This is a genomic window from Pseudomonas sp. JAI120 (assembly GCF_014207255.1).
Classification (GTDB): domain Bacteria; phylum Pseudomonadota; class Gammaproteobacteria; order Pseudomonadales; family Pseudomonadaceae; genus Aquipseudomonas.
The window spans coordinates 355614-816986 of record NZ_JACHCZ010000001.1 but is presented as its reverse complement, the minus strand read 5'-3'; the positions used below and the strand labels follow the sequence as shown (position 1 = coordinate 816986).

Genomic DNA, 461373 nt, shown 5'->3' with positions numbered 1-461373 from the left:
ACCTCACCCAGATTCGTCAGCGCACCGGCTTCAAGGCTGTCGCGACCGAGGATTACCAGACCCTGGCCGGCTTGGTCATGAGCCTGCTCGACCGCCTGCCGATGGTGGGCGATAGCCTGGAGCATGAGGGCTGGCGCCTGACGGTGGCTGCGGTGGAGGAGCGGCGGGTGACGCAGGTGTTATTGCACCCTTGCGGCGTGCATAGCGCCTGAAGGTATCTTCCACAAACTGCGCTTGCTGCTCTTCCGGTCCGAAACCTTTGAATGTTTCCTTCAAGGTGCCGTTCTGGAAGATCAGCAGCGTCGGGGTGCCTGTAACCTCTGGGTGCCTCAGTGTTTTCGCGCAATCGAGTACCATGCTCACCACTGATCGATACCGGGCTGCGATCAGTTCAAACAGCGGCCCGGCTACTCCGCAGGCCGGGCAGTGATCTGAGACAAACAGCATGAACACCGGGCGCGAAGTGCTCAGCGCGCGGCGGTAGTCTTCGGCATTGGCAATGGTTGCTGTGGCAATCCCCATGATCATCTCCCTTTGAGCCGAACAGGCTTTCGCCAACGCTAAGCTGGGGGACCACTACCGTCTACTGTCAACCTTCACAGGTCCGCATCACGCTCCGCACGTTCCCGGGCCTTGCGCGCCTGGCTCGCGCACTTGCGATATTCCTCATTGTCACGGGACGCCTTGGCGCGGCGATAGCCATGGTGATTCTGGCTGCTGTAGTTGGTGTCGAACGCTGCTTTGAGCTTGCGCAGTTCTTCTTTGCATTCGCGGCGGTCGTTGCTGGCCTGCGCGCTGCCGGCCGCCAGAAAACACAGCAAAACCAGGGTGAGACTGAACTTCATCGGAGTGCGGTCCTTGTCATGAGGCGTGTGCCAAAGGCTAGTCCAGCACCGCGGATTTTCCATGGGAGGGTGCACCGCCGATGTGCGTAGTAACAGGGCGGTGACGCACTTGAATCGTGCTGTCACCCTCGCGTGAGGCCTTGGGTAGCAATGTGCCTGCAAGTGCTGGCGCAACGCCGCATCTCACGTCGCGAGTTATCTATCTGATTAATAAGCGTTTTATCGTAGTCATAGGTTTTGCTCGGTGCGTGTGGCACACTTTCTGCTGTCTATTCCGTTGTTACATACTAAGTTCCGGTATAGCGGAATACACAACTCCTGGAGTGCTTGTCATGCATCACCGACCTTCCGTGTTTAAAGCGTGTGTTTTTCTCTTCGCCGCATCGGCTTCCCTCGCAGGCATCGTGCAGGCGGCGGACAGCAAGCTCGATGATGTGCTCAAGCGTGGGCACCTGATCGTGGGTACAGGCAGTACCAATGCGCCGTGGCACTTCCAGGGAGCGGATGGCAAGTTGCAGGGGTTTGATATCGACATCGGCCGCATTGTGGCCAAGGGCTTGTTCAACGACCCGAGCAAGGTCGAGTTTGTGGTGCAGTCCTCCGACGCACGCATTCCCAACCTGCTGACCGACAAGGTCGACATGAGCTGCCAATTCATCACCGTCACCGCCAGCCGTGCGCAGCAAGTGGCGTTCACGCTGCCGTACTATCGCGAAGGCGTGGGCCTGCTGCTGCCAAACAACAGCAAGTACAAGGAAATCGAAGACCTGCAGGCGGCGGGCGATGGCGTCACCGTGGCCGTGCTGCAGAACGTGTATGCCGAAGAACTGGTGCACCAGGCGCTGCCCAAGGCCAAGGTCGACCAGTACGACAGCGTTGACCTGATGTACCAGGCCGTGAACTCCGGTCGCGCCGATGCCGCCGCCACCGACCAGTCCTCGGTCAAGTACCTGATGGTGCAGAACCCCGGCCGCTACCGCAGCCCGGCCTATGCCTGGAGCCCGCAGACCTACGCGTGTGCGGTCAAGCGTGGCGACCAGGACTGGCTGAACTTCGTCAACACCGCCCTGCATGAAGCCATGACCGGTGTGGAGTTCCCCACCTACAAGGCGTCGTTCAAGCAGTGGTTCGGTGTGGACCTGCCGGAACCTGCGATTGGTTTCCCCGTCGAGTTCAAGTGATTCGTGAAAACCGGGGCGCCGCCAACGGCGCCCCCATCAGGTACTGCTGACCATGAACTATCAGTTGAACTTTGCCGCCGTATGGCGTGATTTCGACACCTTGCTGGCGGGGCTCGGCCTGGGCCTGCAACTGGCATTGCTGTCGATCGCCATCGGTTGCGTGATCGGTCTGTTGATGGCGTTTGCCATGCTGTCCAAACACCGCGCGTTGCGCATCCTGGCCTCGGTGTATGTGACGGTGATCCGCAATACGCCGATCCTGGTGCTGATCCTGTTGATCTACTTCGCCTTGCCCAGCCTCGGCATCCGCCTGGACAAGATCCCCTCGTTCATCATCACCCTGTCGTTATACGCCGGCGCCTACCTGACCGAAGTGTTCCGCGCCGGGCTGTTGAATATTCCCAAGGGCTTGCGCGAAGCCGGATTGGCTATCGGCCTCGGCGAATGGCGGATCCGCGCGTATATCACCGTGCCGGTGATGCTGCGCAACGTACTGCCTGCGCTGTCGAACAACTTTATCTCGCTGTTCAAGGACACCTCCCTGGCCGCCGCCATCGCGGTGCCCGAGCTGACCTATTACGCCCGCAAGATCAACGTCGAAAGCTACCGGGTGATTGAAACCTGGCTGGTCACGACCGCGCTCTACGTGGCGGCCTGTTATCTCATCGCCATGCTGCTCCGTTACCTGGAACAGCGTCTGGCGATCCGTCGTTAAGGAGGGTTTCCATGTACGAGTCCCCCAGCTGGCTGCATGAGTTGTGGATCGCCCGGGATACGCTCTGGGCGGGGTTTCAGACCAGCATTTACTGCTCGGCGCTGGCAATTATCTTTGGCACCCTGATTGGCATATTCGCCGGGCTGGTGTTGACCTACGGCAGATTCTGGATGCGTGCGCCGTTTCGCCTGTATGTCGACCTGATCCGTGGCACCCCGGTGTTTGTGCTGGTGCTGGCGTGTTTCTACATGCTGCCGGCGCTCGGCTGGAAAATCAGCGCGTTCCAGGCCGGCGCCGTCGGGCTTACGCTGTTCTGCGGCTCCCACGTCGCGGAAATCGTGCGCGGTGCGCTGCAAGCCATTCCCCGTGGTCAACTGGAAGCCGGCAAGGCGATAGGCCTGACGTTCCGGCAGTCCCTGGCCTACGCGCTGTTGCCCCAGGCGCTGCGGCAGATCCTGCCGACCTGGGTCAATTCCTCGACGGAAATCGTCAAGGCCTCGACCTTGCTCTCGGTGATCGGCGTCGCTGAATTGCTGCTGAGTACCCAGCAGGTGATCGCACGTACCTTCATGACCCTGGAGTTTTACCTGTTCGCCGGGTTTCTGTTCTTTGTCATCAACTACGCCATCGAGTTATTCGGGCGCTACATTGAAAAGCGGGTGGCCTTGCCATGAACCAACCTCAAACCAACCAACCGCTGCTGAATATCTGCGGCCTGCGTAAACAATACGGCGAGGTCGAAGTGCTCAAGGGCGTCGACCTGTCCATGCAGCGCGGCAACGTGGTGACGTTGATCGGCTCCAGCGGCTCGGGCAAGACCACGTTGCTGCGTTGTGTCAACTTGCTGGAAGAATTCCAGGGCGGGCAGATCACCCTGGATGGCGAGTCCATCGGCTACAGCGACATCGGCGGCAAGCGCGTGCGTCACCCCGAGCGCGTGATCGCCCAGCACCGGGCGATGACCGGCATGGCATTCCAGCAGTTCAACCTGTTTCCCCATCTGACCGCGTTGCAGAACGTCACCCTCGGCCTGTTGAAAGTTAAGAAAATGCCTAAGGACGAGGCGGTGGCACTCGCGGAAAAATGGTTGGACCGTGTAGGACTTTTGGAGCGCCGCAATCACTTCCCGGGCCAGTTGTCCGGGGGGCAGCAACAGCGTGTGGCGATTGCCCGCGCCATTGCCATGAACCCGAGCCTGATGCTGTTCGACGAAGTCACTTCGGCCCTTGACCCGGAACTGGTGGGCGAGGTGCTCAGTGTGATCAAGGGCTTGGCGGAAGAGGGCATGACCATGTTGCTGGTCACCCACGAAATGCGCTTTGCCTATGAAGTCTCGGACAAGATCGTCTTCATGAACCAGGGCCGGATTGAAGAGCAGGGCTCGTCGAAGGATATCTTCGAGCGGCCGCAATCGCCGCGCCTGGCGGAATTTCTCAAGAACATTCGTTTTTAATCAGGAGCATCGTTTTATGAGCATCACTCGTTACGGAGCCGGCAGCACTGCCGGCGGTGGCCAGCCTCGTCCCTTCGCCCGCGCGGTGGAAGCGGACGGTTGGCTGTACGTCTCGGGCCAAGTGCCTGCGGTGGACGGCGAAATCATCACTGGCGGGATCATCGAGCAAACTCGCCAGACCATGCGCAACGTGGTGGCGATCCTCGAAGAAGCCGGCTACGAGTTGAAAGACGTGGTGCGGGTGGGCGTGTGGCTGGAAGACCCACGGGACTTCTGGAGTTTCAACAAGGTCTTCGGCGAGTACTTCACCCCGGAACACGCCCCGGCGCGGGCCTGTGTGCAGGCCAACATGATGGTGGACTGCAAAGTCGAGATTGATTGCGTGGCCTACAAGAAAAAGGGCTAAATTGCCCCCACTCTTAAGCCCACCAGAGATCAAATGTGGGAGGAGGCTTGCCCCTCCCACAGTGGACCTGCGCCAGCCCTACCATTTCGACCGGACCGAAATTGCCATGACCGAAGACACCATCAAACGCCGCGCCAAGGGCCTGGACCGTGCATTCGATATCCTCGATTTTCTCAAGGAGATCGGCCAGCCCCTGCGCCCGAATGATATTGCCAGCGGCATCGGCAGCCCCAAATCCACGGTCTACGAGCTGGTCGCCTCCTTGTTGGAGCGGCGCATCCTCGAAACCGTGGGCAAGGACGGTCACGTCTACCTCGGCCGCCAGCTGTACTTCCTCGGGCAGGCGCACCTGCGTCATTTCGACCTGACCCGCGAGGCCGACCACGCCTTGCAGGAGATCGTCAGCCAAACCCACGAAACCGCACAGATGTGCCTGCTCAACGGGCGCAAATACACGGTGGCGCTGATGCGCGAAGGCGAGCGGCATTTCCGCATTTCCTCGGACATCGGTGAAAACGCGCCGATCCCGTGGACGGCCTCCGGGCGCCTGTTGCTGGGGCACTTGAGCGACCAGCAGATCATCGACCTGATCGACCACGACGACTTTATCCTGCCGGATGGCCAGCGCCTGCCGCTGGAGACCTTCCTCGCGCAGATCCGCCAGGCCACCCTCGATGGGTTCTTTTCCTTCGACAGCGTGGCCGACACCTTTACCCACTGCTTTGCCGCCCCGGTCCGGGACGCGCAGGGCATCAGCATTGCGACCCTGTGCATCGTCGCCCCTCGCGCCGATGCGAGCAAAAACTACAACGACTATCGCCGGGTGTTGATCGACAGCGCCAATAACCTGGCCCGTCGCATCAACGAATAGGAGTTTTCCATGTCTGCCATCAATGCCGTTGAAAAGGGCGCCGCCGCCGTCGGTGCCCATTTGGTCCGTGACGTCAGCCTGCCCGCCCTGGTGCTGCACCGCGACGCCCTGGAACACAACATTCGCTGGATGCAGGATTTCGTCAGCAACAGCGGCGCCGAACTTGCGCCCCATGGCAAAACCAGCATGATGCCCGCGCTGTTCCAGCGCCAGATCGCCCAAGGCGCCTGGGGCATCACCCTGGCCAACGCCGTGCAGACCCGCGCCGCCTATGCCGGTGGCGTGCGCCGTGTGCTGATGGCCAACCAGTTGGTGGGCGCGCCGAACATGGCGTTGATCGCCGACCTGCTGGCCGACAAGGATTTTGACTTCCACTGCATGGTTGACCACCCGGACAACGTCGCCGACCTGGGCCTGTTCTTCGCCGCCCGTGGCCTGCGCTTGAACGTGATGATCGAATACGGCGTGGTCGGCGGCCGTTGCGGTTGCCGCAGCGAGCAGGAAGTGCGCGACCTGGCCAAGGCGATCAAGGCCCAACCTGCCCTGGCCCTCACCGGTATCGAAGGCTATGAAGGGGTGATCCACGGCGAACACGCCATCAGTGGCATCCGCGACTTCGCCGCGAGCCTGGTGCGCCTGGCCGTGGACCTGCAAAACAACGGTTCCTTCGACCTGCCCAAGCCCATTATCACGGCGTCGGGTTCGGCTTGGTATGACCTGATCGCCGAGTCCTTCGAAACGCAAAACGCCGCCGGCCGTTTCCTCAGTGTGCTGCGCCCCGGCAGTTATGTGGCCCACGACCACGGTATCTACAAAGCGGCGCAGTGCTGCGTGCTCGACCGCCGCAGCGACCTTCATGAAGGCCTGCGCCCGGCCCTGGAAGTCTGGGCCCATGTGCAATCGTTGCCTGAGCCGGGGTTTGCGGTGATCGCCCTGGGCAAGCGCGACGTGGCCTACGACGCCGGTTTGCCGGTGCCGCTCAAACGCTATCGGGCCGGGATTCTCCCGGCTGAAGGCGATGATGTGAGCGCCTGCACCGTCACCGCCGTGATGGACCAGCACGCCTTCATGACCGTGGCGGCAGGTGTCGAGCTGCGTATCGGCGACATCATTTCCTTCGGCACCTCGCACCCTTGCCTGACCTTCGACAAGTGGCAGGTCGGTTGCCTGGTGGATGAGCAGTTGCAGGTGATCGAGTCCCTGGAAACCCGTTTCTGAGTGTAAAGCCATGACCACCGCCTCTCCACGCATTGCCCTGATCGGCGAATGCATGATCGAACTGCAACACCGCGCCGACGGCAGCCTGCAACAGAGCTTCGGCGGCGACACCTTGAACGCGGCGGTGTACCTGCGCCGTGAGCTGGGCGATGTCGGCAGTGTCGACTACGTTACCGCCCTGGGCGATGACAGCTTCAGCGATGCCATGTGCCGGCAATGGCAGGAAGAGGGGCTTGGGCTGGAGAGAGTCCAGCGCCTGCCTGGACGTTTGCCCGGCTTGTACTGCATCCAGACCGACGCCAACGGCGAGCGAAAATTTCTCTACTGGCGTAACGAAGCGGCGGTGCGCGACTGCTTTACCACGCCAGCCGCCGAACCGATCCTGGCGGCATTGCCGGGGTACGACGTGGTGTATTTCAGCGGCATTACCCTGGCGGTGCTGGGTGAAGTCGGGCGGCAGCGCTTGCTCGAAGTCCTGATCGAAACCCGCCGACGTGGCGGCAAAGTGGTGTTCGACAACAACTACCGGCCACGGCTGTGGGCCACGGTGGACGTTGCCCGTGAGGCTTATCGCACCGTACTGGCCGAGGTGGATATCGCCTTGCTGACTGAAGATGACGAGCGCGCGCTGTTTGGTTATGCCGACAGCGAGCAGGTGTTCGCGGCGTACCCGGCGATTGCGGAAGTGGTGCTCAAGCGCGGTGCGGATGCGTGTTTGATTCGTTGCGACGGCGAGCGCTTTGGTGTGCCGGCATTGAAGGTGGAGAAGGTGGTGGACACCACGGCGGCGGGGGATTCGTTCAGTGCCGCGTACCTGGCCAGTCGGCTCAAGGGTGGTTCGCCGCAGGAGGCCGCTTTGGCCGGGCATCGGCTGGCGAGCCGTGTCATTCAGGTGTCTGGTGCGCTGATCCCCAGGGAGTAGGTGAATGGCCGCCTGCGGCGGATCGGGAGCAAGCCCCCTCCCACACTTGACCGCATTTCATCAGGACGAATGCGGTCAACTGTGGGAGGGGGCTTGCTCCCGATAGCGGTCTTAAGTCAACGCCTCAATCGCGGTAAAACACCTGCACCAGGTGATACCCGAACTTGCTCTTGATCGGTCCGTGAACCACCTTCACCGGCTTCTTGAAGATCACCGCATCAATCACCCCGACCATCTGCCCAGGCCGCACTTCACCCAAATCGCCGCCGCGCTTGCCGGACGGGCAAGTGGAGTACTTCTTGGCCAGCACATCGAAGGCTTCGCCCTTGGCAATGCGCTGCTTGAGTTGTTCGGCTTCTTCGCTGGTTTTCACCAGGATATGGCGGGCTTGGGCTTTCATTGATCTCTACCAGGTGTGCGACGGCGCGCGATTATGCCTGAACTGAATCATCGACGCTGATCATGCTGCGGATTTTGGTCGCCAGCAGGTCGATGGAAAAAGGCTTGGCGACCATGTCCATGCCGTCCTCCAGGAAGCCCTGGCGCTCAGCGGCTTTCTCCGCGTAGCCGGTCATGAACAGCACCTTGAGGCCCGGCCGATGCTGGCGGGCGATCTCCGCCAGTTGGCGGCCGTTCATGCCGGGCAGGCCGACATCGGTCACCAGCAGGTCCACGCGCAGGTCCGACTCCAGCAACGGCAGCGCCGCACGCGCATCCGCCGCCTGGTGCGCGGTATAGCCCAACTCGTCGAGTACATTGACCACCAGCATGCGCACCGCCGGGTCATCCTCGACCACCACCACCGCTTCGCCGGCAAGGGCTACCGGAACTTCGCCCAATTGAGCGGGCAGGCTGCTTTCCAGGGAGGTGCCGTGCAGGCGCGGCAGGTACAAGCGCACGCAGGTGCCCTGGCCCGGTTCGCTCTGGATGGTCACGTGACCACCGGACTGCTGGGCAAACCCATAGATCATCGACAGCCCCAGGCCAGTGCCCTGGCCGATGGGTTTGGTGGTGAAGAACGGGTCGAACGCCTTGGCGAGAATCTTCGGTGCCATGCCGCTGCCGTTGTCACACACGCCAAGCATCACATAGTCGCCGGCCCTGACCGGTTCGAGGGTGGTGATATCGGTGCCGTCGAGGTAACTGTTGGCGGTTTCGATCAGCAGTTCGCCGCCGTCGGGCATGGCGTCGCGCGCGTTGATCACCAGGTTGAGCAGGGCATTTTCCAGTTGGCTGGCGTCGGTGTTGACCGGCCAGATATCGCGGCCCAGTTGCACCTTGAGCGTGATATGGGCGCCCTTGGTGCGCTGGAACAGCTCCTCCAGGGACGCCACCAACTGGTTGGGGTCCAGTGGGCGAAGGTCCAGCGACTGGCGTCGCGAGAAAGCCAGCAGGCGATGGGTGAGGGCGGCCGCGCGATGGGCCGAGGATACGGCGGTTTCGGTAAAGCGGCCGATTTCCTCGCTGCGCCCGGCGGCGATGTAGCGCTGCATCAGGTCCAGGCTGCCGATGATACCGGTGAGCATATTGTTGAAGTCGTGGGCGATACCGCCGGTGAGCTGGCCCACCGCTTCCATCTTCTGCGCATGGCGCAGGGCGTCTTCGGCGCGCTCACGCTCGAACATCTCGGTTTTCAGGCGTTCGTTGGCTTCGGCCAGCGCCTGGGTACGCTGGGCCACACGCTCCTCGAGGTTCTCGTTGAGGTGGCGCAGGGCTTCTTCGGTGAGTTTGCGTTCGGTTTCATCGATCACAAAGATATAGAAACCGTTCACCGAACCGTCGTTGCTGAAGCGCGGCAGGTATTTCATCAACGCATGACGCGGGCGGCCATCGCGATGGGGGGTGATGGTCATGAAACTGCAGGCCTTGCCCTTGAGCGCAGCGGTGATCTTGTCCTCGCGCCCGGCATACACTTCGTCGCCGAGCACCTCGCGGATGGTCTTGCCGTACAGCTCCTGGGGCGTCATGCCGTACCACTCGAGGTAGGCGCTGTTGTTCAGGCGAAAGCGCTGCTCGTGGTCGACGTAGCCGATCAGCACCGGCATGGCGTTGATGATCAACTGCAGCTCGGTCTGGCTCTGGCGCAGGGCCTGCTCGGTGTGCTTGCGCTCGGTGAGGTCGAGTGCCGCGCCGAGGAAGCGCGCGGGGCGGCCTTGATGATCCTTGTAGCAACGCCCGCGGGCAAACACCCAGCGCACCTGGCCGTCGGCTTGTTGCAGGCGGTATTCCTCGGCGTATTCGGTGCCGTGGGTGATGCAGTGCTTGATGCTGCGCGTCACGGTGCCCCGGTCTTCGGGGTGTACGCCGTGCAGGTAGTCGCTGATGGGCAACAGGCTGGCGTTGCTCGGGTCCACCCCGTGCAGGTAGGCGAAGTGGGCATCGGCGATAAAGCGGTCTTCGCCAATGTCCCAATCCCAGGTGCCCACTGCGTCGGTGGCGGCGAGGGCCAGTTGCAGGCGCTGCTCGGTGTTGTGCTGGGCTCTGCGACGTTCGTTGGTTTCGATGGCCGTGACCAGGATGCCGGCCACGCTGGCGCTTTCATCGCGGACCGGGCTGTAGGTCAGGTCCAGCCAGATTTCAGTGTCGCGATTGTTGCGTTGCAGGACGAAACGCTGCTCGCTGAAGGTACGCACCTGGCCGGTCAGTACGGCGTCGTAGATCGGTGCGGTGAAGCTTTCGAGTTCCGGCCAGGTCTGGTGCGCCGGCTGGCCCATGGCGTCGGGGTGCTTGTTGCCCGCCAGCAGGGCGAAGCCGTCGTTGTAGAGCTGGGTGAGTTCGCTGCCCCACAGCAGGAGCATCGGCATCGGTGAGTGGATGACGATGTCCACGGCTGTGCGCAGGCTTTGCGGCCAATCATTGGCCTCACCGAGGGGGCTGTGTGCCCAGTCCAGCCGCGCAATCAATGCAGCGGCTTCGCTACCGGTGGTTGTTCCCTTCATAAAAAGCCCTGAGCGTAACGCTTTGAAAAAAGACAACACCCATTATCCCGTGGGAAACCTATGGGTGACTACCCTCGAAAAATAGCATGCATTGAGGGTTTGTCTTCAAATGAGTGCTTTAAGGCTGAAACCTTTCATCTTTACGCCAGCTCAGGGCGGTCGCGAAACTGCGCCAGGGCCTCCGGATTGGCCAGGGCGTCGGTGTTTTTCACCGGCTCGCCGTGCACCACGTTGCGCACTGCGAGTTCGACGATCTTGCCGCTGATGGTACGGGGAATATCGCTGACGGCGAGGATCTTCGCCGGCACATGGCGCGGCGTGGTGTTGGCGCGTATTACCTGGCGGATCTGCTGCTCCAGGGCCTCATCCAGTTCGATCCCGTCATCGAGGCGCACAAACAGCACCACGCGCACATCGTCCTGCCAGTGCTGGCCGATGGCCAGACTCTCCAGCACCTGCGGGACTTTTTCCACCTGGCGATAAATCTCCGCAGTGCCGATGCGCACGCCGCCCGGGTTGAGCACCGCGTCGGAGCGGCCGTGAATCAGCAAGCTGCCGTTGGCGCGTTGTTCGGCGTAGTCGCCCTGGGCCCATACGCCGGGGAACTGACTGAAATACGAGGCGCGCAGCTTCTTCTGGTCCGGGTCGTTCCACAAGCCGATGGGCATCGCCGGAAAGTGCCGGGTGCACACCAACTCGCCTTTTTCCTCGAGCAGCGGTTGGCCCTGGTCGTCCCACACCTCGATGGCCATCGCCAGGCTCTTGCACTGCATTTCCCCGCGCCGCACCGGCAACACCGGGTTGCCGATCACAAAGCAGGAGACGATATCGGTGCCGCCAGACATTGAGGACAGGCACAGCTCGGCCTTGATCTCGCGGTAGACGTAGTCGTAGCTCTGGGGCGACAAGGGCGAGCCGGTCGAAATCAGGCCCTTGAGGCTGCTCAGGTCGTGGCTCAGGCGCGGTTGCAGCCCGGCCTTTTCCAGGGTGGCGAGGAACTTGGGGCTGGTGCCGAACACGCTGATCTTTTCCGCGTCGATCAGGTCGATCAGGCGTTCCGGGCCGGGATGAAACGGCGAGCCGTCATACAGCACCGCTGTGGCCCCGATCGCCAGCACCGAGACCAGCCAGTTCCACATCATCCAGCCGCAGGTGGTGTAGTAGAACAGGCAGTCCTCGCGGGATATGTCCGCGTGCAGGCCGTGTTCCTTGAGGTGGGTGAGCAGCACGCCGCCGGTGCCGTGGATGATGCATTTGGGCACGCCGGTGGTGCCGCTGGAGTAGAGGATGTACAGCGGATGATCGAACGGCACCGCGACGAACGCAGGCTCGCCGCCGGGTTGGTAGAAGTCGTTCCACAGGGCAACGCGGGCCTGGGTCTGATAGTCCTCGACGCAGGCGTGGGGCCGTGCATACGGGACGATGATCAATTGTTCCAGGGACGGCAGGCGTTCGAGGATTTCATTGAGCTTGGCGCTTTGGTCGATGGTTTTGCCGGCATAGCGGTAGCCGGCGCAGGTGATCAGCACCTTGGGCTCGATCTGGCCGAAGCGGTCGATGACGCCTTGGGTGCCGAAGTCTGGTGAGGAGCACGACCAGATCGCGCCCAGGCTGGTGGTGGCGAGCATGCCGACCAGGGTTTGCCAGGTGTTGGGCATGCACGCGGCCACCCGGTCACCGCTGCCGACACCGGCCGCCCGCAGGCTGTCTTGCAGGCCGGCGACATGGGCGGCCAGTTCGGCATAGGTGAGTTGTTCGCGCTGGCCGTCTTCACTGATCGCGACCACGGCCGGGTGATCGTCGCGTCGACGCAGCAGGTGTTCGGCAAAATTCAGGCTCGCGCCCGGAAACCACTGGGCGCTGGGCATCTCGGCGTCTTCGATCAACACTGCGCTGGGCGGGCTGCGAAACTGCACTTCGAAGAACGTGACGATTGCCTGCCAGAAGTCCGGACGCTGGTCGATGCTCCACTGGTGCAGGGCCGGGTAGTCGTTGAGCTGCACGCCGTGGCGATCATTGATAAAGCGTCGGAACTGGTCCATCCGCGTGGTGCGGATGCGTTCCGGGGAGGGTTGCCAGAGGATCTCGGACATCAGCAAGGTCTCTTGTTTTTATGCAGGTCTTCAAAACAATAGAATTCTACTGTGGGAGGGGGCTTGCTCCCGATAGCGGAGTATCAGCTAGCCCGTGTGGTACTGACCCACCGCCATCGGGAGCAAGTCCCCTCCCACAGTTTAGATCTCCAGTGTCTGGTTTTATTGGGCCAGCCAGCCGCCATCAATGTTCCACGCCGCACCCCGCACCTGCGCACCGGCCTCACTGCACAAGAACAGCACCAGCTCACCCAACTGCGACGGTGTCACGAACTCCAGCGACGGCTGTTTCTCCGCCAGCAGATCATGCTGCGCCTGCTGCGGGTCGACGCCATTGGCCACACGATCATCAATCTGCTTCTGCACGAGCGGCGTCAACACCCAGCCGGGGCAGATTGCATTGCAGGTCACGTTGCTGGTGGCGGTCTCCAGGCCCACCACCTTGGTCAAGCCGATCACGCCGTGCTTGGCTGCCACATACGCGGCCTTGCCCACCGAGCCGACCTGGCCGTGCACCGAGGCGATGTTGACGATACGCCCCCACCCCTTGGCTTTCATGCCTGGCAAGCTCAAGCGTGTGCTGTGGAACACCGACGACAGGTTGATCGCGATGATCGCGTCCCAGCGCTCCACCGGGAAGTCCTCCACCGCCGCCACATGCTGGATGCCTGCGTTGTTGACCAGGATGTCGACACCGCCGAACTCACGCTCGGCGTACGCGAGCATGTCGGCAATCTGCGCCGGGTCGCTGACGTCCGCCGGGTGATGGCCGACCTTGCCGCCAAACGCCTGCACCTGGGCGACCACCGCACTGGCGTCGCCGAAGCCGTTGAGGATCAGGTTGGCGCCGGCCTTGGCCAGGCTCAGTGCGATGCCCAGGCCGATGCCGCTGGTGGAACCGGTAACCAGGGCGGTCTTGCCGTTCAATGTCGTCATGAAAATCTCACACAATGCCGGTGGCGTAGAAAGTACCGATCACCACGAACACCGCGAGGGTCTTGATAATCGTGATGCCGAAAATGTCTTTGTAGGCTTCGCGGTGGGTCAGGCCGGTCACCGCCAGCAGCGTGATCACCGCGCCGTTGTGGGGCAGGGTGTCCATGCCGCCGCTGGCCATGGCTGCGACCCGGTGCAGCACTTCAAGGGGAATATTGGCCGCATGGGCCGCCGAAATAAAGCTCTCGGACATGGCCGCCAGGGCGATGCTCATGCCACCGGACGCAGAGCCGGTGATACCGGCCAGCAGGGTCACGGTAATCGCTTCGTTGACCAGCGGGTTGGGGATGCCCTTGAGCCAGTCCGCCAGTACCAGAAAGCCCGGCAGCGAGGCAATCACCGCACCAAAGCCGTATTCGGAAGCGGTGTTCATCGCCGCCAGCAACGCGCCGCTGACCGCGCTTTTGCTGCCCTCGGCGAGCTTACTTTTGATCGCCGACCACCCGAACGCCAGCACCATCAGGATCCCCACCAGCAACGCCGCCTGCACCGCCCAGATCGCGGTGAGCTTGGCGATTTCAGTGGTCACCGGCGCGCTCATGCCCGGCAGGCTGAGGCTGTGGGTCTTGCCGTACCACTGCGGGATCCAGTGGGTGAACAGCAGGTTCATTACGCCCACCAGGATCAGCGGCGACAGCGCGATCCAAGGGTTGGGCAGGGCAATGTTCTCGGCGGTCTCAGGCTCGTTGCGCAGCTCGGTGCCGTAGCCTTCACCGGCGCGTTGGGCCTTGTTGCGCTGGCGCGCCAGGTAGAGCATGCCGGCGCAGAACACGAAAATCGTGCCGATCAGCCCCAGCCACGGCGCCGCCCAGGCGGTGGTGTTGAAGAAGGTGCTGGGGATGATGTTCTGGATCTGCGGCGTGCCGGGCAGGGCGTCCATGGTGAACGAAAACGCACCGAGGGCGATGGTCGCCGGGATCAGGCGCTTGGGGATATTGCTCTGGCGGAACATCTCCGCCGCAAACGGGTACACCGCAAACACCACCACAAACAGCGACACGCCGCCGTAGGTGAGCAGGGCGCAGACCAGCACGATCACCAGCATCGCCTGGCGCGTGCCGAGCAAACGGATCGCCGCGGCCACGATAGAGCGCGAGAAGCCCGACAGCTCGATCAGCTTGCCGAACACCGCACCGAGCAGGAACACCGGGAAATACAGTTTGATAAAGCCGACCATTTTCTCCATGAACACCCCGGTAAAGGCAGGGGCGACGGCGGACGGGTCGGTGAGCAGCACGGCACCGAGGGCGGCGATGGGGGCAAACAGGATAACGCTATAGCCACGGTAGGCAGCCAGCATCAGCAACGCGAGCGCTGCCAGGGCAATGATCACACTCATGGTGTGTCTCCATCGGATTGTTATTGTTGTGGGTGAAGCGGTGGGGAGGGCTATAGCGAGATGTGTGCCATGTTTTCAACTTGTTGAAATATATGGGTATTTTTGAATTTTTTTCGAGGGTTTTTGAATTTTGTCTCAATTTGGAGACAAGTGAAGATCAAATGTGGGAGGGGGCTTGCTCCCGATAGCGGTGTATCAGCCAGCATATGTGTTAACTGACCTGATGCTATCGGGGCAAGCCCCCTCCCACAGGGATTGTCTTTGTCTGGAGAATGGAGTCTCTATATGGAGACTAGGCAATCCCCAGTGCCACCATTTTCTTGTACAGCGTCGACCGCCCCAGCCCCAATCGCCTGGCCGCCTCCACCACATTCCCACCACACGCCTCGAGCGCCGCCGTAATCACCTGCCGATCAAAGCGCTCCCGCGCTGCTGCAAACGTCTCACCCGCAACCGTGTCCACCGCCCCGCGTTCCACCGGGCTGAACGTGCCAATCGCCGCACGAATTTCCCTGGCGTCCAGCACCAGGTCATCGCTCAGCAACGCCGCGCGCTCCAGCACGTTGCGCAGCTCGCGGATATTTCCCGGCCACGCATGTTGCGCCAACAGCGCCAGGGCTTCTCGGTCCAGCTCATGCTGGCTGCGCAGGTCTTCGAGGATCGCTTCGCTCAGCGCCGGGATATCCTCCAGCCGCTCACGCAGCGGCGGCACCCGGATCGGCAGCACATTCAGGCGGTAATACAAGTCCGCGCGAAACTCACCGCGCTTGATCGCCGCTTCCAGGTCCATGGAGGTGGCCGCGATCACCCGCACATCGCTGTGCAGCATCTCGTTGGAACCCACCGGTTCGAATTCCTTTTCCTGCAACACCCGCAGCAGTTTGCTTTGCAGCGGCAGCGGCATATCGCCGATTTCATCGAGGAACAGCGTACCGCCCTGGGCAATCTGGAATTTACCCGGACGGCCCTTGCGATCGGCGCCTGTAAAGGCGCCCGGCGCGGTGCCGAAGAATTCTGCTTCCAGCAGGTCATGGGGAATCGCCGCGCTGTTGATGCTGACAAAGGCCTTGTGCGCACGCGGTGAGGCGCCGTGGATCGCCTGGGCCAGCAGCTCTTTGCCGGTGCCGGTTTCGCCGAGCAGCAGCACCGGCGATTCGGCGCTTGCGCTGCGCCGTGCACGGCGTTTGACTTCCAGGCTGGCGGCGCTGGTGCCGATAAAATGCGCGAAGTTGTACTTGCTCTGGCGTGAGCGCAGCAACGAGCGGGTGGAGGCCAGTTCCTGCTGCATGCTCAGGTAGCGTTCGATCAGCGGCGACAGGTTACGCAGCTCATCGAACAAGGCAAAACCAATCGCCCCGATCACCGCCCCGGCATCGTTGTGGATCGGCAGGCGCATCACCACCAACGGGCCTTTGGGGGTGTCCTGAATGTCCAGCAGAATCGGCCGGTCGGTGCGTACCACCTGGCGCAACAGGCTGTTGGAAATCACCCGCTCGCACGGCTGGCCGATGGCCTCATCGGCACTCTTGAGGCCGAAGCGCTTGGCGTAGCGCTCGTTCATCCAGACGATATTGGCGTCGCGGTCGACAATCACCGTGCCTTCGCTGGACTGCTCAATGATCTCGAACAGCGACTGGATCGCCAGGCCGCGAACCTGTTGGTAATCCGTCAGGCTGGTACTCATGACGACAGCCCGCCGGCCGCCGCCAGGAGTTCTTTGGTATACGGGTGCTGCGGCGCTTCGAAAACGTCATGGCTCGGCCCGCGTTCCACCACCTTGCCGTCCTTGATCACGATCATGTCATGGGCCATGGCGCGCACCACGGCGAGGTCATGGCTGATAAACAGGTAGGTCAGGCCGTACTTCTCCTGCAACTCACGCAACAACGCTACGACCTGCTTCTGCACGGTGCGGTCGAGGGCGGAGGTGGGTTCGTCCAACAGCATCAACGCCGGCTTGAGCACCAGCGCACGGGCGATGGCGATGCGTTGGCGCTGGCCGCCGGAGAATTCATGGGGGAAGCGATGGCGGCTGGCGGGGTCGAGGCCCACGTCCTTGAGCACCTGGATCACTTGCGCATCGCGGTCGGCCAGGCTGCACGGCGCATGCACTTCCAGGCCTTCGCTGATGATCTGCTGCACCGACATGCGCGGGCTGAGGCTGCCATACGGGTCCTGGAACACCACCTGCATCTGTTTGCGCCACGGGCGCATCTGCTTGTGGTTGAGCGGGTCGAGGGCCTCGCCCTGGAAGCGGATGCTGCCGGTGGAGTCCAGCAGGCGCAGGATCGCCTGGCCGAGAGTGGATTTGCCCGAACCGGACTCGCCGACAATCCCCAGGGTCTTGCCGCGCTGCACGCTGAGGCTGATGCCATCCACCGCGCGCAGGTAGGTCTTGCGCCGGAACAGGCCGCCGCCAAGGGGGAATTGCACGCTCAGGTCGTCCACCTCCAGCACGGTCTCCCGTGGGTCGCTGCACAGCACATCGCCGGATGGCTCGGCGTCCAGTAACAGGCGGCTGTAGGGATGTTGTGGTGCCGTGAACAAGGTCTCGCAGCCGGCCTGCTCGACAATCTCGCCGGCATGCATCACGCATACGCGTTGGGCAATGCTGCGCACCAGGTTGAGGTCATGGCTGATCAGCAGCAGCGACATGCCCAGGCGGTGTTGCAGGGATTTGAGCAGCAGCAGGATCTTGCGTTGCACGGTCACGTCGAGGGCGGTGGTGGGCTCGTCGGCAATCAACAGCTCCGGCTCACAGGCCAGGGCCATGGCGATCATCACCCGCTGGCGCTGGCCCCCGGAGAGTTGGTGCGGATAAGCCTTGAGGCGTTCCTGGGGTTTCTGAATACCCACCAGTTCGAGTAACTCAAGGATGCGTGCCTGCGCCGCCTTGCCGCCCATGCCCTTATGCAGCAGCAAGGTTTCGCCGATCTGTTTTTCGATGCTGTGCAGCGGGTTGAGGGAGGTCATCGGCTCCTGGAAGATCATCGCAATGCGGTTGCCGCGCAGTTTCTGCAAGGTCGACGCCGAGGCGCCGATCAGTTCCTGGCCGCGATACTTCACGGAGCCGCGGGTGTCGGTACCGGCCTCGGGCAGCAGTTGCAAGATTGAGTGGGCGGTCACCGACTTGCCGGAGCCGGATTCGCCCACCAGCGCCAGGCACTCGCCGGGGCGGACGTCCAGGCTCAGGTTGCGCACCACGGTCTGGCCGCTGAACGCGACGCTGAGGTCGCGGATTTCGATCAGGTTCATACGCAATCACTCATGAGCGTGGGTCGAAGGCATCGCGTAATGCCTCGCCGATAAAGACCAGCAGCGACAGGATCAGCGCCAAGGTGAAAAACGCCGTCAGGCCCAGCCACGGCGCTTGCAGGTTCTGCTTGCCCTGGGCAATCAACTCGCCCAGTGACGCACTGCCCGCAGGCATGCCGAAACCGAGGAAATCCAGGGCGCTCAGGGTGGAAATCGCCCCGGTGAGGATAAACGGCAAGTAGCTCAAGGTGGCGGTCATGGCGTTGGGCAGGATGTGCCGACGAATGATCTTGCCGTCGCCCAGGCCCAGCGCCCGTGCGGCCTTGACGTACTCCAGGTTGCGCCCACGCAGGAACTCGGCGCGCACCACATCCACCAGGGCCAGCCAGGAAAACAGCGCCATGATCCCCAGCAACCACCAGAAGTTCGGCTCGACAAACCCCGACAGGATGATCAGCAGGTACAGCACCGGCAGCCCGGACCACACTTCAAGGATGCGTTGGCCGAGCAGATCCACCCAGCCGCCGTAATAGCCTTGCAAGGCCCCGGCGGCGATGCCGATGGCGGCGCTGATGGTGGTGAGCGCCAGGGCAAACAGGATCGACACCCGCGCGCCGAAGATCACCCGCGCCAACACATCCCGTGACTGGTCATCGGTGCCCAGCCAGTTCACCGTCGAGGGCGGGCTGGGGGCCGGGCGGGTCAGTTCGTAGTTGGGTGTGTCGTCGCTGAACGGGATCGGCGGGAACAGCATCCAGCCGCCGTCCTGCTTGATCAGCTTTTGCACGTAGTCACTGCGGTAATCGGCCTGGAACGGCAGTTGCCCGCCGAACTGCTGCTCGGTGTAGCGCTTGAACGCCGGGAAATACAGCTCGTGCTTGTAGCTGAGCACCAAGGGCTTGTCGTTGGCGATCAACTCGCCGCCCAGGGTCAGGATAAAGAGGCCGATAAACAGCCACAGCGACCACCAGCCGCGACGGTTTTTCTTGAACCTTTCGAAACGCCGACGGGCCACGGGAGACAGGTTAAGCATCAGGCGTTCCTCGCGGCGAAGTCGATACGCGGGTCCACCAGGGTGTAGCAGAGGTCGCCGATCAGTTTTATCAGCAGGCCAAACAAGGTAAAGATAAACAGCGAGCCAAACACCACCGGGTAGTCCCGGGACACGGCGGCTTCGTAGCTCATGCGTCCGAGGCCATCGAGGGAAAAGATCACCTCGATCAACAGCGAACCGGCAAAGAACACGCTGATGAACGCCTGGGGAATCCCCGAGATCACCAGCAGCATGGCGTTGCGAAACACATGGCCGTACAGCACCCGCCGTTCGCTCAAGCCTTTGGCGCGGGCGGTCACGACGTACTGGCGCGTGATTTCATTGAGGAACGAGTTTTTGGTCAGGATGGTCAGGGTGGCGAACCCGCCGATCACCAGCGCGCTGACCGGCAGTACCAGGTGCCAGAAGTAGTCGGCGATCTTGCCCACGGTGCTCAGCTCGGCGAAGTTTTCCGAGACCAGCCCGCGCACCGGGAACCAGTTCAATGAAGTGCCTCCAGCGAACACCACGATCAGGAACATCGCGAACAGGAACGCCGGCATCGCGTAGCCAATCACAATGGCGGTGCTGCTCCACACATCAAAACTGCTGCCATGGCGCACCGCCTTGCGAATGCCTAGGGGGATCGACACCAGGTAGGTGATCAGCGTAGCCCAGAGGCCGAGGGAAATGGTGACCGGCATCTTTTCCAGGATCAGGTCGATCACGGTGGCGCCGCGAAAGAAGCTGTTGCCGAAATCCAGTTGGGCGTAGCTCTTGAGCATCAGCCACAGGCGTTCCGGCGCGGGCTTGTCGAAGCCGTATTGTTTTTCGATGTCCTTGATCAGTTTCGGGTCCAGGCCACGGCTGGCGCGGGAGCCGCTGCTGACACCGTCGCCGGATGAGCCGCCGACCGCGCCGCCGCCGATGCCCTGCAAGTGAGCGATGGCTTGTTCCACCGGCCCGCCGGGGGCGGCCTGGACGATCACGAAATTCACCAGCAGGATGATCACCAGCGTCGGGATGATCAGCAGCAGGCGCCTCACGATATAGGCAAACATCAGCGAGCTCCTGCGCGTTTTTTCAATTCGGCATTCATTTGTTCATTTGTCAGCGGGGTAGGGCTGATTTCCCACCAGGTTTCCAGGGCTTCATCATTCCTGGCCTCGATGGCCGGGCGGCCGAAGCGGTTCCACCAAGCGGCGGAGGTGCCGGGCGGGTAGTAATTGGGGATCCACAGGTAATTCCATTGCAGCACCCGGTCCAGGGCATGGGCATAGGTAAGCATCTGCGCCTGGGTGTCGGCCTTGACCAGGCCCTTGATCAGGCTGTCGACGGCTGGGTCCTTGAGCACCATGTAGTTGTTGGCGCCCGGATCGAACGCGGCGGTCGAGCCGAAGTAGTTGTACAGCTCCATGCCGGGCGACGTGGTCACCGGGAAGCCGGTGACGATCATGTCGTAGTCGCGGGCCATCAAGCGGTTGACGTATTGCGAAGAATCGATGCGGCGGATATTCAGGGTGATGCCGATCTGCGCCAGGTTGCGTTTGTACGGCAACAGTAGGCGTTCCAGCCCGTTCTGGGCATTGAGGAAGGTGAACGCCAGCGGCTCGCCCTCGGCGTTGACCAGTTTGTCGCCGTCTGGCTTCCAGCCGGCGTCTTCCAGCAGCGCCAGGGCTTGCAGCTGCTTGTCACGGATCATGCCGCTGCCATCGGTGACCGGCGCCTTGAACACCTGGGTGAACACCTCGTCGGGAATCTGCCCGCGCAAGGGTTCGAGAATCGCCAGTTCTTCCGGGGTGGGCAGCTGGGTGGCGGCCAACGGGCTATTGGAGAAGTAGCTTTGCTGGCGGATGTACACGTTGCGCATCATCTGCCGGTTGGCCCATTCGAAGTCCCACAGCATCGCCAGGGCCTGGCGCACGCGACGGTCCTTGAACATTGGTTTTTGCACATTGAACACATAACCCTGGGCCGGTTGCGGCATGTCCTTGGCCAAGTGCGCGCGTTGCAGGCGGCCATCGTCCAGGGCCGGGCCGTTGTAGCCGATGGAATAGCCGGTGGCGGAAAACTCACGGTTGAAGTCGTAGGCGCCCCCACGCAATACCTGGCGGGCCACTTCGGTGTCGCCGAAGTACTCCAGGCTCAGGTGATCGAAGTTGTACAGGCCGCGGCTGACGGGCAGGTCCTTGCCCCACCAGTCGGGGTCGCGGGTAAAGGTGATGGTGCTGCCCGAGTCGATCTTGCCGACCTTGTACGGGCCGCTGCCCAGGGGGGCTTCGTAGCCACCGCCGTTGGCGAAGTCGCGGGTCTTCCACCAGTGCTCGGGGAACACCGGCAGGGTGGCGATATCCAGGGGCAGGGTGCGGTTTTCGTTGCTGGAAAAATCAAAACGGACCTGGCGCGGGCCTTCGACTTCGACGTGCTTGACGTCAGCGAACAACGTGCGAAAGCGCAGGCTGCCTTGGGTCATCAGCAGGTTGAAGCTGTAGCGCACATCCTCGGCGGTGATCGGCTTGCCATCGGCAAAACGCGCCTTGGGGTTGAGGAAGAAACGCAGGGACAGGCCGTCGTCCGCGCGGTCCATCTTCTCCGCAACCAGGCCATACACCGTATAGGGTTCGTCCAGGGAGCGCAGGGCCAGGGGCGCATACAGCCAGCCGTCGACCTGGGAGACGCCGATGCCTTTGTCGATATACGGCAGCACATGGTCGAAACGTCCGATTTCAATCGCCGAGCGTCGCAGGCTGCCACCCTTGGGGGCGTTGGGGTTGGCGTAGTCGAAATGGCTGAAACCGGCGGGATACTTGGCCGGCTCGCCGTACACGGTCATTGACGGTTGGGGCGCCGCGATCACGGCGGTGCTGGCCAGCAGCAGGGCCAGGGAGGTACTGAGCAGTCTGGAAAAAGCCAATCGCATTGTCAGCCTTGAACGCCGGGTGAAGAAGAATAAGGATTTGTACGCTAACAGCATCAGCGTCGCCAGTCGTCACATGCACAACGGCCCACCAAAAGGCGGGCCGTTGTTTCAAGCAGCAGCGCGGACGGGATCAGTCCTGGCGGCTGGTGACTTCCAGCAGGTGGTAGCCGAACTGGGTTTTCACCGGGCCTTGCACGGTGTTGACCGGGGCGCTGAAGACGACGGTGTCGAATTCTTTAACCATCTGGCCTGGACCGAACGAACCCAGGTCACCGCCCTGGCGGCTGGATGGGCAGCTGGAGTTGGCTTTGGCGATTTCTGCGAAATCGGCGCCGCCTTCGATTTGGGCCTTGAGTTCGTTGCACTTGTCTTCAGTGGCAACAAGGATGTGACGGGCGGTGGCTTTGGCCATGGGGATTAACTCCTTGAGTAAAAACGGTGAGCGTACCGGATTCAGGCGGTTATTTCCTGGCAAAGTTCCGCTGGGTTTCTGGTTGGTGCGTTGAGCTTGGGTATTGGCGTGATGGAGTGAGATCCAGAGCAGACTGATATCTGCCTGATGCATAGAGATCAAATGTGGGAGGGGCGGTGCGACGATTCGACTTGCTCCCGATGGCGGCATGACAGCCGACCAGGATGTTGGATCAGACCGAGTACATATCCGTTGCTGCGGTAACTGCCACTTAGGGTTCCGCCCTTACGGCGGGTCACTTTTGGAAAAGAGCCGGAATGCCGGCCCAGCCCAAAGTAACCAAAAGGGCTCTTGCCCCAACACTCGGCACCTCGCCTAGGCTCGGTGTGCCCGAACGCAGGCTTGAATCCGTGGCTAACCCGGCGTCCTGCCGGGTTAGCCACGGATTCAAGCCTGCGTTCGGCCAGCGTGTTTGATGGGGCGCCTGAGATCAAGATCAAGAGCCAGAGCCAGAGCAACAGCAGTGTTACGTCTGACATTACCTAAGTCATCTGATGTCCGGTCGAATAAGCCCCCATCAATTCAAGACAATGTAGTCATTCTGCTGAATGATCGGCCGATGGTCACCTTGCACCAGGTGCAGGTAGCGGCCGTCCACCAGGTCGATGGGCAGGCAGTCGTCGATATCCATCACGCCGTCGGTGTGGGCCTGGGACCAGTGGCGCAACATTTGTTGCTTGCCCTTGCGGGTTGCCTCCTGTTTGTTGCGGGCGACCACCAGCAGGTAGTGGTGGGCTTCGCCAAAGCTGTTGGTTTCATAGCCGCCAAGGTTGATGAAGTACAGGTGATGGGCGTCGGCAGCGGGGGCCAGTTGGCTGAGTTCGACCTTCCAGCCGTCGACGCCATCCACCGCCATCCACGAATCAATATGCACACCCTTGGGGCTGCCAAACCAGCCCTCGCGCAATTGCGGGTAGGTGCCTTCCAGCGTGTCCGCTACGGCGAACACCACATCGTGAACTTCAATTCTTGCCCGTGGGTGCTTGCCCCCGAGCATCACGACAAACAGCATTGCAGGTCCTTCCTGGCGACTTGGCAAAGGGTAACCATACTTCGATTGAACCCTTTTGTCCGGGCAATGCCACACTGTTAATCCGCGAATTCATCAGGAGGTTGTCATGCGCACCATTGATCTGGCGGGCGTTCCCGTCCCTGTCATCGGCCAGGGAACCTGGCGCATGGGCGAAGACCCAGACCGGCGCCGCGCCGAAGTTGCGGCATTGCAACTGGGGATCGACGAGGGCATGACTTTGATCGATACCGCCGAGATGTATGGCGAGGGTGGCGCCGAGGAGGTCGTGGGCGAAGCCATCAGCGGCAGGCGCGACCAGGTGTTCCTGGTGAGCAAGGTCTACCCGCACAACGCCAGCCACAAGGGCGTGCCCCGTGCGTGTGAAGCCAGCCTCCAGCGCCTGGGCACGGACTACATTGATCTGTATCTGTTGCACTGGCGTGGCCAGTACCCGCTTGAAGAAACCGTCGAAGCGTTCGAGCGCCTGCGTGAGGCGGGCAAGATCGGCCGCTGGGGCGTCTCCAATTTCGATGTGGCCGACCTGCAGGAACTCGCATCCCCGGCCTGCGCGACCAATCAGGTGCTGTACAACATCGAAGAGCGCGGGATCGAATTCGACCTGTTGCCCTGGTGGCAACAACACCATTTGCCGCTGATGGCGTACTGCCCGATTGCCCAGGGTGGGGCGTTGCTGTCCAGCCAGACCCTTAAGCAGATCGCCCGCCGCCACGAGGTCACGCCCGCCCAGGTCGCCCTGGCCTGGGTGCTGCGCCAGGACGGTGTGATCGCCATCCCCAAGGCGGTCACCCCGGAGCATGTACGGCTTAATGCGGCCGCCGCCAAGGTGCTGCTGGATGAGCACGACCTGGATGCCATCGATCGGGTGTTCGGAGCACCCAAGCGCAAGCATCCCTTGGCGATGGTGTAGCTGCTTGGCAGAAACGGTGCCATCCCTGGCACCCGTTCCTGCACAGGTCCGACTTAACCCGCTACCGGGCTGCGCCAGTCATCCGATCCGGATGTGCCGGACACTTCGTGGGTCCATACGATCTTGCGATAGGTGAAATACACATCCTCCAGGTGAGTGAAGTGGGCATTGTCCGGGTCCTGGCAATTGGGCATGCGGGATTGGATGTCCACGAGCGTCGCGCCCTCCAGTTCAATCGTGAAGTAGTGCTCCTGGGTGCCGGCCGATGATGTTCGGAACCACTCCAGTCGGCATTTGACCTCTTCACCGCTGGTCAATGCGCTGAACAGCAAGGGCGATGACTTATCGAAGACCTTGCTGATCATCAACGGCTTGTGGACCCTCTGGCCCGTCGGCTGACCCGACTGCGGGTCGCGGGGGATGATCACCTGATGAGCAAAGGCCTGGACCAGAATCTGGTCTTCATGGCCTTCCTGATAAATGTTGCCTACCGAGTCCTGGGTAAAAGTGCCTGCCGTAATCAAACCTTGTTTGACACCGGTGATGGAAAGATACGCGGGTGTTGGCATGACGGGTTTCCTTGCCTGATTGATGAGGTCGTTCCAACCGGTAATGGTGCCGGTCGGGCAACTCTCATTAACAAGAAGCGTGCCCGAAAGTATCAGTCCCAATAAAAACAGTGGGTCCGGCGGTCAGTGGGGTGGTTTTTTGATTGGAAGTGCATGATTTAATCGAATATATGCAGAATACGTTGCGCATAAGTGCGCATTTAGTTGCTCATGGAGTTTGGTTTGTTGGTATTGGGCTTGGCAAGGATATTCGGAAACAGATGAGGGTTTAACTGCGCAAAACCCTGCGCAGGCCTTGAATTGCAGTGATTGTAGGAAATTACTTAAGTGTCGAGGCGCTGCTTGTTGAATGCTGTTTGCATGGCTAAGGTTTACGAACTTTGCGGTGGCGCTGGCGAAGATTGGATGGCGCTTTGATATATGGTTTAAATGTTAATGCTTTGAACTTTTTGTTTTGGGTAATTGTGCCGAATGTCTTATTCAGAAAAACTCTATAACGATTACCTTGAACTTGCACGGTCGCCCTGCACGCGGACGAGTTTTGCCGGCAGCGATATGCGCTATTCAAGTGAGTATGAAGTTCTGGAGTTCGAATTGGGCAAGGCGCAATCGATTCATGCGGGCGTCCAGACCGACTGGCAGAAGGTCCTGGAAATCGGCGAGTACCTGTTGCGTCAACAATCCAAGGATCTGCGGGTCGTCGTCTGGCTGACCTGGGCATTGTATCAACGGGAATCCTTTCCAGGGCTGTTGGCCGGCCTTGGGTTATTGCGCTATCTCTGTGAGCATCATTGGTCTGCGGTCTATCCCGAAAAACCGCGTACTCGTGGCGCAGCCTTCAGTTGGCTGGCGGGGCGCCTCGAGTCCCTCTTCGCGCAAAGCCCGTCGCTGCAGGGTCAGCAGCCCTTGTTCGAATCCGTGCTTGAACATCTGGTGTGTCTCGATAAGTGCTGTGTCGAGCGCCTGGAAGATAACGCGCCGCTGTTCCTGCCGATTCGCAGGCAACTGGCCCAGCGGTTGGAGCGTGTTGCGCAAGACGATTCTCCGGTCGCGAGCTTGGGCGATATTGCCGGGCAGGGGCAGGTCAAGCAGGTGACCACCCTGTTGCAGAATGCCGAGGTTGTGGTGGGCACCGAGAAAGATGCCCACAAGTTGCTGCGCGCCTTACAGGATCAGGCCCGTCCTTTGTGTGCCTGGTGGTTGCGCCAGAACGCCGCTGACCTGCGCGCACTGCGCCTGAATCGCGCGCTGACCTGGCTGACCCTCGTCAGCTACCCGGACGCTGACAGCGAACGGATCACCACCTTGCGCGGGCCTGCACCCGAAAAACTCAAGCGTTACCAGGAGCGGCTTGCCCAAGGCCATTACACCGACTTGATGCTCGAACTCGAGGCCAGTCTCGCCGGTGCGCTGTTCTGGTTTGACGGGTTGTACATGGTCTGGCAGTGCCTGGAAGCGCTGCAGGCCGACCTGGCCATGACTGAGTTGGAAGTGAACTTCGCCCTGTTGCTGCAGCGCCTGCCCAACCTGCCCGAGTTTCGTTTTCACGATGGTGCTCCCTTTGCCGATGTCCCCACGCGCAACTGGATCGCGCAGCAGGTTGCCCGTCATCTGCAGTTGCCCGAATCACTGACAGTGGTGGATGCCGATGCCGAGCCTTGGGAGGCGGCCTTGCAAGCGGCACGACTGCGGCTGCGCAAGGACGGGCTCAAGGCGGCCGTCCATGAACTCAAGCAGGGCATGCATGCCGCTCACAGCGATCGTGCCCGTTTTCATTGGCGACTTGCGCAGGCGCGTCTATGTGGGCAGGCGGGCAAACACGAGTTGGCGAAGATCCAGCTCGAACATCTGGAAAACGAGCTGCAACGCAGGGGCCTGGAACACTGGGAGCCGGAGTTGGCCTTGCAAGTGACCCAACTGCTTCATCGTTGCTGTGACTTGTTGCCACAAAACCAGGCCGTGCGCGAGCGTAAGGAAGACACCCATCGCAGGCTATGCCTCTTCGATCTTGAAGCGGTACTTGAATAGGCTTTCGAGCCACTTGGAAAAGGAGAAACACAATGGCCAAAGAAGGTTCGGTAGCGCCCAGGGAACGTATCAATATCACCTTCAAGCCCGCCATCGGTGGGGCGCAGGATGAAGTCGAACTGCCGTTGAAGCTGCTGGTGCTGGGTGACTTCACCCAGCGTGAGGATGTACGCAAGCTTGAAGACCGCAAGCCCATTGCCATCGACAAGAACACCCTTGATGACGTGCTGGCCAAGCAAGCGCTAAGCCTGACGCTGAACGTACCCAATCGCCTGCAGGAGTGTGCTGAGGTCGAGGAGCTGGCCATTGAGGTGCGTATCAATGCCATGAAGGATTTCAATCCCGCGAACCTGGTGGAGCAGATACCCGAATTGCACAAGCTGATGGCATTGCGTGAAGCACTCATGGCTCTCAAAGGACCGCTGGGCAATACACCAAGCTTTCGCAAAGCCATTGAGCACGCCCTGGCGGATGACGAGTCCCGCGCCCGGGTATTGGCCGAGTTGGAACTGGGCAGCCACACCGCCTGACATTTTCAGTAAAAGGACACTGACCGCATGACCACCCAACAGAATCCGATACCGGAACACACCAGTGAGGATTACAGCATCCTCGACAACATCATTGCCCAGACACTGCTGAGTGCGGATGACGAGGCCTATGCCATCGCCAAGCGGGGTGTCTCGGCGTTTATCGAGGAGTTGATCAAACCACAGAACCACGGCGAGCCCGTCAAGAAGCGCCTGGTCGACCGAATGATTGCCGAGATCGATACGAAGCTCAGCCAGCAAATGGATGAAATTTTGCACCACCCGGAGTTCCAGGCCCTGGAAGCTTCCTGGAAAGGTTTGCAATTGCTGGTCGACCGCACCAATTTTCGTGAAAACATCAAGATCGAACTGTTGAACGTCTCCCGGCAAGACTTGCTGGATGATTTCGAAGACTCACCGGAAATGACTCAATCCGGGTTGTACAAACATGTCTACAGCGCTGAGTACGGTCAATTTGGTGGTCAGCCTGTGGGCGCGATCATTGCCAATTACTTCCTGTCCCCCAGCGCGCCCGATGTGAAACTGATGCAATACGCTTCAAGTGTCGCGTGCATGGCGCACGCGCCTTTTATTGCCGCAGCCGGGCCGGCGTTCTTCGGCCTGGAAAGCTTCACGGGACTGCCTGACCTCAAGGATCTCAAGGACCATTTCGAAGGGCCGCAATTTGCCAAATGGCAAAGCTTTCGCCAGAGCGAAGATGCGCGTTATATCGGTCTGACCGTGCCGCGCTTCCTGCTCCGTACGCCCTATGATCCCCTTGAGTGTCCTGTCAAGACCTTTGCCTACCAGGAAAACGTGGTGAGCAGCCACGAGCATTACCTGTGGGGCAATACCGCCTATGCCTTCGCCACACGCCTGACCGAAAGCTTCGCGCGGTTCCGCTGGTGCCCGAACATCATCGGTCCGCAAAGCGGAGGGGCCGTGGAAGACTTGCCGTTGCATCACTTCCATAGCATGGGCGAAATCGAGACCAAGATCCCCACCGAAGTGTTGGTGTCCGATCGCCGCGAATACGAACTTGCGCAAGAGGGCTTCATTGCCTTGACGATGCGCAAGGGCAGTGACAATGCCGCGTTTTTTTCCGCCAGTTCGGTGCAGAAGCCCAAACAGTTCGGCATCAGCGCAGAGGGCAAGGACGCCGAGCTGAACTATCGCCTGGGGACCCAGTTGCCCTACATGATGGTGGTCAACAGGCTGGCCCATTACCTGAAGGTATTGCAGCGTGAACAGTTGGGTTCGTGGAAAGAGCGCACAGACCTCGAGCTGGAGCTCAACAAGTGGATTCGCCAGTACGTCGCCGACCAGGAAAACCCCAGTGCCGAAGTGCGTGGGCGGCGTCCGCTGCGAGCGGCCCGCATCGTTGTCAGTGACGTAGATGGCGAGCCTGGCTGGTACCGCGTCAACCTGAGTGTGCGACCGCACTTCAAGTACATGGGGGCGGACTTCACTTTGTCTCTGGTTGGCAAGCTCGACAAAGAATGAAAGAAGGTCAGGGGATGCCCCACAAACATAGCCTTTTCGAGCGCCTCGAACGCCCGGCGGCCGCACATGCCTGTGGCGTGACGTCCATTGCCAGCCACCTGGGGAAAATGCTCAGTATCCGTGCGGGCAGTGTTCAGACATTGCCGGACTACGGCTTGCCCGATCTTAATGATATGAACCAGAGCCTGCATGAGTCATTGAGCCAGTCGCGCTTGTTGATCGAGCGATTCATACGGGCCTACGAGCCACGATTGAAGCAGGTGCAGGTTACTGCATTGCCGCGCGATCACGACCCTCTGGCCCAGGCGTTCTCCATTGAGGCCACGCTGATGGTGGCGGGTGTCAAGCAGCCCGTGGTGTTCGTTGCGCGACTATGCGAGCCCGGACGAGTCGAGGTTTTGCCGGATGTCCTTTAATCGTTATTACCAGAGCGAGCTGAGTGCGTTGCGTCAACTCGGGCGGCGTTTCTCCGAACGTAACCCTGCGCTCGCGCCGTTTCTTGCCGACCCAGGGCAGGACCCGGATGTGGAACGGTTGTTGGAGGGCTTCGCGTTTCTCACCGGTCGCTTGCGCCAGAAACTGGATGATGAGCTGCCTGAGCTGACTCATTCCTTGATGCATTTGCTGTGGCCCAACTACATGCGGCCGATGCCCGCCTTCAGCATCTTGCAGTTTGATCCGTTGAAGCACGTCGGCCCTGGGGTGATGGTCGCGCGGGATACCCCGGTCGAAAGTGCTGCCCTCAAGGGTGAGCGTTGTCGCTTCCGTACCTGTTACGCCACGCAAGTCCTGCCGCTGCAACTGAGCGCTCTGGAATACAGCCTCCAGGGCGAGGTTGCGCTGTTGAGCCTGCACCTGGACATGAGTGTCGGGGGCAACTTCAGTGAATGGACGTTCGATCAACTACGTCTGCACCTGGCGGGTGATCGCTGCATCAGCCAAGGGCTGTACCTGAGCCTGTTGCGTCATCTCGAGGGTATCGAGTTGCTACCTTTGGGCCGCGATGGCTTGCCGGTCAGTGGGGAGGATGGGCAACCCCTCTCGTTGCGATTGGGCGCCGACCGGGTACGCCCGGTGGGATTCAGCGAGGAGCAGGCGTTGATTCCGTATCCAATGAATACCTTTCGTGGATATCGTCATTTGCAGGAGTACTTTGCCTTTCCTGACAAGTACCTGTTTGTCGACGTGGTGGGCCTGGATGTACTGCACGGTTTGCCCCATGAGCTGCTCAAGCAGGTGTGTGCGGTGGTGCTGCGTTTCAAACTGCGTAACCCATGGCGTGATCCCCATCACCCCACCCTGGACAACGTGAAGCTGTACTGCACGCCCATCGCCAATTTGTTCAAACATGACGCCGTGCCGATCCGCCTGGACGGCAAGCAGGACGAATACCTGGTGATACCGGGGGAATACTCACGGGAAAACGCCTGTGTATTTTCCGTGGACAGTGTCACGGGTTGGCGCCCCGGCGGGTCGGGATATCGGACCTACGTACCGTTTGAGTCCTTCGAGCATGACAGCGATGACGCACTGTCGGCGGCCTCCGCCAGCTACAGCATTCGCCAACATGCATCGGCACAGCACGCGGGCCTCGATACCTGGCTAGGGTTTTCCAATGCTCCGGAGCATGGCCCGGAAACCCTGTCGATCGAGCTGACGTGTACCAACCACGACCTGCCTCGGCTGCTTCAGATCGGGGAGATCAACCAACCTTGCGAGCAGACACCGGAAGGGTTGTCGTTTCGTAATATCTGCATGCCGACCGCGAGCTATTCGCCCCCCCTGGAGCAGGACTTTCTCTGGCGGCTCATCAGCAACATGTCGCTCAACTACCTGTCATTGACCGACATCAATGCCTTGAAGGTCATTCTCGAAACCTACGACCTGCCGCGCTACCACGACCGACAGGCGCAGAAAGTCAGTGAGCGAAAGCTTGGCGCATTGCGATCCATCAGGCACTCGGCTGTCGACCGACTGCACCGTGGCTTGCCGTTCAGGGGCTTACGAATCGACCTGACGATTGATCCACAAGGTTTTCTTGGCCAGGGCGAGGTGTTTGTGTTCGCGTCGGTACTCAACGAATTCTTCGCGCTTTACGCCAGCCTTAATACCTATCACGAATTGCGAGTCATCAGCACACAAGGAGACGTGTACCTATGGCCACCCCGGATGGGCCAGCAGCCCCTGCTTTGACGGCACTGTCCAGCGTCATCCGCGAATACTCGCTGTTCCAGGCGGTTTTGCAGGTGATCAGGCGTTTGCGCGATGCTCATCCGATGCTGGATGACGACGCGCTGTATGACTTGTTGGAGTTTCAGGCCAACCCAGGTCTTGGTTTCCCCGGTCACGATATTGAGCGGGTGGAGTTTTTTGTTGAACACGGTCAATTGCGCGCGCGTCTTTGCCTCAACGTGTTGGGGCTGTGCGGCGCTTGTTCGCCATTGCCGGCGTTTTATGGCGAACAAGCGATTGTTGACGGTGCGGGCGGCAAGGCTACCCGGGACTTCCTCGACCTGTTTCATCATCGGTTACAACGGCTGATGCTGCCGATCTGGCGCAAGTACCGGTACCGGGCGTTTTTTCAGGCTGGCGCCCGGGATGTCTTTTCCGAGCAGATGTTTGCCTTGATCGGGTTGAAGGGCAAGCACCTCCGCGCGACTACCCAATTGAACTGCAAACGGCTATTGCCCTACCTGGGGTTACTCAGCCTGCGAGCCCATTCGGCAGCCTTGATCGAGACGGTGCTGCGTTACTACTTCAAGCACACCCGCTTGTTCGTCGAGCAGTGGGTAGAACGCTCGGTGGTCATTGCCGTCCCCCAGCAAAATCGGCTGGGTGCCACCAACAGTGTGCTCGGTCATGACCAGGTGCTGGGTAGTCGGGTCACTGACCGCAGCGGCAAGTTCAGGGTGCATGTGCAGGGCCTGGGCTGGCAGCGTTTTCATGAGTTTTTACCCACGGGTGGGGACTATCCGTTGCTGTGCGCATTGCTACGGCTGACGGCACGCGACCCTCTGGCCTATGACCTGCGCCTGGTACTGCTCAAGGAGGAAATCAGGCCATTGCACATCGGCGAACACAACGTCTGCCGCCTCGGCTGGACAACTTGGCTGGCGCATGGGTGTGCCGACGGTGTGGTCATTGTGACCAGCAATGCTGATTAGGGATGAATGATTATGATGAATGTGGACCTGCAACAACTTATCCAGACATTGGCTCCCCAGGCGCGCCGAGACCTTGAACGCTCGGCGGAACGTTGCGTGGCACGCGGCGGCAGGGAAGTGTTGGTGGAGGACCTGCTGCTGACCCTGCTGGAATACCCGCACGGCATTCTGGTGCGGGCGTTGGTGGATGCGGGTGTGGAGCCAGGCGAGCTGCAGGCGGCCCTGCATCCCCAAGCTGGCACGAGTGCCTCGCGTAATCCCGTGTTTACCCAGGCCCTGGTGCAATGGCTGCAGCAAGCCCTGATGTTGGCCCGCCTGGAGCTGCGGCAGGCGGACGTTGATCACGGCGCTCTGTTACTGGCGCTGTTGCGTCATCCGTTACAACACGCCGGCAGTGGTTATCAGGCGGTACTGAACCGGTTGGATGCACAGCGTGTGTGCAGTTATTTGTTGAGCCTGGCGCCTGAGGTCGACCCTGTGTCGAGCAGCGATGCGTTGCTGGCGCGCTTTACCCATGACTTGACCCGTCAGGCCCGGGAAGGCGGTATCGACCCGGTGTTGTGTCGCGATGCCGAAATTCGCCAATTGATCGACATACTTGTGCGCAGGCGCAAGAACAATCCGATCCTGGTTGGCGAAGCCGGGGTGGGTAAAACCGCCGTGGTTGAAGGGCTTGCCCTGCGTATCGCCAGCGCAGAGGTGCCGGAGCCGCTCAAACACGTACAGGTGTTGACCCTGGATATGGGCCTGCTTCAGGCCGGCACGGGGATCAAGGGGGAATTCGAACGGCGCCTCAAAGGCGTGATTGATGAAGTCAACGCCTCACCAACACCGGTGATCCTGTTTATCGACGAGGCGCATACATTGGTGGGCGCGGGCGCCCAGGCAGGTGGGTCCGATGCTGCCAATCTGCTCAAGCCCGCCCTGGCCCGTGGCGAGTTACGCACCATCGCCGCCACCACTTGGTCGGAATATAAGAAGTACTTCGAAAAAGACCCGGCATTGGCGCGGCGTTTCCAGCCTGTGCAGGTCGGCGAGCCCAGTGTTGAGCAGGCGGTTTCGATCCTGCGCGGCCTGGTTCCGGCGTATGAGCGCAGCCATGGCGTGTATGTGCGGGATGATGCCATTGTCACGGCAGCCCACATGAGCGCGCGCTACCTGGCTGGGCGGCAGTTGCCCGACAAGGCCGTGGATGTGCTGGACACCGCCTGCGCCCGCATGAGAACCAGCTGGGAGACGGCGCCCGAGGCATTGCAACGCCTTTACGCCGAGCAGGCGGAAGGCGCGCGCCAGCGCCAGGCGTTGAATCGCGACAGGGATGCCGGGTTGCCTGTGGACGAGCAGGCCTTGCACGCGTTGAACCTGCGCCTGGAGACCGTGGAGCGCGAGCGTGAACATCTGGAGCAACACTGGTTGGAACAGCGAGCATCGGCGCAGCAGGTGCTAGCGCTGCGCCAGCAATTGGATGCTGCTCGTGGTGCAGGGCAGAACACTGAGACCCTTGAACATGCCTTGGCCCAACAGCGCCAGGTACTGCACGCGCAACAAAACGGCCAGCCATTGGCCGGCATCGAGGTTTGTCCAGGTCTGGTGGCACAGGTCGTCAGCGCCTGGACCGGTATTCCTGTCGAACGACTGGCCCTGGAAAGCAGTGAAAGGGTGTTGGGCTTTGCCGATGCATTGCGTTCGCGCATCCTCGGCCAGGAACACGCCGTGCAGATACTTGAACGCAACTTGCGCGCGGCTGCCACCGGGCTCAATAAGGCGGATGCCCCGGTCGGCGTATTCCTGCTGGTTGGCCCAAGTGGCGTGGGCAAGACCGAGACGGCCCTGGCCCTCGGCGACCTGCTGTACGGCGGGCGGCGTTTTGTCACCACCCTTAACATGTCGGAGTTCCAGGAAAAACATTCCCTTTCCCGGCTGATTGGTGCTCCACCCGGTTATATCGGTTTTGGCGAGGGCGGCGTGTTGACGGAGGCTGTGCGCCAACGCCCGTATTCGGTCGTGCTGCTGGACGAGGTCGAGAAGGCTGATCCGGAAGTAGTGAACCTGTTCTATCAGATTTTCGACAAGGGACTGGCCAATGACGGGGAAGGTCGGGAAATCGATTTTCGCAACACGCTGATCCTGATGACCTCCAACCTGGGCAGCGAGTGCATCGATCAATTGTGCGCAGGCGACCGGCGACCTGCTGAGGAGGTCCTGCACGAAGCCATTCGCCCGTTGCTGCGCAAGCACTTCAAGCCTGCCTTACTGGCGCGAATGCATGTCGTGCCGTATTACCCGATCACGGGCGAGGTTCTGCATGACCTGGCAAGGCTCAAGCTGGACCACTTGGGACAAAGGTTGCAACTGCGCAAGCTCACCTTCAGCTATACGCCCGAACTGGTTGCGTACGTCGCCGAGCGTTGCGCTGAGGGTGACAGCGGTGCCCGCTCTATCGATCAATGGATCGACGCACACTTGCTGGCGCAGGTGGCGGATCGGTTGCTGGAGGCCATGGCCGGGGGCGAATCGCTGTCCCGGGTGCATGCCGGCCTGGATGGCAGCGGTTGTCCTGTCTGTGAGGTCAGCCAATGACGGAAAATTCTTTCAACCGGTTGCCCCATCCCTTGGAGTACGCCGACGCGATGCTGAGTTGGTTCACCCGCCTGGGGATCGAAGGTGACGCGACAACCTTGCCGGACCTGTGTGTCGCGGCGGTAGCTCAACTGAGCCAGTGCGAACTCAGCCAATTGTATTGGCGCGACGAGGCGACAGGTCGGCTTGCCCTGATTGCCCAGCATTTGCCAGGCGTGCGGCCGCCCGACGAGCTGGCTTCAGGCGCGGATTTCCAACATGAGCAGGTGTTGCAGTATGTGCTCAGTCAGCGCACTGCCTTGAGCCTTGAGCATCTGGAAAACAGCTTCTATGAAAGCCAGTTCCTTCCTGCGATGGCGACGCCTTGGCAATCGTTGACGTGCATGCCGTTGTTCGGTCAGCACAGGACTCTCGCGGGCGTGTTGCTGTGCGCCAGCCAGCGTCCGAAACAGTTGGAGCACTACACCCACTCATTGACCCAACTGGGCAGCTTTGCCTTGAGGCAACTTGCACTGATGCAGCGTCTGAGTCCTGCGGTGAGTGTCACGCCACCTGCGTGCCGCACGCCGGGCACCTGTGCCACGTTCGGATTGATCGGCAACAGCAAGGCCATGGATGAGACGTGCCGCTTGATCGGCAAGGTGCTGAATACGCCCTACACCGTGCTGCTGCATGGCGAGACCGGTACCGGCAAAGAGGTGGTGGCGCGCGCCATCCATACCGCCGGTCCACGCGGTGCTAAAGCCTTCGTGGTGCAAAATTGTGCAGCCTTTCCCGAAGGGCTGCTGGAAAGTGAACTGTTCGGTTATCGCAAGGGGGCGTTCACGGGGGCTGAACGCAACTACACCGGTTTGTTCGACACCGCTCACGGCGGCACATTGCTACTCGACGAAATCGGCGATATGCCGTTGTCGTTGCAGGCCAAGTTATTGCGGGTTTTGCAGGAAGGCGAGATTCGCCCATTGGGTGCCAGTACGGCCCATAAGGTCGATGTACGCATTATCGCTGCGACGCACCGTGATCTCCCTGCGATGGTGGCCCAAGGCAGCTTTCGCGAGGACCTGTATTACCGGCTCGCGCAGTTCCCCATTGAGTTACCGGCCTTGCGTGAGCGTGATGGCGATGCGTTGCTGTTGGCTCGGCATTTTGCGCAAAAGGCCTGCGCTGCGCTGGGTCGCGTATCGATGGGCTGGTCAAGTGCGGCGTTGGATCAACTGTCCAGCCATGGCTTCCCCGGCAATGTGCGAGAACTCAAATGCCTGGTGGAGCGCGCGGTACTGCTCTGTGACGACGGTGTGATCCTGCCGGCGCACCTGTCCCTGTCATCGGCACCCGCCAACGATGCTGTCGATGCAACGTTGCGTCAACGCCTGGAGCGAGTGGAGCGGGTGTTCCTGATTGATTGCCTGCACAAGAACCGTGGCAATCGTACCCGTACCGCGCGGGAGTTGGGCGTCGCGCGCCGCACGCTGCTCTACCGTCTGGCGCGCTTGAAGATTCCGGTTGGCGATGCCCGAGAGGAATGCTGAATAGCGTATGCGTGGACACCTTACTTTCATGGGAGATTCCTGATGCCTCTTCGTCCGTGGCAAGCCGTGGCGCTTGTGCTGTGTTTGCTGGGTGGCTGTAACGCCAATTATGTCTTTGACGATGCTGACTACCGTCCACTGGGTGACCCCCAGGCGAGCCGTCGTGGTCATTGAACAGGGGAGCCTTGCCATGCAATTAGTGCTTGAAGTGTGTTCCGCCAGTGGTGAGCCGCCAGCCCGCAAAACCTTTGATGGCGTCGGCGGTGTGATCGGCCGTGGGACGGCGTGTGACTGGGTCATCCCCGACACCGCGCGCTTGATTTCCAGCCACCATGGCTTGGTCAGTTTTCGCGACGGCCATTACTTTTTGACGGATATCAGCAGCAACGGTATTGGCGTATCCGGCAGCCTGGAGCGCTTGCGCAAGGGGCACGCGCGGCAGATCAGTGATGCAGACGTATACCAACTGGGGGCGTTGGAAATTCGTGCGCGACTGGTCGAGCATCAACGACCGTCGCTCGGGCGGAGCGAGGTGATTCCAGACGATGCTTTCCTGGGGCTGGACCCGATTCAGGCGCTGGATCGCGAACAACGACGCGGCGAGTCATCGCAAGAGCTGGAGGCATTGAACACGTTGACGGAGTCGACCGCCCAGGCATTCTGTCCGGGAACCGTGGACCAGGACCATCTGGTCGTACCGCAATGGGCTGAGCCTGTCAGTGACGTAGTACCTGCACAGCCCGTTGCGGCTGCATCCGCAGTCCCTGAGACGTTCTGGGCGCAGTTCGGCGAGGTGTTGGGAATGGAGGTGGGGGCGCTCGATACGCCGGCCCGCGAGGCCCTTGCGATCAAGGTGGCCGGGTTGTTCAGGCAAGCCATCGAAGGTTTGCAGCAAAGCCTGCGAACTCGCGACGAGCTGAGCAGTGAGGTGCATCTGGATTGGACCTCCCCGGCGCTTATGCGGCAGAACCCCTTGGTGGATTGCCCAGACGCCCAGGCGGCCTTGACGGCGCTGTTGGGGGGCGGTGAGTGGGGGCGTCTGCCGCCCGAACGGGCGGTAGCCCACGCCTGCCGGGACTTGCAGATTCATCAGCTGGCCTTGGTGGTGGCCTGCCGTGCCGTCGTTCGCAGCGCGCTGGCGGCCTTTGCTCCAGGTCACCTGCTGCTGTGCTTCGAGCGCGAGGACAAGCCGCCCAGGCTCCTCACCGATGGCGCTCATTGGCGGGCGTACCAGCGCTATTACCGACGGCTGACCGACGAGGCGTCGTTGGGCGATCAATTATTACGCAACGACTTCTGCAAGGCCTACGAAGAGCAGGTGCGCCTGGTCTCCAGCCTGCATGCGGCTTACCCGGGATGACGTTCATGTATCTAACCACCGTTGCATCAACACTGCTGGCACTGGGCATGTTGGCCGGCTGCAGCAGCGTTTCACCCTTTTCGACCTTGACCAAGCTGGACCTGGCGTTGATGGCCAGTGACGAGGTCAACCCCGACCTTCATGGCCGTCCTTCACCTGTGGTGGTGCATTTGCTTGAACTGCGGCACCCCGTGGCATTCGAGAATGCCGACTTTTTCAGCCTCTATGGGCGGGCCGAGCAGACCCTGCCCAAGGACTGGGTCAGCAGCGAAGAGCTGGAGCTGCGGCCCGGTGAGCGGTTGATGCTCAAGCTCAGTATCGAGCCGCAAAGCCGCTATGTCGGCGTACTGGCGGCCTATCGCGACCTGCCCAATGTGCAATGGCGACTGGTGCTGCCTGTTGCCCCCCAGCAACGGACACGGGCCCGAATCATGCTGGACCAGAGCGGTGTTCGTATTGCCGCCCCGCAAACCGACCGGGCGGAGGATTGAGATGCACATCCATAACGTTATCTGGCAGGAAGGCATGTTGCTGCGGCCCCAGCACTTGCAGCACAACGACCGCTACTACCATCAGCAGCTCAACCGTACGCGCTTGCTGGGCTGCGACGCCTGGGGGTTCCTGACCCTGGACATCGATGTGCAGTACCTCAACCTGGGCAAGGTGGTCGTCAACCAGGCCAGCGGCATATTGCCGGACGGCAGCCTGTTCGAGCTCAATGGCGCGATGGAACCTCTGGTATTGCAAGTGCCTGCCAACGTCGGCCGGCAAGCTGTGTACCTGGCGTTGCCGCTGGTCACCGACAATCAGGTTGAAGTGCGCAGGCCGGAGCAACACGAAATCCTGGCGCGCTATGTTGCCTGTGAAATGGAGATCGGGGACTCCAATGCCGGTGTCGATGCCCGTTGCCAGATCAGCTGTGCGCGTCCGGATCTGCGCCTGATGCTGGGGGAGCATCCCGGTGAGCCGTTCAACGTGAAGCTGCAGGTCGCTCAGGTGCTGGACTGCACCCGTGAAGGCGGCGTGCGACTGGATACCGATTTTGTGCCGACGTTCATTTTTTTGCAGGGCTCCGGCTATGTGTCGTCGTGCGTCAAGGAGGTCATCAGTCTGTTGACCAGCCGTGGAGATGCGATTGCCGCGCGCATCCAGGGTAACGGCGCGTCGGCCGGGGCGCAGGTTGGCGACCTCCTGATGCTGCAACTGATCAATCGCGCTGAATTGATGTTGCGCCACTTTTTGAGCCAGGCCCAGGTGCGCCCGGAGGCGTTGTATCGCGAGCTGCTGTCGATCCTTGGTGAATTGGCCACGTTCGCCACCGACAGCAAGCGCGCCCAATTGGAGGTGCGTTACCAGCATGGTGATCAAGGTGCGAGCTTTCGCGAATTGATGGAGCACCTGCGCGCAGTGTTGTCGCGGGTACTGGAGCAGCATGCCATCGAGTTGACGCTGCAACCACGTCAGTACGGTGTGCTGGTATGCCCGGTGAGTGACCTCAAATTGCTGGGGACGGCGACGTTCATCCTGGCGGCAACCGCCCAGTGTGATTCGGAAACGCTGCGTCATCGGCTGCCGGCGCATCTCAAGATTGGCCCGGTGGAGCGCATCCGCGAGTTGGTCAACCTGCACCTCACCGGTATCAGGATCAAACCGTTGCCGGTAGCGCCGCGACAGATTCCGTTCCACGCGGGCAAGACCTATTTCATGCTCGAACTCAGCGCCCCGGATATCGCGCAGTTGGAGCAGTCAGGTGGATTCGCCTTGCATGCCAGCGGCGAGTTTACCGAGCTGGAACTCAACTTCTGGGCTATCAGGAACTGAACTCCATGATGATGGATAGTGAATACCCGCAGGACGAGAAAACCGTCTTGCTTGACCGCGAGGGACGCGGTCCGGCGCAGGGCGCTGTGACGGACTTCCCATCGCCGCCGCGCTTCGAGCAGTTGGAGGACAGGATGATCTATACCGCCCGGCTGCACAGCTCGCAGAGTGTGAATGTGGGCCCCAACACCCTGGTGGCAGCGGCTTGGGAATTGTTGTTGCAGGTGGTGCAGCTCAAGGGCAGCTCCGGCCGTGAGAGCCTGCAGACCCTCAACGACCGGTTGTCTTCGGGCATCACGACGTTTGAAGCGCACGCCCTGCACCTGGGGGGCGAGGAAGGTCAGGTGATGTCGGCGCGCTATGTGCTGTGCAGTTTCATTGACGAGGCGGTGGTCACCACCGCGTGGGGCGGTTGCAGCGACTGGTCCAGGTCCAGCCTGTTGAGTCGCTTTCATAACGAAACCTTTGGCGGCGAGAAGTTTTTCCTGCTGCTGGAGCGATTGTCCCGCGACCCCGTCAAGCACGTGGCCATGCTGGAGCTGATGTACCTGTGCCTGTCGCTGGGGTTCGAAGGCCAATACCGCGTGATGGAGCGGGGAGGCGCTCAGCTTGAAGGGGTACGCGACGCGCTGTACCGGCAGATCAGGCATGTGCGGGGAGATCGGCTCTCGATGGCCGCGCCATCGCACGCAGGGAAAGTCCGCGCCGTGCCGGTGCGCATGCTCTGTGCCAAGTGGCTCATGGCTGTCGGGCTGGCCTGTTTGCTGGTGATGTACTCAGGGTTTGCCTGGGTGCTGGGCACGGAGCGCATGACGGTGCTGCAACCTTTTCAATCGTTGGCGTCGGACCAGGCTCAGACGCCCTTGTAACGCTGGGAGCAATGAATGAACGCATTCTTCAAGGGCGCGGGCACGGTGCTGCGCAAGATTTGGTTATGGAGCCTGTTGCTGGTGCTGTCCAGCGCGTTGCTGGTGTGGTTTTTCGGGCCCTTGCTGGCGGTGGATGACTATCGGTTCTGGCAAGGCGCGACGGCTCGTTTGCTGACCATCTGTTGCCTGTTCCTGCTGTGGGGGCTGGCGATGGTGGTGGTTGGCGCGCGTCGCGCCGCACGGCTCAACCAGCCGGAACACCAGGCGCATCATCAGCGCCTGGGGCTGATCCACGATGAGCAGAGGCAGGTACGCGGGCGATTCAAGGAGGCGCTGCAGACCCTGAAAACCTCCCGCCGCTACGGTGATCGCAGTGAGCGTTGGCGAAATACGCTGCCCTGGTACCTGTTGATTGGCCATCAAGGCAGTGGCAAGACCCATCTGCTGGCCGCCAATGGATTGCAGTTTCCACTCGATCGGGCCGAGTCGCCAACCCCGGGTACAACGGCCTACTGCGACTGGTACTTCGCCGATGACGCCGTGCTGCTGGAGACTGCCGGGCGCTACCTGGACCAGCCTGACCGTACGGTGGATGCGGCGGGATGGTCGACGCTGCTCGGTCTGCTCAGGTCGCGCCGCCGGGCTCGCCCGCTCAACGGTGTTGTAGTGACGTTGTCGGTGGACACGCTTTGGGGGGGCAATGAGCACGACCTGGAACTCCATGCGCGTCATGTCCATACCCGCTTGCAGGACATCCAGCAGACGCTGCATGTAGATGTGCCGGTTTATCTGGTGTTGACCCGGGCCGACTGTTTGCCAGGGTTCGCCGAGTTCTTTGATGCGCAGCAGGGCGACGGCACGGAAGACATATTGGGCGGGCACCTGGTGGCGGGCAAGACCGGAACTGACATTGCTCAGGTGCGCGAGGCCTTCGAGGCGCTGCTGCAACGCCTGGGGGCGGAGCTGATCCCACGCTTGCATCAGGAGCGCAGCGGCGAGCGCCGCGGTCGTATGCTGGATTTTCCTCGGCAGGTCGCACGCCTGGGCGACCGCTTGGGCCTGTTTGTCGAGACGGCGTTTTCCGCCCCGCGCTATCAGCGCATCAATGGCCTGCGAGGGTTCTACCTGACGTGTGCGAACGTGGGCGATACGCGCTCGCAGTTTGTCCAGGGCTTGTTCCGCCGGGTGATTTTCGCCGAGGCCGATCTTGCCGGGCTGCATACCCCCGAGCGGCGGCGCCTGCATCGACGCCAAGGGGGGCTGGCGCTGGCTACGGCGCTGGTCATCGGTATGGCGGGGTGGTTATGGGGGCACAGTTATTCGTTCAATCATCAGCGTCTGGTGCAGTTGCAGGCGCTGAACATGCCTGCGCCTGCTCAACCTGATGCGGACGAGAGCCGGGTATTGCTGGCGCTGCTGGACAGTCGTCTGGCAGCGACACGGGTGTTTCCACCCGTCACCGAGGTCCGCTGGGTCGATCGAGCCGGCTTGTATCAAGGGCAGGTGAGTCGTCCGTTATTGACTAATGCCTATGACGAGAGCTTGCGCCATCAGTTGCTGCCGCACGTGGCAACCCTGCTCGAAGAACAGGTGCAGGCCAGCCTTGGCGAGCGCGAGCGGTTGCTGGACAGCTTGCGGGCGTACCTGATGCTCAACCTGCGCGAACGGCGTGATAACGCGTGGTTGGCGGCGTACATGGCAGGCCATTGGTCTGCCCGTTATGCGGGGGATACCTCGATGCAGAAGCGTTTGAACGAACACCTCGGGCGGTTGCTGGAGCAACCGTTCGCAGCCCCGTTGAACGATGCACTGGTAGCCCAGGCCCGCCAGGCATTACGCGGCGAGTCGCTGGCAGAGGTGGTCTACCGCGCGCTGCGCGAACAAGCCCGCAGCCTGGAGCCTCTGCGACTGGCCGATGGCGGCGTGTTCGCCAACCTTGAACCGCCCATACCCGGCTTCTACACCAAAAGGTACCAGCAGTATTTCGAAAAGCAGGGCCCTGCGCTGGTCAATGCCATTGCCCAGGATAACTGGGTGCTTGGGGAAGGTACCGACCTCAGCGCCGTGGATATGCGCCGGTTGCTGCAGGCCCTGGAACAGCGTTATTTGAGTGAGTACGCCGATGCCTGGCGTCAGGCTCTCGGTCGTGTCCGCCTGCAGGAAAATGACAATCTGCGGCACAGCGCCGAGCAGTTGGCGAGCCTGATATCCGCCCAGTCGGCGTTGGTACGCCTGTTGCAGCAGGTTCGCGAAAACACTCGACTGTTACCGGCCCACGATCGGGTCGAGGCGCTGAGCCAGCAGGCCGGTGAGTTAAGTGCCGCGGTGTCCGGTGCGATGGTCAAACCGTTGCAGGGCCAACTACTGCCTGACACGGCCCGGCGTGCGTTGCAGCGCCGCTTCGAACCGCTGCACCAGCTACTCGATGAAGAGCAGAACCCGGGGGCTGAATTGACACAGGCATTTCGGCTGCTCGACGAATTACACCTGCAATTGTCGTCGCTGAGCCGGGAGAGTTCCCCGGAGCAGGCAGCGTTCACCTTGGTCAAGCAGCGCATGGAAGGGCAGCAGCCTCTTCTGGCCAACCTGCGTAATGCCGCCGCACGCTTGCCGCTCCCGCTCAAGGGCTGGCTCGAAGACATTGCCGACCACGTCTGGCGTCATCTGCTCGATGGCACCTATGTCTACGTGAACCAGCGTTACCAAAGCGAGCTCTATGGTTTTTACGCCAAGGCCATCCAGCGTCGCTACCCGTTCAATGCGCATGCCACCAGTGACGTTGCCCTGGGCGATTTCCAGGCATTTTTCAAACCCCGAGGTGCTATGGCACGCTTTTATGAAACGTACCTGCGGCCTTTTGTCAGCGTTGATGGCAACCGGTATCGACTGCGGGGCCTGGACGGTCGCAGCGTGCCGATATCGCGCTCGCTGTTGGACCAACTGGCCAGGGCCCAGATGATTCGGCAAGGTTTTTTCACCGAGGAGCAGGGTGAGTGGGCCGTTCGATTCACCTTGGCGCCCTACAGTCTCGATCAAGCCGTCAGCCGGGCGATCCTGCGGGTGGGTGACCAACAACTGGAATACCGTCATGGGCCGATTGTGCCTATGGCCTTCCACTGGCCAGGCGAGGCGCCAGGCAGTCGCAGCAGCCTGGTGCTGGAACGGGGTACGGAGCGACCGCTGGGGATCGAAAAAAACAGTGGCGAGTGGTCGTTGTTCCGCTTCTTCGACCTGTTGCAGAGTGAGCCGGCAAATGGCAGGGATGCGCACATTCTCAAGGCCGATCTGGCCGGCCTGCGCGCCAATTACCTGCTGACCAGCCAGCGCAACCCGAGCCCGTTCCAGATGGCGGCATGGCGCACCTTCCGCCTGCCGGAGCAACTGTGAACCCGGCGCACACCTGGCGAAGCGCCGGGCGCACGGTTCAAGGCAAGTTGCGTTCGCGCAACGAGGACGCGTTCCTCGATTGCCCACAGCGTGGGTGTTGGGCGGTCGCCGATGGAATGGGGGGCCACCAGGCCGGGGATGTGGCCAGTCAATGGGTAATCAGCAGTCTTGCCGCGCTGCCAGATCAGGACAGTTTTGATCAGCGTGTCGAGGCAGTCCGGCGCTGCCTGCGCGGGCTCGACAGCCAACTGGGGCAGGCGCCGATTGCGCCGGTCGACGGCCTGGCAGGCATCATGGGCAGTACCGTGGTTGCACTGTTGCTCGAAGACCAGCGTGCGGCCTGCATTTGGGTGGGCGACAGCCGTTGCTACCTGTGGCGCGGGCAGCGGCTGTACCAGCTGTCCCGTGACCATACCGTGTTGCAGCAACTGATGGATACGCAGCAGTTGAGCCTGGAACAAGCCCAGGTCTATCCGGGCGCCAGGGCCTTGACCCGTGCGATCGGCGCCCGACAGGCGCTGAGCCTGGAGGTACTGGAACTCAGTACCCAGCCTGGGGATGTATTTTTGTTGTGCAGCGACGGCCTGTACCAGGGGCTCAGCCTTGGCGAACTGGGTGGCGCCATGAGCGTAGGCACGCCATGGCGTGTGGTGGATCGATTGTTCAGCGACGTGTTGCGTGGGCCGGCGCGGGATGACCTTACGGCCGTCGTGATCCAGCCATGAGCGAGGAGGCAAGCCCGCCGAACTTGCTTGCCGGGCGCTATCAGCTTGAGCGCAAGCTGGGCACAGGCGGCATGGGGGTGGTCTATCGCGCCCGGGACCTGCTGCATGAGGCGTTCGGTGAGCCCGCCTCCAGCGTGGCCCTGAAACGCTTGGACGAAACATTTTCCGCGTGCCCTGACGCCCATGTGCTGCTGTACAGCGAGTTCGCCCTCACACGCCGCTTGCGGCATGACCATGTGGTGAGGGTGTTTTCCTTCGAAGTCGACACGCTGCACCAGGTGGCATTCTTCACCATGGAGTTGCTGCACGGCATGACCCTGGATCGGCTGCTGGTGGAGTGTCCACAAGGAGTGCCCTGGCAGGAGCTGCAGCCCATCGCCTTGCAACTGCTGGACGCGCTGGCGTACACCCACCAGCAGGGCATTCTCCATGGCGATGTGAAGCCCGCCAATATCATGATGGGTGAGCAGGGACTGCGTTTGTTCGATTTCGGCCTGGGCCGGTCGAAAATGCAGCAGACAGCCGGGCTGCCGGGCTTGAACCGCAGCCGTTTGAACGCCTGGACGCCCGCGTATGCAGCGCCGGAACTGATGGCGGGTGGGGGCTTGTCAGCCGGCGCCGATTTGTATGGCGCGGCCTGCGTGATCTATGAGTTGGCCCAGGGCGAGCGCCTGGGCGAGCGCCAGCCCGATCGACCACTGCCGCGGCCGCGCCGATTGCCCAGGCATTGCTGGTCGGCGCTGCACTCAGCGTTGGCCATGGATCCGCAGCGGCGCAGCGTTTCCGTCGCCGAGTTGCGCGAGGCGCTGGATGGCAGGCGGCACTGGTACCTGCCGTTGCGGGTTCAGCCGGGTAAGTCATGCAATTGACAGTACTCGGCCCAGCTCAGGCCGGCCATCTGCGCCACTTCCTTGTGCACTTCAAGACGCTGGGCCTCAAAGGCTTCGCGGGAGTCCGCAGTCAGCTTGAGGGTCAATTCCCAGGCAAACAGGCCCTGGCGCTCGGCTTCAGCCTCGAAGGCTTCATGCAGGCGTTCATCGCGGTACTGTGCGAGGGTTTCGCCCTTGGCTTGGGCGGCAAGCGGGTTAAGGGTGTTGAGTTCAAGGGCTACGCCCGGATGTTCGCTCAGGAATCTATCCAGGGCGCGTTGGTGGTTATCGCCAGGTGGTGTCAAAGGTTAACTCCTGAAAGGGAACGGTATCGGGGCCCTCGGCATGTTCTCGGCGTCGGGGCGCCAATCGTCCACAAGGGCCTAAATTGATTTGGAATAATGACCGGTAGTGTGGCAAAAGTCTTTCGCTCACGGCATCAGGGCGTGTAGCGTTACAGGGGTTTTGGGCCTGCCCCTGGGGGCAGAGAGCGATGGGCAGAGGGATGGGGCATGGCGCAAACGCTATTCAAACTTTTCCTTACTCAGCGCCTGGCGGCTTTGGCCAGCACCGAGTCGTTGCGTGCCATCCGTGAAGGGCTGCTGTGGATCCTGCCGTGCCTGCTGGTGTCGGCAGGGTTTCTGATCCTGTCCGAATGCGCCCGAGTGCTGGGCTTCGACCCACAGGTAGTGACATTCCTGGCCGGGTTGCACAACCAGATCAGCTCAGTGATCCCGCTGCTGGTTGCCGCCTCCATCGGTTACATGCTGGCTATCCAGCACCGCCTGCCACAGTTGCCGGTGGCATTCCTGTGCCTGGCCCATGTGGTGGTGGCGACGTTCATACTGCGCGAATACCCCCGAGCCTCGGCGACGTTCGTACTGTTCATTGCTATCGCCTCGCCGTTGCTCAATGTGCCGGCCATTGCCTGGCTGCACCGTTTCCGTTGGACCCGCCTGGTCAACGAGGACCTGGTGGGGCACAACCTCAGGGGCACGATCAATATGGTGGTGCCAGGCCTCATCACGGCCCTGTTGCTGGTGGTGGTGCTGTCCTCGCTGTTGCAGGTTCCGTCTGTGGCGCAGCTCCAGGGGCCTCAGGTGCTGGATGCTCTGGAGTCGCCCTATGGCAGCGGTTTGTTCGTGACCCTGATGAACTCATTGCTGTGGTTTTTCGGGATCCACGGCGTCTACGCCATGCAACCACTGTTTGATGTGCTGGACCAAGCCGTGGTGCTCAATAACGCGGCGTCGGCGGCGGGCGAGCCGATCAGGTATGTGTTGAACAGCGGCCTGCTGGGCAGCTTTGCTTTTATCGGCGGCTCGGGCGGTGCGTTGTGCCTGCTGCTGGCGATCCTGCTGTTTTCCAAGAGCCAGTCCATGCGTCTGCTGGCGGTGGCGAGTTTGCCGCTCTCGCTATTCAACGTCAGCGAGGTGCTGCTGTTCGGCTTGCCGATCATTCTCAACCCGCGCTTGTTCATACCGTTTCTGTTAGTGCCCGCCGTCAACGCCATGGTGGCGTTGACGGTGGTGCAGATGGGGTGGGTGTCGCCGGCGGTAGCCAGTGTACCGTTCACTGCGCCGGTACTGCTTAATGCCTACCTCAGTACCCACGGCGACCTGGCGGCGGTAGCGCTGCAACTGGCGTTATTGGGCTTGGGCACGCTGGTGTACGCACCCTATGTGCGCGCGATTCATCGCCAGGTGGCCGAAGGTGGCACGGTGTACCTCAAGTCTCTGGATATGACCTTCCGCGGCCTGGAAGAAAAAGGCCGGCTGCGCGAACTGGACCCGGTCCTGGCCTCCCACAAGACCGTGGCGCGCCAGGCCAATGAACTGAGCCGCATCCAGCAGATCAGCGATTATGAGTTCTATCTTGAATACCAGCCGCAGGTCTCGACCCGCACCGGCCTGTGTACGGGCTGCGAAGCGCTGATGCGCGCCCGCGATGCGCAGGGCACGGTGCATTCACCGTGGGAGTTCCTGCAGTGGCTGGCCCAGGCTCGGTTGATGCCGGACGTGGATGTGTGGGTGGCATCCCAGGCGATTCGCCAGTACCAGAAATGGCAGAAGCTCGGCTTTGCTCTGCCGATGACCATCAATATCTCCAGCGCCACCCTGACCGACGCCGCCCACGGCGAACGCCTGGTGGAGATCCTCGCCCAGGCCCATGGCCAGGTGTCGGTGGAGATCACCGAAGACGCGCTGGTCAGTGACATCCCGGCCACGCGGCAGAATATCCAGAAATTGCAGGCCATCGGCGCCAAGGTCTATATCGATGATTTCGGCACCGGGTTTTCGGCCTTGAGTTACCTGCACCAGTTCCCGGTGGACTTCATCAAGATCGATCGCAGTTTCGTGGTGGCGCAGCACGATCCCAAGGGCGCCCAGGTCCTGACTGGCATGCTGCGTTTCTGCGAAGCGCTGAACCTGGGCGTGGTGGTGGAGGGCGTGGAGACCGCCGAGCAGTTGGCCTTCTTGAACACCGGCGCCGAGCTGATCATTCAGGGCTGGTATTTCAGCAAGGCGCTGCCGGGCGATCAGTTGGAAGGTTTTGTGCGCGAGCGTGCGGCCATGGCGCAGGTCTAGTAGCCGCGCTGGGTCTGTTCGATCTCCTCGACCAAGCTATCGATACCTGTCAGGCGTGCACGGTTGTCGTGATCCCAGGGGTGAAAGCCGGGTTTGAAGTAGTGCAACCACGGCCGCAGCATGCGTGGGAAAACTCCTTTGGAACCATAAAGAAATTTCAACATGCGCCAGAAGCCTTTGAGGTGCCCACCCGCCTTGCGGTCGGCAATCAACAGGCGCACATGAAAATCCAGCACCACCAGCCAAAAAAACACTGTGGTGGTGAGCATGGCGCCCGTGCGCAGCAGGTAGCGTTTGGGCCCAGGCTCGATCACCGTATTCCACACATCAAATGCCACGGCTTTGTGTTCGGTTTCTTCCAGGGCGTGCCAATACCACATCTGTTGGTAACCCTTGAGCGAATCGCCAAAGCGTGACGGATCGCTCAGCAGGATCTCCGCGAGCATCGCCGTGTAGTGCTCAAGGGCAATGGTGATCGCCAGGTTGAACGACGGCGCGAAGTGTTTCTTCTGCAGATCGAGGATGAACTTCAGCCGACGGTCCAGGGTGTGCGCCGGAAGTCCGGCTGCTTGCATCAGGTCGTTGTAGGCCACATGTTCGCGGCTGTGCATGGCCTCCTGGCCGATAAATCCCTGGATCTGTTTCTTTAGCTCCGGGTCGTCGATGCGTTGGCGGTAGTGGCGCACGCTGTCCATGAAAAACAGCTCGCCCTGGGGGAACAGCAGCGACAAGGCATTGAAGAAATGCGTGATGAACGGACCCTGTTCGTGCCAGTCGGTGATGCGCTCGGCGGGCAGGGCAAAATGGAGGTCGCGGCGGATCGGCAACATAATTCGTGCTCCTGTTCAGAGACGGGGCTCGTCGTTGGTTTCAAACACTGGCCTGCGTTGCTTGGGGGCCATGCGCTTGCTGGCGAGCACCACCAGCGCTTGATAGGCCGCCGGCAGGCAACGGGCGAGCAGGTCGAGGAAATACGCGTCGCGGCCAATCAGCACACGACGTTTGTTTTTGCGTACGCCTTGCAGGATCACCTTGGCGGCCTGGTCGGCGTCGGTGATGAAGAGTTTTTCGAAGTCGGCACGGGCCTGCTGTTCGCTGTGGATCAGGAAGCCGGTCATGTTCGCGTCGATGCGGCTGCTGCGACAGATATCGGTGCGAATGCCGCCGGGGTGTACGCAGGTGGCCGAGACGCCGCAGCGTTGCAGGTCCAGCTCCTGGCGCAGGGCTTCGGTAAAGCCGCGCACGGCGAATTTGGTCGCGTTGTAACCGCTCATGCCAGGCTGGGCAAACAGGCCGAATACACTGGACGTGTTGATCACATGGCCTTCGCCGCTGGCCTTGAGGTGTGGCAGGAACGCCTTGGTGCCATGGACCACGCCCCAGAAATTGATGCCGACGATCCATTCCAGGTCGGCGTAGTCCACGCCTTCGACGGTACTCGACAGGGCCACGCCTGCGTTGTTGAACACCAGGTTGACCTGGCCATGCTCGGCCACGCAGCGCGCCGCCCAAGCCTCCATGGCCTGGCGGTCGGCAACATCCAGCACCTGGGTGGTGATCGTCACCGGCGCCAGGGTTGAAGTTTTGATCAGTGCCAGAGTTTGCTCCAGGCCCTGGGCGTTTTTGTCCGCCAGTGCCAGGTGGCAACCTTCGCGCGCGAGTGCCAGGGCCAATGCGCGGCCCATGCCGGACGCCGCGCCGGTAATCGCCGCCACGCGGCCGTTGAATGACTTCATGAGAGGCTGCCTTCTGCGCTGGAGTGGGGCGCCGCTGCCGGACGGAGCGGGGTGTTGAGGGGCAACAGGTCGACCACATAGTCCTTGAGTGAAAACTGCCGGGTGACCCGCTTGAAGCGCCATGTTGAAGCGGGCCACAGGGTGGTGTTCTTGCCGGTACGTGGGTCCAGGTACCAGCTCTGGCAACCGCCGGTGTTCCAGATGGTGCGCTTGAGTTTGTCTTGCAATTGACGGTTATAGGCCTGTTCCACTGTCGGTTTGACGTCCACCGTGGCGATGCGATGGCGCTGCATCTGCCTGAGCGCGTCGAGGATGTAGGTCACCTGCGCCTCGATCATCAGAATCATCGAGTTATGGCCCAGGCCGGTGTTGGGCCCGATGATCAGAAACAGGTTGGGATAGCCCGGCACTGTGGTGCCCTTATAGGCGTGTGCACCGTCGCGCCAGGTGTCCATCAGGTCCACGCCGTCGCGACCGATGATGCAGTCGCGGGGCAGCGGGTCGGTGGCCTGGAAGCCGGTGCCGAAGATCAGGCAATCAGCCGGATGCTTGAGGCCGTCGGCGGTGATCACGCCGTCGGCTTCGATGCGCAGCACCGGCTCGGTGACCACCTCGACATTGCTGCGCGACAGCGCCGGGTAGTAGTCATTGGAGATCAGCACGCGCTTGCAGCCGATGGTGTAGTCCGGCGTCAGGGCCTTGCGCAGGGAAGGGCGGGCCACCTGTTTGTGCAGGTGGCGTATGGCGATTTTCTGTACCATTTTCATCAGGCGCGGGTGCAGGGAAAAGCCCACCACGCGGCCTTCCAGGGCCCAGTAAAAGGCAGCGCGCACCAGGCGCTGGGTGAAAGGCAGGTGCTTGAACATCCAACGTTCGAAGGACGAAATGGCTCGGTCGGGCTTGGGCATGATCCACGGCGGGGTACGTTGGAACAGGTCCAGGTGGGCCACCTGCGGCGCGATCTGCGGCACGAATTGAATGGCACTGGCACCGGTGCCGATCACCGCCACGCGCTTGCCTTTCAAGGCGTACGCGTGATCCCACTGCTGGGAGTGGAAACGCTTGCCCTTGAAGTTCTCCAGCCCCGGTATGTCCGGCAACGCCGGACGCGACAGCCCGCCCATCCCGGATATCAGCACCCGCGCGCTTACCTGGCGACCATCGCTGAAGTTCAACTGCCAGCGCTGTTGCTGGTCGTCGAACACCGCGCGCTCAAGACCCATGCCGAAGCGCAGGTACGGCGCCAACCCGAAGCGCGCAGCGCAGTGTTCCAGGTAGGCGCGGATTTCTGCTTGCGGCGCGAACTGCCGAGTCCAGTCCGGGTTGGGCGCAAAGGAAAACGAATACACATGGGACTGCACATCGCAGGCGCAACCTGGGTAATGGTTGTCCCGCCAGGTGCCGCCGAGGGTATCGGCCTGCTCGGCGATAAAAAAGTGGGTGAACCCCGCTTCCTTGAGCTTGATGGCCATGCACAGGCCGGCAAAGCCAGAGCCGATGATGGCGATGTCGATGGAATCACTGTGGGCATTCATAGGCGGACCTTCGTGGGCATCGGATGTGCTCCTGTTTTTGTTTTGTCTTTTAGATAGAACACCATTGCAAAGAAAAATTGAATTAATTATTTTAAAAAAAGATTTTAAATAATCTACCTGAAAATAGCGCCTACGCTAGGAACTTGTGCCTTGTGTGCGACTTGTCCGACGGACGAGCGTGGTACGCACGCCGTCAGGTCCAGGGTGTGGACGTTGGCCGAGGCCTTGATCAATTCCGGTCAGGTCGCCGGCAACAGGGAAGCTGAGGACCGAGCTATGGCTGTGGAGTGGGTTGCCGCTGCGGCGGGTGCGAGTGCGGTGCTATGGGGTTTCAGCGCCTGGATGACACGGCGCATCGAAGCCGCTGTTCCAATCAACGGGCGCTTCGTAGAGGTGGATGGCGAGCGCTTTCATTATGTGGAAGAGGGCAAGGGCCCACCCCTGGTGATGATTCACGGGCTGATGGGCAGCAGTCGCAACCTGACCTATGCCTTGTCCGGCCAGTTGCGTGAGCACTTTCGGGTGATCACCCTCGACCGACCCGGGTCGGGTTATTCCACGCGGCATAAAGGTACCGCTGCGGACTTGCCGGCCCAGGCGCGGCAAGTCGCGGCCTTCATCAACCAGCTTGGCCTGGACAAGCCTGTGGTGCTGGGGCATTCCCTCGGCGGCGCGATTTCCCTGGCCCTGGCCCTCGATCATCCCGAGACGGTATCGGGCCTGGTACTGGTGGCACCGTTGACCCATCCCCAGCCCACGTTGCCGCTGGTGTTCTGGTCGCTGGCGGTACGACCGGCCTGGTTGCGACGCTTTGTGGCCAACACCCTCACCGTGCCCATGGGCTTGTTGACCCGACGTTCCGTGGTCAAGGGCGTGTTTGCGCCGGACGCCGCTCCCGCGGACTTTGCCACCCAGGGTGGCGGCTTGCTGGGGATGCGCCCCGACAACTTTTACGCCGCCTCCAGCGAGATTGCGTTGGTCAACGACTGCCTGCCCGGGATGGTCAAGCGCTACCCGCAACTGACCCTGCCCATCGGCCTTATCTATGGCGCGCGGGACAAGGTGCTGGACTTTCGCACCCATGGCCAGGCCCTCGCCGACAAAGTGCCAGGCCTCAAGTTGCAAGTGGTGGAAGGGCGCGGCCATATGCTGCCGATCACCGCCACGGCGCGGGTGGTCGAGGCCGTGCTGCACGTGGCCAAGCGCGTGCGCCCTGTGGAAACGGCCACGGTCCTGCATCCGCCCTTTGCCTTGGCGAACAAATAATCGTGGCCCTCATCGTGGGGTCAAACGTCGCAAATGCTTGCCCTAGAGACCTGACCAGACGGCTGAAAAAGAGACTGCTCGGTCACGCCAAAAAGGCTTAGAAAAAGTAGTTGACGACCTAACGATTCCGCGTTATTTATTTAAAAAAATATTTCAATATTTATTTTGAAATGATTTTTGAAATGCCTAAGAGCGAATAAAAATGAAAAAAACGTCTTTTATCGCATGGTTGATTTCCCGGGGCACCCAGTGCTCCCTGAACCTGTTTTCCGCCTGCCTGCCACGGAGGCTGCCATGAACCAGACTCTGGCAGCGCCAAGCGTTTGGACCGACGGCAAGCGCCACCTGTGGTGGTTGGGCATCATGCCGTTGGCTACCCCTCTGTTGTCCGGCGCACTCGCCATTACCACCGGCATTCAACAACTGTGGTGGGTCGGTGTACTGGTGATCTTTGGCCTGATCCCCCTGATCGACGGCCTGCTCGGCGAAGACGTCAGCAACCCGCCCGAATCTGCCGTCAACCACCTTGAATCCCAAAGCTACTATCGCTGGATCGTCTACACCGGTGTGCTGTTCGTCATCTCGTCGGTAGTGATTACCGGATGGCTGGCCGCCGGCGGCATCGACTGGATCATCCAGGGCGGCCTGTTGCATGCCACCGCCAACCTTGAGCCTTCCAGCTGGCTGGTCCACGCCGCCGGTTACATCACCGACCGTACGCAACTGCATGGCGAACCGAGCTGGTTCACCTACCTGGGCATGGCCATGTCGACCGGCGCCGCCACCGGCATCGCCATCAACACGGCCCATGAACTGGGGCACAAGCCCAATGCCCTGGAAGTGTTCCTGGCCAAGGTCACCCTGGCGCCGACTTTCTACGGGCACTTCTACACCGAACACAACCGTGGTCATCACGTGCGCGTCGCGACGCCGGAAGACCCGGCCAGCTCGCGGCTGGGTGAAAGTTTCTGGGCCTTCCTGCCGCGCTCGGTGTGGTTCAGCGCACATTCGGCCTGGAACCTGGAACGCGAGCGCCTGCGCAAACTCGGCCTGCCGGCCTGGCATTGGAAAAACGCTGTACTCAGTGCCTGGATGTACAGCGTGGTGTTGTGGGGCGCGATGATTGCCTGGCTGGGGGCAACGGTGATTCCGTTCCTGGTTATCCAGGCCGTCTACGGCTTCTCGTTGCTGGAAGTGGTGAACTATGTGGAGCACTACGGCCTTAAACGCCAGAAGTTGCCCAACGGTCGTTATGAGCGGTGTTCGCCTCGGCACTCCTGGAACAGTAATCGGATTGTCACCAATATCTTTCTGTTCCAGTTGCAGCGGCATTCCGATCACCATGCCAACCCCACCCGTAGTTATCAGTCGTTGCGTCACTTTGATGAATCGCCACAGCTGCCTTATGGCTACGCGAGCATGATTGTCTGGGCGTATGTGCCGTACTTGTGGCGACGACGCATGGACCATCGAGTCCTTAATCACTATGCCGGGGATATCACCCTGACCAATCTTCAACCTTCACAGCGTTTGAAGTACCTGGAAAAGTACAGCGGCAGTGCCAAGCCGTTTTGATCTGAAATAACACTTAGTTTTTGTTGTGTGCTCGGGGCCTGATTGCCGCGCAGGATTTTATCGCCCAGAGAAAGTGCTTTGACCCGAACAAAAATAATTAAAGGGAAGGACGTACACCATGCAAACACCTGCCAAGTTCACCACCCATATCGTATTCGCCGCGCTGGGCTTGATCGCCTATCACCAGGCCCAGGCCGCACGTATCGAACCGGCCGGCAGCGCGTTTACCGCCCAAGGCCCGATCAGCTTCTCCAAGGGCGCGCTGATCAGCGCCGATTGCACCATCAAGGTGGCCGGCAAGGTCGCTGCGGACGGTTCCTCGGTCAATGTCGACCAAGTCGAATTCGACGGCGGCCTCAAATGCAGCCGCGTCGAAGCCATCAACTTGCCGTGGATTCTGGTCGCCAAAGATACCAGGAGCGGTTCCATGTCGAAGATCAGCGTCGATGTTCATGCCTTCGGCCTGGGCGGCAAGTGTGGGCCTTCCACCGCCGATGGCACCTGGGATAACGCCACCGGTAAGTTGGAAGCCGCCAATGTACCGATTGGCGAAGACTGCAAGATCAAGACGGTGTCGATCAAGATGCCGCCGAACTTCAAAGTTGTTGAATAACGTGCTGCGGTAATTGAATTGAAATTTGGCTGGAAAGGGAAGTTCTGCAGTTTCACCGTGACCTCTCGTTCATGGCCATTACCCCCTGGCGAATGACTCGCCATTACATGTGAGGAAAAACAATGAAAAGCTTGAAAACCCTCGTGTCGTTGTCTGCTTTGGCTGTTTGCATGGGCGCTGCTTCGATGGCCAATGCCTATAGCATCACCCCGGTGAACTCGAGCTTCACTGCGCCAGGCACCATTTCGGTGAAGTCACCATCCTCGTTCCAGGCCACTGTTAACTGCGGCGCAACTTTTACCGGGAACGTCGATGCCAGCGGTGTCGCAAAAATCACTGGCGTGGCGGTGACCGGCGGTGGTCTTTGTGCGCTGCCGAAAATCACCGGTCTGCCATGGACCTTGACCGCCACCGGTGCCGCTGCGGGCTCGGTCAGCAACGTTGGTTACACCATCGCCGCGTCGGTTCTGTACCCGGCGTCAAATTGCGGTCCGTCCACCATTACCGTGGGCTACAGCGGTGGTGTGCTGACCGCCTCCAACCAGACCCTGAGCGGCAGCTGCACCGTGGTGAGCCTCAGCGTTACCCCAAGCCCGACATTTACCATCGTGCCTTGATGGGCAACGGACACACCGGGCTGATCACCTGTTGAAAGACTGGCGCCTCGATCGGGCGCCAGTTTGTGAACTGCCGGAAGCAAAACGAACCGGCGGGGCCGGCTCAGAGAAATAACAATAAGGAGTGCCGCATGAATAATAAGAAACAACACGTGCAGGTTTTGTTGGGGCTGGCACTGATAGGCGGGGCGATGGTGAATGCGCCCGCACAGGCCGGCGGTTTTTCAACACCGACCTACGGCGCACCCGGTTGGGGCCGGGCATTTGCCGGTGGTTCGTTGTTCAAGAACGATCCCAGTTCCGCGTACAACAACCCGGCGGCCATGGCGTTTGTCGAACACAACGTGGCGCAATTTACCGTCGACTATGCCCGCATCAAGATCAAGTACAAAGGTGACGCCTCTGATTATGCAGGCAACCCGATTTCCAATACGCCCTTGGACGCCAATGGGTTTCCCGACGTTGCAGCGACTACGGTGAATAACAACGACGGTGGTCAAGGCGGGTTCACTGCCTGGTTGCCAACCGGTTTCATGGTCATGCCCCTGGGGGATCGGTTCGCTTTCGGCCTGAGCCAGGTTGTGCCGCAAGGTATGCGCTCCACTTGGGATCAGGACTCGAAACTGCGCGACTTTGCGGTGGACACCAAAATTGAAACCGTAGGGTTGACCGGATCCCTGTCCTTTAAGGTGAATGACCAATTCTCTATCGGCGGTGGCGTGATCGTGCAACACAGCAAGGGCTTCGTCAGCCAAAACGTGGACTTGTTGTCTGCCGCCGCGGTGTCCGATTCCGTGCTGGGGGGGATCAATTTTCCGTCTGATGTCGGCAGTGCCTTGATGCGTGTGAAGGTCGACAACATTTCAGCGGGCTGGTTTACCGGCATTGTTTGGAAACCCACGGAACGAGATACCCTTGGCTTGAATTACCACGCCAAGATCAAGAACAAGATGACCGGCAAATACAATATTTACGCCGATCAGTTTTCCTACAACCTGATGACCCAGCCAAGCCCGTTTGGCGGTAGCGGTACGTTGGTGAATACCGCTTATCCAGGGTTAGAGCTGGCGCCGGACGGCGCCCATGCCAGTGTCCAACTGGACATTCCTGCCACGGCTGGCCTGGACTGGGTGCACCAGTTCAACGATCGCTTCACCCTGGGGGCCAGTGTGACCTGGACTGAGTGGTCCTCTTTCAAAGACCTGACACTCGAGTCCGGTGGCACCACCATTGTGTCCATTCCCTACAACTACAAGAACACCTGGATGTACTCCCTCGGCGGAGACTACCGCTTGACCGATGAGTTGACCTTGCGTGCAGGTGTAGCCCTTGACCAGACACCTACACGCAATTCGACCCGCGACCCGCGAATCCCGGATGGCGACCGTACATTCCTGTCGTTGGGGGCTGGTTACGATGTGAAAGCAATCAAAGGCCTCAGTCTTGACTTGGCCTATTCCCACCAGTTCGTGCAAGAGGTCAAGCTCAAGACTCAAAACGTCGATCGCCTGGGTGGCGCAAGCCTGAATGGCAAGGCGGAGTCGTCAGGCGATGTGGTGAGCGTGTCGGCCACCTACGCGTTCTGATGTTTCATAGAGGGTGATGGAAAAGGCACCAAGCGCATCTTGATGCCTTCACCCTCATTCCACGTCGACAGTTCCTTGAGTATTGGCGTTCCCAGGCTGATTCATTCAGCCGCTATTTTTTCGCCCAAGCATTAAATAAAAATTTCAAAACAAAATTTGAATTTGGCTTTCCAAGTTTGTAGTGTGGCTTTACGCCGTAGGTCGATCCGACCTTTCGCACGTAAACCACGCCCTGAATCGAGTAGAGGTATCCCCATGGTTATCTGGTTATTGGTGGGTGTCGCAGCCGCGATTGCCCTGGCGTATCGACAAGCTGCCGCCACCCTGTGGTTGGGCGCTGGCCTGGTCTGGTTGGCGATTGGTTACCTGTTCAACGTGGTGGCGGCGTTCGGCGCCACCGTCGCGGCGGTGCTGGTGGTGTTACCGGCTTTGCTGATGACCATTAAACCGCTGCGCCGCACGTTGTTGACCAGCAAGGCCCTCGGCCTGTTTCGCACGATCATGCCGGCGATGTCCGACACCGAACGCGCCGCCATCGAGTCCGGCACGGTGTGGTGGGACGCTGAACTGTTCAGCGGCAAACCTAACTGGCAGCGCCTGCTGCAAGCCGCCCCGGCGAGCCTCAGCGCCGAGGAACAAGCCTTCCTCGACAATGAAGTGGAAACCCTGTGCGACATCGCCAACGACTGGGAAACTACCCAGGTCTGGCAGGACATGTCCCCCGAAGGCTGGCAGTACACCAAGGATGCCGGCTTTCTCGGCATGATCATTCCCAAGCAGTACGGCGGCAAAGGCTTCTCCCACTATGCGCACTCGCAGGTGGTGATGAAGCTCTCGACGCGCTGCTCGGCGGCGGCGATTTCGGTGATGGTGCCCAACTCCCTGGGCCCGGCCGAGTTGCTGTTGCACTACGGCACCGACGCCCAGCGCAATTACTACCTGCCGCGTTTGGCCCGGGGCGAAGACATCCCGTGCTTTGCCCTGACCAGCCCGTATGCCGGCTCCGATGCCGGGGCGATTCCCGATCTGGGCATCGTCTGCAAAGGCACCCATGAAGGCCAGGAAGTGCTGGGCTTTCGCGTGACCTGGGACAAGCGCTATATCACCCTGGGGCCGATCGCCACGGTGCTTGGCCTGGCGTTTCGTGCCGAAGACCCGGACGGTTTGCTGGGGCCGAAAGGTTCGCTCGGCATCACCTGCGCCCTGATTCCTACCTCCCATCCCGGCGTGAACAGCGGCCGTCGCCACTGGCCGCTCAACGCGGTGTTCCAGAACGGTCCGACCACCGGCAAGGATGTGTTCATCCCGCTGGAATGGGTAATCGGTGGCCGCGAGCAAGTGGGCAATGGCTGGCGCATGTTGATGGAATGCCTGGCCGCCGGCCGCGCGATTTCCCTGCCGTCGGCCAACGTCGGCCTGGGCAAGGTCGCGGTGCGCGGTACCACGGCCTATGCGGCGATGCGCAAACAGTTCGGCTTGCCCATCGGCAAGTTCGAAGGGGTGCAGGCGCCCCTGGCGCGCATGGCCGGGCACCTGTATGCCTGCGATGCGGTGCGCAAGGTCTCGGTGGCGTCCCTGGATGCGGGTGAGAAACCCTCGGTGATCTCGGCCATCGCCAAATACCACGTCACCGAACGCGCGCGGATGATCGTCAACGACGGCATGGACATTGTTGCCGGCAAGGGCATCTGCATGGGCCCCAATAACTTCCTCGCCCGCGCCTACCAGCAAAGCCCCATCGCCATTACGGTGGAAGGCGCGAACATCATGACGCGCTGCCTGATCATCTATGGCCAGGGCTTGATCCGCTGCCATCCCTATGTATTCCGCGAAATGGAAGCCGCCCGCAACCCGGACCGGCGCAAGGCGCTGGAGGAATTCGACAGCGCGATGTTCGGTCATGTGAGCTTTGTGCTGGCCAACACCGTACGCGCGGCGGTGCATTCTCTGACCGGCGGGCGGCTGATTTCCGCACCGGCCAAGACCGACCCGGCTCTGGCAACCTACTATCGCCAGGCCAATCGTCTGTCGGTGGTGTTGGCGCTGGTCTCGGATATTTCCATGGGCGTGCTGGGCGGTGCCCTCAAGCGCAAGGAAAGTATCACCGGGCGTTTGGGCGATATTCTGTCGCAGCTGTACATCCTGTCCTGCGTGCTCAAGCGCTTTGAGGACGACGGCCGGCCCCAGGCAGACCTGCCGCTGGTGCATTGGGCGGCACAGGACGCGTTGCTGCGTGCCCATGAAGCCCTCGCCGAAGTGCTGGATAACTACCCCTCCACGGCGGCGGCTGCGGTGCTGCGAGGCTTGACGTTCCCGTTCGGTATTCCGCTGCGCAAACCCTCGGACAACCTGCTGGCCCAGGTGGCTGATGTGGTGCAGACCCCCGGCGAAACCCGCGACCGCCTGCTGGCCAATTCCTACATTCCGCGCCCGGAAATCGACAAGCTGGCCTATGGCGAACTGGGCTTCCGCCTGTTGCCGCAGGTGGAGTTGATCGACGCCCGACTCAAGCCGGCCATCAAGCAAGGCCTGCTCGAACCAATGCCGATCTCCACCACCGCGTTTACCGTCTGGCGCGTCAAGGCGCGGGCGCTGGACCTGATCAGCGACGACGAAGACGCCTTGCTGGCGCGCTATGTGGAATACGCCGACCACGCTATCCAGGTGGATGACTTCCCCCAGGACTTCGGTTTGCTGGAGGCGTTGCAGCAGCGCAAGCAGGCGTTGGAACCGGCGCCCAAGCGCCGCAGCAGCCAAAGCGAAAACGCCTCGGTCAACTAGGACAAACGCGGTCAATGTGGGAGGGGGCTTGCTCCCGATAGCAATCCATCAGTCACCGACTCATTGGTTGAACCACCGCTATCGGGAGCAAGCCCCCTCCCACATTGGATCGGGTTTACAAGGTCAGAATGTGTTGTGAGTGAATGCGGATATGAGTGACAGCTACCTATCGTTCGTCAATTCCCCCTGGGGCCGTCGCCTGGCCCAGGCGGTGGGCTTGCCTCAGCCCGTGCCGTTGCAGCGCCATCGCAGCGGCCAGCCAGGCCTGGCCAACCCGGTGATTGTCGCCGGGGCAGGGCGCATGGTTGCGCAGGTGCAACAGGTGTTCAGCGCCACCGACACGGTCACCGCCACCCCGGCGACGCTCAAGGCGCCGTCCACGGTCAAGGTGCAGGGCGCAGTGTTCGATGCCAGCGCTGTGGTCGACCTGAAACAGTTGGATGAGCTGTACGAATTCTTCCACGCCAACGCCAAACGCCTTGGCCAGCACGGTCGGGTGGTGGTGTTGGGCACGGCGCCCGAACACTGCGCGAACGTGCCCCAGGCCATCGCCCAGCGTGCCCTCGAAGGGCTGGTGCGCTCGCTGGCCAAGGAGCTGCGCCGGGCGATCACCGTGCAGTTGTTGTACGTGGCGCCGGGTGCGGAAGATGCGCTGGACAGCAGCTTGCGTTTCTTCCTGTCGCGCCGTTCGGCCTACGTCTCCGGGCAGGTGGTGCGCCTGGAAAAAACCGTGGATGGTCATGTCAGCGTCAATTGGGACAAACCCTTCGCCGGCCGACGCGCGCTGGTGACCGGGGCTTCCCGTGGCATCGGCCTGGCAATTGCCCAGGTACTCGCCCGCGACGGCGCCCATGTGGTCTGCGTGGACGTGCCCCAGGCCCAGGCATCGCTGCAACAGGCGGCCGCCAGTGTGGACGGTTCGGCGCTGCCATTGGACATCACGGCGGCGGACGCCGCTGCACAGCTTCAAGCCCACGTCAGCCAATACGGCGCCTTCGACGTGGTGGTGCACAACGCCGGGATCACCCGAGACAAGACCATCGCCAAGATGACGGAGGCGGCCTGGCGCAGCGTGTTGGCGGTCAACCTCGACGCACCGTTGAACCTGAGCAACGCCCTGTTGGAATGCCAGGGCCTTAACCCCGGTGGGCGCATCGTGTGCGTGTCGTCGATCTCCGGCATTGCCGGCAACCTCGGGCAAAGCAACTACGCCACCTCCAAGGCCGGCGTGATTGGCCTGGTGCAAGGCCTGGCGCCGCATGCGGCGGCGGCACAGGTCACGGTGAATGCCGTAGCGCCGGGGTTTATCGAGACCCAGATGACCGCAAAAATCCCGCTGATGATTCGCGAGGCGGGGCGGCGCATGAACTCGATGTCCCAAGGCGGGCAGCCGATCGATGTGGCCGAAACCATTGCCTGGCTGGCGCATCCTGCGTCCGGCGGGGTCAACGGCCAGGTCGTGCGCGTGTGCGGCCAAAGCCTGCTGGGAGCCTGAGCCATGGACTACGTGACGCAGATCATCGACCCACCGCCATCACGCACGCGCCTGTTGCTGGACGGCGTGCGTGGCTTGCGCAAGCCCAAGTTCGACGGCGCCCCGCTGTTGCCCAAGGAGCGCCTGGTGCGCTCGGCGGTGGAGTTGTCCGCCGCCGGTATCGCCGCCTATGGCCGTGCCTGTGGTTTTCGCCGCGAGCAGGGTGTGCCGTTGTCTTACCCCCATGTGCTGGCGTTCCCCCTGCACCTGATGCTGCTGACCCGTCCGAGTTTTCCGTACCCGGCCAGCGGCATGGTGCACCTGGCCAACCGCATCCGGCAGCACCAGCGGCTGCGGGAAGGCCAGGCGCTGCGCCTGGACGTCTTTTGTGAACGCTGGGTGGCCCATGCCAAGGGCCAGGCGCTGAGCATCGCCACCCGCGCCTACAGCAGCGGCACCCTGGTGTGGGAAAGCGACAGCCTGTACCTGCGCCGCGAGGTCAAAAGTCCCGTCGGCGAGCCGTGGGAGGACGCGCTGGCCTTGCAGGAGGAAGGCCTGTTGCGTACGCAGCGCTGGGTGTTGCCGGCCAATCTGGGGCGGCGCTTCGCCAAGGTCTCGGGGGACTTCAACCCGATCCACACCTCACTGATCGGCGCCAGGCTCTTCGGCTTTCGCCGCGCCATCGCCCATGGCATGTGGACCCTGGGCCGCGCATTGGCCGCTCAACAACCGCCCGGTGGCCTGGATCAGGCCCAAGCCCATTGCGACTTCAAGCTACCGATCTTTTTGCCCGGCCAGGTCGCCCTGTGGCAACACCCCGTGAGCGGCCCGCGCCGCGAATTCGAAGTGCGCAATTTCGCCGGCGACAAACCGCATATGCGCGGGCTATTTGTCTGGAATGAGAGCCCTACATGAGTGACTACAGCTTCAATCCGGCCCCGACCCGCCGCGTGGCGATTATCGGCGGCAACCGCATCCCGTTTGCCCGTTCCAACACGGTGTACGCCCACGACAGCAACCAGGACCTGCTGGTGGCGGCGCTGCAGGGCCTGGTCGACCGTTACAACCTGCACGGCCAGCGCCTGGGCGAGTTTGCCGCCGGCGCGGTGATCAAGCATTCGCGGGATTTCAACCTGGCGCGCGAGTCGCTGTTGTCGACCACCTTGTCCCCGCAGACCCCGGCCTACGATGTGCAGCAAGCCTGCGGCACCGGCCTGGAAGCAGCCTTGCTGGTGGCGAACAAAATCGCCCTCGGCCAGATCGAGGTGGGCATCGCCGGTGGCGCCGACACCACCTCCGACGCGCCCATCGGCATCAATGAGTCCCTGCGCCACACCTTGCTCGCGGCCAACCGCGCCAAGGGCATGGGCGACACGTTGAAGGCGCTGCTGAAGGTGCGCCCGTCGATGTTGTTCAAGCCGCTGTTGCCGCGCAATGGCGAGCCGCGCACCGGCTTGTCCATGGGCGAGCATTGCGAGGCAATGGCCCAGCGTTGGCAGATCAAGCGCCTGGCCCAGGATGAGCTGACCCTCACCAGCCACCAGCGCCTGGATGCCGCGTATCAGCGCGGTTTCTTCGACGACCTGATCAGCCCCCATCGCGGCCTGGCGCGGGACAACAACCTGCGCGCCGACGCCAGCCTGGAGAAACTCGCCGGGCTGTCCCCGGCCTACGATCGCCAGAACGGCACCCTCACGGCGGGCAACTCCACGCCACTGACGGATGGCGCTTCGGTGGTGCTGTTGGCCAGCGAAGAGTGGGCGACCGCCAATGGCTGGCCGGTGTTGGCCTACCTGCGCACGGGCGAGACAGCGGCGGTGAGTTTTGTCGACGGCAGCGAAGGCCTGTTGATGGCCCCGGCCTATGCGGTACCGCGCATGCTCAAGCGCGAAGGGTTGAGTTTCGCCGACTTCGATTTCTTCGAGATCCACGAAGCGTTTGCCGCCCAGGTGCTGTGCACGCTCAAGGCCTGGGAAGACGCCGATTACTGCCGCGAACGGCTCGGCCTGGACGCGCCACTGGGGGCCATCGACCGCGCCAAAATGAACGTCAACGGCGGCTCCCTCGGCTGCGGTCACCCGTTTGCCGCCACCGGTGGCCGGCAATTGGCGGCCCTGGCCAAGGCCATTCACGAGCGGGGCGGCGGTCGCGGCCTGATATCCATCTGCGCGGCGGGCGGGCTGGGCATTACCGCCATCGTCGAAAAGTAGCGCCAACAAAAACAACAACAAGGAGACTGCCATGAACGCTATCAGCCTGGAACACGCCGAACGGGTGTGGTTGAACGCTTACCTGCCCGGCGTCCCGGCAGACATCGATGCCGCTATCGAGGACTACCCGTCGCTGCGCGAGGTGTTCCTGGAACACCTGGAGAAATTTCGCGAGCGGGTGGCCTACGTCAGCATCGGCACCGAAATGACCTACGCCGACTGGCAGGTGCAAGGCATTGCGTTTGCCGCCTGGCTGCAGGGCCAGGGCGTGAAGAAGGGCGACCGCGTGGCGCTGATGATGCCCAACTGCTTGCAGTACCCGATCTGCCTGCTGGGCACCATCCTGGCCGGCGCGGTGGTGGTCAACGTCAACCCGTTGTACACCTCCCACGAGCTCAAGCATCTGCTCAAGGACAGCGGCGCCGAAACCGTGGTGATCTTCGAAAACTTCGCCCACACCCTGGAAAAAGTCATTGCCGGCAGCAGCGTCAAGCGCGTGGTGGTGGCCGCCATTGGCGACTTGCTTGGCACCTTCAAGGGCGCGGCGATGAACTTCATCCTGCGCCGCGTTCAAAAGCAGGTGCCGGCCTTCAACCTGAGGGGCTCGGTGCGTTTCAACCAGGTGCTGAAACAGGGCCGCGCGCTCAACCACTTCCCGGTGGACATGCACCTCGACGACCTGGCCTTCCTGCAATACACCGGCGGCACCACGGGGGACGCCAAGGGTGTGATGCTCAGCCATCGCAACATCATCGCCAACCTGTTGCAGGCCAAGGCCTGGGTCGGCGACCAGTTGGACCAGGACAAACAGGAAACCAACGTCACCCTGCTGCCGCTGTACCACATCTTTTCGCTGACGGTGAATTGCCTGATGTTCATGTGCCTGGGTGGGCGCAACATACTCATCGCCAACCCCAGGGATGTGAAGCGGGTGCAGATGATCCTGCGCAAGGAGCGCTTCAATGGCATCGCCGGGGTCAATACGCTGTTCAACGGCCTGCTGGAGAACAAAGAGTTCTGTGCGCGGGACTTCTCCGACCTGCGCATGGTGATTGCCGGCGGCATGGCCACGCACACGGCGGTGGCCAAGCGCTGGAAGGAAGTCACCGGGCTGCCGATCATCGAAGGCTACGGCCTCACCGAATGCTCGCCGGTGGTGAGCATCAGCCCGATCGACATTGCGCGCATGCGCGAAATGGAATTCACCGGCAGCATCGGCGTCCCGCTGCCGTCGACCTGGGTGCGGTTTATGCGGGAAGACGGCGAACTGGCCGATATCGGCGAGCAGGGCGAACTGCAAGTGCGCGGCCCACAGGTGATGCAGGGCTACTGGAAGCGGCCGAAGGAAACCGCCGAAGTGCTCGACGCCGAAGGCTGGTTGTCGACCGGTGACATCGGCGTGATGGATGAACGCGGCTTTATCCGCCTGGTGGACCGCAAGAAAGACATGATCCTGGTCTCAGGCTTCAACGTGTACCCCAATGAAATCGAAGACGTGGTGGCGCTGCACCCGGGCGTCGGTGAAGTGGCGGCCATTGGGGTGGAAGATGGCGTGACGGGGGAAAAGGTCAAGATCATCGTGGTGCGCAAGGACCCGAACCTGACCCAGGAGCAGATCCTCGCCCATTGCCGGGAATACCTGACGGGTTACAAGGTGCCCAGGTATGTGGAGTTTCGCACTACCGAGTTGCCCAAGACCACTGTGGGTAAAGTACTGCGCCGAGCCTTGCGCTGATTTAAATGTGTGTACGCGATCTAAATGTGGGAGGGGGCTTGCTCCCGATGGCGGCCTCTGGGCCGACCATGTGCTGGGGTTGGAATGAGTACATATCCGTTGCTGCGGTAACGGCCACTTAGGGTTCCGCTCTTACAGCGGGTCACTTTTGGAAGAGCGCCAAAAGTAACCAAAAACGCTTCGCCCCACCACTCGGCACCTCGCCTAGGCTCGGTGTGCCCGTAATCCGACAGTGATTTGGGGGCCGCCGCCACGCGCCATCCATGGCGCGGGGCGGCGAAACCGGCATCCCTGCCGGTTTACCCCCCAAATCACTATCGGATTCCGGCCAGCGTGGTTAACGGGGCGCCTGAGATCAAGATCAAAAGCAAGATCAAGAGCGGCTCGCTTCGCATCGTGGTTACCGTTGGCTGCTACAACGTTGTGTAGATGGTTGACGCTCCGCCATCGGCGGCATGGGTATCTACACAACTTTTCAGACCCTGACAAATCTCCCTGTGGCGAGCGGGCTTGTCCCGCGTTGGGCTGCGGAGCAGCCCCAAAACCAGCCGCAGTGGAGTGCCTGATACACCGCATTCGTCTTCATCAGGGGCGCTTCGCACGCCAACGCGGGACAAGCCCGCTCGCCACAGAGGTAGTGGGGCCTCCCTCCTACATGTTCAGAGCGAGTTCACGTTGACCCAGCGTTCTTCCTGGGCAGCCACACGAATCGCCGTCGCCAACCGCTCCACTTCCCACGCGGCTTCAAAGTCGGTGCCATCCGCGCCTTGCCCCGTCACGGCCATGATCAACTCCTGCACCTCCAGGGTCTTCAGCTCGTTGTACCCCAGCTGATGCCCCGCCGCCGGGCTGAACGCCGCGTAGCCGGGCAGGGCAGGGCCGGCCAGCAAACGCTGGAAACCGTCCTGGCCGGCACGGCACAGGCGCAGTTCATTCAAGCGCTCCTGATCGAACGCCAACGTGCCCTTGGTGCCGCTGATCTCGAAACTCAGGTGGTTCTTGTAACCATGCTTGAGCCAACTGCTGCTCACCGTACCGCGCGCACCGTTGGCGAAGCGCAGCAGGGCGTGCACCTGGTCATCCACCGCGATGGCTTTCTGCTCGGCGCTGCCGTTGACGGCCGGGCGTTGGGCGTGGACGGTCTGGGTGTCGGCGCATACGCCGGTCACATCGCCCACCAGGTAACGCGCCATTGCCAGCAAGTGGCTGCCCAGGTCCGCCAGGGCGCCACCGGCGTGCCCCACTTCACAACGCCACGACCACGGTGACGCCGGGTCGGCCATGAAGTCTTCACTGAACTCGCCCTGGAAGCTGATGATGTCGCCGAGGTCACCCTCGGCAATCAGTTGCCGCGCCAGGCCGATCATCGGGTTGTGCTGGTAGTTGTAGCCGACCCGCGTCACCACCCCGGCTTTGCGGGCGGCTTGGCGCATGGCATCGGCCTGCTCCAGACTGACCGCCAGGGGTTTTTCGCAGTACACCGCCTTGCCCGCTGCAATGGCCGCCATCGCCATGGGAAAGTGCAGGTGGTTCGGCGTGGTGATGGCCACCACATCCACGGCGGGGTCGTCGATCAGCGCCTGCCAGTCGCCGTGGGCCTGGGCAAACCCCCAGGCCGTGGCACAGCGCTGGGCGCGCTCGGTGTCGGCATCGGCCAGGGCGGCCAGCTTGAGGTGTACCGGCAGTTCAAATACCGCCCGGGCATTGTTGAATGCCAGGGCGTGGGCGCGGCCCATGAAGCCTGTGCCGATCAAGCCGATTCCGAGTTCACGCATAGCCGTGGTCCTTTGGATTATTGTTTTCAGGAGGGCTATTAATGGAATAAAAATTCAAATAATTCAATAGATGGAATAAAAATTCATTAATCAGCCTGGCTAATACCCTCCTATTCAGGCATGGCCAAACGCCGTCAGTTAACAAAAGATAACGTAGCACCGATTGTCAGACGATTCGAAAGCCCGATAGGATGGCCCCTGCTTCCTCCAGGCGCTCTAGATTGCAGGTTTCAGGGCCCGGGAAGGCGAGACGACCTAACAATAATAAATGGGAGAAAGGTCTATGAGTGAGCCTGTCATGGGTTGGGTTGTTTGCCGCCCACGCGCCGCACGCAGGGTTGCGTTGCTGGCCGCAGCGCTCTCGCTGTTTGGGACTGTCGCGTTGCCGACTGTCGTCCAGGCCGCCAGCGATACCCCTTTTGCGATTGAATCCCCCAAGGCCGCCAAAGGCCTGATGATCGATGTCGTCCACGCCGGCAAGCGCCTGGTGGCGGTCGGTGATCGCGGGCACATCCTCTATTCCGATGACCAGGGCAACACCTGGACCCAAGCCAAAGTCCCCACCCAGCAGTTGCTCACGGCGGTGTATTTCGTCGATGACAAGCAGGGCTGGGCGGTTGGCCATGATGCGCAAATCCTCGCCAGTACCGACGGCGGCGCCACCTGGACCCAGCAATACCAGGACCTCAAGCGTGAATCCCCGCTGCTCGACATCTGGTTCAACGACGCCAGCCACGGCCTGGCCGTGGGCGCCTACGGGGCGCTGATCGAGACCACCGACGGCGGCAAGACCTGGAACGACGTCAGCGACCGCCTCGACAATGAAGACCAGTTCCACCTCAACGCTATTGCCCGGATCAAGGACGCCGGCCTGTTTATCGTCGGCGAGCAGGGCAGCATGTTCCGCTCCAGCGACGACGGCCAGACCTGGGAAAAACTCGAAGGCCCGTACGAGGGCTCGCTGTTTGGCGTGATCAGCACCGCACAACCTCAAACCCTGCTGGCCTACGGCTTGCGCGGCAACCTTTACCGTTCCACGGATTTCGGCAGCACCTGGGAACAGGTCGAACTGAATGCCGCACGCGGCGCATTGGAGTTCGGTTTGTCGGGGGCGACGTTGCTCGAGGACGGCGCCATCGTTGTCGTCGGCAATGGCGGCAGCGTGGTGGTCAGCCATGACGACGGCCAGACCTTCAGCGTGTTCAATCGCCCGGACCGCATTTCGTTGTCGGCCGTCACGGCGGCAGGCAATGGCAACTTGATTCTGGTCGGGCAGGGTGGCGTTCGCGTCGCCACACCCACTGGCGCCGAACCGACACAACAATAAGAAGGCGGGGAACGCATGAGCAGTCATCACAACGATAAAGCGACCTTTCTTGAGCGCCTGATCTTCAACAACCGCCCGGCAGTCATCGTGATCTGCCTGTTGGTGAGCATTTTCCTGTTCTGGCAGGCGACGTTGATTCGCCCGTCCACCAGCTTTGAAAAGATGATCCCGCTCAAGCACCCCTTCATCGAAAAGATGATGGAACACCGCAACGACCTCGCCAACCTGGGCAACACGGTGCGTATCTCGGTGGAGGCCAAGGACGGTGACATCTTCACTCAGTCATACATGGAGACCCTAAGGCAGATCAACGACGAGGTGTTCTACATCTCCGGCGTCGATCGTTCGGGCCTCAAGTCGCTGTGGAGCCCCAGCGTACGCTGGACCGAAGTGACCGAAGAAGGCTTTGCCGGCGGTGAAGTGATCCCGCAGAGCTACAACGGCTCGCCGCAAAGCCTCGATCAACTGCGCAACAACGTGCTCAAGTCCGGCCAGGTCGGGCGCCTGGTGGCCAACGATTTCAAATCGAGCATCGTCGATATCCCGCTGCTGGAGTCCTACCCGGACCCGCAGGACCAGGGCAAGTTGCTGGCCCTGGATTACCGCAAGTTTTCCCATGAGCTCGAAGACAAGATCCGCGACAAGTTCGAAGCCCAGAACCCCAACGTCAAAATCCACATCGTCGGCTTTGCCAAAAAGGTCGGTGACCTGATCGACGGCCTGGTGATGGTGGTGCTGTTCTTCGGTGTTGCGTTCATCATCACCCTGGTTCTATTGCTGTGGTTCACCAACTGCCTGCGCAGCACCATTGCGGTGTTGAGCACCACACTGGTGGCGGTGGTCTGGCAACTCGGCCTGATGCACTTCTTCGGCTTCGGGCTGGATCCGTATTCGATGCTGGTGCCGTTCCTGATCTTCGCCATCGGGATTTCCCACGGGGTGCAGAAGATCAACGGTATCGCCCTGCAATCCAGCGAGGCAGACAACGCGCTGACCGCCGCGCGGCGGACTTTCCGGCAACTGTTCCTGCCGGGGATGATCGCGATCCTCGCGGACGCAGTGGGCTTTATCACGCTGCTGATCATCGATATCGGCGTGATCCGCGAACTGGCCATTGGCGCGTCCATCGGCGTGGCGGTAATTGTGTTCACCAACCTGATCCTGCTGCCGGTGGCGATTTCTTATGCGGGCATCAGCAAGCGGGCCATTGCCCGGAGCAAAAAGGACGCGCACCGCGAACACCCGTTCTGGCGCCTGCTGTCGAAGTTCGCCAGCGCCAAAGTGGCGCCGGTGTCGGTGTTGCTGGCGCTGGTGGCGTTTGGCGGCGGCCTCTGGTACAGCCAGAACCTGAAGATCGGCGACCTCGACCAGGGCGCCCCGGAACTGCGTCCCGACTCGCGCTACAACAAGGACAACAACTTCATCATCAGCAACTACTCCACCAGTTCCGACGTGCTGGTGGTGATGGTCAAGACCAAGGCCGAAGGCTGCTCGCGCTATGAAGCCATGGCGCCCATCGACCAGTTGATGTGGAAAATGCAGAACACCGAAGGCGTGCAGTCGGCGATCTCGCTGGTGACCGTGTCCAAGCAGATGATCAAGGGCATGAACGAGGGCAACCTCAAGTGGGAAACCCTGTCGCGTAACCCCGACGTGCTGAACAACTCCATCGCCCGTGCCGATGGCCTGTACAACAACAATTGCTCACTGGCGCCGGTGCTGGTGTTCCTCAACGACCACAAGGCCGAAACCCTCGACCGCGCGGTGCATGCGGTGCAGGACTTCGCCAAGGAGAACAACAAGGACGGCCTGGAATTCATCCTCGCCGCCGGTAACGCCGGGATCGAGGCGGCCACCAACGAGGTGATCAAGGAGTCGGAACTGACCATCCTGATCCTGGTGTACCTGTGCGTGGCGACCATGTGCATGATCACCTTCCGTTCCTGGGCAGCGACCCTGTGCATCGTGCTGCCGCTGGTGCTGACCTCGGTGCTGGGCAACGCGCTGATGGCGTTCATGGGCATCGGCGTCAAGGTCGCGACCTTGCCGGTGGTGGCCCTGGGCGTGGGGATCGGCGTGGACTACGGCATCTACATCTACAGCCGCCTGGAAAGCTTCCTGCGGGCAGGTTTGCCGTTGCAGGAAGCCTATTACCAGACCCTCAAGTCCACCGGTAAAGCCGTGCTGTTCACCGGTTTGTGCCTGGCCATCGGCGTGTGCACCTGGATCTTCTCGGCCATCAAGTTCCAGGCCGACATGGGCCTGATGCTCACCTTCATGCTGCTGTGGAACATGTTCGGTGCACTGTGGCTGCTGCCGGCACTCGCGCGTTTCCTGATCAAACCCGAGAAGCTGGCGGGGCAGAAGGGCAACTCGTTGTTTGCCCACTAAAGCCTGGGTAAAAAACAATCTCCATGCCCGTTACGGTGAGCGGGCTCGCCACAGAAAGCCCGCTCGGCACTGCAAGCGGGCTCGCCACAGTTTTTCAGGAGGCCAGCGGCAGGAACCAACGCTCCGCCAGCGCCTTGCCGATCAACCCGCGATGCACATCCACCACCGCCTGGGGGCTTTGGGCCCTGGCCAGCTGCGAGTAGTAGCTCACCCGGCGTTGCTCGCGGATTTTCAGGTGCGCGGCGGTGTAGTTCTGCTTGGGCGTGTCAGCCGCCGGGTAATGGAAATGGGCGTACCACAAGGGGTAGCCACCCTGGTCGTTGACCGCGTATTCCTGGACAAAGTCCCGCCGGTCGCCGCTGAGCTGGATACGCTCGCCCAGCAGCGCCATGTTCGCGCGCTTTTGTTCGATCAGGAATTCCAGGTTGCCGTGGGTGGGAGGTAATTCGAGGCACAGCTGAATGCGTAGCGCCAGGCCACGCTCATTCAGGCGCACCGCGGCCTGGCGCATGTCGCGCTCCAGCGTCTGGTCTGCGGGCGTACGGGCCTCGGCTGGTTGGGCCTGGATGGCCCGGTACAGTTCGTTGGCCAATTTGTCGTAGCGTACCGACTCATGTTGCAGCACCTCCTGGACCTCTTCCGGATGCCTGGAGATTTTCATGTATTGATCGCCGCGCTTGAGGTGTTCTTCCAGCATGGCCAGCAGCTTGCGGGCTTCACCCTTGACCAGGCTCAGGCTGCGGGGAGCCGGTGCGGCTGTCGGCAGTACCGATTCCTTGAACTCGATCCATTGTTCGCCTCGTTGCGCATAAGTACCCAGCACCTCGCCGGTGACTTCCGAGCGAACCTCGACGGTTTCCAGGGTGCCCAGGGGTTTGACTTCGCCGATAAAGGTGCCTTTTTTGGGCGTGCGTATGACTTTTTTCTGCGGTCGGCCCACGGCCGTCGGGCTGCGCCGATTCGGGCGCCGGGGGGGCCGGGCAATCGGCTTGATTTCGCTGGCCAACTGCCTGGCCGCCTCCTGGTACAGCTCCCTCACCAGCGTGACCAGCTTGGGGAAATAGTCGCCGTCGAGTTCATCAGCGTTGACGATGCCAACTCCCTGCAATGAGTCCAGGCCCCGCCCATAGTGCTCCACCAGGCTTTCCAGCACGTTGATGCGTTCCTCTGCCGACAGTTCCAGGTCGTTCAGGTCACTGTGGGTACGCAAGTGCTCCTGAAGCGGCTCGAGGATATCGATCAGTACACTCACCAAGGGATGATCAGGGTGTTTATGGGTCATCAGTTCATAGTTGCGCATCAGCAGGGCCTTGACGGCCAAGGCACTGATTTCCTGCGGGCGTTCCCAGGTCAGGCGCTTGTAGTATTCAGCCCCGGCGTCGCCGAGGCTGAACAGCTGGTCGAGATAGCGGTCACGCCGTTCGAGCCAATGGGCCGAGCGTTCATTGATGGCAGTCATTGCGCGGATGAACTCGCGGTAAGCCGCGAAGTCGGTCAGTACCGCTTCGGCCAGGCGTGCGCCCTTGACGGTGAAGCGACTGTTGTTGTGGTAAAGCGCTGTACGGTCTTTTTCGGCCACCACCACATGTTTGCGCGCGTTGTTGACGATATTTTCCAATAAGCTCGCCACCGACTGGGGCGGCAAGGCAATCCCCAGCGCGCTGCGCTCTTGCAGGCTGTCCAGCTGTTGCTGGTAGGCCTGCGTCTGTTCCTGCAGCGCCGTATCGAAGCGTTGGCGACTGTCGGCCCGTTGCGTTTCGCTGAAGCGTGGGTCCTCGTCGGTTCTGGTCATCACCCCCAGGATAATGTCGATCCGACTCTGCTGGGCCGCCTGGCCCTGGATGAACTGTTCGAAGCTGAGCTTGAGTTCGCTGATGCGCTGCGCCTGGCGCTGGCGTTCGGCGGCAATCCGCTTGGGCGGCATGCCGCCACGCAGGCGCAGCCGCATGTCGACCGACCAGGTCCCGTCGCTCTCGCTGCGCAAGTAGGGGCCGTGGTGCGTCGCGTCGCCAGGCATCACCACGCGGATATCGCCCTCCGGCTCCAGGGCCACCTGCAGCCACTCGTCCTCCACCAGGGCATGCCAGGTGTTCTCCACCAGGTAGAGCCCGCGACGTGGCCCGTTCAATACCGGTTGGGGCAGGGGCGTCGGGCGAGGCGCGCGGAAGCTGGTCAGGCGGCTGCGCTGGATCGTGGTCAGACGCTGGCGTGCCTGGGTAAAACTCAAGTCCAGTAGAGTTTTGCCCGTCTGCGCTGGCGCGCCCGGCAGGATGACAGCGCCTTCACGGATCCTGGGCGGTGGCGGCAGCGGCCACTGCTCGGCGATCCACGGGGCCAGGGGCTCGGGCAATGCTTCGTCCTTGAGCCCTACCTCCAGCGCAGAGGGTGCGGCGATCACCACGGGAACGGCCTCAAGCAACAGCAAGCCGAGGTTGAGCAACAGGTCGACGGTCGCCAGTTCTCGGGTTTGCGGGTCTTGGGAGGCGAGCGCCGGGATGTCCTGGTCCAGGCTGGCCATCAGGCCCCACAGCCAGCCGGTCAGCATGGCCGGCCCACGCAGCAGTGGCAGCAACAGGTTACCGAACAACAAGCTGCTGCCTTCGCGCAGCACCTGCCAGCGGCCTTCGCTGTTGGACACCGATTCACGATTGGCCTGCTCCACCAGGGCCCGCGCGTGGTCGCTGTACAAGTAGCTCATCAGGCGCCCGGTCACCCGGCATTGTTGCAGCTCGTCATTGATACCATCGACGGACAGCGTGGCCGGCGCCGGTTTACTCAAGGGGGCGAATTCGTCGCCCTGGCCAAAGCGCAGCGAGTGGGGCTCGCGGAACCCGCCATTGGCGTAGATGGGCCGGGCTTTGTCACTCAGCCAGGTCAACACGCCGTCCTGCAAGGGGCCGCTCTCCGCGATGGCCTCGAACAGGGCCCGGCGGCTGGCAAATTCCTGGAGTGCCTCGGCATACAGCGGGCGGTACAACACATGGGGGCCGACGCGGATGTCTTCGGCCTCGATCAAGTACATCGCGGTGACCGTGTCCGGTTGGGCGCCGGGCGTCCGCAGCAGCGCCAGATGGCGGATCACCACGGGCCGTTGGTCGACCCTGTGGTTGGCAGCATCAGGCTCCATCAATGCCGCTACCAGGCGCGCGCCCGTGGCGCTCAGGCCCGCTTGCTGCTTGAGGTTCAGTTCCAGGGCCAGCAAGGGCAACTGCACGGCCTGTTGTTCGGCGAACAGGGTTTCACGCTGGCGTGCCTCGGCGCTTTCGCCAAGCAGATGTGTTTCCAGCAGGCGCGGGTAGTACTGGCCGATGTCCGCGCGTGCCACCGGGCCGTCGGCACCCATCAGGTAGTCGGCGGTCAGCCAGGCCGGTAGTGGCAAGCCGAGCCGGTGGGTGAGGGTCACGCTGCCGCTGGGGCGGCTGGACACGTTGTCGATGGCCAGGTCGGTCAGGCTCATGCGTTCATGCCGGATGATCCCGGCGGTACCCGGATAGCCGGCGGCGATGGCGAAGCTCAGTTGCAGGTCATCGGGATGCAGGGCGGCGACCGAGGGCGGCGTGAGCGCCGACATGCCCAAGGTCACGGCATCCTGCTGCAAGGCTTGCAACAGCGCGTTGACGGTGTAGGTACGCAGGTCATCGATGTCGCTGAAGGCGTTACGCCCCGCAGCCCGCCGTTTGGCCCCGGCGAGCGCCAGGGTATAGCGCCTGTACGTGGCCTGGTCGTCGGAACTGGCGTCGCGCAGCCAGGTCGGCAGGTGCTGGCGCAAGCTGTCCAGGGTTCGCGCTGGGGCGGCCGGCGCATCGCGCAAAAAACGCCCCGGGTCGGTGATGTCGGCGTACAGCGCCTGCCAGGTGCTGAAGGGCTGGCCGGTGGGCAGGCGCAGGCTGCCCAGGTCTTCGAGTTGGCGATTGAGGATCATCGACGCTTGGTGCTCGAAGGGATCGCCGTCGGGCTCGTAGCGTTGAATCAAGATGTCATCGACCTGGTACCGGCGGCTCAATTGTTGGCCGTAGGCCTGGATCAGTGCGTCCATGCTCTCGAACGTCTCGACGGTGTGTTCCGGGCTGCACAACAGCACCGAAACCTTGCCGTTGAAGGCGCGGACCAGAGCCAACTGCGGCCCGATCAGGGTCACGCTGCGTTCGGCGGTTGTGAGGGTGGCTTCCAGGCTGTACGCAATCACGGCATTCGCCCCATGACGTGCGATGCGTGCCTCGCGGTCCGGCCTCTCGAGCAACTGCTCGAGGGTCTCCCTGGCGGGTGGGTCCAGACTGGCCTGGCTCAGGGCACTGATGCGCAGGGTGTCTCTCAATACGCCAGCCAGCCAGCGCCAGGGGCCGCTATCCCAGTATTCGGTCAGCGCATTTTGCAGGGCGATGGGCAGGATGCGTGGCAGTTCGTCGACCAGCGTCGCGATGACCTGCATATCGAGTTTTTCCCCGGTCACACCGGGCAACTTCAGGCGCTTGGGTGGCTCGTCCGAGAGGTACCAGGGCGAGCCGTTCACGTCGCTGAAGTCCAACGCCACACCGCTGGCCAGGGCGTCGTGGACCACCTGCATAAAGGGCTGCAGCAGCCAGCCTCGGCGTTGTGGCCTGGCCAGGCGTGTGCGGCTGAGGTCCAGGCTCAGGCTGGGGTATCCGGCGCCGATGGCCGTGGCGAGTTGCTGGCGAATCACGCTGTCCAGTGTCGGTCGATCAGCGAAGCGAGCGCTGACGGCGTGGGCAATAGAATGAGGGGCTTGCATAAACATCCTTTTTGGCGAAGCGATGCCGTTCATGGCGGGATTTCAGCTGGGCAGCAGGCTTAGGAACAGGCGCTGATCCAGCGGTGCGGTGATCGGGTTGTACAGGTCGCGCACGATGCTTCGGTTGTCTGCCCCGGCCTGGGCGATCAGGTCCTTGAGGGTGACAAAGCGCTGTTCGGGACGCTTGAGATGCGCCGCCGTATAAGCGCCCGGCGGGCTGTCGGCCTGGCTGTAGTGAAAGTGGGCATACCACAGCACCGTGAGACGGTTCTTCTCGCGCACGGCGAACTCCGACACATAGTCCTTGGCGGCGGTGCGTTGCGGGCCGTGGACCAGGCCGATATCGATCGCGGCATGGGCCCGCAGGAACTCGATGTTTTCCTGGCGCGGGCGTTGAGCCTTGTAGCCCTCGATGCAATGCTGGCGGCCTTGGCTGCGCAACTCGTCGGCGCGCAGGCGCAGGCGCTCGACGGTCTGGAGCACGTCCGGCTTGTCGGCCGTGTGGCTGGACAACTCGGCGGCGACGCTGTCGAGGCGCTCGGCCTGGTGCGCGAGCATGTCGTGCCAGTCACGCGGGTTGAGATCATCGCGACGCGTCGGGTCGCCGAGTTTCTTCTTCTGGAACTCGATGGAGCGCTCGAGGGCCGGCACTTCTTCCAGCAACCGTTGCGCCTGGCTGCGCAGCGTGGACAGCGCGGGGGCCTGGGGTGGCTCGACGGGGCGGCTGGGCCTGGCCTCGATAATCTCCACCCACCCCTCGTTGGGGTGCTCCATGAAGCGCCCGCTGACCTGCTGGGTAATGGGGTTGCGGGTCACGATGGTAGGGAAGGGCTGGTCACTTTGTGCCGGCTCCAGTTCACCGACCAAGGCGCCTTTGTCCCGTGACTTGAATACGCGTTTGGTTCTTGACGGGGATCGCACCGGTTTGAAGGCGCCCGGTTGCGGCGGCAGGAATTCATCTTCGCGCAGCAGCGCGGCCAGGTCGGCCTCGGCGCTGTCGCGCGCGGTGTACAAGCGCTCGATCAACAGCGGCATATGCCGCGGGTGCACCAGGGGCGAGTCGAGCTCCAGCAGGCTCTGGTAAATCTGCAGGCGCCGGTTGTAATGCCTGACCAGGTTGGCCAGCACCTCCTTGCGCTCGGTCGGGGTGAAACCCTCGGTGGTCAGCAGGTCCAGGTGTGAGTCTTCCAGGGAAGACAGGGAGGATTGCAGGTGCTCATGGCGGGCCAGGAAATACTGCTCCTGGGGCGTTGTGGCCGGGATCGTCTGGTCGATGCTCAACTCGGTCAGTACATCCAGGGATTCGAGGGTGGCATTGAGGCGGTTGTAGAACCGGCGCTTGGGATGCCCGTTGAGGTAGTTCAGGCGCTGGGCCGCGCCGGTTTTCAAGCGTGTGGCCATCGCCTCCAGGGTGTCCTCGATGGCGATCATTGCCTGGGCATGGCGCTCGGACACGGCGAAGTTGGTTTCCAGCAGGTCTTTGACATAGCGGATTGCCCCCGCGTCCTGGGCGCGGCTTTGCAGGTCGATCAGCGACTCACCCTGCTCGGACATGAACGTCGCCAGGTACAGGGACGACAACTGGCTGACACGAATTTCATCGGTGGCCAGGATCGACTGGTATTGCTCCACGCACAGCCCTTCGTAGTCAAAGCGGCTGTCCACCGCCTTCATCCGGGCGTAGGCCTCAATCAACGTGCGCCGTTGTTGCAGCAACTCGGCGGCGGCCACGTCGAAGCGCTCCTGAAATGCCTGGAAGCCGGCCCTGGCCCGAGAGCGCTGAGCGACGCTGGCCAGGTGCTCGGCCACCCGCGTCGGGTCGTCAGGTGCGCCGCGCAAGCGGTTGCGGGCCAGGCCCAAGGCATTGTGGGCCTGCTCGAACTTCAGGCGGGCGGCATCCAGCACCTGGTCGATAGGCTGCAGGCGTTTGATCAGGCTGCTGACCTCATCACTGATGCGATTGATTTCATCCGACACTTGGGTGCGCTGCTGGTCGATCTGCGCCAGCTTGGCCTTGAGCCGGTTTTTCGGCCCGCCACCGCGCAGTTTCAGGCCCAGGTCCAGGCCCCATTGTCCACGGGCATTGCGTGCCAGTGCAAACCCCGGATGTTGCGGTTTTTGCGGGTGGATCAGCGTCACTTCGCCGAATTCCGGCACGATGGCGACCCGAAACAGCAGGCCGGCCACCGAGGCATGCCATTGCTGGTCGATGCGGTACAGCCCTTTGAACATGCCGACTTCCAGCGGCTCGGGCGCCGGCACCGGCCATGGCACCCGCAGCTCGCGCAGGGCATCGAGCAGTCGTCGACGGCTGGCGTCGCGGGCGTTGGAATGAATGAAATCGACCAGGGTCCGGTCGCCGGCCGGCGGCTCCGCGGGCAGGCCCACCGGCCCCAGTTCCACCGGTGTGGTCGGGTGTGGCGCAAGGCCTGTGGGGTGCTGCAGGGCCGCGAGGGTGGCCGGCAAGGCGGGCTCCGAGGGTAACTCGATGGTCGGGTGTTGCCGGGTGCCCATGTGCAGCAGGATCAGGCCGATATTGAGCAGCACGTCGACCCAGGCCAGCTCGCGGGCGGCGGCATCGTCGCCTTGCAGGGCGGCCATATCGTGCTGGAGGCTGACCGCCAGTTGCATCATCCAGCCGGCGACCATCGCCGGCCCGCGCAGCAGCGGCATCAGCAGGGCGTTGAACAACAACCAGCCCCCTTCGAGCAACACCGCCCAACGGCTTTCGGCATTGGACACCGAGTCGCGGTCCGCCAGGTCCACCAGCGCCCGGGCGTTGCTGCCGTAGAGATACTGGGTCAGGTTGCCGGTGGCCAGGCATTGGGCCAGGGAACCCTGGACCTCGTCGCCATTGGCGTCATGTGCCAACTGTGCAGGCGGCGGTGCTGGCCACTGCACCGTGTCGTCGCCCTGGCCGAAGCGCAGGATATGCGGGCTGCGGAAGCCATCGTGGCTGTAGATCGGCCGGGCCTTGTCGGTCATCCAGGCCAGCACGCTGTCTTGCAGTGAACCGGGTTGGGCGATGGCGTCGAACAGGGCCGCGCGGCTGGCGAATTGCTGCAACGCGTCTGAGTACAGCGGGCGGTAGAGAATGGACGGCCCGGCGTCGATGTCACGGGCCTCGATGATAAACATATTGCCGACGATATCCGGCACGGCAGCGGGCTTGCGGGCGAAGGCCAGCGGGCGCATCACGATGTCGAGGGTATCGACCACGCGCCCCGCCGTGCTGGCGTGCAGCACGGCCTTGACGTAGCGATAACCCAGGAAGCTGAAGCCCTGTTGCCGGCGAATCGCCAGTTCCAGGGCCTGGCGCGGCAGTTGCACCGTCAGCGCCTGGCCGAACAGCATCTCACGCCGGCGTACCTGTGGGGTGTCGCCCAGCAGCAGGCCGCGCAGCTGTTGCGGGTAGTCCCGGCCGATATCCACTTGGCGGATCAGGCCGGGCGTGCTGTGGAACAGGCCTTTTTCCCCGAGGATGTAGTCCTCGGTCAGCCAGGCCGGGAGGGCGGCCCCGGACGTGTCCTGCAAGGTCATGCGGCCGTGAGGCGCGGCGGCGAGGTTCTTGATGGCCAGCTCGGTCAGGCCCAGGGTCACCGGTGCCAGGTAGCCGCCGTGCAAGTCACCCACCGGGACGTGGAAGGTCAGCCGCAGGTTGTCCGGGTCCACGGTGGAGCCGGGGTGGTCGCGGCGCATCTGCTCGCGCAGGGTGCGGGAGGCAAAGGCCGGCAGGCTCTCGACCCCGTCCAGGAACGACGCCCCGGTCTGTTGGCGCTGCAGGTGTGCCTGTTCCAACAGACCCTGGCGATAGGCGAAGCGCTGCTGGGCAGTGGCGGTCTGCAGCCAGGCGGGCAGCGCCGTGTGGATGGCGTCCTGATGTGTCGGGTCGGGCGCCGGCGCAGCGATGAAGGCTGAACTGGGGTCCGTCGCCTGGGCAAATCGCTGCTCCAGACTGCGCACGCCGTCGGAGGCGGGCAGGGCGATTGCTTCGAGGTCGTCCAGTTGCTGGTTGAGCAACAGGGCGGCCTGGGTATCGAAGAGATTGCCATCGGGCTCGTAGCGCCTGACCACCACCTTGTCGACCTGCAACCGCTGGCTCAGGCGCTGGCCCCAGGCTTGGGTGAAGGCCTCCAATGAGGCAAATGGCTCGACGCTGCCCGACGCCTGGCACAGCAAGGCCTGGTGGCCTTGTACCAACAGCAGGTCGCTGCTCAACAGGCGAGCTTCGCGTTCCTGCTGGGTCACACAGGCTTCCAGGCAGTAAGCATGCACAAAGCCGCCGGGCCCCGCCTGGCGTTCGCGCCGGTCAGGCTGGCGGGTCAGGCTGTCCAGCATGTCTCGCGGCGTACCGGCGGGCAGCAGACTTGCGCTGCTTTTGAGGGTATCCGCCAGCAGATCGCCGAGCCATTGCCAACGGCTGGTGCCCGTGTCGGCATCGCCGTTCCAATAGGTGGCCAGGGCTTGCTGAAAAGCGATGGGCAGGGTGAAGGCCAGGTCCAGGATCAGCCGTTCGATCACCGCCATGTCCGGCTCGCGCGGGCCATTGGCCTCAAAGGTCAAGCGTGAGGGCGGGCGCTGGGACAGGAAGCAGCGGCGCTGGTCGACCGCCTGGGTCAGGTTCAGGTCCGTGCCATTGCCCAGGTGTTCGAGGACCACATCGGTCAAGCGCCAGAGGTCCCAGCCGCGCCGTTGGTTGGGGGTGGCCAGCTTGAGGGTGGACAGATCCAGATGCAGCGATGGGAACTGTTCCTGCAGGCGTTCGTGCAGGTGCAGTTCGACCACCTGGCGCAACGTCGGGCGTGTGGCGAACTGCTGGGAGACCGCCAGGGCGGGAGTGTTGCTGCGGTGTGCGAACTGCAGGGGCCCCGTCGGCGAGGCGATAGAAGTGTCTGGCATAGGAGATTCCGTTCTTTGGGGTGGTTCGCCCCCAGAATGGCAAGCGCCGGCCGCCGCGGTGCGGTAGCCCGCTATCGCGGCACGACGGCATCGCCGGATTGGCCTATCATCAGCGTTTTTTCCAGCGATGAATGAACCTGATGACTGCCGCCTCCCTGCTTACTGAACTCCAAACCAGCGACATGCTCGAAATCGATGGGCTGCATGCCTTTGATTTCACGCTCGACGATCAACAGCTGCTGATCAAGAGCATGGACGGTCGGGCCGAGAAACGCTGGACGTTCAGCCTGGCGCAAATAGAGGCTGCGACCTTTGATGACGCCTTGCAAAGCTGGACCCTCACCGGTGATTCGGGCGAGCACCGCCTGGTGTGCATGGCCGCCTTCACCGGCAACAATAACGACGAGGAAGACGAGCATGATGATGCGTAAATTCTGGCCGCTGCTGATGGCCGGCAGTGTGGGCGCGATGTCGGTGCAGGCTGCACCGGCTGACACTTATGAGTTGTTGGTGGGCAGCTACACCGCCGGCTCCAGCGAAGGCATTTATCGCCTGCAATTCGACAGCCGCACCGGTCAGTTCCAAGGCAAGCCGGTACTGGCCGCGAAGGCCGCCAACCCGTCGTGGCTGACGGTCTCAAAAGACCAGAAGCATCTGTTTGTGGTCAATGAGAACGGCCCTGGCCAGCAAGACCCGGTCGGTCGCGTGAGCAGCTACAGCATCGACCCGAAGAGTCATCAGCTCACCCTGATCAACCAGGTGCAGAGCCTGGGCAATGAGCCGACCCATTCCAGCGTCGCCGCGGATGGGCGTTACCTGTTCGTCGCCAATTATTCGGTGGTGGAAGATCCGGGTGGCAGTCTGGCGGTCCTGCCGGTGGACGCTGCCGGCAAGCTGTCGGCCCCGGTGCAGTTGAGCGGGCACCCGGCCAGTCGCGTCAATCCCGAGCGCCAGGCCTCCAACCATGTGCATTCGGTGGTGTCGTCGCCGGATGGCAAGTACGTGTTTGTGCAGGACCTGGGCGCGGACAAGGTCTTCGCCTACCGCTACGACCCCAAGGCCAATCACGAACTGCCGCTGACCCCTGCCAACCCGGCATCGGTGCCCTTGCCACCGGGCAGCGGCCCGCGCCACCTGCTGTTCAGCGCCGATGGCAAGCATGCCTGGCTGACCACCGAGATGAGCGCCCAGGTCGCGGTGTTTGATTACGCCGACGGCACGCTTCGCCAGACCCAATTGGTCGACTACGCCGCCGGGCAACCGGTGTCCGACAAGGCCGGCGCCGCACTGCACGCCTCCAGCGATGGCAAGTTCCTCTACGTGAGCAATCGCGGCACCGCCAACCAGATCATCGTATTTGGCGTGGACCCGGCAACCGCCCACCTCAAGGAGCTGCAGCGCCGCAGCGTCGAAGGCGACCACCCGAGGGAGTTCAGCCTCGATCCGAGCGGCAAGTTCCTGCTGATCGCCAACCAGAAGAGCAACGAAATCGTGGTGGTCGAGCGTGACCCCAAGACCGGCCTGCTGGGTAAAACCGTGCAGAAATTGCCGATCGATGCCCCCAGCGACCTCAAGTTCCTGGTGCGTCAATAAGCCACAGGCCTCGCAGTGCGGGGCCTGACCCTTAGTATTAATTGTATTAATAGCGGCTACTGTTTCAAAGCATTTCTAAGGTTCAACCCTCGGGCGTAAGTTGGGTTCCAAGGCCTTCCCCGGCCACCCAACCAAACGAATACAAGGGTTACCGACATGAACTTGAATCTCTTCTCCGTCATCGCCGCCTCCGCCGTTTCCGCCACCGTGGCCCTGCCTGCCGCTGCCAGCGTGGAAGTCACCGGCACAAAATCCAGCACCAGTGCCTACACCCAGAAATACCTGCAACAAAGCGCCAACTTCTACGCCGCCCTGGATCACAAGACCCAGCAATGAGCGCTGATTGACCCTGCACACAAGCAGACGCCAAACCACTGGAACGTAAGCGCGCGTTCGAGTGGTTTGGCGTTTGTGTATCTGTCAAAGAAAAAAATGAGGTAGTGGCGTATTGCCATGTGTTTAAATTGACGCTTAAATATTGACGCCCTCTTTCATGGAATCGACAGCATGGCACTTCGACTCGCCGCACTTATCCTCGCCCTTTATTCCACCCCGATCCTGTCATCCGTGCAGTTGTCGGACGGCGAGCCGGAGATCGCCCGCGAGCGGTTGTTGAGCCTGATCGAAGGCTAAGCCTTCGCCATCACGCCGATAAACAGGGGGGATTGCAGGAAGTCTTCCAACCAGCGTTGCAACGCTTTGAACGGCGTACCGGCAAACCATTCGCGGTCCACGTGGGCAAACTGCCGTATAAACGGCGCAAGCGCCATGTCCGCCAGGCTAGGGTGGTCGGCCAGCAGATAGGCGTGTTGGGCCAGCAACCCCTCAAGCTTCTGCAAGAACACCTCGCCTTCGGCTCGATAGTGTTCCATCGGCTGCTCGGGGTAGCGTTCGGCGTACTTGTATCGATTCAAGTGATGTTTGAAGGTTGAATCGTTCTCGGCGATCAGCTCAAGTACCGCCGGATCTCCCTGCAATAACCAGTTATCCGGGTCGTGCCGGGCCAAGGCCCACCGCATGATCGCCAGGCTCTCGTCGATCACTTCGCCATCCACCACCAGCACCGGCACCGTGCCTTTGGGCGACAGCGCCAGCATCTCGGCCGGCTTGGCCTTGAGGCTCACCTCGACAATCCGCACCGCCACCCCCGAGTAGCGCAGCGCCAGGCGTGCGCGCATGGCATAGGGGCAGCGCCGGAACGAATACAGCAGCGCCTCGCTCACTTGACCTCCAGGGTGCTCAAGCCATTGCCCTGGCGCTTGACCTGGATCTGTACCGGGATGCGTTCGTGCATTTCCTGCACGTGGGAGATCACTGCCACTTTGCGCCCCTGGGCCTGCAACCCGTCGAGGGCGTCCATCGCCAATTGCAGGGACTCGGGGTCGAGGCTGCCGAAGCCTTCGTCGATAAACAGCGACTCGATCTTCAACGTGCTTGAGGCCATCGACGCCAGACCCAACGCCAGCGCCAGGGACACCAGGAACGTCTCGCCGCCGGACAACGAGTGCACCGAGCGCAGTTCATCGCCCATTTCCGTGTCCATCACCAGCAGGCCCAACATGCTGCCGCCGCGCTTGAGGCGGTAGCGGCGCACCAGTTGGCGCAGCTGCACGTTGGCGTGGTGCACCAGCAGGTCGAGGTTGTAGGCCTGGGCGATCTTGCGGAAGGTGTCGCCGCTGGCTGAGCCGATCAGCGCGTTCAGGCGCGCCCAGCGTTGCCACTCTTCATAGGCCTTGGTGATTTGCTCGGCCAGGGCACTGTTGGCGTCCTGGCGACGCTGGTCTTCGGACTGGCGCGCGCGCAGTTCGGCGCAGTGTTTCTCGCCCTCGGCCAATTGTTGATTGAGCGCGGCCAGGGCGCCATCGAGTTGTTCGGCGTCCAGGTTGCCGTTGTGCAGGGCCTGGTGTTCGGCGAGGCGTTGTTCGCGCTCTTGCAGCAACACCTTGGCTTGCTCGACGGCTTTTTCGCTGCTGTGCAGATGCTGGCGCAGCGCGCTGATGTGCGCGTCATCGAAAGCCAGCAGACGCGCCAGGCCCTCGTCATCCAGTTCGGGGTGCAGGGCGCGCCATTCGTTGGTACGGGCCTCGAGGGTGTGCTGTTCGGCTTCGAAGGATTGCTGGCGCTCCTGGTGGGCCTTGAGGTCGGCGGCCAGTTGGATCAGCTGGTTGCGGATGTCCTGCAACTGTAGGTTGGCGTCGGCCTCGCGCTGGCGTGACTGCACCACGGCCTGTTCCAACTGCTGCTGCCAGTGTTCGGCGCTGGCGTGCTCGCCCAGCAAGGCACTGAGTTTTTCCTGGGCGGCCTGTTGCTGCGCTGCCAGTTCGGTAAATTGCTGGTTCAGGGCGTCGAGTTGCTGTTGGCGATGCAGCTGATGGGTGTGCTCTTTCTCGATGGCCTGCTGGCGTTCCTGCTGCTCGGCGAGCTCATCCTTCTGGTGACCCAGCTGTTCAAGGCGTTGGCTGACCTGCTGGTCCAACTGCATAAAGGTCGCCGCCGGGTCGCTGCGCAAGCCTTCCAGTGTGTCGGCGGGCAACAGGTGGGCAAAGGCGGTGATTTCTTCGTCGAGACGTTCACGGTCGTTGGACAGCTCGCGCTGCTGGTCCACCAGCAATTGGCGCGCCTGCTGGCTCGCGTCCTGGGCGGCTTGCAGTTGCTGCTGCAAGCGCCCGGCGTTTTGCTGCAGGTTGAGCAGGGCGCCCTGGCGTTGTTCGTCCTGGGTGATGCTTTGGGTCAGTTGGCTGAGTTGCTGGGCCAACCAATGGCTGCGTTTGCTTTGGTCTTGGTTGAACAGCGAGGCCGCCAGCGGATGGGCGTCCAGGCTGGGTTTGAGCGCTTGCTGCTGGGTGGCCAGTTGCTCCTGTTGTTGCAGGAACTCCTTCTGTTGGGCAATCAAGCCACCGACTTCGCCGCGCAACTCGGTGAGTTTTTCCTTGAGGGTATCAACGGTATTCTGCGCCGCTGCTTCTTCCTGGTCGTCGTGGCGTCCAAGGCTTTGCAGCAGGGCTTCGGGCTGGTGATACGGATGCTCGTGGCTGCCGCACACCGGGCAGGGCTGGCCGTCCTGCAATTGCTCGCGCAGTTCCTCGACGCTGGCGCTGCGCGCCAGGCGCTGGCGTTCCAGCACCTGCTTGGTCACCGCCAAGGTCTGTTCGGCGACGGTAAGTTCGGCTTTGGTTTGCAGGCCGGTCTGGTTCAGTTGTTCGCGCTGCTGCGCGGCATCGACGAGCTTTTGCGCGACGGCAGCGGCTTGCTGGTCCAACTGCTGCTGGCTGTCCCACAGGCGAGTCAGGTCTTCGAAGGCGCGTTGCTGCTTGCGATTGTCTTGCAGCAGGCTGGCCAGCAGCTGGACCTGCTCGGCCACGGCGTGCGGCTCGGCACCGGCTTCCTGGTACAGCAGGTCCAGCGCGTCACGTTGTTGGGCGAATTTTTCCGCGGCGGTCGTGGCACGTTGTTCCAGTTGCGGCAGTTCGGCCTGGCCTTTCTTCAGGCGATTACCGATCAGCATCAGTTGTTGCAGGCGATCGCGGTAGGCGTTCCAAGCCTCGCTGAGCGGGGCGAGGGCGCTGCTGCGTTCAAGTTCGGCGGCCAGGCGTTGCAGGCGTTCGGCAACGTGGGTGTGCTTGGCCTGTAAGCCTTGGAGCAGCGTCTGGCCTTCGGCGCAGGCGGCTTCGTGTTGCTGCTTATCCTCGCTGCGCTTGGCCAGGTCCTTGGTCAAGTGGGCGAGGGTGTTCTGTTCGGCGAAGGCCTGGTGCAGCAGCGGGGCGGCGTCGGTCTGTTGCTTCACGGCATCGGCCAAAGCGGCTTGGGCTGAGGCCTGCTGTTGCAGGGCCTGTTCCTGACGAGTCTGCAACTCGGCCTGTTGCTCGATATGCGCCTGAATTTGCGTAGCCAGCGGCGTGAGCAAGGTGTCGAGTTCTGCCAGGCGCGCAAACTGATGTCGTTGCGGCGCCAGTTGGTCCAGGCGGCTCAGGTCTTGGCGCTGTGCCCCCTGGCTGTCCCACTCCGCTTGCGCGCGCTGCAACTGTTCGGTGGCATTGCGCTGGCGGTCCTGCCATTCGCGCAATTCCTTGAGCCAGGTGTGCTGCAATTCCAGCTGCTTGAGCTGCGCCTGCTGGGTCTTGAGCTGTTGCTGGGCCGCGTCGAATTGCTCGTCCAGTTCGGCGCGCGCTTCAGGGGCCAGGGGCACCACGCCGGTGGCCTGGTCCTGCAAGTGTTTGTGCGCGTCTTTGGCCTCCTTGGCCTTATCGAACGCGCGGCGGCCGAGCTGGGTGTACAGCGCGGTGTCGGTGAGCTTTTCCAGCAGTTCGCTGCGTTCGTTGTCATTGGCCTTGAGGAAGGCGCTGAACTCACTCTGGGCCAGCAGCACGGCGCGGGTGAACTGCTCGAAGTTCAGGCCCAGGGCCAATTCCAGCTGGGTCTTGTATTCGGTCTTCTGGCTGGCCAGCAGTTGGTCGCTGTCCAGGTCGATCAGGCTTTGCCGACTGTTCTGCAACTTGCCGCTGGCCTTGTCGCGGGCGCGATTGGCTTCCCAGCGCGCACGGTAGCGACGGCCGCTGACGCCGACAAAGTCAACTTCGGCATAACCGCCACCGGTGCCGCGACGGATCAGGGTGCGTGGGTCGCCGATGGAAATATCGCTGTCGGCATCCGGCATCTTGGCCTGGCCGGTATCGCCCAGGCGTGGCACGGCGCCAAACAGCGCCAGGCACAGGGCATCCAGCAGGGTACTTTTACCGGCGCCGGTCGGCCCGGTAATGGCGAACAGTCCGGCGCTGGCCAGGGGCTCTGCGGTAAAGTCGATCTCGAACGGCCCGGCCAGGGACGCGAGGTTTTTCAGGCGGATGGCGAGGATCTTCATGGCTGTTCACCTGCCTGTTGCACTTCCTGGAGCAGCACGGCGAAATCCTTCAAGGTCTGTTCATCCACTTCACTGCCGTAGCTGTCCTGCCAGGCGCGGCTGAACAGCTCCTGGGGCGTGAGCTGGTCGAGTTCGATCAGGCGCTCATCATCGGTGGTGTCGCTGCCACGTTTGCCGGCGTACTCGGCAGCGATGCGCACCAGGCGCACCGCCTTGCCTTGCAGGGCGGTTTCGATCTGTTGGCGCAGGTCCGGTTGCGGCTCGTCGAGGCGCACGCGCACTTCCAGCCAGGGGTGGCGCTGGGTTTCGGCGAGCAGGTCGATATCGGGCAAGTCCGCCAGGGCCTTGAGGATGTCGGCCAGGGGCGCGGCTTCCAAGCGTTGCAGGTTGACCGAACGGGGAATCAGCAGCGGTTCGACGCTGACCAATCGTTCGCCCTGGAACGTCACGTCGAGAATCTGGTGCTTATAGCCAATTTCGGAAAACGACAGCGGAATCGGCGAACCGCTGTAGCGAATGCGCTCCTCGCCATTGACCTTTTGCGGCTTGTGCAAATGGCCGAGGGCAACATAGCCGATACTTTTGTCGAACAGTTTGGCCGGCAGCGCCTCGGCATTGCCGATGATCAGGCTGCGCTCGGAGTCTTCCGACACTGAGCCACCGGCCATGTGCGCATGGCTGATGGCAATCAGCGCCTGGCCTTTTTTACGCTTGGCGTTAGCCGCGGCGATCAACCATTCATGCACCTGGCCAATGCCGTGCAGGTAATCATCGCCCAGGTGCGCACCGGTAACTTCCGCCGGGCGCAGGAACGGCAGCGCCAGGCACCACGCGGCGACCTTGCCCTTGGCATCCGGCAGGGGAATCAGCAGGCGTTCGGCGTCCAGCTGGCCGTCGTCCAGCCATAGCACGCGGCCCAGCGCATGGGTGCGCAGGCGCCGCATCAACGGCGCGGGCAGTTCGATCCGCGAGCCGGAGTCGTGGTTGCCGGCAATCATCACAATGGTCAGTTTCGGGTTTTGTTCGTGGGCGCTGATGATGAAGTCATACAGCCGCTCCTGGGCCTTGAGCGGCGGGTTGACGGTGTCGAAGATGTCGCCGGCGATCAACAGCACATCGGGATGCTGGGCCGCGATCTGGCGCAGCAGCCACTCGAGGAAGCAGGCGTGTTCGAAGTCGCGTTCCTGGCCGTGGAGGTTTTGGCCAAGGTGCCAGTCGGAGGTGTGGAACAGACGCAAGGCGAACTCCGTGGGGAAGCTGAAAAGGGGGGAGTTTACCTGTAAACCTGGAGGAGAGGGCTGATCGTTCCCGGGCGAGGTGGGAACGATCAGTTGTTTCACTTAGTTACCGTTCCTTCATCGTGACATGCCCGATGTAGAAGTCATTCCCGTCGCCACTGGAGATCGTGTTGTGTAGACCAAGCTTTACCGACCCTGTGACCGGCGCGGTATAGACACCAGTGCCGGTGCGCCAGATCGTCTGTCTTTGTGTGTTCACGGCTGAGCCGATAGCGCTGCCACTGACGGTGAGATAGATATTGGTTGCGTTTGCGCCCGTGGCTCGTATCGCGCGCAGTGAAAAGCTCAAGTCATAGGTCTTGTTGGCTTGTACCTGGACTGTATACGCGATGACCGGCCCGGAAAAGTTGTAAGGCCCGTCGGTATACGAGCCAATCCCAAGCCCTACGCCTTCATTGGCGATGTTGTTTGTGTCTCGGTATTGTCCATCTGGGCTCCAGCCGTGCCAGCTGCCGGTAGTGAAAGGCCATTCCATCGACAGCTTGCTCCGCTGCACAACGGTGTATGTCGTGATCGGAAAGGTGACGATGCTCTCGGCATCCAGGGTGCCATCGAACGTTGCCTGGAACTTCACATGGATGGGACTGTTGTTGGGGATCGACTCCAGCCAACTGCGCGGTACTGGCAGGTTGTGCAACCCATTCGCCGCCTCCGCTGAGGTAAGCGGGTGCGCCGTCAACAGGTTCAAGTCATCTACGCCTGCGCTGCTGCAGGTCAGCCACACCCAATCGCCCGCCGCACTCAGGGGCCACTTGGCCACGGCGGCGGTCGCATCGCCGGCAATGGTGTTGAGGTTCAGCGTTCCGCCGGGGGCGATGTCGTTGATCCTTGGAAAGGGAAGTGGATTGGGCGTCAGCTCATCAAACGCCAGTACCCGCAAGTCCAGTATCTCGGAGTTTGTGAGGGCACCCTGGCGGTGGACGCTATAGCCCACTCTGAGTACCTGCCCCAGATGAGCCGCGATATTCCTGCCGGAGGCATAGAAATCAACATACCCCAAGGACGGGTCGCCGGGCTTCGGTTTGATGGCCGGTATCGCGAAACCGGGCTTGCCGAACAGGAAGACGGTGATGTCATCGGTATAAAGCATCGGCGCATACCTCACGCGGATGGTGAATACCGCCGCTTGATCGATATGCAACGGATTCATCTGCGCACTCGTCGGGCCTGTCTTCGTGGCCTCCAGCACTTCAGGTACATCCAAGGTCAGCATGGCACCGACTTTCATCACGACGGCATGGGATAATCGCGTGCGCGCACCCGGACGGGTGAGGGTGTAGTAAATGCGCGCCGATCCGTTGAGATTGGCCAGAACATACTGGCGCTGGACGTTAAATGGCAGATCGCGGCCAACCCAGTGCGGCAATACCTGGAAGATGATGGGGGGCGCACTGCCGCCGCTGGCGCTACCTTCGAAGTACAAGGTGATGATGTCATCTTCTTGTATATCGGTGTGTGCCCGGACCAGGATGTGTGCGTCACCGCTCGACTGGTCTGGATCGAACACATACTCGGGGGGCGGTGCCTGTTCCACGAATGGTTCAGGCAACGAAGCCTGGGGTAATCCGACATCGAGCAGCAGATCCTGCGAGGGACGAGTTCCTTGGGCGTTAGTGGCGGTATAAGAAAGCCTGAGGGTACCGCCTTCGAGTTTGGCGATATCGCCGTTGACCCCGTTCGCCAACCGGAAGGTGATAGGCCCTTCGCCGGCCGCTTTGTAAACCTCGCGGTAATACCGCGAACCGTTGGCATACACGCCAACCAGGAACAGAGTGACCAGGTCGAAAGGATCCTGGCCTGTGTATTCGTCAATTCTCACGGTGACATATGCCGATTCCGGCGGCAGGGTGACGCCGTCCGGCGCCTCATCCACGCGAGGTGCTGGCAAGCTGATGTTGATCGGTGTGCCGGTGACCTGCACGATAGTCGTGTGCGAGCGCCGGTTTGGAACGCCAGCGCGTATGCGCTCATAGGACAATTGCACACGCCCGCCCACCAGTGGCGCAAAATCCTCGAACGGGAAGGGGATGCGGGCATTGCGCCCGGTGACGGTGACGCGGTGTTCGTAGTAGGTGGTGACGCTCGCCCCCTGCGCATTGCGGCCAATAGCCCTGACCCGAATCAGATCGCCGACCACATAGTCAAAGCGATGAACGGAGACTTCGATGGTGGCGTCTGCCCCCATCTGCTCGTCCACATCAAGGACGTCCGCAGGTGCTTCGTAGATGTAGCACTCAGGCAGCAGCGGTTCGGCGCCATCATCCAGCTCGACCTCGATCAGCACCGCCGGTGACCAGCCTGGGGAATAGTTACCCACCTCATCGACGACTTCGTACTCGCAGACGTGTGAGCCGCTGCCGATCTGCGCCCAGGTGCCCGCATACACCCAGATTACAATCGGCTCGCGGCCGGCCGCCTCGCCTTCGGTGACCCGGTGGTTGAGGATAAATCCGCCAATGCTCAGGCGAATGCGGTCCCGCACCGTGCGGTGGGTGTTGGCGGGCCTGTTGATGTCGAGGGGGTAGAAGGGAATTGTCACCTTCACCCCCAGACCGGCTGCTGTTTCATCGACGAAGTCGGTATCCGGCTCGGGCGCGCCAAGGTTGGAATGCCACGGTTCGCTAGGTATCGGATCCGGCCCGGCAGGCGCTACAGTGTCGATTTTGAGCCTGAAGCGGCGAGTCTCCTCCGTTCCACCAAGCACTCGCGTAACCCGGAAAAAAACCGGTTCCACGGGGCCGTCTGTAAACCGTGTACGGGGGATGTACAACGGGATCTGAATGCCCTTGTCGGCTTGTTCCTTGGTCACCGTGTGAGTCGCTACGGGCGTGATGACATCGCGGTAGAACAGCTCGATGAAATCCAGTTGCGTCATGTCCAGATAGGGCAACAGGATGCACAGCAGACCCTCGTCGCGATGGTTGTCCAGGGCGGCCAAGTTGATCCCACCGTCGAAGCCGACCACAGGCGTGGTCATGCCGGGGATGTAGAGTGGGAGCTCGGAAAACGGCACGGGGGCATGGTATTCGGGGGTGGTCAGGTCGAAAAAGTCGTCAGACCCAGGTTCAGGATGTAAGGGCGAGCGTACGGCAGGCAACCGCGGGTTGGAGAGCTGTTCTTGATCCATGATCAGGCGTCCTGTGAGTAGCGAAATGACCCGTACCGGCGAGTGACGCGCGGCAGGTCGTACACAGGATTTAGCGTCAAATAGATGCGATTCAGCACCTGTCAGAGTTAACAGTAGCGACGAGTGGGCAGTCATTAATGGAAGACGTCTGTCGATGCCCACACGCAGGCACGGGGCGACGCACATCAACATGCAGCAGATTTTTTACTGACAGACCGCCTTCGTGGGCAAGCTCGCTCCCACGGGGTTGCGTGGCGTGGGCTGAATCCAGCTTATTTGGGGTACAGCGGCGGCAGGCTGGTGGTATCGGTTGCCGGGTCCAGCTCACGCTCGGTCATCGGGATGGCCTTGATCGCGCGCCACAGGTCTTCGCCCAGCCAGTACTGGCCACTCTCGCTGTACAGCGCGCCATTGAGCCCATCCAACGCATCCGACAACGGCACAAACCGCGCCGCCATATCCGCCAGGGTTTCCGGCTGTTGCCGCGCCCAGGCATCCAGCGCCTGGCGCGTGGCCTGGGGGTCGTTGGCCTGGGTGGCGCGCTTGAGGTCGTCGAGCAAGGTGCGTGGGCTCGGGCCGGTTTGCGCAGCGCGTAGTACCGCCGGTTGCCAACGGGCACGCCACCACAGGCCGAAGCCCAGCAGGGTGGTGCAGGCCAGGATCAGTGTGCTGAGTTGCCACAACCACAGGCGGCTGTCGTCCGGCGCGGTGATGATGGTCGGGGTGGCCGGCGTGTCCACCGCCAGGCTGGGGTTGTTGGCCACTTGCAGGGTGCGGGCCGGTAGGCTGGTGCGCTCCAGGTGGTCTTCGTGGGTGTTCCACCACACCACCTCGACGGCGGGCAGTTCCAGGGCGCCGACACGGTTGGGCACCAGGGCCTCGCGGTCTTCGCGACTGCCGATCAGGCCACGGTCACTGGTCTGGTTACCGAGCACCGGCTGGTCCGGGTAGCGGCGCAGGCCGTTGATGTCGGTGCTGGGCAAGGCCGGCAGTTGGGCGCTGGACAGGCCCTCGGCCTTGACGGTCAGGCTGCGGGTCAGGGAGTCGCCGACTTGTACATGCTCAGGCTCCGGGTTCCAGCTCTCGTTCAAGGTGAGGCTGCGGGCCGGCAACCAAGGGGCGTCGACGGGGTACAGCGCCGGCTTGGGCTTGACCACCAGTGGCAGCGCCGCCGAACTCACGTGGATCAGTTTGCCGGGCTTGGTGCCTTGCAGCGTATTTTCCTGGGGCGGACGCGACTCCACCAGGGTGGCGCTGAAGGTCTGCGAGGGAATCTCCAGGGTGCCGCTGTGTTGCGGGTAGATCGCGTAGCGGGTTTCGATCACGCCATGGCGGATGCTGTTGATGACCTTTTCGTAGGTGCGCGACTCGCCCAACTGCTCCACGCGCGCATCGGGAATCTGTAGCGGCGTGAGGCTGCTGTCGTCGTACAGCGACACCGAGTGGTACACGCGCACGGTCAACAATGCCTGGGCCTGCACATAGACGCTGGTCTGGTCGAGGTTGGCTTCGACAAACACCGGCGCCAGCTCGGCGTTGGTGTCCTGGCTGGTGGTTTCCAGCACTTGCAGGCTGATCGGCTGGGTCGTGTATTCGCCCACTTGCAACGGCGGAATCACCACCGTGCCGTTTTCCTTGGGCAGCAGGGTAATGATCCAGCGTGTGGTCGCATGGTTATCGCCACCCAGCGTCGTAAGTTGGTTGAGCTGGCGTGTGCCGCTGACTTCGAACTGCGCATCCAGGGGCGACAGGTCGGGCTTGCCGAACTGGGTGACATCGGTGGATTCCACCGTCAGTTCCACCGTTTCCCCGGAATTGAGGCGGTTGCGGTCGACGCTGGCGACCAGGCTGGCCGCCTGGGCGTGGCCTGCCGACAACGCGAGCAGAAGCAGAAGGGTGGTGCGGCGGCTCATCGAGTCTTGTCCTGATGCTGTTGCTGTTCGTACCAGAATTTGCGTCGCAGCAGTTCGCCGGGGTTGTCCGGGATCTCCTGCAGCCATTGCTCCAGGGCCTGGCGGTGTTCACCGTCGAGGTTGGCGTCGGTGGGACGCAGCGGCGGGGTGGTGGTTTGCTCATCGCCCAACTCGCTGCCCGGCACGTCGTTGCCGCCGGCGTGCGGCGGGGTGCCGGCCTGGGTATCGCCGCTGCCGGCTTCGCCCTGGCCCTGGGACGACTGTTCGCCACCTGTGGCATTTTGCCCAGTGGCGCCCGGTTGCGCAGTTTGGCCGGGTTGGGTGGTTTCGTCATCCTCGTTTTTTGCAGGCTTCTCAGGCTCGGGTTCTGCCTGTTCCTGGATCAGCGCTTCTACCAGGGCCTTGTTTTTCAGCGCCGGTTGCAGGTCGGGCTGGGCTTCCAGGGCTTGTTCGTAGGCGTCGATGGCTGCTTCGAGTTCACCTGACCTGGCCAGGGCGTTGCCGCGATTGTAGTGGGAGTAGGCGTCATTACCCTCGGCGAACCGCTTGATGGCCTCGGCATAGTTGCCGGCCTCATACAGGGCGACGCCTTGCCACTGCGGGTCCTGGAAGTGCTCTGCGGCCTCGGCGGGGCGTTTCTTTTTGAGCAGGTATTGGCCCTGCTGGTCCGCACGCAGCCACAAATCCTGGAATTCAAAGGCATAGCTGGGTTGCGGCGCGCCCAGAAGCAGCAGTGGTAAAAAGAACAACCAGCCGCGCCGCCCGGCGCAGGCGGCCAGCAGCAACAGCGGCAGCAGCAGCCAGTAACCCTGGTCGGCCCAGGTGTCGAGGTGCTGCAACTGGCCATCGTTGCGCAGGGCTTGGGGCGGGTCCAGCACGCCGAGCTGGCGCAGGTCTTTATCGTCCAGGCGCGCGGCGCGGTAACGGCCGCCCATTTCGCTGGCGAAGGCCTTGAGTGTCGGGCTGTCGAGGCGGGGTACCAGGATCGCGCCTTGCTCGTCCTTGAGGAATTCACCGCTTTCCTGGGTCACCGGTGTGCCTTCACGGCTGCCGATGCCCAGGATCGACAGGCTCGGCGCCTGGTTGCCTTGCAGCAGCAGGCGAATGCCCTGGCGTTCCTGTTTTGACAACGAGGAGCCGACCAGCAGCAGGCGACCCTGACCCAGACCGCCGTGCTTGAGCAGCTCCAGGGCTTTCTCCACGGCGAGGTCGGCGCGGTGGCCGGACTCCGGCATGATCGAGGGGCGCAGGGCGTCGAGCAGGTTGCGGCTGGTGGCCAGGTCGTCCGACAGCGGCACGAGGGTGTGGGCGCTACCGGCATACACGACGATGGCGGTTTGCGCGTCGCTGCGCGCCTGCAACAAGTCGAAGAGCTTGCGCCGTGCCTGTTCGAGGCGGTTGGGCGGGCTGTCGGTGGCGAGCATTTCCGGGGTCAGCTCGAGCAGCACCACCAATGGGTCGGAGGGTTTCTGGCTGGTTTGTTCAACCCGTTGCCAACTGGGACCCAGCAACGCCAGCACGGCCAGCAGCCAAGCGAGGCCCAGCAACACCCACGGCGACTTGCTTTCGCGCCCGTTGCCGCCGCTGAGCAGCACGGCGTGAAAGGCCGGCGGCAGGATCATCTGCCAGCGTCCGGCGCGCTTCTGCCGGTGCCACAGTTGCCACAGCAACCAGCCGAGCAGCGGCAGCAGCAACAGCCACCAGGGGCGGAACCAGTGCGGCCACAGGGCGATCATCGACGCCTCCGCAAACGCAGGCGTTTAAGACGCTGGCGCCATTCCGGATGCTGTTGCAGGAAGATCCCCTTGCTCGACAGTTTGTTGTACGCGCGTTGCAGTGCGTTGTTCGGCCAGCGTTCCTGGATCACCAGCAACATGCTCAGGATCAGCGCCAGGGCCAACGGTCCGCTGTACAGCGCCTGCGCCGGGCGTGCCTGGGTGGGTTGCTGTTCGACGGGCTCAAGCTTGTCCAATGTTTGCTTGATCGCTTCCAGCTCTTGGCCATCGCGGGCACGGAAGTATTGGCCTGCGGTGGCTTCAGCGATGGCCTTGAGTGCCGGCTCGTCGAGATCCAGGCTCGGGTTGACGCCCAGGATACCCAGGGAACCGGTTTGTTCAGGGTCGGCGCCGATGCCGATGGGGTAGATCTTCACCCCTTCTTCGGCCGCCAGGCGCGCGGCGGTCAGCGGGTCGATCTGCCCGGCGTTGTTGGCGCCATCGGTGACCAGCACCAGTACACGGCTTTGCGCAGGCCGCTGGCGCAGGCGTTTCAGCGCCAGGCCTATGGCATCGCCAATGGCGGTGTTCTTGCCGGCGATGCCGATGCGCGCTTCATCCAGCCAAGTGCGCACGGTGCGCCGGTCGAAGGTCAGTGGCGCTTGCAGGTAGGCCTGGCTGCCGAACAGGATCAGGCCCACGCGGTCGCCTTCGCGGCCTTCAAGGAAGTCGCCGAGCAGATGCTTGACCAGGTTCAGGCGACTCACGTCTTCGCCCTGCCAGTGCATATCGGGAAAGTCCATGGAGCCGGACACGTCCACCGCCACCAGCAAGTCGCGGCCGCTGGCGGCAATCGGCAGCGGTTCGCCGAGCCATTCCGGGCGCGCAGCGGCGGTCAGCAGCAGCAGCCACAGCACCACGAAGGGCGCCTGTTGGCGCCAGCCCGGCAGGTTGACCCGTGCACGGCGGCCCGCAAGGCTTTCGAGGTCGCCGAGGTAGCTGACTTTCAGCGCCGGCTCGCCGCTGTCGGCCGCCGGGAGGATAAAACGCATCAACCAGGGGAGCGGCAACAGGGCGAAGATCCACGGCCAGGCGAACTCAAACATGTTTGCGAATCCAGGTATCGACGGCTTGGGTCAGGCCGGCGATAGCTTTGTCGTCGAGCTTGCATTCGGGTTTATAGGCGCCTTCGACCAATACCATCCAGCGCGTGAGGCCGGCGGCCGGGCAGCGGTTGTCGAGGAATGCCAGCCATTTGCGGCCGTTGAGGGTATGGCTTTGGCTATAGGGGTAGTCGTTGCGGCACAGGCGCTTGAGCAAGCCGTTGAGCTGTTGCAGCCAGGCCCCGGCGGGGGCGCCGTCGTAAGGCTTGGGCATCAATGCAAGCTCGGCCAGCGCGGCGATGCGCAAAGGGTCCAGCGGTTGTTCGGCGCGGGTCATGGGGCGTCGAGTCGGCAGCAAACGGCGCAGCGACCATAGGCCCCAGCCCAGCAGCGGGATCATCAGCAACAGCAACCACCAGCCCGGCGCAGGGGGCCAGAAGCCAATGGGCGGCGGGGCGATCAGCGGTTGCAGTTGGTCGAGGCTGCTCATTGCTTTTTAACCGGGCGTTGCGGGTTGAGGTATTCGCGCAGTTGTTCGACCATTTCGCTCTGGGTGCTCAGGGGCATCAGCAGGATTCGCAGTTTCTGCGCGAGCAGTTCCCAGCGGGCGATGCGCGCTTCGGCCTGGGCCTTGTAGGCCTGGCGCAAGTCGAAGTTCAGGGTGTCCAGTTCCAGCTGCGCGCCCCGTTCGGCAAAGCGCAGCAGCCCGGCGGCGGGCAGGGCGTGGTCCAGCGGGTCGGAGATCGGCAACAGCAGCAAGTCGCAATGGCGTGACAGCAGGCTCAATTGTTGCTCGGCACCTTCGGTGAGGGCGCGCTCGTCGCAGATCACAATCACCAGGCTGCCGGGGCGCAGCACTTCGCGGCCACGGCGCAGGGCCATGCCCAGGGCGTCGGCCTCCGGGCGGCTTTCGGTGTCCAGGCTCTGGTTGACGCGCACCAAACGGTTGAGCAATTGCAGCAGGCTCTGCTTGCTGCGTCGCGGCTTGATTTCGTAGTGCTCGTTGTCGCCGAACACCAGCCCGCCGACGCGGTCGTTGTGGCCCAGGGCCGCCCAGCCGATCAGGCTGGCGGCTTGAGCGGCGAGTACTGACTTGAACATCTGCCCCGAGCCGAAAAACAGCCGGCAGCTTTGCTCCACCATGATGAAGATCGGCCGTTCGCGCTCTTCGTGGAACAGCTTGGTGTGCGGCTCCTGGGTGCGCGCCGTCACGCGCCAGTCGATGGTGCGCACATCGTCGCCGGCCTGGTACACGCGCACCTGGTCAAAGTCGACACCGCGCCCGCGCAGCTTGGAGTGGTGCAGGCCGATCAGCGGGCTGCGCTGGCTTGGCGTGGAAAACAGCTGCACTTCGCGCACGCGGTGGCGCATCTCGATCAGTTCGCTGAGCGTGACGCGCACCCCATCGCTGGCGTTCATCGACTTCAAGCGACGGCAACGACGTCGAGAATGCGTTGCACCACACGGTCCTGGTCAATCCCGGCCGCTTCGGCTTCGAACGACAGGATGATGCGATGGCGCAGTACGTCGAACAGCACCGCCTGGATATCCTCCGGGCTGACAAAGTCGCGGCCGGCCAGCCAGGCATGGGCGCGTGCGCAGCGGTCCAGGGCGATGGAGCCACGCGGGCTGGCACCGTAGGCGATCCACTCGGCCATTTCCGGGTCGAACTTGGCCGGGGTGCGCGTGGCCATGACCAGTTGCACCAGGTATTCCTCCACCGCATCGGCCATGTACAGGCCGAGGATTTCCTTGCGCGCGGCAAAGATCGCCTGCTGGCTGACCCGGCGCTCGGGCTTGGTTTCACCGTTGAGGGCTTCGCCACGCGCCTGTTGCAGGATGCGCCGTTCGACGGCCGCGTCGGGGAAGCCGATCTTGACGTGCATCAGGAAACGGTCGAGCTGGGCTTCGGGCAGCGGGTAGGTGCCTTCCTGCTCGATGGGGTTTTGAGTGGCCATCACCAGAAACAGCGGAGACAGGTCGTAGGTACTGCGCCCGACGCTGACCTGGCGTTCGGCCATGGCCTCCAGCAGGGCTGATTGCACCTTGGCCGGGGCGCGGTTGATTTCGTCCGCCAGCACCAGGTTGTGGAAGATCGGCCCTTGCTGGAATACGAAACTGCCGGTTTCCGGGCGATAGATCTCGGTGCCGGTGATGTCCGCGGGCAACAGGTCGGGGGTGAACTGGATACGATGGAACTGCGCTTCGATGCCTTCGGCCAGCTCTTTGATCGCCTTGGTCTTGGCCAGGCCCGGCGCGCCTTCCACCAGCATATGGCCGTCGGCAAGCAGGGCGATCAGCAGGCGATCGATGAGTTTTTCCTGGCCGAGAATCTGCGTAGAAAGAAAGGTTCGCAGCGCGAGCAGCGCTTCACGATGTTCCATCGATGACGGTTCCTGGAGAGATGAGCCTGTGCGTCATGTAACAAACGACAGCCTGGGGCGCCTACTTTAATGCATGGCAGGGGGTGGCGACTAACGGCGCGCGGGGTATTTTTAGCAAAACTTGTAGGAAAATTGTGTGAGAGGCACAAATGGCGGTGAGCAGGCATGCCCGCTCACCGCCTTTGCTTCAAGGGCAGGGCACCCCGCCGCGTCCGTCACTCACGGCGACGCCGACTGTGGTGCGGGTATCGCCGACCACGGCATACACCTTGCTCGCAATCCACGGGGCGGTGCAGTCGCCGACCGGAGGCGCGTCAGGGGCTTTGATGATCATGTGTAGTAGCGGTCCTGTCGATGCCGGCGCAGGGCTTCTACATCCCCCTGCGTGCGGGTCTTGGTCGGCGTTATCAGCGGCTTGATGTTGGGCACGTGGTGCTGGAAGGTGCTGGAGGGATCGACACGGTCCTGAAGATTTCGCGACCTGGATCCGTCGTCTTTGATCAGCTAAGGCTTAAAACACGGGGCCGGGTACTGTTAGAAATAACAGTGGCGACCAACGGTCAAGCACCGTCGTTGCTGGCTGCGCAACTGCGATTCAGGTGCGGATGTAGGTGCCGGTGCCCTTGAGAATGTTCTGCAGGGTTTGTTCCACTTCTGCCATATCCGCCGTGGCGGTGGCGTGGGTTATCTCCAGTTGGTCCTTGCCACCCAGGGCATCGGCATCGCCTGCGGCCAGTTCGACCCGCATGGTTGTGTCCCCCAGGGTGACTTTCAAGCCGTCCAGGGTCGAAGGCTCGTAGTCCCAGGTCAGCTCCACTTCGTCTTCGTCGGGGTAGCGGGTCAGCATGAACATCTCGCCGTTCTTGCCGTGGCAGCAGAGCATGGCCATGTTGTCTTCTTCGTCGTCGCACGGGGTGGCCATCAGGGCGTCGGTTTTCAGTTGCAGCATGGGGAATCCTGTCTGGGGTAGGGCGTTGCGTAGGCAATTGTGCCATTGCGGCGAATTTTGTGCTGCTTCCTGTGTCAGACCCAACGCATGACCTGACGGGCAATACCAGTCATTTTCGGTACTCGTGGCGGGGGAAATAGCCGGTTTTTCTACCGGGAATTCCGGGTTGCCCAAGACGCAACCCCAACCCTGCGTACCGATGACCGAATATGTCGCAGCATCGCAAGCAGCTGGCTTCCCACACTCGTTAAGCTGCGCAACGGATGTGCATGTGCCAGGCGCCTGACCTGCCCGTCGTACCGTCACCCGGCAAGGTGCGCATCTTATGGACGTTGTATGTGACCTGACTGTCTTGTCCAGCTTCACCCACCTGTCACCCTGATTCGTTTATGGTGCTTAACTCGTTACCTGCGAACAGAGTTGACGGTCTCCCCACCAGGGGATAACACGCGACGCTTCCATCAATAACAAGCCCAAGCGGAGTACCACAGATGGCGTTCTTCACCGCAGCCAGCAAGGCCGACTTCCAGCATCAACTGCAAGCGGCACTGGCGCAGCACATCAGTGAACAGGCACTGCCACAAGTGGCGCTGTTCGCTGAACAATTCTTCGGCATCATTTCCCTGGATGAACTGACCCAGCGTCGCCTTTCCGACCTGGCCGGTTGCACCCTGTCTGCCTGGCGCCTGCTTGAGCGCTTTGATCACACCCAACCGCAAGTGCGGGTCTACAACCCCGATTACGAACGTCATGGCTGGCAATCGACCCACACCGCGGTCGAAGTGCTGCACCATGACCTGCCATTCCTGGTGGACTCGGTACGCACCGAGCTGAACCGCCGTGGCTACAGCATCCACACCCTGCAGACCACCGTGCTCAGCGCGCGCCGTGGCAGCAAGGGCGAGTTGCTGGAAATCCTGCCCAAGGGCACCCAGGGCGAAGGCATCCAGCAAGAATCGCTGATGTACCTGGAAATCGACCGCTGTGCCAACGCTGCCGAACTCAACGTGCTGAGCAAAGAGCTTGAGCAGGTACTGGGCGAAGTGCGCGTGGCCGTGGCCGATTTCGAACCGATGAAGGCCAAGGTCCAGGAGCTGCTCGACGGTATCGACGCCAGCCCGTTCGGCATCGACGGCGAAGAGAAAGCCGAGATCAAGAACTTCCTGGAATGGCTGGTGGGCAACCACTTCACCTTCCTCGGCTATGAAGAGTTTGTGGTACGTGACGAGGCGGAAGGCGGTCATATCGAATATGACGCCAGCTCGTTCCTCGGTCTGACCAAACTGCTGCGCGCCGGCCTGACCGCCGACGACCTGCGCATCGAAGACTACGCCGTGTCGTACCTGCGCGAGCCGACCGTGCTGTCGTTCGCCAAGGCCGCGCACCCAAGCCGCGTCCACCGCCCGGCTTACCCGGACTATGTGTCGATCCGCCAGATCGATGCCGACGGCAAGGTGATCAAGGAATGCCGCTTCATGGGCCTCTACACCTCTTCGGTGTATGGCGAAAGCGTGCGCGTCATCCCTTATATCCGCCGCAAGGTCGCGGAGATCGAACGCCGTTCGGGCTTCCAGGCCAAGGCGCACCTGGGCAAGGAGCTTGCCCAGGTCGTTGAAGTGCTGCCCCGTGACGACCTGTTCCAGACCCCGGTCGACGAGCTGTTCAGCACCGTGATGTCGATCGTGCAGATCCAGGAACGCAACAAGATCCGCGTGTTCCTGCGCAAAGACCCGTACGGTCGTTTCTGCTACTGCCTGGCCTACGTGCCGCGCGACATCTATTCCACCGAAGTGCGCCAGAAGATCCAGCAAGTGCTGATGGATCGCCTGAAAGCCTCGGACTGCGAATTCTGGACCTTCTTCTCCGAATCCGTGCTGGCGCGCGTGCAGCTGATTCTGCGGGTCGACCCGAAGAACCGCCTAGACATCGACACGCTGCAACTGGAAAAAGAAGTGGTGCAGGCCTGCCGCAGTTGGCAGGACGACTACTCCAGCCTGGTAGTGGAAAGCTTCGGCGAAGCCCACGGCACCAACGTGCTGGCGGATTTTCCGAAAGGCTTCCCGGCCGGTTACCGCGAGCGCTTCGCTGCGCATTCGGCTGTGGTCGACATGCAGCACCTGCTCAGCCTCACCGAAGCCAATCCGCTGGTGATGAGCTTCTATCAGCCGCTGGGCCAGGTGTCCGGCCAGCGTGAGCTGCATTGCAAGCTTTACCACGCGGATACCCCGCTGGCGCTGTCCGACGTGTTGCCGATCCTGGAAAACCTTGGCCTGCGCGTGCTGGGTGAATTCCCGTACCGCCTGCGCCATGCCAACGGCCGCGAGTTCTGGATCCATGATTTCGCGTTCATCGCCGCCGAAGGCGTGAACCTGGATATCCAGCAGCTCAACGACACCCTGCAGGACGCGTTCGTGCACATCGTGCATGGCGACGCCGAAAACGATGCGTTCAACCGCCTGGTGCTCACCGCCGGCCTGCCATGGCGCGACGTCGCGCTGCTGCGTGCCTACGCCCGTTACCTGAAGCAGATCCGCCTGGGCTTCGACCTCGGCTACATCGCCAGCACCCTGAACAACCACACCGACATCGCCCGCGAGTTGACCCGGTTGTTCAAGACCCGCTTCTACCTGGCGCGCAAGCTCACCGCCGATGACCTGGAAGACAAGCAGCAACGCCTGGAACAAGCGATTCTCACGGCCCTGGACGACGTCCAGGTGCTCAACGAAGACCGCATCCTGCGTCGCTACCTGGACCTGATCAAGGCCACCCTGCGCACCAACTTCTACCAGACCGACGCCAACGGCCAGAACAAGTCGTACTTCAGCTTCAAGTTCGACCCGCGCGCCATCCCCGAGCTGCCCAAGCCGGTGCCGAAGTTTGAAATCTTCGTCTACTCGCCGCGTGTCGAAGGCGTGCACCTGCGCTTTGGCAACGTTGCCCGTGGCGGCCTGCGCTGGTCCGACCGTGAAGAAGACTTCCGTACCGAAGTGCTCGGCCTGGTAAAAGCCCAGCAAGTGAAGAACTCGGTGATCGTGCCGGTGGGCGCCAAGGGCGGCTTCCTGCCGCGTCGCCTGCCACTGGGCGGCAGCCGTGACGAGATCGCGGCCGAGGGCATCGCCTGCTACCGCATCTTCATTTCCGGCCTGTTGGACATCACCGACAACCTCAAGGACGGCGCCCTGGTGCCGCCGGCCAACGTCGTGCGCCATGACGACGATGACCCGTACCTGGTGGTGGCAGCGGACAAGGGCACGGCGACCTTCTCCGACATCGCCAACGGCATCGCCATCGACTATGGCTTCTGGCTGGGCGATGCGTTCGCCTCCGGTGGTTCCGCCGGTTACGACCACAAGAAAATGGGCATCACCGCCAAGGGCGCGTGGGTCGGTGTGCAGCGTCACTTCCGTGAGCGCGGCATCAACGTGCAGGAAGACAGCATCACCGTGGTGGGCGTCGGCGATATGGCCGGTGACGTGTTCGGTAACGGCTTGTTGATGTCCGACAAGCTGCAACTGGTCGCGGCCTTCAACCACCTGCATATCTTCATCGACCCGAACCCGAACCCGGCCACCAGCTTCGTCGAGCGCCAGCGCATGTTCGAGCTGCCGCGTTCGGCCTGGACCGACTACGACACCAGCATCATGTCCGAAGGCGGCGGTATCTTCTCGCGCAGCGCGAAGAGCATTGCCATCTCGCCACAGATGAAGGAACGCTTCGACATTTCGGCCGACAAGCTGACCCCGACCGAACTGCTGAACGCCTTGCTCAAGGCGCCGGTGGACCTGTTGTGGAACGGCGGTATCGGTACCTACGTCAAGGCCAGTACCGAAAGCCATGCCGATGTAGGCGACAAGGCCAACGACGCGCTGCGCGTCAACGGCAACGAGTTGCGCTGCAAGGTAGTGGGCGAGGGCGGTAACCTCGGCATGACCCAGCTGGGTCGTGTGGAGTTCGGCCTCAATGGCGGCGGCTCCAACACCGACTTCATCGACAACGCCGGTGGTGTGGACTGCTCCGACCACGAAGTGAACATCAAGATCCTGCTCAACGAAGTGGTGCAGGCCGGTGACATGACCGACAAGCAACGCAACCAGTTGCTGGCGAGCATGACCGACGAAGTCGGCAGCCTGGTGTTGGGCAACAACTACAAGCAGACCCAGGCCCTGTCCCTGGCTGCACGCCGTGCCTACGAGCGTGCTGCCGAGTACAAGCGCCTGATGAGCGACCTGGAAGGCCGTGGCAAGCTGGACCGCGCCATCGAGTACCTGCCGACCGAGGAGCAGCTCACCGAGCGCGCCGCGACCGGCAAGGGCCTGACCCGTCCGGAGCTGTCGGTGCTGATTTCCTACAGCAAGATCGACCTCAAGGAAGCGCTGCTCAAGTCGCTGGTACCGGATGACGAATACCTCACCCGTGACATGGAGACTGCGTTCCCACCGAGCCTGGTGGCCAAGTTCGGCGAGGCCATGCGCCGCCATCGCCTGAAGCGCGAGATCGTCAGCACCCAGATCGCCAACGACCTGGTCAACCACATGGGCATCACCTTCGTTCAGCGACTCAAGGAGTCGACCGGCATGAGCCCGGCGAACGTGGCTGGTGCTTATGTGATCGTGCGCGACATCTTCCACCTCCCGCACTGGTTCCGTCAGATCGAAGCCCTGGACCACCAGGTCTCCGCTGACGTGCAATTGCAGTTGATGGATGAGCTGATGCGCCTGGGCCGTCGCGCCACGCGCTGGTTCCTGCGCAGCCGTCGCAACGAGCAGGACGCCGGCCGTGACACCGCGCACTTCGGTCCGCACCTGGCTGCGTTGGGCCTCAAGCTCGACGAACTGCTGGAAGGTCCGACCCGCGAAGGCTGGCAGACCCGCTACCAGGCCTACACCGAAGCCGGTGTACCGGAGTTGTTGGCGCGCATGGTTGCAGGCACTACTCACCTGTACACCTTGCTGCCGATCATCGAAGCCGCCGACGTCACCGGGCACGACGCCGCCGAAGTGGCCAGGGCCTACTTCGCCGTCGGCAGCGCCCTGGACCTGCCGTGGTACCTGCAGCAGATCAGCGATCTGCCCGTGGCCAACAACTGGCAGGCCCAGGCTCGTGAAGCGTTCCGCGACGATGTGGACTGGCAGCAACGGGCGATCACCATTTCCGTCCTGCAAATGGCCGACGCGCCACAAGACATGGAAGCCCGCGTGGCCCTGTGGCTTGAGCAGCACAAGGACATGGCTGATCGTTGGGTCGCAATGATGGTGGAAATTCGTGCTGCGGTCGGCACGGACTACGCCATGTACGCGGTGGCCAACCGTGAGTTGCTGGACTTGGCGTTGAGTGGTCAGTCGGTGCTGCAACCGGCTTGATGCCTGGGTGAAACCAATGTGGGAGGGGGCAAGCCCCCTCCCACATTTGGATATTTACTTATCTGGATATCAGTGGTGTTTGAGTAATTTGCTTTCCAGGTGATCCAGGTGCTGAGTCATCAGGGCCACTGCGGTGCTTGAGTCGCGTTGTTCAATCGCATCCACAATCGCCACATGCTCCTGCCACGCGCAATACGTGCAGGCTTTTGCTTCGAATTGGGCAATGATCAACGACGTCAACGGCACCAGGCTGTTGATGAACTGCGCCAACGGCGCGTTGCCCGCCATCTGCGCCAATTGCAGGTGAAACTCCCCTGACAATCGAATCGCCGGCCCTCGCTGGTTGCGTTCAATACAGTCGCGTTCCCGTGCTATCAGCTCGCGCAGCTTGCGTATATGCGCGGATGTTGCCTGGGCGCAGGCCAATTGCACCACCGTGATTTCGGTCATGCGCCGTGCTTCCAGGATCTGCCGCGCCTGCTGGGCATCCGGCGCCGCCACCTGGGCCCTCTGGTTGGGACGCAGAATGACCACTTGCTGATGGGACAGCTTGGCCAGCACCCGACGAATCACGCTGCGACTGACGCCAAAGCTTTCGCCCAGGCCTTCTTCGGTAAAGCGACTGGACGGGGCGATGCGTTGTTCGAGGATCGCGTCGAACAACCGTGGGTAGATGTCATCCACCGAAGGCTTTTTACCGGCCACCAGGCGCAGGGTCGGCAGGAAGGGGTCGTGTTGCAGGGCGTGAGCGGTCATGGCCGGTCTCCAAAAAATCAACTGCCCAGGTGGTCGTCCGGGATGTTCAAGTGAATGCCCATGCGCAGGCCTTCCTGGAGGATGTGCCGACGCATCTCGGCGCTGGCCAGGGCGCTGTTCTTGTTGCGGATGGCGCGGACCACCGCTTCATTTTCCTGCAGGCGTTCCGCCAGGTGCTCGGGGGAGTTGCGCAGTACCTGGGCGCTTTGCTTGAGGGCGTTGCTGGTTTGCTGAACCACGTTCTGGAAGATCGGGTTGGAGGTGAGCGCGAACAGTTCTTCGTGAAAATCGAGGTAGGCGTTCATGCCGGCTTCGGCGTCACCGGCATCCAGGGCCTCGCGCATGTCCATCAGGGTCAGGCGCAATTGGCCGACTTCCTTGCTGCTGATGGACTGGGCCACCAGGCCGACGATAAAGGGTTCGAGGGTGTAGCGCAGTTGAAGGATGTCTTCGAGACTGGCGTCGGCCACGGCGTCGCTCGATTGCGGTTCGCTGACGCTGGTTTCCAGCACAACCACGCCTTTGCCGGGCATGGAGCGCACCAGGCCGAGGGTTTCGAGCACGATGACCGCTTCACGCAGGCTGGGGCGGCTGATGCCCATCTGTTCGGCCAGTTCGCGCTGGCCGGGCAACATTTCGCCCCGGCGCCACTGACCCCGCGCCAGGGCGGCGCGGAGTTTTTCTACGACTGAATTGACGACGGTTGAGGTGCTGATCACGTCGATACTTCCTTAATGTTGCTAATACAGTCATGTGGGAGGGGGCTTGCCCTCGATGGCGGTGGATCAGTTACAGATAGATCAACTGACCGTCCTCATCGGGGGCAAGCCCCCTCCCACATTAGCCAGTGTTGCCCATGAGACAGCGTTAGAACTCCTGGTGCGCCGGCACTACCGGCTTCTTGGCCTGGAAGGCATAGCCTTGCTGGCCGTCGAGCACCTTGTTGGCGCGTTGGATATCGATGTCTTTTTCCCAGCGGGCAATGGCCACGGTGGCCACGCAGTTGCCGATCAGGTTGGTCAAGGCGCGACCGATGCCCATGAACCAATCCACTGCCAATACCAGCACCAAACCGACCACCGGAATCGCCGGGATCGCCGTGAGCGTTGCCGCCAGGATCACCAGCGCCGAGCCGGGAATCCCATGGGCGCCCTTGGAGGTGATCAACGACACCAGCAGGATGGTCATCAGGTCGGTCATCGACAGCGGTGTACCGGTGGCGTTGGCGATAAACACGATGGCCAGGGTCAGGTAGATCGAGAAACCGTCGAGGTTGAATGAATACCCGGTGGGAATCACCAGGCCCACGGTGGAGCTGCCAATGCCCAGGTGTTCGAGTTTGCGCATGACCTGCGGCAGCACGGCATCGGAGGAGGCGGTGCCCATCACGATCAGCAACTCTTCGCGCAGGTACTTGAGCAGCGGCAGCATGCGCAGCCCAGACACGCGCATCACTACGCCGAGGATCAGTGCGACGAAGGCGAAGCAGGTCAGGTAGAACAGGCCCACCAGGCTCCCCAAGTGTTGCAGGGAGTCCAGCCCGTAGGTGCTGGTGGTGAAGGCGATCGCACCAAACACGCCGATGGGCGCCAGGCGCACGATCATGCCCATGATGCGGAAAATCACGTGGCTCAGTTCATTGATCAGCCGAGTGATACCGGAAGCCGCTTCGCCCACCAGGTTCAACGCGCTGCCGAACAGTACCGAAAACAGCAGCACTTGCAGCACATTGTTGTCGGCAAAGGCGCCGATCACCGAGTTGGGAATCAGGTCCATCAGGAACTGGCTGGTGCCCTTGATGTGCTGACCCTTGTCGGCCAGTTCATTGAGGCCGGCGGAGGACAGCTGTTCCAGATGGATATTGGCGCCCGTGCCGATCCCGGTGCTGAAGGCCATGATCAGGCCGATCACCAGGGCGATGGTGGTGAGCACTTCGAAGTAGATCACCGACTTGAGGCCGATGCGCCCGACCTTCTTCAAGTCGCCGGCCCCGGAAATACCACTGACCACCACGCAGAACACGATCAGGCCGATCAGCATCTTGATCAGCTTGATAAAGCCGTCACCCAGGGGCTTGAGTTGCGAGGAGAATTCGGGAAGGGCCAGGCCGCACACGATGCCGAGCATCAGGCCAATCACGACTTGCAGGAAAATCGAACGCGAGCACCATCTGAGCATGGGAGAGATCTCTATTCGGTGCCCCGGTGGTTCCGGGGCTTAATTGTTGTGGTCATACCGGTAAGTCCAGTGCGTGGCCAGTCTAGGCCAGGTATTTTTGAAATCACAAGTAATAATTCGCCGGTTGGCAGGTTGCGGTCTGACCAGTTGGTCGAGAAGGTTGATGCTTGAGCGGTTGGCGGCGCACAAATTTTTTCGCTTATCATCCGCCGCCTGGCACATGAGGTGATGGATGGATAACCCAGGACTGACCACCGACGAAACCGGGCAGACCCACTGCACCTGGCGCACGGCTGCGCCGGAATACCCCCGTTATCACGACCACGAGTGGGGCGTGCCGGTGGCGGATGATGTTCAGCTGTACGAGAAGATTTGCCTGGAAGGTTTTCAGGCCGGTATGGCCTGGATCACCATCCTGCGCAAGCGCGAGCAGTTTCGCGCCGCGTTCGAAGGGTTTGATTTTCGCCGGGTGGCGCATTACGGCGAGGCGGATATCGAGCGGCTGATGCAGGACCCGGGCATCGTGCGTAATCGGGCGAAGATCGTTTCCACGATCAACAACGCCCGCCGGGCGTGTGAGCTGGTGGAAGAGACCGGCTCGCTGGCGCAGTGGTTGTGGGCATTCGAACCCGGCCCCGAAGAGCGCCCGGCAGTGGTGGACCTGGCTTACTGGATTGGCAACCCCACCTCACCGGCCTCGGTGCGACTGTCCAAGGCCTTGAAGAAACGTGGCTGGACGTTCGTCGGGCCGACCACGATGTATGCGCTGATGCAGGCGATGGGGATGGTCAATGATCACCTTGAAGGGTGTGCGTGCCGCCCAGAGATTGAAGCGCTGCGCCGCCAGTTCAAACGCCCGTGAGTCGCTGACTCACCGCTATCGGGGGCAAGCCCCTCCCACATTTAGCACCCCACCCACACCTCTGATTGGTGGTTCGGTTGATCATTTTGGAAGCGGGGTCAGCACCTCGGCCTTGTCATCCAGCACCATCACCACCAGCAACCTGGCCGGCTGGGTCTGGCTGGCATTGCTGGATTCGAAATGCCGCGAGCCGGCCGGCTCGTAGAACGATTCGCCGACCTTGTAGGTTTTCGCTTTCTCATCATTGACCCGCGAAGTGATCGCGCCTTCGAGCACGTAGGCCACGGCCGTGCCCGTATGGCTATGGGGCACGCTGGCCTGGCCGGGGGCGTAGACGACGGTGAGCATGAGAGTTTTCTTGCCGGGCACAGTGGTCAGCGCGTGTTCTTGCAGGACTTTGATCGATTCCTGGTTGTACACGGGCTCATGGGCAAAGGCGCTGAGCGAGGCGAGCATCAGGGGGGTGGCGAGCAGGCGTTTCATGGCGAAGTTTCCGAGAAGTTCGAGACCTGCCCACCGTACGCCGGGATTTTCGAGCGACCAATGACCAATCCGCCGGAAAACCCCTTAGCCAATCTGCTGGAGAATATCGCGCACCTTGTCCAGCGCCGGGTCGATGTCGAGGGTCTCGATGGCCCCAAACCCGATGATCAGGCCCGGGCGCACCGGCGTGTCGTGGAAGAACACATCCAGCGGGTACAGGCCGACTTCCACCTGGCGCGCCAGTTCCATCAACAACGGGATATTCACCGGTACTTTGCTCAACGCCGCCATATGGAACCCGGCCACGGTGGGCACCGCTTCGAACCAAGGCGACAGGTCGCCCGCCAGGCGCTGCAAAATGCGCTCGCGGCGCCCGGCGTACACGGTGTGGCAGCGGCGAATATGCTTGAGCAAATAGCCTTCACTGATGAACTTGGCCAGCGCCCATTGCGGCAACGTGGAGCTGTGCTGGTCGGTCAATTGCTTGGCCTTGAGCACCGCGCCGTAAATCGCCGGTGGCAGCACCGCGTAGCCCAAGCGCAGCTCGGGCAGCAGGGTTTTAGAGAAGGTGCCGACGTAGGTGACCACGCCACGGCTGTCCATGCTTTGCAGGGAATCGGTGGGGCGGCCTTCGTAGCGGAACTCGCTGTCGTAGTCGTCCTCGATGATGATCGCACCGAGCTCGAAGGCACGCGCCAGCAGTGCCTCTCGACGTGACAGGCTCATGGGCATGCCGAGGGGAAACTGGTGGGAGGGCGTGACGTAGATCAGCCGTGCGCCATCGGGGATCTGCTCGACCTGGATGCCTTGCTCATCGACGGGAACACCGATGACCCGCGCGCCCATCGCCATGAACAACTGGCGCGCGGGGCTGTAGCCGGGATCTTCCATGGCGACGATGCTGCCCGGCTCCAGCACCACACGGGCGATCAGATCCAACGCCTGCTGCGCGCCGTTGGTGACCACGATGTCGCTGTCGCGGCATTTGACCCCACGGGAAAACGCGATATGCCCGGCAATGGCACTGCGCAGTGCCGGCAATCCTTCGGGCTGGCTGTAGAACCCACTGTTCTGGGCGATGCGCCGCAGCGCGTCCTGGGTGCAGCGCCGCCATTCGTCCTGGGGGAACTGGTTGCGGCTGGTGGCGCCGCCGATAAATTCGTAGCGCAACGTGCTGTCGCGGGTGGGATGGCGCATGGGCGAGGGCAGCGACTGCCACTTCGCCAGGTTGGCGGCGCAGGCTACGTCGGTGGCGGTCTGCACGCGATTCGGCTGTGGCGCCCACGCGTTGACGAAGGTGCCACGGCCAATCTTGCCCACCAGCAGGCCTTCGTAGGTCAACGTGGCGTAGGTGTCGGATACGGTCTTGCGCGATACACCTAATTGCTCGGCCAGCAGGCGGCTGGGTGGCAGTTGCGCGCCCGCCGAGAGACGCCCGGTGGCGATGGCTTCACGCAACTGCTGATAAAGCTGGGCCGCCAGGTCCTTGCGCCCGTTGATGACGATGTGGAGTTCCATGTTTCATCCTGAGACAGATCGATCTGCGCCAAGGTTACGCGTAAATCGATTTGTAGAAACCCAGGCGCACTCAGGACAGGAAGCCGCCATCCACATTCAGCGACACACCGGTGGTGTAGCTCGACGCGTCGCTGGCCAAATACAGCACCGCGCCGGCCATCTCGCTCGGGTCGGCCACGCGCTTGAGCGGGATCTGCGCCAGGGCCATTTTCAGGATCGCGTCGTTCTTCACCAGCGCCGAGGCGAACTTGGTGTCGGTCAGGCCCGGCAGCAGGGCGTTGCAACGAATGCCGAACTCGGCGCATTCCTTGGCGAACACCTTGGTCATGTTGATCACGGCGGCCTTGGTCACCGAGTAGATGCCCTGGAACACCCCCGGCGAAATACCGTTAATCGACGCCACGTTGATGATGCTGCCGCCGCCGTTCTCACGCATCAGCTTGCCGGCTTCCACCGACATGAAGAAGTAGCCACGAATGTTCACGTCCACGGTCTTCTGGAAGGCGCCGAGGTCGGTGTCCAGTACGTTGCAGAACTGCGGGTTGGTCGCGGCATTGTTGACCAGGATGTCCAGGCGGCCGAACTGCTCGCGAATCCCGGCGAACACTTGGGTGATCTGCTCCATCTCGCCGATATGACAGGCAATTGCCGTGGCCTTGCCGCCGTCGGCGATGATGGCATCCGCCACATGCTGGCAGCCTTCGAGCTTGCGGCTGGAGACGATCACATGGGCGCCTTGCTGGGCCAGCAACTTGGCGATGGCTTCACCGATGCCACGGCTGGCGCCGGACACAAAGGCAATCTTGCCGTCGAGGTCGAACAGGTGGGTCTTGGACATTAGCGATTCCTTAGAGGGCTGATTTACCGATGACATTCAGGCTCATCTGCTCCAGCAGCTTGTTCATCTGAATGAACTGCGCAAAGCGTTTGTCCTGGGTCTGGCCGTGGAAGAAGCGGTAGTAGATCTGCTGCACGATGCCGGCCAGGCGGAACAGGCCGTAGGTGTAGTAGAAGTCGAAATTGTCGATCTGGATGCCCGAGCGCTCGGCGTAGTAATCCACGAACTGGCGGCGGGTGAGCATGCCGGGGGCGTTGCTCGGTTGGCGGCGCATCAGTTGTACCGGTGCCGGGTCGCCGGCTTCGATCCAGTAGGCGAGGGTGTTGCCCAGGTCCATCAGCGGGTCGCCGAGGGTGGTCAGTTCCCAATCCAGCACTCCGATGATCTGCATCGGGTTGTGCGGGTCGAGGATCACGTTATCGAAGCGGTAGTCGTTGTGCACGATGCTCGAGGTGGGATGGTCGGCGGGCATTTTGTCGTTGAGCCAGGCGCGTACGGCCTCCCATTTGGGCGCGTCGGGGGTCAGGGCTTTCTCGTAGCGATCGCTCCAGCCGCCGATCTGGCGTGCCACATAACCTTCCGGCTTGCCCAGGTCGGCCAGGCCGCAGGCGCGGTAGTCGACCTGGTGCAGTTCGACGAACTTGTCGATAAAGCTTTTGCACAGCGCCTCGGTCTGGGTGGCATCCAGGTCCAGTTCGGCGGGCAGGTCGGAACGCAGGATGATGCCGTTGACCCGTTCCATCACATAGAACTCGGCGCCGATCACCGACTCGTCGGTGCAGTGCACATAGGCCTTGGGGCAATACGGGAAGCCATCCTTGAGCTGATTGAGAATGCGGTATTCGCGGCCCATGTCGTGGGCGGACTTGGCCTTGTGGCCAAAGGGTGGGCGACGCAGCACGAACTCCTGGCCCGGGTATTCCAGCAGGTAGGTGAGGTTGGACGCACCACCGGGGAACTGGCTGATCGTGGGCGTGCCGCTCAGGCCCGGGATATGGGCCTTGAGGTAGGGATCGATCAGGTTGGCATCAAGTTCTTCGCCTGGGCGAATCTGGGTCGATTGGTCGTTAAGCGCCATGCTTATCCCTTCTGCTTATTCTAAAGGCGTCGGACTATTTCCTAATCTAATGCGCACCACCGCCCAGCGACAAGGTCGGGGCGGCTTAATAGGTTAGCGTGTTGAAGGGTGATCAGCGTGCCTGATTGGTCATTTTACGGGCGGGGGCAGGACGACCGGGGTGAGCACCGGACGGCCGGCGAAGTACTCCAGCAGGTTGTCGGCCACACGCTGCACGGTATCGTGGGCGGCTTCCGGTGACAGCCCGGCTACATGGGACGTGAGCACGGTATTGCTCAAGCGCTTGAGGGCATCCGGCACCTTGGGTTCATCGTCGAACACGTCGAGCGCGGCGCCACCGATACGGCGTTGCTCAAGGGCGGCGACCAGGTCGTCGGTGACCACCACGCTGCCACGGCCGATATTCACCAGGTAACCGTTCGGGCCGAGGGCGTCCAGGGCGTGGCGGTCGATCAAGTGGCGCGTGCCGGCGCCGCCGGGCGTGGCCAGGATCAGGAAGTCCGAGGCGCGCGCCAGTTCCACGGCAGTGGAGCAGTAGGTGTAGTCCACGTCATCGCGCGGCTGGCGGTTGTGATAGCTCACTTGCATGCCAAAGCCGAGGGCTGCGCGCTTGGCGATCTCCAGGCCCACCGCGCCCAGCCCGAGGATGCCCAGTTGCTTGCCGCCAAGGGAAGGGCGCATCACCTTGGGCCATTCGTTGCGGCGCACCGCTGCGTCCGTCTGGGGAATGCCGCGCACCAGCGACAGCAGCAGCGCCATGGCGTGGTCGGCCACCGACGGCGCATTCACACCGGCGCCATTGGTGACGACAATCCCGCGATTGCTGGCGGCCTGCAGGTCGACATGCTCATAGCCGGCACCGATCACGCAGATAATCTCCAGCAGCGGCAGGGCGGCGATTTCCTCGGCGTACAGCCCCAGCGGGCCACGGGTGAGCACGGCCTTGATTTGCCCTCCATGGGTCTTGATGGCTTGGGCGCGTTCGGAGGGGGTTGGCGCCAGAATCACATGAAAGTCGTTGCTCTCGATGATCGGCAGGTAGTCGTTGATGGTTTCAACCAGGACCAGAACGGTTGCGGGCATGAGACGGCTCTTCCTAAGGGGCAGGATGGAAGAGAGAGTATGCGACATTTCCCGTGACGGTGGCGTGAGAGGCTTTAAGGCGCGGTGAGGGGGCGATGAACCCATCGCATGGATCCACCACCCTGATGAGTCACGGCGCTTTAGCCAATTCGCGGTGTGGGGATCATGGTGTTGCGAGGTTTGGGCGCGGCGGAATACTCAATGCCGTTGAACGGGAACGTATCTGTCTGCGGTGGCTTGGGCTTTTCTTTTGGATCGATTTGAGCGGCAATGTAGGACGATACGCTGTCGACCAACTGACCGGCGTTGGACAGGTTCAGGGAGGAAGTGGTCATGGTGAAATCTCCAAAGTTAGATGCGTTATCTGGGTGGGGCGGTTTGGGATTAACGTTCCTGATTTAAATGAATTGTCGTCAATCGCCTTGTCAGAAGTTGACGTCAGCTGCTTTCACACGCCGCGCAAACGCCCCCGCCAGCGTCGCGTTGTGATGCTCGATAATTGCCTTGGCGTTCAATGCCGGGGTGTCCATGCAGGTATGGCCGTCTTCAGGCAATACCACCGAGAAGCCCAGCTCTGCTGCCACCCGGCAGGTAGTGTCGATGCAGAACTGGGTTTTCATCCCGACAATGACCAACTGATGGACCTCTGCGGCGCGCAGTTGCTGCGCCAGGTTGGTGCCCAGGAAGCAACTGGGGCGGGTTTTATTGAAGAGGTGGTCGCGGGCCTCGTCTACGTGCAGCCCGTGCCACAGTTGCCAATAAGGGCTGCCTGCTGCTATCGGCGAGCCTTCCGGGCCGGTATGGCGGGCGACGAAGATCGGCCTATTCGCTTCACGGGCTCGCCCGATCAGTTGGTTGATGGTGGCAAGGACACGCTCGCGTTCGAAAGGTTTGTCCGGGGCGTCGTACAAGCCGGTTTGCATATCGATGATTAATAGGGCGTCAGTCATGGTGTTGCTCCTTGTGAATGCCAGGCGACGGAGCAATAAAAAGGCCCCGTCCATTGCTGGCGGGGCCTTGGGGTGAATCCGTGAAGTGTTTAGTTCAAGCACCCACGGCAACCGCACGACCCGCCTGGAGCGGTCGTGGTGGTGGTGCGGGTGAGGAATGGCTGAGTCAGGTTCATGGCCCCGATCATGCTGCGTCACGCGCGCGGCTGTCAACGGATAGTAGGGTGTTTCGTACGGCCCCTAGGGACTGATCCGACAGCTCATTGGCGTGCCTTTTCCTGCTCTGCTTGTGCGATGGGCATGAAATTGTAGGTGGGGAAGAATTCCGTGGTGTAGACACCCCATGCGGTGTTTTCAATCGCCAGGTTGACTTCTGCCAGCCGCGACGCCGGCAGGCGCAGCACGACGACTTGCCCGATGCCCATGGTGATGTTCCAACTGACCACTTCCACCCCGGCAGGCGGGAATACTTTGTGAAACGCCTGCTTGGCCAGTTGTTCTTTCAACTCGCCCAGCGGGCGTGATTGATCGTGTTTAAGAAACACGGTCAACATGACGGCGTTGTCCGGCGTGGCAGCCGCGTTTTTTACCGGAGGGGTTGTTGACGTTTGTGCAGTCGCTACACCGGTTAACAGGGTTGCGGCCAGCAGTGCAGGTATTAAGAGTTTGCGCTTGTTCATTGTCAGGTGCCTCGCTTGTTATTCGATATTATCGCTAAACATTAATGTTTAATTAGTTCGACATGACTGTCTTCATGGGGCCGGTGTAGGGCGCGTGCACCACATAAATTCGAACGGGAGGGTTAGTGCTGACCATGTCGCGCGGCACTTCGCGAGAATAGGTGAATTCGCTGCTGTCGAGTTTTTCGAGCCTTCTGACAATGGTTCTGGTCGGGCCAACGTCAGGGACCAGGATATGGGTCTGCTTGTCGCCGGTGACGAGGAAATAACCGCCGCCGCCATCGGCGTATTTCGAGCGGCCTGTATCGGTGTAGAAGAACTCATAGCGATTGCGCTGCGGGTCCCACATCGATATACCGACCACGCCGGGGTAGTTGGCCTTGACGTCGGTGTCCGGCTCGCCTTCGATATAAACCTTGGTGGTCAGCCATTGGGGCGAGGAGGCCAGTGCGTGAATGTCAGGTTCAGGTGCCGCTTGATTGGCGTAACTTTCGGACGAGAAAAGTAGGCCCGTGATTAACAAACCAGTAAAAACAACAGTGAGTCTTCGCATGTTCGAATCCTTGTTATTTAAATAGCATGTTGTTGTTTTTTTTCGATTGAGGCGGCGCGATGTTAGTTCGGGGTTCTGGTGTGCTCAATGGCGATGTATGGTTGTGTAACAATTATAATGGTTTGGGGGTTTGAATTTTAATTGGCTATGAAAGTTATCTGGTTTTGCTGTAGGAGGTTTCTCTAAAAAGTACGAGGAATATTAAAGTCAGCCGCTCAAGTCGATCTCTTGGAAGCTTCTTGGCAGTCATTCAAGAAGCCGGCGGCATCACCCTGGCACCCTTGGCTATGGCTGCTCCTGAGCGCCTGCACCGGTCAACCGTTCCTCAGCTAAGTCTTTGCTTATTCACGAGAATCCCGGACAATCCGGCCCCTTCTATGGTCGGGGCGCTGCCTGTCAGGTTTTTCTGACTCGTCCCGGCCGTGTAAATGCGGAGATCCGACCGGATGAATGATCAGGCCAATAGCGTCGACGAACGCTATGCAACGACACCTGCAACCCTCACAAGCTGGAGCCGCCAGGACACCACCTGGATGCTTGGCCTGTTCGGCACCGCCATTGGCGCCGGCACTTTGTTCCTGCCGATCAACGCCGGCCTGGGCGGCTTCTGGCCCTTGGTGATCCTGGCGGTGCTGGCGTTCCCGATGACGTTCTTTGCCCACCGTGGCCTGACCCGTTTCGTACTCTCCGGTCGTGCCGGTTCCGACATCACCGATGTGGTCGAAGAACATTTCGGCATCAAGGCCGGTGCGTTGATCACGCTGCTGTACTTCTTCGCGATCTTCCCGATCCTGCTGATCTACAGCGTGGCCCTGACCAACACGGTCAGCAGCTTTATGGAACACCAGTTGCACATCATGCCGCCGCCACGGGCACTGCTGGCGTTTGTGCTGATCTTCGGTTTGCTGGCGGTGGTGCGGTGCGGTGAACAGGTGATCGTCAAGGCCATGAGCATGATGGTGTACCCGTTTATCGTCGCCTTGCTGTTCCTCGCGGTGTACCTGATCCCGCATTGGAACGGTGGGATCCTCAGCACTGCGAGTGTGGTCCCGGCGCCTGCGGCCCTGCTCAATACCCTATGGCTGGCGATTCCGGTGATGGTGTTCTCGTTCAACCACTCGCCGATCATCTCGGCGTTCGCAGTCGACCAGAAGCGCCAGTATGGCGAACACGCCGATGAACGCAGTTCGCAGATCCTGTCCCGCGCGCACCTGTTGATGGTGGTGATGGTGCTGTTCTTCGTGTTCAGCTGCGTGCTGACCCTGTCGCCGGCGCAGTTGGGTGAGGCGAAAGCGCAGAACCTGTCGATCCTGTCGTACCTGGCCAACCACTTCAACAACCCGACCATCGCGTTTGCCGCGCCGTTGATCGCGTTCGTGGCGATTGCCAAGTCGTTCCTGGGCCACTACATCGGTGCCAGCGAAGGCCTCAAGGGCCTGGTGCTCAAAAGCGGTCGCCGCCCGGCCGCCAAGACCCTCGACCGCATGACCGCCGCCTTCATGCTGGTGGTGTGCTGGATCGTGGCCACGCTGAACCCAAGCATCCTCGGCATGATCCAGACCCTGGGCGGGCCGATCATTGCATCGATCCTGTTCCTGATGCCGATGTACGCGATCCGCAAGGTGCCGGCCATGGCTAAGTACCGTGGGCAGGCGTCCAACGTGTTTGTCACGGGGGTGGGCCTGGTGGCGATTACTGCATTGATTTACTCGCTGCTGTCCTGAACCAAGGCTCACGCAAGCAAGCCGATTCGCGCACTGCGCGAGTCGGCTTTTTTTTGCCTGCGCAAAAGCTGACGCGGCTCAACCGCAGCTGGGCAATGAGGGCTAAGCTTACGCACGCTTTTTGCCAGGATGGGTTGGGCCGATTGAAGACTGAAACCGATGCGCCCGTTGTCGTACCGTCGAACCGCATCCAAGACGTGTTGGCCGGCTTATCCATCGCCGGTTTGCTGCTGCCGGAGGCCGTTGCCTATTCCAGTATTGCCGCGCTGCCGCCCCAGGCCGGGGTGATCGCGCTGTTTGCCGGGTTGGTGTGCTACGGCCTGTTCGGCACCAGCCGCTTTGCGATTGTCTCGGCCACCTCGTCGTCGGCAGCGGTGTTGGCGGCCGCCACGGCCAGCCTGGCGGGGGATGATCCGGCACTGAGGCTGTCCCTGGCCTTCGGGCTGGTGTTGCTGACCGGGGTGTTTTTCCTGTTGGCCGGCCTGTTCAAGCTTGGCGGCGTCACCTCGTTTATCGCCAAGCCGGTGTTACGTGGCTTCGCCTTCGGCCTGGCGCTGACCATCATCCTCAAACAATTGGCCAGTGTGGTGGGCGTGCACCTGACCGATAACAACCTGATCCGTTTTCTGCCGCAGTTGCTGGAGCAGCTACCGCGCTGGAATTGGCCGGCGGCATCGGTGGCGGCGCTGGCGTTGCTGGTGTTGTGGCTGTGCGCACGCTTCCCGCCCCTGCCCGGTGGCCTGGTGGTCGTGGTGCTCGGCATTGCTGCCGGGCAGTACCTGGACCTGCAGGCCTATGGCGTGGCGCAGATCGGCATGATCGACTTGCGCCTGGAGCTGGGGCATTTGCCGGTACTGCCGTTTGCCGACTGGCTGCGCCTCGGGGAATTGGCGTTTGCGCTGGTGATGATCCTGTACGCAGAGTCCTACGGCTCTATCAGTTCGTTCGCGCTCAAGCATGGCGACCGCGTGTCATCCAACCGTGACCTGCTGGCGCTGGGCGCGGCCAATCTGGTCTCCGGTCTGTTCCACGGCATGCCGGCCGGTGCCGGATATTCGGCGACCTCGGCCAACGAGGCGGCCGGCGCCTATTCGCGCCTGGCGGGGATTGTCGCGGCGCTGGTGATATTGCTGATCGTGCTGACGGTGCTGCCCTACGTTGCGCTCACGCCGGAGCCGGTGCTGGCGGCGGTCGTCATCTATGCCCTGGGTCGAGGCTTGAGCTTGCGGCCGTTGGGGCGTTATTTCCTGTGGCGCCGCGATCGCGTGCTGGTGATCTGTGCGGTGACGGCGGTGCTGGTGCTGGGTGTGCTGGATGGTTTGCTGCTCGCGGTCGCGATCAGTGTGATGTTGATGCTGCGCCAGATGTCGTCAGCCGACATTCAAGTGCTGGGCCGTCTTGGTGGCAGCCATGACTTTGTCGACCGCCAGCACCATGTCGATGCCCTGGCCGTGCCGGGGGTATTGATCGTACGGCCCAGCGAAGCGCTGTTTTTTGCCAATGCCGAGCGCATCCTGGGCGCGGCCTTGCGCCTGATGCGTCAGTCGCCGGTCGAGGCGGTGGTGTTGAGCCTGGAAGAATCGCCGGACCTCGACGGCACCAGCATCGAAGCGCTGGCGGCGTTTTTTGCCCAGGTGCACGGGGAGGGCAAGCGCCTGGTGCTGGCCCGCGTGCGGCATGAGGCCCGTGAGGTGTTGCAGGGGTTGCCTGAAGCATTGGCGCCCCATGTGCTGCTCAGTGGCTTGAGCGTCGATGGCGCGGTGCAGCTGGTGCTTGAGGTGAGCAAAGCGTGACGCGTGGGGCTTGCCCCGATAGCGGTGGGTCAGTGACGGAACTGAGTGTGTTTGTATTCCAGGCATAAAAAAACGCCGCGTACCTTGCGATACGCGGCGTCTTTCACATCAACACACCGTTAAGCTTGAATGACCGGGATGTTGGCGCTTGCTGCGATTTTGCGGAACTCGGCGATCTGGTCGAAGTTCAGGTAGCGGTAGACGTCACTGGCCATGGTGTCCAGTTTCGCTGCGTAGCCCATGTACTCTTCGACGGTCGGCAGGCGACCCAGGGTGGAGGCGACTGCCGCCAGCTCAGCCGAAGCCAGGTAGACGTTCGCGCCATCACCCAGACGGTTCGGGAAGTTACGGGTCGACGTCGATACCACGGTCGAGTTCGGCTCTACACGTGCCTGGTTACCCATGCACAGCGAGCAGCCCGGCATTTCCATGCGCGCGCCAGCCTTGCCGTAGATGCCGTAGTAGCCTTCTTCGGTCAGCTGGTGAGCGTCCATCTTGGTCGGCGGCGACAGCCACAGACGCGTTGGCAGCTGACCCTTGACCTGCTCCAGCAGCTTACCGGCAGCGCGGAAGTGACCGATGTTGGTCATGCACGAACCGATGAACACTTCGTCGATCTTCTCGCCGGCAACGCTGGACAACAGACGGGCGTCGTCCGGGTCGTTCGGTGCGCAGAGGATCGGCTCGTTGATTTCGGCCAGGTCGATCTCGATGATTTCGGCGTATTCCGCGTCGGCATCGGCTTCCATCAGTTCCGGGTTGGCTACCCAGGCTTCCATCGCTTGGGCGCGACGTTCCAGGGTGCGTGCATCGCCGTAGCCTTCGCCGATCATCCAGCGCAGCAGGGTGATGTTGGAGTTCAGGTACTCGGTGACGGAATCTTTCGACAGCTTGATGGTGCAACCGGCAGCCGAACGTTCAGCCGAGGCGTCGGAGAGCTCGAAAGCCTGCTCCAGCGTCAGGTCGTTCAGGCCTTCGATTTCCAGGATGCGGCCGGAGAAGGCGTTTTTCTTGCCTTTCTTCTCTACGGTCAGCAGGCCAGCCTGGATCGCGTAGTAAGGAATGGCATGAACCAGGTCACGCAGGGTGATGCCAGGTTTCATTTTGCCTTTGAAGCGCACCAGGATCGATTCCGGCATGTCCAGCGGCATGACGCCGGTGGCTGCGGCGAACGCGACCAGACCGGAACCGGCCGGGAACGAGATGCCCATCGGGAAACGGGTGTGGGAGTCACCACCGGTGCCGACGGTATCCGGCAGCAGCATACGGTTCAGCCAGCTGTGGATGATGCCGTCGCCTGGACGCAGCGATACACCGCCACGGGTCATGATGAAGTCAGGCAGGGTGTGGTGGGTGGTCACGTCGATCGGCTTTGGATACGCCGCGGTGTGGCAGAAGGACTGCATCACCAGGTCGGTCGAGAAGCCCAGGCACGCCAGGTCTTTCAGTTCGTCACGGGTCATAGGACCGGTGGTGTCCTGGGAACCCACGGTGGTCATCTTCGGTTCGCAGTACGTACCTGGACGAACGCCTTTTCCTTCCGGCAGGCCGCACGCCTTGCCGACCATTTTCTGGGCCAGGGTGAAACCCTTGCCGGTGTCGACCGGTGCTTCAGGCAGCTTGAACAAGTCGGTAGGGCCCAGGCCCAGCTCGGCGCGAGCCTTGTCGGTCAGGCCACGGCCGATGATCAGCGGGATACGGCCACCGGCGCGAACTTCGTCCAACAGGACCGGGGTCTTCATTTCGAAGGTGGTCAGGACTTCGTCGGTGCCGTGTTTGCAGACTTTGCCAGCATGAGGGTACAGGTCGATCACGTCGCCCATGTTCATGTTGGTCACGTCGAATTCGATTGGCAGTGCGCCGGCATCTTCCATGGTGTTGTAGAAGATTGGAGCGATCTTGCTGCCGAAGCAGAAGCCGCCGGCGCGCTTGTTCGGCACGTAAGGAACGTCGTCGCCGAAGAACCACAGTACCGAGTTGGTAGCGGATTTACGCGAAGAACCGGTACCGACCACGTCACCGACGTAGGCGATCGGGAAGCCTTGGCCGCGCATTTCTTCGATCTGCTTCATCGGGCCGGTCTTGCCTTGCTCGTCCGGCACGATGCCTTCACGTGCCATTTTCAGCATGGCCAGGGCGTGCAGCGGGATGTCAGGGCGGGACCAGGCGTCCGGGGCAGGGGACAGGTCGTCGGTGTTGGTTTCGCCGGTGACCTTGAACACGCGCAGGCTGATCTTGTCGGCCAGGGTCGGGCGGTTGCGGAACCACTCGCCGTCAGCCCAGGACTGGATCACGCCTTTGGCGTGCTCGTTGCCGTTGCGGGCTTTTTCGGCGACGTCGTGGAACGCGTCGAACATCAGCAGGGTGTGCTTGAGTTGGGCGGCCGCGACAGGCGCCAGCTCGGCGTCGTCCAGCAGCTCGACCAAAGTCACGATGTTGTAGCCGCCCTGCATGGTGCCGAGCAGTTCAACAGCGCGTTTCTTGTCGATCAGGGGGGAAGTGGCTTCGCCCTTGGCCAGGGCAGACAGGAAACCGGCCTTGACGTAGGCAGCTTCGTCAACGCCTGGTGGAATGCGGTTGGTGATCAGGTCAACGAGGAATTCTTCTTCGCCAGCCGGAGGATTCTTCAGCAGCTCGACCAGGCCTGCGGTTTGTTCGGCGTTAAGCGGCTGGGGAACGATACCCAGTGCTGCACGCTCTTCGATATGTTTGCGGTAGGCTTCAAGCACAGTTATTACCCTCATCAGTGGTCCCACGGGACGCTCATCCAGAAATGAACGGCACGCATGCGCTCGGGGGCTTTTTGGGCCGCAAAGCCAGCGCTGCCGGCATTCCTTACAGAAGCTGCTTTCAAAGTTTTACGCCTGCAGAACGGAACTGATGAGGGTTGGCGCTGGCTATTACCTACCGGGTGATAACCATCGCCAACACCGTTCTGAAGGAACGACTGTGCTCGTGACGCTTTGAAAACAGCTTCCAGCGGATTATTGGCGCCTTACAAGGCCGGATGATTCTACGGCAAAAAATTTCTAAAGGTAAGTTGCATCACCAAGTTTGCTGGGTGAACAACCTTAGACAAAGGGCTAACATGGCGCACTGTTTCGCTGATTTGCGTGTTGTTGCCCATGTCCAACCAAACCATCAAGACCCCCTGCGTCGGCCTCTGCTCCACGGTTTACGGCGATCTTGTGTGCCGTGGCTGCAAGCGCTTCCACCACGAAGTGATCCAGTGGAATGGCTATAACGAAGAAGAAAAACGCGCGGTCTGGCTGCGGCTTGAGCAACTGTTGGTGCAGGTGATGGCCGGCAAGCTCGAGATTTTCGACCCCAAGACCCTGCGCGGCCAACTGGAGCAGCGCAAGATCCGTTTCGTGCCGCACCAGTCCGAGTACTGCTGGGCGTACCAGCTGATTGCCCGCGGGGCGCGGGTGATCAATAACCTGGAAGCGTACGGTATGGTGCTGTTGCCGGAGTTTCGCGACTGGGCCTTGCCGGAACTGCGCGATGCCATCGACCGTGAGTTCTTTATCCTGTCCGAGGCGCATTACCAGCGCTATATCGCCCCGGCGTTCCTGAAAGATGCGCTCGCTGACTGACAACACACATCCAAATGTGGGGGGGGGCAAGCCCCCTCCCACATTGGATCTCGGGTGTCTGGGGGATCGGCGTCAGGCCTTGGTCGCCAGTTCTTCCAGGTGATCCATCAATGTCTGCGGCTTGAGCACCAGCACATCACTTTCCACCGCATCCAGTATCACCTCCGCCGTATTGCCGATCAGCGCCCCGGAAATCCCGGTGCGCGCCACGGTGCCGATAATGGTCACGGCCGCCTGCCATTTATGCGCCGCGAAGGGAATCAGCACATCCGCCGGGCCTTCCTCGATATGCAGGTGTGCGTCATCCACATCGAATTCCGCCTGGAACGCCTTGCACTGCTCGCGATAGCGCGCCTCGATGGTTTCCTTGAGTTGAAACGTCGGGTCCGCCGCCGACAACATCGGCGATGGGTGGGCGCTGATCACGTGCAACTGCGCCTTCGCCAGGCTGGCGATATCAAAGCCGTGATCGATGATCGAATTATGCAGCGAGCGGTGCTCGGCATCGGTATTGCCCACATCAATCGCCGCCAGAATCACTCTCTCCGCCCAAGGCGTGGACGTCTTGACCAGCAACACCGGCGTCGGGCAGAAGCGCAGCAGCTTCCAGTCCGCCGGTGTCAGCAGCGCTTTTTTCAGCGGGCTGTCGGGAAAGTGCTGCTTGATCACCAGCCCGCAGCCTTCAGCCTGCTGCACCTCGATAATGGTGTCATGCAGGCTTTCGTTCCACGCCTGCTCCGTGCTGACGCTGTAACCGTCCTCCTGCAAACCGGACTTGAGCAGGCTCAACAGCGCCGAGTGCTCGTGTTTCCGGTCGCAGACCAGCAAGTGCAGGTGCGCGCCGGTAACCCCGGCGATCAGCTTGGCGCGCTTGAGGGCCAGGCTTTCCGAATGCTCGGGCTCGATGACCACCAGGATGCTGCGAATGGCTTGCATGGTCGGATCTCCAAAAGGGTGGGCGTGGAACAACTATAGTTGCTGCCCGCCAGACGTCATGTTGATGCACATCAAGGCCGGTGGCTGGTGGTCTGCGGCGCGGTCGGTATAATCGGCGGCCTTTTGTGATCCTTTGCCCGTGAGCCCGATGAACCTGCCCGAAATCCACGAATTCCTCGGTTGCCCCACCCCCGATGCCTGGGTGCAGGCCGCATTGGCCGACCAGGACACCCTGCTGATCGACCACAAGAACTGCGAATTCAAAGCAGCCAGCACCGCCCTGAGCCTGATCGCCAAGTACCATGGCCACGTTGACCTGATCAATATGATGTCGCGCCTGGCCCGGGAAGAACTGGTGCACCACGAGCAGGTCATGCGCCTGATGAAAAAGCGCAAAGTCGAACTGCGCCAGTTGCATGCCGGGCGTTACGCCTCGGGTTTGCGCAAGGTGGTACGCAGCCACGAGCCGGTCAAGCTGGTGGACACCCTGGTCGTCGGCGCGTTTATCGAAGCACGCAGTTGCGAGCGTTTCGAAGCACTGGTGCCGCATTTGGACGAAGAACTCGGCAAGTTTTATTTCGGCCTGCTGAAAAGCGAGGCGCGGCACTTCCAGGGTTACCTGAAGCTGGCCTACCAGTATGGCGACGCCAAGGATATCGCCCAGGTGATCGAGCGGGTGAGGGCGGCGGAGCAGGACCTGATCGAATCACCCGACATCGAGTTCCGCTTTCACAGTGGCGTGCCAGCCTGAGGCCACGGCCACGCCGATCAATGCGGTGATCCCGGTCAGTAGCAGGATCACCGTTTGCGTGCCCAAGGGCGCAGCCAGCAGTGCAATCACCAGGCCGGCCAGCGGCTGGGGCAGGTTGTTGAGCAAGGTGATCACGCCCACCGTCTTGCCGAAGTCCTGCACGGGAATGACCCGCTGACGGGTGCTGCGCAGGTAGACGTTGAACATCTTGTCGAAGCCGGTGACCAGCAGGAAGCCCAGGGTGTACGCCCACAGGTTGGGGCTGACCGCCATGATCAGCGCGCCGGCGCCTATCATCGAATAAGACAGCCCGCCCAGCACTTTCAAGGGCAAGGTGGCGCGCGCCAGGTAAAACAGAATCGCGATGGTCACCCCCGCGCCGGCCGCCTGGAGCAGGGCATAGGTGTCCTTGTCGGCGGCGTACAGGCCGGTGACCATGGCGGCGGAGGTGGCCAGCGTCACGCCGATGATCAGGTTCACGCCGACCGCCAGGGTAATGATCCGCTTCAGCTCCACCAGGTTACGGATATGCCCGAAGGCGATGCGCAGCGGTTGCAGCCAGATATCCCGGTGCTGCTGATGGGTTTCCAGGTTTGCCGTGGTTTTACGCTGCCAGGCCAGCATCGCCAGGTCCGCCAGCACAAACAACCCGGCAACCCCCAGCACCACCCAATGCCAGGCCCACACCTCCAGCATCAGCGCGGCCACCAGCGGCCCGAGCACCAGGCCGCTCTGGTCGGCGATCTGCGAGTAGGAGAGGGTCTTGGCATAGCTGTATTGCTGGAAGACATGGGGCATCAACACTTCGCGGGCCATGATGCCCTGGGTCGTCAGCACCCCGCACAACGCCGACAGCAGCACCAGCCAGTAGATACCGTCGAACATCCCATACAAGGCCACCGCCGCCACACAGGCCAACGCCCGGTAAACCTGGCTGATATGCAGGATGCGCACAGGTGAATACTTGTCGCACAACGCCCCGCACACCGGGAACGCCAGATAGCGCGGCAGTGACTCAACGAAAAACGCCAGCCCCGCCCAGGACACGCTGTGGGTGGTCTGGAACACAATCAGCGGCACGATAAATAACAGAATCTGGTCCGCCAGCCGCGACAGGAACAGTGAAACGAAGAACGCCAGGTAATCCTTGCGCATACAACTCCCTGTGAATGGCGTTAAAGATTGCAGGCTATTTGTTAAAAACTCTTAAAAGCATGAAGCTTCGTCGGCGCCAGCTGGCCAGTTACGTTAGTTGCCCAGCTTGCCACCTATAATGCCCGCTCTTCAATCCGCGTCTGCACACTGAGAACTTATGGAAAACCTGGGTTTGGGCAAGGTCCTGCTCGTTGAGGACGACGAGAAGCTGGCAGGGCTGATCGCGCATTTTCTGTCACAGCATGGTTTTGAGGTGCGCGTGGTGCACCGCGGCGATGAAGCGTTCGCGGCGTTCCTGGCGTTCAAACCGAAGATCGTCGTGCTCGACCTGATGCTGCCGGGTCAGAGCGGCCTGCACGTGTGCCGCGAGATTCGCAACGTGTCCGACACGCCGATTGTGATTCTCACCGCCAAGGAAGACGACCTCGACCACATCCTCGGCCTGGAGTCGGGTGCCGACGACTATGTGATCAAACCGATCAAGCCGCCGGTACTCCTGGCCCGCCTGCGCGCCCTGCAACGTCGCCAGGCGCCGGAGCCGACGGTGCGCGGCGCCCTCGCGTTCGGCCGCTTGGCGATTGACCGCAGTTGCCGGGTGGTCAGCCTGGGGGACGAGCAGATCGACCTCACCACCATGGAGTTCGAACTGCTGTGGTTGCTGGCCAGCAGCGCGGGCAAGATTCTTTCCCGCGACGACATCCTCAACCGCATGCGCGGCATCGCCTTCGATGGCCTTAACCGCAGCGTCGATGTGTACATCAGCAAGCTGCGCGGCAAGCTCAATGACAACCCCCGTGAGCCGGTGTGCATCAAGACCATCTGGGGCAAGGGTTATCTATTCAATCCGTTTGCGTGGGAGGTCTAGATGCTGCGCCTGTTTCTGCGCCTGTATGTGATTCTGGCGATCGGCCTTGCAGGAGCGATCTGGCTGGTCAACTACACCTTCGACGAGCTGCTCCCCGAAGCCAACGAGACCTATAACCGCGAAGCCCTGCGTGGCCCGGCGTATGGGCTGGTGGAGCAATTGCGTCCGCTGCGTGGGGATGAGCGCCAGGCCCGGCTGGCCGAGTTGCAGCCTCATTATGGGTTGCTGCTGAAGCTGGTGCAGAAGGAAACCCAGGCCCTCACCGAGCGCGAACGAAAGCTCCTGGACCAGGGCCTGCTGGTAGTGCGCGGCGACTTCATGGAGTTTCTCACGGCCATCGACGATGGCTCGCAACTGCTGGAAATCAAGCTGCCGGAAGAGCCCAAGTGGTTATACCTGTGGGCCTATGGTTTTCTCGGGCTGTGCCTGGCCATCGTCCTGTATTTCTGGGTGCGCCCGCATTGGCGGGACCTGGAACATATCCGCCTGGCCGCGCAACGTTTTGGCGACAACGACCTCGGCTCGCGCATCCTGCTGCCGCGCAGCTCCACCGTGCGTGCGCTGGCCGGGCACTTCAACCAGATGGCCGAGCGCATCGAAAGCCTGATCGCCAACCAGCGCGAACTCACCAATGCAGTGTCCCACGAGCTGCGTACACCGATTGCACGGTTATCGTTCGAGCTCGACCAGCTCAAGCAACAGGCCGACCCGCACCAGCGGGGCGCATTGATCGCCGATATGTACGCCGACCTCGGCGAGCTGGAGGAGATGGTGTCCGAACTGCTCACCTACGCCAGTCTGGAGCGCGGCGCCACCCAGGTCACCCGCGAGCGCATCGAGGCTCACAGCTGGCTCGACAGCGTGATCGGCAGCGTCGCGCTGGAGGCGGAGGCGGCCGGTATTCAGCTGACGCTGCGTAGCTGCGAGGTCGACGTTATCCAGATCGAACCGCGCTTCATGGCCCGCGCCGTGATCAACCTGCTGCGCAATGCCATCCGTTATGCCGAGCGCCGGGTCGAGGTGTCGCTGGTCAAGTTCGGCGAGGGCTACGAAGTGCGTGTGTGTGACGACGGCCCTGGCGTGCCCGAGGAAGGTCGGGCCAGGATCTTCCAGCCCTTCATACGCCTGGATGCCAGCCGCGATCGCCGCACCGGCGGCTTCGGCCTCGGCCTGGCGCTGGTGCAGCGGGTGTCGCAGTGGCATGGCGGGCAAGTGCAGGTGTTGGATTCGGAGTGGGGCGGGGCGTCGTTTCGCATGACGTGGGCTTATGCCGAATAGGTATCCGGAGAACAGTGGGAGGCAAATGTGGGAGGGAGCCAGCCCCTTCCCACATTTTCTGACGGGCTTACCCGGTCAAAAGGTGTATTCCAACACCCCCATCACCGAGGTCTGCAAGCGCCGCTCCACAATCGGGCTCTTGCCCGCGTCATCCGCCAGGTATTGCACATCCAGCAGGGTCGAGAACTGGGTGTGCTCGCTGATCGGCAGGCTCCACACCAGGTTCATGCCATTGCTGATATTGCCCGCACCGGCCTTGTAGGCCTTGAAGCGACTTTGCGCGGCCTGGCCGGTGGTCACGCCGTACCAGGTCTGCAGGTAATTGCGGTCACCAAAGTGACTGTTGAGGCTGGCATCGACCGATCCGTAGCGGCCGTCGTAGAGCGTGGTGCCCAGGCTCAGCTCCAGGTGGGTGAACGCCTTGCCGCTGTCCTTGTGGTCATCTTCCTTGAGTGCGTGCTCCAGGGTTGCGCCGACAATCACACCCCCCAGGTTATAGCCGGCACTCACTCCCACTTGCGGGCGGGCCTTGATCTCGCCCATGCCCTTGAGCCGCTTCGAGCCGGCGTGCAGGCTTTGATTCTTGTCCTTGCGTGAATGGCTGGCACCGATATAGGTGCTGAAGCTCAAGGCGTTGCCTTCATAGCCCCAGCCCAGGCCTTTATCGGTGTCGAGGAAGATCCCCCAGGGGCTGACGACTTTGCCGCCCAGCACCGGCGCGGTCATGCGTTCATCGCTGCCGCTGTAGCGGGGCACGTTGGCCATGCCGGCCTTGAGGCTGTATTGCCAGTCTTCGGCAATTGCGCGGTCGGCAGCGGCCAGCAGGCAGAGTGAGGAAAGCGACAGGTACAGGGGGGTTGAGCGCATAAAGGGTTCCATATGGGGTTAGAAGGCCAAGGGTTTATGAGGGGAGCGGGTGCGTTTGAAGGCGTAGCCCGAGGCGCTGAGACCGTTGATCTGGCGGCTCACCGTATCGCCCAGGCCGTAGCCGTTACCGGCGAGGACCGCATGGGCGTTGTCGATCGGCAGCAGGATGTAGTCGGTCAGCGGTTCGTCGTGCAGTTGGCCGCGGATCACCAGGAAGCCGTCTTCCAGGCGCACGCTGATGCCGCTCAGGGGGGCGTCCGGCTCATGGGTGTTGAGCACTTGATAGGTGCCGATGGTGTCGGCCCAGGCCGAGGGCAAGGGCAGCGGCTCGATGCGCTCACCGATAGCCACGCGCTGGCCGTGGCTGCGGGCGGTGAGCATCTGGCGGCCTTGCACGCTGATCACGTCCAGTTGCACGCGGCCCAGTTCGCCGAGGTCCTTGAGCCAGAAGCCGAGCACTTTCTTCTGCGCGCGCAACCAGCCGTCGTCGTCGCGCACCAATTCGAAGGTGTAGCCGGCCAACTGGCCCGACAGCCGCTGATCGTCATCCTTGATCCGGAACACGCCCCAGGCGGTGGCGTAGAACCCGGCCAGGCGCTTGCGGTCGATGGCGGCCGGCACGTGGCGCAGTTTCAGGCCGTGGCTGGGCGCCTGGCAGTCGTCGGCGCAGACCGCGTGGCCGGTTTGCGCCTGGAGCAGCAGGCGCAGGGTGTCGGTGGCCAGGCCGGCCACCAGGTCTTCGGCGTTGCTGTCATTGGCCATGATGATCACGGCCAGTTGCTGGTCGGGCAGCAGGCTCAACTGCGCGGCAAAATCGTCGCCGCCACCGCTGTGCTGGTAGGTGCGTATACCGGGGCCGACGGGTTCGTCACCGCATGGGGCGAGGAACCAGCCCAAGCCCATCTGGCAATCGAAGTCCAGCGCATTGCCGGTGTTCTGCTGGGTGAACATCGCGTCAATCGAAGTGCTGCCCAGCACGCGGTTGCCTTTGTAGACGCCTTGGGCGAAGAGCATGTGCACGTAATGCCCGAGGTCTTTCGGGCTTGCCCACAGGCCGCTGGCGGCGATGTCGCGCACCGGGCCATCGGTACTGGCAACGCCGTCCGTGTAGCCCAGGGCGCGGAACGCCTGCTGGCTGGCGGTGCCGACAAAACTCGACTGGTTCATTTCCAGCGGCTTGAGCAGGCTGTTTTGCAACTGGGCTTCAAAGCTTTTGCCGCTGCTGCGCTCGATGGCCGCGCCCACCAGGGCATAACCGAGGTTGGAATACGCCACCTGCGAGCCTGGCGGGCTGCTCAGCCAAACCCCTGACACGCGCATCGGCATCTGCCCCATGGCGTAGGTGCTGCGCAGGTCACGCAGGTGTTCACTGGGCAGGCCGGACTGGTGGCTGAGTAAACGCCGCAGGGTGACAGCGCGGTCGGCAGCGGCCTGGTCGTCATGAAAGCGCGAGCGCACGTAAAACTCGCGCAGGGTCTGCTGGATCGGCGCATCCAGCGCCAGCCGTTGTTGTTCCACACATTGCAGCGCGGCCGTGGCGGTGAGCAGCTTGGAAATGCCACCGGCACGGAACGCCGTGTTGGGCGTGACCGGTACGCCCCGGGCCTTGTCGGCCAGGCCGAAGCCCTGGGCCCAGATCAGCTCCTGGCCATTGACCAGGGCAATCGACAGGCCGGCGATATGCTCTTGGGCGATCGCCCGGGGAATGCGGGCTTGCAGGTAGCGGATGATCGCGCCGTAGTCACCCTTCTGAATGGGCGGCGGTGCCGGCGGTTGCCCATGGCAACCGAGGCTGCCCAGCAGGCAACCCAGCAGCGGAATACCGCGCAATCTGCGAAACATGAGGAGCACCCGAATGGCTGTTTGGATGCTCGAATGCTAGGGAAGGGCCGTCCAACAATCTTTGCGAACTTTGTCGGGAAACTGTCAAAGACTGTTAACGGCTGAGCCCATGGCGTTCATGCCACTGTGCGATGGATTCTTCGGGGTATTCATCAAACTGCAGATCGCCCTTGCGCACGCTGACTTCGACCCACGGCGCCTTCGAGCCCAGCATCAGGTGCGTATGCGCCGGCGGCACCGGCAACGGCGTGTCGATGGCCGAGGCAAACGGGTGGATCAGCTCCGGCCACTCCGGGCTGAACAGCCATAGCGCACTGCCGCACTGCGAACAGAAATGCCGCTCGGCGCTACTCGCATGCGCACGGCTGGCGCCCTTCGGCTTGAGCCGGGCGTGGTAGATCGAAATCTGTTTGCGTCCGCGCACCTGCAAACTCTTGGAGTCGCCGGCCAGGTTGATCGCATAACCGCCGCCGCCCTGGGTCTTGCGGCAGATCGAGCAATAGCAACGCTGGTAAGGGTAGGGATGGGCACTGGTGAGGCTGAACGTCACGGCGCCGCAGTGGCAGGATCCTTCGAGCTGCATGGGGAGTCTCCTCTGGCAAAGTGACTGTTGAGCTTAGGCGTTTTCCGGCATCAAGGTCGCGATCAGTGCGCGGATCGTCCCCGGCAGCGCTTGCGGCTCACGCACAAGCTTATCGGTGCTTAAGTGCAGTCCCTGCAACCCCGCTGCTTCCACGGGGCCGGTGATGATGCCCATCTCACTGGTGCCATCCAGGGTCAACAGGTGCGAGGGACAGGGCCCCTCCCACATTGGTTTTGCGTCCGGCTCTATTGGTCCATCGCACTCAAGATTGCATGGGCGACTTTTACCCGTTCGGCATTCGGGTAGTTCTTGTTCGCCAATATCACCACGCCCAAACCTTTGCTCGGCACATACGCCACGTAGGCGCCAAACCCATTGGTGGAACCGGTTTTATTCACCAGGGTGTCGGCGTGGGGCGCTTGCGGTGGCGTCAGCCAGTCGACAGTGTGCGGCTCCATTGCCATGGGTGTGGAGTTGCCGGCAATCAACGCATCGAGCTGGATGGGGTAGGGGTACATTTCCCAACCCAGGCCCTGGATCATGCCGTCCACGCTGTAGTAACCCGTGTGAGTCACGGTAATCGCCTGCTGCAAGGTTTTATCCAGATTCGCCGGGTGCATGTTCACCTCAACGTACTTCAGCAAGTCCGCAGCGCTGGTCTTGATGCCGTAGGCCTCGCTGTCCATGGCGCCGGGGCCGACGCGCACAGGTTTGCCATCTTTGCCATAGCCCTGGGCGTACAGGCTCATCTGGCTCTGCGGTACCTTGATGAAGGTCTGCTTGAGCCCGAGTGCGGGCAACAGGGTTTTCTCCATCACCTGATCGAACGGCTGCTTCAGGCTCTGCGCCGCCAGATAGCCGAACAACCCCAGGCTCGGGTTGGAATACAGGCGCCGGGTGCCAGGAGCGAAGTCGGGTTTCCAGTGCTGGAAGTAGCTGATCATGCGCTGGCTGTTATCCGCCTGAGCGGGGAACTGCAGGGGCAAGCCGCCTGCGGTGTAGGTGCCGAGGTTAAGCACGCTGATGTGGTCGAACTTGCCGCCGCCCAGTGCCGGCAGGTAGTGGCTGGCCGGGTTGGAAAGCTTGAGTGCGCCGGTGGCCGCGGCATAACCGGCCAGAGTGGCGGTGAAGGTTTTGCTCACCGAGCCGACTTCGAACAGGGTGTTTTCGCTGACCGGCTGGCGGGTGTCGGTGGCCGCGACGCCGTAGTTAAAGTATTGCGCGTTGCCGTCCCGCACCACGCCGACCACCAGGCCGTTAATCGACTGCTGCTGCATCAGCGGTTTTACATTGGCATCCACCACCGCCTGCAGGTCGGTGGCGGCCAGGCAGTTGCCGGCGGCGATAAAGACCGCGAGGGCGGTGAAATTACGCACGCCAGACAATAAATGTTGGGGCATGATAACGCTTCCATGAGAATGATTGATTGAATGAAGAGCCTGCGCGGGCGAGGCAAATGTAGGCAGTTCGCCAGCCCTGGGCAAACGATGATATCTCGCAGCAGCCATTAGAAATATTAGGGTCGATATGCTCCGCTCCCATTTACCGTTGAACGCCTTGCGCGCGTTCGAAGCGGCCGCCCGGCATTTGAGCTTTACCCGCGCTGCCATCGAGTTGTGCGTGACCCAGGCTGCGGTCAGCCATCAGGTCAAAAGCCTGGAGGCGCAGCTCACTGTCACCTTGTTCAAGCGCCTGCCGCGCGGGCTGATGCTCACCCGCGAAGGTGAAACCCTGCTGCCGGTGGTGCGCGAATCGTTCGACCGCATTGCCCATACCTTAGGTCAGTTCGAGGGCGGGCATTACCGCGAGGTGCTCACGGTGGGAGCGGTTGGCACCTTCGCCGTCGGCTGGCTGCTGCCACGACTGCCGGACTTCCAGAGCCGCTACCCGTTCATCGACCTGCGCCTGTCCACCCACAACAACCGTGTTGACGTGGCGGCCGAAGGTCTGGATTACGCGATTCGCTTCGGTGCTGGTGCCTGGCACGGCACCGATGCCTGCCACTTACTTGAGGCGCCGCTGAGCGTATTGTGCGTGCCCGCGCTTGCCGAGCAGCTGCACACGCCGGCCGACCTGTTGAAACACACGCTGCTGCGCTCCTACCGCGCCGATGAGTGGAACCTGTGGTTCCAGGCTGCCGGATTGCCCGCCGACACCCTGGTACCGCGCAGCATCGTGTTCGACTCGTCGCTGGCGATGATGGAAGCGGCGTTGCAAGGCATAGGCGTCGCGCTGGCGCCGGCGCTGATGTTTTCGCGGCAACTGGAGAGTGATGTGATTCGCCAGCCCTTCGACGTCGGCATCAGCACCGGCAGCTACTGGCTGACGCGCTTGCAGTCGCGGGCCGAGACCTCGGCGATGCTGGCATTCAAGGACTGGTTGCTGGAGGAGCGTGGGAACGATCACTGTGGGAGGGGGCAAGCCCTAATGCCCGTCAGTTAAGGGCGAACACGGTACTTGTGGCGAGGGAGCAAGCGCTTATCAAACTTTCTACTCCTTAACTGACAGGCATCAGGGCAAGCCCCTCCCACATGTTGACTGCATTCAGGCCGGGTATTTATGGAACCAGCCCAGCGTCCTTTCCCACGCCAGATTCGCCGCCGCCTCGTCATAACGCGGTGTCGAATCGTTATGGAAACCATGGTTGGCCCCCTTGTAGATATACGCTTCATAAGTCGTGCCGGCAGCCTTCAGGGCCTTTTCATACGCCGGCCACCCCTCGTTGATCCGCGTATCCAGCTCGCCGAAATGCAGCATGATCGGCGCCTTGATGCGCGGCACGTCCTTGTCTTGCGGCTGGCGCCCGTAGAACGACACCGCCGCGCCCAGTTCCGGGTAAGCCACCGCCGCTGCATTGGTCACGCCGCCGCCATAGCAGAAGCCGGTGATGCCGACCTTGCCGGTGCTGCTGTCGTGGTGCATCAGCCATTCGATGGCGGCGAAGAAGTCGTTCATCAGCTTGGTCGGGTCGACTGTCTGTTGCAGCGCCACGCCTTTTTCATCGTTGCCGGGATAGCCGCCCACCGAGCTCAGGCCGTCCGGCGCGAGGGCGATAAACCCGGCTTTGGCCAGGCGCCGGGCGACGTCTTCGATGTAGGGGTTGAGGCCACGGTTTTCGTGGACCACCACCACGGCCGGCAGCTTGCCGGCGGCCTTGGCCGGGCGCACCAGGTAGCCACGCACGGTGCCGTTGCCCTTGGGCGAGGGGTAGGTGATGTAGTCGGCAACGATGTCCGGGTCGGTGAATTTCACCTGTTCGGCCAGGGCATAGTTGGGGCTCAGGGCCGCCAGCAGGGCCGAAGCGGTGAGGCCGCCAAAGGTGAACAGCGCGGCGCGGTCGAGAAATTCGCGGCGGTTGATCTTGCCGTGGGCATAGCCGTCGTAGAGTTCCAGCAGTTCGGGGGCAAAGTCTTTCGCGGTGAGACGAGTCATCGGTTCGGTCCTCGATTAGCGGTGCCAGTCAATGTAGACCAGGATCAGCTTTCACGGCCATGGGCGGCTGCAGCCAGTTCGCGGGTGTCGACGCGCACGAACAGCGAGTCGCCGACTGCCGTGAGCACCTCTCCGGCGTACACCTCGCAGACCACGCGGCTTTTGCGGCCCACTTCGCCTTCGACCCGAGCGCGCAACGTGAGGCGCACGCCCATCGGTGTGGGCTTGATAAATTTGATGCCCAGGTTGCCGGTGACGCAGTCGATGCGCGGCAGGCTGCCGGGTTCGCGCTGTTCGGCACGGTAGTGGTAGGCCATGGCGGTCCAGTTGGAATGGCAGTCCACCAGCATGGCGATCAAGCCGCCGTAGACCAGGTCGGGCCAGCCGCTGTATTTTGCCTCGGGATGATGTTCGGCGACGACATGGACACCATCGGCGTCCCAGCGGCTCTTGATGTGCAAGCCATGCGGATTGCTGCCGCCGCAGCCGTAGCAGATGCCTTCCGGCGCGGTGATGTCCTGTAGAGAAGGGGTGGGCATGCAGCGTCCTTATTGTTGTGAGCGACTAGCCTGTTTAGCAGGACCGGCACCTGATGGGAATACATCCATTTTTTTGCGGAGCGTGGCATGAAGCGTCGAATTCTCACGTTGGCCCTGGCCCTGGGTGTCATCGGCTGTGCCCAGGCGGCGGAGTACACCGACGTCAACCGCACCGCCAGCCAGATCAGCTTTACCTATACGCAGTTGGGGCAGCGGGTGTATGGCACCTTCGGCGACTTCGAAGGCACGCTGAGCTTTGACACGCAAAAGCCCGAAACCGGCCATGCCTTGCTCAAGATCCAGCTGGCGAGTATCGATGCCGGCAGCCCGGAGGCGAACGATGAGCTGCAACGGGCCTCGTGGTTCGATACCGCGACCTATCCGGTGGGCGTGTATGAGTCCACCGGTGTCACGGCCTTGGGGAATAACCGCTTCAACATCAGCGGTAACCTGACGATCAAGGGCACCACGCGCCCGGTGGCGGTCAACGTAGTGCTCAAGGAGCTGGATGGCATTGGCGTGTTCGACGGTGAGTTCATCCTCAAGCGCGGCGACTTCAGGATCGGTGAAGGCGAATGGGCCGGCAACAGCGTGGTGTCCAACGACATCAACATCAAGTTCAAGATGGTCGCGCCCCAGCGTTAGCGCGCGAACCGCTTGGCCCCGGCCACGCAGCCGATCACCGCAATCGTCACCAGCAGCATGCCCAGGCTGACCTGTTCATGCAGCAAGCCCGCTGCCAGCGCCAGACCGAAGAACGGTTGCAGCAGTTGCAATTGGCCAACGGCAGCGATGCCGCCCTGGGCCAGGCCGCGATACCAGAACACAAAACCGATCAACATGCTGAACAGTGACACATAGCCCAGGCTCAGCCAGGCCGGCAGGCTGATGCCGCTGACGCTTGACGGTGCCAGCGCCAGGCTCAGCGGCACCACCATCGGCAACGACACCACCAGCGCCCAGCAGATCACCTGCCAGCCGCCCAGGCTGCGCGACAGTTTGGCGCCTTCGGCATACCCCAGGCCGCACACCAGCACTGCCAATAGCATCAGCACGTCACCCGCAGGTGCGGCGCTCAAGCCTTGGGCAAAGGCGTACCCCATCACCAGCAGACTGCCGAGGATCGAAAACAGCCAGAACACCGGGCGCGGACGCTCGCCGCCGCGCAGTACAGCAAACACGGCGGTCGCCAGCGGCAGCAGGCCGATAAAGACGATGGAGTGTGCGGAGGTCACGTATTGCAGCGCCAGTGCAGTGAGCAGGGGGAAACCGATCACCACGCCGAGGGCGACGATGGCCAGGGGCATCCATTGATGGCGCGCGGGGCGTTTTTCCTTGAACAGCCACAGCAAGGCCAGCCCCAGCAGGCCGGCAATGGCGGCGCGGATCAGGGTGAGGAACACCGGGTCGAATTCCATCACCGCCAGGCGCGTGGCCGGCAACGAACCGCTGAAAATCACCACGCCGATGAAGCCGTTGATCCAGCCTTGAGTGCGGGTATCCAGGCTGCTGAGGGGAGAAGTACGTTCCATGAGGGGCGCCCGAAAAGGATGAGTTGCGTGGGAGGCATCCTAGGGTCGAAGATAAAGACAATCAAAAAATTGTCATGGATACATCGCTTATGCCCCGCGCCCGCTACAAGTCGTTGGTCGACAGCTTCGCCGAGGCCATTCGCTCAGGCAGCATGCCCCCCGGCACACGGCTGCCGACCCACCGCCAGTTGGCCGCCGAGCATGGCCTGGCGCTGGTCACCGCCAGCCGGGTGTACGCCGAGCTGGAGGCGATGGGCCTGGTCAGTGGCGAGACAGGTCGGGGCACCTTTGTGCGCGAAATCTCGCTGCCGCCGGGGCAGGGCAGCGGGCAGATGAGTGTGGCGGCGGGCATGCTCGATCTGAATTTCAACTACCCGTCCTTGCCGGGCCAGGCCGACTTGCTGCGCACCGCATTGCGCCAGTTGGCGCTGTCCGGCGACCTTGAAGCGCTGCTGCGTTACCAGCCCCACGCCGGTCGCCTGCATGAGCGCGCCGCCGTCGCGCGGCATCTGTTGAGCCGAGGGCTGACGGTCGAGGCCGAACAGGTGCTGGTGGTCAGCGGCGCCCAGCACGGGTTGGCCGTGACCATGATGGCCTTGCTCAAGCCCGGTGATGTGATCGCCGTCGACGCCTTGACGTATTCGGGGTTCAAGGTGCTGGCCGAGACGCTGCACCTGGAGATCGTCGCCATCCCGGTCACCGCCGACGGCCCGGACCTGGACCACCTGCAAAGCCTGTGTCGCAAGCGCCCGGTGCGTGCCGTGTACAGCATGCCGACCCTGCATAACCCGTTGGGCTGGGTGCTGAGCCTGGCGCAGCGTGAGCAGTTGGTGGCGATTGCCCGTCAGCACAACCTGATGATCATCGAGGATGCGGCCTACGCGTTCCTGGCCGAGGACGCGCCGCTGCCCGTGGCGAGATTGGCGCCGGAGCGCACGGTCTACGTGGGCGGGCTGTCCAAAAGTGTCGCGACCGGCCTGCGCGTGGGGTTTATCGCTGCCCCTTCGGGTTGGGTGAAAGCCCTGGAGCGCACCATCATGGCCACCACCTGGAACGTGCCGGGGGTGATGAGTGCGATTGCGGTCGCCTGGATCGAGGACGGCACGGTGGCGCAACTGGAAGCCCAAAAGCGCCAGGATGCGCGGGCGCGGCAAGCCTTGGCGGCGCAGGTGCTCAAGGGGGTGGCCTACACCAGCCACCCGTCATCGTATTTCTTGTGGCTGCCCCTGGCGGAAGAGGCCCGCGCCGATCAAGTCGCCATGACCTTGCAGCGCGACGGCATTTCCGTCTCCACCGCCGAGCCCTTCGCCGTTTCGGCCCACGTGCCCCACGCGTTGCGCCTGGCCTTGGGCTCGGTGGACATGCCGGCGCTGCGCGAGGCGTTGGTGAAGGTGCGCAAGGTGGTGCAGTGGTGAGCCCGATGGCTCACCGCTAGCCATCAGAATTTAAACGCCTGGCGACCGATCAGCAGCCAGTGGCCTTTCTGCTTCTGCCAGATCTGGAAGTTCTCGATTTCGGTCGGCACTTCTTTGCCACTGTTCACCGCCAGGGCGGAGAAGTGGTTGCGTACCAGCGCAGTGTCGCCGCTCAAGGTGATGGTCTGTTTCTGCATTTCGAGGGTCTTGAAGCCGCTGCGTCCGGTCTCGATGTCGGCGATGAATTCCTGCTTGTTCTGGATCTTGCCGCTTGAGTGGCCGTAGGTGAGGTTCTCGGCGGTCAAGCTCTGGAGCTGCTTGAGGTCTTTATGCAGCATCGCCTGGGTCAGGTGGTCGACCGCTTGGGCGACGTCTTTGTCGGCGGCAGGGGCAGCGGCCACATACCCGCTGAACAGGCACAGAAAACCGATCAGCACTTTGACGTTTTGCATGGGTGTTTCCTTATTGTTGTTGGGGAGGTGTGCGGGCAACACGTTACCGAGTGTGTCATCGTACAACATTGCAATAGTTGCAGAGGGCTTGGAAAGCAAAATTTAGAATATTTGCGCAGAACCTTGGATTGTAAGGGTTGGATGAGATTTTCAATCTTGTACGATGTCTCATCACGGGTTAAAACTAGTCTCCCGTCTAACAATAAAATAACGGAGATACCTATGGATTTTCCCCCTTCGCCTGCCCGGCCCGAACACAGCCGCCGGGGCTTTCTCAAGCGATCCCTGGCGGTTTCCGCGTCGGTGGCGGTGCTGGGCAACCTGCCTCGCCTGGCAGACGCTATCGAGCCGTTGAGCCAGCGTTATCCAGACCCGCTGATCAAGGTGCTCGACGACAGTTTCCTCGAGCTGCGCCTGTTCAATGCCAGCGTTGAGCGCCTGGCGACCGGCCTGCGCTGGGCCGAGGGGCCGGTGTGGATCGGCGATGGCCGCTACCTGCTGCTCAGTGATATCCCCAACAACCGCATCGTGCGTTGGGATGAGGTGACCGACAGCCTGTCGGTGTACCGCGAAAACGCCAACTTCTCCAACGGCATGTGCCGCGATGGTCAGGGTCGCCTGCTGGTGTGCGAAGGTTCGACCACCTCTGGCGAGGGGCGGCGTATTACCCGCACCGAGCACAACGGCCGAATCACCGTGCTGGCGGACAGCTTTGACGGCAAGCCCTTCAACTCGCCCAACGACATCGTGTGCAAGCGCGATGGTTCGGTGTGGTTCAGCGACCCGCCATTCCAGACCGGCAACAACTACGAAGGCCACAAGATCACCCCCACCCAACCCCATGGCGTGTACCGCATCGACGCTGAAAGCGGCAAGGTCACGCGGGTGATCGACGATCTCAACGGTCCCAACGGCCTGTGCTTTGCGCCGGATGAAAGGACCCTCTACGTGGTGGAAGGGCGGGCCAAGCCCAATCGGCTGATCTGGGCTATTGACGTCAAGGACGACGGCACCCTGGGAGAGCGGCGCAAGCATATCGAAGGCTTTGAATACGCAGCGCTGGACGGCATCAAGTGCGACGAGAGCGGCAATCTCTGGTGCGGCTGGGGCGGCAATGGCGACCCCAAGGCCGACCTGGAGAAGCTCGACGGCGTGCGCGTATTCAATCCCCAGGGCAAGGCCATCGGGCATATCTCGCTGCCGGAACGCTGCCCCAACCTGTGCTTTGGCGGCCGCGAAGGCAACCGCCTGTTCATGGCCGGCAGCCATTCGATCTACGCGTTGTTCGTCAATACCCGAGGGGCGGATTTCGCCTGATAGGCGCTGAAAAAGATCCACTGTCAGCGTCGGTTCACCGGCGTTCACAGTGGCCATTTAGCGCTATGCTGCGTGCTCCCGAAACATCAGAGCGTTACGCAAATGGACTTCGATTGGCACAGCGCCCCCATCACCCGCAGCACGCCTGTCACTTCACACTACAAAAACACCCAGAACGTACGCCGTTTCATGCGTGAGCACTGCGGCGCGGGGTTCAAGTTCGACCGGCCTTTCATGGCCTGGATTCGCAACCCAACACCCAAGACGATGGGCGACGTGGTGGATGAGTGGCAGCGTCGCAACGAGGACTCACGCCCATGACACCGGATGAAAAATACCAGGCCGTGCAACAACGCCTTGGCTATCAATTGGATGAGTTCAAAGTCGGCGGCAACTACACGCCGCTGGTGCGCGACGGCAACCACCTGTACATCAGCGGGCAGATTCCTCGCGTCGGCGACACGATCGTGCTGCCGGGTAAAGTCGGTGACACCTTGACCCTGGCCCAGGCACAAATCGCTGCCGGCATCAGTGCATTGCGCTGCCTGGGCCTGCTCAAACAGGCGCTCGGTTCGTTGGGCCGGGTCAAGGCCATCCCGCGTATCACCGTGTATGTGCGCAGCGCCGAGGACTTCGATCAGCAGAGTGAAGTGGCCAACGGCGCGTCGGACCTGTTGCACGAGGTCCTCGGCAGTGCCGGTGTGCATACGCGCACGTCGGTGGGGGTGATGCAGTTGCCGAAGTCGGCGGCGGTGGAGATCGACATGATTGCGGTCGCGCGCGACTGATGATCAGTGGCGTGGTGTTTGCCGCCTGCCATGCCTTCCTGGCCTTGAGCGTGACCCAACTGGGATGGCCGGTGTTGCTGTTTACCCCTGATCGAAGGGCTGGCCTGCGCGCTGGTGCGTATGCGTCATGGCGTGTTGGCTGCAACGGCCTGCCATGGCACGGTAATCCTGCTGATTGCGGTGCCCTATATGGCCTGACTTGAAATACGGTTAGAACTGTGGGAGGGGGCTTGCTCCCGATTGCAGTGGGTCAGCCACAGTTGCATCAACTGACACTCCCTCATCGGGAGCAAGCCCCCTCCCACACTTAACCGAGTACACCAGTCACAACTCCGGTCGGCTCGAAGACTGCAAAAGCCAGAGCAAAAGCAGACCGAGATCTACCTGATATATGCAGATCCAAATGTGGGAGGGGGCTTGCTCCCGATGGCAGTAGTTCAGCCACAGATGCATCAACTGACACTCCCTCATCGGGAGCAAGCCCCCTCCCACAGTGAATCAGTTAGTGTGTCGCCAGCGGCGGCGTGCGCGGCGGGATCAGGCGTTTGCTGCCGGTGGCTTCATACGCCGCCGCAAACCGCAGCAATGCCGAATCCTCATAGGCCCGCCCGGCAAAGGTCAGCCCGACCGGCATGCCGATATCCGCCATCACGCCCATGGGCACGGTAACGGTAGGCACGCCCAGATGGCGGATGGCGAGGTTGCCGTTGGCCACCCATACACCATTGCTCCACGCGATATCGGCACTGGCTTCGTTCACATCGGCATCCGCCGGGCCCACATCGGCCACGGTCGGGAACAGCACCGCGTCAAGGCCGAGGCCGTCCATCCAGTCTTCCAGGTCGATCCGCCGGGTTTGCTCAAGGCCACGCAGGCCATCGGGGACAGTGCTGATCTCGTTCCACGGGGTGATGCCGCGCTCGGCCATGCGCACGTATTCGTCCATGCCGGCCGCGAGGTCGTCTTCACGGTTGGGCAAGGTGCCGGGGTCGTGGGGGAAGATCTTCGGCCCGTCCACATCGGCCAGGCGGTTCAGGGCCGGATCATTGTTGGCGCGCAGGAAATCATCGAAGGCCCAGGCCGACAGTTCCCACAGTTCATCGTGCAGGAATTCCTTGGACACCAGGCCACGGGTAAACACGGTCGGCGCGCCGGGGCGGTCGCCTTCGCAGTTGGACACCAGCGGGAAATCCACCTCGACGACTTCGGCGCCGGCGGCTTCCAGCGCCCGGCGGGCGTCTTTCCATAAGTCGATGACGCTGTCACGGGTGTTGATCTTCTGCCCGGTCGGCCCGCCGATGCCGGGCTTTTCGCTGGTGCCGGCCTCGGGGTCGGCATTGATGTACATGCGCGGCACGCCGAAGCGTTTGCCGGCCAAGGCTTCAGTGTTGACCGCCAGTTCAGCGTAGGACGCCGGGCGCACCGAGGCGACGTCGGGGATCGGCACCCACGGCTGCAGGCGCCACAGGTCGCCACGGGTGTCCGGGTCGTCGGCCACCACCACGTCGAGTACTTCCAGCAGGTCGGCCATGGTGCGGGCGTAGGGCACCACCACGTCCATGGTCGGGGTCAACGGCCAGTTGCCGCGCACCGAAATCACCCCACGGGACGGGGTGTAGGCGCACAGGCCGTTGTTGGACGCCGGGCCACGGCCGCTGGACCAGGTTTCTTCCGCCAGGCCGAAGGCGGCAAAGCTGGCGGCGGTGGCGGTGCCGGCACCGTTGGATGAACCGGAGGCGAACGGCGCGGTGAGGTAGTCGGCGTTATACGGGCTTTCCGCGCGGCCATACACGCCGCGCTGCATGCCGCCATTGGCCATCGGCGGCATGTTGGTCTTGCCCAGGCAGATGGCGCCACCGGCGCGCAGACGCTCGATGGTGAACGCATCGCGCTGGGCGACCAGCTTGGCGAACGCCGGGCTGCCGGAGGCGGCGGTCAGCCCTTTGACCAGATAGCTGTCCTTGGCGGTATAGGGAATGCCATCCAGTGGTCCCAAGGTTGTGCCCTTGGCCCGGCGTGCATCGGAAGCCTCAGCTTCCTTCAGGGCTTCGGGGTTACGCACGACGACGGCGTTGAGTGCGGTAGCGGTCTGCGGGCCGTCATAGGCATCGATCCGCGCGAGGTAAGCGTGCACCAGTTCAACGGCCGTGGTCTGGCCGGATTCGAGCGCCGCGCGCAATTGGGCAATGGAGACTTCGGTAACTTGCATGACGTTTTCTTCGCCGCCTTAAGTTGAGGTATGGCGGCAGTCTACGTACAGATATTTCACAAAACCAGTGCGGCATTTTCCCCATAGGCGGCACGCATCACCTGCCAGGTGGCGTCGTCAGCGGGAATCAGATGTTCGATGCGCAGGGAGGTGAGAGTGATGTCCTGGGGCATGCCGAAGGTGGTGAAGGTGGACAGGAAGTTCAGCTCGCCCCGACTGGAGTGCAGGCGGGTCACCACCAGCGGCGGCATTTCAGTGGGCGGCGCAGCGGGGGCGGGGGCGGGCAAGCTCGCCAGTAACGCGGCCAATACGGGGTTGCCCAACGCTTCGCGGCTTGCCCGTTGCCAGGCCAGGGTGCGGATTTCTTCGGCGTTGATCAGGTGGTCGCCCAGGCCACCGGGTTGCAGCAGGGTGGTCAGCAGGTTCAGGCCTTCGATTGGCGGCGTGACCCCCACCAGCCCCAACAGCACACCAGTACTGGCATTCGCCGCCAGTACTTCCCAGTGGCTGCCGAGCAGGATCGCCGGGGCCGGGTTGTTGGCGTGCAGTACATGGCTGACCGCCTCGCGAATCGCAGCCATGGCCGGCGCGGCGAGCGGAGTAGCGGTATAGCGGGGCGCGAAGCCGGCGGCGAGGAACACGCGGTTGCACTGCTCCAGCGGTGTTTCCAGTGCGGTTAGCAGGTGCTGCAACGTACCTGGGCTCGGCTTGGCGCGGCTGGTTTCGAGGCAACTGAGGTGGCGCTGGGAAACGCCGGTGATCAGGGCCAAGTCAAGTTGGCTCAGGCCAGCCTGTCGGCGTAGCTGGCGCAAGTGTTCGCCGGCAGTAGCGGGGGTATCCATGGCGTGACGATGACCTCCGAGGTCATTGCGAGGAAGGCAACCTTATCACTAGGGTGGGCCTCGATCACGTCAAGGAACAGACCATGCACAAACCTTATCTGGCACTCGCCGCTCTGTTGGGCTTTTCGCTGTACACCCTGTTCACGCTGCTCACGGCCGAGCAATCGTTGCTGGCCTTCGGACGAGAGTTGATATCGCGCCCGGACACCGCGCAGGTAGTAACCGACCTGTACCTGATGGCCGTGCTGGCCTGTGTGTGGATGTACCGGGATGCACGGTCGCGGGGACGGTCGCTGGCGTCGGTGCTGCCGTACTTCTTGCTGACGGCGGTGTTCGTCTCGGTGGGGCCGTTGCTCTACATCGTGCTGAAGGGATTTCGGGATGAATGAGCTGTTGAACATCTACGCCCTGTGCGTGCTGGTGCTGTGCCTGAAGATGTTTGGCATTTCCTGCTATCAGGGTTTTTTCCGGCTTCGCGGGCTGGCCTTCACCAACCGCGAAGATGCGGCAGTCTTCAAGCGTGCTGCACATCCCGTGGAGTTACCCCAGGTGAGTCGGGCGTCCAGGGCCTGGGCCAATGACCTGGAGAATATCCCGTTGTTCTTCGTGCTCGGCGGGTTGTGTGTGGCGCTGGGCACTGCCGGTGCGCCCACAGCCTGGTTGTTCGGCGGTTTCACCCTGGCGCGGATGGCCCATACACTGATGTATCTGGCGGGATGGCAGCCGTGGCGCACGCTGGCGTATGGGCTGGGGGTGGCGTGCCTGTTCGGGTTGGGCGCAATGACGGGGTGCAGTGTGGCGGTCAATTACGACCTTTCGCTGTAGGAACCAGACCCCGTCCGATCCACCAACCGAATGCTATCCCGCCCGCCACGCTTGGACTCATACAGCGTGGTGTCCCCCTGTTCGATCAGCGCCGCGAGGCTGGCCGGCGGCTGGTCGAACAGGGTGGCGCCGATGCTCAGGGTCACGGGCGCGGGCGTGGCGAACGTCTGCGCGGCCAGTTGCTGAAACTGCTCGCGCAGGCTGCTGCCCAGTTCGACGATCTGCTCAGTCGAGGCCGGATTGAGCAGGATCACAAACTCATCACCGCCCAAACGTGCAGCCAGCGCGCCTCGGGGCACGACTGCGCGAATCATCTCGCTCAAGGCGATCAGCACGCGGTCGCCGGCGGTATGGCCGTGGAGGTCGTTGACCGACTTGAAGTTGTCGATGTCGATCAGCAGCAGGGCGCCCGGTTGTTGCGCCGACACCTGGGCCAGCAGGCGCGGGGCGCGCAGGTCGAGGGCGCGGCGGTTGTAAAGGGCGGTGAGCGGGTCGCGGGCGGCGAGGCGGGCGATCTGCTGTTCGCGACGGTAGCGTTCGGAACCGGTCATCGACAGCGCAATCAGCATGATCGCCATCGCGCCTTCCACCAGGGACACCTGGATGATCTCGCCCTTGAACGCCGCAAGGTCGATCAAGGTGCCGGGGATCATCACCGACAGCGCCTTGGCCACGTAGAAACTCCCGTGGACCAGCAGCACATAACGCAGTTGCACCGCGCCGATGCTCAATGACCGGCCGTGGGGCCGCAGCAGGAAACTCGCACGCAAGGTCGGCAGTGCGACCAGCAGCGACTGCACGCCGAGCATGGCTTTGGACCACGGCAGGTCGGTCGGCAGCATCAGCATGCCCAGCCACACGGCCAGCATCAGCAGCCACAGTGGTGACAGGCGCACGTGGGTAAAGCGCGCGACACCGAGCAAAAACAGGACATGCGCGCTCACCAGCAAGCCGTTGGCAAACCAGATGCCGATGAGCAAATAGCCATTGATGCGCAGCAGGGCCAGGGTGGAACCGACGGTGATGGTGGCGAAACCGGCGCTCCAGAACAGCAGCGAAGGTTCGCGTACGCTGCGCCATTCTATGGCCAGGTACAGGGCAGCAGCGGCGGCCAGGGCAACGGTGAGTGCCAGAATCGTAGGAGGGTCGAGCGTCATTTCGTGCCGGGTCTGCCTGGGTGTGCGTTTAAACCGGAATTGTAAGCGCACACACAGGGTTTTCAGAACACAAAAGGTAGTGGCACACAGCTATTCGATGATCGGCGGTTCAGACGCCTTTGGTCGACGGCAGCAGTATCGTCAGGATGCCCACCAGCGGCAGGAATGAGCACAGTGTGTAGACGTACTCAATGCCGTGGCTGTCGGCGAGCAGGCCGAGCAGCGCCGCGCCGATACCGCTGAAGCCGAACATCAGGCCGAAAAAGATCCCGGCGATCATGCCGACATTGCCCGGCACCAGTTCCTGGGCAAATACCACGATGGCCGAGAACGCCGAGGCGAGAACAAAACCGATCACCACGCTGAGCACGGCGGTCCAGAACAGGTCGACGTAGGGCAGGGCCAGGGTGAACGGCGCGGCACCGAGGATCGAGAACCAGATGACTTTCTTGCGCCCGATCCTGTCGCCGATCGGCCCGCCCGCGAAGGTGCCCACGGCCACCGCCCCGAGGAACAGGAACAGATACATCTGGGAACTCGATACCGACAGGTGGAATTTTTCAATCAGGTAAAACGTGAAGTAGCTGGTCAGGCTGGTCATGTAGAAGTATTTGGAGAACACCAGCACCGCCAGCACCACCAGGGCAAACGTCACGCGGCCTTTGGACAAGCCGTGGGTGGCTTTGCCGCCTTGCTTGAGCTTGAACAGGTTGAGGTGGTTGCGGTACCAGCGGCTCAAGCCATACAGCACCAGGATCGCGAACACGGCAAACAGCCCGAACCAGGCGATGTTGCCCTGGCCATAGGGAATGATGATCGCCGCCGCGAGCAACGGCCCCAACGCGCTGCCGGCGTTGCCACCGACCTGGAAGGTCGATTGCGCCAGGCCGTAGCGCCCGCCGGAGGCCAGGCGCGCGACGCGCGAGGTTTCCGGGTGGAAGGTCGATGAGCCGACGCCCACCAGGGCTGCCGCCAGCAGGATCGCCGGGAAGCTGCCGACAAACGCCAGCATCAGGATGCCGACCAGGGTGCAGACCATGCCTGCCGGCAGCAGCCACGGCTTGGGATGCCGGTCGGTGTGGTAGCCGATCCAGGGTTGCAGCAGGGACGCGGTCAGTTGGAAGGTCAGGGTGATCAGGCCGACCTGGGTAAAGCTCAGCCCGTAATTGGCCTTGAGCATCGGGTAGATCGACGGCAATACGGCCTGGATCAGGTCATTGATCAGGTGCGCCAGGGCACAGGCGCCGAGGATGCGCATGACTAACGGGCTTACTTGAGGCGGACTCGAGGTGGCGGCAGGTGATGCGGTCAAGGTCGACATGCAGGCATTCCATACAAGGCAGTGAACAGGGGCAGCGAGTACTTAAGCCGGCTGCCCATTTCAATTTGTTTCAGAGCTTATGCTAGATTCGGCAAAAATGCCTGTCTCGCGTAATTCGGGAGGCAACCATCGTAAAAAGGGCGAAATGATCAAGTCACTGGATAAATTTTTGCAGGAGATCGATGAGGGCGACTGGGCTGTCATCAGTTCGGCCACCGATTATCCGGAAAACTGGGTGATACCCGAGCACAGTCACGAAAAGCATCAATTACTCTACGCCACCGAAGGCGTGATGGTGGTGCATTCGGCACACAACCAATGGACGGTGCCACCCAATCGCGGCTTCTGGATACCCTGCGGGCACGTGCACTCCCTGCGCTGCGTGGGCGCCCTGAAAATGCGCAGCGTGTTTGTTCGCCCCGACAGCTTCCCCAACCTGCCGACCGAGACCAAGGCGGTGAGTATTTCCCCGTTGCTCAGCGAACTGATCAAGGCCTCCGTGAGCTTGAAACCGCCCTATGCCGAAGACTCCCGCGATGCGCGGATCATGCACCTGATCCTCGACGAACTCGCGCTGTTGCCGGCTTTGCCGCTGTCGCTGCCGCAGCCCGCCGACCCGCGTATCAACCAGATCTGCCTGGCGTGGCAGGATGACCCGGGCGATGCCTCCACCGTGGCGGATTGGAGCGAGCGCCTGGCGCTCGACCAGAAAACCATCCAGCGCCTGTTCCGCAAGGATACCGGCATGACCTTCGGCCAATGGCGCCAGCAGGCGCGGCTGCTGCTGGCATTGGAGCGTATCGCGGTGGGGCAGAAGATTATCGATGTGGCTCTGGAACTGGGCTACGAAAGCCCGAGTGCGTTTACCAGCATGTTCAAGAAACAGTTTGGCAAGACCCCGAGTCATTTTTTCCGCTGACGTCGGCGCAGTAGTCGTCCAGCAAGCTGTTGAATGCGTCGATATCCAGCGGTCGGCTGAGGAAGTAGCCTTGGCCTTCCTCACACGCCACGCTTTTGAGCATGGCCAGGTGTTCAGCGGTTTCAATGCCTTCGGCCGTTACCGTCAGGGCAAGGGCACGGCCCAAGCCGACAATGGCTTGGATAATCGCCTTGTCATCCTCGCTTTCCTCCAGCCGGGTCAGGAAGCTGCGGTCGATTTTCAAGCCGTCGAACGGGAACGCACGCAGGTAGCTGAGGGACGAATAGCCGGTACCGAAGTCATCCATGGCAATGCGGATGCCCAGTTGCTTGAGCGTGCGCATCACCTCAAGCGCACCGACGGCGTCCTCGAGCATGACACTTTCGGTCATTTCCACCTCAAGGCGCGCAGCGTCGATACCCGAGGCGTCCAGGGCGTGGCGCACGCGCTCCACCAGATTGCCGCGCTTGAACTCGGTGGGTGACAGGTTCACCGAGACGAACAGCGTGTCCGGCCACTGCGCCGCGCACGCGCAAGCGGTTTCCAGTACCCAGTCACTCAGCGACAGAATCAACCCCGATTCTTCGGCAATCGGAATAAAGGTGTCCGGGGCGATCAGCCCGCGTACCGGATGCTGCCAGCGCACCAGTGCTTCGGCCCCGACCATCTGCCCGTCGGCGATGCGATAGCGCGGCTGGAAGTGCAGGCGCAGTTCAGCGTGCTTGATCGCAAAGCGCAGATCGCTCTCCAGGCGCCGCCGTTCGATGATCCGCGTATTCATTTCCCCGGAGTAAAAGCGCCAGGTATTGCGCCCGGCCGCCTTGGCCTCATACAGCGCGATATCGGCGTAGCGCAGCAGTTCGGTGGCATCGCGGGCATCGGTGGGCGCCATGGCAATGCCGATACTGGCGCTGATAAACACCTCTTGTTCGTCGATTTTGAACGCTTGCTCGATGGACTCGATCAAGCGCCTGCAAAGGTTTTCGACTTCGTCCTGGGTACCGGCTTCGCAGAGGATCAGCACAAACTCATCGCCGCCGATACGGGCCACCAGGTCACCGTGGCGCACGCAGGCGGCCAGGCGGCCGGACACTTGATTGAGCACCCGGTCACCGGCGGCGTGACCGAGCAGGTCATTGACCGGCTTGAAGCGGTCCAGGTCGAGGCTGAGCATCACCAGCGGCTGCTCGGCGCTGGGCAGGGCCTTGAGTTTGCCTTCCAGGAACGCCTGCAGGCGTGTGCGGTTGGGCAGCCCGGTCAGGGCGTCGTGTTGAGACAGGTACTCGATGCGCCGACGTGCTTCGACTTCTTCAGTCACGTCGGTGGCCGTGCCGCGAAACCCGCCGCAGGGCATTTCCCGCGCCGACAGCCGGGTGGTGCGCTCCTGTCCCTGGGCATCGATATAGCGGCACTGCACACTGACGTCCACGCGCCGACCCGGGGTGCTCAGCCATTGCGACAGCAGGCCGGCTTCGGTGTCCAGCAGGTCGCTCATCGCGGCCCCGAGCCAGGCTTGCCGGGCCAGGCCGGTGACGTTTTCGAAGCGTTCCGACAGGTAGGTAAAACGCCAATCGGCATCGATTTCCCAGACCCAGTCGGAACTTGCCTCCACCACATCCCGAAAGCGTGCTTCGCTGGTGGCCAGGGCGTTCTGGCTGTCCAGCAGTGAGGTGTGGCTGGCATCCAGGGCGAGGGCGGCGGCAGTGGCGCGGCGCAGAATCACCCAGGTCATCAGGCACACCAGCAGCGCGGCCAGCCCCAGCAGCGGCAAGCCTACGCTCATCAAGCGCAGGCCGGGTCGCGCAGGTTCCCAATGCAGGCTGCCGGCCGCGCCGTTATCGCCCAGAGGGAAAACCAGGGTCTTGCCGATGTCGTCGGGCGTGGCCACATGCAGCTTGCCCACGCCGAAGTCAGCGCCGATTGCACTCAGCTTGGCGCTGTTGAGGACGTCGACGAAGATCAACACCGAGGCAGGCCGGCCATCGGGCTCTACCGTGGGATCGGTGCCGGGCGTGATCGCGGCGGCGGCCACCAGTGCCGGGCTGCCGCGTACATTGATGAACGCCGTGACCGGTGTTTCGTTTTCAGCCCCGGCACGCGCCTGCTCGATAATCTCGGCCAGGGGTTGGTCGAGCCACTGCGAGAGTTCGATGTTTTGCAGCTCGCCCTTGATCACCGAGTAAACCGTGCGATTGTCGTCGTCGACCACAAACAGGCCTTGGAAACCGAAGTCCTGATACAGCGTGGCGCCGACGTTGCCGCGCGCGTAGGCCCAATCGCTGTCCACTGTCATGTGCAGGTGCTTGTAGGCATCGCTCCAGAAGGCGTAGTCCTTGACGGTCACCCGCAGGGATTTTTCCAGGGACTGCATGGCTTTGCGGGTATAGAACGCGCTTTCCTCCTGTTCGGAATGGTCCAGTTCGCGCGCAAGGTACACCAGGGAGTAGGCGGCGGCTGCAAAGACCAGGGCCAGCAACGCCACGAAATTGAACAGCGATGTACGTGCCAGCGACAGGCTGGTGCGATTGGAGAGCTTGCGCACAATGGGGGCGAGAGAGTTCGGCATATTTCCCGCAGGACGTCGCTGCAAGTAGGGGATATGCCTGGGTATCGGCTGTCTGGGCAAAATAATTAGCGCTTCAGCGCCGTGCGCCCCCGAGGGTTTGGCTTCACCGGAACGCTGTCGCCGTACTCGCTCCACTCCTGCATCTGCTTCCTGTGGCGAGCGGGCTTGCCCCGCGTTGGGCTGCGTAGCAGCCCCAAAACCAGGCGCAGAGAAGTGTCTGATACACCGCATTCGTCTTCATCAGGGGCGCTTCGCACCCCAACGCGGGACAAGCCCGCTCGCCACAACAGCCCTATCTGCTGGGCGTTCAGCGTTGAACCAAAGCCTATGCCCCAGCGGGGCGCGTGAGGATTTATCGAGATTACTTCAAGTTGCTTTTAAAGAAGCTGGTGAGCTTGGCGAAGGGGATCAGGTTGACCCGGTCGTAGAGGTCCACGTGGCCGGCATTCGGGATGATCACCAGCTCCTTGGGCTCGGCGGCCCGGTTGTAGGCGTCTTCGCTGAACTCGCGGGAGTGCGCATCGGCACCGGCAATCAGCAACAGCGGGCGAGGCGAAATCGTCTCGATGTCGTTGAACGGGTAGAAGTTCATGAACTTCACGTTGCTGGTCAGCGTGGGCATGGTGGTGGTCTGCGGCGAGGCGCCATGCTCGCGTCATTATCAGAAGTGGCTGCGCCTCAACGAGGCGCGGCGCTTGATGTTGAACGAGCACCGGGACGTGTCCAGCGCGGCGTTCAAGGTCGGCTATGAAAGCCCGTCGCAGTTCAGCCGCGAGTACAGCCGGTTGTTTGGCGTGCCGCCCAAGCGCGATATGGCCGCGCTGCGCGGCAAGGCGCCTGTCACTGATCCGCGGGCGTCAAGTTAGCGTAGAAGATGCAGCCGATCAGCCGCGCAAACAGGCTGAGGGTTTCCGGCAGGTTGGGGTCGTCAAACAGCATTGCCCGGGAATCCAGCGCACACAGTGCGCCGAACAGGCGGCCGTCAGGCAGGAAGATCGGCGCGCCGGCGTAGCTCTCGATGGCGTATTGCTTGACCACCGGGCGTGAGGCGAAGCGGCCATTGTCGCTGACATGCGGGATGAACAAGGTCTGGGGGTTGATACAGAACTCGCTGCACAGGGTGGTTTCCAGGTCGAGCACGTCATCGACGTGAATACCCATGTCGGCAGTGTCGTGCACCGAGCAGACGATCCATTCCAGGTCTGTGAACTTGGCGATGCCAGCAAAGCGCATGCCCGTCAGGCGGGTGACCAATTGCAGGATGCTGGTGGTGGCTTCGATTTCGGCGATGGCAGCGCGTTCGTCGGCGCTGAGTAACGCGTGTGCGGCGGTGAAGCTTGGAAGCATGGTTGAACACTCCAGTGGCGTGGCGGCCCTTGCCGCCACGCTTGGTCAGGTCTTAATTGATACGCGGATGCTGCTGCACCAGGTTCTGGCGCTTGGCTTCCAGTTCGGCAATTTCGGCGTCGATGTCTTCGATTTTCTGCTCGATGTTGTCGTGATGCTCCTGCAGCAATTCCTTCGCTTCGGCCATATCCGACGCCGCCGGTGCTGCGCCGCGCAGGGGTTTGTTGGCGGTTTCCTTCATGGTCAGGCCGGTGATCAGGCCGACCACCGCAAACACCATCAGGTAGTAGGCGGGCATGTACAGGTCGTTGGTGCTCTCCACCAGCCAGGCCACGACGGTGGGGGTGACACCGGCGATCAGTACCGAAACGTTGAACGCACTGGCCAACGCGCTGTAGCGCAGGTGCGTGGGGAACATCGCCGGCAGTGTGGAGGCCATGACGCCGATGAAGAAGTTAAGCACGATGGCCAGGATCAGCAAGCCGGCGAAGATCAGGCCGATCTTGCCGCTGGTGATCAGCATGAATGCCGGGATGGACAGGAACAGCAGGCCGATGCTGCCGGCGATGATGAAGGGCTTGCGGCCGATCTTGTCGCTGACAAAACCGATGAACGGCTGCACGAACAACATGCCGACCATGATCGCGATGATGATCAGTACGCCGCTGTTTTCTTTGTAGTGCAGGTTATGCGACAGGTAGCTGGGCATGTAGGTGAGCAGCATGTAGTAGGTCACGTTGGTGGCCGCGACGATCCCGATGCAGGTCAGCAGGCTGCGCCAGTGCTTGGTGGCGATCTCCTTGAACGACACTTTCGGGCCATGGGTCAGGCCTTCGCGGTCTCCCTGTTCGAGCTTTTCGACATGCTGTTGGAACGCCGGGGTTTCTTCCAGCGCATGGCGCAGGTAGAGGCCGATCATGCCCAGGGGCAGGGCCAGGAAGAACGGCAGGCGCCAGCCCCAGGCCTCGAAGTCGGCTTCGCCCAGCACGCTGGAGATCAGCACCACGACGCCGGCACCGAGCACGAAACCGGCGATGGAGCCGAAGTCCAGCCAACTGCCGAGGAAGCCGCGCTTGCGGTCCGGCGCATATTCGGCGACGAAGATCGAGGCGCCGGTGTATTCACCGCCCACCGAGAAGCCTTGGGCCATCTTGCACAGCAGCAACAGGATCGGCGCCCAGATGCCGATGGAGGCGTATCCGGGAATCAGGCCGATGGCGAAGGTGCTCAGCGACATGATCACAATGGTCGCGGCGAGGACTTTCTGGCGTCCGTATTTATCGCCCAGCGCGCCGAAGAACAGGCCGCCCAGGGGACGAATCAGGAACGGCACGGAGAAGGTCCCCAGTGCCGCTATCATTTGTACGCTGGGTGAAGCGTCGGGGAAGAACACCTTGCCCAATACATAGGCGACAAACCCGTAGACACCAAAGTCGAACCATTCCATGGCGTTACCCAGTGCGGCGGCGGTGATCGCCTTGCGCATCTTGGCATCGTCGACAATGGTGATGTCTTTCAAACCGATGGGCTTGACGCCTTTCTTACGTAATTTCATGCGGACCACTCTAAAACAGAACAGGGGAGGTGCCATCGTTGCAATGGCACCGCTCTGTCAGTTCAGATACAAGCGGACACGAAATAATTCACCACTATTTGCGTTTTTTTGCTTGGGGCGCAATTTGCCTGCAATCGCCTGGGTTTACGGGGGAGGGGAGCACCTACCCTGTGGCGAGCGGGCTTGCCACAGTTCTAAAGAGGAATGATCCCGATGCCCGCTACCACCTCGCGTCTTATCTACCGTCCGCCACTCCCGAGTGACGTACAGCGATTGTTCGCGATCTTCGGCGACCCGCAGACCAACCTCTTCAATCCCTCGGGACCCATGCCCAGTCTGTCCGCTGCCCAACGGCTGCTCGACCAGTGGATCGCACAGTGGGCCACCCACGGCTATGGCTGGTGGGCAATTGCCCATCAGCAAGCCCCGGACTGCATCATCGGCTTCGGCGGTATTGCGCCGCTCAACTACCTCACGCAACCGCGCATCAACCTGGGCTACCGCTTCGCGGTGGAGGCCTGGGGGCAGGGCTACGCCACTGAGTTGGCACGCGATGCCCTGGCGCTGGCGTTTGACACCCTCGGATTGCCGGAAGTGTTCGGCCTGGTGCGCCCTGACCACGCTGCGTCGATCCGCGTGCTGGAGAAGGTCGGCATGCAGCCGTTCGGTGTACTCGATGATGTGCCCGGCAAAGCGCCGAGCCGGGTCATGCGCGTTTGTCGTCCTACAACCTAGCCGCACCTGACACTTTTCACATCCGTCGGATAGCCTGCAAAAGCCGTAACTTTTCACATTGACAGCGGGTAGGTAGCCCGATATAAAAGCCACAGTTGTACGACGACATATGACGTTACATATGTCCTACCTAACAAAAATAAAAAGTGATGCCATGAACTTGATCGAGCCCATCAACGCCCAGCGCGTTGGCCAAGCGGTAGGCAGCTATCGCTGGACCATCTGCGCGATGTTGTTTTTCGCGACCACCGTCAACTACCTCGACCGTCAGGTGCTCAGCCTGCTCGCGCCGCAGTTGTCGACGCAATTTGGCTGGAGCAACACCGATTACGCCAATATCGCGGCGGTGTTCCAGTTTGTGTATGCGATTTCCATGCTGTTTGCCGGGCGGTTCGTCGACAAGATCGGCACCAAGGCGGCGTACGTGATCGCGATTGCGATCTGGTCTACCGGCGCCATCATGCATGCGTTCTCGGTACCGATGGGCGAGGGCATCGCCGCGCTCAGCGGTGCGATCGGCCTGGCGGTGATCCCGGTGTCCATCGCCGGCTTCATGCTGTCCCGTGCGGTGCTGGCGATTGGCGAGGCGGGTAACTTCCCGATTGCGATCAAGGCCACCGCCGAGTATTTCCCCAAGAAAGAACGCTCGCTGGCCACCGGGATCTTCAACTCCGGCGCCAACGTCGGCGCGATCCTGGCGCCGATCTGTGTGCCACTGATCGCCGGGATGTGGGGCTGGGAAGCGGCCTTTATGGTCATCGGCATGCTGGGCTTTGTGTGGGTGGCGGTGTGGGCGGCGGTGTATGAAAAGCCGGAGCAGCAAAAACGCCTGTCGGCCGAAGAGCTGGCCTATATCCGCAGCGACCAGAGCGCGCAGCCGTTGACTGCGGCCCCCGCAGGTGCGGCGGCGAAGAAAGTCTCGTGGTTCAAATTGCTCACCTACCGGCAGACCTGGGCGTTTGCCTTCGGCAAGTTCATGACCGACGGCGTGTGGTGGTTCTTCCTGTTCTGGCTGCCCACCTACCTGTCGGCGCAATACGGCATGAAAGGCGCCGATATCGTCATGCCGCTGGCCGTGCTGTACAGCATGACCATGGTCGGCAGCATCGGCGGCGGCTGGTTCCCCAGCTACTTCATGGCCCGTGGCGATGCACCCTATGACGGCCGCATGAAAGCCATGCTGGTGATCGCGCTGTTCCCGTTGGTGGTGTTGCTGGCGCAGCCGTTGGGCTACATCAGCTTCTGGGTGCCGGTATTGCTGATCGGCGTGGGTGCCTCGGCGCACCAGGCGTGGTCGTGCAACATCTTCACCACCGTGTCCGACATGTTCCCGCAGAAAACCGTGGCCTCGGTGGTCGGCATTGGCGGCATGGCCGGCGGTATCGGCGGCGTGGTGATGACCAAGATCGGCGGCTGGGTGTTCGACTACTACAAGTCCATCAATGACATTCACACCGGCTACATGATCATGTTCGCGATCTGCGCGCTGGCGTACCTGGTGGCCTGGAGCGTGATGAAGACGCTGGTGCCGCGCCACAAGGAAATCACTGACCTGTAAACCCAGACCTCACTACCTCTGTGGCGAGCGGGCTTGTCCCGCGTTGGGGTGCGAAGCGCCCCTAATAAAGACGAATGCGGTGCATCAGACACTCCGCTGCGCCTGGTTTAGGGGCTGCTGCGCAGCCCAACGCGGGACAAGCCCGCTCGCCACAGGTCCGTCGAATCACCCATAACGTTGTGTCGAGACCCATTCCTTCAAGCGCCTTTTCTACAACGCGCGTGCCCAGGTCTGGCTGACCAATTGCTGGCCGAAACTCAAGGTGGGCTCCTCTTCCGTCGGTCGGTTGCTGCTGTTGGGGGGCGGGCAGGCCGTCGCCCGAGGGCTCGTCAATATGATCCGAATCGCCATGACCACGCCGATCAGCACCGCGCCCAGGCCCGCGGCTTCCATGAGCGTGGGCCAGCGCCCGTGGAACCCCAGGCCGAGCAGGGTGGCGAAGAGTGATTCGAGGGCGATCAATTGGCCGCTGAGCACCATTGGCAGGCGTCGGGTCGCGGCGTTCCAGGCCCAGGCGCCGACCATGGTGGACATCACCGCGATCACCAGGCTCCAGGCATAGAGCGGGCCTGCCTGGGAAAGGCCGAAGCCGAGCGTCGGCAGCTTGAACACGCCAAGCTCATGGATGAACGGCAGCAGGCACAGGGTGGCGACACCGCTGCCCACCATCATCAGTGCGGTCCAAAGGCCGGTTGCCTGCGCCGCAAGGTGTGTCAGTTGCCGTTGGTTGATCACGCTGAACCACAACCAGAGAACAACTGCACTCAGGGAAAAAAAGAGCCCCGCCCACCAGGCGTTTGTATCCAATGAAGGTTGATGAACGCTGCTGATGTTCGACAGCAAGAGGCCCACCGTCAGGCATGACAAGGGGGCTGCCAGTCGGCGCCACGGCACGGTCCTGGTGCTGGCGTTACCCACCAGGGCCAACAACACCGGCACTGTGCCGACAAACGCCGGGGTCATGACCGGCCCGCCGAACATCACGCCTGCGGCGATGCACACGCCGTAGCCCAGGCACCCCAACGCCCCGAGCGCTGCGGCGAGGCATCGCTGGCCGGGCCCGAGCATGTGCAACTGTGCCCGGCATAGGATCACCCCCATGACACCCAATGTGCCGGCGATCAGAAATCGCACGGCCATCAAGTCATAGAGGCTGTAGTCGCCGGTGACGTAGGGCGTGATGAAGTTCAACGCCCAGCCCAATGTCGCAACAACCGCGAGGAGCACGCCGACGGCAATGGAGGTCTGTGCAGCGTTCATGTGGGGCATCCATTCAGGTAATGGATCCATGGTGCCCAGTCGGGTGGGTGTGCTACAAACGAGTTCTCGGCCCTGAATGTATAACCTCAGATTATGAATACGCTCGGCAAGACCCTACCGCCCCTGGCCAGTCTGTTGCCGTTTGAAGCGGCGGCACGCCTGGGCAGTTTCTCCAAGGCTGCCGATGAGCTGCACATCACCCAGGCCGCCATCAGCCGCCAGATTCGCGGGCTGGAAGACAACCTGGGCGTGAAGCTTTTCAGTCGGCGCAACCGAGCGGTGTTCCTGACCCAAGAGGGGCGGGAACTGGGCAGGGTGGTCGGCGAGGCGCTGCGCAGCATCAGTGAAAGTGCCGCCAGCCTGCGGGTGTCACCGCACAGTCATCGCGTGGTGCTGCTGTGCCAGTTGTGCGAAGCGTTTTATTGGCTGATGCCGCGCCTGTCGACGTTCCACCAGCAATACCCGCATATCGAAATCCAGGTGGTGACCTCCACCCGTCCCCTGACCGAGTTCACCCACCATTTCGACGTGGCCTTGCAAAGTACCGGGCGCGCCAGTGGCGCCCATCCGCTGATGTTCACCGCGGCTGACGAAGTGTTCCCGGTGTGCAGCCCCGGCTATCTGGGCACGAAACCACCGCTGTCGCTCGCGGGGTTGCAGGCGTGCACCTTGTTGCACCACAGCTCCCATCCTCCGCACTTGATGGAGTGGGACCGCTGGTTGCAGGTATTCGGCCAGGCCGTGGCCGGGGATACGCGTGGAGTCACCTTCGACAGTTACCCGCTGATGTTGCAGGCTGCGGTGGAGGGGCACGGTGTCGCCATGGGCTGGCGTCGTACCGCGACCAAGTTGATTGAAACGGGGGCGCTGGTCAGGCCCTGTACCGAGAGCGTGCATTTGCCGGAGGCCATTTCGGTGTATAGGCAGCAGGGAGGAGGCAGTCGAGCCGAGATCACGGCATTGCTCGACTGGCTGGAGGTGCAATTGCAGGGTGAAGGCTGACAGGGGCGCCATCGCCCCTGTCATGTGCCGCTATGGATTACGCGTCACCCGCCACACGGTATTGGCCAGGTCATCGGCGATGATCAGCGCGCCTTTCGGGTCGACCGTCACCCCCACCGGCCGCCCACGGGTCTTGCCGTCGTCACCGCGAAAACCGCTGGCGAAATCTATCGGCTCACCGGATGGCTTGCCATTGCTGAACGGCACGAAGATCACCTTGTAGCCCACAGGATTGTCGCGGTTCCAGCTGCCGTGCTCGCCGACGAATACGCCGTCGGCAAATTGCTCGCCCATGGCCGGGATGGAGAAATCCACGCCGAGTGCCGCCACGTGGGAACCGAGGCTGTAATCCGGCTTGATCGCGGCGGCGACTTTGGCCGGGTTCTGCGGTTGCGCGCGCGGGTCGACGTTCTGGCCCCAATAGCTGTAGGGCCAGCCGTAGAACGCGCCTTCTTTCACCGAGGTCAGGTAGTCGGGCACCAGGTCGGGACCCAGTTCGTCGCGTTCGTTGACCACCGTCCACAGTTGCCCGGAGTCGGGTTGAATGGTCAGCGCCGTGGGGTTGCGCAGGCCGGTGGCGTAAGGTTTGTGCGCGCCGGTCGCGGCATCGATCTGCCAGACCATGGCGCGGTCGATTTCCACTTCCATGCCACGTTCGGTGACGTTGCTGTTGGAGCCGATACCGACGTAGAGCTGGCGCCCATCGGCGCTCACGGCCAGGGATTTGGTCCAGTGATGGTTAATCTGCGCGGGCAGGTCGGTGACTTTGACCGGCGCGCCGCTGGCCTTGGTCTGGCCATCGGTGTAGTCGAAACGCACCAGCGCATCCTGGTTGGCCACGTAGAGCTTGCCGTCGGCAAACGCCAGGCCGTAAGGCGCGTTGAGGTTATCGGCGAACACCGTCTTCAACTCGTAGGTGCCGTCACCGTCGGCATCGCGCAGCAGTGTCAGGCGGTTGCCGCCCTTGACCTTGGTGTTGCCTTCGGCCTTGATCAGGCTGGCGATCACATCCTTGGGCTTGAGCTTGGCTGCGCTGCCGCCACGGCCTTCGGCGATGAGGATGTCGCCGTTGGGCAGCACCAGGGTCTGGCGCGGGATGGCGAGGTCGGTGGCGATGGCCGTGACGCTGTAGCCTTCGGGCACCTTGGGTTTCTGATCGCCCCACGGGGTGGGCTCGGCGATCTTCATGCTCGGCAACAGGCTGCTTTGCTGCTCCGGCAACTTGGGGTCGGGGCCACGGGCCTGGGTCTTGTCACCTTCGCCGCCGCAGGCGCTCAGCAACAGCGCGGCGCTCAATACGCTCAGTGTGTGGGACGTTTTCATTGGGCACCTCCCGAGCGCAGGCCGGTCCAGGTCGCTGCAAGCGTCAGCACCGTCACGACCACCGACAGCACCAGGCCGGCGGGCATCATGGCGTAGGCGTCCTTGGCATGCTGGAAGGCGTTGATGAGCCCGAGCACCCAGGTCGCCAGTAACAGCAGGAAATACGCAAGCGGTTGTCCCGCCTTGTGTTCGGCACGCACCAGGTTGACCAGCGCGAACAACAGCGCAAACCCACTGAATACCAACGCCCCGGCGATCAGCCAGGACGCGAAGTTGGCCCATTGAATCTGGTAGGTCTGGGCGTAGGCAATGTCGCTGAGCAAGGCACCAAGAAACAGCGGCACGGTGCCGGCCAGCAAGGTCGCATGCAGCGGCCCCGGCGTGTATCGGTAGGCGGGAAGGGTTGTCATGGTAAGGCGGCTCCTTGTTGTACAACGCCCCTGGTCGGGGCTGCGCATAGGAAATGAACGCCTTACATGTCAGATAGTTCAGCATAATTCGTGTCGAAATATTAAGCGTCAGCCGGAAAGCTGGCATGCTCAAGGCCTGACATAAGGAGCTGTCCCCATGCCAACCCTGCACCTGCTGTGCGGCAAGATCGCCTCGGGCAAGTCAACGCTGGCCAAGACCCTGGTGGCCGAACACGCGGCCATCCTGCTCAGCGAAGACACCTGGCTCTCCCGGCTGTACCCCGGTGAAATCCTCTCGATCGCCGACTACCTGCGCTGTGCCCAGCGGATTCGCGGGGTGGTGGGGCCGCTGGTGGTCAGCCTGCTTGAGTCCGGCGTCAACGTGGTGCTGGATTTTCCGGCCAACACCCTGGCCAATCGCGAATGGCTGCTGGGGCTGGCGCAAGCCGCCGAGGTGCCGCACCGCCTGCATTACCTCGAACTGGACGACGCCACCTGCCGCGCAAGGCTGCGTGCGCGCAATGCCCGGGGCGACCACGATTTTGCGGCGACGGACGCCGAGTTTGATCTAATCACAAGGCATTTCTGCGTGCCGAGTGAGGCGGAAGGGCTGGTGATCGAGGTGCATCGCGCATGAATACGTCCTCTACGGGCATCGACGCTGAAGACTTTATCCTCACCGTCGCCGCCCCCCGTGCGGCGAGATTCATCAGGACTTGAAGCGCCCCACCAGGCCATTCAACTCGTCCGACAGATTCGACAGGCGCCCCGAATCGTCCTGCGCCGAGTTGGCCAGGCTTTCCACCAGCCGCGCTTCGTCGTAGATCTGCTGGATATGCCGGTTGATCTCTTCGGCCACGCTGTGTTGTTCCTCGGCGGCGGCGGAGATTTGCAGGTTCTGGTCGCGGATCTCGTTGACCGACAGCTGGATGCCTTCAAAGCTGTCGCGCGCGCTTTCGATGGACGACACACTGGCCCGTGACAGGTCCAGGCAACTGCCCATTTTTTGCGTGACTTCCTGGGTCTTGTTTTCCAGGGTGCCGAGCAGGTGCTCGATCTCGCCGGTGGAGTCGGAGGTGCGTTTGGCCAACGCGCGCACCTCGTCGGCGACCACGGCAAAACCACGGCCCTGGTCGCCGGCACGGGCGGCCTCGATGGCGGCGTTGAGTGCCAGCAGGTTGGTCTGTTCGGCAATCGCACGGATGGTGCCGATGATCTGGTTGATGCTGCGGCTGCCGGCCTCCAGCTCAACCATGGCGTCGGACGACTCGGTCAAGCGGCGGCCCAGGCGGTTGACGTTATCGGTGGTGACTTCGATCTGTTGTTTGCCCTCGGCCACGCGGCGATGGCCGTTCTCCGCCGACTCTGCCGCACTGCTGCAGGAGCGCGCGACTTCGTTGGCGGTGGCGACCATTTCGTTGAATGCGGTGGACACCAGTTCCACCGCCTCGCGCTGGCGCCCGGCGGCTTCGTTCATGTTGTGCGCCACTTCGCTGTTGACCTTGGAGGCGTTGTGCAAATTGGCCGAGGCCGCGCCGATGTGCTGGATCAATTGGCGGATGGCGGCGAGGAACTTGTTGAACCAGCCGGCGAGTTCGGCGGTTTCATCCTTGCCCTGCACCTGCAGTGCGTGGCGCAGGTCGCCTTCACCCTCGGCAATCGACTGCAAACCGCTGCTGACCTGGCCGATAGGCTTGACGATCACTTTGGAAAACGCCGCGGCGAGCACGCCGAAGATCAGCACCAGCACGCCGACGATGATGGCGGTGAGGTAGGTCATGCGCGTGGCTTCGGCCATGACTTCGCGGTGTTCGATCAGGCCGATATAGCGCCAGCCCAGGCCGGGGGAGGTCCACACGTTGGCCATGTAGCGCACGCCGTTGATTTCCACTTCGGTAGAACCTTGGGAGGTCTCGGCCAAGTGTGCATAGGCGGCACCCAGGTCCTTGAGCGGCTTGAAGCTGTGGGCGGCGTCGCGCGGGTCGACCAGCACCACGCCGTCTTCGATCAGCATCACGTAGCCGCTTTCGCCGAGCTTGATGCTCTTGACCAGTTCGGTGAGGTTCTTCAGCGACACGCTGACCACGAACACGCCCTTGGCTTTGCCGGCGCTATCCAGCAACGCCCGGGCAGTGCCCACCAGCGCCACATCGTCTTTGTCGTAGTAGTAAGCCGGCGTGCGCACGGTCTTGCCGGGGCTGGCCATCGCGGCCTTGTACCAGGGGCGTGTGCGTGGGTCGTACTTGGCCAGTTGCGGATCATCCGGCCATTTGACGTAGGTACCGTCTTCCAGGCCGATGGACAGGATGGCGGCGGCCGGGTGCGTGGCGCCAAAGCGCGCAAAGCGGTTGATCACGTCTTGCGCCGCCGCCGGCATCGGCTGGCTGGGCGCGTCGGCGGGCTGGTAGTTCTTCAGCGTGTCCACGGAGGTGTATACAGGATCGGTCGCCATTTGATCGACGTTCTGCAGCGTGCCGTCGAAGAACTGGCGAATATTGCCATCGATCTGGCGGATTTCCCGGGTGCTGCCGTCGATAAACTGATCCACCGCCTGGGTCCGTGTGTTCATCACGGAGATCACGGCCACCAGGCTTACCGGAATAAACGCTACAGAGACAAATGCCAGCACCAGCTTATTTTTTATTTTCATCGAGACGACCATCAGCGCAGAGGGTGGTCAAATCGTCGGCTCAGGAAAAACAGCGCGGCGATTTGCTATCACCGCTGTTTCGGCCCCATGCTGGTAAATCTTTAGGGTTTTTTGTACACAATACAAAGTGCTTATTGTTCTGTATCCAATCAGTAGACATCACGCAGGTAACGCTTCTGTTCGCTCAACTGGCGCCAGTACTCCATCGCGCCCTCAACGCCAAGCCCGCCGTGGGTTTGCGCGACCTGGCGCAACGCCTGGTCGACGTCCTTGGCCATGTGGCTGGCATCCCCGCAGATATACAGCTGCGCGCCGTCCTGCAGCCAGCGCCACAGCTCGGCACCTTGTTCGCGGATGCGGTCCTGTACGTAGATCTTTTGCGCCTGGTCGCGGGAGAACGCCAGGCTCAGGTGGGTGAGCAGGCCGTCGCGCTGCATGCCTTGCAGTTCATCCTGGTAGTAGAAGTCGCTGGCCGCGTGCTGCTCGCCAAAGAACAGCCAGTTGCGGCCCTGATGCCCCAGAGCCCGACGTTCCTGCAAAAACGCGCGGAACGGCGCCACACCGGTGCCGGGGCCGATCATGATCATCGGCACAGCGCCGTCGGCCGGTGTGCGGAAGTGCTTGGATGGCTGCACGAACAACGGCACCTCACTGTCTGCGGCGCGGTCGGCGAGGAAGGTCGAGGACACGCCCTTGCGCTTGCCATAGCGCACGGCAGCCACGGTGAGGTGCACTTCCTGCGGGTAGGCTTTGGCGCTGGAGGCGATTGAATACAAACGTGGTTGCAGGCGCTTGAGGGTGCCGAGCAGTTCGTCCGCCGAGCAATCGATGGGGTACTCGTGCAGCACATCCACCAGTTGCCGGCCCCACAGCCAATCCTGCAGTTGGGCCTTGTGCTCAGGGCTCAGCAGGCGTTTAAGGCCTGGGTTGGCACTGCGCTCGGCGATAAAGGCCAAAGTGTCGCTGCTGGGGCGAGCGATTTCGAAACGCTGGGTCAATGCCTGGTGCAGCGGTACATCGCCGAAGGTGTCGATGTTCACGCAGGCACTGGCATCCAGGCGCGTCAGGTCGAGCAGTTCGCTGACCAGTTCCGGGCAGTTGCGCGGCATCACTCCCAGGGCATCACCGGCTTCATAGCTCAGCCCGGAGTCGGTCAGGTCCAGGGCGAACTGGCGGGTTTCCTTGTGGGTGCTCTGCGGGTTCAGGTGCCGGTTGAGCAGCAGCCGTGAGCCATGCAGCTTGGTTTTGCCCGCCGGGGTGGCGGGTGGGGCGAGCGTCGCGGGCTTGGCCGGGTTGAGGGTCTGTTGCAGCTGTGCCAGCCAGGCATAGGCGCGTTCTTCGAATTCGGTGTCGCAATCCACGCGCTCCAGCAGGCGGGTCGCGCCCAGCTCCAGCAGGCGCTGGTCAAGGCGTTTGCCGTGTTTGCAGAACTGGTCGTAATTCGGATCGCCCAGGGCCAGTACCGCAAAGCGCAGCGACTCCAGGCGGATCTCGGCGGTACTGAGGCTGTGCCAGAAACCTTCGCCATTGTCCGGCGGGTCGCCGTCGCCGAAAGTGCTGCTGATCAGCGCCAGGTTTTGCGTGCTCAGCAGTTTGCTGGGCGGGAAGTCCGCCATGGCGCTGAGTTCCACGCTGATGCCGGCGTCGCGCAGGCGCTTGGCGAATCGCTCGGCCAGGGCTTCAGCGTTACCGGTCTGCGAGGCCCATAACAGGGTGACGGTGGGGGAAGGCGGTGCTGCGACGGCGCTGGCTTCTGCGCGGCTGAACAGCCCGCCGAGCAAACCGTCCAGCCACAGTCGGGTGTCCTTGGCCAGGGGCGCATTGCTTGGCATCACCGGTACACCGGCGGCCTGGCGCCCGGCGTCGGAGCGCAGACCGCTGAGGAAACCTGCGAGGTAAGTACGCTCGCTGTCGCTCAGTGGCGGCGCTGGCACGTTACGGAGGCCGGCGATATCGGCGAAGGCGTCGAGGCGCGACATGGCGAGGTCCTCTGCTAAGGGGGAAAGGTCATTCGTGGCCGGTCTATCGAGAAACTGGTGATCGATCAACTCGACCCGGGCCAGGGCCACGGCACAGAACTTGAACTCGGGTTGCAGGGAAATCGGATCGACCGCGTCGTTGGTCACCGCGTTGATCGTCAGGTTTTCGCCAAATACATCATTCCAGTGGAAAGGCGCAAAACAGTTGCCCGGGCGCACGCGGTCGGTGACCACCGCAGGCAGTACGGCACGCCCGCGTTGGGAGCGCACCTCCACGCGGTCCTTGTCCTTGATGCCCAGGCTGGCGGCGTCTTCGGGGTGCAGTTCGACGAAGGGGCCGGGGTTGAGTTTGTTCAGCGTGGCGACCTTGCCGGTCTTGGTCAGGGTGTGCCACTGGTGCTGCAAACGGCCGGTGTTGAGCACGAAAGGGAAGGCTGCGTCGGGCATCTCTGCCGGCGGCCTATGCGGGCGTGCCAGGAACTGGCCCTTGCCGTTTTCGGTGGCGAATCTGAGCGTGCCTGTATCCAGGTAGCGGATCGGGTTGCGGTCCGCGCCCGCGTCTGAAGAGCAGGGCCATTGCAGCGGTTGCTCGCGCAGCCGTTCATGGCTGGCGCCGCGAATGTCATAGCCGGTCTTGGGGTTCCAGGCGCGCTTGATCTCGTCGAAGACCTCGGCGGCGCTGGCATAGGTGAAGGCTTCGGCAAAGCCCATCTCGCAGGCCACCCTGGCGATGATTTGCCAGTCGGGCAAGGTCTCGCCCGGTGGTTCGACGGCTTTTTGCATCAGGGTCAGGTTGCGTTCGGAGTTGATCATCACCCCTTCGGCCTCGGCCCACAGCGCGCCGGGCAGCAGAATGTCGGCGTAGCGGTTGGTCTCGGTGTCGAGGAAGGCATCCTGGGTGATCACCAGTTCGGCGGCTTGCAGGCCTTCGATGACCTTGCGGCGATTGGGCGCGCTGGCCACCGGGTTGGTGCAGATGATCCAGCAGGCCTTGATCTGCCCGGCACTCATCTGCTCGAACAGCGCCACGGTGCCGCTGCCAACCTGGCGCGGCAGGCTGCCTGCGGGGATCTGCCAGAGGTCTTCGATAAATGCGCGGTCGGCCTCCACCAGCACCGAGCGTTGCCCCGGCAGGCCAGGGCCCATGTAGCCCATCTCACGGCCGCCCATGGCATTGGGTTGGCCGGTGAGGGAAAACGGCCCGCTGCCGGGGCGGCAGATGGCGCCGGTGGCCAGGTGCAGGTTGCACAGGGCGTTGGTGTTCCAGGTGCCGTGGGTGCTTTGGTTGAGGCCCATGGTCCAGCAGCTCATCCACTCGGCGGCTTGGCCGATCCAGTCGGCGGCCTGGCGGATATCCGCTTCGGCCAGGCCGGTGATGTCGGCGACGGTGTGCGGCGGGTAGTCCTCGAGGAAGCCGGGCATGGCCTCCCAGCCCTCGGTGAACGCGGCAATAAAGGCCGGGTCGGTGTGGCCTTTCTTGACCAGCAGGTGCAACAGGCCATTGAGCAGGGCGAGGTCGGTGCCGGGTTTGATCGGCAGGTACAGGCCGGCCTTGTCCGCCGTGGCGCTGCGCCGTGGGTCGACCACGATCAGCTTCGCCCCGGCCTTGACCCGATCCATCATGCGCAGGAACAGGATCGGGTGACAGTCGGCCATATTGGCGCCGATCACGAAGAACAGGTCGGCGCGGTCGAAGTCTTCATAGGAGCCCGGCGGCCCGTCGGAACCGAGGGACAGCTTGTAGCCGCTGCCGGCGCTGGCCATGCACAGCCGCGAGTTCGACTCGACGTTGTTGGTGCGCACAAAGCCTTTGGCCAATTTGTTGATCAGGTATTGGGCTTCCAGGGACATTTGCCCGGACACATAGAAGGACAGCGCATCCGGCCCGTGGCTGTCGAGGATGCCGCGCAGGCGCCCGGCAGTTTCGCTGATGGCGGTGTCCATGGCGATGCGCACCGGGTCGTGGTCACGCTTCTCGCGCAGGTAGGCGTTCTCCATCCGCCCGGACTCGGCGATGGCCTGCCCGCAGGTGGTGCCTTTGGTGCACAGGCGGCCGAAGTTGGTGGGGTGGGCCTTGTCGCCGATGACCTTGACCACCTTGTTGTGCTCGACCTGCATGATGATGCCGCAGCCCACACCACAATAGGGACACACACTGCGTACGCTTTGGTTTGCCATCCGTAACCCTCGAAACTTTTTCTGCCCGCCAACAAAAAAGCGCCCTGCAACCCTCCGTTGGAAACGGGGATTGCACGGCGCCTTTGTCGTGAATGGGCAATCAGCGTTGACTGCTCTGTGTGTGTTCCTAGCAAGTCACGCGCCAATTCCTTGGGCACAGGTTAATTGTGGCGAGCGGGCTTGCCCCGCGTTGGGCTGCGCAGCAGCCCCAAACCCAGGCACCTCAGTCCTTACAGGAAGCAAGCAGTGGCAGTAATGGGGCGGCTTCGCCACCCAACGCGGGGCAAGCCCGCTCGCCACAACAGTCCCCCTCACCATAGAAGCATTTGTGATCCTTTGAACGTGCGCTTTTTTGAAGCAAGGTGCACCAGTTGGAGGCGAAATTGGGTGTGCATTGTGCAGTTGATTGCCTGTCGCCGCCGTGAGTGCTCGCTTGCGGCCAATTGGCACAGACCCTGCAAGCTCCCCCTCAACCCACCTCGGTCAACGACGATCGACAACAGGGGCATAAAGCGGTAGATCCGGCGCAGTCGCCGATCCGATCCCGCATAAGAACAGGCAAAGACGCCTGGAACCGTAAGGTTTCAGGCGTTTTTTTTTGCTTTTTAAATCGTGATGAACGTTGTCGGGTGCTTGATATGAACAAACAGATGAAAACCCTGATCGTCGTCGGCAATGGCATGGTCGGCCACCATTGCGTGGAGCAACTGATCGAACGCGGCGCGTTGGATCACTACCGGCTGCACGTGTTCAGCGAAGAGCCGATGCGTGCCTATGACCGCGTGCATCTGTCCGAGTATTTCACCGGCCGCGATGCCGAGTCGCTGGCACTGTCCGACGCCTCGCTGTACCAGGTCCCGGGCGTCACCTTGCACCTGGGGGTGCCGGTGCTGGAGATTGACCGCGAACGCTGTGAAGTGATCACCGCCCAGGGCTGCGTGGGCTACGACAAGCTGGTGCTGGCCACCGGTTCCTATCCGTTCGTGCCGCCGATCGAGGGCGCTGAAGGCGACTCGCGGCTGGTGTATCGCACCCTCGAAGACCTCGACGCCATTCGCACCGCTGCCGCCAATGCGCGCCGTGGTGTGGTGGTGGGCGGTGGCCTGCTCGGCCTGGAAGCCGCCAACGCCCTGAAAAGCCTGGGCCTGGAAGCCCACGTGGTGGAGTTCGCGCCGCGCTTGATGCCGGTACAGCTGGATGATTTTGGCGGTCTGGCGCTCAAGGCCCAGATCGAGCGGCTGGGCGTCGGTGTGCATCTGTCCCGCGCCACTCAATCGATCAGTGCCGGCGAGCAGTACCGCTACCGCATGAACTTTGCCAATGACGAATTCCTTGAAACCGACCTGATCGTGTTCTCCGCCGGTATCCGCGCCCAGGATGCCCTGGCCCGCCAGGCCGGCCTGGACATTGGCCCGCGCGGCGGCGTGGTGATCAACGACGAGTGCTTGAGCTGCGACCCGCATATCTACGCGATTGGCGAATGTGCCTCCTGGAACGGCAGCCTGTTCGGCCTGGTTGCGCCGGGTTACCAGATGGCTCGTGGCGTCGCCGCGTTGTTGTGCGAGCACACCGCTGAGCCGTTTGTCGGCGCCGACATGTCCACCAAGCTCAAGTTGCTGGGCGTGGACGTGGGCTCCATCGGCGACGCCCACGCCCATACACCGGGTGCGCGCAGCTACCAGTTCATCGACGAGGCGAGCGCCAGCTATCGGCGCCTGGTGGTGGATGCGAGCGGCAAACACGTGATCGGCGCGGTGCTGGTCGGTGACAACAGCTACTACGACACCTTGCTGCAATACATGCAGAACAACATCGCGCTGCCGGCCGAACCGGCCAGCCTGATCCTGCCATCGTCCAGCGGCGCACCGACCCTCGGCCCAGGCGCCTTGCCGGACTCGGCCACGGTGTGCTCGTGCCACAACGTCAACAAGGGTGCTATCTGCTCGGCCATCGACGCCGGTTGCAGCGACCTCGGCCTGCTCAAGTCGCAGACCAAGGCCTGCACCGGTTGCGGTGGGTGTGCCGGGTTGCTCAAGCAGGTGTTCGAGCACGAGCTGATTACCCGTGGGGTCAGCGTCGACAAGAGCCTGTGCGAACACTTCGCCTATACCCGCCAGGAGTTGTATGCCCTGGTGCGCGTGGAAGGGGTGACCACCTTCGAAGAACTGCTGGCCAAACACGGCCGTGGCCACACCGGTTGCGATGTGTGCAAACCGGCGGTGGGGTCGATCCTGGCCTCGTGCTGGAACCAGCCGATCATGGACGCATCCCTGGTGCCGTTGCAGGACACCAACGATACCTTCATGGCCAACATGCAGAAGAACGGCACCTACTCGGTGGTGCCGCGTATTCCGGGCGGCGAGATCACTGCCGACAAACTGATCGTGATTGGCGAAGTGGCGAAGAAGTACGACCTCTACACCAAGATCACCGGCGGCCAGCGTATTGACCTGTTCGGTGCGCAACTGCACGAGCTGCCGGACATCTGGGCCGAGCTGATCGCGGCCGGGTTTGAAACCGGCCACGCCTACGGCAAGTCCACGCGCACGGTGAAGTCCTGCGTGGGCAGCACGTGGTGCCGCTACGGTGTGCAGGACAGCGTGAAAATGGCGCTGCTGATCGAGGACCGCTACAAGGGCCTGCGTTCGCCGCACAAGCTCAAGTTCGCGGTGTCCGGCTGCACCCGCGAATGCGCCGAGGCGCAGAGCAAGGACGTGGGCGTGATCGCCACCGAGAAGGGCTGGAACCTCTACGTCGCCGGCAACGGCGGCATGCGCCCACGCCACGCCGAACTGTTCGCCACCGACCTGGATGACGCCACGCTGATCCAGTACATCGACCGCTTCCTGATGTTCTACATCCGCACCGCCGACAAGTTGCAACGCACCTCGGTCTGGCGCGAAAGCCTGGAAGGCGGCCTGGATTTCCTCAAGGACGTGATCCTGCACGACAGCCTGGGCCTGGGCGCCGAGCTTGAAGCGCAGATGCAACTGGTGGTCGACCGCTACGAATGCGAGTGGGCCAACGCGCTGAAAGATCCGGAAAAACTCAAGCGCTTCCGCACCTTCGTCAACGACAAACGCCCCGACCCGGACATCCACTTTGTCCAGGAACGCGGCCAGCGTCGGCCGATCATGGCCGCCGAACTCAACCTGATTCCCGTCACCGAGGAGCTTGCCTGATGAGCCAGTCCAACACGCAGCGCAACCTTGCCACCTGGAAAAGCGTGTGCAACGAGACCGACCTGGTGAGTAATTCCGGCGTGGTTGTGTGGCTGGACGGCGCCCAAGTCGCGCTGTTCTACCTGCCCGGCGCCCAGGAGCAGACGCTGTACGCCATCGACAACCACGACCCGGAATCCGGCGCGAATGTGATTGGTCGTGGGCTGGTCGGCAGCATCAAGGGCGACCTGGTGGTGGCTGCACCGATCTACAAGCAGCATTACCGTTTGCACGACGGCCAATGCCTGGAAGCACCGCATCAGCGTTTGCGGGTGTGGCCGGTGCGGTTGAATGCTGGAGTGGTGGAAATAGGTCTGGGCTGACACGCCTCGGTCTGAACGTGGGAGGGGGCTTGCCCCGATGACGGTGGATCAGCTAATAAATCAGTTGACTGACACTCCGCTATCGGGAGCAAGCCCCCTCCCACAGTTGAGTTGTTTACATCCGGCAGATTTCGGTCGCATGGGCGACTGCCAAAAGTCGCGTGGTTGAAGTAGGCGTGGGCTGACACGCCTCGGTCTGAATGTGGGAGGGGGCTTGCTCCCGATGACGGTGGATCAGCTAATGAATCTGTTGACTGAAACTCCGCTATCGGGAGCAAGCCCCCTCCCACAGTTGAGCTGTTTACATCCGGCAGATTTCGGTCGCATGGGCGACTGCCAAAAGTCGCGCGGTTGAAGTAGGCGTGGGCTGACACGCCTCGGTCTGAATGTGGGAGGGGGCTTGCTCCCGATGACGGTGGATCAGCTAATAAATCAGTTGACTGACACTCCGCTATCGGGAGCAAGCCCCCTTCCACAGTTGAGCTGTTTACATCCGGCAGATTTCGGTCGCATGGGCGACTGCCAAAAGTCGCGTGGTTGAAGTAGGCGTGGGCTGACACGCCTCGGTCTGAATGTGGGAGGGGGCTTGCTCCCGATGACGGTGGATCAGCTAATAAATCAGTTGACTGACACTCCGCTATCGGGAGCAAGCCCCCTTCCACAGTTGGGTCGTTTTACTGCTCTTGGCTGCGATCCCGCGGCGTGATGCCTTTTTCCTGGGCCAGGCGCAGCGCGTCGACGTTGAGAATGCCGTTGACCACGCCCAGGTTGTAATCCACGGTGCCGAAACGCTTGGGGTCGGCCAGGTTGCCCTTGCCGGCGTCCCCGCACTCGGCTAAAGCAAGGGAGCTGCCAAGACCATTGCGCAATTACTGGAAAACTACCCAAGGAATACACCCATGCGTGAACGAAAAGCAGCACGACTGCTGGTGATCAACCCCGCGCACGAGGTGCTGTTGTTCAGGTTCGTCCATAAAAACGGCGCGTTGGCCGGTAAAAATTACTGGGCCACTCCCGGCGGCGGCGTTGAAGCCGGGGAGACTTTCGAGGCTGCTGCCATCCGTGAGCTGCGCGAGGAAACCGGTATCCAGGTGCAGGCCGTTACTGCGTCCATCGCTGAGCGCCGATTTGCGCTGATGCTGCCCAGCGGTGAAACGGTGTCGGCCGTCGAGCACTACTTTGTGGTCCGCGCCGCCAGCAGCGAACTGTCCAAGGCCGAATGGACGCTGGAAGAGACCCAGGTAATGGCGGACCATCATTGGTGGTCGGCCCAGGCGCTGCGTGCCACCGAGGAAACGGTGTGGCCCGAAGCGCTGGTTGAAATGCTGGCGCAGGCCGGCGTGTTCAGCGCAGAGCGCTGAGAATCCCAGCCGTCTCGACCACCCTGGCGTAGTCCATTGCCAGGTTGCTCAGTGACAGCGCGTGCACGTCCTCGGCCGGCCACAGGCGCCCGGACAAATCGGTTTGATCGAAGGTGTAGCAGGCGTCGGCGGCGACGATCACGTCAAAGCCAAGATTGCCGCCTGTGCGCGTCGTTGCTTCGACGGAGTTGTTGGTGATCACCCCGGCGATCACCAGTTGCTTGATCGAACGCGCATGCAGCCAGCGTTCCAGCCCCGTGGCGGTGAAGGCACAAGGTACGTTCTTTTCCACTACGTGTTCGTGGGCCAGCGGTTGCAGCGCAGGCTGAAATTCGCAGCCCGGCTGGCCCGGCCAGAATACAGAGCCGGGGGTACGGGAGATGTGCCTGACGTGTACCACAGGCCGCCCCGACTGCCGCCAGGCGCCGAGCAACTGCTGCAACTGCTGCTCGGCCTGCGGATTATTGCGGCGCCCGAGCTTCGGATCATTCATGCCCTGCTGCATGTCGATGATCACCAGTGCAGCGTTGGTGGCTAACGGTTCCATGGCACATCCTTTGGCTCGTGAGGCACAAAACATAGCAGCCATTGAGTGCGCCTAAACAGCGATTTGTTCGAAGCCTTCGCCATTTGCCTTTACACTCCCGCCCCCGAATTTCAGCAAGGATGCGTTGGATGCGTACGCGACTCTGCGGTGTACTCCTCTCCCTGACCCTGGCCGCTCCCGTCATGGCCGAGCCCCGTTCGTTCTCGGTCAATGACCCCAGCGGTCAATACCTGGTCGAGGTGTTGTTCCCGGAGTTGCCGCAGGACTTGCAGCACCTGGCGCCGGCGCTCATCACCCTGCGCGATAAAAGCTCACTCGAAATCCTTCAGCAATTGCAGACCCCGGATGCCCATGTGCCGTTGGACCAGCAAGGTAAAACCGTGGACTGGCGCCTGATGGGGGAGAACGGCGTGGTGTACTTCGCCGATATCAACCAGGATGGCCGCAAGGACCTGGCGATCCGCAATGGCAACGGCGCGGATAAAGACTTTCAGTCGAGTTACGACGTCTACCTGCAAGACCCGCAGAAGCCCCACTGGGTGCTCAATGGTCCCTTGACCGAGCTGGCCAACGAGACCTCCGGCGGGATGTTTTCGGTCAATCCCAAGGACGGCACTATCCATTCACAGACCGACCGAGGTTGCTGCTGGACCCGCGCCAGCCGCTATCAGATGCGCGACGGCAAACTGGTAAAACTCAGCTCGTACACCCAGGCAGAAGTGCCCGCGACCGACGATGACGCCAACAACAGCATGCCCAGCGGCTACATGCTGCGCACCACCGGCGAGTGGAAGGACGGTCAATGGCTGGAAACGCCAAGGCTGGAAGGGCCGGTAAACGAAGACCCCGAGTTCCTGGCCGGCACCCTCAACGGCAAGATCCCGGTGCAACTCTGGTACCAGCAACAGGGCGCGGTGCTGATCGGTGAGTTGCGCTACACCAAAAGCGGCAGCGGCAAGCCGATCAAGCTGGTGGGCGACCAGGGTGAATACGGCGACCAGTCCTTTATCTACCTGCACGAATATGCCGATGACGGCCGTCAAACCGGCATCTGGCGCATCACGCGGGAAACCGTCGAACCCTATGCCTACGCGGGCACCTGGGTCAGCGGCGCCAAGGGCGACCAGCCTGAACTGCAGATTCAACTGCACAGGCAGGACCGGGAGCCTGAGTACGACAAACTCGGCGACGTGGCCCGTGACCAGCGCGATGGCCATTACCAGATGCGCGACGACTTCCTCGGCCGCGACGGTGACCTCGACCTGAAAATCCTTCCCGACCGCGATGCCCAGGGCCGGGAGGTGGCGGAACTTAGCGTGACGCTCAAAGACACCGGCACCGACAAGATCATCATCACTACGCACCAACGCGTGCCGATGGAAACCGCAAACCTGATCATCGTGCGCACACCCCAGGCGCCGCCTCGGGCTGGGCCGTATCACATCCAACTGGTGAAGGGCTTTGCCGTGATCGAGCACAACTCGGCGCCGGACAGCCAGGACTATCTGACCGGGTTTTATCGTAAGCAGCCCTGAGGCAAGGGAGCAATGCTGCCTGAGTGTCGATCCTGGCTCAGGCGGTTAGGCAAATCGGGTATCTTTAGCCGTTTCAGCCGCCGGCCTGCCTCAGGCCCCGCGCACAATTGATCGATCAGGGAAACATGCAATGGCACTCAGGGTGATGGTGATCGGCGGCTACGGCAACTTTGGCAGCATCATTTGCCGGCACCTGGCGGGCGCGCCGGGCATTGAACTGGTGGTCTCGGGCCGCCACCCACAGAAGTTGCAGGGCAAAGTCGATGCGTTGAAAACGTCCTCCGGCCGCGTCTGCGAAAGCTGGTGCGGCGATGCGATGGCGGCCGGGTTCGCTGGCGTCTTGCAGTCGAGGGACATCCAGTTGGTGATCCACACCGGCGGCCCGTTCCAGGGGCAATCCTATGCCGTCGCCCAGCACTGCATCGACGCGGGCGTGAACTACTGCGACCTGTCGGATTGCCGGACCTTCGTCAATGGCGTCGGCGTGCTGGATGCGAAAGCCCGGCAGGCGGGCGTGGCCGTCCTCAGCGGTTGCAGCTCTGTGCCGACGTTGTCGTCCGCCATCATCGACCGGTACCGCTATCGCTTTATGCGCATCGACACCATCGAGCATGGCATTTCCTCTTCGGCGAAGATGCCGGGGCTGTCGACCATCGAAGGTGTGCTTGCCTACGCGGGCAAACCGATCAAGCAACTCAAGCAGGGCCAAGTGCACGAAGTGCTGGGCTGGCAGGACCTGACCCTGCGCAGGATGCCCCAGCTCGGCACGCGGGTGCTGGCCAATGTGGACGTGCCTGACATGGATATATTCGCTGGCCGTTATGGCGCCCATACCCTGCGCTTCAAGGCCGGTGCGGGGCTCAAGCTGGGCGGTGTCGCCAATTATCTGCTGGCGCAAGCGCTACGCATGGGTATCGTGCGCGACCACCTTGCATGGGCCGCCAGACTGCATCGCCTGGGCACCTGGTTCGAACGATTGGGTGATGGCAAAAGCGCGATGTACATCGATGTGCAAGGCCTTGGCATGCACGGTCAGCCGCTGTCCCTGGCGGTGCAACTCACGGCCCTGGAAGACAAGGGCCCGGAAATCCCCAGCTGCGCAGCCGTCGCCCTTGCCACCAAAATGGCCCACGGTTACGTGCCCGAACCCGGTGCCCGCCCGTGCGTAGGCGAAATCAGCGTCGACGAATACATGGCCGCCATCAACGAACCGACGAAGCTGAGCCTGACGGTGCGCTTCTCTGACGGGCAGGCCTGACGGATGCTCTACCTATGCCTGAAGTACCTGCACATCATCGCGGCGATTTTCCTGTTCGGCTTCGGCATGGGCTCGTACCTCTACCTGATCGCCGCCAGTCGCACGGCCAACCCGCAAGTGATCGCCCATGTGGCGCGCATGGTCGTACGGTTTGATACCTGGATTACCACGCCGGCGGGCGTTATTCAGATCATCACGGGCTTGCTGCTGATCCAGCTTGCCGGGCTGTCTGTGACCACTGAATGGGTACTGACCGCGTTGATCATCTTCCTCTGCGTGGGCTCGCTGTGGCTGCCGGTGCTGGTACTGCAGAAGCGCTTGCAGCAGATGGCCTCTCGGGCGGTCGAGACCGACACGGTGCTGGATGATGGATACCGTGGTGTGTATCGGCAATGGTTCTGGCTGGGCGTCTTCGGGTTCTTGGGGATGTTTGTGATCGTGATGATCATGGTGACGAAGATGACGCCGTGGCAGTTGGTTGGGCTGTTTGTGGGGGGCTGAGTGTCCGCTCAATACTTGGCATCCCAAGCCGGTGCAACAATGCATACCGCTTTGTTCATAACGGCCCCTTCAAAAAGCGCTGCTCATGATCCGGATCCGGCAACAGGCAAGTGTCGTATTTGCCGAAGAGCCGATAGCGATTACGCGCGATGCGATCGTAGGCCCAATCCCGCAGTACGCGCGGGATACCGCGCAACAGCAGCAAGGGACGCCAGGCGCGAGGCAGTTGCGCGATGATTTCCAACACTGCATCCGAACGCACCCAATAGTGCCTGTCGCGAATCACCGCCAGGGTGTCGAACTGATCCAGCGGCAACCCGGCCCAGGCCAGCAGTGCCCGCCCTTCGGGGGATTGCACCGCTGCCAGCCGCACGCGTCGTTGACGGTCATGGCGAATCAGGAACCTTGCCCAGCCGTTGCACAGTTTGCACACGCCGTCGAACAACACCACGGTTTCGCCGGGCTTGAGCAAGGGCGCGGGAGCAGGGCGGGTTTGGGAGGTGGGCATATGCGTGGGTCCAATCGGCCGGGGGCAGCCTGGATCATACCCGCTCAGTGGCGTGTGGCGCTGTTGTTCAATTGAAGCGTGAGGACCCGATAAGCAAAGGGCATCCCGTGTAGCAGCTGACGAGCTTCAGCGAGGCTGCGTCGGCCGCTGCTACGGTTTGGATGGTGTGAGTGCTTAACGCGAGAGCAGCGGCGCCGGGCTTTTGTCCTCATCGCCCACGTCATGCAGCGAAATCCTCGACGTCTCCGGCAACGCCAGGCCACCCGCCAACGCCAGCAACGCCACGGCAATCAGGTAGAACGCCGGTGACAGGTTGCTGCCTGTGGTGCTGATCAACCACGTGGCCATCAGCGGCGCGGTACCGCCGAAGATCGTATACGCCATGTTGTAGGTGATCGCCGAGGCGGTATAGCGCGTGCGGGTCGGAAAGGTCTCCGACAGCAACGCCGCCGTGACCACCCCGCACAACACCGCGCCCACCGCCAGCAACATCACCCCGACGATAGATGCCGCGAAGGAGCCGGAACTGGCCATCAGGAACGACGGATACACCACCACCATCAACAATACGCACGCCGTCATCACCGTGACCCGACGCCCCACGCGATCCGAATACAGCCCCGCCAGCGGGCAAATCGCCGCGGCGAAGATCAGCGCGATCAGCGACACCAGCAACGCCATCGCCCGACTCAGCCCACCGGCCACTTGCAGGTACGTCGCAAAGTAGGTGGTGAACATATAAAACGACAGCGCCGTCAGTGACACAAAAGCGCCCAGGCAGCAGATCGCCGCACCATGGTTGCGCAAGGTTTCCTTGAGCGGAGAGTGGGCGACCGCGTGCTCCTGCTTCACGGCCTGGAAGGCGGGCGTCTCATCCAGCTTCCAGCGCAGGTAAAGGCCCACCAGGCCCAGCGGCGCGGCGATCAGGAACGGCAGGCGCCAGCCCCAGCTGCCCATCGCCTCGGCGGACAACGTCGCTTCAAGGGCGTATGCCACCACGGCGGCGGCGGCGAAGGCGGAGAACGTCGACACCGGCACGAAGCTGCCGTACCAGGCGCGCTTGTCGCTGGGTGCATGCTCCATCAGATAGGCGCAGGCACCGGCGTATTCGCCGCCGGCGGAGAAGCCCTGGGCGCAGCGGATCAGCGATAACAGAATCGGCGCCGCGACGCCGATGGCGGCGTAGGTGGGCAGCAGGCCGATCAAGGTGGTGGCGCCGGCCATCAGCAGGATGGTCATGGCCAGGGTTCGTTTGCGCCCGATACGGTCGCCGAGCATGCCGAAGAAAATCCCGCCCAGGGGCCGGAAGGCAAATGCCACGGCGAATACCGCGAAGGTTTTGAGCAAGGCCGCGCTGGCGTCGCCACTGGGAAAGAATTGTTGGGCGATGGTGGTGGCGAGGAAACCGTAGACGGCGAAGTCGAACCACTCGACAAAGTTACCGATGCCGGCGGCGATGATGACCTTGCGCAGGGTCTGGGGGCTTACCTGTTCGGTGGAGGGGCTCGTCATGGGGAAGGCCTCGGAAGGGGTCGGAGATGCTGGATTATCCGGGGAAGGGGGATAGGCGGCCGGGCTCAAAAGAGTCGTCCGCATAGTCAGTAGCGACTGGTTGGGAGTGGAGGAGGCAGGAATTGGGCCAGGTCAGGCGGGGATCTATCGTTACCGGGCAGACTTGCGATACGTCAGCAGCACAATCCCGGTCACCACGATGACGCCGCCGAGCATCTGCCCGGCGCTGAGCATTTGATCGAGCACGATCCAGCCCATCAGCAACGTCGCCAGCGGCTCAATGTTCATGACCGGCGCATTGCGCGGCATGTCCAGGCGCGGGACCGAAATGAACAGCACGATAAAACCGGTGCCATACAGCACCACCAACGTCGCGAGTGCCAGCCAGCCGGTACTGGTGGCCGGCAGGTTCAGGCCGCCGGGAAGGGCGCCGCTGAGGCCGGCGAGGTTGACGCTGCTGAACACGACGAAGATCGTCAGCAGGCTGCGCACTGAACCGCGAACCTGGGACAACTTATGGTCGGTGATCCATAGCGCGCAGGCGAACACGAAGGCGGCGCAGAAGGCCAGGCTGACGCCGAGCAGCCATTGCGGGCCGATATCGGCGCTGGTTGAGAGGCGGCCGGGTACGTCCAGCACAAACACCAGGCCCACCAGGATCAAGCCCATCAGCAAGGCGGTGCGCGTCGTTGGGCGTGGGCCGCCTAATACCCAGGTGAGCAGGGCGAGCAAAATCGGGAATACGTTACCCACCAGTAGCGCCAGCGCTACCGGCACGCGGGCGACGGCGGAGTAGAGGCACAGGCTCTGGGTGGCGATAAGCAGGCCCAGCAGCACTTGCCAGCGCCATGCACCTGCCGGCAGGCGCAGACTTTGGCGTTGCCACAGCACCAAAACGGCCAGCACCAGCAAGGTGCCACCCGAGCGCAGCAGAATGGCCAACAGCACACCGGCGCCATCATCGAAGGCGACGCGAGCGGCGATGTGATTGCCGGCGAAGGCACAGCCCATGCAGAGCAGAATCAACACGGCGATGTGGCGGGAGAACAGGGCAGGCGTGCTTTGCAGGGAGACGGGGGCAGTCATGAAGGGCTCGGGCAGTAGGCACCATCGTCGGGGATGGGGATTTGTTTTTAGGTTGTCGTACAACTTCGTGGTGGGATTTGTAGCGTGTTTGTGTCGAAGGGGCAAGGAGGTATTTCGTTTGAGTGGTTATCGCGTGGCGAGCGGGCTTGTTGTGGCAAGCCCGCTCACCACAGTAAGTGGGATGACTATCAGAGAGGCTTGTCTGCCTTCAGCGATTGAAGCGCTCCACCAACGCGTATTGGGTGGACGCGGTATTCGTCAATTCCTTGCTCAGGTCCGTGGATTGATGGGCTTGTATCGAGGTCTGGTCGGCCAGTTCGGCGATGGTGGTGATGTTGCGGCTGATCTCCTCGGCGACGGCGCTTTGTTCTTCGGTGGCGGCGGCGATCTGGGTGGTCATCTCGGTGATATGCGACACCGCTTCGCTGATGCCCACCAGGGCCTGGTCCGCCTCAAGCACCCAGGCCACGCCTTCCTGGGCTTGGCGATGGCCGTTTTGCATGCTTTGCACCGCGTTGTTGGAGGACGCCTGGAGCTTGGTGATCAGGCCATGGATCTGGGTGGTCGATTGCGAAGTGCGCTGGGCCAGTTGGCGCACTTCGTCGGCTACCACGGCAAACCCTCTGCCTTGCTCGCCGGCCCGCGCCGCTTCAATCGCAGCGTTGAGGGCGAGCAGGTTGGTCTGGTCGGCGATGCCTTTGATCACATCCACCATACTGCCGATTTCGTCACTGTCCCTGGCCAGTTGCGTCACGGTCACGCCGGTCTCCCCGACGACGACGGACAGGCGCTCGATGGCTTCGCGGGTATCGCGCGCGACTTCGCGGCCGCGGCCGGTCAGGACATTGGCCTGCTGAGTGGCATCCGCAGTGCGCTGCACATGGCTGGCGACTTCCTGGGTGGTCGCGGCCATCTGGTTGACGGCCGCCGAGACCTGTTCGGTCTCCTGGCGCTGGCGGTCCAGGCCTCTGGCGCTGGCGCTGGCCAGCTGATCGGATTGCCCGGCCAGGGTACTCAGTTGCTCGGCGCTGTCCTGCAGGCGGGTGAGGCAGGTCTTGAGGCGTGCGGCCTGGCTGATAAACGCGGTTTCCAAGCGTGACTGCGGGCCACGTGCATCACTGTACATCTGCGCGATCAAGGCATCCGACGTCGAGGGCTCAACCCCCTCCAGCAGCCGCAAGGTACTGCTCTGGCGCCCGCGTGAGCACAACAGGCCTACCGGCAGCGCGACAGCCGCAGCCACTGCGACAGCCACCGGTGCGCTGAGAAACAACCCGGCGACACTGCCAGCAATGGCGGTTGCAACATAAGGCACGCAGCTCAAGGCCGCCGGCAGCCAGGCATCCTGGCGGGGCACGCCCGGCTGGCCTTGGCTGAGACGCCGGTAGAGGGCCTGGGCGCGGCGGATTTCATCGGCTGTGGGCTTGACCCGCACAGACTCAAAACCAACCACCCGGCTGCCGTCGAAGATTGGCGTGACATAGGCATTGACCCAATAATGATCGCCATTCTTCGAGCGATTCTTGACGATGCCCATCCACGGCAAGCCTTGCTTGAGCGCACTCCACATGTGCGCAAAAACGGCCGGCGGAACATCGGGGTGACGCACGATGTTCTGGGGGGCGCCGATCAGGTCGACGCGTTCAAAGCCGCTGATATCGACGAAGGCGTCGTTGCAATAGGTGATCATCCCTTGAACATCGGTGGCGGAGATGAGTTTTTGCGAAGGCGCGAGTGAAACCTCGCGCTGTGTAACGGGCTGATTGTTGCGCATTCCGATTACTCCCTGGTTCCAAACAGTCCATCGGCGCGAACGTGCAGAAGATTAATGCACATTGACGATTTCGTCAGCCACTGGTCAAAAGCCTGAAACTTCCCAATGAAAAACCTCATAATAGCGGCCATTTTTGTTTAGCCCGTTATTCTGGTGTGCCCCCATGGAAATCAAGGTCAACTTTCTCGACAACCTCCGGCTTGAAGCCAAGTTCGATGACTTCACGGTGATTGCCGACCAGCCTATTCGCTATAAAGGCGATGGCTCGGCACCGGGGCCGTTCGATTACTTCCTGGCTTCGTCGGCGTTGTGTGCGGCGTACTTCGTCAAGTTGTACTGCAGCACGCGCAACATCCCCACGGACAATATTCGCCTGTCGCAAAATAATATTGTCGATCCGGAAAACCGCTATAACCAGATCTTCAAGATCCAGGTGGAGTTGCCGGCTGATATTTCCGATAAAGATCGCCAGGGCATCCTGCGTTCCATCGACCGTTGCACCGTGAAAAAAGTGGTGCAGGCCGGGCCGGAGTTCGTGATCGAAGAAGTCGACAACCTCGACGCCGATGCCCAGGCCTTGTTGATGCCGAGCGCGGGCAGCGAGGCGGGCACTTATATTGCCGGCAAGGACCTGCCGCTGGAGCAGACCATCGCCAACATGTCCGGGATTCTCGCCGGCCTGGGTATGAAGATTGAGATCGCCTCGTGGCGCAATATCGTGCCGAACGTGTGGTCGCTGCATATCCGCGACGCGCATTCACCGATGTGCTTTACCAATGGCAAGGGCGCGACCAAGGAGGGCGCCCTGGCGTCGGCGTTGGGCGAGTTCATCGAGCGGCTCAACTGCAACTTCTTCTACAACGACCAGTTCTGGGGTGAGGAACTGGCCAATGCGCCGTTCGTGCATTACCCGGACGAACGCTGGTTCCAGCCGGGCCCGAATGATGAACTGCCCAGCGAAATCCTCGACGCCTACTGCCTGAAGGTCTACAACCGCGACGGCGAGCTGCGCGGCTCGCACCTGTTCGACACCAACTCCGGCAATGAAGCGCGCGGCATCGTTTCGCTGCCGTTCGTGCGCCAGTCGGATGGCGAGGTGGTGTATTTCCCGTCCAACCTGATCGAGAACCTCTACCTCAGCAACGGCATGAGCGCGGGCAACACCTTGGCCGAGGCCCAGGTGCAGTGCCTGTCGGAGATTTTCGAACGGGCGGTGAAGCGCGAAATCATCGAGGGTGAATTTGCCCTGCCGGACGTACCGGCTGACGTGCTCGCGAAGTACCCGAGCATCCTGGCCGGTATTGCAGGCCTGGAAGCCCAGGGGTTCCCGGTGCTGGTCAAGGACGCGTCCCTGGGCGGCGAGTTCCCGGTGATGTGCGTGACCTTGATGAACCCGCGCACCGGCGGCGTGTTCGCCTCGTTCGGTGCGCACCCAAGCCTGGAAGTGGCGCTGGAACGCAGCCTCACCGAACTGCTGCAGGGCCGCAGCTTCGAAGGCTTGAATGACCTGCCGCAGCCGACCTTCGAAGCCCAGGCGGTGACCGAGCCGAACAACTTCGTCGAGCACTTTATCGACTCCAGCGGTGTGGTGTCGTGGCGCTTTTTCAGCGCCCAATCGGACTACGAGTTTGTCGAGTGGGACTTCTCCGGCCAGGGGGAAGATTCCAACGCTCAAGAGGCCGCGACCTTGTTCGGCATTCTGGAAGGCATGGGCAAAGAGTCCTATATGGCGGTGTACGAACACCTCGGCGCAACCGCCTGCCGCATCCTGGTGCCGGACTACTCGGAAATCTACCCGGTGGACGACCTGATCTGGGACAACACCAACAAGGCGCTGTTTTTCCGCGAGGACATCCTCAACCTGCACCGCCTGGACGAAGCCGAACTGCAGGCGCTGGTCGAGCGCCTGATCGAAAGCGAGCTGGACGACTACACCGACATCACCACCCTGATCGGCATCGAGTTCGACGACAACACGGCCTGGGGCCAACTGACCATCCTCGAATTGAAGCTGCTGATCTTCCTCGCCTTGCAGCAGTACGAAGAGGCCAAGGAGTGTGTGGAGATGTTCCTGCAGTACAACGACAACACCGCGGAGCGTGGCCTGTTCTACCAGGCGATGAATGCGGTGCTGGAGATGGAACTGGACGACGACCTGGAACTGGCGGACTACGAAGCCAACTTCCGCCGCATGTTCGGCAATGAGCGGATGGACGCGGTGATCGGCTCGGTCAACGGCAGTGTGCGCTTCCATGGGCTGACACCGACCAGCATGAAGCTGGAAGGGCTGGACCGGCATTTGCGCTTGATCGAGAGCTACAAGAAGCTGCATTCGGCGCGTGCCAACATAATCCAGGCGTGACGCCTACTCAATGTAGGAGGGGGCTTGCTCCCGATGGTGGTGGTTCAGACAAATATTCAGTGCCTGACACGCCGCTATCGGGAGCAAGCCCCCTCCCACAGTTGATCTTTGTTGGCTGGGGGATTTATATCCGTGCCAGGGCCTGCGCCAGGTCCGCTCGTAGATCCTCTACATCTTCAACCCCCACCGACAACCGCACCAACCCATCACCAATCCCCAGCTGCGCGCGGGTCGCTGCCGGGATGCTGGCGTGGGTCATGATTGCCGGGTGTTCGATCAGGCTTTCCACGCCGCCCAGGCTTTCGGCCAGTGCGAAGAGCTTGACGGTTTCCAGGAAGCGCGTGGCGCCGGCCAGGTCGCTGTTCAAGTCGATTGAAATCATTCCGCCAAACCCGCGCATCTGCCTGCGTGCCAGTTCGTGCTGTGGGTGGGACGCCAGGCCTGGGTAATAAACCCGTGATACTTGCGGTTGCTGTTCCAGCCAGGTGGCCAGGTCGAGGGCGTTGCTGCAATGGCGCTCCATGCGCAGGGCCAGTGTTTTCACGCCGCGCAGGGTGAGGAAGGCGTCGAACGGGCCGGCGATGGCGCCGACCGAGTTTTGCAAAAAGCCCACGCGCTCTGCCAGTTCGGGGTTGTCGCCGACGATGGCGATGCCGCCGATCACATCGGAGTGGCCATTGAGGTACTTGGTGGTGGAATGCACCACGATGTCGACACCCAATTCCAGCGGACGCTGGATCCACGGGCTGGCGAAGGTATTGTCGGCCACGCAGAGAATGCCGCGGCTGCGGCAGATCCGGGCGATGGCGCTGAGGTCGGTAAGGCTCAGCAGCGGGTTGCTCGGGGTCTCGACCCAGACCATGCGTGTGTCGTCCTGCAAGGACGCTTCGAACGCCGCTACATCACTCAGGTCGACAAAGCTGAAACGGTGCCCGGCACTGCGCTGGCGCACCTTGTCGAACAGGCGGAAGGTGCCGCCGTACAGGTCGTTGCCGGACACGATATGGGCGCCGGCATCCAGCAACTCCAGCACCGTCGAGATCGCCGCCAGCCCGGAAGCGAAGGCAAATGCCTGGCTGCCACCCTCCAGGTCGGCCACGCAGCGCTCGAGGGCAAATCGCGTGGGGTTGTGGGAGCGGCCGTAGTCGAAGCCCTTGTGTACGCCGGGGCTGTCTTGCAGGTAGGTGGAGTTGGCGTAGATCGGCGGCATCAGCGCGCCCGTGGTCGGGTCGGGTGACTGCCCGGCGTGGATCACACGGGTGGCAAACGCGCTTTTATCGGGCAGGCTCATGCAAGGGATCTCCGCAGGTGGTTGAGCAGGTCGACGCGGGTGATCAGGCCGTGAAAGCCCGCCGCGTCGGCAATGATGGCGACCAGGCCGCGGTCCAGTTCGGCTTGCAGTTCGGCCAGGCTGGCGCCGGGGTCCAGGGTTTGCAATTTGTCGCTCATGGCGCTGGCGACAATCATGGAGAAGTCCGCCGCATCATGATGCAGACCCAGCAGGATGTCGGACTCATCGATCACTCCCACCAGTTCGCGGCCGCCCACCAGCACCGGCAGTTGCGACACGTCCGCCAGGCGCATGCGCTGGAAGGCGGTGAGCAGGGTGTCGTCGGGGCTCACGCTGATCACGCGGCCATCTTCGAAGCGCCGCGCGATCAGGTCGCGCAGGTCGCCGTAGTGCTTGTAGTGCAGCAAGCCGGCATCGGTCATCCATTGGTCGTTGTAGACCTTCGACAGGTAGCGGGTGCCGGTGTCGCAGACAAAGGTGACCACGCGCTTGGGCACGCTCTGTTCGCGGCAATAACGCAGCGCCGCCGCGAACAGGGTGCCGGTGGATGAACCGCCGAGAATGCCCTCGGCCTTGAGCAGTTGGCGGGCGTGGTCGAAGCTGTCTTCATCGCTGATGGAGTAGGCGTGGCGCACGCTGGACAGGTCGGCAATCGACGGGATGAAGTCTTCGCCGATGCCTTCCACCGCCCAGGAACCGGGTGTTTCCAGTTTGCCGCTGCGGCTGTATTCGGCCATCACCGAACCCACCGGGTCGGCGAGGACCATTTCCAACTCGGGCTGCACTCGTTTGAAGAAGCGTGTCAGGCCGGTGAGGGTGCCGGCCGAGCCGACGCCCACCACAATCGCATCCACATCGTGTTGGGTTTGCGCCCAGATTTCCGGCGCGGTGCTGGTTTCGTGGGCCAGGGGGTTGGCCGGGTTGTTGAATTGGTCGGCGAAGAACGAACCGTCAATATCCTTGGCCAGTCGCGCGGCCATGTCCTGGTAATACTCAGGATGGCCCTTGCCGACATCGGAGCGGGTGATATGCACCTCGGCGCCCATGGCCTTGAGGTGCAGCACTTTTTCCGTGGACATCTTGTCGGGCACCACCAGCACCACCCGATAACCTTTCGCCCGGCCGACCAGCGCCAGGCCCAGCCCGGTGTTGCCGGCGGTGGCTTCAATGATGGTGCCGCCGGGGCGCAGGCGGCCGTCGCGTTCGGCGGCGTCGATCATGGCCAGGCCGATGCGATCCTTGATGGAGCCGCCGGGGTTCTGGGATTCAAGCTTGAGGAACAGCGTGCAGGGGCCGGTATCGAAACGGCTGACCCGCACCAGCGGCGTGTTGCCGATCAGTTCGAGTACGGCAGGGCGGGGTAGTGTGGGCATGTCGTCACCTGGGGGCTTAGGGTGGGGGGACAGCAAATGGCACAGCATGGTCTGGAACAGTAGGTCGGTATCGGGTCGGTCGCAACCGAGGGGGCCATTGAATGTCTTTTTTTGGCGCATGGGCGATGCCCGGGTGCGCCATCTACGCGCACGTTTTGCGGCGATACCCGCGTAATCATTGGCAGAGTGACCTGGCGTGGGCTTTGCTTTAGAGAAATCCAAACTTGGATACAAGATGGAGTTTCCCATGCACAACGTTTTTGGCTGGACCCTCGGTGAATGGCAGGCCGCTTACCGCAGCGGCGCGATCACCCCGGATATTCTGCTCACGGTGGCCACCCAATACCCCGCCGAGGACACCGCCTGGATCGCCCGCGCTCAACCGCAGGCATTGGCCGGGCAACTGGCACAGTTGAGCGAACGGCTGGCAGCGCTGGGCGGCGATATGACCAAGCTGCCGTTGTATGGCGTGCCGTTTGCGATCAAGGACAACATCGATGCGGCCGGCTGGGACACCACTGCCGCCTGCCCCGAATTTGCCTACCGGGCGACGCAGGATGCCTCGGTCGTGCAGAAGCTGCGCGCAGCCGGCGCGATCCTGATGGGCAAGACCAACCTCGATCAGTTCGCCACCGGCCTGGTGGGCACGCGCTCCCCGTATGGTGCGGTGGGCAACAGTTTTGATGGGGATTACGTCAGCGGCGGCTCCAGCTCCGGCTCTGCGTCGGTGGTCGCCCGTGGGCTGGTGGCGTTTTCCCTGGGCACCGACACGGCGGGCTCCGGGCGTGTACCGGCGGGGTTCAACAATATCGTCGGCTTGAAACCGACCAAGGGACGGTTGTCCAATACCGGCCTGGTGCCGGCTTGCCGTACGGTGGATTGTGTCTCGGTGTTTGCGCTGACCGTGGAAGACGCCGAGACCGTGGCGCACGTCGCGGCGGGATATGACCCCAGCGATGCCTATTCCCGCGCCAATCCCAACACGGCGCCGGTGGCGGTGGGCGCTTCGATCAAGCTGGCCATCCCGCAGGCCCTGGAGTTTTTCGGCGATACCCAGAACCAGGCCGTGTTCGAACACGCGGTCGAACACTTCAAGGCGCTGGGCGCGGTGATCACCCCGGTAGATTTCACTGCGTTCAAGGAACTGGCGGACCAGTTGTACTTTGGCCCTTGGGTCGCTGAACGTACCGTGGCCGTGGAAAGCATGCTGGAAAACCAGCCCGAGGCAATCAACCCGGTGGTGCGCGGCATTGTCGAAAATGGCCGCCAGTACAGCGCCTGCGATGCCTACAAAGCCGAATACCTGCGGGCCGAACTGAGCCGGCGCATCAATGACAGCCTGGCCGGTTTCGATGCCTTGCTGGTGCCGACTTCGCCAACCCTGCGCACCCTGGCCGAGATGGCTGAAGAACCGGTGCGCTACAACTCGCAGTTCGGCTACTACACCAACTTCACCAACCTCGCCGACCTCTCGGCCCTGGCGCTGCCGGCCGGTTTGCGCGCCGATGGCTTGCCCAGCGGCATTACCCTGCTCGCACCGGCCTGGCATGACACGGCGCTGGCGCACTTGGGCAAGCGCTGGCAAGCCAGCCTGGAGCTGCCTTTGGGCGCCACCCAGCGCTCTCTGCCGGCACCGTCCGCACCCGCCCAAGCGCCCGGCTGCGTGCGCGTGGCGGTGGTGGGCGCGCACCTCACCGGCATGCCGCTCAACGTGCAGCTCACCCGCCGCAACGCGGTGCTGGTGGAGCAAACCCTGACGGCCGACACGTACCGCCTGTACGCGCTGCCGGGCACCGTGCCGCCCAAGCCAGGGCTGGCCAAGGCGGACAGCGGTCGGGCGATCATCGTCGAGCTGTGGGACATACCCCTCGCACGCTTCGGCGAGTTCGTCGCCGAGATCCCCGCGCCGCTGGGGATCGGCAACCTGCTGCTGGCGGATGGGCGCAGCGTCAAAGGCTTCATCTGCGAGCCATGGGCGCTGGCCGATGCCCTCGACATCACCGAGTTCGGTGGCTGGCGCGCCTTTATTGCGAGTCGCGGTTAAGGATGCGGGCCAAGACACGCCCCGACAGCCTGGCCGAGCAGATCTACGCACAGCTCAAGGCGGATATTTTCGACTTCCGCCTGCTGCCAGGTGATCGCTTCAGCGAAGGCGAGGTGGCCGAACGCATGCACGCCAGCCGCACGCCGGTGCGTCAGGCACTGTATCGCTTGGAGCGGGAAGGGTATCTGGAGGTGTATTTCCGCAGTGGCTGGCAGGTGAAACCGTTCGATTTCGCCTACTTCGAAGAACTCTACGACGTGCGCATCGTGTTGGAACTGGCCGCTGTCAGCCGGTTATGTGCGATGGACGAACCGAACCCGATGCTGCACGCGTTGCAGGCCACCTGGCAGGTGCAGGAGGACGAGCGCCTGCGGGACGCCCAGGCCGTATCGGCGCTGGATGAGCGTTTTCATTGCGCGTTGGTGGAAGCCACCGGCAACCGTGAAATGGCGCGCATGCACTACGCGCTCACGGAGCAGATCCGCATCATCCGGCGGCTCGACTTTACCCAGGCGCCCCGTATTGCGGCGACGTACGAAGAGCATGGGCAAATACTCGCGGCCATCGTGCAACGGCAGGGTGATCAGGCGCAGCAACTGCTGAAGCGGCATATCGAACTGAGCAAGCAGGCGGTGCGCGAGATCACGTTGCACAGGTTGCATATGGCCCGGCAAGTGGGGGGGCAGACTTCCTGATGCCCTGAGCTTCTGTGGTGAGCGGGCTTGCCCCGCGCGATGCAAGCTCGCTCACCACAGGTTACTGGGCGTGGCGTGAAAGCCGTTGCAGTTTTGCGATGACCGCCTCGGTTGCCCGCTGCATCGGCGCCCGCAACTCACTGTCGATCAACCCCTCCAGCGCCAGCGCGGCTTTCACTGGCGCGGGGTTGGGCTGCATGAACAGCGTGTTGATCAACGGCACCAGGCCAAGGAACGTCGCCCGCGCCTCAGCCAACTGGTTATCCCGTACCTGTTGCCACAGCGCCACAAACTGTTCGGTGCACACATGGGCCGACGCGGCAATCGCGCCGCTGGCGCCCAGGCACAGCGCATTGAAGATCTGCAGATCCTCGCCACACAACACATCCGCCTCACCGCTGGCCAACACCGCCAGGGTATTGCCCAGGTTGCCGCCGCAGTCCTTGATCGCCACGATCCGCGGGTGCGCGACGATGTTCAGCAAGGTGGCCTGCTCGAAGGTCACGCCGGTGCGGTAGGGAATGTCGTAGAGAATGATCGGCACGCTGGACGCATCGGCCACCGTGCGAAAGAACGCTTCAAGACCGGCCTGGGAAGGGCGGATGTAACTCGGCGCCGGCACCAGTAAACCCGCCAGCGGGCGCTTGAGGATCTCGGCCTGGAATTGCAGCAGCTCAATCTGGTTGTTGCCCGCCAGGCCCATCACCACGCGGTTGGCGGGCACCTGTTGCAATACCGCATCCAGCACAGCCAGCTGTTCCTGGCGGCTGAGCGATGTGGCTTCGCCGGTGGTGGTGCACACCATGATCCCGGCCACGTGCTTGTCCAGCAGGTGGCTGACCAGCCGGTGCAGACCGACAAAGTCGATGGCGCCATCCTGGAACGGCGTGACCACGGGAACCCAGATACCTTGAAACGATGACATGCACTTCTCCTGATGATTGACCGCTTGAGTCACCGTCAGAAGGGCATGGGCAATTGTGCAAGGGGGAGGGAGTCCGCGCTCAATGTCCTGTCAGCTCATCTGACGGGACAGCGCGCCCCGGTCACATGAGCGACTGTTTCTTCGATTTGAGGGCGTGCGCAACGCAACCTTGCGCCTTGGCAATCAAGCCAATGACGGAAAGGTTAACGACTGAGGTTGCGGACATTTACTGACACACCCTGAATGAGGCCTCCATCTTCAGGGGGTGTCAGTAAATGTGTCAAGGGCGTTGCAGGTGTTCACGCACAAATGCGCGGATTTCCTGTGCAAGCTCTGCATCTTCCGGCGCGCCCATGAAACCGCCATGGGGCATCGCTTCGAACACGTGCAACTGCGCCGGCACCCGTGCCTGGCGCAAGGCCCGGTGCAGGCGCACGGTGTTGGACAGGAACAGATCCCGCGTGCCGCTTTGCAGGAAGGTGGGCGGGAAGCCCCGGCTGAAATCACCGAACAGCGGCGACAGGTACGGGTGGGCCAGGTCCGCGTCGGCGGCATACAGCAGGTTGGTGCCCATCAGCGGGTTGGGCAGCACCACGTCTACCGTGCGATTGACATGAAAACTGTCGCCCGATTCGGTCAGGTCCACCTCCGGCGACAACAACACCAGCGCCGCCGGCAGGGGCAACCCTTCGTCGCGGGCACGCAATACCAGGGCCGCTGCGAGGTTGCCGCCGGCCGAGCGGCCACCGATCACGATACGGTCCGGGGCGTGATGCTTGAGCACATGGCGGTAGGTGGCCATGCAGTCATCCAGTGCCGCTGGGTAGGGATGATCGGGTGGCATGCGGTAGTCCACGCCATAGCAGACCATGTTGTGCAGGTCGGCCTGCCTCCCGGCCGCGACGCGGCAGTTTTCGCCACCGCCGAATACCAGGGCACCGCCATGCAGGTCGATGTAGGCGCCGCCCGTGTGATCCGACGGCGTCGCCACGTGCACGGTCGCGTTTTCTACGCGCAGGGTATGCAGGCTCGCGCGCAGTGAGGCCGCCTGGCCGGCGGTGGTTGCGGCGAAGTGCTCCGCAACGGTGGCCTGAATGCGGCGCCAGCCGTCGTGGTCGTCGGGCGCCGGCATGACGTGCAGAGCGTTCAACGGTACGCCATCCTCACCCACCATGCGCTTGAGCATCGCCTGGGCTTCGGGGCTGATCGAAGAGGGCACCGGAATGGTCCGTGGGCTGATACGCACGCCGTCGCTCATGGTCGGTTACTCGAGGGTGTCGATGTGTGTATCGAAGTGGAAAACGTCATTCTTGTCTGTGCTCGCTTCGTAGACGTAGGCGGTCAGCCCTTTATCGCAGCTTCTATCGCCGCAATGTCGATCTTGGTCATGGTCATCATCGCGTCGAATGCACGCTTGGCAATGGCCGGATCAGCGTGTGCCACCGCATCCGTCAACACCCGAGGCGTGATCTGCCACGATAACCCCCATTTATCCTTGCACCAACCGCAGGCACTGGCCTGGCCGCCGTTGTCGATAATGGCGTTCCAGTAGCGATCGGTTTCGGCCTGGTCGTCGGTGGCCACCTGGAAGGAAAACGCTTCGCTGTGGGGGAATATCGGGCCGCCATTGAGGCCGATACACGGGATGCCCAAGACGCTGAACTCGACGGTCAATACGTCGCCCTTTTTACCCGAAGGATAATCCCCCGGTGCCAGGTGCACGGCGTTCACCGCACTGTCGGGGAAGGTCTTGGCGTAGAAGTTGGCAGCCTCCTCGGCGGTGCCGTTGTACCAGAGGCAGAGGGTGGTTTTGCTTTTCATGATCGGGCTCCACGTGAGAATGGGTGCGTGGAGTCTAGACGGCCAACTGCTGTTCGATCGCCGCCTTGTCGATGACCGACCAGACCTGCGCGATTTTCCCGTCGACGAACGTGTAGAAAACGTTCTCCGAGAACGCCACCTGGCGACCATTGATAGGCAACCCGAAAAACTCGCCCCTGGGCGTGACATTGAAGTTCAGCCGGCTGGCGACGGTGGGCGGGTCGGCGATCAGCAACTGGATGTGGAACCGCAGGTCGGGGATCTCGCGAAAGTCGCGCTCCAGCATGGCGCGATAGCCCTCAAGACCGACCATCTTGGCGTTGTAGCTCACGTCCGGGTGGACGAAGTCGCCTAGTCGGTTCCAATCCTGTTGGTTGAGGCAGTCGATGTAGCCGAGGTACAGGTCGGCAAGTTGGTTGCGGGTCATGTTTTTTCCCTCAAGCCCTGCGCGCGGTCAACAACACCGTCGCCGCCGCCGACAACAATCCCGCGCAGCAGCGATTGAATAGGCGTTTGCCACGCGGCTCGGCAAACCAGCGACGCATGTGCAGGCCCATGTAGGCATAGGCGCTGATGGCGATCCATTCCAACACCAGGAACATCGCGCCCAGCAGGGCGAATTGCGGGGTGATGGGTTGGCCTGGCACCACAAACTGCGGAAGGAACGCGGTGAAGATCAGAATCGCCTTCGGGTTGCCTGCCGCCACCAGAAATTCCTGCCGCGCCAGTGCCCACAGGCTTACCTTGGCGGTTACCGATTCCGCCTCCGCCTGGGGATTCGCGCGCCACAGCTGAAACGCCAGATACAACAGATACGCCGCGCCCAGGATCTTGATCGCGTAGAACAGCAGTTCCGAGGTTTGCAACACCACCGCCAACCCCGCAGAGGCGAGGGCGATCATGCCGGCGAAGGCCAGCAGGCGGCCGATGCCGGCCAGGCATGAAGTGCGGTAGCCATAGCGGGTGGAGTTGCTCACGGATAGCAGGTTGTTGGGGCCGGGCGCCATGTTCAGGGCGAAGCAGGCGGGGAGGAAGAGGGCTAGGGTGGCGAGGTCCATGGCGACTCCGATTTTGGACGGACGGGGAGCGTCGAGGATAAGGGGAGTGGGGGTGGTTGGACAATGCGCGTCCGCAGTCCGGCAACCATGGTGCCTACCGAGGCCAGGCGCGCTGTGGCGATCGACGACTGAAGTGGAATCCCCCGCCAGATCATCACTGGCACCGTTAAAAACACACTTCGACCCAAAGGCCTTGGATTTTTATACGTTCTGTGGCGCGACTGCACCGTCCCCAACATAGAGGGCCCCACTAAGAACCTTTAAAGAGTTTTGACTGCGCTGCCTGCAATTAGCAGGCGACGTTCAATGCACAGGCAAGCCAACGACGTCGAGAATGTCACTGAATTTTATGAGGTTAACGGCTTTGCAATCGTCGGGCAGAGATCCATAGCCCCAACTGGCAAAGGCAAACGGAATTCCATACGCACGGGCGGCTTCAAAATCGTTCCAGTTGTCTCCGATCATTATCTTGGAAAGCTTTTCATAATCGGCCAACGCCACCACTGTACTTAGGTGTCTAGGGTCAGGTTTCTTAAAGGACACGCTATCCCCACCACAAACCACATCCATAAATCTCAACAGGTCGGTTTGCTTGAGAATATCGATGGCAATCAATTCGTTTTTATTCGTACAAACCGATATTTTCCATCCCGCGTCTCGCAACGCGCTGAGGGTTTCAATTACCCCCTCATAGGGTTTTGTCATCAGGTGATCAGTATGTTCGTAGCGCGAGATGAAGGTATCGATCGCTTCTTCCATATCATTCACGCCCCGCAAGCAGAATGCCCGCCTGGCAAATGAACGCATTCCGTCGCCGAGGAATAATGAAGTTGTTGCGACTAAAACTGGCTCAAGATTCCGCTCGATAAGAATAGTGTTCAGTTGCGCTGTCATGTCGCCCGCAGAGTCGACGAGAGTGCCATCAAGGTCAAAAATGATTGCGTCAGTCCCAACCGGATGAGTAATTTTCAGGTCATTTATCGACATATATGTTTACTCATGTTTTGCAGGGCTCTGGCTCTGGCTTTTTTTGCTACGCATCAGCACATACACCGCAGCGGATGCGAGTAGCGAGATCAGAAAGCGTTTATTTGAATGCAGCTAGCCCGGCCTGAGCGATCTCTTCATCGTGCTGGGGTGTGTCCGCGGATACGCCTACGGCCCCAACGGTGTGCCCGTTGACGACGATCGGAAAACCGCCACGCATCAGCACAAAGCCCTGGGCGGTGATGGCGGCAGGTCGGGTGCCGTTGATAGCGTCTTCTAACGCACCGCTGGGACGGCGGAATAGAGCGGCTGTGCGTGCTTTCCCGGGGGCCAGTTCAACGCCTGCTGGCACAGCGGCGTTGTCCATGCGAGCCAGGAGAATGGGCAGACCAGCACTATCGACAACTGAGATCACGCATGGCCACCCAGCCGTTTGCGCCTTCGTTTGCGCTGCCGTGAGGATCTGTTGAGCGGCGGCAAGCGTCAGAACTGGCTGGTTGGGCAAATCTAATGCTGCGGCTGCTGGCAAGGAAACAAGTGTGAGGGATCCAGCAAGGCCAACAGCGACTGCGATGTGGGGGAGACGGAACATGGTGAACTCCTAGGAAAGTGAGTCCATGATTGAAACAGGGGAGACAATTCAGAACAATAAAGCCTATTAGTCATATAATTCAGAAAAACTGAATATGGGAGTCAAGTGACATGGACATTCGTCATCTTCGCTCCTTCGTCACAGTTGCGGAAAATCTACATTTTTCACGCTCAGCTGAGCAACTGGGCGTGTCTGCCCCAACGCTCACTGCGCAGATCCAGGAAGTCGAGAGCTTGTTAGAAGCCAGGCTTTTTAATAGAACAAAGAGGTCTGTCGCTTTGACGCCGGCTGGGGAAGCGTTTCTGACAGAAGCCCGCTCAACCCTTGAACAATTTGAGAGGGCTATTAACGTGGGCCAACGTGCTGGCCGAGGCCAGGTTGGTCGAGTGGAAATCGGCTACGTGGGTTCAGCCGCCTTTTTCGGGGTACTCCAAGACCAAGTCCAGCGCTTTCGCAATCAGTGGCCAGACGTCATGGTGAACACCAAGGAACTCCCTACCGAACAGCTCACGGCACTTCTTGAGGATGGGCGGATTGATGTAGCCTTTGTCCGCATGCCCGTACAGCTACCTGATGCAATCTCCAGCCGTATTTTGGCGCGAGACCGCTTCTGCCTGGCGTTGCCAGCTGACCATATCCTGGCAAAGACAGATGATGACATTCGCCCGAGCGCGCTTGCGAGCGAGTTGTTTGTGCTACCTGAACAAGCGTCAGGGTTGCGTGAGGTGGCCAAGCGCGGGAGATTCGATCCATACATTGGTTCGGTTCCCGGAAGTCTGGTCGCAGTACTGACACAGGTGGGATTGGGCGTGGGTATAGCGGTCATTCCCAACGTTCTGATTCAAACTATCCAACTGCCGAATGTTGTCTTTAGGGCGATAGCTGGGCCTCCCATTTTTTCAGAGGTGGGGGCTTTGTTTCGTCGCCATGAGAGGCTGCCGATTGTGTGCAACCTCATTAGCCAGATACTTGAGACCGATGAGCGCGTGTAAATAGGCGATCCATCTGCGGACTGCACGCAAAGAAATGTTGTGAGGGAAGTTTCACCGTGACCTGTATGGCGAGCAATAGACCTTTTCAGTGCTCCGACCACGAGATGGTGACTGACATCAGCGAATGCTGCGGCAGTTTCGGGCCGTTTACTGCCCATCCGCAGCCTTGCTTTAACCTGGCGAGTCGCACGCCCGCGAGGGCGATGATCAGAACAGCCCGCCCAAGGAAATCGTCGCGCCGCCGCCGGCCTGCAGTCCAACGTTAAGGCCAGCGGCGACGATCACGCCTTTGGCTGAGCGCAGCAGGCGCGTCGTGCTGTCGTGGGGCAGGAGCAGGTTGCCCATAGGCGTCAGTGTGGCGGCAGCCATGGCCAGCAGCTTGGGGTCCAGACCGAACAGCATGGCCGAGCCGCTGGCCCCGCCGACCAGGCCCACGCCCGCTTCAATGAACACACAAGCGCCTTGGAAGTCCTCCCTGGTCAGACCGCGGGCAGCGATCGAGTCTGCAACCAGCACTTGGCCAAATGCCGGAAAGTCTTCGCTTGCGCCAGCGGCCCCGACGCTCTTGCCGCGCACGTGCAAGTTGACCTTGCCGAAACGTGGCAGGCGCGCGCCGATGCCCATGCCGACCCCGACCGAGCCATAACGAAACTGCTGGTCGACTCCCTTGGGGTCGGTCAGTGTCAATGCACCGCCAGCGGCGGCCGCGAACACTACGGTCAAGCCGCCGCTGCTGGCTGTCTTGTAGCGCCAGTCACTGACAGTGACAGGTAATGGGATTTGCATTTGAATATCCTTATAGGTGCCGCGCCATCCGGCGCCGACGAATCCACGCGGCCACATGGTAGCCGCCGCCTGCGATAAACACGATTGCGAACAGGCCCGTCAGTAGGGTCGCGCCCCATAGCGCACCACGGTCTTCAATGATTGCGGTACTGGAGGGGGCATCGGCGCGGTAAAACACCGTCACTGAGTCGCCCACCGCGTAGCCGAATATAAACCCGCTCTCGGGGTAGCTGACCGTCTTGCCTGCGGCGTCGGTAAAATCAATTTGTGGGTGGCTGCCGCCCGCGTTCAGGGCGCTGACATGCCCTTCGGCGCGTTGCGCCTGGGCCAGAAAGCTCAGCCGGTCTTCGACCAGCCATAGGGTGAGGTAGAGCAGGCACAGGCCCAGCGGGATGAATATCAGTGCGCGGGGCAGATCGCCGCGCCCGGGAGAGGCTCTCTTGGTCATGGCAGGTCCCTTGCGTCATGCATAAACGGCGGCTATTACAATCAACCGGTGGGACGCTGTCAATCGGCCGGGCAAGAACTGCGCCTGACCCCGTCCAGCGTTCATGTGCGGTAAAGCCGCTGCACCGGGCTCTACAAACAGATAGCTGATCTTGCCGTTGGCAGTAACCCGATTGTTGTGGGCAATTTTCAAGGTATGCCTCCAAAACCGGGAAAGGAAAAATCTGATCGGATAGCGGCCGGGGCAGGGACATTAATCGGGGGAGGGGTTGATTGGACAGGTTTTGCAGAAGCCCCTCACCCCGCCGCAGAGTCAGAAGCTCTCAAGACGCACGTGGATTCCCGCTCGTCCAGCCAGCTCGATAACGTCTTCGAGCCGATCCGCGTCAACAATGAAGCCGTCGTAATTTTCACCTCCGGAGTCCAGGTGAAGAAACCGTTTACCGAACTGGGCCAGCCACTGATCAAAGTTATCTAGAACCTGTGGCATGGATGAAGCGTCTTCCCTTACATAGGCGTAGGGCGCCTTCAAGCCACTGGCGCTGACCAAAAAGGGGGCTTGATACTCAAACACGTCATAGCCCTTCCAATCCAGGCTAAGGAGAACGAGGTTTTCAAGTTTTTGTCCCCTTGAGTCATTCAGGAAGCCTTCCGTGAGGGCACTGCAGGGGTCATCTCCCATCGCGTATCTGCGCATAACGCGGCGGACAAGTCTGGCGCCTTCTTTTTCCGCAGTGGTCGCCACCAGCGCCTGGGCGAAGGCTTCGAGGGCTTTTTTCTGGGTGGGGTCGCTGCGCTCGGGCCGCAGCTCTTTCATGATTGCTGAAGCGCTGAGGTTGGTTTCCTCGGGAGGAGGCATGGTAAAGCGTCCACCAAACAACCGATCCAAAATGCCCATGTCTGTCCCTGTATGAGTGTGAGGAAAACCATTGAGTCAAGCGCAACTACCGTTCAACAACTGTCCAGGGAAGATCAAGGCAAGGGCGCTGGGGTCACGGTGTACCTGCCCGGTGGGGTTTTGGCACACACCTGGGGTTTCAGCGGCGTTTCAACGGTGATGTCGGCCTGGGTGGAAAGTTGGCGGACGGCAATCACGCAGCCGGCCTTGAACGTACTGAGTTTTATCACTTGAAGCTTCATTTGGTGGCCGCAACCATACTATGAAGGGGATGTACTCGCCCACTGACAGGCGCATGCACGGCCATCAACTCAGCCACCCATTCGATAAACACGCGCAGCTTCAGGCTGATATGCCGGTTCGGCGGAAAGGCCACGTAAAGCGGCATCGGATCGAGGTTCCAGTCCTCGAACAAGGGCACTAATTCACCCCGGTCCGCGAAAGCTTTCGACATGTACGTGGGCAGCCACAGCACCCCAAGACCGGCCAGGCCGGCGGCGAGGTAGGCGTTGCCATCGTCGACCGCCAGGGCGTAGCGGCCCTTGATCTGCAGGGTTTCAAGGTGCTTGCGCATCGCATAGGGCAAGGGCTTGCCGGTGCGGGCCCAGAGGAAACCGACGATACGGTGGTTGGAGTCTTCCAGTTCCTGTGGGTGAGCGGGCGTACCTACGCGTGCCAGGTAGCTCGGCGCCGCAAAAACGCCGAGGGGAAGGTCGCCTACCCGGCGCGCCATTAGGGATTGATCGGTGAGTTCGCCGCCGCGCACCACACAATCGACGTTCTCATCGATCATGTCGACGATGCGGTCGCTGACGCCCATATCGATCTGGATATCCGGGTACCGGGCGTAAAATGCAGGCAATGCGGGCACGAGGATCATGCTCGCCAGCGGGCTTGGCACATCCACGCGCAGGCGGCCCCTGGGTAGGGTCGCCGCGCCGGACAGGCTGGTCTCGGCGTCGTCCATGTCAGCCAGCAGTTGCAGCACGCGTTCGTAGTACACGGCGCCGTCGGCCGTGACGTTGACTTTGCGCGTGGTGCGGTTAAGCAATTTGACCCGCAGGCGCGCCTCCAACTGCTGCACCAGTTGCGTCACGGTAGTCTTGCTCATGTGCAGGGTCTCGGCGGCCTTGGTGAAGCTGCCGGCTTCCACCACGCGAGCAAATGCCTGCATTGCATCAAAACGGTCCATGACGGCCTCGGCGATCGATTGTTTGGGTTTCACAAACAGTGCTGGCTAAGGTTGCTGGTTTATCGCCCTGGCACAAGCCCCTAGAGTCTGCCCATCGCTAATTGCGGGTCAATTTCGACCCTTTGATGGAGGCTTCCATGACGCAGCGTAATGTGGTTTTTCCGCCTGGACGCCAGGCGCTGTATGAACGCAATCGCTATACACCCGCCGTCAAGTCCAATGGCTTTTTATTCGTGTCGGGGCAGGTCGGCAGCCATGAGGACGGTTCGCCCGAACCCGACCTGGAGGATCAGGTCCGTCTGGCGTTCAACAACCTGAATGCGATCCTGGGCGCTGCCGGTTGCACCTTTGACGATGTGATTGACGTGACGGTGTTTATCGTCGATCCCGAATCCAGGTTCGAGACGATCTGGAAGGTGGTGCCGGAGTTCTGGGGCGAAGCGCCACACCCGACGCTGACTGGCGTAGGGGTTACGTGGCTGTATGGGTACCAGTTTGAGATCAAGGTGATTGCCAAGCTTCCAGACCCGGGCCCCGCGAGCACTTAAGGGGCCGACGAGGTCCGCACTGGCACACACACACCTCAGCAAGTACGGCTAGGCGCAGGCATGTCGGTATAGTTGATCCTATGGTCCAGCGCATATCCCGGAGCTACCAACAGTGTCTGACTTGCCAGGCAACGCCGCCTACACAAAGCGTTTCGACGCTGTACTCGCCTATATCGACGCGAATCTTGAAGGTGACTTGTCGGTGAAGACGCTGAGCCAGGTGGCGCATTTTTCGGCGTTTCACTTCCATCGGCAATTCACCGCGTTCGTGGGCATGCCGGTTGCACGCTATGTGCAACTGATGCGTCTGCGACGTGCGGCGCATGGCTTGTCTTCCCGCGCTGATTATTCGGTGCTGGAGGCGGCGTTGGGTGCGGGTTTCGAAAGTCCCGAGGCCTTTTCCAGGGCGTTCAGGCGGGCGTTCGGCATGGCGCCGAGTGCATTCAGAAAACGACCGAATTGGCAGGTCTGGCGTGCGGTGTTCAGCGTCCCTCATTTTTCCAGGAGCATCATCATGCAGGTACGAATTGTGGAGTTTCATTCAGTCAGGGTTGCAGCCTTCGAGCACCGCGGCGACCCGGGGCTCGTGGATGAAAGCGTGCAGACATTCATCGCGTGGCGCATGCAGAGCGGACAGTCGCCGGTGGCTTCGAGTCGCAGCTTTGGTATTCCTTTCGGCAATCCTGATACGACCCCGGCCGACGAGTTCCGGTTTGCCATTTGCGGCGAGATTGACGAGGTGCTGGCAGCGAATGAGTTCGGCATCACTGAACGCGTCATCCCGGGCGGGCGCTGTGTAGTGGTGCGTCATGTGGGTTCGCCGGATCACATCGCAGAGTCGATCTATCCGATCTATCGCGACTGGCTCCCTGGCAGCGGCGAGGAACTTCGAGACCAGCCCTTGTTTTTCGAGTACCTGAGCATCTCCCCCGAGACACCGCAGGATCAATGGCAGACCGATATTTATGTGCCGTTGCAGTAGCGGCGCTCGCCAGCCTGCGGGAGCGCAATTGCGCTTCCACGCCTGGCGTTGCAGCCAGCGCCGCTACGGTTGAGCGGTCCACACCGCCAGTTCATAACCATCCGGATCAATGAAGTGAAACCTGCTCCCGCCAGGGAACGAAAAGGTTTCCCGGCTGATCACGGCGCCGATGGATTTGAGCCGCTGCTGCGTGCCTTCAAGATCATCCGCGTACAGGATCACCAACGGGCCACCCGGTCGAACGGGCTCCCCGGTAGTGAAGCCGCCGGTCAGTCGCCCATCGCTGAACTCGGTGTAGGTGGGGCCGTAATCGACGAATTCCCAGCCGAAAACCGCGCCGTAAAAGGCTTTGCTGCGGGCGATGTCACCCACGTTGAACTCGATATTGTCGATCTGTCGGTCTTGACCGCGAACGCTCATGGTTGCCTCCTTGGCGGATGGTTGAGGTGCGAGTGTAGCGGTTTACGCCCAGGACTGGGTTACCATGCCGCCGCGAAATTCCCGCCGAACCCTCTGGCTACTTATGTCCTCCAACGCGCTGTACACCGACCTGTCCATCTACTACGACCTGATGTGCGCCGACATTGACTACCGCGCGCAAAGCCACAGCGTGCGCCGCCTGCACCAATTGTTCGGCAATGACGGGCGCCGCCATCTGGACCTTGCCTGTGGCACCGGGCCCCATGTGCGCCACTTCCTCGACTTCGGCTACCGCAGCGCCGGCCTGGACATCAGCCAACCGATGCTGGACCTCGCCCAACTGCGCTGCCCCGAAGCACAGTTCAGCCGCCAGGACATGGCCGGTTTCCAGGTGGACGAACCGCAAGACCTGATCACCTGCTTCCTGTACTCGACCCATTACAACCCCGGGCTGGCCCAACTGCGCGCCTGCTTCGCCAGCGTGCACGGCGCACTCGCAGACAACGGCGTGTTCTGCTTCAACGCGGTGGACAAGCTGCATATCGACAACCGCTTGCTCGTACGCCATAGCGTCGAGTTTGAAGGCAGCCACTTCACCTTCGGGTCCGGCTGGTATTACAGCGGAGAAGGGCAGCAGCAGGCGCTGCGCCTGAGCATCGAGAAGACCACGGCGGGGGTGACGGAGGCTTGGCAGGATGAGCATGCCATGGTGGCGCTGAGTTTCACTGAGTTGCAGGCACTGTTACAGCCGCACTTCGAGGTGCAGGTGTTCGAGCATGACTATGAGCGGATCACGCCCTGGGAGGGCGTGACCGGGAATGCGTTGTTTGTGTGTGTGAAGCGTTAATGAACTATCGCTCCTTCATATGCCTGAAAAAGACCCAGGCAGATCAACCATCGCCTCCTCCTCCGCAAGCAATCAGTTCAATAAGCCCCATTTGGTACCACTTATTCTGGCAACTCCATCCATGTTCAAAAGTAAAGGCGCTGGCCGTGCCGCTGAACGCAAGACCTGCTGAGAGAGCCAATGCTATTGCGATGGTCGAACGTACTTTCTTCATATTGTCTTTCATGGAAACTCCCTCTATCACTTGGTCGCTGTGTGGCCCGAGTCGGTCAAGGTGGCACGGTTGTCAAAACTAACCGCCCGTCCTTCGGCTGGGACACTCCTTACGCTTAATTGAACTGCATCCAAATTAAGGCAGCGGAGGACCGGTCAGCGCTGAAACAACGTTGATTCAGCGAGGCACGTTCCCCAGGTGCATTGGATAGCGGGTAGCGAGCGACATCAATACGACAAGTGACCTATGACCTCGCCGCAAACCGACAGGCGAATGGCAGGCCGCGCTAATGATAGGCGTGCATTCCACACACCGTCGCACCCGGTTATGTCCGGGCATGGACATCCTCCAGCTAACCCATTTCCCTGGCGAAATGCTTGGTCAGTTCGAGCAAGGTCGTTCGCAATTCAGGCGGACGCACGGGCTTGGACAGGATGGAGATATTCATGTGGATCAATGTGCTGCGGATACGCTCGATTTCATGACCGGTCATGATCATGGCCGGTACTTCCCAACCACGCTGTTCGCGAATCGCAGCGATACACTCGGAGCCTGAAATCCTAGGGCCCAGGTCGAAGTCGGCAATGATGATGTCGCATTCCGTGGTCACGTTCAGTCCATCGCTATGACTTTCTACCTCGCATCCCCATTTTTCCAGCAAGGCCGAGGTCGCCATCAGTACGTTGGAATCGTCTTCCACCAGGCATACCCGCAGTCCCTGCAGACGGCTTTGCGTGGCCGCTGGCCGTTGTGTCTCGGTGCCTGGCGCGACGCTTTCCAGGCGTTGGATAGTGGCGCGGGTGCCTTGGCCGAGTCGGGAGTCCAACTGGATATCCAGATTGAGCAACTGGCTGATGCGCTTGACGATGGACAAGCCCAACCCCAGGCCCTCGACATCCTTGTCGCGTGCGTGGCGTACCCGGTAAAACTCCTTGAATACGTCCGGTAAATGTTCAGCGGCGATGCCGCGTCCCTTGTCGTAGATGACAATGGCCAAGTCCTTGCCTCTGGGACGCACACCGATCAAGACAGGTTGGCCGGACGCATACTTGAGCGTATTTGACACCAGATTCTGCACCATGGTGGTCAACAGCCCCGCATTGACATTCACCCAGTGCTCGCAAGGGCGCAGGCGCAGTTGAACCCCGGCCCAGCGCGCGGCCTCGGTGTTCTGTTTGACGACATCCCGCAGCAGCGCCCCCAGGTTCACCGGTTCCGCTTGCGGTTCCAGCTTTCCGTTGTCGAGGGTGTAGATATCCAGGATCGAACGGAACAGTTGAGAGACGGTATGCAGCGAGCGGTCGATGTTGTCCACCAGTCGCAGTTCTTCGCCGCCCAGATTCGCGTCACGCAGGCATGCGGTGAACAGGCCGATGGAGTGGATGGGCTGGCGCAGGTCGTGGCTGGCCTGGGCCAGAAAGCGTGATTTTTCCTGATTGGCGGCGATTGCCTCTTCCGATGCGATACGCGTGCGTTTGAGCAGAATGTGCGCATAGGCCGGCACGACGATGGTGGTCACGATCAGCATCAGGAACATGTAGGGCTGTGCGCGCCAGAAAGGGGTAAGCATGAAGATCATGACCAGCATGCTCAGCGCGATGAGTGTCGCGGCGGTCAAGTAGCGCGAGCCAAAGCGCATGCCATTGCCCAATGTGACCCAGAGCAGCGCGGCATAAACCGGCAACGCCCCCTCTCCACCCACGATCATGGCGAAAGCGATGCCGGTATAGTCATGGGCCATGGCGAACAATCGGCGCCAGAAGAAGTGCCCTGGCCAGCGCTTGATCGCCATGCGCAGGGGGACTGCCACGCTGATGAAAAACGCCATGTACCACATGATCGGTACATAGGTGGCGAAGTCACTTGAAGGAAGGAGGGCCACCACAAGGATGTACAGCGAAGCACAGGTGCTGACCGTCAACCGCAACGTGGCCTGGTCCAGTTCACTGTTCTTTTCCGTCATGTTCATTGCGATTCTCCAGGGTAAGAAGTCGCTTAAAAGTTGAAACCTGGCGTTACAGTTTGCGTTACGATGCGCCGGACCTGAGGTGAGATGGACCTTGACATGACGCACAGAATCATAGTGGCAGATGACCATCCTCTGTTTCGCGAAGGTATGCTGAGAACCATAGAACGGCTTATGCCGACAGCGATGATAGAGCAGGCGGGCAATCTGGATGAAGTACTGGCGCTGGCGCGTACGGGCGCAGAAGTTGATTCGTTGATTCTGGACCTGCGCTTTCCCGGTATCACGTCTATGCAGGTCATAGGCCAGCTGCGCAACGAGTTCAAGCGCACCTCGATCATTGTGGTGTCGATGGTCGATGACCTGGACATTATTTCCCAGGTCATCGCCCAAGGCGCTGATGGCTTTATCGGCAAAAACGTTGATCCGGCAGGCATTGCCGAAGCCATCCTGGCGATTCGGGAAGGGGAAGTCGTGGTGAAGTACAACCCCGAAAACCCCCTTCTGGACCCAAGCCTTGCCTCACTCACCGCCCGCCAACGGCAAGTGCTCGGCCTGGTTGCAGCGGGCAAGACCAATAAGGAAATAGCCAAGCAACTGGGTATCTCCCCGTTCACCGTACGCATCCATGTTTCCACTCTGCTTAAGTCCCTGGGGGTGCCCACCCGTGCGGCGGCGGCGGCTCAATTCAGTAACTTTCCCGGTGCCAGTGGGTGGCCGGGCAAGCTCGATACTTGAATCAAGACGGTGCAATGAACATTAGAGCGTGGGTTGGGGCACGGGGGTGTTACCGGGGATCAACTTGGCGCCTTTAGGCCTTTTTGGACAGTCGCCAGATGAATACCAGCGGGTCACCACGCCCTTTTCAATCATGAACCGCTGTTCGCAACGGGCGTAATCAGGCACATAACCCCATTCCATCGAACGACTGCCGTTTGTAAGCCATACGTAGTCGTAGCCGATGATTCTCGAGTTGCCATCACTGAGGCCGTGGCTGTTTTTTGGCGCCCCCCATGACGTCACCAACTCATCTTCGGATGCACCTACCCATGAAGCAGTAATGTCCGATGTCGTTTGATAACGCTGGTTCATAACCAGATTACTCAAGGGAGAACCCGCACACCCGGACAGCATCAGAATGGATAAGACGGTGGTCCATGATTTCATATTTCGACTCCATTCAGGCGGATTCAATAATCCGACATTACATCAACTGGCGAGCAATTTATTACATTAATTCAAGCCGTTAATGTCCATCTAGCTATGCTAGACAAGTTCCTATTGGCCGCCTATAGCACACTTGTACTATAGCGTCAGCTCACGCGCGCCCATAAGCTGTACACGCTCGAAAAAGTCTTAAAGGCTTTGAGCCAGAGCGCACACCGGAACGCACTTGAACTTCAACGTCGAGGTGTTCCAGTGTGTTTGCCCGCCTGTCAATTCAAAGGCTCGATTAGTTGCACTACGCTGTGTCAACTTCACCGTGCATCCGGTCGAAATGGAATGGTATTAAACACAACTCAAGGTAAGTCTATGTGCTTAAGATATGGAAAACTAATTAGAATCGGATTCGCTCTGTGCTTACTGACCGCCGGCTTGGGAGGCTGTGCTAACACTGGGGATTTGATGAATTCCTTAAATCCTGGAGCACAAAAGTACGATGTTGCTTACCTGAAGAAAACCATCATCCCGGGAAAAACTACCAAGAGTCAGGTGACACAATTGTTCGGCGCTCCAGCCGAAGAGGAACTTGATTCAACGAGCAGAAGCAACGGGTCCAACTGGACCTATGATAAAAACCAGGAGGGTCTGGAAAAGTACATGACCCTGGCCCACAAATATGTCTCGACCGAGACAAGCCTGAAGATGTACGACGCCTCGTCGCAAGTGTCCAAGGCTCAAGGTGTCGCCAATGATGTCGGCAGTGTGACGGGCACGAAAAAAGCTCAAAGCCAGACCCAGGGAACGAGGTTGATAATTTACTTCGTGGATGACGTGGTGGATTACTACAGGCTTTACTGACACGTTCCACTTCTGATACGACACGCCGTGTCGTTTGATGCCTTAACACGCCAACCTACGCCTTATTGTTCTCAAGGGGGCGGCATCCAGCGATGCATCCCCCATGGTCCATGAGGTTGAACGCGTGGAAAAGAACAGCGAACTCAATCAGGCCACGTTACGCCTGATCGTTAGCGCCTGTGCGTTGCTGTACATCATCGTACTGAGCGGGTTGCGCCCCAGTGATACCACAGCCTACACGCCCATCATTGTGTATATCTCGACATTCATCGTGGTGTCGATATTCCTGCGCATGGCGATCAAGCGCTGGCCAGGACACTTTTTTGGCGGCGCTTGCTCTCCATGCTTCATGACTACACCGGTATCGCTTTCGCCATGGCGCTGGGAGGCGAAGGTGCATTGCCTATCTATGCTGCGCTGCTCTGGGTGACCCTGGGTAATGGCATGCGTTTCGGCTCACACTATCTGGCCCTGGCCAGCCACGACCTGCGCCAGCCCATCCACTCCATCGGCCTGTTCACCGCGTGCCTGCGTGACGCGAATCTGGGCGGTGAAGAATTGCGACTGGTGGACAACATCGACCGCTCGCTGCATACCGTCTCTCAACTGTTCCGTTCGATTTCGGATATCTACACCCTCGATAACGGAAAGCTGGAACCGCAAGCGGAGCCGGTGAACCTGGGCGCGCTGCTGCAGGAGGTTGTCAAACAGAACATCGAGGCCACCCGCTGGGCCGGGGTTGAGCTGCGCCTGCACCCTTGTCGGCATTGGGTGAACGTCAATGGGGGGCTATTGACCACCATGGTGCAAAACCTGGTGTCCAATGCGATCAAGTACGCATCGGGGGAGCCCGTGCTGATCGGTGTCAGACGCCAGGCAAAGGGCTTGGCCGTGGTTGTTTACGATAAGGGCTGCGGTATCGCCGCTGAACATTTGCCGGACGTATTCAAAGAGTTTTACCGGGTGCGCCACGCACGCGACAAGATGTTGAGGGCCTGGGGTTGGGCTTGTCCATCGTCAAGCGCATCAGCCAGTTGCTCAATGTCGATGTTCATCACCGGGCACGAAATCGAGCGCATCCGTCAATCACTGCATGCATTTAATATCTCGGTACTGGCAAAACCCGTGCGACCGCCGGAACTGCGTAACGTGTTGCTTGAACAGGTCAAGTCAATGAAGTGTGAGTTACCCTTAGATCCATTACGGGACTAGCAGGTGTAGCGCCCTGCGAAACGCGCGGCGGCTACTGCTCTGTTGGGTACGTTCAGGGCACGTATCAGCGAAGACACGTGAATACGCACGGTATAGGGAGAGATTTCCAGTTCAGCGGCAATTTCCTTGTTGGTTTTACCTTGTGCGATCAAATTCCAGACTTCCCGCTGCCGCGACGTCAGTTTGCCCATCGCGTGATCACTTTCAAATGATGGTGATTCGGTCGGTTCGTATTTGACCACTACTTGGCCATTACGAATATCGTGGATGGCGTTACGTACCTCTTCGGCTGAAATGTTCTTGCCAATAAACCCTTTGGCGCCAGCCTCCATTACTCGCGTAATGATCATGCTGTCATCGACTGTCGAAACAACAACGACTGCAGTAGTGCCTCTTTCCCCGCACAGTTTTGCAAGCTCTTTCAAGGAGCAAAGTCCTGGCAAATATACTTCGATAAAGAGCATGGCGACAGGTTGCCAGCGATCCAGGAGAACCCAGACTTCCTCCAGGTTTCCTGCCTGTTTTATTTTTGCTCCAGGTATTAAGCACTCCAGTAATCCTGTCATGCCCTCTCGATAAAGTGGGTGTTCGTCCGCCACCACAATTCGGCAACTCATATCAGCAAGCACAACCCGTCCAGATCAATGAAAACACGCTTTGATCATGTCCGACTCATGCAACTTATGATATAGAACAGCTGAACTAGTACACCTGTACTAGTTACTAAAAGCCATTAAGCAATTAAGTGTATTTTGGTCGATACAACTGCGGCACAAACAGCGTGCTTGAACCCGTTGCCAGGAAGGGCAGTGCTATCCTCCTTCTCATCGCCTGGGCATAAAGATACCTAGTTGGCTCGAGTCTCATATCGCATCTTGACCACTTCAACGAGCCGCTCCTGTCCACCATTCGTGCCGGAGAGACTGGCCGACCTGATTGATTGCCCACGGTAGGGCCCTTCGGCAGCAAACCAATTCTGCACCACGACCTTCTGGGTCGGTTGTTGACCGGACGTTGATCCAGTGGAAATTTCATTGGTGAAGCGACAGGTTTCGAACGTCCCGAGTGCTGTCTTGATCGTCTCGCGGCCGTTGTAGGTCAGCTTTTCTGATACCTCAAACTCAAGCGTGTTGCCGCCGCTGACGACCTGGTTCTTGTAACTGACGGCGACTGTCTGCCCGGGTTGTAAATCCAGCGGCGTGGTGGGAGGAGGGGTATAAAGAGTAGTGGTCAACGAAGGCCCGGCACCGTGCCGATCACCATAGCGAATCAACTGGCCGTCCTTGATTTGCGCAAAGGTGGTCGTTAAATACACCGGCGAATTGCCTATGAACGTGGTGTGTAATGACGCCACTGGGTTGGCCCCTGCGAAGTCTTCATGGCCCAGCGTTTCGGTTTTACCACGATTGGTTACGGCAGAGGTGTTGTCGCGACTTTCAGACTCCACAACGGTGCCGGCCTGGAAATCCGCTTCATTGGTACACGGTGCCGAGGAGGCTGTTGCACCAACGGCTGCCTCGGTCCAAGTAGCGCTGGTGGTTAACAGCGAGATCAAGGCCATCGCCAGCGCAGCGTTCATTTCAATTTTTCTGGTGGTTATAGGTTTCAAAAAAAGCATCCCTGTTCAATACGATCGGCAGCGTCGAATAGCGTAAAAAAAGACGTATTAGAGCGCGAACAACTGTGATCCAGCGCTAAAGCGCGATGCAATAGGGCAGCTGTGCTATTGAGTTATCTCGATAGCCCCGGTTTTATAAGCAGCCAACGACAGCAGCACCCTTTATCCGCTCGACCATCACCAAGGCAAGGTCTGGTCAGCCCATATCGACGCCGCGCAGGACAAGGCGTTCTCCGACCTGGAATTGCAGCGCAACCTCGAGTCCGTCGTGTCCTCGTTGGGCGGCAGCAAGATCTTCGATGGCAGGATTCCGGAAGACCCTGACCAGAAGATCAAAGAATGGCCGTGGGACTTCGCGCTCAAATACAACAGTGGCCTGGGGGACATTTGGAATAACGCCGCGCAGGTGTTTGTTATCCATCGCGCCGACCGCGATATCTGGATTCATTTGTGCAGCTACGCGTTCGGCGGCGGCCTGCTAATTGCCGAAACCAAACCGTTGCAAATAACTGCCAGCCTGTTGCCGGCCAGTGAACTGAAAGCGCAGATAGATAAAACCGGCAAGGTGGCATCGCACATCAACTTTGCGACTGACCAGACCCGCATCCTTCCGGGTTCACAGCCACAGATCGAGCAAGTGTTGTTGTTACTCAAGCAAAATACATCGTTGAAACTGGCCATTAACGGCTACACCGATCACAGCGGTGATCCCGCGCACAACAAGACACTGTCATACGGCTGCGCCAAGGCCGTTGAGGCCGCCATCACCGCCAAGGGCATCGACGCGGCGAGGTTATCTGCGGCCGGATTTGGCGAGGCTGACCCGGTGGCCGACAACGCCACCGAGGCAGGCAAAGCTGAAAACCGCAGGGTCGAGCTGGTGAAGCAAGACTAAGCGAACGTTCAGGACCTGCGGCGGCCCGGGTCATCAAGACGAGCCCCGTGATGGCTTCCGGCTGATTGCGAGCCCCAAACTATCAGGGGTGAAACCGCCTCCCCAACGCATCCAACCGCACCGCAATCGGCGGCAACTGCTCGCTGCTCCTGGCCAGCATCTCCACCTCGTCAGCGGTGTTTTGAGCAATGCTCTGCACCGACTGCAACCGCCCCACAATCTCCAGGTTCGCCGAGGTCTGCTCGCGGGTAGTCATCACAATCCGCCCGTTCAACTCGTCGATCTGGGTAATGTCGTTACCCACCGCTTGCAGCATTTCCACTGCCAGTTGACTGTCCTCCACACACCGTTCCACGCCCTGGCGGCTGTCGTGCATGGCTTCCACGGCCTGGCGGCTGCCTTGCTGCAGGCCCTCGATGATGGTTTTGATTTCCTGGGTGGACACGGCGGTGCGTTGCGCCAGGCTGCGCACTTCGTCGGCGACGACCGCGAAGCCGCGGCCTTGTTCGCCAGCGCGGGCGGCTTCGATGGCGGCGTTGAGGGCGAGGAGGTTGGTCTGGTTGGCGATGCTGCTGATGACTTCGAGCACGGAGCCGATTTGCTCGGTTTGCGTGGCCAGGCCTTGGACGGTCTGGTTGGTGCCTTCCAGGCGTGAGGCGAGTTGGGTGATTTCGTGCTGGGCGCGGCCGACGCTTTCCTGGCCGCACAGGATTTGTTTGCTGGCTTTGCCGGCGTGTTCCACCGCTTGTTCGACATGCACGGCGATGTGGCCCATGGCGTCTTCCATACGTTTCATCGAGCCGGTCATCTGGGTGATTTCCGCCAGTTGGTGCCGCGCACCTTTTTCCAGGGTGCCGCTGGCGCTGGCCAGTTCCTGGCCCAGTTGGCCCAAGCCATGGGAGTCGCGGGCGACACCGTCGATCAGGTGGGTGAGTTGCTGCAGGAAGTGCTCGAAACGCCTTGCAAGGGACACGCGTACCTTGCCTTCACCCTGAGTGCTTTCTCCGGTGAACTGGGACGTGACGGCGAGCATCTTCTCGAGCATTTCCTGGCTCTCGACGGCTTCGGCCTGGCTGTGTACAGCGAGGTAGAGCAGGGCGACGGTTTCCATCACCACGTAGAAGGCGTGGACAAACACCATGGTCCAACCGCCGTGATGCGCCATCACAAACACCGGGAAGCCTTGATGTTGCAAGGCGTGGAACACCACGTGGTGCACGGCAATGGTGAGCGCCGCCACCAGGATCGGCAGCCAGTCTCGATAGAACGTCAGCACTGCCAGCAGCGCGAAAATCCCGAAATGCGCTTCGATCACGCCTTGTGCCTGGTTGATCTGCAGCGCTGCCATCACCATCAGGCCAGCGCCCAAGGCACAACGCATCACACGGGTGCCGCTGATGGCTCGATAGAGCGCGGAGAGCACCACGCTGGTGCCACCACCCACGACTATGGCCTGGAGCAACGTGTCGTGCCAGAACGCCAGGCCGAGGGAGAACAGGAACATCAGCCAGATAAGTGCCAGCATGATGCGGTCGGCCTTGCGGTAGTGCTCCAGGAAACGTGCGCGTGCGAGCATTCACTCTTACTCCATGTGGTCTGGCCAGGATCAAAGCATGCGGCGTGCCACTACGGCCCGCGTTCAGGCACTTGCGGGTGCAGGGAAACCAAAAAGCTTATCGGCTTTGGGGGAGGGGACTTTAAGCGCGAGTGCGTTCAGAGGGGGCAGACGACATTCCTGGTGACAAGCGGGGGGGCAATGTGGGAGGGGGCTTGCTCCCGATAGCGGTAGCACAGTCACAGCATCATTGACTGACCCACCGCTATCGGGAGCAAGCCCCCTCCCACATGAGGGCCCCCGTTCGCCACGGGGAAAGAGTTCGCTGAGCGGCTATCCGAGCGGGCAGCCGAGGACGCGAGGTGGATCAGAAGCTGTACTTGGCCGTCAGCATCATGTTGCGTGGGGTGCCGTAGGCGTCGCCGCCGTAGCTCACGGAGTTGGCGATGGTGGAGTAATAGCGGCGGTCGAAGATGTTGTTGGCGTTGAGCTGCAGGTCGAGGTGGTCGTTGACCTTGTAGCCGGCCATCAGGTCGGTGACGGCGTAGGCGCCCTGTTGGAGGCGGTAGGTGCTGCCATCCGCCAGTTTGACGTCGTTGTACATGCGACTCTGCCAAGAGATGTTGCCGCCCACGCGCAGTTTTTCCAGCGGGCCTTGGAAGTTGTAGCGGGTGGTCAGCTTGAACAGGTGCTCCGGAATGTCCGTGTCGTACTGCTTGTTGACCTTCTGTGGGTTGGCCTCGTCCTTGATGGTGTGGGTGCGGGCGTAGGTGTAGCCACCGCCGACCTGCCAGTTTTCGGTCAGCGCGCCTTGCAGTTCGAAGTCGATACCCTGGCTGCGAATCTCGCCGGAGGCTTCATAGCATTCCGTCTGTGGGCAGTTTTGCACGGTCACTTGCGTGGCGCGGTTTTCTTGGTCGACACGGAACAGCGCCACGCTCGCATTCAGCGCGCCACCCAGGTATTCGCCCTTGATGCCGACCTCGTAGTTCTTACCGACAATAGGTTTGACCGGGGTGCCGGAGGTGTCCTTGGAACTCTGCGGCGTGAAGATGTCGCTGTAGCTGACGTAGACCGAATGTTGGTCGTCCAGCTCGTAGATCAGCCCCGCATAGCGCGTGAGGTTGCGCGTGACCTTGTAGTCGCCGGTGTTGCTGCCATGGGCGTCGTAGTCATACCAGTCCAGGCGCCCGCCGAGGATCAGCTTCAACGGGTCCGCCAGGCTCAGGCGCGTGGTCACGTAGACACCGTCCTGGGTGGTGACCTCACGGTCGTTGGTGGTGTGGACGAAGTCCGGTTTGCCCGCGGTGAGGGGCCAGTTGGTGTCGTAGGGGCTGTAGTTATGGGTGGTCATGTCGTAGATGCGTCGGCTGGCACCCACCACCAGTTCATGGGTACGTCCGAATGCCTGGAACGGGCCGCTGGCAAAGGCGTCGACGCCAGCCTGGTTTTCGTCGTAAGCGGCCTGGTAGACCGTCCGCGCCAGGGTGTTGTTGACCCAGCGCGACTGATAAGAGCCGGAAAATAACGCGTTCTGTTCGGCGTAGTTGGCGTTGACCTGAAGCTTCCAGTCATAGGCCAGGCGTTGGCGCAGTTCGGCGAATACCGTGTTGATTTCCTGGTCCTTGTTCTCCCAGTCGGTACCGGGGTTGTAGGAGCGTGGCAGGTCGAGGTGATGGCCGTCCTGGCCGATCATCGACGAGCCCCAGAAGTAGTTGGTCTTGTCCTTCTGGTTCGAGAAGCCGAGGGTGAGGGTGGTGTCTTCGCTCAGGTCGGCTTCGGTGACGGCATAGAACAGGCCGTGATAGGACTCGGCGTTGTCGATGAAACTGTTGGCGTCGCGGTAGGAGGTGACCACCCGGCCGCGCCAGGTGCCGCTGTCATTGAGCGGGCTGGAGGCGTCGAGCTCGCCACGGTAGTCATCCCAGCTGCCGGCGGCGCCGGTGAGGGTGACTTTCTGTTCGTCCAGCGGCCGCTTGCGGACCAGGTTGATGGCCGCCGAAGGGTTGCCCGCACCGGTCACCAGGCCGGTGGCGCCACGCACTACCTCGACACGGTCGAACATCGCCAGGTTCGGCTGGGCGCCTACGGAAACGCCGTTGTAGCCGCTGGGGATGCCGTCGTACATCAGGTTGTCGATGTCGAAACCGCGTGAGGTATAGGACTGCCGGCCTGGGCCGTTGGAATAATTGAGGAACAACCCAGGCGTGGCGTTGACCACGTCGTTGATGCTGGTCATCGCCTGGTCATCCATGCGCTGGCGTGTGATGACGGTGACGGCCTGCGGGGTTTCACGCAAGGTGAGGGGCAGTTTGGTCGCGGTTTTCATCGCGCCGGTGGTGTAGGACTGCGTGCCCTCGGTGGTTTCGCCCAATTGCTGCTCGCCGGAGATCTGGGTAGCGCCCAGTTCCAAGGTGGTTGTCGGCGTTTCAGCATCGGCCGCGAAGGCCGCGTGCGAGGTGGCAAGACACACCGCCAAAGCGATCAGAGTGAGTGTAAAACCTTTACCGCCGTGTTGTTGCACTGACATGGAACGGACTCTCCCCTAAGTGCCGTCCTTGGCGAATAATAAATCTGTTGATAATTATTCGCATTATTGTGCCGCAATGACTTGAAGTAAAAAAGCCTTTGGGGAGAATTAGTTAACGAATTTTTCACATGCCGAGGGCAGGCTTTTAGCCATCACCTGCCGTGTTCAATGTCTTCTTTAGCGCGTTCAATCGCGTTTTGGAATCGCCACCCGACTCGTCGCCTTCACCTCGCGCAATGCCAGGCTCGACTGGATCGACGCAATCCCCAGCTGCCGCCGCAGCACGCTCTCGACAAACTCGCTGTAGCTGTCCAGATCCTCCGCCAATACCTGCAACAGATAGTCCGCATCGCCAGTGATCTTGTGGCAAGACAGCACCTGAGGCAGCTCTTTGATCACCGCTTCAAACGCATCCGGCGCATGGTCGGTGTGGATCGCAAAACGCACGTGTACAAACGCCATGATGTCCAGGCCGAGCAGCTTGCGATCCAGGTTGGCCTGGTAGTCCTTGATCACGCCTTCTTCTTCCAGGCGTTTGCGCCGGCGCCAGCAGGGGGTGAGGCTCAGGGACAGACGCTCGCTCAGTTGGGCGTTGGAAATACTCGCGTCTTCCTGCAGCAGGGCGAGGATGGCGAGATCGGTGTCGTCAAGAACGACCTGTTTGGTTTTATTTTTCATATTTGGCTATCGCGTGGGTAAAAACACCCGATAAAGCTATCAGCGTCAGAAGTAAAAGCAAAGAAAGCCCTGCGCTGCCAGAACAAAATAGACCCTGTCTTTTACTGGCGGATGTATCCAAATGCTGACTGTTTTTAGTGATGACCACCGTTTGCACCACGGCACCGAACTCAAGGACGGCGTGCTCAAGCCCTCATTCGAACAACCCAGCCGCGCCGACACCGTGCGTGACCGCGTCCGACACGTTGGGCTGGGCGATATCATCGTGCCGCGCAGCTTTGAGCGTGCCTGTTACGTCAACGCCCACAGCGAACGCTACGTCAGCTTCCTCGAAACCGCCTGGGCCGAATGGACCGCCATCGGCCGCAGCCATGACGCGCTGCCGCTGGTATGGCCGGTGCGCGACCTGGCCAATCAACAGGTGCCGGACTTTATCGACGGCAAGCTGGGCTTTTTCGCCATGGACGCCGGCTCGCCGATCACCGCCACCACCTGGCACGCCGTCAAGACCAGCGCAGATATTGCGCTCACCGGCCTCGCGCTGATCGACGAAGGCCACAACAGCGCCTTCGCCCTGTGCCGCCCACCGGGGCACCATGCGGCCCGCGAATACATGGGCGGCTATTGCTACCTCAACAACGCCGCGATTGCCGCGCAACAGGCCATCACCCAAGGCGCCAAGCGCGTCGCGGTACTGGATGTGGATTTCCACCACGGTAACGGTACGCAGAATATTTTCTACGACCGCCCGGATGTGCTGTTCATCTCCCTGCACGGCGAGCCTTCGGTGTCCTATCCGTATTTTTCCGGCGCCGCCAGCGAACGCGGCGCAGGTGCCGGGGAGGGCTTCAACCTTAATTACCCTTTGCCGAAAAACACCACGTGGGGTCAGTACAAAACCGCGCTGATCCACGCTTGCCAGCAACTGAAACACTTCGCCCCCGACGTGCTGGTGATCTCCCTCGGCGTCGACACCTTCAAGGACGACCCCATCAGCCACTTCCTGCTCGACAGCCAGGACTTCCTCAGCATGGGCGAGCTCATCGCCAGCGTCGGCGTCCCGACACTGTTCGTGATGGAAGGCGGCTACATGGTCGATGAGATCGGCATCAATGCCGTCAACGTCCTGCACGGCTTCGAAAGCAAGACCGCCTGAGCCAATAACAACACGCGCTCGATTCTTTTTTCTGCCAAAACTCAAAAACATAACAAGAGGTTTTGTGATGAAAACAACCACGTCCGGGCTTTGTGAAAAGCCTGCATTGCAACGCACCCTGAGCAACCGCCATATCCAGTTGATGGCCATGGGCGGTGCGATCGGCACCGGCCTGTTCATGGGCTCCGGCAAGATCATCGCGTTGTCCGGTACCTCGATCATCCTGATCTACATGATCATCGGGCTGTTCGTGTATTTCGTGATGCGCGCCATGGGTGAGCTGCTGCTGTCCAACCTCAACTTCAAGAGCTTCGCCGACTTTGCCGGCGCTTACCTGGGGCCGCGTGCGGCGTTCTTTCTCGGCTGGTCGTACTGGCTGAGCTGGAGCGTGGCGGTGGTGGGGGATGCGGTGGTGGTCGGCGGGTTTTTCCAGTACTGGTTCCCGCATGTGCCGGCGTGGATCCCGGCGGTGGGCATGCTGCTGACGCTGTTCGCGTTGAACGTGCTGACGGTAAAACTGTTCGGTGAAGTGGAGTTCTGGTTCGCGATCATCAAGATCATCGCGGTGCTGACCCTGATCGGTGTGAGTGTGGTGCTGATTGCCAGCTCGTTTGTCTCGCCCACTGGCGTCACGGCGTCCTTGAGCCACCTGCTGGATAAACAGGCGGCGTTTCCCAATGGCCTGTTCGGCTTTTTCGCCGGGTTCCAGATGGCGATCTTTTCCTTTGCCGGCACCGAACTGATCGGCACCGCAGCGGCTGAAACCCGTGCGCCGGAGAAGACCTTGCCCAAGGCGATCAACTCGATACCGCTGCGCATCATCTTGTTCTACGTGCTGGCCCTGGCGTGCATCATTGCGGTGACGTCGTGGCAACAGGTGTCGCCGAGCAAAAGTCCGTTCGTTGAGTTGTTTTTGGTAGCAGGCTTTCCGGCTGCGGCGGGGATCGTCAATTTCGTGGTGCTGACCTCGGCGGCATCGTCGGCCAACAGTGGAGTGTTTTCCGCCAGCCGCATGTTATTCGGCCTGGCAGACCTGGGGGACGCACCGGGTATCTTCGGTCGGCTGTCGAAAAGCAGCGTGCCGTTTATCAGCCTGGCATTTACCACGTTTTTGATGCTGCTCGGCCTGGCGCTGCTGTTTGTGGTGCCGGAGGTGATGACTGCCTTCACGATTGTGTCGACGGTGTCGGCGATCCTGGTGATTTTCACCTGGTCGACCATCCTCGCGTCCTATATCGCCTATCGCAAAAAACGCCCGGACCTGCACGCCAAATCCCTCTACAAGATGCCCGGCGGTGTGCCGATGGCCTGGTTTTCCCTGGCGTTCCTGGCCTTCGTGTTGTGCCTGCTGGCGTTGCGGCCGGATACACGCTTGGCGCTATGCGTGATGCCGGCCTGGTTTATCTGGCTGGGCATTGCCTTTCAGTTTTCACGCTTCAAGGCGGCCGGGGTGGTCAATCCCGGTCATAGGTGATTAGAACTCCATTCTCAGGCCGACCGTGCCCTGGCGGCCGTTGAAGGTGTTGCTGTCCAGGTTGCGGTTGTAGCCCACCTCGGCGTACAGGCTGATGCCCGTGGCTACCTTCAGCGTGGCGCCGGCGCTCAGGTCCAGGGTGGTGGACTTCTGCTCAGTGTCAATTGCTGTCACGTCGTTGAAGGTGACGGTGTTCTGCCCGGCACTGGTGTGCCAGACATTCGCCCGTACATAGGGTTGAAGCGGCACGCTGCGGACCTGATAGTCACCGCGCAGGCGTACACCCAAGCGGCTGGTGACGGTGGTGTCGGCGTCATAGGAGACGTCAGAGATCCCGTCGTTTTGCTTATCCAGTTTGGTCTTGCCGACGATCAGTTGCGCCTGGGGTTCAACCACCCAGTTACCCATCCCGGCAAACGGCCAGCCGACTTCGGCGGACGCCGTGACATTGTGCCCCCGGGTGTCCATCTTCACGCCACGATCCGACTCGTTATTGCCGTCGAAGCGGGTGCCCATCAAGACCAGGTCGAGGTAGGCCTGGTTGGCCCTGATCAGTGTCCAGTAAACCCCCAGGCTGTCCCCGCGCAAGGTGGTCTTGCCGGCGTCCTTGTCCTGCCAGCCACCGTTGAAGCCTTTGATATTGCCTTTGAGGGTGCTGTGGCCGACGAAGAACCCGCTGCGTTGGGTCAGGCCATTGTCGTAGGTGCTGGCGTACAGGTCGCTACCCACTTGGAAGCCGGTCACCGAACTGTCGAGCGACGGGCTGACCGTCCCGGTAAAACTCTGGCGCGTGCTATTGCCGTAGGTCCGTCCCCAGCCCGACGTGAATGGGCCGGTGTGCAACTGCTGGCTTTGGTCACCCATTCGCTGGTGGAAGGTGCCGAGCATGCCCTGCACGAGTTGCTGTGCGGCGGGAAACAATGCAGCGTAGATCGGCACTTCCGGACGATAAATAGGGATCGGTTCGGTCCCGGGATTGGGCGGCAGCGGTGGTTCACCGGGAACCGGGGTGGGTAACGGCACGATAATCACCGGGCCAGGCGGCACCACGGGGATCGTCGAGCGCAGGTAGTAGTTCTCCGCCGTACCGGCCGTTACGCCGCCCTTGAACAGGTAGTAGTCGAACGCCCCGGCGGACACCGGCCCGGCCAGCGTAAACGCGTTACCGCTGCCAGAGGCGCCGTTGAGGGCCTGCACCACCTGGATGCCGTCCTGCAGGGTCGCCGCCCCCGCGCCGCCGAGGTTCGTGACGTTGAGGGCGGTGGTACCGGCGAGGGTGCCCTGGTTGATAATGAGTTTGTCGCTGGGGGAATCATCCGCACCCAAGGCGCTTTGCAGTGCAAGCCGCCCGTTGTCGCCGGTGTAATTGCCATTGATGGTCAGGGTGTCGCTGGTACGGGTGTTGCCGGTGGTCATGTTGAGGGTGCCGCTGTTGGTGACGTTCACCCGTTGGCCAGCCGTAAATGGGTCGATCACCCCTGTGCCGATCAACAGTTCACTGGTCCCGTCGATGCTCAGGCTGCCGGTGCCGGTAGCGCTGTCACCCAGTTTCAGCGTTCCGCCCAGGGTCAGCTGCGACTGGTTGTCCAGACGAATGCTTTCCCAGTTGGGAAACAGGCCCGGATCGCCTGCCTTGGTATTGTCCAGTGTGAGCGTGTCGACACCCAGGCCGCCGTCGACCAATTGCGCCGCAGCCAGTTGGGCATTGACCAGGTTTTGCAGCACCGCAGTATCGTCACCCGCGCCCATCAGCACGAACGAGTGCAGGTTTCCGCCCGTCCAGCCGAACTCGTCGTTGCCAAAGCTGAGGAGTATCTGCCCGTTGACGTCGCCACCCGAGACGGTCACGACGTCGTTGCCACCGCTGACACTGATGTTGCCGCCGACAAAGGCCGTGCCCGAGATCAGGATGGTGTCGTTGCCGAAGCCGGCCACCAGGTTGCCGATGATCCTGCCACCCGACATATCGAACAGGTTGTTGTCGAGCTTCATGTCGACCCGGCCGATGCTGCCACCGCTCATCTTGGCCTGGTCGCCATCCTCGAAGGCTCCGGTGATGGTGCCGCCACTCATGTTGAAGGTATCCAGGCCATCGCCTTGGGCCAGTGAAGCAATGGTGCCGCCGCTCTGGGCGTAGCTGTCGACACCTGCGCCTTGGGTGACGGCGCCGGCCTGGCCGCCGCTGATCTGTGCCACATCCGCGCCCGAGCCCTGGCTTACGCTGCCGGTGATGCTGCCCAGATTCAGGCGGAAAATATTACTGCCATCGCCCTGGTTGAGGTTGCCGTCGATCCCGGCACTCGGCCCGTTCACATCCACCAGATCGTTGCCGGCGCCATAGGTCACATTCCCGGTAACTCGTCCCGTGGTGCTGATGTTCAGGGTGTTGTTGCCCGCGCTGTCGGTAAACCCCGGCGCCGTGCCGCTGTCGCAGGAAGAGAGGTCATCGCCGGCGGTGTTGTTGATGGTACACGCCCCGTAAGACGCGGGCGGCAACGTCGCCAAGGCAACCAGGTACAGCAGGGGCAAAGTCTGTGAGCGCATGATCCGTCCTCGCGAGAGGGGAGAGTTGCACCGATACCGGCAAAGGCAGGTGCAGGCCAGACCATGACAACGTGACGCGCGATACGGATCAGGGACGACGGGTTACCTGTTCGAAAACACCGGCCAATGCAAAGGGTTGGCATGGCTTTCTCGACTGCACCTCAAGCTGTGCAGCGCTTTTTGCACCATAGCCACACATCGTGCGGGGCGCCACTGTCAGAAATAACAGGTACAGACGAGTGGGCGATTACACAAACACAATTTCGTAAGGCTCGCGCATACGCTCCAGCAGCACCTGGGCCAATATCGGCGCCAGGCCAATCTGCGGGTCGCCCGCCAACTGGCTGGCATACGCATGGGCGGCGTGGAGCTTGCGCGCCACAGTCCAGGTGTCCAGGCGTACCTTGCGTGCCCGCTGCCAGGGGATCATCGCACCCTCGCGGGCGGGGCAGTGCCAGGCCCAGATCGGCAGTTCATACAGTTGCGCACCCACCAGGCTGCAGGCTTTGGCGCTGGCACGGCCGACGACGTCATGGTCGTCATTGCCGTCGTTGCGCCACGTGGTAAACACCACGTCGCCCGGTTGCAGGTAGCGCGCGATAAATTGGCTCAACTGCGGCTCGCGAGCGGCGAGGGCGTTGTCGCAGAAACCGCCGCGAATCCACTTCAGGCTGTGCAAGGGCATGCCCAGGCGGCGCAGCGCTTCGGCGCTTTCCTGGGGGCGCACCACACTCAGGCGTCTGGCCGGCCATACGCAGGAGCCCGGGTGGCTGGCGCTGCCGTCAGTGATGGAGATCAGTTGCAGAGGGTGTTCCAGGGTGCTGAGCAATTGCAGTAGACCACCGCAGGCCACCACCTCGTCGCCGGGATGGGGCGCGATGATCACCACGCGCGCGCCGGCGGGCACCAGCGAAGCGGTAGAGATAGGCGGGATTTGCGCCAGCTGCGGTGCGCTGTTCCAGATTTGAGCGGGGCCGCGATGGCCTTCACTAAGAGAGGCAGGCTTCATGGGAATTACATCCTTGTCGGTTGATGCTGGGTCATGCCCCGTTAATGGGACGACTCTATTTATTCACCACAGACTCCGCCGTGGTGTGCGCATGGCAATCCAACCCTGAATTACCAGCAAGGCGTCATCAGCATAGACAAGGATTGGTCGCTTTTACATTTTGCAATGTCGTTTTTTTCAAGACGCGCACATCAGGCTCTTCAAATAATCGCCGAACCCGCCTTGGGCACGGGCCTCCAGGCGCGCGCTGGTGATGACTTGCGGGGCGTGGCTCCAGGCGATGGACGCACCGCAGCGCTCGAGGTCGCGCACCAATTGCACATCTTCGTGACAGGGCAGCGGTTCGAACCCTCCGGCGCGCACATACGCCCCGGCACTGATGCCCAGGTTGGCGCCGTGGATATGACGGTGGCCGTCCCGGGCCTGGTATGCCTGCTGGTAACGGATCTGCGCCGCCGGCTCGAACCCTTCGCTCCAGGCGTCGACGGTCACCGTGCCGCACACCGCGTCGGCACCCAGTGCCAGCTGGGCTACCAGCCAATCGGGGGCCACGCGGCTGTCGGCGTCGGTGCACGAAATCCAGCGTGCGCCCTGGTTGAGCAGGTGCCGCGCGCCTACCCCGCGCACGTGGCCGACGTTACGTGCCTGGACTTCCAGGCGCTGCACCGGGAAACCCTCGGCAATCGCGGCACTGGCATCGCTGCAACTGTCGAGCACCACCAGGATCTGCACTGTTTCGCCCAGCAAGCCTGGGTGGCTGGCCGCGACCAATGCTGCCTCCAGACAGCCGCCGAGCAACGCCTCTTCGTTATGTACCGGGATCAGAATGCCGATCATCGCAGGCCCTCGAGGGTGGCGACCGAAGTGCCGTCACGGCTCCACAGGTCGAGCAGGAAATCGTGTTCGTGGTGGGTGGCGACCAAGGGCGTCGCCAGCCGCTCATGGAGCAGGGCATGCACCTGTTCGGCGGTTTGCGGGCAACCGTCGATAGCCGGGCGCCAGTGGCAGGCCAGCACCTGGCCATTGGCGGTGAGGCTGCTGAGGACGCGATCGATCAAGCGGCACAGGTCATCGCTGTCGAGGTAGTAGCACAGTTCGCTCAAGACGATCAGATCGAATTCGCCTGTCGGCCATTGCTCGGGCAGGCGGCTCTGCTCCACCTGGGCATGGGCAAAGCCCAGCAAGCGACTGCGTGCCAGGGCGACGGCGGCCGAGGCCGTGTCGCAACACAGCAGGTGGTCACAGCGCGGGGCCAGCTCGAAGCTCAATTCGCCATTGGCGCAGCCGGGTTCGAACACCGAGGCATAGCGCGGCCGAGTCAACAGCGCCAGGGTCAGCGCACGTTTGCGTCGCTCGTACCAGCGTTGTCGAAAGGCCCAGGGGTCGTCGTTACCGGCAAACAGTTGATCGAAATACGGCGTCGCCACACTCATACAAATACCACTTCAAAAGGTTGCAGCAGACGCTCCACCACATAGGGCGCCAGCACCGGCGGCAGTCCGATCTGCGGGTCACCCTCCAACTGGCTGGCGAATGCGTGGATGGCGTGGCGTTTACGCGCGACGGCTTCACAGCTCAGCGGGAGCTTGCGGGCGCGGTGCCAGGGCACCAGGCTGTTCTCGGGAGATGCCCAGTGCCAGGTCCACACCGGCAGCTCATAGAGGGCCGCACCCACCGCGTGCGCCGCCTTGGCGCTCGCGCGGCCAACGGCCTCGTGATCGCAATGGCCGTCTTCGCGCCAGGTGGTAAACACCACATCCGCGGGTTTGAGGTGGCGCTGGATGAAGGCGCTGAGCTGCTCTTCCCGCGCCGCCACCTGGCCGTCGCTGAAGCCGGCCCGCAACCATTTCAGGCTGTGCAACGGCACGCCGAGGCGATGCAGGGCCTGTGCCGACTCCTGCGGGCGTACCACGCTCAAGCGCTCCACCGACCAGTGTGTGGAACCGGGGTGACTGGCGCTGCCATCGGTGACCGAAATCAATTGAATGGGCCGGCCCAACTCGGCCAAGCCTTGCAACAGGCCGCCACAGCCCAACACTTCGTCATCCGGGTGCGGGGCGATGATCACCGCGCGGTGGCCCTCGGGTACCAGTTGTTCGACGCTGATCTGCGGCAGTTCGGCCATCAGCGCCGAGTCCTGCCAGCGGTGCAGTGGCGTGCCCTGGCCTACAATCGGGTTGGGTTTCATAATTGCCACCTGCCTGTGGGGTCCCCGGCGACCAGTTCGCCGAGGCCGGCCAGGTCGCGTTCGGCATGGCTCTGGCGGACATACACCGGCAGGTCGGCCATCAACTGGGCAAAGTGCGGATCCTTGCAGTACGGCCCTGCGCCCACGGCTCGGCCGACATGCCGCATGACCTGCTCGACGCTGTCCTCGATGCACGCGCGTACCTGCTGGGCCAGTTGCCGGGCGTCAGCCTTGGGTTCGCGGTCGATCTGTAGAGCGCTGGCGCGCAGCACACAGGCCGCGCCGTTCAGTGCACTGTCAACGGCGCCGAGGTGCGCGAGGGCATGGGGTTCCGGGCGCTTGCTGCAGTGATCGCGCAGCACCTCTGCCAGGCGTTGTGCCGCACCGTACCAGCAGGCGGCAATGCCAATGCCGCCTTGCCAGAACCCAGGGCGCGAGAGGTAGTCGCCGGGGCCGCCCACGGCAATGCCATGAGCGCCGTCAAAGACGACCTCGACGCTGCCAGTGGCGGCCATACCCACGGCATTCCAACCGTCGTTGGTGACCGTGATGCCCGGCTGATCCATCTGCACCGCCACCAATTGCTGGCTGCCTTGTTCATCCCAAGCCGTCAACAAACCATGGCTGACCACCGCCGCCCCGGAACACCAGGCTTTACGCCCGTCCAGGCGCAGGCGATGACCATCGCGGCGCACCTGCACTTTGGCGCTCGGCGGTTCTGCAGCCCACATGCCCCAGAGGCTGCCCAGGGGCGGCAGCGGGCTGTCGAGTTCGGCAATGATCGCCAATGCGTCGGTGTGGCCTTCGAACAGTTTGCATAAGCGCAGGTCATGGCCTGCCACTTGTGCAAGGCGGCTGAACCGCCCCAGTGTGTCGCCGCTGCCAGGCAGTGGCAACTGATCCAGGCCAACCTCCTGAAGTGCCCTCAGGGCCTTGCCCAGGTCCTGCGTGTCCGCATAGTCCTGGAAGCCTTGAAGGAATCCATGCAGTGCCATGTCACACCTCGTCGTCACGCTGCAGTTCGAACAGCAGCAGCGAGCGCCCGGTCACGCCGTACTCGTGGTCGAACTCAAAGCGTTCCTGGCCACGCACTGCTGGCTCGTTGGTGTCGAGCATGCAGGTCCAGAACTCACCCTCTGGCACCGGCGGCAGACGGAAATTGACCACGTCGTGGTGGGCGTTTACCACCAGCAACAGAGTGGCGTCGGCACCTGCACGGCGAATCCCGGTTTCCTGGGCGCGGCCATCCATCAGCATGCCCAGGCAACGGCCGTGGCTGTCTTCCCACTGTTCGGTGGTCATCTCGTTGCCGTCCGGCGACAACCAGGTGACGTCCTTGACGCCGATGTCTTCGTTGTAGTCGCCCACCAGGAAGCGGCCACGACGCAGGATCGGGTAGGCCAGGCGCAGCTTGATCAGGCGCTTGACGAACTTGAGCAACGCCTTGCCGTCATCGTCCAGTTCCCAGTTGACCCAGCCGATCTCGCTGTCCTGGCAGTAGGCGTTGTTGTTGCCGTGCTGGGTGCGGGCGAATTCATCTCCGGCCACGATCATCGGCGTGCCCTGGGCCAGCAGCAGCGTGGCAAAGAAGTTGCGCATCTGGCGCAGGCGCAGTGCGTTGATTTCCGGGTCGTCGGTCGGGCCTTCCACGCCGTGGTTCCAGGACAGGTTGTTGTTGCTGCCGTCCTGGTTGTTCTCGTCGTTGTCTTCGTTGTGCTTGTCGTTGTAAGACACCAGGTCATGCAGGGTGAAACCGTCGTGGGCGGTGATGAAATTCACCGAGCTGTAGGGGCGGCGGCCACGATGGTTGAACATCTCGCCCGAGGCGGTCATGCGCCCGGCGAAGTCTGCCAGTTGGCCGTCATCGCCTTTCCAGAAGGCACGCACGGTGTCGCGGAAACGGTCGTTCCATTCAACCCAGCCCGGTGGGAAGTTACCCACCTGATAGCCGCCGGGGCCGCAGTCCCATGGCTCAGCGATCATTTTCAACTGGCGCAGCACCGGGTCCTGGCGGCAGGCCACGAGGAAACTGTGGCGCTCGTCAAAACCGTCGCGGTAGCGGCCGAGAATGGTCGCCAGGTCGAAGCGGAAGCCATCGACGTGCATTTCGGTGGCCCAGTAACGCAGGGAATCGGTGACCATCTGCAGCACGCAGGGGTGGCTCAGGTCCAGGGTGTTGCCGGTGCCGGAATCGTTGATGTAGAAGCGCTTGTCGTCGGGCATCAGCCGGTAGTACGAAGCGTTGTCGATGCCGCGCATGGACAGGGTCGGGCCCCGCTCGTTGCCCTCGGCGGTGTGGTTGTAGACCACGTCGAGGATCACTTCCAGCTTCTGCTCGTGCAGGTGCGCAACCATCTCCTTGAACTCGGCGATCTTGCCGCTGGCCAGGTAGCGCGGGTCGGGGGCGAAAAACGCAATGCTGTTGTAGCCCCAGTAGTTGGTCATGCCTTTTTCCAGCAAGTGCTGGTCGTTGACGAAGGCATGCACCGGCAGCAATTCCACCGACGAAATGCCCAACTGGCGGATGTGCTTGAGCACGTCATCTTCCATCAACCCGGCACAGGTGCCGCGCACGTCTTCGCCGACCGAAGGGTGACGCATGCTGATGCCGCGCAAGTGGGTTTCGTAAATGATCGTACGGTCCCATGGCACCCGCACCGGCTGGTCGTTGCCCCAGGTGTGCGCCGGGTCGATGACCTTGCACTTGGGCACGAACGGTGCGCTGTCACGCTCGTCGAAACTGAGGTCGTCATCCGGGTGGCCGATGGTGTAGCCGAACAGCGCTTCGGACCATTTGAGTTCGCCCACCAGCTGTTTGGCGTAGGGGTCGATCAGCAATTTGTTGTGGTTGAAACGATGCCCATTGGCCGGATCATAAGCTCCGTACACACGGTAGCCGTAGATCAGCCCAGGGTGGGCGTCGGGCAAGTAACCGTGGAATATTTCGTCAGTGTATTCGGGCAATTCGATGCGCTCGAGTTCCACTTCGCCGGTGTCATCGAACAGGCACAGTTCGACTTTCTCGGCGTTGGCCGAGAACAGCGCGAAGTTCACACCCAGGCCATCCCAGGTAGCGCCGAGGGGGAAGGGCAAACCTTCACGAATCCGCGACGGCTCGTTACCCGGCGTCGATGGGGTCTTATGGGGTTTGCTCATTGAGTTGCTCCTGCAAGGCTATTTTTTCGGGCCGAACGCGGCCCTGCTGACGTGTGTTCAGCGGATGAGAAGAAGAGTGAAGTCGCCTTTTGCCGACAGCGCCGGCAAAAGGTTCGTGGCGCCGTGCGCGTTAAGCCTTGGGCTTTTTCGGCGCTGGCGGCTTCTTGGCCGCCGGGGGCGCCGGTTTGCTCGCGGTTGGCGCAGGTGGCTTGGCCTTTGCCGCAGGCTTGGGGGCGGTCTTGGGCTTGGCGGCGGGCTTGGGTTTGCTCGGCGTCAGTGCTTCGGCTTCGGCCAGCTTGCGCGCCATCTCCCAGTGGCGCGCGTCTTCCCCGTGGGGTTTGCCTTCAGACTCCCAGATCTGATGCGCCAGTTCGCGTATGCGTTTGTCTTCAGTACTCATCACAATGCTCCTCACAGAAAATTTTCAGCTTTCTTGATCATCAGAATTGATAAAGACATTGACCGGGAAATCCCCCAGGGCAGTGCTGATCAACAGCTCCTTGTCTGGTGTGACTGCGCCTGTATGAAAAAGTCCCTTCCAGTTTTGCGTTGGCATGGCGAACGGTAATTTCACCCGGGTATCGCCCCAAACCTGCGCATTGATCTGGGGATGCACACCGTTTTCAAGCAGGTCATGGGACCAACGTGGCACCACCACCAGCAGGCGTTTGCCTTGGTGTTCGCGGCAGAACGCGACCACGCGTTCGGCGTGTCGGCCGACGACTTCCAGTGCTGTATAGCGGCCGTTGCGGAACACGTCCGGATGGGCCTTGCGCAAGGCCAGTACGTGGGCAATCAATGTTTGCTTGATACGCCCGTCACGCCAGTTGAACAACAGTTCGCCGATGTCCGGCAGGGTATTGAGTGCGTGTTGCCGCGCGGTGAAATCCACCGGACGACGGTTGTCCGGGTCCACCAGGCTGAAGTCCCAGAACTCATCGCCCTGGTACAGGTCCGGCACACCCGGCACGGTAATGCGAAGCAAGGTTTGCGCCAGTCCGTTGACCGCGCCGGCGGGGGCGATGGCCTGGGCGGCGCTGCCGATTGCGCTGCGCAGCGGCTGACCTTCATCACTGAGCAGCAGACGTGTGAGAAAGGCTTCGACCCCCTGTTCATAGGCCTCGTTGGGCGCGCTCCAACTGCTCTGCAACTTGGCTTCGCGCAGGGCTTTTTGTTGCCACTGCCACAGTCGCTGGTGATAGCCCTCGAAGTCTTCGGCCTGGTCCAGCGGCCAACTGCCCAGCAGCACCTGATACAGGATCAGCTCATCGCCGGCCGACGGTGTGGTCGCGTCGTCGCGCAACGGTGCTGCCAGGGTGCGCCAATGCTCCACTTGCTCGACGTACCACGGCGCGCACTCGCTGAGCACGGCCAGGCGCGCACGGGTGTCTTCGCCACGCTTGTGGTCATGGGTGGCGGTGGCCAGCAGGTTGTCGGGGAAGGCCTGCAAACGCTGTTGATTGATGGCGTGAAACTCGGCCAACGGCGCGCTGAACTGCTCGGTACTGAAGCCCACATCGTTGCGCGACAGCAGCACGGCCGAGCGGTAGAACGCGGTGTCTTCCACGGCCTTGGCGGCAGCCGGCGAGGTCAGTTGCTGGAAGCGCACACAGGCATGCTTAAGGATCTTGCGCTCACGGCCCACCGGGCGATTGCGCCAGGGTTGGCCGCCGAGCCATTTTTCCAGGTGTTCGAGCACCGGCCAGTCGCCCTCGCCAAGTGTCGTACGGGCGCCGTCCAGGGCCTGCTGGAACACTTTGTCGTCGTCGGCGCTACGGCCGCGGGCGCTGATATAGGTGCGGTACACCGGGAAATGCACGATCAGCTCCTGCAACGCGCGACGGATCGCGCCGAGGGTCAGGTCGCGGGTCATCACATCGTCGCGGGCCACTTGCAACAGGGCCTGGGCCACGCTTTCAAAGTCGCCGCCGAGGGAGCCGTTGAGGATTTGCTGGCGGGCCAGCCGCGCCTCTTCGATAAACGCCGAGGGCCGTTCGCTGTGCCGCGTCCATAAGTCCGCCAGCGGCGCAAAGCCCTCGGGATGGTGTTGCAGCAGCGACAACTGGTTCATGAATTCGTAGCCGGTGGTGCCGTCCACTTGCCAGTCTTCGCGCAGGGTTTCGCCCTCGCCGAGGATTTTTTCCACGAAGATCGGCAAGTGCCGCTCGGGCGACAGCGAATCCACCCGACGCCGCAGCTTGCGGCAGTAACCGCGCGGATCGGCCAGGCCGTCGATATGGTCGATGCGCAGGCCATCCACCAGGCCTTCGCTGATCAGTTCGAAGATCTTGCCATGGGTGGCTTCGAACACAGCGGTGCGCTCCACGCGCAACCCGCCGAGTTCGTTGACGTCGAAGAAGCGCCGCCAGTTGATGTCGTCTGCCGCCGTGCGCCAGCTGGCCAGGCGATAGGCCTGTTGCTCGAGCAGGTGGTGCAGACGGTTGAAGCCCTCCGGCGTGCGTCCGTCGAACTCGGTCAGCCGCTGTTCGATAGTCTCCAGGACTTCTGTGGCGCGTTCGGCCAATACCTGCTTGAGCCAGGCGGCTTCGGCGTAGGCATCATCCTGATAGGCCAGGGCGCTGAAGCGGTCGGCCAGAGGTTTGAGCCGCTCGTCGGCACCGAGGATGGCCGCGTAATCCCGTGGGCAGATAGGGAAGCGGTGTTCGTAGTGCTCAACGTAAAACACGCCGTGGGCTGCATCGAAATGCAGCGTCAGCGTACCGCTCTGCAAAGCTTCGCCGTAGTCGCTGCCGAGGAAGGGCATGAGCAATTGGCCCTTGAGCAGCGGGTCGGGCGAATGCCATTGGATGTCGAAGAATTCGCTGTAGGGGCTCAACCGGCCCCATTCCAACAGGTCCAGCCACCAAGGGTTGTCGGCGCCGCCCACAGCCATATGGTTGGACACGATATCGAGGATCAGCCCCATATCGTGTTCGCGTAGGGCTTCGACCAGACGGCGCAAGGCCGGTTCGCCGCCCAGCTCCGGGTTAACGCTGGTGGGGTCGACCACATCGTAGCCATGCATGGAGCCGGCGCGGGCGCTCAACAATGGCGAGGCATACAGGTGGCTGATGCCCAATTGGGCGAAATACGGCACCAGGGGTACCGCGTCATCCAGGGTAAAACCTTTGTGAAATTGCAGGCGCTGGGTAGCGCGCAGGGGGAGGGCTTTCATCGGTCTCGCTCATAGGCTTGGTTGCGCGCGACGGCCAGCAGTTCGAGGCGGCGCGCGGCACCGGCGTTGTCGAGGAGGCTGGAAGCCTCGCCCGGTAAACGACGGCGCCAATTAGGGTGGGTGTCGGTGGTGCCGGGCAGGTTGGCTTGTTCTTCGAGGCCCAGGGCGTCTTCCAGCGGCAACAGCACCAGCGGCGCACGGGTGTGGCCGAGGTAGCGCACGCTGGCGTCGATCATGTGGTCGGTTTCGTTGCGGATCTCATCGACGAAGTTCTGCGGGTCCTGGCTCAAGGCCTGGCGCAGCGCCTGGCGTTCACGCAGGCGGTGTTCGCTCCATTGCTCCACGGTAGGGGCATCGATCAGGCCCAGCTGGACGTTCCAGTCGATATCACGGCTGTGCCACCAACCGTTGAGGGTCGGCAAATCGTGGGTGCTGGTGGTGGCCAGGGCGTTATCCGGCCAGTCCAGGATCGGGTTGAACTGGCCATCGTGGCCCTGTTCGAACAACAGCACGCGCATGCCGAGGATCGAGCGGGCGATGAGTTTTTCGCGCAGCCCATCGGGCACCGTGCCGAGGTCTTCTCCGAGCACGATGGCCTGGTGGCGGTGGGATTCCAGCGCCAGCAGGCGCAACAGGTCGTCTACCGGGTAATACAGGTAAGCGCCTTCACGCGGCGAGGCGTCCATCGGGATCACCCACAGGCGTTGCAGGCCCATTACATGGTCGATGCGCAAGCCGCCGGCATGGGCGAAGTTGGCCCGCAGCATCTCGATAAACGCGCGGAAGCCGTTGCGCTTGAGACCCTCGGGCGAGAACGCGGAAATGCCCCAGCCCTGGCCGGCGCGGTTAAGGATGTCGGGTGGCGCGCCCACGGTCAGGTCGGCCAGCAACTCATCCTGGCGGCTCCAGGCCTGGCTGCCACCGCCGTCGGCGCCGACGGCCAGGTCAGCGATCAAGCCGACCCCCATGCCGCTGCCTTTGGCGGCTTGTTGGGCGCGCTCCAGGCAACGGGCGATCAGCCATTGGCCGAAGGCGTAGAAGCCGATCTCGGCGTGATGCTCTTCGGCGAACGCAACCAGCGCAGGGCTCTGCGGCGAACGCCACTCTTCGGGCCAGTGGCGCCAGTCAAGGTCCTCGCCTGCAGCGGCGCGCACAGCCTGTACGGCTTCGAAGCGGCAATGGTTTTCCAGGGCCTCGCCACCGGCCTGGCGAAAGCTCAGAAAGTCGGCGTGCTGCGGGTGATGGCCGTGACGGAAGTCTTCATACAGCGCGCGTAGCAGGCGCTGTTTGGCCTGGGCGGCGACGGGCCAGTCGATCAGGGTGTGCTGTTCCAGCGCGTGCAACTCTTCTTCCAGGCCAATGGCTTCAATCGCATTGCGCACCTCGCGTTCACCCAGAATACAGGCGGGCGAGGCATACAGGCTGTTGAGGAACAGGCGGCTGGACGGCGAGTAAGGGCTGTAGCGTTCGGTGTCGGCACTGAACATCGCGTGCATCGGGCTGATCGCGAGGGCATCGGCGCCGCGTTCGGCGGCGGAGCGGGCCAGGTGTTCCAGGGCCAGGGTGTCGCCGAAACCGCCATCGCCCAAGCGGCGCAGTGAATACAGCTGGGCGCTCAGGCCCCAGGCGCGGGCGGGCCGGGTGTCCACCGCTTCGGCCACGCTGTAGCAATGGGTGGGCGCGACGGCCAAGGTGAAGCTTTGGTCGTCGATATGCACCTGGTGGTAGCCCAGGGCGATAACGCCGGGCAATACGGAGTTGCCGTCGAGGCGCAGCTCCAGGGTCTCGCCGCCTTCGAGGTTGACCCGGCACAGGGTGTCAGGTTCGAAGTAGCGCGCCAGGTCGAGGCCTTCACCGCTGTCGACGGTCATCAGGGGCGGCAGGTGCTTGTCTTGTTGCACGCGCTCCAGTTCAAGCAGGCTGGCGTTGATGTCGGCATCGCTGTCGGCCGGGTGGCCCAGGCCTTTGAGAACCGCGCGCAGGGCGTCGGGTGTCACTCGTTGCGGGCGGCCGTTTGCATCGATCCAATCGACGGCCAGGCCCGCGCGGCTGGCGAGGATTTCCAGGTTCGCTTCGCTCAAGGGTGCTCTCCAACAGGGGATAAAGTGACGCGGGCGCTGAAGGGCGGCAATTGCGCACCTTGCAGGGCCGGCGTTTCAAACAGGACCGGCGCGGTCGCCGGGTGATCCAGCGGCGTGGCGCTCAGGTTCAGGTCGATCTGCAGCAGGCTGCCGTTACCCAGGCGCCAGCGCGCACTGACGGCCGCGTAGGCAAGCACCTGCGCGCCCAATGCCTCGGCGCCCGGCAGGTGCGGCACGATATGCCGATGGCGCAGGCTGAGCAGTTGGCGATAGAGCTGAGCGTGTTCGTTGCCGGCGATCACCGGGGCCGATTGCTCGAATGTCGACAGCGCGTTGGGGTCGGGGATGCGTTCACGTCGCTCGGGATCGTGGAACGCTGCGAAGTCGGCAAACTCATTGCGCCGGCCTTCACGGACCGCTTCGGCCAGTTCACCGTGGTGGTCGGTAAAAAACAGGAACGGCTCGCTGGCGTTCGCCTCATCCCCCATGAACATCAGCGGAATCATCGGCGACAACAGCAGCAGGGCGGTTGCAGCCTTGAGCGCCTGGGGCGAGCAAAGCTGGTGCAGGCGTTCGCCCAGGGCGCGGTTGCCGATCTGGTCGTGGTTCTGCAGGAAGGACACAAAGGCCGTGGGCCGCAGTTCACTGCTCGGCTCGCCACGTTCATGACCATGGCGGGTGGTGTGGCCCTGATAGATAAACCCTTCGCCCAGGCAGCGGGCGAGTTTGGTCGTGGGGTCCTGGGCAAAGTCGCTGTAATAGGCATCGGTTTCGCCGGTCAGCAACACGTGCAGCACGTTATGGAAGTCATCATTCCATTGCGCGTCGAAATCCTCCTTGAGCAGGCTGGCCTGGTTCAGCTCGTTTTCCAGCACCAGCCACACATGACGACCGGTATCCACCTGCTGGCGTACCCGATGCGCGAGTTCCTGGAGGAAACCGGGGTTGTCGATAGCGTGCACCGCGTCCAGGCGCAGGCCGTCGAAGCGGTACTCGAGCAGCCACATCAGTGCGTTGTCGAGGAAGAAATTCCGCACTTCACGACGCTCGAAGTCGATACCGGCCCCCCACGGCGTGTGCACGTCTTCCTGGAAGAAGCCCTTGGCGTATTGGCCCAGGTAATTGCCGTCAGGGCCGAAGTGGTTGTAAACCACGTCGAGGATCACGGCGAGGCCGTGCTCGTGGGCGCTGTCGATCAGGTGTTTAAGTTGCTCGGGCGAGCCGTAGGAGGAGTGCGGTGCGTAGGGCAGCACGCCGTCATAACCCCAGTTGCGCTCACCGGGAAATTGCGCCAGCGGCATCAATTCAAGCGCGGTGACGCCCAGCTCGGCCAGGCGTGGCAGGTGCTTTTCGACTTCGGCGTAGCCGCCCATCGCGCCTACGTGCAATTCGTAGATCACCGCTTCGTGCCAGGGACGGCCTTGCCAATTGGCGTGGCGCCATGGGTAGGCGAGCGGGTCGACTACCAGGCTCCAACCATGCACGTCCGAGGCCTGGGCACGGGACGCGGGGTCGGGAACATCCATTTCCCCATCAATGTTGTAGCGGTAGCGCGTGCCCGCCGGGCACTTTACTTCAGTCTCGAACCAGCCATCTGCCTGGGGCAGCATGGCGATGGATTTACCGTTTTCCAATTCAACGCTGACATAAAACGCGTCTGGCGCCCACAAGGCAAAACGCGTGTGTTGCGCGTCCAGCATGATTGCGCCGTGGGGCCAGGTTTCCAAAGTCCGTAACGGCATCTATGAAGACCTCCCTTGATTATTTAGTCGATTTCCCCAAGGCCTTGGCCACCAGTTGTTCATACAGCTCGGCGTACGGTTCCACCGCCTGGCACCAGTTGAAGGGTTGGGTCATGGCGCGGCTGCGCATGGCGTTGAGCAGGCCTTTATTGGCGAATACCCGGAACGCGCGGCTCAGGGCTTCTTCGTAGCTTTCTACGGTGGACTCATTGAACAGGAAGCCGGTGACGCCATTCTCGATGGTGTCCGCCAGCCCGCCGGTATTACGTGCCACCGGCAGCGAGCCGAAGCGCTGGGCATACATCTGGCTCAGGCCGCAGGGCTCGTAGCGCGAAGGCATCAGCAGAAAGTCACTGCCGGCGAACATGCGCCGCGCATCGGTCTCGTTGAAGCCGATGCGTACACCGACCTGGCCTGGGAAGCGCAGCGCCAGTTCACGCATGGCCTGTTCTTCTTCCGGCTCGCCGCGCCCGATAATCGCGATCTGGCCGCCGTTTTCGACGATAAAGCTGGCTACTGCTTCGGTGAGGTCCAGGCCCTTCTGGTAAACCAGGCGCGAGACCACCGCGAACAGCGGGCCGGTGGAAGCATGCAGGCCGAACAGTTCGCGCACGTGGTCGGCGTTGACGGCCTTGCCTTCCCAGTCACCGATATTGAAGTTATGGGTCAGGTGCGTGTCGGTGGAGGTTTCCCAGCTTTCATCGATGCCGTTGGGGATGCCACTGAGCAGGCCTTGCTGGGTCTTGGCGGCGAGGAAACCGTCGAGACCACAGCCGAATTCCGGCGTGGTGATTTCCTGGGCGTAGGTCGCGCTCACGGTGGTGATGTGGCTGGAATACGCCATGCCCGCCTTGAGGAACGACATCTTGCCGTAGAACTCCATGCCTTCCTGCTGCAGGGCGTGCGGCGGAATGCCCAGCTCCGGTGTAGAGGCCAGGCTGACCACGCCCTGATAGGCGAGGTTATGAATGGTGAACAGGGTCGGTGTGCGTGACCCACGCCAGTGCATATAGGCGGGTGCCAGGCCAGCGGGCCAGTCATGGGCGTGCACCAGGTCCGGGCACCAGTGGATCTGGGCGAGGTTGGCGGCCATGTCGGCAGCGGCCAGGCCCAGGCGGGCGAAGCGAATATGGTTGTCCGGCCAGTCGCGACCGTTGTTGGCGCCGTACGGCGTGCCTTCGCGCTCGTAGAGCTCGGGGCAGATCAGCACATAGATGACCAGGCCGTCCTTGAGGTCCATGCGCCCGATCTTGCACGGCGGCAACGCGGCGTGGCCACCCAGCTCACCGATGATATGGATCGGGTTGTCGCTTTCCATCACCTGCGGATAACCGGGGATCAGGACGCGAACATCGTGCAAATGAGCCATGGCGCGCGGCAGGGCCGCGGACACGTCGCCCAGGCCACCGGTTTTCACCAGGTCGGCGAACTCGGAGGTGACGAACAATACCTTCTTTCGATTGGGATTATTACTCACGATCGGCCGCACAGTGTTGGGCAGGTCGGCCAGTGACGTTGGCCCCTCTGCCGCCTTACTAAAACGCTCTCCCTGAGTATCTACAGCGGCACTGATCATAGTTCTCTCCCAATGTTGGTTGGCTAATGGCCCGCTGCCACTAGCTCCGAAGACCGCATCCTGCGGCCAGGCGCACAAGCGCTATACAAACTGGCAAGGCTTATGCCAGTTGCACGGTCGGCTTAAATAGATTGGATAGACGGGCATCGGGCTGTGAACCGTATGCGCTCGCCTTACCTTAAAACTGGACCTACGGCAGAGTTCGAAAGTTTCGATTTTTTGCGGGGTTTTTGTTTTGGAACGGACCCATCGGTCATCAGTCTAGGACAGATCCCAGAGCCTGTAGGGTTTATGTGGGAATTTTGTAGGACAAAAACTTGTAACGATATGCGAAGTTGTACGCGACGAGATTTTTGTGGGGGCGGGGGGCCTGTGGAGAGGGAGCTTGCTCCCGCTGGAATGCGAAGCGCTCCCTGGATTTCAGGGCCGCTTCGCGCCCCAACGGGAGCAAGCTCCCTCTCCACAGTAGCGCAGCTGCCCTGTAATGGTGCGTCAGCCGAGCACGCGAATGGGCGCGCCCTTGGTCCAGGCCTGGATGTCTTCAATCATCTGCTGATAGAACTGCCGGTAGTTCTGCTCGCTTACATAGCCCACATGCGGCGTGGCGAGTACGTTGGGCAAGTGGCGGAACGGGTGATCGACCGGCAGCGGCTCTTCGGCGTACACATCCAGTGCCGCGCCTGCCAAGCGACCAGCGGTCAATGCCTGCACCAGCGCCTGCTCATCCACAATCGGCCCGCGCGCGGTATTCACCAACCGGGCCGTCGGTTTCATCCAGCTCAATGCCTCGGCGTCGACCAGGCCACGGCTGCGGTCGCTGAGCACCAAATGAATCGTGAGAATGTCGGCCTGCTCAAACAGCTCGCGCTTGCTGACCCAGGTCACCCCGGCTTGCGCCGCGCGCTCCGGCGTGAGGTTTTCGCTCCAGGCCAGCACCCGCATACCGAATACCTGGGCGAACTGCGCGACCTTCTGGCCAATGCTGCCCAGCCCGAGAATGCTCAGGGTCTTGCCGTACAGGTCGCCTCCCAGGCCCACCTGCCAGCCACCCGCGCGCAGTGAGCTGGCTTCGGCCAGCAGATTGCGCGTAGACGCCATGATCAGCGCCCAGGTCAGCTCCGGCGCCGCTTGCTTATAGCTGTCGGTGCCGCACACCTGGATGCCCAGGGCCTTGGCGGCGGCAAGGTCTATGGCGGCATTGCGCATGCCGCCGGTGACCAGCAACTTGAGGTTGGGCAGACCCTGCAACAGGGCTCTGTCGAAGGTCGAGCGTTCACGCATGACGCAAATAACCGCGAACCCCTTCAAACGCTCAATCATCGTGGCGGTATCTGCCGGGTAATCGTGCAGGAAATGCACCTGCCCCACGGCCTCCAGCACCGACCAATCCACCACGCCGCTGGCCACATTCTGCCAATCATCAATGACTGCGATCTGTACCGACATGCTCGCGTGCCTCGAAAAAGTTGGATTAAAGGGCGTTCAACCCCTGCAACAGCGCCTGGTGAAACTTCGCGGGCTCTTCCATCTGCGGTGCATGGCCCAGGCCTGGAAACTCCACCAGTGTGGCGTGGGGAATCAGTTTGGCCACTTGCTTGCCCAATACCGCGTAGTTGCCGATCCTGGCCTTGACCGCCGGCGGCGCAATGTCTTTGCCGATGGCGGTGGTGTCGGCGGTACCGATGAGCAGCAGGGTGGGCATCTGCAGGTTCTTGAACTCGTAGTACACCGGCTGGGTGAAGATCATGTCGTAAATCAACGCCGAGTTCCATGCGACCAGCGTGTGCCCGGGGCCATTGCTCAGGCCCGCATACATGTCTACCCAACGCTCGTACTCAGGCTTCCAGCGCCCGACGTAATACGTGTTGAGCTGGTACTTGCGAATCCCCTCGGCGCTGACTTTTTGCTCCCGCGCATACCATTGGTCGACGCTGAGCGAGGGCACGCCCAAGGCTTTCCAGTCTTCCAGGCCAATGGGATTGACCAGCCCGAGCTGTTCGGTCTGCTCGGGGTACATCAGCGCGTAACGGGTGGCGAGCATGCCGCCGGTGGAATGGCCGAGCAGCGTGGCCTTCTGAATACCGAGTTTTTCCAGCAGTTGGTGGGTGTTGAGGGCCAACTGCTGGAAGCTGTACTGGTAGTGGTCGGGCTTGCTGGAACTGCAGAAGCCGATCTGGTCCGGTGCAATCACCCGGTAACCGGCGTCGCTCAAGGCCTTGATCGTGCTTTCCCAGGTGGCGCCGCAAAAGTTCTTGCCATGCATCAGCACTACGCTGCGACCGTTGGGTTGCCCCTTGGCCGGCACGTCCATGTAGCCCATTTGCAGGGATTTACCCTGGGATTGGAATTGGAAATGTTCGAGGGGATAGGGGTATTGGAAGCCTTGCAGCTCAGGGCCATAGCTGGCGGCGAACGCCGGGGCGATGCTGGCCGTCAGCAGGCCGGCGATGCAAAAAGCACGGGATAGAGGCATGGGCGGGGCTCCGAGTAGGGTGCTCGGATGCTGTTTGCGGGGGATTAACGGGGGATTAACACCCACTGCAAGGTGATAGCGGCGAGTACCGCGTATCGCAGGCCCTTGGCCAGGGTCACCAGCAGCAGGAACCGCCACAACGGCTCACGCATCACCCCGGCCACCAACGTCAGCGGGTCGCCTATGACAGGCACCCAACTGAGCAGCAGCGTCCAGTGCCCCCAGCGTTGGTAATGGTGGCGGGCTTTTTCCAACTGCTTGTCGCTGACCGGAAACCAGCGGCGCTGCTTGAAGTGCTCCACCCAGCGTCCCAGCCACCAATTGACCAGCGAGCCGAGGACATTGCCCAAGGTGGCAATCCCCAGAAGTAACCACAGGCTGTAATGCCCGCTGATCAACAGGCCGACCAGCACCGCCTCCGATTGCAGCGGCAGTAACGTCGCCGCGCCGAATGCGGCGAGAAACAGCCCCAGGTAACCCACCGGCACCGATCAGTGCGCCGGGTAGTCCGCCACCACCACATCCTGACCGTCGCGGGTCAGGCCGATGACTTGATACGCCTCGGCATGACCCTCTATTTCCATGCCGGGCGAACCCATGGGCATGCCCGGTGCGGCGATTCCCAGCAGGTCGTCGCGCTTGCGCAAGGCCAATACCTGCTCGGCGGGCACATGGCCTTCGACGAACTTGCCGTCGATCACGGCGGTATGGCACGAGCCCAGGCGCGGGGCCACGCCGAGGCGTCGTTTGACGGCGCTCATGTCGGCTTCGACATGGTCGTTGACCTTGAAGCCGTTGCTTTCCAGATGGCTGATCCACTTTTTGCAGCAGCCGCAATTGGCGTCGCGGTGCACATCGATGGGGATCAGGTCGGCGGCCTGGGCCAAGGTGGTGGTGAGCAGCGCTGAAAGCAGGGCCAATCGCAAGGGGGTTTTCATCGAGGTCTCGTCCAATACCGGGCAGTAGGCGGGGCATTCTCCCTGCTTTTTCGCAGAGGGCGTCGCGGTAATGTTTCAAAATTATACAGAGTGCGAGTTTTCCATCCGCTGCTTGAGACGGTCCAGTGCAATCGCCGACAGCTCGATCATCCGTTCATGGAGGCTGGCCAACTGCAATTCGGTTTCATAGGTCAGCACGCGCTTGAACAGGGTGCCGTCGCGAAAGGCCTGCAAAAAGTAGTGAATCGAGCCGTCGACCGCCAGTGAGGTGAACACCGTCTTGAACTCGTCGGGACGCCGGGCGATCTGCACGCGGTAGCTCATGGGCACGCGTACGCCCAGCAAGTCGATCATTTCGGTAAAGCGTGCACCGGCGTGGAGTGGGCCGGTGGTGCCGGTGTCGGCACCGAGGGAAGTGGGGTGCCATTCGTGCCAGCGATCCGGTTGGGTCACATAGTCGTAAACGGCATCGATAGGGGCCTGGATAAAACGTTCCTGACTGATCCGCTCCAATCGGACCGACTGCTCGGCAGCGCGCATGGCACACCTCCTGTGTGGCGGGGCTGAACACTTGGAACTGTCAGAATAGTCCCACTCCCGCACATTGCACGGGAGTGTTTCAGCCATTTATCAGCGCACCTTGAAACGGCTCATCAATGCAATCACCCGGCCATTGGCGTCCAGCAGGCTTTGCGTATTGGTTTCCGTGGCATGCCCGCTTTGCACCAGCTCTTCGACCATATGTCGGATATGCACCATGCTGCGGTTGATCTCTTCGGTCACCGCACTTTGCTGCTCGGCGGCGGTGGCGATCTGGGTGCTGAGGTTATTAATATGGCTGACCGAACCGGCCATTTCGTCGAGGCCGCTGTTTACCCGCGCCGTGGCATCCGCCGCCGACTGGCAACTGGCCTGGGTGTTTTCCATGGCCGCTACCGACGAACTCACACCGGTGGTCAGGCGCGCGAGCATCTCATTGATCTGCGAGGTGCTGGCCTGGGTACGCGCTGCCAGTGCGCGGACTTCGTCTGCCACCACCGCAAAACCACGGCCTTGCTCGCCAGCCCGCGCGGCTTCAATCGCGGCGTTGAGAGCCAGCAGGTTGGTCTGGCCGGCAATCGCGCCGATCACGCCGAGGGTTTCGGTGATGCGCGCGGCGTCCTGGCGCATGTTCTCGACGGTGTGGGTGGCACTGGCGACTTCGCCGATCAGCGCGCTGACACTGGTGGACGCTTCACCCACCACCACGCGGGAGCGGTCGGCATGTTCGTTGGCGCGTTGGGTGAACGAGGCGGTTTCCGCTGCGTTTTGCGCCACGGTGTCGGCGGTGGAGCTCATTTCGGTGATCGCGGTGACGGTCTGGTCGGTCTCCGAGGCGTGGCGCACCAGGATGCTGTTGGTGTGCGCCGAGGTGTGCTGCAATTGCTCAAGGCCCGATGACATGGCCCCGGTGGCCTGGGTCACTTCGCCGATCATGTCTTGCAAGTAGACGATAAAGCGGTTCACCGAATGGCCGATGGCGCCCAGTTCGTCTTCGGCGCGGATGGTGATGCGCCGCGTCAGGTCGGCATCGCCGGTGGACAGCGCGTCGATGTTGGTCTTCAGGGTTTTCATGCGCTGCACCAGTTGGCGGATCGCATACACCGCCAGCAGCACCAGCAGCAACACCATGGGAATCTGCAGCAGGGCCAGGCTGCCGAGCACGTCATCGCGCTGGGCGGTGATCAGCGAGGTGGGCAGGGCGGTGGCGAGGAACCACGGTGTGCCTTCGATGGGGCGCATGTAGAAGGTGCTGGCCACGCCCTGGTTGTCGAACTCGCTGCGCTGCAAGGCCTGGTCGCGATGGGCGAGGGCTTTGCTGACCTGGGTGGCAAAGGCTGAGGTTCCGGTCAACTCACTGATGTTCTTCAGGACCACGGGGCTGCTCAGGCGTGTGCTGTTGCTGATGATCTTGCCGTCGCCTTCGACGATCAGCATCTGCCCGCCGATGTCCTTTTCCTTGCTCGCAACCAGTTCGTTGAAGAAGCCCAGGGTCACGTCGATGGTGGCCACGCCGTACGCCGCGCCGTCACGCTGGATCGCCATGGCGCAGTTGGTGCGTGGCTCCTGGCTGGCGTCGTCCTTGTAGGCCGCGGCCCAGGCACATTGGCCGCGTGGCGAAGCGAGGCCGCCCTTGTACCAGCTCTGGTCGTAATAGTTGGGGGCGGGGTCGCTGTTCCAGAACGTGTTCACTGCCAGCTTGCCCGCCGCATCACGGTGCCAGAAGGTGCTGTGTTTATTGCGCCCCGGCGTGCGCTGGTTGGGCAGCGGCCAGATACCACCACCGAAGACCTTCAGCTCACCATATTGGTCGACCAGGCCGGGCAGGACCTTGTCGATGGCATCGCTGTCGAGCAGCGGGATGGTTTGGGTGATGGTGCGTTGCTGGGACTGAACCTTGTTCAGTTCGCCCTGGATCTGTTCGGCCACCTCACTGATGCGGTTGAGCACCACCTGTTCTTCGGTATGGCGCAGCGTGGGCGCGACCAACTGGCCGATACCGACGACGGTCAACACGAATAGCACCAGGACGAACAGCACCAGAAACAGGGTATAGCGAGCTTGGATGGAGCGCAGTGGGGGCATGGGGGTCGTCCTTACGAAGCGTTTATTATTGACGCGGCTTTTTGGAGCTTCGTAGGGCTATCGGCTTGGCGAGGAAGAGCTTTAGGTACGATGGTGCAAGAAAACAGGAGCACCGATTAACGGTGCCCCCTCTGAACAGCGTGGTTTATATCTCAAGCATCGCCATCACGGCTTCGGGGTAGCGCAGGCCGGCGGTTGCATCGGCGGGGAAAATCGCATCGAGTGCCGCACGCTCGGCCGAGCTGAGGTCGAGCGATACGGCCGCGACGTTTTCCTCCAGGTACTTGCGTTGTTTGGTACCGGGGATCGGAATGATGAAGTCGCCTTGTGCCAATACCCACGCCAATGCCAGTTGCCCGGCGGTTACGCCTTTGTCTGCCGCGAGGGTTTGAACCTGCTTCACCAACGCCAGGTTCTTCGCGAAATTTTCGCCCTGGAAGCGCGGGTTGGTGCGGCGGTAGTCATCGGCATCGAAGTCATCCGGGCTTTTCAGGGCGCCGGTCAGGAATCCTCGGCCCAGTGGGCTGTAAGGCACAAACGCAATCCCCAGGCGTTGGCAGGCCGCGAGGCAGCCGTTGCTTTCCTGGTCGCGGCTCCACAGGGAATATTCGCTCTGCAGGGCGCTGATCGGGTGCACGTTATGGGCGCGTTCCAGCGTGGCGGCGGATGCCTCGCTCAGCCCCAGGTAACGCACCTTGCCTTGCTGCACCAGTTCGGCCATGGCACCGACGGTTTCTTCGATGGCCACCTGTGGGTCGATACGGTGCTGGTAGTAGAGATCCAGGGTGTCCACCCCCAGGCGCTGCAAGGTGCCGTTGATGGCATCGCGAATGTACTCGGGGCGCCCGTTTACCCCACGCAACGCCGGGTTGGTTGGGTCACGCACGATGCCGAACTTGCTCGCCAGGAACACCTGGTCACGTTTACCGGCAATGGCTTTGCCGATCAGTTGCTCATTGGTATGGGGGCCGTACATATCCGCGGTATCGAGAAAGTTGACGCCCAACTCCAAGGCGCGATGCAGCGTGGCGGTTGCCTCCGTGGTGTCGGTGCCGGGGGTGTAGAAGTCGGTCATGCCCATGCAGCCGAGGCCGATGGCAGAGACCCGTGGGCCGTTTTTTCCGAGTTGACGAGTGTGCATGGGTTCAGCTCCTGAGTGGGGAAGGGCTCCATTGTTACTCTCGACAAAATTGGGATAAACCGGCTAAAAGCACTATCACTATTCGTAATATCTAAATAATCCGCGTAAGGAGTCGCCCGTGGACCGTTTCAACGCGATGCGCGTATTTACCCGAATTGTTGAACTGGGCGGGTTTGCCAAGGCCGCCGACAGCCTGCAACTGCCGCGCGCTTCGGTGACTATCCTGATCAAGCAATTGGAAGCGCACCTGGGCGTGCAGTTGCTGCAACGCACCACGCGCCAGGTGAGCCCGACCCTGGATGGCGCTGCGTATTACCAGCGCTGCGTACAGTTGCTCACCGACCTGGAAGAAACCGAGGCGGTGTTCTCCACTCGCCGCCAGAACCCGCGCGGCACCTTGAGTGTGGACATGCCTTCGGGCATCGGGCGCTTGATTGTGATTCCCGCGTTGCCGGCGTTCACCGCGCGCTATCCGCAGATCGAATTGGACATAGGCCTGAACGACCGCCCGGTGGACCTGATCCGCGAAGGTGTCGATTGTGTGCTGCGTGGCGGCCTGGCCTTGGATGAGTCGCTGGTAGCCAGGCCTTTGGCAATGATGGACCAGTTGACCTTGGCGAGCCCCGGGTATCTGGAACGCATGGGCGTACCCGCGTCCCTTGAGGACTTGGCCAATCACCAGATGGTCGAGTATGTCTCCACGGCCAGTGGCAAGCGGTTCGGCCTGGAGTTTCTGGTCGACAACGCCGTGCGCCCGATCCATTTGCCCAAGCGCGTGGCGGTCAACAGCTCCGACGGCTATTTCGCCGCGTGCGAAGCCGGCTACGGCCTGATTCAGGCGCCGCACTATCACGCGATGCGGCAACTGGCCCAAGGCAGCCTGGTGCCCGTGCTGGCGCAATTGCCGGTGCCGAAAATGGCACTGACGGCGCTGTATCCGCCGCATCGCCAGTTGTCGCAGCGGGTGAGGGTGTTTGTGGATTGGCTGGTTGAGCTGTGCAGCCAGCCAGGCACCGGTTTGCAACGCTAGGCCTGGGCCACGTGCTGACCGGCGTGCGGCTGGCCATCGGGATGTTGTCGGGCGTGCTGGTGCCATGCGAAATGCTCGGGGCCATTGGGGGTCTGGCCCTGGGCTATGGTTTTCGCGTGGGGGAAACCTACTGCGTCCGGTATATCTGTAGATCCCCCGGAACGCCTCCAGCATTTACCGGTTTGGCAGGGTCTGTCGCATGGTTCCTCAGCCTCATGCCCGTAGGGGCTGAGTATTTTGGATGGGTGTAGACACCAACGCCGATGCCACCAGTCAACTCAGCCAGGCCGGGGACGCCTTCGGAGGTATTCATGTGTGAATGCCCCACCAACGCCGCCCATTTTTCAGTGCCGGAATTTGCCTGGATGGTTTCTGCGGCATAGTAGTTGAACTCTCTGAGTCGTTTTTCAGAGCCGGCGCCTGTGGTGGTTGGCACGCGCGCGTCGTGAAGGTCCTTATGCCGTGTGAGGTAATAGTGGTCGAGCGGCAAGACTTCTATGCCGTTGTCACTGAGCTTTTTTTTCAGCTCTTCAAATGTCGGGTTAGTGCGAGGGGTTTTGGTTTGCCCGATGATGCCAATGCCGTCATCCACAAGCCCGTGGGGCATATCGATCAAGCCTTCGAAATAAAATTTTTTGACGCCTTGGGTTTTTAACGTTTCGACGTTTTCGAAAATTGTCCGGAAACTCGCCATCTGTTTATGGCTTTCCCCAAACACCACGCCGTCCGAGGCTTTATAGGCCTCTTCAATCAGCTCGGGTACAGACACCTCTTTCGGCATCGGTGGCAGGGTTGGGCGTGCCGGAAGCCCCGAATGCTTCAGCGCATCGTAGTAATCGTCCATTTCCTGTTTGAATTTGTTCATCGTTGCCAGCTTGGTATCCGGTTTGAAATGGTCCGCCTCCAGTTTCCCCCGCATGCTTTCGACATAGTCGCCCTCGGGCAATGGTTTTCGAACACGTAGCGACCGACCGCTGCTGTCAATGGGGTTGAATCTCTGCCCATGACGCTGCCTGGGTGAGTGCGTCAATGGCGACCTGGGTGACAGTGTGTCAAGCGGGTTGAAATCGTTCAGGGGCGTCCCGTAGGGTTTCATCTTGGCCGCGTCGTAGGCATACCGTTGTCCATTAGAGAGGATCGTGTCTGCCTCATAGGTCTGGTCCGCGATCTTGAACGTGCCGCGTGTGATGGGCCCATGCTCGCGGCTGACAGCCTGGATTAACGTGCCACTGGTGGCCTTGATCTTGTCCACGCCCTTGCCGATCATCTTGACGCTACCCTCGATGAGATTGCCCACCCCACTGACAGGATTGAGTTCGCCGATAAGGGTGGTGCCGAGGATTTTGGCGATCTTGAGGGCCTTGGTCGTCGCGCTGACCGCCTTGGCGCCGACTTTGGCCACTTTCGCTGCCGTGCCCACACCGGCAGTGACAAAGCCGAAGATATCCATGCCCAGGTCGACGGCGCCATCCAGGTAGTTGCCCTCGACAAAGTTCTGGATCGCCGATTTGAACGGAATCAGGTCAAGGAAGAAATTGGCGAGTTTCGACTGGGTTTCCATTTGCCGGTCGAAGGTTGTCGCTCCCTCGGCCTCCTTGATCACATCTTCGTTATCGATATCCAAGTGTTGGATAAACACGTCGGTGAGGGCCTGCGTCCGGGTACTGGAAAAGCTGTTGGGAACGGGCAGTGGGTTTGGGGCTTTCTGGCTTTGTTCAAACACCGTTTCAGCCATACCTTTGGGGGGGAACGCTTCTATGGGGTAGACCCGGTTGGCGTTGCGCTCGCGCTCTTGGGTCAATACGGTGTCGGGAACGGGTTTAACAGTGCCTTGCTTTAAATCCACTTCATAAACCGTTTGGCTATTCACCCCCGTGGACTTGATCAATAACCTGTGATTTTTTTCCGTCAGGGTTCGGTCGGTAAAGCCCATACCCAGGGTGTAGGTATGGTTTTGATAGAACTCAAGTTTCCCATATTCCAGATTCTCCCGGTCCTTGAGCGGAAGCTGACTGATCATTTGCTTGACGGCCGTGGCGATGCCTTTTTTCCGAGTGCTCATGGCCTGGGTGAGTTCTGCGTCGAACACTTGGTTTACGTCGAATTGCAGGGACTTGCCTCGTGTGGCATCGATGATCCGATCGTCTGTGGATTCCCACTCATACTGATGCAGCCCGCTCATCGCGATATCCAGCAACGAGTGTGGGCCGGCGGGCGCCCGATTGGGGTCATAGAGCGGTTGGACGTAGGGCTGTGTGGTGCTCTTTACGGTCAGGAGTTTCTCTTCAAAAGGCACGTTCTCGCCAAACCTTTCTTTCAGCTTGGCCAGGGCGATTTCCCTGCGACTGGGGATTTTGGCTTCGATCTGGTCGCTGGCATTTACCCGCGCATCGGCCTGCAGGTTGAAGGCGCCTCTGACCTTTTCAATGTCGCTGGTGTTGTACCGAGCGGCTTCATCTTCAGAGAGCACGCCGTTGACGACGCCCCAGGTCCGCAGCGCGGCGGTCTGTGCCTGCTGGGTCACGTCCAGGTCTTGCAGGCCGGCATTTTCGGCTTCCAGCATGACTTGGGCAAAGGTCATATTGGGGACTTTACCCGGTGTCTGGGCTTCTATCGTAGCCGCTGCGATGGACAGGCTGACCCAGGCTGGACTTCCATAGGTCACGTTGGCAGGGATGTCTTTGATCAGCAGTTCGGGGGCTTTCCTCGCCAGTAACAGGTAAGCGCCGACCTTGGCCATTCCAGGCGTGGTGTGGCCTTCGTTATCCAAATGCGCGCTGAGGTTGCCCAACAGCGCTGAAGCGGGTTTGCCCCAGTGATCTCGCTGTGCCAGATCGAAGCCGGCAACCTTGTTCGGCTGGGTCTCGGCAATGGATGACGGATCCAGCAGCAGATGCATGGCGGCCAACAGGTAGTCGTTCACGCTGGAGTCGGTGGCAATACCGTTCAACTGAGCCTGCAAGACTTTGCCCAACGCTTGCGCGCGGGGCGTGCCAAGGAGCGTTTCCAGCGCCTTGGCCGGATCTTTGATGGCCTCGGCGGAAAGTGGCTGGTTGCTGTTCAAGTACTCCAGCACACTCGGGCTTACCCCCATCCGTGGTGGGTTCGAATGCTGGGTCGCATAGCGCCGGGCGGCGTCCACCAGCGAACGTTGCCCATCGGCCCCCAACGGTAGTGGCCAGGACAGCGCGCCACCAAAGTTGCCCAGAGGGTGTTCCTGGGCTCTGTTGAGCACCGCGTCCGCCAGGGCGGTCAGGGCAAAGTGGCTGGTGGGTATGCTCAAGCCGGACGACCTGATGTAAGCCTCAAGCGTGACGGTGGCACCGGCTTCGGACGAGGAGGACTCGGGATGAATATCGATGGTCGTCGTTTTCAGCGCGCCCAGGATGGCCTGGGGCGTTGCGTCCGCGCCCAGGCGTTTGGCGGTTTCGTTGAGTGTTTGCCCCAGGGTCCGCAGGTTGTGCTTGTCTGCCTGCGCCTGCTCCAAACCGGCATTGGCAACACGCTTGTGGCGGTGTAAATGCAGGGGCGTGGCGGGTTGTGGGGCGGTGGACGACTGGTCGGGCGCTGGCTGGCTTTGGCTATCATTTTGGGGGGAGGGCAGAAAAGAGTGACGCGGGTGGATGGATACGGAAGAGGGAGTCTGCATGGGTGGGTACCTTTTTTGACGTATCAACAAAGGCGCCTGTTATTAGGAGGTTCCCTGTTCCCCAGACGCCCCTTTTGGGTGCGGAAAACACCCGCCGGGGTTCCTTCTCGAAGGCATGCAGTGTGTAAGGTAGGATGTAGATGCTCGCGTGAGTGTTTCAATGCACTCGTCCATCCATCGTGCAAGCCCAGCGGCCCACTGCCGTGGGAGTGAGCGGCACGCCGGACGAGCCAAAGTTTTTCATCACCTGTAACATAAGCCCCTGTCGACCTCGGTGCATCCCGTCGCCCGGGTATGTGCCTGGCCTGTTCGGCGCTACACAGTGGATAACTCTTCCGGTTCAGGAACCCGTCATGACCCAAAAGCAACGCTTGAAATACTCGATTCTGATCGCCCTGGCCGTACTGGCGACGATGTTTGGCCTGTCCTACCTGCAGAACATCGGGTTTATCAGTGAGAAGACGTTCCAGACCATCGCCATTGCCGTCGCAGTGGTCGTAGTGGTGATCAACGGCATCATGCGCCGCAAGGTCAAGCTTTAAGGTCTACCTCGAGCGTCGAGTACCTTCGCAGCCTCTTCATGGAGGCTGTAGCTTTTATCGGCGTTGAGGGTGATCACACCCTCGCTGCACAGGCGCTTGAGCACCTCGCGCACACTCAGGAACGACAACGGGATACCCAGCTCCAGTAAATGGCTGTGCACGCCGCGCACACCCAGGGTGCGCTGGTTGTCGGCGGCGGTGAGCAGGGCGTCGATGACCTTCAGCCGAATCAGGCTGGTGCGCAGACCGAAACACTTGAGCAAATGGCGAATACGCTGGTTGCCTTGCTGTTCGGGCGCTTTGCCGAACGTTTGTGCGCCGCTGCCACGCTGAGCATCGGCGGCAGGTGAATGTCCGTCCGTGGGCACTTGCGGGTTATACATGCAAAAAACTCCTTATCAGAGCCTGATCAGGAAAATGATGGCGCTCTTAGTAATAAGACGAACGAGCGAGCGAAATCATGAAGTGCAGGATGTAGAAAATTTGTCGGTATCGGTTTTGTCACATCTGTGTCGCCTTGAATAAACGCGTTCCAGCATTAAATTTTTCCCGGTCTTTTGCGTTCTTACGGTGGGGTAGCTACCCCCTGTGAGGGTGTTCAATTTGACTGCGGAGTCGGCGTGATTATTTCCAACGGGTTGTCCAGGGTGTGTGTGGCGGGGCTGTTGCTGGGGTTGAGCCTGGCCGCATCGGCGCGGGAACAGGTGACGCAAGCGTCGGCGGAAATCCGGCGTACCAGTTTCGGCGTGCCGCATATTCGCGCTACCGACGAGCGCGGCCTGGGCCTGGGCATCGGTTACGCCTATGCCCAGGACAACCTGTGTCTGCTGGCCAATGAAGTGGTCACGGTGAACGGCGAGCGAGCCAGGTACTTCGGCCCTGAACAGTCGACTCTGGAAGAGCGCAACAACCTGGCCAGCGATGTGTTTTTCACCTGGCTGAACACACCGGATGCCGTGGCTGCTTTCTGGAAGGCGCAGAGCCCGCAGATCCAACAGCGCATGCAAGGTTACGTGGCCGGTTACAACCGCTACCTGAGAGAGCACGGCACGCCAGCCCAGTGCCAGGCCGCCTGGGTGCGGCCGCTGATGGTTGAGGACCTGGTGAAATTGACCCGCAGGCTATTGGTGGAGGGCGGTGTCGGCCAATTCGCCGAAGCCCTGGTCGGCGCCAAGCCGCCTCAGGCAACGGCGAGTGTGCAGCCCAGCGCCAAGGCGTTTGAACTGGCCGCCGCCAATCAACAGCGCTTCAGCCTCGATCGTGGCAGCAATGCCGTGGCGGTGGGCCGCGACCGTTCGTTCAATGGCCGTGGCATGTTGCTGGCCAACCCTCATTTCCCGTGGGTGGGCGGCATGCGCTTTTATGAAATGCACCTGACCATTCCCGGCCAGCTGGATGTGATGGGCGCCGCGTTGCCCGGCCTGCCGGTGATCAATATCGGCTTCAACCAGCATGTGGCATGGACCCACACGGTGGACACGTCCAAGCATTTCACCCTGTATCGCCTGACGTTGGATCCCAAGGATTCCACGCGCTATATGCTGGATGGAAAATCCATCCCCCTGGAAAAAACCTCGGTGACGGTGCAGGTCAGGCAAGCGGACGGCAGCGTGAAACCGGTGACCCATCCGGTCTATAGCTCGCAGTTCGGACCCGTGGTGCAATGGCCCGGCAAGCTGGATTGGGACAGTCACCACGCCTTCAGCCTACGCGATGCCAACCTGGGCAACGACCGCGTGCTGCAACAGTGGTACGCAATGAACCGCGCGGCCAGCCTCAAGGATCTGCAAACCTCGGTGCACACCCTGCAAGGCATCCCGTGGGTCAATACCCTGGCCGCCGATGACCAGGGCCAGAGCCTGTACATGAACCTGTCGGTGGTGCCCAACGTCAGCGCGGCCAAGCTGGCGCAATGCAGCGACCCACGTGCCGGCCTGCAGATGATCATGCTCGACGGCGCCCGCAGTGCCTGTGCCTGGGACGTTGACCCGCGAGCCGCCCAGGCCGGCATCTTCCCCGCCGACCAGTTGCCGCAACTGGAGCGTAGCGACTACGTGCAGCACTCTAACGATTCGGCGTGGCTGGCCAACCCCAAGGCACCATTGACCGGCTTCTCCCCGGTGATCAGCCAGGACCACGTCGGCCTCGGCCCGCGCGCACGCTTTGCCTTGCAACGCCTGCAATCCCTGGAGACGCGACCGATCAGCGTCACCGACCTGCAAAACATGGTCATGGACAACGAGGTCTACCTCGCCGGCCAGGTCATGCCCGACCTGCTGGCGTTCTGCGCCAAACACCTTGGCACCGACGCGGCTGCGCTCAAGCCACTGTGCACCAGCCTCAATGACTGGGACCGACACGCCAACCTCGACAGCGGCCTGGGCCTGGTGCACTTCATCAATCTGATCGAACACCTGCAACAAATCCCCGATGCCTGGCGCGTCGCGTTCGACCCGGCCCAGCCCCTCACCACCCCACGTGGCCTGGCCATCGAGCGTGCACCCGTGGCCAAGGCCCTGCGCGAAGCCATGCTGGCCTCCACCGCAGCCGTCGACACACTCGGCCTCAACGCCGACAGCAAATGGGGGGATGTCCAGGTCAGCGGCCAAACCCCGATTCACGGCGGCCCGCAGGAACTGGGGGTCTACAACGCCATGCAAACCGTGCCCCGGGCCGACGGCAAGCGTGAAGTGGTCAGCGGCAGCAGCTACCTGCAGATCGTCACCTTCGACGACCAGGGCCCACACGCCCAAGGCGTGCTCGCGTTTTCCCTGTCCAGCAACCCGGCATCCCCCTACGCTAAGGACCAGACCCAAGCGTTCTCACAGAAAAAACTCCGCCCGCTGCCGTTCACCGACGCCCAGATCAAGGCCGACCCGCAGTACCAGCAGCAGCTCATCAAGGAGTAGGGCAGGCACGCAACCCCTTGATGCCAATACGAAATATTTTTGAAATCAAGGGGTTGCAGGCAAAAGCAAATGAGTACATAATGGCGCCCATCGAACGCAACGAAGCATTAAAAACTTCAATGTATTCAATGAGTTAGAGTAGAGGCAGGGTTCTATAGCCCACTCAAGTTTTTATGCGGTGAATGTCAGCGGCAAAGGCATTGATCGTTTGAGGCCGAGTAGCAAAATGGTTATGCAGCGGATTGCAAATCCGCCTACGCCGGTTCGATTCCGACCTCGGCCTCCACTCTTAAAAGCCCCGTAGATTAACGTTTACGGGGTTTTTTATTGTCTGCGGTTTGGTCATCGCTTCCGCAATTTTTCGGATGCGCTTCCACATCCCTACCTTTTTTCGGGAAATTTAAGACGCCGTTATCGGTATGCCTCTCCGCGATTGGACGTGGGATTGTGCTCGAGACTAAGGAGCCTGAGCGTCTACCAACGGCCGAGGCTGTGTAAAAACGTATTTGAGCGCGACAGGTACTCAAAACCGGACTGAAAATTGCGCTTCTACGCGAAATCCACATCTGCTGACGTGCCGATAAATTTCAGATTTAACGTAGATGCGCATACTTCAATTTTGGCGACGCGTTTTTACACACTCTGGGCCAAAAGCGGACAGTGATAGAAAAACAAATCTGTCCCCTTTTCGGAAAGAAGATGGCCGAGGTTGTCGGATGTAATTGACAACCTCCGTCATGCGGAGTGGTGTTTTTCGTGTCTCCCAGGCCTGCTGCATATAGTCTTCGGCTCCGCGTTCCAAGCATAATTTTAGGACCCGGAAACGTCCAAGACGAACACATCAATTAGCCCAACTAGCTCTGGCGGGAGCGTCTGTCCGATGCTGGTCTTCAGTTCCGGAGCGGAGTTTATGGTTGTATTTTTTTTGTTTGCGACCAGTTCATCGCCGCCAAACCAGATCACAAGATAAATTCCCTGTTGCTCTGCGTCGGGGTGGATGGAATATCGGTCATACAATTGCGCAGATGCGGCTGTGTATAGTTCTTTATGCCACTGACCTTTTACCTCAACCACAAGCAACCTTCTTTTCCCACCAATGATCTTGGTCGCAGTGAAATCGGTGCGGTTTTCACTTTTCATTTGATGCTCAGAAGTTATTACGATGCCTAATGGTCCGAGTCTGAGACTTAGACGCTCAGCAATGACCTCGGTGGCCTTGACTTCGCCCAAACGCTTACCACCATTGTAAAAGCGGTCTGCTGGATTGAACTCTCCACCGTCTATAGCTTTCTGAAAATCTTGAAGTTCTTGGAGGACGAGTTTGCGTAAGCCCTCGACGTTCACAACAGTGTCGCGATCCAGCAGTTCGATGATTTCTTGAGAAGAAGGCGGTTCAAAATCTCTCAGCGCTTGTTGTCTGACTTTACTGGCTAATAAGCTCTTAAGGTCGTTGTGCATATCTATAAAACGCGCATCGCCCAAAAGACGATTTAAGACAAGGATGGCCTCGCTAGCATCATCTGAGTGTATCAACCAGACTATATCGGTCAAAAAACGATATGCGACCTCCTCGCTAGGACTCCCCGTTCCCCAGTGGCTCGGCAGATGAACTTTAGGCCATTTATCGATAAAAGCGTCGAGAATGGCCTCCACTTTATTTGCCGTAAGTATTGGCCAATAAGAATTTTCGCCGCGATTGAAGCGTCCGGAACGAACATTAAGTGAAAATACTGTATCCCTATCAGATTTGAGCCAATTCCAATATGTGCCACAGGTATCTTTTATAAAATAGAATGCTCGAACGAGCCAGAAGATGCGCTTTCTCTCTACGTATTCATCATCTGTGGGCTCCGGCCAGTCGGACATTATATTTTCGCAACGCTCTGCGATTATTTTTTGAAGATCACTACGATCACCAAACTGAGCCGCAATCTCAAAAAGCGTTTCTAAAGTGCCAATGTCTAACTCAGAGAAGCGCGCAAGCCACTCTATTGAAAGCTCCGCCCGTAGATGGCTGAAAATCTCGTCATCGCTTAAAAGCCAAATATTCGGGTTGCTGCAGCCTTTCTGTGCCAACTGAGGCTCAAGGTACTGACGGAGATAGTGCTCTGCACTCGATGAGTCTGCAAAAATAAGACGATCAATTTCAGACTTTAGAGCGTTGCGTTCTTCTTCGATAACTGAACTGTATGATCGATCAATACTGGTCCGTAGCGCGGTCAATAACCGCAAATCAACACTATCCAAATTACCATCCACACGCATGATCTCTAGGCAAGCTGCTAGTAGGACCATTTCTGCATGCAATATTTCCCCTGCACACTGTAACTGTGCAAATTCTAATAGATTGGGAATTTTTAGCGCGATAAAATCTATACAGTTTCTGAGGGCAGTACAAACTAATGCCGCGTCTCCAACTCGCTCCTCAATCCGATCGGGATTCATAAGAACCAATTCTGCAAAGTAGACAAGGCATTGCCAATCGGCACCGCTTTCTATTAGCTCTCGATTGGCCTGGTAATACTGAATATTTGCTGCACGCCTCTCGTTTCGTTGCCGCTGACGGCGTTTCGCCTTGCGATTCAGGCGCGGCAGTCGAGTGTTCTTTGCCAATTGCGAGTAAGCTCTGTTAGATCGCACCCATTCAACCATGAATTCAGGCTTTTCTAAAGACTGTTCGCGCATGTGTCTTCTTAAGTAGTTTGATCCTACTTCTGTTTTGTAGCGATAGCGTTGATGTGTGGCGATAAAATTAGCCCAAAGCTTGGGATTTTCGAGTTCAAATGCGAGATTCACTATAAACTCGTAATCTTTAGGTTGGAATTGAAGACCTGAGTGAGCATAGAACTCAAATTTCTCTATTTTGGTCTTGAAAATTCTCTCTCTGTCAGTAATCGTTTTGAAAACGTGAGCCATAATCCCTTGGCGCAAGTTATCGTCGCTTTGAAGTATTTTTACAGAAGTACTACCGCTCGCTGCTTGTTGATGATGGTAATTTAAATTTTCGAGCCAGTCCCATACTTTCTCAGGATTAAATGGCGCAGACGCTAATTCAAAATACCTATCTAGCATTAATCCAATAATCTTGCATATACCATCTCGGCAGTAGCAAGCGTAACGCTTTTTACCGCAAACGCAGGTCACTCCTTTAGATAATTCATTTAATAGAGGATTGATCAAATTTAAATCTAAGCTGCCTACAAGTTTTTTGATAAAGTAGCGAGTACCAACTGTCCGTTCTAAACGTTCTTCAGAGGCAGGATATAGTTTCGTACAGGTGCGAAAAAAATTCGACAAGTGAGAAATATCGAATCTTTCAGGACCTATGGTTGTTACGATGTCCGCTACAATCTTAAGCGAAGTTTCGCTAGCCTCAGCAACCAGAATCGATACATCGGCGTGATGATCATGTCCGATCAAATCGAGTAGACATCTGTTGGCCAAAAATCGAGTGCGTTCGCTCTGGCTTGGGTCCAACACGAGCTGACGTAATTCATTTGTCAAATGCGTAATCGCTGGTGATCCCGCCAAAAGTTCGAGGATCAGATCACGTAAGTGCCCATCGTTTCCAGATGCAAGGAGAGGCTTGATTTCCTTCATGACGTCTTGGGTGAAGAAACCTGCAGCACTGAACCGACGCCAAGAATCTCCCCTTCGGAAATACGGATCTCTCTTTTCCACATCTTTTAAGCGCCTTATGAGCAGGCGCTTTGAGGACTGTTCAAGTTGAGAAGGATCGCCGTTCGCTAGTACTGCATAGGGGTCAAGTTCGATTGCTGATTCCTGAATATACTTGTTGCCTAACGCGGCCAACCAACCCAGCAGCCCTCGTAGTTCGTCCCGTACAATGGTGTTTGGAGCGATTATGGGTAGGCATTTATGGATCGTAAGATGGTCCGTCGGATCAGCTATTCGCTTGGCTAGGTAATCCGCAGCACAGTATTCGGCGACGATCTTGTGAACCGGTCGATGCTGATCTGCGCTGTCTCCGGGCTTGAAAAGTCTAGTCGCGAGGATGCCTTCAGCTGCGGTGGTGTTTTCGAACATTGCCGCTAGTAGTGGATAAATTCGGTCTGCTGTCGCTTCGCTCGTTCCTATGCCATCTGCACCTGAAAGCAAAAGCTTGGCGAATACCTCAGACGACAGGTCAACCTTTTGTGCGATCGAAAGGGTATGGCCGGTCTTCGCCACGGTGGCATTCGCCTCCTTTGCTAGGCGCTCGACCGCTTGGGAAAAAATGCTTCGTTTGTCTGTGAAATGTCTGCCACTTTCGATGTAAGCGTCTGCGAACATCTTTAAGAACTGGGGATTGGGTAGTAGTGCTTCTAAATCAAATCGAGTGACTTCCGCTTGGAATGTTGCGAAATCCTCACCCGGCACATGGTGATGAAAAATTTCCCGCTGTTCTTCTTCCTCAAACTCGACCAGCCTCACTAGGAGCGGTGAGCATCCGAAGTACTCTTCGAATGCGCTTGTGGCTGCGGTCCCCCATTCGCTGGATCGGCTCGAGATGATCACGTGCGTTGGCTTTGCTTTACTCGCATTCGCCAGGAGGTCGTGAATACCGGTTTGATCGATTTTAGCTAACTCGTCAAACGCGTCGATCACGAGCGGAGAGTTATCAGCGCCTGGGCCTATACGTTTGAATTTGTTCGCTGTAACGCTAGAAGTGCCCAGCTTCCGGGCCAAACTACGCATTAACTCAGTTTTTCCACCACCTGGTTCGGCCAGAACAACGACGTAACTTGACGTAACTAGAAGCTCATCTTCAGTGTAAGCAACGTCATTGCTGGATATTTTGCGCGGTAAATAAAGAATAGAGCTCATGGGCAGAAGTCTGAAGATGGCGTGCTGAAAGCACCAAAAATCCGGCGCCATTTATTTGAGGGCGAGTCCTTTCAAATGACACATCCTGCTCCGGATATTACGTCATATTATAGGGACAAGCCCTTCGCTCTGTGAGCGACCGCTCCTGGCCGACTGCTGTTGTTCGCGACTGGCGGCTTTTGATTGCCACCGCCTCCCAAGAACAGGCGCAGGTGGCCCGCGAGGCCGACCAAAACCTCACCAGCATTCGCGAACTATCGATCCAGAGCGCGGCAGGCGCCAGTCAGACCCCCGCTGCCTGCAGTGAGATGTCCAACCTGGCAATTGAGTTGAATCACCTGGTGGCGCGCTTTAAGGTCTGACATAGGCAGTTGTTCTTGCCTGAACGTGCGATAGGCAGCCCGTGCAGGCGCCATTTCCTTCTCTTTGAATAGAACGTGGTGCCGTGTCCCTTAACGCGCTCGGAGGGTTTTTCGACGAGTGACGTATCTAGATCAAGGGTTAGGCGGCTTTTAAGGTTGTCACGACCCGTGTTGGCGACTACCCTGAAAATGTTCGTATTGTTACGAACAGTTTCGGTTGTGACCGTTTTCAGGTCACGCTACTTCAGGATGAGGAACGAAAATGTTTTCACACGAAGGTCCCGCGATAGAGCTGATGCTATTCGTCTTTGGTCTGGCGATGCTGCTTTTGGTCGTTTGGTTTTTTCATCATCAATACGAGCGAAAGACGGGGAAGGGCGTAAAAAAACAACATAGTCCTGGCGATAGCCGCTCAACGTAAATCTGCGGTCGAACGACCTGTTCGAGCCAGTCGGCTGCAGCTGGCTCGCGCTATTCACCGACGTAAAGAATTGGGGGCCGACTACGATTTCCGACTCGAGGCCCCCATTCTTGACCGCACTGACCTCAATTTTCAGCACTCAGTCTCGGACCTGCTGATGCGCTGCTCCTTCACTTCACCCGCGTACTTGGCCAGTTTCTCCTGCTGAGTTGTCAGCAACGTACAGACCTTCATCAACGCCACCGCTTCACTCGGCGTCTTGCTGCTGTTTGCCAGGGCTGTCAGTTCAACCACGGACCAGCCAATGACCGCAGCTGCATCTTCCAGGTCGTAAAACAATTCCTGCTGGGCAGTTCTGGGTCCGTCCAGGCCCTGTATCAACTCCTTCATTTCCGTCACTCCGGATTAACTCGCATCAATGAATTGACGTGTATCCACCCCTACACAAACCCTACCAAGACGTTACACGAAACTCGTGACGGACTTCATTGGCGGCGGTCTTACTTTACGTACACCCAACCTTGTAAAGCAGAGAGCGTTGTCATGAAGTTGAATTACCTAACCAAGGCGGCTGTTGTTGTCGCGCTGTTGTCGACCTTGTCGGGCTGCTGGATATTCATGCCGCCGGGCGGTGGCGGGGGTGGTGGCCATGGCGGTGGGGGGCATGGTCAAGGCGGCGGCCCTGGCGGCGGTCCGCGTTAATAGTTAGTCAACGAGAGGCAGGCCATGAACAATGGCCTGCCTCTTTTTTTGCCCGGCTTAAATCCCAGGCAAAGAAAAGCCCGCGATGGGGAGCACGGGCTAAAAGGGATGTTCATTAGGAGCTGGATTCACCATAAGGGGGCGTCTGTGAAAGGTTTGTGAAAGCGCCTGAATTATTTGCGCCTGAAGTGTATGCCTCGATCCGTGCCTGGCTGTACGGGGCGCCGAGGGGCATAACCCACTACTGTCACAGGCATATCACACCGCTCGGATGCCGCACCATGGTCATGTCTACCAGCCTGCTCTCAGCCTTTGTGCTGTTCGCCTTCGTGTCCTCGATCACCCCAGGTCCGAATAACACCATGTTGCTCGCTTCGGGGGTGAACTTCGGGTTTCGCCGCTCGATGCCCCATGCGCTGGGGATCAGTATCGGCTTCATGCTGTTGGTGATTTCGGTCGGCCTGGGCCTGGGCGAAGTGTTCAAGGTGTTCCCGTGGGCCTACACGGTGTTGCGCTACGTGGGCGCGGCGTACTTGCTGTACCTGGCCTGGAAGATCGCCACGGCGGGCGGCCTGTCCGATAGTAGTGATGAACACGGCAAGCCCATGACCTTCCTCGGCGCGGCGGCGTTTCAGTGGGTGAACCCCAAGGCGTGGATCATGGCGCTGGGGGCCATCACCACCTATACGCCCGCTGAGGGCTATGTCACCAACGTGCTGGTGATTGCGCTGGTCTTTGCCGTGGTCAACCTGCCCAGCGTGTGCGTGTGGGTCGGATGTGGCAGCGGCTTGCGTAATGTGCTGCGCGAGCCGCGCTGGTTGAGACTGTTCAATTGGTCAATGGCCGGGCTGTTGGTGCTGTCGCTGTACCCGATGTTGTTTGCCGGCTAGGCGTCAGACCGGCGAGATGGTCGCCAGCAGGCCGATGCCGATGGTCAGCACTAAAAAACCGAACAGGAAAATCGCCATCTTGGTCATACGGCCTCCGAAGGGAAGGGGGTGGGGATGTGGGCTATTGTCCGCCCAGGCGGCATTTCAATACAGGCGCAGATAGCAAAGAAAAAACCGTATCAGATGCGCTTGCGACTGTTCTGCTACGGGCTTTGGGGGGCTGCGATTTTTTCAAGATCAGTGCCTGGGACAACCACGGCTTTTCCCCCTAAGATGGCGCCCATTGCATCAACAATAAAACTGGGCCAACCCTCGATGGAAAGACGTCAGTTCAGCGGTGGCATGAAAGGCAAGAACCTGCGCTACCTCAACGAAACCTCCCAGCCGGCATCGGTCACCCGCGTCGGCTTCCTGCTGCTCGAACACTTCTCCCTGCCTGCCTTCACCCAGACCCTCGACACCGTGGTCACCGCCAACCTGCTGCGTCCTGACCTGTTCGCTTCGCGCACCTACGGTTGTGATGACGGGGAAGTCATCAGCGACCTGGGCCTGGTGATCCGCCCGGATGCGCGTCTCGATGCCCCGGCGCTGCAAGGCTTGGATCTGCTGGTGATCTGCGGCGGCTTTCGCACCGAACTCAAGGCTGGCGACCCCTTGATCCAGCTGCTGCGCACGGCCGCCGAGCAGGGCGTGAGCCTCGCAGGGTTGTGGAACGGCGCATGGTTCCTCGGCCGCGCCGGCCTGCTGCAAGGCTACCGCTGCGCCATCCACCCCGAACACCGCCCGGCCCTGGCGGAAGTGTCCAAGGCCACCCACGTTACCAGCGAACCCTACGTGATCGACCGCGACCGCCTCACCGCGTCGAGCCCCTCCGGTGCCTTCCACATGGCCCTGGACTGGATCAAAAGCTTACACGACAAAGCCCTGGTCGAAGGGATCGAAGACATCCTGGCCTTCGAAGAATCGCGTTATCGGCGGATCAAACCCACCGAAAACGTCAGCGTCAGCGCGCCCCTGCGCGAAGTGGTCAAGCTGATGGACGCCAACCTCGAAGAGCCGCTGGAACTCGACCAACTCGCTGTCTATGCCGGCCGCTCGCGCCGCCAACTGGAGCGCCTGTTCAAGGAACAACTGGGCACCACGCCGCAGCGCTACTACATGGAGCTGCGCGTCACCGAAGCACGCCGGCTGTTGCAGCACACCGAACTGTCACAGGTGGAGGTGCTGGTGGCGTGCGGGTTTGTCTCGCCGAGCCATTTCAGCAAGTGCTACAGCTCGTATTTCGGATATCGCCCCTCCAAGGAGAAGCGGTTGGTCAAGTAAAGTGGCTGCCGCTCCATGCACTCCGGCATGATTTTTCAAGGAGGACCCATGTCTCTTACACGTTTGGATCGTTATCGCGGCAGTTTGCTGGGCTTGGCCTGCGGCGATGCAGTCGGTACCACGGTCGAGTTCATGCCCCGTGGCACCTTTACACCGCTCACCGATATGGTGGGAGGAGGGCCATTCAACCTCAAGCCTGGCCAGTGGACCGACGACACCTCAATGGCGCTGTGCCTGGCCGAAAGTCTGCTGCGCAAAGAGGGGTTTGACGCGGCAGATCAGATGGGCCGCTATCTGAATTGGTGGAAATGGGGCTATTTGAGCTCCACCGGCGACTGCTTCGATATCGGCCTGACCGTTAGCAAAGCGCTCACGGCGTATCAAGACAGTGCAAACCCCTTTTCAGGTTCTACGGATCCGTATTCCGCCGGCAATGGCTCGATGATGCGCCTTGCCCCGGTGGTGTTGTTTTACTTTCCGGACCTTCAACGTATCCGCCATTACGCCGCCGAAAGCTCGCGCACCACCCACGCTGCTCAGGAAGCAATCGAGTGCTGCCTGGTGCTGGCCCAGGCAATCAGCAATGCGCTTGAGGGGGTTTCAAAGGATCAGGTCTTGCAGTTGGCGCAGATGGACCTCGCGACCGCCAAAGTCGCCGCACTTGCGCAGGGCAATTACCTGGAGAAGTCCCGTGACGACATCGTCGGCACTGGCTACGCCGTGGCGTCCCTTGAAGCCGCACTCTGGTGCTTCCACCATACCGACAGCTTTGCGGCGGCAGTGCTGATGGCGGCCAATTTGGGCGATGACGCCGACACCACCGCAGCCATCGTTGGCCAACTGGCCGGTGCGTATTATGGCGCCCAAGCGATTCCTGGCGGCTGGTTGGAAAAGCTGTGGATGCGCGAGGAAATCCAAGGCACGGCGGATGCCCTGTTGGCAGCTTCTACCGGTAATCTCGTTCAGTGAAGCGAGCACCGTCTGCAAAACCATGAAGATCAAATGTGGGAGTTGTCGAGCTCAATTGTGGCGAGCGGGCTTGTCCCGCGTTGGGCTGCGCAGCAGCCCCAAAACCAGGCGCAGAGGAGTGCCTGAGAATCCGCATTCGTCTTGATCAGGGGCGCTTCGCCTCCCCCCACGCGGGACAAGCCCGCTCACTACAAAAAGCACGCGTTTGAAATAGCTTGTGCAAGTTGCTGTGCTTGGACGTGGCGGTTCTTCTCAAAACCTCCCCAGTCGATACGGCCCTAGCGCCGGCAACCCTGAAAGCGCAGGCGCCCCCGACGCCAATTGCCCCACCATCTCCGCCGTCACCGCCGCCTGCGTCAGCCCCAAATGTTGATGCCCGAACGCAAGCAGCACCTTCCCGTCACACTCCCGATCAATAACCGGCAGCGAATCCGGCAGCGACGGTCTGAAACCCATCCACGGTGTCGCATCCTCTGCACTCAGGTCCTCACGAAACAGCCCCTGGCTCAACCGATGCAACTGCCACGCGCGGGCCATGTTCGGTGGGCGGTCGAGGCCGGCGAATTCCACCGTGCCGGCCAGGCGCAGGCCGCCTGCCATCGGCGTCATGATGAACTTGCGTTCCAGGGACGTGACGGCAAACGGCAGGCGTTGCTGTTCATGGGGCAGCATCAGGTGATAGCCCCGTTCGGTGTCCAGCGGGACTTTTTTGCCGGTCAGGGCGGCGGTGAGTCTGGCCGAGTGGGCGCCACAGGCGATCAGGACCTGGCGGGCGGCAAAGGTGCCTTGATCGGTGCTCACGCTGACGCCGTCGCCTTCAACCCGTGCATCCAGCACCTGGCGTTGGAGGAACTGCACGCCATTGGCGTTGGCCGCATCCACCAATTCGCAGACCAACCGGTAAGGGTCGAGGAAGTGCCCTGTACCCGGGAAAAACAGGCCGCCCTGGATCTGCGCGCTCAATTGCGGGGCAACCTCGCGTATGGCATCCCCCGACCAGAAATCCACCGGCACGTTTTGCGCCTGCATGCGGCGTTGCAGCTCATCAATGGCGGTGCGGGAGTTTGTATGTTCGAACACCAGCAGCGAGCCGTCTTCACGCAACAGGTGCCCGCGCTGGATGCTTGCCAGCAAACGCTGCCAGGCGCCGAGGCTCGCTTCATTGAGCGCGCGAATACCCTCCACCGTGCGCTGGTAACTCGCCGGGCGCAGGTTCAGCAGCAGGCGGATGAACCAGGGCAGGGCGCGCGGCAGGTATTTCCAGTCCAGGCGCAGCGGGCCCATGGGGTCCATGAGCATGGCGGGCAAGCGCTTGAGGATCGACAGGTCGGCGATCGGGAACACCTGTTCGGTCGCCAGGTGCCCGGCATTGCCGTAGGAGGCGCCCATGCCGGGTGCCTGCTGGTCGATCACCAGCACTTTCCGGCCCTGGCGCGCCAGCTGCAGGGCGCAGGCAACGCCAATGATGCCGGCTCCGATTACGGCGATATCTGCAGGGTCAGGGTCGTGCATCAGCTACGCCTCTCTTGACCAGTTGGCATACCACTGGCGAAACAGCGCGTACTGGGTTTCTGCGTAACGCCGCTGGGCATCGCTGAGCACGTCGGTCTCGTTGAAGTGCAGGGCGTAGCCCTGGTCGTCGTTGAGCACCATCAGGTGCTTGTAATACAGCACCAGGTCGCAGCCTTCATCGAAGGACGACAGCACCGCCAGCGCCGCTTCCAGTTCCCGCGCCAGGCGCCGGGCCTTGGCATCGCCCTTGGCGGCTTGCTTGCTCAGGGCCACCAGGTGCAGCACTTCGCGGGGCAAGGCATTGCCGACGCCGGTGATCGCGCCCGTGGCGTTGCAGTTGACGAAACCGTGCACCACTTGGGTATCGACGCCGACCATCAGGGTCACGCTGTCGTCCTGGGAGGTGATGTGCTCGGCGGCGTATCGCAGGTCGGCAGCGCCACCGAACTCCTTGAAGCCGATCAGGTTCGGGTGTTCGCGGCGCAGTTCGAAGAACAACTCCGCGCGGGTGGCAAAGCCGTAGTAGGGGCTGTTGTAGATCACCGCCGGCAGGTTGGGCGCGGCCTTGAGGATCGCCGAGAAATGCGCCTTTTGCGCGGTGGCCGAAGCACCACGGGACAGCACGCGTGGGATCACCATCAAGCCATGGGCGCCGACCTTGGCCGCGTGGGCGGCGTGGGCCACCGCCTCGCGGCTGTTCACCGCACCGGTACCGACAATGGTCGGCACGCCGGCCGCCACCAGGCGCGCCACGCCTTCCTGGCGTTCGGCTTCGGTGAGCAACGGCCAGTCGCCCATGGAACCGCAGTACACCACGGCGCTCATGCCGATATCTATCAGCTCGCGGCCCTTGGCGACCAGCGCGTCGAAGTCCGGCTTGCGCGCGGCGGTGCACGGGGTCATCAGCGCGGGGATGCAACCGGTGAAGACGTTATCGCTCATTGTCCTAGCTCCTTGCAGCGTTCAATCAAAAGGGATGGGCTCAGATGCCCCAGGCAAACGGGTCCTGCTCGTCGATCAGCAAGGTGCTGTCGGCGGTCATGTAGGCGCGGCCGGTGATGAAGGGGATGACACGTTGGCCGTCCCATTCATAACGGCCTTCGAAGCGGCTGCCGGTGATGCTGGCCTGTATCCAGGTTTCGCCGGGGCCGAGTTTTCCATCGGCGGCCAGGCACGCCAGCTTGGCGCTGGTGCCGGTGCCGCAGGGTGAGCGGTCGTAGGCTTTGCCGGGGCACATGACGAAGTTGCGGCTGTCGGCGTGGGCATCGTCGGCGAACAGTTCGATATGGTCGATCAGGGCACCGTCTGCGCCGTGGATACCCTGCGCCTCGAGGGCCTTGAGCATCGCCCAGGTGTAGTCGGTGAGGGCGTCGACGTTGTCCATCTCCAGCGCCATGCCGTGCTCGGACACCAGGAAGAACCAGTTGCCGCCCCAGGCAATATCGCCCTGGACTGCGCCGTGGCCCGGTACATCCACCGTCACCTGCTGGCGATAGCGATAGGCAGGCACGTTGCGCAGGGTCACGGCGCCGTCGTCGTGCAAGGTCGCGGCCACCGGCCCCACCGGGGTGTCGAGGGTGTGCACGCCCGGCTGGATGCGCCCCAAGTGGTGCAAAGACGCCACCAGGCCGATGGTGCCGTGGCCGCACATGCCCAGGTAACCGGCGTTGTTGAAGAAGATCACCCCGCAGGTGGCGCCTGGGGTGACGGGCGCGCAGTAGAGCGCGCCGACCAGGACGTCATTGCCACGGGGTTCCAGCAGGCAGGCGCGGCGCCACGGGTCGTGCTCGGTGCGCAGGTTTTCCAACTGGTCGGCAATGCTCGCGCCCTTGAGCGCGGGGAAACCGGTCATCACCAGGCGCGTGGGTTCGCCGCCGGTGTGGGAGTCGATCACATGCAGTCGCTTCATAACGCGCTCCCTCTATGAAGGCTGTGGGGGGCCTTCTTGTGAGTGTATGGATAGGCATGCAGTGGCCCTATCGTGAACGCGCAAGCGCGGCGGCGATTGATGTTTTTTGCTGGCATCGATGACGAATTCAGCACAGTCCGCCCTGCTCGACAGCACCCCGGGCATGGGGCAATCTGCTTGCCATCGAGGTGAACACGGGGAGTGACACTCATGCTTCAAAGCGCGTTTGCGAGCCTTTGCCAAGGGCACGGGGCAAGCCCTCCCCACAGCATCGAGCAGCTATTGGCCGGTGTGGCGCAGCTGCTGCCGATGCTGGATGTGATCCCCAATGCCGCCATCTTCATCAAGGACCTGGATGCCCGTTACGTCCTCGCCAACCGCACCCTGGTGCAGCGCTGCGGCCTCAAGCAGTTGCAACCATTGCTGGGCAAGACCAGCGCCGACGTCTTTCCCGCACAATTGGGGCCGGGCTACACCGAGCAGGATCGGCGCGTGCTCGAGCAGGGCTTTGTGTTGGAGGACCAACTCGAACTGCACCTCTACGGCAGTCGCGAACCCGGCTGGTGCCTCACCCACAAATGGCCGCTGTACAACCACGAAGGCCGCATCATCGGCCTGGCCGGCATCTCGGTCGACCTGCAATCGGCCAGCCAAACCCACCCGGCCTACCAACGCCTGGCCGCCGTGGACGAGCACATCCGCAGGCACTTCAACCGCCGCGTCACCCTCGGCGAACTGACGCGCATCGCCGGGATTTCCGTGGCGCAGCTGGAGCGCTACTGCAAACGCGTGTTCCACCTGACACCCCGGCAGATGATCCAGAAAGTACGCTTGGAACACGCCCATCGGTTATTGCACAGCGACATGCCGATTACCGAAGTCGCGCTGCAGTGCGGCTATACCGACCACAGCGCATTTACGCGGCAGTTCAAGGCGTCGACGGGGTTTACGCCGAGGCAGTATCGGGAAACCTGCTGAACGCCCGAGCCCCCGCTCAGGCAAGCCACATTGCAATGCAACGAATGGCCCGCCGAACCCTCATATGTTCACGAGTAATGTTTAACGACGACAGGTACCAAGCTTATGACCGCGGCTGAAAACAACCATGTGAACTGGCTGGTGGAACAATCGATGCTGCACGCAGCACGCCAGCGCGCCAAGCTCTATTCGGGCCAGGGCCGGTTGTGGCAACAGCCGTATGCGCAGACCCGGCCGCGTGATGCTTCGGCTTTGTCGTCGGTGTGGTTTACCGCCTACCCGGCGTCGATTGTGACGCGCGAGGGCGGTACCGTGCTGGAGGCGCTGGGGGACGAGACGCTGTGGCACGCGCTGTCGAAGATCGGCATCCAGGGCATTCATAACGGCCCGCTGAAAAAATCCGGTGGCCTCACCGGCAACCAGCACACGCCAACCATTGACGGCAATTTCGACCGCATCAGCTTCGAGATCGACCCGCAGTTGGGCACCGAGGCGCAGTTGCAGGCGTTGACGCGCATGGCGGCGGCGCACAACGCGGTGATCATCGACGACGTGATTCCGTCCCACACCGGCAAGGGCGCGGACTTTCGCCTGGCGGAGATGGCCTACGAGGATTACCCCGGCCTTTACCACATGGTGGAGATCCGCGAGGAAGACTGGCCGTTGCTGCCCGATGTAGCCGAGGGCCGCGACGCGCAGAACCTCAGCCCGCTGCAAGTCGATGCCCTGCGCGACAAGCACTACATTGTCGGTCAGTTGCAGCGGGTGATTTTCTTCGAGCCCGGCGTCAAGGAAACCGACTGGAGCACTACGCCCGTGGTCATAGGCGTGGATGGCAAGCCGCGCCGCTGGGTGTACCTGCACTACTTCAAGGAAGGCCAGCCCTCGCTGAACTGGCTCGACCCGACCTTCGCCGCGCAGCAGATGATCATCGGCGACGCCTTGCACGCCATTGACGTGATGGGCGCGAAAATCCTGCGCCTGGACGCCAATGGTTTCCTCGGCGTGGAACGCACCCTCGATGGCACGGCCTGGTCCGAGAGCCATCCGCTGTCGATTACCGGCAACCAGTTGCTGGGCGGGGCGATTCGCAAAGCGGGCGGTTTCAGCTTCCAGGAGTTGAACCTCACGGTGGATGACATTGCGTCGATGTCCCATGGCGGTGCCGACCTGTCCTATGACTTCATCACCCGCCCGGCGTACCAGCACGCGCTGTTGATGGGCGACGCCGAATTCCTGCGCCTGATGCTGCGCGAAATGCATCGCCAGGGCATCGATCCCGGTTCGCTGATCCATGCGTTGCAGAACCACGATGAGCTGACCCTGGAGCTGGTGCACTTCTGGACGCTGCATGCTCACGACACCTTCCTTTACCAGGGCCAGACGTTCCCGGGCAATATCCTGCGCGAGCATATCCGCGAGCAGATGTACGAGCGCCTGGCCGGCGAGCACGCGCCGTATAACCTTAAGTTCGTGACCAATGGGGTGTCCTGCACCACCGCCAGCATCATCACGGCGGCGCTGGGCATTCGCGACCTGGAGGCGATCAGTGCTGCGGACATTCAACAGATTCGCCAGATCCACTTGCTGCTGGTGATGTACAACGCCATGCAGCCGGGGGTGTTCGCCTTGTCCGGCTGGGACCTGGTAGGCGCGCTGCCGCTGGCGGCCGATGAGGTTGCGCACTTGATGCAGGATGGCGACACCCGCTGGATTCATCGCGGTGCCTACGACCTGGTGGACCTGAACCCGGACGCAGAATTGTCGGCCGGCCAGATGCCGCGTTCGAAAAGCCTCTACGGCAGCCTCAACAGTCAGTTGCAGGACCCGGAATCGTTTGCCTCGCAACTGCAAAAAATCCTCGCCGTGCGCCGTGCCTACGACATCGCCGCCAGCCGCCAGATACTGGTGCCAGACGTACAGAACCCTGGGCTGTTGATCATGGTCCACGAACTGCCGGCCAACAAAGGCACGCAAATCACCGCGCTGAACTTCGGCGCCACGCCGATCACCGAGACCCTGCACCTGCCGGACATCGCGGCGGGGATGGTGGTGGACATCATCAACGAACGGGTAGAAGGGGACCTGACTGCAGAGGGTGAGTTCACCATTACCCTGGATGCGTACGAGGGGTTGGCGCTGCGGGTTATCGGCAGCACGCCGATGTAACCCCAATCCTCCAATACCGAAGAATCCAATGTGGGAGGGGGTGTTTTCAGGCATGTGGCTGCTTTTCAGCCAACTGAAACCGATACCCAACCCCATACAACGACTCAATCGGCGTTTCCCCCGGGCACACCTGTTCCAGCTTGCGCCGCAGATTGCGGATATGGCTGTCCACCGTGCGGTCGGTCACCACGCGGTGGTCGGAGTAGATGTGATCCAGTAATTGGTCGCGGGAAAATACGCGGCCGGCGGCGCGGGCAAAGGTGTTGAGCAGGCGCAACTCCAGAGGCGTGAGGTCCAGCGTGATGCCGTCCAGCGAGGCCTGGTAGCGGGCCTCGTCGATCAGCAGGCGTGGCGCGCTGGTGTCCAGCAACTGCGGGCTGCGGCGCAGGATGGCCTTGACCCGGGCCACCACTTCACGGGGGCTGAAGGGCTTGCAGATGTAATCGTCGGCGCCGAGTTCCAGGCCAAGCAGGCGGTCCACTTCTTCGACGCGGGCGGTGATCATGATGATCGGCACCGCGCTGAAACCACGCAGGTCCTGGCACAGCTGCATGCCGTCACGGCCGGGCAGCATCAAGTCGAGCAGGACCAATTTGGGTTCGTGGGCGCGCACGGCGGGCACCACGTGCAGGCCATTGTCCAGGCACAGGGTGGTGTAGCCGGCCGCCTCGAGGTAGTCCCGCATCAGGGCCGCGAGCTTGGGTTCGTCTTCGACGATCAGGATCGGCTGTTCATCGTTCATGGTTCACAGGCTCCGGGGCAGGCGCAGGATCAGCCACAGGCCGCCGTAGGGCGAGTGGTCGGCAATCAGGCTGCCATCGTGGGCGTTGGCGATGCTACGGCAGATTGCCAGGCCCAGGCCCGCGCCGCCATGCTCGCGGTTGCGCGATGACTCGCCGCGGTAGAACCGCTCGAACAAACGTGGCAACTGGCTGGCGGACACGCCCGGCCCGGAGTCGAGAAAGTCGATACGCACCGTGTCGCGGTCGACACCGACACTGATGCGCAACGTGCCGTTGACGTCGGTGTAGCGCACGGCATTTTCCAGCAGGTTGGAAAACAATTGCTGCAAGCGACTGGCATCCGCCAGCAGCTCCACGGGCTGGCGCGGCAGCTCCAGGTCGATCTGCAACTGGCGGGCCGTGAAGCGCTCCCGGTACATCGCCAGGCTGTTTTCGAGCAAATCGTTCAGCCGACATGGGGCCTTGCGGTAGGTCAGGGCGCCCACGTCCGCCAGCGACAGTTCATACAGGTCATCCACCAGCTTGCTGAGCATGCTGACTTCGCCTTGCAGCGACTTCATTGAGCTTTGGTCAAGGCTGCGCACACCGTCCTCGATCGCCTCCAGTTCGCCGCGCAGCACCGACAGCGGCGTGCGCAGTTCGTGGGAGACATCAGCCATGAACTCCCGGCGCATTTTTTCGTTGCGCTCCAGGGTGTAGGCCAATTGGTTGAAGTCGCGGGACAATTGGCCGACTTCGTCGTCGGAGGCCACGGCCACGCGGCTGCCGTAATCGCCGCTGGCCAGACGGTGGGTGGCGGCGGCCACGCGCTTGACCGGCTCCAGCAGCGTGCGGGCGATCCACCAGGCTATCAGCATCGCCAGCAGCAACGAGAACACGCCCATCACCAGGCTGGTGCGCAGTTGGTACTGCTGGAAGCGTTCGCCACCGGCTTCGGTCACGCTCTGGAACGGCGTGACGGCCAGCCAGCCGACGGTTTCGCTGTTCACCACCACGGGCTGTATCAGCGCATCCTCGCCAATGGCCGGGTAGCCGGTGACGCGTTTCTTGTCTTTATCGAGGAGGGCGATGCGAAACAGTGCACCGGTCAAGTCCGACGCCAGCGGCGGGCGGAAATCATCCGACGCACGCGCGGCATCCGGGTCAGGCCGCATGACGTCAAACCAGCGATCCGGCCGATTGCGCAGAAAGTCCCAGTTGCCCTCACGTTGGTAAGCCGTGGCCAGGCGCGGCACCACCTGGGCCATGCGCTCCATTGCCTGCTCATTGATAAAGCCCAGGAACCCGCGACCAAAACTCCAACTGGTGGCCAGGCCCATGCTCAGGATGACCAGCAACACACCGGCCAGCACCGCGACAAACAACTTGGTGGAGATACTCAACTTCATGAATGGGGGCCGTAACCAAAGGGACGCGTCCATTTAGGCCCCCACGGACGAAAGATTCAACCCAGGCCGGCAATCTTCAATTTTCCTGCACATTTGCCTTTCAGCATGAGGGTGAGGCTTGCACCACCCCGTCTTGCAGAGGCAACTATGTCGACTAAATTTTTCGCCAAATACCTGGTAACCGCCGCGGTTCTCATGTCCTTCATCATTCTGGTGCTGCTCGGCGGCTGCTCGGCTGGCGACCCCGTGCCCGACGTCGCCACCCCCAAAGTCTCGGTGATCACCGTGCAACCCAAGAGCCAGGTGCGAACCACTGAACTGGCCGGGCGTACCCAGGCCTTTATGGTCGCCGAGATTCGCCCGCAGGTCGGCGGTATCGTGCAACAGCGCCTGTTTGTCGAAGGCGCCGAGGTGAAAGCCGGGCAGGCGCTGTACCAACTGGATGCGGCACCGTACAAGGCGGCGCTGGCTGAGGCGCAGGCGAGCCTGGCCAAGGCGCGCGCCACCTTGAAGTCGGCTCAGGCCACCGCCGCGCGTAATGCCCAGTTGGTGAAGATCGACGCCATCAGCCAGCAAACCAACGAGGACTCACAGGCCACCCTGCTGACCGCCGCCGCTGATGTTCAAGTGGCCCAGGCCGACCTCGACACCGCTCGCATCAACCTGGCCTACACCCGCATCAGCTCGCCGGTGGCCGGGCGCATTGAGACCTCCACGGTCACCCCCGGTGCATTGGTGGTGGCCAACCAGGACACCGCGCTGACCACCGTGCAGCAACTCGACCCGATCTATGTGGATGTGACCCAGTCCACCACCGAGTTGCTCGCCCTCAAGCGCGACCTGGCCCGTGGCGTATTGCAGGCCAATGGAGACGGCGAGGCCCGCATCAGCCTCAAGCTGGATGACGGCAGCGCCTACAACCACGACGGCCGTCTCAAGTTCAGCGGGGTGAGCGTCAACCAGGGCACCGGCACCGTGACCTTGCGTGCAGTGTTCGACAACCCGGAGCATTTGCTGATGCCCGGCATGTACGTGCGCGGCGTGTTAGAGCAGGCCCGCGATGACCAGGCGATCCTGGTCCCGCAAAAAGCCGTGAGCCGCAGCGCCAGCGGCGTGACCTCGGTGTTGCTGGTGGTTGACGGCAAGGTCGAGCAACGCGTGCTCACCGTTGACCGCGCCGTGGGCAACCAGTGGTGGGTCACCGCCGGTTTGAAGGCCGGTGACCAGGTGATCGTCGAGGGTGGGCAAAAAGTCCGCATCGGCGCCGTGGTCCAGACCCAGGCCGCAGATGCCGGCGCCCTGGCGCAGGAGGGTTGAACATGGCACGTTTCTTTATTGATCGACCGATTTTCGCCTGGGTCATCGCCATCGTGATCATGCTCGGCGGCGCGTTATCCATCAGCCAGTTGCCGCTGGAACAGTACCCGGACATCGCGCCGCCCACCGTGCGTATTTCCGCCACCTACACCGGCGCTTCGGCCAAGACCGTCGAGGACTCGGTGACCCAGGTCATCGAGCAGCAAATGAAAGGCCTGGACAACCTGACCTACATGTCGGCCTCCAGCAGTTCGGCGGGCAGTGCCAGTATCAGCCTGACCTTTGGCGCCGGCACCGACCCGGATGTGGCGCAGATGCAGGTGCAGAACAAGCTGCAACAGGCCGAGTCGCGCTTGCCGCAATCGGTGCAGAGCGAAGGCCTGACCGTGACCAAGGGCGGCTCGGACTTTTTGATGATTGCCGCCCTGGCCTCGGATAATCCCAGTGTCACCGGCACCCAGATCGGTGACTACATCTCCAGCACCTTGCTCGATTCCATCAGCCGTATCGATGGGGTGGGGGACGTACAGACCCTCGGTTCGGGCTACGCCATGCGCATCTGGCTGAACCCGGCGCTGCTGGAAAAATACGCGCTGATGCCGTCGGATGTGAGCGCCGCGCTGGAGGCGCAAAACACCGAAGTGTCAGCCGGCCAGCTCGGCGCATTGCCGGCGGTGAAGGGCCAGCAACTCAATGCCACCATCAGCGCGCGCAGCAAACTGCAAACGGCCGAAGCGTTCCGCAATGTGGTGGTCAAGTCCAGCAGCGACGGCGCGGTAGTGCTGCTCGGCGACGTGGCGACCGTAGAGTTGGGCAGCGAGAGCTATGACATCAACTCGGCCCTCAATGGCAAGCCGGCCGCCGCCATGGGCGTGCAACTGGCGGCGGGCGCCAATGCGCTGGACGTGGGCGAGGCAGTCAAGGCCAAGCTCAAGGAGCTGGCGCCGTTTTACCCCACTGAAATGCAATTGAAGAACGTGATCGCCTACGACACCACGCCCTTTGTGAGCCTGTCCATTGAGGAAGTGGTCAAGTCCCTGGGCGAGGCCATCGTGCTGGTGGTGCTGATCATGTTCCTGTTCCTGCAAAACCTGCGGGCCACGCTGATCCCGGCGATCACTGTGCCGGTGGTCCTGCTGGGCACGTTGGGTGTGTTGGCGTTGTTCGGGTACTCGATCAATACCCTGACCATGTTTGCCATGGTCCTGGCCATTGGGTTGCTGGTCGACGATGCGATCGTGGTGGTGGAAAACGTCGAGCGGGTGATGGCCGAGCAGGGCTTGTCGGCCCTGGCGGCCACGCGGCAATCGATGGATGAAATCACCAGTGCACTGGTCGGCATCGCCCTGGTGTTGAGTGCGGTGTTTATTCCCATGGCGTTTTTTGGGGGTTCCACCGGGATTATCTATCGGCAGTTTTCGGTGACCATCGTCTCGGCCATGGTGCTTTCGGTGGTGGTCGCGATGACCCTCACGCCGGCACTGTGCGCCACGTTGCTCAAGCCGGGGCACGCAGTTCAACGGGGTTTTTTCGGCTGGTTCAACCGTTCTTTTGAGCGTTGCTCCAGCGCGTATGAAGCGTTGGTCGGCGCTGTCCTGCAGCGCTCACGGCCCAGCCTGGTGGTGTACGCGCTGATCGCCGCAGCCATGGCTGCGGGCTACGCCAGCTTGCCCACCTCGTTTCTGCCGGATGAGGATCAGGGCATTCTCATGGCGCAAATCCAGCTGCCAGTGGGGGCCACCGACAGCCGTACCCAGGCGGTGTTGCACCAGTTCGAGCAGTACATGCTCAAGCAGCCGGAAGTCGAGGCGATGATCAGCATCAGCGGCTTGGGTATGGGCGGCAACAGCCAGAACACCGCGCGTGCGTTTATTCGCTTGAAAGACTGGAGTGAGCGCTCAGACGATGCCGCCACGATTGCCCAACGCGCCACGTTGGCCCTGGCAAGCATTGGCGATGCCGATGTGTTCGTGATGCAACCGCCCGCCGTGCGAGGCCTGGGCCAGAGTTCAGGGTTTGATTTGCAGCTCAAGGACCTCGCCGGTCTTGGCCACGATGCGCTGGTGGCGGCGCGCGAGCAGTTTATCGCGCTGGCCAGGCAAGACCCGCGCCTGCTGGGCGTGCGCAGCAATGGCCTGGACGACGCACCGCAACTCAAAATCAGCATCGATGACCGCAAGGCGGGGGCGTTGAGCCTGAGCACCAGCGACATCAACAGCACCTTGTCCACGGCGTTGGGCGGTACGTATGTGAACGACTTCCTCAACCAGGGCCGCGTGAAGAAGGTTTACGTGCAGGGCGAGGCCAGCACCCGCATGCAAGCGGCGGATCTGGATCACTGGTTCGTGCGCAACAGCAACGATGAAATGGTGCCGTTTTCGTCATTTGCCAGCAGTGCCTGGAGCTATGGCTCGCCTTTGCTGGAGCGCTACAACGGCACATCCTCCCTGGAAGTGGTCGGCGACCCGGCGCCCGGCGTGAGCTCCGGCGCTGCGATGGACGCGGTGGAAGCGATTGCCCGGCAACTGCCCGATGGCATCGGCTACGAATGGACCGGCCAGTCCTACCAGTTGCGTCTGTCCGGGTCTCAGGCGCCTTTGCTGTATGCGGTGTCCATCCTGTTTGTGTTCCTGTGCCTGGCCGCACTGTACGAGAGTTGGTCGGTGCCATTCTCGGTGATTCTGGTAGTGCCGCTGGGCATCGTCGGCGCGGTGTTGGCCACGCGATTGACCGGGTTGAGCAATGACGTGTACTTCCAGGTCGGCCTGCTGAGTACCGTAGGGCTGGCGGCGAAGAACGCGATCCTGATCGTTGAGTTTGCCAAGCACCTGCAAGAGCAGGGCAACAGCCTGCGCGAGGCGACGCTGATCGCCGTGCGCCAGCGCTTGCGGCCGATCCTGATGACCTCCCTGGCCTTCATGTTCGGCGTGCTGCCCCTGGCCGTGAGCAGTGGCGCAGGTTCCGCCGGGCGTCGGGCCATCGGTACCGGCGTGCTGGGCGGCATGTTCAGCGCCACCGTGCTGGGGATCTTCTTTGTACCGCTGTTTTTTGTGTTGATCCGCCGCCGATTTGGCCGTGTCAGCACGACGCCCATTGTCGAAAAAGGTGACGCATGATTCGCTTTCTCTGCCCATTAGTGGCCGCATTGGTCCTGAGTGGCTGCATCAACCTGGCGCCTCACTATCAGCAGCCCGAGGCTCCGGTGCCTGGCGAATGGCAAGCGGGTGTGCAGGGTGAGGTGCCGGCCGACATCCAGTGGCAGCAGTTCTTTACCGACCGCCGCTTGGCACACCTGCAAACCCTGGCCCTGGCCAATAACCGCGACCTGCGCCTGGCCAGCCTGAATATCGAGAAGGCCCAGGCGCAATACCGCATCCAGCGCGCCGCGGCGTTCCCGACCATCGACGCCAGTGTCAGCGGTACCCATAGCCGCACGCCGGGTTCGCTGTCCAGCAGCGGCACGGCCGTCACCAGCCACGACTACAGTGCGCAACTGGGGCTGAGCAGCTATGAAGTCGACGTGTTCGGCCGCGTGCAGAACCTGCAGGACGAAGCGCTGGAAGACTACCTGGCGCTGACCGAAACCCGGCGCAGTACGCAAATCAGCCTGGTGGCAGAAGTGGCCACCGCCTGGCTGACCCTGGCCGCCGACAACGAGCACCTGCACCTGGCCGAGGAGACCCTGGCCAGCCAGCAATCCACCTACGAATTGACCCAGCGCAGCCACGCCCTGGGTGGTTCGACAGCGTTGGCCGTGGCCCAGGCGCAGACCACCGTCGAGTCGGCGCGGGTCGATGTGGCCGAGTATCAGAGCCAGATTCTCCAGGACCGCAACGCCTTGCGCCTGCTGGTTGGCAGCGACATCCCAGACGCCTTGCTGCCCGACGCCCACCTGCAATCGGCGGCGGCGTTGGTGCAGGTGCCGGCCGAACTGCCGTCGAGCCTGTTGCAGCGACGCCCCGATGTTCTCGCGGCGGAACACAGCCTCAAGTCCGCGAATATTGACATTGGCGCGGCCCGTGCGGCGTTTTTCCCCAGCATCAGCCTCACCGCGAATGCGGGCTCCGCCAGTTCGTCACTGTCCAGCCTGTTCAAGGCCGGCAGCGGCGCCTGGACCTTCGCCCCGAGCATCAGCGTGCCGATCTTCGATGCCGGCAGTAACCGCGCGACCCTGGATGCCGCCAAAGTCGAGAAAGAGATCCAGGTGCAGACCTACCAGCAAACCCTGCAAACCGCGTTCAAGGAAGTCGCCGATGCCCTGGCCGTGCGCAGCACCCTGGACCAGCGTCTCACCGCCCAGCAAGCGCTGACCGAGGCGAGCCAGAAGAGCTACGACCTGTCCGACGCGCTCTACCGCGCCGGCTCGCAAAGCTACCTCGAAGCCCTGGACTCCCAGCGCTCGCTGTAAAGCGCCCAGCAGGACCTGATCACCCTGCGCCTGGCAGAGCAGAGTAATCGGGTGAGTTTGTATAAGGTGATGGGGGGAGGGTGGCAGTAGTCCCAGGTGGGCTGTGGTTAGCGAGGCTCTGCGATGCGGCTAAGCAGCCTGTCTCGATGTCGATATCAGGCGACTGAGTGCCGTTATCAGGCTGTTTTCGCGGCAGGGATGCCGCGTACTGTGACTCGTCATTAAGAAACGATGATCGCCTGACCCTCCAGTCAGTACGTCTTAACGTCGATCACAGAGAATAAAAACAACGATGAATAGCCTGAGTTCCAAGGATTCAAACGGCCAGTTGGCGCAGGGCTTCAAGCCGCGCCATGTCACCATGCTCTCCATCGCAGGCATTATCGGCGCGGGGTTGTTTGTCGGGTCCGGGCACGCCATTGCGGCGGCGGGGCCGGCGGTGATGCTGGCGTATCTGTTTTCCGGCCTGTTGGTCGTGCTGGTCATGCGCATGCTGGGGGAGATGGCGGTGGCCAATCCCGACACCGGCTCATTCTCGACCTACGCCGACCAGGCCATCGGGCGCTGGGCCGGGTTTACGATCGGCTGGTTGTACTGGTGGTTCTGGGTGCTGGTGATTCCCATCGAAGCCTTGGCCGCCGGGCATATCCTCAACCAGTGGTTCCCCCAGATCGACGCTTGGCTGTTTGCCTTGTTGTCGATCTTTTTGTTGGTGGTCACCAATTTGTTCAGCGTCTCCAAGTACGGCGAATTCGAGTTCTGGTTTGCCATGGCCAAGGTCGTGGCGATCATCGGTTTTATCGGCCTGGGAGGCGCAGTGTTGATGGGCTGGATTCCCGAGCGGGAGGCCAGCGGCTTGAGTCGCTTGATGGAAGAACACGGTGGTTTCGCACCTAACGGCCTGTCTGCGGTGGTCGGGGCTTTCATTACCATCATGTTCAGCTTTATTGGCACGGAAGCCGTCACCATTGCGGCAGCCGAGTCCAGCAACCCGGCGCAGAATATCGCCCGGGCCACGCGCTCGGTGATGTGGCGTATCGGCGTGTTTTACGTGTTGTCGATCTTCGTGGTGATTTCCGTGGTGCCCTGGAACGACCCGCTGTTGGCGTCGGTAGGCTCTTATCAACGTGCCCTGGAACTGATGAACATTCCCCACGCCAAGTTACTGGTGGACGTGGTGGTGTTGATCGCCGTGGCCAGTTGCATGAACTCGTCCATCTACATTGCTTCGCGCATGCTGTATTCCCTGGGCAAGCGCGGGGACGCGCCAGCGCTGATGAAAAAGACCTCGGCGGCGAGTGTGCCAAGGGCCGCCGTGATCGCCAGCACGGTCCTCGGTGCCGGTGTGACCTTGCTCAGTTACTTCATGCCGGCCGGGCTGTTCCAGTTTCTGCTGGCCAGTTCGGGGGCCATCGCCTTGCTGGTGTACCTGGTGATCGCCGTTTCGCAGCTGCGCATGCGCAAGGTCCTGCAGCGCCGCAATGTCACGCTGACGTTCAAGATGTGGCTGTTTCCCTGGCTGACCTGGGTGGTCATTGTCTTCATCTGTTGCGCATTGGCGGTGATGCTGTTGACCCCCGAGCATCGCTTCGAGGTGTCTTCGACGATCATCCTGGCCTTGCTGATTTCCTTGGTCGGCGTCCTGACTGCACGCCAACCCGAACCTGAGCGCAAGCCGATGCCGGTCGCCTCGCAGCCATGAACGCTCGGCCGGTGACCCGCCTGGTGTTTGTGTTGCTGGACCAGTTCACCCTGATCTCACTGGCGTCTGCCGTAGAGCCGCTGCGCATGGCCAACCAGCTAGCAGGCCAGGAACTCTACTCTTGGCAGACGGCCAGCACCGACGGTAATCCCGTTTGGGCGAGCGATGGCATGCCCATCACACCTGACTGTTCGATAGGCAGTGCGCCTTGCGCCGATATCGTGCTGGTGTGCGGCGGTACGGGCATTCAAGGCACGGTGACCGACGAGTTGATGAAGTGGTTGCGTACCCAGGCACGTTATTCGAAGCGTCTGGGTGGTATTTGTACCGGCAGTTGGGTATTGGCCCGGGCGGGGTTGCTCGACGGGTTTGAATGCAGTGTGCATTGGGAATGGCTGGCGGCCATGCAGGAAGCCTTTCCACGGGTGAGCCTCAGCGCCAGCGTGTTTACCCTCGACCGCGATCGCCTGACCAGCTCGGGCGGCACCGCGCCCATGGATATGATGTTGCACCTGATTGGGCGTGAGCATGGGCACGAGCTGTCGGCGGCGATTTCGGACATGTTCGTGTACGAGCGCATGCGCAATGAGCAAGACCATCAGCGCGTGCCGCTCAAGCACATGCTCGGCACCCAGCAACCGAAGCTGCAGGAAATCGTCGCGCTGATGGAGGCCAACCTGGAAGAACCGATCAACCTGGATGAACTGGCGGAGTATGTGGCCCTGTCACGGCGTCAGCTTGAGCGAATGTTCCAGAAGTACCTGCACTGTTCACCCTCGCGCTACTACCTGCGGTTGCGGCTGATCCGCGCGCGCCAGTTGCTCAAGCAAACCCCCATTTCGATCGTGGAGCTGGCCTTGCTCTGCGGGTTTGTGTCCACACCGCACTTCTCCAAATGCTACCGCGAGTACTTTGGTGTGCCGCCCAGTGACGAGCGCCTGGTGACGGCAGGAGAGCGAGCCGTCATTCTGAAGCCGATGATTCGCGCCGTACCGATGCCGATGCCGATGAGTGCCTTGGAGCAGGCGCGGGGGGAATCGACGTTTGCCAGTGTCCGGCTCAAGGCACGGAGCTGAGAGCACAGTGAGTGGGTGTGAGCGCTGATCAGCGACGCTTGCGTTTCGAGTTTCAGGCCCCACTCACGCCGGGTTTAAACCCGCATAAATGCCTTGATTCTCTCGCCGCACTGATCGGCACGAATCATCCCAGGCGCCGCATCCAGCGCAACCAGGCCGTCTTCCATGAAAATCACCCGGTCGGAAATGGACAGGGCGAAGTCCATCTCGTGGGTCACGATCAGCATGGTCATGCCTTCTTTTGCCAGGTCGCCGATGACCTTGAGCACGTCGCCCACCAGTTCCGGGTCAAGGGCTGACGTCGGCTCATCAAACAGCATGATGTGCGGGTCCATGGCCAATGCGCGGGCGATTGCCACGCGTTGTTGCTGACCCCCAGATAACTGATGCGGATATTTTTGTGCGTGAGCCAGCAGTCCGACCTTGTCCAGCAGGGCGTAGGCGCGCTGTTCGCTGATGAGTTGGTCGCGGCCGTGATAGCGCGGCGCGAGGGTAACGTTGTCGAGAATCGTGCGATGAGGAAACAGGTTGAAGCTCTGGAACACCATGCCGATGTGCTGTACCCCACGGCGTACTTGTTGCGTGTTGGTGTTGTCACCGGCGTGGATATAGCTTTCGCCGAACAGAATGATCTCGCCCTGGTCGATGCTTTCCAGGGCGTTGACGGTGCGAATCAGCGAGGTCTTTCCCGAGCCCGAGGGGCCGATGATGGAAATCACCTGACCCACATTTACATCAAGGTTGATGCCCTTGAGCACAGCATGCTGGCCGTAGCGCTTGTGAATGTTGACCAGTTGCAGGGCGGGTGCGGAGCCAGGCCCAGGCGCTTTGCCAGCGCTTGTCGAAGGGGGCGTCGCCCGTGACGCGCGTAGACGCCCCACGCTGATGTCATCGAGCGTTTGGGGTGTGCGGTTGTTGAGTTCCAGGTGGTGCTCCAGCCAATGAAACAGCCAGCCGAGCACGGTCACGATCAGCACGTAATACACCGCCACAGCCGAGAGGGTTTCCATGACCAGGAAGTTTTGCGCGTAAAGGCGCTGACCCACGGTCAACAGTTCGGTCAAGGAAATCACCGAGACCAGCGAGGTCAGTTTCACCACGGTGATGTATTCGTTGATCAGCGTCGGCAGGGAAATGCGGAACGCCTGTGGGATCACGATCAGACGCTGTAAACCGAGCAGGCCGATGCCCAGCGCGCGGCCGGCCTCTTTTTGTCCTTTGGCCACGGATATCAAGCCGCCACGGTGGATTTCCGCCATATAGGCCGCTTCGGTGACCACCAGGGCCAACAGGCCGGAATAGAACGGGTTGGACAGTATCCCCCGGGTGACCGGGAACATCTGCGGCAGGTTATAGACGAACACCACCAATACCAGCAGCGGCACGCTGCGAAAGAACCAGATATAAATCGACGCCGGCACGCTGATCCAACGCGTGGCCGAAAGCTTGGCCGAAGCCAGCAGGAAGCCCAGCAGCATGCCGATGAACCAGGCCAGCGTGCTGAGCTCCACCACCGTAATGCAGGCTTTCCAGAAGTCCGAGAGAGAAAACAGAGAAAAAAAGTAAGGCCATTCAAATTGCATGTGTACCTCCAACTGCTGGCGTCGACGCAGGCTTCACCTGGGCCGGGCAGTCAAGCGAAAGCCGCCGACGGTGGGAGCGGCTTCGCTCCCACAGGGCTGCACTGAGTCAGTTAGTCGGTTCTTCGAGGTTGTATTTCTTCAACAGGGCGGCGTACTCACCGGACGCCTTGCTCGCCTCAAAGGCCTTGAGCAGTGCCTGATAGAGCGCGTCGTTGCCTTTCTTGACGTAAATACCCAGCGTCTGCTGGTAGATCGAGTGCTCGGTGCTGACCACGACGCGACCCTTGGTACGTTCTGCGATCATGCCGGCGGCGCCGTCGATCTCGACCTGAGCCTGCACATTGCCGGAGAGCAGCGCCTGGGTCACTTCCGGTGCGGACGGGAACTCGCTGACCATAATTGCGCCCTTGTTATTCGGGGTGCAGTAGTCCGTCGAGAGCGTGTTGAACTGCGCCACCCACGTGGTGCCTTTTTCCAGGCCGACTTTCAGGCCGCAGAGGTCTTCCGGTACTTTCGGTTTCAGCGGGCTGTCTTTAAGCACCATGATCGCTGCGCCGGTCTTGGCGTACGGGATGGTTTGCGCTTGCGTCTGCCGCTGGGGCGTGATGTACATGCCGGAGATGATCGCGTCGTAGTGACCGGCGTTCAGGCTGAGGATCAGGTTGGAAAACTTGGTGTCAACGAAGTCGGCCTTGAGGTCCAGGTGCTTGGCGAGCAGGTGCGCCAGCTCGGGGTCGGAACCGACGACGTTTTTATGTTCGTCGTATGACTCGAAGGGCGGATAGGTGATTTCCATGCCGACCTTGAGTATGCCGGGTGTCACCGTCGTTGCGGCATGGGCGCCTGCAGCACCAAGGAGTGCGACGGCCAGCAGGGTCAAGCGGACAGCATTATTGATTGGATTGCGCATCATCGATGACTCCACGTCGGTAAAGTAGGGCTGGGCGGGTGGTTAAACAGGGCGGTGTGACCAGGCTGAGGGTTGCATCAGGACGCGTCCTGCGCCTGGCTCTTTAAGTGACCGAAGCTCGATGGCTTGCGCGCTTTCTCGTACAGCTTGAGTTCGCCCCGTTCGACTTTGCGGCGCAGGTACTGATAGGTCTGCAGCGCTTGGCCGAACATGTGCTCACCGATGGTGATTTCCTCGTAATCCTTAGCGCCTTCAAGAAACTGTGGCAGTGGCTTGATCTGCGTATGGAAGTCGCATGCGTAGAAGAGTGGGAAGGCGTAGCGCTCTTCACTGACGGTTCGCACTCGGTGAGCCGTAGCGACGAACGTACCCGCAGTCATGACCTCCAGCATGTCGCCGATGTTGACCACAAAGGCACCTTCCACGGGCGGCGCATCAATCCAGTGCCCCTGATCGTTCATCACCTCGAGGCCTGGCTTGTCGGCAAGCAAAATGGTGAAGCACTCATAGTCGGTATGCGCACCAATGCCGGGTGCGTCTTGGGCGGCCAGGTCAAATGGGTAGTGAATCAGGCGCAGTTTCGACGGTGGGCGGGTAACCAGTGCTTCGAAATAGTCCTCTTCCAGGCCCAATGCGAGCGCGAAGCCCTTGAACAGGCGACGACCCAACGCAAACACCGCTGCGTAGTAAGCTTCGACGGCGGGACGGAAACCCGGCAGGTCTGGCCATTCATTGGCGCCGATCAATGGGGTCCCGGCCATGACCAGCGGATCGTCTTCGCCTACTTCAAAACCGACATCGAAGGCTTCCTTGTGATCGGGTTTGCCTTTGGCATAGACCTCTTCGCCTTCAGGCACAAAACCCTTGTGGCTGCGGGAGGTGCCGATGTAGTGCTGCATCTTGTACGCAAGGGATTGCGCAAACAGGTCCTTTGCCGCGTGACGCAAGCCGTCGATCAGCGACGACTCGATGCCGTGGTTCTTGATGTACAGAAAACCCACTGCGCGGGCGGCGTTACCGAGCTCTTCGGCCACTGCCTGGCGCTGTGTGATGTCGTCGCTGTACAGCCCGGCGATGTCCACCAGCGGAATGCGATTGAAGTTGGCGGCCTTTGGCGTTTTGTCAGGCATTAGGGAACGCTCCTTATCGGGTTGAGGCACCGCTGAAGCGGCGGAAATGCTCGCGCTCGGTGTTTGCCATCCACACATTCAGCGACCACAGGTCGGCCACCGGCACATTGGTGAAGGGCAGGTGATGCAGATAGCCGTCGGCACCGAACTCCGGTGTCAACGTGCTGACCTGATAGCCGCGGTTTTCCTGGGATCGCCAGATGGCCTCCCAATGTTGCTGATGGAAGGCCAGCGCCTGGGCATACTCGGGGGCGGCGGGGTGGGGAACCTGGGGCCCCTGGTCATAACCGACCCGGGCTTGAATGTGGTGGACGCGTTCGACGAAGGCGCTGAGGTCGTCTTCCGGATCGTTGAGCAGACGCTCGCAGGTGACGACCCAATGACTGATGTCGCTGGTGAAGCGCAGGTCCGGCAGTTGACGAATCAGCTCGAGGGTGACCCAGGGGTTGAACAACGAGCGCGCACGATGGGTTTCAAAGGCGCACACCTGGCCATGCTTGCGCGCGACATCCATCGCGCGGCCAAAGAAGTCGACTTGCTGTGCCAGTGGCCAGCGGTCGTTGCCAGCCAGCAGGTTGATGAAGCGCGGCGACAACTCAGCCGCCCAAGCGAGTTTTTTATCGAGGTCCAGAAGGTGTTCGTCGACGCTCGCCGATTGTTGCGGCAGAACGTCGTAGGCGCTGAAGACGGTACTGATATAGCTGACGTGGTTGGCGCGTAGAAAGGCTGCGAACTCGGCGCGTTCGCTGGCGGTCATGGGCAGGCGAGCTTCCATGCCATCGAACCCGGCTTCAAGCAGCTCCTCCAGCGCTTGTGCCTTGCTCGCGGTGTAGCCCCACAACGTTCGGAATATTTCCAACTTCATCGATCTGCTCCAAAGGTGCCTTCGCATGATTGACACAGCGGCGTTGCGGCGCTAACCGAAACGCACAAAAAACGGCAGTGACAATCAGAAAAGGCAATCTTCGGGCCGCATCTCTGTGGAAAGGCTCCTTTGTTGCCGCCAATAGTAGGGAGGGGCGGTTGGCGGAAAGAATAGGGAAGTGCAAATAGATAGTTCAGAGATTTCTAAACTATTGTTCAGTGCGGCTCAGGGTGGCGTCATGCGTTAAAACTCGGTTATCACGGTTACACCTGCCGTCTCGAAGCGGTCCATGTTCGTCAACGCATCGATGGACTGCGCCAGGCTGATGGTTTTACCCACGAGTTTTTCAGGTGCCAGCTTGCCTGATGTGATCATCTCGATCATGGCGCCATAGCGATGCGCTTGCATCCCGTGGCTACCGTAGATCTCAAGTTCATGGGCGATAACCTTGCTCATGGGGATTGCCGGCGTGGCGTGATCAGCGAGCATCAGCCCGACCTGGACGTGCTTGCCGCGACGGCGCAGGTTGTTGATGGAGTTGAAACAGGTGGTTGGGTGGCCCAATGCGTCCAGCGAGACGTGGGCACCGCCCTGGGTGATTTCCAGCACGGCTTCGGTGACGTCTGCGACGCACTGGGCATTAAGGGTGGCGACAGCGCCGAGCGCGCGTGCCAGGTCGAGTTTTTCCTGGGAAATATCGATGGCGATCACGTTTGCGCCAATGGCCTGGGCGATCATCACCGCAGACAGGCCTACGCCACCACAGCCGTGAACCGCTACCCACTGACCGGCGCTGACGTTGCCTTGGTCGACGATTGCACGGAACGAGGTGGCGAAGCGACAACCCAGGCTTGCGGCGGTAGCGAAGTCCATGCTCTCAGGCAGCGCGACCAGGTTCAGATCGGCCTGGTGGATGCCGACGTACTCGGCAAAAGAACCCCAATGAGTGAAGCCCGGCTGAAATTGCGTGTGGCAGACCTGCTGATTGCCGCTGTTGCACTGCGCACAAGCACCACACCCGCCCACGAACGGCACGGTCACGCGGTCACCGACCTTCCACCGCGTGACGTCGTTGCCCACTTCGGCCACGATGCCCGCCAGTTCATGACCCGGTACATGGGGCAGTTCAATGTCGGGGTCGTGACCTTTCCAGCCATGCCAGTCGCTGCGGCACACCCCGGTGCCAAGCACCTGGATCACCACACCATGACGTTCCGGGGATGGGTCTGCCACGTTCATAAGGCGCGGCGGCTTGGAAAAGGCTTCGTAGACGACTGCTTTCATTCAAATTACCTAGGCTTGGAGGGGCGATTCAGGTATTGCCATTATGAATGAGCGCCTTGAAATTACCTTTCAAGTTGCAATTGACCGAACGCAAGAATTGAAATTAACCTTCATTTTAAAGCCAGAATTTGAGGAGTTATTTCATGATTGAGCAGCTCGATAAGGCGGACATTGCAATATCGGAGCGTTTGCAGCGGGACGGCAGCCTGTCTAATGTCAAGCTGGCCGAGCAGTTGTCCCTCAGCGAAGCGTCCTGTTGGCGCAAGCAAAGACGGCTGGAAGAATGCGGGGTTATCGAGGGATACCAAGCCATTCTCAATCGAAAGAAACTCGGGTTGGGCCTGAAGGCCTTTGTCCAGATCTCCTGCACGGATCACAGCGAAGAAGCCACGGCAAGGTTTGAAAAGATTATTCAGGCGGCCCCGCAGGTATTGAGTTGCCATAACACAACGGGGGAGGCGGACTTTCTACTTGAGGTGGTTGCACGGGACTTGGACAGCTATAGTCGCTTTGTCGAAACAGTGCTGAGGAAGCTCCCTGGGGTTTCAAGTATTCGCTCGAACCTCTCCCTGCGCGAGATGAAGACCACCCATCGACTGCCCGTCAGCGAGCTCTTGAGTATCTGAAGGCTGTCAGGCAGGACGAGAGTCATCGTTCGCCCGGACAATCGAGCATTTCGGCACTGTTATCGAGCATTTCGGCACAGTCCCCCGTCTTTGTTCAACCTAGACTCGAGCTTCACTTTCAGACTCAGCTGGAGCGGCGATGAACATCAGATTAATCCTGCCTGCACTCTCCATGGCCGTAACACTCAGTGGCTACGCTGCGGACTTCTCACTGACCAGCCGGGGTTCGGTGGCGCTTGCCCTCCTGTCGAGGATAAACCCCATCGCTATCAATTCACCGTGTGGGCCTTGAAAGCCGACAAGCTACCGCTCGACAACCAGGCCAGCGGAGCCTTGGTAGGTTACATGCTCAACGCCAACGTCCTGGCCAAAGCGACCATTACTTCAACTTACGGACGTTAAGCACGATGCGCCCTTGTGACGGCATACGGCACCGGGAAAATATTATCGATGCATCTGTCATACGGGCGCGACATGCCCTTACCTTGCCAAAGGTGCCGGTGTTCGTGACCACTTTGTGTCGAGTGCGGCAGGGGGAAAAACTGTTGCAATGGGATGACCGGGAAATGCGCGCAGGGCCTCAGCATCTGATTCTGATGCCGGCCGGGCGCGAGCCAGGTGCTGACGTTTACCGGTGGGTACCGGACCAGGCCGTCTGGCGTTAGTGCTACCGTTTACGCAGCCCCGCTGGAGTCTGCTGGATGACTCATCCAATTTCAGTTCCCCACATCGCAATGCCTCCAGCCGCGCCATCCAGGAAATACCCACGGCGCCGAATGGATCGAAATACACACCGGCAGGGTCACCTTGTGCCAGTCTGGGCGCGTCCATTCGTCTGTTGCCCGGCACTCTGGGGGGCATGGCGTTTCTCAACCTTAAGCACGGATATCCCGAGCCCAAGAACGGAGAGCCAGCATGGAAATCAATGAGAATGCCCCGGGCAACATTTCACAGCAGGCTGTAACGCGCGGCACGGACAACGAGACAGGGCACGACCCGAAGCGTGATGAGGATAAGATCCCGCTGCCGCCGGACGACGATGCCCCCCTTGAAGAGGATATGTCTGATGTGGACGCCGCCGATTCAGTGGCGAGCGAACACCCTGACAACTGAGGTGTTTCAGTTCAACGAACCCGGCCAGGGTGTCGCAGGTGACTGCGAATCCGAAGGCGGCTGTAAAGCCGCCTCCTGGGCGATGGCTAGCGGGCGTTCAGCCCGTTGAGAAACTCGGTGTGTTGCAACGTCCTGGAAAACATCGGCAGCGTGAAGCGTTCGGCAGCCTGTTGTTGCTCGTCGGTGAAGGTCGCGGTGCAATCGATCAGCGTTACCACGTTATAGCCCTTCTCATAACCTGATCGAACCGTGCCTTCGACACAGCAGTTGGTCAGGAAGCCCGCCACCACCAGGGTCTGGATGCCGTTGTTGCGCAGCACCAAATCCAGGCCCGTGGTGGCGAAACCGTCCAGCCCGCGCTTGCCCTCCACGAGGATGTCGCCGGCTTCCCGGGTAATCGCTTCGCTGATGTCGGCGCCCCAACTGCCGGTGCGAAAGGCGCTGCCATCGGCAACGCCCTTGAGAATCCCGTAGTCGCGGGTGGTCAGCTCCGGGTAGCCCTCGGCGAATTGGATCGGCAGGTGGATGATCTTCACGCCGAGCGTGCGCGCCTGTTCAACCGTGGTGGCGGTGTTCGCGAGCATATTGGACGTGTGCATCACGTCTTTGACGGCGTCATGGAACACGCCGCCTTCGGTGGTGAAGTCGTTTTGGTATTCGATCAGCACAAGGGCGGTGGTGTGGGGGTTCATGTCGGGTCTCCGATAAGTGGCTCAAGCAGCAAGCGTAGAACAGCAAGCGGGTTTGAGTAGGGCAGCAGCAAACACATAACCGTGGCTCAGAACGCCGTATCCGTTCACAGACCGCGGGCGTAGCGGGCACTTTGATACTATGCTCATTGCCAATGCGAGCCCTATACGGGTTTCAATGTTCGGCTGCCAAGGGCACTGACCTTATCGAAATCATTGACGTTGGCCAGCAGCCTTGTATCGGCAAGACAGCCGGGGGGTGGGCTTCGGGCTTTTTCAACGGCACTACGCAACAACCTGCACGCGGCATATGGGGAAACGTTCAATGCCTGCCCCAAACCTACATGTTCGAAAATCTCCAAACCCGGGGGCCAACCGCTCCAACCAGGACAAGCCGTCGATCCAGGCTGTAGGCAGGTGCAGATGGATGACTGTTGGTAAATGCCAAGCATTATGGAGAACAGCATGAACACCAAACCGATCTACACGATCTTGGGGCGCTTCGCCGGCTGCGTGGCGGGGCTGGCGATAGTTGCCGCCAACCCAGCCCATGCTGCCGACGACGGCATCGCCAGCGGCCCTACCGCAAGCTATAGCATTGCCTTCAGTAATTCCTATGCGGGCAGCGATTTTCGCAAGGTGATGGTGCGCAACTGGCAGGAAATTGCGCTCCAGGCGCAAAAAGACGGCTTGATCCGTGAGGCTCCCGTCGTCAGCGCCAATAACTCGGCTTCGGAGCAGGCGGCCCATATCCAGGACATGATCGTCAAGGGCGTCGATGCCATCGTGGTCCTCGCTGCCTCTGACACGGCCCTCAACGGGGTGATCCGCGATGCCTGCAACGCCGGCATCGTGGTGGTTGTCATGGCCAGTCTGGTCACCGAGCCCTGTGTCTATACCGTGGATTACAACTGGTCCGCCATGGGCCGTGTGGAAATGGATTACATCGCCGAGCGCCTGAAGGGGAACGGGACGTTGCTGGAGATCCGTGGCATCGCTGGCGATGCCACGGATAAAAACATCAGCGATGGCATTCGCAAGGCCGCCAGCGACTATCCGGGCCTGAAATTCGTCAAGACCGTATACGGGAACTGGACGGCTTCTGTCGCCCGCAAGGAAGTGACGCTGGCGCTGCCGTCGCTGCCCACTATTGATGCCGTGGCGACTCAGGGTGGCGACGGATATGGCGCGGCCATGGCGTTCAAGGCGGCGGGACGCCCTTTGCCGATCATTGTGATGGGGAACCGTCAGGACGAACTTGCCCTGTGGAAACAGGAACGCGATGCCAATGGCTACGAGACCGTCTCTGTTTCTGCCTCCCCGAGCGTCTCCCAGATGGGTTTCTGGGTGGCCCAGCAGATACTGGCGGGCAAGCAGGTGCCGAAGTTCGTCGAGGTGCCGCTGGTACGTATTGATGCCAAAGACCTGGACGCCTGGCTCGCCACCATGCCGGTGGGGGGCGCCGCCAATCCTTTCTACGGCCAGGCTTCCGTTGCGGCGATGATCGATGCGGCCATCAACCATACGGCGCCGCCGGCGTTTTTGCCGGAGGTGCCGAAGCAGTAGCGGCGGGCGAGGTCTATGTTGACATTCAAATCAGCCACGGCCAGGCCTATTGCCGTCAGGATTGGCCTGGCGGTTGCCGCACTGGTGTTGCTGATGCTGGCGGTATCGCTCGTGAACCTCTACGGTCTGCGAGGCATGGTACGTGCGGTGGATTCCGCCAGCCATTCCGCGGAAATTCTGGCCTCGGTCAACGGGGCCACCGGGCGAGTGGAAAACTTCATTGCCACCCGCGATCAGGAAAGCTTGTCCCTGGCCGAAGGCTTGGTAGCGACCGCTATCAGCGGCCTTAACGCTATTCCGGCGGCAGAGGCGCAATCGCTCAAGGGCAGCCTGGAGAGGCTCGCTGCAGCGATCGCGTCCTTGCGGGCGGCGACCCTGACCATGGATGGCGAAACCGAGAATATGACGGCCCATTACGCCCGGATGCGAGAGGCGACGGCCCTCGTTGAGCAGGGTATCGCCGATGGGCTGAAGGGCCTGGATTCCCGCGCCGCCGACCACGAGGCGCGGGTGAGCAACGCCCAGAGCGCCCATCGCATCCTGGATATCCTGCGCAACGGTGAACGCATCATTACCGCCAATGTAGCCAAGGTGTTGGTGACCGGTGATGGTGCGGCCGCCACTGCGGCGCGCAGCGCCTGTGCGGCGCTGCCGCCTGTGGTCGAGCAATTGCGCGAGTTGATGGGAGCGCCGCAGCAGGTGGAGACCCTGGAGCAGTTGGCGAAGGCGGTGGCTGCAGCCAGCCTGGCGCTCGAGCAGCTTGGCGAGGCTCCCAAGCTTCGGGGAGGCGAGGCTTTGCGGTATCTGGGTGCTGTTGGAGGTGTGGCAGAGCGCCTTGAAGTCATGTTGGCTGAAGTGGACGAGCATATTGCCCATGACGCAAGTGACATTCAGGCCGCCACCGGTTTACTGCAAAATGCAGCCGCGTTGTCCAAGCGTTTCGCCGAACGTGTTGCCACCCTGGAGGCGCAGACCTTGTCGTTTCGCCTGGCGCCGTCGGCCGAGGTCGCCAGCTCTGTAGGCGTCATCCTCGATGAGCTCTCCCGTCTCGCGCGGGTTCTCCCTTCTTCTGTGGGGCCGCAGGCCAACGCTACGCCCCTGACGGTCAGCGATCAGATCGCTGGCTACCGAGCGGCATTTGCCAGGTTCCATCAGGCGAGCAACGCTTTGAGCGACGCGCGCGACCAAGTGCGCAATGAGGCACGGAGCGCGGGCCTGTTGGTTGCGCGCTTCGCTGGCGAGGCGCGCTCAGACGCCTTGGCCCACAAGGATCGCGGCATGCTTGCGGCGATCATCGCGGGTACCGTCGCCATCCTGCTGGCCGGTGCCATCGCCTGGAGCACCTCGCGGTTTGTCGCGCAGCCCATCGTCGCCCTGGCCTCGGTCATGCGCCGGCTTGCTGCCGGTGACCTGACCGCCGAGATCGCCAGCGCTGGACGCGGCGATGAGATTGGGATCATGACGCGGGCCGTCCGGGTGTTCCAGGAGAATGCTTTGCGCATCCGGGTGCTGGAGGCCGAGGCCGAAGCCGAAAGACAACAGGTGCAGGCCTCTCTGGAGAGGATGGTCGCCGAACGGACCGACACGCTGCACCGACAGACCGAGGTGCTGGAGGCACAGGCGGTCGCACTTATTCAGGCGCGCAACCAGGCCGAGACGGCCAACCAGGCAAAGAGTGATTTCGTCGCCACGGTCAGCCACGAACTGCGTACCCCCCTGACCCTTATTCTCGCCCCGTTGGAGCAGCTTTCGGTGGCGATGACCCCGCCGGCGGACTGGCACGTGCAAATCGACCGCGCACAACGAAACGCACTGCGCTTGATGAACCGCGTGAACGATATCCTTGACTTCTCCAAGGCCGAAGCAGGCAAGTTTGAGCTGTGTCCGGCGCCCGTTGATTTGAACAAGGCAGTGGGCGTGCTGGCCGAGGACGCCGCCATGGTGGCCAAGGGCAAAGGCTGCACGTTGACCTGCAGCATCGATCCTGCCCTAGGTACCGTGTTCCTGGACCCCCGACACTTCGAGAAGATTCTGCTCAACCTGGTGAGTAATGCCATCAAGTTCACCCCTGCTGGCGGTACGGTGCATCTGGCCGTCACTGCGCTTGATGACGAGCGATTTGAACTCGCGGTGCAAGACTCGGGCATTGGCATCGCGTCTGACAAATTGCCCCTGCTGTTCCAGCGCTTTTCCCAGATCGACAATTCCGCCACGCGGCATTACAGCGGTACAGGCATCGGTCTGGCCCTGGTCAAGGATCTGGTCGAGCTGATGGGGGGCGAAGTTCGCGTCAACAGTGAGCCTGGAAAGGGGTCGTGCTTCCTTGTTCGATTTCCTCGGGGAACTGAGCAAAACACCGTGCCGACCGAAGCCAGTCATCTGCATGAGGGATCGTCACCCACCGCAATGATCACAACCGAGCAGCGCCACTTGCTGTTTGACGACGGCCACCGTGGCAGTAGCAACGACCCAGCGTCCATGGGCGATGCAGACAACGAGCAGCACCCGGAACGCGCCTCGCAGTCCAGGGTTCTGGTGGTTGATGACAGCTCGGAAATGCTTAGCTACCTCAGCGAGCTTTTGCGCGACGACTACAGCGTCGTCACCGCAGCTGACGGAGAGCAGGCCTGGGCCATACTGCAGCGCCAACCGATCAATGTCGTTCTCTCGGATGTGATGATGCCGGAGCTCGATGGCTTCGGCCTGACCGCCAGAATCAAGGCGAGCGCCGGTTTTGCCCATCTGCCCGTCATCCTGTTGACGGCCCGCGGCGGCAGCGAGGCTTGCATCTCCGGGCTGGAGAGTGGCGCCGATGACTATATCGCCAAACCTTTCTCGCCATTGGAGCTCAAGGCTCGTGTACGCGCGGCGCTACGCATGAGCCAGGTGCAATCCGAGCTGCATGCGAAATCCCGTCAGGCGGGTATGGCCGAGATCGCCACGACGGTGCTGCACAATGTCGGCAACGTCCTCAACAGCGTGAACGTTTCGGCAGAGCTGGTCAGCAGCCAGATGCGCACCTCCAAGGCCCAGGGCCTGGGCAAGGTGGCGCAGATGATGAACGAACACATCCATGAGTTGAGCGATTTCCTCACCCAGGACCAGAGGGGAAAGATGCTGCCCGACTACCTGCTCAAGCTGGCGCAGGCGGTGGCGGCAGAGCAGCAGGGCATCATCGAAGAACTCGAGCAACTCACCAAAGGCATTGACCACATCAAGACCATTGTCGCTGCCCAGCAGTCCTATGCCGTTGCTGTCAGTGTCGTCGAGACAATACCGGTTTCGGAATTAATCGATGATGCCTGGCGCATGAGTGCCGGCTCACGGATGAAACAAGAGGTGACAGTGGTCAAGGACATTGCCGACTTGCCCCTGCTGTCGCTGGACCGGCACCGGGTGCTGCTGATTCTGGTGAACCTGATCAGAAACGCCGGGCAGGCGTTGGACGGCGTGGTCGATCGCGGCCCGTGCATCACGTGCAGCGCCTCCCTCATTGCTGACGGAACAGTCTTGCGTATCACGGTGGCCGACAATGGCAACGGAATTACGCCAGAGCACCTGACGCGTATCTTTTCCCATGGCTTCACGACGCGCAAAGACGGTCACGGTTTCGGCCTGCACAGCTGCGCGCTCGCCGCGCAGGAAATGGGTGGCAGCTTGACCGTGCACAGCGACGGGGCTGGGCAGGGCGCAACCTTCATCCTCGAAATCCCCCTTGATGCGCCGCAGAGTAAGCGTTGAACATCGAACAACGCCGGAATGGATTGCGTTAATTTACGGTTAATGCGGGTAAACCAATAGCGCACGGGTCACGGGCTGCCTGCAAGTCAGTCAATCATGGGTGCTTTCTTCATCTCTGAGCTGGCGGCTCATGGCATCGCAGCTCTGCGACCACGAGGTCAGCCATGTCGGCATCTCTGGCGACCGTTCGGGCAGTCCCAGTTCTCGAACAAACTCGCTTGGCGGAATAACACCTTTCGCTGAACGAAATAGACCTCGCATTACGACAACGCCGATCACTCTGCCTTTGCTCACAAATCGATGCTCCATGAAGCTCCACTTGTCGTCCCAGCCAAGCATCCTTGTGTGGATTTCAAACGCTTCAAACAGCCTAAGCTCACGACGAAATTTACCCCAAGTGTCTCCGACGATGGGCAGCGCCTTTGCTCTGATAGCTACTCGATAGGCGCCACTGCGCAAAACGAAATCCATGCGTCCGACATCGGCCAGAGTGAAATATCGGCCGTTGGTGACATGTCGATTGAAGTCGAGGTCCAGTGGCCAGACGCGCATTCGGATGACGGTCGATTCCAGCGCTTTTGCCGGTCTGCGCCAAGGTCGACGAAGCAGCATGAGGAGAAGTCGAAACCAGAGATTCATACAGACGCCGATAGTTGAATGATTGGCGTACTTTAAAGTGCCGAGGGCTGAGCCAGGTAGGTCCCTAAATGACTAAATTCTGCGCAAAAGTACATTCCGATCACTAACTTCTATGGTTTAAGTTTTTCTAGCGGGTTTCGCAGGTCGCTATCGCGATAACTGCCGATCGGCAATCGTCTCGGGCTTGCGATGCAGGCCGCCGCCTGCGAAAGCCTTGCGGCTGGTGAGAACTGTCGCGATCTTGTTGAACGCTTCGATGTACTCGCGGTTGATCCAAGGGAACTGTGTCTCAAGCTTCTCGTGCTCGGTTGGCAGCTCACAACCGCCCTCAGTAATACCTGGAGGGACATGATCATTGTCGACACAAGCACTGGGGAGCGAGTAGATGAGCACGTCCCGTCCAAGTAATCGCCAGGCTGCTGCGCCCGGTAAGGTTAAGGATTAAAGCCAGCAATGCTGATGTATGTGCGAGATGTCCAGCCGCTACTGCAAACGTGTTTTGCTCATTTGACTTCCAGGTCATAAACGCGCCGGTATTGGCACTTCCCCATTCCTTGGGCTGCGGGCGACGGGGCTGGGGAAATCCATAAATTCAAAGGCCAAGATCCATCCCTAGCAACTCGCCTTTGAGCCTGTTCGGGCTACTACAATCAGGATTGTTCTCTCTAGCCGATAGGTAGTCGGCCAACTCATTTCCTAATTCGGCTGACCGTAAAGGATCTTCGTTTTCTAAAGGTGCTATGAGATCCATAATTTCTTGCAGATTCGACAGTCGATAAGCGAAACGTTCGTTGCCCTTGAGAGCGTTTATCCGTTCCGCTGAACGAGATAAGCGCATACCCTCGCGGTCCTTGAAATCTTCAATTTCTAACATGATCGCGTAGCGCAGCCCCCGGATCCACTGATGATCTTTGGCGGGTGCTACAGAGAATTGTCTTATCTTGTCGCCTATTGCCATGGCTTCCTCATGCGCTTGATGAATTAGTGTGGCGCAACGCTACCATTTCGTAATGGACGTAGTTACTGGCATTCCATACACACTGGATGCCTGGCCAGGAAGACTGTAGATTCAGCCCCTAAAGGATGATGCAAACCTGTGGAGCGGTAACCAGAGGTATGCAAAAGTACCCAAGAAATACTGGTTTTTAGGGCTTATGTAGACGGCGACGGCTAGGCCGAGAGCAATACCTATTACTGCTATCGATATATCGGTAGATCTTGCTGCGTCCTTTTCTGGTGAGCTCATTCCTCGTGACCTTTGTGATGTGCCGAAGGTGCAAAACGCCATGACCGAGTTGTAATGTCAGCCCTGTTTTACGAGCTTGCGGTCAGTGAGCGTCTTTTATCACGTTGAAGTTCAATAATAGAGGTGGCGGCAAGCCATAAAAAAGAAAGCATCCAACGTAAAATCCGTAGCTGTAGCTTGTGATGCTTATCCTTCCGGCGCCATCGTTCCAGATGCTGGTGTAGGAGAACGAGGTTAGGCCCATCGCGATTGCTATGATTGAGCAAATGCCGGTCGAGCATGTAGACGAATGCGAGTCGGTGCAGGTTGTGCCGCTTTCTGTCGATCATCACCGTCAGATAGCCACTGGAAACCAGGCTGCCCGCAACAGTTCTGCTTCGGCTGACAAGCCAGGTGAAAACGCCCGATTCTGGCGAGTAGGCGAGTATCGATTTCAGGTATTCCGGGGCGATAGGCATGGCTTCGCCTCGCCGGCTGGCGTGATCCGTTTAAGTGGGTGATATGCTTTGCTGCCTATCAAACAAGGAGGTGGTAATGGCCGGTAAAAAGCTTGAAGCGTTCCGCGAGTGGTTCACGCCGCGTAAGCGGTTATGGGCAGGGCTCGCTTTGCTTGTCACTGCGACATTCGGGCCGCTTTTCTATCCAAGCTTCAATGGTTATTGGGGTATCTTTATTGCTCCTGGGATCATGTTTCTCTGCAGTGCATGGAATCCCGAAGCTCGCGATAAGCGCTGATAGCCTAGCCGCCTGGCGCTATTCAGAGATATAGGGTATTGCGGGTGACCGGCATGGAGCCGGATCAAGGAGGTATGTATGCGTGATTACAACTACGAAGCAGGCCTTCATAAGCTTCAAATCGCAAAAGACGAAGCCGAGGCAGCGGCGGAAGATTTCTACGACAAATACTGACCGTTCCAGACTGACGAGGTAGCCGCTCAGTACGGGGAACTGCAGTTCACGGCGGTTATCATGCTCGCCGAGTTTGAACAATTCGCTCAGCAAGGCAGCGTTAAGCACGCACGGTAACGCTCCTTAAGGTGTGTTGCTTGTTCCGCAGTTCCGGCAGTCTTGCCGGTAGCGCTGAGCGTCGCTTATGAACCGACCGCAACCATCGCAGTTGAACATCATCATTCGCGGCCTTGCGGCTTCACCAGCTTTATGGCTGAGCCTCGCAAGGTCTCCTTGATGTTCACGTCGTCGCGCTCAAGATCCTCGGCTCGGCCATTCAGCACCAGCAGCTGCACCGCCTCGCTGACTTCCTCGAGCTAATGCCAGAGCATCAGCTCGTCGAGCATTTGCCGGGTACCGTACGGGACTGTGTGCCGCATCGCCCAGTTCCTGCCGCTTCTCGGCGAGCCTGGCCGTTCGTTCTTCCTGGGTCACAGCCATGGCCTACCTCTTCTATTCCGCTGGCCGGCAGTGCGAGCCAGGTTTGACGTTTGCGTTGCTGGATGCGGGGTATGCGTCGCATGAATCACCTTTACCTGGCTTCAGGCGCCGACGGCTTCGAAGATCCGCGCGGCGTGCTCCTCTTACCGAAGTACAAGGAGGCGAGCATGCGCTCCCACTTATTACATTGTGGTCGCCAACTGGATTGCGAATAAGCGATTGGTCGCGCTGCTAGGCTGCTTATAGTCAGCACCACTTCATCAAAGGCTCTCTTCGGCGGGCTTTTTTATTGCCTGGAGAAAAGCAGGAGCGCAGCACGCGCCGTATCAATCTGCCACGCGTGACTACCGGACGGCTGTTGCGGATCACTCGACTGACTGCTAACCAGAACAACAACAAAATCTCCAACACTATGCAGATTGCCGGCCTCACCAAGGTGATCGACGCGAAGATCCGCTGTTAGGTATGTCTGTTCCTTGGAGTGGACGGCTTAGCAGGGGGCTTGATCTTGGGATTTGATTTAGGTCGGCAGGACGCCGGAGCAATGGAAATTGCGGAGCAAAAAGATAAGGGCCTGCATGAAGTTCATCATGCAAGCCCTTGATATATATGGTGCCCGAACCCGGAATCGAACCGGGACGCCCTTACGAGCGGGGGATTTTAAGTCCCATGCGTCTACCAGTTTCGCCATTCGGGCGGTAGCGCGTTGTTACAGGGTTGGGAATATATAGATCCAGGCGCTTCGACGCAAGGTCGGACTGCCGCTTTCTTGCTTCAGGAGCGCCTGAAAAAGCTTGGCAGATCAGTGATCTACATCGGCTTTAACAGGCGAACCAGAGGATTCCTACCGCAGGGGAACAAGCGGCATAAATGACAGTCATAGCGATATGCCATCCCGGCAGTCTGGAAAGGAATCAGTTGATGCTCAGTGTTCGCAAGCGATCCTGGTGGGTGGTTGCAGGTGTCATGGGACTGTTGGCCGGTACGGCACAGGCTGGGAGTGCGGTGAAGTGGGGGGATTTCAGCGCGTCAGGCGGTGACCGGTTGACGGGGGCTTCGCTGGAGGCGGGCAATCAGTATGTGTTGAAGGCGTCGAGCATTTCGGTGGGGGATATTGAACAGCTGCAAGCGGCGCAGAAACGTACCGATAGCGAGGTGCAAGGCCTGAAAAGCAAGCTGGAGGGGCAGGACCGCGCGTTCGATGAGTTCAAGCGCAGGGACGGTTCGAGTGCCAGCTCCAGTGACAGCCAGTTGGCGAGCCTCAAGCGCACGGTCGAGAATCAGAACAGCACGATCGAACGGCAGAAAAGCGACATCGACGGTTTGAAGCGCAGCCTGGATGATCTCAAGCGCACCGTGGATACCTTGAGCAACAAGGTCAAGTAGCGTGGCCGCCGCGACATGCGGTCAGTCATGAGCCTGGACTCGGGTGTAAGGTAGGGCGTGCAACGCTAATCTCAGGAAAGCGAGGTGACTATGAGCGCTCCACTGCTGAAGAAGCTGCATCTGAATGGGTACGACATCGTGCAGGTCAATTTCGGGCCATGGCGGGTGTGTACGCCCCAGGACCGGCTGGCGTCCTTTAACTCCCGCGAACAGGCGCTGGCGTATGCCGCCACGTTGCCGGGCTACCAGGCCCGCAACCGGCCGGTGTCCAATGATGATTGATTGAAAACGAAGCCCCGGTTTGACCGGGGCTTCTGCGTTTCTGGCTTATACGAAGGGCTGTGCGCCGAAGCCACGTGGCAGGCGTTGCAGCCCTGTCAGCTCGGTCAGGCGTTGCGTCCAGGCACTGCGCCAGTCGGTGCTGGTGTGGGTCTTGGCTTGGCGCGAAGCACGGCGAGCGGCGTTGCGCTGGTTGCGGCGCGCTTCCTTGAAGGCGTCGGTGTTGCGGCAGGTGCGGCACTTGACCCGTTTCAGCTCGGTGCTGGAGGGCAGGTTATTGCCGTGATGACCGCAGGCCAGATGCCCGGCAACCTTGAAGTGAATGACCATGTAAGCGTCTCCTTCTTATTGGGTGCGCGCATCGGTAAACCCACAATGCACGCGGGGAGGGCGGGGATTAAAAATCCGGGCACCTGAAATTTCGACCCCGTGGGTGCGGCAGCGTTCGGTTTTGCCCTTGGACCTATTCAATACCCCGGCCTGGACGCTAACCTGCCACGCCACTGATCATGAAAAGGAGTGTGTGATGAGCGTCGAAACCCTGCCCCTGGAAGGCAGTTGCCGTTGTAACAGGGTGCGCTTCAGCGTGAGCCAGGCGCCGGTAATTACCATGGCGTGCCACTGCACCGGTTGCCAGAAGATGACCGCCAGTGCGTTCTCCCTCAGCGCGCTGATTCCCGCCAGCGCGTTCACCGTGACCCAGGGTTGCCCGGTGGTCGGCGGCCTGCACGGGGTCGATCGTCACTATTGCTGCCCGCACTGCATGAGCTGGCTGTTTACCCGGCCCCATGGCATCGATGAGTTCGTCAACGTGCGTGCGACATTGTTGGATAGTGCCGCGGATTACGTGCCCTTTATGGAGACCTGGACCCGCGAAAAACTGGCCTGGGCTTCCACTCCGGCCGTCGAAAGCTTCGAGCAGTTGCCGCAACCCGAGGATTTTGTAAGGTTGTTGCAGGCCTATGCCGAGTTCAGTGCTCGCTGAGTTCAGTCAATCAAAGCGAGCAGGTCCGTATCGCCTACGTCCTGCCCGGCCTGGGTCAGCAGCGTGGTGACCTGGCCTCGATGGTGGGTCTGGTGATTGAAAAAATGTACCAGCAGGGCGCCAAACGGCTTGCTGGCCGCCGCGCCGCGCATGTTGTGGTAGTGCAGGTGATGGTGGAGGTCGGGCTCGCGCAGAGTGTGGACCCACTCGATGATCAATTGGTCCAGCCAACGCCGCCGGGCCGCGAGTTCACTCAGGTCGGCGAACGCCAGCTGCTTGAGGTCCGAGGGGGCGGCAATGGCGCTCAGCGGCGCCAGCGCCTCATAGCCTGCGGGGTGCAGGGCAAAGCGCTTGAGCCAGACCGTGTCGCCCAACGTGAGATGGTTGAGCGTGCCGAAGATCGAGCCGAAAAATGCCCGGCGGTCCACGCGCAATTCATCGTCCGTGAGCTTGGCCGCCGCGTCATAGACCTTGCGGTTCATCCACTGGTTATAGGTCGCCAGCAGCGCCATTTGTTCGATACGGTCCACGTGCTTTACCCCTCGTTGGCAATGGTGCCGTCATCATAAGGCAATTACCTGGACGACCCGCAGTTGCAACGGCACCTGGCGCAACTGGCCAAGCCCAGTGAAATGGTTGCGTTGGCGTTCCGCCTGCTTGGTCAGCAGCACGTAGATGAACGGATTGTTCAGGGCCTGCAGGAACTGGACGATGGCGTGAGGCGGTTTGTCATGGACCACTTTTCTTATGCAGTAGCGTGTTTTTTACGGCGCCCATTGTCTGTACTCCTGTCGCCAATTCTCGATAAAACATACCCGGTACTTACCTGAATACAGGCGAGCGAAAGCATGCCGAGTCGCTGACTTCGCGATCTTGGATAACTTCTACTATCAAGCTCCAGCGCAGCTTACCGGACCGGGGAGGCGAGTCCTGTCATATTCTGGGTTGGGCGCCCGATGCCCGCCAATGCGGTGCTCGGACAGCGACTGGATACTGTGTCCATTGGCTTCTTTTGTGAGGGTTAAAAAAGGCCCCAGTTGCGGGCACGGGCAAACTACTCAGACAGTTACACAATGTCAGCGCATGATTAATTAGATAGCCCGGTGTTCAGGGTTCATTCAGACAAGAGGCCTTCGAAAGTTACCCGATATATAACTTCATATGCCGCGTGCGGCGAGAATGGCCAGATAGATCAATACCAAACCGCAGGCGCCATAACTGATGCGCTGCCAAGTGGGCGATGCGTTCTTGCGCAGCAGGTTCACCAGTGCAGCGATCAAAAAGCATGACAGCACCGAAGCCAACATGAAGCCGGCGAAAAACATCAGCGTCTGTCCATGACTGGGCGTGGCGCCGACGATGCCTGAGAGCGCGCTGCCGAGTGCTCCCCAGTAGACGATGTTTTTCGGGTTGGCCAGGGAGATTGCCGCGCCCACGGCCAGCGCATTTTGTCGGGTGCTGGCCGGTGCATCATCGGCTTCGGGCAAGTGCCAGGCGTCGATCAGGCTGCGCACGCCCAACCAGGCCAGGTACAGCGCGCAGATGATCGTCAGCGGTACGCGCACGGCGTCATGCTGGATCAACAGCGCGATGCCGGTGAGGCCGATCACCGCCCACACGGCATCGCCTACCAGCGAGCCAAACTGCACCAGCAAGGCGGGTGTGAACCCGTGCAGCAAGCCACGGCGCAGGGTCTCCGCCAGCACCGCACCGGGGGAGAGGCAAAACACAAAACCGAATACCAGCGCGTAAAAAAAGATCGTCAGCATGCCCGCGTCCTTTCAGGAAAGTGCGAGAGCATACGCTGGCAGAGGGTTGGCGATCCATATCTGCACACACTGTTGTGGCAAGCCCACTTGCCAACGTGGGATTCATTCAGCCGTCAGGGCGTGGTCATTTCCAGCAGCGCGATGCGGTCGAGCTCGGCCTTCAGCTCGCCAGGGCTGAGGTGGGCAAAGGGCAGGGCGAAAAACGCTCGGCAACGGGTGGCGATGGTCGCCAGCGTTGCGTCGAATGCGGCTTGGATATTGGTTTCATCGCCCTGCACATCCGAAGGATCTTCCAAGCCCCAATGCGCCTTCACCGCCGGCCCGAAATACACCGGGCAGGCTTCACCCGCCGCCTTGTCGCAGACGGTGATGACCACATCCGGCGGGCTGCCTTCAAATGCGTCATTGCCCTTGCTGTACAACCCCTCGGTGCGGATGCCCGCCGCCTGCAACGTGCTCAGGCTGCGCGGCAGGACCTGGCCCTTGGGAAAGCTGCCGGAGCTGACCGCGGCAAAACCCTGCGGGGCCAGGTGGTTGAACATCGCTTCGGACAAGATGCTGCGACAGCTGTTGGCGGTGCACATGAACAGGACTTTCATTGCGGTCTCTCCTTCAGATACTCAGGCGCAACGCGAGGGCGGCGAGGGTGATCAGCAGCACCGGCAAGGTCAGCACAATCCCGACCTTGAAATAGTAGCCCCAGGTGATGGTGATGCCTTTGCGCGCCAGGATATGCAGCCACAGCAGGGTGGCCAGGCTGCCGATGGGAGTGATTTTCGGGCCCAGGTCGCTGCCGATCACGTTGGCGTAGATCATCGCGTCCTTGACCACGCCCACGGCATGGCTGGACTCGATGGACAGCGCGCCGATCAATACCGTCGGCAGGTTGTTCATCGCAGAGGACAACAACGCCGTCAGCACCCCAGTGCCCATGGCCGCACCCCACACGCCGTAAGTGGCAAAGGTATCGAGCCAGGTGGCCAGGTAGGTGGTGAGGCCGGCGTTACGCAAGCCGTAGACCACCAGGTACATCCCTAAGGAAAAGACCACGATCTGCCACGGGGCTTCCTTCAGCACCTTGCGCGTGGAGATCTTGTGGCCCTTGGCGGCGATCACCAGCAGGAGCACGGCGCACACCGCGGAAATCGCGCTGATGGGAATGCCCAGCGGTTCCAGGGCAAAGCAGCCGATCAGCAGGATGCCCAGCACCCACCAGCCGGCGCGGAAGGTGGCGCGGTCGTGGATCGCGCTGGCGGGGTCGGCCAGGTCGGAGGGGTCGTAGGTCTGGGGAATATCTCGGCGAAAGAACCACAGCAGCACCGCCAGGGTGGCGGCGACACTGACGAAGTTGACCGGCACCATGACGGCGGCATATTCGTTGAAGCCGATCTTGAAATAGTCCGCCGAGACGATATTCACCAGGTTCGACACCACCAGCGGCAGGCTCGCCGTGTCTGCGATAAACCCCGCACCCATCACAAACGCCAGGGTCGCCGCCGGCGAAAAGCGCAGCGCCAGCAGCATCGACATCACGATGGGGGTGAGGATCAGCGCTGCGCCGTCGTTGGCAAACAGCGCCGACACCAGGGCGCCGAGCAGCACCATATAGGCAAACAAGCGCCGGCCACGCCCGCGTCCCCAGCGCGCCACATGCAGCGCCGTCCAGGCAAAGAATCCGGCCTCATCCAGCAGCAGGCTGATGATGATCAGCGCGACAAACGTCCCGGTAGCATTCCAGATGATGTGCCATACCACCGGGATATCCGCCAGGCTGATCACGCCACAGGCCAGGGCCAGGATCGCACCCAGTGTGGCGCTCCAGCCTACTCCGAGCCCTTTGGGCTGCCAGATGACCAGGACGATGGTGAAGATGAAAATGGCGACTGCGACAAGCATGAATAAACGCTCCGGTGGTTCAGCAGCAGGTGCTGGCTCGTTGTGGTCTGTCGCCCATTGCACCCAGACGCTGTGCGTCGTTGTGCAACCATGGCTGGTTGGCTTGCAGGGTGATGTCCAGCACCTGGGTCACCCAATCGGGCAGTGCCGGGTTGACGCGGTAGTAGATCCATTGACCCTGACGACGATCCAGCAGCAGCCCGCTACTGCGCAGTTGCGCCAGGTGGCGGGAGATTTTTGGCTGGCTGTCGTCCAAGGCATGGATCAGTTCGCACACGCAAAGTTCGCCTTCACGCTGAATCAATAACGTCAGCCGCGCCCGAGTGGCGTCGGCCAGGCACTTGAACAAGGTGGGCGGTGTAAGGGGCGCCGACATGACCATGACCTCTGTATATATGAGGATTCGAATATACGTATTTCCATATATTTTGGTCAAACCCTGTTTCAATTGATATGGATCAAATCACCGGAAAACCGCCACAAGTGATTGAAATTAAAATGAAACACGAATGTCCTAAAGTGCCTCCCCATTGCTGATGAAGGAAGACCCGCGTGACCCGTGCCACTCGCAACCTGCGCAAGACTCTGGATTCCGTCGCGGAAAATAACGAAACCGCGGCGTTCGACCTGATGCGTGCCGTCGAAAAGCTCGGCGATGAAGTGCTGCGCCAAAGGTTGCTCAACACGATTCACCGACTCAACCAGGACGCTCACGAACTGCGTGAAGCGCGGGATTCAGTGGAGCAGGTGTCGGTCAGGCTCGCCTGAGCAAGATCGTTCAAGACAAGCCCCTTAGAGGGCTGGCATGCTTGTCGACTGTCTGTCGATGAGCCGTTTCCATGCCTGCTGCCTTACCTCATTACGCGTTCGCTCGCGGCGCAATCGCCGTCATTCCCTTGTCCCTGGCCTGTGCGCCCTGGGGGCTGCTGGCCGGCTCCATGGCCATCGATGCGCAATTCACCCCCCTGCAAGCCCAGGGCTTGTCCGCCATTGTGTTTGCCGGCGCTGCGCAGTTGGTCGCCATTGGCATGGTCAAGAGCGGCGCCAGTCTTATTTCCATTGTGCTGACTACCTTGCTGCTGACCTCCCAACACCTGCTGTATGGCATGCACCTGCGCCCGATTCTTTCGCCGCTCAAGACGCGCTGGCGCATCAGCCTGGGCTTTCTGATGACCGATGAGTTCTTTGCGCTGGTCAGCCACTATGACCGCGAAACCTTTAATCGCTGGTACGCCCTGGGCGTCGGCCTGACGTTTTACATCATCTGGAACCTGTTCACCCTGGCCGGCATCGTGCTGGGCAAAAGCATCCCCGGCCTCGATCAGTTGGGCCTGGAGTTCTCGATTGCCGCCACCTTTATTGCGCTGATCACCCCGGTGGTGCGCGACGTGCCGACAGTGGTCTGCGTGGCCGTGTCGTTGCTGTTTTCCGTATGGCTGAGCTTTCTGCACTGGGAGTCGGCCGTGGTGGTGTCGGGTGTGCTGGGCATGAGCGCAGGGTTTTTCTGCAAACGGCTGGGGGTTGGGCAGCGATGATTTACCTGATGATTGTGGCCATGGGCCTGGTGGTTTTTTTCAACCGCTATTTGTTTATCGAGCCGCGCCTGCCGGTGCGCCTCAACCGTGGGGCACGGGAGTTTCTCGGGTTTGCGGTGCCGGGCATGCTCACGGCGATCTGCGGGCCGATTATTTTCCTCGCCGACCACCAGCTCAACCTCAGCCCGGCCAATCCGTATTTGCTGGCAGGTATCTGCGCGGTGGCGCTGATGTTCTGGACGCGCAACGTATTGATTACCGTGCTGCTGAGCATGGCGCTGTTCTACCTGTTTCGCTGGTGGCTCTGAAGCGCAGGCGAAAAAAAGCCCGCGGGAGGGCGGGCAGAAGGAAGGCTTCTGAAAATGAGCCAGGCCACTATAGGCGGCACATTCTCGCGCCACAGTGAAACAAAATTCATGGCGGCGTCAGTCAGCCTTGCGGCAATGGTACAGTCGCGTTTTTTCCAACGAGGCAATGGCATGCACAAGGTGGTAATGGGCGCATTGGTATCGGTAGCACTGGCCGGTTGCGCGGGATCGAAGATGAACGAGGCGCGCTTGGGTGCTCCGTACAAGGCCATGGCATCGGACAAGGCCACGCTGGTGGTTGCCGAGTGCATCCAGTTTGGCTGGCAGGACGAAAGCGTGTTTGGCGTCGACGCCGGAGGCTTCAAAGAGCCGAACGGCGCCGGTGGCTTCACCGTCTACACCACGGGTGGCGATTACTTCGTCGACGTGCAAAGCGCCGGCGCCGGTTCGTCCGTCAAGTACTACGCCGTTGAAGATACGATGCCGGCCAAACGTCGTTTGGCTGCACTCGCGACTTGTCTGTAGTCCGTTGCCTTAGTCATTTTGGGAAACGCCCGGCGGGACAGCCGTTGGACATTCGCTTATGATTCAATCCGCCCGCCCGACATAATGGCTCTTTACCAGTACACGGACGTCGAGGCCTAACCGTCGGGCGGGCACCTTTGTTCCTTATCGCGGCATAAAACCCAAATGCCAGCGCCGGGGAATCTTCAGCGACACCAGCCCCAACACCCCCGCCAATACACCGCTGACCACCAGCGCCCTCAGCCCCATGTGCTGTTCCAGCAACGCGCCGATCACCGCGCCGACAAACATTCCCGCCCACGGAATCAGTTGCACCCGCCAGCCGTTACGGCGTTCCCCCAGCATCCAGCGTCCCAGTCCGCGCCCAAAGCGTGACAGCGCGCCAGTGACGTAGGTAAGACCCACCGGCAAGCCGTTGACCTCTTCCACGGCTGCGTTGAGCATGCCCATCGCGATAATCGCCGCCAGCAGCGCGGGCAATGTATCGGCGAAGGGCAACAAGGCTGCGCCGCAGAGCAACGTTGCAATACACAGCAGCAGGGGCAGGGCATGGCGCCGGCTGAGACGGCTGACCACTACACCCAAGGCGTTACCGGCGACGAATGTGGCGACCAGCAACAGCAGGCGTGCGGTCAAGCCGAGATCCCCAACACTGATGGCCACTGCCAGGCGCGTGGTGTTGCCGCTCATGAACGAAACAAAGTCGCCGCTGGCCATAAAGCCGATGGCGTCAGTCATGCCCGCCAATACCGAAAGGCTGGCCACCAGCATCAGGCCGACGCGGCCCCGCCAGCGCTTTTGATGGGCCAGTGCGGCGTTGGCATACGGCTTGTGGGGCGAAGGCAACATAGGGCCGGCTTCCTCGGTGAGATTATCCGGCCACTACCCTAGGACGCTTTGATTGCGCGCGCAATAACCTCAGACACTCTCCAGGCGCCAACCCTCAGTCTCCCACGTCAAAAGGTGAGTCGGCTTGATCGCCTGAACGAATGCTTCGTCATGGGAGACCGCCACCATCGCCCCGGTAAAACCTCGCAACGCCTGCTCGAAAGCGTTCACCGATTCCAGGTCCAGGTGGTTGGTGGGCTCGTCGAGCAACAGCAGTTGCGCGGGTGTCTCACGCCACAGCGCAATCGCCATCGCGGCTTTCAAACGCTCGCCGCCGCTGAGGTGCGCGGCCGGTTGTGTCACCCGCAGGGCATCCAGTTGCAGCAACGCCAGGCGCGTACGCAGTTCGGCTTCGGCCAGTGGTGTGTCGAGCAGGTTGAGCTGTTCGACGACGGAGCGCCGGTCGTCCAGCAGCGCCAGGTGCTGATCGATATAGGCACTGGGCACAAACACGTGGCATTCACCGCTGAGCGGCTGCCATTGGCCTGCCAGCAGCTTGAGCAAGGTGGATTTTCCGCAGCCGTTTGGCCCACGCACGGCAACGCGCACCGGGCCCATCAGGTTAAGGGTGAGCGCTGGGTGGTCCAGCCACGGTAACCGGGCATTGACCAGGGCCAACACCTGTCGGCCATTGGGTACCGCTGAGCCTGGCAAAGCCAACAAGGTGGGGGATTCATCGATGACGCGCGCATAGGCCTGGCGCACCTGGTCATCCAACCGGGCTTTGTCGGCGAGGTGTGCGCGGTGCCGTGTGTCGACGACCTCGGTGGCGGCGTTTTTCCACCGAGCCCTGGTAAACCGGTCCACGTTGGCGGTCTCTGCGTGTTTGCGCGATTGGGCGGCGTTACGTTGCAGGTTATCGTGGTCCATTTGCAGGCGCCGACGTTCGCGGCTGCGTGCCTGGCGAGCGTGTTCCAACGCAGCGATGGCGGCCTGTTGCTGCCCGTCGTGTTGGGTGCGATAAGCCTGGTAGTTACCGCCATACACCTGTGGTCCGAGGGGCGATAGTTCGACGATGCGGCCCATGGTGTCGAGCAATTGCCGATCATGGCTGACCACCACCAGGCCGCCGCGCCAATCCTTCAGCACACGCAGTAACCAGGTGCGGCCAGCCCTGTCGAGGTGGTTGGTGGGTTCATCCAGCACCAGCAGTTGGGGGGCGGCCAACAGCGCACCGATTATCGCGACTCGAGCCAATTGGCCGCCACTGAGTCGCTCGGCCGGCGCTGCAAAACCGAGTTGTTCCAGACCTGCTGCATCCAGGGCCCGGCGCAAACGATCGGTAAGGTCCCAGCGATCGTCGATCAGCGCCAGGTCGTCGACCTGCGCTTCGCCCCGGGCCATGCGTTCAAGGGCCGCCAATGCCTCGGCGACCCCGGCAATGTGGGCGACGGTTTCCCCTGCGGTCACCGCCAGGTACTGCGGCACATAGGCCACGCTGGCCGAGCAATCGAGTGAGCCGCTGGTGGGTAGCAGCACTCCGGCGATGAGTTTGGCGAGGATACTTTTGCCCCGTCCATTGCGCCCCACGATGCCGGTGGGTGTGTGGTCGATGGACAGGCTCAGGTCGTCCAGCAAGGTCTCGCCGTTGGCGAACTCGAAGCACAGGTGTTGCAGGGAAACCAATACGGGCAGCCGGTTGACGTCAGTCATCAGCACCTCCAAAAAAATGTCGAACAGGCCAACAAGCGCGCCTTGCGGCTTGTTGCAGATACATTTTGGAAGGCTTAGTGGTTCACGTCGGCGGTCGTCCCGGGAGTCAGAAGGGAGGCAGAGCCTAACCCGCCTTGGCTTTCTGGGGCAAGTCGGCGGCCAGTTGCTCAAGGAACATCGCCAGGGCGACTTCCTCGGCCTTCAGGCCTTTGCGCAGCCGTGGCTTGGGCAGCTTGGACAATTCACCCAGGCTGAAATGCTCCAGCACGGCCGGGTGGATATAACACTTGCGACACACGGCGGGCGTGTTGCCCAACTGTTTGGCGACATCCTTGACCATCGCCACCACATGTCGCTTGGCGTCGGATTCCGGTTGCCATTCCAACTCCCGCAGCACCGCCAGCGCCATGGCGGTGCCAGCCCAGGTGCGGTAATCCTTGGCGGTGAAGTCGGCACCGGTAAGGTCGTGCAGGTAGGCGTTGACGTCATGGGAACTGACGGTGTGCCGCTCGCCGTCCTCGTCCAGGTACTGGAAAAGATTTTGCCCTGGTAACTCCAGGCAGCGCTTGACCACTGTGGCCAGGCGCCGGTCCTTGACGCTGACCTGGTGCTCCACGCCACTCTTGCCGCGAAACTGGAACTGGATTTCGCTGCCTTTCACATCCACATGGCGGTTGCGCAGGGTGGTCAGCCCGTAGGATTTGTTGTCTCGTGCATATTGGGTATTGCCGACACGGATCAGCGTGGCGTCCAGCAGCATCACCACCGTGGCCAGGACTTTTTCGCGGGTGAAGCCGGGTTCGGCGATCTGCGCTTCCAGCTGTCTGCGCAGTTTCGGCAGGGCGTTGCCGAATTCCTGCAGCCGAGCGTACTTGTCACTGTCACGCACCTCGCGCCAGCGCGCGTGATAGCGGTACTGTTTGCGCCCACGGGCGTCGCGGCCGGTGGCTTGCAGGTGGCCGCGCGGGTCGGCGCAGATCCACACGTCGGTATAGGCCGGAGGGACGGCGAGGGCGTTCAGGCGCTTGATCTCATCGGCGTCCTGGATGCGCTCGCCCTTGGCGTCGAAGTACTGGAATTTGCCGCGCAGCTTCTTGCGGCGGATGCCGGGCTGGGTGTCGTCAACGTAATGCAGGTCGCGGGGCAGGTCGGCGGGCAGCGCGGAGTCGGGCATGGTGCGGTTTCCTTGGAAGCAGAACAGGCCGGTATGCCTGATTGACCGCAGCTGTGTGCGGTCGTGCCAAAAAGGTTTCTTACGCCAGTACGGCGACCGCTTTGATTTGTGCCCACATCGATTGGCCGGGATGCAGTTGCAACTGGTCACGGGAGAACCGCGTGATACGCGCCAGCAACGGCGTGCCATCCGCGTCCAGGCGCACGAGCACATGGGCGCTGTTATCCGCTGCAATCTCTTGGGTAACCGTCACCGGCAGGCGGTTGAGGATGCTGCTGTGCTCTCCGGCGTGCAGGCTGAGGCTGACGTCGCGTGCCTGTACCTTGACCCGCAACGCCTTGCCCAACGCCAGCGGTGCATGGGCCACGCGCAGATGCTGGGCACTGTCGGGCAGTTGCAGCGTGAGCAGTTGGTAGTGATCGTCGTAGGCGCTGACGCTGCCGTTGATCACCACGCCCGCGTCGTCCCCCAACGCCAGGGGCAGGTCGAGCCGCGCCAGGGTTTCGCCGATGGGACCACTGGCCAGCGCCTTGCCGTCGCTGAGCAACACGATGTGATCGGCCAGGCGTGCCACCTCATCCTGGGCATGGCTGACGTACAGCATGGGGATGTCCAGTTCGTCGTGCAGGCGTTCCAGGTAGGGCAGGATTTCACTTTTGCGCTTGCTGTCGAGAGCGGCCAGGGGCTCATCCATCAACAGTAGTTTTGGGCTGGTGAGCAGGGCACGGGCGATACCGATACGCTGGCGTTCACCGCCGGACAGGTGTTGGGGGTGACGCTCAAGCAGATGGCCGATCCCCAGCAACTCCGTAGCCTGAAGCATATCCACCCGGCGTTGCGGGCGCGCGATGCGTTTGAGACCGAACTCCAGGTTGGCCCGCACCGACAGATGGGGGAACAGGCTCGGCTCCTGGAACACGTAGCCGAGCGCGCGCTTGTGCGGCGGCACGAATAGCCCGTTGCGGCTGTCTTGCCAGACTTCATCGTTGATCTGGATAAACCCGTCTTCGGCGCGCTCCAGCCCGGCGATGCAGCGCAGGCAGGTGGTCTTGCCGGAGCCCGAGTGCCCGTACAGCGCAGTCACCCCACGGCCGGGCAACTGCAGGTCCACGTCCAGGGCAAAGCCTGGGTACTTCACGTTCAGGCGCACATTGATCATCGACATCAGCTCCAGCCCATCTTGGTTTTACGGCTGGAGTAGAGCGCCAGCAACACGAGGAACGCGAATACCACCATGGCGCCCGCCAGCCAATGGGCCTGGGCATACTCCATGGCTTCGACGTGATCGTAGATCTGCACCGAGACCACACGGGTTTTGTCCGGGATATTGCCGCCGATCATCAGCACCACGCCGAATTCGCCGACGGTATGCGCAAAGCCCAGAATGGCCGCGGTAACAAATCCCGGGCGCGCCAGGGGCAGGATCACGGTGAAGAAGGTGTCCCAGGGATTGGCGCGTAGGGTCGCGGCCACTTCCAATGGGCGAGTGCCGATGGCGGAGAAGGCGTTTTGCAACGGCTGCACCACGAACGGCATGGAATAGATCACCGAACCAATCACCAGCCCGGCGAAGCTGAAGGTGAGGGTGCCCAGGCCGAGCCATTGGGTGAACTGGCCAGCGTAGCCATGGGGCCCCATGGTCAACAGCAGGTAGAAACCGATTACCGTGGGCGGCAGTACCAACGGCAGGGCCACCACCGCGCCGATAGGGCCGCGCCACCATGAACGGGTGCGCGACAGCCACAAGGCGATCGGAGTGCCGATGACCAGCAGGATCACCGTGGTCAGTGACGCCAGTTTGAGGGTCAACCAGATTGCGGAAAAATCGGCACTCGACAGGGGCATTTATTTGGCCAGCTCATAACCGTAGGACTTGATAACGGCAGCGGCTTTCGGCCCCTTGAGGTACTCGACCAGGGCCTTGGCTGCGGCGCTGTCTTTGCCCTTGTTGAGGATCACCGCGTCTTGTTTGATCGGGTCGTGCAGGGTGGCAGGGACGATCCAGGCCGAACCGCTGGTGACTTTGCCGTCTTTATAGATCTGCGACAAGGCGACGAAACCCAACTCGGCATTGCCGGTGGAGACAAACTGAAAGGCTTGGGTGATGTTCTGGCCTTCGACGAGCTTGTCCTTGACCTTCTCGGTCAACCCTTGCTTGGCCAGCACCTGGGTAGCGGCGAGGCCATAAGGCGCGGCTTTCGGGTTGGCGATGGACAGGTGCTTGAATTCGTTTCTCTTCAAGACCTCACCCTTGGCGTCCACATAGCCTTCCTTGGCCGACCACAGCGCCAGGGTGCCCACGGCGTAGGTGAAGCGCGAGCCTTTGACGGTGTCGCCTTCGCTTTCAAGTTTCTGCGGGGTGGTGTCGTCGGCACTCAGGAACACTTCGAACGGCGCGCCGTTCTTGATCTGGGTGTAGAACTGCCCGGTGGCGCCGTAGGCCGCGACCAGCTTATGGCCGGTGTCTTTTTCGAAGTCGGCGGCAATCGCCTGGATCGGTGCGGTGAAGTTGGCCGCTACGGCTACCTGGACCTCATCGGCATGGGCCGAACCGACAGCGAACGCGGCGGCCAGCATGGTCAGGCGTAAGGCGTGAATCTTCATGAAGCAGCTCCTTGGGGACTGTACGGCCTGTTATAGGTAGAAAATGTAACCGCTATGTATGGGAATATATAGCGGTTGGCCATTGCCGGTACAGTGCAAAGTTGCCGCGGGTGAAAGCGCTATTTGAGTTTTGCTAAAGCCTGCTCGGCCAATTCGCGGGTCAGTTCATAGGTGCTTGTGTCTTTACCCAGGCGTAGCGCCTGGCCGGACCACAGGTTGCTGAAGCCTGCTTCGTCCTTGGCTTTGAGCGGTATTAATGCGCCGCCGGACCTGGGAAACGCGGGTGCCATGGGGTTGATCGCTCCCAGCTCCCGCATTGCCCGGTTAATGATGCCCCGCGCCGGGCGCCCGGTGAACAGGTTGGTCAGGGCGGTTTCGCTGGCCTGTGCATGGCGCAGCGCATGGTGATGGGAGGCTGTGATCGTGGCTTCGGGGGTGAACAGATACGCGGTACCGATCTGTACCGCTGAAGCGCCCAACGCCAAGGCTGCGACGATGCCACGTGCATCGCCAATACCACCGGCCGCAATCACTGGTACGGTCACCGCGTCGACGATCTGCGGCACCAATGCCATCAGGCCTATCTGGCTGTTGAGGTCGTCGCTCAGGAACATCCCGCGATGCCCCCCGGCTTCAATGCCCATGGCAATAATCGCGTCGCAACCGCGCTGCTCCAGCCAGATCGCCTCTTCAACGGTGGTGGCTGACGACAGCACCTTGGCGCCGGTGGCTTTTACCCGATCCAGCAGGGATTTTTCCGGCAGGCCAAAGTGAAAACTGACGACCTCGGGCCGGAACGCTTCAACCACCTGGCAAGCCGCGTCGTTGAACGGTGCGCGATCGGAAACCGGCGTTGGCGCCTCAAAATCGGCACCCAGCTCGCGGTAGTAGGGCTCCAGCAGAGCCTTCCAGCGTCGATCACGTTCTTCGTCGGCGGCAGGGGGCTGGTGGCAAAAGAAGTTGACGTTGATGGGGCGCGTACTGGCCTGGCGAATGCTGGTCAGCGCGGCGCGCAGTTGCTCGATGCTCAGTGTGGCCGCCGGCATCGATCCCAGGGCGCCCGCTTCGTTGGCGGCGATGACCATGGCGGCGGTAGTGGCACCGGCCATCGGCGCCTGGATGATAGGCACGTCGATGCCGAGCAGGTCGAGAATGCGGGTGTCTGGCCAGGTGCTCATGGGATGCGTCTCCAGCGTGAGTCGGTTTTTTCGCTGTTTTAGCAGGGTACCTGGCACCCGGCCAGTCTGTTTTATTCACTGGACGAGGTGGGCCTTTCGTGCGCGTCAGTGGTCTTTTTCGCGATCGAGCAGCTGCCGCTTGCGCTCAACCCCCCAGCGATAGCCGGATAAATCACCATTGCTGCGCACCACCCGATGACAGGGAATCGCCACCGCCAGGCTGTTCGCTCCGCAGGCTTGGGCCACCGCGCGAAAAGACGTGGGTGCGCCGATACGCTGGGCGATCTGCGCGTAGCTGGCCGTGCTGCCCACCGGGATTTCGCGCAAGGCCTGCCATACCCGCTCCTGAAACGCCGTGCCGCGCAGGTCCAGCGGCAGGTCCAGGCCCAGGGCGGGAGCCTCGATAAACCCCACCACTTGGGCGATCAGCTGTTCGAAACGACGGTCGGCGCCCACGAGGTTGGCCTTGGGGAATTGGTCCTGCAGGTCGCGCACCAGTTTGTCCGGGTCATCCCCCAATAGAATCGCGCACACACCACGGGCACTCTGCGCCACCAGGATCGCACCCAACGAGCATTGCCCGACGGCAAATAGAATTTGGTTGTTGGTGCCGCCGGCCTTGTAGTCGCTGGGCGTCATGCCGAGCAATTGGTTGGCCGACTCATAAAAGCGGCTGTTGGAATTGAAGCCGGCTTCATACAGCGCATCGGTTACCGAATGCGGGCCCTTGAGCCCCTGGCGCACCTTGCGTGAGCGATGGGCGCTGGCGTAACCCTTGGGCGTCAGGCCGGTCACGCCTTTGAACACGCGGTGGAAATGGAACGGGCTCAGTCCGGCCCGGCTCGCCAGCGTGTTGAGGCTGGGCGCGGTGTCGGCGTGTTCGATCTGCCGGCACGCGTCAGCCACCAATTGCGCATGCTGCGCAGCCAGCTGCGTCTGGTCACCGGCTGCGCGTTTACTGGCGCGATAACCGGCGGCCTCGGCCTGTGCCGGGGTGTCGAAAAACTCGATATTTTCCGGGCGGGGCAATCGCGAGGCGCTGCTCGGGCGGCAATACACACCAGTGGTTTTTACGCCGTAGACGAACAGCCCGTCGGCTTTTGGATCGCGGGCAAGAATCGCAGCCCAGCGCAGATCTTGTTCGGTAGTCATAGTTGGCACTCTTGACGGATCCTGGCCAGATTAGCCGTGCCGCAGTGGCCTGGCACTCCGAAGCTTGCGGTCAAATCAGCCGGCGGTGCGAAAAGTGAGGTTGATACGTTGCGGGCCCATGATCGGGTGCACGCCTTCCTTGATCGGCGTCACCCCATGAAAGCGCAGCCGATCGACCCCGCCCCAGACCACCACATCACCATGGAACAGCGAGACCTTGCGGGTCTTGTCACTACGCGCGTGACCACCAAACAGGAAAACTGCCGGCAGTCCAAGGGATATAGACACGACGGGCTCGCTGTAGCGACGTTCATTCTTGTCCTGGTGCAAGGACATTTTCGCGCCCGGAACATAACGATTGATCAAGCAGGCGTCGGGGGCAAAGTCGACAAACCCGGCGTCTGCTGCGGCTTCTATGGCCAGTTGGCGCAAGGTGTCCGGCAGCGCTGGCCAGGGCTGCCGGGTGCGAGGGTCCAGGGGCGTATAGCGGTAGCCGCTGGTGTCGCTGGTCCAGCCCAGCGCGCCGCAACTGCTCAAGGCTGCCGACATGGTAAAGCCACCGGGCGTAACCATTTGCCGAAACGGCGATTGCGCCAGCACACGGCGCAGTTCTGGTAGAAGGCGCTCAATCCAGGGCAGGGCATATCCCCTTAGGACGTAGGACTGTTCGCCGATCTGCTCACGTGCTGCTGGTTGTTGCAGGGCGTCATCGGCGAACAAGTCATCTGTGGGCCCGGGCATTGCCTTACAGCGCCTTGCTCACGTTGATGTCGGTGATTTCATCGCTGGTATCGTGGATTTTCGCCAGGGCTTGCAGGGCCTCTTCTACGCTGTTGGTGGTAAGTTGGGCGAACTCAAAGCGGCGTTCGCCATTGAGCTTGTACTTGATCACGTATTTGGTAGTGGTGGTCACGGTGATTTCCTGTGGCTGTTCGAGTCAGCTCAGCTTGGTGCTGGTGCGACGTACGATGCGAATCTTGTGGGACAACGCAGGCTTGCGCGTGACGCTGATTGCGCGGCGTGTCACCACGTCCAGGGTGATATTCCAGAACCCGGTGCTGGGTGCGGTGATCTTGGCGGGGAACTTGTCGAACGCGCCGCCGTGGTACGTGTGGCGGCCGCCATTCTTGAAACTGCGAAAATTTGCGTCACTCATCAGGCGAATATTACAAGTCTGCGAGCATTCGATGACGACAATGTCCCCCTCGTTGAGGTGCTCGCGCTGGTGGATAAATTTCATGAGGGTGTCTCCAGAAGGGCTTTTTCTGAAAAATCAGAATGATACGTAGGTTAAGATGGAGTTTATCAGCCCCAGCGCGTTTATTATCGGCCCGTCTTCAACGGCGTCGACAATTTAAAACAGTTATTTACCGAGTTATAAGCGATAAATCCTACGTGGGCGGGAGAAAATTACTATCTCCGCTGTCGTAGGGTCTTTAATGGAGGATTTGTATGAAGTGGAGTGTGTTGGTTCTGGCCTTGGCGATAGGTGGGTGTGCTTCGGTTGCAGATATCAAGCAGACCCCGCCGACGTTGGCCGTCATCTCCGGGAAAAAACCCCAGGAGTACGCCGCGTGTGTGGTAAGAAAATTGTCGGCCACCCGTCGGCCGCCGCAGATTGAACCGCATAAAGACGGTGTCCAGGTCATCGTGCCGCAGAAACTTTCCGCCGATCCTTCGGCAATTTTCGATATTGAAGAGCGCTCCAGCGGTAGCAGCATCAAGCTCTACGAGAGCATGTCCAACGTGCCTATCCGCCCGGGTGACGTGAAAAAGGCCGGTGAAGAGTGCATTTCCGGTTGATGCCGCTGGGGAAAGCCGATATGAAGCGTGAACACGTCAAAGCCCGTCATGCCGAGGGTGAAATCTCGGCCACCCATGTCATCCAGAACCCCGCCGATCTGGGCGAGTGGATCGTCTTCTTCAAGAAAAGCGGCGGTCGCAGCTTTTTTCTGGTGGATGATCAGGATGAAGTCGAGTCCTTTGCCAGTCTTGACGAACTCAGCGAGATCCTTCGGGAGCTGGGCATCAAATTTGCCGAGATCCACCTATAACCCTCGGGGTTACTTGCAGACCACCACCACACTGCGACTTTTGTAGTTGCCCACATCCTGGCCCAGGGTCTTGTCGCTTTCTTTCAGCGATGGCGTGCCCTCGGTGCCGACAATGCGATATCCGGTGCCTGCGCAGGAGGCATCGGCTTTTTCGTAGCAACTGGCCCAGGAGTTGGCTTCACCTGAACAGTCGATGGTCAGGCCTTGCTCGCCGTTTTTGAGGTAGACATCGGAAGTGGTGGTGCAGCCGGCAAGTGCCAGTACCGCAGTCAGTGCCAGAAATTTGTTCATGTGTGTTCGTCGTCGAGGGTGTGGGAGGGGCGCTGACACTGTCGTGGGGCGTTTTTGAAAGATTATAGCGAACTGCCATCTAGGTACAGGCAAAACCCAAAAAAGCCCCTGGTTCGGGGCTTTTTGCACAGGCCTGCTGGCTTACTTGCCCTTCGGCCTTTTGCTCGATGCGTGGCCCGCTTCATCCACAAATACTTCGGCGACCGCGATCGCCATGCTTTCGCTCTCGAACACGCCCGCGACGCTGTCTCCGTGGAAGTTGATCAGGTGCCAGCCGTCCGCTCGCTTGGTGATCAGGTAGCCGTTCACGCCTTTTGGTTCTGACATCTATTAACAATCTCGTGGTCTGATTCAAGGGCGTAATGATAGCGCCAAATGTCCCAATGCCGCGCAAGTTATTCCAGGTCAGTGTTCTGGGCTGAAAAGCGTGCTAAAAGGGTTGCAGCCCCTTTAAACATGAGGAAACGGGGTTTTTTACCGTGACGGCAGAGTCGCTCTTTGTAAGATCAGCGGAACTTACGCCGACATTTTTTCTCTATGATGACATCGCAACGCCAGCAGAACCCATTGTAAGGTGACTGCGGCCTGATTAGACTGCGCCGAACTCCGTACGCACAGCCCTTTGTAAGGACTTATATGATCAAGAAATGCTTGTTCCCAGCAGCCGGTTACGGCACTCGCTTCTTGCCAGCGACCAAGGCCATGCCCAAAGAGATGCTGCCGGTGGTAAACAAGCCACTGATTCAGTACGGCGTCGAAGAGGCACTGGATGCCGGTCTGAACGAAATCTCCATCGTCACCGGTCGCGGTAAGCGCGCACTGGAAGACCATTTCGACATCAGCTACGAGCTGGAAAACCAAATCAAGGGCACCGACAAGGAAAAATACCTGGTCGGCATCCGCAAGCTGCTGGACGAGTGCTCGTTCTCCTACACCCGTCAGACCCAGATGAAAGGTCTGGGCCACGCCATCCTGACCGGCCGCCCGTTGATTGGTGACGAGCCGTTCGCCGTCGTACTCGCGGACGACCTGTGTGTGAACCTGGAAGGCGACGGCGTACTGACCCAGATGGTCAAGCTGTACCAGAAATACCGTTGCACCATCGTTGCGGTTCAAGAGGTTGATCCTCAAGAGACCAACAAGTACGGCGTGATTGCCGGTGACGATATTGGTGATGGTCTGATCCGCGTACGTGACATGGTTGAAAAACCGGCGCCTGAAGATGCACCGTCTAACCTGGCGATCATCGGTCGTTACATTCTGACTCCGGACATCTTCAAGCTGATCGAAGAAACCGAGCCAGGCAAGGGTGGCGAGATCCAGATCACCGACGCCCTGTTGAAGCAGGCCAAAGACGGTTGCGTGATCGCCTACAAGTTTAAGGGTCGTCGTTTTGACTGCGGTGGCGCCGAAGGCTACATCGAAGCCACCAACTTCTGCTACGAGCACTTCTACAAGACAGGCAAAGCTTACTGATTCACGCTGACCTGCCTTTGAAAAGCCACCTTCGGGTGGCTTTTTCGTTTTTCAGCCCCATGTAAGTCGGTATGCTGATGTCCTGCCGAGGAGAATGAAATGGCCTACGATTTTGACCTGTATGTAATTGGCGCCGGTTCCGGCGGTGTTCGCGCGGCGCGCTTTGCTGCAGGCTTTGGGGCCAAGGTGGCCGTGGCGGAAAGTCGCTACCTGGGTGGCACCTGCGTAAACGTTGGCTGCGTGCCGAAGAAACTATTGGTGTACGGCGCACATTTTGCCGAAGACTTCGAGCAAGCCAGTGGCTTTGGCTGGTCCCTGGGGGAAGCGAATTTTGATTGGGCGACCCTGATCGCCAACAAGGATCGCGAGATCAATCGCCTCAATGGCATCTACCGCAACCTGTTGGTCAACAGTGGCGTGACCCTGCATGAAGGCCATGCGCGCCTGGTTGATCCGCACCAGGTGGAAATCAATGGCGAGCGTTTTACAGCCAGGCACATCCTGATCGCTACCGGGGGCTGGCCGCAGATTCCGGATATTCCGGGACGTGAGCACGCGATAGGCTCCAATGAGGCGTTCTTCCTCAAAGAGTTGCCCAAGCGTGTGCTGGTGGTAGGTGGCGGTTATATCGCGGTTGAGTTCGCCGGGATTTTCCATGGCTTGGGCGCGCAGACGTCATTGCTGTATCGCGGCGATCTGTTCCTGCGCGGCTTTGATGGTTCAGTGCGCACGCACCTTAAAGAGGAACTGACCAAGCGTGGCCTGGACCTGCAATTTAATGCCGATATCGAACGTATCGACAAACAAGCCGATGGCAGCCTTAAGGCAACCTTGAAAGACGGTCGCGTGCTGGAGGCCGATTGCGTGTTCTATGCCACCGGCCGGCGGCCGATGCTGGATAACCTGGGCTTGGAAAATACCGGTGTCAAACTGGATGAGCGAGGTTTCGTCCAGGTGAACGACCAGTACGAGACCACCGAAGCGTCGATCCTGGCAATCGGCGATGTGATCGGCCGTGTGCAGCTGACGCCGGTGGCGCTTGCCGAAGGCATGGCAGTAGCGCGTCGCTTGTTCAAGCCCGAGCAATACCGTCCGGTGGATTACGCAATGATCCCGACAGCGGTATTCAGCCTGCCGAATATCGGCACGGTCGGCCTGACGGAGGAGGAGGCGAAGAAGAATGGGCACCGGGTGCAGATCTTCGAAAGCCGTTTCCGCCCGATGAAGCTGACCTTGACCGAGTGCCAGGAAAAAACCTTGATGAAGCTGGTGGTCGATGCCGACACCGACAGGGTGTTGGGCTGCCACATGGTCGGTCCGGACGCGGGCGAGATCGTCCAGGGCCTGGCGATCGCGCTCAAGGCGGGCGCGACCAAGCAGCACTTCGATGAAACCATCGGCGTGCATCCCACGGCGGCGGAAGAGTTCGTCACCATGCGCACGCCTGTGGCGGACTGATCAGGTGGGTGGTGTTGCCTCTGGCGTCGCTGCAACGGCGGCCGCCAGGCGCAACGCTTCGATAGTGGCGTGGGCCTTCATAAGCTCCAGTTCCAGGTGCTTGTTGGTGTGCCCGTGCTCAGCCAGCGCTTGTTGGCGTGACTCGCTTTCAAGCAAGGCCACCCGCAGGCGTTCCTGAAGCAGGGTGCGCTCGCTGTCGATCTGGTTCACGTGTTCGTTCAGTTTCAGTTGCTGGGCCTGGCCTTTGCGGGTTTCTTCCAGCAGCGCAGCCAATTCCTTTGTCGTCACTCGGTGCTCGATCAGCAAGCGCTCATTGTCGCGATGCAGCTGGGTGATCTCATCTTGGCGAACCATTGCGCTTTGCTGGGCTTGGCGTAGTTCTGCCTGTACTTGCTGCAGCTGGCCTTCGTGGCGCCGCTGTTCCTGCTCGCGCTGCTCTTTGATCGCATTGCGGTAGTGCTCCAGCGCCTCGCGGGCGTGCAGGTGCTTTTCTTCCAGCGAGCGAATCTGCTCGTCCTTGTCGCTGATCCGCAGTTCGTAATCACTGCAGGCCTGGCTGAGCCCAGCGTTGCGGGTTTGCTCGGTTTGCAGGCTGGTACTGGTGGTTTGCAGGGCGGCGCTTTCTTCTGCCAGGGCGGCCGCTTGAATATCGAATTGCTGCTTGAGTTCGGCGTGAGCTTCTTCAAGCGCCTCGATCTGGGCGAGCAGGGCGGCTTTTTGCTGTTCGAACTGCGCCAGGGCCAGGTCAATCGGCTCTTGAGCTTTCTCCTTCAAGCGCAGCGCCAACCGTGCAACCAGTTCACCCAACTCGTCGTCAATCGGGGCTTCGGTAATGGTCAGGCGGGCTTCGCTGTCGTCCAGCTCCTTCAAATAGCGGTGGATCGTGGTCTTCGAGCCGGTATTACCCATCTCGATGCGTACCGCGTCGATGCTGGGGTTCTCGCCACGGGCAAGGATCGCCAGGCGTGCCGTTTGAACTACTGCTTTATTAATGCCGCCGCGAGCCATGGGGTCTCCGTCGATTTAGTACTGTGGTATGTATTATGTAGATACATACCATATCACGAATAAAAATTCGTTTAAATTCATGATTTAACAGATGGGATATTGGCGTATTATCCCGTGTCACTGGCGTCTGGAACGCTTATATGTCTGCCAGCAGTACGAATAGGCCTCCCATGAGCGATCTGGATCGTTACCTCAACGCCGCCACCCGCGATAACACGCGCCGCAGCTATCGCGCGGCCATCGAACACTTCGAAGTCAGTTGGGGCGGATTTCTGCCGGCTACCAGCGACAGCGTGGCGCGTTATCTGGTGGCGCATGCGGGTGTGCTGGCGGTCAACACCCTGAAGCTGCGGCTCTCGGCACTGGCGCAATGGCATACCAGCCAGGGCTTTCCCGACCCGACGAAAGCGCCGGTGGTGCGCAAGGTGCTCAAGGGGATTCGCGCCGTGCACCCGGCGCAGGAGAAGCAGGCCGAGCCATTGCAGCTCAGGCATCTGGAGCAGGTAGTGGCCTCCCTTGAGGCTGAAGCGCGAGAGGCCAGTGAGGCGCAGGATCCACCGCGATTGCTGCGCGCCAAGCGTGACACTGCGCTCATCCTGCTGGGCTTCTGGCGCGGTTTTCGTAGCGATGAGTTGTGCCGATTAAGTATCGAACACGTGCAGGCCACACCCGGTGCCGGCATCAGCCTGTATCTGCCGCGCAGCAAAAGTGACCGCGACAACCTCGGCAAGACCTATCACACCCCGGCGTTGCTGCGCCTGTGTCCGGTGCAGGCCTACAGCGAATGGCTCAGCGCGTCGGCCCTGGTGCGCGGTCCGGTATTCCGGGGCATCGACCGCTGGGGAAATCTGGGGGAGGAGGGCTTGCACCCCAACAGCGTGATTCCGCTGCTGCGCCAGGCGCTTGAGCGTGCGGGCATCGCCGCCGAGCAATACACCAGCCACTCGTTGCGCCGGGGTTTTGCCACCTGGGCCCATCGCAGCGGCTGGGACTTGAAGTCGCTGATGAGTTACGTCGGCTGGAGCGACATGAAATCCGCCATGCGCTATGTTGAAGCAACGCCCTTTCTCGGCATGACATTGGCCACTCAACCGCTGCTTTGAGATTTCTTCTATTAATACCGTCACCTGATAGGGAAAACCAATCGTCAGCATCAGGTTTGCCAATGAGCCATCCGCCGAGAGAGTGGGTAGGATTCACTTCATCAACTTCTTAACCCCTGACGGAGAGTCAACGATGCCTATCATCAACAGCCAAGTAAAACCGTTCAAAGCGACTGCATACAAAAACGGCAACTTCGTAGATGTGACCGACGCTGACCTGAAAGGCAAATGGTCGGTAGTGTTCTTCTACCCAGCCGACTTCACCTTCGTTTGCCCAACCGAGCTGGAAGACCTGGCTGACAACTACGCCGAATTCCAGAAACTGGGCGTCGAAATCTACAGCGTTTCCACTGACACCCACTTTGCTCACGCTGCCTGGCACAACACTTCGCCAGCCATCGGTAAAATCCAGTACACCATGATCGGCGACCCGACCCTGACCATCTCCCGCAACTTCGACGTACTGATCGAAGAAGCTGGCCTGGCTGACCGCGGTACCTTCGTGATCAACCCGGAAGGTCAGATCAAGATCGTTGAACTGAACGACGGCGGTGTTGGCCGTGACGCTTCCGAGCTGCTGCGCAAAATCAAGGCCGCTCAATACGTAGCTGCCCACCCAGGCGAAGTGTGCCCAGCCAAGTGGAAAGAAGGCGAGGCTACTCTGGCTCCGTCCCTGGACCTGGTCGGCAAGATCTAAGTCTGTGAAGACGTCTCAAGGGCGGAACTCCGCACTTAAGTAAGCTGCATCCGCCCTCAAAACGCCCGGGCGAGAGTCGCTCGGGCGTTTTTTTGTCTGCAATAAACCGAATTAATAGGAAATCGCCCGTATGTTGGACGCCAATCTTAAAGCTCAGTTGAAGTCATACCTGGAACGGGTCACCCAGCCGATCGAGATCGTCGCCTCCCTCGACGACGGCGCGAAATCCCAGGAAATGCTTGCCCTTTTGCAGGACGTAACCAGCCTCACCACGCTGATTACCCTGAAAACCGATGGTGATGATGCGCGCAAGCCATCGTTCTCCATCAACCGCCCGGGTGCCGATATCAGCCTGCGTTTCGCCGGCATCCCCATGGGCCATGAATTTACTTCGTTGGTGCTGGCCCTGCTGCAAGTCGGTGGCCACCCGTCGAAGGCCAGTGTCGAAGTCATCGAACAGATCCGCGCCCTTAAAGGTGAGTTCAGCTTCGAGACGTACTTCTCGCTGTCCTGCCAGAACTGCCCGGACGTGGTCCAGGCGCTGAACCTGATGGCCGTGCTCAACCCGAACATCCGCCACGTCGCCATCGACGGCGCGCTGTTCCAGGCTGAAGTCGACGAACGTCAGATCATGGCAGTGCCGAGCGTTTACTTGAATGGCGTGAACTTCGGCCAGGGCCGCATGGGCCTGGAGGAAATCCTCGCCAAGCTCGACACCAGCGGCATTGAAAAAGCCGCCGAGAAAATCAGCGCCAAAGATGCCTTTGATGTGCTTGTCGTCGGCGGTGGCCCGGCCGGTTCCGCAGCGGCCATCTACGCCGCACGTAAAGGTATTCGCACCGGTGTTGCCGCCGAACGCTTTGGCGGCCAGGTGCTGGACACCATGTCCATCGAGAACTTTATCTCGGTACAGGAAACCGAAGGGCCGAAACTGGCCAGCGCCCTGGAAGCCCACGTACGCCAGTACGACGTGGACATCATGAACCTGCAGCGCGCCAGCAGCCTGATCCCAGCAAAAAACGCCGGTGACTTGCATGAAATTCGCTTTGAAAGCGGCGCGACCCTCAAGTCCAAGACCGTGATCCTGGCCACCGGCGCCCGCTGGCGCGAAATGGGTGTACCGGGCGAGCAGGAATACAAGGCCAAGGGCGTGTGCTTCTGTCCGCACTGCGATGGTCCGTTGTTCAAGGGCAAGCGTGTGGCGGTAATCGGCGGCGGTAACTCCGGCGTTGAAGCGGCCATCGACCTGGCCGGTATCGTCAGCCATGTGACCTTGCTGGAGTTCGACAGCAAGTTGCGCGCCGACGCGGTATTGCAGCGCAAACTGTACAGCCTGCCTAACGTTGATGTGATCACCAGCGCGCTGACCAGTGAAGTCAAAGGCGACGGCCAGAAGGTCACCGGCCTGGCCTACAAGGACCGCGATACTGGCGAGTTCAAGACCATCGACCTGGAAGGCATCTTTGTACAGATCGGCTTGCTGCCCAACACCGACTGGCTTAAAGGCACTGTGGAATTGACCCCGCGTGGCGAGATCATTGTCGATGCCCGTGGCGAGACTTCACTGCCAGGGGTATTCGCTGCCGGTGACGTGACGACCGTGCCGTACAAGCAGATCGTGATTGCGGTAGGCGAGGGCGCCAAGGCTTCCCTGAGTGCTTTCGATCACTTGATCCGGACCTCCGCTCCGGCGTAAGTCCAGGCCCGGAAACGAAAAACCCCATGAGTGATCATGGGGTTTTTTGTTGTGTGTTAGAAACTTACAGCGGCGCTGGCTGAATAATCTCAACCCAGTACGCATCCGGGTCCTTGATGAACGCCAGGCTTTTCATGCGGCCATCGGTCAGGCGTTTCTGGAAATCGCAGCCCAATGCTTCGAAGCGTTCACACGCAGCGACAATATCGGGCACCGAGATGCAGATATGACCAAAACCACGCGGATCGGTGTTGCCGTTGTGATAGGCGAAGTCGGCATCGTTTTCGGTGCCGTGGTTGTGGGTCAGTTCCAGGATGCCTGGAATTGACTTCATCCATTGGGTGCGCGCGGCGGCGTCGGCCGGGATCTGGGATTTGTCCACCAGGGCCAGGAAGTACAGGCTGAATTCGGCTTCCGGGAAGTCGCGCTTTTCAACCAGGGAAAAACCCAGGACACGGGTGTAGAAGTCCAGGGACTTGGTGATGTCCTTGACCCGCAGCATGGTGTGGTTGAACACGAAGTTCGAGGTGGCGGTGTCAGGTTGGGCGGTGACGCCCGGGAAGGTGTTCAGTTCGTGCAGGCTCATGGGCCCTCCAGAAAAAAATGGGGCAAACGCGGCTCCAGGTGAGAGGAGCGTTCCCTTGGCTTGCAGCTGGCGTCCGTGCAGCCGGATCATGATACGCAAGGCCCGCCTGCCGCGCCAAATGAAAAAGCACGCGTAGGTCTTGCGACCAGCCGGTGGCGGGGCTCACACTTTGTCGCTTGAACCTTGGGTGTCTTTTGCAATGATCGAATGTCGTTTACCGCTGTTGAGCGCTCTGTGTTTGCTGTTGTCCAGTCCTTGGGTATGGGCGGGCGAGCCGGAAATTCATTGGCCCAGCGGCTGGCAGGTCGAGGAGGTGGTACCCGACGGCGACGCGCCAGCCACGCCGCAGCCGGTTTCGCGGCAGCGTGCGATCAAGAACGATGAAAATGGCAACACAGTGATGGTGATGGAGTTGACGGGGACGCCGATCGAGGCTGGGCATAACGTTAACCTTCAGGGCGTATTGCTGGAGATGCGCAAGTCCATCCAGAAAGATTTTGCCCAAGGCGGCTACCAAAGTGTGTGCAGCAAGATGCACTCGACAACACTGAGTCGTCTTGAGGCCGTAGAAACTACGTGTGTGATTACTGAGAATGGACGGCACGTGCTTTCACAAACATTGGTAGGCGCGGTTGATACCGATAAAGCGTATGTTTTTTCATACGCGGGTCAAGCCGACGCTTACCAAGCAAGCAAGGATGAAGTCAGTTCGGTGCGCGCTGGCCTCAAACTTTAAGTGCGTTTCACCCGTCGATTCTGAACAAAGTGAAATGTTATTTAAGTTCGGTTTCGAACCCTTGAATAAAAAAGCCCCGCATGTGCGGGGCTCTTTGTTAGTACGTGGTGATCAGCCGCGAAGCCAGGAATCTACAGTGGCGGCGCCATACTGTTCTTTCCAGGCTTTGAGGCCGCGGTGGTTACCGCCCTTGGTTTCGATCAGTTCGCCAGTGTGCGGATTGTGGTAAACCTTGACTACGCGCGCACGGCGCTGTTTTGGTGCGCTGGCGGCGGCAGCGCTGGTCTTGCCCGGGTTTGGATCAAGGATCAGGATGATGTCGCGCAGGCCTTTGCCGTAGGTTTTCATCAGTCCTTGAAGCTTTTCTTCGAATTCGATTTCTTTCTTCAGGCCGGCGTCGTTCTTCAGGGACTCCAGCTGGGCAAGCTGCTCTTGAAGGGCTTTTTCTGCTGCGCGAAATTCGGCGAGTCTGGACAAAATCTGTACTCCAATAGTGTATTTGGCTGATGTCAACTACAGACAAAGCTATAAGCCAATAGCGTTAAGGCGACTCACAGAAGAAGTCGTCCTGCGAGTTCTGCACAGGCAAGAAAAATTGTAGTAGTTAATCCGCCACGAGTAAATCATGTCTTTTGTCTTATTAACATTATTTCAACGCCGCTAGTGCATGGCTATTCAATGGCTGACCAGGTTTTTAATGAATTCATCGCTGGGTAATGGCTTTCCAAACAGATAGCCCTGGAGAAAATGCACACCATGAGCGGCCAGGTATTCGCACTGCTCGGCGGTCTCTACACCTTCTGCAACGATGCCCAGGTCCAGCTTGCCGGATAATTCGATGATGCTGTCCAGAATATGCCGCGATAGTGCATCGGCACCGATCATGGCGACAAAACTCTGGTCGATCTTCAGATAGTCCACATTGAAGTTGCGCAAATAACCCAGGCTGGAATGGCCGGTACCAAAGTCATCGATGGCAATCATCACGCCCAGTTGATGCAGGGCGTCGAACAGTCGACGGGTAGTATCCGTGGGCTCGATCAACTCGCGCTCGGTCAACTCCAGCACCAAGGTCACCTGGCCTGGCGTGAAGGCGGCGAGAAATTCACGGCAGTCCTCTACCAGTGCAAGGTCGTGGCAATGGCGCGCGGTGATATTCACGCCGATATGGAAACCCGGGCTGAACCGCGTCGCATGGGGCGCCAGTTGGGCAGCGGTCTGGCGCAGCAGGGCACGGGTCATCGGCACAATCAGGCCAGAATGTTCGGCCAGCGGGATAAACAGATCGGGTCGGACCAGACCTTCCTTGGGGTGCTGCCAGCGCATCAGCACTTCGCAGCCGGCCCATTCGCGGGTGTCGCCGCGCACCACCGGCTGGAAGTACGGGATGAACTCGTTGGCCCCCAGCGCCCGCTGCAGCTCATGGGTAGGCGCCGAGGAACGCTTTTGCAGCCAGTGCGCAAGCAGGCCCGCGAGTACGCCAAAGAACACTACCAGGCTGAACAGCGCGGGGTAACGTGCCTGCATATAGCGCCACACTTCACCGGCCGGCATGCCGGCGTCGACGCTGTAGTGATAGCGCTCGGATGCCAGGTGATGATGGGCTACGGCAAATACCGGGACTGCGGTGTCGTGCACGTTGCCATCGGCGCCGAGCCAGTGAGGCCCGACTTGCAGCACAAGCTGCGCATAGCGGCTGATCAGGCGCAGGGCGTTGGTCAGGTGATAGCCGTCGATTGAGGCAAACGCGGCTTTGTCCCCGTCGACCAATCGGTAGACCAGCAACGCGGTATCCGGTGTAACCGGGTTGCCGTTCATCAACCACAGGCGGCCATCGACATAGTCATCCGAGTTCACCGGTGACTCGTAGTGACTGCCGAACAGGGAGCTGCAATAGATGTTTTTTTGCCAGGACAAGGTCGTCGCCCGTACGAACGGCCGGCGCGTGACCTGTTCACGCAGCGCCAGTTGCACGCCACTGTCACACGGCTGTCCGGCCAGTGGCAGCAAGGCCTGGGCGGCGAGGGCGGTATTGTCGAGCATCAGGTCGAATTGACGTACGGCCTCCTGGGCGGTTTGCGCCGTGCTTTGTTCAAGGGTGCGTTCAGCTTGCCAATACAGGATGGTCACACCCAGCAGGATCGGCAGCACCCCCGACAACACGCTGATCGAATAGCGGGTGAAGAGCTTTCGCGGGCCTTTGACGGTGAGGGGCATGGGTTCAGGCCTGTTGCGCAGGAGGCTTTACCGGCAGGCCGGCGGGGAATGTTTCGATGATAGATGGCCCGCTTGGACTTTGCTCGCCCTGCCAAGGCTTTGCGCAATCTCGATAAAGGCCAGGGTGGCCGGTGACGACTGTCGCCGATCCAGCACCGCCAGGGCAATCTGGCGCGGCACGCGGGGCGAAAGCGGTCGCTTCACATAGCGCGGATCAAGTGCCTGCGGCAGCGATGCTTCGGCGACGATGCTCAGGCCGTCCCCACGGCTGACCGCTTCCAGGGTGCTCAGCAGTTGCGCGCAGCGGTAGCGCACCTTTGGCCGCAGTTGGCCGACGTCGAACAGGCGGGTGACCAACTCCGAGGAGCCGGCTTCCGTCAGGATAAAGGCATCGTCACACAGGTCCTGCAGGGCCAGCGTGTCCCGCGCAGCCAATGGATGATCTGCCGGCAGCAGCGCCACCATCTGGTCCTCGAACAAGGCAAAGGTGTCGAAGCGCTCCTGTTCCAGCACCACAAAGCCCACATCGATCCGTCGCTCATCCAGCCACTGCAGCACCTGGCGGTCGGGCCCTTCGTCCACATGCACCTCAATCCCCGGATGGGCGCTGCGAAACTGGCTGAGGATGGCTGGCAACAGGCGAATCGACGCGGTCGGCCCGAATGAGCCGATGCGCAACGTACCGCGCCGCATGCCACGGGCATCGGCCGCCTCTTGTTGCAGGGTGTTGGCCAGGCCGAGCATGGCACGGGCACGTCCGAGTAATTGCTGGCCGATGTCACTCGGTTCTACCAGCGACTGGTGGCGCCGAAACAGCTCCACACCCAGTTCCTGCTCCAGGGCCTTGATGGCATGGGACACCGCCGATTGGCTGATGCCCAAACGGTGGGCGGCACTGGTAAAACCTTGGAGCTCGGCGACCAGTGAGAAAATTTCCAATTGGGTCAGTGTCATGAGTGAAAGCTCATTTTACGATGATCGGTTATTAGCTGAAGAATACGCGAATTCTCCCGTACCTTGAGCCCATCCCTCATGCGACTCGCCTCTGATCACCTGACTTATTGCAAACTCGCCGCCGTCACCATGATCTGGGGCGGCACCTTTGTCGCCGGGCGCTTCCTGGCCGACCACCTCAATCCGCTGCTGGCCGCCAGCCTGCGTTTTATCCTCGCCAGTCTGGTGTTGTTGCTGTTCATGGCCTGCGCGCGTATTCCTCTGTTGCGTCCCAATCTTCAGCAGTTTGCGCAACTGGCGGTGCTGGGATTCTTCGGGATTTTTTTCTACAACCTGTGCTTCTTCTATGGGTTGCAGTACATCAATGCGTCGCGGGCTTCGTTGATCGTGGCGTTGAACCCGGCGGTGATCGGCTTGGCGAGCTGGCTGTTATTCAAGGAGCGGCTGAGTCGGATCAAGCTGCTGGGTATCCTGTTGTGCCTGGTCGGTGCCGGGACGGTCATTGTCAGCCGTAACCCGCAGTTGTTGCAGGCCACCGCCGATGCCTGGATCGGCGATTTACTGATCCTTGGCTGTGTGGCGGGGTGGGGCGTCTATTCGCTGTGTGCCCGGGGGCTCAACCAAAGCCTGGGGCCATTGCAGACGGTCACCTGGTCGGTGCTGCTGGGTATGTTGATGTTGACCACCACCGCGTTTGTCACCGCAAGCGTCAGCGTAGAAGCGCTTGGCTGCTTGCCGATAACCCATTGGCTCAGCCTGGCCTACCTCGGCGTTTTGGGCTCGGCGCTGGCATATATCGGTTACTACGACGGTATCCGGCGCATCGGCGCGACGCGCGCCGGCGTATTTATCGCACTCAACCCACTGACGGCGGTGATCTGCGGCGCACTGCTGCTGGGGGAACAACTGACGGCGCCCATGCTGGCGGGCGGGGCCGTCATCCTGTTGGGCATCTACTTGTGCAACAAACCCCTTGCACAGGCCAGGGCAATGGGGATTTGATAAGAGTACGGACAAATATGGTTACGCTGTGTAGAATCGATTTACGCATACAAGAATATCGACTTGCGCTCACGCAAGCCTCGGCCGTCAGAGACTGATGTAACCATGAAGCTACTCGGCTCCCCCCTCATCTTTGGTGACTTCCTCGCCCGCAGTGTGCGAGGCCTTTCCTGCGCGCCGCCCTCCGACCTCATCCTTGCTCGCACATAACCACTTGCTACCCACAAGAATGATGAGGCGCCGGCCATGACCGACCACTACGAAAACCCAATGGGCCTGATGGGCTTTGAATTTATCGAATTCGCATCGCCGACCCCCGGCAACCTGGAGCCGATCTTCGAGATCATGGGCTTCACCAAAGTCGCAAACCATCGCTCCAAGAACGTCCAACTGTTCCGCCAGGGCGAGATCAACCTGATCCTCAACAACGAGCCCAACAGCATTGCCTCCTACTTCGCGGCCGAGCACGGCCCGTCGGTGTGCGGCATGGCGTTCCGCGTCAAGGACTCGCAAAAAGCCTACAACCGCGCGCTGGAACTGGGGGCCCAGCCCATCCATATCGAAACCGGCCCGATGGAGCTGAACCTGCCGGCCATCAAGGGCATCGGCGGCGCGCCGCTGTACCTGATCGACCGTTTTGGTGAGGGCAGCTCGATCTATGACATCGACTTCGTCTACCTCGACGGCGTCGAGCGTAACCCGCAAGGCGCCGGCCTCAAGGTCATCGACCACCTGACCCACAATGTGTATCGCGGGCGCATGGCCTACTGGGCCGGCTTCTACGAGAAACTGTTCAACTTCCGCGAAGCGCGCTACTTCGATATCAAAGGCGAATACACCGGCCTGACGTCCAAGGCCATGAGCGCCCCGGACGGCATGATCCGCATCCCCCTGAACGAAGAGTCGTCCAAGGGCGCCGGGCAGATCGAAGAGTTCCTGATGCAGTTCAATGGCGAGGGCATCCAGCACGTGGCGTTCCTCACCGACGACCTGGTCAAGACCTGGGACGCACTCAAGAAGATCGGCATGCGCTTCATGACTGCGCCGCCGGACACCTACTATGAAATGCTCGAAGGCCGCCTGCCGAACCACGGCGAACCGGTGGATCAACTGCAAGCACGTGGCATCCTGCTGGACGGCTCGTCAATCGAAGGCAACAAGCGCCTGTTGCTGCAGATCTTCTCGGAAACCCTGATGGGCCCGGTGTTCTTCGAGTTCATCCAGCGCAAGGGCGATGATGGGTTTGGCGAGGGCAACTTCAAGGCGCTGTTCGAGTCCATCGAGCGGGACCAGGTACGTCGTGGCGTGTTGACCGCCGACTGAGCATGAAAAAAGCCCGACCGAGGGACGCCTCGGTCGGGCTTTTTGTCGTTTGGCATTCAGGCTCGGCGCTGACGCACCAAATGTTTGAACCCTTCGAACACCAGTACCATGACTGCGATCCAGATCGGGATGTAGGTCAACCATTCGCCTGCCTTGATGCCTTCACCCAACAGCAGCGCCACTACCAGCAACAGCACCGGCTCGACATAACTGAGCAGTCCGAACAGGCTGAATGCAAGCAACCGACTGGCAATGATATAGCTCACCAGCGCCGAGGCACTGATCAGGCCCAGTACCGGGATCAACCCGTACAGCCTGGGGTGGGCATCCATCACCGCGAAACCCTGTTCGCCGCTTTGCACAAACCACCAGGCCACCGGCAACATCAGCGCCATGTCCAGCCACAGTCCTCCCAGGTGGTCGGTCTTGAGGTATTTGCGCGCGATGAAGTACAGCGGGTAACCGATGATCACCACCAGCGTCGCCCAGGAAAACCCGCCGGCCTGGAACAACTCGTTAAGTACCCCGAGGCTGGCAAAAAACACCGCGATCTTTTGCAGGTATGAAAGCTGTTCGCCCCATACCAGGCGTCCGGTGAGCACCATGCTCAGCGGCAGCAGGAAGTAACCTACCGACACATCCAGGCTGCGCCCGTTCAGCGGTGCCCACATGAACAACCACAACTGCACGCCCAGCAAGGCCGACGACAGCACCACACCGCCGATCAGCCGAGGCTTGGCCGCGAGCACTTGCAGCAACTCCCACACCCGCCGCCATTCGCCACTGACGATCATGAATACCGTCATGCACGGCACGGTCAGCAACATGCGCCAGCCGAAAATTTCCAGGCCGCTCAATGGCGTCAGCAATGACGTGAAGTAGTACATCACGGCAAACAACACCGAGGCCGACACCGATAACACAACTCCTTTAGACACGCTGTCCTCGCGAAAACCGATTTCAAAAAAAAGGGGAATTTCAAGAAGGGATTATGGTGCTTTTGAGTCGAGAGGGTTGCGCTGTTTTGGGGCGTTTTTCAGGAAAATTTCTCGTTACCGCTTTCTGGGTCGGCTTGGTAGGGTCAGTCGGGTTGTTGTTGTTGTTGTTGTTGTTGTTGTTGTTGTTGTTGTTGTTGTTGTTGTTGTTGCGAGCGGTGCAAGCCCGCTCGCCACAGTAAGCCCGCTCTACAACCGTAGCCTGGTCACTCAGCCTACGCGCGCGCCACTCGGCCCGAGACAAAATGACCCACATCATTGAACCCCGGCGTGGAGGAATGCCCCGGAGTCACCAGCGAGTCGATAAAAGCCTCATCCTCAGCCGTGATCTTCACGTCCAGCGCGCCGGTGTAGGCATCCCACTGCGCCTCGGTGCGCGGCCCTACGATCGCCGAGCTCACCGCCGCGTTGTTCAGCACCCAGGCTATCGCAAACTCGACAATGCCCACGCCACGGCCCTGGGTGTATTGCTGGATCTGCTGGGCGATGCGCAGTGACTCCATGCGCCATTCGGTTTCCAGGATGCGCTTGTCCTGGCGGGCGGCACGGCTGCCGGCTTCGGGTGTGACGTCCGGTGCGTATTTGCCGCTGAGCACGCCACGCGCCAGTGGGCTGTAAGGTACGACCCCCAGGCCGTACGCGGCGGCGGCGGTGATCTGTTCGACTTCGGCCTGACGGTTGACGATGTTGTACAGCGGCTGGCTGATCACCGGCTTGTCCACGCCCAGGCGTTCGGCGACACGGATCACCTCGGCAATCCGCCAGCCGCGATAGTTGGACAGGCCCCAGTAACGGATCTTGCCCTGGCGGATCAGGTCGCCGATGGCCGATACCGTCACCTCCAGCGGGGTGTCGTGATCTTCGCGGTGCAGGTAGTAGATGTCGAGGTAGTCGGTATCGAGGCGGGTGAGGCTGGCTTCCAACGCGTTGAAGATGCGCTTGCGGCTCAGGCCACTGCGGTTGGGCAGGCCCTCCGTGGGGCCAATGGCGACTTTCGACGCCACCACCCAATCCTGACGATGGCGAGCGATGGCTTCGCCGACGATTTCCTCGGAGCGCCCGCCGGTGTACACGTCCGCCGTGTCGATAAAATTGACGCCCTGGTCCCAGGCCTTGTCGATGATGCGCAGCGAGTCCTCGGTGTTGGTCTGTTCGCCAAACATCATGGTGCCCAGAGTCAAGGCACTGACCTTCAAACCGGACTGGCCCAACGTGCGGTAAATCATGGTGCATTCCTCAAAAGCATTGACGAGTGCTATGCAATACCAGAGAGCAAGGCTCTAGAACAAGCTCAACGTCGGCGTATCGGCGTGCACGGACCCGCCTGTCCCCCCGCCGTGGCCGTGTGCAACTGATAACGCCGCGGGTGATTCGGCGTTACCAGTTGAGAGCGGCGGGGGCTTACATCTTTGAACAAGATCAAGCGATATAGAAGGGCGTGCCTACGTCGAATCCACCATCGAACTGAAACTCCACGCCTTCTCTCACAATAAAACTGCATTTCAATGTGCCTTTCGCGCGGCCTGTAGCGGGGAGTGAATCGAAATGCAGGTTTCCTCCCACTGCGGCATAGAGGCCGTAAGCGGGACGGGCGCTGCAGTTGACGAAAACCTCCGTGCTTTTTGGGGAGATGACATAGTCATGCTCGGTCAGGTTTTTTGTTATCTGGATGCTGACGATTTGGTTTGAGGGTGGAAAAGAGTCGATATCCCGCGAGCCAAAGACTTCCCAGCTGTCCGGGAAAAAGGGCGATTCGTGACTGATAATGCCAACGGTCTTTGCTACAAAATCTTCATGTGAAGGAAACGGGCTATTACGGAATGTTCCATTGAAGGTATCTGTATAGAGCCTTGGGTAGGATATTCCCTTCAAGTGAAGCTCGCCGTCGGTAAGGTCTACATGCGCTTCGTTAAATTCCGCCGATAAATGGAAGGTTGCGTTCATTTCCTCATTTAGTACTGAGACGGTGATCTCCCCACTTACAATCCGATAGACGGAAATACCTGCTCCATAGGGTGCAAAGACAAAGCCGGTGACCTCGTCGGGGAAGCTGTAGATGTGCTTCTTGCCGTTCTCTTCAAGATCAGCCGGAAGCACCACGTTCAGCCCATAATAATTCTGGTGTGGGTCGCCGCTTTGCAATTCAACCCCACTGAAACGCCAGTGCTCTCCGGACTTGAAGATATGTTGTCTGTCGAGATCGGATACGAACGAATGGGTATGGCTGCCGGTAAACGCTGCGGTGAGGCTGCCCGTGCTCGCGGTTGGTTTAGCTTTAGTTGTCATCTCGATGTTCCTTGCGCAATGTGAAGGGGACTTCGGAATGGACATGCTAAATGCGATAGGTACGCTGAGATACTGTCATAAATGACAGGTTTAAAAAGCCACCTCTTAATAGCTGAAACTTAGGGCAGCGATGGCTGTAACAGGGCCTGGCAGCGCACTTGTAGAAACCGGTGCAGCACTTTCATCCGTTCCGACACTTGCAGGCGGTGGGGGCACATCAGGTTGAACGGGGTGGGTTCTCCCTGCCAGTCCGGCAACAGTTGCACCAGCCGTCCGGCCTTGAGGTCCCGAGCGATGTCGAGATTGGCCTTGTAGGCAATACCGTGGCCGGCGAGTGCCCAGCGCCGCACAATCTCGCCGTCATCGCTCAGGTAGTCGCCCGTCACCTCAACTTCCTGCAACGTCGTGCCCTGGCGAAAGTACCAGGTGCTGTTGGCCCGGCCCTGGCGCATGTACCGCAGCGTGTTGTGCTGCGCCAACTCCGCCGGGGTGCGCGGCGTGCCGTGGCGCGCCAGGTAGTCGGGGCTGGCGCAGGGAATGCGTTGGTGGTCGGGGACCACCGGCAGCGCCACCAGGCTGGAGTCCCGTGGGACGCCGAAACGCAGGGCGATGTCGACGGTGTCGCGGAACAGGTCGGCATTGCTGTCGTTGAGCAGCAATTGCAGGCGGATGTTCGGGTGTTCCTGCTTGAACTCATCCAGCCAGCCCAGGACCACATTGCGGCCAAAATCCGAGGGCGCCGCCAACTGCAGCAGGCCGGTCAGGCCCTGGCTCTGCTGCTTGAGCGCTTGCTCGCCTTCGGCCAATGCGGCCAGCGCTTCGCGCACGCTGTCGAGGTAGCGGCGACCTTCTTCTGTCAGGCGCATGCTGCGGGTGGAGCGTGCCAGCAGGCGGGTGCCCAACCGGGTTTCCAGGCGCTTGAGGGCGATGCTGGCTGCTGCGGGGGTCAGGCCCAGCCCACGTGCGGCGGCGGACAGGCTGCCGGTGTCGGCGGTGCGTGCGAACACTTCAAGGTCGAGGATTGAGCTCATTTGTAAAAATCCTTTAAAGATCCTGTCGTTTTACCGGGATTTTTCGCTGATTGCCAAGCTGGGAAGATGAGCGCTCACTTTCTGACCCAGGACATTTCTTAATGACTTCCCCCCTCAACGGTAAAACGGTCATCGTCATCGGCGGCAGCAGCGGGATCGGCGCAGCCGTGGCCAAGGCCGCCGCTGCACGCGGTGCTCAGGTGGTGTTGGCGGGGCGACGCCTCTCGTCGGGCAGCCAAAACGGCCTGCGCAGCGAACCCGTGGACGTCACCGACGCCGCCTCCCTGCAGCGTTTGTTCGAAACCGTCGGGCGTTTTGACCATCTGGTGTACACCTCCGGCCCCTCGGTGCGGGCCAAGACCTTGATCGAAACCGATCTGGACGAGGCCCAGGACAACTTCAACGTGAAACTCTGGGGCGCGTTGCGGGCGATCCAACAGGCGCTGCCTTTTCTTGATGAGCGCGGCAGCATCAGCCTGACCTCCGGGCAACTGGGGCGCAAATTGGCGCCGGGCCAGTTCATCAAAGTCGGTATCAACGCGGCCACTGAAGCCCTGGGCAAGCAGTTGGCCAAGGAGTTGGCACCGCGTCGCGTTAACGTGGTGAGTCCCGGTGTGATTGATACCCCTGCGTATGCGGGGTTGGCCGAGGACCAGCGCCTGGCGATGTTTGCCAAGGCGGGTGGCGCATTGCCGGTGGGGCGCGTAGGGCAGGCAGAGGAAGTGGCGGCGGGGTATGTGCTGGCCATGGAGAATGGCTACATGACCGGTGCTGTCATTGATATCGACGGCGGCGGGCTGCTGTAAACGCGGACTATATGTGGGAGGCGGCAAGTCGAATCGTCGCACCGCCCCTCCCACATGGACCGTGTTATACCTTCAAGGTCCGCGTCATCCGTAACGCCAACACACTGCCCGCCACAATTACCGCCGCCAGCAGGTACAGCGCCACATCCGTGGAGCCGGTGGCGTCCTTCACAAAACCGACGATATACGGGCTGAGGAAGCCGGCCATCTGGCCCATGGAGTTGATCAGCGCCAGGCCACCGGCCGCTGCGCCCGCACTGAGCATGGCGGTCGGTACCGGCCAGAACATTGGCAGGCCGGTGAGGGCGCCCATGGTCGCGATGGTCAGGCCGAGGATGGCGATGGCTGGCGTGGTGGCGAAGTTCACGGCAATCACCAGGCCGATGGCGCCCATCAACATCGGCACGACAAGATGCCAGCGGCGCTCCTTGCGCAAGTCCGCCGAGCGGCCCACCAGCAACATGAAGACAGCGGCCAGCAGGTATGGAATCGCGCTGAGCCAGCCGATCACCAGGTTATCGCTGAAGCCCAGGTTCTTGATGATCGACGGCAGCCAGAAGTTGATGGCGTACACACCGCTCTGGATGCAGAAGTAGATCAGGCCGAATGCCCAGATCGCCGGGTTCTTGAACACTTCGGCGAGTGAATCGGTGGTGGTTTTCGGCTTGTTGGCCAGGTCGGTGGCCTGGTCGGCTTCCAGCACTGCGCGCTCGTGGGGCTTGAGCCACTTGGCGTGGGCAAAGCTGTCGCTGAGCAGGAAGTAGGCGAGGGCGCCGAGAATCACGGTCGGAATGCCTTGCAGCAGGAACATCCACTGCCAGCCCGCCAAGCCGCCTTGGCCGGCGGCGAAGTGGTTGAGGATCCAGCCGGAAAACGGGCTGCCGAGCAAACCGGACACCGGGATCGCCGACATGAACAGCGCCATGATCCGCCCACGGCGGAACGTCGGGAACCACTGCGAGAGGTACAGCACCACGCCGGGGAAGAAGCCGGCTTCAGCCGCGCCGGTAAACAGGCGCAAGGTGTAGAAATGCGTAGGCGTGGTGACGAACAGCAGGCAGGTGGACAGCGTGCCCCAGACGATCATCATCAACGCAATCCAGCGCCGTGGACCGAACCTGGTCAGCGCCAGGTTGCTCGGCACACCACACAGCACGTAGCCGATAAAGAAGATCCCGGCACCCAGGCCGTACACGGTTTCGCTGAATTTCAGCGCATCGAGCATCTGCAACTTGGCAAAGCCAACGTTGACCCGGTCGAGGTAGTTGAACAGATAGCAGATGAAAATGAAGGGGATCAAGCGCAGGGTAACGCGCTTGTAGATGGCGTTTTTATCGTCATCGGTGGCCAGTGTGACAGCGGCGCTCTGTGACATGGGAATCTCTCTTTATTATGATTTTGCGCGATGCGAGGGTAACGTCGATCGCCCAACGAGTCTCGGCCAGGTGGCGGGGTGCTGTCTTTGTGCTTGCGCACAGTGATGCATGCTTTGCGCTGTGCCGATGAACAAGCACGCTTTCAAGTACTTTCTTTCAAGGAGATGGCCGCATGTTCGAGCTGGATCATGATCTGGCGCAGGATATCGTCGATAGGACCATGGCGATCCTGCCCTACAACGTCAATGTCATGGACAGCCAAGGCCTGATCCTCGGTAGCGGCGAACCCGAGCGCATCAACACCCGCCACGAAGGAGCACAATTGGTGCTGGCCAATGGTCGCGTGGTCGAGATCGACGGCCAGACCGCCAAGCACCTCAAGGGCGTGCAGCCGGGCATCAACCTGCCGCTGATGCACGATCAGCGCCTGATTGGCGTACTGGGCATCACCGGCGAGCCCGAGTTGTTGCGCACTTATGCCGAACTGGTGCGCATGACCGCCGAAATGCTCGTCAGCCATCGTCACCAGCAAACCGAGCAGCAATGGCGACGCCAGCGTTGCGATGATCTGTTGGCGTTGCTCCTCGCCGACAGCGGCGACTCACCACGCCTGGTCGATGAAGCCCAGCAATTGGGCCTCAAGCCGCAGCTGGCGCGCACGCCGTACCTGTTCGAACTGGGGGCGGGCCAATCGGCGGAAGCATTGAACACCTGGCTGACCTCGCGCTATCCGGACAGTTGGTGCGTGAGCTCGGCGCAGTTCTCGCTGCTGTGGTGCCGACCGGCGGCACAGCAGGTGGACAATCCACGGCTGCTGGAAAAGCTCGAAGGCCTGGGCTGGAACATCCTTCGCGTGGCCGTCGGCGGGCAGGCGGATGGCCTGGCCGGATTGCGCCGTTGCTATCGTCGCGTCGGCGATTTGCTGGCCTACGGTCGCGATGTGCTGCCGCAGTCGCGGCTCTTGACCCTCAACCGCTACCGCTTGCCCGTGATGCTCTGGCGTCATCGCAACGACGATGCCCTCGACGAACTGCTCAACCCATTGCGCAAGGTGCTGGCCAAGGACAGCAACGGCCAACTCCTGGCCACGCTGCGCAGTTGGTGCGAACACGACGGGCAAAGCCAGGCCTGTGCCGACGCCCTCGGCATTCACCGCAACAGCCTGCGCTACCGCATGGAGCGCATCGCCGAACTCAGCGGCGTCGACCCGCTGACCCTGGACGGCATGCTGGCACTGTACCTCGGCGTGCAGCTGTTGCCCCAGGCTTTGTCGGAATGAACAACAAACCTTACCCGTACTTGTGCATCGGACCGGCGTCATCGGCGGTGCCAACTGGCAGCATGGGCGTCATAAAAACCGGAGAAAGCCCATGAAAATCATCATCGCCCCCGACTCGTTCAAGGACAGCCTGAGTGCCGAGGGCGTCGCTCAGGCCATTGCCGCAGGGTTGGCGCAAGTCTGGCCGGATGCACAGGTGATCCAGTGCCCGATGGCGGACGGTGGTGAAGGCACGGTGGACTCGGTGCTCGCCGCCTGTAACGGCCAATTGCGCCGCCAGGCGGTGCGTGGCCCTCTGGGCGGGACGGTTGAAGCACGTTGGGGCTGGTTGGCCGACAGCCACACCGCGATCATCGAAATGGCCGAAGCCAGCGGCCTGCAATTGGTACCGCCAGGCCAGCGCGATGCGTGCACCAGCAGCACCTACGGCACCGGCGAGCTGATTCGCGCGGCCTTGGACCTGGGTGCCCAGCGCATCATTCTGGCGATTGGCGGCAGCGCCACCAACGACGGCGGTGCGGGTGCGATGCAAGCCCTGGGCGTGCAACTGTTCGACGCTGCGGAACAGGCCTTGCCTCCCGGAGGCCTGGCGTTGTCACGACTGGCGCATATCAACCTGGAAAAACTCGATCCGCGCCTGACCCAGGTACGCTTTGAAATCGCCGCCGATGTGAACAACCCGCTGTGCGGCCCCCACGGCGCCTCGGCGATATTCGGCCCGCAAAAAGGTGCCAACCCTGAGCAGGTGCAACAACTGGACGCTGCCCTTGGCCACTTTGCCGATCACTGCGCCAACGTCCTGCCCAAGGACGTGCGCGACGAACCCGGCAGCGGCGCCGCTGGCGGCCTGGGTTTTGCCGCCAAGGCGTTCCTCGGTGCGCAGTTCCGCGCGGGCGTGGACGTCGTCGCCGAACTGGTAGGACTTGACGAAGCCGTACGCGGCGCCGACCTGGTCATCACCGGCGAAGGCCGCTTCGACGCCCAGACCCTGCGCGGCAAGACCCCCTTCGGCGTGGCCCGTATCGCCCGGCAACACGGCGTCCCGGTGATCGTCATCGCCGGCACCCTGGGCGACGGCTACGAGCAGATGTACGCCCATGGCGTGGATGCGGCGTTTGCCTTGCCAAGCGGCCCGATGAGCCTGGAGCAGGCCTGCAGCGAGGCCCCGCGTTTGCTGCGCGAGCGCGCGGCGGATATTGCGCGGGTGTGGCGAGTGGCGGCCAAGCGCTGACGCATCACGCCGAACATGGGACAATCCGCGCCTTTTTCGACACGGAGAGTCCCCATGCTACGCCCCGTACTCCTGGCCCTGCTGCTGAGCGGCACCGCCACCCATGCCTTCGCTCAACCGCCCGCTGAAACCGTGCCGCTGCTGCGGGAAATCAAGAACTGGGTCACCGGTTGCGACAACCTGCGCAATTGCCATGCCCTGAGCGCGCCCAGTGGCGTCGATGAAGAAGACTACAGCGCCCTGACCTTGCACATCTGGCATCAGGCCGGCCCCGAGGGGTATCTACGCTTGCGCTTCGACCATCGCGGCGAAGCGCTGGACCTGTCGACCCTGGTGTTGGACGGTCAGCCGCTGGGCCTGGAACTGACCCGGGATTTGCACGTAGAACTGGACGATCAGGGCGGCGATCCCGAGGTGCAGTCTTACGGCGTGATCGAGGACGCCGCAGCGCGGCGCTGGTTGCAGCGTTTGCGCAATGGCCAGCGCCTGCAATTGCCGGGCGATGAGCAGGCGCATGTGTCGCTCAGCGGCCTGAGTGCTTCGCTGCTGTTGATGGATGCGGTGCAGGGGCGGGTGGATAACGTGACGGCCCTGGCACGCCCCGGAAAAGCTCCGGCCAGTGAGGTGCCGCCACGCTTGCCGACGCCGGTGTTGAGCAAGTTCCCTGCGCCGCCGACGTTGACCGTGCAGGAACAGGCAGGCCTGGTGGCGGCTGCATTGCAGGCCGTGACGCCGGAGGAGGGTGAGCCCGAGGCAACGGCCGGGGCGCTGACGGCGCAACAGGCGATGACGGTGGCGCGCTACGACTGCGCGGCCTACAACTGTGAGTTCGACGTGGTCAGCCGCCAGCGTCAGGCGCCCTATGCGCAAACGCCGCTGGAGCTTGAGCCCTTGCCGTTGGACGGCGCCGCGCTGCAAGGCTCGGTGGGCTATGACGAAGCCTCTGGCACCCTGAGTTATTTCTACAAGCAGCGCGGGATCGGTGACTGTGGCGGCGGTGGCGTCTGGGTGTTTGACGGCAAGGCGTTCCAACTCAGTGAGTTTCATGTGATGCCGCGCTGTACCGGTGTGGGTTACGGCGATTGGCCGTCGTTGTGGACGACCGCACCGGCGCCCTAGCCAGGGGGCGGGCATGGCCTCTACACTGGCCGGCCACTTGTTTTTCAAAGGATGAAACACAATGCACACACCTGAACCCCACATCGTGATCCAGCGCTTTACCGAGGCCCACCTTGAAGGTGTCGCGGCGCTCTATAACGAACCGGCCGTGTGCCGGCAGGTGCTGCAGATGCCGTTCCAGTCGGTCGAGGCGTGGCGCAAGCGCCTGGTGATGGACAACGAACGGCGCCTGCAACTGGTGGCGGTGCACGGCGGTGAGGTGATCGGCCAACTGGGCCTGGAACAGTACCTGCGCGTGCGCCAGGCGCATGTGGGTTCGTTCGGCATGGGCGTGGCCACGGCCTGGCAGGGCAAGGGCGTAGGCTCGCGGTTGTTGACGGCCGCGCTGGACGTGGCCGACAACTGGATGAACCTGCACCGGGTGGAACTCACGGTGTACGCCGACAACGAAGCCGCGCACCACCTGTACCGCAAGTTCGGCTTCGAGGTCGAAGGGCGCTTGCGTGACTACGCCCTGCGCGATGGGGTGTTCGTCGACACCCTGAGCATGGCGCGCCTGCGCAAGTCGGCTTAACCCTCCAGCGCAAACGCCACCGCAGCCTGCGCATGCAGCTCGGTGGTGTCCAGCAGCGGCAGGTCGCTGTGTTCGGGCTTGACCAACAGGCTGATTTCCGTGCAACCGAGGATGACCGCCTGGGCACCCCGTGCAGCCAGGGAGTCGATGACCCGCAGGTAGACCTGGCGGGACGCATCGCTGATCACGCCGACGCACAACTCCTCATAGATGATCCGGTGCACGGCGCGCCGCTCCTCCGCGTCCGGCACCAGCACGGTGAGCCCCTGGGCGGCCAGGCGTGACGTGAGAAAATCCTGCTCCATGGTGAACGCGGTGCCGAGCAAGCCGACCGTCAGGGTACCGGCTGCCACCGCCGCCGCTGCGGCCGCATCGGCGATATGCAGGAAGGGAATCGACACCGCCGCCTCGATACGCGGCGCCACCAAATGCATGGTGTTGGTACACAGCACCACACACTCGGCGCCGCCCGCCTGCAAACGGCGCGCGGCGTCTTCGAGGATCAGCGCGGCGTCATCCCAACGCCCGGCGTGCTGGGCCTGCTCCACGGGGCCGAAGTCCACGCTGTACATCAACACCTGTGCCGAGCGCAGCGGGCCGAGCTGGTCACGCACGCGCTGGTTAATGATGCGGTAGTACTCGGCGCTGGACTCCCAGCTCATGCCGCCGATAAGGCCGATGGTGCGCATGCGATGCTCCTGACAGGGAAAGTCGCTTCACCTTACCCATCGGCCGCTGAATAGTCATACGCAGTTGCAGGCCAAATGACCGGAGCAGTTTCACATGTCCAGGTTGACCCAGCCCGGCCGGGGTTGCTCCGCTGCAATTGCCTGGATGGGTTTACCTGTGGCCTGTTCAACGCGCCGCGCCACCTCCGGGTCGTCAGCGAACGGCAACATGCTGGCTTCGTCCAGGCTCGTCTCGGATTGCCCGCGCAGGCAATACTCCACCGCACCGTACAGGCACACCACAATCAGGAAACTCCACATATCAGGCGATCCGCGCATCGAGTTGGGCCACGTTCAAGTCTGCGACCCGCACGGTGCGCCAAGTGTTGTAGGCCATCAGCAACATGCCCGAGAGGAAAAATACTCCGCCCGCAAATCGCACCACAAACCCCGGATGGCTGGCCTGCAAAGCTTCGACAAACGAGTAGGTGAGGGTACCGTCGTCGTTTACCGCGCGCCACATCAGGCCCTGGGTAATGCCGTTGACCCACATTGAGGCGATGTACAGCACGGTGCCGATGGTCGCCAGCCAGAAGTGCAGGTTGATCAGCGCCACGCTGTGCATCTGCTCGCGGCCGAAGACCTTGGGGATCATGTGGTACAGCGAGCCAAAGGTGATCATCGCCACCCAACCCAGGGCGCCGGCGTGTACGTGGCCGATGGTCCAGTCGGTGTAGTGGGAGAGGGCGTTCACGGTCTTGATCGCCATCATCGGGCCTTCGAAGGTCGACATGCCATAGAACGCCAGGGACAGCACCAGGAAGCGCAGGATCGGGTCGGTGCGCAATTTATGCCAGGCGCCGGACAAGGTCATCATGCCGTTGATCATCCCGCCCCAGCTCGGGGCCAGCAGGATCAGCGACATCGCCATGCCCAGCGACTGCGCCCAGTCGGGCAGGGCGGTGTAGTGCAAGTGGTGCGGGCCGGCCCAGATGTACAACGTGATCAATGCCCAGAAGTGCACGATGGACAGGCGATAGGAGTACACCGGCCGCCCGACCTGTTTGGGCACGAAGTAATACATCATCCCCAGGAAGCCGGTGGTCAGGAAAAAGCCGACGGCGTTATGCCCGTACCACCACTGCACCATGGCATCGGTCGCGCCGGAATACACCGGGTAGGACTTGAACCAATCCACCGGGATGGCCAGGTGATTGACCACGTGCAACATGGCGATCACCACGATGAAGGCGCCGAAGAACCAATTGCCCACGTAGATATGTTGGGTCTTGCGCCGCACCACCGTGGTGAAAAACACAATGGCGTAGGCCACCCATACCACGGTCATCCACACCGCGCCGGAGAACTCGATCTCGGCGTATTCCTTGGTGGTGGTGTAGCCCAGGGGCAGGCTGACCAGCATGATCACGATCACCGACTGCCAGCCCCAGAAGGTAAACGCGGCGAGGCGGTCGGAATACAGCCGTACCTGGCAGGTACGCTGAACCGCGTAATAGCTGGCGGCAAATTGCGCGCTGCCGGCGAAGCCGAAGATCACCAGGCTGGTGTGCAACGGCCGCAGTCGGCCAAACGTGGTCCAGGGCAGGTCCAGGTTCATCTCGGGCCAGACCAGTTGCGAGGCGATCCACACCCCCATGGCCATGCCCACCACACCCCATACGAGGGTGGCGATCACGAATTGGCGGACGACTTTATAGTTATAGGCCTGCTCGATTGTTGCGGTGCTCATGCTCAGTCCTCCCACGGTTCCAAGTGGCGGGCACTGTAGGAAACGCGGGAAAAACAAAACAGGCTCAGAAAAAGCTCATTACAGCGGATCAGTCGACAAGCACGCCCACTGGCCTGTCAGCGTTAATCGTACGGTGAGTGGCCGCATCTGCCATGATCGGGCATCGCAACCTGGCACACCCAAGGAAATCCGCAATGGACGATGTACAGCAACTGGGCGAGATGCTTCGTCATTACGCCGATAGCGAAGCGCACAAGAAGCAGCAGTTCGATGTGCAGTCGGCCCGCTGGGCACAAAAGCTCGGCGAGTTGTTCGGGCAGATCGAGCAATGGCTTGAGCCGGTCAAAACCGTAGGCTTGCTGGAGGTGCACCGTGAAGCCTATGTCGCCAGCGGGCCGAGCATGCCGGTGGAGACGTCGACCTTCAAGACCGAAAAACTGCTGGTGCACATTACCGGTAAAACCGTGGAGTTCGTGCCCGAGGTCATGGGCGTCGGCGGCTTGATCTCGGTGTCGGTGATGGGCTTGACCGCCGCCCGTCACGGCAGCGTATCGCTGGTACTGCCGGCCGAAAAAAACGACTGGTTGTGGAAAAAAACCAACGGTTTGAAAGACCCTGACACCTTTGGCTTCGACGCCAACTTCCTGGCCACGCAGTTGCAGAGCTTGATCCCGCGCGAACGCGGCTGAGGGCGACCGCTTCGTACAGCGTTGATGCGGGCTGCGGGTGTGTCAAACATTGGGTACAAATAAGCATTTTTTGCCCAGGATTGGCTATACCTACAGCTCAATGCCTCAATGATGATCGCCAAGGAGTTCAATAATGAAACTAAGGCTAATGATCAGTACGCTGTGCGTCGCGTCAATTGCTATGGCTGGCTGCGCCAGCAAGGTCACCCAACCGGACGAGTACTCGGGTTTTCTTTCCGACTACAGCCAACTCAAGGAAGCCAAGTCGCCGTCGGGGGCCGAGGTGATGCGCTGGGTCGACCCCAAACTGGACCTGAGCCGCTACACCGCGGTGTACATCGAACCGACGCAGTTCTACCCCAAGCCCCAGGCCACCGCGAAAATCCCAGACAGCACCCTCAATGGCATCAACACTTACTTCAACCAGGCACTCAAGCGTGAGCTGGGCAAGTCACTGCCCCTGGCCAACGGCCCTGGCCCCGGTGTGATGGTGGTGCGCGCGGCGATCACTGCCGTCAGCAGCAAGACCGAAGGCCTCAAACCCTATGAATTCGTGCCTGTGGCCCTGGTGGCGGCGGCGGTGAGTACCGGCACCGGCATCCGCGACCAGGAAACTACCCTCGGCACCGAGGCGCAGTTCCTCGATGGTGCCAGTGGCAAGGTGCTCGCCCAAGTGGTGCGCAAGGGCACGGGCAAGCCGCTGTCCAACGACTCGCAGGTGATGAAGGCCGATGACGTGAAAGGCGTGATCGATGGCTGGGCGTCGGACCTGCATCAGTCGTATGTGAAACTGAAAAAACACTAGGGACTAGAACGCATTCCTGGCGGGTTTGTTGTAGTAGCTGAGCAGGGCGTCGTAGCGACGGGTGATGAGGTAGTAGTCATCACTCAGTTGCTGTGGCGCAGCATGCGCCAGCCAATCCTTGTGCAGCGTTTGCAGTGCCTCAAGGTACGCGTCGACATTGGGCTTCACGCTGTACCAGAGGTAAGCGGCGTCACCATTACGGTCTTTACGCGGAAGGCTGTTCAGGAACGCCTCACTGCCATCGCCGGCCTGCTGCACGCTGTTGGTCAGTGCCGCCAGGGCCTGCGGCGTCAGGCTGGCGTTGCGTACACCCTGGTCGATCTGGTTGACCGCCTGACGCGCCACGATCATGTAATTGAGCACATGCCAATGCAGGTCCTGACCGAAACGCGCCTCCAGCAAGGCCAGCTGTGCCGGGCGCAGGCGCTGTTCTTCACGGTCCAGGGAACGGCGCAGCTCGGCGGATATCGAGGTGTAGTCGGTGCCCTTGCTGATCAGCTCTTTCCTGAGCAATGCCTCCATGTTTTCGTTGAAAAGCCGTTTATAGGCCGCCGACTGGGTGGTCGGATTCGATGGTGCGTTATCCGTGGCGATGGGCGTAAAGATATCCAGGCTCGCCACGAAACGGTCGGTCACCCCGACCAAGCGGCTGCCGGGCTGTTGATGTTCAAGTTTTAGGCTGATCCTGGGGCCGCAGATGTCCTTTTGGATCAGCCGCGCCCGGGGCTCGGTGGTGTCGCCGAACTCGTCGCGATTATTGGGGTAGGCGACGGCCGGCAGGTCTGGCTGTCGCTCGTTGCGTTCAGGGGTGATGAGCCGGTAGTACGTAAGCCGAGTGTCTCGGTCGACTCGGTTGACGCAATCAATGATCGGCGCCAGGGCGCTGGCGGTTGCGGTTTGGGGGCCGTCGCGCTGGTTCCACCACAACTCGACCAGGTGCACTTGCTTGCCCGCAGATGCAAGGCCGAAGAGCCCCATGACCAGTGCAATACCCAAGGCAATAAACCAATTGGAATTCATCGTCCGGCCTCCTGGCCATACCACTGTGCCTGGGTCGCGGGGGCCTGGCAGTGTTCTGCGCTACGCGGCATGCGGCTGCACAGGCGTTCGGTCCACTGTTGCAGGCCCTGGTTGCGGGTGACCCGGTACTGGTTGTCATACAGCTTCAACCCGGCGAAAACGCTGATAACAACAACCACGCAAAATACCCTGGTCACCTTTGCCCATCGCGGCTGTTCGGCGGTCCAGGGTGTATGCCTGTTCGTAAAAGGGCGTTTGACCAGGCCGATGATAGCCAGCACGGCCACCAGCGTGAGGCCGGCGAGTGGGTTGAACAGGTAGCTCAGAAGCGCCACCAACACCATGCCGGGCAGCAGGTCGCGCAGCGGCAACAGCGGCAAATGTGTTGGGCTTAAGCCCCGTGGCAGGCGTTGGCTGAGGTGTTCGTCCTGCACGCGGTATTGGTGCGCCAGCGGGCGCCAGATATGCCAGGCCAGTCCGGCACCAACCACCGCCACCAGTGACCACAGCAGTCCTTTGCCCACCGTGGGCAGCAGGTTACCGGCCAAGGTCTCGGCATTCACCAGGGTCCCCGCCACGCAACTGAGCACCAGCGCAACGATCCAGGGCCAGGTGTCCAGGGCCGAGTCCCAGCCTTGCCAGAAATAAACGCTGCCACCGGGCATGGCTTCGACCAACGCGACATGGTCAGCGTAGAGGGTTGCGCTGAGGCGTTGGCACGCTTCCCAGTCGCTGTCGTTGAAGCGCTGGGCAAAGGCGCGGCGCTGGCCCAGGCTCATGGGCGCCAACAGCAGCCGCGCGGCGCGTTGCTGCGGGCTGTTGGGCGGTTCGGCGGCCAGCGCGTATTGGTGGGCGAGGAAAATCGGGCCTTGCTGGCGTTGCAACAGCCGCGTCCAATCCCCCGCCGGGCAGTCATGACCGGCGCCGCCATGCCAGTGCTGGCCGGCGCACACCGCGTCGAACACTGCGCTCGACCAGTAGTGACTCTGTGCAAGCAGGCGGGCCAGCCATTGGTTGAACCACTCGGCATGGGGATGATTGTTCACCCAGGGATGTTCGGAACGTGCGGCATAGGCAGCCAGGAAAGCGGCCTCGTCCTTTTGCTCCAGGGCCTGGCGCAAGGGTTGCTGCAACGCGCTGCGGTGCTTGCGCTCGAGTCTTTCGATCAGCTCGCCGGGCAGCTCCAGGCGCTGCCAGGCCGTCAGCCAGTTGAAGGTTTCAAACGCCCAGCGGGTGTCTTCGGGGTTGAGATGCCCCTCGATGTCGCGCAGCAACAACTGGATTTCAAAGTGCAGCGCATTGCCATGGGCCATGGCTGCCTGGTAATGGTCGGCAAGGCTGTCGCCCTGGATGTCGATGACCACTTCGTCAGCTTCCTGCTGCCCCTGGCTCCACGCCAGCGCGGCCTCATAGGCTTCGCGCAGGCGCTGGAAACCCTCGGGGTCATCATCCGGTCGGGTTTTCTTCAGCAGGGCGGCGTATTGGCGCTTGATCGTGCGGCTATCGGCATCGGGCGCCAGGCCAAGGACATTCCAGCAAGTCATGTGCAGTGCAACTCCGTAGACAATCGCACGCACATTACCCGTTTTACAAGTTGATAAACCAGCGGTAGTACGGGTTGGCGCTTACAGCAGGAATGGCCCGGCCTGACGCGGTCGCGACCGGGCACGTGGTGTTACTTAAGCGGCGTCAACGGCGGCAGCTTCCACTGGCCGTTACCCACCTCAGGCTTGGGCAGGTAAATCCGCAGGATTGCGTAGAACGGACCGGGTGGGGCCGGCAACCAGTTGCTCTGCTCGGCCTTCGGCGGCTCGTGGTGCTGAAGGGCCAAGGTCAGGCCGCCATCGGCGTCCCGCTTGAGGCCGGACAGCATGTGCGAATTGATCAGGTAGCGCTTCTTGTGGTTGGGCACCAGCAGCTTGGTCTTGGCGTCGTACATGGTCAGCGACCAGAAGGCATCGGCTGGTGGCAACTGGTCCTTGGCGAAGTGCACGGTGTAGCTGTGGCGTGCGCCGTTGGCGGGCTTGCCCTCGCTGTCGAGGATATAGCTCAGGTACGCGACCTCATCGCCGGAGTTACCGAAAAGCCCCATGTCCGCACCGGCGTAGCGGTACAGGTAGTTGTTGTTCAGGTGGTCGCGGCTGCCGTACAAATCGCCACTGGCGACCTGATGCGTGTCGACCTTGTCCTTTTTGAACGCGGCAAACTCGGCGCGTGCATCGGAGATACCGTCTTCCAGGGCCTTGCGCTGTTCAGCGGTCAACTCCTTGACCTTAAAGGGTGCGCCCGGGGCGATACCAATCTTGGCGAAGCGCGCCAGCAGGTCTTTCTCGCTGTCCTGGGGTGCGGCGAAGGCCAGCATGAAGTTCAGGTAGCGAAACAGTTGCGGGCCTTCGGTCATGGTCGCCATGGGCTTGGGCCATGGGACCTTCGGCGCCTTGGCCGGCGCAGCTTGCTTCACGTAATTGCTCAAAGACTGGACTTTGTAGCCGTTCTGGATCTGCTTGACCTTGTTCAGGTCCTTCTCGTCGAACAACTGCGTACGGTAGAGGGCGTAGGCGATGTTGCTTTCGCTGTAGACCACGCGGTCCACGTTCACCGGCTGCTGACCTTTCCAATCCGGGCCGGCGATCATGTAGTGGCCGCCGTTGTTGCCGGTGCTGCGGGTGCCCAGATAGGCGATGTTCTGCGTGTAGAGGTCGATCAATTGCACCGAGTAATAACGGTCGTCTTCGATCTTGGGCAGCGTCAGCACCAGCGGCTCGCTGCGCAGGTCCATCCACACGAACGAGTAGGGCGTGTCCGAGTTCGGCGTCACGAACGCGGTGTCCTTGGGGGTGATCACTTGGGCGGTATTGCCGATATGGTTGAACGGCGCCTTGAAGTTGGTACCGCCCTTATCAACGGCCTGGGTGTAAAGCGTCTTGTACATCTCCACCACCGGGTAGCCATACAGGTAGGCTTCCTTGGCGATGGCCCGGGCTTCGCTGGGGGTGGCGGTAAATTCGGCCCAGGCGCCGGTACTCATGAGTATCGAGAGGCTCGCCAACAGCAGGCGCGTCGGTTTTCCAATCATGTTGTTGCGTCCTTCCAAAGTTCGTTTGACTGCCGGGGAATAAAGGCGATGAGTTTCCTGTTTTATTTCCCTGACGTCACGTTAATCCCTGCGAATAAAGTGAACTCATCAATGCCGATCTGTACGGCGGCTTGAACATGTGGATAAAGACGCACAAATAGCCGCCCTTGCCGGGCGGCACTGTGTAAAAGAGGGGTCAGGCGGCAGGCAGCATCGATTTGACTTTGTCGCGCAATTGATCGATGGAGAACGGCTTGGCGATCACCTGCATCCCGGCGGGCACATCGATGTTCTCGGCATAGCCGCTGGCAAACAGGATAGGCAGGGTGGGGCGCAATTCACGCACCTTGGCTGCCAGTTGCTTGCCGTCCATGTCCGGCAGGCCGACGTCGGTCATCATCAGGTCGATGATCTGCGCGGTGTCTTCAACAATCTTCAAGGCTTCTTGCGCATCGGCAGCTTCAAGCACCAGGAACTCCAACTCTTCGAGCACATCAACGATCAGCATACGCACGATGGCATCGTCTTCGACGACAAGGAGGGTGGAGGAGACTGCGGACATAATGAGGGTTCCCGAAAAAATGGAGGTGCAGGTCTTTAGCGGTTGAAAGACCATTCTCTAATGAGTCGCGTCAATCTCGGCAAGTTCCGTTGGCGGGGGCATTGTGACGGGAATGCAAGAAAAAGTCGCGTTACTCACCAGAGGCCGCGGGCCATCAGTGGCTCCGTCCTGTGCGCCGTTCAACACATTGCCGGGCAAGCGGCTTCGTTCAGAAGCTCCTGGCCCTGCCGGGGGCCAGGATCAATGCCATGCCTTAAGGCGGCAGGGGGCTGGATACCATCATTGAAACCGCAAAACTGTCCACCTTGTCTGTGACGATGTCATCGGGATGGAACGCGCTCACGTGGAACCCCTTTTTGCCCCCCGGCGAAATCTTAGGCCTTAAGGTCGCGCTGACACCGCCGCTATTGAGGATTTTCTCGATGCCTTCACGCATAGACTCTACGTTATCAAACCTGACCAGTCCGCCATTGGGCTCGAAGAAAAACCACTCTTTTTGGCCATCCTTGACTCTGATGCCTGCCAGCATGGCGTGATCTTCCGTGCTGATTCTCAGGTATTTTGACGTCGTGGACCTGCTCAGATCGTCGATGATGGACTGATGATTGATCAATGAAGGGGCGGCGTTTACGTGGAAGGTGTCCTTTGTGTTTACGGCGTACTGCAGTGTTTTTAAATCGTGATTGAATAGGGTGTGCAGCGGAGAGGGCGATTCAGTGGTGGAGGCCTTGCGAAGATTGTCGAGGAATATTTTTTCGTCTCCTCGATGCAAGGCGAGCGCCATGGCATTCGATAACCCGGCGCAATCGCCGTTGGAGGTCAAATCAACACGGCCGAGGTAGTCCGACTGGGCAAAGCTATTGATGGAAACGCTGGGAGAATTCCCGACATCGCGGGTAAGCAGCGCAGTGAAATACTTGCCCTCTTCAATTCTTTTGGCCTTCAACTCCCTGGCCAGAATCCCCATTTCTTCAGGTGTCCTGCCAGGTTTGGCCGCTAATACCATCAACGCCTCGAAACTGCGCTGTCCAGAGTAATCCGACAAGTCATCCAATGCACCGTTTCGATAACCCTGGTTGAATTTCGGAAGTGTGTTGGAGGTCCTCGCGGCAGAGATATTCTCTCCGGCACTCGCCAGGTACGTATCTGGGACTCTACCGAACAGACTGCCGCGCAGGGGGGAGAAGTTCTCGATTGGCGGGCCATAGGGCAGGTTTCGAAAAGGGTCGAAGCTATACCAACGATCGTTTTTCAGAACGGCGACGCCGTCGACGCTATTCTCTCCGACTTTATAAGTCCCTATCAGCGTCGGACCATATTCCTTGTTGGCTGCCTTCAACAGGTCATAGCTTCCCGATGCGCCACGTACCTTGTTAATCAGCACCTGCCCGGAGTCACTGAGGAATCTTGCTCCACGTGTGACCAGGCTGGCGGTTCCCGTCGCCATGCCCCTGACCCCGCTGAGCGGGTTGAGCGCGCCGATAAGACCACTGCCGAGGATGCGTGCCGTCTGGAGCGCCTTTATGGTAGGGGACGCTGCGGATACAAGCACCTTGGCGGCCTTTGCGGAAACACCGTAACCCATCGTGGCCAGCGCTAGAGTATCCAGGCCAAGGTCCAGAAGGCCTGCCTCATAATCACCGTCGCGAAAATTGACATAGGCCGACCTGAACGGAATCAAGTTGAGAAAGAACTGCCTGACTCGCTCATCGCCTGCTTTCTGTTCATCAAGTGTCGTGGTTCCATTGGCTTGCAGCCATTGGTCCTTGCCGTTGATATCAAGGTGTTCAAGAAACGCGTCCGCAAGGTACTGGGTTCGGGCGGAGGTAAAACTCGACGGGGCCGGTAAATGGGTATTCGGTTGGTGTGCTTCACGCCCTTGGCGATCAAGGCGTTCCGGGGTGAATTTTTCGACTTTGGTCAGAATATTCGCGTCGCGCCAATCACCCCGGGTGATGGCCGCCTCACTCGTGCGCTTGACGATTCGTTTGTTTCTTATATCGATTTCATAAACACAGACCTGGGGTTTTCCGTCGACCTCTCTTTCAGTTCTTACCAGCAACTCATTGAGTCTTGACTGGAAAGTGGGGGGATTTATGAGCCCCCTGCCAATTTTGTACTGGTTAGATTGATAGAAATCGATTTTACCGAATTCCAGGTTTTGCCGGTCTTCCAGCGGGAGTTCGGAAATCAGGTGTTTCACCTGGGTCTGAATGCCTTCTTTCAGCGATTGGGTCGCCGTCTCGTATTGGCCTTGAAATATGCCGTTGACGTTGAGCCTGGGCTGCTCGTTGATCGCATTGATGGGGACCCGGGCATCGTCTGTTTTCCAGTTGACATTGATGCCCATCATCGCCATGTCCAGCATTGAGTGTTTCCCATCCAATTGCTTGGCTTTGTCTTGGGAGACGGTCGAGAGGCACTTCAATTCAAACGGAATACCTTCCCCAAAATGCTCCTTGAGCTTTGCCAGGGCGATGGCTTTTCTGCTTGGAATCTCGGCAGACAGTAATTGGGAGGCCTTGATTCTGGTAGTCAACTGCTGATTGAACGCGGTCCTGATGCTCTCCACTTCCTGAGGGGTGTAGGCAGCATCATCCTTCTTTACGACAAGGCCATTGATCATGCCCCAGTCCAGCAACAAGGCTGTGATGACGTGGACCGGCGGATCATTCAAGACTTGGGCGGCACTCATCACCTGACCGTAGTCCAACTGTGATGTGGTACCCGGCGCACTCGCTTCGACCTTGGCCACCGCCAGGCAGAAATTTACCCAGGCCTGGCTGCCGTTGACCAGCGTGTCGGGAATGTCCTTGACCAGGAACTGAGGCGCTATGCGTGACAGCAACAGGTGGGTGGCCAGCTTGGCTGTGGCTTGCGTGGCCCGGCCTTTATCCACCAGATGGCGACTGAGCCCCTCAACGATGGCTGACGGTGGCATGCCCCAGTATTTTTCCTGCCCCAAGTCAAATCCGGCGATTGAATTCCTGGCGGGCGACTCGACGGATTCACGATCGAGGCCAATGTTAATGGCGGCCAACACGTAGTCGCTGATGCTGGTTGGCGTGGCAATCCCTTCAAGCCCGCTCTGTAATGCTTGCCCCATCGCCTGGGCCTTGGTGGACTTGAGCAGGGTTTCCAGGGCCTTGGCAGGGTCTTGCAGTTCGGCATCCGACAGCGAGCTGGCTTTTATCAGGGCGCCCAGCGCGCCTTTTGTCAGCTCTGACCGGACCGGGCCTGGCTCTGAGTGGCGGCTATGCCGCATCACCCCGGCTTCGGCAATGACACGCACCTTGTGTCGTTGTTGCGAGGTCAAGGGCAGGGGCCAGGATAGCGCCCCCCCGAGATTGCCCAAGGGTTGTTCCAATGCATGAGCGTGCGCGGCGTCCGCCAAGTGAACCAGATCAAGCCGGGTTTCAGGCACAGGCAAATTATGGTGCTTGAGAAAGGTTTCCAGACTGACAGAGGCCTGGCCTCCCGACGCGCTGTCCTGGTGGTAGGCGGAGCGTGGGTCAATGGCGGTTTGAGTACTGCTCAAATGAGCCAGCAGGGTTTGGGGCGTCGCATCCTGCGCAAGGGTGTTCATGGCAGTGGTGAGGTGCTGCGCCACATTTTTCCAGTTCTGCGCGTTTCCCTGCGCGCGGGCCTCTGATGTATGTGACAGGGATTGATCCGAGACTATTGCACGCGTGGCGCCGCTGGGGTTGCCAGTGGAAGGCGTGCCCTCCGGCTGATCGGGTGATATTGGCGTGGAGTATTTGAAACCCTGTGGATGTAGCAAACTCAAAGAGGAAGTCATCTTTATTACCTTTAGTTATTTAAGGGTAATACCTTCTGAAAGGGCCTCCCTGGACCTAAGGCACACAGCAAGTGAGTGTCGAGCGTAAGTCCGGACGTTCCCCGCAGGCCGGGAAGCAAGTGTCAGAAATCATATATGTAGGCATGCAGGCAGGGAGCGGGGGGAGGGAGTCTGATCAGGCAGACCGTCGCGCTTAATCTTCTATGTGCATCACAAAACGTAGCCCTCTACCGCCACTTTGGGGCAAACTCCCGGGTTTTCCATACTTGGCCAAGGCATGCCCATGACTCCCGCGTCGTCTGTCGATGAAAAGAGCTTTCGTACACTGCTCAGCCGAAACGTAGCGTTGCCCCTGGGTGTGGGCGTGCTCAGCGCGGTATTTTTCGTCTGCCTGATCACCTATTTGCTGTCAGTCATCCAATGGGTCGAGCACACCGACCGGGTGATCAATAACCTCAACGAATCATCTAAAATGACGGTGGACCTGGAAACCGGCATGCGCGGTTTCCTCATCACCGGTGACGAGCACTTTCTCGACCCGTACGAAGTGGCTAAGCCGCGGATCATTGCCGACCTGCGCAACCTGCAAGAGCTGGTGGCGGATAACCCACAGCAGGTGGACCGTCTCAAGCGCCTGGAAGCGTTGCAACTGGAGTGGAACAAATACGCCCAGTCAATGATTGATATGCAGCGCCAGAGTGGGGACTACCGCGGCGCGGTGAAGGCCGGCCGTGGCAAGCGCCTGACCGATGAGATCCGCAAGGAATACGAAGATGCGGTGGCGATGGAGCAGCAGTTCCGCATCACGCGCAATCAAGAAGTCACCCGCACCACCGTTATCAGTGTCACTTTGTATTTGGCGTTCGTGTTGGGGTTGAGTGGCTTCCTGGCCTATATAGGCCGTAAGAATTTACTCGCTCTTTCAGGTAGTTATAGCGCAAACCTCGCGTCACAACAGAAGATCGCACTGCGCCTGGAACAACAAGCCTGGCTACGCAATGGCCAGACCGAATTGGCCGAGCAAGTCCTTGGCCAACTGACCCTCAACATGCTGGGCCGCAATATCCTGCAATTCTTCGCCCAGTACATGGGCTCGGCGGTGGCGGCGCTGTATGTGCGTGAAGAGCACGGCGGCCTCAGGCGCGTGGCGACGTATGGCTTCTCCCGGGAACAGGAACAGCTTGAACAGGCTATCTACAGCGACGAGGGGATCGTGGGCCAGGCCGCCCAGTTGGACCGGCTGATTCGCCTTGATGATGTGCCGGTCGACTACTTCAAGGTCAGCTCCGGCCTCGGCGAAGGCTCGACCCGTAGCGTGCTGGTGGTGCCCACCAGCGATGACGACCGTGTCAATGGTGTGATTGAGCTGGGCTTCCTGCGACCGCTGGAAGAGCGTGATGTAGAACTGCTGGAGCTGATCGCCGGTAATATCGGCACGTCAATCGAAGCGGCGCGCTACCGCCAACGCTTGCAGGAAGTGCTGGCCGAGACCCAGCAACTCAACGAAGAGCTGCAAGTGCAGCAGGAAGAACTGAAGACCGCCAACGAAGAGCTTGAAGAGCAGTCGCGCATCCTCAAGGAATCCCAGGCCCACCTGGAAACCCAGCAAGCCGAGCTGGAGCAGACCAACGAGCAACTGGCCGAACAGACCCAGACCCTGGCCGAGCAGCGCGATGCCATGGACCGCAAGAACGTCCAGCTCAACCAGGCCCAGCTCGAGCTGGAAGACCGCGCCGATGAGTTGCAGCGTTCCAGCAAGTACAAGTCCGAATTCCTCGCCAACATGTCCCACGAACTGCGTACACCGCTGAACAGTTCGTTGATCCTGGCCAAGTTGCTGGCGGAAAACCCCCAGGAAAACCTCAGCGCCGAACAGGTCAAGTTTGCCGAGTCGATCTATTCGGCCGGCAACGACCTGCTCAACCTGATCAACGACATCCTCGATATTTCCAAGGTAGAAGCCGGCAAGTTGGAAGTGCGCCCGGAAAACTCCAGTGTGGCGCGCCTGGTCGATGGCTTGCGCGGGATGTTCGAACCGTTGGCCGCTGACCGTAAGCTGGGCTTCCAGGTGGAGGTACAGAACGGTGCGCCGGTGATGCTGTTTACCGATCGCCAGCGCCTGGAGCAGATCCTCAAGAACCTGCTGTCCAACGCGGTCAAGTTCACCGAGCAGGGCGAAGTGAGCCTGTCGGTGTCCCGTGCGCCGGGCGAGGGCATTGCCTTTACCGTGCGTGATTCGGGTATCGGTATTGCGCCGGACCAGCAGGAAAGCATCTTCGAAGCTTTCCGCCAGGCCGATGGCACCACCAACCGCCGTTACGGTGGCACCGGCCTGGGCCTGTCGATTTCCCGCGACCTGGCCGCGTTGCTCGGCGGCTATATCAGCGTGACCAGCGAGCCTGGCAAAGGCAGCACCTTTACCCTGGTGCTGCCGGAGCAGTATGTCGAACGCGAGGAAGATGCCGCGCCGATCGAGCAACCGCGTCAGGTCGTTGCCGCCCCCGCGCCCAAGCCCATCGCGATCTCACCGCTGCCGGTAGCCGACGCCAAGCAGATCCCGCGGTTTGCCGACGACCGCGACAAAACGCCGTTCACCAGCCGTTGCATTCTGGTGGTGGAGGATGAACCGAACTTCGCCCGCATCCTGTTCGACCTGGCCCATGAGTTGGGTTACCAGTGCCTGGTGGCCCATGGCGCGGACGAAGGCTACAGCCTGGCAGAGGAATACATCCCTGACGCGATCCTGCTGGACATGCGCCTGCCGGACCATTCCGGCCTCACCGTGCTGCAACGCCTCAAGGAGCACGCCAACACCCGCCACATCCCGGTGCATGTGATTTCCGTGGAAGACCGCGTCGAAGCCGCCATGCACATGGGCGCTATCGGCTATGCGGTAAAACCCACCACCCGCGAAGAGCTCAAGGACGTGTTTGCACGTCTGGAAGCCAAGCTGACCCAGAAGGTCAAGCGCGTCCTGCTGGTGGAGGACGATGACCTCCAGCGCGACAGCATTGCCCGCCTGATCGGCGACGATGACATCGAGATCACCGCCGTGGGCTTCGCCCAGGAAGCGCTGGACCTGCTACGCAACAACGTCTACGACTGCATGATCATCGACCTCAAGCTGCCGGACATGCTGGGCAACGAGTTGCTCAAGCGCATGGACACCGAAGATATCTGCTCGTTCCCGCCGGTGATCGTCTACACCGGCCGCAATCTCACCCGTGATGAAGAGGCCGAATTGCGCAAGTATTCGCGCTCGATCATCATCAAGGGCGCCCGCTCACCGGAGCGCCTGCTCGACGAAGTCACACTCTTTCTGCACAAAGTCGAATCCCAGCTGTCCCATGACCGCCAGAAGATGCTCAAGACCGCCCGCAGCCGCGACAAGGTTTTCGAAGGACGCAAGATCCTGTTGGTGGACGACGATGTGCGTAACATCTTCGCCCTGACCAGCGCCCTGGAGCACAAAGGCGCCGTGGTGGTGATCGGCCGTAATGGCCGCGAAGCCATCGAGAGACTCAATGAAGTCGACGATATCGACCTGGTGCTGATGGATGTGATGATGCCGGAGATGGACGGCTACGAGGCCACCGCCTTGATCCGCCAGGACCCGCGCTGGAAGAAACTGCCGATCATCGCCGTGACGGCCAAGGCCATGAAGGACGATCAGGAGCGTTGCCTCGCGGCGGGCTCCAACGATTACCTGGCCAAGCCGATCGACCTGGATCGCCTGTTCTCGCTGATTCGCGTATGGCTACCCAAGATGGAACGCATTTAAGTGGAGCAACGTTTTTTGGAGAAAAGCAGCGATATTGAGCTGCGCCTGTTGATCGAGGCGATTTACCTCAAGTACAGCTACGACTTTCGCGACTACTCCGGCGCGTCGGTCAAACGCCGCGTGGCTCATGCCTTGCGCCAGTTCGACTGCGCCACGATTTCGGCGCTGCAGGAGCGGGTGTTGCATGACCCGGCAGCGTTCATGCAGTTGCTGCAATTTCTGACGATCCCGGTGAGCGAGATGTTTCGCGATCCCTCGCACTTCCTGGCGATCCGCCAGGAAGTGGTGCCGCTGCTCAAGACCTACCCGTCAATCAAGATCTGGATCGCCGGTTGCAGCACTGGGGAGGAGGTGTACTCCATGGCCATCCTGCTGCGTGAAGAGGGCTTGCTGGAGCGCACGATCATCTACGCCACGGACATCAACCCGGCGTCCCTGGATAAAGCCAAGCAGGGCATTTTCTCACTGGAAAATGTGCGGGCCTACACCGCCAATTATCAACAGGCCGGGGGGCAACGATCATTTGCCGACTACTACACGGCGGCCTACGATTACGCAATCTTCGACAAGACGCTGCGCGAGAACGTGACGTTTGCCGATCACAGCCTGGCGACCGACAGTGTATTCTCAGAAACTCAATTAATTTCATGCCGTAACGTATTGATTTACTTCAATAAAAAGTTGCAGGATCGAGCATTCGGATTGTTTCATGAGTCGCTGTGCCATCGCGGCTTCCTGGTGCTGGGCAGCAAGGAAACCCTGGATTTTTCCGCCTACAACAAGCAATTCGAACCCTTGGTCAAACAGGAACGGATCTACCGAAAATCATGAGCGACGTTGCAGCCAACCCGATTCGCGGGATTGAAGCCATCGTCGTCGGCGCTTCCGCCGGCGGCGTCGAAGCGTTGCTGAGTATTTTCAGCGAACTGCCCGAGACCTTCGGCCTGCCGATCATTGCGGTCTTGCACCTTCCGGATGAGCGCCGCAGCCAACTGGCGGAAGTGTTTGCGCGGCGCTTGCCCATCCCCGTGCGCGAAGCGCGGGACAAGGAGGTAATCGATGCAGGCACGCTTTATTTCGCCGGACCCGGCTATCACCTCTCGGTAGAGCATGACCGCAGCCTGTCCCTGAGCCAGGAAGACCGGGTACACCATTCCCGGCCGGCTATCGATTACCTGTTCGCCTCGGCCGCCGACGCCTATGGCAAGGGGCTGCTGGCGATTCTCCTGACCGGCGCCAACCACGATGGCGCCCACGGGCTGGCCCATGTCAAGCACTCGGGCGGCACCACCGTGGTACAGGACCCCAGTGAAGCTCGGATTGCCGTGATGCCGCAGGCGGCCCTGGCCTTGCATATACCCGACCATATTCTGACTTTGAGCCGCATTGCCGCATTGCTGGCTTCCCTGGAATCCTCCCCATGTTAAGTACTGTCCAGGCCAAACTGCTGATCGTTGACGATCTGCCGGAAAACCTGCTGGCCCTCGAAGCGCTGATCAAGCGCGAGGATCGCCAGGTCTTCAAGGCATTGAGCGCCGACGAGGCCTTGTCCCTGTTGCTGGAGCACGAGTTCGCCCTGGCGATTCTTGATGTGCAGATGCCCGGCATGAACGGGTTCGAGCTGGCCGAACTGATGCGCGGCACCGAAAAAACCAAGAACATTCCGATTGTGTTCGTCAGCGCCGCAGGCCGTGAGCTCAATTACGCCTTCAAGGGCTACGAAAGCGGCGCCGTGGATTTCCTGCACAAACCGCTGGATATCCACGCGGTGAAGAGCAAGGTCAATGTGTTCGTCGACCTGTACCGCCAGAGCAAGGCGATGAAACTGCAGGTGGAAGCGCTGGAGCGCAGCCGTCGCGAGCAGGAGCTGTTGCTGACGCGCCTGCAGGCCACCCAGGCCGAGCTGGAGCAGGCAGTGCGCATGCGGGACGACTTCATGTCGATCGTCGCCCACGAAGTGCGTACGCCGCTTAACGGCCTGATCCTGGAAACCCAGCTGCGCAAGATGCACCTGGCGCGGGACAACGCCGCCGCGTTCACCCTGGACAAGATGCACGCCATGGTCGACCGCGACGAGCGTCAGATCCAGAGCCTGATCCGCCTGATCGAAGACATGCTCGACGTCTCGCGTATCCGCACCGGCAAATTGTCGATTCGCCCGGGACGCTTCGACCTGACGCAACTGGTAAGCAACCTGGTGGAGAATTTCGCTCCGCAAGTGGCTGCCGCCGAATCGTCGATGCAACTGGTTGCCGGTGGACCCGTGGTGGGCAACTGGGATGAGTTCCGTATCGAGCAGGTGATCACCAATCTGCTGACCAACGCCTTGCGCTACGGGGCCAAGAGCCCGGTGGAGGTGCGCGTGTACAACGAACATGGCGAGGCCCGGGTCGAGGTGCGCGACCATGGGATCGGCATCAGTGAAGCGAACCAGAAGCGTATCTTCCAGCAGTTCGAACGCGTGTCCGCCAGCCAGGTATCAGCGGGCCTGGGCCTTGGGCTGTTTATTTCAGAACAGATCATTGCAGCCCACGGCGGCACCATCGAGGTCGAGAGCCGGATAGGCGAGGGCGCGTTGTTTCGGGTGTGCCTGCCCCTTGAACAGTCGGCATGAAATCAATCGTCACCCCGACGCAACCTCTGCGTGACCCCATGGTCGTAATTGCAGCAATTGACCGGACAAAGGCTTCCCATGAGTGAAGATGCACAAGATGTCGTTCTGATCGTCGAGGACGACGAATCCATTATGTTTGTGCTGGGTGAGTACCTGGCCGGCCTGGGGTATCGGGTGTTGAAGGCGATCAACGGGGAGCAGGCCTTTGAAATCCTCGCCACCAAGCCGCACCTGGACCTGATGGTCACCGACTACCGTTTGCCCGGTGGGATTTCCGGCGTGCAGATCGCCGAGCCCGCGCTCAAGTTGCGCCCGGAATTGAAAGTGATCTTTATCAGCGGCTACCCGCAGGAAATTCTCGACTGCAACAGCCCGATCACGCGCAATGCGCCGATCCTGGCCAAGCCGTTTGATCTGGATACGTTGCAGGAGCATATACAGCGGTTATTGGCCTGATGGCGGGTCGGCGTCGAAAGTCCGACGCCGCTGCTTTCGCTTTCATAGGTTCAAGGTGTCAGTTTTTTCCTATTGGCATTGAGCGTAGGATGAGAGGTGCTTTAGCTCACCATAAATGCCGGCGGTATGTCCCCTTTGACATAAAAGACCTCTAACTCCTGCCCGTTCAATTTTTCAACGGCTTGCAGAAGGGTTGCTTTAGTGATTTTTTTATCCCCGACCAGTCTTTCCCCGTCTTTAAGAACGATATCGACCACCGTTCGAAATGCGTTCGGGTCTTGGGTGGTGTCGACAGTAAAGACGGGCACCTTCTTAGTGGGTGTTGAGTACTGAGTGGCAAAACTATTGGCTTTGGCCTTGCTCGCGCTGAATGACATGACTTCACCGCCACTGCCTGATGTTCTTGCCGTATGTTGGATAATCGCAGCCAGATAGTCGTCGCCGGAAGAGTCCGTTCCCGCTGCACGCCTGAGGCCGGTCGCGAGAGTATCCCCGGTAGCTGTATGCCCTCGAAATATTTGGGTTGGGACAGCGAAGTCAAATTTCTTCAGTTCCTCAAGGGTTCGGACACTCGCCTTGGTCCCGGGGGTGGCAAGACGTTCATTGAGTAAACGAACCATGAACTTTTCAGCACTTCTTTCGCTGTCTGGTCGGATGGCGAGTCGTGCGTCATACAGCTTTTTAACATCCGTACTCAGCACACTATTTGTTCGCTGCCACGCATCAGTATGGTCGAAGACCTTGAACTCCAACTTAGCGGGGTCAGTACTATGAGTCACGTAGCCTGGCTCCAGTTTCTTGTCACGAGTCAGTTTCTCCAGTGCCTTTTCCATGTCCTGTGCATTGGAAAATTTCGCAAGCCCATGATTAGGGTCATAGAAGTAGAAGCTCTTTCCTGTGTCATCAACCCTTACGCCAGCCGCCATGGCGTGACCAGGAGAGTCGATCATTATTGACTTGGATACGCTGGCGTCGGCCAGCTCATTCACGATGCCTTGAACCGTCTCCTGACGCACCGTCTGTTGAGCATGAAAAGCACTTCGCGCGCCGACTTGGGTTTGGATCTTGCTCAGTTTGGCAGTAAATTCTCTGGAGGCCGGATCGGCCGGGTAGGCCGCTGCACTGAGCATGTTCTTGATCAATAACCGTTCTTTGCCTTCTGCCATGGCGTCCGCCATGACACGTGACAGCGCGGCACATTGGCCATTGGACAATTGCCCGGTCTTGGAAAGGTATATGACTTGAGGCATAGGTATTACGCTGCCGAGCCCTGGTTCTATGGCATCGATAAAACGAGCTGAGCCAACCCGACCGATTTGGTAAGAGAGATCGTCGAACCGCTTGAGCAGCATCCCGACCTCCTTGGCGGTAAGGTTTTTATTGCCAGCCAAGGTTATGATATCTGCGGGCTTCATGGAATTGGAGAACCCTCTGATAGTTTGGGGGTTTCCTGATTGGTATCCGCTTTCAAACTGAGCTTTTTGCGGTCCAGTGCGATGGTCGTTAACGGTCTTTTTCCAGCTTTTGACAACGGCCTCATCGAGTGTCTTTCGGGGGCTGTCCGCAGTCGCCCATTTCCCGAGTTCTGCCATTTGGTTCTGCAGCGAGGGCAAGAAATCCTCCAGCGGTGCGCCATAAGGTTTTAGTGACAAGGGATCAAGTGCGTACCACTTGTTATCTTTGAACGCTGCCGCACCCTCCATAACTTCGCCTTGATACTTGAAGGTACCCATCGACACGCTGTCCAGGCCGTTAGGAGCATTGAGCAAACTGCGGCTAGACATCTGTAGGGAATGAACACCGTCAGAGAGTGACGATGCTGCGGATCTCGCACCTTTCGTCAACAAGCGCGTCAGGTCCGCCACGTCAGCGAAAAGATTGGCGTCTTTAAGCACGGCGCCACCGAATTTCTTGACGCCTGTCAGTAGCCTCATAGCCGTTGTTTTACTGGTTCTGTTAACAATGCCGCTGCCTTTGGCGCCAGGATTATAAAGCGCTATCAGATCCAGCATTGCATCGCCGATGGCGTCGTCCCATTTACCCTCAATCGCGTTTTCGATAGCGGATTTGAACGGAATAATTACATTCAGAATGTCGTTGCTGAGTTTATTGTTTTTCCGGTACCGCTTCTCAAAGTTTGTTTCACCTGAAGCATTTGCCTCGAAACTGTCCTTGTCGCTGAAAAAATGCTCGCTGACGGTCTTGGCAATCGCATCGGTCTTCGCGGTAAAGAACGTCTTGAGTGGAGCAGTTGTCGAATTCGGTTCGTCGGCGCCGGAGGTGACTGACGCGGGCTGGATCTTGACCCGATCAATAATGACGGGGACTTTTGGCGGTGGTAGGCCTCCATTCCCGATCCCATACTTATCGAGGTCAAACGGCAGCCGTTCAAACCCTTCGATATATTTATCGCCGTCTACCCCACGGAAGATACGGGTTGCGCCGATCGGCAGATCGTCAGGCAGGTCGATTTTTTTGCGAATAGTCTGATCGCTTACAGAAAACTCATAGTAGGTGGATTTCTCGCCACGCACCGTTTTAAACAATATGCAATCGCGTCCAATTTTTTTGTATTGTTTTTGACTGATATCATCTTCTCTATCCTCATGCAGTGGTAGGCGAACGGAGTAAGCCGTTAATCCCCCGAATCCAAAGTTTTTTCGGTCTTCTAAAGGGAGTCGTGAAATTTGATTCTTTATACGCGAGGTAAAGGCTTTTTTTACCCCGTCGAAATAAGGCGTGAACGTTTCTTTAAATACTTCTTCGATATCGGGAAGCTCATCGAATTTAGGCTCGAGTTTTTTTAGTAGCTCCTTGTCAAAATCAGACCTGAGCGTATCGGCCTTGAGCCGACCCGACATATATAGATCAATAATCGAGTATGCTGTGCCACCTCTGTTTTGGCGGCCCAGCTTGATGAATTCTTTCTCGAGAGGGACGTGATCGCCCAGTACTTTTTTGAGTTCGGCTTCTGCCAAGGCTTTTCTGGTCGGCAGCGGTGAGGAGAACACCGCGAGGCGTGTACTCAGTTCTGTTATCTGCTCGTTGAATTTGCTCCGCGTGTGCTCAATCGCTGCTGGGTCGTAGTTGTCATCGTCATCCTTAATGAGAAAACCATTGACGATACCCCAGTCAACCATGGCGTTGCGTTCAGCAAGGGCGGCGTGCACCGCTTGGCGCTCGCTGACCGCAGAGGTGTTGCCGAACTCGATCACTTGGTCAAATGTCATGGTCGCCGCAGTACCGGGCGCCTGTTGCTCAATGCGCGAAACGGCAGCACTGAACACAGCCCACTCGTTGGAACCGTACACCAGGTTCTCGGGCAACTGTTTGACCAGAAACTGCGGCGCGACCCGCGAGAGCAGCAAATAACCCCTCACGTCAGGGACATTGGCGTTTTCACGTTCTAGATGGTCATTGACCGCCGCGATGATCGCCGAAGCGGGTTTGCCCCAATTGTCGGGCTGGTTCAGGTCATAGCCTGCGATACGGTTGCGCTGTGTTTCGGGCGTGATGCCCAGTTCCAGTGCCACCGCTGTCATCAACCATTCATTGACACTGGTTGTGGTTGAAATGCCCTGCAGTTCGGCTTCCAATTTCTGACCCAGTGCCTGCGCCTGGGGGTTTGCGATCAACTGTTCGAGTACCTTGCGAGGGGTTACGGGTGATTCTGTGTTGGTGACAGCGTGTATGATCAAGGACTGAATGCTGGTATTAGCTGATTCGTTGACGATAGCGCGCACGCGGTCTTGCTGGAATTGAGCCAGGGGTACCGTCCGACCCAGCAGCCCCCCGAAATCACCCAACGCAGGCGGTGCGGGCAATGGCATGGCAATTTTCTGGGTCAATCGCAAGGTCTCTTGCCAACTGGTGGGTAACGGCAAACCCAGCGCCTGGATGTATCGTTCGGCGCTCATGCTTTGCCCTTCGAGAAGGTTGTTCTTGCGCGCAATGTAAGATTCTGGTGGCAGGGTTATCTGCAACGATCTAAGCCGCCGTTCAGTGCCATAGTATTGATGTTTCTGCAACTCACCTGTTTTAGTCAGGCCATCGATAAGTGCTTGTAGGCCAATGGCATCGGCCGCCGTCATCGAATTTTTTTGCAGAGGTGGTGGCAACTGATTCTGGACACTTTGTTGGGCGAGAAGCGATCTTTGCCCGATACTCCGAATAGATCGTTGATTACGTATCGGATCGATGTCCCACTCGGAAGAAGATTCAGCAAGAGGCGCATGGGACGAGGCGGAAGTTGATGTTTGCGGGGTGCTCTGAAGATGCTGGCGGGGAAGAGTAACGCTATCGGATGAAATCATGAGGGGCATTCTCTGAGAGGCAAATGAACATACCCCGGGTGTTGTAACTGCGCCCGCGGTTTAACACTTGGTATTGGTATTAGCCTCTAACGTTCCAACTCTACCCTTTGCCGGAAGTTACTAAATGCGCTGGGCGCCGATACAAAGGTGACTCACCGACGGCACTTGAGTATTACTTCCTGTATCTAAAAGTAAAACTTCAGACATTGCAGGTCATTAACGAAGTTTTCAATGAACCAAATTCGTCGCCTTCAACGTAAATAGCCTGTCAGCGGGCCCGGTCGAGACCCAGCGTTTCGCTTGACCTGCGCCTCATTCACTGGCCTTTATGTGAGTCATCTCCCGCACCTTCGCCGTCAACAAGTCAAAGGTAAAGGGCTTGGTGATCAATTGCATCCCCGGGTCCAGGAAACCACCCCGCACCGCCGCATGCTCGGCATATCCGGTAATAAATAACACCTTCAGCTCGGGGCGAATCTGCCTACCGATCTCTGCCAGTTGTCGCCCGTTCATCCCAGGCAAGCCTACGTCGCTGATCATCAGGTCAATGCGCTGGCTGGATTCGATAATCGGGAGTGCGCTATCGGCATCGCCGGCTTCGACAAACGCGTAGCCCAGTTCGCTCAGTACCTGGCTGACCAGCACGCGCACCGCCGGGTCGTCCTCGACGATCAGCACGGTTTCACCGGTATTGGCGACAGGCAGCAGCGCCGGGTCCAACGGCCTGTCCTCGCTGATTTCACCGATATAGCGCGGCAGGAACAGACTCACCGTGGTGCCTTTGCCCACCTCGCTGTGGATGGTGACATGCCCGCGTGACTGGCGCGCGAAGCCGTAGATCATCGACAGGCCCAGGCCGGTGCCCTGGCCGATGGGTTTAGTCGTGAAGAATGGGTCGAATACCCGGCCAATCAGGCTTTCAGGGATGCCGCAGCCAGTGTCGCTGACGCTCAGTTCCACATAGTCGCCCGGCGTGAGCGTGCCGTAGGCGGCAGTAAACACGCTGTCCAGATGGCGGTTACTGGTGTCGACCGTCAGCCGCCCGCCCCCCGGCATCGCATCCCTGGCGTTGAGTGCGAGGTTGAGCAGGGCACTTTCCAGTTGATTGGGGTCGGCTTCGGCGGTCCACAATTGGCTGTCCAGGCGCATGTCCAAGGCGATGCTTTCGTTGAGACTGCGTTGCAGCAGCTCGCCCATGGACGTGACCAGTTCGTTGATCTGTACCGGCTTGGAATCCAGCGACTGGCGCCGCGAGAACGCCAGCAAGCGGTGGGTGAGGCCGGCGGCGCGGTTGGCGGAGGTCACACCGAGGTCGATCAGGCTGTCGAGGTCATCCAGCTTGCCACGGGACACACGCCTTCGCAGCAGTTCCAGGCTGCCGATGATGCCGGTCAGCATATTGTTGAAGTCGTGGGCGATGCCGCCGGTCAACTGGCCGACGGCTTCCATCTTCTGGGATTGGCGCAAGGCTTCTTCATTGCTGCGCAACTGCGCCGTGCGTTCTTCGACTTGCTGCTCCAGCGTCTCAAGGGTGCGCTGCAGGCGCAGTTCGCTCTCGCTCAGGTCGATCAACCTGTCCCGTGCTTCATATTGGCGGCGCCGCCCACGCAGGGCTGCGCTCACCAGGCTGATCAACGTCACGGGGTGGAAGGGACGCTCCAGGAAGGTCACGTTGCCCAGCAAGCCGCTGAAGTGTGATGAGCCGTTGTGCTCGGTGCCACCATGGTGGGTCATTAACACGATGGGCAGGTCAGACCAGGCGGGCTGACGATGCAGATGCTCCAGCAGCGGCTCCAGGTCCGCGCCACGCAGGGCCTCGGCCGCAATGATCAGCATGCCGGCGCCTTGCTCCAGCGCTTCGCACAGCACCGTCAGGTTGCTGGCGATGATCCCGCTGTAACCGGCCTGGTTGAGCATCATCAGCGCCAGCGAGCCGTCACGGCCCATTGGCGCCAGCACGATTGCGCGTTCGGATATGGGTGGTACGGTCGTCACACGCCCTCATCCTTGAGCAAAGGGGAACCGGCGCCCATATAGGTCGGGATCCCACGCAAGACACCTTGGAAGTTATCCAGCGGTTCACCGACGGTCATGCCACGGCTGCCGATACGGTATTCGCGGATGGTCGACTCGTGGGCGCCGGTGCGTTTCTTGATGATCGAGATGGCGCGGCGGACCTTGCCCAGGGCCTCGAAGTAACGCAACAGGATCACCGTGTCGGCCAGGTAAGTAATGTCGACAGGCGCCTGCATGTCGCCGACCAGCCCGTGTTGTGCGACGGTCATGAATGTCGCTGCGCCACGGCGGTTGAGGTACAGCAGCAGTTCGTGCATATGCAGGATCAGCGCGTTTTCTTCCGGCATCGCCGCCTGGTAGCCGTTGATGCTGTCGATAACCACGGTCTTGATCCCGCGTTCATCCACGCAGCGGCGCACGCGGTGTGAGAACTCGCCGGGGGACAACTCGGCGGCGTCCACTTGCTCGATCAGCAGGTTACCGGTGGCTTGCAGGGCGGCGAGATCGATGCCCATGTTGCTCATGCGCTCGAACAGCAGGCCCAGCTCTTCATCGAAGATAAATAACGCAGCCTTTTCGCCACGGGCTACCGCCGCCGCGGCAAAGATCATCGAGATCAGCGATTTGCCGGTACCGGCCGGGCCGAGGATCAGGCTGCTGGAGCCGGTCTCGACACCGCCGCCCATCAAGGCATCCAGCTCACGAATGCCGCTGCTCAAGGTCTGGCGCGTGTAGCCACCGCGATGTTCGGCAGCTACCAGGCGCGGGAATACATGGATGCCGTCCTGCATGATGGTGAAGTCGTGAAAACCGCCACGGTATTTTTGCCCGCGATACTTCACCACCCGCACGCGACGGCGCTCGGCACCGTAGTTGGGGGTCAGCTCTTCGAGACGAACCACGCCGTGGGCCACGCTGTGCACGGTTTTGTCGAGGGATTCGGTGGTCAGGTCGTCGAGCAGCAGCACGGTAGCGTCATAGCGCACGAAGTAATGCTTGATCGCCAGGATCTGGCGGCGATAGCGCAGCGAACTTTGCGCCAGCAGGCGGATTTCCGAGAGGCTGTCGATCACCACGCGGGTCGGTTTGACCCGTTCCACCACTTCAAAGATCTGCCGGGTGGCTTCGCCCAGCTCGAGGTCGGATGAGTACAGCAGGCTCTGCTGATGCTCGGCATCCAGCAGGCTCTCCGGCGGGGTCAATTCAAAGATATGGATATTGTCGTCCAGGTCCCAGCCATGGGACTCGGCGCCCTGGCGCAACTCACGCTCGGTTTCGGACAGTGTGATGTACAGGGTTCGCTCGCCCTTTTTCGCCCCGGCCTGCAGGAAGTGCAGGGCGACCGTAGTTTTACCGGTACCCGGTTCACCTTCCAGCAGGAACAGATGGCTGCGCGATAGCCCGCCGCACAGAATGTCGTCGAGGCCCTCGATGCCGGTGGCTGCTTTTTCGCTTAACAACGCTTTGGATGTAGACAAGAAGTGCCCTCAGGTCACATACGAGTAGAGGATGCGCATCCAGGTGGACGTGCCATGTTCTCTTGACCGTAGCGCTTTGCGGCGGTTCAAACTGATGCGTGATTATTGCGCCTACAGGCCTTGCTGGAGGGCCGGATCGTCAGGGTTTTGCTGTTCGAGCTGGGCGAGCAGCACCTGCACATTCTGCAGTTGACCGCTTTCTTTCCAATAGTTGACCAGCAGCACCCGTGCCTTGCGATTGGCCGGATGGCGCTGGATGATTTCCTCCAATTGGCGCTGGGCGGCTTCCAATTCCTGCTGGGCGTGCAGGGTGGTGGCGAGGTCATAGCGATAATCCTGGTTGTCCGGCTCCAACTCCACCGCCTTGGACAGACCCAGCAGCGCATAGGGACGCTCGCCGTGGTGCAGCAACCACATGCCGAGGGCGTGCTGCAGGTAGGCCGACTCAGGATGCGCCGCCAGTTGCCGTGCCAACAGTTGGCGGGACTCGTCGGTCTTGCCTTGTTTATCCAGCAGTTCGATCTGCGCCACGACCGCTTGCAGGTTGTCCGGCTGCAAGCGCATGGCCTGTTCCAGGGCGTTTTGTGCGTCTGGCAGCAGGGCGCTGTGAATGTACAGGCGCGCCAGTTGAATCCAGCCTTCGGCGGTTTCGGGCTCGGCCTTGAGCTTTTTCACGAACTCGTCCAACACCTGCTGCAACGGCCCGAAGTACAGGCCCAGGGCGTCTGGCGACAGGCCGAGCAAGGCGTTGGCGGCGGCGAAACGCACGCTTTGTTCGGGGTCATCCAGCACTGGGCCGAGCAACAGCGTGCGCTGGCCGGTGGGCACCAGGCCGACGATGCTGTGGATGGCGGCCTCGCGCACCAGCGGCGATTCGCTGCTGAGGTCCTTGTCCGCGAGCTTCAAGGCTTGGGGGCTGGGGTAGTTGGGCAATTCGGCATGCAAGGCGGCGCGGCGCTCGGGTGACAGGTCCGGCCGGCCCAGTTGCTGATACAGCACACGCGCGGCGCCCGGTTCACCGTTGTGTGCCTGTTTCAGGGCTTTGGAGTAGCCATGGGCAATGGCGGGAGGCACGGCCACCTGGGGGGTGCGGGAGAAATACCAGGTGATCAGCACAATCAACAACAGGGCGCACAGGCCGACGATGGAGTAACGGCGTGACTTTGACATGCAGGTGTCCGAAAGCTGAAGAAGCAAAGTCGCAAGCTTCGGTCAGACCACGGCAGGTGTCAAACCCGTGTCAGGTCAGCACGTATTCCACCGGTTCCAGGGCCGCTGGCAGGTCGGTTTCGCCGAGGGCGGCGAGCAGCTCACGCTCCAGGGTGCGCAGGATCGCATTGCAGGGCAGGTCGTTTTCGTCAAAGCCGAAAGGGTCTTCCAGGTCGTCGCCGATTTCATCGAGGCCGAAGAAGGTGTAGCTGACGATGGCGGTAAACACCGGCGTCAGCCAGCCCAGGGGTTCGGCCATGGCGAACGGCAAGAGAATGCAGAACAGGTAAATGGTGCGGTGCAGCAGCAAGGTGTAAGGGAAGGGCAGCGGCGTGCTTTTGATTCGCTCGCACGCGGCCTGTACCTGGCTGAGGCTGACCAGGCGGGTTTCCAACTGGGTGTAACGCCATTCGCTGATGGCGCCTTGCTCGGCCAAAGCGGAAAATCGCGCGCCGAGCTGTTGCAGCACCCGGTCAGGGAGGTTGGGATGACTCGCTTCCACGCTGGCCCACGGCTTTATCGCCCGGGCTTCGTCTTCGTGGCGCAGACGCGCGACCAGCCCGTGGGCGAAGCCGCCCAGCCCCCGCAGCAAGCGCCCACGCTCCGCGGGGTCAGTGAGCACCTGGGTCTCGCGAATCAGCGAGCGCACCTCGATGATCATCTGCCCCAGTTGCTTGCGGCCTTCCCACCAGCGGTCATAGCAGGCGTTATTTCGAAAACTCATGAAGATCGACAGCGACAGCCCGAGCAACGTAAAGGGTGTCGCGTTGACCTTGGAGAAATACGCCGGGTGCAGGGTTTCCACCAACACGATCACCGACGCCAGCAGCGTGACCAGCAGGCTACGCAGGGCGATGCGCTTGGCAATCGAGCCCTTGAGCGAAAACAGGATGCCCAGCAGGTTCGGTTTGGGACGTACGATCATCGGTGGGCGGACTTCTTCGGTGGCGCAGGCTCTCAGGTTAGGAGCTTGCAAGCCGGGCGTCCAATCGCTTGGACTGACCGGCCGATCAGCGCGGTCGATGATTGGCCAAACCAGTCAGCCATGTTGAAGGCTTTGACCATTGCTGTCGTAGCGTGGCAGAGCGACTATTTCGACGATACCGACCGTTCAAGGAACCAATAATGCAGATTGAGAACAAGATTTTTCTGGTCAGCGGCGGCGCTTCCGGCCTTGGTGCGGCCACCGCAGACATGCTGGTCGCGGCCGGCGCCAAGGTCATGCTGGTGGATTTGAATGCCGACGCCGTGGCGGCCAAGGCCAGGCAGCTCGGCGACAACGCCCGCAGCGCAGTGGCGGATATCAGCCAGGAAGCCGCTGCCGAAGCCGCCGTGCAGGCAACGGTCGCGGCGTTTGGCGGTTTGCATGGTTTGGTCAACTGCGCGGGGGTGGTGCGCGGTGAAAAGATCCTCGGCAAGAGTGGCCCCCACGGGCTGGCCAGCTTTGCCCAGGTGATCAACGTCAACTTGATCGGCAGCTTTAACTTGCTGCGCCTGGCAGCAGCGGCCATCGCCGAAACTGAAGCGAACGCCGACGGCGAGCGCGGGGTGATCATCAACACCGCGTCGGTGGCTGCGTTCGACGGGCAGATCGGGCAGGCTGCCTATGCGGCTTCCAAAGGCGCGATAGCCAGCCTGACCTTGCCCGCCGCACGGGAGCTGGCGCGCTTCGGCATTCGCGTGATGACCATCGCCCCAGGCATTTTCGAAACCCCGATGATGGCCGGCATGACCCCGGACGTGCGCGACTCCCTGGCCGCCGGCGTGCCGTTTCCGCCACGCCTGGGCAAGCCTGTCGAATACGCCGCGCTGGTGCGGCACATCATTGAAAACAGCATGCTCAACGGCGAGGTGATCCGTCTCGACGGTGCCTTGCGCATGGCGGCCAAGTAAGGAGGATGACCCATGAATGATCCCATCGTGATTGTCAGTGCCGTGCGCACGCCCATGGGCGGGTTCCAGGGCGACCTCAAGGGCCTGACTGCGCCGCAACTGGGCTCTGCCGCCATCCGTGCGGCGGTCGAGCGTGCTGGCATCGCCGCCGACGCCGTGGATGAGGTGTTGTTTGGGTGCGTGCTGCCCGCCGGCCTGGGCCAGGCGCCTGCGCGTCAAGCCGCCCTGGGCGCCGGGTTGGACAAATCCACGCGTTGCACCACCCTCAACAAAATGTGCGGCTCGGGCATGGAAGCGGCGATCCTGGCCCATGATTCGCTGCTGGCCGGCAGTGTCGACGTGGTGATCGCCGGCGGCATGGAAAGCATGTCCAACGCGCCCTATCTGTTGGACCGCGCCCGCAGCGGCTATCGCATGGGCCACGGCCGCGTTATCGACCATATGTTCCTCGACGGCCTGGAAGATGCGTATGAAAAGGGCCGCCTGATGGGGACCTTTGCCGAGGAGTGCGCGCAGCTGAACGGCTTTAGCCGTGAGGCGCAGGATGCGTTTGCCATCGCTTCGCTGACCCGTGCGCAGGAGGCAATCACCCATGGCAGTTTCGCCGCCGAAATTGTCCCGGTACAGGTCACCGTCGGCAAAGAGCAGAAAACCATCCTGCATGACGAACAGCCCCCCAAGGCAAAGCCGGAAAAAATCCCCAGCCTCAAACCGGCGTTCCGCGAAGGCGGCACGGTGACGGCGGCCAATTCCAGTTCGATTTCCGACGGCGCGGCAGCATTGCTGCTGATGCGTGAGTCCGAGGCGCAAAAGCGCGGGCTCAAGCCGGTGGCGGTGATCCATGGGCACGCGGCTTTTGCCGATGAACCGGGGCTGTTTCCGGTGGCACCGGTGGGGGCGATTCGCAAGTTGATGAGCAAGACCGGCTGGAGCCTCGACGAGGTCGATCTGTTCGAAATCAACGAAGCCTTTGCCGTGGTCAGCCTGGTGACCATGAGCAAACTGGAAATCCCCCATGCCAAGGTCAATGTCCACGGCGGCGCCTGCGCCCTGGGCCACCCGATTGGCGCGTCCGGCGCGCGGATCCTGGTCACGCTGCTTTCGGCCCTGCGCCAGAAAGGCCTCAAGCGTGGCGTCGCCGCCATTTGTATTGGCGGTGGTGAAGCCACGGCCATGGCCGTCGAATGCCTGTATTAAGGACCTACCCCCATGCTGCCCAATGACGAACAACTGCAAATCAGCGACGCGGCCCGGCAATTTGCCCAGGAACGGCTCAAACCGTTTGCCGCCGAGTGGGACCGCGAACATCGCTTTCCCAAGGAAGCCATCGGCGAGATGGCCGAACTGGGCTTTTTCGGCATGCTGGTGCCGGAACAGTGGGGCGGTTGCGACACGGGTTATCTGGCCTACGCCATGGCCCTGGAAGAAATCGCCGCCGGTGACGGCGCCTGCTCCACCATCATGAGCGTGCACAACTCGGTGGGCTGTGTGCCTATCCTGACCTTCGGCAATGATCAGCAGAAGGAGCAATTCCTCACCCCCCTCGCCAGCGGCGCCATGCTCGGTGCTTTTGCGCTGACCGAACCGCAAGCCGGTTCGGATGCCAGCGGCCTGAAAACCCGCGCACGCCTTGAAGGCGACCATTACGTGCTCAACGGCTGCAAACAGTTCATCACCTCCGGGCAAAACGCAGGGGTGGTGATTGTGTTTGCCGTCACCGACCCGGCAGCGGGCAAGCGTGGCATCAGTGCGTTTATCGTGCCCACCGATTCGCCGGGCTACAGCGTGGCCCGTATCGAGGACAAGCTCGGCCAGCATGCCTCCGATACCTGCCAGATCCTGTTCGAGGATGTGAAGGTGCCGGTGGCTAACCGTCTTGGGCAGGAGGGCGAAGGCTACAGGATCGCCCTGGCCAACCTTGAAGGCGGTCGCGTCGGCATCGCCTCCCAGTCGGTGGGCATGGCCCGCGCCGCCTTTGAGGCGGCGCGCGATTATGCCCGGGAGCGCGAAAGCTTCGGCAAGCCAATCATTGAACACCAGGCCGTGGCTTTTCGCCTGGCGGACATGGCCACGCAAATCGCCGTAGCGCGGCAGATGGTGCATTACGCCGCCGCCCTGCGTGACAGTGGCAAACCAGCGCTGGTGGAGGCCTCGATGGCCAAGCTGTTCGCCTCGGAAATGGCTGAGAAAGTCTGTTCCGCAGCCTTGCAAACCCTCGGCGGTTACGGTTACCTGAGCGACTTCCCCCTGGAGCGGATCTACCGCGATGTGCGGGTCTGCCAGATTTACGAAGGCACCAGCGATATCCAACGCATGGTCATCTCACGCAATCTCTAAGGAGCCGATACATGAGTTACGAAACCATTTTGCTCGAAATCCAGGGCCGCGTCGGGCTGATTACCCTCAACCGTCCGCACGCCCTGAACGCCCTGAATGCGCAATTGGTCAGCGAGTTGAACCAGGCGCTGGATGGCCTGGAAGCCAACCCGGAAATCGGCTGCATCGTATTGACCGGCTCGAAAAAAGCTTTCGCCGCCGGCGCCGACATCAAGGAAATGGCCGAGCTGACCTACCCGCAGATCTACCTCGACGATTTGTTCAGCGACAGCGATCGCGTGGCCAACCGCCGCAAGCCGATCATCGCCGCCGTCAACGGCTTCGCCCTGGGCGGCGGTTGCGAACTGGCGCTGATGTGCGATTTCATCCTGGCCGGTGACGGCGCCAAGTTCGGCCAGCCGGAAATCAACCTCGGCGTGCTGCCGGGCATGGGCGGCACCCAGCGCCTGACCCGCGCGGTGGGCAAGGCAAAAGCCATGGAAATGTGCCTGACCGGGCGTTTTATCGATGCGGTGGAAGCCGAGCGCTGCGGGATCGTGGCGCGCATCGTGCCGGCCGATGAACTGCTGGACGAGGCACTGAAAGTCGCCACGCTGATTGCCGGCAAGTCGGTGCCGATCAGCATGATGGTCAAGGAAAGCGTGAACCGTGCGTTTGAAGTGAGCCTGTCCGAAGGCGTGCGCTTTGAGCGCCGAGTGTTCCATGCGGCGTTCGCGACGCAGGATCAGAAGGAAGGCATGGCGGCGTTTGTGGCCAAGCGTGCACCGGAGTTCAAGGATAAGTAAGCGATCCTTCAAGCACTGAAGATCAAATGTGGGAGGGGGCAAGCCCCTCCCACATTGGTTGTGTAGTGTGTCAGTTAGAGTTGGTAGTGCTTGAGCTCTCTGGCAATCACCATCCGCTGGATCTCGCTGGTCCCTTCGTAAATCTGCGTGATCCGCGCATCCCGGTAGTAACGCTCCACCGGGTAATCCTCCAGGTATCCGTAGCCGCCATGGATCTGCATCGCACTCGAGCAGACTTTCTCGGCCATTTCCGACGCAAACAGCTTGGCCTGGGACGCTTCCGATAGGCAGGGCTTGCCGGCACTGCGCAGGCGCGCCGCGTGCAGGATCAGTAAACGGGCAGCGTTCAGGCGGGTTTGCATATCCGCCAGCAGGTTCGCCACGCTTTGGTGCTCGATGATCGGCTTGTCGAACTGCACCCGGTCGCGGGCATAGGCCAGCGCCGCCTCAAAGGCCGCACGGGCGATGCCCAGCGCCTGGGCGGCAATGCCGATGCGGCCGCCTTCGAGGTTGGACAGGGCGATGGCCAGGCCTTTGCCGCGCTCGCCGAGCAGGTTGGCCTCGGGCACGCTGCATTGGTTGAGGGTGACGGCGCAGGTATCCGAGGCCCGAATACCCATCTTGTGTTCGGTGCGATCGACTACAAACCCTGGGGTGTCGGTGGGGACCAGGAACGCGGAAATACCTTTCTTGCCCAGGTCCGGGTCGGTCACGGCAAATACAATCGCCAACTTGGCGCGCTTGCCGTTACTGACGAACTGCTTGGCGCCATTGATCACCCATTGGCCATCGCGCAGTTCGGCCCGGGTGCGCAGGTTGTGGGCCTCGGAGCCGGCCTGCGGTTCGGTCAGGCAGAAGCAGCCAATCGCCTGGCCACTGGCGAGGTCGGCCAGCCAGGTTTGTTTCTGTGCATCTGTGCCGTAGTTGAGGATTGGCCCGCAACCCACTGAATTATGGATACTCATCAACGCACCGGTGGCGCCATCACCGGCAGAAATCTCTTCCACCGCCAGGGCATACGCCACGTAGTCAACATAAGTGCCGCCCCATTCTTCCGGCACTACCATGCCCAACAGGCCCAGCTCGCCCATCTTCGCCACCAGGGCGTCGTCGATCCAGCCGGCTTTCTCCCAGGCTTGGGCATGGGGGGCAATTTCGCCGCGGGCGAAGTCGCGTGCCATGTCCCGAATCATTACCTGTTCTTCAGTGTATTCAATGTCTTGCATGGCTTATTTCGCAACCTGCTCGAAGTGGTGGAAGAAGCTGTCGACATGGCTTTTGTCCAGCCCATGGAGCGTCGGCGGGTTCCAGCGAGGGTTCTTGTCCTTGTCGATGATCAGCGCACGGACCCCTTCGATCAGGTCGCCGCGTTCGAACCATTGGCGGTCGAGGTGCAGTTCCAGGGCAAAGCACTGCTCCAACGGCAAGCGCCGGCCGCGTCGCAGCATTTCCAGGGTCACGGCCATGGCCAGGGGCGAGCGGGTGCGCATCAGGTGGACGGTGTTCAATGCCCATTCATGGCTGTCGGCGACCGTAACTTCCTGGAGTTGCTCGACGATGCTCGGAATGTCCGGCAGGCCGAAGAAGTGGTCGATAGCCGGGCGCAATGCGGCCAACGGCGGGTCGGGCAGCCGCTGCACGGCGAGCTTGGACAGCACGCCTTGCAGGTCCTTGAGAGGCGATTCGTGCCATTGCAGGCTATCGAGCTTCTGGTCGAGGCTGGCCAGCTTGGCGCTGTCCAGGTACCAGTTGGCCAAACCGCAATAGAGGGCGTCTGCCGCGTGGACCTGCACGCCGGTAACGCCGAGGTAAATGCCCAGTTCACCGGGAATACGGGGCAGGAAGTAGCTGCCACCGACATCCGGGAAATAACCGATCGCCACCTCCGGCATCGCCAGGCGGCTACGCTCGGTGACGACACGCAAATCCGCGCCCTGCACCAGGCCCATGCCGCCGCCCAAGACAAACCCGTCCATCAGGGCCAGCACGGGTTTGCGGTAATGATGGATGGCCAGGTCCAACGCGTATTCCTCGACGAAGAACTCTTCGTGCAGGGTGTCGCCGCGTTTGAAACTGTCGTACAGGGAACGGATATCGCCGCCGGCACAGAAGGCCTTTTCGCCCGCACCGCGCAGGACTACGGCATGCACCTGTGGGTCGTCTGACCAGGCCTGCAGTTGTTGCGTCAGGCGGCGGACCATGTCCAGGGTGAGGGCGTTCAAGCCGGAGGGGCGGTTGAGGGTGAGGTGGCCGATATGGTTGCGTACCTCGGCCAGTACGTCTTCCTCAAGGCTATTGGCACTGCTTGCTTCGCTTGAAACCTGAGCAGTCATCTATAACTCCCTGCTTTTATTGTTCTTTATCAAGATGTTCGTGTGCGAACACTCTCGTGATCGTACCAGTGCAAATTTGCACAGTACAACCCGGAATCATGCAGGTCGTTTTTGCATTTATGCAGGGTTCCGGGCCTGGGCTCAGGTCACGCGACTTGCCAGCACTTCGCCAATACTGCGGCGCCGAGCGTGGGTTTCTGCGGCGTGGATCAATTGCTCCAACTCGGTGGGTGCCACATCGTAGAACTGCTCCATCTCGGCCAGTGCCAATTTCAAGTCGGCAGCGGTAATGGCCGGGTCTCGTGCAGCCTTGGGGTCAGGCAGGATAGCCGTTGCAACCTCGGCAGCGCCCTTGGGATAGCGTGTTCGGGTGGCATTGTTGTAGGCCAGCGCGCAGGCCAGCAGGGCACCGGCACCGAGTAGTACAGCACCCAATTCGTGCCAGCCCAGGGCGGCGGAGGCAGGATCGGCCAATACCAGGGTCATGGCCAGGCCGCCGGCGGGCGGATGCAGGCAACGCAGCCAGCACATCAGCACCACGGCCATGCCAGCTGCCAGGCAGGCACCGCCCAGGGTGCGACCAAGGACGCGGGCCACCAGCAACGCCACGACACCGGCGCACAGGTAGCTGCCGATGATCGACCAGGGCTGCGCCAGCGCACCGGACGAAACCGCAAACAACAACACCGCTGAAGCCCCCAACGGACCGAGCAGGTGCAGCGCCACCTCCATGCCGAAGACCTGGGCGCAGAGCCATACACTGAATAATGTACCCAAGGCCATGCCAATCGCGGCACGGCTCCATTCGGCGGGGCGGGTATTGATAGCAGCGGGAAACCAGCGAGCGAGCATTGAAAAGAAATCCATAAACGGCGGGCAAAAAAAAGGCTTGTCTGGTTGCCCGGAAAAGCCCTTTGAAAGTTCCTGCATTCGGGGGAGGAACACTGCGCAGTGTGCCGTGCCAGATAGGTCAGCGCCAATGCATATTAATGAGGGTTAAATACAAAAATAATGAATTTATTACGAAGTGACAGCAGGATTGAGCTTGCCCAGTACGCGATTATCGGTTTCTTCATTGAACAAGTGCTTTTGCAGGTTTTCCTGCAGCCCTGGCTCGCCGGCCAAGGGACCTTTGAGTGCCACCAGGGCATTGCGCAGCCACATCAGCCGATCCAGCGGCGGAACGGACAGGTAGCCGATATGCACTTCATCACGGGCCAGGGAAGTTGGGGTATCCGGTAAACGGTCATTTGGCACGGTTTGTCCTCTCACGAAGTGAGCCGCGGTGCTGGCTGCGGCTCATAGCGTCCTTGTTGTTATCCATGGCCTGTGGCGGTAGACAGTTACCGCACGTGGCCATCGAGTTTACAGTTGGGTTTCAGACGCGGGAAAGTGAAATGACACCAGCCATTACGCATAGCTTCGTAGGATCTTTCTGCGTCGCAACTCAAGGTTGAGTGGCTCTGGCCAGGTACAGCAGGACATAGGGGTTTCGGTCGAACTCGCCGGTCAACGTTGGTGTGATAGAGGCAAATCGCGGGTCTTTGAGCCCTTCGAAATCCTCCTGGCTCATCACCAGCCATGCCGGCCCTCGTAACGGCGCCAGGTCAGATGCTTGTCGGGTAAACAACGGCACCTGATCGCAGTCGAGGTTAACCATGAATTTGATCGCCTTGGCGTCTTTGCCCAAGCCGTGCAATACCACCGGGGCGCGCTCTTGCTGGACCTGCTCATGCACTTGGAGCGTAAAGGTGCGGGTGTCGTAGATGCTGCGTTCGAGCGGTTCGACCACTGCTATATACGTTGCCCACACCGCAAGGACGGCGGCAAGTGCCGGCCCCAACGGCCGTAGACGAGCCCTGAACAACGCCAGCAATGCCAAGGCTTGCAACAGCCCGAGCACGGCAAACACCGGCCCCAGCTGGCTCAACTGCTCCGGATAACGTGGCCGCGCGAAGACCAGCCCAACGATCAGCAGGCCTGGCAGCAGTGTCCAGACACCCAGCATCAGCCCGCGCAGCCATGCAAACAGACGACCTTCAACGACCTGGAACGGGTACGCCGCAATGATCGCCGCCATCGGCAACATCGCCAGCACATAGCGGGCCTTCTTTGCCTGGGGAATCGACAGGCCCAGCATCACCAGAAAGCCAGCGGCAGCGCAGTACAGCACCAGTTGCAACGCGGGCGTCGGTACGCGTCGCCGACCGACCGCGACCGCCAGCAGCACCAGCAGTGCCACGGGATAGGCGAGGGCGTAATTACCCAGCGAGCTGGTGAAGTAGTACAACGCGCCGCTGGAGCCTTCACTGCCGTCCATCCGCCCCAGGAACTGCATGCGGATCACATCCTGCATGAAGCTCTCGCCGCCACTGAGCTTGGCCATCAGCAGCAGCAGGCCGACACAGGCCACCAGCAGCGCCAGTGCCAGCAGGCCGAAACTGAACAGTTGGCGCCATTGTCGGTTGATCAGGTAGTAGCTGCACAGCACGCCCGTAGGAATCACCAGCCCGATAGGCCCACGAATCGCAAAGCCAAGGATCAGCAGCAGGTACAGCCAGTGCAGGCGTTTACCCCCGCCGAAATGGTCATGGGCATAACCGAGGTAGAACACCGCCAAGGCGATGGCCGCGAGCATCTGGTCGAGGGACACCGCGCGGGTTTCACTGATGAAGGTACTGCTCAGCAACAGCAGCGCGAGGCTCAGCAGCCCCCAACGCTGGGAGTAGGGCGCCGTCAGGCGATACACCAGGGTGACGATCACTGCCGAAGCCATGGCCGTCGGCAGCCAGGCCGTGAGGCTGGTGACCTGGCCCAGGGGCAGCGACAACAGCCAGGTCATCAGCGTTGAGGTGGCGAGGTAATCAGCATACGGCTGCCCGTACGTGGTGGGGAAAAAGCCCGGCCCATGGCGCAGCATCTCCTGGGCAAACACCACGAAGCGTGAGTCGAAACCGATAATCGCCTGGTGCCAACTGCCGGCGATAAACAACAACAGCGCCAGCAATCCCAGGCCGAGGGATTGGCGGCGGATCGTTGGGCTGAGCAGGGACGACTGAGCTTTGTTCACGTATCAGGCTTCCACGACCTGCGGCACCCACTGCTGCTGGGGAATCGGCAACTGGCAGGAATCGCCACGGCCAATCGGGTAGTACTGGAAGCCTTTGCGCGCCAGGCGTTCACCGTCGTACAGGTTGCGGCCGTCGAAGATCACCGGGGTTTTCAGGCGCTGGTGGATCAGGTCGAAGTCCGGCGCCTTGAACTGCTGCCATTCGGTGCAGACGATCAGCGCATCGGCGCCGACCAACGTGGACTCCGGCGTGCCCATCAGCATCAGCCGTTGCTCGTCACCGTAGAGGCGCTGGGTTTCCTGCATGGCCTCCGGATCGAACGCCCGGACGTTGGCGCCGGCAGCCCACAGGGCTTCCATCAGCACGCGGCTGGGCGCATCGCGCATGTCGTCGGTGTTGGGCTTGAACGCCAGGCCCCAGAGGGCAAAGGTCTTGCCGCGCAGGTTGCCCTGGAAGAACGCATTGATGCGGTCGAACAGCTTGCTCTTCTGGCGCTGGTTGATGGCTTCCACGGCTTCCAGCAGGTCGCTGGAACAGTTGGCCTGCTTGGCGCTGTGGATCAAGGCGCGCATGTCCTTGGGGAAGCACGAGCCGCCGTAGCCGCAGCCAGGGTAGATAAAGTGGTAGCCGATGCGTGAGTCGGCGCCGATGCCCAGGCGCACGGCCTCGATGTCGGCGCCCAGGTGTTCGGCCAGCTCGGCGATCTGGTTGATAAAGCTGATCTTGGTGGCCAGCATGCAGTTGGCGGCGTATTTGGTCAGCTCGGCGCTGCGCAGGTCCATGAAGATGATGCGGTCATGGTTGCGGTTGAACGGCGCGTACAGGTCACGCATCACGTCGCGCACTTCTTCGCGCTCGCAACCGATGATGATGCGGTCCGGACGGCGGCAGTCGGAAACGGCAGAGCCTTCCTTGAGGAATTCCGGGTTGGAGACGATATCGAACTCCAGGTGCCGACCGGCCAGGTGCAGGACTTTTTCGATATGGGCGCGCAGGGTATCGCCGGTACCCACGGGCACGGTGGATTTCTCCACCAGGATCACCGGTTCGATACGGTGGCGGGCCACCGCATCGCCCACCGACAACACGTACTTGAGGTCCGCCGAGCCGTCTTCATCCGACGGCGTGCCCACCGCGATAAACAGCACTTCGCCGTGTTCGACGGCGAGTTTTTCATCGAAGGTGAAGTGCAGCCGCCCGCTTTCCAGGTTTTCCTTAACCATGGCCGCCAGTCCCGGCTCGAAGATGCTCACATGGCCTTGCTGCAGGAGCTTGACCTTGTTCTGATCGACGTCCATGCAGATGACATCGTGACCGACTTCGGCTAATACGGTGGCCTGTACCAGACCGACGTAACCACTACCAAATACACTGATTTTCATGGGGCATTCCTGGCGCTTGCAGCGCTAGCACGGCGAGAGTTAATGACCAGCACACCGAGGATGACCAAGGCCACCCCCAGGGTTTTCGAGAGGGAAAAATGTTCGTTGAACACCGGCAGGCTGGCGGCCAGCAGGTACACCAGCGCGTAGCTGATGCTCAGCAGCGAATAGGCGCGGCCCAGGGGCAGGTGTTTGAGGGCGCCGAGCCAGCAGAGCATCGACAGCGCGTAGGCCAGGATCGCCAGGCTCACCACCCCCAACGCCCCGAAGTCGATGGCGTTGCTGTTGAATGCCGTCAGCCATTCGGCGGGCAAGGGCAGGCGCGTCATGCTCCAGCGCATGCCCAATTGGGCGGCGCTGACCAGGCCAACGCTGCCCAGGGCCAGGGCGAAACCACGAATGCGGCTCATACCTGGCGCCCCAACAGCACCACACCGGCAATCACCAGCGCCACGCCCAGCCAATGCCGTGTGTCGATGGTTTCCTTGAACACGAAGCGCGCCACCAGCGTGACCAGAACAAAATTGAGGCTGAGCATCGGGTAGGCGATGCCGACTTCCAGACGCTGCAACACCAGCAACCACACCAGCAAACCAAAACCCAGGCACAGCAGGGCAGACCACAACCACGGCGAGCGCAGTTTCAGCGTCCAATCGTCGGGCTGGTCGCGCCAGCCTTCCACGGCGAATTTCTGCGAGACCTGGCCCATGCATGTCAGCAGGCAGGCCGCCAAGAACAGGAGCAGTGTGATCATGGCGCAACCTGCGGGAACACCAGGATCACGATATTGCCTTGCTCGTAGCGCTTGCCGTCTTTGGGCAGCAACGCCACTTCGGCGATTTCGTCGTCACCCTTGACGCGCATCACCACACCGACCGCGCCGTGTTTGCGCGCGTCGCTCATCCATTGCTGGACCTGCGTGGTGTCGACCTTGTGATGGGCCGCATCGTCGAAGGCCAAGCCATATTTCACTTCGCCGATGGTGTTATAGAGGGTCACGTCCGGGCGCTTGACGCGCCACGCCAGGGCGGAGGCCGCGCCCAGGTCGTTGCTCAGCAACGCGGTGGTCTGGCTCAGTTCCTGGAGGTGATCGATGATGAACTGGTCCGGGTTCTTGTTATAAACCACCGAATGGGGCAATGCGGCCGGGACCAACGCCACCATCAACCAACTGCCGATCACCGGCGCGGCCCACAGTTTCAAAGGCCGTGCGGCCTGCAGCAGGTTGACGAGGATCCAGCCAAACAGGAAGGCAAACACCAGTACCAGGCTGAGGGTTTCACTGCCGTGCTCATACACCGGTTTTTTCAGTTGGAACCAGGTCAGTGCGAGCAATGCCACGACACCGATGATCAGGTTCAGCCCGCCGTTGACCCGCAACGCACGGTCACGGCCCTCGGCCAATTTGGCGGACAACGCAGACCCCATCAGCAACGCCAGCGGCAGCAGGCACGGCATGATGTAGGAGGGCAACTTGCCTTTGGCCAGACTGAAGAAGGCCAGGGGCATCAACAACCACAGCAGCAGAAACGCGGTGGCAGGCAAGCGCTTTTGCTGCCACGCCTGCTTGAAGGTGGACGGCAGCAGGGCGACCCATGGCAACGAAAACGCGACCAGCAGCGGCAGGTAATACCAGAACGGCTCGGCGTGCTGTGCATCCTCGCCGGCAAAACGCTGGATGTGCTCGTGCCAGAAGAAGAAGTTCCAGTAGTCCGGCTCTTGCAGGTGCACGGTCAGGGCCCAGGGCAGGCTTACGACAATGGCGACGACCACGGCGACCAGGCCGTAACCGAGCAGTTCGCGAAAGCGCTTCTGCCAGATCGCGTAGGGCAGGGCAATCAGCACCGGCAACAGCCACGCCAGGAAGCCCTTGGTCATAAATCCCATGCCACAGGCCAAACCGAGCAGCGCCCAGGCTCCCAGGCGGCCGTTGCGGGTGGTGCTGTCGAAGCAGAACCACAGGGCAACGCCGGTCAGGTTGACCCAGAACGTGAACTGTGGATCGAGGTTGGCATAGCCGCCCAGTGCCGCCACGCTGACAAAACTCATGTACAGCACGGTGCTGACCAGGCTCTTTTGCGGGTCATTCCACAGCCGGCGGGACACCAGGTACACCAGCAGGATGCTCAAGCCGGTGCTCAACGCCGAGGCGAAGCGTACACCAAACAGGTTCTGCCCGAAGATCGCCTGGCCCAGCGCGATCATCCAGTACCCTGCAGCGGGTTTTTCGAAGTAGCGAATCCCCATGAAGTGCGGCGACGCCCACTTGCCGGTCAGCAGCATTTCCTGGCTGATCTGCGCGTAGCGGGTTTCATCCGGAATCCACAGGCCGTGGGTGGCCAGCGGCAGCAAATAGAACGCGCCGAATGCCAACAGGAGCAGGGGCAACGCCCAGCGCCGGATCATGCCTGCTGCACTCCGAGCCAACCCTCACGGCCGCTCAATGCGCCGCGCACCAGGTGTTGCCGGGGCAGGGTGGTCAGGTCCGCAGGCAACAAGTCGCCCAGGGGTTTGAAATCGATGCCGCGCTGCCCTGCCTGGGCGAGCAACTGGCGAAAATCATTGGCCATCAGAATCCCTTCTACTTCTGCGTGGATCGTGTAGACGTTGAGCTTCGACTCGGCAAACCGGTCAAGAATGAAACCGTTGAAGTCTTTGGCGGCCACCACCGGCCCGACGACTTCGTCGAAGGTCGGCAGGTCCACCGGAATTTGTGGCGTACCCGCGCTGCCATCGGCCAATGTCGGCCGAAACAGGCTGGTACCCCGGCAATCGCTGTTGTAGCGAAAGTTGAACCTTTGCTTGGCTTGCACCACACGCTCATCGGCACGCCACCCGGCGGCCGCGGAACAGTCGATGCGTTCGCCGAGGATGTCGCTCAAGGTCTCCACGCCGCGTCGAATCTGCTCCACCAGCTGTGCATCGCTCCAACGCCCGGTGTTGGCCTGCCAGCCGTGGTGATCCCAGGCGTGCAGGCCGACTTCATGCCCCGCTGCCTTGGCCTGGCGCATCAAGTGCCCCAGGTCACGGCCGATGGGCTTGCCTGGCCAGGCGGTGCCGGCCAGCAGGATGTCCCAGCCGTACAGGCCGGCAGCATTGGAACGCAGCATTTTCCACAGGAACTGCGGGCGGATCAGGCGCCACAAGTGGCGCCCCATATTGTCCGGCCCGACACTGAAGAAGAACGTCGCTTTTACCCCGGCCTCATCCAGGGATTCGAGCAACCGCGGCACACCTTCACGGGTGCCGCGGTAGGTGTCGACGTCGATGCGAAGACCTGCCTGCATCAGCGCTTGTCCGCGATTTCGAGCATGGCTTCACGCAGGAAGAAGTCCAGCGTGTTGCCGATGGTTTCGCTCATCTCAACGGTCGGCTCCCAGTTCAGCAGGCGCTTGGCATTTTCGATGCTTGGCTTGCGGTGGGCCACGTCCTGGTAACCGGTGCCGTAGAACGCCTTGCTTTCTACATCGCGGAAACCGGCGAACGGCGGGAAGTTGCTGCGCAGCGGGTGCGCTTCGAACTGACGCAGCAGCTCTTCGCCCAACTGACGGATGCTGGCTTCGTTTTCCGGGTTACCGATGTTGATGATCTGGCCGTTGCAGGCATCGTTGTCGTTGTCGATGATGCGCGCCAGGGCTTCGATACCGTCGGCGATGTCGGTGAAGCAGCGCTTCTGCTCGCCACCGTCGAACAGGCGGATCGGCGTACCTTCCACCAGGTTGAGGATCAACTGGGTGATCGCACGGGAGCTGCCGATACGCGCCGAATCCAGGCGGTCCAGGCGTGGGCCCATCCAGTTGAACGGACGGAACAGGGTGAAGTTCAGGCCCTTGGCGCCGTAGGCCCAGATCACGCGGTCCAGCAGTTGCTTGGAGACCGAGTAGATCCAGCGCTGCTTGTTGACCGGGCCGACCACCAGGTTGGAGGTGTCTTCGTCGAAGTACGGGTCCTGGCACATGCCATAGACTTCGGAGGTCGACGGGAAGATCACGCGCTTGTTGTACTTGACGCAGTAGCGCACCAGCTTGAGGTTTTCTTCGAAATCCAGCTCGAACACGCGCAGCGGGTTACGGGTGTACTCGATGGGTGTGGCGATGGCCACGAGCGGCAGGACCACGTCGCATTTCTTGATGTGGTACTCGATCCACTCGGTGTGGATGCTGATGTCGCCTTCGACGTAATGGAAGTTTGGGTGGCTGCGCAGGCGCTCGATGGCGTCGGAGCCGATGTCCAGGCCGTAGACTTCATAACGGTCGTCACGCAGCAGGCGCTCGGACAGGTGGTTACCGATGAAACCGTTCACACCGAGGATCAGCACGCGGGTACGGCGCGGCTTGCGGCCGGACTCGGCACCGCGCAGCACGGAGCCGTCGACCAGGCCCAGTTCGTTGGCCAGGGACGGACCCGCCAGGTACAGGCCGTTGTCGTTGCGCTGGCCGAACTTGACCACCAGGGAGTCTTCACCGCAGGCGATGCGCAGCGGGTTGACGCTGATCACGCGGCCCGGCGCCAGGCCTTCGTTGCCCTTGACCACTTCGGCTTGCCAGACGATGAGCTGGTGCTCACCGACAGAGCAGAAGGCGCCCGGGTACGGTTGAGTCACCGCACGCACGAGGTTGAACAGTTCTTCAGCCGGTTTTTTCCACTCCAGCTTGCCGTCGGCTGCCGTGCGGCGACCAAAGTAGGTGGCCTGGCTTTCGTCCTGGGCAGTCTCGGGCAGCTTGCCCGCAGCCAGTTGCGGCAGGGCATCGCGCAACAGGCTGGTCGCCGCATCACGCAGCTTGGCATGCAGGGTCAGGCCGGTGTCGGTGCGCTCGATCACGACTTTTTGCTGGACCAGGATCGCGCCGGCATCGGCACGCTTGACCATGCGGTGCAGGGTCACGCCGGTTTCGGTTTCGCCGTTGACCAGCACCCAGTTGGCCGGTGCGCGGCCACGGTATTTAGGCAGCAGCGAGCCGTGCAGGTTGAACGCGCCTTTGCTGGCGGTGGCCAACAGCGGCTCGCTCAACAGGTTGCGGTAGTAGAAAGAGAAGATGTATTCCGGGTTCAGCTTGGCAATGCGTTCGATCCACAGCGGGTGGTTGGCATCTTCCGGCGCATGTACCGGGATGCCGTTGCGCGCGCACAGCTGGGCGACGGAACCGTAGAAATTGTTTTCCTTGGGGTCATCGGCATGGGTGAACACGGCGGCAATGTCGTAGCCGGCAGTCAGCAGGGCTTCAATGCCCGCACAGCCAATATCGTGGTAAGCGAAGACAACGGCTTTTGAATTCATGACGAAACCTGATCGGAAGGAGAAGTAGCGGTGGAATGGGAGGACACCAGGCCGTCAACGACGACCACGGGTGCCGGTGCTGCCGGTTGGTTGCGCAGCACTTTTTCAATAAAGAAACGTGGGCGGGCGCGGACATCGCTGTACATGCGGCCCAGGTATTCACCCAGCAGGCCCATGCCGATGAACTGGCCGCCGGTGAACACGAACAGCACCGCGAACAGCACGAACATGCCGTCGCCGGCCCATTCAGCACCGAAGGCCAGGCGCAGGATGATCAGTGCAAAGGCGAACAGCATGCCCAAGGCCGCCAGGCTGAAGCCGACGATGGACAGCAGGCGCAGCGGGGTGGTGGTCATGCAGGTCAGCAGGTCGAACATCAGGCTGATCAGGCGCATGGCGCTGTATTTGGACTCGCCGTGTTCACGCTCGGCGTGGTGCACAAGGATCTCGGTGGTGTGGCGGGCAAAGCCGTTGGCCAGGATCGGGATAAAGGTGCTGCGCTCACGGCAGGCGAGCATGGCGTCGACGATCGTGCGGCGGTAAGCGCGCAGCATGCAGCCGTAGTCGGTCATGGCCACGCCAGTGGAGCGTTGCACGGCGAGGTTGATCAGGCGCGAAGGCCAGCGGCGAAAGGCCGAGTCCTGGCGATTGTTACGCACGGTGGCGACCACGTCGTAGCCCAGGGCCGCTTGCTCCACCAGGCGCGGGATTTCTTCGGGCGGGTTCTGCAGGTCGGCATCGAGGGTAATCACCACTTCGCCCCGGCACTGCTCGAAACCGGCCATGATCGCCGCATGCTGCCCGTAGTTGCGATTGAGGATCACCGCCACCACGTTGCTGCCGTCTTCAGCGGCGGCGTCTTCGAGCAATTGGGCGGAGTTGTCGCGGCTACCGTCATCCACCAGGATGATTTCGTATTCGTAGGCCAGTTGCTTGCAGGCGGCGGTGGTGCGGCGCAGCAGTTCAGGCAGGCTTTCTTGTTCGTTGTAGACCGGGATAACGATCGACACGCAATGAATAGGGTAGGGTTTCAAAGATTCATGACCTCGGGGTTAGAGCAACTTGGAGCGTGAAAGCGGTAGTAATCATTGGGCGAACACCTGGCCCGCTGGTAAAAAAACGGCGCTAAAGATGAAGCGTAATCAACAGGTTAGCGGGTGTTGTGTGACTCGCTCTGAAGGTTCACGTTCAAGATTAAGCGCAAAAATGTGCAACAGATATGAAAGGCAGATGAAAAACTCGTTTATTTGACAGGTAGACAGCTAGTGTTCAGCTACTTAATTAAGGCGATAAAGGCGTTATAAATTGGGCGAAACACGAACGGTTTGTATGTCGTGGGCCGGACTTGCCGAATACCGGCCGCCGTATCGCCCCGTGCGACTGCCTGCTGTGCATTTATATTGAAGAATCTTCTCTGCAATGCGCCTCAAGTGCCGGTAAAGTAAGCCATCTCTTGCCAGGGTACTCGGATGAATAGCGTGCAGCGTGTAGGCGGCCAATGGCGGCCCGTCTTGATGGGATTGTTGATGACGGTAGCGTGCGTCCCCACCGGACGGGCAGATGACGGCGTGGCACTCACCACCCTCGCTCAAGTGCCTGAGGGCGTTGAAGTACGCGGCAGGCAGGTCGCCGCCTATACCTGGGATGACCACCAGGGCAAGAACCTGCTGGTGCTCGCTGAGCAAGTCAGTGAGCGTGAGGACGATGGTACCCAATCGGCATTTGTCTACGCGGCGCAATACCTGATCGACGGCGACCGCCCCAAGCGCATGTGGATGCTCTACGACGACGTACAGCATTGCGAATTCGATGCGGCGCTGCACTTCGACATGGCGGCGACCAAGGTCACCGACCTCAGCGGTGATGGTATCACCCAGGCCACCGTGGGTTATTCGCGCACCTGCACCAGCGATGTCAGCCCCAATGAATTCAAGCTGATCATGCATGTCGGCAAGTCGCAGAAATATCGCCTGCGCGGTGTCGACCGGGTGGGCGCGGCCTGGTGGGATGAAGAGGCCGGTGCGCTGCGTGGCATGCCGCTGCCCAAGGATTGCAGTGTGGCCGGGCAGCAGGCGCTGGTCAGCCAATACAAGGAGCAGGGCACCGAGTTGCCATTGCCGGGCTGCTATGACAACGAGAAGGACTTCGCCAAGGCGCCGGAGGCTTACCTGACCTTTATGCGCCAGCACTGGTTCGCGCTGATGCAGAAGCAGGACACCGAATGGAACCAGACCCAGACCCAGTCGCAGGCACGGACGGAGGATGACGACACGGCCCCGTGATTTTGTGCCAGGACCCCCTCCTGGGTTAGACTCGGTCTTCGCCAATTCACTAAATACCTCGATTAAACAATGGCTTGTTTGAGGTATTTAATCCAAAGGCTGATCTACCTTGACTGAGTCTATCCGCAACCCACTGACCCTCTACCTCACTCGCCTGGCCCCCTCCAGCCAACTGACCATGCGCTATGTGCTGCAGGATGCCGCCGACCGCCTGGGCTACGAGGACATCAACCTCGAAGACATCGACTGGCATCTGCTGCAACCCGAACACGTCATTGCCCTGGTCGCTGCTTTGCGCGAAGACGGCTACGCGCCGAATACCTCGTCGCTGTATGTGAATGCGGTGCGCGGGGTGATGAACGAGGCCTGGCGCATGAGCCTGATCAGCCAGGAACACCTGTTGAAAATGCGCACGGTCAAGGCCACGCCCGGCACTCGCCTGGGCCAGGGCCGTAATCTGCGGCGCACGTTGATCCGGGAAATGATGGAAGTCTGCGCCGCTGACCCGCGTCCCCAGGGCCTGCGGGATGCAGCGGTGATCGGCATCCTGTATGGCTCGGGAATGCGCAAATCGGAGTCGGTCAACCTCGACCTGGCGCAGATTAACTTCGCTGAGCGCAGCTTGCGGGTGATTGGCAAGGGCAATAAGGAACTGGTCAAGTATGCGCCGGGCTGGGCTTTCGCCAAGTTGCAGGCATGGTTGGCCTTCAGGCGCGAGCAGCTCAAGGATGGCGAGCAGGACGATAGCTTCCTGTTCAACCGCATACGCCGGGGCAGTCATATCACCCGCGAACGTATCACCAAGCACGCGATTTACTACATCGCCCGCCAACGCGGTGAGCAGGTGGGGGTGAAGATCATGCCCCACGATTTCCGCCGCTCGTTCATCACGCGGGTGATCGAGGAGCATGACCTGTCGATTGCACAAAAGCTGGCGCATCACACCAATATCCAGACCACCGCCAGCTATGACGTGCGTGACGACAACGAGCGGCGGCGGGCGGTGGATCGGTTCGATTTGTAGGCGATCAGCGCCGTTTTACGTAGCGCTCGCCACACAACTATTGATAAGAGGGGCCGGCTTAGAGAATGGGTTTGCCACCGGTGACCGCATAGCGCGAACCCGAGATGTAGCTGGCCTCATCCGATGCCAGCAGCACATAAATCGGCGCCACTTCCACCGGTTGGCCGGGGCGGCCCAATGGGGTTTCGCTGCCGAAGTTCTGCACGTCTTCATCGGTCATGGTCGCCACGATCAACGGCGTCCAGATCGGGCCGGGCGCGACGCTGTTGACGCGGATGCCCTTGCTGCCGAGTAATTGCGCCAAGCCACCGGTGAAGTTGGCGATTGCGCCCTTGGTGGCGGCATAGGCCAGCAGGGTCGGCTTGGGCATGTCGGAGTTGACCGAGCTGGTGTTGATGATCGAACTGCCGGCCTTCATATGCGGCAGCGCAGCCTTGCAGATGCGAAACATCGCGGTGATGTTGATATCGAAGGTCTTGACCCATTCCTCATCCTCGATCTCTTCGAGCGTCTCGTGGGTCATCTGGAACGCAGCGTTATTCACCAATACATCGATGCGCCCGAATTGTTCCACAGTTTTGTCGACCAGCGCCTGGCAGGTGGCTTTTTGCGCGATATCGCCGGGCAGCAAAAGGCATTGACGACCAGCTTCTTCAACCCAGCGTGCGGTTTCCCTGGCGTCTTCGTGTTCGTCCAAATAGGCGATGGCGACGTCAGCACCTTCACGGGCAAAGGCGATGGCCACCGCGCGGCCGATGCCGCTGTCGGCACCGGTGATCAAGGCGATTTTGTTGGCCAACCGGCCGGAGCCCTTGTAACTCTGTTCCCCGCAGTCCGGGTACGGGTCCATTTTGCGCTGGGTACCGGGCACGTTTTGCGCTTGAGGGGCAAAGGGTGGGCGTGGGTAGTCAGTCATTTCCAATCTCCATAGGTTTCGAGCGGTGCTATGGGATTAGTAGTTTCATGGCCGGCGATAGTTGTAATGGATGCCGGCCAGGCCCGACGAGTGGTACCGCTCAGGAGGAGGGCGGGGCGCTCGCCAAGTGCGCCGGCAGACGGCGCAAGGTCCAGAGGACGGTGAGCATCGCCGCCACGGCACACAACGCGATGCCTGTCAGCATCGGCGCCGGTGTATGGTCGGCAAACACCCCGACCAGCGTCATCGACACTGCGGCGGTAATCATCTGGATCGCCCCCAGCAGGGCCGAGGCGGAGCCCGCCACTGCGCCGTGATCCTCCAGCGACAGCACCCCGGCCGCCGGCAACAGCAGGCCGAGAAAACCGAAGCCGATAAACAGCAGCGCCATCATCCAGGGCAGGCTATCGACCCAAAGCGTGGTGGCCGCCAGCACGATCATGACAGCGGCCACCGCCGTTACCGACCAGCGAATCAGCGGCGCCAGGCCGAAGCGGGCGCTCAGGCGAGCGGTGAGTTGGCTCATGGCGAAGAACGACGCAGCGTTCAGCGCAAAACACAGGCTGAATTGCGTCGGTGTCAGGCCGAAGTATTCGATATATACGAACGGCGCACTGCCAATAAACACAAAGAAGGTGGCCAGGCCAAAACCGCATACCACTGACAAACCGATAAAAACCGGATCGCGCAGCAACGCACCGTAGCTGGCGAACGCCGTGCCCAGGGTCTTGCCCAAACGCCGTTCGGCCGGGTGGGTTTCAGGCAGTTGCACGATGGTCATGACCAGGCACGCGACGGAAACCACCGCCAGCACGGCAAACACTTCACGCCAACTCCAGATAGAGATAACCAGGCTGCCGGCCAGCGGCGCGAGAATCGGCGAAACACTCATCACCAGCATCAGCAAGGCCATCAGCCGCGCGGCTTCATGGCCGGTGTACAGGTCACGCACAATCGCGCGGGGAATCACCATCCCGGCACACGCACCGAACGCCTGCACGGCACGAAAGCCGATCAGCACTTCAATGGTGGGCGCCAGCGCGCAGCCGACGCTGCCCACCGCAAAGATCAGCAGCCCGGCGTAAATCGGCGGCTTGCGCCCGAACACATCACTGATCGGCCCGTAGAACAGCTGGCACACGCCGATGATCATGAAGAACACTGTCAGGCTCATCTGCACCGCCGCCGGCGATGCCTGCAGGCTGGCGCCCAGGGTTGGCAGGGCGGGCAGGTAGATGTCGATGGCGAATGGGCCGACGGCGGTGATCAACCCGAGCAGCAGGGCGAGGTGGGCGATACTTCGGGACATGGGCAGTTTCCGGCAGCGCAAAAGTCGATCAGCTTAAGGGATCCGCGCAGATCCGCAAACTTAGGCTTCACTAACAGGGATTGATGCCGATAACGGTAAGAACGTTGCTTCGACGGTTGGGTATGGGGATGTCAGCATGACGATCAAATTACGCTTGATACTATTGATTGCCACCGGGTTGCTCGCGGCCCTGGTCATGAGCCTGGCCGGCTACCTGGGAAACGTCCGTATGAGCGAGGCCGTACAGGATAGCGAGGTGAGCATGACGGTCCTGCGCAACCATATGGAAGCCGACATGATGCACGACGCCCTGCGCGCCGACGTGTTTTCCTCCATGCTCGTGGGATTGGGGAAAAGCATCAGCAGCAAGGACGAGGTCAACACTTCGTTGAAGGAACACGCCGAGCACTTCCGAGAAGTACTGGGGGACAACCTTAAGCTGCCGCTGGAGGCCACGATCAAGACCAGCCTGGAAAAAATCAGACCCAGCCTGGACACCTACATCAGCGCCGCGGAGCGCATCGTCACGTTGGCCCTGGACAATCCTGAAGCCGCTCGCGGGGAACTGGACACCTTCAACAAGGCGTTTTCCCAGCTGGAAGATCAAATGGCGGCCTTGAGCGAGCTGATCGAAAGCAATACCCATCTGACCAGCACCAGTACACGGCAGACCATCAGTCACGCCAATTTAACCTTGGCCGCCGTGCTGATCGCCAGCCTGTTACTGCTGCTGGCGCAGGGGCGCTGGGTCATCTTGAGCATCATGGGGCCGCTGCAGGCTGCCAGCCGCATCGCCGCGAGTATCGCCCGTGGCAACTTGAGCGAGCCGATCGTCGAACCCAAGCGCAAGGACGAAGCCAGTTCGTTGATCCGCAACCTCGCCATCATGCAGCGGGATTTGCGCGGCATGATCGAAGTGGTGCGCAGTAATGCCCATGGCGTCAATGGCATGAGCGAACGCTTGAGCCAGGGCTGCCATGAAGTCGCTGGCAGCAGTCAGCAGCAAAGCGCGGCCGCCAGCACCATGGCGGCAGCGGCGAGTGAAATGACCGCCAGTATCGAAGAGATTACCCGACATGCCGGGCGTGCCCTGGACATGGCCAACCAGGCTGAAGCCTTGGCCAAGGACGGCGGCCGGGTGATTCACCAGGTGGTGAAGGACATGGACGGCATTGCCCGTTCAGCGCAGCAATCGGCCCAGGTCATTCGTACGCTGGACAAGGAGTCCGAGGCGATCTTCAGCATTATCCAAGTGATCAAGGGCATCGCGGACCAAACCAACCTGTTGGCCCTGAACGCCGCGATTGAGGCCGCCCGCGCCGGCGAACAGGGGCGCGGCTTTGCGGTGGTCGCCGATGAAGTTCGCAGCCTGGCGGGCCGCACCAGCGCCTCGACCCAGGAAATTGCCAACATGGTAGGGCGTATCCAGCAAAACACCCGGGAAGCGGTGACCAGCATGGAGGAGGGCGTCACCCAGGTGGATAAAGGCATGGCGGTGACTGCCGAGGTGGAGCGCGCGATCCGCGATATTCTGCAGGCCACCCTGAATACGACCGAGTTGGTGAACGACATCTCGCGCACCATCGGTGAACAGAGCCTGGCGAGCAACGAGATCTCCCACCAGGTGGAGATGATTGCCGGGATGTCGGAAAACAACAGCCGTGTCATCGGAGAAACCGCCTCGACCACCGATGAGCTGGCCGGGTTGGCCGGCAAGTTGTCGCAGTCCGTGGATCGCTTCAGCTTGTAACGCAGCGCAGACCTGATAACCGCTTAATGGACCGGCCCCCTGTGGGCCGGTTTTTTTTGCCCGTTGCACCGACGCACCCGCAGGACTTATAGATCGGCCGCTGCAAAAAAAGATTGAATATTCACACCTGATGTTATTTAAATAACAAAACAAGAGCGCCACGACCTGCCTGGTCGTGCTGCAACAAGGTGGAACAGCAATGAGCAAGATCGCAGTCATCGGCAGCAATATGGTGGATCTGATCACCTACATCGAGCGCATGCCAGCCCAGGGCGAAACCCTGGAAGCGCCTGGCTTTGCCCTCGGGTGTGGCGGCAAGGGGGCGAACCAGGCGGTGGCGGCAGCCAAGCTTGGGGCGCAGGTGCTGATGCTGAGCAAAGTCGGCGACGATATGTTTGCCGACAACACCCTGGCCAACTTCCAGCGTTTTGGTATCGACACCCGTTATGTCCAGCGGGTGCCTGGGGTTTCCAGCGGCGTCGCGCCGATTTTTGTGCGGGCCGACTCCCACAACAGCATTCTGATCGTCAAAGGCGCCAATGCGCATTTGTTGCCGGCGGACATAGACGCGGCGGACGCCAACCTGCGCGAGTGCACGCTGATCGTGCTGCAGTTGGAGATCAATCTGGAGACGGTCTACTACGCCATCGAATTTGCGCATCGGCACGGCATCGCGGTGCTGCTCAACCCGGCACCGGCCCTGGCCGGCCTGAGTAGGGAGCACCTGGCGTTGCTGGATTTCCTGATCCCCAACGAATCGGAACTGGCGTTGATCACCGGCCAGGTCGTGGACTCGCCGGATGCCGCCCAACGCGCCGCGCGCACGCTGGTGGCCAGCGGCATTCGCCACGTGATCGTCACCCTCGGCGAACACGGCGCGTTGTACGTGGGAGAGGAGGGGGAATTCCGGGTGCCGGGCCGAAAGGTCGTGGCACGTGACACCACGGGCGCCGGCGATGCCTTCATCGGTTGCTTTATTCAGCACTGGAGCCGCGACGGCGGTATCCGACAGGCCATGGAACAGGCCGTGGCGTATTCCGCCTGCTCAGTCATGGCGCTGGGCACCCAGACGTCTTATCCCGACAGCCAAGCGTTCGCTCGTTTCCAGCAACAGCAGTAACACTCTCAAACCAGCCCGGAGAACAATAATGAACAAACCTGCGCTGCAACAGACACCCGATGGTTTCTACCTGAACCGCACGCCCTGGTTCGCCTTTATCCTGCTGTGCAGCATCTTTGCCCTGTGGGCCGCGGCGGCGAGCATGAACGACGTGCTGATCGCACATTTCAAGAAGGCGTTTTTGCTCAGTGATTTCCAGACCGCCTTTGTGCAGTCGGCGTTTTACCTGGGCTACTTTTTCGTGGCCATTCCGGCGGCGATGGTGGTGCGTCGTTTCAGCTACAAGAGCACGATCCTGATCGGCTTGCTGCTGTACATGTTCGGCTGCCTGCTGTTTTTCCCGGCGGCGTCAACGGCCAAGTACGGCATGTTCCTGCTGGCGTTGTTTGTGATTGCCGCTGGCCTGTCGTTCCTGGAAACCGCCTGCAACACCTACTCGACCCTGATGGGCCCGCGGGAAACCGGGACGCGGCGCTTGAACATCTCGCAGACTTTCCACCCCTTCGGCGCGATGGCCGGGGTGTACGTCGGCAGCTTCGTGATGTTCAAGGACACCGACGCCACCACGGAACAACTGACACAGATGAGCGCCTCCGAGGCCGCTGTGCAGCAGTTGCAAATGATCCAGTCCACGCTGTTGCCCTACAAGTGGATGATTGCCGTGCTGGTACTGATGTTTATCCTGGTCGCCATCACCCGATTCCCCGCTTGCAAGGGCAATAAACCCGCTGACAGCAAGCCTGGCAGCCTGCGCCAAAGCCTGGGTCGGTTGTGGCGTAACCCGCGTTTTACCTTTGGCGTATTGGCGCAGTTTCTCTACGTGGGCGCGCAGGTCGGCGTGTGGAGTTTCACCATCCGCCTGGCCATGCAAATGGGCGGAATGAACGAGCGCAGCGCTTCATGGTTTTTGCTGACCACCTTTGCCGCCTACTTTGTCGGCAAGATGATCGCCAACCTGTTGATGCGCCGCCTGCACCCGGCCAAGGTCCTGGCGATCTATGGTGTGCTGTGCATTGTGCTGCTGGCCTACACCATTCTGGTGCCGAACATTTCGGCGGTGTATGCAGCGGTCGGCGTGAGTATTTTCCTCGGCCCGTGCTGGCCGACCATTTACGGCCTGACCATCGATGGCCTGGGTGAAGACACCGGCGTCGGCGGTTCATTACTGGTGATGAGCATCGTCGGCGGCGGGGTGATTCCAATCTTCCAGGGCCTGTTGTCCGACGCCAGCGGCGGCAACATGCAACTGGCTTACAGCGTGCCGTTGCTGTGCTTTATCGTGATCGTGATGTATGCGCTCAAATGCATGCGCCAATCCGCGACCTTGCCTTCGGGCGCAGCAGCGGCGGTGGCCTCATGAACACGCGTATCCCGCTGTATCCCGCGGTGTTTACCGAGCAGGAAAAGATCCTGCTGCAGTCTGAGGATTCCAAGGTGAGCGCCTGGACCTACCCGTCCGGGGTGCTGGCCGTGAGCCTGGAGAACAGCCGTGGACGCCTGGTGGTGCTGCCTTATCAAGGGCAGATGATCTGGTCGGCGGTGTTCGACGGCTGCGACCTGACCATGAGCAACCTGTTCGAGCAACCTCGGCCCAGCCCGACGGTCATCGATACCTATGGCTGCTTCATGTTTCACAGTGGTCTGCTGCGCAACGGTTGCCCGGCGCCGGATGACACCCACGCCTTGCATGGTGAAATGCCTTGCGCCCCGATGGACTCGGCCTGGCTGGAAATCGGCGAGGGCTTTGTGCGCCTGGGCGGTCGCTATCAATACGCCAAGGGCTTCGGCGATCGCTACCGGGCGTGCCCCAGCGTGACTCTGCGCGCCGACTTAGCTTTGTTCGATATCGACATGGAGGTGACGAACCTGGCCGGCAAGCCTATGGAGCTGATGTACATGGCCCACATGAACTACGCCTTTGTTGCCGATGCGCGGTTTGTCGAGCCATTGGGCATGCAGCGCCTGCGCCTGCGTACCAGCATTCCTGACCACGTCAAGCCGACGCCGGACTGGAGCGCCTACATGGCGCAACTCGCCGAGCAGCCCGGGCAATTGGCGTGTCTTGATCAGCCAGGGTTGTACGACCCTGAAATTGTGTTTTTCTTCGACGGCGTCGGCACAGATGCCACCGGCCAGGCGCATTTCCTGCTGGATCACCCCGACGGCGCGGCGTTCTACACCCGCTATCGCCCCGAACAATTCGAGCACGCCGCACGCTGGATCCTGCACACGCCGGATCAGCAAGTGGCAGCGTTCGTGCTGCCATCGACGTGCGAACCCGAGGGCTATAACGCCGAGAAAGCCAAAGGCCACGTGCGTCTGCTGGCGGCGGGAGCCAGCGCCTCGTTCAGTGTGACCACCGGTTATCTGAGTGCGCAGGAACGGTTGCGGTTGCTGGGTTAAACCAGCAATTGCGCGCCGTGGGCCTGGATGGCTTCCTTGTAGCTGCGGGGGATTTTCTTGTCGCTGACCACGTACTGAAAGTCCTCCAGGGTGGCGAAGTGAGCTGTGCGCACCGTGTCGAACTTGCTGAAGTCGGCGAGCAACACCCGTTGCTGGGCCTGGCGCATGACCTTTTGCTTGACCTCGACCTCGTTGAAGTTGAAGCACGTCACGCCGAATTCCTGGCTGACACCCGCGGCCGTCACGAAGGCCCAGGTCAGGCGCACGCTGTCGAGGATGCTGCTTTCGGCCGTGTTTTCAAACACCTGGTTCTTGCGGTGAAAGGTCCCGCCGCACAACACAATGTGGCAGTTGGGCTTGCCATGCAGCTTAAGCAGCACGTTCAGCGAGCTGCACACCGCAGTGAATTCCAGCTCATCGGGGATGAAGTCAATCACAAAGGGGGAGGTGGTGCCGCAGTCGAAAAACACCGTGTCACCGGGCTGGATCAGCCGCGCGGCGAGTTTGCCGATGCGGCGCTTTTCCTCGACGTGGCGCGTGTCCTGCTCGGCAACCCGGTAATCGCTGACCTCACTGCCGACGCGGGTGATGTAGCCACCCAGCAGGCGCAGGTGATCGCTGAAGTGGTTGAGATCGCGGCGCAGGGTCATCTCCGAAACCTCCAGCAGCGCCGCCATTTCCCTCAGGTGAATGGCGTTCTGGTCCTGCAAGGCTTGTTGGATAAGCTTGAGTCGCTCGGCTTTTCTACTGTCCACGAGTATTCCAGGGCTTGATTGTTTGTGTTAGATAAGTAACATTTAGTGTTATTATTGTAACGTATTAGTGTGAGCGCTGTGACAGGCGGCACACGATCATTCGCAACATACAGGCAAGGGCTCGTTAAATGAACACTCTTCAACCCGCAGCATTGGCCAAGTACATCGATCACACCTTGCTGGCTCCCGATGCCTCCCGTGAGCAGATTCGCACCTTGTGCGAGGAAGCCCGGGAGCACGGTTTTTATTCGGTGTGCCTGAACTCAGGGCAGGTGCCTTACGCCGCATCGTGCCTGGCCGATGACAGCGTGGTGATTTGTGCCGTGGTGGGCTTTCCGCTGGGCGCCGGCCTGAGTGACACCAAGGCCTTCGAAGCCGAACAGGCGATTGCCGCCGGGGCAGGGGAGATCGACATGGTGCTCAATATCGGCTGGTTGAAGGACGGTTTGCTGGAGGCGGTGCGCGAAGACATTGCGTTGGTCCACAAGGCGTGCGGCGCCGTGCCGTTGAAGGTCATCCTGGAAACCTGCCTGCTTGATGACGAAGAGAAGGTCCAGGCCTGTAAAATCTGCCGGGACTTGGGGGTGGCGTTCGTCAAGACGTCCACCGGGTTCAGCCGAGGCGGTGCCACCGCCGAAGACGTGGCCCTGATGCGTAAAACCGTGGGCGCCGGGGTTGGGGTCAAGGCTTCCGGGGGCGTGCGCGATTATCCGACGGCACTGAAGATGATTGAAGCCGGGGCAACACGCTTGGGCAGCAGTTCGGGGGTTGCGATTGTCGGCGGGGCGATGACGGCGGCGAGTGGTTACTGAGCTTCGGGCCGACGCTTGGTGACCTGTCGGGAAATCCCGACAGCCTTCGTAAATCATTAGAGCAATATCGGGATTTCCTCATGGCTCTTTGCTATATGTCACGCTAGAGTGATTGGAAGATTTAATGAAGTCTTGATTTCTCCGGCCTCGGCCGAGGCCGCAGGACACTTCATACCTGTGGAGTGCACCATGAAAGTTCTAATCGCCGATGACTCATCCATGTCCCGCAAGATGGTCTTGCGTTCCCTGCCTGAATCACTGACCGAAGATGTTCGCCAAGCCTGTAATGGTGCCGAGGTGATGGAGGCCTACCACGCCGGGCACGTCGATCTGCTTTTTCTCGACCTCACCATGCCCGTCATGGACGGTTTCCAGACGCTGGAGGCGCTCAAGCGCGAAGACGCCAATGTGGTCGTCGTGGTGATCAGCGCGGACATCCAGCCCCTCGCCAGGCAGCGCGTATTCGACCTGGGCGCTGCTGCATTCGTCGCCAAGCCAGTTACGGCAGAAGCCGTACTCAATGCTTTGCACGTCATAGGAGTGCTTTGATGGAAACCTTGGCCGAGCTCACCGAAGACCAACGTGACGCCCTGCAGGAACTGATGAACATCGCCATGGGACAGGCGGCCGAGCGACTGGCCCTGCTGACCAATACCATGGTGACGCTTTCGGTTCCTTTTATTCACCCGCTGATTCGGGAACAGAATAACCTGGCGATCCCGGAGCATCTGCGCCGAAGCTTCATGATTGTCACCCGTCAGTCTTTCCTGGGGGAGTTACGCGGAGAAGTGTTCGTGTGTTTTGGCGCCATGGGGGCAGATGAACTGGCCGAGCTGCTGGGCTACAAGGGCGGCGGCCTGGCCCAGCAGGACGAGTTGATGCTTGATGTCACCAATATCCTGACCGGCGCCTGCATCAGTGGGCTGGCAAGACAGGTGGCGACTCAAGTGAGCTATGACGCACCCTCCATTCTCGTCCACAGGGAGCAGGAAGCGAACGCACTGGATGAATTGAACCTGAATGAACACCTTGCGATGGTGTTGGAAATCCGTTTCGAGGTTCAGGCTCATCAATTCTCCTGCGACCTGCTGATCTGCATCACTGAACGTACAGCAGGCGTTGTCGTTCGGGCCATTGATCGTTTGCTGGACGAGCTTTGAAGGGGGCTCCCATGACCGACAATAAGGCAATCTCCCGGGAAACCCTTGAGTCGATGCTCAAGGCCATCAACATGGGCGTGCTGCTGGTCGACCAGGACTGCAAGGTGCTGTTCTCCAACCACTTTATGTCCATCAACAGCGGCCGCAGCGCTGAAGAACTGATCGGCCGTACGCTGTTCGAAGCTTTTCCGGAACTGCCGGAAGTCTGGACCCGGCAGAAGATCAACAGCGTCATGACTCTGCAAAACTTTGCTTTCACTTCGTGGCAGCAACGTCCGCACCTGTTCAATTTCGAAAGCACCCGACCCATCAGTGGCATGGTCCGGCACATGTATCAGAACTGCACCTTCTTCCCCGTGCAAGATGCCGATGGCAGCAATCTTGGCGTGGGCCTGGCCATCAGTGACACGACCGATACCGCTGCGCGTCAAATCGAGCTGACGCACCTCAACCAGTTGCTGGAAGAAGAAAAGGGCGCCCAGGCGCTGCTTATCGCGCGGCTCGAAGAGGCACAGGCGCAGTTGCTGCAGTCCGAGAAAATGGCCGCGATAGGGCAACTGGCTGCCGGCGTGGCCCACGAGATCAATAACCCGATCGGTTTCGTTTGTTCCAACGTCAACAGCCTGCGCCGTTACCTCGTGGACATCTTCGCGCTGCTCGAGGCCCATGAACAGGCGACCGATGACACGCATGCCAGTGCTCATCCCGAGCTTGCGGTGATGCGGGACAAGATGGATTACACCTTCATGCGCCAGGACATCGACGACCTGCTGGCCGAGTCGGCCGACGGGCTTGACCGGGTCACTCGCATAGTCAAGGACCTGCGCGAGTTCTCCCATGTCGACAGTTATGAATGGCAGTTGGCCGATCTGCACAAGGGGCTGGACAGCACCCTCAACGTTATCTGGAACGAGATCAAGTTCAAGGCTCAGGTGATCAAGTGCTACGGCGATATCGAGCCCATCGAATGCATGGGCTCACAGATCAATCAGGTTTTCCTGAACTTGCTCATCAATGCAAGCCATGCCGTGGGTGCCGACGGCGAAATCACCATTAGCAGCGGGAGGGAAGACGGCGGCGTGTTCGTCGAGATCGCCGACAACGGTCATGGCATTCCCCTTGAAATCCAGAACCGGATATTCGAACCGTTCTTCACAACCAAGCCGGTGGGCATGGGGTCGGGCCTTGGCCTGTCGTTGTCGTACAGCATCATGGTCAAGCACCATGGACGGCTCACCGTCGAAAGTGAGCCGGGCAGGGGGAGTCGCTTCCGCGCTTGGTTACCATTACGCCAGCCGGTGATACAGGCTGTCTCTACTTGCGCCGTTGAAGGACGCTGATCATGGATAGGCTGTCTTCCAGCGTAAAACGGCATACCGTCATGCTGGTGGATGATGAAGAAAGTATCCTCAACAGCCTCCGACGCCTGCTGCGCGCAAAGCCTTACGACTTGCTTCTGGCCACGAGCGGGGCCCAGGCGCTGAGTCTTTTCGAACAACATCCTGTCGACCTGATCGTCTGCGACGCGCGCATGCCGTTCATGGACGGACCGACCTTGCTGCGCGAGGTGCATAGGCGCGATCCGCAATGCGTAAATATCCTGCTGACCGGTTATGCCGATATGAGCATGATCACGCAGGCGCTCAACGATGGGTACGTGTTCCGTTACATCAGCAAGCCCTGGAATGATGAAGAGCTCAAGCTCACTCTCGATCAGGCTCTGGAAATGAAGAGAGCGTCCGGTGAGCGTAACCCTCCGAATACGGCCCAACCCTATAACTCAACTAAATGACTATTTAGTTGAGTTATTCTTTTTGTTTTTTTTGTGGGCGGCATAGGGCAGTTTAATCGTTGTCACCCAACCGTGGACTGTTGGTATTCTTAATGGCTGAAACATTCAACTCGTAAAGGAATACCCGATGCCAATATACCTCGCTGCCGAATCAGAACTGCACGTGGGTCAAAACTCATTCACAGAAGCACCTGCGGAAGAAGGAACTTGCGTTGTCGTATTCGAAGACGACGAAGACACCGGCTATTTCTACGCTCTGGATACAGCGGCTGAAAGCAACCCGATTCAAGACGCGCTGCATATCTACAACGTTGCGGACGTTTCAGACAAACATAAACCCTCCAGTTTGAAGATCGGTTGGTCCGTTGATCACACCAAGGCCGTGTTGCTAATCAACGATTATCCGCATGCCATATTCGATTTCACGGCGAAACAAGGCTATTGCCGTACCGGGTTCCCACCGCACACTGGCAATGGTTGGTCTGAACATGGCCACGATTGGGATGATGCTGCGCTTGAACTGTTCGCATGAGTATGAGGATGAGCTTGGGTTAGCCAGGCTTTTTCTTCTGCGCAAAGGATCTACCAGGTTTAACGGGCAGGCAGCGCCACAGCGAGTGTCGTCATCGTGTTTTTCCATCAGGCGAGAAACAGGGGTGTCAGAGCCCAACGAGGACATTCTGTTGGTTCGCATAATGTATATTATGTTAAACGAGGTGCTATGTCAGATATGTTCATAAGCCACGTAAGTCACTGATTCGACGAATTCGTGTTTGACGTCTACTTTCTCAACGGGCCATGTCCATAGTGTTCATGACGATTCCTTGAATGAGGTGGCTGTCGATGAAACTGATTCAGTGCAGGTTCTCTTCAGGTCAACGACTACCGCTGCTTGTACAAGCTGGTGATGCGACGCCGTTGCCCATACTCATTCCATTCATCTACGTCCAACTCAAACTCAGGCACCGCGCTTACAACACGGCTGCGGCGCACCTGCGCGCGATCCAGGCTTTCTACGCTTATGCCAAAAGCCGAGATATGGATATCGATGAGGCCATTTTGGCCTGCCACTTTGATGCGATTCTGGCTTTGCTGGACGGTTACGCTATTTGGCTCCAAAGTGGCCGTCATGCCGATAATCTGATCGCCCGAATCGGCAAAGCTGGCACTGTACTTTTTCAGCAGATCAGTTCACGAACACGTGATCAGTACCTGCGCCTGCTGAAGAAATACCTGTCTTGGTGCGTCACCCGTTACATCCCACGCGCCCGTCAGAATTCAGCCACACAGGCTGACATCAACGTGGTATTTGCCGATGTTGCCGACGTCATTGAACGGCGCTTTGAGAGCCATATCATCAATGCTCGTCCCGACCGCACTCGTTACCGCAGCCTGACAGATACGCAACTACAGATTGTTCGCACACTGATTCGTCCGGGCGCTGCGGAGAATCCTTTCCCGGAGCGTTTGCAACTGCGTAACTGGCTAATGATTGAATTGCTCTTGGAGACCGGCATCCGTCGCGGAGAGCTTCTGAAGCTCTACACCACGGATATCAATAAAGGTTCTCAGCACGCCTATGTCAGCATCAATGATCGCGAACATGATCCCCGCGACCCGCGCGTTGAAGAGCCTGCGCTCAAAACACATGGGCGGACCGTAGGCATCTCCGCACAGTTATATGAGGTCTACGAGCGCTATATCCAGAGCGACCGGCGTCCTCAGCGTGACGGTAAACCGATGAAATTGCTGTATCGCTATCTGTTCATCTCGGATCGTGGCCGCCCGCTGTCGATCCGCGCGTTGTCTAACGTTCTTGACCGGCTGTTTCTGACCATTGAACTGGCTCATCCAGGATTGTTGCCTACACTTTCTGCGCATGACTTTCGCCACACCTTTGCAGACCACTTTTTAGCTTACCTGGTCGAAAAGCGTGGGCATGACCTCGAACGGGCCACGGACGAACTGCGGCGAGTCTGCGGTTGGTCTGAGACCTCGACGATGCCACGCCGTTACGCAGGTCGTTATCTAGCGGAGTCGGCCAACCTCCACAATGCCCAGCGCACCTCGGCAGCCTGGAGCCGACTTGACAGTTAAGGAGGTTCGCCGTGGCCAAATCAGCCGATCAAAAACAGGCAACACCACCCTCCTCTTTGCCAGCTTACGTGTTCAGAGGACCCGCTTACGTTGCAATTCGAACTCGCACTAATGACCAGCCACGCTACGTCGATACATCGTTGGGTGCTCATAAACTTCCTCCTATGCTCAAAGCATAGGCTGGAGATGTCTACGGTGTCGGGGGCAGTCCAAAGCATAGGCTGGAGATGTCTACGATGCCGGGGGCAGTCCATGTCGTCGACCGACCGCGAGTATGGTTTTGATGCCGGCTCACGTTAAATCGAACTCACTCATGGCAATTCGCTAGCAACTCCCGCTGCCAAGATTTAGGATTTAGATCAGCCGACAGACATTGTCATTTTGAGCCAAGGAAGCTGCTCACTCGCCGCCTTACGCTCAGGCCACGACCGTTCGAAACAGGGAGAGCTTCAATGAGTTCCAGCGATGCCGAGAAAATTGCCAACGACGCGTTAGATTCGTTCCAGCAAATTGAACAAATTGCTTCCAAGCAGCTCGCTACCGGAAGTCGCGAAGCCTCGGAAGCTTTGGCCGTCGTCAATACCTTCACTGGCGCGGCGGCCGTCGAGCAGATTGCTTCCATCTCGGATGACGTGACCAAGTCACTGATAAGCCTCGTTCGAGAGCCAGCTGTGTCGCGGATAGTGGTGGAGAACGAGAAAGGCCAGGTTGAGACGTACTATATCTGCCGCACGACTGGGGGATTCGTCCTCAATCACGGCAAGCTAGCAGGTTACCGCTCTCCTTTCGGACGTTTGGCTGCCCACGGCGCAGGTGATGACGTTGATCTAGAGATAGCGGGAAAAAAAGTCAGCTACCGCGTCTTGGATAAACTCGAGTTGAAGCCCCAGAAAAGCGCTGCGCTCTGGGACTCAATCGATAGCATTTGGCGGCAAGAACGCTCAGCACCTCAGACGATCCCCTCTCTTCGCAAGGTTATTCAGCCGGGCGACGAAAGCGATTCTTTTTTCGCCATGCTCGCCGGCAGCTCTGAAACCGAGAAGATCAGGGAAGGTGTACGTCACCAGATCCGAAACGCTATGGCCCTTCGAGACCAGGCGATTCTCGACAAATTCCAGGACGAAATCTTCCGCCTCTCCGTAGACCACCAGCTCATCATCCTCGGCCCACCGGGGACAGGCAAGACAACCACCTTGATCAAACGTCTTGGGCAGAAGCTGGACTGGGAAGCGCTTAGCCAGGAAGAACGCCTCTTGCTGGGCCCACAGTCTAAGCGCTCAAGCTGGATGATGTTCACGCCATCAGACCTCTTAAAGCATTACGTCAAAGAGGCCTTCAATCGCGAGAACGTGCCGGCTTCTGACGAGCATATCAAGACCTGGAGCAAGCGCCGGCATGAGCTGGCAAGGTCGACATTTGGCATCCTCAGGACGGGCAACGGTGGCACATGCATTCTGAAAGAGGATCGCCAATTCGCCCCGGAGGACATCAACGATGATCCGCGTCAGTGGTTCACCGATTTCAAAACACATCACCAAAGCCGTCTCCTCGCCGCCCTGAAGGAAGGAGCAATTCTGCTCCGGGATTCTGCCCCGAACCTAGTAGATGCGGTGGTGCACAAGCTGTTTGCCACGGCCGAGGGACTCCGACCAGAAGGGCTGCTGAGTGCCTATGCCGAGTGGAACAATCTTGAGGCGCGGATTGACCCTATGCTCAAAGCCAGTCGTGCAACCACAGATGACTTGATCAAGAGGCAGGGCAACCTCCTCTACAACCACAACAAGGCCATCTTCGCAGAAATGGCCGCCTTCCTTGATAGCCTCGGTCAAAATGATGAAGACGACGATGACGGTGCCGAGTTTGATGATGATAGTGCTGAAGAAGGTACGCCGACCCAATCACACACCGCAGAGCTCAAGGCATTCACGGCTTACCGCAAGTTTCTCCAGGCCTATGCGCGTACTCGCTATCGCAATGGCAATCTAGGCAAGACAAGCCGTTCTGCTCAACTACGGAACTGGCTTGGAGATCGAGTCCCTCCAGATCAATGGATTGAAACACTCGGGCGGGAGATGTGTTTCCAGAACGCCCTGCGGCGCTTTAGAGACGCGTGGAAACGCTACATCCTTGATGTACCGGCAAGCTACAGAGCGTTCCGTCGCGACAGCGTTACGCTTGATAGGTACCGCTATGAGCGGCCAGAGCACGCTTCCCACATTGATGAGACAGAGCTCGACGCGATCCTTCTCCTCATGCTTCGATCAGCTCGTGAACTGATCCGCCAGGATTTCGTAAAACGGCATATCGACGAACCTCGCTTCACCGAGTTGGCCAGGATCTCGAGCCAGTTCCTGCAGCAAGTCCTAGTGGACGAAGCCACGGACTTCTCGCTCCTCCAGCTAGCTTGCATGGAAAGCCTGACTGACCCTGCTATTGAATCGTTTTTTGCCTGTGGAGACTTCAATCAACGGATCACAGGGGTTGGCCTCAAGCAGCTCGATCAACTTGAGTGGATTTCCCCTCGCCTCAAGCCTCAACGTATCAATACGGTCTATCGGCAGAGTCGCCTGTTGAACAGCTTCGCGGCCAAGCTGCTTGAGCACATGGATGGAGACACCGAAGCAGTAGGAAGCCTGCCGGAGCACTCTACTCACGAAGGTGTACTGCCGGTGCTAGGTGAGAACCTACGGGGTGAAGACGTCGTCACCTGGGTCGCCGAGAGGATCTTCGAGATCGAGGATCAGATCCGCTCCAAAAATGAGCCAGTGCCTACGATTGCTGTCCTGGTCGATTCCGAGGCGGACGTGAAGCCCATTGCCGAAGCGCTCACCAAAAAACTGGAGAGCAGGAGTCTGATTGCAGCCCCCTGTGTCGATGGTCAGTCCTTGGGAAACCAATCCGATATCCGGGTATTTGATGTCCAGCACATCAAGGGGCTCGAGTTCGAAGCAGTGTTCTTCATCGGGCTGGATGAGCTCGTCGAAGCCAAACCTACTCTGTTCGAGCGATTCCTGTATGTGGGCGCCACTCGTGCGGCGACCTATCTCGGTATGGTCTGCCACAAAAAGCTTCCTGATACGTTGGAAAAACTTCGTCCAGCGTTTGGCATCACCTGGTAGCAAATCCAGCGACTTCAGAATTAGATCCTAAAACCATTTAATATTTAAAAGGAACCTCCCCATGCATTACACACCAAATCAGCAGACGGGCGACACAGGAGAGCTCATTGTAAAGAAAGAATTTGTCAAACTTTTTGGCTGGCCATACAGACGCCAAGAAGTAGATCTAGGGATAGATGCTGAATTCGAGACGCTGCTCGAAGGGAATTTAGCTTCTGGCAGGATCGTAAAAGTCCAAGTGAAAGCCACATCCGAATCGTTTGTCGACGGCATCAACACTGTTTACCCAAAGCCTGAGCACGTTGAGTATTGGAAGACGCTTTCAGTCCCAGTAATACTGTGCGCTGTCAGCACAACAACCGAAGAGATTCTTTGGAAAGTAATAGAGCCAGAGATAGACTATTCAACACCCAAAGGCGCCAAGGTTGAGTTCGACAGAGCAGTGGACAAGCTAGATATCTCTGCAAAATCTAAGCTTGAGAGGATCGCGACATTCGGAAACAGCATTATCCTGCATCTGGCAGAAATCACATCACGTTCCGTAAACGGCTTCTTTGATGAGCGCGGAAATGGTTGGCTGTCGATCGAAAACCCATCTTCCTTGGAACAACACGCAGCCAATGAAGAAGCCATCCTCATAATTTATAGACTGATCAATCTAAGTAAAGGGCGCGTACCACCTCACGTTGTCCAAATGGTAGACAACATGAATCGCCTATGGAATCAATTAGACCTTGAACTGCACAGACAACGAACGGCGGATCTCTATTGAACTTCTAGCACGCCCGTCTGATATAACCTCTGTAAGAGGCATGATCGTACAGATGCGGGCCTCGTAAGCGGAGCGCGCAGGCCGCCCCGGCCGAAGGCGTGCGGGATGGAAGCCCGAAGGGCCGAGACCCGTGAAATGCGGGGCTCGGTTCACGACAGCCTGGCCGCGCAGCGGCACGCCCAAGCTACCAATCTGAATCGCCCCTAGTTTCGTACACGTTCCAAGCCTCATAGAGCGGCCGAGTTCCTGACTTATGTGAAGGTGGACGGAATAGCCACCCAATGGCGACTCAATTACGCTTGCTCCAGACCACGATGCACTTGGCCTCGGGTTTAATAGCCCCCACAAAACCTCTTGCAGCGAGGGTATCGATCAGTCGGCGATCTACATCATGAGCCGGCAGGTTCACGCGCCGTTTGTTGAGTAACGCCTGATACTCCTCGCCCACGAGCGGCAATACTCCAGCCGTTTCTGGCCAACTGCAGCCCATCGAGAGAGCATGGATCAGCATGTTGATCCTTTGCTCTCTAGAGAGCGCCCCGTCCAGAAGCAACTTCAGCAGCGTCGGGAGGTAGGCCTCTGGGAATCGCAATCCATCTCGGGTCGCGCGATCACACGCTCTAGCCAATGCTTCAACGGCACCGTCACACGTTTCATAGGCGTCGCAAGGAATGCCCGACCATATCTTGATGCTCTCAGCAGTCGAGCACACCTGTGCGTTGGTCAGTTCAAGGGCCAACGACACCGGCAACGCCGACATGTCCATATGTTCACGGGCGACACCCCACCGGCGGATGAGGTAAGTCCCTAGATAAGAGAAAGCGTGATCGGCGATGAAGGCCCGAACTTCCTCCCTGTACTCGACCATGTCACCATTGGCGAACATCGCCCACCGATTGCGTGGCGCCGCGGTGTCCATGACAACGCTTGGGCTCAACACCACCTTCGAGAAAAGCGTTCGTAGGGTTGCATTCTCGACTTGCGGCGTGCGAACGAGGAAAGTTTGCAAGCCAGCGTTGCGGCTGGCGTCCTGCCACAACTCTTCAGCCAAGTCTTGAGCGTTGTGCTTGAGAAACTCCGCGAAATTATCCAGCGCCGACTCGCCCAAATCGACGAAATCTTCTGATTCTTTATCTGCTACCAGGGCGCGATTGAAGTACGTCCAAGCTGCACTGCCCACAGGCCGAACACGTCCCGCCATCATGATTTGCGCCCATAACGAGGTAGGTACCGCGTCAAGGTCAGTCAAACTGCAGGTTGTCTGCTCGAGCAATACCTGCAGTGTGTAGGCTTCAAACTTGCAAAGTCCGAACAAGGCCACGAGCGATTCCGGTGTCTCTTCGAGCGATCCTTCCTGGCTCACGAGCTGCGCCACGAAACTGTCCGGGTCTCCCTCGATCAGGCTGTCCAGGCCAGTGATTTCCAGCTTGCTAAGCCGATGGTACGTTACCCTAACGCTCTGATTTTTCGGATCCAGTATCTGGCAGAGCAATTGCAGCATTCTGAGATTAAGGGCCAAACAACCCCACTCCACCATTTGCCGCAAATCTCCAGACGAGGCACTCGCATCAAGCTTGGAGAATTGCGCTGGCAACTCCCTGACCCACCTCCATCCGTTTTGACTACTCGCAAGCTTCGCCGCAAGAATCGAAGTATCACGCAGCTCATTGATAGCCGTCCTCAACCGGCCTGACTTATCGTCGAGGGTCTGCATCTCCTTAGGCGTCAGCGAATCCAGAAGAGCAATGAGGAACTGCTGCCGCAGGGTGGATGTTTTGAATCGATCGTGGCTGAGCAGTAACGAAATGAGATCGCGGTCTGCGCCATACATTGCTCTCATAAGCACAGAACCGTACGTCCCAGAAACAATCGGTGCTACCGCCTCGGCGAAACGCTCCTTGTAATCATGACCGTTTCGGAGGATCAAGCGAAGTTTGTCCCTTCTGGCAACCACCTCATCCTTACGCGACTGCAAAAGCTCATGAATAAGATCGACCATAATGCCGCGCCCGCCATCTACCGAATCCAGATCCAACTTCCTGATCACAAGCTCCGGATTATGTATTGGAGTGGTCACGTCGTACTCCTCCCCCCTGACAAGCCCCATGATGAGGTTCTTATCCGATTGAGTGAGTGATCCCTCGTAGAAATATCCGAGGTAATCGACGTAATCCGTGTCGAAGAAACCACGGTGAACGAGGAACGTTATGAGCTCTAGCCCTTTTAGGCGTTTGGCAAGCTCTGCGCCGTACCCCAGTGAAACGATCTGCCGAAAACCTGCCGTTTTGAGGCGTAGCACTTTGCTTCGATTCGTTTCAAGTTGCTCATCCAACTCATCGAGCGAGGTCTGAAAGCGTTGCAGGCGCTCATCGTAACGTGCCTCTTGCAAAGCCTTTTTAGACAGGACAGCTTGGCCGTTATCTTGCCAGTTTGAAATCACAATTGGTTGCACGCTTCGACATGCTACTACCTGGGCGAATACAGGATCCGATACAAAGTCCAGTAGCGTGATCGCAGACCCGCCATCTAGCCGCACGTGGTTTGCAGTGGGTTTGTTCCCAAGTTTCAAAATCTCAAACCAGACGGACAAACGTAGATGCTCCACGCTATCGGCCACCTCGTCTTCACGTGCTGCCCGCTGATCCTCTAGCGCTTGAGCTGCCGTTTCGAGTAAGTCGGTTTCGGCTTTTACCCACTTCGCGTATCCATCAATGACGCTATAGATCGTGCCCCGCCGCTTGACCAAGTCCGCATAGGCATTGGGGTGCAGATTTCGGATCGCAACCATCGCAAACAGCTTGTTTGGATCCAGCTCCAGACCGTCCTTAGCCAGTACGTTCGCGTAGACGTCATACTCGTTGACGATGTTCTTGATCAGCCTCATTTCGTCGATGTAGTAGCACACCGTCTCGATGAGTTTGAGATTCAAGCCATCATCGAGCGGTTTGCCGGCCACCTGGCGGGCCTTCATGAGCTCGACCAGCTTTTCCCTGGAGTTCTCGGAGTTGATCACAGGGATGATGGGGATAATGAGGTCGAAGAATTTTGTCTTGTCCGTGACCGTGAACAGCTCATCACGGATGGCGTAGACGAAATGGACAGAACGCTTGACCTGGGGTGATCGCTGGATGATGAAGTTGATCTCTCGCAGCCTGAAGAAGATGTCCTGGATGTCGAAGCGATCCAGGTCTTCAATGACCACCACGTTGATATCACTGCGCTCGAAGCAGTAGATGATTTCATCGACGTTCTTATGAAGCACCGAGCCATGGTGAGTCGCTTCAAGCTTGCCTCCCTTGAGGGTCAGCCCATCGATGGTAAACAGGGACATGAACCTCAACCCGGCGTACAACAGATAGATTGCACCAATCGCCACTCCAGCCAGCGCTGCAGACTCGGGAAGAACCATTAAGCCCTTGATCAGCCATTCAAGCGACACGGTTTTTATCATCGCAAGCTTGGGTACATAGAGCCTCAAGGCGCAGACGGCAAGCAAAGTGAACCCCAGGGTGCGCATGCTAATACTGAAGTTTGAGGCCTGGGCTATCCGTTTCAGTCGAGTCTTGGGCACTTTCGCTGCGGGCACCGCGTAGAGCAGTTGCTGGACGATGGTCTCTTCAATGCGATTGACCAGATCGACATCCCCAGGTGAGTGCTCGCCCCCGGTAACAGCCGGGCCCTCAGGTGCGGAGTCAGGGTCGGGAGGTTGGCCACTAGGCTGAGGAGTCAAACCCAAGGTGGGTTTGCTGAAGGTCGCGAGGGACACATAGGTGTGGTTGAACTGTGGATGGTTGCTGAAGAATGTCTTCAGCACGCTGCTCTTACCCGCGCCATAGCTACCTGTGAGCGCGATGTTCAGAACATCGGAGTTTTCCAGGGCATGTAGCAACTCGCGCTCATACCGGGCCGATCGGCCGTCCGTGACAATGACGGGGGTCAACGGCTCAAAGAAAGGATCAACGTTGCCTCTCTGATGCCGTGTGGACAGCACCTTCCACGCAGCTCCCCCTCCAACCACAAGCGCTTCCCACGCCAAGCCTAGACGATTTTTGATAGCTCCCAGCATCTACCCAGATCTCATGCAATGGCCTTCCGTGTCCCGCCGAGCAGGCAATGGCCGCTAATAATATGCAGCGGTGGCGCTGCAACAAAATCCAATAGCGGCTATATGACATATTCGGTCACGAAACACCACGCAAGCGCACCCCGTGCCGCCGTCGAACATACCTCCACCATCACTGGATGGACGGATAAAGGTCGGGGCGACGAGACTAATGACCGGGGGAAAGCTAGGTCTATGAACACTAATCGATGAACAGTCGCGCTGATTTAGAGACCATTGAGTCAGCAATCTCGAGCCCTTGATCGCCTTATGAACATCTGACATCGCCCACTTGTTAAATCATGTATCAGGCTCAGCCACTTCGGTTCGTGTCCAATCCCACATACCTCCGGTCAAATCCCCACAAACCCCCGTTTCCGAGAAAATCAAAAGCTCTGTTCGGGGGTCAGCAATGCGGTCGTGGTGGCACCAACAACCGCCCCCACCAAAACCGCGGCCGCCTGGCTGGCAGAACGCTAACTGACCAGATAGCAGCGTTGATTGCGCGCCGCCAGCTCCATCAGCACCACGGACGACACCCCGATCTCCCCTCCGGTCGCGAACCCTTGCAGCAACCGCGAGAGCACCAGCAACACCGTGGCGGTGACGCCGATCGATGCATGCGTCGGCATTAACGCGATCAAGGCGGTACCGGCTGCCATCAATAGATTGGTGACATTCAAGCCGGCTTTTCGCCCTTTGCGGTCGGCGAGGTTGCCGATCACTATTGCGCCCAGCGGGCGCATCGCTAAACCGATGCCAAACGTCAACAATGCCATCAGCAACGAGGCGAACGAACTGTCCGATGGTAAAAACAGCTTGCCGATGATCACGGCAGAAAAGCTGTATACCGTGAAGTCGTAGATCACCAGGCCATTGCCAACGACTGTCGCCAGTATCACGTTCTTCGATTGCCTGAAGGTCACCGGACAATCGCCAGATTCAAGATAAGACATTTAGGCCGAGGTCCCGTCGAGTCAATCAAAGCGCGCTGGGTAGCGAACACGTGGGCCCAAAAGGCCCCTCATGGGCACGTTGGGCGCTAACAGCTCGATCGACGGGCTATTGATTTGTAGTAGCGTCCTGGCGGGAGCATCCTACGGAACAATATCAGGCTTGTATGTACCCCTTTTATAACGCCAGCAGGCGCGCACTCACTGCGGCTCCGCGCCGCACGCTTGATGTCGGAAGATCACGAGCGCTCGCACTGATTGACCCGTTGAGCGCCTTTGACGATCGCCCAACCTATCAATCAGCCCGCGGCTCTTTCCCCCACACGTTGACGTGACACATTCAACGCCACCAACGACGCCAGGATCGCCATCACCATCCCCGCGAGAAACCCACCGCTATACCCCGCCTGCGCAGTCAACCCCACCAGCAAGGTCGAAGACAGCATTTCCCCCAGATCACGCGTGCTTTGCACGGCGGTCATGTCCGTACCGGCCTGGTCGCTTTGCGCGGCGAAGGCCATGGAGGCAGTCATGATCACCACCGAGGTGGCGCCGGTCGCGAACGAGCCCAGGCCCACGGCCAACCAGATCAGTCCGGTTTGCGTGGCAAGCATGCCGTTGGCTTGCAGCAGCCAGGTCAACGCGGCAGCGCCGGCCATGCCTACCGCCAGGATGAACGTCGGCCACAGCCCCAACACCCGGATCAACCACGCACCACCGCCGCAGCCGAGGACGATGGTGACCACGCCGCCGCTCATGCCCAGTTGGCCGATAGCCTGCAAGGACCAACCGGCGTCATTCAGGAACAGCTTTGACAAGCCAAAACCCGACACTGACGTCATGGCCGACAACAAGGCCAGCACCACCAGCGCCAGCGCCTTCGGCCGCCTGATGAACCGCCATAATGAGGCATGCGCCACATCTGGCTGTTTTTCCTTGGCCGGTGCCACGAGCAGCCAGCCGACGCACACCAGACTCAACAACGGCACCAAAGCCAGCAGACTGAACGCGCTGGTTTGCCCCAGGTAGCCGCTAAGCAGCAAGGTGCCGGCGCCGCCAACGAAGAAGCCGACCATGGTGCCGCCCACTTGGATGGCGTTAATCCGCGCGAGCATGTTGCCGCTAAAGTACTCGGCTGCCATGCCGTCGGTGGCGATGTCCTGGGTGGCGCTGGCCAGCGAGGCAACAATCAGCAGGCCCACGGCGATGCCTGCCGTCTCGACGCGCAGGCCGATGCTTGCCAGGCAGGCAATGCACAGCAGCACCAGTATCTGCATGGGAATGATCCAACTGCGGCGCCGTCCCAGGCGTGGGCTCCAATGGTTATCCACCTGGGGCGCCCAGAGGAACTTGACCACCCACGGTATCCCCACCAACGGCAGGAAGGCCAAGGCGTGGAGCGCCGCGCCGTCATGACGCAGCAGGGTCGGCAAGGCGTCCATGGCGATGCCGAAGCAAATGCCTTGGGACAGGTACAACAGTGCAAAGGTCAGCACCATGCGCCAATGTTTCAACAGATCCAGCATTACAAGTCTCCCCTCAGGCAACATTGGCGGCGGCAGCCCGTGCCGCGCGCGTAAAAGAAATCAGGCGCCGCAATGCCCACAGGGCACTGGCCGCGCACAGCAGCAACACAAGATCGATGGGCCACAGCGGCACGCTGCCTTGTTTCAGGCTGCCGGCCAGGTGCAGCAGCGCCGCCGCCAGGAAGCCCAGGCCCGTCACGGCCAGCAGCAGGTGCAGCGGTTGATGCCTGGGGGGCATCAGGCAGGCCAGCACCAGGCTGGCAAGCCAACCGCCCCAGAACCACCACGCCAGGTTGGCACTGCCCAGCGCCCCCGCGCAGAGCAATACCGCCGTGGCCGCCAGCAACCCGCCACCGCCGCCGACCACCAGGCGCAGTAGCACCTGCCAACCGCCGCCGGCCTTGAGGCGCCGACGCTCCAGCCACAGGTACAAGCCGCTGAGCACCAACCCCGCCGCCGCCAACGCCATGCCGAAATGCACGGCACGCAGCAGTGACCCGCCAACAGGCACCCAGCGGTAGTCGGCAAAGTGCAGCGGCTGCACCGCAATAAACGCCTGCAACCACAGACCGCGCCCGCTGGCGCTGCTGGAGCCGACGGCGAGGCCGTCAGCGGCGCGATAGGCATGCCGTTCAAAGACGGCCGTACTGGGCAGGCCTTGTTGGATACCGCTCACTTCCACCCAGGCATCCGGCTCACCCCAGTGGTGCAAGGCGACGTTTTGAGCAGAGAACCCCGGATGGGCGACGGCGTCCTGGTGCAGCAACTGATCCAGATCGACCGCCGGCGCCGAAGCCGTTGTTCGGTCGACCTGCGGCGGTGCCCCCAGCAACTGCATGAACGCTTGCTGCGGCGCGCCCGGGAACGCCTGCGCGGCTAGCCCCAAGGTGCCGAGCGCCCCTAGGCCGGACAACGCGCCAGTGATACCAAACAGCAGCAACCAGGGCCCGCACCAACGGCCGATCAGGCTGTGCAAGTCATGGGCGAACACCCGTGCCCCACGGTCGCGCCGCAGGCGCTTGAGGTCTTGCAGGCGCCCACTGTGTAATGCACTGCCTGCCCAGATCATCAGCAACAACACCACGCCCAAAAAGCTGATCAAAATCCGGCCGGGAAAACCGATGAACAGACTTTTGTGCAGGTTGAACAGGATATCAGCCGCGTTGCCTGACGCCAGCTCACGGCCGCTGACGGGGTCCAAGGCGACCGTGCAGTCCTTGGGCGATGCACACAACTCGACCACCGAGTGGCGGCTGTCCGGCAAACGAATGCGCAATTCACCGAGCGCCAGGCCGCGCTCGCGAGCGATAGCCGGCCATTGCGCGACCGGTAGCGCCGGCCCGTGAGCCAACGCCGCCGGGCCGCGAAACCAGGCGCGCAAGTCTTCATGGGCCATGCTCCACGCCCCCGTCAGCAGGATCACGAACAGCAGTACTCCAAACACCCCGCCTGCCCCGGCGTGTACACGCTGGACCAATGCCCTCGGTGCGCCCATCAGGTTCATCGCCAGGCTCCATCCCAAAGCAGCCAGGGCGTAAACAGCAGCAGCCAGACGCTGGAGCGACAGACCACGCGTTTGCGATCCGGCGCCAGCAACGACCACAGCAGTACCGTCACCAGAAACCCCAAGCCCAGGAACACGCCGGCATACAGCCGCTCCAGCCCACCGCCCCACGGATAATGCCGCGCCAGCAGGACGGCCAGTTGCAGGCTGCTGAGCACGCTGCCCGCCAGCGCCAGACAAATGCGCAGCGGCCAGGAACCGAGGGCCGGCGCGGCCATCAGAACGTACCTCGCAGGGTCAGATTGAGGCTGCGCGGTTCGCCATAGCGGTTGTTCCAATTGACGTTGGACAGGCTCTGGTAGTACTTGCGGTCCGCCAGATTGTTGCCGTTGACCGCGGCAGTCCAATGCTCGTCGATGCGGTAGGCGACCCGCGCATTGAGTAAGGCATAGCCGCCCTGCTCCAGGGTCACAGCCCCGGATTGGGTGGAGTAATCACTTTGCGCCTGCACGCCGGCACCGACGCTCCAGCGGCGGTCCTGCCACGGCAACTCGTACTGGGTCCACACCCGCGCCATGTGGCGCGGCGTGAAGCTGGCATAGCGCTCACCCGAAGCGTTGGTGTCCTTGAGGTACTCGGTGCTGGTGTAGGTATAACCGGCGGAGACGTTCCATTCGGGGGTGATATAACCGCTGCTCTCCAGCTCGAAGCCCTGGCTGCGCACCTTGCCGCCGCTGATGTAGTAGGTGGTCGACCCCACACCTGGATGGTCCGGGTCGACTTGCGGGTTGTTCTCCAGGTCGATACGGAACACCGCCAGCGACACATTCAAACGCCCGTCCGCCAACTCGCCCTTGATCCCGGTTTCATAGGTCTTGCCCTCCACCGGTTTGAGCAGGTCGCCGCTCCAGGTTTGCCCGGTCTGCGGCTGGTAGACCTCGGCGTAGCTGGCGTACCACGACCAGTTCTGCGCAAAGTCCCAGATCAAGCCGCCATACGGGGTTATTTCCCGGCCGGGGGTGAAGTGGCTGGTCGGCGCGTTCTGGTCCCACCAACTGGCCCGGCCGCCGATGACCAGGGTCAGCGGATCGAGCAGTTTGTAGCGGGTCAGCGCGTAGACGCCCTTGGAGGTGGTCGTCGTGGAACCGGGCGATGTGTAGGCGCCGATCCCGGGTTTGGGCACACTGCTCGGGTCCCAGCGATAGACATTCACCGGCACGTTGAGCGGCGTGGTGAACTGGGCGGTGCGCTGCTCGGTTTCGCCGTGGCTGTAGTTGGTGCCCAACAGCAACTCATGGCTGCGGCCAAACAACGAATACGGCCCATTGACCGAGGCATCCACGCTCTTTTGAATGCTGCTGAATTTATACGCAGCGCCCATCAAGCGACCGCCATCGCCGGTGAGCGGGTCGATGGCGCCAAAAGCACCGGCATAGCGCAGGCTTGAGTCGGCATCCTGGTATTCGGCGGCGACCTTGGCTTTCCAGTCGTGATCCAGTTGCTGCTCAAGAGAGCCGAACACCCGGCGCGTGGTCCACTTGAAGCGGTCCCAGTCCACGTCCAGATAGGTGGAGCGCGACAGGTTCAGGCTCGACCCGTCCTTGGCCATGGGCACGCCGGCCATGTTGGTCACCGAATCGATGGTCTGGTATTGCGCGCCCAGTGTCAGCAGGGTGTCTGGGTTCAGGTCGAATTCGGTGATGCCGTAGAGCAACTGGGTGTCTTGCTTGCCGACATCGTAGAAGTAGTCGCGATCCTCGTAGGCCGCCACCACGCGCCCACGCACGTTGCCAGTCTGGGTCAGCGGCCCGCCGACATCCACTTCGCCACGGTAACGGTCCCAGGTGCCGCCGCTGAGGGTGGTGCTGGCGGCGAATGCCTTTTGTGGGCGCTTGCGCACCAGGTTGACCGTGGCCGCCGGGTTACCGCTGCCGTGCAGCAAACCATTGGAGCCACGCAGGATTTCGACGCGCTCATACACCGCCATGTCCTGAGGCGAACCGGCGGTTTCACCGAGCATCGCCGGCACGCCATCCAGTTCGAAAGAGTTGATCTTGAAGCCACGCACGTAGTACGCGGTGGTCAGCAACTGGAACGGCTGCACCGTCACGCCAGTGGCCTGCTGCATCACTTCATCGAGGCTGAACAGGTTTTGCTGCTCGATGCGCTCATGGTCGATGACGCTCACCGACTGCGGCGTTTCCCGCAGTTTGAGCGGTAGCTTGCCGATGGTGGTCACGCCGGGCGGGGTCACCTCGCCCGAGGTGTCGTCACCCGCGACCTTGATGTCAGGCAATTGCACGGTCGCAATCGCCTGTGCCAACGGGCTCAGGCCCAGCACCAGCACCATCCCCAGTTGCGCCCCATTACGTTGGAAACCCCGCCCCGCCTTTGTTGCTCCCCGGTGTGACATTGCCCAGCCTCTTTATCGATAATAATTCGCATTAGTATCGTTTAAACGAACGCTGCGACTTTTCGATTAAGGGCCTTTTTCAATGGCTGCCCGGCAGGTTTTGCTCGACGAACTGCGCATACCAGCGGTGCGTGGCCAGCAACTGCTCATGACCGCCGCAGCCACTGACGCTGCCGCCTTCCAGCACCAGGATCTGATCGGCACCGCGCACCAACATCGGGTTGTGCGACACCAACACCACGGTGCGCCCGCCATGCAGCGCCTGCAGGCTGCGATTGACCCGTGCTTCGCAGCGCGCATCGAGGCTGGCGGTGGGTTCGTCAAGCAACAGGATCGGCGCCGGGGACAGCAGCGCGCGCGCCAGGCCGACCCGTTGCCGCTGGCCGCCCGAGAGTAATGCGCCGCCCGGCCCCACCTCACTGTGCCAACCCTGCGGCAGGCTGCTGAGCACCTCATCCAATGCAGCATCCTTGGCGGCGTGTTGCAGTTGCGCAGGCGTGGCTTGCGGCCGGGCCATGCTGACATTCCACAGCAGGCTGCCGGCAAACAGCCCGCTGTTCTGGAACACTTGCGTGAGGTGGTTGGCCAAGGTGTGTTCGCTTAGCTGGCGAATGTCCACCTGGCCGAGTCGTACTGCGCCGGTCTGCGGGTCCATGCCACGCCCCAGCAAGGCCAGCAGAGTACTTTTACCCGCGCCCGACGGACCGACAATCGCCGTGAACGTTCCCGGCGCGCAATGGATGTCTACATCCTTGAGCAACTGCTCGCCGCCTTCGCCGCAGATATTCAAGCCTTGCCCTTGCAAACTTGCATCCTGAGGCTGCTCTCCGGGGTGCGGGCTGTGCAGCGTCGGCATGGCCAACACCGCGAGCACTTGAGATAACGCCTGCCACGCCATACGCAAAGCCTGGTCCAGGTAAGCCAGTTGCGACAGCGGTTCGATGAAGCGCACCAGCAACACCAACACCGCCACCAACAGCGCGCCGGATAACTGCCCCGCCGCCACCGCCAGCACGCCACCTGCCAACACCAGCGAAAACACCACCTGCACCGCCGCCGCAAAGCCAAGCCCGCTGGGCAGCGCGCGGCGGTTGAGACGGTGCGTGGCCTGGTGTTGCTCGTGCAAGGCCTGACGCAACGCCAACTGGCCCTGGCTGGCATCACCGGCGCTGCGGATCAAGGCCTGTTGCTGCGCGAATGTCTGCAACAGCTGCCCGGCGCGACGGTCGACTTGCTGGCGCAGTTGCTCCAGCGCCAGGCTACGTCGCCCGGCCCAACGCAGCAGGGCGAACAACGGCAGATAAGCCAGAGCCAACGCCAGCGCCAAACGCGGTTCAATAAAGATCAGCCCCAGCACCACCATCGTCGGCGTCACCAGCGCCGTTACCAGCGGCGCCAGCAAGTGCGCCGGGATGCCCATGCTGTTGAACACCGGCCCGCGCACCAAGTCTTCCAACTGGCCCTGACGCGCCAATGGCAAGCGCGGCAGCTGTTGCACCAGTTGCGAGACCAGGCCGGCCGCCAACCCGGCTCCCGCCAGATAACCACGGCGCTGGGCAACGTAGCTGACCAAGGCCTGCAGCAACGTCAGCCCCAGCAACAGCAGCACACTTGGTTGCACACTCTGTTGATCGAACCAGGCCAGTATCAGCGGCACCAGCGCCAACCCCGCCAAGCCATCCAGCACGGCGGCCAGTAGCATCCACCCCAGAGCGCCGCGCAGTACGCGCCGGGCCTGGTCGGGCAAATGACGCAACGGCGAAAGTACACTCATGACACGAACTCCAGTTGATCGGCCGTCGACATTTGCTCGTCCCACAGCTGGCGGTACAGACCGTCCACGGCCAACAACTGTGCATGACACCCGCGCTGCACAATGCGCCCTTCGCAGAGCACCAGGATCTGCTCGGCATGGGCGATGGTTTCCAGGCGATGGGCGATGATCAGCCGCGTGCGCCCGGCCGCGTCGTCACGCAGTGCAGTACGCAAGGCGCGCTCGGTCTGCGGGTCGGTGGCGGAGGTGGGTTCGTCGAGCAACATGATCGGCGCACGCGACAGCAGCGCCCGCGCAATCGCCAGGCGCTGCAATTCGCCGCCGGACAGCCGCACATCATCGTCCACCAGGCTGGCGTAGCCTTTGGGCAACCCCGTGATCCAGTCATCCAGGCAGGCCGCCTTGGCCGCGGCGCGAATCTGTTTTTCACTGGCGTGGGGCTGATACAGGGCGATGTTTTGCGCCAGTGACAGGCGCAATGCCCCCGCCTGCTGAAACACCAGCGCCAGATGCTGCTGCAATTGGCGGCTGGCGATCTGCCGAACATCCACCCCGCCCACGCGCACATGCCCGCTGTCGACGTCCATAAAGCGGGCGATCAAACCGGCCAAGGTGCTTTTTCCCGCGCCGGACGGCCCCACCAGCGCGGTGGTAGTGCCCGGCTCCAGGCGCAGGTTGATCGCCTTCAGTACCGTGACATCACCCTGGGAGAAGCTCACATCGAGCATCTCCACGCTGGCGTCCCGAGGCGATTGCGGCGCGTCGGGTTCGATCAACGGCGGTGTACTCAACACCTCCTGTAGGCGCCGGGCACTTGCGCGCGCGTTGTTCAGCGCATCAAAGCCGTGCCCCAGCGCCAATACCGGCGCCGCCATGGCGCGCACCAGCAGCAAAAAGCCACACACCTGCACGGCGCCCACTTCGCTCACGCCGATAAATAGTGTGCCAAGTACCACCCAGGCCAACAGCCACGGTGCGCTGAGCAGGACCTGGATCAGCGCAGCAAGATGACCGGCGCGGCTCACCCAATGGCTGAAGCGCTGATCAAACTGCTGCACCGCCTCTTGCACACGGCGATGAATGCCCGCGCTGGGAAATTGCCGGACCAGGCCCAGGTTGCCGGCGAACTGGCTGTAGTCGCTGAACAACCGCTGGATTGCGCCATTGCGCTGGGCCACGTCCTCGCGGTAACGCGCCGAGCCCAGGCGCCAATAGCCCAGCACGCCCAATGCCAACGGCAGCAGGCACCAGAGCGCCAGGGCACTGTTGCTCCACAGCAGGTAGGCCAGGGTGGCCATGGGAATCAACAGCAGGTTGACCAGGTCGGTCGGCGCATGGCCCACCAGTTGGTGCAAGGCCCGCACATCCTGCTCGGCGTAACGGGTGACGCCCTCGGGCCCCAGCCGTGCAAACCAGCCCAAGGGCAAGCGTTGCAGATGCTCGGCCAGGCGCACGCGCAGACGGTCACACAGGTCGGCGTCCACCTGGTGGGTCAGGTGCAAGGCCAGGGTCTGGCCGCACAACCACAGCGCTGACGCCACCACCGCCACCACCACCCAGTTCAGTGCCGAAGACGCCAGCGGCGGCGCCTGGCGCAAGCTGTCCGCCAGTTGCGCCAAGGCTATCAGCGGCAGCAGCGAGCAGATCCCGGCGACGGCCTGCAACGCGATCGCCGCCCCTAAGCGCGCACGGAAAGGACGCAGCATTTCGCTCAAGTGGCTCATCGGACGTGCTCCAATGCCTGGGCCAGGCCGGCCGCCGGTAACGTCAGCGACGGCTGCTGCGGGAACCCGAGCGCCGCCGTCACCTGTTGCCATAGCCTCACCACTTCCAGGCTGCGCTGTTGCAGGCGCGCCAGCCCCACCCCCGTGATCAGCGGTTGCAATGCACTGGCCGCAGTTGTCGGCCAGACGCGGCGGTAAACCTGCGCCCAATCCGCCGCCGCGGCCTCCAACACTTCGACGCACGGCAGCGGCTCATCGGCCTGCGGCCCAAACAGGTCGAACACCCCGTCGGCATCTTGCACCGGCGCACGCACGGCCGGCAGCCACAGCAACGGTCCGTGGGGCGAGGCCAACAGCAACGTGCCGCTGTCAGTAGCGATGCTGATGCGCTGCAACCTCTGCATGCGCCCGTCATCATTGGCGGCCAACTCATTGAGCACGCGCAACGACACCGGCACTTGCGCCATGACCAGGCTGATATCCCGCCAGGCCGACAGCGCCGGTGCCACGCAGTCCACCGACCATGGGCCTACCGATTCCAACACCGCCGCCAGCACATCGAGGGTCGCGTAACTCACCTGCACCGCGCAGTCGGCGTCGATATGGCGAATGCCCTGTTGACGATGCAGCTGCCGCGCCAGCTCGATGAACCGCGCCACGCACGGCAACTGCGGGTAGAAACTGTTGAGCAGGCAGCGCCGATGCAGGCGCGCCGCCGTGCTCAGCAAGTCTTGCAGTTCCTGGGGCAGCAACGGGTGCTCGATCAGCACATCAATGCCCCGCTCCATCAGCGCTTGCGCCAAGGCGGGGCCCTGTTCGCCCCTTGCTGCGCCGCCCACCGCCACGCAGGCCAGTTGTGTGTCGGCGGGTACGTGGGCCAAGGCCTCGAAACACGGCACTTCGAGATAGCGAGCCAGTGCGCGGGAGCGACGGCTGCCCTGCCCCAGCACCCCGACCAGTTCCAGGTGCTCGGCCGCAGCCACACCAACGGCGTAGAACTGGCCGAAGCGCGAGCCCACCACCAGGGTTTTCACAGGCATAGTCATGGGCGTTCCTCCAGCAAGTAACGACTCAGCCCGGCGTTCAAGCACTCGAAGTGATTGCCGCGCAGGGTCTGCACAGTCAGCGGCGCCAACGACGCCGCCTGCCACCAGGCCTGCAGAGCGGCCTGGTGATCGGGGATCAACGGGTTGGCGACACTCGGCACAAACAGGCGGATGGCGCCCACATACGGCGCGCCGTCGCTGTAGTGGCTGGCGCGCACGGAATGAGCGAACACCCGATACAACTGCTCATCGGCAATGCCCTTGGCCGCCGCCAGTACGCGGGATTTGAGCGCAGTGGCGTCCAGATCCAGGTGTTTGTCGAGCAACGGTTCAGCCGCCGGCAACCCCAGCGCAGCGGTGTCCAGCCCCAGGGTGCCGGCGAAGCTGTAGAGCATCTGCACTTCATCCTCCACCAGGTACGGAATGCGGTAGCTCGATACGATGTCCACCCGACGCACCTCGGCGCCCAATTGCAGCAGGGCCTTGGCCAGCTCCAGCGTTACTAGCCCGCCGGAGCAGTAGCCCAGCAAGTCGAAGCGGCGCCGGCCGCTGTCCCACAGCGCCTGGGCATACCGTTTGCCGAGGGTGGCGTTGATATGCTCCGGCGGCAGGCTCAAGTAATCGTCGCTGTCGTGCACCGCCAATCCCAGCAACGGGCCGCTGCCGGCCAGTTCGGCGATCAACCCGCGATACGGCAGCAGCGTGCCGAGCCCTTCATGCACCAGCACCCGCGCTGTGCCTTCACCCGCGGCCAGTTCCGTCAGCGCATCCACCCGCCCGCGCCCACCCAGCGGCGCACGGCGGGGGTCCGTGGAGGGCACCACTGCGGGGGCTTCACTGCTCGACTCACTGCGCAAGCGCTGGGCCAGGCCTTCCGGGGTCGGCTGGCTGAGAGCCCAGCGCAACAGGCGGTCGAAGGGTTGCGCACGGGCCAATGGCTCTTGCTCGCGCAAGCCGGCGATCAATTGTGCGATCAGCAGCGAGTCACCACCGGCGCCGAAGAAATCCTGATCCGCCGACACCCCACTGCAATCGAGTACTCGCTCCCAATGCGCGATCAAGCGCTGCACCAACTCATCCGCCACTTCCGTGCGCGCACGGCGTGCCGGTTCGAGCTGGCGCTGCTCGGCTTGGGTGGTCAGCGCGCGGCGGTCAATCTTGCCATTGGCGGTGACCGGCAAGCGGTCGAGTATCCGCACCTGCGCCGGCACCATATAACGCGGCACGCGCTCGGCGATGAAGGCCAGCAACGTCTCCTGGCTCAGTAATGGCCGGTCGGTTTTCACGCGTGCGACCAACAGGTCGTAGCCCAGCAGGTGCAGCACACTGTCGGCCGACGCCAGCGATTCGGCCTGGTCGCCGGCCTCGCTGTTCAGCCACGCCAGCCACTGGTCCGTATGCACGAACAGCTGCCCGGTGGCGGCGCGCACGTCCTGCGGCGTCTCCATCATCAGGCTTTGGCTAATGCTGATTTCGCGGTGTTCGCGGGTCAGTTCCTGGATCACCAGCCAGGCATCGGCTTGCAGCAATTGGCGTAACCCGGCGAGCAGGCGCGGTGTATCCAGGGCGTTGTTCAATGCGCCGGAGCTGAGCAGCAGGTCCAGGGACCCCGCGGCAAGCCCTTGTTCGCAGGCGGGTTTGTTCATGTCGAACGGCATGAAGCGCACCCACGGATACGCGGCAAAGCGTTCGCGCGCAGCGTTAAGGAAATAGCTCGACACGTCGGAAAACACATAGTCGATCTGCACCCCGTCCGCTACCAACGGCGCCAGCGCGGGGATGATCAGCGCACTGGCGGCACCGGTGCCGGCGCCCACTTCCAGGATGCGCCAGCGGCGCTGGCTCTGGCGCGCAACGATCGCGCAAACCGCCTCGGCCATGGCCCGATGCAGCACTTGGGCATGCTGGCCACGGCTGTACATCGCCTCGGCAATATGTGCCGAGCCCTGCGGGAACATCAGGCTTGCCGGGCTCAGGCGCCCGTCCAATTGCTCGGCCAGGCGGGTCGCGCTGGTGCGCAGGTAATCGACCAACTCCAGCGGCCAAAGACCGCTCGGCGCCAGACGGGCGAACTGTGCCCAGGCATCGTCCTGACTCAGGTCAGCCGTGCTGACCTGGCAGCGCCAACCGTCATTGTCTGCACACAGGTAGCCGCTGTCGGTCAACAACGTAAGCCAATGCCGCAACAGGCGATGCTGACCGGCGTCGAGTTGCAAGGCCTGGCACAGCGAGTCGAATGCCACGGACTGCCCCGGGATCAGCAAGCCACTGCCGCCCAACCAATGCAGCAACGACACATCCGCCGCCCGATCCAGCGCAGCCAGTGCTGCTTCGATGGCGGCGCGCGGGCCGAAATCCGCGTGTTCAAGGGTGTGGCGTGCCTGGCGCAGGACTTCGCCCAAGTGCGTGCTCAGGTGAGGCGCAGGCGCGTTGGTGTGCAGGGTGACGAAGCTGCACAGCGAACGTTCGTGACGCTCGCCGAGCAACACCGTGGTACTCGCGGCGATTTGCGGATGGGCCAGCCAGCCCGCGTCGATTTCCGCCAGTTCGATGCGGTGACCGCGAATCTTCACCTGGTCATCCTGGCGCCCAAGAAACTCGATCAAGCCTTCCGCGTCCAGGTAACGCCCCTGGTCACCCGTGCGGTACAGGCGACGCCCGCTGGCATGGGTGATGAACCGCTCGGCGCTGCGTTGCGGGTCTTCGGCATAACCCAGGGCCAGGCCGAGTCCGCCGATATGAATCTCACCACGCACGCCCACCGGGCACTGGCGGCCCAGCGCGTCGAGTACTTCCAGGGTCTGGTGCTTGAGGGCCCGGCCGTAGGGGATGCTTGGCAAGGCCGTATCTTCGGCACGAATGGGATGCTCCACCGACCAGATCGCCGCTTCGGTGGCGCCGCCCAGACTGAACAACTGGCTTTCGGGCCAGCGTTGCCACCAGCGGGTCGGCAGCGTGGTGGGAATCCAGTCGCCGGACCACAGCACACAGCGCGGCCCGGGGATTGCGCCGGGCTCGGTCTCCAGGTAATCCACCAGCATCTGCCCTTGTGCGGGCACCGAGTTCCACAAGGTGATGCCGTGTTCCTGCATCAATTGCGCCCAATGCGAAGGATCGGCGCCGCGCTCGGGGTCGGGCAGCACCACCTGCGCACCGACCGCCGTGGCGCCGAAGAAGTCATACACCGACAAGTCGAAACTCAACTCTGCCAGGCCCAGCACGCGGTCATCGACGTTCACCGCGTAGCGCTGGTTGATGTCATCGAGGGTGTTGACCACCGCGCCATGGCTGAGCATTACGCCTTTGGGCGTGCCGGTGGAGCCTGAGGTGTAGATGATGTAGGCCAGGTCCGCGGCCTCTACCGCCAGCGGCTCACGGGGTGGCCAATGCGGGTCGGCGGCAAGCGTATCGATGGCGATGCGCGGAAGTTCAAGGCTGTCCGGCCATGCCTGGGCTTGCAGAACAATCACCGCAGCAATCCCCGCGTCGCGCAGGATCGCCTCGCGGCGCAAGGCCGGTTGGCGGATGTCCACCGGCACATAGGCCGCGCCCATCTGGGTAATGCCCAGCACCGCCATCAGTTGCCAGGCACTCTTGGGCAGCATCACCGCCACCCGCGCCCCCGGCTGCACGCCGAGCGCTTCAAGCGCCTTGCGCACCGCGGCGGCATGCTGGGCGACCTGACGATAGCGGTAACGGCCGTCGCGGTCGCTGATCACGAGGGCATCCGGAGTTCGCCGCGCCTGTTGGGCGAAGCCGTCGGCGATATTGCGCGCTGGGGCGCTGGCGTGGATCGGCGGGTTTGCCTGCTGCGCGGGCAGCACGATGTCGCCACGCACTTGCCACAATTGCGGGTCGCAGGCCAAACGTTGCAGCAAGTCGACGTAGGCTGCGAACATCTGCGCGGCCATACCTTCGGGCAGCACGCCGATGCGGACATCCCAGCCGATCTGCAAACCGCCGTATTGGTCGCTGACCTGGCAGTCGATCCACACTTGCGGGGTTTGGCTGATCATGTAGCTGGGCGGCTGCAACACACGCCCGGCATCGCCGAGCATGCGTTCGACGCTGCCGATGCCACTGGTGAACACCACCGGCATCAGGTCGGCGCCACGCCCTCGCACACGGGCCAGTTCGCGCAGTACCTCAACGCCGGTGAAGCGGCTGTGGTCGAGGTCAGCGAACAGCTGCGCGCCGATACGCCGCGCACGCTGGACAAAACTGGCGCCCTCGGTGCCGTCCACCGCGAGCAGGCTCAGCGCGGTGAAGTCCCCCACGACCTGGTCCAACTGCGGGTGCAGGTTCGGCCGGTTGAGCACGGTGAGGTTCAGGCAAAAGTCCGGGCTTTGGCTCCAGCGCCCGATCACCTCGACAAACGCGGCCAGCGTCACACCCGCCGCGCTGAGGCCTTGGGCGCTGGCAAGGGCGCACAGGGCGTTCCATTGCCCGCTGCTCAACACGCCATGGTGGTGGGCGAAACGCGTGGAGCCCAAGCCCGCGTGCTCGCTCAGCGGCAGGTCCGGACGCCCGGGCAGGCTGTCCAGGCGCGCCAGCCACCACGCCTTGTCGGCGTGCCAGGCGGTGCTGCCGCGCGCTTGCTGTTCGTGCTCGAGGTAGTCGCGAAAGGTCGCTTCCAGCGCCGGCCAGTGGCGCGTCGGTTCCAAGTAGCGCTGGGTGAGTTCTGCCAGCAGCAGTTGCAGGCTGGCGTAGTCGAACAAGGTGAAATCCACCGAGCAATGCAGGATTGCCTGCTCGCGTCCCACACTCAGTTCGGGCAGCAGGATCGGCCATTGATCGAGCGCATGGCAGGCATGGTCCAGGCGCTTGCGCACGCTGTTCAGGTGCGCCTCCAACGCCTCGGGCGTGGCGTCGCGGCGGTCATGCACCGGCAGCCGTTGCCATGGCACCTGGGCTTGCACACGTTGCTGATGGTTATCGACCACCGCGCGCAGCATCGGGTGACGTTGCACCACGGCGTTCCAGGCCTGTTCAAGGTGTCCGGTGTCGACGTTCGCCGGCCACGGGTATTCGACATACAAGTGGCAAGCGTTGCCGCCATAGTCAAAGGCCGGGTTGCGTCCCAGTACATAGGCGCCCTGTACCGCGCTCAAGGCGAAGGGTTGCAGCGCCTGCTCCGGCTGTGCGCGCCATTGTTGGGGCGCAAGATGCACCAGCAGCGCTGGCCGCTGGGCGCGAATACGCTCCGCCAGGGCTGAGTCCAATGCGCCTTGCGGCGCGCGAAAATGCAGCTTGCCGTCAGTGGCCCAGAGTTCGATCTGGCGTTCACGGCAGATGTGCAGCACATCATCCAGGCTCATAACACGCCCTCCTCGATAACCACTTCGCCGCTGCGCACCAACAGCGCGGCCATGCCTGCCAATGTCGGCTGCAGGTAGAAATCGCTCATGCGCAGGCTGGCGCCCAGTTGTTCACGCACGCTGGCCAGCAGCCGCGTCGCCAGCAGGCTGTCGCCGCCCAGGCTGAAAAAGCTCGCCTGGGCGCTGCGCACCGGCCGTCCCAGGATGGCCTCCCAGCACGCTGCCAGGGGCTGTAGCTCGGCACTGAGTTCGCCGTCTTCGTTGTTTGCCGGTTGCCTGCGTTGCAACGCGTCGCTGAGGCTGGCGTGCAGGCGCGCGCGGTCGATCTTGCCGTTGGCATTCAGTGTCAGGCGCGGTACGGACCACAGATGTTCGGGCCGCATCGCCTGGGGCAAGCGTTGTTGCAGCCATTGGTCGAGGCTTTCAGCGGTCAGGGTTTCATCCGCCGCACGCGCACTCAACAGCAGCATCGCGGGGTTTTGCCACAGGCATTCCAGGTGGCGAAAACCGCTCTGGCCGAGCAGGTGCGCCAGTTCGGCAGCGTCAGGCAATACCGGTGCGCGCTCATCCAGCAGCGCCGCGCTGACCAGCCGCAACGGCGAGTCGCGCAGCAGGTCGGCCAGCAACAGGCGGCCTTGCGGCTTGAGCAGTGCCTGCGCCAGATTCAGCCCATCGCCGGGCTGAGCATAACTGTGCAAGGCCGCGAAGCTGATCACCACGTCGTACTGTGACCAGTGTTCAGCGGGCAGCACGCCCTCCACCAGCAATTGGCTCGCCACGCGCCGGCGCTTGCCCACGCTGGCCGCCAGCAGGCCGGGGCTGCTCTCGAACAAGGTCAGTTGCACGTCGCGCGAACTCGTATGGTTCAGCCATTGCTCCAGCAACTGCCCGCCGCGCACATCCAGCACCGCGACTTTCAGCGGTGTGCCGCTGTGTTGTTGGAGCGCCTGGCTCAGGGTGTCCAACACCTGGCGGCCCGCCGGCAGGTTCAACGCCATGGCCTGCGGTGCCAGCAACGGATCGAACAACACTTGCGAGGCGCCGTCTTCGGTGCGCAACAGCACCTGCAAGGCACCGACCATGCGGTGCAGATCCGCCTCGCGCCACCCTAAGTGCGCCAACGCGTCGTGCAGGCTGAGCGACTCGACATGCTCGGCCAGCCACTCGCGCCACGTGTCGAGCAGGGCGCTGGGCGGCGGGTCTTGCAGCAGGCGGCGCAACAGCTGCGCGGTGACCTGGTGTTCTGCGGCCAAGGTGTCGTCGAGCATCGAGACGGCCGGCAACGCTTGCGCCGATGCAGATTCAGGGCTGATCACCACGGCCGCGCCGAGGCTGCCGTTCAAGACCGCAGCACAGGCGCTTTCAATCCGTGGGTGGGCGGTGAGCGCCGCTTCGATTTCCCCCAGTTCGATACGCTGCCCGCGCAGCTTGACCTGCTGGTCCATGCGCCCGAGAAACTCAAGGGTGCCATCGGCCCAGAAGCGCCCGCGGTCGCCGGTGTGGTACCAACGCCCGTGCTCATCACTGCGAAAGCGCTGTGCGGTCAGCAGCGGGTCATTGCGATACCCCCGCGCCAGGCTTGCACCACCGATCAACAGTTGCCCGATCACCTGGTCCGGCACATCGCGCCCGGTGGCGTCCACCACCCGATACGCTTGGCCGGCCAAAGGCTTGCCATAGGGAATCGACGGCCAGTGGTCGGGGACCTCATCAATGCTTTGCAGGTTCGACCAGATACCCGCCTCGGTGGCGCCGCCCAGGCCATACACGCGGCACTGCGCGGTGGCGTGGCGCCGCAGGCGTGCGGCGAGGTCGAGGGCAATCCAGTCTCCCGACAGCAACACCGCCCGCAGGCTTCGGTAATCACAGGCATCGGCGCCGACGCCCAGGGCCATTTCCAGCAATGCCGGGGCCGAATTCCACAGGCTCACGCGGTGTTCGGCGATCAGTTGCGCCCAACGCGCCGCATCGCGGGTTTCTTCAGGTTGCAGCAGCACCAAGCGAGCGCCCTGCCCCAGCACGCCAAACAGGTCGTACACCGACAAGTCGAAATCCAGCGCCGACACGGCCAGCAGGCAATCATCCGGCGTGACCTGCAGTTCGGCCTGCACCGCGTCGATCGTGTTGATTGCGGCGCCATGGCAGACTTCAACACCTTTGGGAATGCCGGTAGAGCCCGAGGTGTAGATCACATACGCGCTGGCGCGCGACGATAGCGCTTTCGGCGCGGCCAATGGCGCGGACTGCTCAAGCACCGCCGGGTCAAGCCATTGCAGCGCGTTGCCCGGCGGCTGATCGGCAATCACTCGGGTGATGCCCGCAGCCGATTCGATCAGGCTGCGCCGCGCAACCGGCTGTGCGGTGTCCACCGGCACATAGCAACCACCGGCCGCCAGCACGCCGAATACCGCGGCGATCTGGCGAGGCCCACGCGGCAGGCAGACCTCCACCGCCTCGCCCTGACGCATGCCCGCCTCAAGCAAACCCGCCGCTATACGCAGGGCTTGAGTGGCCAGATCGTTATATGTCCAGCGTTGCGCGCCGCAGATCAGGGCGAGTGCGTCGGGTTGCCGGGCACTTTGGCGAAAAAAGTCTTCAAGCAGGCCACGCCCCGGCGCTAACGCCGGCAGGCTGTTCTGCTGGTCGCGGCACGCCTGTTGCGCCAGCGGCAACAACACCGGTTGCGGCTGGTTCCAGTCGCTGTCGGCGAGACGCTGCACCAGCTCGACATAGGCGCTGAACATCGCCTGCAGCACGCCTTGCGGGAACAGGTCGGCAACGCTGTCCCAGGCCAGCAGCACGCCGTCCTCAAGCCGATACAGTTGGTGGTCGAGCCACACTTGCGGGGTTTGCGAGAGCATGTCGTGCAGGTCGCCAAACACCTCACGAAAGCTGGCGGGGACAAAACCCGAATCGCTCAGGTTGCAGGAAAACACCACCGGCGCGGAACGCGGATGACCTTGGCGACGTGCCTCACGCAGCACTTCCAGCGCGGGAAACGCCGCGTGGTCGATGGTGGCGTGCAGGTCGCGCTGGTAGCGCCGGGCGCCTTCGGCAAACGGCAACTGCGGCGCGTCTTCACACGCCACCAGCAGCAAGGTGGTGAAGTCGGCAATCACCTGGTCGATGGATTGCTGATCATCGTGACGATCGAACAACGGCACATTGAGCAGGAAGCTCGACTGTTCACTCCAGCGTGCCAACACCGCGTTGAACGCTGTGGCGAACACGCTGGGCAACGTCAGGCCATGGGCAGTCGCCTGGCGTTGCAGGCGTTCGACTTCTGCGTGACTGAGTACGTAAGCCTGGCGGGTAAACCGTGGCGCACGGATCGATTCCGGGGCACAGGCCAGCGGCAGTGCGGGGCCGTCCGGCAACTGCGCAAGGCGTTGGCACCAATGCTCACGATCTCGCGCATACGCCTCTGCGCGACGTTGGCGGCGCCGGCCCAGGTAGTCGGCAAACTGCACGTCCGGCGCGGGCGCAAGCGCGGCCGGCGCCTGATAGGCCTGGCCCAGTTGCGCCATCAACAGGCGCAGGCTTTCCACGTCGACGGCCAGCAGGTCGACACTCAACCACACACGATCACGGCCTTCGGGCAACTGCACCAGGCCGACCAGCAACACCTGCCCCGCTTCCACGGCCAGGCATTCATGCGATCGCCATTCACGCAGCGCGTGCCAGGCGTCTTGCGCAACTGCTTGAGTGTGGTGGCGCCAATCCTGATGGTCGAAAACCGGCAATTGCGTTGCGCCAAGAATGCGTTGGCGGCCGTCGTTGAAACTGGCCCGCAACATCGGGTGACGCGCCTGCACGCACTTGACTGCCGCTTCCAGGCGTTGCGCATCGATGCCCTGGCAATCGAATTCCAGCCATGCGTGGCAACTGATATTGCCCAGCACTTCGGCGGGCCCGCGCCCCAGCCAGTACGCCTGTTGCACCGCGCTGAGTTCAAAACTGTCGTCGGCTGCGCTCAACGGGGCGACATCAGCCACCTCCACACGTCGCACCGCCTGGCCATGCAGCAGGCCAAGCCAGGCCGCGAGGCTGGGTTCGGCGCTGAGTTGGGCGAAGTCGACCCGCAACCCATGGCTGCGCAGGCGCTCCTGCAAGTACATCAGGCGGATGGAATCCAACCCGCAGCCCAAGAGGTTTTCCTCATCGCCCAGGCTGTCGATTTCTTCCACGGTAGCGCCCAGCAACTGGGCAAGGTGTTCGATCAGCCATCTGCGCAGTGCGGTGGTGTCTGCTGTTGTCAGCTCGCTCATGAAAAGCTTCCTGTGACCCGTCTAGATAAAGTCCCTGGCTCACCAAGATGGAAGCCATTCTCAATTGGAACTCTATCGCAAGCGGTTTTTCAGAAAGCGCTCAGGGCTTTAGATAAACAGGCCTTTTCATTCGATTCAGAGACACCGTGCCGTGATCAACGGATTTCGCTGGGCGATACACCGTAGCGTTTGCGAAAGGCGATGGAAAAATGCGCCGGGCTGAATCCCACGCCATAGGCGACGGTAGACACATTGCTTTCCTCGTCGCTGAGCATGCGGTGGGCTTCGTTGAGACGATGTTCGTGCAGGTAGCCGAACACGCTGGTACCGAACACTTTGCGAAACCCCGCCGTCAGTTTGCGCGGGCTCATGCCCACGTGGCTGGCCAGGGCGTTCAGGCTGGGCGGTTCGAGCAGCGAGCGCACCAGACGGTCCCGGGCGGCGTGTACACGCTCCACATCCGACGAGGTGATGCGCAGCTTATGCTCCGGCTGCCCGCGCTCACCGAGCAGAAACTGCGCGCTCAACGCGGTCAATTCCAGCGCCTTGCCACCCAGGTATAACGAGCGGCTCGGGCCCTGCATCGGGCATGTTGCAATTTGCGTGGCCAGTGCCTGCATCGCGCGCGGAGCCGGGCGCACCATCATGTACGGGTCGCCGCCGCCACTGCTGAGCAGCTTGCGCGGGGCCAGGCCGAGATGGCGGTCGAGGGATTCGAGGTCCAGCTGGACGATGGTGTAGCGCAGTGGTGTGGTGGTGCCGTAGATCTGCGACGAGGTGAACTCGCCGTCGTTGACGATGGTGCACAGGCTCGGCCCCTTGATCGACTGCTCGCTGTGCCCGGGGATGCGGCACGACAGCTCGCCACTTTGCACCAGAATCAACTTGAGGCCGCGCTCCAGCGGGTCCTCGACCCAGTTTTCGCTGTCTGACCACAACGTGCCGGTGACCAGGGTCATGTGCGGGTCCAGGTAGACCGTTCCGGGTTGGTTGCCCTTGGGTTCGGCCTGCGTCTCTTGTCGACTGGGGGCGATGATCGTAATAGTCATTGGGTTTTCCCTTGATCCTGAGGCCATTACGCGGGGCCTGACCTGAATGAGGAGGAGGCTTTTAAACCGTAAACCTCCCTGTTTATAGCCGCTGTGTATTTCATCTAATGAAAAAGTCACAGGTCCGAAAGCCTTGGCGTTGAGAAGCGCTCGGCGAAGGACAATGATAATAGATCTCATTTAGGCGTTTGTAGCCAATTATTTCTACAAATAGGGGATTCCATGTCATTGCACACCTGCGCACCCGATTCAGACAGCGTTGGCGACGCGCCCGACTGGCCTGCCGCGTTCGCCGAACGCTACCGCCAGGCCGGTTACTGGCAAGACCAGACCTTCGCTCAGGCCCTCGATACGGTCGCCGCGCGCAACCCATCGGCCATCGCGATAACCGACGGCCCCTTGCACCTCAATTACCGCAGCCTGGCAGACCGCTGTCGGCGCCTGGCTGGCGGTTTGCACGCGCAAGGGATCGCAGAGGGCGACAATGTGGTGGTGCACTTGCCCAACGGCACTGCGTTTATCGAAGTGTGCTTTGCGTTGTTCCGCCTGGGCGCCCGGCCGATCCTCGCCCTGCCCGCCCACCGTCAACATGAGATCGGCGGCTTTTGTGGGTTTGCCCAGGCCTCGGCCTACATCGGCTGCGCTCAATTGGAGGGCTTTGATTGCCGCTCGATGGCGCGCCGACTGGCCGCTGCCAACCCGCTGTTGCGCCATGTGGTGATCGACGGCGATGCGCAGGAGTTCACCGCGTTGAGTGAGCTTTACAACAGCGCGCCGCTGGAACGGGACGCCGGTCGCGCCGACGCCGTGGCGTGTTTCCAGCTGTCGGGAGGCACCACCGGCACGCCAAAGTTGATCCCGAGGCGGCACGCCGAATACCTCTATAACGTGCGCGCCAGCAGCGAAGTCTGCGAGCTGGATGCGCGCACCGTTTACCTCACCGCGTTGCCCATGGCGCATAACTTCACCCTGTGTTGCCCGGGTGTGATCGGCACCCTGCTGGCCGGTGGGCGCGTGGTGTGTACGCGCCGCTCGGACCCGGAGTCCTGCTTTGCGCTGATCAGCGAGCAGCGGGTCACCGTCACCGCCTTGGTGCCGCCGCTGGCGATGCTCTGGCTGGACGCCCAGGACCATCGCCAGGCCGACCTGTCCAGCCTGCGCGTGCTGCAAGTGGGCGGTGCGAAATTGCTCAGCAGCGCGGCAGAACGGGTCACGCCGACGCTGGGCTGCACCTTGCAACAAGTGCTGGGCATGGCCGAGGGGTTGTTGTGTTTTACCCGCCTGGATGACCGCCCGGATCTGCTGCTGCATACCCAGGGCCGTCCGCTGAGCGCCGATGACGAAGTACGCATTGTCGATGAACAGGGCCAACCGGTGCCCGAGGGTGAAGTGGGTGAACTGCAAGTGCGCGGCCCCTACACCATTCGCGGCTACTATCGCCTGCCCGAACACAATGCCCGGGCGTTCACCGCCGATGGATTCTATTGCAGCGGTGATCGGGTCAGGCGCACCGCCGACGGTTACCTGGTGGTCGAAGGTCGTGACAAGGACCAGATCAACCGCGGCGGTGAAAAAGTCGCTGCCGAAGAAGTGGAAAACCTGCTGATCGGCCATCCCCAGGTACACGACGCCGCACTGGTGGCGATGCCGGATGCGGTGCTCGGCGAATCCACCTGTGCCTTTATCGTCGCCCGTGACCCGGCGCCCTCGGCCTTCGCACTCAAGCATTACCTGCGCGGCCACGGCCTGGCGGCGTTCAAGGTGCCGGATCGTATCGAGTTCGTCGCACACTTCCCGCACACCGGCGTGGGCAAAGTCAGCCGCAAGGACCTGCGCGAGCGCCTGCGCCAGGCCTGGCTGCAGAGTGCCGCTTCGTGAGCCTGCACGACAAACGCTGGGTACGCGCTTATCGACTCACGCCCATGCCACGCTGGCGATGGGTGTGTTTCGCGCATGCCGGGGGCAGTGCGAGTTTCTTCCGCGACTGGGTCCACGCTCTGCCCGCCGACATCGACCTGTTGGCCATCCAATACCCGGGCCGCGAAGACCGTTTCAGCGAGCCGTGCCTGACCGACATGCAGCGCCTCGCCGACGGTGCCGCGCACGCGTTGTCGTGTTACGCCGACCGGCCGCTGGTGTTGTTCGGCCATAGCCTGGGCGCGGTGGTGGCGTATGAAGTGGCGACGCGCCTGGAACAACGGGCAATCGCCGTCGACCACCTGTTCGTGTCCGCCCACCCGGCGCCGCAGCGCCAACGCGGCGGGCAGTTGCACCTGGGCCCCGACGCGGCCTTGCTGGACGATGTGCGGCGCCTGGCCGAGCGCCCCAATGCGTTGCTGGAGAACCCGGCCCTGTGCGAATTGTTCCTGCCCGGCTTGCGCAACGATTACCGCATCGTTGAAACCTACACCTGCGCACAACCGCGGCCACTCAAGAGCCGCATCGGGGTGTTCTACCCCGAGCAAGACCCGGAAATCGAGCTTGATGAAGCCATGGCCTGGCAAGCCGCCAGCCACCGGCCACTGCACCTGCAGCGCTGGCAAGGCGGACATTTTTACCTGGTCGAACAGCGCCAGGCACTCATCGACGCCATCGTCGCGACGCTGTCGACCCCATCGCCCTCCTTGAAGGAAACCTTTCAATGAAAACCCCCGACGCCTGTGATGGCCTGCAGGACATTCGTCACGCCATCGATTCACTGGACCACCAGATTATCGACCTCATGCGCCAACGCATGGCTTACGTCAAAGCCGCCGCGCGCTTCAAGCCGACCGAAAGCAGCATCGCCGCGCCCGAACGCGTTGCCCAGATGCTCCCGCAACGCCGCGAGTGGGCCGAGCAGGCCGGGCTGGACCCGCACTTCGTCGAAACCCTGTTTGCCCAGATCATCCATTGGTACATCGGCCAGCAAGTGTTGCACTGGCGCGCGATGAGAACGCTGGCATGAGGGCCTTTGCACAGCCGCACGCCCATGCCGAGGGGATGACCGAGGTGTTCGAGCACGCCCAGCGGCGTGCCGTCGAACAAGGTGAGCCGGTGTTGGCCAGTTACTCGATGAGGATCGCCCCGCTGGACTTGCTGGCACTGTTTGGCAGCGTCGACCAACCTGGCGCCGAGTGCCTGTTCTGGCGGGCGCCGGAAGACGACAAAAGCCTGTTCGGCTGGGGGGTGGCGGCGGAACTGAGCAGCGCGGGCCCTCAGCGTTTTGCCTCGGTCGATGCGCAATGGCGACACTGGCTGCAAAGCGCGGTGATACACGGCCCGCTGGCGCCTTCGGTGTGCGGCGGCTTTCGATTCGATCATCAGGTCAAGGCCAGCCCCGCCTGGCAGGGTTTTGGCGATGCGTCCCTGTGGCTGATGACGCTATTGCTGGTGCGCGACGGTGCAGACTGTTGGCTGGTGTGCCAACAGCGCGTCGCGCCCAGCGATGCGGCACGTTGCTGTTGCGAGCACGTACTGAAGGAGTGGAACACGCTGATGGATCGCTACCTCAGCGGCGCGCCCCCGACGGCTGCACGGCAGCACACCCGCGACCAGAGCCTGCCGCGGGCCTGCTGGGAAAGCAAAGTCGCGCATGCCCTGGACGTGTTGCGCGACACCGCGTTGAACAAGGTGGTGCTGGCGCGGGAAGTGGTCAGCGAATTTTCCCGGCCTATCAGTGCCGGGCGCACCTTGGCTGCCCTGGCAATCAACGACCCCACGGCGTACTTGTTTGCGTTTCGACGCCACCACGCGTGTTTTATCGGCGCCTCCCCAGAGCGCCTGGTCAAACTGCACAACGGTCACCTGCAAACCCTGGCGCTGGCGGGCACAGCCCGGCGTGATCCCTGCCCGGAGCAGGATGCGCAACTGGCGCAAACGCTGCTCGGCTGCCAGAAGAACCAGCATGAGCATGCCGTGGTGGTGCAGATCATTCAGCGTGACCTGGCGCCCTGGGTACGCCCGTTGCACGTTCCCCCGGCGCCGCACATCAAGCGGCTCAGCCGCGTGCAGCACTTGGCGACGCTGATCGAAGGCGCACTGCGCCCGCAGAGCAGTTTGCTGGACATGGTCGCAGTCCTGCACCCGACGCCCGCCGTCGGCGGCCATGAACGCGGCCAGGCGCTGGAGCATATTCGCCAATTCGAGGGCTTTGACCGTGGCTGGTACGCGGCGCCGTTAGGCTGGCTGGATGCCCACGGCAACGGCGAATTCATCGTCGGTTTGCGCAGCGCCTTGCTCAACGGCAACCAAGCCCGTCTATTTGCTGGCTGTGGCATCGTCGAACACTCCGACCCTGCCAGCGAATACGACGAAACCTGCATCAAATTGGCGGGCATGCGCGCCGCGTTGCAGGTATAACCCGCTGCCCGATGCTTGAATCAAGGCCGGCGCAGGCCTACCCTGCACACGGAAAATTCACCCTCTGAGTCAGGAAGACCTTACATGTGGGATGGCAACGTTACCTTTGGTGATTCATGGGCCGGCTACATTGGCCGCGCGGATCAGAACACTGCCCACTCCCATGTTGCCATTCAGCTGTGCATCGGCGTACACCAGCCCGTCACCCTGGAGCTGCCACGCCAGTCGATCCGCGCGGCCGGCGTGATCATCGGGCCCAATGTCGAGCACCGCGCCGTGCCCGACATTCATCCGGTGGCCTTTGTCTACGTCAACCCGGATACCCCGTTGGGGCGTGCGCTCAATGCGTTGCTGCAAGACAATGGCATCGCCCTGGCCAGTGACGAACTGCTCGAGTGCTTTCGCCACTCCAGCTCCCTGTCTCAGTTTGTGGAAGCGCTGGGGCGCTTGCTGGCGATTACGTCGCCCATCGACCAACGCCTCTACAAGGCCTTGAACATTCTGCGCCTGGACCGCGACGGTCCGGGCTCCGTCAGCCGCGCCGCGAGTGCGGTCGGCCTGTCCAGCCCGCGCTTGCGCTATGTCGCCACGCACCAGATGGGCGTGTCGCTGTCCCAATGGATCATCTGGAACAAACTCGAGCGCGCGTCCAAATCCCTCGCTGACGGTTCCACCTTGTCGGATGCCGCCGCCGACGGCGGCTTTTCCGACCAGGCGCACTTGGCCCGCATCATGCGCCGCATGATTGGCATGACGCCCCGCACCGCTGCCAGGGTTTTGCGAAAGACAAGCGTTTCGTTCAAGACGCATTGATATCAAAAAGCCAATATCGATCGCATCTTATTCGCGAAAACGATAAGCGCTGATTGCCGGCCTCACACAGCACCTCAGCGCTACCGAAAGTGAATGCAAGAGTGTTCGCCAGGGGTACCCGTGCCCGGGATTTGGCGGAACGCACCGTTAATTCTTTCGATGAGTCCGCAGGAAGCGTCCTACATGTCAGAACAGCAAAAATTAACCGTCCTTCTCACGGGGGGCTCAGGCGTACTCGGTGAATCACTGATCGACTGCCTGGCAGAGGACTTTGACCTGGTATGCCTGGCGCGTAAAAGCCGCATTCGCCACCCGCGAGTGGAGGTGCTCAAGGGCGATATATGCAGCCCGCGACTGGGGCTGGACGTCGGCGATTATGAAGCGCTGCTCAAGCGTGTCGATTGGGTGATCCACGCCGCAGCGGTGACCCGCATGGATGGCGATATCGACCAGATTTTTTCGGTGAACTACCTCGGCACCGAAAACGTCGTGAACTTTGTCCAGCAAGCCAACGTGCCGCTTTACCACATCAGCACCGCCTTCACCCATCCGTGCGACTACTACGAAGGCGTGCAAGCAGAAACGCCTTACGAAGTCGCCAAGCGCCAGGCTGAAACGCTGGTGCGCTCGGCAGGTATCGATGTTTCGATCTTTCGTCCCTCCATCATCATCGGCGACTCGGACAGCGGGCACATGCCCAACTTCCAGGGGTTTCATATGACCATGGGGCTGATGATGTCCGGCGTGCTGCCTATCGTGCCCTGCCCGCCTGCCGGGTATATCGACTTGATCGCCCGTGACGTGGCGGCGCGGGCGATTGCCAACGCGTTGCGCCAGCGCTTGATCGGCGCAGACTACTTTCTCACCAGTGGCCCGCATGGGATGGCGTGCATCACTTCCTGCAGCACAAAGCGCAACACGCCACGGACCGCCCTGAGTGCCTAAGCCTCGCATGACCACAGGGAGCAGGACATGACCAAAGGTAAATTGATAAAACTGACACTGTGCGGCGTTGTGGTCGGTGGGTTACTGCTGCTCGGCTGGCAGCGTTGGCAGTATTCCAACGCTTACGTGAGTACCGATAACGCCGAGCTCGATGGCGTGATCATTCCGGTGCGCGCCAAGCTCTCGGGCGTGGTGATGAGCGTGCCGGTGACAGACAACGTCACGGTGCAAAGCGGTGATCTGCTGTTTCAGATCCGCGACAGCGAATATCAATACCAGGTCGAGCAGCGTGAGGCGCAATGGCAGGCGTTGCTTGCCGCCGCAGGGCGCGGCGGCGGTCCGGGTGCGTTGGACAGCCAGGTCCTCGGCGCGGTCGCAATGCGCCAGGCGGCGCAAGCGGCGCTGGCACAATCCAGCGCCAATCTGGAGCAGGCGCGCAACGATTACGGGCGCGCCCGCCGCCTGGGCGCCCAAGGTGTGTTGAGCACCCAGGATCTCGAGGTGGCCAAGGCGCGTTTCGACGCCCTGAGCCACGCCCAGGAAGCGGCACGCGGCAATGCCCAGGCTGCCGCGCAAAGCACCTTGGCCAACAAAGCCGAACTGAAAGTGCAGGACTACCGGATCGCTGCGGCGCAAGCCGAACTGGAACAGGCCCGGATCAAGCTGCACGACACTCGTCAGACCGCGCCGGTGCGCAGCATCGTCTCGAAAAAAGAAGTCGAGCCGGGCCAATTCGTGGTCGCCGGGCAGAAGCTGTTGAGCCTGATTGCCACCGACCCGCTGTGGATTACCGCCAACTTCAAGGAAACCCAGGTCGGGCGCGTGCGGGTCGGCCAGTTGGCCAAGGTCACTGTGGATGCGTTTCCCGGGCAGGCTTTCGACGGGGTGGTCGAGAGCCTCGCACCGGCTACCGGTGCAAAGTTTTCACTGCTGCCCCAAGAGAACGCCACCGGCAACTTCACCAAGGTGGTGCAGCGCGTGCAGGTCAGGATTGCCCTCAAAGACGTGCCGGATGACTACAAAGCCTTGTTGAGCCCCGGCATGAGCGCCTTCGTCGAAGTCGCCACGCAACAGCACGGCAGCCACACGTTATGAAGTCGCCGTATCTGATTGCGCTGACCGTGACGCTGGTGTCGATGATGGAACTGCTCGACGTGACCATCGTCAACGTGGCGATTCCCAGCCTGATGGGCACCTACGGGGCGTCGGTCGATGAAATCTCCTGGGTGTCCACCGGCTACGTGGTGGCCAATGTAGTGATCCTGCCGGTCAGCGGCTGGCTGTCGGCCTGGTTCGGGCGGCGCACTTATTACCTGGTCTCCACGGCGCTGTTCGTGCTGGCATCCGTGGGCTGCGCCTTTTCCGCCGAACTCTGGCAACTGGTGGCATTCCGCGTACTGCAAGGCTTGGCGGGCGGCGGGTTGCTGGGGATTTCACAGGCAATCATTTACGACGTATTCCCCGAGGAGAAGGTCAGCAGCGGCATGGCGTTGTACGGCGTTGGCGTGATGATGGGGCCGACGTTGGGCCCCACCGTCGGCGGCTATCTGATCGACACCTTGTCCTGGCACTGGATATTCCTGATCAATCTGCCTATCGGTGCTGTGGCCCTGCTGCTGTGCTGGCTGTGCATCGGCGACTCCGCCAATGAAAGCAAACCCAGCAGCGTCGACTACAGCGGCTTCTGCCTGCTGGCCCTGGGCGTCGGCAGCCTGCAGATCCTGCTGGAGCGCGGCGAGCATTGGGACTGGATGGAATCGAACTGGACGGTTGCCTGCCTGTTGCTCAGCAGCTTCAGCCTGGTGGGGTTCTTCTGGTGGGAACGGCGCGCGAACAACCCGATCGTCAATGTGGCGCTGTTTCAGAACCGCGAGTTTTTGATGGGCTGCATCTGCGCGTTTTGCGTGGGTTTCGGGCTGTACAGCACGTTATTCATGGTGCCGCTGTTTTTGCAGACGTTGCTGGCACAGAGCGCGTACCAGAGCGGGCTGGTGATTTTCCCCGGGGCGGTGGCCAGTGCCATCAGCACCTTGGTGATCGGCAAGCTGTCCCAGGAAAACAAGATCGACGAGCGCGTGTTCGTGACCTTGGGCATCGTCATGTACTGCTATGCGATGTTCCTGCACACCCAGTTCACCCTCGACAGCAACCCGGACACGCTCTATTGGCCCCTGGTGATTCGCGGCCTGGGCCTGGGCATGATCTTCGTACCGCTGACCAACCTGGCCATGCGCCGTCTGCCGCTGACGTTGATCTCGGGCGCTTCGGGCGTGCTCAACCTGATGCGCCAGCTGGGCGGCAGCGTCGGCATCGCCATTGCCGCGACCCTGCTCACGCGGTTCTCGTGGGAGCGCTATCGCCTGCTGTCCGAGCATGTGACCGAGTCCAGCCTGGTTGCCAGTGGCTGGGGCGGCGTGGAATCCAACCCGCTGTTTCTGTCCCTGAACCTTGCAAGCCATCAACAAGCCTTGGCCCTGATGCCTTACCTGCAAGCGCGTGAACAAGCGCAAATACTGGCCTTCAGCATGCTGTTCGGCATATTGGGCGCGGTCATGGCCATCGGCATTCCCATGGTGCTGATGATGCGCAGAAGCACCCTCAGCCGATAACTTCTCCAGTGGAGCACATCCCCTTGCGTATTCCAGGGCTGCATCTCGACCCGATCACACTGCTCACTTTCCTGTGCGGCCTCAGCCTCGCCTGCTGCCCGGCCAATGCGGCGGCGGAAGACTTGTACCAGCTGTACCAGAAGGCGCTGACCCACGACATGAAGTTCGCCGCCGCACAGGCGCAACAATTGGCCACCGCGGAAAAAGAACCGCAAAGCCGTGCCAACCTGTTACCGGACCTGTCGGTCACCGGCGGCGCGGCGTGGGTCGATGCCGAGGATTCGTCCGACTACCATCGCAACCGCAATAACACCAACGCCTATGCCGTGGTTCTCACCCAACCGCTGTTGCGCTGGCAGAGTGTGGTTGCCCACGACCAAAGCAAACTGATGATCAGCGCCAGCGAGGTGCAGACCGAACAGGCGCGCCAGGACCTGATGCTGCGTGTCGCCCGCGCCTACTTCGACGTACTGCTTAACCAGGAACTGCTGAACACCCGCACGCAACAGTTGCAAACCCTGCAGGAGAGCCAGGACCGCACCCGGCGTTTGTTGGCCGACGGCGCCAGCACCCACAACGCGCTCGAACAGGTTCAGGCCAAATACGACCAGGCCTTCGCCGAGCAAATCGCCGCACGCGGCGCGCTGGATATCGCCACCGAAGCCCTCACCCAATTGACCGCCGCCCAGGCGCGCCCATGGTCGGGCAAGGAGCCACAATTCAGCGCTCCGGTGCCCGCCGCGATCGGCGCCTGGGCCACCACCGCACAACAAGGCAACCTCGCCGTGCAGCGGGCGCAGATTGCCCAGCGCCTGGCCGAAATGGACATCGACAAGGAACAAGCCGGCCACTTGCCGACCCTTGACCTGATCGCCGCCCATGGCCGTTTTGCCTCGGTCGGCGGCGATGTGTACGACATCACCCTGCCGGAGAATCGTTATAACCAGACGGTGGTCGGGGTCAAACTGAGCGTGCCACTGTATGGCGGCGGCCGTACCAGCAGCCGCGTGCGCGAAGCCCATGCGTTGCACAGCAAAGCCCTGGATGAACTCGAAGATGCGCGCCGCAGCGCCGGGCTGATGGCCCGCCAGGCCTACCTGCAAGTGACCAGCGGCATGAGCCAATACCAGGCGCTCAAGCAGGCGCTGAAATCCAGCCAGGTCAACCTCACGTCGGTGACCCACGGCTTCGAGGCCGGTGCGCGCATCAACACGGAGGTGCTGGACGCACAGCAGAAAGTCACGGACACCCAGCAACGTTTGGCCCAGCAACGCTACGCGATTCTGCTCGCGCAGCTCAATCTGCTGGCGTCGACGGGGAACCTGAACGACGTGCGTCTGCGTGAGGTCAGTCGCCTGCTCGATTGAACCCGGTGCGCGCCCCATTCAGCCCATGTACCTGAGCCATTGAATTCAGGGTTCGATAATCGAACGGGTTCCCACTTCTGCCGTTCAAGTTCACTGAGTGAATGCGGATAGCACGATCACTATTACTTAAGTGGTCTGCGGAGGCGGCCGGCGAGCACTTCAAGCGCATTGCCGGGGGCGATCTGACCCGCGAAGTCGTCTCGCCTGGCCGCAACGAAATTGGCGAGTTGTTCCTTGAACTGCAACGCATGCAGGCCAGTCTGAATCGCCCCGGATTTCGTAGATGCCTCTTTGCCTTGAACTGAGGCCAATTAGGAAGTGCAACGCTATTGATCGCCTCGCCTTTCTTTATCTGCCAACACCCGCACGTTCGTTGCCCACCTTTTCGGTTCGGCTTGAGGTACATTTGGCGTCGCCTGCACATTCAATGCTTGACTTACCTCGCGTCTAACACACGGTTTAAGTCGCTCGCGGGGACGACGTTACGCCGCCCCTTTACCAAACGTTATGTGAATAAGGGAATGTATGCGTTTAGCTTTAGTTCTTTTCCTCTCTCTGCTTCCAAGCCTTTCGTCAGCAGATATTGAACTTAACAATATGATTGATAGCGCTCGAAGCGTTTAAGGGAGAAAGACGAGAGATCCAAGTCGGTCGAACCGCGTATGCACCACTGTGCAAACGCCTCGCCCAACGCGGCGGAATGTTTGAAGCCGTGACCGGAACAGGCGGACACCACCAAGGTGTGCTGCCACGACGGATGCTCATCGATAATGAAATGGCGATCCGGCGTCACGGTGTAGGCGCAGACAGCAGACTTGACCACGTTCGAGGTAACACCGACGATGCGGCCGCGCACCTGGTGCTCATACATGTCCCGCTCTTCCGCCGACGAGACCGTACGATCCATTGTTTGCGGCAACGAAGTAGTGTGGTATTGCGCGGTGGCGATTTTCAGGCTGGCCTCGCCGTGTAATGCGGGAAAGCCGTAGTTGATTTTGTCGTCGCCACGGCCGTGAGTGAGGATAAACGTCGGTGAGTGACCCACCAACTCGGCGCCCTCCTCCAGCCCGAACCAGAACAGCTTCTGCCGGTAGACGCTGAGCAGGCTGTCAAACGGCTCGCCAAGCAAACCGCCGCTCCAGTTGCCGGCGCTAATCACAAGCTTGTTTGCAAAGAGCGTGCGCAGATTCGTAGTGACATGGACTCCCTGCTCATTCGAGCTAATCCCAGTGACGGTTTCGCCTTTGTAGAGGATTGCTCCGTGTTGCTCGGCCAACTTGAGCTGCACATCAATGCAACGTTCAGGACGTACAAAACCTCCACCTGGCTCGAAATAGCCGATGGCAGTGTCGTGTACGTTGGCAAATTGTGGAAAGCGCTGGCGAATCTGGTCGGCGGATAAAACGTCGTGCTCGATGCCATAGGCCTGTGCTAGGCCGATGGTGCGCAATGTGAAGTCGGTTTTATCGTTGGGGTCAAACTCGGGACTCGAAGTCAGAACCAATAGACCCGACTGTTCGAACAGCGACTCCCCTGACAATTGCTCAAGCTCGCGCCAGATGCGGTGGGAATTGCGCACAATGGGAACGTACTGCGCGCCCTCACCCACCGAAAGCCGGGTAATACGCGTATCGCCATGGCTGGAGCCCAGGTTGTGAGGTGGGTGATGGCGGTCGATACCAACAACATTCGCACCCGCCTTCGCCAACTGATACACCGTAGCGGACCCCATGGCCCCCAACCCCAATACCACTACATCACACCGCTCGGACATCAACTCTCACCTGTCAAAAAGAAGCCAGTTGAAAGTGAAACCGATTAAGAATCAACGACTAAAAGAGCATATGCATATTATCAACCGAGCATCACCGGCCGCTCTGCCGCTGCAATACATCGGTAAGGCTTCGATCCTTCGCTTCTGGTCATCGTCAACTGCAATTACATTGGGCCGATTTAAAACTGTCATAAGTAATATTTAGCTGGCAGTGGATTTCTCGCGGCGCACCGCACAGACGGAGCTCAACCCTTCCGGCCCTGAACAGCAAATCAACGTGTGATCCATGTGGTCTACGCAGTGCTGAGGCCAAAAACGCGCCTCTCCCGGCAACACAGGAGAGGCCGCCTGCCTGCATACCGTTGAGCTATCAGAGGAATAGAAAAAACAACATCATAATGATGGCACTGTCTGATACCGTGCACATAAACACAGCCACTCCGAGGATTGTCATGGGCGCAGGCGCTCCTATTCCGCCGAATGAAATTGAACGGCTTAAAGAGGTCGCGAAATTTTGTCCAGCTGACAGCGAGTACGATACTGTCTTCGATAAAATCGTCGAGATGACTTCTGCTTACTTCAACGCACCCATAGCGCTGATTTCGATCGTCGATGAGCATCAGCAATGGTTCAAGGCGCGTGTAGGGCTTAAAGAGACGCAGACACCACGAGAAGTGTCCTTCTGCGCTTACTCGACGCTGGATAACACCCCGCTGGAGGTATTGGACGCGACGCTTGATCCCCGTTTTAAAGACAACTCCCTGGTAACGGGGCCTCCGTATATTCGTTATTACACGGGCACCCCACTGATTACCGAAGAGGGTTTTACGCTGGGAAGCCTGTGCATCATTGATACAGTCTCACGCGCAGCCATGAGTGAGCGTGATAGCGCGATGCTCAGCGGTTTTGCTGAACTGGTGATGATGCGCATCCACAGCATGCGCTCTCGAAACTTCGTCGACCAACCCACAGGGTTATTTAATCGACTCCGGTTTGAGGAGGATATACGCCAAGCGCTCAAGACCCACAGCGCGTGCCAAGCGTATGCGGTTGACATCATCTCGCCAAAGTTCCTCAACGATATTGTGAAGGCGCTGGGTTACAGTTTTGCCACAGATTTGGTCCTGGCAATCAAAGCGCGCCTACAAAAACTGTTACCGCCACAGTGTCTACTTTATAAAATTAGCCCGACGCGGTTTGGTTTCCTCCTTGAGGAGGATCAAACGGCCGAGCACATTTGTGAAAACATCCTCAAGGACTTCAAAAAGCCTGTCGAATGCCACGCCATCCCCATACTCATGCAAGTTGGGATTGGCGTCCTGCCTATTCATAGCTCAGGGCTCCAGCAAGACTGGCTTCGCCTGGTGGTCAGCGCTGCGGATGAGGCGCGTGACCGCAGGCTGGGATGGTCGCGCTATGAACCCCATTTTGATGCGGCTCAACAACGCGCGTTCATGTTGTTGAGTTCGTTGCCGGAGGCGGTCAGCGCCGACAAACAGTTCAGCCTGGTGTACCAGCCAAAAATCAAACTGCCCTCAGGACGGTGTCATTCAGTAGAAGCACTATTACGTTGGACACATCCTTTACTGGGGCCCATCAGCCCTGCTGAATTCATACCCTTGGCTGAAAAAACCGCACTCATACCCTCTGTTGGATTGTGGGTGCTCAACGCAATCATCCAGCAAGCGGTTATTTGGAAAGCGCAAGGTGTGCGCCTGCGGATAGCGATGAACATTACCGTCAGCGATCTTGAAAGCGCCGAATTCGTCGACGCGATGATCCATGAGATTCAACAGCACGGCCTGGACCCCGCTGGCTTTGAACTTGAGTTTACCGAAAGCATGCTCATGACCAACCCTGAAGAAGTCATCCGGCAACTGGAGCGTGTCCGTAAGTTTGGCGTAGAGGTTGCTGTTGATGACTTTGGCACCGGCTACAGCAACTGGGCTTATTTGAAGGAGCTCCCGGCCAATACTGTCAAGCTTGACCAATCTCTGATCAGCGGGCTGGGCAGCAATCAAAATGACAAGCAACTGGTTAAAACCCTGATCGGACTGGCTAAGGGGCTCGGCTACCAGGTGGTTGCAGAAGGCGTAGAAAATCAAGAAATCCTGGACCTGTTAATACAGTGGGGATGTTCCGAAGCACAGGGTTATTTGATAGCCAAGCCTATGAGCGCCGATGCATTAGAAGCCTGGATAGCACAAGGAATCGATGGAGGTCGGGGCCGGTAGAATGACTGCCGGGGACGCGCAAGCAAGGACTCTGTAGATCGCGGACATCACCTGCATCGTTGCGTCTTCGATCGTTCCTTCATTACGACATACAACCCAACCGTGATCTGCACTCGCTCGCTCGAATGCCTGGGTACACGCGCTATGTTCTTCCAGCTTATGGATCACCGTGCTGCTCAGCCCACGCCGTCGTGTTGCTGCCCTCGCCCATGAAATCTCAGGGGCAGTGACAATCCCGACATGCAGGTCTGGCACTCGCACGTTTCGATCAATGTTCAACTGCAGGATCTCTGCAAACGGAATTATCCGGCGAAACGCAGCATCCGACGGGTACCAGCGATCGATCAGGATGATGCTGCCTGGTGGCTGTTTAGCCAGCACCTGCTGGGAAATCCAGGCACGGCTGTCAGCAAAGCGTTCACACACCCGCAGTTCCAACTCCCGAGAGGGACTTCTGACGAGCTGGTTAACAAGCGCCATTGTTCCCTCCCGGTAGGGATCGCTTTTTCTCTCGCAAAGCCGGATCACCTTTTTGTTATCTGTCCTCAGTGCTTTCGTAACGGCCTCCAACAGCGTGGTTTTGCCGGTTCCCTTGGGCCCATCCAGAGAAACAAACAGCGGACGATTCATTCTTCACTTAACAATTGATATACCGTTTTTTTTTGCCCTGTCCGGACGCTGGAACCGCTCAGTGCGACTACGCGAAGGCCCTATGAACAGAAAGTGATGAACACTCTACCCTTGTTTTGGCTCACGGGTCCCAAAGTGCTACCTGAGTCTGATGCGCAAGATTTACGCGTTTTCCGCCGCTGGCAAAAGCGATGCTCCACCACGCCGACGACATGGGCCACCGCCTGCTCGGCGTGCCAACGCTCGGCATGGCTGGCGACGTTACCGGAGAGCGTCACGATGCCGTCGGACACTTGAACCAGAATCTGGTCGGCTTTCAATGCCAGGTCCCAATTCAGTTCTTCCATCACCCGTTGTCTAAGCGTTTCATCGGTATTCATAAAATGCTCCACCTGTATTCCAAACATCTCGATCAGCCAAAGCGTATCTGGTTGTGACACGCTCCAGCAGGTCGGAAATTACTTATCCCGAGGTCAATGGCCTGCCGGATCGCCAAAATGCTGCCAGGAACCAAATACAGGGCGCGTTCGGTGTTGCTGCCACCTGCAGCCCAAGGTCCTCTCAAGACTGCCGGCCGGCTTCAACCACGCGGGGGTTTGATTGCCCACATACTGCAGGGCGCATTGTGCAAGAGGCTTTCGGCGGTGGTGCCCAGCAGATTGTTCAACCCGGCGTGCCGCACGGTGCCCATGACGATGACGTCGATCTGATGGTCATGCGCAAAGTTGCAGATATTCCACAGCGGCACCCCTTCGATAAAATGCCGTTGTTCGACGGCAATCCCCTGGCGTTCCGCCAAACCGGCGAATGCCTCATGCTGCGCTTCGTTCAGCGCCTCGTAGAGCCCGGAAACCAGGGGTACAGCGCCATACCCCATGTCTTTGGCATACACCGCCGCCCAGTCGTACACATGCAGTAGTTCCAGTTGTGCATTGCACTGGGAGGCCAGCTTGGCTGCGGCCTCGACAATCTGGTCATTGAAGACCAGGTCCTGCTCCTCGCTGCGCAACACATCGACGATCGCCAACACCTTGCGCGGCAGCGGATGCCGTGCCTCGGTGACCAGGTGCACCGGCACAGGGCAATCGCGCAGCAACTGCCAGTCCAGGGGCGTGAAGAACACCCGTTTCAACGCCGGTACGTCCTCGGCATCCTTGATAATCAGGGCCAGCGACATCTCGTTGACGAAATGCAGGATTTCCTCAAAGGGGTGATGTACCCACACTACCTCGCTGGTGACCGCCAGCCCGTGCTTGCTCATCGAGTCGGCCTGTGCGGTGAGCCAGTGTCGATGGGTGTCCAGGTACCCTTCCCGCGCGCGATCGATCTGGTCCGGCGCGAACAGGCCGGCGATGGCCAGGGCCTGCAAATAATTAAACGCGACGATGTGCAGCGGCAGTTGCATCGCGTGTGCCAACGCAGCGGCACGCTCGAACGCCGGCGTGCGGGTCATGGTGGAAGGGGCAATCAACAGTAAACGCGGAGTCTGCAACATGGGGCACCTCGGCACGTGGCCATCTCAATCCGTGAATGGGCCTCCAGATTGAGCCGTGCACAGCGGCGGCTAGTTGATCTTTATCAGCTTTAGCCAGCAAAAATGGCCTGGGGTATGTGTTACACGCATACCCCATGCTCAAACGTCATAATCCTCTTTTTTGCGGCGTGTTAATCTGCTGCGACTATGAATAGGCATTGATCGTCAGTCGACAATGGCCCAACCAGGAAAGATCATGCCAAAAAAGTCCCACTCAGCCCTGCGCCGCAACTTCCGTGAACTGCTTGCAACGCCTGTGTGCGTTGAAACCGCCTCCGTATTCGACCCAATGTCTGCACGTATCGCCGCTGACCTGGGTTTCGAGGTGGGCATCCTGGGCGGCTCCGTCGCCTCGCTGCAGGTTCTGGCTGCGCCAGATTTTGCGTTGATCACGCTGAGTGAGTTCGTCGAACAGGCAACAAGGATTGGCCGCGTCGCCCAGTTGCCTTTCATCGCAGACGCCGACCACGGCTACGGCAACGCCCTTAACGTGATGCGTACCGTCGAAGAACTTGAACGTGCCGGCGTCGCCGCGCTCACCATCGAAGACACGCTGCTGCCCGCGCAATTCGGGCGTAAATCCACCGACCTGATCTCCATCGAGGAAGGCATCGGCAAGGTCCGCGCCGCCCTGGAGGCCCGTGTAGATCCTGAACTGGCAATCATCGCCCGCACCAACGCCGGTGTGCTGCCGACCGAAGCGGTTATCGAGCGCACCCTGGCCTATCAGCAGGCCGGTGCCGATGGGATTTGCATGGTCGGCGTCAGCGACTTCGAGCATCTGGAACAGATCGCCGAAAACCTCACGGTACCGCTGATGCTGGTGACCTACGGCAACCCCAAGCTCCATGACGCCCAACGCCTGGCCAGCCTCGGCGTGCGCGTGGTAGTTGCCGGCCATGGCGCATATTTTGCGGCGATCAAGGCCACCTACGACAGCCTGCGTGCCCAGCGCCAGTTGACCCACAGCACATCGAACCTCAGCGCTACCGAACTGACCCATACCTACACGCTGCCAGAGAGCTACGTGGCTTGGGCTGAAGAGTTCATGGATGTAAAAGAGTAGCGTCATCAGCGGTGAATCCCTCCTCCCGCCCCTGGATTCACCGCTCGCTCCGCCCTTGTAAGCGTTCAACTACGCCGCTGACTGAAACACCGCCCACGAAAAAAATCCGCCGCAATATCTGCGGCGGCAACCAAAGGATTTTGTCGAAGCAGAGCGGCTAAGACAGGCCCCACGCTACTCCCCTGCCCGATTAAAAACCGTGAAGCTTTATTAATCGAGTTTCATCCCCAGCAGGGCTACAGGCCGCGCAAACTCTGCCTGGAGTCAGCTTCGACAAACCCGCCGAAGACAATAAGAAACCGTAACACCTCACTTTAAAACTCTGCCCATACAAGCGTGCACGCCTGCCAAACAGTGCGGCGTTTCTGTGCGCATTCATTATTCCGGGGACGTTAATAACATGATTAAACAGTGGAGCCTGTTGGCGTTGGCGGTGTGCGCCAGTATCAGCCCCGTGGCGTTTGCCGACTCCGTCACGGACCTGTCGTTGCGCGTGCGTGATGCCATCGTGTCGTCCAACGCCGACCAGCGCGATGGCGACTTGAATGAGCTGCGGGTGATCGTCGACTACCCGTTCACCTTGCTGTAAGGAGGCCTTGTGGAGAGGGAGTTGCTCCCTCTCCACACCTAAAACGCGATCAGCCTACCCAGCCGACGGCCGTCTTGGGAATGACTTCCGACTCATCGAGTTTCGACGCAAACATACTCACGGCCTGCACCGCGTCACTGGTGCTGGTGCGAATCTGCAGGATCACCGAACCCGCCTGGTCGGCCAGGTTCACGCCGCGTTGCGCGCCCTCTTGGGTGGAGCTCATGCTGGCCACCGCGTCGCGAGTTTCCGACAGGATCATGCCGATCATTTCGGCGATTTCTGCGGTAGAGCGGCTGGTACGCCCCGCCAACTGCCTGACCTCATCGGCCACCACGGCAAAACCACGCCCTTGGTCGCCCGCACGGGCAGCCTCGATGGCCGCGTTGAGGGCCAACAGGTTGGTCTGGTCGGCGATGCCTCGAATGGTATTGACGATCGCGGTAATTTGCTCGGAGCGCTCACCCAATTGCCCGACCAGACGCGCCGATGCGCCGATGTTCTCGGCGATCCGGCGCATTTCGGCGGCAGTTTCATGAATCACCTGGGTGCCATGTTCGGCAAACCGCTCGGTCTCGGAGGAAATATGGTAGGCCCGGGAGGCACCGCGGGAGTCTTCCTCGAACTTCTCCACGCGTTCAGTGATGTCACTGGCAAACTTGACGATCTTGATCAGCGTGCCCTCGCCGTCATAGACCGGGTTATAACTGGCCTCCAGCCACGCGACACGGCCATGCTTGCCGAGACGCTTGAATTGCCCGGTGAAAAACTCACCGTTGTTCAAGCGTCGCCAGAAGTCCGTGTACTCGTTGCTGTTGATCAGGCTGGGTTCGCAAAACACGCGGTGGTGTTTGCCTTTGATTTCGGCCAGCGTATAGCCCATGACGTGCAGAAAGTTCTCGTTGGCGTCCAGGACCTGACCGTTCAAGTCGAACTCGATCACTGCCATTGCCCGGTCCACTGCGGCCAGTTTGCTGCGGGTCGCCGCTTCCTGTTCGACTTTGCTCGTGACATCCAGGGCGTACTTGACCACTTTCAGCACTTGGCCACGTTCATCCAGCACCGGGTTGTAGCTGGCCTCCAGCCAGATGGTCTTGCCGTGAGCATCCACCCGCTTAAAAGTGCCCGACACAAACTTACCGGCCTTAAGCTCACCCCAGAACTGGCTGTAGGCCGGGCTGTTGGTCAGCGCCGGCAAGCAAAAGTCCCGGTGGGATTTGCTCGCCAATTGGTCGCGGGTATAACCCAGTGTCTTCAGGAAGTTGTCGTTGGCACGCAGTACGTTGCCGTTGAGGTCGAATTCGACCACTGCCATGGACCGTTCCAGGGCGCTGATCAGTCCTTTGTACTCGGTGACTTCGGCCGTCCTGGCCGCCAGTTCGGTTTTGAGTGTTGTATTGAACATGACGCGCCCTCAGCCGTGCAGAAAATCTATCTCTAACCTCGCTATCGGCCGCGGAATACGGGACTTTACGTGGATTAGTTGTTTATTTTTTGACGTCAAGATGTTGTGCGAAACATGGGGATTCCCGGTGTTTCGGGGGGGCCTTATTTGCCCCTGTTGCTATTTTCAAGGACCATGGCGCCTTCCTGTTCCAGCCGATAAGAGGCGCACCGATGACCAACCACGACCTGTCCTACACCCCCGATCCGGATGCCGACTCGATTTCTTCCGACGTTGTCGGTTTCAACGGCATCCTGGTCTCCACCCAGATCCCGACCCGCGCCGACGGCAGCCTGGAACTGGGCGATATCACCCTGCAAAGCGAATGCACGCTGCAAGCGCTGAAAGTGGCCCTGGAAAAGGCTGGCAGCTCCATGGACCGGGTCATGCACCTGACCATTTATCTGACCGATATGGCCGACCGAGCCGCCTTCAATGAGGTCTACAAACGCTTCTTCGCCAAGCCCTGGCCCGTGCGCGCGGCGGTTGGCGTGGCGGCACTGGCGGTAGACGGCATGCGCGTGGAAGTCACCGCGATGGCCGCCAAGGCCTGAGTTGATGCCGGTCAGGCAATTCACGGCTACAATGCGCGCCTCAACCGTGACAAGCCTGACTAAAAAAACTATGTCCTTGCCCAAGCATCACCTGGAATTGCTCAGCCCTGCCCGCGATGTCGCCATCGCGCGCGAGGCCATCCTGCATGGCGCCGACGCCATCTACATTGGCGGCCCGAGCTTCGGCGCGCGCCATAACGCGTGCAACGAGGTGAGCGATATCGCTCAACTGGTGGAATTCGCCCGCCGTTACCACGCCCGCGTGTTCACGACCCTCAACACCATCCTGCATGACAACGAACTGGAACCCGCACGCAAGCTGATCCATCAGCTCTACGACGCCGGTGTCGACGCGCTGATCGTGCAGGACCTGGGCGTGATGGAGCTGGATATTCCGCCCATCGAGCTGCACGCCAGCACCCAGACCGATATTCGTACCCTTGGCCGCGCCAAGTTCCTCGACCAGGCCGGTTTCTCGCAGTTGGTCCTGGCCCGTGAGCTGAACCTGCAGGAAATCAGCGCCATCGCCTGCGAGACCGATGCCGCCATCGAGTTCTTTATCCACGGCGCCCTGTGCGTGGCGTTCTCCGGGCAGTGCAACATCTCCCACGCGCAAAATGGCCGCAGCGCCAACCGTGGCGACTGCTCCCAGGCCTGCCGCCTGCCCTACACCTTGAAAGACGACCAGGGCCGTGTCGTGGCCTTTGAAAAACACCTGCTGTCGATGAAAGACAACAACCAGAGCGCCAACCTGCGCGCCTTGGTCGAAGCCGGCGTGCGTTCGTTCAAGATCGAGGGTCGCTACAAGGACATGGGCTATGTGAAAAACATCACGGCCTATTATCGCCAGCGTCTTGACGAGATCCTCGAAGACCGTCCGGACCTGGCCCGCGCGTCCAGCGGCCGTACCGCGCATTTCTTCCTGCCCGACCCGGAAAAAACCTTCCACCGTGGCAGCACCGACTACTTTGTCAGCGACCGCAAGATCGACATCGGCGCCTTCGATACCCCGACCTTCACCGGCCTGCCGGTGGGTGTGGTGGAAAAAGCCGGCAAGCGTGACCTGCAAGTGATCACCCATGAGCCGCTGTCCAACGGCGACGGCCTCAATGTGCTGGTCAAGCGCGAAGTGGTGGGTTTCCGCGCCAACATCGCCGAGCCCAAGGGCGAGTTCGAGGAAGACGGCGAGAAGCGCTACCGCTACCGCGTCGAGCCGAATGAAATGCCGGCCGGCCTGCATCAATTGCGCCCCAACCACCCGCTGAACCGCAACCTCGACCACAACTGGCAGCAGGCGTTGCTCAAGACTTCGGCCGAACGCCGTATCGGCCTGTCATGGGTCGCACGTTTGCGTGAAGAGCAGCTGGAAGTCACCGCCACCAGCGAAGAAGGCATCCACGCCAGCGTTACCCTGCCCGGCCCGTTTGGCGTGGCCAACAAGCCGGAACAGGCGCTGGACACCCTGCGCGACCTGCTTGGCCAGCTCGGTACCACCGAGTATCACGCTACCCGTATCGAACTGGATGCACCGCAGGCGTTCTTCATTCCCAACTCACAGCTCAAGGCCTTGCGCCGCGAAGTGATCGAAGCGTTGACCGCCGCCCGTGTTGCCGCACACCCACGTGGCGGGCGCAAGGCCGAGGCCACGCCGCCGCCGGTGTACCCGGAAGCGCACCTGTCGTTCCTGGCCAACGTCTACAACCAGAAAGCCCGCGACTTCTATCACCGTCACGGCGTGAAGCTGATCGACGCGGCCTTCGAAGCCCATGAAGAAACCGGCGAAGTGCCGGTGATGATCACCAAGCACTGCCTGCGCTTCTCGTTCAACCTGTGCCCTAAACAGGCCAAAGGTGTCACGGGCGTGAAAACCAAGGTTGCGCCGATGCAGTTGATTCATGGCGACGAAGTGCTGACCCTGAAGTTCGACTGCAAACCCTGCGAGATGCATGTGGTGGGCAAAATCAAGGGGCATATCCTTGGGCTGCCGCAACCGGGCAGTGTCGTGGAGCATTTCAACCCGGAAAATCTCATCTATCAGGGCACGCACTGACCCTGTGTGAGCGGGGCCACCACCAGCCCCGCTGTAACCCCGCCGCTGCCAGCAGAATTGCCGCCACCCCCAGCCATTGCAGCCAGCCCAGGCGATGCCCGAAGGCAATCCAATCGACGAAGATCGCCGCAATCGGGTAGATAAACGACAGTGCGCCGGTGATGGCGGTGGGCAGTTTCTGGATCGCGCCATACAGCAACACATACATCAAACCGGTGTGTACCACGCCGAGCGTCGCCAGTGCCGCCCAGGCGTTGGTGGTGACCGGCAAGCTATGCCAAGGCACCAGCGGCGCCAGTAGTAGTGCGCCCGTCGTGACCTGGATCAACGCCATCAAATGCGGCGGTACGTCCTTCAAACGCTTGATGATCAGTGCGGCAATCGCGTACAGCAATGCCGCGCCCAGGGCCAAGGCGATGCCCGCCAGGTAATCGTCGCCGGTTGGCTGATTACCATGGGCGGTGACAATCGCCAGCATTCCCAGGAACGCCACGCTCAACCACGCCAGTTTCTGCACGGTGATCTTTTCGCCGAGGAACAGCGCCGCCAGCATCACCAACATGAACGGCTGCACGTTGTACACCGCGGTGCTGATGGCGATCGATGCACGTGAGTAGGATTCGAACAGCAGCAACCAATTGCCGACAATCGCCACGCCACTGAGCATCGCCAGGCCGAGCCTGGTCCAATTGAGCAGGTCCAGCCGCAGGTAACCCAGCAGCGCGCACACCAGCAATAAGGTCAGCCCACCGATTACGCAGCGCCAGAACACCACTTCGATCACCGACACGCCAGACACCAGCACAAACCAGCCGATGGTGCCCGAGATCAGCATGGCGGCGATCATTTCCCACGAACCGCGACGGATGGATGAATCCATGATTGATGCTCCTCAAGTGAGGCTCAATTATGGCAATCTGCTTGTGAGCGGCTCCAGCGACTAAAAAAGGCAAAACCCCGCAAACACCTTTTCTTATTAGGCGAACACCATGATCGACACCATCGACCAGCAACTCATCGCCGCTTTGATGGATGACTCGCGGTTATCCCTCAAGGCCCTGGCGGGCATCACCGGGCTGTCCTCGCCCAGTGTGGGTGAACGCCTGCGCCGCCTGGAAGAACGCGGCGTGCTGACTCACTACACCGTCGACATCGACCCCAAGCATTTCGGCTACCTGCTGCAAGCCATCGTGCGCATCCGCCCCCTGCCCGGCAAATTGCAGGAGGTGGAGCGCCAGATCCAGGCGATCCCCGAATTCACCGAATGCGACAAGGTCACCGGCGAGGACTGCTTCATCGCGCGCCTGCACGTGCGCACCATGGACCATCTCGACAGCCTGTTGGATCGGATCAACGCCTATGCCGAAACCAACACCGCCATCGTCAAGAAAACCCCGGTAAAGCGACGTTTGCCCCCGCTGACCAACGACTGAACCGTAACAACCCGATTCCTCGGACGAGCGCGCTTGTTGTGGCGAGCGGGCTTGCCCCGCGTTGGGCTGCGAAGCGGCCCCAAAACCTGACCACTCATTGTGCCTGGATAAACGCGGTGCCTTTATTGGGGCTGCTTCGCAGCCCAACGCGGGGCAAGCCCGCTCGCCACAGTAACCCCATTCGCCACAGGAAGCCGTGCAACAGAAGGATACGCAACTCAACGCGGCTATTCCGCCTCCGCTGCTAGCGTCAAAGCTTCTTATCCATGGGAAGGAGCAACGAATTGCCTCGCCAGCCAAACTCTCACCTGTTACGTCGTGGTCGCTATTCAGAAACCGGTCGAGCCTACTTGGTCACCGCTGTCGTGCATCAACGCCATCCATTGTTTCGCGACTTTCGCCTGGGCCGGTTATTAGTCGCGGAATTCAAGAGGGTTCATGACTCAGGGCAGGTCAATTCGCTGGCGTGGGTGATCATGCCGGACCACTTTCATTGGTTGCTCGACCTCAATGGCACGACGCTGCCTGATGTGATGCGCCAGACCAAGTCGCGCAGCACCTTGAGCATCAACAACGCCCGTGGCAGTCGGGAGAAATTCTGGCAGCGTGGCTACCACGACCGGGCGGTGCGGGCTGAAGACGATATTCGGAAAATGGCGCGCTATATCGTCGCCAACCCCCTGCGAGCAGGGTTGGTGGAGCGAATTGGCGATTACCCACTGTGGGATGCTGTCTGGTTATGACCCATTGGGGCGAGCGGGCCTTTTCTGGCAAGTGGGCTTCCTGTGGCGAGCGGGCTTGCCACAGGAAGCCCACTTGCCACAACGAGCCTGCCCATCAGAACAGGCCCGCTTGCCACAGAAGCCTAGTCGTGAAGGGCCTTTGCGGCGGGCAGCAGAGTTTGAAACTTGCGATAACGCGCCTCCAACACCGGTTGCTGCGACAGGTCAGGCTTGTACCGGGCCTTGACCGGCATCCCAGCCGCCAGCAACTCCGCACCCTGCCCCAGCGCCACAAACCCCAGCTTCGCCGCGCCAATACATGCGCTCAATTCACTGCCCTGCAAGGTGAAGATTTCCCGCTGCAGGATATTCGCCAGCAACTGGGCCCAGTACTCACTGCGCGCACCGCCACCCACCAGAGCAAAAGCGGTAACGTCGACGCCGGTCGATTGCACCGCGCGCAACGCATCGAGCAAACCGAAACCCACCCCTTCCATCACCGCGTAACCGAGCATCGCCGGCGTGCAGTCGTGGCCCAGGTTCATGAAGCCGCCGCGTAGCAACGGATCGTTGTGGGGTGTGCGCTCGCCGGCCAGGTAAGGCAGAAACAGCGGCGTCCCCGAAGGCACGCACTGCTCGATCGGCAATTGCGCCTGCACCTGCTCCAGCAGCGTCTGTTCATCCGCCATGCCCGTCAGCCGTGTGACCCAGCGCAAACAACTGGCGCCGGCGAGCATGGCGCCCATGGTGTACCAGCGGTTGGGCAGTGCATGGCAGAAGCTGTGTACCGCACTGGCCGGGTTACCCGCCGCATGGTCGGTGATGGCGACGATGGCAGCGCTGGTCCCCAGGGTGATGAACCCATCACCAGCGTTGATCGCGCCGATGCCGACCGCTGCCACAGGGTTATCCCCGCCACCGCCGGCAATCACCACGTCAGCTGATAAACCCAGTCCCGTGGCCGTCAACAAAGCGCTCGCCGCACCACCTTCCACCAGCCTGGGCAATTGCTCAGGCGTAAGGCCGGTAGCGCGAACCATCGGGGTAAACCATTCCCGCCGCGCCACATCCAGCCACAACGTACCCGCCGCGTCGGACATTTCGCTGATGCGCTCGCCACTCAAACGCAAGCGCAGGTAATCCTTGGGCGACAGCACGCAATCAATCGCTTGGAACACCTCGGGTTCATGCTGTTGCAACCACAGCAGTTTCGGCGCGGTCAGCCCGGCCATGGGCAGGCTGCCGGTGACGTCGGCGAAGCCGGGACCCAGCTGTTCGGCTTCGCCCACCGCACGGGAGTCGTCCCACAGGATCGCCGGGTACAACACGCGGTTGTCCGCCCCCAGCAACACCGCGCCGTGCATCTGCCCCGACAGGCCGATACAGGCCACGTGCGTAAACGCCTCGTGTCTGCGCAGTTGCGCCAACGCCTGCAAACAGGCTTGCCACCAGTCTTCCGGTGCCTGTTCAGACCAGCCGCTGTGCCGGCGCGACACGCTCAAGCGCACGCCGGCATGGGCCAGCACCGCGCCCGTGGCGTCCATCAGGATGGCTTTGAGTTCCGACGTGCCCAGGTCAATGCCCAGGGAAACAGGACTGTTCATGCGTGTGTTATTCCAATCAATGACAGCCACAGGAGTTACGTAACTGCAGGGTCGGCGCGAGGCGCACGCTCTGGGGCGCTGCGTCAGGCGACGCCATGCGTTGCAGCAACAGGTCGACCGCGCGGGCGCCAAGGGCCTTGACCGGCTGTGCGATCAGGCTCAGGCGCGGCACGAAAAAATCCGCCCAGTCAAAATCATCAAAGCCCACCAGGGCCATTTGTCTCGGCACGTCGAGCTGCGCGTCACGCAAGGCGTGCATCGCGCCGAGGGTCATCAGGTTATTGCCGGCCATGATCGCCGTGGGCGGCGAAGCCAGGCCCAGCAACTGCACCGTGGCCTGGCGCGCAGGCTCGGTGTTGGAGCCGCCGTTAACCAGCAACTGCGGATCGAAGGCCAGCCCCGCCGCGTGCAACGCCGCGCGGTAACCCGCTACCCGCTCATCCGTGGTACTGAACCCCGTGCGCCCGGCGATAAAACCGATGCGACGGTGCCCGTGCCCGATCAGGTGTTCAATCAGGCCCTGGGTGGCCTGGGCATTCTCCACCCCGACCTGATCAAACTGCTCGCTCATCATCCGGTCCACCAGCACCGCCGGAATCTCGTTGGCGCGCATGTACTCCAGGGCCATCGAACCGTTCGACGGCGCCAGCACAATACCGTCGACCCGCCGATGATGCAGCGCCGTGACGACCCGCAGCTCCTGCTCCGGGTCGTCGTGGGTGTCGACAAACAGCATCATGTAGCCGTGCTTGGCGCACTCGGTTTCAATCGCGTGCACCGTCTCGCTGAAGTAATGGTTGGACAGCGCCGAGATCGCCACGCCTATCGTGTTGGTACTCGACCGCGCCAGCGAGCGCGCCAGGGTGTTGGGGATATACCCCAGTTCCTGGATCGCCCGCCGCACCGCCAGCACCGTGGCCGGGCTGACTTTGCGGGTGCCGTTCAACACGTGTGACACGGTCGACGTCGACACCCCCGCCCTGCTTGCCACGTCATCCATGGTCACCACGACGCTGTTCCTCTCACGCTATCAATGTTTGCTCGACCAACCGCTGTACGTACCGACGTTGTCGCGGGTGATCAGTTTTGGCGTGAGCAGGGTCACCGCTTCGGCCGGGGCCTTGTCGTTGAGCAGGTCATTGCCGACATTCACCGCCGTCTGCGCCATGGCCCACGGGTCCTGGCTGGCAGACGCCTGGATCTGGGTGTCGGTCTTCAGCGCGTTCTCGATATCCGGCGCGCCGTCCACCGAGGTGATGATGATCCCGCTGCGCTTGAGCTGCTTGGCCGCCAGGTCGCTGCCGATGGCTTGCGGGTCGTTGATCGCAAACAGGCCGTCGATTTTCGGGAAGCGCGTGAGGTAGCCCTGCATCACGTTCAGGCCGCCTTCGCGGGAGCCTTTGCCGTCCTGGTCGTCGGACAGCACCTTGATGTCCGGCGCGCCGGCCAATGCGGCTTTACAGCCTTTGACGCGGTCGGTCACGGCGGTGACTTGCGGACCGTTCTGGATAATCACGTTGCCCTTGCCGGAAAGCTTGTCCACCAGGTATTGGCAGGCCAGCTTGCCGGCTTCAACGTTGTCGGTCTGCACGGTGGCATTCACGCCCTTGGCGTCCACATCCACCGCCACCACGACGATGCCGGCATCGCGGGCTTTCTTGATCGCCGAGGCCATGGCCGAAGGGTCGACGGCGTTGATCAGGATCAGATCGACCTTGGACGAGATAAAGTTGTCGATCTGCGAGAACTGCTTGCTCAAGTCGTAGTCGGCCGACACCGAGGTGACCTTGACGTTGGGGTTCAGCTCCTTGGCCCGGGCCGTGGCGCCATCGGCCAGGGTCACGAAATACGGGTTGCCGAGCGAGCCCATGCTGATACCCAGGGCCTTGAGTTCGCGGGCCTCTACGGCTTGGGACATCAGGGCAGCCAAGGCGACGACGGGAAAGATGCGTTTAAGGTTCATGCGGGTCTCTCTTGTGATTGTTATGGGAGTGAAATCAGGTCCGCGCACCGGACTGGCGATAGCGATCCAGCGCGACCGCGCCGATGATCACGATGCCCTTGATGATGTATTGCCAGATGTCCGACACCCCCAGCAGCACCAGGCCGTTGGTGAGCACCGCGATGATCAGCGCGCCGATCAGCGTGCCGCCGATGGTGCCGACGCCACCGGTAAAACTGGTACCGCCGAGGATCACGGCGGCAATCGCATCCAGCTCGTAGGATTGCCCCAGTTGCAGGCCGTTGGCGGCGAACAGGCGCGAGGCGCTCATCACCGCACCCAGCCCGGCCAAGGCGCCCGACATGGCGTAGACGAACAGCAGCACCTTCCACACCTTGATCCCGGAGAGTCGCGCCGCTTCGGGGTTGCCGCCCACCGAATAGATCTGCACGCCCATTACCGTGCGGCGCAGGATGAACCACGACAGTGCCACCACCGCCACGGCGATCACCACCAGCCACGGCACGCCGAGGATCGAGTCGTTGCCGATAAAGGCAAACGGCAGGTCGGGGTTGAACACGGTCTTGTCATCGGCCAGCAAGCGCGCCAGGCCACGCATGGCGGTGAGTGCGCCAAGGGTGACGATAAACGGCGGCAGGCGCATGAACGCAATCAACCCACCGTTGACCAGGCCCAGCAGCAGCCCGAAGCCGATACCGGCCGCAATCCCGAACATGCCGAACTGCGGCGACATTGACGCCTGCAACGCCACCACGGCCGACGCCGCCAGGATCGCTCCCACCGACAGGTCGATACCCGCCGTGAGGATCACAAAGGTCATGCCCGCCGCCAGCACCACATTGACCGAGGCCTGTTGGGTGATGATCGACAGGTTCTGCATCGTCAGGAAGTTCTCGCTGGCCAGGGCGAAGCCCACCAGCAGCAAAATCAGCACCGGCAACATACCGACCGTGCGCATCAGTTCGCGGGCACGTTCTGCCTTGCCTGTTGTAGCAATCATTGAATCAGCCATGGGCAACCACCTGATCGCCACCGGTGGCGAGGTCAATAATACGTTCCTGGGAGATGACGTGACCGGAGGCCCCGCCGACTTCGGCCACCAACTGGCCTTCGCGCATGATCAACACCCGGTCGCAGGTGCCGATGATTTCCGGCAGCTCGCTGGAGATCACCACGATGCCCACGCCGGCCTGCGCCAGTTGATTGATGATGCGGTAGATCTCGGATTTGGAGCCGATGTCCACGCCGCGTGTGGGTTCGTCGAGGATCAGCACGTGCGGCTTGACCTCCAGCAGCCGCGCCAGCAGGACCTTCTGCTGGTTGCCGCCGGACAACGCGCCGACATTGACCTTGCCCGACGCCACGCGAATCGACAGTGACTTGATGGCTTCATTGGCACGTTTCAAGCCAAGGCCACGGTCGAGTACACCACCGGCGCGGGCATCCGGCACACAGGCGCAGACATTGATGTTGTCGGCCACGCTCATGTCCAGGAACAGGCCCTGGGCCTTGCGGTCTTCGGTGAGGTACACCACGCCGGCACGAATCGCATCCGCCGGGTTGCGCAGTTGCGTCACGGTCTTGCCCACCACTTCCAGGGTGCCGCTGGTGCGCGGGTCGGCGGCGAAGATCAGCCGCGCCAACTCGGTGCGCCCTGCCCCCACCAGCCCGGCGATACCCAGCACTTCACCGGCATGCAGGTCGAAACTGCAGTTACGCACGCGCTTGCCATCGGCCATGTCACGCACGCGCATCACCACCGCACCGGGGTCGTAGGCGGCATGTTCCTTCTTGTAGAAACCGGACAGGTCGCGGCCGACCATCATCTTCACGAGGACTTCGGCCGACAGCGCGTCGCGGGTCAGTTCGCCGATGTATTGGCCGTCGCGCAGCACCGAGACACGGTCCGACAGTTCATAGATCTCGGCCATGCGATGACTGATGTAGATGATCGCCAGGCCCTGGCTGCGCAGCTGCTTGATCAGCGCAAACAGGCGGTCGGTCTCGCGGGACGATAACGGCGTGGTCGGTTCGTCCATCACCAGGATCCTGGCGTGGGCGTGCAAGGCACGGGCAATTTCCACCAGTTGGCGCTCGGCAATCGACAGGCTGCTGACCTTGGTTGCCGGGGTGAATTCGGCGCCCAGGCGCTGCAGCACTTCCACGCAACCGTCCTGCATGCCCTTACGGTCGATGGTCCAGCCACGGCGCAACTCACGGCCCAGGTAGATGTTCTCGGCCACACTCAGGTTCGGGCACAGGCTCAGTTCCTGGTAGATCACGGCGATGCCGAGGGCTTTGGCGGTGGCGGGGTTGAACGTGGGGACGGCTTGACCGTCGATGCGGATTTCACCGCCGGGATCGGCCTGGTAAGCGCCGGAGAGGATTTTCATCAGGGTCGATTTGCCGGCGCCGTTCTCCCCCATCAAGGCGTGGATTTCGCCGGGGTAGACCTTCAGGCCGACATTCTTGAGCACGCGCAAACCGTTGAAGGTTTTGCTGATGCCCTGCATCTCAAGCAAGGGTTCAAGGCTCATCAATGAGCTCCTGGTTTTATTATTTTTGTCGTTCGGCCCCCTTTGATCAGAGCCGATTGCCACCGACTCTAATCAGATACATTTACTTACGCAAGCGCTTGCGTAAGCCGTTTGTCGCTAGAAGAAACGTTTCATCAGACGCATAAAGTGTGATTTTGGCATTTCTAACGTTTTGGCAGCATGCGCACCAGGGTGTTGTCGCGCACCCAGTAATGGTGGAACAGCCCGGCGAAAGCGTGCAGGCCGATCAACCAATAACCAGCGCTGCCCAGCCACTCATGCCAGTGCTTGAATTGCTTGGCCTGGTCGGGGTCCACCGCCACCAGCGATGGCAAGGCAAACTCGAAATAAGGCACGGGCTTGCCTGCGGCGTTGAGCATCAGCCAGGCCAGCAGCGGCGTCACGATCATCAAGCCATATAGTGCCAGGTGCATCAGGTGCGCCACGGCAGTCTGCCAGGCCGGTGGACGCGGCAGGATCGCCGGGCGCGGCGCCAGGCGTCCCAGCAGGCGCAGCCAGACCAGCAGGAAAATCCCGATACCGAACAGCGCGTGACCGCCGAGTAACACGCCCTTCAGTGCATGGCCGCGAGGCAGCAGGCCTTTGATTTCAATGCAGGCGTACACGCCGACAAACAGCGCCAGCATCAGCCAGTGCAGGGTCATCGACAGCTTCGTGTAGCGCTGTATCACCAGATGTTCAGTCATGGGAAGAGCCTTGTGCAGGTGGTGGCCGCAAGCAGCCGTGGAAAACCGCGCGACCCTGCCCGCGAAGCCTTAAGGCAGTCTGAAGATGGCGAAAAATATCCTTTTGCCACCTTCAGACTTCGTTAAGAAATGCCTCCGATACTCCTCCCAACTTCACTGGGGAGGCGTAATGCCAATGCCCGATATCGATTGGAACATTTCCTTGCCGCTGCTGTTCGGCCATGCCGACAGTGCACCGATGCGCCTGTCCCGCGCCCTGCCCCAAGACCCGCAGCGGCCTGCCTTCGAGGCGTTTATCCAACAACGTTTTCGCCTTGCCCACGGCGCCGATATTCGGCACTTCATGCCGCAGTTGTTTGGCGTCAGCCAGGCCAGCGGCGAGCTGTGCGCCGTCGCCGGGGTGCGCCTGGCAAGCGCCGAGCCGTTGTTCCTGGAGCGTTACCTGGACCATCCGATCGACCCGCTGATCAGTGCCGCTGCCGAACAGACCGTGGAGCGCGGCGCCATCGCCGAAGTCGGCAACCTCGCGGCCAGCGACACCGGCAGTGCGCGCCTGAGCATCATCGCGATTACCTGGCTGCTGGCCATGGGCGGCCTGGAGTGGGTGGCGTTCACCGGCAATATCGGCCTGGTCAACAGCTTCCACCGCCTGGGCTTGAAGCCCGTGACCCTGTGCGCGGCCGACCCGCAGCGCCTGGGCGATGAGCGCCATCACTGGGGCAGTTACTACGAAAGCCAACCGTGGGTGCATGTCGGCAATATCCGCGCCGGGTTCATCCATTTGCGCAACATGGGTCTGTTTTCACGCCTGGGGTTGCCAACCGCCCTCGAGGACGCCAGCCATGTCGCCTGAAACCCGCCGCTTCCACGCCGTACTGCGAGGCCATGCCGAACGCAACGATGGCGCCATCGCCCTGTGGGGCGACAGCTTGAAAATGGATTACGCCCAGATGTTCGCCGAAGTGGCGTATCGACAAGAGCGCCTGCGCGAAGAAGGCGTCAAGGTGGTCGCCCTGGCCCTGGACAATGGCGTCGAGGCCATGCTGTGGGACCTGGCAGTGCTGTTCGAAGGCTTGACCTGTCTGACCTTGCCGCCGTTCTTCAGCCCGGCCCAGCGCGCCCATTGCCTGGAACAAAGCCACGCCGAACGGGTGATCGCCGAGCCGCATCTGGAGGCTGAATTGCTCGCCAACGGCTATCACCCGTGCGGCGAATTCTGGTGCCGCACCTTTGAGGGCCGCCCCTCGATACCCGCCGGCACCGCCAAGGTGACGTTCACCTCCGGCACCACCGGCGCGCCCAAGGGCGTGTGCCTGAGCGCCGACAGCCTGCTGCGGGTGGCCCGCGAGTTGTACCAGGCCAGCCACAGCAGTGACCCACGCCATCACCTGGCGCTGTTGCCCATCGCGATTTTGCTGGAAAACCTCGGTTGCTACGCCGCGCTCTACGCCGGCGCCACCCTCAGCTTGCCCAGCCAGAAGAGCCTGGGCATCCAGGGCGCCAGCGCGGTGGACGCCGCACAATTGCTCGGCTGCCTGGCTACCCGTCAGCCCCACAGCCTGATCCTGGTGCCGCAATTACTGTTGATGCTGGTGATTGCTGCCGAGCAAAAGGCCTTCAGCCCCCAGGGCCTGCGCTTTGCCGCCGTCGGCGGAGCGCGCGTCTCCAAGGCCTTGCTGCAACGTGCGCAGCA

Annotated in this window: 381 protein-coding genes, 2 tRNA genes and 20 pseudogenes (2 of these 403 running past the window's edge); 180 read left to right on the top strand and 223 right to left on the bottom strand. The window is 61.0% G+C overall.

Annotated elements, in window-relative coordinates; all coding sequences use genetic code 11:
* A protein-coding gene (locus HDC32_RS03690; RefSeq protein WP_131699288.1) for a TerC family protein crosses the window boundary here: on the top strand, positions 1-212 show its end. Its footprint begins 1357 nt before the window's first position; the window shows 212 of its 1569 coding nt (coding positions 1358-1569); its start codon lies beyond the left edge, outside the window; its stop codon occupies positions 210-212.
* A gap of 19 nt (positions 213-231) precedes the next feature.
* Here HDC32_RS03690 and HDC32_RS03685 read toward each other — a convergent pair.
* Positions 232-522, bottom strand: a pseudogene (locus HDC32_RS03685) (thioredoxin family protein); the annotation flags it as partial.
* Positions 523-596: 74 nt separating this feature from the next.
* Positions 597-845, bottom strand: a complete 249-nt coding sequence (locus HDC32_RS03680) for a hypothetical protein (RefSeq protein WP_184742558.1) — start codon at positions 843-845, stop codon at positions 597-599.
* 332 nt (positions 846-1177) lie between these two features.
* Between HDC32_RS03680 and HDC32_RS03675 the strand changes: the two genes are divergently transcribed.
* From HDC32_RS03675 to HDC32_RS03640, 8 genes are all read left to right on the top strand, one after another.
* Positions 1178-2026, top strand: a complete 849-nt coding sequence (locus HDC32_RS03675) for a transporter substrate-binding domain-containing protein (RefSeq protein ID WP_027608633.1) — start codon at positions 1178-1180, stop codon at positions 2024-2026.
* Between the two features lie 52 nt (positions 2027-2078).
* On the top strand, positions 2079-2741 hold the full coding sequence (locus HDC32_RS03670; protein ID WP_115488214.1) for an amino acid ABC transporter permease: 663 nt from the start codon (positions 2079-2081) through the stop codon (positions 2739-2741).
* Between the two features lie 11 nt (positions 2742-2752).
* Positions 2753-3415 carry an amino acid ABC transporter permease gene (locus HDC32_RS03665; protein ID WP_184742555.1) on the top strand — a complete coding sequence of 221 codons (663 nt, stop codon included), beginning with the start codon at positions 2753-2755 and terminating at the stop codon, positions 3413-3415.
* Positions 3412-4194: an amino acid ABC transporter ATP-binding protein gene (locus HDC32_RS03660; RefSeq protein ID WP_131699291.1), complete on the top strand. Its 783-nt coding sequence runs from the start codon at positions 3412-3414 to the stop codon at positions 4192-4194. The genes HDC32_RS03665 and HDC32_RS03660 overlap by 4 nt, the downstream gene beginning before the upstream one ends.
* 16 nt (positions 4195-4210) lie before the next feature.
* Positions 4211-4600 carry a RidA family protein gene (locus HDC32_RS03655; protein ID WP_010210958.1) on the top strand — a complete coding sequence of 130 codons (390 nt, stop codon included), beginning with the start codon at positions 4211-4213 and terminating at the stop codon, positions 4598-4600.
* A gap of 106 nt (positions 4601-4706) precedes the next feature.
* Entirely contained in the window at positions 4707-5471 is a 765-nt protein-coding gene (locus HDC32_RS03650) for an IclR family transcriptional regulator (protein ID WP_184742553.1), read from the top strand.
* 9 nt (positions 5472-5480) lie between these two features.
* Positions 5481-6689: an amino acid deaminase gene (locus HDC32_RS03645; RefSeq protein WP_145337517.1), complete on the top strand. Its 1209-nt coding sequence runs from the start codon at positions 5481-5483 to the stop codon at positions 6687-6689.
* A gap of 10 nt (positions 6690-6699) precedes the next feature.
* Positions 6700-7611, top strand: a complete 912-nt coding sequence (locus tag HDC32_RS03640) for a sugar kinase (RefSeq protein WP_184742551.1) — start codon at positions 6700-6702, stop codon at positions 7609-7611.
* 124 nt (positions 7612-7735) lie between these two features.
* Here HDC32_RS03640 and HDC32_RS03635 read toward each other — a convergent pair whose 3' ends face one another.
* From HDC32_RS03635 to HDC32_RS03580, 12 genes are all read right to left on the bottom strand, one after another.
* The gene (locus tag HDC32_RS03635) at positions 7736-8011 is read right to left on the bottom strand and encodes a peptidylprolyl isomerase (RefSeq protein WP_010564624.1); all 276 of its coding nucleotides are present in this window, start codon (positions 8009-8011) and stop codon (positions 7736-7738) included.
* 31 nt (positions 8012-8042) lie between these two features.
* Positions 8043-10550: a PAS domain-containing sensor histidine kinase gene (locus HDC32_RS03630; RefSeq protein WP_131699295.1), complete on the bottom strand. Its 2508-nt coding sequence runs from the start codon at positions 10548-10550 to the stop codon at positions 8043-8045.
* 140 nt (positions 10551-10690) lie between these two features.
* Positions 10691-12643, bottom strand: a complete 1953-nt coding sequence (locus tag HDC32_RS03625) for an acetoacetate--CoA ligase (protein ID WP_184742549.1) — start codon at positions 12641-12643, stop codon at positions 10691-10693.
* 162 nt (positions 12644-12805) lie between these two features.
* On the bottom strand, positions 12806-13579 hold the full coding sequence (locus HDC32_RS03620) for a 3-hydroxybutyrate dehydrogenase (RefSeq protein ID WP_131699297.1): 774 nt from the start codon (positions 13577-13579) through the stop codon (positions 12806-12808).
* 7 nt (positions 13580-13586) lie between these two features.
* Positions 13587-14978: a GntP family permease gene (locus HDC32_RS03615; RefSeq protein WP_131699298.1), complete on the bottom strand. Its 1392-nt coding sequence runs from the start codon at positions 14976-14978 to the stop codon at positions 13587-13589.
* Between the two features lie 292 nt (positions 14979-15270).
* The gene (locus HDC32_RS03610) at positions 15271-16662 is read right to left on the bottom strand and encodes a sigma-54 interaction domain-containing protein (protein ID WP_131699299.1); all 1392 of its coding nucleotides are present in this window, start codon (positions 16660-16662) and stop codon (positions 15271-15273) included.
* Positions 16659-18233, bottom strand: coding sequence for an ABC transporter ATP-binding protein (locus tag HDC32_RS03605; protein WP_184742547.1), 1575 nt, complete (start codon positions 18231-18233; stop codon positions 16659-16661). The genes HDC32_RS03610 and HDC32_RS03605 overlap by 4 nt, the downstream gene beginning before the upstream one ends.
* Before the next feature lie 10 nt (positions 18234-18243).
* Positions 18244-19266, bottom strand: a complete 1023-nt coding sequence (locus tag HDC32_RS03600; protein WP_184742545.1) for an ABC transporter permease — start codon at positions 19264-19266, stop codon at positions 18244-18246.
* Positions 19266-20327, bottom strand: coding sequence for a microcin C ABC transporter permease YejB (locus HDC32_RS03595; RefSeq protein WP_027608619.1), 1062 nt, complete (start codon positions 20325-20327; stop codon positions 19266-19268). Before HDC32_RS03595 ends, HDC32_RS03600 begins: the two co-directional genes overlap by 1 nt.
* On the bottom strand, positions 20327-22186 hold the full coding sequence (locus HDC32_RS03590; protein WP_184742543.1) for an extracellular solute-binding protein: 1860 nt from the start codon (positions 22184-22186) through the stop codon (positions 20327-20329). The genes HDC32_RS03595 and HDC32_RS03590 overlap by 1 nt, the downstream gene beginning before the upstream one ends.
* A 130-nt stretch (positions 22187-22316) precedes the next feature.
* The gene (locus HDC32_RS03585) at positions 22317-22598 is read right to left on the bottom strand and encodes a peptidylprolyl isomerase (RefSeq protein ID WP_044274278.1); all 282 of its coding nucleotides are present in this window, start codon (positions 22596-22598) and stop codon (positions 22317-22319) included.
* 577 nt (positions 22599-23175) lie between these two features.
* Positions 23176-23670 (bottom strand): DUF1543 domain-containing protein, encoded by a 495-nt coding sequence (locus HDC32_RS03580; protein ID WP_131699303.1) that lies wholly within the window; start codon positions 23668-23670, stop codon positions 23176-23178.
* A 106-nt stretch (positions 23671-23776) separates the two neighbouring features.
* On the opposite strand from HDC32_RS03580, the gene HDC32_RS03575 reads away from it, so the two are divergent.
* Positions 23777-24598, top strand: a complete 822-nt coding sequence (locus tag HDC32_RS03575; RefSeq protein WP_131699304.1) for an aldo/keto reductase — start codon at positions 23777-23779, stop codon at positions 24596-24598.
* A 53-nt stretch (positions 24599-24651) separates the two neighbouring features.
* On the opposite strand, the gene HDC32_RS03570 is transcribed toward HDC32_RS03575, so the two are convergent.
* A complete protein-coding gene (locus tag HDC32_RS03570) occupies positions 24652-25167 on the bottom strand; it encodes an Hcp family type VI secretion system effector (protein ID WP_048729440.1) in 516 nt (171 codons plus the stop codon).
* A gap of 471 nt (positions 25168-25638) precedes the next feature.
* Here HDC32_RS03570 and tssA point away from each other — a divergent pair, with 471 nt between their 5' ends.
* The 16 genes from tssA to HDC32_RS03495 are packed head-to-tail and all read left to right on the top strand — an operon-like array spanning position 25639 to position 45532.
* Positions 25639-27195 carry a type VI secretion system protein TssA gene (gene tssA, locus HDC32_RS03565; RefSeq protein ID WP_184742541.1) on the top strand — a complete coding sequence of 519 codons (1557 nt, stop codon included), beginning with the start codon at positions 25639-25641 and terminating at the stop codon, positions 27193-27195.
* A gap of 32 nt (positions 27196-27227) precedes the next feature.
* A complete protein-coding gene (gene tssB, locus HDC32_RS03560; protein WP_184742539.1) occupies positions 27228-27725 on the top strand; it encodes a type VI secretion system contractile sheath small subunit in 498 nt (165 codons plus the stop codon).
* A 27-nt stretch (positions 27726-27752) separates the two neighbouring features.
* The gene (gene tssC, locus HDC32_RS03555) at positions 27753-29228 is read left to right on the top strand and encodes a type VI secretion system contractile sheath large subunit (protein ID WP_131699307.1); all 1476 of its coding nucleotides are present in this window, start codon (positions 27753-27755) and stop codon (positions 29226-29228) included.
* A 14-nt stretch (positions 29229-29242) separates the two neighbouring features.
* The gene (tssE, locus tag HDC32_RS03550; protein ID WP_145337601.1) at positions 29243-29644 is read left to right on the top strand and encodes a type VI secretion system baseplate subunit TssE; all 402 of its coding nucleotides are present in this window, start codon (positions 29243-29245) and stop codon (positions 29642-29644) included.
* Entirely contained in the window at positions 29634-31421 is a 1788-nt protein-coding gene (tssF, locus tag HDC32_RS03545) for a type VI secretion system baseplate subunit TssF (protein WP_184742537.1), read from the top strand. Before tssE ends, tssF begins: the two co-directional genes overlap by 11 nt.
* Complete coding sequence (gene tssG, locus HDC32_RS03540) at positions 31385-32392, top strand: type VI secretion system baseplate subunit TssG (protein ID WP_184742535.1); 1008 nt, start codon at positions 31385-31387, stop codon at positions 32390-32392. Before tssF ends, tssG begins: the two co-directional genes overlap by 37 nt.
* Positions 32393-32404: 12 nt before the next feature.
* On the top strand, positions 32405-34972 hold the full coding sequence (gene tssH / locus HDC32_RS03535) for a type VI secretion system ATPase TssH (protein ID WP_184742533.1): 2568 nt from the start codon (positions 32405-32407) through the stop codon (positions 34970-34972).
* Complete coding sequence (locus HDC32_RS03530) at positions 34969-36501, top strand: sigma-54-dependent Fis family transcriptional regulator (protein WP_184742531.1); 1533 nt, start codon at positions 34969-34971, stop codon at positions 36499-36501. The genes tssH and HDC32_RS03530 overlap by 4 nt, the downstream gene beginning before the upstream one ends.
* 42 nt (positions 36502-36543) lie before the next feature.
* Positions 36544-36675 (top strand): type VI secretion protein, encoded by a 132-nt coding sequence (locus tag HDC32_RS31975; RefSeq protein WP_083236517.1) that lies wholly within the window; start codon positions 36544-36546, stop codon positions 36673-36675.
* A gap of 16 nt (positions 36676-36691) precedes the next feature.
* Entirely contained in the window at positions 36692-37861 is a 1170-nt protein-coding gene (tagH, locus tag HDC32_RS03525) for a type VI secretion system-associated FHA domain protein TagH (RefSeq protein ID WP_167655817.1), read from the top strand.
* A gap of 5 nt (positions 37862-37866) precedes the next feature.
* Entirely contained in the window at positions 37867-38352 is a 486-nt protein-coding gene (gene tssJ / locus HDC32_RS03520; protein ID WP_131699315.1) for a type VI secretion system lipoprotein TssJ, read from the top strand.
* A gap of 1 nt (position 38353) precedes the next feature.
* Positions 38354-39682 carry a type VI secretion system baseplate subunit TssK gene (gene tssK, locus HDC32_RS03515; protein ID WP_184742529.1) on the top strand — a complete coding sequence of 443 codons (1329 nt, stop codon included), beginning with the start codon at positions 38354-38356 and terminating at the stop codon, positions 39680-39682.
* A 5-nt stretch (positions 39683-39687) separates the two neighbouring features.
* Positions 39688-40551 carry a type IVB secretion system protein IcmH/DotU gene (gene icmH / locus HDC32_RS03510; RefSeq protein WP_178116773.1) on the top strand — a complete coding sequence of 288 codons (864 nt, stop codon included), beginning with the start codon at positions 39688-39690 and terminating at the stop codon, positions 40549-40551.
* A 15-nt stretch (positions 40552-40566) separates the two neighbouring features.
* Positions 40567-43938: a type VI secretion system membrane subunit TssM gene (tssM, locus tag HDC32_RS03505; RefSeq protein WP_184742527.1), complete on the top strand. Its 3372-nt coding sequence runs from the start codon at positions 40567-40569 to the stop codon at positions 43936-43938.
* Positions 43935-44663, top strand: a complete 729-nt coding sequence (locus HDC32_RS03500; protein ID WP_311771951.1) for a serine/threonine-protein phosphatase — start codon at positions 43935-43937, stop codon at positions 44661-44663. Before tssM ends, HDC32_RS03500 begins: the two co-directional genes overlap by 4 nt.
* Entirely contained in the window at positions 44660-45532 is an 873-nt protein-coding gene (locus tag HDC32_RS03495) for a serine/threonine-protein kinase (protein ID WP_184742523.1), read from the top strand. The genes HDC32_RS03500 and HDC32_RS03495 overlap by 4 nt, the downstream gene beginning before the upstream one ends.
* On the opposite strand, the gene HDC32_RS03490 is transcribed toward HDC32_RS03495, so the two are convergent.
* Complete coding sequence (locus HDC32_RS03490; protein ID WP_131699320.1) at positions 45508-45837, bottom strand: DUF6388 family protein; 330 nt, start codon at positions 45835-45837, stop codon at positions 45508-45510. The genes HDC32_RS03495 and HDC32_RS03490 overlap by 25 nt on opposite strands.
* A gap of 207 nt (positions 45838-46044) precedes the next feature.
* Between HDC32_RS03490 and HDC32_RS03485 the strand changes: the two genes are divergently transcribed.
* Positions 46045-48120: an EAL domain-containing protein gene (locus tag HDC32_RS03485; protein ID WP_131699321.1), complete on the top strand. Its 2076-nt coding sequence runs from the start codon at positions 46045-46047 to the stop codon at positions 48118-48120.
* Here HDC32_RS03485 and HDC32_RS03480 read toward each other — a convergent pair.
* The 3 genes from HDC32_RS03480 to HDC32_RS03470 are packed head-to-tail and all read right to left on the bottom strand — an operon-like array spanning position 48117 to position 51391.
* Complete coding sequence (locus HDC32_RS03480) at positions 48117-48950, bottom strand: metal-dependent hydrolase (RefSeq protein ID WP_184742521.1); 834 nt, start codon at positions 48948-48950, stop codon at positions 48117-48119. The two genes, HDC32_RS03485 and HDC32_RS03480, sit on opposite strands and share 4 nt — an antisense overlap.
* 15 nt (positions 48951-48965) lie before the next feature.
* Positions 48966-49856 carry an SDR family oxidoreductase gene (locus HDC32_RS03475; RefSeq protein ID WP_131699323.1) on the bottom strand — a complete coding sequence of 297 codons (891 nt, stop codon included), beginning with the start codon at positions 49854-49856 and terminating at the stop codon, positions 48966-48968.
* A complete protein-coding gene (locus HDC32_RS03470) occupies positions 49853-51391 on the bottom strand; it encodes an NAD(P)/FAD-dependent oxidoreductase (RefSeq protein ID WP_184742519.1) in 1539 nt (512 codons plus the stop codon). The genes HDC32_RS03475 and HDC32_RS03470 overlap by 4 nt, the downstream gene beginning before the upstream one ends.
* Positions 51392-51667: 276 nt before the next feature.
* Between HDC32_RS03470 and HDC32_RS03465 the strand changes: the two genes are divergently transcribed.
* The 10 genes from HDC32_RS03465 to HDC32_RS03420 all read left to right on the top strand — a co-directional run bounded on the left by HDC32_RS03465 (position 51668) and on the right by HDC32_RS03420 (position 65248).
* Complete coding sequence (locus HDC32_RS03465; RefSeq protein ID WP_237683125.1) at positions 51668-52657, top strand: alpha/beta fold hydrolase; 990 nt, start codon at positions 51668-51670, stop codon at positions 52655-52657.
* A gap of 294 nt (positions 52658-52951) precedes the next feature.
* Positions 52952-54232 (top strand): alkane 1-monooxygenase, encoded by a 1281-nt coding sequence (locus tag HDC32_RS03460; RefSeq protein ID WP_184742517.1) that lies wholly within the window; start codon positions 52952-52954, stop codon positions 54230-54232.
* Positions 54233-54350: 118 nt separating this feature from the next.
* Complete coding sequence (gene praA, locus HDC32_RS03455; RefSeq protein ID WP_145337539.1) at positions 54351-54845, top strand: alkane oxidation protein activator PraA; 495 nt, start codon at positions 54351-54353, stop codon at positions 54843-54845.
* Between the two features lie 122 nt (positions 54846-54967).
* A complete protein-coding gene (gene praB / locus HDC32_RS03450) occupies positions 54968-55462 on the top strand; it encodes an alkane oxidation protein activator PraB (RefSeq protein ID WP_027608591.1) in 495 nt (164 codons plus the stop codon).
* Between the two features lie 131 nt (positions 55463-55593).
* Positions 55594-57048, top strand: coding sequence for an outer membrane protein transport protein (locus tag HDC32_RS03445; protein WP_131699328.1), 1455 nt, complete (start codon positions 55594-55596; stop codon positions 57046-57048).
* Positions 57049-57303: 255 nt separating this feature from the next.
* Entirely contained in the window at positions 57304-59829 is a 2526-nt protein-coding gene (locus HDC32_RS03440) for an acyl-CoA dehydrogenase (protein ID WP_184742515.1), read from the top strand.
* Positions 59830-59980: 151 nt separating this feature from the next.
* Positions 59981-61324 (top strand): 3-oxoacyl-ACP reductase, encoded by a 1344-nt coding sequence (locus HDC32_RS03435; protein WP_184742513.1) that lies wholly within the window; start codon positions 59981-59983, stop codon positions 61322-61324.
* Positions 61325-61327: 3 nt separating this feature from the next.
* Positions 61328-62218 (top strand): MaoC/PaaZ C-terminal domain-containing protein, encoded by an 891-nt coding sequence (locus HDC32_RS03430; RefSeq protein WP_145337542.1) that lies wholly within the window; start codon positions 61328-61330, stop codon positions 62216-62218.
* Positions 62215-63513, top strand: a complete 1299-nt coding sequence (locus HDC32_RS03425) for an acetyl-CoA C-acetyltransferase (protein WP_145337543.1) — start codon at positions 62215-62217, stop codon at positions 63511-63513. Before HDC32_RS03430 ends, HDC32_RS03425 begins: the two co-directional genes overlap by 4 nt.
* A 31-nt stretch (positions 63514-63544) precedes the next feature.
* On the top strand, positions 63545-65248 hold the full coding sequence (locus HDC32_RS03420; protein WP_167655824.1) for an AMP-binding protein: 1704 nt from the start codon (positions 63545-63547) through the stop codon (positions 65246-65248).
* A gap of 659 nt (positions 65249-65907) precedes the next feature.
* Here the strand turns inward: HDC32_RS03420 and HDC32_RS03415 are convergent.
* A complete protein-coding gene (locus HDC32_RS03415) occupies positions 65908-67023 on the bottom strand; it encodes a Gfo/Idh/MocA family protein (protein ID WP_145337546.1) in 1116 nt (371 codons plus the stop codon).
* 298 nt (positions 67024-67321) lie between these two features.
* Between HDC32_RS03415 and HDC32_RS03410 the strand changes: the two genes are divergently transcribed.
* Positions 67322-68350: a YCF48-related protein gene (locus HDC32_RS03410; protein WP_178116777.1), complete on the top strand. Its 1029-nt coding sequence runs from the start codon at positions 67322-67324 to the stop codon at positions 68348-68350.
* Between the two features lie 15 nt (positions 68351-68365).
* A complete protein-coding gene (locus tag HDC32_RS03405; protein WP_184742511.1) occupies positions 68366-70741 on the top strand; it encodes an RND family transporter in 2376 nt (791 codons plus the stop codon).
* A gap of 94 nt (positions 70742-70835) precedes the next feature.
* Here the strand turns inward: HDC32_RS03405 and HDC32_RS03400 are convergent, their stop codons facing one another.
* Both HDC32_RS03400 and HDC32_RS03395 read right to left on the bottom strand, forming a co-directional pair.
* Positions 70836-75491: a hypothetical protein gene (locus HDC32_RS03400; protein ID WP_184742510.1), complete on the bottom strand. Its 4656-nt coding sequence runs from the start codon at positions 75489-75491 to the stop codon at positions 70836-70838.
* 42 nt (positions 75492-75533) lie between these two features.
* Positions 75534-80390, bottom strand: a complete 4857-nt coding sequence (locus tag HDC32_RS03395) for a hypothetical protein (RefSeq protein ID WP_184742508.1) — start codon at positions 80388-80390, stop codon at positions 75534-75536.
* Between the two features lie 140 nt (positions 80391-80530).
* Between HDC32_RS03395 and HDC32_RS03390 the strand changes: the two genes are divergently transcribed.
* The 4 genes from HDC32_RS03390 to HDC32_RS31970 all read left to right on the top strand — a co-directional run bounded on the left by HDC32_RS03390 (position 80531) and on the right by HDC32_RS31970 (position 82616).
* On the top strand, positions 80531-80821 hold the full coding sequence (locus HDC32_RS03390; protein WP_131700572.1) for a DUF5629 family protein: 291 nt from the start codon (positions 80531-80533) through the stop codon (positions 80819-80821).
* Positions 80808-81983: a lactonase family protein gene (locus tag HDC32_RS03385; protein ID WP_145337550.1), complete on the top strand. Its 1176-nt coding sequence runs from the start codon at positions 80808-80810 to the stop codon at positions 81981-81983. Before HDC32_RS03390 ends, HDC32_RS03385 begins: the two co-directional genes overlap by 14 nt.
* Before the next feature lie 156 nt (positions 81984-82139).
* Positions 82140-82319 carry a hypothetical protein gene (locus HDC32_RS03380; RefSeq protein WP_145337551.1) on the top strand — a complete coding sequence of 60 codons (180 nt, stop codon included), beginning with the start codon at positions 82140-82142 and terminating at the stop codon, positions 82317-82319.
* A gap of 171 nt (positions 82320-82490) precedes the next feature.
* Positions 82491-82616, top strand: a complete 126-nt coding sequence (locus tag HDC32_RS31970; RefSeq protein ID WP_259242710.1) for a hypothetical protein — start codon at positions 82491-82493, stop codon at positions 82614-82616.
* Here the strand turns inward: HDC32_RS31970 and HDC32_RS03375 are convergent.
* The 11 genes from HDC32_RS03375 to HDC32_RS03325 all read right to left on the bottom strand — a co-directional run bounded on the left by HDC32_RS03375 (position 82613) and on the right by HDC32_RS03325 (position 99330).
* A complete protein-coding gene (locus tag HDC32_RS03375) occupies positions 82613-83206 on the bottom strand; it encodes a glutathione S-transferase (RefSeq protein WP_131700575.1) in 594 nt (197 codons plus the stop codon). The two genes, HDC32_RS31970 and HDC32_RS03375, sit on opposite strands and share 4 nt — an antisense overlap.
* The gene (locus tag HDC32_RS03370; RefSeq protein WP_184742506.1) at positions 83203-86841 is read right to left on the bottom strand and encodes an AAA family ATPase; all 3639 of its coding nucleotides are present in this window, start codon (positions 86839-86841) and stop codon (positions 83203-83205) included. The genes HDC32_RS03375 and HDC32_RS03370 overlap by 4 nt, the downstream gene beginning before the upstream one ends.
* Positions 86838-88079, bottom strand: a complete 1242-nt coding sequence (locus HDC32_RS03365) for an exonuclease SbcCD subunit D C-terminal domain-containing protein (RefSeq protein ID WP_131700577.1) — start codon at positions 88077-88079, stop codon at positions 86838-86840. Before HDC32_RS03365 ends, HDC32_RS03370 begins: the two co-directional genes overlap by 4 nt.
* A gap of 106 nt (positions 88080-88185) precedes the next feature.
* Entirely contained in the window at positions 88186-91266 is a 3081-nt protein-coding gene (locus tag HDC32_RS03360) for a hypothetical protein (RefSeq protein ID WP_184742504.1), read from the bottom strand.
* 272 nt (positions 91267-91538) lie between these two features.
* Positions 91539-93179, bottom strand: coding sequence for a BatD family protein (locus HDC32_RS03355; protein ID WP_131700579.1), 1641 nt, complete (start codon positions 93177-93179; stop codon positions 91539-91541).
* Positions 93176-94915, bottom strand: a complete 1740-nt coding sequence (locus HDC32_RS03350) for a tetratricopeptide repeat protein (protein WP_184742502.1) — start codon at positions 94913-94915, stop codon at positions 93176-93178. The genes HDC32_RS03355 and HDC32_RS03350 overlap by 4 nt, the downstream gene beginning before the upstream one ends.
* Positions 94912-96000 carry a VWA domain-containing protein gene (locus HDC32_RS03345; RefSeq protein ID WP_131700581.1) on the bottom strand — a complete coding sequence of 363 codons (1089 nt, stop codon included), beginning with the start codon at positions 95998-96000 and terminating at the stop codon, positions 94912-94914. Before HDC32_RS03345 ends, HDC32_RS03350 begins: the two co-directional genes overlap by 4 nt.
* Positions 95993-96487 (bottom strand): DUF4381 domain-containing protein, encoded by a 495-nt coding sequence (locus HDC32_RS03340; RefSeq protein ID WP_131700582.1) that lies wholly within the window; start codon positions 96485-96487, stop codon positions 95993-95995. Before HDC32_RS03340 ends, HDC32_RS03345 begins: the two co-directional genes overlap by 8 nt.
* On the bottom strand, positions 96484-97416 hold the full coding sequence (locus HDC32_RS03335) for a DUF58 domain-containing protein (protein ID WP_131700583.1): 933 nt from the start codon (positions 97414-97416) through the stop codon (positions 96484-96486). The genes HDC32_RS03340 and HDC32_RS03335 overlap by 4 nt, the downstream gene beginning before the upstream one ends.
* Positions 97417-97421: 5 nt before the next feature.
* Complete coding sequence (locus HDC32_RS03330) at positions 97422-98381, bottom strand: AAA family ATPase (protein WP_003174327.1); 960 nt, start codon at positions 98379-98381, stop codon at positions 97422-97424.
* A 595-nt stretch (positions 98382-98976) separates the two neighbouring features.
* Positions 98977-99330 carry a hypothetical protein gene (locus tag HDC32_RS03325; RefSeq protein ID WP_184742500.1) on the bottom strand — a complete coding sequence of 118 codons (354 nt, stop codon included), beginning with the start codon at positions 99328-99330 and terminating at the stop codon, positions 98977-98979.
* A gap of 491 nt (positions 99331-99821) precedes the next feature.
* On the opposite strand from HDC32_RS03325, the gene HDC32_RS03320 reads away from it, so the two are divergent.
* On the top strand, positions 99822-104690 hold the full coding sequence (locus HDC32_RS03320) for an NAD-glutamate dehydrogenase (RefSeq protein ID WP_131700585.1): 4869 nt from the start codon (positions 99822-99824) through the stop codon (positions 104688-104690).
* Positions 104691-104759: 69 nt separating this feature from the next.
* Here HDC32_RS03320 and HDC32_RS03315 read toward each other — a convergent pair whose 3' ends face one another.
* From HDC32_RS03315 to HDC32_RS03305, 3 genes are all read right to left on the bottom strand, one after another.
* Positions 104760-105446, bottom strand: coding sequence for a GntR family transcriptional regulator (locus HDC32_RS03315; RefSeq protein ID WP_184742498.1), 687 nt, complete (start codon positions 105444-105446; stop codon positions 104760-104762).
* Between the two features lie 17 nt (positions 105447-105463).
* Entirely contained in the window at positions 105464-106165 is a 702-nt protein-coding gene (locus HDC32_RS03310; protein WP_131700587.1) for a FadR/GntR family transcriptional regulator, read from the bottom strand.
* Positions 106166-106313: 148 nt separating this feature from the next.
* Entirely contained in the window at positions 106314-107624 is a 1311-nt protein-coding gene (locus tag HDC32_RS03305; RefSeq protein WP_131700588.1) for a C4-dicarboxylate transporter DctA, read from the bottom strand.
* Positions 107625-107856: 232 nt separating this feature from the next.
* Here HDC32_RS03305 and HDC32_RS03300 point away from each other — a divergent pair, with 232 nt between their 5' ends.
* On the top strand, positions 107857-108486 hold the full coding sequence (locus tag HDC32_RS03300; RefSeq protein ID WP_145337558.1) for a DNA-3-methyladenine glycosylase I: 630 nt from the start codon (positions 107857-107859) through the stop codon (positions 108484-108486).
* Positions 108487-108567: 81 nt separating this feature from the next.
* Here HDC32_RS03300 and HDC32_RS03295 read toward each other — a convergent pair whose 3' ends face one another.
* The 9 genes from HDC32_RS03295 to HDC32_RS03255 all read right to left on the bottom strand — a co-directional run bounded on the left by HDC32_RS03295 (position 108568) and on the right by HDC32_RS03255 (position 115669).
* Positions 108568-108969, bottom strand: a complete 402-nt coding sequence (locus HDC32_RS03295; protein ID WP_184742496.1) for a cupin domain-containing protein — start codon at positions 108967-108969, stop codon at positions 108568-108570.
* 84 nt (positions 108970-109053) lie between these two features.
* Positions 109054-110487 carry a PLP-dependent aminotransferase family protein gene (locus HDC32_RS03290; protein ID WP_131700591.1) on the bottom strand — a complete coding sequence of 478 codons (1434 nt, stop codon included), beginning with the start codon at positions 110485-110487 and terminating at the stop codon, positions 109054-109056.
* A 70-nt stretch (positions 110488-110557) separates the two neighbouring features.
* Positions 110558-111325 carry an SDR family oxidoreductase gene (locus HDC32_RS03285; protein ID WP_027608558.1) on the bottom strand — a complete coding sequence of 256 codons (768 nt, stop codon included), beginning with the start codon at positions 111323-111325 and terminating at the stop codon, positions 110558-110560.
* Positions 111326-111335: 10 nt separating this feature from the next.
* Positions 111336-112403, bottom strand: a complete 1068-nt coding sequence (locus HDC32_RS03280; protein WP_184742494.1) for a phosphotransferase family protein — start codon at positions 112401-112403, stop codon at positions 111336-111338.
* Positions 112404-112532: 129 nt separating this feature from the next.
* On the bottom strand, positions 112533-113486 hold the full coding sequence (locus HDC32_RS03275) for a 2-hydroxyacid dehydrogenase (protein ID WP_184742492.1): 954 nt from the start codon (positions 113484-113486) through the stop codon (positions 112533-112535).
* A 140-nt stretch (positions 113487-113626) separates the two neighbouring features.
* Positions 113627-113821: a hypothetical protein gene (locus HDC32_RS03270; RefSeq protein ID WP_131700594.1), complete on the bottom strand. Its 195-nt coding sequence runs from the start codon at positions 113819-113821 to the stop codon at positions 113627-113629.
* Between the two features lie 90 nt (positions 113822-113911).
* Positions 113912-114436: a cysteine hydrolase family protein gene (locus tag HDC32_RS03265; protein ID WP_131700595.1), complete on the bottom strand. Its 525-nt coding sequence runs from the start codon at positions 114434-114436 to the stop codon at positions 113912-113914.
* Positions 114437-114696: 260 nt separating this feature from the next.
* Positions 114697-115116: a hypothetical protein gene (locus HDC32_RS03260; RefSeq protein ID WP_131700596.1), complete on the bottom strand. Its 420-nt coding sequence runs from the start codon at positions 115114-115116 to the stop codon at positions 114697-114699.
* Positions 115117-115168: 52 nt separating this feature from the next.
* Positions 115169-115669, bottom strand: a complete 501-nt coding sequence (locus HDC32_RS03255; RefSeq protein ID WP_131700597.1) for a DUF4822 domain-containing protein — start codon at positions 115667-115669, stop codon at positions 115169-115171.
* Between the two features lie 446 nt (positions 115670-116115).
* On the opposite strand from HDC32_RS03255, the gene HDC32_RS03250 reads away from it, so the two are divergent.
* Together HDC32_RS03250 and HDC32_RS03245 are read left to right on the top strand one after the other, a co-directional pair.
* Positions 116116-117393 (top strand): serine/threonine transporter, encoded by a 1278-nt coding sequence (locus HDC32_RS03250; RefSeq protein WP_184742490.1) that lies wholly within the window; start codon positions 116116-116118, stop codon positions 117391-117393.
* 143 nt (positions 117394-117536) lie between these two features.
* On the top strand, positions 117537-119186 hold the full coding sequence (locus HDC32_RS03245) for a SulP family inorganic anion transporter (RefSeq protein WP_184742488.1): 1650 nt from the start codon (positions 117537-117539) through the stop codon (positions 119184-119186).
* 119 nt (positions 119187-119305) lie between these two features.
* Here HDC32_RS03245 and acnB read toward each other — a convergent pair whose 3' ends face one another.
* The gene (acnB, locus tag HDC32_RS03240) at positions 119306-121915 is read right to left on the bottom strand and encodes a bifunctional aconitate hydratase 2/2-methylisocitrate dehydratase (RefSeq protein ID WP_131696636.1); all 2610 of its coding nucleotides are present in this window, start codon (positions 121913-121915) and stop codon (positions 119306-119308) included.
* Positions 121916-122311: 396 nt separating this feature from the next.
* Between acnB and HDC32_RS03235 the strand changes: the two genes are divergently transcribed.
* Entirely contained in the window at positions 122312-122782 is a 471-nt protein-coding gene (locus HDC32_RS03235; RefSeq protein WP_131696066.1) for a DUF1289 domain-containing protein, read from the top strand.
* Positions 122783-122854: 72 nt separating this feature from the next.
* Here the strand turns inward: HDC32_RS03235 and HDC32_RS03230 are convergent, their stop codons facing one another.
* A complete protein-coding gene (locus HDC32_RS03230; protein WP_131696067.1) occupies positions 122855-123718 on the bottom strand; it encodes a universal stress protein in 864 nt (287 codons plus the stop codon).
* Between the two features lie 148 nt (positions 123719-123866).
* On the opposite strand from HDC32_RS03230, the gene HDC32_RS03225 reads away from it, so the two are divergent.
* Positions 123867-124469 carry a tRNA-(ms[2]io[6]A)-hydroxylase gene (locus HDC32_RS03225; protein ID WP_131696068.1) on the top strand — a complete coding sequence of 201 codons (603 nt, stop codon included), beginning with the start codon at positions 123867-123869 and terminating at the stop codon, positions 124467-124469.
* Here the strand turns inward: HDC32_RS03225 and HDC32_RS03220 are convergent.
* Complete coding sequence (locus tag HDC32_RS03220; RefSeq protein ID WP_131696069.1) at positions 124425-125624, bottom strand: MFS transporter; 1200 nt, start codon at positions 125622-125624, stop codon at positions 124425-124427. The genes HDC32_RS03225 and HDC32_RS03220 overlap by 45 nt on opposite strands.
* Positions 125625-125781: 157 nt before the next feature.
* Between HDC32_RS03220 and HDC32_RS03215 the strand changes: the two genes are divergently transcribed.
* Both HDC32_RS03215 and HDC32_RS03210 read left to right on the top strand, forming a co-directional pair.
* Positions 125782-126489: a winged helix-turn-helix domain-containing protein gene (locus HDC32_RS03215; RefSeq protein ID WP_131696070.1), complete on the top strand. Its 708-nt coding sequence runs from the start codon at positions 125782-125784 to the stop codon at positions 126487-126489.
* On the top strand, positions 126490-127767 hold the full coding sequence (locus HDC32_RS03210) for an ATP-binding protein (protein WP_184742486.1): 1278 nt from the start codon (positions 126490-126492) through the stop codon (positions 127765-127767).
* 75 nt (positions 127768-127842) lie between these two features.
* Here HDC32_RS03210 and HDC32_RS03205 read toward each other — a convergent pair whose 3' ends face one another.
* From HDC32_RS03205 to ampC, 5 genes are all read right to left on the bottom strand, one after another.
* Positions 127843-128634 (bottom strand): MipA/OmpV family protein, encoded by a 792-nt coding sequence (locus HDC32_RS03205; RefSeq protein ID WP_145337569.1) that lies wholly within the window; start codon positions 128632-128634, stop codon positions 127843-127845.
* An 18-nt stretch (positions 128635-128652) separates the two neighbouring features.
* Positions 128653-130476: a serine hydrolase gene (locus HDC32_RS03200; RefSeq protein ID WP_184742484.1), complete on the bottom strand. Its 1824-nt coding sequence runs from the start codon at positions 130474-130476 to the stop codon at positions 128653-128655.
* A gap of 94 nt (positions 130477-130570) precedes the next feature.
* A complete protein-coding gene (locus tag HDC32_RS03195) occupies positions 130571-131059 on the bottom strand; it encodes a GFA family protein (RefSeq protein ID WP_184742482.1) in 489 nt (162 codons plus the stop codon).
* A gap of 33 nt (positions 131060-131092) precedes the next feature.
* Positions 131093-131287 carry a hypothetical protein gene (locus HDC32_RS32400; RefSeq protein WP_409438476.1) on the bottom strand — a complete coding sequence of 65 codons (195 nt, stop codon included), beginning with the start codon at positions 131285-131287 and terminating at the stop codon, positions 131093-131095.
* A gap of 17 nt (positions 131288-131304) precedes the next feature.
* On the bottom strand, positions 131305-132459 hold the full coding sequence (gene ampC, locus HDC32_RS03185) for a class C beta-lactamase (RefSeq protein ID WP_184742480.1): 1155 nt from the start codon (positions 132457-132459) through the stop codon (positions 131305-131307).
* Between the two features lie 127 nt (positions 132460-132586).
* Between ampC and HDC32_RS03180 the strand changes: the two genes are divergently transcribed.
* Positions 132587-133501 carry a LysR family transcriptional regulator gene (locus HDC32_RS03180; RefSeq protein WP_184742478.1) on the top strand — a complete coding sequence of 305 codons (915 nt, stop codon included), beginning with the start codon at positions 132587-132589 and terminating at the stop codon, positions 133499-133501.
* Between the two features lie 102 nt (positions 133502-133603).
* On the opposite strand, the gene yghX is transcribed toward HDC32_RS03180, so the two are convergent.
* On the bottom strand, positions 133604-134491 hold the full coding sequence (yghX, locus tag HDC32_RS03175) for a YghX family hydrolase (protein WP_184742477.1): 888 nt from the start codon (positions 134489-134491) through the stop codon (positions 133604-133606).
* Between the two features lie 44 nt (positions 134492-134535).
* Complete coding sequence (locus HDC32_RS03170) at positions 134536-135030, bottom strand: PaaI family thioesterase (protein ID WP_131696078.1); 495 nt, start codon at positions 135028-135030, stop codon at positions 134536-134538.
* 87 nt (positions 135031-135117) lie between these two features.
* On the opposite strand from HDC32_RS03170, the gene HDC32_RS03165 reads away from it, so the two are divergent.
* A complete protein-coding gene (locus tag HDC32_RS03165) occupies positions 135118-135675 on the top strand; it encodes a YceI family protein (RefSeq protein ID WP_184742475.1) in 558 nt (185 codons plus the stop codon).
* Here HDC32_RS03165 and HDC32_RS03160 read toward each other — a convergent pair.
* A complete protein-coding gene (locus HDC32_RS03160) occupies positions 135672-136562 on the bottom strand; it encodes a DMT family transporter (RefSeq protein ID WP_184742473.1) in 891 nt (296 codons plus the stop codon). The two genes, HDC32_RS03165 and HDC32_RS03160, sit on opposite strands and share 4 nt — an antisense overlap.
* An 89-nt stretch (positions 136563-136651) precedes the next feature.
* Between HDC32_RS03160 and HDC32_RS03155 the strand changes: the two genes are divergently transcribed.
* Entirely contained in the window at positions 136652-137977 is a 1326-nt protein-coding gene (locus tag HDC32_RS03155) for a PLP-dependent aminotransferase family protein (protein ID WP_184742471.1), read from the top strand.
* Positions 137978-138000: 23 nt separating this feature from the next.
* On the opposite strand, the gene HDC32_RS03150 is transcribed toward HDC32_RS03155, so the two are convergent.
* Positions 138001-138429, bottom strand: coding sequence for a nuclear transport factor 2 family protein (locus tag HDC32_RS03150; protein WP_024075865.1), 429 nt, complete (start codon positions 138427-138429; stop codon positions 138001-138003).
* 222 nt (positions 138430-138651) lie between these two features.
* Here HDC32_RS03150 and HDC32_RS03145 point away from each other — a divergent pair, with 222 nt between their 5' ends.
* The 4 genes and pseudogenes from HDC32_RS03145 to HDC32_RS03130 form a co-directional block, all read left to right on the top strand.
* Positions 138652-139746, top strand: coding sequence for an SMP-30/gluconolactonase/LRE family protein (locus HDC32_RS03145; protein ID WP_184742469.1), 1095 nt, complete (start codon positions 138652-138654; stop codon positions 139744-139746).
* Positions 139747-139848: 102 nt separating this feature from the next.
* The gene (locus HDC32_RS03140) at positions 139849-140067 is read left to right on the top strand and encodes a DUF6434 domain-containing protein (RefSeq protein WP_131696083.1); all 219 of its coding nucleotides are present in this window, start codon (positions 139849-139851) and stop codon (positions 140065-140067) included.
* Entirely contained in the window at positions 140064-140534 is a 471-nt protein-coding gene (locus HDC32_RS03135) for a RidA family protein (protein ID WP_184742467.1), read from the top strand. The genes HDC32_RS03140 and HDC32_RS03135 overlap by 4 nt, the downstream gene beginning before the upstream one ends.
* Positions 140534-140732: pseudogene (locus tag HDC32_RS03130) on the top strand (CPBP family intramembrane glutamate endopeptidase); the annotation flags it as partial. The gene HDC32_RS03135 and the pseudogene HDC32_RS03130, both read left to right, overlap by 1 nt.
* 304 nt (positions 140733-141036) lie before the next feature.
* Here HDC32_RS03130 and HDC32_RS03125 read toward each other — a convergent pair.
* On the bottom strand, positions 141037-142743 hold the full coding sequence (locus HDC32_RS03125; RefSeq protein WP_184742465.1) for an amidase: 1707 nt from the start codon (positions 142741-142743) through the stop codon (positions 141037-141039).
* A 56-nt stretch (positions 142744-142799) separates the two neighbouring features.
* Complete coding sequence (locus HDC32_RS03120) at positions 142800-143585, bottom strand: helix-turn-helix domain-containing protein (RefSeq protein WP_184742463.1); 786 nt, start codon at positions 143583-143585, stop codon at positions 142800-142802.
* An 83-nt stretch (positions 143586-143668) separates the two neighbouring features.
* Here HDC32_RS03120 and HDC32_RS03115 point away from each other — a divergent pair, with 83 nt between their 5' ends.
* Complete coding sequence (locus HDC32_RS03115; protein WP_145337582.1) at positions 143669-143974, top strand: DUF2834 domain-containing protein; 306 nt, start codon at positions 143669-143671, stop codon at positions 143972-143974.
* Positions 143967-144410: an MAPEG family protein gene (locus HDC32_RS03110; protein ID WP_131696088.1), complete on the top strand. Its 444-nt coding sequence runs from the start codon at positions 143967-143969 to the stop codon at positions 144408-144410. Before HDC32_RS03115 ends, HDC32_RS03110 begins: the two co-directional genes overlap by 8 nt.
* Here HDC32_RS03110 and HDC32_RS03105 read toward each other — a convergent pair.
* Together HDC32_RS03105 and HDC32_RS03100 are read right to left on the bottom strand one after the other, a co-directional pair.
* Complete coding sequence (locus HDC32_RS03105; protein WP_145337584.1) at positions 144392-145567, bottom strand: GGDEF domain-containing protein; 1176 nt, start codon at positions 145565-145567, stop codon at positions 144392-144394. The two genes, HDC32_RS03110 and HDC32_RS03105, sit on opposite strands and share 19 nt — an antisense overlap.
* A gap of 109 nt (positions 145568-145676) precedes the next feature.
* The gene (locus HDC32_RS03100) at positions 145677-146888 is read right to left on the bottom strand and encodes an MFS transporter (protein WP_131696090.1); all 1212 of its coding nucleotides are present in this window, start codon (positions 146886-146888) and stop codon (positions 145677-145679) included.
* 97 nt (positions 146889-146985) lie between these two features.
* Here HDC32_RS03100 and HDC32_RS03095 point away from each other — a divergent pair, with 97 nt between their 5' ends.
* The gene (locus HDC32_RS03095) at positions 146986-147807 is read left to right on the top strand and encodes an AraC family transcriptional regulator (RefSeq protein ID WP_131696091.1); all 822 of its coding nucleotides are present in this window, start codon (positions 146986-146988) and stop codon (positions 147805-147807) included.
* Here HDC32_RS03095 and HDC32_RS03090 read toward each other — a convergent pair.
* Together HDC32_RS03090 and HDC32_RS03085 are read right to left on the bottom strand one after the other, a co-directional pair.
* Positions 147764-150373 carry an EAL domain-containing protein gene (locus HDC32_RS03090; RefSeq protein ID WP_184742461.1) on the bottom strand — a complete coding sequence of 870 codons (2610 nt, stop codon included), beginning with the start codon at positions 150371-150373 and terminating at the stop codon, positions 147764-147766. The genes HDC32_RS03095 and HDC32_RS03090 overlap by 44 nt on opposite strands.
* Positions 150374-150734: 361 nt before the next feature.
* A pseudogene (locus HDC32_RS03085) lies at positions 150735-151019 on the bottom strand (alpha/beta hydrolase); the annotation flags it as partial.
* A gap of 13 nt (positions 151020-151032) precedes the next feature.
* Here HDC32_RS03085 and HDC32_RS03080 point away from each other — a divergent pair.
* Positions 151033-151239: pseudogene (locus HDC32_RS03080) on the top strand (helix-turn-helix domain-containing protein); the annotation flags it as partial.
* On the opposite strand, the gene HDC32_RS03075 reads toward HDC32_RS03080, so the two are convergent.
* On the bottom strand, positions 151214-151720 hold the full coding sequence (locus HDC32_RS03075; RefSeq protein ID WP_145337588.1) for a GAF domain-containing protein: 507 nt from the start codon (positions 151718-151720) through the stop codon (positions 151214-151216). The pseudogene HDC32_RS03080 and the gene HDC32_RS03075 overlap by 26 nt on opposite strands.
* A gap of 52 nt (positions 151721-151772) precedes the next feature.
* Positions 151773-153275, bottom strand: a complete 1503-nt coding sequence (gene proP, locus HDC32_RS03070) for a glycine betaine/L-proline transporter ProP (protein WP_131696096.1) — start codon at positions 153273-153275, stop codon at positions 151773-151775.
* A gap of 213 nt (positions 153276-153488) precedes the next feature.
* Here proP and HDC32_RS03065 point away from each other — a divergent pair, with 213 nt between their 5' ends.
* Both HDC32_RS03065 and HDC32_RS03060 read left to right on the top strand, forming a co-directional pair.
* The gene (locus HDC32_RS03065) at positions 153489-154010 is read left to right on the top strand and encodes a GNAT family N-acetyltransferase (RefSeq protein WP_184742459.1); all 522 of its coding nucleotides are present in this window, start codon (positions 153489-153491) and stop codon (positions 154008-154010) included.
* A gap of 154 nt (positions 154011-154164) precedes the next feature.
* Complete coding sequence (locus HDC32_RS03060) at positions 154165-155568, top strand: MFS transporter (protein ID WP_145337591.1); 1404 nt, start codon at positions 154165-154167, stop codon at positions 155566-155568.
* Between the two features lie 210 nt (positions 155569-155778).
* Here the strand turns inward: HDC32_RS03060 and HDC32_RS03055 are convergent, their stop codons facing one another.
* Positions 155779-156828: a DMT family transporter gene (locus HDC32_RS03055; protein WP_184742457.1), complete on the bottom strand. Its 1050-nt coding sequence runs from the start codon at positions 156826-156828 to the stop codon at positions 155779-155781.
* 93 nt (positions 156829-156921) lie between these two features.
* Between HDC32_RS03055 and HDC32_RS03050 the strand changes: the two genes are divergently transcribed.
* The gene (locus tag HDC32_RS03050) at positions 156922-157830 is read left to right on the top strand and encodes a LysR substrate-binding domain-containing protein (RefSeq protein WP_184742455.1); all 909 of its coding nucleotides are present in this window, start codon (positions 156922-156924) and stop codon (positions 157828-157830) included.
* Between the two features lie 30 nt (positions 157831-157860).
* On the opposite strand, the gene HDC32_RS03045 is transcribed toward HDC32_RS03050, so the two are convergent.
* Positions 157861-159153, bottom strand: coding sequence for a sorbosone dehydrogenase family protein (locus tag HDC32_RS03045; RefSeq protein ID WP_145337594.1), 1293 nt, complete (start codon positions 159151-159153; stop codon positions 157861-157863).
* Positions 159150-159563: a DUF2231 domain-containing protein gene (locus HDC32_RS03040; protein WP_184742453.1), complete on the bottom strand. Its 414-nt coding sequence runs from the start codon at positions 159561-159563 to the stop codon at positions 159150-159152. The genes HDC32_RS03045 and HDC32_RS03040 overlap by 4 nt, the downstream gene beginning before the upstream one ends.
* 157 nt (positions 159564-159720) lie before the next feature.
* On the opposite strand from HDC32_RS03040, the gene HDC32_RS03035 reads away from it, so the two are divergent.
* Positions 159721-160200, top strand: a complete 480-nt coding sequence (locus HDC32_RS03035) for an ATP-binding protein (RefSeq protein WP_131696102.1) — start codon at positions 159721-159723, stop codon at positions 160198-160200.
* Positions 160201-160272: 72 nt separating this feature from the next.
* On the opposite strand, the gene HDC32_RS32395 is transcribed toward HDC32_RS03035, so the two are convergent.
* From HDC32_RS32395 to HDC32_RS03025, 3 genes and pseudogenes are all read right to left on the bottom strand, one after another.
* A complete protein-coding gene (locus HDC32_RS32395) occupies positions 160273-161040 on the bottom strand; it encodes a methyl-accepting chemotaxis protein (RefSeq protein ID WP_370737674.1) in 768 nt (255 codons plus the stop codon).
* Between the two features lie 87 nt (positions 161041-161127).
* Positions 161128-162132: pseudogene (locus tag HDC32_RS32390) on the bottom strand (cache domain-containing protein); the annotation flags it as partial.
* 230 nt (positions 162133-162362) lie between these two features.
* Entirely contained in the window at positions 162363-166370 is a 4008-nt protein-coding gene (locus tag HDC32_RS03025; protein ID WP_184742449.1) for a bifunctional nitrate reductase/sulfite reductase flavoprotein subunit alpha, read from the bottom strand.
* Between the two features lie 638 nt (positions 166371-167008).
* Between HDC32_RS03025 and nirB the strand changes: the two genes are divergently transcribed.
* Together nirB and nirD are read left to right on the top strand one after the other, a co-directional pair.
* Complete coding sequence (nirB, locus tag HDC32_RS03020; RefSeq protein WP_184742447.1) at positions 167009-169552, top strand: nitrite reductase large subunit NirB; 2544 nt, start codon at positions 167009-167011, stop codon at positions 169550-169552.
* Positions 169552-169914, top strand: a complete 363-nt coding sequence (gene nirD, locus HDC32_RS03015; RefSeq protein WP_184742445.1) for a nitrite reductase small subunit NirD — start codon at positions 169552-169554, stop codon at positions 169912-169914. The genes nirB and nirD overlap by 1 nt, the downstream gene beginning before the upstream one ends.
* 674 nt (positions 169915-170588) lie before the next feature.
* On the opposite strand, the gene HDC32_RS03010 is transcribed toward nirD, so the two are convergent.
* Positions 170589-170783, bottom strand: a complete 195-nt coding sequence (locus HDC32_RS03010) for a hypothetical protein (protein ID WP_184744170.1) — start codon at positions 170781-170783, stop codon at positions 170589-170591.
* A gap of 30 nt (positions 170784-170813) precedes the next feature.
* On the opposite strand from HDC32_RS03010, the gene HDC32_RS03005 reads away from it, so the two are divergent.
* On the top strand, positions 170814-171275 hold the full coding sequence (locus tag HDC32_RS03005; protein WP_131696108.1) for an NUDIX hydrolase: 462 nt from the start codon (positions 170814-170816) through the stop codon (positions 171273-171275).
* On the opposite strand, the gene HDC32_RS03000 is transcribed toward HDC32_RS03005, so the two are convergent.
* Complete coding sequence (locus HDC32_RS03000) at positions 171259-171822, bottom strand: cysteine hydrolase family protein (protein WP_184742444.1); 564 nt, start codon at positions 171820-171822, stop codon at positions 171259-171261. The two genes, HDC32_RS03005 and HDC32_RS03000, sit on opposite strands and share 17 nt — an antisense overlap.
* Before the next feature lie 128 nt (positions 171823-171950).
* Between HDC32_RS03000 and HDC32_RS02995 the strand changes: the two genes are divergently transcribed.
* The 3 genes from HDC32_RS02995 to HDC32_RS02985 all read left to right on the top strand — a co-directional run bounded on the left by HDC32_RS02995 (position 171951) and on the right by HDC32_RS02985 (position 175116).
* Complete coding sequence (locus HDC32_RS02995; RefSeq protein WP_184742442.1) at positions 171951-173357, top strand: XAC2610-related protein; 1407 nt, start codon at positions 171951-171953, stop codon at positions 173355-173357.
* Positions 173358-173487: 130 nt separating this feature from the next.
* Positions 173488-174615 carry a saccharopine dehydrogenase family protein gene (locus HDC32_RS02990; RefSeq protein ID WP_184742440.1) on the top strand — a complete coding sequence of 376 codons (1128 nt, stop codon included), beginning with the start codon at positions 173488-173490 and terminating at the stop codon, positions 174613-174615.
* A gap of 3 nt (positions 174616-174618) precedes the next feature.
* The gene (locus HDC32_RS02985) at positions 174619-175116 is read left to right on the top strand and encodes a DUF2269 domain-containing protein (protein ID WP_131696112.1); all 498 of its coding nucleotides are present in this window, start codon (positions 174619-174621) and stop codon (positions 175114-175116) included.
* A 55-nt stretch (positions 175117-175171) separates the two neighbouring features.
* Here the strand turns inward: HDC32_RS02985 and HDC32_RS02980 are convergent, their stop codons facing one another.
* From HDC32_RS02980 to HDC32_RS02965, 4 genes are all read right to left on the bottom strand, one after another.
* Positions 175172-175624 (bottom strand): thiol-disulfide oxidoreductase DCC family protein, encoded by a 453-nt coding sequence (locus HDC32_RS02980; RefSeq protein ID WP_184742438.1) that lies wholly within the window; start codon positions 175622-175624, stop codon positions 175172-175174.
* 174 nt (positions 175625-175798) lie between these two features.
* Entirely contained in the window at positions 175799-177136 is a 1338-nt protein-coding gene (locus tag HDC32_RS02975) for an MFS transporter (RefSeq protein WP_184742436.1), read from the bottom strand.
* Between the two features lie 150 nt (positions 177137-177286).
* Positions 177287-178222, bottom strand: a complete 936-nt coding sequence (locus tag HDC32_RS02970; protein WP_184742434.1) for a DMT family transporter — start codon at positions 178220-178222, stop codon at positions 177287-177289.
* 208 nt (positions 178223-178430) lie between these two features.
* Positions 178431-179996 (bottom strand): PAS domain-containing methyl-accepting chemotaxis protein, encoded by a 1566-nt coding sequence (locus HDC32_RS02965; RefSeq protein ID WP_184742432.1) that lies wholly within the window; start codon positions 179994-179996, stop codon positions 178431-178433.
* Positions 179997-180159: 163 nt separating this feature from the next.
* On the opposite strand from HDC32_RS02965, the gene HDC32_RS02960 reads away from it, so the two are divergent.
* The gene (locus HDC32_RS02960) at positions 180160-182358 is read left to right on the top strand and encodes an OsmC domain/YcaO domain-containing protein (RefSeq protein ID WP_131696117.1); all 2199 of its coding nucleotides are present in this window, start codon (positions 180160-180162) and stop codon (positions 182356-182358) included.
* Between the two features lie 124 nt (positions 182359-182482).
* Here the strand turns inward: HDC32_RS02960 and HDC32_RS02955 are convergent, their stop codons facing one another.
* Together HDC32_RS02955 and HDC32_RS02950 are read right to left on the bottom strand one after the other, a co-directional pair.
* Positions 182483-183649, bottom strand: a complete 1167-nt coding sequence (locus tag HDC32_RS02955) for a cystathionine gamma-synthase (RefSeq protein WP_184742430.1) — start codon at positions 183647-183649, stop codon at positions 182483-182485.
* The gene (locus HDC32_RS02950; RefSeq protein WP_131696119.1) at positions 183646-185022 is read right to left on the bottom strand and encodes a pyridoxal-phosphate dependent enzyme; all 1377 of its coding nucleotides are present in this window, start codon (positions 185020-185022) and stop codon (positions 183646-183648) included. Before HDC32_RS02950 ends, HDC32_RS02955 begins: the two co-directional genes overlap by 4 nt.
* Before the next feature lie 247 nt (positions 185023-185269).
* On the opposite strand from HDC32_RS02950, the gene atzF reads away from it, so the two are divergent.
* Positions 185270-187066, top strand: coding sequence for an allophanate hydrolase (gene atzF / locus HDC32_RS02945; RefSeq protein WP_184742428.1), 1797 nt, complete (start codon positions 185270-185272; stop codon positions 187064-187066).
* 2 nt (positions 187067-187068) lie between these two features.
* Complete coding sequence (locus tag HDC32_RS02940; RefSeq protein ID WP_184742426.1) at positions 187069-187761, top strand: GntR family transcriptional regulator; 693 nt, start codon at positions 187069-187071, stop codon at positions 187759-187761.
* A gap of 61 nt (positions 187762-187822) precedes the next feature.
* Here the strand turns inward: HDC32_RS02940 and dapA are convergent, their stop codons facing one another.
* From dapA to HDC32_RS02905, 7 genes are all read right to left on the bottom strand, one after another.
* Positions 187823-188686 carry a 4-hydroxy-tetrahydrodipicolinate synthase gene (gene dapA, locus HDC32_RS02935; protein WP_184742424.1) on the bottom strand — a complete coding sequence of 288 codons (864 nt, stop codon included), beginning with the start codon at positions 188684-188686 and terminating at the stop codon, positions 187823-187825.
* A gap of 280 nt (positions 188687-188966) precedes the next feature.
* Entirely contained in the window at positions 188967-189944 is a 978-nt protein-coding gene (locus tag HDC32_RS02930; RefSeq protein ID WP_184742422.1) for an alpha/beta hydrolase, read from the bottom strand.
* An 83-nt stretch (positions 189945-190027) separates the two neighbouring features.
* Positions 190028-190507: a VOC family protein gene (locus HDC32_RS02925; protein WP_131696124.1), complete on the bottom strand. Its 480-nt coding sequence runs from the start codon at positions 190505-190507 to the stop codon at positions 190028-190030.
* A gap of 34 nt (positions 190508-190541) precedes the next feature.
* Complete coding sequence (locus tag HDC32_RS02920) at positions 190542-190934, bottom strand: ester cyclase (RefSeq protein ID WP_184742420.1); 393 nt, start codon at positions 190932-190934, stop codon at positions 190542-190544.
* Between the two features lie 10 nt (positions 190935-190944).
* Positions 190945-191565, bottom strand: coding sequence for a LysE family translocator (locus HDC32_RS02915; protein WP_131696126.1), 621 nt, complete (start codon positions 191563-191565; stop codon positions 190945-190947).
* Positions 191566-191868: 303 nt separating this feature from the next.
* The gene (locus tag HDC32_RS02910; RefSeq protein WP_184742418.1) at positions 191869-192552 is read right to left on the bottom strand and encodes an HAD hydrolase-like protein; all 684 of its coding nucleotides are present in this window, start codon (positions 192550-192552) and stop codon (positions 191869-191871) included.
* Between the two features lie 100 nt (positions 192553-192652).
* Positions 192653-193144: a heme-binding protein gene (locus HDC32_RS02905; protein ID WP_184742416.1), complete on the bottom strand. Its 492-nt coding sequence runs from the start codon at positions 193142-193144 to the stop codon at positions 192653-192655.
* 110 nt (positions 193145-193254) lie between these two features.
* On the opposite strand from HDC32_RS02905, the gene HDC32_RS02900 reads away from it, so the two are divergent.
* Positions 193255-194136, top strand: a complete 882-nt coding sequence (locus HDC32_RS02900; RefSeq protein WP_145337733.1) for a LysR family transcriptional regulator — start codon at positions 193255-193257, stop codon at positions 194134-194136.
* A 207-nt stretch (positions 194137-194343) separates the two neighbouring features.
* Here HDC32_RS02900 and HDC32_RS02895 read toward each other — a convergent pair whose 3' ends face one another.
* The 6 genes and pseudogenes from HDC32_RS02895 to HDC32_RS02875 form a co-directional block, all read right to left on the bottom strand.
* Complete coding sequence (locus HDC32_RS02895; protein ID WP_053129475.1) at positions 194344-194922, bottom strand: hypothetical protein; 579 nt, start codon at positions 194920-194922, stop codon at positions 194344-194346.
* 10 nt (positions 194923-194932) lie between these two features.
* Entirely contained in the window at positions 194933-195370 is a 438-nt protein-coding gene (locus HDC32_RS02890; protein WP_184742414.1) for a DUF3592 domain-containing protein, read from the bottom strand.
* 108 nt (positions 195371-195478) lie between these two features.
* A pseudogene (locus tag HDC32_RS31965) lies at positions 195479-195556 on the bottom strand (hypothetical protein); the annotation flags it as partial.
* A gap of 126 nt (positions 195557-195682) precedes the next feature.
* On the bottom strand, positions 195683-196267 hold the full coding sequence (locus HDC32_RS02885) for a hypothetical protein (protein WP_184742412.1): 585 nt from the start codon (positions 196265-196267) through the stop codon (positions 195683-195685).
* Between the two features lie 74 nt (positions 196268-196341).
* Positions 196342-196509 (bottom strand): hypothetical protein, encoded by a 168-nt coding sequence (locus HDC32_RS02880; protein WP_184742411.1) that lies wholly within the window; start codon positions 196507-196509, stop codon positions 196342-196344.
* Positions 196506-197459: a LysR family transcriptional regulator gene (locus HDC32_RS02875; protein WP_184742409.1), complete on the bottom strand. Its 954-nt coding sequence runs from the start codon at positions 197457-197459 to the stop codon at positions 196506-196508. Before HDC32_RS02875 ends, HDC32_RS02880 begins: the two co-directional genes overlap by 4 nt.
* Before the next feature lie 137 nt (positions 197460-197596).
* Between HDC32_RS02875 and HDC32_RS02870 the strand changes: the two genes are divergently transcribed.
* Positions 197597-198007, top strand: coding sequence for a RidA family protein (locus HDC32_RS02870; protein WP_184742407.1), 411 nt, complete (start codon positions 197597-197599; stop codon positions 198005-198007).
* 112 nt (positions 198008-198119) lie between these two features.
* Positions 198120-198989 (top strand): GyrI-like domain-containing protein, encoded by an 870-nt coding sequence (locus HDC32_RS02865; protein ID WP_184742405.1) that lies wholly within the window; start codon positions 198120-198122, stop codon positions 198987-198989.
* A gap of 63 nt (positions 198990-199052) precedes the next feature.
* Here HDC32_RS02865 and HDC32_RS02860 read toward each other — a convergent pair whose 3' ends face one another.
* Positions 199053-199409 carry a VOC family protein gene (locus tag HDC32_RS02860; protein WP_184742403.1) on the bottom strand — a complete coding sequence of 119 codons (357 nt, stop codon included), beginning with the start codon at positions 199407-199409 and terminating at the stop codon, positions 199053-199055.
* A gap of 103 nt (positions 199410-199512) precedes the next feature.
* On the opposite strand from HDC32_RS02860, the gene HDC32_RS02855 reads away from it, so the two are divergent.
* Positions 199513-200256, top strand: a complete 744-nt coding sequence (locus HDC32_RS02855) for a class I SAM-dependent methyltransferase (protein ID WP_167656740.1) — start codon at positions 199513-199515, stop codon at positions 200254-200256.
* A gap of 43 nt (positions 200257-200299) precedes the next feature.
* Here HDC32_RS02855 and HDC32_RS02850 read toward each other — a convergent pair whose 3' ends face one another.
* Together HDC32_RS02850 and HDC32_RS02845 are read right to left on the bottom strand one after the other, a co-directional pair.
* A complete protein-coding gene (locus HDC32_RS02850) occupies positions 200300-200482 on the bottom strand; it encodes a hypothetical protein (protein ID WP_184742402.1) in 183 nt (60 codons plus the stop codon).
* A gap of 340 nt (positions 200483-200822) precedes the next feature.
* A complete protein-coding gene (locus HDC32_RS02845) occupies positions 200823-202439 on the bottom strand; it encodes a hybrid sensor histidine kinase/response regulator (RefSeq protein ID WP_409438469.1) in 1617 nt (538 codons plus the stop codon).
* Positions 202440-202535: 96 nt separating this feature from the next.
* On the opposite strand from HDC32_RS02845, the gene HDC32_RS02840 reads away from it, so the two are divergent.
* Positions 202536-203174, top strand: a complete 639-nt coding sequence (locus HDC32_RS02840; RefSeq protein ID WP_065925236.1) for a response regulator transcription factor — start codon at positions 202536-202538, stop codon at positions 203172-203174.
* Between the two features lie 21 nt (positions 203175-203195).
* Here HDC32_RS02840 and HDC32_RS02835 read toward each other — a convergent pair whose 3' ends face one another.
* Positions 203196-203603, bottom strand: a complete 408-nt coding sequence (locus HDC32_RS02835; protein WP_145337741.1) for a hypothetical protein — start codon at positions 203601-203603, stop codon at positions 203196-203198.
* Between the two features lie 459 nt (positions 203604-204062).
* Between HDC32_RS02835 and HDC32_RS02830 the strand changes: the two genes are divergently transcribed.
* Both HDC32_RS02830 and HDC32_RS02825 read left to right on the top strand, forming a co-directional pair.
* Positions 204063-204458 (top strand): hypothetical protein, encoded by a 396-nt coding sequence (locus HDC32_RS02830; protein WP_145337742.1) that lies wholly within the window; start codon positions 204063-204065, stop codon positions 204456-204458.
* Positions 204459-204561: 103 nt separating this feature from the next.
* Positions 204562-205525 (top strand): annotated as a pseudogene (locus HDC32_RS02825) (sensor histidine kinase); the annotation flags it as partial.
* 141 nt (positions 205526-205666) lie between these two features.
* On the opposite strand, the gene HDC32_RS02820 reads toward HDC32_RS02825, so the two are convergent.
* Positions 205667-206287 (bottom strand): response regulator transcription factor, encoded by a 621-nt coding sequence (locus tag HDC32_RS02820; RefSeq protein WP_184744083.1) that lies wholly within the window; start codon positions 206285-206287, stop codon positions 205667-205669.
* Between the two features lie 230 nt (positions 206288-206517).
* A complete protein-coding gene (locus tag HDC32_RS02815) occupies positions 206518-207231 on the bottom strand; it encodes a hypothetical protein (RefSeq protein ID WP_184744080.1) in 714 nt (237 codons plus the stop codon).
* 334 nt (positions 207232-207565) lie between these two features.
* Here HDC32_RS02815 and HDC32_RS02810 point away from each other — a divergent pair, with 334 nt between their 5' ends.
* The gene (locus HDC32_RS02810) at positions 207566-208183 is read left to right on the top strand and encodes an OmpA family protein (RefSeq protein WP_260403571.1); all 618 of its coding nucleotides are present in this window, start codon (positions 207566-207568) and stop codon (positions 208181-208183) included.
* An 82-nt stretch (positions 208184-208265) separates the two neighbouring features.
* Here the strand turns inward: HDC32_RS02810 and HDC32_RS32205 are convergent, their stop codons facing one another.
* The 3 genes from HDC32_RS32205 to HDC32_RS02795 all read right to left on the bottom strand — a co-directional run bounded on the left by HDC32_RS32205 (position 208266) and on the right by HDC32_RS02795 (position 212946).
* Complete coding sequence (locus HDC32_RS32205; protein ID WP_184742400.1) at positions 208266-209759, bottom strand: methyl-accepting chemotaxis protein; 1494 nt, start codon at positions 209757-209759, stop codon at positions 208266-208268.
* Between the two features lie 346 nt (positions 209760-210105).
* Positions 210106-212268, bottom strand: a complete 2163-nt coding sequence (locus HDC32_RS02800) for a TonB-dependent siderophore receptor (protein WP_145337745.1) — start codon at positions 212266-212268, stop codon at positions 210106-210108.
* Positions 212269-212454: 186 nt separating this feature from the next.
* On the bottom strand, positions 212455-212946 hold the full coding sequence (locus HDC32_RS02795; RefSeq protein ID WP_131696139.1) for an Lrp/AsnC family transcriptional regulator: 492 nt from the start codon (positions 212944-212946) through the stop codon (positions 212455-212457).
* A gap of 121 nt (positions 212947-213067) precedes the next feature.
* On the opposite strand from HDC32_RS02795, the gene HDC32_RS02790 reads away from it, so the two are divergent.
* Positions 213068-214102, top strand: coding sequence for a histone deacetylase family protein (locus tag HDC32_RS02790; RefSeq protein ID WP_131696140.1), 1035 nt, complete (start codon positions 213068-213070; stop codon positions 214100-214102).
* 67 nt (positions 214103-214169) lie between these two features.
* Entirely contained in the window at positions 214170-215576 is a 1407-nt protein-coding gene (locus HDC32_RS02785) for an amino acid permease (RefSeq protein WP_131696141.1), read from the top strand.
* Here the strand turns inward: HDC32_RS02785 and HDC32_RS02780 are convergent, their stop codons facing one another.
* From HDC32_RS02780 to HDC32_RS02690, 19 genes are all read right to left on the bottom strand, one after another.
* Positions 215577-218120: an autotransporter outer membrane beta-barrel domain-containing protein gene (locus HDC32_RS02780; protein ID WP_184742398.1), complete on the bottom strand. Its 2544-nt coding sequence runs from the start codon at positions 218118-218120 to the stop codon at positions 215577-215579.
* A gap of 247 nt (positions 218121-218367) precedes the next feature.
* Complete coding sequence (locus HDC32_RS02775) at positions 218368-219129, bottom strand: PIG-L deacetylase family protein (RefSeq protein ID WP_131696143.1); 762 nt, start codon at positions 219127-219129, stop codon at positions 218368-218370.
* 177 nt (positions 219130-219306) lie between these two features.
* Positions 219307-219966 carry a glycosyltransferase family 2 protein gene (locus tag HDC32_RS02770; RefSeq protein WP_131696144.1) on the bottom strand — a complete coding sequence of 220 codons (660 nt, stop codon included), beginning with the start codon at positions 219964-219966 and terminating at the stop codon, positions 219307-219309.
* On the bottom strand, positions 219963-220562 hold the full coding sequence (locus HDC32_RS02765) for an SAM-dependent methyltransferase (RefSeq protein ID WP_184742396.1): 600 nt from the start codon (positions 220560-220562) through the stop codon (positions 219963-219965). The genes HDC32_RS02770 and HDC32_RS02765 overlap by 4 nt, the downstream gene beginning before the upstream one ends.
* Positions 220559-221317, bottom strand: a complete 759-nt coding sequence (locus HDC32_RS02760) for a PIG-L deacetylase family protein (RefSeq protein WP_131696146.1) — start codon at positions 221315-221317, stop codon at positions 220559-220561. The genes HDC32_RS02765 and HDC32_RS02760 overlap by 4 nt, the downstream gene beginning before the upstream one ends.
* Positions 221314-222312, bottom strand: a complete 999-nt coding sequence (locus HDC32_RS02755; protein ID WP_167656746.1) for an acyl-CoA dehydrogenase family protein — start codon at positions 222310-222312, stop codon at positions 221314-221316. The genes HDC32_RS02760 and HDC32_RS02755 overlap by 4 nt, the downstream gene beginning before the upstream one ends.
* 1 nt (position 222313) lies before the next feature.
* Entirely contained in the window at positions 222314-224473 is a 2160-nt protein-coding gene (glgX, locus tag HDC32_RS02750) for a glycogen debranching protein GlgX (protein ID WP_131696148.1), read from the bottom strand.
* Positions 224474-224603: 130 nt separating this feature from the next.
* A complete protein-coding gene (locus HDC32_RS02745) occupies positions 224604-224873 on the bottom strand; it encodes a DUF2934 domain-containing protein (protein ID WP_131696149.1) in 270 nt (89 codons plus the stop codon).
* A gap of 24 nt (positions 224874-224897) precedes the next feature.
* Entirely contained in the window at positions 224898-227648 is a 2751-nt protein-coding gene (locus tag HDC32_RS02740) for a malto-oligosyltrehalose synthase (protein ID WP_184742394.1), read from the bottom strand.
* Positions 227645-229729, bottom strand: a complete 2085-nt coding sequence (malQ, locus tag HDC32_RS02735; RefSeq protein WP_184742392.1) for a 4-alpha-glucanotransferase — start codon at positions 229727-229729, stop codon at positions 227645-227647. Before malQ ends, HDC32_RS02740 begins: the two co-directional genes overlap by 4 nt.
* Positions 229726-231471, bottom strand: a complete 1746-nt coding sequence (treZ, locus tag HDC32_RS02730) for a malto-oligosyltrehalose trehalohydrolase (RefSeq protein WP_184742389.1) — start codon at positions 231469-231471, stop codon at positions 229726-229728. The genes malQ and treZ overlap by 4 nt, the downstream gene beginning before the upstream one ends.
* A 19-nt stretch (positions 231472-231490) precedes the next feature.
* A complete protein-coding gene (gene glgA, locus HDC32_RS02725) occupies positions 231491-233047 on the bottom strand; it encodes a glycogen synthase GlgA (RefSeq protein ID WP_131696153.1) in 1557 nt (518 codons plus the stop codon).
* 492 nt (positions 233048-233539) lie between these two features.
* Positions 233540-234493: a D-2-hydroxyacid dehydrogenase family protein gene (locus HDC32_RS02720; protein WP_184742387.1), complete on the bottom strand. Its 954-nt coding sequence runs from the start codon at positions 234491-234493 to the stop codon at positions 233540-233542.
* A 25-nt stretch (positions 234494-234518) separates the two neighbouring features.
* Positions 234519-235520 carry an alpha/beta fold hydrolase gene (locus HDC32_RS02715; protein ID WP_145337755.1) on the bottom strand — a complete coding sequence of 334 codons (1002 nt, stop codon included), beginning with the start codon at positions 235518-235520 and terminating at the stop codon, positions 234519-234521.
* A gap of 44 nt (positions 235521-235564) precedes the next feature.
* Positions 235565-236008, bottom strand: coding sequence for a YqaA family protein (locus HDC32_RS02710; RefSeq protein WP_131696156.1), 444 nt, complete (start codon positions 236006-236008; stop codon positions 235565-235567).
* 3 nt (positions 236009-236011) lie between these two features.
* On the bottom strand, positions 236012-236458 hold the full coding sequence (locus HDC32_RS02705) for a DUF411 domain-containing protein (RefSeq protein ID WP_184742385.1): 447 nt from the start codon (positions 236456-236458) through the stop codon (positions 236012-236014).
* Positions 236459-236539: 81 nt separating this feature from the next.
* The gene (locus HDC32_RS02700) at positions 236540-236998 is read right to left on the bottom strand and encodes an SRPBCC family protein (protein WP_131696158.1); all 459 of its coding nucleotides are present in this window, start codon (positions 236996-236998) and stop codon (positions 236540-236542) included.
* A 90-nt stretch (positions 236999-237088) separates the two neighbouring features.
* Positions 237089-239083, bottom strand: coding sequence for a methyl-accepting chemotaxis protein (locus tag HDC32_RS02695; RefSeq protein WP_131696159.1), 1995 nt, complete (start codon positions 239081-239083; stop codon positions 237089-237091).
* A gap of 145 nt (positions 239084-239228) precedes the next feature.
* Positions 239229-240224, bottom strand: a complete 996-nt coding sequence (locus HDC32_RS02690) for an aldo/keto reductase (protein ID WP_184742383.1) — start codon at positions 240222-240224, stop codon at positions 239229-239231.
* Between the two features lie 118 nt (positions 240225-240342).
* On the opposite strand from HDC32_RS02690, the gene HDC32_RS02685 reads away from it, so the two are divergent.
* Entirely contained in the window at positions 240343-241254 is a 912-nt protein-coding gene (locus HDC32_RS02685) for a LysR family transcriptional regulator (RefSeq protein WP_131696161.1), read from the top strand.
* A gap of 2 nt (positions 241255-241256) precedes the next feature.
* A pseudogene (locus tag HDC32_RS02680) lies at positions 241257-241349 on the top strand (ABC transporter permease); the annotation flags it as partial.
* Between the two features lie 32 nt (positions 241350-241381).
* On the opposite strand, the gene HDC32_RS02675 reads toward HDC32_RS02680, so the two are convergent.
* Positions 241382-244903, bottom strand: a complete 3522-nt coding sequence (locus HDC32_RS02675; RefSeq protein ID WP_184742381.1) for a membrane-targeted effector domain-containing toxin — start codon at positions 244901-244903, stop codon at positions 241382-241384.
* A 353-nt stretch (positions 244904-245256) separates the two neighbouring features.
* On the opposite strand from HDC32_RS02675, the gene HDC32_RS02670 reads away from it, so the two are divergent.
* A complete protein-coding gene (locus tag HDC32_RS02670; RefSeq protein WP_027606724.1) occupies positions 245257-245445 on the top strand; it encodes a hypothetical protein in 189 nt (62 codons plus the stop codon).
* Here the strand turns inward: HDC32_RS02670 and HDC32_RS02665 are convergent.
* Entirely contained in the window at positions 245442-245828 is a 387-nt protein-coding gene (locus HDC32_RS02665; protein WP_184742379.1) for a fe2+ zn2+ uptake regulation protein, read from the bottom strand. The two genes, HDC32_RS02670 and HDC32_RS02665, sit on opposite strands and share 4 nt — an antisense overlap.
* 237 nt (positions 245829-246065) lie before the next feature.
* On the opposite strand from HDC32_RS02665, the gene HDC32_RS02660 reads away from it, so the two are divergent.
* Entirely contained in the window at positions 246066-248354 is a 2289-nt protein-coding gene (locus HDC32_RS02660) for an acylase (protein ID WP_184742377.1), read from the top strand.
* A gap of 212 nt (positions 248355-248566) precedes the next feature.
* Positions 248567-248640 (top strand) — tRNA-Cys (locus HDC32_RS02655).
* A gap of 524 nt (positions 248641-249164) precedes the next feature.
* On the opposite strand, the gene HDC32_RS02650 is transcribed toward HDC32_RS02655, so the two are convergent.
* Entirely contained in the window at positions 249165-253181 is a 4017-nt protein-coding gene (locus HDC32_RS02650; RefSeq protein ID WP_184742375.1) for a hypothetical protein, read from the bottom strand.
* A 176-nt stretch (positions 253182-253357) separates the two neighbouring features.
* Between HDC32_RS02650 and HDC32_RS02645 the strand changes: the two are divergent.
* Positions 253358-253543 (top strand): annotated as a pseudogene (locus HDC32_RS02645) (methyl-accepting chemotaxis protein); the annotation flags it as partial.
* 553 nt (positions 253544-254096) lie between these two features.
* Here HDC32_RS02645 and HDC32_RS02640 read toward each other — a convergent pair.
* Complete coding sequence (locus HDC32_RS02640; RefSeq protein ID WP_184742373.1) at positions 254097-254354, bottom strand: hypothetical protein; 258 nt, start codon at positions 254352-254354, stop codon at positions 254097-254099.
* Between the two features lie 153 nt (positions 254355-254507).
* On the opposite strand from HDC32_RS02640, the gene HDC32_RS02635 reads away from it, so the two are divergent.
* The 4 genes from HDC32_RS02635 (at position 254508) to HDC32_RS02620 (ending at position 257848) form a co-directional block, all read left to right on the top strand.
* A complete protein-coding gene (locus HDC32_RS02635; RefSeq protein WP_167361111.1) occupies positions 254508-254666 on the top strand; it encodes a hypothetical protein in 159 nt (52 codons plus the stop codon).
* Positions 254667-254947: 281 nt separating this feature from the next.
* Positions 254948-255556 carry a LysE family translocator gene (locus tag HDC32_RS02630; RefSeq protein WP_131696166.1) on the top strand — a complete coding sequence of 203 codons (609 nt, stop codon included), beginning with the start codon at positions 254948-254950 and terminating at the stop codon, positions 255554-255556.
* Positions 255557-255871: 315 nt separating this feature from the next.
* Positions 255872-256879 (top strand): GlxA family transcriptional regulator, encoded by a 1008-nt coding sequence (locus HDC32_RS02625; RefSeq protein WP_131696167.1) that lies wholly within the window; start codon positions 255872-255874, stop codon positions 256877-256879.
* A gap of 48 nt (positions 256880-256927) precedes the next feature.
* On the top strand, positions 256928-257848 hold the full coding sequence (locus HDC32_RS02620) for an ADP-ribosylglycohydrolase family protein (protein WP_184742371.1): 921 nt from the start codon (positions 256928-256930) through the stop codon (positions 257846-257848).
* A 252-nt stretch (positions 257849-258100) separates the two neighbouring features.
* Here HDC32_RS02620 and HDC32_RS02615 read toward each other — a convergent pair whose 3' ends face one another.
* Genes HDC32_RS02615 through HDC32_RS02605 form a run of 3 tightly spaced genes read right to left on the bottom strand, consistent with a single transcriptional unit; the run spans position 258101 to position 261269 of the window.
* On the bottom strand, positions 258101-259360 hold the full coding sequence (locus tag HDC32_RS02615) for an FAD-dependent oxidoreductase (protein ID WP_184742369.1): 1260 nt from the start codon (positions 259358-259360) through the stop codon (positions 258101-258103).
* Positions 259361-259363: 3 nt separating this feature from the next.
* On the bottom strand, positions 259364-260302 hold the full coding sequence (locus tag HDC32_RS02610) for a dihydrodipicolinate synthase family protein (protein WP_184742367.1): 939 nt from the start codon (positions 260300-260302) through the stop codon (positions 259364-259366).
* 40 nt (positions 260303-260342) lie between these two features.
* A complete protein-coding gene (locus tag HDC32_RS02605; protein ID WP_184742365.1) occupies positions 260343-261269 on the bottom strand; it encodes a 4-hydroxyproline epimerase in 927 nt (308 codons plus the stop codon).
* A 210-nt stretch (positions 261270-261479) separates the two neighbouring features.
* On the opposite strand from HDC32_RS02605, the gene HDC32_RS02600 reads away from it, so the two are divergent.
* Complete coding sequence (locus tag HDC32_RS02600; RefSeq protein WP_167656271.1) at positions 261480-262247, top strand: AraC family transcriptional regulator; 768 nt, start codon at positions 261480-261482, stop codon at positions 262245-262247.
* Between the two features lie 105 nt (positions 262248-262352).
* Positions 262353-264416, top strand: coding sequence for a maltose alpha-D-glucosyltransferase (gene treS / locus HDC32_RS02595; protein ID WP_184742363.1), 2064 nt, complete (start codon positions 262353-262355; stop codon positions 264414-264416).
* 46 nt (positions 264417-264462) lie between these two features.
* On the opposite strand, the gene HDC32_RS02590 is transcribed toward treS, so the two are convergent.
* Positions 264463-265158, bottom strand: a complete 696-nt coding sequence (locus HDC32_RS02590; RefSeq protein ID WP_131696174.1) for a response regulator — start codon at positions 265156-265158, stop codon at positions 264463-264465.
* A gap of 3 nt (positions 265159-265161) precedes the next feature.
* Positions 265162-266547 (bottom strand): sensor histidine kinase efflux regulator BaeS, encoded by a 1386-nt coding sequence (gene baeS, locus HDC32_RS02585; protein WP_184742361.1) that lies wholly within the window; start codon positions 266545-266547, stop codon positions 265162-265164.
* A gap of 147 nt (positions 266548-266694) precedes the next feature.
* Here baeS and HDC32_RS02580 point away from each other — a divergent pair, with 147 nt between their 5' ends.
* From HDC32_RS02580 to HDC32_RS02560, 5 genes and pseudogenes are all read left to right on the top strand, one after another.
* Positions 266695-267864, top strand: a complete 1170-nt coding sequence (locus HDC32_RS02580) for an efflux RND transporter periplasmic adaptor subunit (protein WP_145337769.1) — start codon at positions 266695-266697, stop codon at positions 267862-267864.
* A 2-nt stretch (positions 267865-267866) separates the two neighbouring features.
* A complete protein-coding gene (locus HDC32_RS02575) occupies positions 267867-270980 on the top strand; it encodes an efflux RND transporter permease subunit (protein ID WP_167656273.1) in 3114 nt (1037 codons plus the stop codon).
* A pseudogene (locus tag HDC32_RS02570) lies at positions 270977-272362 on the top strand (efflux transporter outer membrane subunit). Before HDC32_RS02575 ends, HDC32_RS02570 begins: the two are co-directional and overlap by 4 nt.
* Before the next feature lie 202 nt (positions 272363-272564).
* On the top strand, positions 272565-273974 hold the full coding sequence (gabP, locus tag HDC32_RS02565) for a GABA permease (RefSeq protein ID WP_131696179.1): 1410 nt from the start codon (positions 272565-272567) through the stop codon (positions 273972-273974).
* Positions 273971-275050 carry a GlxA family transcriptional regulator gene (locus HDC32_RS02560; protein ID WP_131696180.1) on the top strand — a complete coding sequence of 360 codons (1080 nt, stop codon included), beginning with the start codon at positions 273971-273973 and terminating at the stop codon, positions 275048-275050. Before gabP ends, HDC32_RS02560 begins: the two co-directional genes overlap by 4 nt.
* Before the next feature lie 74 nt (positions 275051-275124).
* Here HDC32_RS02560 and HDC32_RS02555 read toward each other — a convergent pair whose 3' ends face one another.
* The 5 genes from HDC32_RS02555 to HDC32_RS02535 all read right to left on the bottom strand — a co-directional run bounded on the left by HDC32_RS02555 (position 275125) and on the right by HDC32_RS02535 (position 280822).
* Entirely contained in the window at positions 275125-276633 is a 1509-nt protein-coding gene (locus HDC32_RS02555; protein WP_184742359.1) for an amino acid ABC transporter permease/ATP-binding protein, read from the bottom strand.
* Between the two features lie 106 nt (positions 276634-276739).
* Positions 276740-277543: an ABC transporter substrate-binding protein gene (locus HDC32_RS02550; protein WP_131696639.1), complete on the bottom strand. Its 804-nt coding sequence runs from the start codon at positions 277541-277543 to the stop codon at positions 276740-276742.
* A 77-nt stretch (positions 277544-277620) separates the two neighbouring features.
* Positions 277621-278673: an isopenicillin N synthase family oxygenase gene (locus tag HDC32_RS02545; protein WP_145337775.1), complete on the bottom strand. Its 1053-nt coding sequence runs from the start codon at positions 278671-278673 to the stop codon at positions 277621-277623.
* 13 nt (positions 278674-278686) lie between these two features.
* Entirely contained in the window at positions 278687-279538 is an 852-nt protein-coding gene (locus HDC32_RS02540; protein ID WP_184742357.1) for a sugar phosphate isomerase/epimerase, read from the bottom strand.
* A 243-nt stretch (positions 279539-279781) separates the two neighbouring features.
* Complete coding sequence (locus tag HDC32_RS02535; protein ID WP_145337776.1) at positions 279782-280822, bottom strand: zinc-dependent alcohol dehydrogenase family protein; 1041 nt, start codon at positions 280820-280822, stop codon at positions 279782-279784.
* Positions 280823-280965: 143 nt separating this feature from the next.
* Here HDC32_RS02535 and HDC32_RS02530 point away from each other — a divergent pair, with 143 nt between their 5' ends.
* The 4 genes and pseudogenes from HDC32_RS02530 (at position 280966) to HDC32_RS02520 (ending at position 282561) form a co-directional block, all read left to right on the top strand.
* Positions 280966-281448 (top strand): Lrp/AsnC family transcriptional regulator, encoded by a 483-nt coding sequence (locus tag HDC32_RS02530; protein WP_184742355.1) that lies wholly within the window; start codon positions 280966-280968, stop codon positions 281446-281448.
* 90 nt (positions 281449-281538) lie between these two features.
* Positions 281539-281850, top strand: coding sequence for a hypothetical protein (locus tag HDC32_RS32385; protein WP_371920988.1), 312 nt, complete (start codon positions 281539-281541; stop codon positions 281848-281850).
* Positions 281851-281855: 5 nt separating this feature from the next.
* A pseudogene (locus tag HDC32_RS31955) lies at positions 281856-282068 on the top strand (AraC family transcriptional regulator); the annotation flags it as partial.
* Between the two features lie 295 nt (positions 282069-282363).
* Positions 282364-282561, top strand: coding sequence for a hypothetical protein (locus HDC32_RS02520; RefSeq protein WP_027606646.1), 198 nt, complete (start codon positions 282364-282366; stop codon positions 282559-282561).
* An 86-nt stretch (positions 282562-282647) separates the two neighbouring features.
* Here the strand turns inward: HDC32_RS02520 and HDC32_RS02515 are convergent, their stop codons facing one another.
* Entirely contained in the window at positions 282648-283253 is a 606-nt protein-coding gene (locus tag HDC32_RS02515) for a cysteine hydrolase (protein ID WP_131696186.1), read from the bottom strand.
* Positions 283254-283715: 462 nt separating this feature from the next.
* On the opposite strand from HDC32_RS02515, the gene HDC32_RS02510 reads away from it, so the two are divergent.
* The 4 genes and pseudogenes from HDC32_RS02510 to HDC32_RS32370 all read left to right on the top strand — a co-directional run bounded on the left by HDC32_RS02510 (position 283716) and on the right by HDC32_RS32370 (position 288557).
* Positions 283716-284816: an ABC transporter substrate-binding protein gene (locus HDC32_RS02510; protein ID WP_145337777.1), complete on the top strand. Its 1101-nt coding sequence runs from the start codon at positions 283716-283718 to the stop codon at positions 284814-284816.
* A gap of 15 nt (positions 284817-284831) precedes the next feature.
* A pseudogene (locus HDC32_RS32380) lies at positions 284832-287144 on the top strand (ATP-binding protein); the annotation flags it as partial.
* 78 nt (positions 287145-287222) lie between these two features.
* Positions 287223-287693 (top strand): annotated as a pseudogene (locus tag HDC32_RS32375) (response regulator transcription factor); the annotation flags it as partial.
* A complete protein-coding gene (locus HDC32_RS32370; protein WP_371920992.1) occupies positions 287694-288557 on the top strand; it encodes a sensor histidine kinase in 864 nt (287 codons plus the stop codon). It begins immediately after the preceding pseudogene.
* Between the two features lie 90 nt (positions 288558-288647).
* Here HDC32_RS32370 and HDC32_RS02500 read toward each other — a convergent pair whose 3' ends face one another.
* The 4 genes from HDC32_RS02500 to HDC32_RS02485 form a co-directional block, all read right to left on the bottom strand.
* Positions 288648-289196: a thioesterase family protein gene (locus tag HDC32_RS02500; protein ID WP_131696189.1), complete on the bottom strand. Its 549-nt coding sequence runs from the start codon at positions 289194-289196 to the stop codon at positions 288648-288650.
* Positions 289197-289343: 147 nt separating this feature from the next.
* Entirely contained in the window at positions 289344-289589 is a 246-nt protein-coding gene (locus tag HDC32_RS02495; RefSeq protein WP_184742351.1) for a hypothetical protein, read from the bottom strand.
* A gap of 199 nt (positions 289590-289788) precedes the next feature.
* Positions 289789-290154, bottom strand: coding sequence for a hypothetical protein (locus tag HDC32_RS02490; protein WP_184742350.1), 366 nt, complete (start codon positions 290152-290154; stop codon positions 289789-289791).
* 356 nt (positions 290155-290510) lie between these two features.
* Positions 290511-290900: a hypothetical protein gene (locus HDC32_RS02485; RefSeq protein ID WP_184742348.1), complete on the bottom strand. Its 390-nt coding sequence runs from the start codon at positions 290898-290900 to the stop codon at positions 290511-290513.
* 76 nt (positions 290901-290976) lie between these two features.
* Here HDC32_RS02485 and HDC32_RS02480 point away from each other — a divergent pair, with 76 nt between their 5' ends.
* The gene (locus HDC32_RS02480) at positions 290977-291177 is read left to right on the top strand and encodes a hypothetical protein (protein ID WP_184742346.1); all 201 of its coding nucleotides are present in this window, start codon (positions 290977-290979) and stop codon (positions 291175-291177) included.
* Positions 291178-292147: 970 nt separating this feature from the next.
* Positions 292148-292288 (top strand): annotated as a pseudogene (locus tag HDC32_RS32365) (host specificity protein); the annotation flags it as partial.
* Positions 292289-292441: 153 nt separating this feature from the next.
* On the opposite strand, the gene HDC32_RS02470 reads toward HDC32_RS32365, so the two are convergent.
* Positions 292442-292528: transfer RNA gene (locus HDC32_RS02470), tRNA-Leu, on the bottom strand.
* A 224-nt stretch (positions 292529-292752) separates the two neighbouring features.
* On the opposite strand from HDC32_RS02470, the gene HDC32_RS02465 reads away from it, so the two are divergent.
* Together HDC32_RS02465 and HDC32_RS02460 are read left to right on the top strand one after the other, a co-directional pair.
* Positions 292753-293217 carry a hypothetical protein gene (locus HDC32_RS02465; RefSeq protein WP_131696198.1) on the top strand — a complete coding sequence of 155 codons (465 nt, stop codon included), beginning with the start codon at positions 292753-292755 and terminating at the stop codon, positions 293215-293217.
* Between the two features lie 90 nt (positions 293218-293307).
* Positions 293308-293499: a hypothetical protein gene (locus tag HDC32_RS02460; protein ID WP_027606617.1), complete on the top strand. Its 192-nt coding sequence runs from the start codon at positions 293308-293310 to the stop codon at positions 293497-293499.
* Positions 293500-293544: 45 nt separating this feature from the next.
* On the opposite strand, the gene HDC32_RS02455 is transcribed toward HDC32_RS02460, so the two are convergent.
* On the bottom strand, positions 293545-293826 hold the full coding sequence (locus tag HDC32_RS02455) for a hypothetical protein (protein WP_131696199.1): 282 nt from the start codon (positions 293824-293826) through the stop codon (positions 293545-293547).
* 196 nt (positions 293827-294022) lie between these two features.
* Here HDC32_RS02455 and HDC32_RS02450 point away from each other — a divergent pair, with 196 nt between their 5' ends.
* Complete coding sequence (locus HDC32_RS02450) at positions 294023-294481, top strand: GFA family protein (protein ID WP_131696200.1); 459 nt, start codon at positions 294023-294025, stop codon at positions 294479-294481.
* Between the two features lie 2 nt (positions 294482-294483).
* Here HDC32_RS02450 and HDC32_RS02445 read toward each other — a convergent pair whose 3' ends face one another.
* The 6 genes and pseudogenes from HDC32_RS02445 to HDC32_RS02420 form a co-directional block, all read right to left on the bottom strand.
* Positions 294484-295011 carry a DinB family protein gene (locus HDC32_RS02445; protein WP_184742344.1) on the bottom strand — a complete coding sequence of 176 codons (528 nt, stop codon included), beginning with the start codon at positions 295009-295011 and terminating at the stop codon, positions 294484-294486.
* Positions 295012-295140: 129 nt separating this feature from the next.
* A pseudogene (locus tag HDC32_RS32360) lies at positions 295141-295224 on the bottom strand (cation-transporting P-type ATPase); the annotation flags it as partial.
* Between the two features lie 414 nt (positions 295225-295638).
* Positions 295639-296250, bottom strand: coding sequence for a LysE family transporter (locus HDC32_RS02435; RefSeq protein ID WP_131696202.1), 612 nt, complete (start codon positions 296248-296250; stop codon positions 295639-295641).
* Positions 296251-296363: 113 nt separating this feature from the next.
* On the bottom strand, positions 296364-296849 hold the full coding sequence (locus HDC32_RS02430; RefSeq protein WP_131696203.1) for an arsenate reductase ArsC: 486 nt from the start codon (positions 296847-296849) through the stop codon (positions 296364-296366).
* A gap of 13 nt (positions 296850-296862) precedes the next feature.
* Positions 296863-298146 carry an arsenic transporter gene (locus HDC32_RS02425; protein WP_184742340.1) on the bottom strand — a complete coding sequence of 428 codons (1284 nt, stop codon included), beginning with the start codon at positions 298144-298146 and terminating at the stop codon, positions 296863-296865.
* 19 nt (positions 298147-298165) lie between these two features.
* Positions 298166-298522 carry a metalloregulator ArsR/SmtB family transcription factor gene (locus HDC32_RS02420; protein WP_131696205.1) on the bottom strand — a complete coding sequence of 119 codons (357 nt, stop codon included), beginning with the start codon at positions 298520-298522 and terminating at the stop codon, positions 298166-298168.
* A 176-nt stretch (positions 298523-298698) separates the two neighbouring features.
* Here HDC32_RS02420 and HDC32_RS02415 point away from each other — a divergent pair, with 176 nt between their 5' ends.
* The 4 genes from HDC32_RS02415 (at position 298699) to HDC32_RS02400 (ending at position 300514) form a co-directional block, all read left to right on the top strand.
* Positions 298699-298914 carry a hypothetical protein gene (locus tag HDC32_RS02415; protein WP_025856028.1) on the top strand — a complete coding sequence of 72 codons (216 nt, stop codon included), beginning with the start codon at positions 298699-298701 and terminating at the stop codon, positions 298912-298914.
* A gap of 71 nt (positions 298915-298985) precedes the next feature.
* The gene (locus HDC32_RS02410) at positions 298986-299681 is read left to right on the top strand and encodes an AzlC family ABC transporter permease (protein WP_131696206.1); all 696 of its coding nucleotides are present in this window, start codon (positions 298986-298988) and stop codon (positions 299679-299681) included.
* Complete coding sequence (locus HDC32_RS02405; RefSeq protein ID WP_167656285.1) at positions 299678-299989, top strand: AzlD domain-containing protein; 312 nt, start codon at positions 299678-299680, stop codon at positions 299987-299989. The genes HDC32_RS02410 and HDC32_RS02405 overlap by 4 nt, the downstream gene beginning before the upstream one ends.
* Before the next feature lie 171 nt (positions 299990-300160).
* Positions 300161-300514, top strand: coding sequence for a hypothetical protein (locus tag HDC32_RS02400; RefSeq protein WP_184742338.1), 354 nt, complete (start codon positions 300161-300163; stop codon positions 300512-300514).
* Between the two features lie 144 nt (positions 300515-300658).
* Here the strand turns inward: HDC32_RS02400 and HDC32_RS02395 are convergent, their stop codons facing one another.
* From HDC32_RS02395 to HDC32_RS02345, 11 genes are all read right to left on the bottom strand, one after another.
* Entirely contained in the window at positions 300659-301363 is a 705-nt protein-coding gene (locus HDC32_RS02395; protein WP_131696209.1) for a YoaK family protein, read from the bottom strand.
* A 69-nt stretch (positions 301364-301432) separates the two neighbouring features.
* Positions 301433-303055: an ABC-F family ATP-binding cassette domain-containing protein gene (locus HDC32_RS02390; RefSeq protein WP_184742336.1), complete on the bottom strand. Its 1623-nt coding sequence runs from the start codon at positions 303053-303055 to the stop codon at positions 301433-301435.
* Between the two features lie 124 nt (positions 303056-303179).
* A complete protein-coding gene (locus HDC32_RS02385) occupies positions 303180-304229 on the bottom strand; it encodes a DNA topoisomerase IB (protein WP_131696211.1) in 1050 nt (349 codons plus the stop codon).
* A gap of 79 nt (positions 304230-304308) precedes the next feature.
* Entirely contained in the window at positions 304309-305388 is a 1080-nt protein-coding gene (gene modC / locus HDC32_RS02380) for a molybdenum ABC transporter ATP-binding protein (RefSeq protein ID WP_184744074.1), read from the bottom strand.
* A gap of 5 nt (positions 305389-305393) precedes the next feature.
* Complete coding sequence (modB, locus tag HDC32_RS02375; RefSeq protein ID WP_184742334.1) at positions 305394-306074, bottom strand: molybdate ABC transporter permease subunit; 681 nt, start codon at positions 306072-306074, stop codon at positions 305394-305396.
* A complete protein-coding gene (gene modA / locus HDC32_RS02370; RefSeq protein ID WP_184742332.1) occupies positions 306075-306833 on the bottom strand; it encodes a molybdate ABC transporter substrate-binding protein in 759 nt (252 codons plus the stop codon).
* Between the two features lie 119 nt (positions 306834-306952).
* Positions 306953-308011, bottom strand: a complete 1059-nt coding sequence (locus tag HDC32_RS02365) for a nitronate monooxygenase family protein (RefSeq protein ID WP_184742330.1) — start codon at positions 308009-308011, stop codon at positions 306953-306955.
* Positions 308012-308116: 105 nt separating this feature from the next.
* Positions 308117-309163 carry a bifunctional DNA-binding transcriptional regulator/O6-methylguanine-DNA methyltransferase Ada gene (gene ada, locus HDC32_RS02360; protein WP_131696215.1) on the bottom strand — a complete coding sequence of 349 codons (1047 nt, stop codon included), beginning with the start codon at positions 309161-309163 and terminating at the stop codon, positions 308117-308119.
* 75 nt (positions 309164-309238) lie between these two features.
* Positions 309239-309904, bottom strand: a complete 666-nt coding sequence (gene alkB, locus HDC32_RS02355; protein ID WP_131696216.1) for a DNA oxidative demethylase AlkB — start codon at positions 309902-309904, stop codon at positions 309239-309241.
* Between the two features lie 4 nt (positions 309905-309908).
* Complete coding sequence (locus HDC32_RS02350; RefSeq protein ID WP_167656289.1) at positions 309909-310076, bottom strand: hypothetical protein; 168 nt, start codon at positions 310074-310076, stop codon at positions 309909-309911.
* A 24-nt stretch (positions 310077-310100) separates the two neighbouring features.
* Positions 310101-310403: a DUF1883 domain-containing protein gene (locus HDC32_RS02345; RefSeq protein WP_003173824.1), complete on the bottom strand. Its 303-nt coding sequence runs from the start codon at positions 310401-310403 to the stop codon at positions 310101-310103.
* A 212-nt stretch (positions 310404-310615) separates the two neighbouring features.
* Between HDC32_RS02345 and HDC32_RS02340 the strand changes: the two genes are divergently transcribed.
* Positions 310616-310966, top strand: a complete 351-nt coding sequence (locus tag HDC32_RS02340) for a hypothetical protein (RefSeq protein ID WP_131696217.1) — start codon at positions 310616-310618, stop codon at positions 310964-310966.
* Positions 310967-310986: 20 nt separating this feature from the next.
* The gene (locus HDC32_RS02335; protein ID WP_027606591.1) at positions 310987-311217 is read left to right on the top strand and encodes a hypothetical protein; all 231 of its coding nucleotides are present in this window, start codon (positions 310987-310989) and stop codon (positions 311215-311217) included.
* A 9-nt stretch (positions 311218-311226) separates the two neighbouring features.
* On the opposite strand, the gene HDC32_RS02330 is transcribed toward HDC32_RS02335, so the two are convergent.
* Together HDC32_RS02330 and HDC32_RS02325 are read right to left on the bottom strand one after the other, a co-directional pair.
* Positions 311227-311508, bottom strand: coding sequence for a hypothetical protein (locus HDC32_RS02330; RefSeq protein ID WP_027606590.1), 282 nt, complete (start codon positions 311506-311508; stop codon positions 311227-311229).
* A gap of 141 nt (positions 311509-311649) precedes the next feature.
* Positions 311650-311835, bottom strand: a complete 186-nt coding sequence (locus HDC32_RS02325; RefSeq protein ID WP_131696218.1) for a hypothetical protein — start codon at positions 311833-311835, stop codon at positions 311650-311652.
* 309 nt (positions 311836-312144) lie between these two features.
* Here HDC32_RS02325 and galU point away from each other — a divergent pair, with 309 nt between their 5' ends.
* Both galU and gorA read left to right on the top strand, forming a co-directional pair.
* Entirely contained in the window at positions 312145-312984 is an 840-nt protein-coding gene (gene galU, locus HDC32_RS02320) for a UTP--glucose-1-phosphate uridylyltransferase GalU (protein WP_003212579.1), read from the top strand.
* A 99-nt stretch (positions 312985-313083) separates the two neighbouring features.
* Positions 313084-314442 carry a glutathione-disulfide reductase gene (gene gorA, locus HDC32_RS02315; protein ID WP_131696219.1) on the top strand — a complete coding sequence of 453 codons (1359 nt, stop codon included), beginning with the start codon at positions 313084-313086 and terminating at the stop codon, positions 314440-314442.
* Here the strand turns inward: gorA and HDC32_RS02310 are convergent, their stop codons facing one another.
* Positions 314443-315450, bottom strand: a complete 1008-nt coding sequence (locus tag HDC32_RS02310) for a DNA-binding protein (protein WP_184742328.1) — start codon at positions 315448-315450, stop codon at positions 314443-314445.
* Between the two features lie 170 nt (positions 315451-315620).
* Between HDC32_RS02310 and HDC32_RS02305 the strand changes: the two genes are divergently transcribed.
* The 3 genes from HDC32_RS02305 (at position 315621) to ahpF (ending at position 318946) form a co-directional block, all read left to right on the top strand.
* A complete protein-coding gene (locus HDC32_RS02305) occupies positions 315621-316553 on the top strand; it encodes a site-specific integrase (protein WP_131696221.1) in 933 nt (310 codons plus the stop codon).
* 133 nt (positions 316554-316686) lie between these two features.
* On the top strand, positions 316687-317250 hold the full coding sequence (ahpC, locus tag HDC32_RS02300) for an alkyl hydroperoxide reductase subunit C (RefSeq protein ID WP_003173835.1): 564 nt from the start codon (positions 316687-316689) through the stop codon (positions 317248-317250).
* Between the two features lie 130 nt (positions 317251-317380).
* Complete coding sequence (ahpF, locus tag HDC32_RS02295) at positions 317381-318946, top strand: alkyl hydroperoxide reductase subunit F (RefSeq protein ID WP_145337796.1); 1566 nt, start codon at positions 317381-317383, stop codon at positions 318944-318946.
* Between the two features lie 64 nt (positions 318947-319010).
* On the opposite strand, the gene gloA is transcribed toward ahpF, so the two are convergent.
* Positions 319011-319532 carry a lactoylglutathione lyase gene (gene gloA, locus HDC32_RS02290; RefSeq protein WP_053129696.1) on the bottom strand — a complete coding sequence of 174 codons (522 nt, stop codon included), beginning with the start codon at positions 319530-319532 and terminating at the stop codon, positions 319011-319013.
* Positions 319533-319731: 199 nt separating this feature from the next.
* Between gloA and HDC32_RS02285 the strand changes: the two genes are divergently transcribed.
* On the top strand, positions 319732-320268 hold the full coding sequence (locus HDC32_RS02285; protein ID WP_167656291.1) for a DUF4946 domain-containing protein: 537 nt from the start codon (positions 319732-319734) through the stop codon (positions 320266-320268).
* A gap of 111 nt (positions 320269-320379) precedes the next feature.
* Here the strand turns inward: HDC32_RS02285 and HDC32_RS02280 are convergent, their stop codons facing one another.
* The 3 genes from HDC32_RS02280 to HDC32_RS02270 form a co-directional block, all read right to left on the bottom strand.
* Complete coding sequence (locus HDC32_RS02280; protein WP_027606583.1) at positions 320380-320745, bottom strand: histone-like nucleoid-structuring protein, MvaT/MvaU family; 366 nt, start codon at positions 320743-320745, stop codon at positions 320380-320382.
* Positions 320746-320943: 198 nt separating this feature from the next.
* Complete coding sequence (locus HDC32_RS02275) at positions 320944-322485, bottom strand: EAL domain-containing protein (RefSeq protein ID WP_184742326.1); 1542 nt, start codon at positions 322483-322485, stop codon at positions 320944-320946.
* A 27-nt stretch (positions 322486-322512) separates the two neighbouring features.
* Positions 322513-323439 (bottom strand): LysR family transcriptional regulator, encoded by a 927-nt coding sequence (locus HDC32_RS02270; protein ID WP_184742324.1) that lies wholly within the window; start codon positions 323437-323439, stop codon positions 322513-322515.
* A gap of 78 nt (positions 323440-323517) precedes the next feature.
* Between HDC32_RS02270 and HDC32_RS02265 the strand changes: the two genes are divergently transcribed.
* A complete protein-coding gene (locus HDC32_RS02265) occupies positions 323518-324441 on the top strand; it encodes a DMT family transporter (RefSeq protein WP_184742322.1) in 924 nt (307 codons plus the stop codon).
* Between the two features lie 246 nt (positions 324442-324687).
* A complete protein-coding gene (gene hppD / locus HDC32_RS02260; RefSeq protein ID WP_184742320.1) occupies positions 324688-325764 on the top strand; it encodes a 4-hydroxyphenylpyruvate dioxygenase in 1077 nt (358 codons plus the stop codon).
* A 56-nt stretch (positions 325765-325820) separates the two neighbouring features.
* Here hppD and rarD read toward each other — a convergent pair whose 3' ends face one another.
* The 4 genes from rarD to HDC32_RS02240 all read right to left on the bottom strand — a co-directional run bounded on the left by rarD (position 325821) and on the right by HDC32_RS02240 (position 330076).
* A complete protein-coding gene (gene rarD, locus HDC32_RS02255; protein ID WP_131696228.1) occupies positions 325821-326702 on the bottom strand; it encodes an EamA family transporter RarD in 882 nt (293 codons plus the stop codon).
* A gap of 272 nt (positions 326703-326974) precedes the next feature.
* Positions 326975-327985, bottom strand: coding sequence for an aldo/keto reductase (locus HDC32_RS02250; RefSeq protein ID WP_131696229.1), 1011 nt, complete (start codon positions 327983-327985; stop codon positions 326975-326977).
* 193 nt (positions 327986-328178) lie between these two features.
* Positions 328179-329045, bottom strand: coding sequence for a hypothetical protein (locus tag HDC32_RS02245; protein WP_145337800.1), 867 nt, complete (start codon positions 329043-329045; stop codon positions 328179-328181).
* Between the two features lie 119 nt (positions 329046-329164).
* Complete coding sequence (locus tag HDC32_RS02240; RefSeq protein ID WP_184742318.1) at positions 329165-330076, bottom strand: LysR family transcriptional regulator; 912 nt, start codon at positions 330074-330076, stop codon at positions 329165-329167.
* 101 nt (positions 330077-330177) lie between these two features.
* Here HDC32_RS02240 and HDC32_RS02235 point away from each other — a divergent pair, with 101 nt between their 5' ends.
* Positions 330178-330882 (top strand): SDR family oxidoreductase, encoded by a 705-nt coding sequence (locus HDC32_RS02235; protein ID WP_167656295.1) that lies wholly within the window; start codon positions 330178-330180, stop codon positions 330880-330882.
* A 64-nt stretch (positions 330883-330946) separates the two neighbouring features.
* On the opposite strand, the gene HDC32_RS02230 is transcribed toward HDC32_RS02235, so the two are convergent.
* On the bottom strand, positions 330947-332257 hold the full coding sequence (locus HDC32_RS02230) for an MFS transporter (protein ID WP_131696233.1): 1311 nt from the start codon (positions 332255-332257) through the stop codon (positions 330947-330949).
* A 173-nt stretch (positions 332258-332430) separates the two neighbouring features.
* On the opposite strand from HDC32_RS02230, the gene HDC32_RS02225 reads away from it, so the two are divergent.
* From HDC32_RS02225 to HDC32_RS02210, 4 genes are all read left to right on the top strand, one after another.
* Positions 332431-333537, top strand: coding sequence for a sugar diacid recognition domain-containing protein (locus tag HDC32_RS02225; RefSeq protein ID WP_131696234.1), 1107 nt, complete (start codon positions 332431-332433; stop codon positions 333535-333537).
* Between the two features lie 91 nt (positions 333538-333628).
* Entirely contained in the window at positions 333629-334768 is a 1140-nt protein-coding gene (locus tag HDC32_RS02220) for a glycerate kinase (protein WP_184742316.1), read from the top strand.
* Between the two features lie 54 nt (positions 334769-334822).
* Positions 334823-335887, top strand: coding sequence for a DUF1176 domain-containing protein (locus HDC32_RS02215; RefSeq protein WP_184742314.1), 1065 nt, complete (start codon positions 334823-334825; stop codon positions 335885-335887).
* Positions 335888-335948: 61 nt separating this feature from the next.
* Positions 335949-336461, top strand: coding sequence for a GNAT family N-acetyltransferase (locus HDC32_RS02210; protein ID WP_184742312.1), 513 nt, complete (start codon positions 335949-335951; stop codon positions 336459-336461).
* Here the strand turns inward: HDC32_RS02210 and HDC32_RS02205 are convergent.
* From HDC32_RS02205 to ccoN, 3 genes are all read right to left on the bottom strand, one after another.
* A complete protein-coding gene (locus HDC32_RS02205) occupies positions 336458-337150 on the bottom strand; it encodes an aspartate/glutamate racemase family protein (protein WP_184742310.1) in 693 nt (230 codons plus the stop codon). The genes HDC32_RS02210 and HDC32_RS02205 overlap by 4 nt on opposite strands.
* Positions 337151-337240: 90 nt before the next feature.
* Complete coding sequence (locus HDC32_RS02200) at positions 337241-337450, bottom strand: cbb3-type cytochrome c oxidase subunit 3 (RefSeq protein ID WP_131696241.1); 210 nt, start codon at positions 337448-337450, stop codon at positions 337241-337243.
* 1 nt (position 337451) lies between these two features.
* The gene (ccoN, locus tag HDC32_RS02195; RefSeq protein ID WP_184742308.1) at positions 337452-338879 is read right to left on the bottom strand and encodes a cytochrome-c oxidase, cbb3-type subunit I; all 1428 of its coding nucleotides are present in this window, start codon (positions 338877-338879) and stop codon (positions 337452-337454) included.
* Between the two features lie 194 nt (positions 338880-339073).
* On the opposite strand from ccoN, the gene HDC32_RS02190 reads away from it, so the two are divergent.
* Together HDC32_RS02190 and HDC32_RS02185 are read left to right on the top strand one after the other, a co-directional pair.
* Positions 339074-339568 carry a hypothetical protein gene (locus HDC32_RS02190; protein ID WP_145337810.1) on the top strand — a complete coding sequence of 165 codons (495 nt, stop codon included), beginning with the start codon at positions 339074-339076 and terminating at the stop codon, positions 339566-339568.
* 133 nt (positions 339569-339701) lie between these two features.
* Positions 339702-340373, top strand: a complete 672-nt coding sequence (locus HDC32_RS02185; protein ID WP_184742306.1) for a DUF3313 domain-containing protein — start codon at positions 339702-339704, stop codon at positions 340371-340373.
* A gap of 3 nt (positions 340374-340376) precedes the next feature.
* Here the strand turns inward: HDC32_RS02185 and HDC32_RS02180 are convergent, their stop codons facing one another.
* The 5 genes from HDC32_RS02180 to HDC32_RS02160 all read right to left on the bottom strand — a co-directional run bounded on the left by HDC32_RS02180 (position 340377) and on the right by HDC32_RS02160 (position 348830).
* On the bottom strand, positions 340377-341393 hold the full coding sequence (locus tag HDC32_RS02180; protein ID WP_184742305.1) for a DUF3829 domain-containing protein: 1017 nt from the start codon (positions 341391-341393) through the stop codon (positions 340377-340379).
* A complete protein-coding gene (locus tag HDC32_RS02175; protein ID WP_184742303.1) occupies positions 341390-342937 on the bottom strand; it encodes a J domain-containing protein in 1548 nt (515 codons plus the stop codon). Before HDC32_RS02175 ends, HDC32_RS02180 begins: the two co-directional genes overlap by 4 nt.
* A gap of 131 nt (positions 342938-343068) precedes the next feature.
* Positions 343069-344469, bottom strand: coding sequence for a DUF1254 domain-containing protein (locus HDC32_RS02170; RefSeq protein WP_131696247.1), 1401 nt, complete (start codon positions 344467-344469; stop codon positions 343069-343071).
* A gap of 196 nt (positions 344470-344665) precedes the next feature.
* Positions 344666-345031, bottom strand: a complete 366-nt coding sequence (locus HDC32_RS02165) for a response regulator (protein WP_131696248.1) — start codon at positions 345029-345031, stop codon at positions 344666-344668.
* 253 nt (positions 345032-345284) lie between these two features.
* Positions 345285-348830, bottom strand: coding sequence for a hypothetical protein (locus HDC32_RS02160; protein ID WP_184742301.1), 3546 nt, complete (start codon positions 348828-348830; stop codon positions 345285-345287).
* 283 nt (positions 348831-349113) lie between these two features.
* Here HDC32_RS02160 and HDC32_RS02155 point away from each other — a divergent pair, with 283 nt between their 5' ends.
* From HDC32_RS02155 to HDC32_RS02135, 5 genes are all read left to right on the top strand, one after another.
* On the top strand, positions 349114-352611 hold the full coding sequence (locus HDC32_RS02155; protein WP_184742299.1) for a response regulator: 3498 nt from the start codon (positions 349114-349116) through the stop codon (positions 352609-352611).
* Complete coding sequence (locus tag HDC32_RS02150) at positions 352612-353442, top strand: protein-glutamate O-methyltransferase CheR (RefSeq protein WP_371920987.1); 831 nt, start codon at positions 352612-352614, stop codon at positions 353440-353442.
* Complete coding sequence (locus HDC32_RS02145; RefSeq protein ID WP_145337816.1) at positions 353439-354038, top strand: chemotaxis protein CheB; 600 nt, start codon at positions 353439-353441, stop codon at positions 354036-354038. Before HDC32_RS02150 ends, HDC32_RS02145 begins: the two co-directional genes overlap by 4 nt.
* Positions 354032-355225, top strand: coding sequence for a hybrid sensor histidine kinase/response regulator (locus HDC32_RS02140; RefSeq protein WP_184742297.1), 1194 nt, complete (start codon positions 354032-354034; stop codon positions 355223-355225). The genes HDC32_RS02145 and HDC32_RS02140 overlap by 7 nt, the downstream gene beginning before the upstream one ends.
* A 78-nt stretch (positions 355226-355303) precedes the next feature.
* Positions 355304-355681, top strand: coding sequence for a response regulator (locus HDC32_RS02135; protein ID WP_057703059.1), 378 nt, complete (start codon positions 355304-355306; stop codon positions 355679-355681).
* A gap of 101 nt (positions 355682-355782) precedes the next feature.
* Here the strand turns inward: HDC32_RS02135 and HDC32_RS02130 are convergent, their stop codons facing one another.
* The 5 genes from HDC32_RS02130 to HDC32_RS02110 all read right to left on the bottom strand — a co-directional run bounded on the left by HDC32_RS02130 (position 355783) and on the right by HDC32_RS02110 (position 365622).
* Complete coding sequence (locus HDC32_RS02130; RefSeq protein ID WP_184742295.1) at positions 355783-359994, bottom strand: YopT-type cysteine protease domain-containing protein; 4212 nt, start codon at positions 359992-359994, stop codon at positions 355783-355785.
* Positions 359995-360306: 312 nt separating this feature from the next.
* On the bottom strand, positions 360307-361941 hold the full coding sequence (locus tag HDC32_RS02125) for an ATP-binding protein (RefSeq protein WP_221461895.1): 1635 nt from the start codon (positions 361939-361941) through the stop codon (positions 360307-360309).
* Between the two features lie 44 nt (positions 361942-361985).
* Entirely contained in the window at positions 361986-363488 is a 1503-nt protein-coding gene (locus HDC32_RS02120) for an ATPase domain-containing protein (protein WP_131696255.1), read from the bottom strand.
* 111 nt (positions 363489-363599) lie between these two features.
* Positions 363600-364658: a HEAT repeat domain-containing protein gene (locus HDC32_RS02115; RefSeq protein ID WP_184742293.1), complete on the bottom strand. Its 1059-nt coding sequence runs from the start codon at positions 364656-364658 to the stop codon at positions 363600-363602.
* 70 nt (positions 364659-364728) lie between these two features.
* A complete protein-coding gene (locus HDC32_RS02110) occupies positions 364729-365622 on the bottom strand; it encodes a bestrophin family protein (RefSeq protein ID WP_167656329.1) in 894 nt (297 codons plus the stop codon).
* Between the two features lie 200 nt (positions 365623-365822).
* Between HDC32_RS02110 and HDC32_RS02105 the strand changes: the two genes are divergently transcribed.
* Genes HDC32_RS02105 through HDC32_RS02090 form a run of 4 tightly spaced genes read left to right on the top strand, consistent with a single transcriptional unit; the run spans position 365823 to position 369712 of the window.
* Positions 365823-366590 (top strand): SDR family NAD(P)-dependent oxidoreductase, encoded by a 768-nt coding sequence (locus HDC32_RS02105; protein WP_131696257.1) that lies wholly within the window; start codon positions 365823-365825, stop codon positions 366588-366590.
* A 12-nt stretch (positions 366591-366602) separates the two neighbouring features.
* Entirely contained in the window at positions 366603-367787 is a 1185-nt protein-coding gene (locus tag HDC32_RS02100) for an acetyl-CoA C-acyltransferase (protein ID WP_184742291.1), read from the top strand.
* A gap of 12 nt (positions 367788-367799) precedes the next feature.
* Entirely contained in the window at positions 367800-368927 is a 1128-nt protein-coding gene (locus tag HDC32_RS02095) for an acyl-CoA dehydrogenase (protein WP_184742289.1), read from the top strand.
* Positions 368928-368938: 11 nt separating this feature from the next.
* On the top strand, positions 368939-369712 hold the full coding sequence (locus HDC32_RS02090) for an enoyl-CoA hydratase (RefSeq protein WP_131696260.1): 774 nt from the start codon (positions 368939-368941) through the stop codon (positions 369710-369712).
* Between the two features lie 74 nt (positions 369713-369786).
* Here the strand turns inward: HDC32_RS02090 and HDC32_RS02085 are convergent, their stop codons facing one another.
* The 12 genes from HDC32_RS02085 to arnC form a co-directional block, all read right to left on the bottom strand.
* Positions 369787-370938 (bottom strand): acyl-CoA dehydrogenase family protein, encoded by a 1152-nt coding sequence (locus HDC32_RS02085; RefSeq protein WP_184742287.1) that lies wholly within the window; start codon positions 370936-370938, stop codon positions 369787-369789.
* Between the two features lie 3 nt (positions 370939-370941).
* Positions 370942-372045 (bottom strand): enoyl-CoA hydratase/isomerase family protein, encoded by a 1104-nt coding sequence (locus HDC32_RS02080; RefSeq protein WP_184742285.1) that lies wholly within the window; start codon positions 372043-372045, stop codon positions 370942-370944.
* A 141-nt stretch (positions 372046-372186) separates the two neighbouring features.
* Positions 372187-372897: an HPP family protein gene (locus HDC32_RS02075; protein WP_184742283.1), complete on the bottom strand. Its 711-nt coding sequence runs from the start codon at positions 372895-372897 to the stop codon at positions 372187-372189.
* Between the two features lie 168 nt (positions 372898-373065).
* Positions 373066-373221: a type VI secretion system contractile sheath small subunit gene (locus tag HDC32_RS02070; protein WP_259242783.1), complete on the bottom strand. Its 156-nt coding sequence runs from the start codon at positions 373219-373221 to the stop codon at positions 373066-373068.
* 271 nt (positions 373222-373492) lie between these two features.
* Positions 373493-375115, bottom strand: a complete 1623-nt coding sequence (locus HDC32_RS02065; RefSeq protein ID WP_184742281.1) for a glycosyltransferase family 39 protein — start codon at positions 375113-375115, stop codon at positions 373493-373495.
* A 3-nt stretch (positions 375116-375118) separates the two neighbouring features.
* Complete coding sequence (locus tag HDC32_RS02060) at positions 375119-376498, bottom strand: UDP-glucose/GDP-mannose dehydrogenase family protein (protein WP_131696266.1); 1380 nt, start codon at positions 376496-376498, stop codon at positions 375119-375121.
* Positions 376495-376908: a 4-amino-4-deoxy-L-arabinose-phosphoundecaprenol flippase subunit ArnF gene (gene arnF / locus HDC32_RS02055; protein WP_131696267.1), complete on the bottom strand. Its 414-nt coding sequence runs from the start codon at positions 376906-376908 to the stop codon at positions 376495-376497. The genes HDC32_RS02060 and arnF overlap by 4 nt, the downstream gene beginning before the upstream one ends.
* A complete protein-coding gene (arnE, locus tag HDC32_RS02050) occupies positions 376905-377252 on the bottom strand; it encodes a 4-amino-4-deoxy-L-arabinose-phosphoundecaprenol flippase subunit ArnE (RefSeq protein WP_131696268.1) in 348 nt (115 codons plus the stop codon). Before arnE ends, arnF begins: the two co-directional genes overlap by 4 nt.
* Entirely contained in the window at positions 377249-378904 is a 1656-nt protein-coding gene (gene arnT, locus HDC32_RS02045) for a lipid IV(A) 4-amino-4-deoxy-L-arabinosyltransferase (protein WP_184742279.1), read from the bottom strand. The genes arnE and arnT overlap by 4 nt, the downstream gene beginning before the upstream one ends.
* Positions 378901-379785 carry a 4-deoxy-4-formamido-L-arabinose-phosphoundecaprenol deformylase gene (arnD, locus tag HDC32_RS02040; RefSeq protein ID WP_184742277.1) on the bottom strand — a complete coding sequence of 295 codons (885 nt, stop codon included), beginning with the start codon at positions 379783-379785 and terminating at the stop codon, positions 378901-378903. The genes arnT and arnD overlap by 4 nt, the downstream gene beginning before the upstream one ends.
* On the bottom strand, positions 379785-381776 hold the full coding sequence (gene arnA, locus HDC32_RS02035; RefSeq protein WP_167656316.1) for a bifunctional UDP-4-amino-4-deoxy-L-arabinose formyltransferase/UDP-glucuronic acid oxidase ArnA: 1992 nt from the start codon (positions 381774-381776) through the stop codon (positions 379785-379787). The genes arnD and arnA overlap by 1 nt, the downstream gene beginning before the upstream one ends.
* Entirely contained in the window at positions 381773-382810 is a 1038-nt protein-coding gene (gene arnC, locus HDC32_RS02030) for an undecaprenyl-phosphate 4-deoxy-4-formamido-L-arabinose transferase (RefSeq protein ID WP_184742274.1), read from the bottom strand. Before arnC ends, arnA begins: the two co-directional genes overlap by 4 nt.
* Before the next feature lie 435 nt (positions 382811-383245).
* On the opposite strand from arnC, the gene HDC32_RS02025 reads away from it, so the two are divergent.
* Positions 383246-384058: a M949_RS01915 family surface polysaccharide biosynthesis protein gene (locus tag HDC32_RS02025; RefSeq protein ID WP_131696273.1), complete on the top strand. Its 813-nt coding sequence runs from the start codon at positions 383246-383248 to the stop codon at positions 384056-384058.
* A gap of 109 nt (positions 384059-384167) precedes the next feature.
* Entirely contained in the window at positions 384168-385082 is a 915-nt protein-coding gene (xerC, locus tag HDC32_RS02020) for a tyrosine recombinase XerC (RefSeq protein ID WP_184742272.1), read from the top strand.
* A 58-nt stretch (positions 385083-385140) separates the two neighbouring features.
* Here the strand turns inward: xerC and HDC32_RS02015 are convergent, their stop codons facing one another.
* Together HDC32_RS02015 and HDC32_RS02010 are read right to left on the bottom strand one after the other, a co-directional pair.
* On the bottom strand, positions 385141-385998 hold the full coding sequence (locus HDC32_RS02015) for an SDR family oxidoreductase (protein WP_092484302.1): 858 nt from the start codon (positions 385996-385998) through the stop codon (positions 385141-385143).
* A 100-nt stretch (positions 385999-386098) separates the two neighbouring features.
* Positions 386099-387307 carry a multidrug effflux MFS transporter gene (locus tag HDC32_RS02010; protein WP_184742270.1) on the bottom strand — a complete coding sequence of 403 codons (1209 nt, stop codon included), beginning with the start codon at positions 387305-387307 and terminating at the stop codon, positions 386099-386101.
* Positions 387308-387443: 136 nt separating this feature from the next.
* On the opposite strand from HDC32_RS02010, the pseudogene HDC32_RS32355 reads away from it, so the two are divergent.
* From HDC32_RS32355 to HDC32_RS01990, 5 genes and pseudogenes are all read left to right on the top strand, one after another.
* Positions 387444-388199, top strand: a pseudogene (locus HDC32_RS32355) (MCP four helix bundle domain-containing protein); the annotation flags it as partial.
* Positions 388194-389057 (top strand): methyl-accepting chemotaxis protein, encoded by an 864-nt coding sequence (locus tag HDC32_RS32350; RefSeq protein WP_371920991.1) that lies wholly within the window; start codon positions 388194-388196, stop codon positions 389055-389057. The pseudogene HDC32_RS32355 and the gene HDC32_RS32350, both read left to right, overlap by 6 nt.
* A gap of 199 nt (positions 389058-389256) precedes the next feature.
* Entirely contained in the window at positions 389257-390177 is a 921-nt protein-coding gene (rbsK, locus tag HDC32_RS02000; RefSeq protein ID WP_184742266.1) for a ribokinase, read from the top strand.
* Between the two features lie 28 nt (positions 390178-390205).
* Positions 390206-391537 carry an L-fucose:H+ symporter permease gene (gene fucP, locus HDC32_RS01995; protein ID WP_131696278.1) on the top strand — a complete coding sequence of 444 codons (1332 nt, stop codon included), beginning with the start codon at positions 390206-390208 and terminating at the stop codon, positions 391535-391537.
* Entirely contained in the window at positions 391534-392580 is a 1047-nt protein-coding gene (locus HDC32_RS01990) for an aldose 1-epimerase family protein (protein WP_184742264.1), read from the top strand. Before fucP ends, HDC32_RS01990 begins: the two co-directional genes overlap by 4 nt.
* On the opposite strand, the gene deoR is transcribed toward HDC32_RS01990, so the two are convergent.
* Positions 392577-393335: a DNA-binding transcriptional repressor DeoR gene (gene deoR, locus HDC32_RS01985; protein ID WP_131696280.1), complete on the bottom strand. Its 759-nt coding sequence runs from the start codon at positions 393333-393335 to the stop codon at positions 392577-392579. The genes HDC32_RS01990 and deoR overlap by 4 nt on opposite strands.
* Positions 393336-393463: 128 nt before the next feature.
* Here deoR and deoC point away from each other — a divergent pair, with 128 nt between their 5' ends.
* The 9 genes and pseudogenes from deoC to HDC32_RS01940 all read left to right on the top strand — a co-directional run bounded on the left by deoC (position 393464) and on the right by HDC32_RS01940 (position 403087).
* Positions 393464-394147: a deoxyribose-phosphate aldolase gene (gene deoC, locus HDC32_RS01980; RefSeq protein WP_131696281.1), complete on the top strand. Its 684-nt coding sequence runs from the start codon at positions 393464-393466 to the stop codon at positions 394145-394147.
* 189 nt (positions 394148-394336) lie between these two features.
* Positions 394337-394696 carry a response regulator gene (locus tag HDC32_RS01975; RefSeq protein WP_131696282.1) on the top strand — a complete coding sequence of 120 codons (360 nt, stop codon included), beginning with the start codon at positions 394337-394339 and terminating at the stop codon, positions 394694-394696.
* Positions 394696-395307 carry a chemotaxis protein CheC gene (locus HDC32_RS01970; protein WP_131696283.1) on the top strand — a complete coding sequence of 204 codons (612 nt, stop codon included), beginning with the start codon at positions 394696-394698 and terminating at the stop codon, positions 395305-395307. Before HDC32_RS01975 ends, HDC32_RS01970 begins: the two co-directional genes overlap by 1 nt.
* 11 nt (positions 395308-395318) lie before the next feature.
* Positions 395319-396647 (top strand): ATP-binding protein, encoded by a 1329-nt coding sequence (locus tag HDC32_RS01965; protein WP_145337836.1) that lies wholly within the window; start codon positions 395319-395321, stop codon positions 396645-396647.
* Between the two features lie 2 nt (positions 396648-396649).
* Positions 396650-397057: pseudogene (locus HDC32_RS01960) on the top strand (response regulator); the annotation flags it as partial.
* 169 nt (positions 397058-397226) lie between these two features.
* Positions 397227-397631, top strand: a complete 405-nt coding sequence (locus tag HDC32_RS01955; RefSeq protein WP_145337838.1) for a DUF2251 domain-containing protein — start codon at positions 397227-397229, stop codon at positions 397629-397631.
* Positions 397632-397942: 311 nt separating this feature from the next.
* Positions 397943-399196: a site-specific integrase gene (locus tag HDC32_RS01950; protein WP_184742260.1), complete on the top strand. Its 1254-nt coding sequence runs from the start codon at positions 397943-397945 to the stop codon at positions 399194-399196.
* Between the two features lie 452 nt (positions 399197-399648).
* Entirely contained in the window at positions 399649-402315 is a 2667-nt protein-coding gene (locus tag HDC32_RS01945) for an ATP-binding domain-containing protein (RefSeq protein WP_184742258.1), read from the top strand.
* 61 nt (positions 402316-402376) lie between these two features.
* Positions 402377-403087 (top strand): DUF4365 domain-containing protein, encoded by a 711-nt coding sequence (locus HDC32_RS01940; protein WP_184742255.1) that lies wholly within the window; start codon positions 402377-402379, stop codon positions 403085-403087.
* 289 nt (positions 403088-403376) lie between these two features.
* Here the strand turns inward: HDC32_RS01940 and HDC32_RS01935 are convergent, their stop codons facing one another.
* The 12 genes from HDC32_RS01935 to HDC32_RS01880 form a co-directional block, all read right to left on the bottom strand.
* On the bottom strand, positions 403377-407153 hold the full coding sequence (locus HDC32_RS01935) for a hypothetical protein (RefSeq protein WP_184742253.1): 3777 nt from the start codon (positions 407151-407153) through the stop codon (positions 403377-403379).
* A 512-nt stretch (positions 407154-407665) separates the two neighbouring features.
* The gene (locus HDC32_RS01930) at positions 407666-408145 is read right to left on the bottom strand and encodes an MFS transporter (protein ID WP_260403570.1); all 480 of its coding nucleotides are present in this window, start codon (positions 408143-408145) and stop codon (positions 407666-407668) included.
* Between the two features lie 296 nt (positions 408146-408441).
* Positions 408442-409668: a RhtX/FptX family siderophore transporter gene (locus HDC32_RS01925; RefSeq protein WP_184742251.1), complete on the bottom strand. Its 1227-nt coding sequence runs from the start codon at positions 409666-409668 to the stop codon at positions 408442-408444.
* Positions 409669-409681: 13 nt separating this feature from the next.
* Positions 409682-411172: a PepSY domain-containing protein gene (locus HDC32_RS01920; protein WP_184742249.1), complete on the bottom strand. Its 1491-nt coding sequence runs from the start codon at positions 411170-411172 to the stop codon at positions 409682-409684.
* Positions 411169-411450, bottom strand: coding sequence for a hypothetical protein (locus tag HDC32_RS01915; RefSeq protein ID WP_034097888.1), 282 nt, complete (start codon positions 411448-411450; stop codon positions 411169-411171). The genes HDC32_RS01920 and HDC32_RS01915 overlap by 4 nt, the downstream gene beginning before the upstream one ends.
* Positions 411450-413522 (bottom strand): TonB-dependent siderophore receptor, encoded by a 2073-nt coding sequence (locus HDC32_RS01910; protein WP_184744068.1) that lies wholly within the window; start codon positions 413520-413522, stop codon positions 411450-411452. The genes HDC32_RS01915 and HDC32_RS01910 overlap by 1 nt, the downstream gene beginning before the upstream one ends.
* A gap of 142 nt (positions 413523-413664) precedes the next feature.
* Positions 413665-415359, bottom strand: a complete 1695-nt coding sequence (locus HDC32_RS01905) for an ABC transporter ATP-binding protein (RefSeq protein ID WP_184742247.1) — start codon at positions 415357-415359, stop codon at positions 413665-413667.
* Positions 415356-417083 (bottom strand): ABC transporter ATP-binding protein, encoded by a 1728-nt coding sequence (locus HDC32_RS01900; RefSeq protein WP_184742245.1) that lies wholly within the window; start codon positions 417081-417083, stop codon positions 415356-415358. The genes HDC32_RS01905 and HDC32_RS01900 overlap by 4 nt, the downstream gene beginning before the upstream one ends.
* A complete protein-coding gene (locus HDC32_RS01895) occupies positions 417080-418129 on the bottom strand; it encodes a Gfo/Idh/MocA family oxidoreductase (protein WP_184742243.1) in 1050 nt (349 codons plus the stop codon). The genes HDC32_RS01900 and HDC32_RS01895 overlap by 4 nt, the downstream gene beginning before the upstream one ends.
* Positions 418126-423447, bottom strand: coding sequence for a non-ribosomal peptide synthetase (locus tag HDC32_RS01890; protein ID WP_184742241.1), 5322 nt, complete (start codon positions 423445-423447; stop codon positions 418126-418128). Before HDC32_RS01890 ends, HDC32_RS01895 begins: the two co-directional genes overlap by 4 nt.
* Positions 423444-427715 carry a non-ribosomal peptide synthetase gene (locus tag HDC32_RS01885; RefSeq protein WP_184742239.1) on the bottom strand — a complete coding sequence of 1424 codons (4272 nt, stop codon included), beginning with the start codon at positions 427713-427715 and terminating at the stop codon, positions 423444-423446. The genes HDC32_RS01890 and HDC32_RS01885 overlap by 4 nt, the downstream gene beginning before the upstream one ends.
* A gap of 155 nt (positions 427716-427870) precedes the next feature.
* Positions 427871-428764, bottom strand: a complete 894-nt coding sequence (locus HDC32_RS01880) for a helix-turn-helix domain-containing protein (protein ID WP_017849084.1) — start codon at positions 428762-428764, stop codon at positions 427871-427873.
* Positions 428765-428986: 222 nt separating this feature from the next.
* On the opposite strand from HDC32_RS01880, the gene HDC32_RS01875 reads away from it, so the two are divergent.
* The 10 genes and pseudogenes from HDC32_RS01875 to HDC32_RS32345 all read left to right on the top strand — a co-directional run.
* The gene (locus HDC32_RS01875; RefSeq protein WP_184742237.1) at positions 428987-430642 is read left to right on the top strand and encodes a (2,3-dihydroxybenzoyl)adenylate synthase; all 1656 of its coding nucleotides are present in this window, start codon (positions 428987-428989) and stop codon (positions 430640-430642) included.
* Positions 430639-431409: an alpha/beta fold hydrolase gene (locus tag HDC32_RS01870; protein WP_311771950.1), complete on the top strand. Its 771-nt coding sequence runs from the start codon at positions 430639-430641 to the stop codon at positions 431407-431409. The genes HDC32_RS01875 and HDC32_RS01870 overlap by 4 nt, the downstream gene beginning before the upstream one ends.
* Positions 431406-431711 (top strand): isochorismate lyase, encoded by a 306-nt coding sequence (locus HDC32_RS01865; RefSeq protein ID WP_017849081.1) that lies wholly within the window; start codon positions 431406-431408, stop codon positions 431709-431711. The genes HDC32_RS01870 and HDC32_RS01865 overlap by 4 nt, the downstream gene beginning before the upstream one ends.
* Positions 431708-433105: an isochorismate synthase gene (locus HDC32_RS01860; RefSeq protein ID WP_184742235.1), complete on the top strand. Its 1398-nt coding sequence runs from the start codon at positions 431708-431710 to the stop codon at positions 433103-433105. The genes HDC32_RS01865 and HDC32_RS01860 overlap by 4 nt, the downstream gene beginning before the upstream one ends.
* 84 nt (positions 433106-433189) lie before the next feature.
* Positions 433190-433918, top strand: a complete 729-nt coding sequence (locus tag HDC32_RS01855; protein WP_184742233.1) for an AraC family transcriptional regulator — start codon at positions 433190-433192, stop codon at positions 433916-433918.
* Between the two features lie 183 nt (positions 433919-434101).
* Positions 434102-434863, top strand: coding sequence for an SDR family oxidoreductase (locus tag HDC32_RS01850; RefSeq protein WP_260403568.1), 762 nt, complete (start codon positions 434102-434104; stop codon positions 434861-434863).
* 27 nt (positions 434864-434890) lie between these two features.
* Entirely contained in the window at positions 434891-435958 is a 1068-nt protein-coding gene (locus HDC32_RS01845) for an HlyD family secretion protein (protein WP_184742231.1), read from the top strand.
* A complete protein-coding gene (locus HDC32_RS01840) occupies positions 435955-437472 on the top strand; it encodes a DHA2 family efflux MFS transporter permease subunit (RefSeq protein ID WP_184742229.1) in 1518 nt (505 codons plus the stop codon). Before HDC32_RS01845 ends, HDC32_RS01840 begins: the two co-directional genes overlap by 4 nt.
* 23 nt (positions 437473-437495) lie before the next feature.
* Complete coding sequence (locus HDC32_RS01835; protein ID WP_184742227.1) at positions 437496-438839, top strand: TolC family outer membrane protein; 1344 nt, start codon at positions 437496-437498, stop codon at positions 438837-438839.
* A gap of 146 nt (positions 438840-438985) precedes the next feature.
* Positions 438986-439099 (top strand): annotated as a pseudogene (locus tag HDC32_RS32345) (HAMP domain-containing protein); the annotation flags it as partial.
* Between the two features lie 329 nt (positions 439100-439428).
* On the opposite strand, the gene solA reads toward HDC32_RS32345, so the two are convergent.
* Positions 439429-440613: an N-methyl-L-tryptophan oxidase gene (solA, locus tag HDC32_RS01830; protein ID WP_184742225.1), complete on the bottom strand. Its 1185-nt coding sequence runs from the start codon at positions 440611-440613 to the stop codon at positions 439429-439431.
* Between the two features lie 452 nt (positions 440614-441065).
* Between solA and HDC32_RS01825 the strand changes: the two genes are divergently transcribed.
* On the top strand, positions 441066-442847 hold the full coding sequence (locus tag HDC32_RS01825; protein WP_184744062.1) for a GGDEF and EAL domain-containing protein: 1782 nt from the start codon (positions 441066-441068) through the stop codon (positions 442845-442847).
* On the opposite strand, the gene HDC32_RS01820 is transcribed toward HDC32_RS01825, so the two are convergent.
* The 3 genes from HDC32_RS01820 to HDC32_RS01810 all read right to left on the bottom strand — a co-directional run bounded on the left by HDC32_RS01820 (position 442800) and on the right by HDC32_RS01810 (position 444972).
* Positions 442800-443477: a dTMP kinase gene (locus HDC32_RS01820; protein WP_167655370.1), complete on the bottom strand. Its 678-nt coding sequence runs from the start codon at positions 443475-443477 to the stop codon at positions 442800-442802. The two genes, HDC32_RS01825 and HDC32_RS01820, sit on opposite strands and share 48 nt — an antisense overlap.
* 80 nt (positions 443478-443557) lie before the next feature.
* A complete protein-coding gene (locus HDC32_RS01815) occupies positions 443558-443857 on the bottom strand; it encodes a BON domain-containing protein (protein WP_178116790.1) in 300 nt (99 codons plus the stop codon).
* 200 nt (positions 443858-444057) lie between these two features.
* The gene (locus HDC32_RS01810) at positions 444058-444972 is read right to left on the bottom strand and encodes a universal stress protein (RefSeq protein ID WP_184742223.1); all 915 of its coding nucleotides are present in this window, start codon (positions 444970-444972) and stop codon (positions 444058-444060) included.
* Positions 444973-445207: 235 nt separating this feature from the next.
* On the opposite strand from HDC32_RS01810, the gene HDC32_RS01805 reads away from it, so the two are divergent.
* Together HDC32_RS01805 and HDC32_RS32340 are read left to right on the top strand one after the other, a co-directional pair.
* Positions 445208-446077 (top strand): oxaloacetate decarboxylase, encoded by an 870-nt coding sequence (locus tag HDC32_RS01805; RefSeq protein WP_131696344.1) that lies wholly within the window; start codon positions 445208-445210, stop codon positions 446075-446077.
* A 400-nt stretch (positions 446078-446477) separates the two neighbouring features.
* Positions 446478-446666: a hypothetical protein gene (locus tag HDC32_RS32340; RefSeq protein WP_371920998.1), complete on the top strand. Its 189-nt coding sequence runs from the start codon at positions 446478-446480 to the stop codon at positions 446664-446666.
* Positions 446667-446715: 49 nt separating this feature from the next.
* Here HDC32_RS32340 and HDC32_RS32335 read toward each other — a convergent pair.
* A pseudogene (locus tag HDC32_RS32335) lies at positions 446716-447192 on the bottom strand (methyl-accepting chemotaxis protein); the annotation flags it as partial.
* 111 nt (positions 447193-447303) lie between these two features.
* Positions 447304-448071 (bottom strand): annotated as a pseudogene (locus HDC32_RS32330) (PAS domain-containing protein); the annotation flags it as partial.
* 212 nt (positions 448072-448283) lie between these two features.
* On the opposite strand from HDC32_RS32330, the gene HDC32_RS01790 reads away from it, so the two are divergent.
* Complete coding sequence (locus HDC32_RS01790) at positions 448284-448664, top strand: RidA family protein (protein ID WP_167655367.1); 381 nt, start codon at positions 448284-448286, stop codon at positions 448662-448664.
* A gap of 70 nt (positions 448665-448734) precedes the next feature.
* The gene (locus HDC32_RS01785) at positions 448735-450714 is read left to right on the top strand and encodes a U32 family peptidase (protein WP_184742219.1); all 1980 of its coding nucleotides are present in this window, start codon (positions 448735-448737) and stop codon (positions 450712-450714) included.
* Here the strand turns inward: HDC32_RS01785 and HDC32_RS01780 are convergent.
* A complete protein-coding gene (locus HDC32_RS01780; RefSeq protein WP_145338105.1) occupies positions 450692-451594 on the bottom strand; it encodes a DMT family transporter in 903 nt (300 codons plus the stop codon). The genes HDC32_RS01785 and HDC32_RS01780 overlap by 23 nt on opposite strands.
* Positions 451595-451703: 109 nt before the next feature.
* On the opposite strand from HDC32_RS01780, the gene HDC32_RS01775 reads away from it, so the two are divergent.
* Positions 451704-452147, top strand: coding sequence for an Lrp/AsnC family transcriptional regulator (locus tag HDC32_RS01775; RefSeq protein ID WP_053130035.1), 444 nt, complete (start codon positions 451704-451706; stop codon positions 452145-452147).
* A gap of 284 nt (positions 452148-452431) precedes the next feature.
* On the top strand, positions 452432-452890 hold the full coding sequence (locus HDC32_RS01770) for an REP-associated tyrosine transposase (protein ID WP_145338106.1): 459 nt from the start codon (positions 452432-452434) through the stop codon (positions 452888-452890).
* Between the two features lie 122 nt (positions 452891-453012).
* Here HDC32_RS01770 and xylB read toward each other — a convergent pair whose 3' ends face one another.
* From xylB to HDC32_RS01740, 6 genes are all read right to left on the bottom strand, one after another.
* Positions 453013-454473 carry a xylulokinase gene (xylB, locus tag HDC32_RS01765; RefSeq protein WP_184742217.1) on the bottom strand — a complete coding sequence of 487 codons (1461 nt, stop codon included), beginning with the start codon at positions 454471-454473 and terminating at the stop codon, positions 453013-453015.
* 16 nt (positions 454474-454489) lie between these two features.
* A complete protein-coding gene (locus HDC32_RS01760) occupies positions 454490-455482 on the bottom strand; it encodes a LacI family DNA-binding transcriptional regulator (RefSeq protein ID WP_184742215.1) in 993 nt (330 codons plus the stop codon).
* A 21-nt stretch (positions 455483-455503) separates the two neighbouring features.
* Complete coding sequence (locus HDC32_RS01755) at positions 455504-456436, bottom strand: ABC transporter substrate-binding protein (RefSeq protein ID WP_131696351.1); 933 nt, start codon at positions 456434-456436, stop codon at positions 455504-455506.
* Positions 456437-456470: 34 nt separating this feature from the next.
* Positions 456471-457448, bottom strand: a complete 978-nt coding sequence (locus HDC32_RS01750; RefSeq protein WP_027605811.1) for an ABC transporter permease subunit — start codon at positions 457446-457448, stop codon at positions 456471-456473.
* A complete protein-coding gene (locus HDC32_RS01745; protein WP_184742213.1) occupies positions 457441-458973 on the bottom strand; it encodes a sugar ABC transporter ATP-binding protein in 1533 nt (510 codons plus the stop codon). The genes HDC32_RS01750 and HDC32_RS01745 overlap by 8 nt, the downstream gene beginning before the upstream one ends.
* 164 nt (positions 458974-459137) lie before the next feature.
* Positions 459138-459680, bottom strand: coding sequence for a cytochrome b (locus HDC32_RS01740; protein ID WP_131696353.1), 543 nt, complete (start codon positions 459678-459680; stop codon positions 459138-459140).
* Between the two features lie 175 nt (positions 459681-459855).
* On the opposite strand from HDC32_RS01740, the gene HDC32_RS01735 reads away from it, so the two are divergent.
* Both HDC32_RS01735 and HDC32_RS01730 read left to right on the top strand, forming a co-directional pair.
* The gene (locus tag HDC32_RS01735) at positions 459856-460533 is read left to right on the top strand and encodes a thermostable hemolysin (protein WP_184742211.1); all 678 of its coding nucleotides are present in this window, start codon (positions 459856-459858) and stop codon (positions 460531-460533) included.
* A protein-coding gene (locus HDC32_RS01730; protein ID WP_184742209.1) for an AMP-binding protein crosses the window boundary here: on the top strand, positions 460523-461373 show its 5' portion. It continues 628 nt past the right edge of the window; only the first 851 of its 1479 coding nucleotides appear in the window; its start codon is at positions 460523-460525; its stop codon lies beyond the right edge, outside the window. The genes HDC32_RS01735 and HDC32_RS01730 overlap by 11 nt, the downstream gene beginning before the upstream one ends.

What these genes read in the sequence shown, in the direction of transcription:
- HDC32_RS31975 (WP_083236517.1), top strand. Translation starts at nt 36,544, where the DNA reads ATGCCTCTTCGTCCGTGGCAAGCCGTGGCGCTTGTGCTGTGTTTGCTG.
- HDC32_RS31970 (WP_259242710.1), top strand. Translation starts at nt 82,491, where the DNA reads ATGGCACTTCGACTCGCCGCACTTATCCTCGCCCTTTATTCCACCCCG.
- treZ (WP_184742389.1), bottom strand. Translation starts at nt 231,471, where the DNA reads ATGCCGTTACGGACTTTGGAAACCTGGCCCCACGGCGCAATCATGCTG.
- HDC32_RS02510 (WP_145337777.1), top strand. Translation starts at nt 283,716, where the DNA reads ATGAACACCAAACCGATCTACACGATCTTGGGGCGCTTCGCCGGCTGC.
- HDC32_RS02170 (WP_131696247.1), bottom strand. Translation starts at nt 344,469, where the DNA reads ATGATTGGAAAACCGACGCGCCTGCTGTTGGCGAGCCTCTCGATACTC.
- HDC32_RS02025 (WP_131696273.1), top strand. Translation starts at nt 383,246, where the DNA reads ATGAATAGCGTGCAGCGTGTAGGCGGCCAATGGCGGCCCGTCTTGATG.
- HDC32_RS02940 (WP_184742426.1), top strand. Translation starts at nt 187,069, where the DNA reads ATGCGGGCCAAGACACGCCCCGACAGCCTGGCCGAGCAGATCTACGCA.
- HDC32_RS01735 (WP_184742211.1), top strand. Translation starts at nt 459,856, where the DNA reads ATGCCCGATATCGATTGGAACATTTCCTTGCCGCTGCTGTTCGGCCAT.
- HDC32_RS02890 (WP_184742414.1), bottom strand. Translation starts at nt 195,370, where the DNA reads ATGACCAAGAGAGCCTCTCCCGGGCGCGGCGATCTGCCCCGCGCACTG.
- HDC32_RS03275 (WP_184742492.1), bottom strand. Translation starts at nt 113,486, where the DNA reads ATGCCCGCAACCGTTCTGGTCCTGGTTGAAACCATCAACGACTACCTG.
- HDC32_RS02760 (WP_131696146.1), bottom strand. Translation starts at nt 221,317, where the DNA reads ATGAAACCCAACCCGATTGTAGGCCAGGGCACGCCACTGCACCGCTGG.
- HDC32_RS02955 (WP_184742430.1), bottom strand. Translation starts at nt 183,649, where the DNA reads ATGAGCCTGCCCGATAAAAGCGCGTTTGCCACCCGTGTGATCCACGCC.
- HDC32_RS02015 (WP_092484302.1), bottom strand. Translation starts at nt 385,998, where the DNA reads ATGACTGACTACCCACGCCCACCCTTTGCCCCTCAAGCGCAAAACGTG.
- HDC32_RS02900 (WP_145337733.1), top strand. Translation starts at nt 193,255, where the DNA reads ATGGACATTCGTCATCTTCGCTCCTTCGTCACAGTTGCGGAAAATCTA.
- HDC32_RS01785 (WP_184742219.1), top strand. Translation starts at nt 448,735, where the DNA reads ATGTCCTTGCCCAAGCATCACCTGGAATTGCTCAGCCCTGCCCGCGAT.
- HDC32_RS03100 (WP_131696090.1), bottom strand. Translation starts at nt 146,888, where the DNA reads ATGTCGACCTTGACCGCATCACCTGCCGCCACCTCGAGTCCGCCTCAA.
- HDC32_RS03110 (WP_131696088.1), top strand. Translation starts at nt 143,967, where the DNA reads ATGAATGAGCTGTTGAACATCTACGCCCTGTGCGTGCTGGTGCTGTGC.
- HDC32_RS02165 (WP_131696248.1), bottom strand. Translation starts at nt 345,031, where the DNA reads ATGTCCGCAGTCTCCTCCACCCTCCTTGTCGTCGAAGACGATGCCATC.
- glgX (WP_131696148.1), bottom strand. Translation starts at nt 224,473, where the DNA reads ATGAGCAAACCCCATAAGACCCCATCGACGCCGGGTAACGAGCCGTCG.
- HDC32_RS02820 (WP_184744083.1), bottom strand. Translation starts at nt 206,287, where the DNA reads ATGAGTTGCCGAATTGTGGTGGCGGACGAACACCCACTTTATCGAGAG.
- HDC32_RS02090 (WP_131696260.1), top strand. Translation starts at nt 368,939, where the DNA reads ATGAGTTACGAAACCATTTTGCTCGAAATCCAGGGCCGCGTCGGGCTG.
- HDC32_RS02715 (WP_145337755.1), bottom strand. Translation starts at nt 235,520, where the DNA reads ATGCCTCTATCCCGTGCTTTTTGCATCGCCGGCCTGCTGACGGCCAGC.
- HDC32_RS03285 (WP_027608558.1), bottom strand. Translation starts at nt 111,325, where the DNA reads ATGTCCAAGACCCACCTGTTCGACCTCGACGGCAAGATTGCCTTTGTG.
- HDC32_RS02875 (WP_184742409.1), bottom strand. Translation starts at nt 197,459, where the DNA reads ATGGACCGTTTTGATGCAATGCAGGCATTTGCTCGCGTGGTGGAAGCC.
- HDC32_RS03255 (WP_131700597.1), bottom strand. Translation starts at nt 115,669, where the DNA reads ATGCGAAGACTCACTGTTGTTTTTACTGGTTTGTTAATCACGGGCCTA.
- HDC32_RS03205 (WP_145337569.1), bottom strand. Translation starts at nt 128,634, where the DNA reads ATGCGCTCAACCCCCCTGTACCTGTCGCTTTCCTCACTCTGCCTGCTG.
- HDC32_RS01855 (WP_184742233.1), top strand. Translation starts at nt 433,190, where the DNA reads ATGTGGGATGGCAACGTTACCTTTGGTGATTCATGGGCCGGCTACATT.
- HDC32_RS03575 (WP_131699304.1), top strand. Translation starts at nt 23,777, where the DNA reads ATGCGCACCATTGATCTGGCGGGCGTTCCCGTCCCTGTCATCGGCCAG.
- HDC32_RS03265 (WP_131700595.1), bottom strand. Translation starts at nt 114,436, where the DNA reads ATGACTGACGCCCTATTAATCATCGATATGCAAACCGGCTTGTACGAC.
- HDC32_RS01790 (WP_167655367.1), top strand. Translation starts at nt 448,284, where the DNA reads ATGACCAACCACGACCTGTCCTACACCCCCGATCCGGATGCCGACTCG.
- gabP (WP_131696179.1), top strand. Translation starts at nt 272,565, where the DNA reads ATGAATAGCCTGAGTTCCAAGGATTCAAACGGCCAGTTGGCGCAGGGC.
- HDC32_RS03585 (WP_044274278.1), bottom strand. Translation starts at nt 22,598, where the DNA reads ATGGCCAAAGCCACCGCCCGTCACATCCTTGTTGCCACTGAAGACAAG.
- HDC32_RS03485 (WP_131699321.1), top strand. Translation starts at nt 46,045, where the DNA reads ATGGCGCAAACGCTATTCAAACTTTTCCTTACTCAGCGCCTGGCGGCT.
- HDC32_RS01810 (WP_184742223.1), bottom strand. Translation starts at nt 444,972, where the DNA reads ATGTTGCAGACTCCGCGTTTACTGTTGATTGCCCCTTCCACCATGACC.
- HDC32_RS01845 (WP_184742231.1), top strand. Translation starts at nt 434,891, where the DNA reads ATGACCAAAGGTAAATTGATAAAACTGACACTGTGCGGCGTTGTGGTC.
- HDC32_RS02635 (WP_167361111.1), top strand. Translation starts at nt 254,508, where the DNA reads ATGAAGTTGAATTACCTAACCAAGGCGGCTGTTGTTGTCGCGCTGTTG.
- HDC32_RS01905 (WP_184742247.1), bottom strand. Translation starts at nt 415,359, where the DNA reads ATGAGTGTACTTTCGCCGTTGCGTCATTTGCCCGACCAGGCCCGGCGC.
- HDC32_RS03215 (WP_131696070.1), top strand. Translation starts at nt 125,782, where the DNA reads ATGGAAAACCTGGGTTTGGGCAAGGTCCTGCTCGTTGAGGACGACGAG.
- HDC32_RS03025 (WP_184742449.1), bottom strand. Translation starts at nt 166,370, where the DNA reads ATGGCAAACCAAAGCGTACGCAGTGTGTGTCCCTATTGTGGTGTGGGC.
- xylB (WP_184742217.1), bottom strand. Translation starts at nt 454,473, where the DNA reads ATGAACAGTCCTGTTTCCCTGGGCATTGACCTGGGCACGTCGGAACTC.
- HDC32_RS32340 (WP_371920998.1), top strand. Translation starts at nt 446,478, where the DNA reads ATGATTAAACAGTGGAGCCTGTTGGCGTTGGCGGTGTGCGCCAGTATC.
- HDC32_RS02365 (WP_184742330.1), bottom strand. Translation starts at nt 308,011, where the DNA reads ATGAGCACCTGGCCAGACACCCGCATTCTCGACCTGCTCGGCATCGAC.
- HDC32_RS02575 (WP_167656273.1), top strand. Translation starts at nt 267,867, where the DNA reads ATGGCACGTTTCTTTATTGATCGACCGATTTTCGCCTGGGTCATCGCC.
- HDC32_RS03075 (WP_145337588.1), bottom strand. Translation starts at nt 151,720, where the DNA reads ATGCTTCCAAGCTTCACCGCCGCACACGCGTTACTCAGCGCCGACGAA.
- solA (WP_184742225.1), bottom strand. Translation starts at nt 440,613, where the DNA reads ATGTCCGAGCGGTGTGATGTAGTGGTATTGGGGTTGGGGGCCATGGGG.
- tssE (WP_145337601.1), top strand. Translation starts at nt 29,243, where the DNA reads ATGCCCCACAAACATAGCCTTTTCGAGCGCCTCGAACGCCCGGCGGCC.
- HDC32_RS02845 (WP_409438469.1), bottom strand. Translation starts at nt 202,439, where the DNA reads ATGAACATGACGGAAAAGAACAGTGAACTGGACCAGGCCACGTTGCGG.
- HDC32_RS02200 (WP_131696241.1), bottom strand. Translation starts at nt 337,450, where the DNA reads ATGTGGAGTTTCCTGATTGTGGTGTGCCTGTACGGTGCGGTGGAGTAT.
- HDC32_RS02670 (WP_027606724.1), top strand. Translation starts at nt 245,257, where the DNA reads ATGACCCAAAAGCAACGCTTGAAATACTCGATTCTGATCGCCCTGGCC.
- HDC32_RS03440 (WP_184742515.1), top strand. Translation starts at nt 57,304, where the DNA reads ATGGTTATCTGGTTATTGGTGGGTGTCGCAGCCGCGATTGCCCTGGCG.
- HDC32_RS03470 (WP_184742519.1), bottom strand. Translation starts at nt 51,391, where the DNA reads ATGAATGCCCACAGTGATTCCATCGACATCGCCATCATCGGCTCTGGC.
- HDC32_RS02995 (WP_184742442.1), top strand. Translation starts at nt 171,951, where the DNA reads ATGCGTACGCGACTCTGCGGTGTACTCCTCTCCCTGACCCTGGCCGCT.
- HDC32_RS02860 (WP_184742403.1), bottom strand. Translation starts at nt 199,409, where the DNA reads ATGAGCGTTCGCGGTCAAGACCGACAGATCGACAATATCGAGTTCAAC.
- HDC32_RS03295 (WP_184742496.1), bottom strand. Translation starts at nt 108,969, where the DNA reads ATGAAACGCCTGCTCGCCACCCCCCTGATGCTCGCCTCGCTCAGCGCC.
- HDC32_RS03170 (WP_131696078.1), bottom strand. Translation starts at nt 135,030, where the DNA reads ATGCCCACCCCTTCTCTACAGGACATCACCGCGCCGGAAGGCATCTGC.
- HDC32_RS02500 (WP_131696189.1), bottom strand. Translation starts at nt 289,196, where the DNA reads ATGAATCTCTGGTTTCGACTTCTCCTCATGCTGCTTCGTCGACCTTGG.
- HDC32_RS02540 (WP_184742357.1), bottom strand. Translation starts at nt 279,538, where the DNA reads ATGAAGTTGGAAATATTCCGAACGTTGTGGGGCTACACCGCGAGCAAG.
- HDC32_RS01970 (WP_131696283.1), top strand. Translation starts at nt 394,696, where the DNA reads ATGGAAACCTTGGCCGAGCTCACCGAAGACCAACGTGACGCCCTGCAG.
- HDC32_RS01860 (WP_184742235.1), top strand. Translation starts at nt 431,708, where the DNA reads ATGAGGGCCTTTGCACAGCCGCACGCCCATGCCGAGGGGATGACCGAG.
- HDC32_RS03590 (WP_184742543.1), bottom strand. Translation starts at nt 22,186, where the DNA reads ATGCGATTGGCTTTTTCCAGACTGCTCAGTACCTCCCTGGCCCTGCTG.
- HDC32_RS01880 (WP_017849084.1), bottom strand. Translation starts at nt 428,764, where the DNA reads ATGACTATTACGATCATCGCCCCCAGTCGACAAGAGACGCAGGCCGAA.
- icmH (WP_178116773.1), top strand. Translation starts at nt 39,688, where the DNA reads ATGATGATGGATAGTGAATACCCGCAGGACGAGAAAACCGTCTTGCTT.
- HDC32_RS02410 (WP_131696206.1), top strand. Translation starts at nt 298,986, where the DNA reads ATGCCTGCTGCCTTACCTCATTACGCGTTCGCTCGCGGCGCAATCGCC.
- HDC32_RS02790 (WP_131696140.1), top strand. Translation starts at nt 213,068, where the DNA reads ATGCTGACTGTTTTTAGTGATGACCACCGTTTGCACCACGGCACCGAA.
- HDC32_RS03615 (WP_131699298.1), bottom strand. Translation starts at nt 14,978, where the DNA reads ATGAGTGTGATCATTGCCCTGGCAGCGCTCGCGTTGCTGATGCTGGCT.
- HDC32_RS03035 (WP_131696102.1), top strand. Translation starts at nt 159,721, where the DNA reads ATGCCAACCCTGCACCTGCTGTGCGGCAAGATCGCCTCGGGCAAGTCA.
- HDC32_RS02390 (WP_184742336.1), bottom strand. Translation starts at nt 303,055, where the DNA reads ATGACTGACGTCAACCGGCTGCCCGTATTGGTTTCCCTGCAACACCTG.
- HDC32_RS03370 (WP_184742506.1), bottom strand. Translation starts at nt 86,841, where the DNA reads ATGAAGATCCTCGCCATCCGCCTGAAAAACCTCGCGTCCCTGGCCGGG.
- HDC32_RS01925 (WP_184742251.1), bottom strand. Translation starts at nt 409,668, where the DNA reads ATGCTGGATCTGTTGAAACATTGGCGCATGGTGCTGACCTTTGCACTG.
- HDC32_RS03645 (WP_145337517.1), top strand. Translation starts at nt 5,481, where the DNA reads ATGTCTGCCATCAATGCCGTTGAAAAGGGCGCCGCCGCCGTCGGTGCC.
- HDC32_RS02335 (WP_027606591.1), top strand. Translation starts at nt 310,987, where the DNA reads ATGAAGCGTGAACACGTCAAAGCCCGTCATGCCGAGGGTGAAATCTCG.
- HDC32_RS01975 (WP_131696282.1), top strand. Translation starts at nt 394,337, where the DNA reads ATGAAAGTTCTAATCGCCGATGACTCATCCATGTCCCGCAAGATGGTC.
- tssJ (WP_131699315.1), top strand. Translation starts at nt 37,867, where the DNA reads ATGTATCTAACCACCGTTGCATCAACACTGCTGGCACTGGGCATGTTG.
- HDC32_RS02705 (WP_184742385.1), bottom strand. Translation starts at nt 236,458, where the DNA reads ATGAAAACCCCCTTGCGATTGGCCCTGCTTTCAGCGCTGCTCACCACC.
- HDC32_RS01950 (WP_184742260.1), top strand. Translation starts at nt 397,943, where the DNA reads ATGAAACTGATTCAGTGCAGGTTCTCTTCAGGTCAACGACTACCGCTG.
- ccoN (WP_184742308.1), bottom strand. Translation starts at nt 338,879, where the DNA reads ATGAGCACCGCAACAATCGAGCAGGCCTATAACTATAAAGTCGTCCGC.
- HDC32_RS02010 (WP_184742270.1), bottom strand. Translation starts at nt 387,307, where the DNA reads ATGTCCCGAAGTATCGCCCACCTCGCCCTGCTGCTCGGGTTGATCACC.
- HDC32_RS03345 (WP_131700581.1), bottom strand. Translation starts at nt 96,000, where the DNA reads ATGTTTGAGTTCGCCTGGCCGTGGATCTTCGCCCTGTTGCCGCTCCCC.
- HDC32_RS02885 (WP_184742412.1), bottom strand. Translation starts at nt 196,267, where the DNA reads ATGGGCATTTTGGATCGGTTGTTTGGTGGACGCTTTACCATGCCTCCT.
- HDC32_RS02610 (WP_184742367.1), bottom strand. Translation starts at nt 260,302, where the DNA reads ATGAGCGATAACGTCTTCACCGGTTGCATCCCCGCGCTGATGACCCCG.
- HDC32_RS01930 (WP_260403570.1), bottom strand. Translation starts at nt 408,145, where the DNA reads ATGTCTTATCTTGAATCTGGCGATTGTCCGGTGACCTTCAGGCAATCG.
- HDC32_RS02285 (WP_167656291.1), top strand. Translation starts at nt 319,732, where the DNA reads ATGATCGAATGTCGTTTACCGCTGTTGAGCGCTCTGTGTTTGCTGTTG.
- HDC32_RS01775 (WP_053130035.1), top strand. Translation starts at nt 451,704, where the DNA reads ATGATCGACACCATCGACCAGCAACTCATCGCCGCTTTGATGGATGAC.
- HDC32_RS02870 (WP_184742407.1), top strand. Translation starts at nt 197,597, where the DNA reads ATGACGCAGCGTAATGTGGTTTTTCCGCCTGGACGCCAGGCGCTGTAT.
- HDC32_RS32400 (WP_409438476.1), bottom strand. Translation starts at nt 131,287, where the DNA reads ATGTGGGAGGGGCCCTGTCCCTCGCACCTGTTGACCCTGGATGGCACC.
- HDC32_RS02600 (WP_167656271.1), top strand. Translation starts at nt 261,480, where the DNA reads ATGCTTCAAAGCGCGTTTGCGAGCCTTTGCCAAGGGCACGGGGCAAGC.
- HDC32_RS02515 (WP_131696186.1), bottom strand. Translation starts at nt 283,253, where the DNA reads ATGAACCCCCACACCACCGCCCTTGTGCTGATCGAATACCAAAACGAC.
- HDC32_RS03570 (WP_048729440.1), bottom strand. Translation starts at nt 25,167, where the DNA reads ATGCCAACACCCGCGTATCTTTCCATCACCGGTGTCAAACAAGGTTTG.
- baeS (WP_184742361.1), bottom strand. Translation starts at nt 266,547, where the DNA reads ATGAAGTTGAGTATCTCCACCAAGTTGTTTGTCGCGGTGCTGGCCGGT.
- modB (WP_184742334.1), bottom strand. Translation starts at nt 306,074, where the DNA reads ATGCCCCTGTCGAGTGCCGATTTTTCCGCAATCTGGTTGACCCTCAAA.
- tssC (WP_131699307.1), top strand. Translation starts at nt 27,753, where the DNA reads ATGACCACCCAACAGAATCCGATACCGGAACACACCAGTGAGGATTAC.
- HDC32_RS02275 (WP_184742326.1), bottom strand. Translation starts at nt 322,485, where the DNA reads ATGCCCCTCACCGTCAAAGGCCCGCGAAAGCTCTTCACCCGCTATTCG.
- nirB (WP_184742447.1), top strand. Translation starts at nt 167,009, where the DNA reads ATGAACAAACAGATGAAAACCCTGATCGTCGTCGGCAATGGCATGGTC.
- HDC32_RS01745 (WP_184742213.1), bottom strand. Translation starts at nt 458,973, where the DNA reads ATGAGCCTTGAACCCTTGCTTGAGATGCAGGGCATCAGCAAAACCTTC.
- HDC32_RS02695 (WP_131696159.1), bottom strand. Translation starts at nt 239,083, where the DNA reads ATGCCCCCACTGCGCTCCATCCAAGCTCGCTATACCCTGTTTCTGGTG.
- HDC32_RS02490 (WP_184742350.1), bottom strand. Translation starts at nt 290,154, where the DNA reads ATGGCAATAGGCGACAAGATAAGACAATTCTCTGTAGCACCCGCCAAA.
- HDC32_RS03055 (WP_184742457.1), bottom strand. Translation starts at nt 156,828, where the DNA reads ATGAACGCTGCACAGACCTCCATTGCCGTCGGCGTGCTCCTCGCGGTT.
- HDC32_RS02690 (WP_184742383.1), bottom strand. Translation starts at nt 240,224, where the DNA reads ATGCACACTCGTCAACTCGGAAAAAACGGCCCACGGGTCTCTGCCATC.
- HDC32_RS03165 (WP_184742475.1), top strand. Translation starts at nt 135,118, where the DNA reads ATGAAGCGTCGAATTCTCACGTTGGCCCTGGCCCTGGGTGTCATCGGC.
- HDC32_RS02970 (WP_184742434.1), bottom strand. Translation starts at nt 178,222, where the DNA reads ATGACTGCCCCCGTCTCCCTGCAAAGCACGCCTGCCCTGTTCTCCCGC.
- praB (WP_027608591.1), top strand. Translation starts at nt 54,968, where the DNA reads ATGAAAAGCTTGAAAACCCTCGTGTCGTTGTCTGCTTTGGCTGTTTGC.
- galU (WP_003212579.1), top strand. Translation starts at nt 312,145, where the DNA reads ATGATCAAGAAATGCTTGTTCCCAGCAGCCGGTTACGGCACTCGCTTC.
- HDC32_RS02210 (WP_184742312.1), top strand. Translation starts at nt 335,949, where the DNA reads ATGCACACACCTGAACCCCACATCGTGATCCAGCGCTTTACCGAGGCC.
- tagH (WP_167655817.1), top strand. Translation starts at nt 36,692, where the DNA reads ATGCAATTAGTGCTTGAAGTGTGTTCCGCCAGTGGTGAGCCGCCAGCC.
- HDC32_RS02835 (WP_145337741.1), bottom strand. Translation starts at nt 203,603, where the DNA reads ATGAAATCATGGACCACCGTCTTATCCATTCTGATGCTGTCCGGGTGT.
- HDC32_RS03045 (WP_145337594.1), bottom strand. Translation starts at nt 159,153, where the DNA reads ATGAAAACGTCCCACACACTGAGCGTATTGAGCGCCGCGCTGTTGCTG.
- tssH (WP_184742533.1), top strand. Translation starts at nt 32,405, where the DNA reads ATGATGAATGTGGACCTGCAACAACTTATCCAGACATTGGCTCCCCAG.
- HDC32_RS02560 (WP_131696180.1), top strand. Translation starts at nt 273,971, where the DNA reads ATGAACGCTCGGCCGGTGACCCGCCTGGTGTTTGTGTTGCTGGACCAG.
- HDC32_RS01955 (WP_145337838.1), top strand. Translation starts at nt 397,227, where the DNA reads ATGCCAATATACCTCGCTGCCGAATCAGAACTGCACGTGGGTCAAAAC.
- HDC32_RS03095 (WP_131696091.1), top strand. Translation starts at nt 146,986, where the DNA reads ATGCCTGTCTCGCGTAATTCGGGAGGCAACCATCGTAAAAAGGGCGAA.
- ampC (WP_184742480.1), bottom strand. Translation starts at nt 132,459, where the DNA reads ATGCCCCAACATTTATTGTCTGGCGTGCGTAATTTCACCGCCCTCGCG.
- HDC32_RS03335 (WP_131700583.1), bottom strand. Translation starts at nt 97,416, where the DNA reads ATGAACGCCAGCGATGGGGTGCGCGTCACGCTCAGCGAACTGATCGAG.
- HDC32_RS02965 (WP_184742432.1), bottom strand. Translation starts at nt 179,996, where the DNA reads ATGCGCAACAATCAGCCCGTTACACAGCGCGAGGTTTCACTCGCGCCT.
- HDC32_RS03445 (WP_131699328.1), top strand. Translation starts at nt 55,594, where the DNA reads ATGAATAATAAGAAACAACACGTGCAGGTTTTGTTGGGGCTGGCACTG.
- HDC32_RS03395 (WP_184742508.1), bottom strand. Translation starts at nt 80,390, where the DNA reads ATGCCAGACACTTCTATCGCCTCGCCGACGGGGCCCCTGCAGTTCGCA.
- HDC32_RS01780 (WP_145338105.1), bottom strand. Translation starts at nt 451,594, where the DNA reads ATGGATTCATCCATCCGTCGCGGTTCGTGGGAAATGATCGCCGCCATG.
- HDC32_RS01815 (WP_178116790.1), bottom strand. Translation starts at nt 443,857, where the DNA reads ATGAATACCGATGAAACGCTTAGACAACGGGTGATGGAAGAACTGAAT.
- HDC32_RS02640 (WP_184742373.1), bottom strand. Translation starts at nt 254,354, where the DNA reads ATGAAGGAGTTGATACAGGGCCTGGACGGACCCAGAACTGCCCAGCAG.
- HDC32_RS02250 (WP_131696229.1), bottom strand. Translation starts at nt 327,985, where the DNA reads ATGATTTACCGCACGTTGGGCCAGTCCGGTTTGAAGGTCAGTGCCTTG.
- modC (WP_184744074.1), bottom strand. Translation starts at nt 305,388, where the DNA reads ATGATCAATGTGCGCCTGAACGTGAAGTACCCAGGCTTTGCCCTGGAC.
- tssG (WP_184742535.1), top strand. Translation starts at nt 31,385, where the DNA reads ATGGCCACCCCGGATGGGCCAGCAGCCCCTGCTTTGACGGCACTGTCC.
- HDC32_RS02180 (WP_184742305.1), bottom strand. Translation starts at nt 341,393, where the DNA reads ATGAATTCCAATTGGTTTATTGCCTTGGGTATTGCACTGGTCATGGGG.
- HDC32_RS02520 (WP_027606646.1), top strand. Translation starts at nt 282,364, where the DNA reads ATGGAAATCAATGAGAATGCCCCGGGCAACATTTCACAGCAGGCTGTA.
- HDC32_RS02385 (WP_131696211.1), bottom strand. Translation starts at nt 304,229, where the DNA reads ATGCCCGACTCCGCGCTGCCCGCCGACCTGCCCCGCGACCTGCATTAC.
- arnD (WP_184742277.1), bottom strand. Translation starts at nt 379,785, where the DNA reads ATGCAGGCAGGTCTTCGCATCGACGTCGACACCTACCGCGGCACCCGT.
- HDC32_RS03060 (WP_145337591.1), top strand. Translation starts at nt 154,165, where the DNA reads ATGAACTTGATCGAGCCCATCAACGCCCAGCGCGTTGGCCAAGCGGTA.
- HDC32_RS03200 (WP_184742484.1), bottom strand. Translation starts at nt 130,476, where the DNA reads ATGTTTCGCAGATTGCGCGGTATTCCGCTGCTGGGTTGCCTGCTGGGC.
- tssF (WP_184742537.1), top strand. Translation starts at nt 29,634, where the DNA reads ATGTCCTTTAATCGTTATTACCAGAGCGAGCTGAGTGCGTTGCGTCAA.
- HDC32_RS03530 (WP_184742531.1), top strand. Translation starts at nt 34,969, where the DNA reads ATGACGGAAAATTCTTTCAACCGGTTGCCCCATCCCTTGGAGTACGCC.
- HDC32_RS03225 (WP_131696068.1), top strand. Translation starts at nt 123,867, where the DNA reads ATGAACCTGCCCGAAATCCACGAATTCCTCGGTTGCCCCACCCCCGAT.
- HDC32_RS03340 (WP_131700582.1), bottom strand. Translation starts at nt 96,487, where the DNA reads ATGAGCAGCCTCGACCAACTGCAACCGCTGATCGCCCCGCCGCCCATT.
- HDC32_RS03385 (WP_145337550.1), top strand. Translation starts at nt 80,808, where the DNA reads ATGATGATGCGTAAATTCTGGCCGCTGCTGATGGCCGGCAGTGTGGGC.
- HDC32_RS02480 (WP_184742346.1), top strand. Translation starts at nt 290,977, where the DNA reads ATGGCCGGTAAAAAGCTTGAAGCGTTCCGCGAGTGGTTCACGCCGCGT.
- HDC32_RS02060 (WP_131696266.1), bottom strand. Translation starts at nt 376,498, where the DNA reads ATGAAAATCAGTGTATTTGGTAGTGGTTACGTCGGTCTGGTACAGGCC.
- HDC32_RS03425 (WP_145337543.1), top strand. Translation starts at nt 62,215, where the DNA reads ATGAGTGACTACAGCTTCAATCCGGCCCCGACCCGCCGCGTGGCGATT.
- HDC32_RS02485 (WP_184742348.1), bottom strand. Translation starts at nt 290,900, where the DNA reads ATGCCTATCGCCCCGGAATACCTGAAATCGATACTCGCCTACTCGCCA.
- HDC32_RS03465 (WP_237683125.1), top strand. Translation starts at nt 51,668, where the DNA reads ATGGCTGTGGAGTGGGTTGCCGCTGCGGCGGGTGCGAGTGCGGTGCTA.
- HDC32_RS03430 (WP_145337542.1), top strand. Translation starts at nt 61,328, where the DNA reads ATGGACTACGTGACGCAGATCATCGACCCACCGCCATCACGCACGCGC.
- HDC32_RS03610 (WP_131699299.1), bottom strand. Translation starts at nt 16,662, where the DNA reads ATGAGTACCAGCCTGACGGATTACCAACAGGTTCGCGGCCTGGCGATC.
- tssB (WP_184742539.1), top strand. Translation starts at nt 27,228, where the DNA reads ATGGCCAAAGAAGGTTCGGTAGCGCCCAGGGAACGTATCAATATCACC.
- HDC32_RS02310 (WP_184742328.1), bottom strand. Translation starts at nt 315,450, where the DNA reads ATGGCTCGCGGCGGCATTAATAAAGCAGTAGTTCAAACGGCACGCCTG.
- arnT (WP_184742279.1), bottom strand. Translation starts at nt 378,904, where the DNA reads ATGATCCGGCGCTGGGCGTTGCCCCTGCTCCTGTTGGCATTCGGCGCG.
- HDC32_RS03000 (WP_184742444.1), bottom strand. Translation starts at nt 171,822, where the DNA reads ATGGAACCGTTAGCCACCAACGCTGCACTGGTGATCATCGACATGCAG.
- HDC32_RS03675 (WP_027608633.1), top strand. Translation starts at nt 1,178, where the DNA reads ATGCATCACCGACCTTCCGTGTTTAAAGCGTGTGTTTTTCTCTTCGCC.
- HDC32_RS01885 (WP_184742239.1), bottom strand. Translation starts at nt 427,715, where the DNA reads ATGAGCGAGCTGACAACAGCAGACACCACCGCACTGCGCAGATGGCTG.
- HDC32_RS02550 (WP_131696639.1), bottom strand. Translation starts at nt 277,543, where the DNA reads ATGCGCAATCCAATCAATAATGCTGTCCGCTTGACCCTGCTGGCCGTC.
- HDC32_RS03630 (WP_131699295.1), bottom strand. Translation starts at nt 10,550, where the DNA reads ATGAAGGGAACAACCACCGGTAGCGAAGCCGCTGCATTGATTGCGCGG.
- HDC32_RS01945 (WP_184742258.1), top strand. Translation starts at nt 399,649, where the DNA reads ATGAGTTCCAGCGATGCCGAGAAAATTGCCAACGACGCGTTAGATTCG.
- HDC32_RS03400 (WP_184742510.1), bottom strand. Translation starts at nt 75,491, where the DNA reads ATGCAAGCCCCTCATTCTATTGCCCACGCCGTCAGCGCTCGCTTCGCT.
- treS (WP_184742363.1), top strand. Translation starts at nt 262,353, where the DNA reads ATGACCGCGGCTGAAAACAACCATGTGAACTGGCTGGTGGAACAATCG.
- HDC32_RS02305 (WP_131696221.1), top strand. Translation starts at nt 315,621, where the DNA reads ATGAGCGATCTGGATCGTTACCTCAACGCCGCCACCCGCGATAACACG.
- HDC32_RS32395 (WP_370737674.1), bottom strand. Translation starts at nt 161,040, where the DNA reads ATGAACGAAGCCGCCGGGCGCCAGCGCGAGGCGGTGGAACTGGTGTCC.
- tssM (WP_184742527.1), top strand. Translation starts at nt 40,567, where the DNA reads ATGAACGCATTCTTCAAGGGCGCGGGCACGGTGCTGCGCAAGATTTGG.
- ada (WP_131696215.1), bottom strand. Translation starts at nt 309,163, where the DNA reads ATGACTACCGAACAAGATCTGCGCTGGGCTGCGATTCTTGCCCGCGAT.
- HDC32_RS03660 (WP_131699291.1), top strand. Translation starts at nt 3,412, where the DNA reads ATGAACCAACCTCAAACCAACCAACCGCTGCTGAATATCTGCGGCCTG.
- HDC32_RS01895 (WP_184742243.1), bottom strand. Translation starts at nt 418,129, where the DNA reads ATGACTATGCCTGTGAAAACCCTGGTGGTGGGCTCGCGCTTCGGCCAG.
- HDC32_RS02740 (WP_184742394.1), bottom strand. Translation starts at nt 227,648, where the DNA reads ATGAAAGCCCTCCCCCTGCGCGCTACCCAGCGCCTGCAATTTCACAAA.
- HDC32_RS03005 (WP_131696108.1), top strand. Translation starts at nt 170,814, where the DNA reads ATGCGTGAACGAAAAGCAGCACGACTGCTGGTGATCAACCCCGCGCAC.
- HDC32_RS03290 (WP_131700591.1), bottom strand. Translation starts at nt 110,487, where the DNA reads ATGGAACTCCACATCGTCATCAACGGGCGCAAGGACCTGGCGGCCCAG.
- gloA (WP_053129696.1), bottom strand. Translation starts at nt 319,532, where the DNA reads ATGAGCCTGCACGAACTGAACACCTTCCCGGGCGTCACCGCCCAACCT.
- nirD (WP_184742445.1), top strand. Translation starts at nt 169,552, where the DNA reads ATGAGCCAGTCCAACACGCAGCGCAACCTTGCCACCTGGAAAAGCGTG.
- HDC32_RS02745 (WP_131696149.1), bottom strand. Translation starts at nt 224,873, where the DNA reads ATGAGTACTGAAGACAAACGCATACGCGAACTGGCGCATCAGATCTGG.
- HDC32_RS03625 (WP_184742549.1), bottom strand. Translation starts at nt 12,643, where the DNA reads ATGTCCGAGATCCTCTGGCAACCCTCCCCGGAACGCATCCGCACCACG.
- HDC32_RS03495 (WP_184742523.1), top strand. Translation starts at nt 44,660, where the DNA reads ATGAGCGAGGAGGCAAGCCCGCCGAACTTGCTTGCCGGGCGCTATCAG.
- HDC32_RS03195 (WP_184742482.1), bottom strand. Translation starts at nt 131,059, where the DNA reads ATGCAGCTCGAAGGATCCTGCCACTGCGGCGCCGTGACGTTCAGCCTC.
- HDC32_RS03605 (WP_184742547.1), bottom strand. Translation starts at nt 18,233, where the DNA reads ATGAACCTGATCGAAATCCGCGACCTCAGCGTCGCGTTCAGCGGCCAG.
- HDC32_RS02225 (WP_131696234.1), top strand. Translation starts at nt 332,431, where the DNA reads ATGTTCGAGCTGGATCATGATCTGGCGCAGGATATCGTCGATAGGACC.
- HDC32_RS02975 (WP_184742436.1), bottom strand. Translation starts at nt 177,136, where the DNA reads ATGACGAGCCCCTCCACCGAACAGGTAAGCCCCCAGACCCTGCGCAAG.
- HDC32_RS02615 (WP_184742369.1), bottom strand. Translation starts at nt 259,360, where the DNA reads ATGCACGACCCTGACCCTGCAGATATCGCCGTAATCGGAGCCGGCATC.
- arnE (WP_131696268.1), bottom strand. Translation starts at nt 377,252, where the DNA reads ATGATCACACTGCTCCTGTTCTTGGCGGCCTGCCTGCTGACATGCATG.
- HDC32_RS03350 (WP_184742502.1), bottom strand. Translation starts at nt 94,915, where the DNA reads ATGATCGCCCTGTGGCCGCACTGGTTCCGCCCCTGGTGGCTGTTGCTG.
- HDC32_RS02080 (WP_184742285.1), bottom strand. Translation starts at nt 372,045, where the DNA reads ATGACTGCTCAGGTTTCAAGCGAAGCAAGCAGTGCCAATAGCCTTGAG.
- HDC32_RS02920 (WP_184742420.1), bottom strand. Translation starts at nt 190,934, where the DNA reads ATGACCCGCAACCAACTTGCCGACCTGTACCTCGGCTACATCGACTGC.
- atzF (WP_184742428.1), top strand. Translation starts at nt 185,270, where the DNA reads ATGCACAACGTTTTTGGCTGGACCCTCGGTGAATGGCAGGCCGCTTAC.
- HDC32_RS01820 (WP_167655370.1), bottom strand. Translation starts at nt 443,477, where the DNA reads ATGAATCGTCCGCTGTTTGTTTCTCTGGATGGGCCCAAGGGAACCGGC.
- modA (WP_184742332.1), bottom strand. Translation starts at nt 306,833, where the DNA reads ATGAAGATTCACGCCTTACGCCTGACCATGCTGGCCGCCGCGTTCGCT.
- HDC32_RS02700 (WP_131696158.1), bottom strand. Translation starts at nt 236,998, where the DNA reads ATGCGCGCTGCCGAGCAGTCGGTCCGATTGGAGCGGATCAGTCAGGAA.
- HDC32_RS02160 (WP_184742301.1), bottom strand. Translation starts at nt 348,830, where the DNA reads ATGACTTCCTCTTTGAGTTTGCTACATCCACAGGGTTTCAAATACTCC.
- HDC32_RS03270 (WP_131700594.1), bottom strand. Translation starts at nt 113,821, where the DNA reads ATGACCACTTCCTCCCTGAACCTGTCCAACGCCGGTCAGTTGGTCGAC.
- HDC32_RS02340 (WP_131696217.1), top strand. Translation starts at nt 310,616, where the DNA reads ATGAAGTGGAGTGTGTTGGTTCTGGCCTTGGCGATAGGTGGGTGTGCT.
- HDC32_RS02755 (WP_167656746.1), bottom strand. Translation starts at nt 222,312, where the DNA reads ATGGCACTGCATGGATTCCTTCAAGGCTTCCAGGACTATGCGGACACG.
- HDC32_RS02395 (WP_131696209.1), bottom strand. Translation starts at nt 301,363, where the DNA reads ATGTTGCCTTCGCCCCACAAGCCGTATGCCAACGCCGCACTGGCCCAT.
- HDC32_RS02330 (WP_027606590.1), bottom strand. Translation starts at nt 311,508, where the DNA reads ATGAACAAATTTCTGGCACTGACTGCGGTACTGGCACTTGCCGGCTGC.
- HDC32_RS01920 (WP_184742249.1), bottom strand. Translation starts at nt 411,172, where the DNA reads ATGAACCTGATGGGCGCACCGAGGGCATTGGTCCAGCGTGTACACGCC.
- HDC32_RS03600 (WP_184742545.1), bottom strand. Translation starts at nt 19,266, where the DNA reads ATGCTTAACCTGTCTCCCGTGGCCCGTCGGCGTTTCGAAAGGTTCAAG.
- HDC32_RS03620 (WP_131699297.1), bottom strand. Translation starts at nt 13,579, where the DNA reads ATGACGACATTGAACGGCAAGACCGCCCTGGTTACCGGTTCCACCAGC.
- HDC32_RS01940 (WP_184742255.1), top strand. Translation starts at nt 402,377, where the DNA reads ATGCATTACACACCAAATCAGCAGACGGGCGACACAGGAGAGCTCATT.
- arnA (WP_167656316.1), bottom strand. Translation starts at nt 381,776, where the DNA reads ATGAATTCAAAAGCCGTTGTCTTCGCTTACCACGATATTGGCTGTGCG.
- HDC32_RS03325 (WP_184742500.1), bottom strand. Translation starts at nt 99,330, where the DNA reads ATGCTGCAACTGAAAACCGACGCCCTGATGGCCACCCCGTGCGACGAC.
- HDC32_RS03145 (WP_184742469.1), top strand. Translation starts at nt 138,652, where the DNA reads ATGGATTTTCCCCCTTCGCCTGCCCGGCCCGAACACAGCCGCCGGGGC.
- hppD (WP_184742320.1), top strand. Translation starts at nt 324,688, where the DNA reads ATGACCGACCACTACGAAAACCCAATGGGCCTGATGGGCTTTGAATTT.
- HDC32_RS02125 (WP_221461895.1), bottom strand. Translation starts at nt 361,941, where the DNA reads ATGGGCCGTGACGGCTCGCTGGCGCTGATGATGCTCAACCAGGCCGGT.
- HDC32_RS02130 (WP_184742295.1), bottom strand. Translation starts at nt 359,994, where the DNA reads ATGATTTCATCCGATAGCGTTACTCTTCCCCGCCAGCATCTTCAGAGC.
- HDC32_RS02175 (WP_184742303.1), bottom strand. Translation starts at nt 342,937, where the DNA reads ATGACTTGCTGGAATGTCCTTGGCCTGGCGCCCGATGCCGATAGCCGC.
- HDC32_RS01900 (WP_184742245.1), bottom strand. Translation starts at nt 417,083, where the DNA reads ATGAGCCACTTGAGCGAAATGCTGCGTCCTTTCCGTGCGCGCTTAGGG.
- HDC32_RS03320 (WP_131700585.1), top strand. Translation starts at nt 99,822, where the DNA reads ATGGCGTTCTTCACCGCAGCCAGCAAGGCCGACTTCCAGCATCAACTG.
- HDC32_RS03330 (WP_003174327.1), bottom strand. Translation starts at nt 98,381, where the DNA reads ATGGAACATCGTGAAGCGCTGCTCGCGCTGCGAACCTTTCTTTCTACG.
- HDC32_RS03300 (WP_145337558.1), top strand. Translation starts at nt 107,857, where the DNA reads ATGGATAACCCAGGACTGACCACCGACGAAACCGGGCAGACCCACTGC.
- HDC32_RS01915 (WP_034097888.1), bottom strand. Translation starts at nt 411,450, where the DNA reads ATGGCCGCGCCGGCCCTCGGTTCCTGGCCGCTGCGCATTTGTCTGGCG.
- HDC32_RS02850 (WP_184742402.1), bottom strand. Translation starts at nt 200,482, where the DNA reads ATGAAAGACAATATGAAGAAAGTACGTTCGACCATCGCAATAGCATTG.
- HDC32_RS02190 (WP_145337810.1), top strand. Translation starts at nt 339,074, where the DNA reads ATGGACGATGTACAGCAACTGGGCGAGATGCTTCGTCATTACGCCGAT.
- HDC32_RS03360 (WP_184742504.1), bottom strand. Translation starts at nt 91,266, where the DNA reads ATGGATCAAGAACAGCTCTCCAACCCGCGGTTGCCTGCCGTACGCTCG.
- HDC32_RS02895 (WP_053129475.1), bottom strand. Translation starts at nt 194,922, where the DNA reads ATGCAAATCCCATTACCTGTCACTGTCAGTGACTGGCGCTACAAGACA.
- HDC32_RS03460 (WP_184742517.1), top strand. Translation starts at nt 52,952, where the DNA reads ATGAACCAGACTCTGGCAGCGCCAAGCGTTTGGACCGACGGCAAGCGC.
- arnF (WP_131696267.1), bottom strand. Translation starts at nt 376,908, where the DNA reads ATGAGCCGCATTCGTGGTTTCGCCCTGGCCCTGGGCAGCGTTGGCCTG.
- HDC32_RS03260 (WP_131700596.1), bottom strand. Translation starts at nt 115,116, where the DNA reads ATGAACAAGCGCAAACTCTTAATACCTGCACTGCTGGCCGCAACCCTG.
- HDC32_RS03125 (WP_184742465.1), bottom strand. Translation starts at nt 142,743, where the DNA reads ATGCAAGTTACCGAAGTCTCCATTGCCCAATTGCGCGCGGCGCTCGAA.
- deoC (WP_131696281.1), top strand. Translation starts at nt 393,464, where the DNA reads ATGAACACTCTTCAACCCGCAGCATTGGCCAAGTACATCGATCACACC.
- ahpF (WP_145337796.1), top strand. Translation starts at nt 317,381, where the DNA reads ATGTTGGACGCCAATCTTAAAGCTCAGTTGAAGTCATACCTGGAACGG.
- HDC32_RS01990 (WP_184742264.1), top strand. Translation starts at nt 391,534, where the DNA reads ATGAACACGCGTATCCCGCTGTATCCCGCGGTGTTTACCGAGCAGGAA.
- HDC32_RS03220 (WP_131696069.1), bottom strand. Translation starts at nt 125,624, where the DNA reads ATGCGCAAGGATTACCTGGCGTTCTTCGTTTCACTGTTCCTGTCGCGG.
- HDC32_RS02235 (WP_167656295.1), top strand. Translation starts at nt 330,178, where the DNA reads ATGACTTCCCCCCTCAACGGTAAAACGGTCATCGTCATCGGCGGCAGC.
- HDC32_RS03435 (WP_184742513.1), top strand. Translation starts at nt 59,981, where the DNA reads ATGAGTGACAGCTACCTATCGTTCGTCAATTCCCCCTGGGGCCGTCGC.
- HDC32_RS02780 (WP_184742398.1), bottom strand. Translation starts at nt 218,120, where the DNA reads ATGCGCTCACAGACTTTGCCCCTGCTGTACCTGGTTGCCTTGGCGACG.
- HDC32_RS01740 (WP_131696353.1), bottom strand. Translation starts at nt 459,680, where the DNA reads ATGACTGAACATCTGGTGATACAGCGCTACACGAAGCTGTCGATGACC.
- HDC32_RS03355 (WP_131700579.1), bottom strand. Translation starts at nt 93,179, where the DNA reads ATGAGCCGCCGCACCACCCTTCTGCTTCTGCTCGCGTTGTCGGCAGGC.
- HDC32_RS02420 (WP_131696205.1), bottom strand. Translation starts at nt 298,522, where the DNA reads ATGTCGGCGCCCCTTACACCGCCCACCTTGTTCAAGTGCCTGGCCGAC.
- HDC32_RS02460 (WP_027606617.1), top strand. Translation starts at nt 293,308, where the DNA reads ATGAGCGCTCCACTGCTGAAGAAGCTGCATCTGAATGGGTACGACATC.
- HDC32_RS02855 (WP_167656740.1), top strand. Translation starts at nt 199,513, where the DNA reads ATGTCCTCCAACGCGCTGTACACCGACCTGTCCATCTACTACGACCTG.
- HDC32_RS02450 (WP_131696200.1), top strand. Translation starts at nt 294,023, where the DNA reads ATGAGCGTCGAAACCCTGCCCCTGGAAGGCAGTTGCCGTTGTAACAGG.
- HDC32_RS01840 (WP_184742229.1), top strand. Translation starts at nt 435,955, where the DNA reads ATGAAGTCGCCGTATCTGATTGCGCTGACCGTGACGCTGGTGTCGATG.
- HDC32_RS03580 (WP_131699303.1), bottom strand. Translation starts at nt 23,670, where the DNA reads ATGCTGTTTGTCGTGATGCTCGGGGGCAAGCACCCACGGGCAAGAATT.
- HDC32_RS02135 (WP_057703059.1), top strand. Translation starts at nt 355,304, where the DNA reads ATGAGTGAAGATGCACAAGATGTCGTTCTGATCGTCGAGGACGACGAA.
- HDC32_RS02465 (WP_131696198.1), top strand. Translation starts at nt 292,753, where the DNA reads ATGCTCAGTGTTCGCAAGCGATCCTGGTGGGTGGTTGCAGGTGTCATG.
- HDC32_RS03115 (WP_145337582.1), top strand. Translation starts at nt 143,669, where the DNA reads ATGCACAAACCTTATCTGGCACTCGCCGCTCTGTTGGGCTTTTCGCTG.
- HDC32_RS02950 (WP_131696119.1), bottom strand. Translation starts at nt 185,022, where the DNA reads ATGCCCACACTACCCCGCCCTGCCGTACTCGAACTGATCGGCAACACG.
- HDC32_RS01910 (WP_184744068.1), bottom strand. Translation starts at nt 413,522, where the DNA reads ATGGTGCTGGTGCTGGGCCTGAGCCCGTTGGCACAGGCGATTGCGACC.
- HDC32_RS03180 (WP_184742478.1), top strand. Translation starts at nt 132,587, where the DNA reads ATGCTCCGCTCCCATTTACCGTTGAACGCCTTGCGCGCGTTCGAAGCG.
- HDC32_RS02230 (WP_131696233.1), bottom strand. Translation starts at nt 332,257, where the DNA reads ATGTCACAGAGCGCCGCTGTCACACTGGCCACCGATGACGATAAAAAC.
- HDC32_RS02930 (WP_184742422.1), bottom strand. Translation starts at nt 189,944, where the DNA reads ATGAGCGACGGCGTGCGTATCAGCCCACGGACCATTCCGGTGCCCTCT.
- HDC32_RS02265 (WP_184742322.1), top strand. Translation starts at nt 323,518, where the DNA reads ATGCGACTCGCCTCTGATCACCTGACTTATTGCAAACTCGCCGCCGTC.
- HDC32_RS02455 (WP_131696199.1), bottom strand. Translation starts at nt 293,826, where the DNA reads ATGGTCATTCACTTCAAGGTTGCCGGGCATCTGGCCTGCGGTCATCAC.
- HDC32_RS02915 (WP_131696126.1), bottom strand. Translation starts at nt 191,565, where the DNA reads ATGGACCTCGCCACCCTAGCCCTCTTCCTCCCCGCCTGCTTCGCCCTG.
- alkB (WP_131696216.1), bottom strand. Translation starts at nt 309,904, where the DNA reads ATGCCCGGGCCCACAGATGACTTGTTCGCCGATGACGCCCTGCAACAA.
- HDC32_RS02815 (WP_184744080.1), bottom strand. Translation starts at nt 207,231, where the DNA reads ATGGCCTTGATCTCGCTGTTAACCACCAGCGCTACTTGGACCGAGGCA.
- HDC32_RS03040 (WP_184742453.1), bottom strand. Translation starts at nt 159,563, where the DNA reads ATGACAACCCTTCCCGCCTACCGATACACGCCGGGGCCGCTGCATGCG.
- HDC32_RS02770 (WP_131696144.1), bottom strand. Translation starts at nt 219,966, where the DNA reads ATGATCGGCATTCTGATCCCGGTACATAACGAAGAGGCGTTGCTCGGC.
- HDC32_RS03305 (WP_131700588.1), bottom strand. Translation starts at nt 107,624, where the DNA reads ATGCTCAGATGGTGCTCGCGTTCGATTTTCCTGCAAGTCGTGATTGGC.
- HDC32_RS02785 (WP_131696141.1), top strand. Translation starts at nt 214,170, where the DNA reads ATGAAAACAACCACGTCCGGGCTTTGTGAAAAGCCTGCATTGCAACGC.
- HDC32_RS03670 (WP_115488214.1), top strand. Translation starts at nt 2,079, where the DNA reads ATGAACTATCAGTTGAACTTTGCCGCCGTATGGCGTGATTTCGACACC.
- HDC32_RS32205 (WP_184742400.1), bottom strand. Translation starts at nt 209,759, where the DNA reads ATGCTCGCACGCGCACGTTTCCTGGAGCACTACCGCAAGGCCGACCGC.
- HDC32_RS03120 (WP_184742463.1), bottom strand. Translation starts at nt 143,585, where the DNA reads ATGGATACCCCCGCTACTGCCGGCGAACACTTGCGCCAGCTACGCCGA.
- HDC32_RS02580 (WP_145337769.1), top strand. Translation starts at nt 266,695, where the DNA reads ATGTCGACTAAATTTTTCGCCAAATACCTGGTAACCGCCGCGGTTCTC.
- HDC32_RS02220 (WP_184742316.1), top strand. Translation starts at nt 333,629, where the DNA reads ATGAAAATCATCATCGCCCCCGACTCGTTCAAGGACAGCCTGAGTGCC.
- HDC32_RS02960 (WP_131696117.1), top strand. Translation starts at nt 180,160, where the DNA reads ATGGAAATCAAGGTCAACTTTCTCGACAACCTCCGGCTTGAAGCCAAG.
- HDC32_RS02105 (WP_131696257.1), top strand. Translation starts at nt 365,823, where the DNA reads ATGCAGATTGAGAACAAGATTTTTCTGGTCAGCGGCGGCGCTTCCGGC.
- HDC32_RS02830 (WP_145337742.1), top strand. Translation starts at nt 204,063, where the DNA reads ATGAATTCCTTAAATCCTGGAGCACAAAAGTACGATGTTGCTTACCTG.
- HDC32_RS03155 (WP_184742471.1), top strand. Translation starts at nt 136,652, where the DNA reads ATGCCCCGCGCCCGCTACAAGTCGTTGGTCGACAGCTTCGCCGAGGCC.
- HDC32_RS02650 (WP_184742375.1), bottom strand. Translation starts at nt 253,181, where the DNA reads ATGAGCTCTATTCTTTATTTACCGCGCAAAATATCCAGCAATGACGTT.
- HDC32_RS03230 (WP_131696067.1), bottom strand. Translation starts at nt 123,718, where the DNA reads ATGCAAGCCATTCGCAGCATCCTGGTGGTCATCGAGCCCGAGCATTCG.
- HDC32_RS02205 (WP_184742310.1), bottom strand. Translation starts at nt 337,150, where the DNA reads ATGCGCACCATCGGCCTTATCGGCGGCATGAGCTGGGAGTCCAGCGCC.
- HDC32_RS03065 (WP_184742459.1), top strand. Translation starts at nt 153,489, where the DNA reads ATGCCCGCTACCACCTCGCGTCTTATCTACCGTCCGCCACTCCCGAGT.
- HDC32_RS01875 (WP_184742237.1), top strand. Translation starts at nt 428,987, where the DNA reads ATGTCATTGCACACCTGCGCACCCGATTCAGACAGCGTTGGCGACGCG.
- HDC32_RS02345 (WP_003173824.1), bottom strand. Translation starts at nt 310,403, where the DNA reads ATGAAATTTATCCACCAGCGCGAGCACCTCAACGAGGGGGACATTGTC.
- HDC32_RS02535 (WP_145337776.1), bottom strand. Translation starts at nt 280,822, where the DNA reads ATGAAAGCAGTCGTCTACGAAGCCTTTTCCAAGCCGCCGCGCCTTATG.
- HDC32_RS02240 (WP_184742318.1), bottom strand. Translation starts at nt 330,076, where the DNA reads ATGAGCTCAATCCTCGACCTTGAAGTGTTCGCACGCACCGCCGACACC.
- HDC32_RS32370 (WP_371920992.1), top strand. Translation starts at nt 287,694, where the DNA reads ATGAGCCAGGTGCAATCCGAGCTGCATGCGAAATCCCGTCAGGCGGGT.
- HDC32_RS03250 (WP_184742490.1), top strand. Translation starts at nt 116,116, where the DNA reads ATGAATGATCAGGCCAATAGCGTCGACGAACGCTATGCAACGACACCT.
- HDC32_RS02985 (WP_131696112.1), top strand. Translation starts at nt 174,619, where the DNA reads ATGCTCTACCTATGCCTGAAGTACCTGCACATCATCGCGGCGATTTTC.
- HDC32_RS03050 (WP_184742455.1), top strand. Translation starts at nt 156,922, where the DNA reads ATGAATACGCTCGGCAAGACCCTACCGCCCCTGGCCAGTCTGTTGCCG.
- HDC32_RS02720 (WP_184742387.1), bottom strand. Translation starts at nt 234,493, where the DNA reads ATGTCGGTACAGATCGCAGTCATTGATGATTGGCAGAATGTGGCCAGC.
- praA (WP_145337539.1), top strand. Translation starts at nt 54,351, where the DNA reads ATGCAAACACCTGCCAAGTTCACCACCCATATCGTATTCGCCGCGCTG.
- HDC32_RS03315 (WP_184742498.1), bottom strand. Translation starts at nt 105,446, where the DNA reads ATGACCGCTCACGCCCTGCAACACGACCCCTTCCTGCCGACCCTGCGC.
- HDC32_RS02530 (WP_184742355.1), top strand. Translation starts at nt 280,966, where the DNA reads ATGATTGAGCAGCTCGATAAGGCGGACATTGCAATATCGGAGCGTTTG.
- HDC32_RS01935 (WP_184742253.1), bottom strand. Translation starts at nt 407,153, where the DNA reads ATGCTGGGAGCTATCAAAAATCGTCTAGGCTTGGCGTGGGAAGCGCTT.
- HDC32_RS01750 (WP_027605811.1), bottom strand. Translation starts at nt 457,448, where the DNA reads ATGGCTGATTCAATGATTGCTACAACAGGCAAGGCAGAACGTGCCCGC.
- HDC32_RS02840 (WP_065925236.1), top strand. Translation starts at nt 202,536, where the DNA reads ATGACGCACAGAATCATAGTGGCAGATGACCATCCTCTGTTTCGCGAA.
- HDC32_RS03280 (WP_184742494.1), bottom strand. Translation starts at nt 112,403, where the DNA reads ATGGCGCTTAACGACCAATCGACCCAGATTCGCCCAGGCGAAGAACTT.
- HDC32_RS02405 (WP_167656285.1), top strand. Translation starts at nt 299,678, where the DNA reads ATGATTTACCTGATGATTGTGGCCATGGGCCTGGTGGTTTTTTTCAAC.
- HDC32_RS02075 (WP_184742283.1), bottom strand. Translation starts at nt 372,897, where the DNA reads ATGCTCGCTCGCTGGTTTCCCGCTGCTATCAATACCCGCCCCGCCGAA.
- HDC32_RS01825 (WP_184744062.1), top strand. Translation starts at nt 441,066, where the DNA reads ATGGGCGCAGGCGCTCCTATTCCGCCGAATGAAATTGAACGGCTTAAA.
- HDC32_RS03105 (WP_145337584.1), bottom strand. Translation starts at nt 145,567, where the DNA reads ATGACGCTCGACCCTCCTACGATTCTGGCACTCACCGTTGCCCTGGCC.
- HDC32_RS02425 (WP_184742340.1), bottom strand. Translation starts at nt 298,146, where the DNA reads ATGCTTGTCGCAGTCGCCATTTTCATCTTCACCATCGTCCTGGTCATC.
- HDC32_RS03160 (WP_184742473.1), bottom strand. Translation starts at nt 136,562, where the DNA reads ATGGAACGTACTTCTCCCCTCAGCAGCCTGGATACCCGCACTCAAGGC.
- HDC32_RS01805 (WP_131696344.1), top strand. Translation starts at nt 445,208, where the DNA reads ATGCCAAAAAAGTCCCACTCAGCCCTGCGCCGCAACTTCCGTGAACTG.
- HDC32_RS02910 (WP_184742418.1), bottom strand. Translation starts at nt 192,552, where the DNA reads ATGTCGATAAATGACCTGAAAATTACTCATCCGGTTGGGACTGACGCA.
- HDC32_RS02555 (WP_184742359.1), bottom strand. Translation starts at nt 276,633, where the DNA reads ATGCAATTTGAATGGCCTTACTTTTTTTCTCTGTTTTCTCTCTCGGAC.
- HDC32_RS03410 (WP_178116777.1), top strand. Translation starts at nt 67,322, where the DNA reads ATGGGTTGGGTTGTTTGCCGCCCACGCGCCGCACGCAGGGTTGCGTTG.
- HDC32_RS01890 (WP_184742241.1), bottom strand. Translation starts at nt 423,447, where the DNA reads ATGAGCCTGGATGATGTGCTGCACATCTGCCGTGAACGCCAGATCGAA.
- HDC32_RS02430 (WP_131696203.1), bottom strand. Translation starts at nt 296,849, where the DNA reads ATGAAAGTCCTGTTCATGTGCACCGCCAACAGCTGTCGCAGCATCTTG.
- HDC32_RS02435 (WP_131696202.1), bottom strand. Translation starts at nt 296,250, where the DNA reads ATGCTGACGATCTTTTTTTACGCGCTGGTATTCGGTTTTGTGTTTTGC.
- HDC32_RS02215 (WP_184742314.1), top strand. Translation starts at nt 334,823, where the DNA reads ATGCTACGCCCCGTACTCCTGGCCCTGCTGCTGAGCGGCACCGCCACC.
- HDC32_RS02800 (WP_145337745.1), bottom strand. Translation starts at nt 212,268, where the DNA reads ATGTCAGTGCAACAACACGGCGGTAAAGGTTTTACACTCACTCTGATC.
- HDC32_RS02925 (WP_131696124.1), bottom strand. Translation starts at nt 190,507, where the DNA reads ATGAAAAGCAAAACCACCCTCTGCCTCTGGTACAACGGCACCGCCGAG.
- HDC32_RS03405 (WP_184742511.1), top strand. Translation starts at nt 68,366, where the DNA reads ATGAGCAGTCATCACAACGATAAAGCGACCTTTCTTGAGCGCCTGATC.
- HDC32_RS02270 (WP_184742324.1), bottom strand. Translation starts at nt 323,439, where the DNA reads ATGACACTGACCCAATTGGAAATTTTCTCACTGGTCGCCGAGCTCCAA.
- HDC32_RS03140 (WP_131696083.1), top strand. Translation starts at nt 139,849, where the DNA reads ATGGACTTCGATTGGCACAGCGCCCCCATCACCCGCAGCACGCCTGTC.
- HDC32_RS02245 (WP_145337800.1), bottom strand. Translation starts at nt 329,045, where the DNA reads ATGACAACTAAAGCTAAACCAACCGCGAGCACGGGCAGCCTCACCGCA.
- yghX (WP_184742477.1), bottom strand. Translation starts at nt 134,491, where the DNA reads ATGACTCGTCTCACCGCGAAAGACTTTGCCCCCGAACTGCTGGAACTC.
- tssK (WP_184742529.1), top strand. Translation starts at nt 38,354, where the DNA reads ATGCACATCCATAACGTTATCTGGCAGGAAGGCATGTTGCTGCGGCCC.
- HDC32_RS03475 (WP_131699323.1), bottom strand. Translation starts at nt 49,856, where the DNA reads ATGAAGTCATTCAACGGCCGCGTGGCGGCGATTACCGGCGCGGCGTCC.
- HDC32_RS02775 (WP_131696143.1), bottom strand. Translation starts at nt 219,129, where the DNA reads ATGAAGCCTGCCTCTCTTAGTGAAGGCCATCGCGGCCCCGCTCAAATC.
- HDC32_RS03480 (WP_184742521.1), bottom strand. Translation starts at nt 48,950, where the DNA reads ATGTTGCCGATCCGCCGCGACCTCCATTTTGCCCTGCCCGCCGAGCGC.
- HDC32_RS03150 (WP_024075865.1), bottom strand. Translation starts at nt 138,429, where the DNA reads ATGCAAAACGTCAAAGTGCTGATCGGTTTTCTGTGCCTGTTCAGCGGG.
- glgA (WP_131696153.1), bottom strand. Translation starts at nt 233,047, where the DNA reads ATGATCAGTGCCGCTGTAGATACTCAGGGAGAGCGTTTTAGTAAGGCG.
- HDC32_RS03135 (WP_184742467.1), top strand. Translation starts at nt 140,064, where the DNA reads ATGACACCGGATGAAAAATACCAGGCCGTGCAACAACGCCTTGGCTAT.
- HDC32_RS01965 (WP_145337836.1), top strand. Translation starts at nt 395,319, where the DNA reads ATGACCGACAATAAGGCAATCTCCCGGGAAACCCTTGAGTCGATGCTC.
- HDC32_RS02155 (WP_184742299.1), top strand. Translation starts at nt 349,114, where the DNA reads ATGACTCCCGCGTCGTCTGTCGATGAAAAGAGCTTTCGTACACTGCTC.
- HDC32_RS02625 (WP_131696167.1), top strand. Translation starts at nt 255,872, where the DNA reads ATGGAAAGACGTCAGTTCAGCGGTGGCATGAAAGGCAAGAACCTGCGC.
- HDC32_RS02110 (WP_167656329.1), bottom strand. Translation starts at nt 365,622, where the DNA reads ATGATCGTACGTCCCAAACCGAACCTGCTGGGCATCCTGTTTTCGCTC.
- HDC32_RS02185 (WP_184742306.1), top strand. Translation starts at nt 339,702, where the DNA reads ATGAAACTAAGGCTAATGATCAGTACGCTGTGCGTCGCGTCAATTGCT.
- rbsK (WP_184742266.1), top strand. Translation starts at nt 389,257, where the DNA reads ATGAGCAAGATCGCAGTCATCGGCAGCAATATGGTGGATCTGATCACC.
- gorA (WP_131696219.1), top strand. Translation starts at nt 313,084, where the DNA reads ATGGCCTACGATTTTGACCTGTATGTAATTGGCGCCGGTTCCGGCGGT.
- HDC32_RS03595 (WP_027608619.1), bottom strand. Translation starts at nt 20,327, where the DNA reads ATGTTTGCCTATATCGTGAGGCGCCTGCTGCTGATCATCCCGACGCTG.
- HDC32_RS02795 (WP_131696139.1), bottom strand. Translation starts at nt 212,946, where the DNA reads ATGAAAAATAAAACCAAACAGGTCGTTCTTGACGACACCGATCTCGCC.
- HDC32_RS03635 (WP_010564624.1), bottom strand. Translation starts at nt 8,011, where the DNA reads ATGAAAGCCCAAGCCCGCCATATCCTGGTGAAAACCAGCGAAGAAGCC.
- HDC32_RS01865 (WP_017849081.1), top strand. Translation starts at nt 431,406, where the DNA reads ATGAAAACCCCCGACGCCTGTGATGGCCTGCAGGACATTCGTCACGCC.
- HDC32_RS32350 (WP_371920991.1), top strand. Translation starts at nt 388,194, where the DNA reads ATGCAGCGGGATTTGCGCGGCATGATCGAAGTGGTGCGCAGTAATGCC.
- HDC32_RS02605 (WP_184742365.1), bottom strand. Translation starts at nt 261,269, where the DNA reads ATGAAGCGACTGCATGTGATCGACTCCCACACCGGCGGCGAACCCACG.
- HDC32_RS02620 (WP_184742371.1), top strand. Translation starts at nt 256,928, where the DNA reads ATGTCTCTTACACGTTTGGATCGTTATCGCGGCAGTTTGCTGGGCTTG.
- HDC32_RS02630 (WP_131696166.1), top strand. Translation starts at nt 254,948, where the DNA reads ATGGTCATGTCTACCAGCCTGCTCTCAGCCTTTGTGCTGTTCGCCTTC.
- HDC32_RS02980 (WP_184742438.1), bottom strand. Translation starts at nt 175,624, where the DNA reads ATGCCCACCTCCCAAACCCGCCCTGCTCCCGCGCCCTTGCTCAAGCCC.
- ahpC (WP_003173835.1), top strand. Translation starts at nt 316,687, where the DNA reads ATGCCTATCATCAACAGCCAAGTAAAACCGTTCAAAGCGACTGCATAC.
- HDC32_RS03420 (WP_167655824.1), top strand. Translation starts at nt 63,545, where the DNA reads ATGAACGCTATCAGCCTGGAACACGCCGAACGGGTGTGGTTGAACGCT.
- HDC32_RS01850 (WP_260403568.1), top strand. Translation starts at nt 434,102, where the DNA reads ATGTCAGAACAGCAAAAATTAACCGTCCTTCTCACGGGGGGCTCAGGC.
- HDC32_RS02590 (WP_131696174.1), bottom strand. Translation starts at nt 265,158, where the DNA reads ATGAACGATGAACAGCCGATCCTGATCGTCGAAGACGAACCCAAGCTC.
- HDC32_RS03665 (WP_184742555.1), top strand. Translation starts at nt 2,753, where the DNA reads ATGTACGAGTCCCCCAGCTGGCTGCATGAGTTGTGGATCGCCCGGGAT.
- HDC32_RS03655 (WP_010210958.1), top strand. Translation starts at nt 4,211, where the DNA reads ATGAGCATCACTCGTTACGGAGCCGGCAGCACTGCCGGCGGTGGCCAG.
- HDC32_RS02145 (WP_145337816.1), top strand. Translation starts at nt 353,439, where the DNA reads ATGAGCGACGTTGCAGCCAACCCGATTCGCGGGATTGAAGCCATCGTC.
- HDC32_RS02115 (WP_184742293.1), bottom strand. Translation starts at nt 364,658, where the DNA reads ATGTCAAAGTCACGCCGTTACTCCATCGTCGGCCTGTGCGCCCTGTTG.
- HDC32_RS02140 (WP_184742297.1), top strand. Translation starts at nt 354,032, where the DNA reads ATGTTAAGTACTGTCCAGGCCAAACTGCTGATCGTTGACGATCTGCCG.
- HDC32_RS02100 (WP_184742291.1), top strand. Translation starts at nt 366,603, where the DNA reads ATGAATGATCCCATCGTGATTGTCAGTGCCGTGCGCACGCCCATGGGC.
- HDC32_RS02400 (WP_184742338.1), top strand. Translation starts at nt 300,161, where the DNA reads ATGCACAAGGTGGTAATGGGCGCATTGGTATCGGTAGCACTGGCCGGT.
- HDC32_RS03210 (WP_184742486.1), top strand. Translation starts at nt 126,490, where the DNA reads ATGCTGCGCCTGTTTCTGCGCCTGTATGTGATTCTGGCGATCGGCCTT.
- HDC32_RS03650 (WP_184742553.1), top strand. Translation starts at nt 4,707, where the DNA reads ATGACCGAAGACACCATCAAACGCCGCGCCAAGGGCCTGGACCGTGCA.
- HDC32_RS02545 (WP_145337775.1), bottom strand. Translation starts at nt 278,673, where the DNA reads ATGCCTGACAAAACGCCAAAGGCCGCCAACTTCAATCGCATTCCGCTG.
- fucP (WP_131696278.1), top strand. Translation starts at nt 390,206, where the DNA reads ATGAACAAACCTGCGCTGCAACAGACACCCGATGGTTTCTACCTGAAC.
- proP (WP_131696096.1), bottom strand. Translation starts at nt 153,275, where the DNA reads ATGAAATTACGTAAGAAAGGCGTCAAGCCCATCGGTTTGAAAGACATC.
- HDC32_RS03390 (WP_131700572.1), top strand. Translation starts at nt 80,531, where the DNA reads ATGACTGCCGCCTCCCTGCTTACTGAACTCCAAACCAGCGACATGCTC.
- HDC32_RS03235 (WP_131696066.1), top strand. Translation starts at nt 122,312, where the DNA reads ATGTCCAACCAAACCATCAAGACCCCCTGCGTCGGCCTCTGCTCCACG.
- HDC32_RS02325 (WP_131696218.1), bottom strand. Translation starts at nt 311,835, where the DNA reads ATGTCAGAACCAAAAGGCGTGAACGGCTACCTGATCACCAAGCGAGCG.
- HDC32_RS03640 (WP_184742551.1), top strand. Translation starts at nt 6,700, where the DNA reads ATGACCACCGCCTCTCCACGCATTGCCCTGATCGGCGAATGCATGATC.
- HDC32_RS02990 (WP_184742440.1), top strand. Translation starts at nt 173,488, where the DNA reads ATGGCACTCAGGGTGATGGTGATCGGCGGCTACGGCAACTTTGGCAGC.
- HDC32_RS03380 (WP_145337551.1), top strand. Translation starts at nt 82,140, where the DNA reads ATGAACTTGAATCTCTTCTCCGTCATCGCCGCCTCCGCCGTTTCCGCC.
- HDC32_RS02905 (WP_184742416.1), bottom strand. Translation starts at nt 193,144, where the DNA reads ATGTTCCGTCTCCCCCACATCGCAGTCGCTGTTGGCCTTGCTGGATCC.
- HDC32_RS03680 (WP_184742558.1), bottom strand. Translation starts at nt 845, where the DNA reads ATGAAGTTCAGTCTCACCCTGGTTTTGCTGTGTTTTCTGGCGGCCGGC.
- HDC32_RS02085 (WP_184742287.1), bottom strand. Translation starts at nt 370,938, where the DNA reads ATGCAAGACATTGAATACACTGAAGAACAGGTAATGATTCGGGACATG.
- HDC32_RS01755 (WP_131696351.1), bottom strand. Translation starts at nt 456,436, where the DNA reads ATGAACCTTAAACGCATCTTTCCCGTCGTCGCCTTGGCTGCCCTGATG.
- HDC32_RS02095 (WP_184742289.1), top strand. Translation starts at nt 367,800, where the DNA reads ATGCTGCCCAATGACGAACAACTGCAAATCAGCGACGCGGCCCGGCAA.
- HDC32_RS03415 (WP_145337546.1), bottom strand. Translation starts at nt 67,023, where the DNA reads ATGCGTGAACTCGGAATCGGCTTGATCGGCACAGGCTTCATGGGCCGC.
- HDC32_RS02765 (WP_184742396.1), bottom strand. Translation starts at nt 220,562, where the DNA reads ATGAGTGTGGCGACGCCGTATTTCGATCAACTGTTTGCCGGTAACGAC.
- dapA (WP_184742424.1), bottom strand. Translation starts at nt 188,686, where the DNA reads ATGTCATCGTTTCAAGGTATCTGGGTTCCCGTGGTCACGCCGTTCCAG.
- tssA (WP_184742541.1), top strand. Translation starts at nt 25,639, where the DNA reads ATGTCTTATTCAGAAAAACTCTATAACGATTACCTTGAACTTGCACGG.
- HDC32_RS02675 (WP_184742381.1), bottom strand. Translation starts at nt 244,903, where the DNA reads ATGCAGACTCCCTCTTCCGTATCCATCCACCCGCGTCACTCTTTTCTG.
- HDC32_RS02665 (WP_184742379.1), bottom strand. Translation starts at nt 245,828, where the DNA reads ATGTATAACCCGCAAGTGCCCACGGACGGACATTCACCTGCCGCCGAT.
- HDC32_RS02880 (WP_184742411.1), bottom strand. Translation starts at nt 196,509, where the DNA reads ATGAAGCTTCAAGTGATAAAACTCAGTACGTTCAAGGCCGGCTGCGTG.
- HDC32_RS03090 (WP_184742461.1), bottom strand. Translation starts at nt 150,373, where the DNA reads ATGCCGAACTCTCTCGCCCCCATTGTGCGCAAGCTCTCCAATCGCACC.